Here is a 348221-nt window from a genome sequence, read left to right as displayed (position 1 = left end):
ACATTGACGTTGTACTCCTTCAACAACGTCTGCACGATCTGCGGCACCGTCTGGCTCTGGAAAATACGCAGGTTACGATCACGCTTCATCGGCCACAGGTCCGGCTCGACGGTCAGCGCATAAACCGCATAACGCGTGCCGTTCAGCTCCTCGCTGCGTACCGCTACGCGGGTGATCTTGCCGTTGATATAGCGTGGCGTAAGCAGATTCTGGGTCGGCAACGTAAAAGTAACCGCTTTACCCAACAGGGCATGACGATCGATGCGGGCATCGGTCGACAGCAGATCCGCCTGAAGGGTAAATGATTCTGACAGGGCTTCACGCCCGCTGAGTTTCCAGAACAGCAGGCCCTCCGTGGGCAGCTGGACGGTGATGCGTGAGAACATAAGTAAATCCCGGAAATAATTAACTGTGAGGATCGAGCAACCAGACACCTTCCGCGCCAATGGTGAGCGTTTGGGCACGTGCGCCGTTATGGCCGCTGATGGCGAAGGTGTAATGTCCCGGTGCCAGTTGCAGTGCCGCAAAGCCATTCGCTGCGGGGACCAGCGCCTGCGGCTTGCCATTCACCTGCACCTGCTCACCCGGTTGCAGGCGAATGTAAACCTGAGCCACCGGTGCCGCAGGAGGGGCCGGTTCCGGCTCACGCTGAGCCGTCTGGACAGGTGCCGGAGCAACCGGTTTTTCTGCCGGAACCGGTGCCGGTGACACAGGCGCCGCAACAGGCGTGTTGTTCGCCTGCACCGGAGCATCTTCACTGCCCCCGGCCATCATTAGACCTACGCCCAGCCCCACCAACACACCCGCAGCGACCAGGCCTGGCAGCGCGAAGCGGTGTTGCATTAAACGTTTAACCGGTGAAACCGCTACGTCTTCTTCCACCGCCTCCACCGGCACCAGCATGGTGCCCGGACCGCTGATTTTTGCCGCGAGCACCGGCTCGGCTTCCCGCTCCGGCAGCGCCATTAACTCGGCAAATGCGTCAATGCTTTGCGGGCGATCTTCTGCCTTCAGCGCCAGCGCGCTGTCGACCGCTTTCAGCAACGCCGGGGAGTAGCCCACCGGACGACGTTGCGCCAGTGGCTGATAGTTGTCTTCGATACTGCGAACCACGCTGACCGGCGGCGGTGCGCCGGTGATCAACGTATGCAGCACGGCACCCAGGGCATAGATATCGGTCCACGCGCCCTGCTCGCTTTCATCGTTATCGCTGTACTGTTCAATCGGCGCAAAGCCGGGACGCAGCATGGTTTCGCTTTCATCGGACAGGTTGCCGATGGTTTTCCGTGCCGAGCCAAAATCGAGCAGCACCGGTTCACCGTTGCTCTGGATCTGGATGTTGTCCAGTGAGATATCGCGGTGCAGATAACCCGCCTCGTGAATGGTTTTAATCGCCCCAAGCAACGGCGGTAACAGGCGGCGAATCCAGGCTTCGTCAATCTGCTGCGGATTGCGCGCACGCAGCGTTGACAGCGTGGTGCCGCTGTAAAACGCCGTCCCCATGTAGGCGGTGTCGTTCTGCACCCAAAAGCGCAGGACATGTAACAGGTTGGGATGATTAAAACGCGCCAGCAGGCGAGCTTCCTGAATAAAACTGTTCAACCCGGCATGGAAGGTTTTGCTAAAACGTTCGCTGCGTAGCACCAGGTTTAACCCTTCGCTGCGCACCGCCAGCGAGGCAGGCATAAACTCTTTGATGGCGATATCGCGCTCCAGCTGATGATCCCAGGCGCGATAGACAATGCCAAAGCCGCCACCGCCGATGACTTCTTTGATCTCGAACTCATTAAACCGGTAACCCAGGGGCAATGCGTTGGGGACATTGAGGTGATTATCGTGTTCCGACATAGACGAAAACTCTCTGATAACGAACGGCTTTAGACAGCAAACTGGCAAACAAACTCGCCCTGCTCGGCTCGCACCTGTACCCGGCGATAACGTTCATCGCGGGCATGGGCGCTGAGCAGCATCTGACTCATTTGCGGCAACAGGGTATTGGTGAGAATGGCATCGACCATACGGCCGCCGGATTCCACCTCGGTGCAACGCTGCACGATCTGGCTGACCACGGCATCGTCGATGTCTGCCGCGATACCGTGGTTCTCCTCCAGACGGCGCACGATGCGTGCCAGTTGTAACCGGACGATTTGCGCCAGCATCGCATCGCTTAATGGGTAGTACGGCACCACCAGCAGGCGTCCGAGCAGCGCCGGAGGGAATACCTCCAGCAATGGCTTGCGCAGTGCGGTGCTGAGTGCATCCGGCTCCGGCAGCAGTTCGGGATCGGCGCACAGCGCGCTGATCAACTGCGTACCGACATTGGAAGTCAGGATGATAATGGTGTTACGGAAATCGATATGGCGTCCTTCGCCATCTTCCATCCAGCCTTTGTCGAACACCTGGAAGAACAACTCATGCACATCCGGGTGAGCTTTCTCGATTTCATCCAGCAGCACCACGCTGTATGGCCGACGCCGCACCGCTTCGGTTAGCACGCCACCTTCACCATAGCCAACATAGCCCGGCGGTGCGCCCTTCAGCGTCGAGACGGTGTGCGCTTCCTGGAATTCGCTCATGTTGATGGTGATGATGTTCTGCTCGCCGCCATACAACGACTCGGCCAGCGCCAGCGCGGTTTCGGTTTTCCCTACGCCAGAAGGGCCGCACAACATAAATACGCCAACCGGTTTATTGGGGTTGTCCAGCCGCGCGCGTGAGGTGCGAACCCGTTTCGCAATCAGATCCAGCCCATGACGCTGACCAATGACCCGTTGGTTCAGGGTATCGGCCAGATTCAGCACCGCATCGATTTCGTTCTTCACCATGCGCCCCAGCGGGATGCCGGTCCAGTCGGCGACCACGGCGGCGACCACGCTGGCATCCACCGCGGCAAACAGCAGCGGTTCTTCGCCTTGCAGGTCATGTAACTGCTGCCGGGTGGCGTCCAGTTCGCTGCGCAGCGCCGTATCATCTTCACTGACGCAACGTGCGCGCAATGCGATAAGTTGATCCACCAGCGCCCGCTCCTGCTGCCAGCGCGCTGTCAGCGCATCACGCGTGGCGCACAGTGCAGCCTGCTGCCGGGCAATCTCCTGCTGGCGATCAGGTGCTCCCAGCCCCACTTTGGCCTCGCGCCCGGCGATTTCTGCTTCAATGTCGAGCGCCGCCAGACGATGTAAACAATCTTCCAGCGCCGCAGGTTGCGCCCCCTGGCTGACCGCCACCCGCGCACAGGCGGTATCGAGCAGCGCGACCGCTTTATCCGGTAACTGCCGCGCCGGAATGTAACGATGCGACAGTTTGACTGCGGCGCTGACCGCTTCATCCAGCAGCAACACCTGATGATGTTTTTCCAGCGCACTGACGGTGCTGCGCAGCATCTGAATGGCTTTGGCCTCATCCGGCTCCTGCACCTGCACCGTCTGGAAACGGCGCGTCAGTGCCGGATCCTTCTCAATGTATTTTTTATATTCTGCCCAGGTGGTGGCACCGATGGTACGCAACTGACCACGAGCCAGTGCCGGTTTCAGCAGGTTCGCCGCGTCGCCGGTCCCCTGCTGCCCACCGGCACCAATCAGGGTGTGGATTTCATCCACAAACAACACAACAGGGGTGGGACTGGATTGCACTTCGTTGATCAACGCTTGCAGGCGCGCTTCAAACTCGCCCTTCATCCCGGCCCCGGCCTGCAACATGCCGATATCCAGCAGCCAGAGTTGCACATCGCGCAGCGGCGCAGGCACATCACCGGCGGCAATGCGCAGGGCCAGCCCTTCTACCACCGCCGTCTTGCCGACACCGGCTTCACCGGTCAGCAAGGGATTGTTCTGGCGGCGACGCATCAGGATATCCACCATCTGGCGGATCTCTTCATCGCGTCCCGTCACCGGATCGATACGGCCATCACGCGCACGCGCGGTAAGGTCCTGCGCGTATTGCGCCAGGGTGCTGCTGCCTGCTGCTGCCGGAGCGGCGGCGACATCCGGCTGCGTCAGCGCCTGCTGCGCCTCTTTGCTGTGACCGAGTAAAGTCTCGAATTGATCCAGCAGGACATCGACGTTAATGCGTGAAAACTGAGATGAAATACCTTTCAGCACGCTGGCAAGGCTGTAGGTCTTGAGCATGCCGATTAACAGGTGGCCGCCACGAATGCGGCTGGCCGCATATTTGAGCGAGGCATACACCCAGGCGCGCTCCACGGCGCTGTCGATGTGTTCGGCGAGATCGGAGACGGCACTTGCGCCGCGTGGCAGGCGGTCGAGCGCCGCCACGATATCCCGCGTCAGCGCGTTTTCATCCAGTGAAAAATGACTGATCACCTGCTGTAAGTCACCGTCCTGCTGCTGCATCAGTTGATGCAGCCAGTGCACCAACTCGACATACGGGTTGCCGCGCAGCTTGCAAAAGGCGGTGGCGCTTTCCAGCGAGGTAAATAACAGCGTGTCCAGTTTACCGAATAACACGGCTCGGCTGATTTCTGACATATCGAATCTCTGTAATAGAAGAAGCAGGCTATGTGACAGGAAAAGGCGATGGGGCTACCGTGCGGTAGCCTCAACTTCAAAAACGAAATCTTCACGATCGACAGGCTGTGCCGGCTGCCCCAGCCAACTGGTGTAACCCAACCGGGCATTGCCCCCCAGGGTCGTGCCCTTGACCTCGTCAGCGGCGAGGATCAGGCTGAGATCCCACTGCATTTCAATGCCGAGGTAGTGCCGTACCCAGTCGCGAACTTCACAGGCCCCACGCGCATCGGGCAGGAAGTGCGCGTACTGTTCTGCCGTGAGGGGACCCAGCCGCAGGCGGAAACGGTGCTGCACATCGCGCACTGCCACACCGAGAAACGCGGACTCGCCCAAACGCGGCATATGTCGTCCGGCCGCCAGACGTGCCTGATCGCGGCTATCCAGCGTCAGCCACTGTGGCTGGTTCTGCTCCAGCCTGACCGGGATGCCAAAGTAAAGGCGCAGAATCCGCACCAGCCCTTCGGCATCGTGCCCATGCCGGCTGAGGTGCCCCACCAGCATCAGGCGCGCATGCAGGCTGAGCGAGCTGGCCTGTTGCTGTGCCGGAAAACCAATCCCGGCCAGACAGGCCAGATAGTCCTGAAAACGTTGGTCGTCGCCGCGATCGAGAGAAGCCGTCGGCTGCGCATCCGCCCAGGCGCGATAAAACAGCAAGGTGGCACGATGATGAAACAGGTCGGCAAACGCCGCCAGACTGTGATCCTGATGGTGGTCGATACGTTCACGCACATACTCGGTCAGATGCGTAGGCAGTGGACCATTTGGACCAAACAGGCCAAAACTGTAGATAGAGATAGCATGACGGCCATCCGTCTCACGCTCACGCACCCCGGCGAGGGTCGCGGGTGCGAAGGTCAGGAAAGGTTTTTGCCCGATGCGCACCGTTTCGAACTTCGGTAGCGGTGCACGTCCCAGCGCATAACGCTGGCCGCTCTGCGCATTGATCCGACGCAGCAGCTGGAACAGATCGTAGCGCCACGGTGCCGCCATCACCGCTGACCAGAAATCATCTGGCAAACGGCTGGCACGCGACAACGGGATAATTTGTGCGCCCTCACTCATAACAACGCCTTCTGGCCCATACGTGGCGGCCAGTAACCGACTTCGCCGCGTTGCTGGCTGCTGAGGGTGAGTTCGGTAAAGCTGTTCAGCGCCACCAGCCGCGCGAAGACACGTTCCAGTACGCTACCGAACAGCCACGGACTGGCCCCGGAGAACACCTGTTCATCCACCTCCAGCGCAATGCTGACCCCACGCGCAAACACTACCGGTCCCGGTTCCGGCACTCGGCGATGTACCGCGCTGAGCTGGCAATGGCGAATACCTTCGATCTGGCGCGCCACTGGCGCTTCCGCCAGGTTGGCGTACAGGCTCAGTAGCTGGCGTAAGGCGCTGGCCCCCTCACCATCGGCGCTGTCCATCAGGCTGAGGTAGTTCATTTGCAGATGGCTGATCAGCCGCCAGGAGGATAATCCTTCCGCCAGCGCCGGACGCGGCGGCGTCGGCCCTTTACACAATGTCAGCTGGCTCACCGGGATCGAATCCGGCATCACGAAATTACCCTGCTCCTGTTGCAGCAACATCAACGGCAAATCGCGGCTGGTACACATCACCTCGGCGGAGAGGTAACGCATCTCGTCACGCCACGGCGTGTGGTGTTCGTCCACCAGCGAGAGAAACACTTCGGAGCCGATATAACCGGTCCGGGTGCCGTAGCGTTGCGCATGTTCCGACAGGGTGCGCTGCTCACGGCGCAGAGAAAAATAGGCACCGTAGTCACCCTGATCCGGGCTGAAGGTGCTCCAGAAGGGGCGAAACACCTGCTCCTCGCGCTGCCCTGCCACGGTAGCAAACAGACGTTGCACCGAATGCACTTCGTAATCCAGCGGGCGGATATTATCCACCACCAGATGGTATTCATGCTGGCTGTCGCTGACTTTCAGCCGTTCTGCCATTTTCGGAAACAGGTTAATCACCGGGGTGCAGTGCAGCGCCAGATGACTGCGATCGACCACGCTTTCCAGATCCGCATCGGCTTTATCCAGCAGGATGATGATGTCAAACGCGGTGGCTTTGTCACAGCGCGGCAGGAACGTGGCCAGCTGATGCAGACTGATAAACTGGAAGCGGGCTGGAAAGGCAAAATACTCCTGCAACAAACGGTAGCCGTCGAAGTTACGCAGATCATCCGGCAGCAGCGCCTGCTCCGGTGCAAAGCCTTGTTGTTGCAGCGCGTTATCGGTCAGCACCTGACGTTGCGGCTGCGGTTCCACCGATTGCAGCACCATGCCAACACGGTGCTGCATCAGCAACTCCAGTAACTTCAGCGCCTGAATATCCGGCCCGCTGAGGTAGAGCATCAACTCATCCAGCGTCAGTTGGCTGAGCGAGGCCACCCCTTCACACTCAATGCGGATACGCAACGCGCTGGCCGCTCCCAGACCGCTTAACTTCAGCTCACCGAGTGGGATATCACCAGGTACGCCACCCAGCGCCACATCGCTGATGCGCAGCGGATGCAGCATCACGTCATGTGCCGTGGTGTAACTACAGGTGACGCCCGATTTTTTCAGGCTCTGGCTCTCCATCATGGTGCCACGCGGCACCAGAAAACCGTTGCTGATGTCCCCTTTGCGGCTATCCGGCGTCAGTTGCGCTATCGCCATCGAGGGTGTCGGCGCTAAATAACCCGGCGCGATCATCTCCAGCAGTCGTTGTGAAAAGCGCGGAAACTCGGCATCCATTTTCAGTTGAACGCGCGAGGTGAGAAACGCAAAGCCTTCCATCAGTCGCTCAACGTAGGGATCGGCGATATCAATGCCGCGCATCCCCAGCCGTCCTGCCACTTTGGGATAACGTTCGGCAAACTCTGCGCCCATCTCACGCAGATAAGCCAGTTCGCGGTTGTAGTAGTCGAGTAGTTTGCTGTCCATGATTACCCCGCATCCTGTAATTCGAAATGACCATTCTCCAGATCAACCTCGGTGCGAAACAGAAACTCCAGCGGATACGGTACGCACCACAGACGCCCTTTGATCTCAATCGACAACACGTTGTGCAGGTCAAGCGCGGTCAGATCGCTGACGCAACGCACCTGCAAGCCCTGCGGCAGAATGCGCGGTTCAAAATGCAAAATGGCGTTGGTCATTTTGCGCTGGATGTCCTGCCATTCGATATCTGACATATTTTGTCCGGCCAGCGGTGCCACACCGAAATTCCACACCGAACGTTGTACCTCGCCATACGGGCTGAGATCCTGCTGTGCTTCGTTGTTGATGGTGTTAAACAGCCACTGCAAGTCGCGCAGTACATGGCGACGCAGGGTGCTGTGGGTGATCAGCACGCTATTACCCGGCTCGCTACGTTTGTCCGGTGCATCGTCCGTCAGACGATCCAGCAGCGAGGATTGCAACTTGTCGCGTGAGGTCAGCGTGTCGCGATTTTTACGCGCACGATACCCCCCATGCAGTTGGGCGTAGCCGTCATCACGACTCATGATCTGGCCCGATGTCGTTAAAGGTCAGGCGCTGAAGGGCCAGCAGCGAGAACTCCGCGTTGTCGCTCAACCAGACTTTCTGACCAAGGCCGATAAACTGGCTTTCATCGTGGCCCAGCGGCTGCCATTCGGTAACGCTGCCACGCAGCCAACGTTCTTCGGCCTGTACCGGTAAGGGATAGCGCAGCGGAATCTGACACACCTGTTCGCTGCCATCTACCAGTTGGATCAACGTATGACGCCACACCAAATCCGTGACGCTGGCCGGTGGCTGGAACTGCATTTCACGGATGGCGGCAAACGGCACCCAGTAATAACGCCCATTGACGATGGCCTCACACACCGGACCGAAACGGCTGTCGCCATCCATCAGCCATGAAAACGCCACCTGCTGATCCTGCTGCTCCAGAGTGCCGGGATTGGCCTGCGCATCGTCCAGCGCCTGTTGCCGCAACTCGGCACCGCGTGCCGCGTCACCCGTGACTTCGGCCTGCAACGCCGCCAGCAGGGTTTCGCACCACGGCCAGGCACTGCCCGGCAACTGCGGCTGCGCTTCACCGCGCAACACCGCTGCACGCTGCTGTTCCCCGGCAATCGCCTGCTGGAGCAAGGTGATGGTCGGCTGCGCCTGGGGGGTGAGCGCCAGCCAGGATGGCAACTGCGTCTGCGCGCGTCCCCAGTTGCCCGCCAGACACAGCAGTTGGACAAAAGCGGCGCGCAGATCGGCATCGGCTGGATTAGCCTGGATTTGCGCCGTAATCTGCGCCAGATTATCCGCCAGTGATGCAGTTGCCAGACGTTGTTGTAACGACTCCATGCAAACTCCTTTTGCGTTAGTTAAGGGTGCGGTAAGCGGCAGCAGCTGGATCTTGCAGCTCCGGGTGCAGCTGCTCCACCAGCTCGACTTTCAGCGGCGCGGCACTGTGTAACCAGGGCGACCAGACTTTGCGTACTTCCTGTAAACGGGCGCGCAGCGCGCTTTCATCAGCGGCTTCGCTGGCGGGCATCTGCACCACCACCTGCTCCGGTGCCAGCCAGCCGTTAAACTGTGCGCTGAATGGCAGCACCAACCAGCTTTCCGGCGATTTCTCATTCGCCAGCACCATCCGTTCACGGTTTACGGTGGTAATGGTCAGCTCGCTGGCGGGTTGCCCGCTGCTTAATCCGGCAATCGGAAAACCCTGTACAAAAGTGACGTCGACCGACTTTGGCGCACCGCGACCCATCTGCGTCAGGGTGCTGTGGCCGCTTAACCAGCCATCCTGACCGCATACCAGGCCCTGCTTCGACGGTACAAAGATGGCGCTGGATTGCGCCGGTTGCTGCCACCAGGTACGGAAGTGGCACCCATCCAGCAGGCTAAATTGCTGCCAGGGGGTAGTGTCGGCGGGTGGCGAACTGATCGCCGGAGCCGCAGGTGCCGGGACGGCCGCTTGTGGTGGCGGCGTGACAACCGGTTGCCAGTTTTGCTCCCGCTCAGCATTCCCTTCGGCCAGCGCATTGCCATCCGCATCCTGCAATTGCCAGTGCAGCTGTTGCAGCGCTTTACACTGCGACGCCATCAACCCGGCAACACGCGGCAGAAAGCTATCCAGCACCGTGGCACTTTTTTCCCCTTTGGTGACAATGCGCAGGTTCACACTCTTCTGACACCAGCTCGCCAGTTGGTTATCTTTTACGTCATCAATCCACACATCCAGTTTCTGTGTCGGGGACTGCACAATGCGGTAGTTCTCGGCCATAGCCTGCGTACTCAGCAGCAACGCCGCCAGTCCCAGTAATCCATATTTCATGTTGGCGTTCTCAATCGCGAAGAGGGAAGAACTGCGCCGCATCAGAAAGCGAGTGCAGTAAGGTGGTGTCCTGAGGCGAACCGACCCACACGGCCAGCGCACTGAAATTGTCCTGCTGACCGTTGGACGGTTGATCGTTTTTAATGATTTGTTGCATCAACGTGAGCCACTCCTGCGGCGTGTTGACCATATGCAACGATTGCTGCATCTGCTCCAGCGAGACGCCATGCCAGAAACCGTCGGTGCAAAGGAGAAAGGCGTCACCGTCTTCAATCTCCACCACATCGCTGTAGCTGGCATCGCGCTGCTCATCGCCCATGCCGAGGGCAAAATAAAGCAGGTTGGTGTTGATGCCTTCAGTCTGGTGCCCGGCATCCTTCATTTGTTGTACCAGGCTGTGATCGGTGGTGACGTGATAGAGATAACCGCGCCGAAACAGATAGAGCCGGCTGTCCCCGGCATGCGCCCAGTAAGCCAGCTCGTAATCACGGTCGATAAACAGGCTTACCAGCGTGGTACCCATTCGGCGGTGCTCGCTGCTCGCCTTCTGTTGCTGACGGATAGCCTGATTGGCGTGATTGACATAATTACGAATCGACTGCGCATTCAGATGGGTTTCGCCGTTAAACGTCTCCATCAAGCTGCTGCGGGCGATGGTGGCGGCGACATCTCCGCCAGGGAAACCGGCCACGCCGTCACAGACGACAAAGCAGGCTGAGCGTTCACCGATGATCTCACCGGTCTGATCCTGATTGCTGGCGCGGTCGCCCTGATTCGACGTGGAAGCAATAGTGATATTCATGCGTCATCCGTGTGGGTTTGTGAATCTTTGTACTGATTAACTTCCATGTCATAGGCGTGCAGGAAGGCTTCGCCAAACAGGGTGTGGAAGTCGTCTTCTATCTCACCAGCGGTTTCGCCGTAGCGCTCAACAAAATGCTCCCACAATGCCGCCTTACGACTGCCGGGCAGTGCCAGACGAGACACGGAACCCGCCTCACGCGCTTCCTCTTCTAACTGGTCCGGGTTAAAGGATTGCAGCATTGACGCGATGATGGCGCGGATACCGGCAATCATCCCCAACTGATGCGCCTGAAGGTCGATCAGTGCATCACGCACAGCCTGGCGTGGCGGCATAAATCCGGGCATCCGACTGCCAAACATCTGCATCAGCACGGTTTTGCCCGACGGCAGCAGTTTGAACGGGTTGTTGGCATCGTCGAGGATCACCGTCATATCGGCTTTCACGCCACGCTTGAGAATCGAGCGTGAAGAGAGTAACGCCACCGTGCCTTGTGAGAACATGCTCAGCATCTGGCCGAACTGGCGCATCTGGTCGCGATCGAACTGTGGCGTGGGCTGCAAATCCTGTAAGCCCATCCCTTCCAGCAGCGCATCGAGTAATTCACCTTTCAGTGCATCACCGCTGCTTTGCGCGGCGGCTTCACGCTGACTGCTGGAAGCCACCGGATCAATGCGCAGACGCCCTTTGGGTGTAGGTGATGGCGTACGCTGCACCGCCTGCGGGGTTGGCAGCGTGATGCCACCATACTCCAGCGGTGTCGGGCTGACGTCTGCGGATTCGGGTTCGGGTTCTGATTCAGGCTCTGGTGCCGGTTCTGGCTCCGGCACTGGCAGAGGTTCAGGCTCCATAATTGCTGCTGGCGTAACCTCCGGTTGTGCCAGTGGCACCGCCCCGCCCATCATCAGGCCGAGTGGATCATCGTGATGGCGTGGATCAGGGGTGTTCTGGCTGCCAAACAGGCTGAGTGGGTCCAGCTCTGCCGTTGGGTTTTCCACTGGCGTTGGCGCGGCGACACGTTTCTGCCCCACCAGCGCACTGGGTGTCGCATCGTCAAAAATGCTCTCCTCGGCAAACAACGCATCACCTTCATCAAACAGGCTATGGGTGGTGGGCTGCTGTCCGATATCCAGGGGCGCATCGCTAATCAGCGCCGCCAGCGGATCCTCCGGGTTGCGCTCAACCGCGGCCGGGGCAGTCAGCGGATGGGCCTCGGATGAAGCGGGTACTGGTTTATTCCGTTGCGATAAATCGTCAGAAATGGAGAACTCTTTCGCCAGGCTATCCCAGATTTCACTGGGGATGGCGGCGGTGTTGCTGCTGACAGCGGGGGGTTCATCCGCGATGATTGCCGCTTTGGCCGCCGGTTTTGGCACGCTGCTGGCTGGCTGTGCCGCGTGAATATCGTTGACCAGCAGTTGGTAATCATCAATGCCCAGAATATCGCCATCCTGTAATTCCACCTGGCGACCCCGTTCCAGCGGAATATCATTCAGCAGCACACGCGTAACATTGCCGCGATTGGTCAGGCGACATTCACCATCGGCGGAAATATGGACGATCGCCTGTAACCGGGAAATGGTTCGGTCATCATCGGGTAATACCAGGTTGTTATCCACACCACGGCCAATGGTGCCGCCGGGGGGTAAGAAGTCAAAAAGAGTTTGCGGCGGCTGATGGCCGGGTTTAGTCGTTATTATCGTAAAGCGCATAACGGATTCCTGCGGTTAGCTGTTCGGCATCTATATCGCGCCTCTCTCGGAAAAGAGGCGGAATATAGGAAGCGTTTTTATGACTGGTAGCGGCGCGATTTATCGCGCTCTTTTCGAAGGGTTAATTCTGTACTTTAAACCGCGCGATAAATCGCGCCGCAACGGAATGAGTGCACTTATAAGGTAAAAAGCAATGTGCTAGCCACAAGTAAAATGAAAGAGGTCAGAAGAGATTTATTTATACAAACGACGGCCCCAAATAAAAGGGGCCAGCAACAAGAAACAACTTAGAAATGGTTATTCATAAGGGATAGCTTTAAGTTGCTCTACACGATCCAAATCAATTCTGGCGACGCATTTATCCGTAAGCGTATCGTGAGTAATGGTTCCTTTCTCAGCCATAAAAGACTCAAGATTACATTGACCATCGCGGTACTTCAGCCAACCGCGCTGGGATTCGGTTAACGTTGACGTGTAGCTTTGTAAATCTGCCGGTGAGGCGGAATACTCAGCATCGATTCTTTTCTTTGCATTTCCATATTCCTGATTCAATTGTTTCTCAGCGTCTGCTTTTGATGCTTTGTAACAGGCATTGATTTCTGCATCGCTGGTTGCGTTATTACAGTCATCTTTAGCAAATGCTGAAACCTGATACAAAGATGCGACCATCGCCAGGAGTACAATCTTTTTCATTTAGCTTATCCTTTTTGCTTGAGGTACTGAACGCGCTGGCGTCCTTTCTCATAAGATTGCATAACCGAACTTTTTTGTATATAGGTGATCAACTCGTTCACGTCATTGTGCATACCTGCTTTCATCGGGCTGGCACCCTTCGTAAAACCCTGATACACAAAATCGACCAACACGTCCCTAATCGCCGGTTTGAGTTGATTCCATTCAACCGCATCATTAAAGGAGGATGTCCAGTTACGGTAATTATTTGCTGCACGCTGTATATAACCGGGATAGATCAACTCAAACAGATTTTTTTGCATGGTATGACTGATTTCACCAATAGCATCTCTGTTTTTATCGACAAATATCTTTGCCTGTCCCCCTTTTAAGCCTGAGCCGGAGGCAATCATTCTTGCCTGACTGTCAGGCACACCTGCACTGGTAAGATCCTTATAGCTCTCCGTTTCTTTCCTGCTGCCAATATCATATCCCCGACCGATAGTGACACCAGATAATGCAGTCGGTGGCCAGTGGATCATGCGGCTAAAAAATGCGCTACCTTTAATATCGTTACCTTCCGCATCAAAAGTTACCTGACCAAATTTAACTTTTAATACACCAGCGACATTTTCATATTTTTGTGGCTCAACGGGAACAACTGCCGGTGCCGGGTTACGACTTTGTGAATCTTCAGCCGCTAAGGTGCGGAAAGTTTTACCGTTAACATCTACAACCCCATCGGGTTTCGCCATAAATTGTTTTTGCAGATGAAGGATATAATGGACTGTTCTCGGTCCACAAATCCCATCCTCACTCAATCTGGCTGAAAACTTCTTATTCAGCAGGTTTTGAACAATCTTAACATCCTGAGAATTATTGATACCATGAATACCTACTGAATGATAAATTTTCATGAGCACATCCTTATCCTGATAAAATCAAACCGGGAGACACAACGGGTCTCCCGGAGGGCTAATTAAGCCTCTTTATTTTCCTTAATATTCCATCCGGCACTGCTCTCCGCCCCCTTACCGCCCGTAGAGGTCTGCTCCCAGTATTGTTGTTTCACTTTAGATGCCTGGAAGGAGTAGGTAATACCTACAGTATCACCATTGTCTGAACCGGTGTAATTGACTGCTGTAACCAGCACATCTTCTAAGGTGATACGTGCATATTCGACCTGCTGACCACCCGCTTTACAAATTGAGAGCTCAACTTTAGTCAGGTGTTTACCATTTGCACAATATTTAAGGATCGCAGTAGTTGATTTATCAATTAATGCATCAACATGCAGGTCATTGAAATTAACCTTACCCGCACCACCGCCACCGCCAACCGCCATATTTCCAGGTTGGGTAGCGCCCCAGTTAAAGGAGGTAATATCGGTCCAACCGGTGTGGTTAGAATCTTTCGATTCACCGGTCACACCATCAACTTTTAAAAACATATCAATAGCCATAATTATCTTCTCTTGCTTGATTTACGTTCTGCTTTGAAAAAGCATCGTTATGGCAAACAGGAAAGCATGGGGCTGAATAAAACCATCCATATTTTACCTCTGCCTCGTTTTCTGAATAGATTGCTACATGTTTATTCAGAGGGGTTCTCATTGCACAAACAGTGAATAAGAAAAAGGTTCAGAGAACCTGCTCTTCAGGTTCTCTGATTAAAGCGCGTGTTACTTATCGTTAGTTTTCAGCGAAGGCAGTTTCGATACCAGACGCAGTGATACCGTCAAACCTTCCAGCTGATAATGTGGACGCAGGAAGAATTTCGCTGCGTAATAACCCGGATTGTCTTCCTGCTCCTCAACATTAACCTCAGCCGCCGCCAGCGGTTTACGTGATTTGGTTTCCTGGGAGGAGTTAGCCGGGTCGCCGTCCACGTAGTTCATCACCCAGTCGTTCAGCCAGCGCTCCATCTCATCGCGTTCGCGGAAGGAACCGATTTTGTCACGCACAATGCACTTCAGATAATGAGCAAAGCGGCAGCAGGCAAACAGATACGGCAGACGTGCCGCCAGACGCGCATTGGCGGTGGCATCCGCATCGTGGTATTCCGCCGGTTTTTGCAATGACTGTGCGCCGATAAAGGCCGCGAAGTCAGAATTCTTACGATGCACCAGCGGCATAAACCCGTTTTTCGCCAGCTCGGCTTCACGGCGGTCGCTGATAGCGATCTCGGTCGGACATTTCATGTCGACACCGCCATCATCGCTGGGGAAGGTATGGCACGGCAGGTTTTCTACCGCCCCGCCCGATTCCACACCCCGGATCGAGGTACACCAGCCGTACTCTTTGAATGAACGGTTAATGTTGGCCGCCATCGCATAGGCTGCGTTGCTCCAGGCGTAGTTGTTGTGATCGGAGCCGTCGGTTTGCTCTTCGAAATCATAACTGTCCACCGGATTGGTACGGATACCGTACGGCAGACGCGCCAGGAAGCGCGGCATCACCAGACCGAGGTAACGTGAGTCTTCCGATTCACGCAGGCTGCGCCAGGCGGCATATTCGGTGTTCTGGAAAATCTTGGTCAGATCGCGTGGGTTCGCCAGCTCCTGCCACGACTCCATCTGCATCACTTCCGGTGCAGCACCGGTGATAAACGGACAGTGTGCGGCGGCACCAATACGCGCCATCTCACCCAGCAGTTCCACGTCCTGCGGGCCGTGGTCGAAGTAGTAATCGCCAACCAGGCAACCGAAAGGCTCTCCACCAAACTGACCATATTCCTGTTCGTAGATTTTCTTAAACAGCGGGCTGCGATCCCAGCCCACGCCTTTGTAGCGCTTCAGCGTCCGTCCCAGCTCCTGCTTGGAGATACTCATAAAACGGATTTTCAGCATCTCATCCGTTTCAGTGTTGTTCACCAGATAACTCAGGCCACGCCACGCACTTTCCAGTTTCTGAAACTCCTGGTGGTGAATAATCTGGTTAACCTGCTGAGATAACTTATCGTCGATTTCCGCGATCAGGGACTGGATGGTGCGATAGGAGTCGTTGGAAATCGTGACGGTGTTTTCCAGCGCCTGCTGCGCCAGGGTTTTGACCGCACTTTCAACCGCTTCCCGCGCCTGATCGTTTTTCGGGCGAAACTCTTTGCTCAGTAACGCGCTGAATTCATCCTGGCTGAAGCTGGATGCGCCTTGTGGCTGCTGTTGGCGTTGCTCGCTCATTATTGCTCCTCCTTACCTTCTGCCGCGTCTGCCTGCTTCGGCAAATGCGTCAGTGCCTGCAACAACGTCGGGTCATGCAGAATCTTGCCAATCAACTCTTCCGCACCGTTTTTGCCGTCCATATAGGTCAACAGGTTGGCAAGTTGGGTACGTGCTTCCAGCAGTTTGTTCAGCGGTTCCACATGACGGGCAATCGCATCCGGCGAGAAATCATCCATGCTTTCAAAGGTCAGCTCGACATTCAGCTTGCCCTCTCCCGTCAGGGTATTATCGACCTGGAACGCCGCACGCGGCTTCATCGCCTTCATACGTTCGTCGAAGTTATCAATATCGATCTCAAGGAATTTACGGTCATCAACGGCAGCCTGCGGTTCCAGCGGCTTGCCAGCCAGGTCTGCCAGTACGCCCATCACGAACGGCAGCTGGATTTTGCGTTCCGCGCCGTAGATCTCCACGTCATATTCAATTTGAACGCGGGGCGCGCGATTGCGGGCGATAAATTTCTGCCCGCTGGATTTCATAGTGGCCATGATTTTCTCCATAAATGATGCGCGGGTTAAGGCGCGCAGGTCTCACTGCGTGATGAAGCGTTGGACGCGGCGTTAGTCGTGGCGTCCGAAGATGTTTTGCAACTGATGAACGCCGTCCGGCGCCAGGTCGCGGATGATGTCCATAAAATCGAGTTCGATAAGCCGCTGGACGCGGTCAATCATTAATGGGGCCGGATGGCTGGGTTCATGTTGGGCGAAGTATTGCTTCACTTTTTCCAGCATCAACTGAGCATCTGCGCGATTGGTCAGCTGTGCTGTGCGCCAGTCAGCGACAGAGCGCGGGGCCGGTGCGTCGGTCTGTTGATCGTCGGAGGTGTCCGGTGCCACCTCAGTCACTTCAGCTGATTGCGTCAGGCTGACCAGCACGGCAAAATTTTTCTGCACTTGCGTCATATCAGGTACGGCGCTTTCACCCAGTCGTTCGGCAATGATGTGGTGCAAGCTTTGCAGACGCTGATCAATTTGCTGCACGGTGGCGGCAGCGGGCTGTCCCTGCTGCGCCAGCTCATCACGCAAACGTGCCATGCCGCCCGGATAGTCTGTCGTCTCGCTTTTGCTGCCATCGCACAAGGCGATGGCATCGCGCAGGGTGATGCCATCCGAGGCGTGACGTAGCAGCCATGCCTGGCGAACAGCGGCAGTCAGCGAGGAGGCGTCCTCCAGCAGCGCCAGCGCATTGATGCGATAGAACGGATCCAGCTCGCCATCCTCTTCGAGGCGGGGCCACAGGGGATCCCAATAGCGCAGCAACGCCTGTTCAATCAACGCCAGCCCCTGCGCATAACCCGGCAGCCCGTTAAGATGGGTCCATGCCTGGGTGAGGGACAGCATCACACGTAAATCTTTGCTGCGACTCAACAGTTCGGTCGCCAGTTTTTCTACCCGGTTCCAGTCAGCCGGTTCCGCCGGGATGATAGTTTCACCAAATTGCTGCTCGGCTTTACCGGCGCTGGCCTGTTCCATCGCCTGAAAATCAGCGTGATATTCCAGGTTTTCACCGCAGGGGTCGTCGTTGCTGATCGGCACCAGCAGTGCGTCGAGATCGATAGTCATGCGGGTTGTACCTCAGGATTCAAACATCGGGGGATAAAGTCCATTTCGTCCAGGTTTCGCACCGCCAGCCGGATCAAACAGCAACGAAAACAACTGGGCAGTGAAGTTGCCGCTATGCACATGGGTGTACAACGGGAAACCGTCGCTTTGGTTGGTCCACCAGAAACTGGTGTAAAACTGTGGGTCAAAGCTGTCGGCAGGCAGTTGCCAACTCAGGTTCGACACGCTGCCTCCGTCACCAATAATCGTCAGAATGTCAGATGACTCTCCCGCTTCGGGCGGCTGTGGCTGGGGAATGCTAAGTAACGCCTGATCCAACTGTTCCGGGCTGCTGTTATCCCGTACCCCCCGCAACAAGGTATTTCCCACCTGTTGATACCAATCACCCGAGCGGGCCAACAACGCAGGCGACCACTCCGTCGGGCTGAAGTGGCGCAGAGCGCACAGCGGATAGTGGCGACCCACGCTATCACGCGAAGCGGTGAGACTGCCCATCTGTACCAGCTGACTACCCAGCATGGGCGGCACAACAAAATTCCACACCGGTGCACTGAGAAAGGCGCGCGAAGGGGCGCTCTCCCCTTCAGCACTGGTTTGCCAGTGGTGTAAACCCACCTGAAACCAGTGCGACCATTGCCGTAGCAAGCTATCGGGAAAGCGCCGCTTAACAAAATCACCCGCGCTGGGCAATTTGCCGTACCAGCCGGGGGCTGCGTATTGCGTCATCGTAAGGCTCCGATTCAGGGGCAGCTAAAAGCGGGAAGCTGGAACGGGTTGCGAATGCTGCCGGGGGTAAATGACAGCGTGACCTGATGTCCTTCGACGTTAAAACTGGCTTCACGGGTCAAACCACCCGCTTGCGACACGCGGGCGCGATCAAAAAAGCGATTTAACGCCCAGGGACCGCTGGTGATGAGCGTTGAGGTGGTGCCGTTGGTTAAACCAAGCTGCATCCTGACCTGACTGGTCCCCCCCGGCCCCGGCCAGTTGACCATCTGCACGGCCTGTGGACCGTGGCTGTAGCGCAGAATTTGTCCGTCAACATCCAGCGTCAGGGTGAGGATATCGTTATCCATTTTCACCGTGCGCAGGGTGACGCGGAAAGATGGCGTGGTCGCGCCATTGGTGAAGAATGCATCGCGGATTGACTGAGCCTGCTGGAACGGTCGCAGCAGCGCTTCGCCACCCGGTAAGGTTTTGCCGTCAATCCCCGGCGTAAAGCGCCACGCGGCATGGGTGGTATCGACCTTGTTCGCCAGGTTGTCGCGGAAGAAGCTGTCCATCAGGCCGCTTCCCGGCGCAAACATGCGCGCCAGATCGTCGGGCGTCACTTCGTTGCGGCCGGTGCGCACCAGCGGATAACGTCCGGCGATGGCCTGCTGACAGAAACTCCCCACCTCCATCTGGATGCGTTTGCGCACGTTATCCATATCACGACGCTGGGCATCCGAACTGGCCCCTACCGCCATGCTGGAGACCATGTTTTGCAAGGTACCCGGCAAACGACCGGCGCTGGCCTGCACGCGGCTGATGGCATCACTTGATGGCGGTGGCATGCCGCTGTTGGCGGCATCCTGCACCGCAGTCAGGTAACGATACAGATCGTCGATCTGGTGCAGAAAATCGTCCACCGCCAGCACTTTACTGCCCTGCTGCAACGGCTGCGCCAGCTCGATGATCGAGGCAAAATGCGCGCCCACCACCTGTTCCGGTGCCGCGCCGCCGCTACTTTGCGCTGCATTGGCTTTGGGCGCGCTGAACAACGCCTGCAAGGTGCGGGTGGCGCTGTTGTCTGAGGCTGGCGGCGTTGACTGTTCCGCTTTGTCATCGGCTGGCGCGCGCGTCAGCGTCAGCACTTTACTCAGGTTAATCACCAACTGGCGCAACGGCGAATGGTTGCCGGAGAGCAAGCGGGCCGTGTTGATACGCTGTGCGAGGTCGGCGCTGTTGTTGAGCTGGATATCGCTGAGGAACTGCTCCCATTGGCGAATGTAATCCTGCATATAAAGCTGGCGTACCGCCAAATCGGTCTGCTGGCTGTTCTCCTGTTGCGTCGTGCCACCTAACACCCAGCCATCATCCTGGTACAGCGCCTGCGTCACCGGCGCGATCTGTTTGTCGACGTGCTGCCAGTACCCTTCCGGGGTATACAGGCCAGAGACACCCTCGTTGACCGACTTACCGCTTTTGCGCGAAAACACCAACTCGCTTTGTGGACCACCCAGTGCAGCCAGGCTGACGGTGGGTAAGCTGCCATCACGTTGTAGCAGGCGCTTCAGGCGTCCGTAAACGCGCTGTGATAGCGGCATCTGATTAATCAGCGCCTGCTCGCGCTTTACCAGCGCATCATCCTGCGCATAGGGCGAGGACTGAATTTGTGTCTCCAGCAATTGTTGCAGATGCCATGCCAGTTGCTTCACTTCCTGCTGAGTCACGTTCTGCGGCAGCTCACGCGAGATATTCAACATCAACCAGGCGTGCAGGAACTTGCCGTCATAATGCTTCGGTTGATACAGCATCTGATACGCCTTCAGCGCCTCGTAGCTGTAGTCTGCATCGCTGCCGTTGTCATTACGCAGCCAGCGGGTGATGTTTTGCGCCACCTGGGGCAGCAACAGTTGCTTCAACGCTTTGTTGTACAGCGCCTGACTGGCATCGCTCACTTCAGTACCACGGTACAACCACATACGACGCGTCAGTGGCGGGTCCTGCAATGAAAAGTCTTTACTCTCTGGCAAATGCAGCAGCGTATTGAGATAAGGCACCAGCGCAAACAGATCGCCGGTTCCCTGGCGTTGTAGCTGTTCACCCAGTTGCTCAACCTGCGGCGTTTTTGCCGCCATCTCCTGCAAATAGGCTTTGTTTTTGCTGTAACTGGTGAGCCATAACGCCCCGGCAATCACCACCACCACCAATAACGCCAGATAGCCAGACCATAAACCGGCGCGATTGCGCAGCTCCCACCAACGATTGCTGGCCGCCAGCCCGGACTCCTGAAAGACGACATCTTCCAGCATGTCCTTGAGGAAGAAGCTTTGTCCCTTGCCAGGCGGAATCGGCGCGTCTTTCCCCACCTGATCCCAGCGGCCTGATTCACCCTGCTGTTGCCCCGGCAGATGGAGCGCACGGGTCAATTCCCCCATCACGCGGTCAAACGGCAAACCTTCCTGCGTGCCACTGGCGAAGTAGATGCCGCGTGGTGCGAACTGGGTTTCGAAATCGGAGCGGGCGAATAACGTTTCCAGCGCCTCGGCCAGCAACGGACGTAATGCGGCAAACTCCTGCGGGAACAGATAACTTTCTGCGCGCGCCTGGGCGTCGCTCTCTCCCAGCAGGGTATCGGCTAATCCGGCATCCAGACGTTGTTGCAGCAGCGAATATTCCTGCTGAAATTGGCTGCTGAGTTCGAAATCGGCGGTGGAGGCTTGCGCCCAGGGAAAGGTGAAGCCCCAGATTTGCTCGCGCTGTGCTTTATCCAGCCCGGCAAAATAGCTGCGGAAGCCCTTTAACAAATCCGCCTTGGTGACCAGCACATAGACCGGGAAACGGATACCGAGACGATCATGTAACTCCATCAAGCGCTGACGTAACGCCAAAGCCTGATTACGCAGCGCTTCCGGTGTCTGGCTCAACAGATCCGCCACGCTCAGGGTGACGATCACCCCATTGATCGGCTGACGACCACGATATTTGCACAGCAGCGCAAGAAAGTGGTGCCACTCGCTGGCGTCGCGCTCCTGCTGACTCTCCTGGGTGGAGTAGCGCCCGGCAGTGTCCAGCAGTACCGCTTCATTGGTGAACCACCAGTCGCAGTTACGCGTACCGCCAATGCCACGCAGCGCCGCCTTACCCAACTTGTCAGCCAACGGGAATTGCAGGCCGGAGTTGACCAGTGCGGTGGTTTTCCCGGCTCCGGGTGCGCCGATGATCATGTACCACGGCAATTGATAGAGATACTGGCGGCTGAATCGTTGCGCCCAGAACGGTGTTCCTTTGCTGTGATGGCGTTGGAAATGGGCTTTCTTTAGCATCTCCGTGGCTTCGCCAAAACGGCTCGCCAGCACCTGTTCCTCGTTGGTCAGCCGTTTGCGATCCTGATCGGGCACGTCCGACTGTGGGGTTTCGAGGCTCGACATCAACTTACGATTGAGCCACATGTTGTAGAAACGAGGTATCGCCTGGCTTAACCCCCACACCAGATACAGCAAGGCAATGCTGATCACGCGATTCTGTTCCGGCTCCAGTGGCCGCGAATCGACAATCGAGAACACCGGGCCAATGACCCAGATGATAAATGACAGCGCCGTGATGCCGACAAAACCCCAGGCGAGGCGGCTGGTCAGCACGGCAAAAAGCAGATTCAGCATGGATTAGTTCCCTCTCGCCAGGCCGTTAAGTTCAGCGTGCGTTGCATCCGGTGCCACCAGCAGCGTGATTTCTACACGACGGTTGCGTGCACGGTTCTCGGCGTTGGTGTTCGGCACCAGCGGATTGCTTTCGCCGCGCCCTTCCGCTTTAACGCGCGCCGGTTGGGTCAATTGCTGTTGCAGCAAGGTCTGAACCGACTGCGCGCGCGCCAGAGAGAGTTCATAGTTGGAGGCAAAGCGGGCGCTGCGGATCGGCACGTTATCGCTGTAGCCCACCACCAGAATCTTGCCGCTGACGTTGTTCATCGCCGCCGCAATACGCTGGATAACCGCTTCATAACGGCCACGCACCGTGGTCGCACCGGAGGTAAACAAGCCATCCCCTTTCAACGTCACCACGCTTTGATCGGCTTCATCGCGAACTGCCACCAGACCGGCATCAATTTCCGGTTTGAGGAAGGTTTTCAGATTGAGCGCGGCAGGTGGCGGCGGTGCCGGGTTACGGATCTGCATTTCCGGTAATGAGGTCTGATAAATGTTAGCCAGCACCGGCGTGGTGTAATCTCCCAGTCGCCAGTTAAGAATGATATAGAACAGGCAGGCACCGAGCGCGGCCACTGCGGCACAGGCCCACAGCGGAATCATCGGACGCCACAGCTTGCGCAGCACCGGTTGATCGGTCGGATGCACCGACAGCGCCGCCGCATAACTGCCGCGGACGCTTTTAATCATCTGTAACAGCCGTTGTTTGATGGTTTCCAGCTGCGAACGCCCGTTGTCCAGTACCCGGTAACGCCCTTCAAAACCCAGCAGCAGGCAAAAGTAGATCAACTCCAGCAGCAGGATATGCTGACGCGGATTTTGTGACAGTTTTGCCAGCAACTGGAAAAACTTCTCCCCACCCCAGGTTTCATTGTGAAAGGTGACCAACAAACCGTTGCTGGTCCAGACGCCACGGCTACCCCACGGCGTCAGCGCGGCGGCTTCATCCAGCGCGGTGCACAGGCAGTAACGCGCACCAATGATCACTTCATAACTCAGGCCAGACTGCTGACAGCTCAGCTCAAAGCGACGGATCTGGTCAATTAACTGCTGACGCAGACGCGCGGGATCGTCATGGGAAACGGAGTGCCGGATCTGCGGGATGGCGTTAATCAGCGGATTTGCCGCTGCCACCAACACATTCTGGTGGCTAACATCGGGCTGCGCGGCATCACTATTCGGTTTCTGTTGTGGCTGCATCATGCGTGCTCAGTTTTGATTATTCTGACTGACTGCGAATGGCCCAGAACTCCATATTCAGGCCTGGAAATTCACCGGCGAGATGAAGTGCAAAGGCTCCCGAGCGCTCCATCTCCTTCCACAGCTCGCTGTTTTTATCCAGTTCAAAGTAGCTGTAGCCCGCATGCCACGGGATTTGTGGCGGCGCACCCGGCATGGCGATCAGTGACAGGCCAGGTAACTGCAACTGCACCAAATCGCGAATTTTGGTGACGGGCGCGACTTTCATCTGCGCCGGGAAATGGGTTTTTAGCGCATCGGCGGGTACGCTGGCTTTCACCGCCAGCACAAAGCCGAATTCGCGCACCATGCTGCTCTCCGGTACCGTGGCCACATTCAGCCCGTGTGATCGTTGCGTCAGCGGCAACTGAATCGCGCTCTCTTCCATCACCTGCGACAACCCCTGCCGGAGTTGCAACGTCAACCGCATGAAGCAACCATGTAGATCGTCATGGTCATAACGCGGGAAGGCGTCAGGCGTGCGGGCGGGCGACCAGGTGCATAGCTCTGACGCCAGTTGTAGCCAGTGGCTATACAGGGATTCGGGGTGCAGCAACGGTAAGGTTTGCAGATGCGCGTGCAGACCAAGCTGCCGGTTTAACAGCGCCAGCAGCATGAAATCGACCATATCAGCGCTGTTGAATCGCCCGGTACCAGGCGTGCGCTGGCTCAGTTGTTGGCTGCGTTGCTGAATCAGGCCATGCAGGTCGTTCAGCATGCTTTGCAGCCCGTGGTTTCCGGTCAGGGTGAGCATGGGCGGAATGTAATCACTGTCGAGACGAACATGGTTATCGCTACGCTTTTCCACCACCCGCGCCACACCCATCGCGGTCCATTCGGCGGTGAGGTCTTGCTCCAGCATCAGACGCAGGCGCAATTTACCGAATTGCACCGTGGCCGCGCCAACGGCCAACGCATTGTCATCCTCGACCTCCGTTTCCCAGGCGAGATAACGCGCCAGCGAGTCCGACGCATCCTGAAAGGTCACGGCCTCGCGTCCATTGCGTCGCGTCGGGATCGCCAGCACCACTTTCGCCCGATCAACATTGTCCGGCAGATCCAAAGGAGCCGGCCCCTGCTGTGGCTGACTGAAGGCGAAGAAGGTGCCATCCGGCAGACAACCACTGGCCGCACTCAATGCCAGCTTGCCCTGGCGCAGCAGCGCGTCATCAAATTCAACGTCAAAAAATCCCCAGGTGTAGACACGCTGGGACTGGCCCCATTCCCGTAAGGTACTGTGCAGAAAATTTTCCGACTGCTGGAAGTGATGCGGGCGCAGAAACATACCTTCCGTCCACACCACCTTTTCGGCTCTGTTCATAATCATCCTTTACTGCTTAACCAGGCGCAGGCCGTTGATATCCGCCACAATGCTGGCATTCAGCTCACCATCGTTACTTTTCCAGAACTGCCAGAACGCACTGTCATCCCCGTCCGGGAAGGGCAGTGCCAGACGCCAGACTTTGCCGTCCAACGTCTGATATTCCGCCATGATGCCGATGAAGCGGGCTTCGGCCAGACTCTTACCACTGAGCGTGTTACTGAGTTGCCCTGCTCTCAGGAAGAATTCCTGGTTATTGAGCAGTGAAGCGCCGAGCACTGCCCCCGGCTGGTTTTGTAGTGAATAGAAGTCGGCAGACATAAATGCGGCGTCAGAGGTGAGTAGCATCACCCGAACTTTGAGCGGCGCACCCGCATTGATTTGCGGATGCGCCTGGAAATGCAGGTTGTAGCGCGCTACTGAGGTTTGGCTACTACTGCATGCCGCCAGTAACAGGACGAACAGCGGCAAACACCACTTTCTCAGGCGACTTATCAACATCACCTGTCCCTCCATGTTTAGCGAGATTAGTTGATGATCCAGGTACCGCTGTTACCGTTCTGACAGGCTTTGCTGTCGCCATCGACCGACACGCAGGTCTTTTTCTTTGCGGTACGCACCCGACGTTTCGGCTGATCGGCTTTCAGGGTTTGATCGTAGAGATCGCTTTTCACCAGAGCGCGGAACGGGACATAACCAGTGAGCTGGGCCGCAGCTGGCGTGGCTGCTGCTGGCGCAGCCGCGGTTTTCTGCCCTTCTGTCGGTGCGGCTTCGGCCTGTTGCTGTTGCTGCGCCTGCTCGCCAATCGCCAGCCAATTGTTCTCAACCATGCCAAGGACCGTGTAGGTTTCACCGGTTTTCAGCGTGGTCACCACTTTGCCGCCGTAGTCAGGGCGCGTCATCACCGAAGTCGGGTAGAGCGCGCGATAGGCGTCATTGACAGGACTGAACTGCGCAGGCGGATTGACCGCATGACGGTGGACCAGGGTTACACCGTCAACAGTGCTGGTCACCAGGTTGTCGTCAGTGATGGGTGGTGGCGCTTTACAACCTGCAACAACAAAGACAAACAGCAGGCTTAACGCAATGCGGAGATTCACCATTTTCTTCATGTTTAGTTCCATTAATCTCTAAAAAATGGCCATTGGCCGGTTGTTAGCAAAATAAATCACTGAATGCCGGGCGAACCGATGCAATCAGGACCATTTAGAAAATTGACCACACTATTTATCGGAATCTGTTGACCAAATGTCTGCTTAAAATTGATCAGTTCCAATTAAGTATTTCAGATGCAATAAAAGGGAGCGTAAGACCAGGAGGGGGTTGATATGCAGTTATAAAACATTCACTAAAGTGATCAATATCTGCAACTCAATAGGGGGTAAAGCAGCGTGCACAAGATTTACTTATGACATTCCTGGTCTGAAATCCACCCTGCCTTATAAGACCGCTCAATCAGGGTGCAAAAGTCGTGACGAATATTAATCGCGAGCAACATGGATCACAATCGATCTAAATCAATTAGTTATGATCATTCTGTAGCATCATAGCTACCGCACGAGCCTGGTAAAACCCGCCCGTGAGCATAAATCATCATCCATGTGTTAACATCGGGCAAAGGTTTACATAAGCCTGACAAAATATCAACGTGCGGTATTCCTGGAAACATCCATAAACATTACTTAACAAATAATTCTAATGGAAATTTACCTCGTTTTAGGCAGACAAAATCAGAATCGTCTTAAAAAATGATGCAATTAATAAGAATTTTGCTACTAATAATGAAAATTCACACATCTAAAATTCATAAAATTTCACAAAAAAAGTGGTCCTGATTGAGTACGCATTTACTCAATTTGAGTTATGTCAGGTAAGACAGGTTTTTATACTTACAAAACCAAAAAGGGACATAGTTATGTCTGTAAATGGCAGAATTTCGACCTGTCTCTTAGATAGAAACATGCAGCTTGAATGTGAAGGGAATGGAATGAATACCGGGTTTACACCAGAATGAACGGAACAGGCATAAAAAAATGGCGCGATTTATCGCGCCATTACGAGGAAATCGTCATTAATGACGCTTATCCACTTTTGCCACCAGTCGATCGCCCAGCCACTGAATACCGCATACCAGAATGATCAGCACCGCGATCACCGCCAGCATCACGTTGGTTTCAAAACGCTGATAGCCGTAGCGAATCGCGAGATCCCCAAGGCCACCGGCACCAATCGCCCCGGCCATCGCGGAGGCACCCACTAACGCCACCAACGTAACGACGAATCCCGCCAGAATACCCGGTAACGCTTCCGGTACTAACACTTCCCAGACAATACGCAATTTACTGGCTCCCATAGCACGCACAGCATCGATCAGGCCACGATCCACCTCGCGCAAGGACACTTCCGCTACACGGGCAAAATAAGGCGTCGCGGTGATCGACAGCGGAACAATCGCCGCCCAGGTTCCCAGCGACGTGCCAACCAGAAAACGGGTAAACGGGATTAGCGCCACCAGCAGAATAATGAAGGGTAAGGATCGAAACCCATTGATGATGATCCCCAGCACCTGATTAATCAGCCGGTGTTCGGCAATGCCACCGGGACTGGTCACCACTAAAATCAAACCCAATGGCAGCCCGGCAACCAGTGAAAACAAGCCAGAAACCAGCGTCATCAGCAAGGTTTCGCCAATGGCGTTAAGCATTAAATCAATCATTACCGGTGACATAGCCGATTCTCTCCACTTGTGCCTGCTGCTGTTGCAGCCAACTGATGACGGGTTGCTGTTGCGCCTGCGGCAGCGCAATAAAGAAACGGACTACCGCGTAGTGCTGAATGTGGTCTACCCCACCCTGCAATAAACGGAATGCCCCCGGCCAGCGCGTTGCAAGGCGCGTCAGTAAATCGCCCTGATCATCTTCACCAGCAAAATCAACGCGATAAATGGCTTCACCGACAGGCTGTTGCTGAAGACGCGCCGCCAGATTTTCCGGCAACTGGGGCAGCAAACCGCGCAGCAGCGTTTGTGTCAGTGGGGTTTGCGGATGGGCGAATACCTGCCATACCGGCCCGCTTTCAATAATTTCCCCGGCGTCGATCACCGCGACCCGATGCGCGACGGATTTGATTACCTCCATCTCATGGGTGATCAACAGAATGGTGATGCCAAGTTGCTGATTAAGAGATTTCAGCAACCCCAGAATGGAGCGGGTGGTTTCAGGATCTAACGCTGAGGTCGCCTCATCGCACAGCAGCAACGCGGGCTTTCCCGCCAGCGCCCGGGCAATCCCCACGCGCTGCTTCTGACCACCCGACAGTGCCGCCGGATAGTGATCCGTTTTATCGGACAACCCCACCAGCTGCAATAACTCCGCAACACGCTGCTGACGCAGTGCTTTCGCCACACCGGCAATTTTCAGTGGCAACGCCACGTTCTGCGCCACGGTTTTCGCCGAGAGCAAATTAAAGTGCTGAAACACCATGCCAACCCGGCTACGTACCGCTTGCAGGTCCTGTTCCGACAACCCACTGATCGCACGCCCCTCGATTTCAATCACGCCTTCGTCCGGCTGTTCCAGGCCGTTAAGACAGCGAATCAGCGTCGATTTCCCGGCACCGCTGCGGCCGATAATACCGAGGATTTCGCCTTGATTGACGGTCAGAGAGAGTTTGCGCAGCGCATGAGTTGCACCAAACGTACGAGAAAGATCGCGTACGTTAACCACCACCGGTGCACGGTGCACAATATCTGTCGTATCCGTGGCCGCACGGCGCGATAATGAAATGTCATCGGGAAAGAGTAGTGTCATGGTTCACCTGCATCGGGCGCGCATGGCCCGGCTCGCGGGCCGGGAATCAGCGCAGTATACGCAGCGACTTATTATCACTTAATCTCGATTTCAGAATTGTTATTCACAAAAAGCATATAAAGCGCACAGCCTTACGTTTTCACCCGGCATGCTGTGCTAACATCACCTTTTCGCACCTTGTTATTGAGCACTATGTCAGAAACGACCAAACGTAAAAATGACCCTGAAGGGCTGAAGAAACGCATCCTTGCTGGCGCACTGAAAACCTTTGCCGAATTCGGTATGCAAGGGGCACGGCTGGAGCAGATTGCTGAACACGCTCAGACCACCAAACGTATGGTGGTCTATCACTTCGTTAATAAAGAGAAGTTGTATATCGAGGTGCTGGAGCAGGTTTATCAGGCGATTCGTCAGCATGAAACCGGGCTGAATCTCGCGGCGATGGCCCCGGAAGAGGCGATGACCAAACTGGTAGAAGCCAGTTTCGATTACCACGTTTCGCACCCGGATTTTATGCGGCTGGTCTGCACCGAAAACCTGCTGCGCGGTCGCTACATCACCCAATCAGAACGTATTAAAGCGCTGAATAAAAGTGCCCTCGACCTGCTCGATGACATTTTGTCGCGCGGGCAACAGCAGGGCATTTTTATCACCGGCGTGAATACCATTGATGTGCATCGCCTGATAAGCAGCATCTGCGTCCATCATGTCTCCAACCGTTATACCTTTAACGCGCTGTTTAGCCCGGATAACAGTGAAGAGGAGAGTATCCACCGCAATCGCCAACTGGCGGTTACCGCCACGCTCCGCTATATCCGCAAAGCCCCTTAGTCTGCGGCTGCGCTGTGATGGTCTACGCTTTAGTCAATGGGACCATCACAGACCTCAGACTAAGGAACGCCGTAGTGAAAGATTCCCACCTTTATCCTTTACGCCACACCGCCAACATCGATAACGAAAACCGTCTGTGGAACTGGGCGCAAAATAGCGTCGTCGGTCTGCGTGCCCAGCTACAGCGGCCAACCTGCGAAGCGGAATTACAACAGCTGCTACGTCAGACCACAGGCAAAGTACGCGTGCTCGGCAGCCGTCTGTCACCAGGCCGGATGCTGGGCGTCGGGGCACAGGATCTGCTACTGGATCTCAGCGCAATGCAGGGGGTGATCGCTGTCGATGATGAGAGCGTCACCTTTGCCGCTGGCACCCAACTGGAGCAGATCTATGCCACCCTGACAGGGATGGATCGCATGCTGGCCTCCTCGCCGGGCGTGATTGCGGTCCAGACTCTGGCGGGTGCGATGTCAACCGGCACCCACGGTCAGGGGCTGGATCAAAGTTCACTGGCTGACGAAGCGACTCGCATTCGCATGGTGTTGGCGGATGGCAGCCTGCGGGAGTTCACCCGTGATGATGCCGATTTTTCTGCTGTACAGGTGGGGCTGGGCGCATTAGGCATTATCACAGCCGTCACGTTACGCACCCGCCCTTTTCGCCTGTTTACCTGCCATAAATATGCCGTTACGGCTGACAACCTCGGTCAGGATCTGCTGACCTGGAATCAGCAATACGAACTGAGCAAAGCCTGGTGGTTTGTTGACGACAATCTGCTGCATGTGTGGAATGCCGAAGAAGCCAATCCCCAGGATCAACAACGTTACTACGCCAACCAGCGTGAAGTGATTGAACATGGCGAGGGGACCGACAGCAGCCTGAATGAAACTATCGACCAGACGCTGGCCCAGATGCATCGCGATACGCAGATTCACGGCAAAGGGGGTAAACAGTTCCGCACCGTGACGCGTTTTCGCGACTTCACCGACATCAGCGGCGATATCTATCAGTTATTTTGCCGTGGCATTGCGGTGCCGCAGATCAATGTGGAGATTGGTGTCCCGCTGGCGCGAACGCCCGCTGTCATCGGGAAAATTAAAGCATGGTACGCGGCAAAACATCCACATATGCATTACCCGATTATTCTGCGCTGTACCGGGCCATCGTCGGCATGGCTCAGCCCGGCGTATCAACAGCCCACCTGCTTTTTTGGTTTTGTGGTGTACTACGCCGACGACGGTTCGCTATCGCAGGAAGGCCTGCATTTTCTTACTGAAGTGGAAAAGCTGCTCGCGGCTGAGGGTGGCCGCCCCCATTGGGGAAAATATTACGATCCGCAGCGTTACACCTGGCGGGATATCTATCCACAGTGGGATGCCTTTCGCGCGGTGCGCCAGCAGCTCGATCCACAGCGACGTTTCAGCAACGACTACGTTACCGCCCTTTTCGATTAAGCCTGACGAGAGGAAAGTATGTTTGCCTGGGTCACTTTATTAACACAACCCGATTATCTGGTGGGCGTGCACGCGCTGCACCGTTCGTTGAAAAAAAGCGCCAGCCGCTGGCCGCTGGTGGTGATGGTCACCGATGCCATTGACCAGACGACGCGTGAAGCCTTGCAGGCCGAGGGCTGCGTCATTCATCCGGTGGTGCCGCTGACACCGCGAAGCGATCTGGCGCAGCACTATGCCTCGGCGCAGTTTGGCGAGGTGTGGAGCAAGCTGCGGGTCTGGGAATTGACCGGCTGCGAGCGCGTGGTGTTTCTCGACGCCGATATGCTGGTACTGCGCAATATGGACGAACTGTTCACCCTCGATTTGGGTGAATATGCCCTCGCCGCCTGCCATGCCTGTCGCTGCAACCCGAATCAAATTGCCAGCTATCCCGCCAGCTGGCAGCCAGAGCATTGCCACTACACCTGGCAGGAGCGCCAGCAACCTGCCCCCGCCAACGTCGATCTGTATCTCAATGGCGGCTTTTTGGTGTTGAAACCTGATATGGCGGTCTTCCGGCAGTTGCAGGAGAACGTTGCCGCCATTGACGATTTGCGCCGCTACCCGTTTTCCGAGCAGGATTTGCTGAATGAGGTGTTTGCCGGGCGCTGGTTGCCGTTGCCTTATATCTACAACGCGTTAAAGACCTTACCTTTCCAGCATCCTGAGCTGTGGCACGCCGAAGAGGTTAAGAATCTGCATTATATTCTGGCGAAACCGTGGAAACGCGATTTGTATCAACCGGAGATGGAACGCGATCGCTACTATGCGCTGGATAAGTTGTGGTGGCAGATGGCGACCTGACGGCGCGCTTGAACGCGCCGTTGGGCAACGCAGAATATTATACGGTCATCCAGCGTCGTTCGGTGGCAGATATCGCCACCGCTTCCAGCACCTTCTGAACCTGTAATCCTTCCGCGAAGTCTGGCCACATCCGGTCACCTGCGGCGATGCCGTTAATCAGATCACGAATTTCGACGGTTTTCTGATCGTTAAAACCAATACCGTGTCCGGCTGAAACGCAGAAGTTGGCATAATCCGGATGCGCCGGGCCGGTGAGAATGGTTTTAAAACCCTGACGTCCGGCCGGATCATCGTGAATATAGAGTTCCAACTCCGCCATTCGCTCCTGGGTGTATCGCAGCGTGCCTTTGGTGCCGGTCACCACATAGGTCAGCCCCATTTTGCTGCCGCAGGCGATACGCGACGTTTCAAATACGCCATGCGCACCATTTTTGAAGCGTAGCAGCGCGCTGGCCTGATCTTCATTTTCTACCGGCAACAGGCGGCTGGCATCTTTCGGGTCCGGGCGTTGCTTAATGACCGTCATCATATCGCCACTGACTTCTGCGATATCGCCCACCAGATAGTGCGCCATATTGACGATATGCGCTGCGAGGTCGCCGAGTGCGCCCAGCCCCGCCAGCGCTTTCTGGCAGTGCCAGTCGAGCGGCGTTTCCGCTTTCGCCAGATAGTCTTCGTTGTGGGTACCGTAGAAATGCACCACATCTCCAATTTCACCACGGGCAATGATTTCTCGTGCCAGTTGGCTGGTCGGGTTTTTCATATAGTTGAAGCCTACCAGGGTTTTTACCCCGGCCTGCTGCGCAGCCTGCACCATCTCTTCCGCATCGGCGACAGAGAGCGACAGCGGCTTTTCGGAATAGACATGTTTACCGTTGCGGATCGCTTCCAGCGCCATCTCTTTGTGCAGGAAGTTGGGGGCGCAGATATCCACCACATCAATATTGGGATCACGCACCAGCTCACGCCAGTCACCGGTTGAACGCGCGAAGCCAAAGGTTGCCGCCTGTTTGGCCGCCAGCGCCGGATTGACCTCCGCCAGCATCTCACGCACGATTTCACCCTTCAGGGCAAATACCGTGGGTGCCTGCGCATAAGCGATTGCGTGACAACGACCGATGTAACCACTGCCAATCATGCCGATTCTGACTTTGTTCATACTGCACATCCTGGGTTCACAGAAGAAGTGATACGGAATATAAATTTCACCCTTAACAGCCACAACGGCCAAATGAAATATCTGTGATCATGCATGCGATGAATCTGACAAAAACGACAAATCAGAATGTAATTTTTCATAGAGTTAGTGACTGCCATCACAATCAAGCTTGCCATTTATCTCCTTTATGGATGGGATGTTCCATTTTCCTGCAAGACCCGCTCCGGGATTTTTCTCCCACAGACCGGGAGAATGCTGCTTTCTTCAGCAGTCAGAACAATTTGTGCAAAAGGGCTTTGACAAGCCGCGGCTCGCTCGTTACTATGCGCCCCGTTCAAACGATTCCTCTGTAGTTCAGTCGGTAGAACGGCGGACTGTTAATCCGTATGTCACTGGTTCGAGTCCAGTCAGAGGAGCCAAATTCGAAGAAAGAGCAGCCTGAAAAGGCTGCTTTTTTTTTGCCTGTAGCGGCGCGATTTATCGCGTGATGTAGATTACGCCTGCGCCGTTACTGTCGAAGTCTCTAAAGAAGGTGAGTTGAAGAAATTCACCGATAGCAGGGCTTCCCCATGAGTCAAATTCCGGGGCTGTAGCTGAGTGGTGAACACCCGTTTAGCCAACCCAACTGTCACCATCTTGCTAAACAGAGTCGCGTCATTATCCTGGCTGCTGTCTGTCTCAACCGACCTCTTAACGCGCGCAGGGGCGGCAATATATTGAACCATTGCAGCGAAAATATCGGGATGCATTATCAATCCCGCAGCCCGATGCTGTGCGTTACCCGCTTCAGACATGAACCTGACGAGGTTATCAATTGATTCGTGATTAAAATCATGGGATCGGACCACCTTCGCAAGGTCATTTAGCGCTTTTTCGAGTTCGGTTATCCTGGAGGCATGCTCGTTAATCTGTGCTAGGTTTTCATTTGCGCCGTAACCCACCAAATCTGCCAATTCGGAATTCCTGTAATTGAGTTCCTCCAGGACAGAACGCCCTACCTTTTGAAAGACAATCCCGACACTCTCGCCAATTGACTTCAGGTATTTAGCTAATGCGAGCGGAGAATGGCACAATATCTTAACCAGCGCCGGGAGGTTTTGTTTCCTGTCAGACGCGATATTTGTTTCCAGATCGGTATAAATTTCCTTGTCAAAAAACTCATCTCCCTGAAGATGGCCAGTTTCATGAATTATCGTTTCCGGCAGCTCTTTGAGTTTAATGCTATTGACCGCAATATGAATGGGATAGTCGCCCCCCTCAACAAAGCCGTGGATGTGACTGCCGAATATCTCCATCTCTTTGCGCAGTGGGTTTGTTGATTTCTCGTGTAAATGATGCGAGGTAAGAACACTAAACTCTTCAAGCACCTCAATATTTTCCAGCGTTAACTCAGAAGAAAGTTGAGTAATACCATAGAACTTATCTTCTATATCAATCCGCATTTCCTGTGATAAATCCCTGGGGTCAATACCGGTTAACTCGGTGAAATAACGCCAAAAATCTTGTTCGCTTTTTCCATTAGCCAAAGCGTCTTTGGCTATCTCTCTGGTTTTTTTAACACCATCATCGATGATGGTTTTTATTTCTGGATACTCACTCGAAAATGTTTCATCAGAGGCACGCCCCAGTTTTTTATACAATGAATTCGTGTTTTCGTTATGTACAATTTGTTTACCATCAATTTTGTAGTCGGCTCCCCTGGTATTCACTTCTGATAAGGCTTTGTCCCATATTTCATTTTCAGTTTTTAAGTACTTATCCTTGTATTCTTTTCTTCGCGAAACGAAGTCGTGCTCTTTGTTATTTGCTTTCGCATCGACCAGAGTCTGAGTAATGTCTGAAATTTTCTCAGCCAATTCCTTTTCATTCGCATGACTTTTTTTAACAACTTTCTTCCAGAAATTATTGCCAATTATCAGAAAATACTCACCCGCATCAACAATGGAAGAGAAAAAGTCATTGTCAGACCAATTCTCCACCACACCAGCGCCTTCCAGATCACGATGCTTATCAATAAGCGACTTTATATCATCATCTATATTTATCTCGGATTTTAGCTCATCTATCCGCTGATAACTTTGCAAAATCTTAAAGGTTTCCGATTCACTATTTCTGTACTCATCACGGGCCTGATAGAGATCATCCAGCTCCTTTACGCGTTGTGCCGTATCACTCGACAGCGTTTTTTGACCGATCTGCGTTTGCACGCAACCCTCTTTACGGGTTCCCGCTCTTTTCTTAACACGACAGAACTTACCCACAGAGGCGCTCTGTTCAGCATCTAATGGAACAAAACGCCCCTCTTCGTTTGGTCCAATACGATAATGCAACCCTCCATTTTTATCCTCAAGTACCTGAATAAATCTCACCGCATTTTCCGAAAGATCACCATACTGATAAGGTGATAGCAGAACATGGGTTTGGGTCATGGTTAACGTTTCATCTGGCCCAATCATTGACAGAAAAATATCATTATTGAAAATGGGTTTATCCTGATGTGTTTTTTTCAGTGCATGTAATGCCGCATCGATCGTCCTGACTTTGATCCGGCTATCATCAATAACTCGATAACTACCATCCTGCTCTACCTTTATTTGTACATTGAAGTCAGGCGGGGCATTTTCACCCACCGCATTAAAAATATTCTCCGGGCTGTTTTTTTCAAGCCTGATATACCCATCATTCCTGTTCAGGAAATAATCTTTTGATTTTTTATCAAAATAAATATCCGGGCTGTTATCTAATTTTTCGACTTGAGAAAAAGCCGTGCCAAAAGCACCCTCCGGCACAGCGTAGCTGTCCAGATGATTCCACTGTATTTCTTCTTTTACCGCCTGCTTAAGGTCTTCTTTTTTTGCATGACCACCTAAGAATTTACCGGCTATATTATCCAGTTGTTTACCTGATATCTTTTCCCGCCAATATCTTAGCTGATAGCCATCTGATTTTCTGGCAAGTAAATTCCCTGCACCCTCGACAGAATACATCCTTTCATCATTGCCAACTTTAAAAACAATGGTTAAGGATTCATCAGGTGCATTATAAATAATTCCGCTATAAATATGATCTTGCGGTATATTATCCAGATTGAAGGTATCTGTCTGTGGTTTTTTATCCGGTGATACTTCTTTGACAAAAGGAGCAAGCGCCTCATGCTGTTTAAGTTTATTTCCCCAGGTATTTTCTTTATGATTTTTAAATGGCGTGAATTCATTGACCTTCCGTGGGCCATTTTCCTGGTGAAGATCATGCTTCAATACGATTCTTTTTAGTGCCTTCTCTGCAATTTGTTGCAAATCCTGCACCGCTTTCTCCGTACCCAATGACATAAAGTCGGCTATGCAACCTATCCCATCATTAGCCAGTGCCACTTTCGCCTCGTCCAGCCCCTCATTGGTGGATGAGGTTATCTCTTGTATACGAAGCGGTCCAGCATCTGGCTTACTTATTATCTCTATTGGCGCCTTCCCCGTGTCGTTTTTCAACACTTTGAATTTTTCTGCTTTATTGATAAATATTATTTTTTTCTGAGATTCTTCTTTTGCAATCTCTGTTATCTTTATCAGATCCGCAACTGAGTTTACACAACTTCCGAATGGGATAAAACCAAGAAGTTGATTTAAAAGATTGTCTAATTTGTTTAATGCCTCATCGTTATTTTCTTCATACTTGCCATCTTGCGGCAATAGAGGAAATAAAGGGGCCACTTCAGGCTGAATATTAAACCACTTAAATGCTTCAGCCTGAGGCAGTATTTCAGGCAATTCCTCCTGAACAGCTTGATAGACAACATGAATATTTTCTGCTGTAAAATTTGACACCTGAGATGTCCAGTTAGATCCTGCAATCGACAAGGGTTTGATCAATTTAACTTGAGGGATGGCAAACTTATAATCCTCCGCTTTGTTTTTATGCATCATATGTGGGATAAACTTATTAATAAAGAAGAGGGAATGCTGCTCGACGTATTTACTGATATCTTTTATTTCAAGGGATGAAACAGGGATCTCACATATGCCGGAGTTAACCATATCGGTGATCATCATCGAGGGACTCAACAGATACGCGCGGGTGATAATACCCTCTAAATTTTGAACAGTGATAATAGTCCCCGCATTTAACGGAACATTATTTTTATTGCCATTAACACTGATGATTAATCGATTTACTTTGACCCTGAGCGTGCCAGCGGAGACTGCTTTCTCAATGTAATTTTTGGCTTCCATCGGCAGCGAAGACAGAATATGTTCACATGTCTCAACAAACTCCCTCGAAAACTTTTCTTTTATTAACGTTAATTTTTTAGCATCATCATTGCTTTCGTCTGATGCGTTCATTGCAACAGCAAAATCTAAATGCGCGGAGAAGAGTTTATTACTTAAATGATAAACCTGTTTCAGATCTTTTAATAACTTACCTAATCCTCTAAATGATGACGCAACCTCATTAATCTTAATATTATTTTCTGTCACCGCAGATGTTGTGATTTGGTCTTCATCATACAATTTAAAATAATCCTTGCTATCTGGCGGCATAAATTCAGGGTCGGCATGAAGCAGAGTCAGCAAGGCAATAAACTGCAACTGAACTGGATTTTCATTCACTGAGAGAGAAAGGTCATAGGTTTTAGCGCAGGCTGCACCAAAATTCAGCATAATACCTTCAAGAGAAAGTACGCGGTAATTAAGATAGGGATGATTTTCTGTTTGCCCCCCATGAGTCAAGTTAACATTTGCCAGCGGGAACAGATCAGCTAATTTATGGTCAATAATCTGCCTGATTGCCGCCAGTTGTGTTCGACTTAACCGTCTGAACTTTTCAGCTTGTTCGTTTTGATGTCGGGAATGTTTTATAGCATTCGTATCCCCCGGCGATGGTGAAGATTTGCTAGCAGGCAATGATGATAATACCGCTTCTTTTATTGAGTGAAGATCGGATATTTTAACATCACCTTTTATTCTTTGATAAAAAGAGTCCATAGCATAAGTTATAATATCTTTATCAACCTTGATAAGACTGCTAAAAAACAGACTGGCCAGCCATTCTTTTTTATCAGGAAGACTTAGGATTTTAGTCATCAATTGTTCTGGTGAAACGGCAAAATCACCGCCTCTAACCAGAGTGCGAACAAATAAACTGAACTCGTACTGATTAACGTCAGTCAAACCTTGACTCAGTGCATTATTACAGACACCCGCATATGCGTTAAGTAAATTCTCAACGGTAACATCCTCGCCATTTATTATATTATCCTGCAAACTGAGCATTCTCATATTTTCAGAATGCTTATATAATAAATTATATTCATACATCTTGGTAACGGGAGGGGCAGCCAGAAAGTCTTGCCAGATAATTGATTTTATTTTCTCTTCCGTTGATGTTTCAGTTAAGGATCCATTAACGCTGATAGAAAGCTGGTTGTTGAGCCTCCGTAATAATGGGGTGGTTTCGCCTGTTGTGGTAGTATTGGACCTGTCTGGTAGCAGTTCTGGATGTTGTAGCCATATGTCATCTGGTATTTGCGTCGTGATTAAATCACTCTCCTTCCCGGCCCCCTCCACCAGCGGTAAGAACAGGGGGAATAAACTTATGTTTTCAATGCCGCGAAATGTCGTGGAAATACTGTCGGTCAAACTCTGAATCAGTGGCGATAATGAGACGCCATCCCGCCTCGTCGGAGCGTCCTGCTCCGGTTTCCGCTGAATGGCAGCCCGTTTGGGTTCAGGTGTTGGATCAAACTCCGGAAATATATCATCTTTGACTGGTTTATGGTTTTTATCACTCGCAAACAGATACTGGGATGTATGCAGCGCAGGCTTACCACAATTATCCTGTAGTAATTGCTCCCAAACATTCCCGGTCGCATGACTTGTCAGCGGTAAAGCATCCTCTAATAGCGGAAGCAATGGATTACTATGCGTTCGTAAATCGGTCAGCCCGAGCAGAATATTTCTTAACACTTCGGCCAACCGAAACCACTCCGTTGTAAAGGTGTTCCATGCCTCTTTTGACGCCGCCAGCTCCCTCTCATTTTTCATTTGCCGCTGAGATTGGATGAGTTCTGATCTTAACGGCAGCTTATTTAACGCAGTGACATATGATAAAAATTTTTCTACCCATTCTTTGCGCTCCTTAAGTACATCCAGTGCGTTTCTCGCACGGAAAGCGACTTCGTCAACCGACACGGTTTTTTGCGGCGTATCGCTCAAAGAAAACACCCGATCTACCAGTTCCAGCAACTCAAATTCCGGATAGAGAAGAAAACGGATCAGACTTTTAATATTGTTTTTATGGCGTTCAAATTGTTGACTATCATTTCGCCCGTCTTCACCACACGGCTTTCCACCGGAGTTGGCAACACGCTCTTCAGGTGGCTGAAGTCCGTCCATGATCCTCTCCAACGTGCCGATAAGTTTCTTGCGATCCTTTAAACAGTAGCGGTACAAGGCGGGCAGACGGTCAATAAAAGACTGTACGTCGCGTATTTTAGTTCTGTGTAACCCGGATGCCAGCACGTTGGCCCCTACCCCGATAATAGCGCCAGGAACCGGGGCCGTCGTCGAGCCACTAAGAAAAGCCGGATGGGCGAGAAAATAGGTGATGTTATTTAGCATGCCCAGTCCAAGGTCGCATGCCGAGCGGGGTAGAGATATCAATGAGCAGGCGTCAGACACCGGCCTGACCAGCGAGGTAGCGAGGTCGGAGAGGCAATTTCCCCAGCTATAATTTATCCTCCCGTTATCAAGATCGGCACCAGATGGGCGGTTTATCGGTTTTTGCGTGGCGGATTGAGTATCAATCATTGAGGTTTCCTTTCTGGAATGGCGGTATGTTAATTTCCTGCATCCTGCTGGAAACAGAATCGATGCCGCCGCGAATATAAAGCATCCCCCCTGGTCGTATCGTGATTTTTCAATTAGTTATTTATGAAATGCGCCACTTCCTCCATCAGCCAACTAATAAACGCCGTCTCCTCCTCGCGCTTCTCACTCTCCTTACGCGTCACCAGCCAATACGGCCACGGGTAATCCACGCTGAACGGGCTGAGTTGCACCATTTCCCCCCGATCCAGCGCGTCCTGCACCAGCGATCGTCGTTCCAGCGCGATACCTTGTCCAAGTCGTACCGCCTGTAATATCAGGTTTGAATCGTTAGTAACCAGGCCATTCGGTACTATCGGTTGGCTCAATCCCGCCGCCTGGCACCAGTTATCCCAGGATTCGAGGGTAAAAAGGAGTTCACTGGCGGCAATTTGCTGTGGGGTCTGCGGCAGATTACCGCCATTAAACTGCGGTGACGCCACCACCAGCAGCGTATCGGCAAACAATAGCTGACTGTTGACGCCAGCCCAGTCACCTTTACCCATACGAATGGCGATATCGGTGGTGGCCTGCTGCATATCGTTGACGCTCAAGCTGGCCTGTAAGCGCAGATGAATATGGGGGAAACGTTGACGAAAACGTGGCAGCCGCGGCATCAGCCAGTGGCTGGCGAACGAAGGCACCGCCGCCAGGCTAAGTTCGGCGCGCCGCGGTTTGACCTGCACCTGACGCGTAGCATCGGCAATACGCCCCAGCGCTTCACGGATCTGCATCGCATATAACCGCCCTTCTTCGTTAATCTGTACTCCGCGGACCTGGCGAGTGAATAAGCGTACCCCCAACAGATCTTCTAACGCTTTAATCTGCTGGCTGATGGCCGAATGGGTAACATGCAACTCTTTCGCCGCCAGAGTAACGCTACCCAGTCTCGCTACCGCTTCAAAGCTACGCAGACTGGCAACCGGGGGGAAATCTGCCATCACCGTTCCTCACATAATGAAAACCTAAGCCTGCCACAATAAGCGTAAGTTTTACTAACAAAAACGCTTAGAAAGCGTCGCTGGCTGAATCACGGCGGCTGGGGTACTGTCTGGGCAAAGAAACTGAGGATTTACAAGGAGTCATGATGAAACTGATTGGTATGCTGGATTCCCCTTATGTACGCCGCGTGGCAATTTCCCTCGCGCATTACGGCATGGCGTTTGAACATCAGTCGCTGTCGGTGTTTCGTCACTTTGATCAGTTCGCGCAGATTAATGGTGTGGTCAAAGCCCCCACGCTGGTGCTGGCCGATGGCAGCACGCTGATGGATTCGTCGCTGATTCTGCACTATCTGGAAAGCCAGGCCGCTACGTCCCGCAAGTTGCTTCCCACAGCGCCGACTGCGCTGGCTAAAGATACCCAGATTCTCGGGCTGGCGTTGGCCGCCAGTGATAAAGCGGTGCAGTTCCAGTACGAATGCACGCTACGACCAGAAGAGAAGCAGCATCAACCGTGGCTCGACCGCGTGACACAGCAACTGCTGACGGCCTGTAAAGCCTGGAATGCCGAGCTGGAACAACGCGAGATCAATCCGCAACAGCCGGATCAGGTGGCGATCAGCAGCGCGGTGATTTGGGGATTTATTCAGTCGATTATTCCGCAGGTGGTGCCGGCAGAACATTATCCGCGTTTGCAGCAGGTGGCGCAGCAGATGGAAGACACCGCGTTATTTGCCCACTATCCGCCGGTGTAAAAAATGAAGGTGCGCATAATGCGCACCGATAAAATATCGCAGGATTTTGTAGCGGCGCGTTTTTGCGTTAACGCCAGCCCAGCTCCGGTGCCACATGGGTCAGGATCGCTTCCATCACATGCGCACAGTAATCCACCCCAAGCTGGTTCGGAATGGTCAGCAACAGCGTATCGGCTTCGGCAATCGCCTCATCCTGTGCCAGCTGTTTGATCAGCTGTTCCGGCTCTGCCGCATAGCTGCGACCAAAGATAGCGCGGGTTTTCTCATCGAGGAAACCGACGGAATCCTGATCCTGACCGCTGCGACCAAAATAGGCACGGTCGATATCATTGGTCAGAGCAAAAATGCTGCGGCTGACGGAAACACGCGGCGTGCGCTGATGACCGGCTGCCTGCCAGGCTTCACGGTACGCGCGAATTTGTTTCGCCTGCTGGATATGGAACGGCTCACCGGTTTCATCATCTTTCAGCGTTGAACTTTGCAGGTTCATCCCCTGCTGCGCGGCCCAGATGGCGGTTGCGTTCGAGCCGGAACCCCACCAGATACGCTCACGCAGGCCTTCAGAGAAAGGCTCCAGGCGCAGTAGCCCCGGTGGATTTGGGAACATCGGCTGTGGATTGGGTTTAGCAAAGCCTTCACCACGCAGCACTTCCAGCAACTCCTCGGTATGACGACGTCCCATATCGGCATCGCTTTCGCCGTCTTTCGGGTTAAAGCCAAAGTAGCGATAACCTTCAACCACCTGCTCCGGCGAACCACGGCTGATACCCAATTGCAGACGGCCATTGGAGATCAGGTCGGCGGCGCCGGCATCTTCCGCCATGTACAGCGGGTTTTCGTAGCGCATATCAATCACGCCAGTACCAATCTCGATGCTTTTGGTACGCGCCCCCACAGCGGCCAGCAAGGGGAACGGAGAACTTAACTGACGGGCAAAGTGGTGCACGCGATAGTATGCGCCATCGGCACCTAACTCTTCAGCGGCCACGGCCAAATCGATAGATTGCAACAACACATCCTGAGCAGAACGGGTGGCAGATTGTGATGATGGCGTCCAGTGACCAAAGGATAAAAAGCCAATCTTTTTCATGGAACTGTTCTCCTCGCGGGCGGGTTACGCCCCGGCGTAAGTAAGTCGTTTTCGATGCTGAAAGGTTACGTCAGCCGCGTCCGTACTGATAGCCAATTGTTTTCACCCGCTTCATCAAGTTTTTCGACATAAGTAAGAAAATTAAGGTCTTTGTGTTTTTTTTGACCTTGCCGCATCGTCTGGCGACACCCTTTCAGCCAGCAGGACAATGTCGCCATCATGCCCAAAGGTTCTTCCGCCTATATCAACGCACAACAACGTGAACAGGTTCATCAACTGGCGCGTAGCTGGTTATGGCGCAGTGAACTGCCAACCTGGCTGCTGATGCTGGCGGTGTATGGTGGTTGGTTTGGCACGTTATTTTTCGGGCAACAACTTGGCTGGCTGCCGACAACGTTGCTGATGATTATCTTTACCACCTGGTATATGTCGTTGCAGCATGAGTTGATCCACGGCCACCCTACCCGCTGGCCGCGCCTCAATCAGTTGTTCGGCACTCTGCCGCTGGCGGTGTGGTATCCCTATGGTCTGTATCGCGATTCACATCTGGCGCACCATCGTAACCACACCCTGACCGATCCCGATGACGACCCGGAAAGCTATTATCTGACACCGCAACATTGGGCGCGCTTGCAGCCCTGGCAGCGCCGGGTGATCCATCTGCGTAATACGTTCACCGGACGGCTGCTGCTGGGGCCATTGCTGGACATTCTTGCGACGCTGCGAGCGCTGCTGCTGGCGTTTCGTCAGCGTGACAGGCAGGCCATCGTCATGTGGGTGATTCACCTCAGCCTGTTGGCTGGGTTGTTCTGGTGGCTGGCGCAATGGGGTTATTCACCGCTGTGGTTAGTACTGGCGGTGAGTTATCCGGCGCTGGCGCTGACCAAAGTCCGGTCTTTCTATGAACATCGCGCCGAGGAGGAACCGCTGGCGCGTTCGGTGAATAACGAAGCGGGGCTGGCGTGGCGCGTGCTGTTCCTTAACCTCAACTATCATTCAGTACATCACGATCTGCCGGGCCTGCCGTGGTATGGCCTGCGTCGCGTTTACCTGCTTCATCGCGAGGACTATTTCCAACGCAACCAGGGGTTTCGCGTCGCGGGTTATGGCGAATGGCTGCAACGCTTTTGGGCCAGACCGATTGCGGTTAACGTCCACCCGGCTCGCAAACAGGATGTACGCCATGACTAAAACGTTTTCCTTACCGATGTACGATATCAACCATGCCACCACCGAAGCGTTGACGGATGCGCTGGTGCAGTTGCTGGCCGCGCGCGGCGTGGCAGCCCGCGTGGCGTGGCACAGCGATCTGCTGCCGCACTGGCGCGATCACGACTTGTTGCTGAGCCAGACCTGTGGCTACCCATTGGTAAAACTGCTGCCGGATGTGCAACTGGTGGGCGCATTTCAATCCAGCGCACCGGGTTGTGAAGGTTTGCGTTATCGCAGCTGGCTGGTGGTTCGCGCCGAGGATGCAGCGCTGACGCTGGCCGATTTTCGTGGTCGCCGGGCGGTGTGCAACAGCGATGATTCGCACTCCGGCTACAACTCGCTGCGTTACGTGGTGGCCCCGCTGGCGCAGCAGGGAAGATTCTTTGCCGAAACAGGTTTCAGCGGCAGCCATCGTCAGTCGCTGGCCGCCCTGCGTCATCAGCAGGCGGATATTGCCGCCATTGATTGCATCACCTGGGCATTGTTGCTGCACAATTTTCCCGAGGAGCTGGCCGGGTTAACGATTATTGGTGAAACGCCGTTGTGTGCTGCGCTGCCGCTGATTACCGCCGCCAGCACCGATCAACCGACGCTGGCCGCCTTACGTAGCGCCTTGACACAGTTGGTGCAGGATGAGGCTTATCGGGAACTGTGCGCAACCAGCCTGATCGGCGGCTTCGCTACGCCGGATCGCGCCTTTTACGATGAAGTGTTGCAGTGGGAACAGCAGGCCGCCACGCGGGGCGTGACGGCGCTGTAAGTTTAATGCCGTGCCGCGATGATCGCGTCGGCGACGTTTTTCGGTGCTTCGGCGTAGTGGTTGAATTCCATGCTGTAGGTTGCACGGCCCTGCGACATCGAACGCAGCGTGGTGGAGTAACCAAACATCTCCGCCAGCGGCACTTCGGCGTGAATAATTCGCGCGCCAAAGCGTTCTTCCATGCCCTGCAAGGTGCCACGGCGTGAAGAGAGATCGCCCATCACGTTACCGGCATACTCTTCCGGGGTTTCCACTTCCACCTGCATTACCGGTTCGAGGATCACCGGATCGGCCTGTTTTGCCGCCGCTTTGAAGCCGAAGATGGCGGCCATGCGGAATGCCATCTCGGATGAGTCGACATCATGATACGAACCAAAGGTCAGGGTGGCTTTGACGTCTACCACCGGATATCCCGCCAGCACGCCGCTGTTCAGTGCTTCACGAATCCCCTTCTCGACCGAAGGAATAAATTCACGCGGCACCACACCGCCTTTGGTGGCATCTTCGAAGGCAAATCCGCCCCCCGGCTGCTGCGGTTCCAGCGTCAGCACCACATGGCCGTACTGACCTTTACCACCTGACTGGCGCACAAACTTACCTTCAACATCGCGTACCGTTTTGCGGATGGTTTCACGGTAAGTCACCTGCGGGCGACCAATATTGGCCTCCACGCCAAACTCGCGTTTCATGCGGTCAACGATGATCTCCAGATGCAGCTCACCCATACCGGAAATAATGGTCTGGCCCGATTCTTCATCGGTATGCAGGCGGAACGATGGATCCTCCGCCGCCAGACGCTGCAACGCCAGCCCCATTTTTTCCTGGTCGCTTTTGGTCTTCGGCTCAATCGACAGCGAAATCACCGGATCCGGGAAGTCCATACGTTCCAGGGTGATCACCGCATTCGGGTCACACAGGGTTTCCCCGGTCGTGACCTCTTTCAGGCCGACGCAGGCGGCGATATCACCGGCGCGAATTTCTTCGATCTCGATGCGATCGTTCGCCTGCATTTGTACGATACGCCCGATGCGTTCTTTCCGTCCTTTCACCGCATTCCATACGCTGTCGCCTTTACGCAGCACGCCGGAATAGACGCGCACAAAAGTCAGCTGGCCAACGTAGGGGTCGCTCATCAACTTGAATGCCAGCGCCGAGAACGGTTCGTCATCATCAGCATGACGTTCAGCATGTTCGCCGTGCTCATCAATACCCGCCACCGGGGGTACATCCACCGGTGACGGCATCAGCTCAACCACCGCATCCAGCATGCGTTGCACGCCTTTATTTTTAAACGCACTGCCGCACAGCATCGGCTGGATCTCGTTCAGCAAGGTACGCCGGCGCAGACCGGCAATCACCTGCTCCTCGCTCAGGTCGCCCTGCTCAAGATACACATCCATCAAGGCGTCACTGGCTTCTGCGGCGGCAGCCACCATATTTTCACGCCACTCGGCGGCCAGCGCCTGTAATTCGTCCGGGATCGCAGCGTAGCTGAAGGTCATACCCTGCGTGGCATCGTCCCAGTAAATGGCGCGCATTTTGGTGAGATCCACCACGCCGGTAAAGTGCTCCTCGGCACCAATCGGGATCACAATCGGCACCGGATGGGCGTGCAGACGATCTTTCATCATCTGCACCACGCGGAAGAAATCCGCGCCCTGGCGGTCCATCTTGTTGACGAAGGCAATGCGCGGCACATGATATTTGTTGGCCTGACGCCAGACGGTTTCTGATTGCGGCTGCACGCCACCCACGGCGTCATACACCATCACGGCACCATCCAGCACACGCATTGAACGTTCCACTTCGATAGTGAAATCGACGTGTCCGGGGGTATCGATAATGTTGATACGGTGCGGCGCAAAGCTGCCATCCATACCGGGCCAGTAGCAGCTTACCGCTGCCGAGGTGATGGTAATACCTCGCTCCTGCTCCTGTGCCATCCAGTCGGTGGTTGCCGCGCCATCGTGCACTTCACCCAGCTTATGACTCATCCCGGTGTAAAACAGGATGCGCTCGGTGGTGGTAGTTTTACCGGCATCGATGTGCGCGGAAATGCCGATATTGCGATAACGTTCGATGGGTAGCGGTCGGGGCATGATGCGTCCTTAGTCAGTTCGACGGAAAAAGGCGGGCACCATTGCCCGCCGTTGCCAATCAGCTTAGACCTCGCGCAGGAAGAAATGCGAACAGATTGAGCTGTTTTTCATCAGTCCTTTACATGCATACGCATTTGTCCACTGGCATCCCTCAGCGCTGCGTTTTAAGGTAGGGGTCTCATTCACAACGGGAAACACAACCATGCGCATTCTGGTAGTCGGCGCCGGCGCAACCGGCGGGTATTTCGGTGCGCGTCTGGCGCAAGCAGGACGTGATGTGACTTTTCTGGTGCGCGAGCGCCGTTTTCAGCAGTTAAAAGCGAACGGGATGGTGCTGAAAACCCCCGACAGCACCGAAACCCTGCATCCGCAACTGGTACAGGCCGGCACGCTGGACGGCAGCTATGACCTGATTATCCTGACGGTAAAAAGTTTTGGTCTGGCGCAGGCGATGGAAGATATCGCCCCGGCTGTCGGCCCTGACACCCTGATTATGCCAATTCTCAACGGCATGCGGCATATCGATACGTTGCAAAAACGTTTTGGCGACAAGGTGATTGGCGGCCTGTGTAAAATCAACGCCACCCTCGGTGAGAACGGCGAAGTGGTGCAGATGACGCCGCTGCATATCCTGTTCTACGGGGCGCTGAACGGCGTGAATGACGCGCGTCTGCAACGGGTGGATGAGACGTTGCGCGGTGCGCAGTTCAACACCGTGTTTGCCGACAACATCAGCAGTGAGCTGTGGGAGAAGTGGTTGCTGCTGAGTACGCTGGGAGCCGTGTGCTGCCTCGGGCGCGGCAATACTCAGCAAATCCTGACATCACAGGGCGGGGAAGCGTTGTTGCAGGGCATCTTCGGTGAAGTGCTGAAGGTGATCAGCGCCGAAGGCTATCTTGAGCGCCCGGCGGTGACGGCGAAGATTCTTGAGACGCTGAATAATCCGGCCACCCCAATGACCTCTTCGATGTACCGTGACCTGACCCAGGGCTTTGATATTGAGGCGGATCAGATCATCGGTGACCTGGTGGCGCGCGCCACGCGCAACGGGGTGGCTACGCCGCTGCTGAATGCGGTGTATGTTAATTTGCAGGTGTATCTGAAGAACCGGTAATCGCCAACCGTAGCGGCGCGATTTATCACGCATTTTGCCTGCTGCACAAGGTCAAAGGCGCGCGATAAATCGCGCCGCTACGCCCATTAAATATCCTGCACTGACCAGATCGCCGGATTGCCAATCCGGGTGCGCAAGGCATCAAGAAACAGGGTGACGCGAGCCGGGGGATGACGTAACGCGCGTAACGCGTAAATCCCGGTTGCCGCCTGCGGCTGTGCCGACCACTCAGGAAAAATCTGCTGCAAAACCCCGGCCTTGATATCCTCCCCCACCACCCAATCGGGGAGATAAGCGATTCCTAGTCCCTCCACCGCCGCCAGACGCATCCCTTCAAAATCATCACAACCAAAAACCGGTGCGGTGTTGGATGCCCGTGTCGGATGCCCCAGCACCGCAGACCAACCCAACAGGTCGGAGCCATGTAATTTGTCGATCAGCCGATGTGCGGCCAGATCGGCCAGCGTGGCAGGTCCCTCGTGCTGCGCCAGATATGCCGGACTGGCGCACAACACGCGGGTCTGAACAGCAATGCGACTGCCAATCAGGGTACTGTCCGCCATATCCCCGATGCGGATCACCAGATCCAGACGTTCCGCTACCGGGTCAGCCAGACGTTCGGTCAGATCCAGCTCCAGCCGTAAATCCGGGTGCTGACGGGCCAGTTCCCCCATCACCGGCAGCACGTAGCGCTTGCCAAAGGTCGGGTAGCAGGCCACGCGCAAAATCCCGGTGACTTCCCCTTTCATCGACGCCAGCTCCTGCTGTGCATCCACCAGCGAATCCAGAATCTGTCTGGCACGGATCAACAAGGCTTCACCGGCATCCGTCAGGGTGAGATGGCGGGTGGAGCGCAGAAACAACGGCGTATCAAGATGCGCTTCCAGTGCATCAATCTGACGACCAATCGACGAGGGGGTACGGCCACGCCGCCGACCAGCAGCGGAAAAACTACTCTCGCGTGCGACGTCAACGAAGACGCCAAGGAACTCGGCAAATTTCTCTGATTGCATCTGTGCATTTCTTGCATAGCTGTTGTGGGGAAAGGCCATCTTATCAGCGAAGCTCGCCGGGCTTAACCTTCTTCTCAACGCAAATCAACAACATCATCCATCTGAGGAAGAAGACCATGCAAAACCCAACTTATGATTCACTTTACCTGTTCATCAATGGCAAGTGGCTGAACGCCGACGACCGCGATACCGCCGCCGTGGTAAACCCGGCGACTGGCAACGTACTTGGCCGCCTGCCGCTGGCGACCGAAGCTGACCTGGCGCTGGCGCTGGATGTTGCGCGTGACAGCTTTGACGTCTGGCGTCACACCGTCCCCGCTGAACGGGCGCGCATTATGAAGCGTGCAGCGGAACTGATGCGTGAACGCGCTGAGCATATCGCCACGCAGATGACCCTCGAAGAGGGCAAGCCGCTGACCGAGAGCCGTGATGAAGTGCTGCGCGCCGCCGAATACTTCGAATGGTTCGCCGAAGAAGCCCGCCGTATTCATGGCCGCGTGGTGCCCGCCAATCGTCCCGGCGTGCAGCAACTGGTGAAACGTCAGGCCATTGGCCCGGTCGCCGCCTTCACCCCGTGGAACTTCCCGGCTATCACCCCGGCACGCAAGTTGTCTGCCGCGCTGGCTGCGGGATGCAGCGTGATTCTGAAACCCGGTGAGGAAAGCCCGGCAACGGCACTGGCGCTGGCGCGCTGTCTCGACGAGGCTGGCCTGCCAAAAGGGGTGCTGCAAATTGTCTTTGGCGTACCGGATAAAGTCTCTTCTCAGCTCATCGCCTCACCGATCATTCGTAAGGTGGCCTTCACCGGTTCGGTTCCGGTCGGTCGTCTACTGTCAGAACGTGCCGCCGACGGGGTAAAACCCATCACGCTGGAGCTGGGGGGACACGGTCCGGTGTTGGTGTTTGCCGATGCCGATATCGATGCCGCCGCAACCGGGGGCGCCGCAAATCGCTTCCGTGGCACCGGCCAAATCTGTATCTCTTCCACCCGCTTTCTGATCCAGCGTCCGGTATATGAACGCTTTGTCGCGGCCTTTGTCGCCGCAACCGAGAAGCTGGTGATTGGTGACGGTATGGCGGCAGGAACGCAGGTTGGCCCGCTGGCGAATCAACGTCAGCTGGAGAAGATGGAATTGCTGGTGGCGGATGCCGTCGCCCAGGGGGCAAAAGTACTGATCGGCGGCAAACGTATTGCGGGTCCCGGTTATTTCTTCCAACCCACCGTGCTGGCGGATGTGCCGATGAGCGCCCGCATCATGCATGAAGAACCGTTTGGCCCGATTGCCGTGATGCGCCCCTTCGACGCGCTGGAAGACGGCCTGGCAGAAGCCAATCGCCTGCCCTACGGACTGTCTGCCTATGCCTTTACCCGTGATGCCCGTACCGCCATTGATGTCGGCGATGGCCTCGAAGCCGGGATGATCGGCATCAATCAGTACCGCATCATTGCGACCGAGTTGCCGTTCGGCGGAATGAAGGAGAGCGGCCACGGCTCTGAAGGCGGTACCGAAGGCATTGAACATTACCTGACCAATAAATTTATCAGCCAGATTTAAGGAGATGACCATGAAACCGATTGATTTCACCAGCCCGCGCGCTGCCGCTCGTCCGTTTACCCCGAAACTGGCGGACTTTGTTGAACAGCCGCTGTATTCAGACGTCTGGAAAGATGCGGATCTGGCCCCGCGCGACCGCAGCCTGATCACCATCGCCTGTCTGATTGCACTGAACCACGCCAATGAGCTGCCCGCGCATTTACGCCGTGGTATCGAAAATGGCCTGACCCAAACCGAGTTAAGTGCCGTGATTACCCATATGGCGTTTTATGCCGGTTTCCCGGCCGCCATTACCGCGTCAGCCTATGCCAACGCCACCTTTGCCGATGACCAGAGCAATTGATAATTAAGGAAAAGACCATGAAAGCCATTACATTTGATCAGTTTGGACCGGCCGAGGTGTTAACCCTGACCGAGGTTGCAGAACCGGTTCTGCGCCCACAGGATTTACTGGTGCGCACCCGCGCCGCCGGGGTTAACCGGGCCGATCTCACCCATCGTCGTGGCGGCTATGGCCGCCCTGACTTCGGGGATTCCACCCTGATGGGGCTGGAAATCGCCGGTGATGTGATTGCCGTCGGTGCCGAAGTTTCCGGTTACAAGGTCGGTGACCGCGTAATGGGTATCGTTGGCGGTGGGGCTTACGCCGAAGTGGCGCGCATTGATTACCGCATGGCGATGCCGATCCCTGACAGCCTGAACTACGTCCAGGCGGCAGCCATCACCGAAGTGTTTGTCACCGCCAATGAAGCGCTGGTGAATCTCGGTAAATTGCAGGCAGGCGAGACGGTGTTAATCCATGCAGGGGCGGGTGGCGTGGGTGGTGCGGCGGTACAACTGGCGCATGCCATCGGGGCAACGGTGATCACCACCGCCCAGGCCAGCGCTCATCAGTTGGTACGTCGTATGGGGGCAGATTATGTTATCGATTATGTGCATGAGGATTTCGCCACGGTGGTCGACAGCCTGACGGAGAAACGCGGCGTCGATTTGATCCTCGACTTTATCGGTGCGCCCTACTTCGAACGTAACGTTAATGCGCTCAACTTCGGCGGTCGCCTGGTGCAGATTGGTATTATGGGCGGCATCGAAAATGCCAAAATTCCACTGGATCGGCTGCTGTATCGCCACCTGCAAATTTTCGGCACGGTGATGAAATCGCGCAGTCAGGAGGTCAAACACGCGATGTCACAACGCTTCCGTGAACGCTGGTTATCCGAATTTGGCAAGGAGGGACTGGCACCGATTATCGACAGTGTCTATCCCCTTGCTGAAGCAGCGGCGGCCCATCAGCGCATGGAAGAGGGCCTTAACGTCGGGAAAATCGTGTTGACGGCGTAGAAGGTTAATTATCCATTGATGCGCGACTGCACCCCTGGCAGGCGCATCAATCTTTGCCAGCCCGCTTCGACCGCATCCGGGACATCAACATGACCGAAGAACCCTTTGCCGCGCGGGCCATAGCCGTTTTCATCATCACGCAGACGCTGCACTTCCCCCATCAGCAACGACAGAAAACGTTCCATTGACCACAACCCCTGCGGTGGCGCGCCGATAATACGCAGCATACCGGCATCCATCATCACCTGCGGGGTAAACACCGGCCAGCTGATAAACTCAGGCGCATCGTCACGATCGCGCCACTGCCAGCGGAAGGTTTCCCAGGTACGACGCTGCATCAGCGGATCCTGCACCAGAATCACCCGCTGCGGCTGCCACGCCAGTTTGTCTAATAACTGCTGGCTGAAGGCCGCATTTTCGCCACAGTTGCGCGATTTATCTTCCAGCAACAGTTGGTCGTCCGGCAACGCGGCAAACAGACGCGCCATATCGCCCAGCATCTCTGCTTCGCTTTTACCCTGAGTCGCGATTTGCCGGTACAACGGATGCGCCGCCATCATTTGTGCCAGCAGTGGCGTGGAGTGACCGATACCGCCGCTGATAAGCAAAGGGAGCTGATATTTTTTGGTCAGTGCGACCACACCTTCAATATTCGGCAGCACCGCATGTCCGGCCAGAATGGCTAAATCGGCCTCCAGCGTACCCTCCTGCGGAATATGATCCAGCGCCAGCCATGCCGCCAGCGCATTGATATCCTGAATATGTTCACCATTAAGCTTCATGCTGTTCTCCTTAGGTTTTCATCCTGGCTTAAGACCTCGCCGAAGGGAAAAAATTTGCTACACTCGCAGCTTCATCTTCAGGAGAGATCAATGACTTCGCGCTCCGTAACCCTCGATGACGTTGCCCAACTGGCGGGGGTTTCTTACCAGACTGTCTCCCGCGTGCTTAACCGCGCCGCACAGGTTTCTCCCCGCACCCGCGCCAAAGTGGAAGCGGCGATGCAGCAACTCAACTATGTGCCGAACCGGGTGGCGCAGCAACTGGCAGGTAAAGCCACGCGCACGCTGGGGCTGGCAACCAGCGATCTGGCGCTGATGGCTCCGGCGCAGATTGCCTCCGCCATCCAGCAACGCGCGACGGCGCTCGGTTACCATCTGGTGATTGCAATGACCGCAGGCAATGCGCAGGACACGGTTAATGAGCTGCTGGCCCAGCGGGTCGATGCGCTGCTGATCAACCTGCCGCTGGATGCGGCTGAAGCGGAGCAAATCCAGCAGCAGTGTGGCACAAAACCCGCGCTGTTTCTTGATGTGGAACGCCATGCCGGGGTAGCGCAATGCCAGTTCCTGAGCGAGTCCGGTGCGCGTCAGGCGGTAGATCATCTGGTGGCGCTCGGCCATCGCCAGATTGGCGTATTGAATGGCCCGACGAGTTCCGCCTCGGCACGCAGCCGCTTTCTGGCCTGGCAACAGGCGCTGGCAGCTCATCAACTGGAAGCCTGTTGCGTGCTGGAGGGGGACTGGAGCGCGGCATCGGGTTATCAGGCCTTACTTAGTTTGTTGCCTCACACGCTGCCGCAGGCGCTGTTGGTGGCGAACGACCAGATGGCGCTGGGCGCGATGCGCGCGCTACACCAACATGGCGTGCGGATTCCCGGCGAAATATCGTTGATTGGCTATGATGACACCGCAGAGAGCGCCTGGTACCAGCCGCCCCTCACCACGGTGCGTCAGGATTTACAGCAGTTGGGCGCGGAAAGTGTGGATCACCTGCTGGCACGGCTCAATGACGTCAGTGCTGAAATGCCATCGCTGGAAACCCAATTGGTGATCCGGGAAACCACCGCTGCACCGCAGCAAAACGGGCTGGATGCGGCAGAGGTGGCGCAGCAGTTGCAGGCGCTGGCCCGGCGGCTAATGCGCAACTAACCCTCACCCCGGCCCTCTCCCGCAAGACGGTAGAGGGAGATGTGCAATATGTTAGTGAGTGCAGTATCGGCAAAAAATTCAGGGGCCAAATGGCCCCTGAATCTTATTGCGGTTTGGGTTCGCCCATCGCTTTGAGCTTTTTCGACAGCTCGCGACGCTCTTTGGAGAGGTCGGCATTTTTGATGATGTATTCGTCAACGCGATCTTCATAATCCACGCGCATGCTGGCGATAATTTCCTGAATCGCCTCAACGCTCATGCCCGGTTTGATGTATTCGCTCAGGTTGTCCAGCAGCAACACACGTTTCTGGTTATCACGGATTTTCTTTTCGTTATCCGTAATTTCGCGCTGTAGTTTGTTTTTACGACGAAACATACGCACAAACTCCAGAACGTCCTGAAATGATTGCTTGGCATTTTCCATGTTGGCACCTTTCTTAGGGCCTGCTTGAGCAGGCGAGATAGTCATAACCTTTAGCTTAGCGGCTTGCCAGCCCTGTAAGCAATTCTCACATCTAAAATCGGACTGGCACTTATCTTAGCGCAAAGAAAGGGCGATTCACATTAAGTCATTGCCCCGGAAAACTATTTACGTAACGCCAGCCTTACCAGATCGGTCATACGCTCCAGTTGACGCGCCTGTTCCAGACTCAGCCAGACGTAGCCGTAGATCGAGGTGGTTTCCAGTTGCTTGCTGCCAGTGGCAATCAACTGCTCCAGCTCCTGCATGATGCTGCCCAGCTCGTGGCTGTTGGCTGTCACCTGCTCCGTCTCCCCTTTCACCATTAACGCCGCCAGTGCGTTCAGGGTGTTTTCCGTCATTTGCTGCGTGCGGCGCAGGGTCGGTGCGTTGAGCAGCAAATAGTGGCTTTCGCGTGACGCCCACCACGCATCAATTTGCATCTGCATGGTGTTAACCATATTACGGTTAATGGTCTGAATGGCTTCAAACACCGATTTGGGAATGCGTGTCTCTTTACTGGCGGGTTCCAACAAGGCACGCATCTTGATCACATTGGTGAGTAGCTTCTGGAACGGTTTGTTCAGGCGCGGCTTATCCACCAGGTTAGCTGAGAAGCCGGTATGATGAATTTTCGCCATGCTGATAAAGGCGTCCGACAACTGGATGCGCCAGTGGGTATAAGCGCGCTGCGCCCAGATAGCAGTAAACAGCAGCGCCATTAGCGATCCGAGAATCACATCGCCACCACGCCATAACGCGACGGTGAAATCCCCTGCCGGTGCGCCAACCACGACGCTGAGGGTGATACCAATTAACAACGCCATATACGGATGTTTGCCGAGGGTGAGATAACCACAAATCACCATCACCGCAAAACACCACACCAACATCACGGGCAAGGATATCAACTCCAGCTTCAGCGCGATCAATCCGGAGATCGCCCCGGCAAAGGTGCCAATGATGCGCTGTACTACGCGCGGAAAGACATTACCCCAGGTCGAGATTGGCCCCATCACCACCACCAGCGTAATCAGTGGCCAGGTGCCTTCCGGAATGTCCGTCAGACGGACAAACAAAAAGCTCAGGACAAAAGCGATAGCGATACGCACGCCGTGTACGGCGCGATAGTGGCGGTAGAACCAGAACTCAATCGACGAAATGGGCTTGTCAGCGCGTAACATGATTATCCGGGTGCGGGAAAATTTTGCGCGCTATGTTACCCTGGCGAAACCAGATCCCTTAACACCTGACACGCGTTTTTCCTGACTTTTTGACCACTGCTTACAAAAATCAACATCAACGCAACATCAAATTTCCCCAATAGAAACATAGATGTAACGCCAGCCCCTTTTTTAGCGGGGCCGAACCGGGATGTACATGTTCAGTAGCCAGTTACCACTTTGCGATCCATCCGAAAGATAGTGTTCATAACAGGGACGATTATCCACCTGCCAGTCACTGCGCGCCTGCAATTGTGCAAAAAATTCATTCCAGGCCGCGAAGAAATCGTTGTTCAGTACTTCCGTGCAGGTGTGGAAATAATGGCCGCCGGCCAGAGTGCCATGCTGAATATCGCCACCCGCTGCCAGCGCATAATCGGCCGGGACGGTCAGCACCGTTTCTACCCTGAGTTCTTCCGGGGGCAGCTCCTGCGGATTACCATAATAAATGGCCATCCACTCGCCTGACAGGCCGTGACGCGCGGCCCAGACTTTAAGCTGAGCAAAGCCCTGTGGCACCGTCTCCTGCCACGGACCTTGCAGATGATAGCCGACCCAGTGTTGCGCCGGACGTTCAACAACAGATGTTTTCATGATTGACCTCGATATCAGCGACACTCTACGGCACTGATACCGAAGTTAGTTCATGCTTACAGTTTTTGCTTCAGGTAATCTTCAATGCGCGTCACGATACCCGCTTTATTGACCGCGTTGAGCGCGTAAAGCGGATAGCTCGCCAGCTGTTTATCTTTGTCCATCACCTGAATCTCGCCGATCTGTTCATTGGCCTTTAACGGCGCTTCCAGATCCTTACGATCGATAACGTATTTGGCTTTAACGTTTTGCACTTCGCCGCGCGGCAGTGACAGGTAGATATCCTGGGTGGTACCGACATCAACCTGATGCGGATTGCCGTACCAGACGTTTTCCGTGCCGATTTTTTTCCCGGCATGGAACAACTGGACGGTGTCGAAGTTATTTTGTCCCCAGACCAGCAGCTTACGCGCCTGTTCTTCACGCCCTTTGGAGCTTTTGCCGCCCATGATCACCGCAATCAGCCGATGCTGACCAACGATGTTTGACGCGATGATGTTAAAACCGGCGGTTTCGGTGTGGCCGGTTTTCAGGCCATCGACGTGCAGGTTGTTATCCCACAGCAATCCGTTGCGGTTGTTCTGCGTAATACCGTTCCAGGTGAGGGTTTTCTCGCTGTACATGGCATAGAAATCGGGTTCGCCACTGATGATGGCGCGTGACAGTACCGCCAGGTCGCGCGCGGTGGTGTGCTGACCGGGTGCATCCAGACCGTGGACGGTTTCAAAATGGGTATGGGTCAGGCCGAGCTTTTGCACGTAGCTGTTCATCATGGTGACAAAGTTTTGTTGGCTGCCCGCGACGTAGTCGGCCAGCGCCACACAGGCATCGTTACCGGAATCGATGATCACGCCACGGCTCAGATCACGTACCGTGACCTTATCGCCGGGTTTGAGAAACATCAGCGAGGAACCTTTGAATACCGGGTTGCCGGCCGCCCAGGCATCTTTACCCACCGTCACCACATCGTCACGGCTGATTTTGTGTTGGTCGATGGCACGATCCACCACATAGCCAGTCATCAGCTTGGTGAGGCTGGCGGGGTTGCGCTCCTCATCGGGATTCCCGGCGGTGAGAATCTGTCCGGTTGTGGCGTCCATCAGTACCCAGGAAGCCGCATCAATCGCCGGAGGCGTCAGGGGGAACGGCATGCTGTCGTCAGCCTGCGCCAGCGATGCCCAAACAATCATTCCAGAAACAGTAACCAGCAGACGCCTTTTCAACACTTCTTCCTCAAAAAATGAATTTACCGCCGCACGTTTTACGGCAAATGGCTTTAAGAGGTTTGAATAAATTGAAAAAAAGTATGAACTGAGGACAAATTCTGCGCGCTGGCACGCAGACCCCGGGAGGAAGGTTGTACTGTGTCAGCCGGGCGACTATCCTGTGCGTTGATTTTTCCATTGCCAGGATAACGCCGTGCCCGCCTCCGACTTCACCTTTTTGTTTCACGATTACGAGACTTTCGGCAAAAGCCCGTCACTCGACCGACCGGCGCAGTTTGCCGGGCTGCGTACTGATAAAGATTTCAATGCCACAGGTGAACCGCAGGTGTTTTATTGCCAGCCAGCGGATGATTATTTGCCGCAACCGGAGGCGGTGATGATCACCGGCATTACGCCGCAAACCGCGCAGGCGCGTGGCGTCACGGAAGCGGCCTTTGCCGAACGTATCCACAGCCTGTTTAGCGAGCCACAGACCTGCGTGGTGGGTTACAACAACGTGCGTTTTGATGACGAAGTCACCCGCAACATTTTCTATCGTAATTTCTTCGATCCTTATGGCTGGAGCTGGCAGAACGGCAATTCACGCTGGGATCTGCTTGATGTGATGCGTGCCTGCTATGCATTGCGCCCGGAAGGCATTGTCTGGCCGGAAAATGATGACGGCTTCCCCAGCTTTAAGCTGGAACATCTGACCAAAGCCAATGGCGTGGCACACGAGCAGGCGCATGATGCGATGTCTGACGTTTACGCCACATTAGCGATGGCGAAGCTGGTCAAAGAGAAACAACCAAAATTGTTTGAGTTCCTGTTTACTCATCGTAATAAACAGAAACTGATGACGCTGATCGATATTCCGCAAATGAAGCCGCTGGTGCACGTTTCGGGAATGTTTGGTGCGGCACGCGGCAATACCAGTTGGGTCGTGCCGCTGGCGTGGCATCCGGATAACCGTAACGCGCTGATTGTGGCTGATTTGGCGGGGGATATGAGCACGCTGTTGACGCTGTCGCCAGATGAATTGCGTGAGCGGCTGTATACCCGCCACACCGCGCTGGGCGACCTCGCGGCGGTGCCCATCAAACTGGTGCATATCAACAAATGCCCGGTGCTGGCCCCGGCGAATACCCTGCGCCCGGAAGATGCGGAACGCCTGAATATCGATCGTCAGCACTGCCTCGCCAACCTCGCCCTGCTGCGCCAGCATGCGGAAGTGCGCGAAAAAGTGGTGACGTTGTTTGCCGAAGCTGAGCCTTTTACCCCCTCGGATGATGTGGATGCACAGCTCTACAACGGATTTTTCAGCGATGCCGATCGTGCAGCGATGAATATCGTGCGCCAGACACCGCCGCAGAATTTACCCGCGCTGGACTTAACCTTTGATGACAAGCGTATCGCGAAGTTATTGTTTCGCTATCGGGCGCGCAATTTCCCCGGCACGCTGGATGACGCCGAGCAGCAACGCTGGTTACAGCATCGTCGCGAAGCGCTGAATGCTGAACGCGTGCAGGCGTTTCTGCTGGAGCTGGAGTCGTTGGCGAGTTTGCATGAAGGGAATGCGGAGAAGCTGGGTTTGTTGAAAGCGCTGTATTTGTACGCGCAGGAGCTGGTTTCTTAATCAAGAGCGGGCGGATGCCCGCTCTCACCTCAGTTAGATCAACGCCCACACCAGCCAGGTCAGTGCAAAACCGCTCAGCCCCATCAATGTGGTCAGGACTGTCCAGGTCTTCAGGCCATCGGCGACTGACAGCCCCAGATAACGGGTCACTACCCAGAATCCGGCATCATTTACATGTGACAAGCCGAGGCCACCAAAACAGGCTGCCAGCGTCACCAGCACACGCTGCATATCGGTGACATCACCGACCGCCTGACTCAGCAGGCCGCTGGTGGTGAGAATTGCCACGGTGGCGGAACCCTGCGACGCACGCAGCGCCAGCGACAGAATAAATGCGGCCGGAACCAATGGCAGGTGGAGTGTCTCCAGCGTTACCGCCAGCGCTTTGCCCACGCCTGACTCGACCAGCACTTTACCAAAAGCGCCACCCGCGCCGGCGACCAGAATGACACTGGCGGAACTGGGGATAGCGCGGCCGGTCAAATCTTCCAGTTTGTCCTTGCTCCAGCCACGACGCACGCCGAGCAACCATGCTGCCAACGCCAGGGCAATCAACAGCGCAATCGGTGGGGTGCCGATGACGGTCATAATTGACCGTAAAACACTGCCCTCAGCCAGCATGGAGTGTGACAGGGTACCCAGCACAATTAATACAATCGGCACCACGATCAAACCAGCAATGGTCATCGCGCCCGGAGGGGTTTCCTGGGTGCTGGTCGTCCCTTCTGGTTTTGCCAGTTGCAATTGTTCCAGTACATCAACGGACAGATGGTACTGACGGCGATTCATCATTTTCGCCACGTAGTAACCAACAATGCCGACCGGGATGGAGATCAGAATGCCGAGCATCATCAGCCAGCCCATATCGGTATGCAGTATGCCCGCCGCTGCCGCCGCCCCTGGATGGGTTGGCAATGCCACATGCACCGTCAACATCACACCGGCCATCGGCAGACCAAATTTCACGGGCGAGACGCGTGCCACTTTGGTGAAACCGTAAATAAGCGGGATAACGATGATAAAGCCCACTTCGAAAAATACCGGAATACCGAGGATAAATGCCGCCATTGTCAGCGCAGCGACGGTACGTTTCATACCCAGCGTTTTACTGAAACGCTGGGCCAGCGACTCCGCGCCGCCAGAGGCTTCAATCACTGCGCCGAGCATCGCCCCCAGCACGATAATAATGGTGATATGTCCCAGCAGGCTGCCCATGCCGCTATAAATGGTCTCCATGATTTTTTCCGCCGGGATTCCGGTAGCAATCGCCACCAGCAGGCTGACAATCAACAGAGCGACAAACGGATGAACTCTGGCTTTAATCACCAGCAGCAGCAGGATCACAATGCTGGCGACAGCGATGGTTAACAACAACGCGGTTGACATGATAGTCCTCTGATTTAATTAGTATATTCGGGTACAGATTTCTCTGGCTCAGGCAAAACAAAGGTTACAAAAGCCCCACGGGGCAACGTGTGTCCTGTGTGTGGGGCGGTAAAACTCAGGGTTATTGTGCGTAAGGTGCGAACCAGCCCAGACCCGCTTCCGTGGTGGTGCGAGGAAAATATTCACAGCCAACCCAACCGTCGTAACCCACCTCATCCAGCAGGTTGAACAGCCACGGATAGTTGATTTCACCTTCATCAGGCTCATGGCGATGCGGTGCAGAAGCAATCTGGATATGACGATAGCGACCCGCATAGGTCTTAATCAGGTGACTGAGATTGCCATCCACCAACTGCGCGTGGAACAGATCCAATTGGGTGAAAACATTCGATCTGTCGATGCGCTCCATCATCGCCAGCGTCTGGTACTGACTGGCGTAGAGGTAATGCGGTTTGGTTACCGGATTTAGCGCTTCCAACAGCAGACGAATCCCATGCGGGGCAAAACGTTCAGCTGCGTAGTGCATGTTGCTGACAAACGTTGTTTCATACGCCGTACGGTCAGCCCCTGGCGCGACGGTCGCCGCCATCACATGTACCTGCGGGCAGTTGAGCGCCAGTGCATACTCCAGCGCACGATCGATATCCGCGTGCGCCTCCGCTTCGCGGCCCGGAATGGCTGAAACACCCCACTCCCCTGCGGCAACATTGCCTGCGGCGGTATTGAACAGCACCAGTTCCAGTTGATATTTCTCCAGTTCGGCTTTCAGCACCTCTGCCGGGTAGTCATAAGGAAACAGGAATTCAACGGCGCGAAACCCCGCGTTGGCTGCCGCAGCGAAACGTTCCAGAAACGGCACTTCATTGAATTGTGTAGATAAATTAGCAGCAAACTTTGGCATCAGTAATTCCTCAACTCTGCCACTTCGTCATCACTCAGATAACGAATGGCACGATCGCCCAGCGTGAACATCAGGCGTGCCGTTTCTTCCAACTCTTCGGTGTTATCCGCCGCTTCGCGTAACGTTTTCCCGACCACCACCGGCCCGTGGTTTGCCAGTAAAAAGGCGCGATAACGTGACGCCAGTTGTGCCAGGTCTTCCGCCAGGCGCTGATCGCCTGGCTTGTAATACGGCACCACCGGCACATCCCCCACGCGCATCACCACATAAGGCGTAAATGGACGGATGCAGTTTTCCGTGTCCAGCCCCTGCAAGCAGGAGAGCGCCGTCAGGTAATGACTGTGCAGATGAACCACCGCTTTGCATTGTGGGTTGTTCAGATAGAGTGCGCGGTGAAAAGCGATCTCTTTTGACGGCTTATCACCGGAAATCCATTCGCCCTGCATCGTCACTTTCGACAGACGGTCGGCCTGTAACTCGCCAAGGCAGGAACCGGTTGGCGTCGCCAACAGGTTGCCATCTTCCAGTAACAGCGACAGGTTTCCTGCCGAGCCGGTCGCGTAACCACGCTGAAAAAACGAGGCGCCGAGTTGCACCATCTCCAGGCGGGCTTGTTGTTCGGTCATGCAGAGAACTCCGTTTGTGCGCGGGCGAAAAATTGTTCATCGCCAAAGTTGCCTGATTTCAGGGCCAGCGACAGCGGTTGATGAATATCACGCACCCAGGGTACGCCGGGTGAAATCGTCGGACCAATGTGGAAGGCGGTCACACCGAGGGTTTGTGCCACCACTCCCGAGGTCTCACCACCGGCCACAATAAACCGCTGCCAGCCGCGTGCCTTCAGCTCACGGGTAACGGCGGCAAACAGCAGCTCAACCGCTTCACTGCTGCGTGCGGCACCGTACTGCTGCTGAATCGCCTGCAACTGCTGTGCATCGGCAGTGGCGTAAAGCAGCGGAGCCAGAGCCTGCTGGCTGTTCGCCGCCACCCAGTCGCACAATTCATCGGCATAGCTGGCCGCATCTTCGAGACAGCGCTCAACCTGCACCTCGAATGAGGGTGCGATCTGGCGATAGGTGTTGACCTGGCGGTTGGTCATTTGCGAGCAGGAACCTGAGATGACAACCGCACGCTGGCCCTGTGGCCGCCCGGCCCACTCCGCTTCGGCCGCATTCTGTTGCGCCGTTGACCAGGCGCGAGCAATACCGATTGCCAGCCCGGAACCGCCGGTCACCAGGCGCATCTCTTTTAAGGCCTCACCCTGGGTCAGCAGGTGTTGCTCATGCAGCGCATCCAGCACCACATAGTTGATACCCTGGGTTTTCAACGTTGCCAGTTGGTCACGCACCACATCTGCGCCTTTATCCAGTTGGCTGGCATTGATCACGGCAGCCTTACCCTGCGCCTGACGCGTCATCAGACGTACCAGGTTGCTATCCGTCATCGGTGTCACCGGATGATGGCGCATGCCGGATTCCGACAGCAGTTGATCAGCGACGAACAGGTAACCCTGATAGACGGTACGACCATTGACGGGTAAAGAAGGTGAAATCACCGTCTGGCTTTCACCTAATTCAGCCAGCAGTGCATCCGTCACCGGACCGATATTGCCCTGTGCGGTGCTGTCAAAGGTGGAGCAATATTTAAAGTAGAAACGATCGCAGCCCTGCTGCTGCAACCAGCGCAGTGCCGCCAGCGACTGATCAATCGCCTGCTGGGGTGGGCAAGAGCGTGACTTCAGGCTGATAACTATCGCCCGTGCACTCAGGCTATCCACACTTTCCGGCACGCCGTTGTACTGAATTGTCGGCAGGCCGTTTTGCACCAGAAAACTGGCGATATCAGTCGCGCCGGTAAAATCGTCAGCAATGACACCTAAACGCATGGTTACTTCCCCTTCGGCTGGGGCAGCGTGATGCCACTGAAGATTTTGATCACCGCACTGTCGTCTTCACGCCCGTAACCCGCGTTGCTGGCTTCGGTAAACATGTTGAGTGCAGTCGAGGCCAGTGGTAGCGGGAAATGCAGGGATTTGGCGGTGTCGGCCACCAGGTTGAGGTCTTTGACAAAGATATCGACCGCTGATTTCGGTGAATAGTCGCCATCCACCACATGACGCATGCGGTTTTCAAACATCCAGGAGTTTCCTGCCGCATTGGTCACGACGTCATACATGGTTTCCAGCGGGATGCCTGCTCGCGCAGCCAGGGCCATCGCTTCTGCACCAACGGCGATATGCACGCCTGCCAGTAACTGATGAACGATTTTCACTGTTGAGCCAAGACCGATGTCGCTACCCACGCGGTAGACTTTCGCGGCAACCGCGTCCAGTACCGGTTGCAGGCGAGCAAAGGCTTCCTCGCTACCGGATGCCATCACCGTCATGTCGCCGGTTGCTGCTTTCGCTGCGCCGCCGGATACCGGCGCATCCAACATCACCAGTTGATGCTGCACCAGTTGTTGTTCAATGGACTGCGCGTCCTGGGCTGAGATGGTGGAGGACACCATGACCACGGTACCGGGTTTGAGTTGTGCCGCCAGACCGTTGTCGCCGAACAGAATCGCTTTAACCTGCGCGGCATTGACCACCAGCAGTAACACCGCATCCAGTTCCTGAGCGAACGCGGCAGCGGAGGTCTGTGCGTCACGCGCGCCGGCCTGACGCAGGGTTTCCAGCGCCTGGGGATTGAGATCAACCCCCCAGGTGTTTAAACCGGCACGAATACAGGACTGCGCCGCGCCCATACCCATCGAACCCAAACCCACTACACAGATATTATTGACGGTTGCTGACACAGCGAACCTCCATTGTTAATTTAAGTGATTATTTGTTCATTGCTGTTAATTCTGCCGCAGACACTGGCGGATAAATGTGCGGAGAATCACAAAAATTAACTTCGACGCATCTCTCATAACAACATTTCACACAGCCACGACGTGGCTTATCCGCAGGCTTTGGGCGATTTTTGCTTACATTCCACAGGGATAATATCTACTGCATGTAAAGAAGCGATGCTCTACAATGTGAAAAAATGATAATTTCATGGAGGCGATTGTGATTCCGGTTGAACGTCATCAACAGATTTTAGCGCTGGTTGCCGAGCGTGGCGTGGTCAGTATCGCCGAGCTAACCGAGCGGCTGGGGGTATCCCATATGACCATCCGCCGTGATGTGCAGAAGCTGGAGGAACAAGGCGCGGTGCTCTCGGTATCAGGCGGCGTGCGGTCGGCAGACAGACTGGCGGCAGAACCGTCTCATCTGGCAAAAACCAGCATGTACAGCAACGAGAAGATGGCGATTGGCCAGTTGGCGGCGCGTCATATTCCGCGTAACAGTTGCATATACCTTGATGCCGGCACCACTACGCTGGCCCTCGCACGGGAACTGCTTGACCGGGAGGATTTACTGGTGGTCACCAATGACTTTGTCATCGCGCGTCTGTTGATGGAAAGCAGCAACTGTAAGCTGATCCATACCGGGGGAACCGTTTGTCGGGAAAACCGTTCCAGTATTGGTGCCGCTGCGGCGCGCAGTTTGCGCCAACTGGCGATTGATATCGCGTTCATCTCCGCCTCATGCTGGGGACCGCGCGGATTATTTACCCCTGATGAAGAGAAAGTGCCGGTAAAACAGGCAGCGAGCGATGTCAGTAGCAAGCGGATATTGTTAAGCGACAGTTCCAAGTACAACAAGATTGCCACGCATCTGGCATTGCCGCTGGAACGGATTGATACGCTGATTACAGATAACGAATTGAGTAAAGCGGCGCGCGAGACGTTAAGTTTGGGGAGTTGGGAATTACAGATTGCCGGTTAACGGATGAACGCGATGTCGATGACAAAGGCGCGGTGACCCGCGCCTTTACGGAAGGTGCGCATTAGCGCGCACCTTGCCGACTTACACTTCTTCGCTGTACTGCGGCACCGGGTTACGGAAGGTGCGCGTAACCACCGCGAGGTAAATAATCCCCACCGCAGCCCAGACCAGACCCAATACCATTGAAGTCTCTTCCAGGTTAATCCACAGCGCGCCAACAGTCATCGCACCCAACACCGGCAGCACCAGATAGTGAATGTGATCTTTCAGCGTTTTGTTGCGCTTCTCACGCACCCAGAACTGGGCAATCACCGACAGGTTCACAAAGGTAAACGCCACCAGCGCACCGAAGTTGATCAGCGCGGTTGCAGTAACCAGGTCAAAGTTGATCGCCAGCAGCGCAATGGCACCGACCAGCAGCACGTTCAATGACGGGGTACGCCATTTCGGATGGATATAACCGAAGAAACGCTCCGGGAATACACCATCACGGCCCATCACATACATCAGACGGGAAACACCGGCGTGCGCCGCCATGCCAGATGCCAGCACCGTGACCACCGAGAAGATCAGGATACCAACCTGCAAGGCTTTACCCGCCACAAACAGCATGATTTCCGGCTGTGATGAGTCCGGATTCTGGAAGCGTGAGATATCCGGGAAGTAGAGTTGCAGGAAGTAAGACACCGCAATAAAGATCACGCCACCAATCAACGCGGTGAGGAAAATCGCGCGCGGAATGGTACGTTCAGCGTCTTTGGTTTCTTCCGACAGCGAACTGATGCCGTCAAAGCCGAGGAACGAGAAACACAAAATGGTCGCACCGGTGATCATCGGTACCACATGGGCATCCTGTGACCAGAACGGTTTGCTGCTGGTCAACGTACCTGCGCCAACACCGTGGACAACACCGTAAATTACCATGCCGGTAATCACGATCATCACCAACACCTGCAACACCACAATCACGCTGTTGAAGTTGGCTACGGTTTTGATGCCGCGCAGGTTGGAGAGCGTCATAAAGCCCACCAGCAGCACGACAAAAATCCACGACGGGATCCCCGGCACCAGCGTTTCAAAATAGCTTTTCGCCAGCAGGATGTTGATCATCGGCATGAACAGATAGTCCAGCAGGGATGACCAGCCCACCATAAAGCCAACGTGTGGGCTAATGGCCTTCTGTGCATAGGTATAAGCGGAGCCCGCAGATGGGAAGCGGCGTACCAGCTTACCGTAGCTAATAGCAGTGAACAGAATGGCGATCAGCGCGAACGCATACGCAGTGGCGACGTGGCCGTCGGTCAGACCCGATACGATGCCGAAAGTATCAAACAGGGTCATTGGCTGCATATAGGCCAGGCCCATCATGACCACCGGGATCAGAGTCAGGGATTTTTTCAGATGTGCACGCTGTGGTGCGCTAGAGGTATTAAGCGACATCGTTCAGCCCCCCTACAGCAACAACCTGACTGGGTTGTACCACAGGGAAACTGCGCAAATTGCGACAGGAGGTGGGTTGATAAGCAAGAGTGCTCATCACAGCGCCGTAGTCATCACGAAAGCGAGAACCAGCCAGCGCTGGTGCAGTTGAAAACATCCCCATCTTTTTTCCTCAAAATCTCACGCACAACGCGTGTTTGTAGTGTCTATCTATCCGGATGCGTGTCCGGCCTCGGTTGAAGTAGAGTGAAATCACTATGCAAAAAATAACCGACGCGATAAGCGTCGGTTATGTTGGTATTTTGCAGGGCGCATATTTTGCCTTAATTACTGGCATCAATACAAGATGTTGCGCTAAATCTCCCTGCTTCAGGCGTTCTTCAGCATCCAGTCAATCTCGGTGGCGGTGATAAGTCGCTCAAACTGCATCAGTTCATACTGTTTGCAGCTGTGCCACACCGCGCTGAAACGCTCGCCCAGCAGCTTCTGTAGCGGATAGCTGTTCTCAAATTCGTACAGCGCATCGCTCTGACGAATCGGTAGCGCCAGTCCTTCCGCTTCATGGCCGTTGCCTTTCACCGGATGCGGCAACGGCAATTGATTGTCCAGTCCGTGTACAATACCGGCAAGAATGGTTGACACCACCAGGTAAGGATTCGCATCGGCCCCCGCCACGCGGTATTCCACGCGATGATTATCGACATCGCCACAGGGAATGCGCAGCGCCACGGTACGGTTGTTGTGCCCCCATGAGGCCTGAAGGGGGACAAAAGCATCCGGCAGAAAACGACGATAGGCGTTCACGTTGGGAGCCAGCAGTGCCATTGATGCAGGCATTAAATCGATCATGCCTGCCAGTGCACGTTTCAGCAGCGGCGAATCACTACCGTCATCAAGGGAAAAGGCGTTGTGGTCGGCGGCATCCAGCATACTGATATGCACATGCATGCCGCTACCGGCGTACTCTTCATAGGGTTTCGCCATGAAAGTCGCCGTCATGCCGTGATTTTCTGCGACCTGACGAACCAGACGTTTGAGTTGAATTGCGTGATCGCAGGCTTTCAATACATCGCGCGTATGGTGCAGATTGATCTCGAACTGTCCCGGTGAGGCCTCCGCCAGGGCACCATCGGCCGGTATCCCCTGCTGCTTCGCCAGGGAATCAATATCCCGTAACACATCGGCAAAGTGATCAAGGTTATCCACCGAATAGACCTGGCTTTGCATGTTGCGCTCATCGCTACCGGGTGCGCACGGCGGTTGGATATAGCCTTCCGCATCGCGTTTTTTATCGACCAGATAGAACTCCAGCTCTACCGCTACCACCGGAAATAATCCCCGATTGCGCAGTTGTTGCCACAATTGATTGAGGACATTACGGGGTTCAACGTCAAAGGGAGTGCCATCTTGGTTGCACATGGTCAACATCAGTTGCGCGACACGTTGCGGATCGGCGGCGGAAGGCATTAAAGAACCGGGAACAGGAAAGCAGATATTGTCAGGTTCGCCGAGTGCCTGTCCCAGTCCAGCCTCTTCGACGGTATTACCCAAAATATCCATAGCGAAAACCGAAGCCGGGAAGTAACACCCTTTTTCCAGCTTTGCCAGCGCTGAGACGGGAATGCGCTTACCGCGAAATACCCCATTCAGATCGTTCAGAAGAATATCGACATACTGCGTTTCAGGATGGCGTTCCAGCCAGGTTTTCACCTCCAGCTGGAACGCGCTGGTTCGCTTCTCTTCACTATGTCGCGTGAAGTCTTCTACTTCTACGAGGTTCGTCATGATCCCACCCGCCCTTTACCGTTTGTCAGGTTTGCGCAATGCTCAAAATAACAGCCACAAATCTAAGATAGCTCCTGGAGAAAAAGTGTGCAAATGTAACAAATCTGTTTGAAGATTAGCCAGACGGTTGCTAGATTGACATTATATTGCACACTTTTACGTCAGGTGCGCTTTATCGGCGAAAATATTGAACAGCGACGCGGAGACGTAATGGGCATTATTTTTGACAAACCCTTGATTGGCGTAGTGATGTGTCAGAACAACATCGGTAGCCATCCTGGGCAGACCGTCCATAACAAGTATCTTGATGCCATCGTGCTCGCCGGTGGCCTGCCCCTCCCTATGCCGCATCAACTGATGCAAGCCCCTCATCTATTAGAAAACAGTATGACGTTGCTGGATGGCATTTTGCTGACGGGCAGCCCGAGCAACATAGAACCCTGGCATTATGGCGAAGAAGGTGTGGAGCCTCATGCCGATCCGGCCCGCGACCGTCTCGCATTCGGCCTGATTACCCATGCGGTGGGAAAAAAGATGCCGATATTGGGTATTTGTCGGGGATTGCAGGAGATGGTGGTGGCAAATGGAGGGTCGTTGCATCGCTATCTTCACCTCACTCATCAATTCCAGGAGCATCGTGAGGATGACACGCTGCCGCTGGAACAACAGTATGCCCCTGTACATGAGGTAAAACCGGAAGCCGATGGTCTGCTCAGCCACATACTTGGTAGCGATGCCGCTTTTAGAGTGAATTCGCTCCATCAACAGGGGGTCCGTGAACCCGGCCCCCAACTGCGCATCGAGGCGCGCGCGGCCGATGGCCTGCCAGAAGCGGTCAGTTTACGTCAGCACCCGTTTGCTCTGGCGGTACAGTGGCATCCGGAGTGGCATTCAACCGACGATCCGGTTTCGCGCCAGTTGTTCGAGGCATTTATTCACGCCGCTGTTCGTTATCACAAGGAAAAACGACCATGAACGACGCCACTCTGGCGCCCGGACGACGTTTATCGCAAATCCGGCAGGAGTTGGGATTGTCTCAGCGTCGCGTCGCTGAGTTGTCAGGTTTGACCCATAGCGCCATCAGCACCATCGAGCAGGATAAAGTCAGCCCGGCGGTGAGTACCCTACAAAAACTGCTGAAGGTGTACGGCTTATCGCTATCAGAATTTTTTTCCGAGCCGAAGCAGGACTACACACCACGCGTGATTGTTCGCCCCGATGATCGGGTGGAGATTGGCAGCCTGGGGGTGTCGTTACAGCTGATTGATAATGGGGCATCGCAGCGCGCGCTGGCGATGCTGTTGGAGCATTACGCGCCAGGTTCCAGTACCGGTGAAAAACTCCGCCATCCCGGCGAAGAGACTGGCACCGTGCTGGAGGGTGAAATTACGCTGGTAGTGAATGGTCAGAGCTATCATCTGTACGCCGGAGAAAGCTACGTCATCGATACCGGTTTACCGCATAGCTTTACCAATATGTCTGATCAGCCGTGCCGAATTGTGAGCGCCCATTCGCCGGCAAATTTCTGAGCCCACGCGCAGAAGGAGGTTGTGATGCAACATGTGGAGAGTTATTACGCCGCAACAGCGAATGCGCATGAACCCTGGCCAGAATTGCAGGAGAGCATTCGATGTGACGTCTGCATTATCGGTGGCGGCTTTACCGGCCTGTCATCGGCGCTGTATCTCACTGAAGCGGGTTACGATGTGGTGCTGTTGGAGGCGGCGAAAATCGGCTTTGGTGCCAGTGGACGTAATGGCGGCCAGGTGGTCAATTCTTACAGCCGCGACGTTGATGTGATTGAACAACGTTACGGCAAAGACACCGCTAAGATGCTTGGCAGCATGATGTTCGAAGGTGCGGATATTATTCGCGACCGTATCGATCGCTATGCCATCGCCTGTGACTATCGCCCCGGCGGAATTTTTGCCGCGTTAAATAATCGCCAGATGGGCCATCTGCGTAACCAGAAAGCCAGTTGGGCGCGCTATGGCAACCATGAGCTGGAATTGCTGGATGAGCGTGGTATCCGCCGTGAAGTGGCGACCGACCGTTACGTTGGGGGATTGCTGGACAAACGCGGCGGGCATCTGCATCCATTGAATCTGGCGCTGGGCGAAGCCGAGGCCATCCGGCGGCATGGCGGGCGTATCTATGAACAATCTGCCGCGTTGAAAGTGGAGTATGGCACACCGCATCGGGTAAAAACGGCGCGCGGCGATGTTAGCGCCACCTTTGTCATTTTCGCTGGCAACGCCTATCTCCCGACGCAACTGGAACCACGTCTGGGCCGTAAAAGCATGCCTTGCGGCTCACAAATCGTCACCACCGAACCGCTGAGTCGCGATTTGGCGCTCAGTCTGCTGCCGAATAATCATTGCGTAGAAGACTGTAATTATCTGCTCGACTATTTCCGTCTCACCGCAGACAACCGCCTGTTATACGGCGGCGGTGTGGTGTATGGCGCACGCGAGCCGGAGGATATTGATGCATTGATTCGCCCGAAGCTGCTGCGCACCTTCCCGCAGTTGCGCGATGTGAAACTGAGCTATCGCTGGAGCGGAAATTTCCTGCTGACGCTGTCACGGATGCCGCAGTTTGGCCAACTGGAGAAGAATGTTTACTTTATGCAGGGTGACAGTGGTCATGGCGTGACCTGTACCCACTTATCCGGCAAGCTGATCGCGGAAGTCCTGCGCGGCCAGGCGGAACGGTTTGATGCCTTTGCCCGATTGCCGCATCTGCCCTTCCCCGGCGGCAGACGCTTTAAAGTGCCACTCACGGCAATGGGTGCGGTGTGGTATGCGTTGCGGGATCGATTGGGGGTGTAACCTTAGAAAGGGGAAATACAGCCTTATCTTACAGTTAATAACGTTATCCTTACCAAAACTTGCTATATCGCTGTTCTGGTGACAAGATCGTGAGCGTTTTCCAGAATGGGTGGCAAAATGCTCAAACGGTTTACCCGATATGCCTCAATTGGTGTCCTTAATACTCTGATTCATTGGGTTATTTTTGGCACATTGTACAATCTTGGTTTTAAGCAATCCGTCTCGAACTTCATTGCGTTTTGCACGGCTGTCACCTTTTCATTTTTTGCCAACGCCCGATGGACATTTAACGCGCAAGCCACCACGGCGCGATATATTTTCTATACCGTGTTTATGGGGGCCACCGCGCTTGCTGTGGGATGGGCTGCTGATAACGCACATATCAATCCACTGCTGACTCTGATCCTTTTCTCGGCGATAAGCCTGGTTTGCGGTTTTTTCTGGTCAAAATTATTCGTTTTCAGGGTGCGAAAATGAAAATCTCACTGATAGTTCCTGTTCTTAACGAAGAAGAAGCACTGCCGGTCTTTTATAACGCCATCCGGAATTTCAATGGATTTGGCGATGATGACGTTGAGATTGTCTTTATTAATGATGGAAGCACGGATAGCACTGAACAGATACTGCAAAATATTAGCCTCGATGATCAGCTGGTTAAATATGTCACCTTTACCCGCAATTTTGGCAAAGAGCCCGCTCTCTTTGCCGGACTTGAAGCCTCAACGGGAGATGTGGTTATCCCGATTGATGTCGATTTGCAGGACCCGATTGCGATAATTCCCCAACTTGTTGAGAAGTGGCGGAACGGTGCTGATGTGGTATTGGCAAAACGTATCGACAGATCGTCAGATACTCATCTGAAGCGCAAAAGTGCCGAGTGGTTCTACCATTTACACAATAAGATTAGCAAACCACAGATTGAAGAAAACGTGGGCGATTTTCGACTGATGTCTCGTGAAGTTGTCGAGAACATCAAGTTGCTGCCTGAAAGAAATTTGTTTATGAAAGGCGTTTTGAGCTGGGTAGGTGGTAAAACTGAAGTCATTGAATATACCCGAGCAGAGCGCGTTGCGGGCACAACTAAGTTCAATGGCTGGAAACTCTGGAACCTTGCATTGGAAGGTATCACCTCCTTTTCCACCTTTCCTCTACGTATGTGGACCTATATTGGCCTGTTTGTTGCCGGGTTATCCTTTATTTATGGCACCTATATGGTGTTAAACACCCTTATTTTCGGCAACCCGGTACGAGGTTATCCTTCAATTCTGGTTTCAATCCTTTTCCTCGGTGGCATTCAGCTGATTGGGATTGGCGTTCTTGGGGAGTATATTGGCAGAATTTATATTGAGACGAAGAAAAGACCGCGCTATATAATAAAGAACGACGAGAATAAGAATGAGCCAAAATAAATATATAAATTCAAGGCGAATAAATATAAATCTAAACATGGTATTTGTTGTCATGCTAGTTACCTCTGTAATTATGACCTATTTGTTTTTCAGGTCATGGAACAATGCCTCGCCAGCCACACCTGAAGCAGCCGAATATCAGCTCGAAAGCTTTTCTGTCAACACCTGTCATTTTGAAGAAAAAAAGATAACCGTGACAGGATGGGCATTCGTTCCAGGAAACACAAAAGTTCTGAACAGGATTTATGCAAAAGAAAAAAACGGTGAATGGATTGAGTTAATGAGTTCCACCGTAGTTAGAAAAATTGATGACTCTGCACCTTCCATCCCCTCTAATCATGACAAGTCAGGATTCATTGCCACCAGGAGTGGTTTTTTATCAAGAAGCAGTTTCACGCACGATATCATGATTATTTCAATGGACAGCAAAGGAGCAGGCCATGCAGCCAAATACCATTGCAAATAAATGGATTAAAACATCTGTCCTCATTTGTGCGTTTACATACCTATTTATTATTGTGAGAAAATTACATCTCCGTGATTTTTCTGATGACCAGTACTTTATTAGCATATTTAATTCAAACCATATCATCCAAATCCTTGTTGAAAGATATTTTACATGGACGGGCCGATTCCCTATTGAACTATTGATGACAACTACCATTAGCTTTAAGGCTTTCTGGAAGATTGGCGTCCCTCTGGCTGTCATTGTTTTGTGTTTTTCACTATCAAGAATTGTAAATAAGAAAGTCAGTGTAATATCTTTTGCTATTACACTGGGGTTATTTGCCACCATCCCAAACAATATAAACACGGATGCATCATGGTGGATTACCGGATTTTATAATTATCTTCTTCCCGTAACCCTTGCTATATACTCTTTCTCTGTGACGTATACCAACAGCAACAAGCCAATTGAGAAAGCTTTCTGTTTTATCGCAGTATTTTATTTTTCATACATGGAGCAGGCAGGCATTGCATATGTAATAGCAATCAGCTGCATCTTGCTGTCAAATAAAGAATCAAGGAGCAAGTTTAATATAACAATTCTTACAATAAGCATAATAAACCTGGCTATTTGCCTCAAGGCGCCGGGAAACGAGCAAAGATTATTACTTGAACCATGGAATTGGTATCCACAATATACCACTTATGGCCTTATAAATAAACTTTCGCTTGGCTTTGATAAGTTACATCAGCTAATGACGTTCAGATGCAATATCCCATTGATCGGTCTTGTCGCAGCTATTATTGCCCTGAGATCTGTGGGTGGTAAGATGCTGCTATCAATCAAGATTGCGATGGTTGTCATGATGACATTTATTGCATTATCCATAACAAACTCACTGACTGGTTTCTTCTCTAATATTTCCTTTTTCTATAGCACGACACTGGATGCATCTAACTGGTCATCAGAGAAAATTTTTCTTTCTTACTTGTATTTATTTATTGTCATTTCGTCCCTGTTTATCATTATGTTGGACATGTTGATAAACAAAATGATCTCGACCCTCCCAATTATTGCTATGTTTCTGGGGTTTATGACCGTAACAATGCTGGGAATGTCTCCTACTGTTTACGCTTCAGGATTTAGAGTTGATTTTGTATTTGAAATAATGTGCATCCTTTCTTGTATGTATATTTTTAAAAAACTATTTATTTTGCGAAGTAACGCCATCGAATCACCAATGCAACATAATGCTGCGGTAGAGAGTTAATCCCTCACCATGGGGCCTTATGACAGGCCCCATGATTTACGCCACTATTCCAATGGCATCGTCATCGGGTCATTCCAACTGTATTCGAAGCCCAGTTCATCGCAAATCGCATTGCCATCAATGGTTTTGCCTGCATTCCCCGTCTGCTCAGCCACAAAGGTTGGCGCGGTCAGTCCAAGCTGACGCGCTACTGTCGGATAAAATTCACGACGCGTCGGATGCTTCGGCGCACACAGGTTATATACATGCCCACCTTTCGGCGTCTGCAACAACAGCACAATTGCATCCACCACATCATCCAGATGCACCAGATTCACCACATGTGCGCCATCGCGTAAATCCGTTTTCCCGGCAAGGAAACGTCCGGGATGACGATTGGGTCCCACCAGCCCGGCGAGACGAACAATATCCACTGAGGTTCCCGGCAAATCGTGCAACCAGTTCTCCAGCGCCACCAGCGTTTTACCCGCCACGGTTTCAGGTTGCAACGGACTGTGCTCCTTCATCACCCCCGGACCAGGACCATACACTGAAGTGGAACTGGTGAAGATAATCCGCGGGACCTTAAAGGCTAATGCGGTATCCACCACATTTTGTACCGCCTGCATATAATCTTCACCGCCCTGCACCGTACGACTGGCGGGTAAGGTCACCACCAGCGCATCCACCGACATCAGCGCTTCCAGATCTTCTGCCTCACACTCCAGCTCAGGTGTCAGCACCAGTTGAAACGCCTCAATGCCACAACGACGAGCCGCATCTACCCCATCTGGCGAGGTTTTGCTGCCCGTCACCTGCCAGCCGCGTGTCGCCAGCGCCATCGCCAGCGGCATGCCCAGCCATCCCAGCCCCACAATCGCGACCTTTTTCATATCGACTCCCGGCTTCGCTGCTCAAAGACACTTCATCTTAGTGCTGTCGTGGGTGTCAAACCAGCGCTAACTGTTGCGGGAGATTCCAGAAATTGACGTTAAAAAAGGCTTGCCACACGGCGCTATCTTCGCTAGGTTAATCAGCACGCAAATGAATACCCATTCAGCAACGGAATTTTTTATGAAACGCGTTCAGTTCAACCACCATCATCACCATCATCCTGACTAGTCTTTCAGGCGATGTGTGCTGGAAGACGTTTAGGATCTTCCAGTGGTGTGAGCGCAAAGAGAGCCCCCGGAAGATCATCTTCCGGGGGTTTTTTTATGGGCTGACGCAACCCAACTGAGTTCAGACAGGAATGAATAAGAGGACAGGAACCATGTTAGATAACACCCGTTTACGCATAGCTATGCAGAAATCTGGCCGTTTAAGTGATGAATCACGCGAACTGCTGGCACGCTGTGGCATTAAAATTAACCTTCAGCAGCAGCGTCTGATTGCGTTTGCGGAAAACATGCCAATCGACATCCTGCGCGTGCGCGATGACGATATTCCCGGACTGGTGATGGATGGCGTGGTGGATCTTGGCATCGTGGGCGAAAACGTGCTGGAAGAGGAGCTGTTAACGCGCCGCGCCCAGGGTGAGGATCCGCGTTACTTTACCCTGCGTCGTCTCGATTTTGGCGGTTGCCGCCTGTCGCTGGCAATGCCGGTTGACGCGGAATACACCGGTCCGCAATGCCTTGATAAATCCCGCATTGCCACCTCTTACCCTCACCTGCTGAAAAAGTATCTCGATAAACAAGGCGTTGCTTTTAAATCCTGTCTGCTGAATGGTTCAGTTGAAGTGGCACCCCGTGCCGGTCTGGCCGACGCGATTTGCGACCTGGTGTCCACCGGCGCCACGCTGGAGGCCAATGGCCTGCGCGAAGTTGAAGTCATTTATCGCTCCAAAGCGGTATTGATCCAACGTGACGGTGAGCTGTCCGGTGCCAAACAAGAGCTGGTCGACAAACTGATGACACGTATTCAGGGTGTCATCAAAGCGCGTGAGTCCAAATACATCATGCTGCACGCGCCGAGCGAGCGTCTGGAAGAAGTGATTGCCCTACTGCCAGGTGCGGAGCGTCCTACCGTCCTGCCGTTGGCCGGTGAAGTCAGCCGTGTGGCGATGCACATGGTGAGCAGCGAAACGCTGTTCTGGGAAACCATGGAAAAACTGAAAGCCCTGGGTGCCAGCTCAATTCTGGTGCTGCCGATTGAAAAAATGCTGGAGTGACCGAATGAGCGCCCTGATGACCCCGATTGACTGGCAGCAATGCAGCACCGAGCAGCAACAGGCGTTACTGATGCGTCCGGCGATTTCCGCCTCCGACAGCATCAGCCAGGTGGTGCGTGATGTCCTGGCACAGGTAAAAGAGAACGGTGACGATGCGCTGCGTGAATTCAGCGCGCGATTTGATAAAGCGCAGGTGGATAACCTGCGTGTGACGGCCGAGCAGATGCAAGCCGCCAGTGACCGCCTGAGCGACAGATTGAAGCAGGCAATGGCCGTGGCCGTGGGCAATATCGAAACTTTCCACAACGCACAGATTCTGGCGACAGTGGATGTGGAGACGCAACCCGGCGTGCGCTGCCAACAGATTACGCGCCCGGTGCAATCGGTTGGCCTGTACATTCCTGGCGGTTCTGCCCCGCTGTTTTCCACCGTATTGATGCTGGCAACCCCGGCACGCATCGCCGGTTGTGGCCGTGTGGTACTGTGCTCACCACCGCCGATTGCCGATGAGATCCTCTATGCCGCTCAACTGTGCGGCGTGCAGGAAGTGTTTCAGGTTGGTGGCGCGCAGGCGATTGCCGCCCTCGCTTTCGGCACCGACACCGTACCAAAAGTGGACAAGATCTTTGGTCCAGGCAACGCGTATGTCACCGAGGCCAAGCGTCAGGTGAGCCAGCGTCTGGATGGTGCAGCGATAGATATGCCTGCCGGTCCGTCTGAAGTGTTGGTGATTGCCGATGCTGGCGCAACCCCAGCCTTTGTGGCTTCTGATTTGTTGTCCCAGGCTGAACATGGCCCGGATTCGCAGGTGATTCTGCTGACGCCATCACTGGACCTGGCAAACGGCGTTGCAGCCGCAGTTGACGAGCAACTGGCGCAGTTGCCGCGTGCCGCCACCGCGCGTCAGGCGTTAGCCAGCAGCCGCCTGATTGTGGCGCAAGATCTGGCGCAGTGCGTCGCCATCTCGAACCAATACGGCCCTGAGCACCTGATTATTCAGACGCGTACTCCGCGTGACCTGGTCGATAGCATCACCAGCGCCGGTTCGGTGTTCCTTGGTGACTGGTCACCTGAGTCAGCCGGTGATTATGCCTCCGGCACTAACCATGTGCTGCCGACCTACGGCTACACCGCCACCTGCTCGAGCCTCGGTCTGGCGGATTTTCAGAAGCGTATGACCGTGCAGGAACTGACGCCACAGGGTTTCCTTAACCTCGCGGCCACCATCGAAACCCTGGCCGCCGCTGAGCAGCTGGAAGCCCACAAAAACGCCGTTACCCTGCGTGTTGCGGCCCTGAAGGAGCAAGCATGAGCCTGAATGTTGAAGATTTGGCCCGCGCCAATGTGCGCGCGCTGACGCCGTATCAATCAGCCCGTCGCCTGGGGGGTAACGGTGATGTGTGGCTGAACGCCAACGAATTCCCGCTGCCGGTGCCGTTTGAGTTGTCGCAGCAGACGCTGAACCGTTACCCGGAATGCCAGCCGAAGCTGGTGATCGAGCGTTACGCCGGTTATTCCGGCGTCAGCCCGGATCAGGTGCTGGTGAGCCGTGGTGCGGATGAAGGTATTGAACTGGTGATGCGTGCTTTCTGTGAGCCAGGCAAAGACGCGATTCTGTTCTGCCCGCCAACCTATGGCATGTACAGCGTCAGCGCTGAAACCATCGGTATCGAATACCGCACCGTGCCAGCGCTGGACAACTGGCAGTTGAATCTGCCCGCCATTGCTGACCAGCTCGACGGGGTAAAAGTGGTGTATATGTGCAGTCCGAACAACCCGACCGGCAACCTGATAAACCCGGACGATATCCGCGCCCTGCTGGATATGACCGCCGGAAAAGCGCTGGTGGTGGCGGATGAAGCCTATATCGAATTTTGCCCGCAAGCGACGCTGGCAGGCTGGTTGAAAGATTATCCGCATCTGGTGATCCTGCGTACCCTGTCGAAAGCCTTTGCGCTGGCTGGCCTGCGCTGCGGCTTTACGCTGGCGAACAAGCCAGTGATCGACCTGCTGCTGAAAGTGATTGCACCTTACCCGCTCGCCACCCCGGTAGCGGATGTGGCGGCTCAGGCGCTGAGCGATCAGGGGCTGGCGCTGATGCGTGAACACGCGCTGCAACTGAATGCCAACCGTAGCTGGCTGCTGGAACAGCTGCCGCAGATCGCTTGTGTGGAAGCGGTATTCCCAAGCGAGACAAACTATATTCTGGCGCGTTTCACCGATTCACCGAAAGTGTTTAAAACCCTGTGGGATGAAGGCATTATCCTGCGTGACCAGAATAAAAACCCCGGCCTGGCGGGATGCCTGCGCATCTCAATCGGCACCCGTGAAGAGTGCGAGCGCTTGATCGCCGCGCTGCAAGCCTTACCTGTGGAGCAAGCATGAGTCAGAAGACCCTTTTTATCGACCGCGACGGCACCATCATCTCTGAACCCCCGGTGGATTTTCAGGTGGATCGCATGGACAAGCTGGCCTTCGAGCCAAACGTGATCCCTGCCCTGCTGGCGCTGCAAAGCGCCGGTTACCAGCTGGTGATGATCACCAATCAGGATGGTCTGGGCACCGACAGCTTCCCGCAGGCCGATTTTGATGGGCCGCACAACCTGATGATGCAGATCCTGACGTCGCAGGGTATTCGTTTCAGTGACATTCTGATCTGCCCGCATAAGCCGGAAGACAACTGCGATTGCCGTAAGCCAAAAACCAAAATGGTTGAAGCCTGGCTGGCAGAAGGCGCGCTGGATGTGGCGAACAGCTATGTGATCGGCGATCGTCACACCGATATCCAGCTGGCGCAAAATATGGGTATTCAGGGCCTGCGTTACGGTGCAGAAGGTGAAGACTGGAACGCTATCCAGCAACGTCTGACCAAGCGCGATCGCTATGCGCTGGTTAACCGCAACACCAAAGAGACGCAGATTAAAGTTGAAGTGTGGCTCGACCGTGAAGGCGGCAGCAAGATCAACACCGGCGTCGGCTTCTTTGACCACATGCTGGACCAGATTGCGGTACACGGTGGCTTACGCATGAATATTGATGTGAAAGGCGACCTGTATATCGACGACCACCACACGGTAGAAGATACCGGTCTGGCGCTGGGCGAAGCCCTGCTGAAAGCGCTGGGGGATAAACGTGGTATTGGCCGTTTCGGCTTCGTGTTGCCGATGGACGAATGTCTGGCGCGTTGTGCGTTGGATATCTCCGGTCGCCCGCACCTCGAATACAAAGCGGAGTTCAGCTATCAGCGCGTGGGCGACCTCAGCACTGAGATGGTCGAGCATTTCTTCAGCTCCCTCTCCTACGCCATGATGAGCACCCTGCACCTGAAAACCAAAGGACGCAACGATCACCATCGCGTGGAAAGCCTGTTTAAAGCCTTTGGTCGCACTCTGCGCCAGGCGATCCGCGTGGACGGTAACACCCTGCCGAGCTCGAAAGGAGTGCTGTGATGAACGTGGTGATTCTCGACACCGGCTGCGCCAATCTGTCGTCGGTAAAGTGGGCGGTTGAGCGCCTCGGATATACCCCGGAAGTGAGCCGTGATCCTGATGTGGTGCTGCGCGCAGATAAACTGTTTCTGCCGGGTGTCGGTACTGCTCAGGCGGCCATGAACCAGTTACAGGAACGCGATCTGATCGAGCTGGTAAAAGCCTGTACGCAGCCAGTACTGGGGATTTGCCTCGGTATGCAACTGCTGGGACGCGGCAGTGATGAGAATGGCGGCGTCACCACGCTCGGCATCCTTGATGAGCCGGTAACGCTGATGGATACCAAAGGTTTACCTCTGCCGCATATGGGCTGGAATCAGATCACCTCGCAGGCCGGAAACCACCTGTTTCGCGGTATCGACGACGGTAGCTATTTCTACTTCGTGCACAGCTACGCCATGCCGGTCAACGCCAATACCATTGCTCAGTGCGAGTACGGCTTGCCGTTCACTGCCGCCTTGCAAAAAGATAACTTCTTCGGCGTGCAGTTCCACCCGGAGCGTTCCGGTAAAGCGGGTGCGCAGCTGCTGAAAAATTTCCTGGAGATGTAATGATTATTCCCGCTTTAGATTTAATCGACGGCAAAGTGGTGCGTCTGCATCAGGGCGATTATGGCCAGCAGCGTGACTACGGTAGCGATCCGCTGCCACGCTTGCAGGACTACGAACGCCAGGGGGCGCAGGTGCTGCATCTGGTGGATTTGACCGGTGCCAAAGATCCGGCCAAACGTCAGATCCCATTACTGCAAACCCTGCTGCGCGGCGTCAGCGTTCCGGTGCAAGTCGGTGGCGGTATCCGCAATCGTGAAGATGTCGCGGCGTTGCTGGCGGCAGGTGCCAGTCGCGTGGTGGTGGGTTCCACCGCCGTGAAACAACCGGAAGAGGTGAAAAGCTGGTTCCGGGAGTTTGGCGCAGATGCCATCGTGCTGGCGCTGGATGTGCGTATCGACGCCGACAATCGCAAAGAAGTGGCGATCAGCGGCTGGCAGGAAGCAGCAGGCGTAACGCTGGAAGAGGTCATTGGCTGGTATCAGCCGGTTGGTCTGAAGCATGTGCTGTGCACCGATATTTCGCGTGATGGCACGCTGAGCGGTTCCAATGTCGCCCTGTATCAGGAAGTGTCTGATGCGTTCCCGGATATCGCGTTTCAGTCATCCGGCGGCATTGGTTCGCTGGACGATATCGCCGCCCTGCGCGGCAGCGGTGCGCAGGGCGTGATTGTCGGTCGCGCACTGCTGGAAGATAAATTTACGGTTTCGGAGGCCATTGCATGCTGGCAAAACGGATAATTCCCTGTCTCGACGTTCGTGACGGACAGGTGGTGAAAGGGGTTCAGTTCCGCAATCACGAAATCATTGGCGACATCGTACCGCTGGCGCAGCGTTATGCACAGGAAGGGGCCGATGAACTGGTGTTCTACGATATCACTGCCTCGTCTGATGGCCGTGTAGTGGATAAGAGCTGGGTATCACGGGTAGCGGAAGTGATTGATATTCCATTCTGTGTGGCAGGTGGCATCAAGAGTGAAGCGGATGCCGCGCGCATTCTGGAGTTCGGTGCCGATAAAATTTCTATCAACTCGCCCGCGCTGGCTGACCCGTCACTGATTACCCGCCTGGCCGATCGCTTTGGCGTGCAATGTATTGTGGTGGGTATCGATACCTGGTTTGACGAAGCAACCGGTAAATATCACGTTAACCAGTATACCGGTGATGAGTCCCGCACCCGCGTTACCCAATGGGAGACGCTGGATTGGGTGCAGGAAGTGCAGAAGCTGGGTGCAGGCGAGATCGTGCTCAACATGATGAACCAGGACGGCGTGCGCAACGGTTACGACCTGGTACAACTGAAGAAAGTGCGTGATGTGTGCAAGGTGCCGTTGATTGCTTCCGGTGGTGCGGGCACCATGGCACACTTTCTCGAAGCGTTTGAGCAAGCCAATGTTGATGGCGCGCTGGCAGCTTCGGTGTTTCACAAACAGATTATTAATATCGGTGAGCTGAAAAGCTTCCTGATTGACAACGGTGTGGAGATTCGCGCGTGTTAACTGCAGAACAACTGACCCGTCTGGATTGGGTCAAAACCGCGGGCATGATGCCCGTTATCGTCCAGCACAGCGTCTCTGGCGAAGTGCTGATGCACGGGTATATGAACGAGGAAGCGTTGCAGAAAACCCTCGCGGAGGGCAACGTCACCTTCTTCTCGCGCACCAAAAATCGTCTGTGGACCAAAGGCGAAACCTCGGGTCATTTCCTGCAAGTGGTCAGCATTACACCAGATTGCGACAACGATACGCTGCTGGTGCTGGTAAACCCGATAGGCCCTACCTGTCATCTCGGTACTTCCAGCTGTTTCTCTCCGGCAGCACCGGACTGGACTTTCCTGTATCAACTGGAGCAACTGCTGGCAGAGCGCAAACATGCTGACCCGGCCAGCTCCTATACCGCGAAGCTGTACGCCAGCGGTACCAAGCGCATTGCACAGAAGGTAGGTGAAGAAGGCGTAGAAACCGCGCTGGCTGCGACGGTCAATGATCGTCACGAGCTGACCAATGAGGCGTCCGATTTGATCTACCATCTGTTGGTGTTGTTGCAGGATCAGGAGCTTGATCTGAGCACCATTATCAACAATCTGCGTGCGCGTCATAAGTAAGCGATTGTGCAACATGCTGCTCAACATCGTTGAGCAGCATACGCCCCATTTTCTAAAGGACCCCACACCATGACCACCCATGAAAAACTGCTTACCCTGCTTGATCAGCATCAGGCGCGTTATCGTCTGATGTCGCATGAAGCAACAGGTAAGTGTGAAGCGGTGGCCGCTATTCGTGGCACCGAAGTTGGTCAGGGGGCAAAAGCGCTGGTGTGTCATGTCAAGGGCAACGGTATCAAGCAACATGTGCTGGCGGTGCTACCTGCCGATCAGCAGGCAGATTTAAGCAAAGTCGCGGAAGCCGTGGGGGGGCGTCGCGCTTCACTCGCCAGCCCGGCAGAAGTTGATGTGCTCACCGGTTGTGTGTTTGGCGCTATTCCGCCCTTCAGTTTTCATGCCGACTTAATGCTGGTGGTGGATCCCTCGCTGTTTGAACGCTACGACGAAATTGCGTTTAATGCCGGGGTGTTGGAGAAGTCAGTGGTGTTGAATACTGAGGATTACAAAGCGATACACAATGGTAACGTGATGAAAATAATCCAGTAATTGCTATAACTTTCTCTGGACGGTACTCTGCGTGATTCCACATCACGATAAAAGAAGACCGTTTTATGGCAAGTTCACGTTTTACCGCCCGCCTGCGTCAGACGCTGACAATGGCTGTGCTGGCAAGCTGCGCGTTCGGCGCACAGGCAAAAATTGACCAGGTTCGTTTCGCCGTTGATCCCACCTACCCTCCTTTTGAATCCAAAACGCCGCAGGGTAAATTGGTCGGTTTTGACATCGATCTGGGCAATGCGCTTTGCGAACAGATGAAAACCAAATGTGTGTGGGTAGAAAGTCAGTTTGACGGCATGATCCCGGCCCTGAAAGCACGCAAATTTGATGCAATTCTTTCTGATATGGGCGTGACTGAAGAACGTCTGAAGCAGATCGATTTCACCGTGCCGCTTTACGACACCAAAACTCAGCTGATCGCACGTAAAGGTTCCGGCCTGTTACCCACTGCTGAATCGCTGAAAGGCAAAACTGTCGGTGTTGAGCAAGGCACGGTACAGGAACGCTATGCGCGTGCGAAATGGCAACCTCATGGTGTTAACGTTGTCCCTTATGGCGACCAGGCTCAGGTAGAGAGCGATCTGGTTTCTGGCCGTCTTGATGCGGTGTTTACCGATGCTGCGCAAGCCGCTATCGGCTTCCTGAAGCAGCCACAAGGCAAAGATTTTGAACTGGCAGGACCGACGGTCCAAGACCCGATTATCGGTCCGGGAACGGCGATTGGTCTGCGCAAAGGTGATACCGAGCTGAAAACTGCACTGGATGATGCCTTTGCTGAAATCAAAAAGAACGGCACCTTCGACAAGATCCAGAAAAAATACTTCGCGACAGATATCTCCATTCAGCAGTAAATCTGGGGCGGCATGAGCCGCCCTTCTTTTCAGTCGCACTATAATAATTGCCATTCGAAACACCAATGTCTGCGTGTAGCTCGCGCGCGGCAGCAAACAGGACATCATTAACGCCATGCAACAACAACATCACCCTCTTTTAAGCGCTTCGCTGGGTACGCAGCGTGAAATCTATAGTTTTCACTTCAGCGGCGGCGACACACACAAACGTGTCTATATTCAGGCTGCTTTACATGGTGATGAATTGCCAGGCATGGCGGTGGCCTGGTATCTGAAACAAAAATTGCTGGAGCTGGAGTCCACCGGGCAGCTAAAAGCTTCATTTACGTTGGTGCCGGTAGCCAATCCCCTGGCTTTGGGGCAGCACTGGCATGGTACTCATCTGGGGCGGTTTCATACGCTCTCCGGGCAGGACTTTAACCGTCGCTTTCCGGCATTGGGTGAGACATTAGTTGCGGAGCTGGCCGGTTCACTGACACAGAGTGAGTACGAAAACAAACGGCTGATTCGGGATGCTATTGACCGCCACTACCGTGACACCATCGCCAAAACCGAGCTGGACGCACAACGTTTCACACTGATGCGGATGGCCAGTCAGGCCGATTTAATGATTGACCTGCATTGCGACTGGGATGCGGTCCCTCATCTTTACACCACCCCTCATGCGTGGCCGGATATAGAGCCACTGGCTCGCTGGCTGGGCAGTGAAGTTCAGTTGCTGGCGCAAGTGTCCGGTGGAGAACCCTTTGATGAAGCCTGTTGCGAACCGTGGCTGACACTGGCGACACGTTATGGTGACGAATATCCAATGCCGCGTGGATTACTGCCCGTGACGCTCGAACTACGGGGTGTGGCTGATGTTTCACCTGAGCAGGCAGAGAAAGATGCAGATGCGATTATTAATGCGCTGATTGAAGGTGGCTATATTGCGGGTGAGGTAGGTGAGTCCCCTGCCCTGATTAATCCTGCGACAGAGCTGGCGGGCTGTGAATATATCTTTGCACCACATTCGGGCTTGATACTTAATCGTCGTAAGATTGGGGAAAGGATTGCAGCCGGTGAGGTTGTAGCGGAGATTATTGATCCCATCACCGATCAGGTGACACCATTGCTGGCTGAATTCGGCGGCATCTTATACGCACGCAATCTGATGAAATTTGCGACCGCAGGGATGTTGATGGTGCGGCTGGCCGGGGAAAATGCCGGACGTGAGGGGGATTTATTGGTGGGGTAAAAAAAGGCTTCCCGAAGGAAGCCTTATTATTATCAGTCCAGCCACTCGGTGTGGAACACACCGTCTTTATCGATACGCTTATAAGTATGCGCACCGAAGTAGTCACGCTGAGCCTGAATCAGGTTAGCCGGCAGCACTTCTGAACGATAGCTGTCGTAGTATGCGATAGCCGCTGAGAAGGTCGGAGTTGGGATACCGTTCTGTACAGCGTAAGCAACGACATCACGCAGCGCCTGCTGATATTCATCAGCGATATTTTTGAAGTATGGTGCCAACAGCAGGTTAGCGATGTTCGCGTTTTCTGCGTAAGCATCAGTGATTTTCTGCAAGAACTGAGCACGGATGATACAGCCCGCACGGAAGATCTTCGCAATCTCACCATAATGCAGATCCCAGTTGTACTGCTCAGAAGCAGCACGCAGCTGAGAGAAGCCCTGCGCGTAAGAGACGATTTTACCCAGGTACAGTGCGCGACGGACTTTCTCAACGAATTCCGCTTTATCACCGGTGAAGGCTTTCGCCTGCGGGCCGCTCAGTACTTTAGACGCGGCAACACGCTGCGTTTTCAGAGAAGAGAGGTAACGCGCAAACACGGACTCAGTGATCAGTGACAGCGGTTCGCCCAGGTCGAGCGAGCTTTGGCTGGTCCACTTACCCGTACCTTTGTTCGCGGCTTCGTCCAGAATCACATCAACCAGGTATTTACCGTCTTCATCTTTCTTGGTGAAGATATCTTTGGTGATGTCGATCAGGTAGCTGCTCAGTTCACCATTGTTCCAGTCGGTGAAAGTTTTTGCTAACTCTTCGTTGGTCAAGCCCAGTGCGCCTTTCAGCAGTGCATAGGCTTCTGCAATCAGCTGCATATCACCGTATTCAATGCCGTTGTGCACCATTTTAACGTAATGACCAGCGCCATCCGGACCAATGTAAGTCACGCAAGCTTCACCATCTTCGGCACGCGCAGCAATTTTATCCAGGATTGGTGCAACCAGTTCGTACGCTTCTTTCTGGCCGCCAGGCATGATTGATGGGCCTTTCAATGCGCCCTCTTCACCACCTGAAACACCGGTGCCGATGAAGTTAAAGCCCTGATCAGACAGTTCTTTATTACGACGGATGGTGTCTTTATAGAAGGTGTTACCGCCATCGATAAGAATGTCGCCCTTGTCCAGGTGAGGAGTCAGAGAAGCGATGGTCTTATCTGTCGCTTCACCAGCCTGTACCATCAGCAGGATGCGGCGAGGTTTTTCCAGTGATTCAACGAACTCTTCGATGGTGTAATAAGGCGCGAGTTTCTTGCCCGGGTTCTCAGCGACGACTTCATCAGTCTTTTCACGAGAACGGTTGAAGATAGATACAGTGTAGCCGCGGCTCTCAATATTGAGGGCCAGATTACGCCCCATCACTGCCATACCTACAACGCCGATTTGTTGCTTGGACATTTCTTACTCCTGTCTGGATATAAAAGCGCTAACAGCTTTTGCCTTATCTAAGGGAAGTATTGATTACATTACCAATGACCGTACTATCATACATCACCAATGATGCTAAGTGCTCTCCCAAAAACACGAATCAGCAATTTCAAATCACTGATAAAAATGAGGTTTTAAAATGAGCAATTTTGTTAAAAAGCGATTTTGCTGCACATATAACCCCTTTTGCTCTCAATGACTTGTCAAAGATTTCGTGCCAGGGGAAGTTCAGATAAACAGCGTGAATTTAATGCCTCACGTTCTTTATCTATCAACCAACCCCATTTATTAAAATAGCGTACAGCAGAAAAAATATGGTACATCAGAAACTTAACATCACGATATGAACGGCGCTGAGATTCATGAACGACCGTTGAATCAGGGCAATATTCAACCGGTAGAGCAGCTGCACAAACTCTTCGGCTGAGATCGACGTCTTCCAGATAGAGGAAAAAACGCTCATCGAATCCGCCAGTTTTCTGTAATGCCTGTCTACTTATCAGCATAAAGCATCCTGATAGTGAAGGGGCAAAGAAAGTGCGGTTATAGTCAGCATGGCGCAATTCATAATCCTGATTCATCTTCACCGCCATGGTAGATCCAAAACGCCGCATAAAGAGTTGCCAAGGTTTCGGCAAAAGCTTGCACCCATGTTGCAAACTTCCGTCTGGATAAACGACTTTTGGAATCGAAAGGCCCGTTTCGCGTTGCATACTGAAGGAATACAGTTGGTCAACTTGTCCGGGTGAAAATGAAATATCTGGATTGCAAATGAGTGTATAGTCGAAATCCTGACTGAACTTTTGAAATACAGCATTGTGCCCACTACCGAAGCCACGATTTGCAGCCAGCCTGATGACTTCAACTTTTGGATGAGATAGTTCATCTAACCAAATGCAATATCCGCCGTTATCAACGATGCAAATTTTATCGATACTTTCCTCGGAAAATAGCGATTCTAGAGTTTTTTTAATATCAGCCTGAGTATGGCGATATAAAACTAATGAAGCAATAATTTTCACTGAAACACCCGTTAGTTACATACGGTTCAATAGCGCGTAAGACAGAGTGGTCAGCATGCCAGCGAACTGTTGATGATAAACACCGGACCGGATAAGCAAGCGTAAACGTTCGAATAAGGTATTATCGCGGATGGCAACAAAGTCATTAAATCTGCGTTGGTTATTAGTCGTCATCTGATGGCCTATCAAATTTAGCATGGCAATATTAATATCATTCCACATTGCCTTACGTCCATGATGCGCTTTCCTAAAATTGTCGATACGCGTCATCAAAGCCATTCCATTGCCAATAACATTGTTATCATGCTGACGATATAAGACCGTAGGTTCTGGTTCAAAGAAAACTTGCCCACCACAAGCCGTCACGACAAGATATAATGCCCAGTCATGTATTACCATCGGTCCATTCGAGACATGCTTAAGTAATTCGCGTGCTTTATTGTTGAACACCATGGTATTACCACTGGCGAGATTTTGCAGCAATGCATTAGCAAAGGATGGCGGTTTAGTATAGGCCGGGGAGAACCCTATTTCCTTGCCATAAGTATCAATAAGCTTGGTTCTGCCACAGTATAATGCCGGAGTATCATCAGGAATTGAGTCAAGCCATCTGACTGCACGTTCTAGTTTATGCTCTAACCAGACATCATCCTGATCAGAAAATGCATAATAAGATGCCTTGATCTCGTCATTGCTGATTAATGAAGCAAAATTATGGCAAACACCTTGTCTCGGCCCCTCCAGTAAGATCACCGGTTGTGGAGAGACTTGTGAGAAATTTTTAATCAAACGCTGAGAGCCATCTACCGAGCCATCATCAGCTGCCCATAACGACCAATTGCTGTAAGTTTGACGTTGGTATGAACTAAGCTGCTCATTGATAAACTGAGCACCGTTAAAGGTGCCCAGTAAAATGGCAACAGAAGATGAAAACTTATTATTCATGGCTTCTTGAAATAATCGGAAAATTTCATAGTTTGATTTCGGGAACTGGCCCAAGAATCAAAATTTTCAATTTGCCCAAATAGAGGATTATTACGCCAGCTATCATTGGTCACTAAATCAATCATAGGTTGTGCTAATTGCAAAGGTGAGAACCGTACATCCAAACGTTCACAGAAAGTGAGAAAGTCATGTGTAAATGAAGCGAGCCCATGATTCAGACTGGATATAATTTCGTTATGATTCTTAGCCTTTGCACGTCCAACATCAGCAACTGGTAACACTCTATTATGGACAGGGTTGTAGCCAATGATGGTAGCGTGAGGAGCAGAGAAAAACAGTTCGACTGCCATTCTGTTCTCATAAATCTTATCTACAACTTGTGAATTGACAGAATCGTTGCTGACCAAAGCCTTCATAACATGTTTGTATTCGCGACGTTTTTTTTCTGCTGTGTTTGCCAGACAAAAATAGTAACCCACGACTTCAACATCCATGAATGTCTTGATAATTTCTTCGAACGCTTCTTGAGTTGTCCCACTCCAGCCAACATCGACCATACCAATTTTATCACCTGGTTTAATACCCAACTCACGCAGATACATGAACAGGCCGCGGCGATTTTGCTGACAAATTTTGAGTATTTCTACACGATAGGCTGCTAAAAATTTACTTATCAGATCATAGTTATCTGGCGCAATTATTGTGCCAGAAGGAATGCCAATGGCATGCATGACTTCGTCATCAGGTGGTTCAATACCTATCCTCTCCAGTAATTCTCCTGGAGAAAGCCCATCGGCTCCCGACATTAAGAAAGGAATATGACTAGTAAAATTCTGCTCAGTCATCAATGCCAGATTGAAAGCAATCCTCGACCCCATGAAATAATCAAAAGATGGTAATTTATCCTTGAAGTATTCTTTGGCAAGATGTTCCAGAGAATAACCATCACGCGAAATAAAGAGTAACTTAGTGATACCATCGGAGATGCACTGCAGCTCAATCCAATTCAAGAATCCCCACGTAGCTGGTGCTTGAAACTTATAGCCAAGCTCACTGAAACTTCCGACGGGTGCAATCTCTTCGGAACGAGTACGATGAAGGCCATTAACAATTGAGCTAACAAGGGACAGCCCTTTTCGCTTATTGATTAAATGTTCAGGATTATAATGCCATGTCAGTAATCCTTTTTCGCCAGGACGGACAACATCGGCAGTTTGATTATCACCTATGTGTAAAATTTCATTAGGTTTTACAGCGAAATCACGAATGATGTTTTCGAAGATTTCACCTGTATCACGCTTAGTCGCATTCTGATCAGCAGAAATATAAAGTGGAACTCGCTTGATATTATATTTATCTAATGCCTTTACGAAAAAACCCGCATCGAAATACATATCAGATGTTATAATAACAGTCTTTCCAGCAGTGATCATCTCGTTAAAAAAACTAATAACTTCAGGATTTGGTTCAATGAGTTCCAACTCGAGACAATATTCTGCTTGCTCTAATTCCAGGCGACGATAGCCGACTTCAGGAAAATTATTATAGATATTTTTAAGATTGATCTCTTTACGACCATCTTTAATCATTTCCCGAAACGCTTCAGTTTGTGCCTTACGTCTAAGCTGACGGAAGTTAGCAAAGTTATATTTAATCCCAACGATATCGAACGCATCTTCAGGATCTTCGATAGGTCTTAAAAACAGAGTATCAAAAAAATCAAAAGAAATAACCTTTGCATTTTTTGCAAGGTATCTCAACGTGTAAAGACTTTGCTCTCCCAGAGACTTATTAGATGTTATCATGTTATATACTTCCTTTATTTCATGATCTCGAAATTATATCCATTCGGTGATAGATTACGGTTAAAATAAGGGTCAAATTGATAGAACCCTGGATGCTTGATATTTAACCTATTTAATTCACCTTTAAGGCGCAATGCTTTTTGTTCATCAATATGGTCTACACCACGGGAGATTGATTCATGATGAATTAAATTAACGCTCTGACACATGACATTAAAATAGCCCTTCGAGCTGAGTGACATGCAGAGATCCACATCGTTATATGCAATAGGGAATGATTCATCGAAGCCAGAAACTGCTTCAAATTTCTTCTTCTCAACCATCAAGCATGCCCCTGTTACAATCAACCAATTATATTCAATCTGATTGCGGAGGAAGTAACCAGGGTAATCCTTATGCTGACGCAAAAAGGCATGGCTGGGACCGTTTTGTAGATTCAAAACTCCAGCGTGCTGAATGCTCTTACCATCAGGATAAAGTAACTTCGCACCCACAGCACCAACATGCTCTAATTGTGCGTAACCCGCCATACGCTCTAACCAATCTTCATGCAACACTTCAGTATCGTCGTTCAGGAATAGCAGAACATCACCAGCTGCATGTTTAACGCCGTAATTATTTAACTCCGAGAAATTAAAAGGAAAGTCATACCGTAAGACATTGATTTTTTCCTGATTATTTAACTCAGTTAGTAACTCAAGTGTTTGTTGGTCAATAGAACCATTATCTACAATAATAATTTCGTAATTCTGGTAGCTCGTCAGCTTCCTCAGTGAATCAATGCAGCGCCCAAGCACTTTAGAGTTGTCGCGCGTTGGTATGATTATTGAAATGAGAGGGTTATTGGTAGGCTGATAATTTAATCGGAAATACCCATGATAACCTGGTAATTCTTCAACTGTCGCCTTTTGTTGGCGACGAAGAAGTGCCTGTTCACGAACAGCCTTCGAGGCAGCAAGAACATAAGGTTTCGCAGTAATATCAGAAGCAATAGATGCTGGTATGATACGCCAGTGGTACAATACTTTAGGAATATGACTGATTTTATCGGTCATTTCCGATACGCGCAAAACAAAATCCCAATCCTGACATCCATCGAATTCAGAACGAAGCCCACCTAAATTCTTTGCCAGAGTCGTTCTGACACAAGAAACATGACAAGTGTACATTGTACTCATCATGGTATCTGGCGACCAATCAGGTTTGAAATGTGGTTGAGTATAATTACCTTCGGGAGTTAACTTATCCTCATCACTATATATAAAATCGGAGTTCTCTTCATTAATGCATTTTAATAGCTCAAACAGACAGTCATGTGTCAGTTCATCGTCATGATCAAGGAAGACAATATAATCACCGGTAGCATTATCAATTGCAGCATTTGTCGCTCCGGCAATCCCCTGATTTTCTTTTAAATGAACGACCTTAATTCTTTGATCATTTTCAGATGCCCTTTTAAGCGCAGGAACAATCTCAGGTTGTGGGCTCGCATCATTGGCAAGAATTAACTCCCAGTTTCCATACCATTGGTTCCTTACAGAAGACACCATTAATTCAAACAGTTCCAGCGGAGTATTATAAATAGGAACAATGATTGAAAACTTTGGTTTCTGAGAAAGACTCTCCACAATGTCATCATAATAGAAAGGTTTCTTAGCCGGGATATAGATGTATTCGTCCGGTGAGACTGAGAGGCTATAGCCTGATTTTGCATCGTGATTGATAAAAACAGGGTTAGCATAATGAACACCGGATGTCGATCCAACTACCGAGTTAAATTCCGGGTGATGCGTAAATCCTCGAGGATAAAGTTTCATCGCAACAGAAAGTGCTTTGTGGCGATATTTAAACGGTAAACGATAGTAACCCGCCCGCACGAGACGTCTTGCAGTTGTCTTCATAGTACGAAACAGACCATTATTAGTAATATGGCGCTTTAAATTTTTTATATTTAAACCAACTTTTACCTTCATAGATTGAAGTAATCTAAAGCCGTACATAAATATCCGTTTTAGTGGAGCACGGAATCGAACAGGTACACGACGCCCAACAACGCGAAGTGGTGATGTCAGTCTCCAACTAAACGAATTAAGTACGGCCTGCATATCTGCATGATATTGCCCCAACAGGCGTTGTTGATTTGCATTCTCAGCCGCAAATGACTGACTAATTAGTTCTAATTCTTTCTTTTCAATTTCTAGTGCTGCAATCGTCTCAGCAAGCTCTGCCAGTTGTCGATTTTTATTGTATAGATCCAGAGATAGTTCACCATTATAATCCTCTGAATTGGCAACAACTGTATTGAGTTTCTCAACCAACCTGGCTGATTCAGCTTGAGCGGCTTCGAGTAAATTTATATTAACTAATTTCTTCGCGCGAATGACTAAATTTAATGATTTCAGCGTTTCGTAAATTTTATCTTCATCATCAAATTGAACACGACCAAGAAAACTAGCTTCTTTGCGAAGATAAGTGTCAAATTCTGACTTATCAAGGTTAAAACCCATGTTGTTCATTAAGATATGGGTCAATTCAGAAATGTTTGCAGTTGGGCAAAAATCGCTATGGCTTAATGATGTAATTCGCAATAATGAATGAAAAATACCACGAAAGGCTATATAACCCAGAGTTGGGAAATTACTATTCCATTCAAGATCAAAAAAGTGATACTCACCTGATTTTGGCGATATAATATTGAATGGCAATGCATCCTGATACGAATCAGGTAAAACAATATTTGCGTCGAAGTGAACAGGTAAATTTGCACTACTCAGGAGTTGATTAATCCACTCTTTTGCCCATGCAGCAATCTGAGCGACTTCCCAGTTAGGCCGATTTAGTAAGTTTGTTAGTTCTAACCATAATGAATTTCCTTGGTAGAACTCACTGATATCAGTTGATTCCGAATTATCAGTCTGAATTCCTTCACGATCTTTTTTGCGTGTATGTACCCGTAGACCACCATCATCATGACGTACAAATTCTATAGTTTTACTAAATTCAGCTAACCGAGTGTCAGAATAATGAATAGCAGCCACATCATCTAAAAGCGGAACTTGTTCTTGCTTAGCTGTAATCATCAGAAATGAATTAGCAAGCGAAGCAGCCAAATTATTATTCCAGACGTTCCGCGTGCCCTGTTCTGCTGAAAAAATATGCTCAAATGCCAGTTGTTGATCTTTATGAATACTCTCAACCGCAAGTTGACTAAGCTCAGGTGAATAATCGCGCCAACCCACAGGCGTTACCATTGAAGTAGGTAGCTTATAGTCAGGTAACGGCAGAAATTCTTGGGTGTGAATAAATCCAGCAGAATGTAATTTTTCAATTAATTCCAGACGTCCAAATGTCACCACGCTATTATTGGTATAGGAATTGTTAATTCCAAACATTGGTTGATTTACATGATCTTCATGTGCACCAGAAAAATATTTGATACCAATTTTGTTTTCTATGGCGACAAAAAGTTTACCATCATCATTCAAGCGACCGTAACATTCTGCTAATAGAGTATCTTCGCCATTTGGTCCGACAAATACCCGTGAGTATTCGAGCACGCCAATAAGCATGACAAAGTCAAATTTACCCAAATCAGGTAACTTATCGGCCGGATTGCAGATGATTTCTACATTATCGAGCTCACGACAACGCTCTCTTGCTATAGTAGCTCGCCTGAAGCTACCCTCTACTGATACAACCTGAGCGCCACATTCTCCAAGAAAACGGCTAATAGCCCCACAGCCACAACCAATCTCAAGAATTCTTTTACCCTGGAATAACTGGCTAAATGGGCGTAATAGATTAGCCCTTCGTGGGCTTAAATGGTAAATTGATGGCCAATCTACCATTTTTTCAGCTAATTCATCAGAATTAACACTCAAATCCGCAGCATTAGATACTACATTTAAAATATAATTTTCAGCTTCGTCACCATCGTTATAACCGAACTCGACCATTTTCTCTGGAAACCAAACACCTTTATCGTCCTTTTGGCGAAATCCAAATTGTTTTAATACTTCGTAAATATCAGTTTTCAAAGTTAATTCTCGCATTCAGATCAGCTAGTCCTGTAAATGTTTTGACAGGCCCTGAAGTAATATGTATAGAGTCATAACGACGGTCGTGAGGAATAATTTCACCCGCAGTATTACTACTGGCAATCCCAACTGAAATAAAATAGTCGCCTTCAAACAATCGATTATTCATTTTTACAGACACAATGATTTCAGTACCCACGACACCTTCATCAATAATAGGCTCTGATTGCCATTCTGAATTGGTATTATAGACGGTGATACCTTCTTTGGTCTTAACCGCAAAGCCAAAAATGGGGCGGAAAACAGTACTATTAAAACGAACTTTGAAAGCAATAACACATTCTTTACCAGGCTCAAGAATGGGGGGATAAACTGAACTATTTTGTTCAAGAAAGAAATCAACGATCTCAGCTGCTTTATCACCCCAACGATACTCTGTAGGGTTATAATTTGGCCTTTCGCTATAATTACCCTTCAGCAGCGAGTTGAACTGACTTTCTTCTGATTTATTATCAATCTCTCTTGCAAGGCGTTCTCGCTCCCCTTTTGCAGCTTCCTGAATTTGCTCGTCAACTCTTTGCCTCTCATCATTACCACCGTTCTTCTTACCGAACAGAATATCAAGATATTGATTAACAATATCTTTAGGTTTCCCTACTGCCTGAGCAACCCCGCTCTCCAGCAATACTGCCCTATCACAATGGGTCACTATCTGTTCAGTAGCATGAGAAACAAATAATATGGAAGTTCCATCTTCTTTTAATTTCTTCAGGCGAGCAAAGCACTTAGCCTGGAATTTAGCATCACCAACCGCCAATGCCTCATCAACAATCAGAATTTCTGGGTCTATCTGAGCCTGTACTGCAAAAGCCAGGCGAACCAACATTCCGCTAGAATAGGAACGAACCGGTGAATCGATAAAACGACCAATATCTGCAAAAGAGAGAATATCATCTAATTTATTATCAGTTTCCTCCTTGGTTAACCCAAGTAAGGAAGCATTAAGATATACGTTTTCTCTACCAGTAAAATCGCTATTAAAACCAGCTCCCAACTCAAGGAGCGCAGCGACGCGACCATTAACATTGACACTGCCAGTTGAAGGGCTCAAGGTACCGGCAATAATCTGCAACAGTGTAGATTTCCCTGAACCATTCCGTCCTACAATCCCCATCGTTTGTCCCTTTGGCAGAACAAATGAAATATCACGAAGCGCCCAAAAATCTTCGTGATAGACTCGGGCATTCTTACCTAATGCCCGGTCAATACGGGGGAAAATAAATTGCTTCAACCGACGAGCTGGATTTTCATATACCTGAAAGCATTTGCTTACGCCATGGATTTCAATTGCATTTTCTTTAGAGGACATCTGCAAAGCCTTTTCGTGTTTTCTGGAACCAGACAAAACAAAGCCACATCAAGCAAACAGCACCAATAGAATAAATTGCTAACCCCTGAAAATCTGGTAACTTACCCCAAATTAATACATTCCTTGCCTGCTCAATAATAAATGTTAACGGGTTAAACATTATAATTGTTTGGAATTCCTTGGGGAGCGCACTAACCGGATAAAAAATCGGTGATAGAAACATCAGTATCATAGTGATGATAGCAATTGTTTGACCTACATCTCTAATAAAAACGCCAAGTGAAGAAAGGAACCAAGAGAACCCAAGGGCTACAATAATCAATGGGAAAAAGACTAAAGGGATAAATACAATAGTCCAATGTACAAAACCGTTGAAAATTACAAATGCCACAAGCAATACCAGCAGACTGATTAACGAATGGAAAACCACACCAGCCAGGCTGGTAATTGATAGTATCTCTAACGGGAAAACCACTTTTTTGACATAGTTTACGTTTGCTATGATCAATGTTGGTGCGCGCATCAATGTTTCGGCAAAAAGAGTATGCACTATCAGACCAACAAACAGTATAACGGCAAAGTCTGTTTTGGACTCCCCAGCCGAACCGGTTCCCCATCGGGCCTTGAATACGACAGAAAAAACAAAAGTATACACTGTCAGCATTAACACAGGATTAATAAAGGACCAAAGCAATCCCATAATAGAGCCTCGGTACCTGCCAGTGATTTCTCGTTTCGTCATCTGAAATATCAGATTTCGATTCGTGCATATGCTTTTCAGTAACACGAGAATCGATGAAGATTTTGTAGAATGCGGGTCCATTATAAATCCATTAATTTAATACCAGATATCTGTAAACTATAACTAGCTTTACTTTTTTTGAGTCTGTTTAGGAAAGTCTCTGTAAAACGAATGTTCATGAGACTTCCATCATTTAACTCAGATAAGTTCAGAAAGCAGTTTTCCACATTTATCTTTTTCAGAAAGCAGCGGGGCATCAATAGGCCACTCAATGCCAACTGCCGGATCGTTCCACAACAAACAACCTTCACTGGTTGGATCGTAATAATTAGTACATTTATATTCGAAATCTGCAAACTCAGAAACCACGACAAAACCGTGTGCTAAGCCAGGTGGTATCCAAAACTGAGTTTTATTTTCCTCTGAAAGATAAACGCCAACCCACTGTTTGAATGTGGGAGAATCCGGGCGAATATCTACTGCCACATCAAACACCTCACCTCTGACGACTCTTACAAGTTTTCCCTGCGGATTTTCACGCTGGAAATGCAACCCGCGTAACACCCCTTTCGAGGAACGGGAGTGGTTATCCTGAACGAAATCGCCATTGATATTCAATGCTGACAGGTAGCGCTCTTTCTGATAAGTCTCAAGAAAAAAGCCACGCTCATCGCCAAATATTTTCGGCTCAATAATTTTTACATCTGCAATTTTCGTGTCAATAATCTTCATACTAACTTGCCTTCATACAACGCCATCAGATATTGGCCATATTTATTCTTCATCATCGGTTCGGCCAGCGATTTTAATTTTTCTCTTTCAATGAAGCCCATCCGATAAGCAATTTCTTCCGGACATGCGACTTTCAAACCCTGGCGCGTTTCGATGGTTTGAATGAAGTTATTAGCTTCAATCAGGCTTTCATGCGTCCCGGTATCCAGCCAGGCATGCCCGCGTCCCATGATTGAAACCTGAAGTTCACCTTTTTCAAGATAGAGATTGTTGATATCCGTAATCTCCAGTTCACCACGCGGTGATGGTTTGAGATTTTTGGCCATTTCAACAACACTATTGTCATAGAAATACAGACCGGTTACAGCATAATTGCTTTTTGGCTCTTTAGGCTTCTCAACTAATGAGATTGCCTTGCCACTTTTATCAAACTCAACAACACCGTAACGCTCTGGATCATGGACATGGTAAGCAAATACGGTCGCGCCTTTCTCTTTATTAGAAGCTTCTTCAAGCTGCTTATAAAGGTCATGTCCATAAAAAATATTGTCGCCTAGAATCAATGCGCAATTATCTTCACCCACAAAATCCTCGCCAAGGATAAAGGCTTGAGCAAGGCCATCCGGGCTTTCCTGAACTTTGTATTGCAAGTTCAGACCCCATTGGGAACCATCGCCAAGAAGACTTTCGAAACGAGGAGTATCTTGCGGAGTACTGATAATTAAAATATCGCGAATACCCGCTAGCATCAGAGTACTTAGCGGATAATAGATCATCGGCTTATCATAAATTGGCAGCAGCTGTTTACTTACAGCCATTGTCACAGGATAAAGGCGTGTTCCTGATCCACCAGCAAGAATTATTCCTTTTTTACTTTTCACAACGTTTACCCTTCATTTGTTATCTGACTTCACTCGTCTCAATTGTAGAGCTCATCAAGCATACGTTTAACACCAAGTTTCCAATCCGGCAGATTAAGCTTAAAGGCGGAGGTGAACTTTTCAGTGTTGAGTCTTGAGTTTAATGGTCGTTTAGCGGGGGTCGGGAAGGCAGAGGTTTCAACCTTGTTCACGACTTCAACTTTTAACGGCAGACCCTTTTGCTTCACATAGTCAATCACTGTTTCAGCATAGGCGTGCCAGGTTGTGATACCCGAAGCAATAAGGTTATAAATTCCCGACTTTTCAGGATCTGTTACCGTGAGTCGAATGGCATGAGCTGTGCAATCCGCAATTAACTCAGCACCCGTTGGGGCACCATATTGATCATCAATAACAGATAATGCTTCTCTCTCCTGAGCGAGCCGAATCATGGTTTTCGCGAAGTTGTTGCCTTTCGCTGCATATACCCAGCTGGTGCGGAAGATAAGATATTTGGCAGCAGCAGCAATAATCGCCTCTTCACCTTCGCGCTTGGTCAATCCATATGCATTCAAAGGTGCGGTGCTATCCGTTTCCTTCCAGGGGGTCGTGCCACCACCATCAAAGACATAATCGGTTGAGTAGTGAACCACTAAGGCATCAATTTTATTAGCCGCTTCTGCCATTGCTTTCACGCTGGTCGCATTAACCAGACGCGCTTTTTCAACTTCACTCTCTGCTTTATCTACAGCGGTATAGGCTGTCGCATTGACAATCACATCAGGCTTAATTTTCAGAATACTTTCTGCAATACCTGTTGGATTCTCAAAATCACCGCAGTAATCAACAGAATGACGGTCAAGTACCATGACATTACCCAAGGGCGATAACGCACGTTGCAGTTCCCAGCCGACCTGGCCATTTCTACCAAACAGCAAGATATTCATTATTTGCGATTCTCATAGTTTTCTTTTAACCAGTTCTGGTAAGAACCGCTTTTGACATGCTCTACCCAGGTTTGATTGTTCAGATACCACTCAACCGTTTTTCTCAAACCACTCTCAAAAGTTTCCTGAGGCGACCATCCCAGCTCTTTCTTGATCTTATCGGCATCGATCGCATAACGGCGATCATGGCCCGGACGATCCTGAACATAGACAATCTGTTCCGCATAGGCCGTATCTTTTGGACGCAACTCATCAAGCAGCTCACACACCTTCAATACCACATCGAGATTTTTCTTTTCGTTATGTCCACCGATGTTGTAGGTAGTGCCTGTCGCCGCTTTGGTCACTACGGTATAGAGCGCGCGGGCGTGGTCTTCAACATACAGCCAGTCGCGAATCTGGTCACCCTTGCCATAAATCGGCAACGGTTTGCCTTCCAGTGCATTGCTGATAATCAGGGGAATCAATTTTTCCGGGAAATGATAAGGACCATAGTTGTTTGAACAGTTGGTCACGATTACCGGCAACCCATAAGTGCGGCCCCAGGCACGCACTAAATGATCGCTGGCGGCTTTGGTCGATGAGTATGGGCTGCTTGGTGCATAAGGGGTGGTTTCGGTGAAGAGCGGCAGTTCACCCGCCATTTCATCCGGGTGCGGCAGGTCGCCATAAACTTCGTCAGTCGAAATATGATGGAAGCGGAAGGCGGCTTTCTTTTCGGCAGGTAAAGCAGACCAGTATTGACGGCTTGCTTCCAGTAACGCATATGTCCCGACGACATTGGTCTGGACGAATTCCGCCGGTCCGGTAATTGAGCGGTCGACATGACTCTCGGCCGCCAGATGCATCACCGCATCCGGTGCAAATTCGTTAAATACCGCCTGTAGCGCAACGCCATCACATATATCAACTTTTCTAAAGTTATAGCGCTCGTTCTGGCTGACTGCATCAAGAGATTCGAGATTGCCGGCATAGGTTAATTTATCAACGTTAATCACTTCATCATTCGTATTGTCGATAATGTGGCGAACCACAGCTGAACCGATAAACCCTGCACCACCTGTAATTAAGATTTTCATAATGTCTCGTTTATCCCGACTTACTCAGTAAGACTAACACCAATTGAAATGGAAAATGCCTGTGCAACAGGCACGCTACCGCCCCTGGGTTTACAGCTCCCACGTAGCTGAGACAGAGTCAAAATGTCGAGACGGCGCTTCAAAATTATTCAAAGCTATCTTTCTGAATAATCGCTCATTTATCAATGAAATTAATAAAGGAGGATTATCATTAAACCGTTATGAATTCTACCACCCACGCAGATCAATGACGAATGAATTGCAATTTTCAACGGGTAGTTAGTGTAAATATTGACCGTCGCACAGGGAGCAAGATGGTTACTGAGTCACAAAACCAACTCAATCAGATTTTGATGAAAGAGGGATGAAGACACGGCGGGGAAAATGGGAAATGGGCGGGCTAAACAGCCCGCCAACAGATGAAAATTACTTAAAGCCATTCGGGTTCTTTGACTGCCAGTTCCAGGTATCACGCATCATCTCATCGATACCCCGAGTCACACGCCAGTCCAGCTCGCTATTCGCCAGCGAAGCATCCGCCCAGAATGCAGGCAGATCGCCGTCGCGACGCGGCTTAAACTCAAACGGAATCTGCTTACCGGAAGCCTTTTCAAACGCGTTGATCATCTCCAGCACCGAGAAACCTTTTCCGCCGCCGAGATTATAGGCTTTATACCCGGTCACTTTTGGCAGATGGTCGAGCGCTTTCAGATGGCCTTCGGCCAAATCGACAACATGGATATAGTCACGCAGGCAGGTGCCGTCAGGCGTATCGTAGTCATCGCCAAACACGCCCAGTTTGTCGAGACGACCGATGGCGACATGAGCAATGTACGGTAACAAATTATTCGGAATGCCGGTTGGATCTTCACCAATCTCACCCGATTCGTGCGCACCTACCGGATTGAAATAACGCAGCGCAATCGCATTGAAGCGGTTATCCGCTTTGGCGAAGTCGCGCATCACCAGTTCAATCATCAGCTTTGATGTGCCATAGGGGCTGGTGGTGCCGCCAATCGGGGTGGTTTCCACATAAGGAACCGGTGCATCAGCGCCATAGACCGTCGCTGAAGAGCTGAAGATAAAGTTCCATACACCCGCGCTGCGCATCTCTTCCAGCAACACGACGGTGCCTGCCACGTTATTCTCATAGTATTCCAGCGGCATACGGGTCGACTCCCCCACCGCCTTTAACGCAGCAAAGTGGATGACAGCCGTAATTTCATTGGCGGCGAACAGATCGCGCAAGCACGCACGATCGCGAATATCACCTTCAACAAACACCGCCTTTTTGCCCGCCAGCTTTTCTACGCGGTTAATCGCTTCGCGCGAGGCATTGCAAAGGTTATCAAGGACTACAACGTCGTCACCGCGCTGCAACAGCGCCAGCACCGTGTGAGAGCCAATGTACCCCGCCCCACCCGTTACCAAAATAGCCATGCGTACTCCTTTAAGCCGCGCAACCGCGCGGCACATGATGAAAAGGGTTATTTCGCCAGGATTTTCTGAATAGCAGCGCGGAAGTCACGGCCCTGGCTGTTGTTACGCAGGCCGTAAGAGACGAATGCCTGCATGTAGCCTAGTTTACGGCCACAGTCGAAGCTGGTGCCAGTGAGCAGCGTCGCATCTACCGGTTTTTTCTTGCCAAGGGCGGCAATGGCGTCAGTCAGCTGGATACGTCCCCAGGCACCCGGTTCGGTGCGTTCCAGTTCAGCCCAGATATCGGCAGAGAGGACATAGCGACCTACCGCTGCGAGGTCAGAATCCAGTGTGTTAGCCTCTTCCGGCTTCTCGACAAAATTGGTGATAGTGCTGACGTCACCTGGGTTATCCAGCGGCTGTTCAGTGGTGATCACGGAGTATTCAGAAAGATCGGCACCCGGCATATGTTTTGCCAGTACCTGGCTGCGACCGGTTTCCTCAAAGCGTGCCACCATTGCGGCAAGGTTATAGCGCAGGTGATCGGCGGTGGAGTCGTCCAGCAGAACATCCGGCAATACCACTACAAATGGGTTGTCGCCAATCATCGGGCGAGCGCACAGAACCGAGTGGCCTAACCCCAGTGGGTTTGCCTGACGCACGTTCATGATAGTTACGCCCGGAGGACAAATCGATTGCACTTCGCTCAGCAGCTGACGTTTAACACGCGCTTCAAGTAACGCTTCCAGCTCATAAGTGGTGTCAAAGTGGTTTTCCACTGCATTTTTGGAAGCATGAGTGACCAGCACAATCTCCTTGATGCCTGCAGCCACGCACTCATCAACGATATATTGGATCATCGGTTTGTCGACGACAGGCAGCATTTCTTTCGGAATGGCTTTCGTCGCAGGGAGCATATGCATACCGAGACCCGCAACCGGGATTACAGCTTTAAGCTTGGTCATATTTATTCCATTTCATGAAGTGAATACGTGGGGTCGATTATGCAGGATCGGCCGGAACAGCAAGTATAATCTTTATCTGAAAAACCGGCACTAACTCTCTGTCACAGCATAAAAAATCGCTTTTTTCGGCACCCACCGATGCGCCAGTTGGCAGGAAAATTAAATCGCTAAACCACTGTAAAACAGTAGAAGGGATCAGAGAAAGTCAGATTTAATAAGACCAGTCATTTTCAGACAGATCGTGAGGTCGCGGCGCGAAAAATCGCGCCGCCAGATTAGAGCCAGCCCGCAAACCATTCCGGCATCACGAACAGGTTGAAATGGTTAACCAGCAACATCAGGCCGACAAATACCACCGAGACGGAGACCCACTGACGGGCATAAGGCATAAAGCGGATGCCAATCACCGGCTTGATGAAGAACGGATGGGCAAAAGCCGAGATCAATACCTGAGAAATCGATAACGTCAGCGCCACATAGATGACGTTCGGCCAGATCAAGGTGGTCGCCAGCACGGCCACCACCACCAGGCTGGCAACGATATTCCAGTAGAACTCGACGTTGGTCCGTCCATTGGCCTGAGAAATTGCGCCGGTCAGGCCGCCCATCGGACGCAGCATGCCAAACAGCAACATCAGCGGGATCAGATGGTAAACCTGCTCATGGGAAGAGCCGTACAACACCCGGACAATCACCGGTGACAGAATGCCAATCGCCAGGTACATCACACTGCTGAACAGCATGATGACGAAGGTGCCTTTCAGGAACAGTTTCTTCAACTGTTCAGGATCGTGCTGTTTCTCGGCAAAGCGCGGCAACGCCAGACGGTTGATTACCGGTGAAACCAGCTTCAGCGGTTGCAGAATCAGCTCTTTAGCCAGCGAGTAAATCCCCAGCATATCGGCCCCCATCACCTTACCCACAATCAGCGCATCTGCCTGGGTACGCAGTTGGTTGATGGTTTGCGATCCCAGTTGATAGATACCGTAGCGCACTGCCGCAATGAAGGTTGCCCGGTCGAATTCCCAGGTTGGCCGCCAGGATTTTTCACCGAAGTAAATCATGCAGAGAATACGCGTGAAGGCTGCGATGAACAGACCGAGGATCGCCGCGGCCACCGTCAGCGTGGTGAAATACAACATCGCCACGGTACACAGGAAGGCAAACAACTTGGTGACCATCTCAATCTTCGCCAGCGTCACCATGCGTTTGGTTTTGACAAAATGCGCCTGATATTGCGACAGATGCCCCAACACGAGGAAGTTCAGGCTGGTGAGCATAATCAGCCCGGTCAGCTCCGGCAGATGGTAGAACCAGGAAACCGGCCAGGCAATTATCAACATAATCAAACCGGTACATAAACTAAGCGAGACGTTAACCCAATAGATGGTGCTCTGCTCACGGCGTGTAATGTCCTGACGGTGCACGAGGTAACTGCTCATGCCCATGTCCTGCAACACCGAGGCAACCGCCAGAATGGCGTTAATGATCGCCAGTAATCCCAGCTCATGCGCCTCCAGCTTACGCGCCAGTACGCTGAGTTGTAACACCTGCAACACCGCAGCAAAACCGGTGCTGCCGAGTAACCAAATGGCTTGCGACTTTAATCCGCTCACACTATGCGCTCCAGAATCTTGGCCAGCTCGCCATAGGCGATATGTTGATTAAACTCGGTTTCCACTTTATGGCGCGCAGCGGCAATTACCGGTGCAACGTCCACATCCCCGCGCGACAGGCGTAATAACGTTTGCGCCAGCTCATCGGGATTGTTCTCAGAAACCAGCCAGCCGCTTACGTTGTTCTGTATCAGCTCTGGGATACCACTATGGAAGGTGGAGACAACCGGCAAACCTACTGCCATCGCCTCCATCAGCGCCACCGGAATTCCCTCCATATCGCCATCCGCCGCCGTTTTAGACGGCAGCAAAAAGATGTCTGCTTCGTTCAGCGCCTGGCGAATCTCGTCCTGTGGTTTAAAGCCCGGCATGCTGACGCAATCTTCCAGGCCTGCGCGCGCAATGTGCTCACGCATCATGCCGTCCTGCTCACCGTTACCGATAATGGTGAACTGGAACTGACCGCCCTGATCACGCAGGATTTCACTGGCTTTCACCGCCACATCCAGCCCTTTTTTCTCAGTCAGACGTGCCACGGAGACAATGCGCAACGGCGAATGAAAAGCGGCACGCGGGCGGAAATTAAACTTTTCTGGCTCGATGCCCATGCGCGTAACATGAATTTTCTCCGCCGGGCAGCCCATCTCAATTAGCTTGTTCTCCCACAGATGGCTGATAGGTAGCATCAGTTCGCTCTGGCGGAACAGATTGACGTAATCCAGCTTGTGTTCCTCGAGGATATGACGACGTGAGATGTCGGCACCGTGGAACACCGTCGCCTGCTTGCCTTTCAGTACGCCAAGTTCACGCAATTTATTCGCCAGCGCTCCGGCATAGCCGAAATGCACCAGGAAGACATCAGCGACAAAAGGTTCTCTGGTATTGGCGACAATCGCCGGCAGCAGCAGTTTGCTGGACTGTGCGCCATAGCGGCGCACATTGAGGGATTTGATCAGCGAGGGCTTGGCAATTTTCGGCAGCATCAATCCGATACGCTGCGTAAGCTTATCGAGATTCGATACTTTCTCTTCCGGCAACAGATAATGTGTTTTCGCCACCAGATTGTAATCATCGAACGCGGCATGACGGTTAATCATGTCGCCCGGAAACACGGAGATCACCTCCACGTCATAACCGGCATCAATAAAATGCGTCACCTGATTGAGGACAAACGTCTCAGAGGCAACCGGAAAACGCATGGTGAAAAAGGTCAGCTTCATCACTTCACCCTAAGACGTTAAGAATTTCTTCAGTGATTCGGTTACCAATCTCACGTTCCTGTGCCACTGCTGCGTCAACTTTCTGTTTCACGTTGTCGTAATCCGCCAGTACGGTGTGTACCTTATCGATGAGTGAGCCATCCATCAGGCTTTTCACATCGGTCGCCATTTGCGGCAGGCCAAGCTGGTTCATCACACCCAGCGACTTGTGCTCATAATTGATGGCGACGGCAGGGGTACCGAAATTCATCGAGATAATGGCGGAATGCAGGCGAGTGCCGATCGTCAGATGGCAATGACTTAATAATATGCCGAGTTCGAGGTCGTTAAATTCGTCCATAATCACATGATAATGCTCAGGATGATCAACGCGATCGCGCAACTGTAGCGCCACCATGCGGTCATCTTTGGCATAACTGTCGATGCCGGTACAGGTCGAGAAAGCCACCACCTGATAACCCTCGGCGATCATCGCGTTAATCACGCGACCAAACGCGGCTTCATACTCTTTCTGCGTCACGCCAAGACGTTTGTCGAACGGTGCCAGCTCACGCACGGTGATGGCTATCGTTTTGCGCGCGCTGATAATCTCTTCCCAGTGCAACAGGTTATGACTGGGGTTCGCCACTGCGCGGGCCTTAACCAGAAAGGCTGTGTCAACGCCCTTTTTCACCCTGCTGGTGGTCACGCCATCTTGCTTCAGGCGATCGAGACTCACCTCTTCGCGCAGCACAAGGCTATCGACACGGTCAAATACGAAGTTCGCCAACGCATTCACACGCGGATTTTCAAACGGCCCGACCGAATGGCCGATCATATGTAGCGGTTTTTTTGCCATCAGCGCACACAGCGCATGATCGAACTGCGTCACCCCATACAGATCGACAAAGAAAGAACCGCCAACCTGAATAACGGCGTCATAAGAGGCAAGACTTTTGGTGAATTCAGCCAGATGCGGCGGCACGGAGAACGATTTATACAGCCCACCTTTGCCGAGGTGCGCCATCATAATCTCCGGCATCAGTCGGTTTGCAACTTTACGCTTGACGCTGCCCACCAACCCTTTTGCTGATTTGCTGTTGTGCAGAAACAGGGAATCCTGCTGAATCTCATGCTGCAACAAATATCCGGAGCTGGTTGGATAACGACTGATAACGTCAATATCCAGATCACTACGCGCAGACTGAAGCGAATCGATCAGTCCACGTAAAATCGCGCCATCCCCACGATTTCCACAGGTATGGTTACCCACCAATAAAATCTTCATAAAAACTCCAGATAAATTTTTGTAATTCTACAAACCGCCATTTCCTGAACTGGCAAAGTGAACTCTGTATTAAAAAGACTGCAATAGAGGCGAAACGCCTGGAAAAGACCTGCTCCTGGCATTCCGGCCGCGTCCCGGTGCGGCCGGTTTAATCATCATGACTTGATAGCGAAATACGGCAGTGCGCACGGCTCCCCATTGATAACCACGGAGACATACCCCTTTGGCTCGCGCGTATCGACCTGCTCGGGCTTGAGCGGGCGTGACGCCATCAACAGATCCCCTTGTTCATTGCCGCCAATCCCGGCCTTACCGTTATGCAGGCTGAAACGCTGTGGAGCGGGCTTGCTGCCGTTGGACGGATTGCCCTGCGTCATGCTGGCATCCACCCTGGCGCAACGACCGGCGAGGAAGCGATCCTTGCCGGTGCTTTTGATCAGCACGGCGCTGGTTGGCGTCCAGCCCGCCAGTTTGACGAACACTTTGGTATCGGTATCGGTGCGTGGTTCAAAGCGCACCTCAACCACGGGTGAACTGCCTTCAGCCGACCAACTGGCTTCCGCCTTATTGGTTTTGCGTTGCAGATGGATCACCGCCCTGCCGCCGGTCCCTTTACCGTCGATTGGGTTCATTAGTGGCTGATTGTCGGTGCCATTGCTAAACTGCGACTGACCAAACACTTCAATTTCCCAACTGTCGCCCACCGTCGGCGAGTAGAAGTTGCCCAGCTCAAACCAGGTTTCCTGATTGGTGTTGTTGGTCAGTCGAAAGCGTGAGGTGATGTAGTTGTATTTCAGGCTGCCATCGATGGCGACGCCGTAAGACTCAACCCGCGTGGAACCCATCTCCCAGATATTCAGCCAGCGTTCGCCTTCGAGCGAGTTGTCGATCCAGCTTCCGGCCTGCAAATTGGTCTGACGCATATTCAGCCGCGAGTTACGAGCGATCAGCGGGTTCTTACAATCCTCAAGACTCAACGCATCAATGATCCATTGCCCGTTGGAAATATCGCCCGGATGTTCGGTGTGCTCGATCCAGCCGTTGTGAATAATCGACTGGCTGCAACGCGGCAGATTCAACACCATGCCACCTTTACAATGCTGAGCATTAAAGTTGGAAAGCTCAATTGCGGTGCTGTGATCCCAGTTACCGGCTTTCTGCCCGGACCAGCTGGCTTTGATCACATCGCCGGTACAGGCGTTGGCATACCACTGGTCAATTTTGCAATCCAGCGTATCGAGCAGACTCAGCGAGACGCCACCCACCTGGTTAAAGCGCAGACAGGCACCACGGAAGAACTGCCCCCCCGGACAGGTGTTGCGGAACAGTCCCTGCCTGTTCGGGCGCTTGTCAGTGTTGCCGTTAAAAATCAGGTTAGAGATTTCGGTCCAGCGCGCATTCACCTGGAACAGGAAGTCGGAACGTCCGTCAGATACCAGCGTGGTGGCCGGAAAGTAGCCAAAGTTGACCATCGCACCAGAGATGCGGAAGAAACGCTGCTGCTGGTCGCCAAAATCGCAGCCAGAAACAAAGAACGTGCCCGCCGGGAACTGCACGCATATCGGTTGATTCGCATCCTGCGACCATTGATACATCGCTTTGATGGCAGGCGCAGTATCGGTTTTGCCGTCGGCTATCGCGCCGAAATCAAACAGCGTCAGGCGATTAAAATCGTCCACCACACGACGCCAGGTAAAACCCTCACCGGCAAATATCACGCCGCTATCGTCTTTACCCGCGCCAAACGCACCAACAAACTCACCGCCACCCACTTCCAGCCCTTCATGCCAGCTTTTCAGCTTGATTTTGGCACCGGCAAACAGTGGGCGGGTTTTGCGCAACTCCTCCACCGACGGGATCTCGCCAATCAGCTGATAACCGTTCGGCTGCGCCAGACGCTGGCTGAAATTGCTTTGGTTCGGGCGGCTAACGTCATCAATGGAGAACAACGTGTTGCCATTGCTGTCCTCCACTGCCATTGAATGCGCAGGATCGGCAATCAATGCGGCATTATCGTGAATAAATTGCGCAAAGTTGCCCTTATTCAACGCAATCGGCTGACTAATTTGGGACACTTTTCCGCTGGCGTCGCGCAGATAAACCGGGATTTGATTCCCCGCTTTACTGGCATCGCTGCCCGCTTTACCAATCCACAATTTGCCCTCGAAGTTCTGCCAGAACTGCGGCGGCATGGTGTAAACATTTTCCGGGGTGAGAATCGGTACATCCCCCTGCGGTACGCTGGAGGGATCCACCGTTTTCAGCGCCGGCTGGCCACTTTTTGCTGCGTAGCTGGAAAACGCACTCACCGAGAGTGCGGCAACAATGGAGGAGGCTGCGGTTTGCAAGACTTCTCTTCTTTTCATGCGTCAAATTCCGTGGTCAATGGGCGGTGAAAGTATCCCCGAGGCACGACAATCGTTACGGCTTGCTAAACAAGCGCCAACCAGCTTTGTTTGATCTGTTTACCGTCAAACTTCAGCGCAGTGTCTTTGGTTTTTTCGCTCATGGCATAGAACAGGGCATCGTTGCTGGCGAGCTGATCCATGCGTGCCAGGAAGGTGGCTTTATCGTCCATCGGCACCAGGAAACCATCTTCGCCCTGATTGATGATCTCCTGCGGTCCGGTCGGGCAGTCATACGCCACCACCGGTAACGACCAGGATTTGGCTTCCAGCAGCACCAGCGGCAGCCCTTCATAGCGCGAGGTCATCAACGCCATGTCACTGTCACGGTAGTAATCGTTGATGTTGCTGACTCGGCCGACAAAATTGACGCTATCGTTAAGACCCAGCTGTGTCGCCTGCTCCTGTAACGACTGGCGCAGTTCACCGTCGCCAGCAATCACCAGCTTCCACTCCGGGTGGGTTTTGCTGAAATCGGCCCAGATATCCAGCAGCAAATCGAAGCCTTTCTGGTGTTCAAGACGGCCAATGGCCAGCGCCTGCCGACTGCGTGCATTACGCTGGAATGATTTGTACACCACCGGATTCGGGATCTGCTGGCTGGGAATGTTCCAGCGGCTGAACACCTGATGATCTTTGTCGGTCAACACAATCACCTGGTCATAGAAGCGCAACAGCAGCCATTTCAGCAGTTTGATCGGTTTACTGAATGAGTTGATGGCGATGTGTTCACAGGCATAGGCCTTGAAGCGTTTTTTCTTCATCGACATCAGATTCCAGAACGCAAACATCACGCTGAGACGCCCCATGCTGATCAGGAAAACGCTGTCGAATCCCTCCTGCTGGATACGCGCCACCGCACTTTTAATCGGGTTTTTATGCCCGGCGAAACTGACGATCTCTTTCGCATGGGTGAATGGATAGAACGGCTTACCACTGCCCTCCAGCGAATACACGGTGACATCATGTTGCTCGCCGAGACACTCGGACATAAAGTTGCAGATGTTTTCCGTCCCCGCGTACGAATAGGCATCCTTAATCACCAGAACAATCTTTTTCATGAAACGCTTTCCACCTCAAACGTAAATGATGCCAGCTATTAACGATGCTTCAGGGTGAAAAGCACACCATTCACCATATACCAGCCGTAATAGTAATAAATTTTTAAGGGATTGTTTTTATAGATAATTCTTAATAATTCCAGATGCCATTTCGCTGCTTTGTTTTTATTACGAGACAGCGAATCGCCCAGTTCGTAATAGTTCACCAGCGTTTTCTGGATCACCCTGGCTTGCCTGTAGCGGAGAAACAGTTCGTAGAGGAACAGGAAATCTTCATGGCCTTTACGCTGGAAGAAGATGCCCTGCGGGGGACGGCGGAAACAGACGGATGAGAAGCAGACGCGATACTGCTTCTTCACGAAGTTTTCCTGTTGCAGATAGGGTTTGCTGTAGTTGATGTCGTGATCAGCGCTTTGGGTTTTGTAGTGATAATGGGTAATGACGAAATCGTCACCTGCCGCCAGCGCGGCGGCCTGCTCCGCCAGTTTTTCCGGGTGCCACTCATCATCACTGTCGAGAAACGCAATGATCTCTTCCTGCGCGGCGCGCAACCCGACATTACGGGTTTCTGCGGCCCCGAGGTTCATCTCATTATCCAACACAGTGATGCGCGCATCCTGGCAGTGCTCACGCACCAGCGCCAGTGAGTCATCGGTCGACTTATCGTTGATGAGGTAGATGTGCCAGTCGCTATAGCTTTGATTCATTACCGACTGCACGGCACGCAAAATGGTCTGACGTGCGTTATACATCGGCATGACAATGCCAATGGTGCCAACATGATTTTTCATCTGAATACCCGTGAGAGGAGATGACAGGAACCAAAAAATGCTCCAGAGATCGGAGCCAATAAATACGCAATCAAGAAACGGCTCTGCTGCCGAAAAACCGGGCTTTCACCTTATCCATCAGGCGGCTGAGAAAGTAGGCCTGGTTGTCCTTGTTGGTCAGGAAGAAGTAGCGCGCAAAACTGAGGCTCGCCTGCAATGAATTGCCATCCATTTTGTAGCGCAGTGGCAACTTGAACGCTTTGTAGGTGTGGATATCACGCGCAGTCAGGTAGGGTTTCATGGTGTCGAGCCAGAAGAAGGAGTATTTCACCGACTCCCCTTTATGTTTCGAACCGAATTTGGTCACCAGATGGTAGGTCGCCAGCGGCTTATCGATCATCACAAAGGTATAACCCATGCGATCGGCGCGGATGCAAAAGTCGTAATCCTGATGGCGGATATAACGGGCATCAAACTTGATCTTTTCAGCATCACCACGTCTCAGCACGATGGTACTGGTCTGAATAAAGCCATAGCAACCAAACAGATATTCAGCCACCGTCTCTTTTTTGCCCGGCGGTTGCATCGGCATGACTTTCAGGAAGCTGCCATCCTGATGGATGTTTACCTGGCTAAAGATGACATAGCGGGATTTGCCCTGCGCCTCAAGGCTGGCGATGGTGCGGCTGACTTCCAATAGCTTGTCCGGATGCCACTCGTCATCCGCATCAAGGAAGCTGATAAAATCACCCGTGGCAAGTTCAATGCCCTTATTACGCGCCCCCGCACCGTTCAGTTTGACGTCCGACAGTTCCAGCCGGATATCCAGGTCCTGATAGCGATCGCTACGTACCACCTGCGCCAGTTCAGTCGCATCGGCCGATTTGTCATCCACGATGATGACCTCAAAATTGCGATAGCTTTGCGCATTGACGCAATCCAGCGTGGTCACAATCGACTTCGACGCGTTATAGGCGGGAATTACAATTGAGAAACGGATGTCCTGCATTGCCAGCACCTCTTAAACAGCTGTTCCAGGGTTAACGGTAACCTCTGCGGGCTGAAGAGAGGAATTGGCTTTATTCCTAAAAATCATAGCGTTAGTTCCATTCTTCATTTGCAGATACGTACCATTACGGAATTACTTAAGCGTGTGCTGTGTGTAACGTCATGCCAGACGGCATGAAAAAAATGAACGGCATCAATTCATCGCGCATTTAAAAACCAGGGCGCGCGATAAATCGCGCCGCTACATAAAAATGGGGCGGATAAACCGCCCCGGAACTTTGCGTTTTAATTAGCTTTTCGTTTCTTTGCCGTATTCGTAGTTGTAGTAGTCGTAGCCATAACCGTAGGCATTCGACGCTTTACGTACGACGGCGTTGAGGATGACGCCTTTAATTTCGATACCGTTCTGTGCGAAACGACGGTAGCTGACATCCAGTTCCTTGGTGGTGTTGGTCTCGAAGCGCGCCACCATCAGTGAGGTTCCCGCCAGCTTACCGATAATGGAGGCATCGGTGACGGCCAGAATCGGCGGCGTATCGATCAACACCAGGTCATAGTTCTTACCGGCCCACTCCAGCAGCTCACTCATGCGGCGGTGCATCAGTAACTCTGACGGGTTCGGTGGCACCTGACCACGCGGCAGGAAATCAAACCCATAAACACCTTTCTGAATCATGGCTGGCGAGAATTCAGTCTTACCCGACAGCACATTAGACAGACCAACCTTATTCTCCGCACCGAGCAGTTCGTGGGTATAACCACGACGCATATCACCATCGATGAACAACACGCGCTGACCGGCTTTTGACACCAGCGTCGCCAGGTTGGCACAGATAAAGGTTTTACCAATACCCGGGCTGGCACCGGTGATCATCAGGATGTTGTTCTTCGCTTCCATCATGGCGAAATGCAGGCTGGTACGCAGGCTACGAATTGCTTCGATGGAGAGGTCAGTCGGGTTCCCCAGCGCCAGCAACGTATTGTGCGGGTCGCTTTTCTCCTTGTGACCACGACGCGCCAGCGCTTCGGTGTCCTTCTTACGCTGCCAGTCCGACAAGGGAACACTGGCGTAGACATTCATGCCCAGCTCTTCCAGCTGTTCCGGGTTCTCGATACCGTGGTGGAACAGCGCTTTCAGCAGCACCAGACCGACTGACAACATCAGACCAACAATCAGGCTGGCGGCGATAATCAGCAGTTTCTTCGGTGCCACAGGTGACGCGGCCGTCTCTGCCTGGTCGATAATACGCACATCGCCAACGGTACTGGCTTTACTGATACCCAGCTCTTGCTGACGGTTCAGTAACTGCATGTAGATTTCCTGCCCTGCCTGCACATCACGGGTCAGACGCAGAATCTCCTGCTGGGTTTGCGGCATCTGAGCAATTTTCTTGTTCAGATTGGCCTGCTCATTTTCCAGCGTTTTGCGTTTTTCCAGCAGCGCGCGGTACGTCGGGTGATCTTTGGTATACAGCTGTGACACTTCCGCTTCACGGAAGGTCAGCTCGTTAAGCTGGCTCTGGACGCTGACAGACGAGTCCAACGCTGATTTCGCTTCCAGCGACATATCCACTGATTCGTTTTCACGGCGGTAAGCGTTCAACTTGTCTTCTGCCACATTCAGACTTTCACGTACTTCGGGCAGCTGATTTTTCAGGAAGTCGAGGCTCTTCGCCGCCTGCTCCGATTTGCGATCAACGTTCTGCAACAGATAGTTGTTCACAATCTGGTTCAGTACACGACTGGCCTGATCCTGGTCTTCGTCCTGGTATTCCAGACCCAGTACGCCGGTATCTTTCCCTTTATCAGCCACGGTCAGGTTAGCCAGCACCGCTTTGATCGCCTGCAGATCGCTCAGCTTGGTGACATCAAAGCTGGTGCCGGTATCAGCCTCAATACCGCTTACCAACATGGTCACTTCGCCGTGCTGCTCCAACTGGCCCACGCGGCCTTTGAACAACTCATCGCCGTCGCTGGTAACGGTGTAGGTCTGCGGACCCGTCACTTCCAGCTGTACGGTGCGTTTCTCAATTGAGCGCGGAATTTCCAGACGGGTAATGGCGATTTGCGCGGGTTTGTTGCCCATCAGGCGCGACAAACCTTTACCAATAATCGGGAAATAGTTTTGTTGCACCACGGTATCCAGACCGAGGTCATTTACCGTCTTACCCAACACCATGCGAGATTCAAGAATCTGAATTTCGGTATCTGAAGCCGGGGTTGAAGGAATAATGTCCTGTAAGTCATTCAATACCGAGTTGGTATTTTTTTGCTCGACCTGCACCATAGCATCGGCGCTGTAGATCGGTGTCGCGAACAGTGTGTAAAGGGTGCCCGCTAGCATGAAGAAGGCGGTGACAGCGACAATGATCCAGCGATGGTCAATGAGCTGTCCCACAAGATGCGCCAGATCCCATCCATTCGAATCCTCTTTCGGCGCTGTCATAACCTTGTTTTTTATATTCATGGATAATCCCAACTATCGGCTTAGTACGTTGACCCATTTCTGGGTAGCGTTTTCCAGTAACCCGTAAACCTCTTCAAAGGCCTCACGGCTTTTTTTGTACGGGTCCGCTATTTCCTGTTGGTTGAGCCAGTGCCCAAGCAGCATGGTTTTCCCGCGCGCGGCTGGATCGATGCGATTTACCTGTTCAACATGACGCTTTTCCATCACCAGGATCAGGTCATAGTCACGACACATATCTGCCGTTAACTGTTGAGCATGATGTCCCGCCAGCGAGAGGCCATGTCTGGCGGCCACATCACTGGCGGTCTGGTCTGCCGGGGAGCCACGCAAGGCACCCAACCCGGCAGACGCTACCCGGGTTTCAGGTAAAGCGCGTTTGAACAGACGCTCCCCGGTAGGGGAGCGGCAAATGTTGCCGACACAGACGACTAACACGGACGTAATCATGGTTAAACCTTAGTCTGACCAGTTGCGGAAACGCAGTGCTGCGGAGCTTGCATCATCAATACCCACAATGGTCGGTAACAGCGCGGAAATCACACGGTTCCAGCGGGTGAGCGGAGTGGAGGTGACATAAACAATGTCATACGGCTCCAGTTGGAATTCGGTGCCCATCACCATCGACGCCGCATCTTTGGTATTCAACTGATAGATGTTGGCAATCTTGGTGCGGTTGCTGCCACGAATAGGACGAATAACAAATACGCCGGTGGCATCGGCTGTGGTCTGATCCATACCCTGCGCATTGCCCAGTGCTTCGGCTAGCGTCATACCGCTGCGGTCCATCTTCAGCGTGGTCTGCTGCTTCACTTCGCCCATCACGAAAATCTTCAGATCATCGTTACGTGGTACGTAGAGAATATCGCCCGGATACAGCAGATGGTTCTGGCTCAGGTCACCGTTTTGCATCAACGCCTGCAACGAAATACGCTGCTCGCGGCCATTGTGCGTCAGCACCACATTGCGCCAGTCGGCATCGGCGGTCAGGCCACCGGCGGCGTTGACGGCATCCAGCACGGTAAGGGGTACGTTGGTGATCGCCTGCTGGCCGGAGGTGGTCACTGAACCACTGATGTAGGTTTTTTGTGAGCGGAAAGCCGCGACATTCACATCCACCTGTGGGCTTTCGATGTACTGCGCCAGACGACGGGCGATTTCCGCACGGATTTCGGTCACCGTTCGACCTGCGACGCGCACTTTACCGATATACGGATAGAAGATGGTACCGTCTGCCTGCACCCAGTTACCGGTGTCGCTGGCACTACGATACTGACCTGCCGGGGTGGTTAATTCCGGGTGATCCCAGACCGTTACGTTAAGCACGTCGCCAATGCCAACACGATATTCGTAGTTCTGAATTTCGTTCTGCAACATTGGGTTGGCTTGCGCAACCAGCGGTTTCGGGCGCATCTGCTCAACCAGACGCGGCGTTAAAGGAAAGACGTTAACGTATTTGTCGATGTCAAAATTGCTATCCTGTTGTTCAATGACATCTTTTCCGCTAGTGGAAAGGCGCTGACCTGGTTCGATCGTGCACCCGGATAGAATAGTGGCGGATACCAGTAACGGTATCATTTTAATTTTCATTGTAATCATCTGGATCTTCGCTATCAGTTAATGATTGATAGAGGCGAAAACGCCGCTGTGTAAGCGTCTTACAAAACAAAGACTGACGGGTTAAACACCGAAACTGTGGGTCATTATCATTTGCTCCCTATGCTTTCTGTTCTCACCCTGCCCTCGCGTCTATCAATAGGCGCCATCGCGCTTGAGCACTACGCCAACGGTCTTAAACAGAATCGCGATGTCATTCCATAGCGACCAGTTTTTGACGTACCACGAATCGAAATAGACACGCGTTTCATAGTCAACGTCGTTACGACCGCTGACCTGCCACAATCCCGTCATGCCTGGTTTCGCCATCAGGTAATAATCGACATCACCGGCATAACGGCAGAGTTCATCTTCGATAACCGGACGCGGTCCTACGAGGCTCATATCGCCACGGACCACGTTCCACAGCTGCGGCAGCTCATCCAGGCTGGTTTTACGAATAAAGTGACCAACCTTTGTGATGCGCGGGTCATTTTTCAGCTTGAAGTCTTTGTCCCACTCGGCTCGGGCCACCGGATCGGTACGGAGCACCTCTTCCAGCACCTCTTTGGAGTTGATCACCATGGAGCGGAACTTCAGGCATTTGAATTTTCGGCCATTCATACCGACACGTTCATGACCATAAATTGGATTGCCACCGTCACGTCCGACAAGGAACCCTAACACCAGCAGGGCTGGGGACAGCGCGATGATAATGCTGAGTGCACCGACGATATCGAACGCGCGCTTCAGGCAGCGTGAGGTGCGTTTTGCCAGGTTGTTATTAACGCGCAAAATCATCACTTCGTGGCTGAAGATATACGCCATATCGGTGCCGTAGAGCGGTACACCACGCAGGGTCGGGATCACTGACACCGAACGGCAGTTGTGCATCGCCAACGTCTTCAACCAATTATCGCGGTACTGACTCTGCTCAAATTCAACGGCGACAATAAACTGCGTTTCATTGTTGGTAAGTTGCCAAAGCTCGTGTTCGCTGCGTAGCACCGGCACACCTTCGATGCTGGCTTGCGGGCAACTGCCATCAACATCGAAAAAGGCAATCACATCAAATCCCATCACCTCTTCGCTTTGCAGCGCCTGCCAGGCTTCCACGGCATTTTTGCTGCTGCCAATGATGATGGTCTGCTTTTTCCACAGTCCAAACCGGTTCAGCACACGTTTTGCAATGGCGCGCCCCAGCGGGATCAACATTAATGCCAGCAGCCAGGTCAGCACCCAGACGAAACGCGACATTTGCCATTGCGACAGTGCGGTAATGGACAAATCGATAACTGAGAAAATAAGAATGGTACGAAAGATCTCTTTCAACTCGAACCAAAAAGGTTTGCGATAGGTGAAATGACGCAGCCGCACCCAGAACCAGCCAACACAAATAATCGACAAACAGATGTGCGTGGCGATTTTTAAATTGAGGTCTTTTTCAGAAATATCTGCCAGTGGGGAATTCGTGAGCGAATTAATGAGTGCCAGAGCAATAAACAACGCCGCGTTGAAACAAATTAAATCCGAGCACGCCAGTAAAATTTTAGTGAGAAGACTTTTATAGGTAAATTCGTTATCGCGCATAATTAACTCTTTATTTTATTTCCCTAATCCTTAACGCCTCTGGCCTGTGTAATAAACGAGCGATATTGAAACTGTCATAAAACAGGCAATCTGCGGGGAAAATCTCTGGCGTTCATGTCAATTCCCTTACCGAGAAAGAAAGAAAATTGTGATAAATACCAACAGATTAGTCTGAATTCCTTCAACACTCTTGCAGACCAGATTCCCAGTTTAAAAAGTACTTCGGACACGCTACCGCCCTTGGCTGTCGCTGCCAATACCGCTTTACTTGCCCTAATTTCCCGTCCGTGGTTACCGGTTTGCCATGACAATAACTGGCCTTAACCGGGACACGATCACAATTCTCAACATTAAGAAGCTAAACAAGACGCTATTAACTACATAAGCGCAGACATTTACTAACACGTTGCTATACTAGTTATTACTGGCTTGTTTACAAGTAGACCCCGTGTTCCCTGCTCTCTTTTAGGAAAAAGACTACCAGTCATTAGTATTGATGCCATCCCTTTCAGGCCATTCCCACGTAAAAATCAGAAAAGTTCGATATTCAACTTCTGAGCAATTCGCATTAAAAACGAACGCAGTCACGCCCCGAAAACAATTAACCACAACAAATTCAGGTATGCGGTGTTTATCCATACATTCAACTTATCTGTCAAAAAACCCCTCTCGGATTAATCCTTATTACGCTGCTGCACTACGGAAATCGGCAAGGTCGGGGTATTTGTTCCCCTCACAGGATTAACTATGATAAGACTAAGCTCATTCTCAGACATTCAGGTGATGAAAGCATGTTGGAGTGGATCGCTGATCCCTCGCTCTGGGCAGGATTAGTCACGCTAATCGTTCTTGAGCTGGTTCTGGGCATTGATAACCTGGTTTTCATTGCCATTCTGGTGGAAAAACTACCCCCTGTGGTGCGCGATCGCGCTCGCGTGATTGGTCTGCTGCTGGCGTTGCTATTGCGCCTGGTTCTGCTGGCTTCGCTTTCCTGGCTGGTCACGCTGACCCAGCCGCTGTTTACCCTGTGGCAACACAGCTTCAGCGCCCGCGATTTGCTGCTGTTTGCCGGAGGGGTATTTCTCCTTTATAAAGCCACCACCGAACTGAATGACCGTCTTGAAGGCAGCGACGAGGACAACGGTCAAACCAAAAATGGCGCTAAATTCTGGCCGGTAGTTGCGCAAATTGTGGTGCTGGATGCCATTTTCTCGTTGGATGCGGTGATTACCGCCGTGGGGATGGTCAATGAATTGCCGGTAATGATGACGGCGGTGACCATTGCTATCTTGCTGATGTTAATGGCCAGCAAACCCTTAACGCGCTTCGTCAATAGCCACCCCACCATCGTGATTCTCTGCCTCAGTTTTCTGCTGATGATTGGCTTCAGCCTCGTCGCTGAAGGACTCGGTTTTATCATCCCGAAAGGTTACCTGTATGCCGCTATCGGTTTCTCGATTCTGATTGAAATGTTTAACCAGCTGGCGATGTTCAACCGTCGTCGTTTTCTCTCCGCAGGCCGTCCCTTGCGCCAGCGTACCGCCGAAGCCGTATTACGTATTTTGCGCGGAGAAGCACAGCGAGCAGAGCTGGACGCCGATACCGCCTCATTGCTAAGTGATGAAGAAGGCGCGCTATTTAACCGACAGGAGCGACGGATGATCGCACGCGTGCTGGGGTTGGGACAGCGTCAAATCAGCAGCATCATGACCTCACGTCACGATATCGAGCATATTGATCTGAGTGAAGATCCAGCGGAAATCATGGCCAAGCTCGACCGTAATCAACACACGCGCATTTTGATTACCGAAAAGGGCAATGAACCGCTCGGTGTCGTCCATGTGATTGATTTAATGCATCAGTCGCTGCACGCAAAATCACTGGATTTACGTTCACTCATCCGCCAACCGTTGGTTTTTCCCGAGCGCGTCACACTGCTACAGGCACTGGAGCAATTTCGTCAGGCACGCACGCATTTTGCCTTTGTTGTCGATGAGTTTGGCTCGGTGGAAGGTGTGGTTACCTTAAGTGATGTGATGGAAACCATTGCCGGCAATCTCCCCAATGAAGGGGAAGAGATTGATCCCCGCTACGACATCCAACCCGGCCCACAAGGTGGCTGGATTGCCAACGGACATATGCCGCTGGAGGATCTGGCGACCTATGTCCGGCTGCCGCTGGATGATAAGCGCAATTATCACACACTGGCCGGTTTGCTGATGGATAGCCTCCAGCATGTGCCGCAGGAAGGTGAGGAGTTGCAGGTGGGGGATTATTTATTGCGTACATTGCGGGTGGAAAATCATCGCGTCCAGAAGGTAGAGATTGTGCCGCTGGACAGAATAGGCGATCCACTTTCGTAACAGCGCGATAAATCGCGCCGTTACGTTGGTCAATCAAGGTTTCTTCTGTGATGATTGCTGACGATCCAGCCACTGTTCCAGTCGGTTCTTCGCTTCGCTTTGCAACTGCTGGCGCAATACCTGATCTACCGGCAGCGAGTACTGCAAATTATCCCACGGCCCGTACATCCGCAGGGGAATGGTCTGCTCATTCATGACCGCAGCCAGCTTCTCGTCCCCTTTCCAGCCACGCAACATCATATTGATGGTCACATCCAACTGACGGGTAAGCAGATTGATATTCCCCTGGCTCTGTACCGCCAGATGATTGCTGCCGCCCTGTAAATCAGGCAGCGTGACAACACCTTTATTCAGGCTGATGCGGCCACTCAGTTGCTGGATGCTCTGATCTTCGCCTTCATCATTGCTGACGCGATTGCTGACGCGCGCCACGGCACGGCTCACCATCTGTTGCAGATTAAGCTGCGCGAGTTGCAGGTTGCTCGCCGTCAGCTCTGCACTACCCTGCCACTTCTGTTTAGCATCATCAATGCTCAGACCACTGCCGCTCAAATCCCCTTGCAGAGATACCGTCCCCTGAAGCACTTCCGGCAAGGCAAACGCCTTCAGCAATGGCGCAATCGCCACCTGCTGCAATTTGGGTTGCAGTGTCACCGTGGTGATTGGATGACGAATATCGACAGTGCCCGGAATAGAAAATTGCCCGTCACCCAACTTGCCCTGTAACTGACTCAGCGTCATCAACCCTTCCTGGTTGCTCGCCGTCAGTTGCAACTGACTGAGCGTCAGGCCACGCCATACCGCCTGATCTGCCGTCAGGTTGAGCGCCAGATCCATCATATTCAGCGGAGAATCACTATTGTCACGTTCGCGTGGTTCCGCAATCACTGGCGTGCGTATCACAGTGGCATGCTGCGCGGCACTGCTATCAGTTGCCGGCGCACTGACCATCAGGTTATCGAGGTTAAGTGCCGTCGCATGCAATTTAAGATCAAGCCGCTGCGGCAGCATCAGGCTCCCTTCTGCACTGCCATCAAGAGAACTGTCGTTGGCGCTCAGCTGCAATTTATTAAAGGCAAACTGCTGCCGGTCACTGTTCCACTCACCCTCACCGCTTAACGTCCCTTTAATCCCCTGCGTCGGAAGATTCGCGCCATCAAGGGTGTAATCCAGCGCGTCAATGCTGCCACTGAGACGGTGGGGGTACTGAGCCGCATCGAACTGCCCTTTCAGGCTGACAGTGAAATTACGCTGATTACGTGAAACACGGGTGCTGAGATCGATGCTGGCTTGTTTGCTGGCATCCTGATTCAGGCTGAGATTGAAATCGCGGAAGTTATATTCGTCGCCACCCTGCTGCTGCCAGATAAGCAGGCTATCAGCAAGTCGTAGCTTACCGATATCAAAAGACCAGCCATTGCTGCTGGTGGTCGGCTCGGTATCACGCGGCCCCACAGGTGAGCCAGTGGGTTTTTGCGCATCGCTGTCGGGTGTGACACGAATGATGGCATTCTTCAGCATCACCTGACTGACGCTGAGTTGATGTGAAAGTAATGGCCAGAGATTCACGTCAAGACGCATATTCTCGGCGGTAACCAGCGGCTGGCTGGCACCCGGCGCTGTCAGGCTCATGCGCCCCGCGAGAATACTGAGCTGCGGCCATACATGCCAACGTAAATCGCCGTTAACCTGAAGCCGATAACCACTTCGTTGTTCCACCTGATGTACCATATAGGTACGAAAGTCGTTGGGGTTTACCAGCAACACCAGAGCGGTCATTCCCGCGACGACCACCACTAACAGGATGGCCAGCGTGGTTATCAATCTTCTCATTACTTCCTCAAAGTTTGACGATCAATCTTTGTCGATACGGCTGGCATCAGCACCCTGCTGACCGCGATATTTCGCATCTTCACGACGATTGTAAGGACGCGCTGCCGGACCAGAGAGCGGCTCAAAGCTTAATGCCCCAATCAACATGCCGGGACGCAACGCCAGCGGCAGCTTACCCGAGTTGTAAAACTCCAGCACAATCCGTCCCTGCCAGCCGGGATCAATACGGTGCGCCGTAACATGCACCATCAATCCCAGACGCGCCAGTGATGAACGACCATCCAGCCAGCCGACGAGATCATCGGGTATCGTCACCGACTCAAGCGTCACCGCCAGCGCCAGTTCCCCCGGATGCAGAAAGAAGGCTTCCCCTTCCGGCAGCACGATTTCATCGCTCATCACGCGGTCCAGCGCAGCACTCACCTCATGCTTCGGACCACTTAAATCGATAAAAGGTGCAGTGTGACCGCTAAACGTGCGGAACTGATTGCCCAGGCGCACATCTACGGTGGCCCCATTAATACGTTCAACCGGTGGACGCGGTGTGATCGCCAGCTTACCGCTGTCCAGCCAGGTTTCTATATCGCGATCGCATAATCTCATCGCTGTAACTCCATGATTTAAGTGTAGCGAAAGGTTGCCATTTGGTGACAACCTGAGCCGCACACGTCCATCCGGACGCGGTTTATTCGAAGAACTGGTTAATTTTTGCCTTGAGGATATCAATAGCAATACGGTTTTTCCCGCCGCGCGGCACAATAATGTCGGCGTACTGCTTGGAAGGCTCGATAAATTGCAGGAACATCGGGCGCACGGTTTTCTGGTACTGGCTCATCACCGAATCCATCGAACGACCACGTTCATTAACATCGCGTTTCATACGACGCATCAGACAGATATCCAGCGGGGTGTCGACAAAAATGGAGAAATTCATCTCCTGACGCAAGCGTGCATCAGTCAGCAACAGAATCCCTTCCAGAATGATCACTTTTTTCGGCTTCAGATGGATAGATTCAGAGGTACGGGTGTGCTCGACATAACTGTAAACCGGCAGATCAATGTTCTGGCCTGCCTTCAGCGCCTGCAAATGTTGCAGTAACAAGTCATGATCCATCGCGCTGGGATGGTCATAATTGGTTTTTACCCTCTCTTCCATTGTGAGATGACTTTGATCTTTGTAGTAGGCATCTTCCGGGATCACCCCGATATGCTCGTCACCGACCTGGTCACGGATTTCACGATAGAGCGTGCTGGCAATAAGACTTTTTCCGGATGCGGATGCACCTGCAATGCCAACGATCACGCACTGATGAGACTTGTCAGTCATACTTTTTTAAGACCTGATAACTGGAGCCTGTTGAAGCACATGCTTCGACGGGCCGATAATGAGAGGGTTTGGTTGGCGGCAATTATAGGGATTTCACCGGTTTGATGCCAGAGAAATGCAGCCGACACCTTTTCAGATTATCCCCTTTTGCAGCGGGGCGCATAATCGATACACTGTTCTTCATGCCGACGTGGTATGCAGCGTTGCGCCTGTTCGATTGTAAGCCCGCAAGGAGAAGTATGAGCTGGAAAACCCTGACGTATTTCGGTGACAGTATGTTGCTGATCCCCACCGCGGTGATCATCGCACTGGTGTTGCCGTGGAAAAGCGACAACCATCGTACCGTCTGGTACTGGTTGCTGGCATTTGGCCTCGCGGGTTTGCTGGTCAGCATCTCGAAAATCATGTTTCTCGGCTTTGGCATCGGCAGCGCCAGATTTAACTTCACCGGATTCAGTGGTCACAGTGCCATGTCAGCGACGCTCTGGCCGGTGATGATGTGGCTGGTGTCGGGTCGCTGGTCTGGTTTCTGGCGGCTGTGCACCATTGGTGTCGGCTACCTGATTCCGATGATGGTCGGCTTCTCGCGTCTGGTGATCCATGCGCATTCGCTCAGTGAAGTGCTTGCCGGCCTGATGCTGGGCTTTACCCTCAGCAGTGCGTTTCTGCTCAGCCAGCGCGACACCGCACTTAAAGGTTTTAGTCTGCCGCAGATGGGTGTCGCATTTCTGGTACCACTGTTATTGATGAGCCACGGGCGGGTTGCGACCACCCAGCAATTCCTTGAACGCTTCTCCGCTGACCTCGCCGGGCTGGAAAAACCTTATACTCGTGCGGATCTTTTTCGTCAGTGATCAGTCAGCCCTTTGTTAATAAAGGGCGATTCAATGCATTGAATAAGGTAGAAAAGTGAATTCGCGGCAGACATCTTTTCCAGATGTGCTAGCATTCCAGTTAGAGAATGACTGGCGCATTTTTCGTCGTGTTGCGAATGCGCGCTGCTGGATTCGTGCATGACCCTCGAAATTTTAACCTCGCAAGATGGCTCAAAGAAACATTGGCTCAACGCCCTCTACCTGGGGGTAGTTGCGTTTGTGCTGACGTTATTCTGTCTGGAATTGATCATTGTCAGCGGGCGTATTTCTCCGTTGTGGTTCTCCACCGCGTTAATGACCATTGTGGTGTTCCGCGCCCCGGTGCACCGCGTGCCGCTGTTATTATTAGGCTGCATGGTGGGTACTGCGTTAGCCAACCTCCTGGTGATTGGCCCGGCGGTCAGCAACCTCAAATTTGCCCTGCTTAACATGTTACAGGCGCTGATGGGCGGCATCATGCTGCGTGTGCTGCTCGATCGGCGCGCGCCCCTCGACTCACTGCTGGACTGGGGCCGTTATGTGGTCACTGCCGGTATTATCGCGCCTTTTGTCGGCGGCTTGCTGGCACTGTGGTTGTTAAGCGTCAGTGGCACCGCCTCGCTGCCGTTTTTCTCCACCTGGGTGATTTCTGAAGTCATTGGTATGCTGGCGCTGGGCCCGGTGTTGCTGCTGTGGCCGTTAGGAAAGCAGGAAAACCCGGTTGCGCGCCATCGCAGTATAGAAACGATCCTCACCCTGGCCTTTACCCTGCTTGCCAGCTACCTCAGCCTGCGTTATCTGCCGTGGCCCTTCACCTTTATTGTAGTGATCCTGTTTTGGTGTGCGATACGCTTACCCAAGTTCGAAGCCTTTTTACTGTTCCTGCTCAACTCCAGTTTTATCTCGCTGCTGCTGGCATTCAACCTGGTCAATCTCGGTCACGATGACCGTATGCTGGGTCAGGCTGGAACCTGGCTGCCCTTCCTGTTGGTGCTCATCCCCAGCCACGTTATGGCGCTGGTGATGGATGCATTCCAGCGTGAAAAAAATCATATCGCTGAGAGCGAAACCCGCTTCCGTAACGCTATGGAGTATTCCGCGATCGGCATGGCGCTGGTTTCCCCGCAGGGGAACTGGTTGCAGGTCAACCAATCGCTGTGCCGAACTCTGGGCTTTCCGGCGGAAGAGTTGCGTAAGCTCACTTTTCAGCAAATCACCCACCCTGACGATCTGAACAACGATTTACAGCAACTCAGGCGGCTGCTGGAGGGTGAAATCATGACTTACACCCTGGAAAAGCGTTATTTCCGCAAAGATGGCGAAACGGTATGGGCGCGCCTGACCGTCTCAGTGGTGCGGGATGCCCAACAGCAACCGCTGTATTTCATTTCACAAATCGTTGATATCTCTGAGCTTAAGCAGAGTGAGCAAGTAAATCGACGCCTGATGGAACGCATTACCCTCGCCAATGAAGCGGGCGGTATTGGCGTGTGGGAATGGAACCTGGTGACCGGTGAGCTGATGTGGGACAAACGCATGTATGAGTTGTTTGCGCTGGCACCGCATGAAGTCCCTACCTATGACCTGTGGTTACAACGGGTGCACCCGACAGAACAGGAATATGTCGCGCTGACGGTGCAGCAGGCGATTGAACGCCGCAGTGCGTTTCATATGGAATACCGCATCGGATTATCGGAGGGGATTCGTTATGTGCGTACCGAAGCCAACCGTATCCTCAGCCAGGATGGGCAGATCGAACGTATGCTCGGTATCAGCCAGGATATTACCCACCTGCGCACACTGAACGATGCCTTATTCCAGGAAAAAGAACGCATGGCGATTACCCTGGATTCGATCGGTGAAGCGGTGATCAGCACCAACGATGAAATGCAGGTCACCTTTATGAATCCGGTGGCAGAAAAGATGACCGGCTGGACGCAGGATGCCGCAGCAGGGATGGCAATCTCCGAGTTGCTTAACATCACGCATGGCCCTGCCGGGGCGCGGATCCACAATCTGCTGTTGTGTCAGCTTCCGGCAGAAAAAACCACGCCAGACCTGGAAGAAGAGCTGGTGTTGCACACCGCCGACGGGGGCGTATTCGAAGTCCATTACAGCATCACCCCACTGAAGACACTGACTGGCGAGAGTATTGGGGCAGTGATGGTCATTCAGGACGTCAGCGAATCACGCAAGATGATGAAGCGTCTGAGTTATAGCGCTTCTCACGATATGCTGACGCGTTTACCCAATCGTCTCAACTTTGAAAGGCAGTTTAAACGCTTGCTGAGTGATGCGGCAGTCAACCAGCATCAGCATGTGCTGGTATTTATCGACCTCGACAAATTTAAAGCGGTGAATGATACCGCGGGCCATGCTGCCGGAGATGCGCTGTTGCGCGAGCTGAGTGAGCTGATGCAACACCATATCCGCAGCAGTGATTTCCTCGCCCGCCTCGGCGGTGACGAATTTGGCTTGCTGTTGCCGGACTGCGAGGTCGATGACGTGCGCGAGGTGGTACAACGGCTGGTGACGGCGATCAATCAGTATCGTTTTATGTGGCTGGACAGTATCTATCAAGTCGGTGCCAGCGCCGGTATGACGCAGATTGACGAGCATAATTGCATCAGCAATCTGGTGATGTCCCAGGCCGACGTTGCCTGCTACAGCGCCAAACACGCCGGACGCGGGCAATATCATGTTTATCAGGAAATACAGATGTAATCTGCCTTGCCTGCCCGCGCGAGCTGCGCTAAAGTCGCCCCCTTTTTTCCGGCATGGGGGACAATAATGTTTATCGGATTCGATTATGGCACCGCCAACTGTTCCATCGCAGTCAGCGATGCGGGCACACCACGGCTGCTGACGCTGGAAAATGGCCAGCGCCTGCTTCCCTCCATGATTTGCGCGCCCACCCGCGAAGCTATCAGCGAATGGCTTTACCGTCACCATCAGGTGCCGACTCCCGATAGCGAAGGTCAGGCGTTGCTGCAACGCGCGTTGCGTTTTAACCGCGAAGAAGACATCGATGTGACCGCCAGCAGCGTCCAGTTTGGTCTTACTGCGTTGCAAAACTATATGGTTGAGCCGGAAGAGGTGTGGTTTGTTAAATCGCCCAAATCCTTTCTCGGGGCCAACGGCCTGAAACCACAGCAGATCGCGCTGTTTGAGGATTTAGTCTGCGCCATGATGCTGCATATCCGCCAGCAGGGTGAAAGCCAGCTCGAGCAGCCGATTGATCAGGCGGTGATTGGCCGTCCGATTAACTTCCAGGGTCTGGGCGGAGATGAAGCGAATGAGCAGGCGCAGGGGATTCTACTGCGTGCGGCTAAACGCGCCGGTTTCCGCGATGTGGAATTTCAGTTTGAACCGGTGGCCGCAGGTTTAGATTTCGAAGCCACACTGACCAAAGAGACACGGGTGTTGGTGGTCGATATCGGCGGCGGTACTACCGACTGCTCGATGCTGTTGATGGGACCGGAATGGCGCAATAAAGCCGATCGTCGCGCCAGCTTGCTGGGGCACAGCGGTTGCCGCGTGGGCGGAAACGATCTGGATATTATGCTGGCGTTCAAAACCCTGATGCCGCTGCTCGGTCTTGGCGGTAACACGCAGAAAGGCATCGCCCTCCCCGCCCTGCCGTGGTGGAACGCGGTGGCGATCAACGATGTTCCGGCACAAAGCGAGTTTTACTCTGCCGCCTGCGGCAAGCTTCTGCGCGACCTGGTACGTGATGCCCAGGATCCTGATCAGGTCGCATACCTGCTGAAGGTATGGCAACAGAAACTGAGCTATCGGCTGGTGCGTGCGGCGGAAGAAAGCAAGATCGCGCTTTCCGATCAACCGGTTACCTCCGCTTCGCTGGCATTTATTGCTGCGCAGTTACAAACGGAAACCAGCGCGGCACAGCTGGAAGAGGCGATCAATCAACCGCTGGAACGCATTCTGGAACAGGTGCATCTGGCACTGGCGACCTGTGAGACCAAGCCGGAGGTGATCTATCTGACCGGCGGCAGCGCCCGTTCACCGGTGCTGCGTGCAGCGTTACAGCAGGCATTACCGGATACGCCCATTGCCAGTGGCGATGATTTTGGCTCAGTCACCGCGGGCCTGGCCCGTTGGGCCGAGATTATGTTCGGTTAACCGAACATAATTTCTGTCGCGGCGCGATTTATCGCGCAGAATTGGAGGCGTCCCACAGGACGCCTCTTTGGTAAGTGATTAATCAGAAATTGATATTCGCCGCAATACCGCCGATAAACGCATCTTTCACTTCGCTCACGGCCCCCGGCGCTACAACATATTGCAGGTTTGGACGCAGTTGCAGCCATTTGGTCAACTGAGCGTTGTAATAGATTTCATAGTTATATTCAGAACCATCCTGAATCGGCAGATAGGTCGGGCTGTTGTAGTCCGTTTCACCATTCGCCGCATTTTGCTGACGTAATGCCGTGGTATAGGAGCTGTTTACGTGGATACGTGCTGCACCAATACCAATTTCGTCGGCAGGACGCGCATCAAACGGTCCTTTCCAGGTAAAGCTGATGGATTGATAGTTGTCGGTTTTTGAGGTTTTGTGATCGTTCATCACCGCCTGAACCGTGACGCCCAGACCACGGCTGGCATCGCCGCCCTGCGCCGTCAGCTGTTGTTGCAACAGGACATAACCACCATAGGCATGCGCCTGATCCTGGTAAGCGCCATTACGCCAGCTGCCATACACATCGCCATCAACTGACGAATAGTAGTAACCGATACGGTAGTTACCCGGCAGTTTGTCCGGGCCAAAGGTCGGTTTCCAGCCTAATTCCACCGGCACCATGTTGCCGAGTGAATTGTTCATATCAAGGCGGAAGCCATTGCCGGTATCGTAGTTTTTCGGGTTGTCGTTATAGAAGCCCACCTGGAAGAACACTTCCGGCGTAATGTTAACTTTGATACGACCGCCCCATTGTGAAACCGGCCAGTTGTACCAACGGTCGCCACGCCAGTTACCGGCCTGGCCACTGCCGAACGCCAGGTTCTGGAATTTGCTGTCGAAGTTATCGAAGTCTTCACCCACGGTGACACGACCCGCTTTGATATCGACCACGTCATTAAATAGTCCCTGGCGTAACCAGAATTGGGTTAAACGCCAGGTCTGACCGCGACCGTAGACTTCCTGAACGGAAGAGAGCGTGCCGCTTCGCGGATCGCCCACCTGATCAGAGATGTTGCGGCCATTACGGTCGGTAATGGTCATCTGGAATTCGGCATCCTGCCAGTTCAGCAGTTTTTCCAGATCGAGATTGACACCAAACGCCCACTGATCGCTGTAGCGCATCGAGGTGTTTTTGTCATAACCGCCACCAAGGTTAGAGGCGCTTTCCATGGTGTAGTTAACGTCAAATTTGACGCCATCGTTCTCAAGCTGCGTTCGGTAACCGCCCCAGTCACCAAACATATAGGGAGAATCGTAGCTGAATGCATCTGCTGCCACGGCAGATGCGCTCAGCAGAGCGAACATAATCGTTCCCGCGGCCAGACGGCTCGGGATGCGTTGCACTGCTTCTTTTCTGTTCATAATGGTTATTCTTTTGTGAGTTACTGGAAAGATCGAGCAGAGAATAGTGCTGAGGGTGGGGTGATTTTTGCAAATATGTGCTCAGAGTTCCCTGAGGTGACAGTTAATTAATGCAATTGTGACAGCGATCTATGAATGAATATCTTTTGACGAGAATGGCATTTTTTGACTGGAAAAAATTACGCTCCGGTTAACATCAGCAACCCATTGTTGCGGCGCGATAAATCGCACCGCGACGAAAGGATAATTAACCGGCACTGGCGCGCGACAGTTCTTCAATCTCTTGTTTACCTAACCTGAGTTGCGTTGCCTGCACCAAATCATCAATCTGCGCTAACGAGGTCGCGCTGACAATTGGCGCGGTGATGCTCGGGCGGGCAATCTGCCATGCCAGGGCTACCTGAGTGGGTGACGCATCATGGGAATCGGCCACGGTGTCCAGCGCATCAAGAATGCGCAAGCCGCGCGGATTAAGATATTTTGCGACCACGCCCTGTCCACGCGCACTTTTGCTGGCATCTGCTGCGGTACGATATTTGCCGCTGAGGAAGCCACTGGCCAGTGAATAGTAGTTAATCACGCCCAAGCCATGTTCCACTGCAACTTGCTCCAGACCGCTTTCATAGCCCTGGCGATCATACAGGTTGTACTCCGGTTGTAACGTTTCATAACGTGCCAGCCCCTGCTGCTCGCTGATGTCCAGCGCTTCCTGCAACCGTTCGGCGCTGTAGTTGGAGGCACCTATCGCCCGTACCTTCCCTTCTTTGATCAATGAATCGAACGCGGCCAGCGTGTCAGCCAGCGGCGTATCCTGATCATCGCGGTGCGCCTGATACAAGTCGATATAATCGGTTTGCAAACGGCGCAGTGAGTCTTCCACCGCCTGGCGAATATATTGCGGTTTCAGGCCGGTTTTATCCGGCGACAATTCCATACCCACTTTGGTCGCCAGCACGATGCTGTCGCGTTTGCCGGTTTTTTTCAGCCATTTACCAATAATGGTTTCCGATTCACCGCCCTGATTGCCAGGCGCCCAGCGCGAATAAACATCGGCGGTGTCAATAAACCACAATCCCTTCTCCACCAATGCATCCAGCAAGGAAAAGGACGTTTTCTCATCCACGGTCCAGCCAAATACATTCCCACCAAAAGTAAGAACCGGCACTGCTATACCCGTGTCGCCAAGCTGGCGAGTTGATTGTTGACTCATTTTATTTCTCCTTAATTGAAACGAGACGGCTCAGCTCTCCAGCTTAGCAAAGGGCAAAACCGGCTTATGAAAAAATCCTGATAAAATTCGTACAGAATATGAATACTTAGCGTGCACAGGACGATATTCTTATTTCCTTCAATTTTCGCCCATGCCTGGCGACTACAATTCTTTCGTTTGCGCTCCGGCAGGTTGGGCGGCGCATTTTGGGAAAACGAATTCGCTGGAGAGCACATAACTTCATGAACACCCGACGTCCATTGTTGAAAAAAAGCCTGATTACTCTGGCGATCGTCGCTGTACTGGCGGGCGGTTATTACTGGTGGCAACATCCGGCTGAACCCAATAAACAGCCACAGGCCGAAGGACAACGCCATCATGGGCGCGGCGTGAGTGGTGCAAATGGCGCTAATCGTCGACCACTGGCCCCGGTTCAGGCCGCCACCGCCACCTTACAAAGCGTGCCACAGTATCTGACTGGCCTCGGCACCGTCACCGCTGCCAACACCGTCACGGTGCGCAGCCGGGTCGATGGTCAGTTAATGGCGCTGCATTTCACAGAGGGGCAACAGGTTAACGCTGGCGCGTTGCTGGCCGAGATCGACCCTCGCCCTTATCAGGTGGCGCTCACCCAGGCACAAGGACAACTGGCTAAAGATCAGGCCACACTTGCCAACGCCAAACGCGATTTGGCCCGTTATGAAAAGCTGGCAAAAACCGCGCTGGTTTCACAGCAGGAACTGGATACCCAACGCTCGCTGGTGAGTGAAACCCTCGGCACCATCAAAGCCGATGAAGGCAACGTCGCCAGCGCGCAACTGAACCTGACCTACAGTCGGATTACCGCCCCCATCTCCGGGCGCGTCGGCCTGAAGCAGGTCGATGTTGGCAACTACATTACCTCTGGCGACACCACCGGCCTGGTGGTGATCACGCAAACGCATCCGATTGATGTGGTATTCAGCGTGGCCGAGAACAATATCAGTCAAATCCTCAAGGCACAGAAAAGCGGCCAGCCGCTGGTGGTGGATGCCTGGGATCGGAGCAACACCAACCTGCTCGCCACTGGTTCGCTGCTGAGTATTGATAACCAGATTGATGTCACCACCGGTACCATCAAATTAAAAGCGCGTTTCAGCAATGAAGACGACGCGTTATTTCCCAACCAGTTCGTCAATGCACGCCTGAAAGTCGATACCTTGCAGGATGCGGTGGTTATCCCTGCCGCTGCGTTGCAAATGAGCAACGACGGCCATTTTGTCTGGGTGGTGAATAGCGAGAACAAGGTGAGCAAAAAACGCGTTACCGCCGGTTTGCAGGATAGCCAGAAAGTGGTGATCAGCGCCGGGCTGGAAGCGGGTGAACGTGTGGTGACCGACGGTCTGGATCGTCTGACCGAAGGCGCAACCGTTGAGATTGTCGCGCCGCAGAGCACCGCCACCCACAGCACTCGCGCTGCGCAGCCAGCACGCGGAGAACGTCAATAATGCAGGTTATGCCTCCCGACACCAGCGGTGGACCGTCCCGCCTGTTTATTCTGCGCCCGGTGGCAACCACCCTGCTGATGATCGCTATTTTGCTGGCCGGTATCCTCGGTTATCGCTTCCTGCCGGTTTCCGCGCTGCCGGAGGTGGATTATCCGACCATTCAGGTCGTTACCCTTTACCCCGGCGCCAGCCCGGATGTGGTGACCTCGTCAATCACCGCACCGCTGGAGCGCCAGTTTGGTCAGATGTCGGGGCTGAAGCAGATGGCTTCGCAAAGTTCCGGTGGCGCATCGGTGATAACGCTGCAATTCCAGCTCACGCTGTCGCTCGATGTTGCCGAGCAGGAAGTGCAGGCGGCAATCAATTCCGCAACCAATCTTTTGCCGAGCGATCTGCCCAATCCACCGGTCTACAGTAAAGTTAACCCGGCCGATCCGCCGATCATGACCCTTGCCGTCACGACCACCAGCATGCCGCTCACCCAGGTGCAGGATATGGTGGAAACCCGTGTGGCGCAGAAGATTTCTCAGGTCAGCGGTGTCGGCCTGGTGACGCTCTCCGGCGGGCAGCGTCCCGCCGTGCGCGTGCAGATGAACGCGCAGGCGCTGGCAGCATTGGGGCTGACCAGCGAAACCGTGCGTACCGCCATCAGCAACGCTAACGTCAATTCGGCGAAAGGAAGCCTCGACGGCCCCACCCGTTCAATCACCCTGTCAGCCAACGATCAGATGACCTCTGCCGAGGATTATCGTCAGTTGATCATCAGCTACAACAACGGTGCACCGGTGCGTTTGGGCGATGTTGCCACCATCGAACAGGGAGCGGAAAATAGCTGGCTCGGTGCCTGGGCGAACCGTCAGGCCGCCATCGTGCTCAACGTACAACGCCAGCCAGGCGCTAACATTATCGCCACAGCAGATAACATTCGGGCGCTGCTGCCATCCCTGACCGCTGCACTGCCGAAGTCGGTTGAAGTGAAAATGCTCACCGATCGCACCACCAATATCCGTGCCTCAGTGGCCGATACCCAGCACGAGCTGATGCTGGCAATTGGCCTGGTGGTGATGATCATCTATCTGTTTTTACGCAATGTCCCGGCCACCATTATTCCGGCGGTAGCCGTTCCCCTGTCACTGGTCGGCACCTTCGCCGCGATGTATTTTCTCGGTTTCTCGATCAACAACCTGACGTTAATGGCGCTGACCATCGCCACGGGCTTTGTGGTCGATGACGCCATCGTAGTGATTGAGAACATCTCCCGCTATCTGGAGAAAGGGGAAAAACCGCTTACCGCGGCGCTGAAAGGTGCCGGTGAAATCGGCTTCACCATTATCTCCCTCACCTTCTCCCTGATTGCGGTGCTGATCCCGCTGCTGTTTATGGGAGATGTGATTGGCCGTTTGTTCCGTGAATTTGCCGTCACCCTGGCGGTGGCGATCCTGATCTCCGCCGTGGTATCGCTGACGCTGACGCCGATGATGTGCGCACGCATGCTCAGTGCCGAATCCTTACGCAAACAGAACCGTTTTTCACGCGCCAGTGAAGCGATGTTTGATCGAGTAGTCGCCGGTTATGGCCGCTGGCTGACGCGGGTGCTGAAACATCCGTGGCTGACGTTGTCAGTCGCGCTGGGCACCCTGCTACTTACCGTTTTGCTATGGATCGTTATCCCCAAAGGATTCTTTCCGCAACAGGATAACGGCATCATTCAGGGCACCTTGCAGGCGCCACAGTCCGTCTCCTATGCCAACATGGCGCAACGCACCCGCGATGTCGCCTCGATCATCATGAAAGATCCGGCGGTGCAGAGTCTGACTTCATTTGTCGGGGTGGATGGCACCAATGCCGCCCTGAACAGCGCACGGCTGCAAATCAACCTCAAACCGTTGGCCGAGCGCGATGATCGTATCCCGGCAGTGCAGAAACGGTTGCAGGATGCGATCGCCAGCGTGCCGGGCGTGTCGTTGTGGCTGCAACCGGTCCAGGATCTCACCATCGATACTCAGGCCAGCCGCACCCCGTATCAATTCACGCTGCAATCCGGCTCGCTTGATTCGCTGAGTACCTGGGTGCCGGCGCTGCAAAACCTGCTCAACACCCTGCCCGAACTGCGCGATGTCAGCAACGACTGGCAGGATCAAGGGTTAGAAGCCTTTATCCGTGTCGACCGCGACAGCGCCAGCCGTCTGGGTATCACCATGGCGGATGTCGATAACGCGCTGTACAACGCCTTCGGTCAGCGTCTGATCTCAACCATTTACACCCAGGCCAATCAATATCGCGTGGTGTTAGGACAGAACAACGAGGCCACACCCGGCCTCGCCAGTCTGGACGGCATTCGTCTGACCAGCACCGATGGCGGCAGCGTGCCGCTGAGTGCCATTGCCAGAGTGGAAGAACGTCATGCGGCGTTGAGTATCAACCATCTCGACCAGTTTCCCTCAGCAACGTTCTCCTTTAACGTGGCCGACGGCTATTCACTTGGCGACGCCGTCAAAGCGGTCAGCGCAGCTGAAGATCAGGTCGGCATGCCTGCCGAGATGATGACCCAGTTCCAGGGCAGCACGCTGGCATTTGAAGCGGCGCTCACCAGCACGGTGTGGCTGATCATCGCGGCGGTGGTGGCGATGTATATCGTGCTGGGGGTGCTGTACGAAAGCTTTATCCATCCGGTGACCATCCTCTCAACGCTGCCTACCGCCGGGGTGGGGGCGCTGCTGGCGCTGATGATCAGCGGCAACGAACTGGATATTGTTTCGATCATCGGCATCATCTTGTTGATCGGTATCGTGAAGAAAAACGCCATCATGATGATCGACTTTGCGCTGGCGGCGGAACGGGAACAGGGTATGTCCCCGCGAGAGGCGATTTATCAGGCCTGTCTGCTGCGTTTCCGTCCGATCCTGATGACCACGCTGGCCGCTCTGCTGGGTGCGCTGCCATTGATGCTGAGCACCGGCGCGGGGGCAGAGTTACGTCGGCCGCTGGGAATTGCTATGGCTGGCGGCCTGATCCTCAGCCAGATCCTGACGCTGTTCACCACTCCGGTCATCTACCTGTTGTTTGACCGCCTGGCACAGATCACGCGTCGCCGCTTCCGCCGCCCGGAGACGCAGCCGTGAAGTTCTTTGCCCTGTTCATCCACCGCCCCGTCGCCACCACGCTACTGACGCTGGCGATTGCGCTGGCGGGGATTCTCGGCTTCCGCCTGCTGCCGGTCGCGCCGCTACCGCAGGTTGATTTTCCGGTGATCGTGATTTCCGCATCGCTGCCGGGTGCCGCGCCGGAAACCATGGCCTCTTCGGTTGCGACGCCGCTCGAACGTTCGCTCGGGCGTATCGCTGGCGTCAGCGAGATGACTTCCACCAGCTCGCTGGGCAGCACGCGTATTATCCTGGTGTTTGATTTTGACCGCGACATCAACGGTGCCGCACGCGATGTGCAGGCGGCGATCAACGCCGCGCAGAGCCTGTTGCCCACCGGGATGCCAAGCCGTCCGACTTACCGTAAGGCCAACCCTTCCGACGCGCCGATTATGATTCTGACGCTGACCTCGGAGATTTATAATCCCGGTCAGCTGTATGATTACGCCTCAACGCAACTGGCGCAGAAACTGTCGCAGATTGAAGGCGTTGGCGATGTCACGGTGGGCGGAAGCTCGCTGCCAGCGGTGCGTGTCGAGTTGAATCCGCAGGCGTTGTTCAATCAGGGCGTGTCACTGGATGCGGTGCGCACGGCCATTGCTAACGCCAACCAGCGCCGTCCACAAGGCGCGATTGATGACCACCAGCAACGCTGGCAATTGCGAACCAACGATGAACTGCAAACCGCCAGCGATTATCAGCCGCTGGTGGTGCATTACAACAACGGCGCGGCAGTACGGCTGCGTGATGTGGCGAACGTGCAGGATTCGGTGCAGGATGTGCGTAACGCCGGGATGACCAATGGCAAACCGGCGGTACTGCTGGTGATCCGCAAATCCCCGGAAGCGAACGTCATCGACACCGTTGACCGTATTCGTGCCGAACTGCCGGAGCTGCATGATGTCATTCCGGCATCCATCGACCTGCAAGTGGCGCAGGATCGTTCGCCCACCATCCGCGCCTCCTTGCAGGAGGTGGAGCAGTCGCTGATCATCGCCGTCGCCCTGGTGATTCTGGTGGTGTTTTTCTTCCTGCGTGACGGACGCGCCACGTTAATCCCCGCCGCCGCAGTGCCGGTGTCGTTGATTGGTACCTTTGCCGCCATGTATCTGTGCGGCTTCAGTCTGAATAACCTGTCGTTGATGGCGCTTACCATCGCCACCGGTTTTGTGGTAGATGACGCCATCGTGGTGCTGGAGAATATCGCGCGCCATGTTGAAGCCGGAATGAAACCCTTACCGGCGGCGTTGCAGGGGGTACGTGAAGTCGGTTTTACCGTGCTGTCGATGAGCCTGTCCCTGATTGCGGTATTTCTGCCGCTGCTGATGCTCGGCGGTATCATTGGCCGCTTCTTCTCTGAATTCGCGATAACCCTCTCGGTGGCGATCCTGATCTCGCTGTTTATCTCCATCACCCTGACGCCAATGATGTGCGCATACCTGCTGAAACCACATGCTCCCCGCGCACAGCCGCGTCTGCGCGGTGCCGGACGCGTGCTGATGGCGGTACAGCATGGCTATGGTCGCTCACTCGGTTGGGTGCTGGATCATGCGCGCTGGGTCTTGCTGGTGCTGCTGGCCACCGTCGGGCTGACCATCTGGCTGTTTATCTCGATTCCCAAAACCTTTATGCCAGAGCAGGATACCGGACGCCTGACCGGCTTTATCTCTGCCGACCAGAGCATCTCCTTTCAGGCGATGCGGGGGAAATTGCAGGACTTTATGAACATCATCAAGGCCGACCCGGCGGTGGATAATGTCACCGGTTTCACCGGTGGCTCGCGCACCAACAGCGGCTCGATGTTTATCTCCCTTAAGCCGCTTTCCGAACGGAGTGAAACCGCCCAGCAGGTGATTGCCCGCCTGCGCACCAAGCTGGCAAAGGAGCCGGGCGCTAATCTGTATCTCAATGCGGTGCAGGACATCCGTATTGGTGGACGCGAGTCAAACGCCAGTTACCAGTACAGCCTGCTGTCCGATAACCTGGCGGATTTGCGCACCTGGGAGCCTCAGATCCGTAAAGCATTTGCCGCCCTGCCGGAACTGGCTGACGTCAACTCTGATCAACAGGATAACGGCAGCGAGATGGCGCTGACTTACGATCGCGAGAGCATGGCGCGGCTGGGGATTGATGTTTCTGCCGCTAACGCCTTACTGAATAACGCCTTTGGTCAGCGGCAGATTTCGACGATCTATCAACCACTGAACCAGTACAAAGTGGTGATGGAGGTGGAACCACGTTACACCCAGGATATCAGCGCACTGGAGCAAATGTTTGTCATCAACAGCGACGGAAAAGCTATCCCGCTGAGTTGGTTTGCCCGCTGGCAACCGGCCAATGCGCCGTTGTCCGTTAACCATCAGGGCTTATCTGCCGCTTCGACTATCTCTTTTAACCTGCCGGAAGGCGTATCCTTGTCGCAGGCGTCCGATGCGATTGACCGCACCATGACGGCACTGGGTGTCCCCAGCAGCGTGCGTGGCAGCTTTGCTGGTACGGCGCAGGTGTTCCAGCAGTCGCAATCCAGCCAGCTGTACCTGATTCTGGCGGCAATTGCGGCGGTGTATATCGTGTTGGGGATTTTGTATGAGAGCTATGTCCATCCGCTGACTATTCTCTCTACCCTGCCCTCCGCCGGAGTCGGTGCGCTGCTGGCGCTGGAACTGTTTAACACCCCGTTCAGCCTGATTGCGCTGATCGGCATTTTGCTGCTGATTGGCATCGTGAAAAAGAACGCGATTATGATGGTCGACTTTGCGCTGGAGGCAGAACGAAACGGCAACCTGACGGCGCGTGAGGCAATATTTCAGGCGTGCCAGCTGCGTTTTCGCCCGATTCTGATGACCACGCTGGCCGCGCTGTTTGGCGCACTGCCGCTGGTACTGACCAGCGGCGATGGCGCAGAACTGCGGCAACCGCTCGGCATCACCATCGCTGGAGGCCTGGTCATGAGCCAGCTGCTAACGCTCTACACCACACCGGTGGTGTATCTGATGATGGATAAGCTGCGACGCAGGAAGCGCCCGGCGCTGATCAACATTCAGGAGAATTAACGGGATGAAGAGACCATGACCACTCAGAACGCGACGGTGCGCTGGCAATTGTGGATTGTCGCTTTTGGCTTTTTTATGCAGTCGCTGGATACCACCATCGTCAACACCGCCATTCCGTCGATGGCGCGCGACCTCAGCGTCAGTCCACTGCATATGCATTCGGTGATTGTCTCCTATGTCCTGACGGTGGCCGTCACCCTGCCGCTAAGTGGCTGGCTGGCTGACCGTTTTGGTGTGCGGAATATCTTCTTCACCGCCATCGTATTATTCAGCATTGGTTCGGTGTTCTGTGCCTTCTCCGGCACACTGGATCAACTGGTGCTGGCGCGTGTCATTCAGGGGGTCGGCGGCGCAATGATGGTGCCTGTCGGGCGCTTAACGGTGATGAAAATCGTCCCGCGCGAGCAATATATGTCGGCGATGACCTTTGTTACCCTACCCGGCCAGGTCGGTCCGCTGCTCGGTCCGGCGCTGGGCGGTATTCTGGTGCAGTACGCCAGTTGGCACTGGATCTTCCTGATCAACATCCCGGTCGGCATCATTGGTGCCATTGCCACCCTCGCGATCATGCCCAACTACACCATGCAAACCCGACGCTTCGACTTTCTCGGCTTTGGTTTACTGGCCGTAGGCATGGCGACCCTGACGTTGGCGCTTGATGGACAGCGGAGCACCGATGGCTCTGCGCTGCTGCTCGGTCTGCTGATCCTGGTTGGCGTCTTTTCCCTGCTGTTTTATTTGATGCACGGTCGTAACAACGACGATGCCCTGTTTAGCCTGAAATTATTTGATAATCGCATCTACTCCATCGGTCTGCTCGGCAGTTTTACCGGTCGCATCGGCAGCGGCATGCTGCCGTTTATGACGCCGATTTTCTTGCAGGTGGGCCTCGGCTTCAGCCCGTTCCATGCGGGGCTGATGATGATCCCAATGGTGCTGGGTAATATGGGGATCAAACGCGTGGTGGTGAGGATCGTGAATCTGTTCGGTTACCGCAATGCATTGGTGGGTGGCACCTGCGCGCTCGCGCTGGTGGTGCTGCTGTTCCCGGCGGTCGCGTTGCTGGGCAGGACCTGGCTGCTGCCGGTGGTGTTATTGCTTCAGGGGATGGTCAACGCCATTCGCTTCTCATCCATGAACACCCTGACGCTGAAAGCGCTGCCAGATGAACTGGCGTCCAGCGGCAACAGTTTGCTGTCGATGATCATGCAGCTCTCCACCAGCATTGGTGTCACCATCGCTGGCCTGCTGCTGGGTGCTTTCGGTCATGGCGCCATCGCCAACAGCGCAGCAGCCCACCAAACCTTTATCTACGCTTACCTCAGCATGGCGCTGGTGATTATCCTGCCTGCGCTGGTGTTCTGGCGTGTGCCGAAAGATGTGAGCAAAAACGTCGATCTGCGACGCAAAAGGAGTGAAGGATGAAGCGCGCGCTGAAACTCGGCATTGGTCCCAAGCTGTTTATGGCGATTTTTTCCACCTGCATGCTGGTGATTATCATCATGCACTGGGGGGTGCGGCTCAGCTTTGAACACGGCTTTGTCGATTACATTCGTAAAGGGAATGAACAACGTCTGACGCTGCTGAGTGATGCGCTTGCTGACCAATATGAACAGCACGGTAACTGGGATTTTCTGCGCAACAATGACCGGCTGATTTTTTCTATCCTGCGTTCGCTGGAGCAGAACCCCGGCAGCGGTAACCTGCTGCCCCCACACGGCTGGCGCACCCAGTTCTGGATTATCGATCAGCAATACAAGGTACTTTCTGGCCCGCGATCCCCGGTCCCCCCTGAAGGGACAAGACGCAATATCACCACCAGCAATGGCAAAGTGGTTGGCTGGGTGATCGGCTCACCTGCTGAACGCCTCACCCGCAGCACTGACATTAATTTTGACCAACAACAGCGCCGCACCAGTTGGATCATCGTAGGCTTTACGGCACTGATGGCAGCGCTGGCGACCTGGCTGATGGCGCGCGGCTTGCTGGCCCCGGTAAAAAGGCTGGTGGATGGCACCCACCATCTGGCCGCAGGCGATTTCGCCACGCGGGTCGAAGTGGGAAGCAGCGACGAACTCGGCCAGTTGGCGCGCGACTTTAACCAGCTCGCCAGCTCGCTGGAAAAAAACGAGAGCAACCGCCGGGCCTTTATGGCGGATATCTCCCATGAACTGCGCACGCCGCTGGCGATCCTGCGTGGCGAGCTGGAGGCCATGCAGGATGGTGTGCGCAAACTGACACCGGAAGCCATCTCTTCGCTACAAAGCGAAGTGGTGGTGTTGACCAAGCTGGTGGATGATTTACATCAGTTATCACTCTCTGATGCCGGTGCCCTTGCCTATCGCAAGCAGGCGGTGGATTTAGTCCATCTGCTGGAGGTGGCGGCGGGCAGCTTCGGCGAACGCTATCGCAGCCGCCAGCTGACCTTGCAGCTGACATTGCCAGCAGAAGCGCCGAGTTTCGGCGATCCCGATCGGTTGATGCAGCTGTTCACCAACCTGCTGGAAAACAGCCTGCGCTATACCGATGCCGGTGGTCAGGTGCGCCTGACCATGAAAAACCTCGGCGACAGTTGGCAGCTCTGCTTTGCCGACAGCGCGCCTGGTGTGGACCCGGCCCATCAGGCCCGGTTGTTTGAGCGTTTCTTCCGCACGGAGAGTTCACGCAACCGTGCCAGCGGCGGCTCGGGTCTCGGTCTGGCGATCTGCAAAAATATTGCGGAAGCGCATGGTGGCAGCATTAGTGCAGATCTCTCTGATTTAGGTGGTCTGCAAATCACGCTAAACTTGCCTTATGTTCCCCATTAAGCACAGCCTATGAGCACGGAAAAGCACGACCCTTTAATCCTTGTTGTTGAAGACGAGCCGAAACTGGCGCAGCTGATGATTGATTATCTGCAAGCGTCCAACTATCGCACCCACCATATTGGCAACGGCAGCGAAGTGCTGAGTTATGTGCAGCAGACGCCGCCGGATTTGATGCTGCTGGATTTAATGTTGCCAGGTCGCGATGGCTTAACCTTGTGTCGCGAAATTCGCCGTTTCTCCGAATTACCTATCATCATGGTGACGGCGCGCACCGAAGAAATTGATCGCCTGCTTGGCCTGGAAATTGGGGCCGACGACTATATCTGCAAACCCTTCAGTCCGCGTGAAGTGGTGGCGCGGGTGAAAACCATTTTGCGCCGCGTCAAACGGACGCCGGAAGAGGCGCAGCAGGCGTCACATCTGGTGATCGATGAGGGGCGTTTCCAGGCCACCTGGCGTGAACAGCAACTGGAGCTGACCCCAGCCGAGTTTCGGCTGTTGAAAACGCTGGCGCTGGAACCAGGTAAAGTGTTTTCGCGTGAACAGTTGCTCAACCATCTGTACGACGATTATCGCGTGGTGACCGATCGCACCATCGACAGCCACATCAAAAATCTGCGCCGTAAGCTGGAAAGTCTCGACGCGGAACAACCGTTTATCCGCGCGGTATACGGCATGGGTTATCGCTGGGAGGCCGATGTCTGCCGCATCCTGTAGCAATCAGCGCCTTAGCTTGATCCAGGTCAATTTACTTCGTGAGTGGCCCTGCCTAAAATTCCCCACCTTTTGCAGGGCCGTCTGATACGGCCACTGCACCTGCCATCGTCGATGGCATGCTGACCTGACATCAGTGAGATCCCATGTTTAAACCTGAACTGCTTTCTCCAGCGGGAACGCTGAAGAATATGCGCTATGCCTTTGCCTATGGCGCTGACGCGGTGTATGCCGGGCAACCGCGCTATAGCCTGCGCGTGCGCAATAACGAATTCACCCATGAAAACCTCGCCAAAGGCATCGATGAAGCCCACCGACTTGGCAAAAAATTCTATGTGGTGGTGAATATCGCACCGCATAACGCCAAACTGAAGACCTTTATCCGCGATCTGACTCCGGTGGTGGCAATGCAGCCGGACGCGTTGATCATGTCCGATCCCGGCCTGATTATGCTGGTACGCGAAGCCTTCCCGGCGATGGCGATCCATCTCTCGGTACAGGCTAACGCCGTCAACTGGGCGACGGTGAAATTCTGGCAGCAGATGGGGTTAACCCGCGTGATTCTTTCGCGCGAATTGTCACTGGAGGAGATCGGTGAGATCCGTCAGCAGGTGCCGGCAATGGAGATCGAGATCTTCGTACACGGCGCGCTGTGCATGGCCTATTCTGGCCGTTGTTTACTGTCCGGTTATCTGAATAAACGCGATCCCAACCAGGGGACCTGTACCAACGCCTGCCGCTGGGAATATAAGGTGGCGGAAGGCCAGCAGGACGAGGTCGGCAATATTGTCGGTGTCCACCAACCGGTTGAGGTACAAGCAGCCACGCCGACGTTGGGACTGGGTACGCCAACGGATCGCGTTTTTCTGCTGGAAGAGAAAATGAAACCGGGCGAAACCATGAGCGCATTCGAGGATGAGCACGGCACCTATATCATGAATTCGAAAGATTTACGCGCCGTGGCACATGTTGAACGTTTGAGTCAGATGGGCGTGCATTCGCTGAAGATTGAAGGCCGTACCAAATCGTTTTATTACTGCGCTCGTACCGCCCAGGTGTATCGCCGGGCCATCGATGATGCCGCCGCAGGTAAACCCTTCGATCCTTCGCTGCTGGAAACCCTGGAGGGTCTGGCACATCGTGGCTACACCGAAGGTTTCCTGCGTCGTCATACCCATGACAGCTACCAAAACTACCAACAAGGCTATTCGGTGTCGGAACGCCAGCAGTTTGTCGGTGAATTTACCGGTGAACGCCGTGGCGAGTGGGCGCAGGTGGCCGTGAAGAATAAATTCTTGCTGGGTGATGAGCTGGAAATCATGACCCCCAATGGCAATCTGAATTGTCGGCTGGAAGCGATGCAGAATGACAAGGGAAGCGCCGTTGATGTGGCACCGGGGGATGGTCATCGTGTCTGGCTGCCGGTACCCGAGCACGTCGATCTCGCTTTCGCATTGTTGCTGCGTAACTTTTCCGCTGGCGACAGCACGCGCGACCCACACGCCAGCAACCGCACTTAATGAAAAGAAATGGGTGAAATTAGAACAGGATCACAGACCGCCGTTTCGCCCTGGCGTAAACTCGCTTTCGCTGCTAACGAGTAACAATAATCAGCAGGTAGTACCAGGAACCACCTCATTCACCCGCCCGGCTCCCCCGTGCGGGTTTTCTTTTTTTCATCCCCGCACCGATAAAGTTCCTGTCCCGGCTATGCTATAACCACTTTTATCTGTAATGCCTCAGGGAATGGACGATGCAAAACCAACCACTTACCTTATTGATTTTGAATGGCAAAGGTGCCGGAAATGAAGAACTCCGCACCGCGGTAAATAAATTGCGTGATGAAGGCTTTAATCTGGCCGTGCGTGTCACCTGGGAAAAAGGCGATGGCGACCGCTACGTGCAGGAAGCCGTCAGTTTGCAGGCGGAAACGGTGGTAGCTGGCGGCGGCGATGGCACCATCAACGAAATTGCCACCGCACTGGCAGCGCTACCCGCAGACCACCGTCCTGCGCTGGGCATTCTGCCGTTGGGTACCGCGAATGATTTTGCCACCAGCGTCGGTATTCCGCTGGAGATGGAACCGGCACTGCGCCTCGCGGTGCTCGGCAAAGCCACCGCCATCGACCTGGCGCGTGTCAATGGCGATCGCTACTTTATCAATATGGCGACCGGCGGTTTTGGCACTCGCATTACTACCGAAACACCGGAAAAACTCAAATCCGCGCTGGGTGGTGTTTCCTATTTCATTCATGGCCTGATGCGTGTCGATGCCCTCAAACCGGACCGCTGTGAAATCGTAGCACCTGGTTTTGACTGGCAGGGCGATGCGCTGGTCATTGGTATTGGCAACGGACGTCAGGCAGGTGGCGGCCAAAAATTGTGTCCTGACGCGCTGATTAATGATGGCCAGCTCAATCTGAGCATCGTCACCGCCCAGGAACTGTTGCCGACCCTGTTGCATTCGCTGACGCGCGATGATGAAAACCCCAACATTGTCTCAGCGAAGTTGCAGTCGCTGAGTATCCGCTCTCCCCACGAGATGACATTTAACCTGGACGGCGAACCCCTGAGCGGTAGCGAATTCCAGATAGAGGTGCTGCCGGGCGCATTGAGCTGCCGTCTGCCGCCGCAGTGTCCGCTACTGGCGTAATTTGTATCTTACGTAGCGGCGCGATTTATCGCGCGAGGTTTTCTGCCAGCATGCACAGAACCGCGCGATAAATCGCGCCACTACGTTCCGATCCCTCCTTTCCCGAGCTGTGACCCTCTTCACAACTCTGTTAAGTCGACTTGTATGGTAGTATTTGCAAGCGTATTTTTTCATCATTGATTTCCCGTTAAAGCCCCTCGACCGTGAATGACGGCCCAGGGCAAAGGAGCTGATGATGAAAAGTGTGGTGATTGAACAACCGGGTGAACTGGTACTGGCAGAGCGTCCCTTACCGCAACCTGCTGCCGGTGAAGTTCGCGTGAAAGTCCAGTTTGCCAGCATCTGTGGTTCGGATGTGCATATCTGGCACGGCCACAACCCTTTTGCTAAATATCCTCGCGTTATCGGGCATGAATTCTTTGGGCTGATCGACGCCGTCGGCGAAGGCGTCGATGCACAGCGTGTTGGCGAACGCGTGGCAGTCGATCCGGTTGTCAGTTGCGGTCACTGCTATCCCTGCTCGATTGGTCGCCCCAACGTTTGCAAGGAACTTCAGGTGATCGGCGTGCATCGCGACGGTGGTTTCAGTGAATTCGCGGTCGCTCCAGCCAAAAACGCCTTTCGTCTGCCTGATACGATTCCCGATAAGCTCGCCAGCATGGTTGAACCCTTCACCATCGCCGCCAACATCACCGCGTTTCTGAAACCACAATCACAGGATGTGGCGCTGATTTACGGCGCAGGCCCAATGGGACTAACCGCCATTCAGGTACTAAAAGGCGTCTATGGCGTTGAACAGGTACTGGTGGTGGATCGTCTGCCAGAACGCCTCGCATTGGCGCAACAAAACGGTGCCGACCAGGTATTCAACAACAGCGAGATCCCGCTGGCGGCGCAACTGGAAGGGCTACAGCCAACACTGATCATCGATGCCGCCTGTCACCCCAGCATTCTGGCGGAAGCGGCCGCCCTCGCCTCTCCGGCCGCACGCATCGGCTTGCTGGGCTTCTCCGGCGAACCGTGCAGCATTACGCAACAAAGCCTGACCAGTAAAGAACTGTCGCTGTTCACCTCACGTCTGAACAGCAACCGTTTCCCGCAAGTGATCGAGTGGATGGAAAAAGGCCAGATCCAGCCAGAGAAGCTGGTGACGCACTACTTCCCGCTGGCGGAAATTGAACGTGCCATGACGCTGTTTGAAAAAGACCCACGCACCTGCTGCAAAGTGATCCTACACATGGGTTGAGTTAACCTTCACACCAGGTGTCCTCTTGCCGGTGCGTACCCGCCGGCAATAATACAATAAAGCAAGATGTCGGAGTTTCTATGTTAAAGAACCTGCGCTGGACCCTCGTACTGCTGTTATTTCTGGTTTATATGATCAATTACCTCGATCGTATTGCCCTGTCACTGACCGTACCGCTGGTGGAAAAAGATCTGATGATCAACGCTGAACAGTTCGGCATGATTTTCGGCAGCTTCTTCTTCGGCTATGCGCTGTTTAACTTTATTGGTGGCCTTGCGACCGATAAATTCGGCCCGACCATTGTGCTGGGCACCGCTGTGGGTATGTGGTCGCTGTTCTGCGGTATGACCGCACTGGCGACCGGCTTCTGGTCAATGATGATTCTGCGTGTGCTGTTTGGTATGGCAGAAGGCCCAATCTGCGCCTCGGCTAACAAAGCCATTAATGGCTGGTTCCCGAAAAAACAAGCGGCTACCGCGATGGGTCTGCTCAGTGCCGGTTCACCGCTGGGTGGTGCCGTCGCCGGCCCAATTGTTGGCTATCTGGCGCTGTCATTCGGCTGGCGCCCCGCTTTCGTGGCAATCTGCCTGATTGGTCTGGTATGGATGGCGTTCTGGTTCTTCTTTGCCGCTGACAATCCGGCGAAAAGCAAGCGCGTCTCCGCGGAAGAACGTGCGCTGGTGGAAAAACTGAAAGCGGAGCAGCCCGGTGAAGAAACCGATCTGTCCGGTGCTGTACATGGTATGGGTTACTACCTGCGCCAGCCGATCATCCTGGTCACCGCTTTCGCCTTCTTCTGCTACAACTACATCCTGTTCTTCTTCCTGAGCTGGTTTCCGGCCTATCTGGTGCAGGCACATGGCCTGGATATCAAAGCCATGAGCATCACCACCATGATCCCGTGGATTGTCGGTTTCGTCGGCCTGGCATTGGGCGGCTGGATCTCCGATAAAATCTTCAACATTACCGGTAAGTTACTGTTGTCACGTAAAATTGTGCTGGTGGTCTCACTGCTGGCCGCCGCAATTTGTGTCGCGCTGGCCGGTACGATAAAAGAGGTGAATTCGGCGGTGATCATGATGTCGATCTCCATCTTCTTCCTCTATATCACCGGCGCGATTTACTGGGCGATTATTCAGGACGTGGTGCACAAAAGCCGTGTCGGCAGCATCAGCGGCTTTATTCACCTGGTGGGTAGCCTGTCAGGCATTATCGGTCCCATCGTCACCGGTTTTATTGTCCAGCACACCGGCAAGTTCGATAGCGCCTTTATCCTGGCGGGTGTGGTTGCGGGACTGGGCGCGCTGCTGGTGCTGTTTGTTATTCGCAGCCCAAAAACCAGTAACAAACCGGTCTCAGCCTAAAAAATTGACCATTGCGGGGCGACTTTACGCCCCGCTTGCTAAAAGGAATGATTATGTTAGAGATTGGCAGCCTTCCCGCCGATGTTCAGCGTCCAGGCTATGATCGCAGCCGCCTGAAAACCCGCATGGTCCACATCGGGTTTGGTGCCTTTCATCGTGCCCACCAGGCACTGGCAACGGACAAGCTGGCGGAACAGGGCAGCGACTGGGGTTATTGTGAGGTGAACCTCAACAGCGGCGCGTTGATTCAGGCTTTACGCCAGCAGGATTTGCTCTACACCCTGACTGAAATGGCTGATGACAGCCTGCATACCCGGGTGATAGGCGTGGTGACTGGCGCGCTGCACGGTAAAGGGGACGGTATCGACGCGGTTATCGAGGCAATGTGTCAGCCGGATGTGGCGATTGTGTCGATGACCGTCACCGAAAAAGGGTACTGCCACCTACCCGCCAGCGGCAATCTCAACCCTGATCATCCCGATATCGTGCACGATTTGGCGCATCCGCAGGAGCCGCATTCGTTACCCGGCCTGATTCTGGCAGCGATTATCCGTCGGCGCGCAGGCAATTTACCGCCCTTTAGCGTGATGTCCTGCGACAACATGCCAGAGAATGGCCATGTGACGCGCAACGTGATTGTGCAACTGGCGGAGCGACACAGCTCAGAACTGGCCGACTGGATCAAAAACCATATCACCTTCCCTTCCACCATGGTGGACCGCATCGTCCCGGCGATGACCGATGCCGCTTTTGCCAGCCTCACTGCGCGTCTCGGTTGCGAAGATCCGGTGGCGGTGGAAGCGGAACCCTTTTTTCAGTGGGTGATCGAGGATAACTTTGTGAGTGGGCGTCCGGCGTGGGAAAACGCCGGAGCAGAACTGGTCAGCGATGTGCTGCCGTTCGAAGAGATGAAGCTGCGAATGCTGAATGGCAGCCACTCTTTCCTCGCGTATCTTGGCTATCTGGCGGGTTATGAACATATCAGCGATTGTATGGCCGATGCGCATTATCGCCATGCCGCCCGTGCGCTGATGATGCAGGATCAGGCTCCGACACTGCGTACCAACGGTGTGGATCTGGCCGCGTATGCCGATTCGCTGATCACCCGATACGAGAATCGCGCCATTAAACATCGCACCTGGCAAATCGCCACAGATGGCACGCAAAAGCTGCCACAGCGAATGCTGGACAGTGTGCGCTGGCATCTGCGCAATGGCTCTGACTGTGACTTTTTGCTGTTGGGTGTGGCAGGCTGGATGCGTTATGTCAGCGGCGTTGATGAGCACGGTCAAGCCATTGAGATTCGCGACCCGCTGAAAGAGGAACTGGCGCGTATTGTAGCGACCAGCGAAGAAGGCGCGCCGCGTGTCCGGGCGTTACTGGGGTTGAAAGCGGTGTTCGGTGACGATTTGCTGCAACACCCAGGCTTCGTGAGCCGGGTGACAGAACTTTATCAGCAGCTGTGTGCCGAAGGGGCGCGTGCCACGGTGCATGCCCTCAGTCAGGGGTAACGCCGCAACAAACTGGTAGCGCAGATGCAGCGTGCTGATTAGACTGAATCTTTCCCATAAAGGCTGGTCAATACCAGCCATAAATACGGATATTGCTGCATGTCAATTGCCTATACCATCACCACCAGCGAACCGGTGAATCAGCAGATCTATCGCTATTTGCGTCGGGACATTGTCACCTGCGTCATTCACCCTGGCTCGCTGCTGTCGGAAAAAGAGGTTTCTGCGCGCTTTAACGTCTCTCGTCAGCCGGTGCGCGAAGCTTTTATCAAGCTGGCTGAAGCCGGCCTGGTGCAGGTATTGCCGCAGCGTGGCACCTTTGTGCGAAAAATCTCTGCCCAGCGCGTTGCTGATGGTCGTTTTATTCGTGAAGCGGTGGAAATTGCCGTGGTCCGCCGGGCCGCGCAGGAAATTACGCCTGTCGCCCTGATGGCGCTGGAGCATAACCTGCAACTGCAACGTTTAGCAGCCGAACGCCACGACAGCCAGGCGTTTCTCGCCCTCGACGATGAGTTTCATCGCCTGATTGCGGAAAGTATCAACTGTCTGCTGGCCTGGGAAACGGTGGAAAATATCAAAGCGACCATGGACCGGGTGCGTTTTCTGACATTAAGCGAAGTCTCACCGCCGGAGAACTTGATCCAGCAGCATGAAGAGATTTATGCGGCGCTGAAAGCGCACGACGTTGAGGCTGCGGAGTCGGCAATGCGCCGCCATTTGCAGGAGATGATTATGACAATAACGCCGATTGCAGAACGCAATAGCGAGTGGTTTGAAGCGCCTTAAGCAGTGTGACATGCCGTAGCGGCGCGATTTATCGCGCTGTTTTTTTGCGGCATCATGCGCAGAATTGCGCCGCTACGGTTTAATTATGCGATCGTCACATCTTTGGACAAATACACATCCTGCACCGCGTTAATCAGCTCCACGCCCTCTTTCAGCGACTTCTTAAACGCTTTGCGTCCCAAAATCAGTCCCATACCGCCGGCGCGTTTGTTAATCACCGCCGTACGCACCGACTCGGCCACATCGGTTGCCCCTGCTGCCGCACCGCCAGAGTTAATTAACCCGGCGCGCCCCATATAACAGTTTGCCAACTGGTAGCGTACCAGGTCGATTGGGTTTTCGGTGGTCAACTTGCTGTAAACGCGATCATCGGTATGGCCGAAATTCACCGCGGTATAACCCCCATTATTCTCTGCCATTTTTTGCTTCACGATATCCGCGCCAATGGTCGCGGCCAGATGGTTGGCCTGACCGGTTAAATCGGCGCTGGCATGGTAATCCACGCCATCTTTCTTGAAGCCGTTATTGCGCAGGTAGGCCCACAGCACCGTCACCATACCCAGCTCATGCGCACGTTCAAACGCGGCGGAGATCTCTTCAATCTGGCGACGTGATTGCTCAGAACCGAAGTAGATGGTGGCCCCGACCGCAATGGCTCCCATATTGAACGCCTGCTCGACGCTGGCGTACAGCGTCTGATCATATTGCGTCGGATAGCTCAGCGTCTCGTTGTGGTTCAGCTTCACCATGAACGGGATCTTGTGCGCATAACGCCGCGCCACCGAGGCCAGCACACCGTAGGTGGAAGCGACGCAGTTGCAGCCCGCTTCAATCGCCAGCTCAACAATATTTTTCGGGTCGAAGTAGTGAGGATTGGCGGCAAATGAAGCGCCGGCGGAGTGCTCAACCCCCTGATCAACCGGCAAAATCGACAGGTAACCCGTCCCAGCCAGGCGACCGGTGTTGTACAGCGTTTGCATGTTGCGTAATACCACAGGAGAACGATTGTTATCGGTCATTACGCGATCAACATAATCCGCGCCCGGTAAATAAAGGCTTTCCGCTGGAATGGTCATGCAGCGATGTTGAAGAAGGCTATCCGCTTCTTGGCCCAATAACTGAACGATGTCCGTCATACTCACTCCTGATTAATGGCTGGATTGGAACCGGCACCTGCCGATTCGCCCCCAACAGCCTGGACCGGGATCCGCCAGGCTGGCAAATTGCTGACTCCATTTTTCAGACAGATACGCAGGCAAAAAATGGCAATTCGGCGTTACGCCCTACCACCAACGATGAAAATGGTGCACCGGTCCAATGCCTTTTCCGACTTCCAGAGAATCGGCATGCAGTAACGCTTGTTGCAACCAGGCTTTAGCCTCGGAGAGCGTCGCAGCCCAGTCATCATGGCGTGGACGTAGCGCCGCCAACGCAGCTGACAGCGAACAACCGGTGCCGTGGGTGTGGCGAGTATTGACGCGTGGCGCGGTAAAACGCTGACGTCCGTTGCGGGTGATAAGCCAATCCGGGCTCTCCGCATCACTCAGATGTCCTCCCTTCATCAGTACCGCTTCACACCCGAGATCCAGCAATGCATCCCCCTGCATCAGCATCGTCTTCTCATCCTGCGCCACACTGCGGCCAAGCAGCGCTGCGGCTTCTGGCAAATTCGGCGTAATCAACGATACCTGTGGTAACAACAACTCACGCAGGCTGGCGATGGCATCCGGTGATAACAACGCATCGCCACTTTTGGCAATCATAACGGTGTCCAGCACCACGAACGGCAGGCTGGCACGCTTCAGCTTGTCAGCGACAATTTCCACCACCGCCGTTTCCGCCAGCATGCCAATTTTTGCCGTGTCGATACGCACATCATCGAGCACCGAATCCAGCTGCGCTCCGACAAAATCTGGTTCGATACGATAGACCGACTGCACACCACGGGTATTCTGGGCCACCAGCGCGGTAATGACGCTGGTGCCATAGGCACCCAGCGCGGAGAAGGCTTTGAGATCGGCCTGAATTCCAGCACCACCGCTGGGGTCAGTACCGGCAATAGTCAATGCGTTAATACGTTTCATGGCGTCACCTCCAGTGTCCACAGCGCATCCAAAAAGGCAGCAACAAAGCTGCCCGGCCCCTGGACCTGACGTGCCGCCCGTTCACCGGCCAGTGACATGACCCGACAAGCTGCCGCCACATGTTGCAGACGTTCACCCGGCAGGCTGGCAAAAGCCGCCACCACTGCCGACAGCGCACAACCTGTCCCCACTACGCGTGTCATCAGTGGGCTGCCGCCCGGGATGGCAAAGGTATGCTGACCATCGGTAACGTAATCCACTTCGCCGGTTACCGCCACAATGCTGCGGTAATCGTGCGCCAACTGTTGAGCAGCGCTGAGTGCGGCGTCAGCCTGATGCAAGCTGTCCACGCCACGCCCGCCCGCCGCCTGGTTCGCCAGGGCAAGGATTTCCGAGGCGTTGCCACGGATGGCTGCCGGTTGCTGGGTCAATAGCTGCTGACAAAATTCGGTGCGAAAGGTTAACGCGCCCACCGCGACCGGGTCGAGCGTCCAGGGTGTGCCGGCACGGTTTGCCGCCTCTACCGCAGCCTGCATGGCGATGCTGCGATCGCGCGTCAACGTACCCACGTTAATGAGCAGAGCATCGGCATAACCGCTGAACTGTGCGGCCTCATCAGCGTCGATCACCATGGCAGGTGAGGCACGCAGTGCCAACAGGACATTAGCGGTAAAGGTCTGTACCACATCATTGGTCATGCAATGTACCAGCGAAGCATGTTGATGCAGTAACTGAAGCGAGTGCGCGAGTTGCGCGGAGGAAAGAAGGTCAGGTTGTTTCATAAAGCTCCCAACCGGCGATCAAGAAGGCGAATGCGGTCAGGCATCTGACTTCCCTACGCTGGCATTATCCAGATCAGGTGGTACGGGTATTTCTCAGCCTTCACAAGGAAGGGCACCCCGAGTCATTTATATGACTGGCAGATTAGGGCAAGTGACTTGCTGACGCAAGCCCGCCCTGCTCAATATACCGCTGGGCTTTTTCCCCCATACGTTGCGTAGCGGCGCGATTTATCGCGTAAAACTTCAAGTTCGTGTGATAAATCGCAGCACTACGATTGAAAACAAATACACATTGCGCATGTGGTCGTTGCTTGTAAAATGACCACCGAGATTATTCCCACAACAAGATGAAGGATTTATGGCAAAAGGAATTGTGCTTTGTCAGGGAGACAGGACGTCATGCGGCGGCAAAATCACCGCAGACGCAAGAAGGCGATCCTGTTACCTGTGGGAAAGATGGTAAGACCTACAAGATTATCGGAGGCATACCTTTTTACACCAGCGGCCCCGATAAAAAACGTATTGCCGGATCGCTTGATAGCCACAGTTCATGTCCTTGCAAGGCTAAAATCACACCGTCTAACGCTTATCCTGGCTATGTGAAAGAAGAACCCCCTGTCTCGCGAGAGACTGGTTTAGCGGCTTAGGCTCCAGCCGCATTAATGCCAAAATTTCAGTCAGAACCAGAACAACATGCAATTCACTCAATTAATGAAATCGATGAGGCTTGCTCAATTGGCCGGGAAGATGAATGTTCTAAGAAAAAATACACCGAGATTGGTCGCTTCTCTGGAGGACTTGCTGGTGGTTATATTGGAATACGCTTCAGATAAAGGCGAATACCTTGGTGAACTTTTCTATAATTCGGTAGGTAAATGACATGAACGTTGTATCTGCTATTTTATTTTCGTTATTTCTCGCCTCTACAATCACAACATATGGATATTCCGCGTTAAAAACCGAAAGACACATTATGTTATGTACTCTCTTTCGTGAAAAATCTGGATACTTACCCAATGGAATGACCCTTGCTCAGAATGGAGGGGCTTTCTTTACCTTCCAAAAAGATTTATATTTCTTCTTGCCACTCATTGTCAGAAAAGGCAGTTTTACTGTTAGAAACATGAAATCAGAACATTATGACTTCATACGAAGTCTACCACATGAAACGACAGGATGGTTGAAGATCAAGTTCTATTTATTTACCATAACGACCACTCTACTTTTTTAAATTTTTTATTTGATTGTTTTTCATAAAGGCATTATGAAATCATACGTAAACAACATGCATCCTCACTATAAACCCGCGCGCCAGCATAAGTAAAAAACCCCGCAGAACGGGGTTAGTCAGTTATTTTCTTCCTGAAAATCACTTTCGCTGATATTGATTCAAGTACTGCTTAACTTTCTCAGTACCATTACCTACGTTAGCAACAGCGGTACGCAATTGTGTCGCGCTCACTTCCAGGGTGTTCGTCCAATACTCAACCTCCCAGGTTTCAGTAAGACTAATAAAGCGTTTGTCTTCCGGTTGTTTTCTCTTTAAATCATCAGCCATTTTGCAGCTCCTGAGGTTAATCCTGAAAACATGACTATCGCTTCTTAAGAAGAGTAACTCGTTAGCTTAACCGAAGGATGTTAGCCGTCCGGTGATTGCCATACAGCCCCACTTAAGGCCAGGAGCCAGCACAGCGCTGGCTTCCGGAAAAAATCCTAGACAATATGGCTGACGATATCAAGGTATAGCAACTATACCAAAGAACAACAGAATAAAACTTTTTTGCTGCATCTAAAGGCTGAATGTTGTTCCCGGTTTTCTGCTAATCAACAGGATCAAGTACTGAGAAACAATTGACTCACATAAACAACAAAACAGTAACATTATGATATTAGTGAATTAAATGCTGATTTTTGCGTCCTGCGTCATAAATCGTACTCATCGTCATTGATAATTCGCGTCACGAAAAATAGCATCTGCGCACTGGTTACACGAAGTAACAGTAAATGGAAAGCATCATCACACAAGGGATTATCACGGAGGATTTACCATGCACAGGACAGTTCGCACGTCGCTATCCACAGCTATCGCCACTGCACTTCTCATTACATCATTTATCCCTGCCCCTGCTTTTGCAGCCGGTTTCATTGATGACTCATCCCTGACCGGTGGTCTCTACTACTGGCAGCGGCAGCGCGATCGCAAAGAGATGGATCCGCAACAGGGTAAATACGGCCAGTATGATGCCAACCTGCATCATGCAACAGGCAATGCCAGCCTCGATTTCTCCTCAGGCTATCTGGCGGACGTCATCGGCCTTGACCTTGCTGCGTATGGCGCGCTGGAGCTGACTCATGGTGGTCCGGCTGCACCCAACGAAATCGGGTTCAGTGATGCCAGCAACCGCTGGGATGAAAAATGGACCGGTGATAAAAGTGGTGCCAGCTTGTACAAAGCTGCGCTAAAAACCCGATGGCAGGATTACTGGCTGCGTGCCGGATATCTACAACCCACCGGCCAAACGTTACTGGCACCGCACTGGAGTTTCCTGCCGGGAACTTACCGTGGTGTCGAGGCGGGAACCACCTATGATTTTGGTGATACGGGAGCCCTTTCCTTCTCATGGATGTGGACCGATCAATACAAAGCGCCCTGGTACCAGCATATGTACAACTTCCGCAAAGCAGACGGCACTACGGATGTACCGTGGCTGCAATCTTTCGGCGCGAAGTACGATTTTAAAAATAGCCTGGTCGTGGAAGGGGCTTACGGCCAGGCCGCAAACTACATGGATCAATACTTCGCCAAAGCGTCGTATCAACTGCCGTTGGCCGGTTCGCCGTTGCGTACCAGTTATCAATTTTATGGTGCACAGGATCGCGAGGGAGGCGGCGCCAGCAACGTCAACAATGTCTATGACGGTTTAGCCTGGCTCCAGGCGATGACACTCGGCTACACCCTTGGCGCATTTGATTTCCGCCTGGAAGGCACCTGGGTAAAAGCAGAAGGTAATCAAGGCTTCTTTTTACAACGCATGACGCCCTCGTACGCCAGTTCCAATGGTCGCATGGACGTCTGGTGGGACTCGCGTTCAGACTGGAACGCTAATGGTGAGAAAGCCGTGTTTGCTGGCGTGATGGCCGATCTCGCACACTGGCAATTGCCGGGTTGGCAGGTTGGTGGCTCCTATGCCTATGGCTGGGATGCGAAGCCTTCCACCAATCCCATATACAACCAACAGCAGCGCCTGACAGAATCCGCCTGGAGCCTTGATCTGGTGTACACCTTGCAGGAAACACGCGCTAAAGGGACGCAGTTCAAATTGCATTACACCCAATATGACAACCATAGCAACCTGCCGAGCTACAGCGGTGGCTACGGCAACATCTTCCAGGATGAAAAAGACATCAAATTTATGGTCATTGCTCCCTTTACTATTTTCTGACGCTAAGCGGGCTGGATCCCGCTATTGTCATCCATGCACAAGGATAACCGCATGAAAAAGTTACAGTTAAGCTTTCTGGCACTCAGCATGATGGGCATTACCGCCTGTAGTGCCGTACCGCAAAATCAGCAACAGGTCGTCGATCAAATCAGTCAATTTGGTGTGCAGTACCAGGTCACGGATAACCAGGCTGCCAGCCACGGCGTGGATTGCGCCCAACTGGGTGCTGACTGGGCATCCTGCAACCGGGCAACCATCAGATTGACCAACCACGGTCCGGCCATCACCAGCAAAAACTGGGCGATTTATATGAGCAACGTGCATGAAACCCTGCGCGTTGATAATGACCAGTTTAAAATGACGCATATCGTCGGTGATTTAACCCGACTGGAGCCTACGGATAAGTTCACCGGATTTGCTGCCGGGGCCACGGTGGAGATCCCCATCGTCAACGAATACTGGCAACTGTTTATTACCGATGTAATGCCGCGCTGGTACGTCACTGCGGCAGGAGCATCGCCCAAGATTATCACCAGCACCGACACGGAAAATTTAACCGATTTTGTCATGCCGTTTGGCGAACAGTGGAAACGTACCGCAGATGACAAAAACGTGCTGATGCAACCGGTCAGCCGCTTTGAGAAAAATGCCGATATCAAGCTGCTGCCTGCTGTTTCGCTGCGTGGACAGATCACCCCCACGCCGCGATCGGTGAACATTCATACGGCAGATGTCGATCTGAGTCAGGGTGTCGCACTCCAGTTGAATACCCTGACGGCTGACCAGGCGGCGGCAGTGCAGCAACGCTTTGCCCTGCTGAATATCAAGACGAACCCAACCGGTTATGGCATCGCAACGCAAATCGATGCCGCACGCTTCAAGGGAGAAGAGGCCGTGTCCGGGGCGTATCAGTTAACCATCACCCCACGCGGCACTGACATCGTCGGCTATGACTCTGCGGGCGTTTTCTATGGACTGATGTCGCTGCTGTCTCTGGTACCGGCAGAGGGTAAACCGCTGATCGCCACCCTGGAGGCCCAGGATGCCCCCCGCTTCGCTTACCGTGGTGCATTCCTCGATGTGGCGCGTAACTTCCACAGCAAACAGGCGGTACTCAGCATGCTCGACCAGATGGCGGCATGGAAGATGAATAAATTCCATTTCCATCTGAGCGACGATGAAGGTTGGCGCATTGAAATCCCCGGACTGCCGGAACTGACTGAGGTTGGCAGCAAACGCTGTCACGACATGGATGAGCAACGCTGTCTGGTGCCACAACTGGGTTCTGGACCGTTTAGCGATAACAACGGCAGCGGCTACTTCAGCCGCGCCGATTATATCGACATCGTGAAATACGCTCAGGCACGCAACATTGAAGTGATCCCGGAAATTGATATGCCCGCACATGCCCGTGCTGCGGTTATAGCGATGGAAGCGCGTTATAACACCCTGATGAAGGCCGGTAAAACCCGTGAAGCGAGCGAGTTCCGCCTGGTCGATCCCACCGATACGTCTAACACCACGTCAGTACAGCTGTATGATCGCACCAGCTATCTCAATCCCTGCCTCGACTCGTCGCAGCGTTTTGTTGATAAGGTGATTGGAGAGATCCAGCGAATGCATCGTGAAGCCGGCCAGCCGCTGAACACCTGGCATTTTGGCGGCGATGAGGCGAAAAACATTCGCCTTGGTGCCGGTTACACCGACATCTCTAACCCGGAAGCTGGTAAGGGGGTCCTGGACCAAAGTAAAGAGGATAAACCCTGGGCGAAATCTCAGGTCTGCCAGGCATTGGTGAAATCCGGCAAGGTACAGGATCTGGAACACCTCCCCAGCCACTTCGCGTTGGAGGTCAGCCAACTGGTCAAAGCGCACGGCATTCCGGTGATGCAGGCGTGGCAGGATGGTCTGAAAGATGCAGCTAATGCACAGGCCTTCGCCACGTCCCGCACCCGCGTTAATTTCTGGGATACGCTTTATTGGGGCGGGTTTGACAGCGCCAACGACTGGACGCAGAAAAACTACGATGTGATCATCTCTAACCCGGATTACGTCTATATGGATTTCCCGTATGAGGTCAATCCTCTGGAACGCGGTTATTACTGGGGCACCCGTTATAGTGATGAACGCAAGATGTTCAGCTTCGCACCTGATAACCTGCCGCAAAATGCTGAAACCTCGGTTGATCGTGATGGCAATGCGTTTACCACTACCTCGGAGAAACCCTGGGGTGGCGCATATGGTCTTTCTGCCCAGTTGTGGAGCGAAACCGTACGTACCGATCAGCAGATGGAATATATGATCTTCCCGCGTTTGTTATCCGTGGCCGAACGTAGCTGGCATCGCGCCAGCTGGGAACTGGATTATCAGCAAGGTCGCAACTTCAAAGGGGGAGAAACCCAGCATGTTAATCAGAAGCAGCTCAAGCGCGACTGGCAACGTTTTGCCAATCTGCTGGGGCAACGCGAACTGGGTAAAATGGATAAAGCCGGTATCCACTACCGTCTGCCGGTGCCTGGCGCACGCATTCTCGAGGGTAAGCTGGAAATGAATGTCGCCCTACCTGGTTTGCCGCTGCAATATAGCCTCGATAACGGCAACAGCTGGCTGGATTATAACCCACAAGACCGTCCTGAGATTGGCGTAAACGACAAGGTGATGGTGCGCAGCCAAAGCCCGGATGGTACACGGATAAGCCGCGTAGAAGCACTGTAAATCGCGAAATTGCGCTGGATCAATTCAGGCAGGTAATCAACCACACCGGTCTGACTGATCCAGCGCAAATTTTCATACCAACGCTAAATCAATCAAAATAGAGGCGACGCATTAAATAACCAATAAGAGTTACGCGAATGAAATTAAATTAATAACAAAGATCAAAATAATTAAAATAAAACCATCATCCGCGGCGGGGTATTTTTATCTGCAAATAAGAAATAATATCAAAATGAGACCGACATCACTGCAACTTGATTAATATCAAGCCGCCACCAGGAAAAAAACGGCCTAATTTCATTCCGGACTAAAAGCTCATAATTCCGGTAAACACAATGAAATTAAAATTATTCAGTTTTATTCCGCACGCACACAAATGGCGCAACATCACGATTTCACGTAAAGGCGCAGTTTCACCAGGCGGCCGCCACTATCACTCCACGCATGTTCAGGCTCATTGCAAAAGGTGTGGCGAACGCATTCATCGCGTTTATTATCGTGATATCAGCGATGCCGAAGCGCGTCGTTGGTTAGGATAATCGTCTTAATATCAGCGGATTGTATGTTGCAGCCCTTGGCTGGCATGTTACCCTGCAAGCATTGACCTCTTGCCAATATTGCAGCTATGCCTGATTTGCTTACAACATTGAGTCATCAGATCTACCTCTCGGCCCCATTATTTATCCTTATTTTTCTTGGCTACTGTCTGACCCGTATTGGCAAATGGCCGGCCAGCATCAGCGAAGGGATGAATCGGTTTGTTTTCAACGTTGCCCTGCCCTGCATGCTGTTTGATGTAATGAGTGACTTTTACAAAAGCCCACCCGTGGATTTCCGTCTGCTGCTGGCATTTTTTGGTAGCTGTTTGCTGGTGTTTATTGTCGGGCGCATCATCGCAGCAAAAGTGTTTCAGTTGGAAAGCATCGCCGGGTCGGTGTTTGCACTGGGCGGTATTTTTTCCAATAACGTGATGCTGGGTATTCCGATTGCCACCGTGCTACTCGGGGAGCAGGCGTTGCCCTCGGTGGCGCTAGTGCTGGTATTCAACAGCCTGATCCTCTGGACATTACTCACGGTTTCGGTGGAGTGGTCAAAACACGGCAGCTTCTCACTTCAGGGTCTTGGCCGAACGGTGATCAGCGTGCTGAAGAATCCGTTAATTATCGGCATCCTGAGCGGCACGGCATGGAGTTTCCTGCAACGACCGCTGCCCCTGATTGCCGCCCAACCAATTGACATGCTCGGCACCATCGCAGCACCGCTGTCGCTGGTGACGCTTGGCATGAGTCTGGCCCATTACCGGGTACGTGATGGCCTGAAGGAGAGTTACAGCATCTGCATGTTGAAACTGATTGTGCAGCCGATGTGTATCTGGGCGATCGCATGGCTGACCGATCTCCCGGCGTTGGAAAGTAAAGTGGTGGTTTTACTCGGTTCGATGGCGGTCGGGGTCAATGTTTATCTGATGTCACAAAAGTTTCAGGTACTGACCGGTCCCGCAGCAGCCAGTATGTTGTTTTCAACGCTATTTGCCGCAGTGACGACCCCAGTGTGGATGATGCTGATGACGCTGGCCGGTTATTAAGTTGCCACCTCGCGTAATGCCGCGTAACGGCGCGATATATCGGGGAAATTTTCACAAAAAAAAGCCCCGCAACACAGGTTGCAGGGCGGTTGCGTGGCTATCGCAAGAAAACTTATTCAGCCGGTTTGGTGCGGATCAGATAGTCAAAGGCGCTCAGTGACGCTTTCGCCCCTTCACCGCTGGCAATGATGATCTGTTTGTACGGCACCGTGGTGCAGTCGCCCGCAGCGAATACGCCTTTCAGGCTGGTTTCGCATTTGGCATCAATAATAATTTCACCCATGCGGTTGCGTTCCACCGCGCCTTCCAGCCAGGTGGTATTTGGCAGCAGGCCGATCTGGACAAAAATACCGCTGAGTGCAATTTCATGGCTGGTCTGGGCGTTGCGGTCAATATAAGACAGACCGGTCACTTTGCTGCCGTCACCTTTCACTTCAGTGGTTTGCGCGTTCAGGATCACATCCACGTTTTTCAGGCTGCGCAGTTTATCCTGCAACACCTTGTCGGCACGCATTTCACTGGCGAATTCCAGCAGCGTCACATGTTCAACGATACCTGCGAGGTCAATCGCCGCTTCAACGCCAGAGTTACCTCCGCCGATGACTGCCGTGCGTTTGCCTTTGAACAGTGGGCCGTCACAGTGCGGGCAATAGGTCACGCCTTTGGTGCGATACTCTTCTTCACCCGGCACGCCCATATTACGCCAGCGAGCCCCGGTCGCCAGGATAATGCTGCGTGATTTCAGCACTGCGCCAGATGCCGTTTCAATCGCATGCAGGCCACCCTCTTTGGCGGCAGGGATCAGTTTGATCGCGCTCTGGGTGTTAATAACATCCACATCGTAATCATCAACGTGTGCGCGCAGTGAACCGGCCAGCTTCGCGCCTTCGGTTTTCGGCACTGAAATGTAGTTCTCGATGTCGACGGTATCCAGTACCTGACCACCAAAACGCTCGCCCATCAGGCCAGTGCGGATACCTTTACGTGCGGAGTAAATGGCTGCCGCTGCCCCCGCCGGGCCGCTGCCTACAATCAGCACTTCATAGGCATCACGTTTGTTCAGCTCTTCCGCCGCGCGTTTTTCAGCGTTGGTATCCACTTTGCCGACGATCTCTGCCAGGCTCATGCGGCCCTGGCCGAACTCTTTACCGTTCAGGAACACCGCCGGAACGCCCATCACGTTACGGTCGGTGATTTCATTCTGGAACATGCCACCGTCAATCGCGGTGTGGCTGACGTTCGGGTTCAGGATCGCCATCAGATTCAGCGCCTGCACCACATCCGGGCAGTTGTGGCAAGACAGGGAATAATAGGTTTCGAAATGGAACTCGCCTTCCAACGCAGCGGCCTGATCCAGCAGGCTTTGTGCTTCTTTAGAAGGATGTCCACCGGTTTGCAGCAGTGCCAGCACCAGTGAAGTAAATTCGTGGCCCATCGGCGAACCAGCAAAACGCGGGCCGCTGTGGCTGCCAGGGTTAGTAATCAGGAACGAAGGTTTACGTACCGGGCGATCGTTCTCTTCGCGGAAGCTGACTTTGTCAGACAGGCTCGCGATATCTGCCAGCAGGGTCCGAATCTCTGTGGATTTGGCGCCATCATCCAGTGTGGCAATTAACTCAACCGGTTTCGTTAATTTCTCAAGGTAAGCCTTGAGTTGGGTTTTTAAATTGGTGTCGAGCATAATAAGTTCCTGTTGCTGGTCGAAAAATCGGGTGCCGTAGCACCCGATTGGAGAAAAATCGAAGAGCTGGGAGGTTGCTTAGATTTTGCCAACCAGGTCCAGTGACGGAGCCAGAGTTGCGTCGCCTTCCTGCCATTTAGCCGGGCAAACTTCACCTGGGTGAGAAGCAACATACTGAGCCGCTTTCACTTTACGCAGCAGGTCAGATGCGTCACGGCCAATGCCTTCTGCGGTGATTTCGATAGCCTGGATGATGCCTTCCGGGTCAACGATGAAGGTACCACGATCTGCCAGACCTTCTGCTTCACGCATGATTTCGAAGTTACGGGTCAGCGCACCAGTCGGGTCACCGATCATCGCGTATTTGATTTTCGCGATGGTTTCAGAAGAACCGTGCCAGGCTTTGTGGGTAAAGTGGGTGTCGGTAGAAACAGAGTAGATATCTACGCCCAGTTTCTGGAATTCTTCGTGATGATCAGCCACGTCGCCCAGTTCGGTCGGGCAAACGAAGGTAAAGTCAGCTGGGTAGAAGAAGAAAACACTCCATTTACCCTCAACGTCTTTCTCGGTTACGTCGATAAATTCGCCGTTTTTGAATGCTGCGTTTTTGAACGGTTTAATTTTGGTGTTAATGATAGACATCGGGTGACCTCCGTTAAAAGATGTGATGCAGGTTACATAATTTTCGGGCCAACATCTAATATGCAGCCGTTATCAATTGGATAAACAAAAGCTATCAAACGCGGTAAGGCCCGAGGGGTGCGGCCTGCCGCGGCATTCTACACAGAAATAACCCTGATTTAACGTGGTTTATCTTTTTGCCGCATCGCTGCTACTTTTGAGTTAACCGCCTGCTGGAGTTTATCTGTGCAAATCCGATTTTTTCAGGAAGCTGATCGCCCTTTTCTGCGCACGTTGTTCCTCGCCGCACGCCGTTCCAACTGGACCTGGCTTAAGGGGGATGACTGGCAGTTGGAAGATTTTGACCGGGTGATCCTCGGTGAGACGGTGCTGGTGGCCGAGGTGGACGGACATCGCGCCGGGTTTGCCGGGGTGCTGGATAATGATAATTTCCTGCATAGCCTGTATGTTGACCCGGCTTTTCAGGGCCAGGGCGTTGGCAGTGCATTGCTGAAAGCCGTGCAGGCACGTTTTACCGGCACCGGCGCGTTAAAATGTTTGCTGCTGAATGTGCCGGCGCAACGCTTTTATCTGCAACATGGCTGGCAAAAGGTGGCGCAAGGTGAAAGCGATCAGGGGAAATATCTGTTGATGCACTATCCGCTGGCGACACGCACCAGCGGAACCTGAACCCTTAAACCGCGCGGAAGGCGATATCGCCGGGGATTACTTCCCCCTGCCAGTAAAGCTGCGCGGCGACACGTCCCGCCAGTTGGCGATACAACGCGGTAAACTCGCTATCGGGACGGCGGATCACCGTCGGCTCGCCATCATCCAGATCCTCACGCAAGTTAATATGCAAAGGCAACTGAGCCAGCAGACGGGTGTTGTAATCCTGCGCCAGCTTTTGTGCCCCGCCAGTGCCAAAGATCGGCTCATGATGACCGCATTCGCTACAGATATGAATGCTCATGTTCTCCACCACGCCAAGTACCGGCACGTTGACCTTCTCGAACATCACAATCCCTTTGCGTGCATCAATTAACGCAATGTCCTGGGGCGTAGTGACCACCAGCGCACCCGTGACGGGCACATTCTGTGCCAGCGTCAGCTGGATATCGCCAGTGCCGGGCGGCATATCCAGCACCAGATAATCCAGATCCGGCCACAAGGTTTCATTCAGCAACTGCATCAGTGCCTTGCTGGCCATAGGGCCACGCCACACCATCGCGTTGTCATCCGTCACCAGATAACCAATCGAGTTAGTTGCCAGCCCGTGCGCCATAATCGGTGCCATATGGGTGCCATCTGGCGAGGTCGGTCGTTGGTTTTCGGTGCCGAGCATATTCGGGATCGACGGACCGTAAATATCCGCATCAAGGATGCCGACGCGCGCGCCTTCCGCCGCCAATGCCAGCGCCATATTCACCGCGGTACTCGATTTACCGACGCCGCCCTTGCCTGAACTCACGGCGATGATATTTTTCACTCCGGTGGCTCCGGGATGATTTTTCACCCGCTTCAGCGTGGCGATATCGTGCCGTAGCCGCCAGTCAATGGCATCGCTCTGCGTCAGTCGCAGCAGCTCGCCACTGGTCTGTGCTTTCAACTCTTCAAACGCACTGGCCCAGGCGAAAGGCATCACCAGTTCAAGATGCAGTTTGCCATCCAGTAACGCCACATGGCGCAACGCTTTCAGGGTGGTCAGATTGTGTTGCAGTGTCGGGTGTTCAAAGCCACTCAGCACGCCCATCACCACGGCACGTAGGGCCTCGGGTGAATATTGTTCCCGGGATAGTGAAGTCATCCCCGCTCCTTACTCTTTATTCTGACGCTGAATTTCAGCGATGTGTTTTCAATAATATCAGATAGGCGCTAAATGTGACCGTGGTTGTCCCCAGAGAGTGCTTCGGTTAACATCTTAAGCCCGATTTTTCATTTACAGAAAGCTACGCAAACTATGACTCAAGTCGCTAAAAAAATTCTGGTAACGTGCGCGCTGCCATACGCGAACGGTTCAATCCATCTCGGCCACATGCTCGAGCATATCCAGGCAGACATTTGGGTGCGTTACCAGCGAATGCGTGGCAATCAGGTTTACTTCATCTGCGCTGATGATGCGCACGGCACACCGATCATGCTGAAAGCCCAGCAGCTCGGTATCGCGCCTGAGCAGATGATTGCTGAGATGAAGCAGGAACACGAGACAGATTTCGCCGGCTTCGACATCAGCTATGACAACTATCACTCGACGCACGGCGATGAGAACCGCCAGCTGTCGGAGCTGATTTATCGCCGTCTGAAAGAGAACGGCTTTATTAAAAATCGCACCATTTCTCAACTGTTCGACCCGGAAAAAGGCATGTTCCTGCCTGACCGTTTCGTCAAAGGTACCTGCCCGAAATGTAAATCGCCGGATCAGTATGGTGACAACTGTGAAGTCTGTGGCGCGACCTACAGCCCGACGGAATTGATCGAGCCAAAATCCGTCGTCTCTGGTGCGACACCGGTGATGCGTGATTCCGAACACTTCTTCTTCGACCTGCCGTCTTTCAGTGAAATGCTTCAGGCATGGACCCGTTCTGGCGCGTTGCAGGAGCAAGTGGCGAACAAGATGCAGGAGTGGTTCGAGTCTGGCCTGCAACAGTGGGACATCTCGCGTGATGCCCCGTATTTCGGCTTCGAAATCCCTGATGCTCCGGGCAAATATTTCTACGTATGGCTTGATGCGCCTATCGGCTATATGGGTTCCTTTAAGAACCTGTGCGACAAACGCGGCAATATCGATTTTGACGAATTCTGGAAACAAGATTCCACTACCGAGCTGTATCACTTTATTGGCAAAGATATCGTTTATTTCCACAGCCTGTTCTGGCCAGCGATGCTGGAAGGCAGCCAATACCGTAAGCCGACTAACCTGTTTGTACACGGCTATGTGACGGTAAACGGCGCGAAGATGTCGAAATCACGCGGCACCTTCATCAAGGCCAGCACCTGGTTGCAGCACCTGGATGCCGACAGCCTGCGTTACTACTACGCGGCGAAGCTCTCTTCACGCATTGATGATATCGATCTGAATCTGGAAGACTTCGTCCAGCGCGTCAACGCAGACATCGTCAACAAAGTGGTGAACCTGGCGTCACGTAACGCGGGCTTCCTGACCAAACGCTTTGGCGGCAAACTGTCGGCTGAGCTGGCGGACCCTGCGTTGTATCAGACCTTTATCGATGCTTCTGAGAAGATCGGCGAAGCCTGGGCCAGCCGTGAATATAACCGCGCAATCCGTGAAATCATGGCGCTGGCGGATCTCGCCAACCGTTATGTGGATGAGCAGGCACCGTGGGTGGTAGCGAAACAGGAAGGCCGTGACGCTGACCTGCAAGCCATCTGTTCAATGGGTATCAACCTGTTCCGCGTACTGATGACCTGGCTGAAGCCGGTACTGCCGTCGCTCAGCGCGCGTGCAGAAGCCTTCCTGCAAAGCGAATTGAGCTGGGATGCCATTCAGCAACCGCTGTTGGATCACAACGTGGCACCGTTCAAAGCGCTGTATGGCCGCATTGAGATGGCTAAAGTCGACGCCCTGGTTGAAGCATCAAAAGAAGATGCTGCCGCGGCCAACAAACCGGCTGTTACCGGACCTTTGGCTGACGCGCCGATTGGCGATGCCATCACCATTGATGATTTCGCTAAAGTCGATATGCGCGTGGCGCTGATCGAGAAGGCTGAGCTGGTGGAGGGTTCGGATAAATTGCTGCGTCTGGAGCTGGATCTTGGCGGCGAAAAACGTCAGATCTTCTCGGGTATCCGTGCTGCCTATCCGGATCCGTCCGTGTTGGTCGGCAAGATGACCATCATCGTTGCCAACCTGGCACCGCGTAAGATGCGTTTTGGTATCTCGGAAGGCATGGTGCTGTCAGCCGGACCGGGTGGAAAAGACCTGTTTGTATTGTCGGTGGATAGCGGCGCGCAACCGGGGATGCCGGTAAAATAATACGCTGCTGTTACCCTCACCCCGGCCCTCTCCCGCAAGCGGGAGAGGGAGATGTTTGTGCGGCCCTCTCCCGCTTGCGGCAGAGGGAGATGTTTGTGCGGCCCTCTCCCGCTTGCGGCAGAGGGAGATGTTTGTGCGGCCCTCTCCCGCTTGCGGCAGAGGGAGATGTTTGTGCGGCCCTCTCCCGCTTGCGGGAGAGGGAGATGTTTGTGCGGCCCTCTCCCGCAAGCGGGAGAGGGTTAGGGTGAGGGTGACCAATTAAGTTGCCGATAAATCTCCTCCACCACCGCATCTAATTCGCAAAACACCTGATTATTCCAGAAGCGAATCACCCGCCATCCGCAACGATGCAAATAGGCTGTCCTGACTTCATCGTAGTGCAACGTCGATTGTTCAGCGTGCTGACCACCATCAAGCTCGATAACCAGTAAACGCTCGATACAGGCAAAGTCGACAATGTAACGTCCGATTGCGTATTGCCGACGGAATTTTACCCCGCATAAATTCCGGTCACGCAAAAAACGCCATAACCGAAGTTCCGCCTCAGTCATATTCTTGCGAAGCTCACGTCGCAGCAGAATCGCTCTTTTCATTCTCACCTCCTTATGAACGCCGCCAGACTATGCTTTTTTACCGGGCCTGTCTGGAAATGCCGCCAAACCCGGAATCTGTCTCGCAATGTGATCTCTGGCACGCTATGCGCTTAATGCGTATGATGAAGTCCTGAGAAAACAGGAGCCTGTCATGCCCACCGTGCTGTCTGTCTGCTGGCGCTATTTACGTGCCTTTGTCATTATTTACGCTGCTCTTTATGCCGGAATCGGCATTGCCGCCCTTCTCCCGATCACCATTCCCGGTAGCATCATCGGTATGTTGCTGTTGTTTGCCTTGCTGGCACTGCAAATTCTGCCGGTTGATTGGGTCAAGCCTGGCTGCCACTTGATGATCCGCTACATGGCGTTGCTGTTTGTGCCGATCAGTGTTGGCGTGATGGGCTATACCGACATCCTTACCGCCCAATTCGGTCCGATTGTGGTTTCCTGCCTGGTCAGTACTTTCCTGGTGTTGGTGGTGGTGAGCCTGAGCGCTGAACGGATGCAACGGCCAAAAGTGAGGAAGGAATCGAACGATGAGTGACATCTGGTGGTCATTACCCCTCACCCTCGCCGCTTATTTCCTGGCACGCAAGCTGGCCGCGAAAATCAATATCTCCATCATTAATCCGCTGCTGGTGGCGATGGCGATTGTGATTCCAATTTTGTTGCTCACCCATATGCCTTATGCGCGTTACTTCGCGGGCAGTGCGCTGCTGAATCAATTATTACAACCTGCCGTGGTTGCACTGGCCCTGCCGTTGTATGAGCAGATGCATCAAATCCGCGCGCGCTGGAAAACCATTATCAGCGTCTGTTTTATTGGCAGCCTGACCGCCATGATTTCCGGCACCGCCATTGCGTTATGGCTGGGAGCGACCCCGGAGATCGCCGCCACCATTATGCCGAAATCCGTCACCACGCCGATCGCGATGGCCGTGTCCGGCTCGCTGCATGGTATTCCCGCCATCAGCGCCATCTGCGTGCTGATTGCTGGGGTGCTGGGTGCCGTGTTCGGTCATATGCTGCTGAATCTGTTACAGGTAAAAAGCAAAGCATCGCGGGGACTAGCCATTGGCAATGCTTCGCATGCGTTGGGTACTGCGCGAGCGGCGGAAATTGATTATCAGGAAGGGGCATTCAGTTCTCTGGCGTTGGTGATTTGCGGCATTATTACGTCGTTACTGGCACCGTTTCTCTACCCGGTCCTGATGCACTGGCTGGGATGAAACTTGCGAGAGATCTCTCAAAGTTGAAACGCGCAAATCGTCTTACATTGTCAGAGAGATATAGATCACATATAAACCTTCTGGCGGCGTGCCGCCGCTGACGAGGTAACGAGGCCATCATGCATCCAAGATTCACTTCCGCTTTCTCTGCCCTGCCGCTCAGACTGCAACAGGCGCTGCAACCCTTGCTGGACGCGGCCGATTTTCATGGCGTGCTGCATGCCAATGAAGTGACACAGCTACAGCAGGCTACCGGTCTGGATGCAGATGCCCTCGCTCTCGCGCTGTTGCCATTGGCGGCATCCTGCGCGATTGCCCCGGTGTCGAACTTTAACGTGGGCGCGATCGCGCGCGGCATCAGTGGCAACTGGTATTTTGGTGCCAATATGGAGTTCCGCAACGCCCCATTGCAGCAGACAGTACATGCTGAGCAAAGCGCTATCACCCATGCCTGGCTGCGTGGTGAAACCCGGCTGGAAACCATCACCGTCAACTACACACCTTGCGGGCACTGCCGCCAGTTTATGAATGAACTGAACAGTGGCACCGCAATTCGCGTCAGCCTGCCGGGACGGGCAATCCGCACCCTTGGCGATTATCTGCCCGATGCCTTTGGCCCGGCAGATTTGAATATTGCCGAACGTTTGCTCACCCCGGTTGATCATGGTTTTGCTTTGCAGGGCGATACACTGCAACAGGCAGCCATCGAAGCCGCCAATCAAAGCCATGCACCCTACAGTCAGAGCTACAGCGGCGTGGCGCTACGCAGTCGCAGTGGGCAGATTTTTACCGGACGCTACGCCGAAAATGCCGCGTTTAATCCCAGCCTGCCACCGCTACAGGCAGCATTGATTCTGATGAATATGCATAACGAAGCCCTGGATGGCATTCAGCAGGCGGTACTGGCGGAGTGTCAGACGGCAACCCTCAGCCAGCGAGATGCCACGCGTGCGACACTTGCGGCGCTGGGTTGTCATGCGTTTGCAACAGAAACCTTGTCAGCCATTGCAGTTAAGTGATCCTTTTACCGCTTTTGTGACCTTTTATTAACAAAAGCTGTACATCCGCAGGAAATTTCATAGGATCGGGCGCCAGAAATCACTTCACAATAAGAAAGGCTGGCGTTACCTTTCCCGGCGACACGCCAGAAAACACTGCAACCGGAGCAAACATTGCATGGAACTCGAGTACGAAAGTAAACGTCCGCTGTATATTCCTTACGCGGGTCCGATCCTGCTGGAATTTCCGCTGTTGAACAAAGGCAGCGCCTTCTCTCTCGAAGAACGTAATGAATTCAATCTTAATGGCCTGCTGCCCGAAGCGGTTGAAACCATTGAAGAACAGGCAGAGCGTGCCTGGCGTCAATTCCAGGATTTTAAGAACAATAACGACAAGCACGTCTATCTGCGTAATATCCAGGACACCAACGAAACCCTGTTCTACCGACTGCTGGACAATCATCTGGAAGAGATGATGCCGATCATCTACACCCCGACGGTCGGTGCCGCCTGTGAACACTTCTCCGAGATTTATCGTCGCGCACGCGGCGTGTTTATTTCCTATAACAATCGCGACCGCATCGAAGACATGCTGCAAAACGCCACCAAACAGAACGTGAAGGTAATTGTGGTCACGGATGGTGAACGTATTCTCGGCCTCGGTGACCTCGGCATCGGCGGCATGGGGATCCCGATTGGTAAACTTTCGCTGTATACCGCCTGTGGTGGCATCAGTCCGGCGTATACCCTGCCGGTAGTGCTGGATGTAGGTACCAATAACCAGCAATTGCTGAATGACCCGCTGTACATGGGCTGGCGTCATCCGCGTATTTCTGGCGAAGAGTACGAAGCCTTCGTTAATGATTTTATCCAGGCCGTTAAACGCCGCTGGCCGAAAGTTCTGCTGCAATTTGAAGACTTCGCCCAGAAAAACGCCATGCCGCTGCTGGAACGTTATCGTGATGAAATCTGCTGCTTCAACGATGATATTCAGGGCACCGCCGCGGTGACCGTGGGTACGTTGATCGCCGCCAGCCGTGCCGCAGGCAGCCGCCTGTGCGAACAAAAAGTGGTGTTCCTGGGTGCCGGTTCTGCTGGCTGTGGTATCGCCGAACAAATTATCGCGCAAATGAAGTCGGAAGGTCTGAGCGATGATGAAGCACGCTCTCGTGTCCTGATGGTGGATCGCTTTGGTCTGCTGACCGACAAATTGCCAAATCTGCTCGATTTCCAGAGCCGTCTGGTGCAGAAGAGCGACAATCTGAAGGGCTGGGATATCACCAGTGATTCGATCTCTCTGTTGGATGTGGTACGCAACGCCAAACCGGATATCCTGATTGGTGTTTCCGGACAGCCAGGTCTGTTCACCGAAGAGATCATTCGTGAGATGAACAAGCACTGCAAACGCCCGATTGTGATGCCGTTGTCCAATCCAACCTCGCGCGTTGAAGCAACTCCGGCAGATATTATCGCCTGGACCGACGGAGCCGCACTGGTGGCAACTGGCAGTCCGTTTGCACCGGTGAACTGGAAAGGTAAAACTTATCCGATTGCCCAGTGCAACAACTCCTATATCTTCCCCGGTATCGGTCTGGGTGTGATTGCCGCTGGTGCTTCGCGCGTCACCGATTCGATGCTGATGACCGCCAGCCGCGCTTTGGCTGATTGTTCACCGCTGGTGAATGATGGTGAAGGTCCGGTGCTGCCGGAGATCAAGGATATCCAGGGCGTATCGAAAGTGATTGCGATGGAAGTGGGCAAAGCCGCGCAGCTGGCAGGTGTCGCGGTGGTGACCTCAGAAGATGTCCTGTCACAAGCCGTCAACAATAACTTCTGGCTGCCGCAGTACCGTCACTATCGTCGTACTTCAATCTGATGCTGTTCCATGCCGGGCTGTGACACAGGCCCGGCAGTGCTTAAAAAAACGCCAGCCAACTGGCGTTAACTTGCTTCCCGCAGATGCCTAAAGTAGCCTTTAACCATTACTTTTTCCGCCAACCGAGTGCCTGCGTGCATGATTAAACGCATTTTCATTGGTCTGCTTTTCATCATCTTACTGATGATGGCGACCGCGCTTGGCCTCGATCGCTGGATTAGCTGGAAAACGGCTCCTTACATCTATGAAAACGTTGCCTCGCTGCCGCATCGGCAGGTCGGCGTGGTGTTAGGCACTGCCAAGTATTATCGTACCGGCGTTATCAACCAGTATTACCTGTATCGCATTCAGGGCGCACTCAACGCCTACAACAGTGGCAAAGTGAATTACCTGCTGCTGAGTGGTGACAATGCGCTGCAAAGCTACAACGAGCCGATGACCATGCGGCGCGATTTGATCAAAGCAGGTGTCGATCCAGCGGATATCGTGCTCGATTATGCTGGATTTCGTACGCTGGACTCGATAGTGCGCACCCGCAAGGTTTTCGACACCAACGATTTCATCATCATTACCCAGCGTTTCCACTGCGAGCGTGCATTGTTTATCGCCTTACATTTAGGGATCCAGGCGCAGTGCTATGCCGTGCCTTCGCCAAAAAATATGCTGACAGTGCGTTTCCGCGAGGTGGGTGCTCGCCTGGGTGCGCTGGCGGATCTTTATCTGATGAAACGTGAACCGCGATTTTTAGGGCCGCTGGTGCCAATCCCGGCACTGCATGAAGTGCCGGAGGATGCACAGAGTTATCCGGCAGTCACACCGGAACAGTTGCTGGAACTGGAACAGAAGCTGAAGAAATAACCCGATGCCGCTACGGGAATAACAAAAGGGCCGCTTATAGCGGCCCTTGTTGTTAACGGTATGGTTATTTCTTGCGTGCGTATTTCAGTGAATCCAACGCCACGGCGAAGATAATGATGCCGCCCTTGATGATGTACTGCCAGTAAGGGTTAACACCGATATAGGTCAGACCGTAGTTAATAACGGTGAAGATGATCACACCGGTCACCACACCCGCTACCGTACCAACACCACCGGCGAAGGAGACGCCGCCGACCACACAGGCCGCGATCGCATCCAGTTCATACATAAAGCCGAGGTTGTTGGTAGCACTACCGATACGCCCCGCTTCCAGCATCCCACCGAAGGCATAGAACACCCCCGACAACGCATACACCAGAATCAGGTTCAACGGGACGTTTACGCCAGAGACTTTCGCCGCTTCCGGGTTACCACCGATAGCGAAGATGTTTTTACCGAAACGCGTTTTGTTCCACAGAATCCACACGAACACGATAGCGATGATGGCGTAGAAGGTGATGTATGACAGTTTGAAATCGCCAAAGCGGAAGAAGCCCTGAGCAAACTTCGAGAAGCCCGCATCAAAACCAGCAATCGGCGATGCACCGACAAAGTCGTAATACAGCGAGTTAATACCGTAAACGATGATCATGGTGCCAAGGGTGGTGATGAACGGGGTCACTTTCAGGTAAGCAATGATGACACCGTTAACCAGGCCGATGATACCGCCAATCACGCACACGGTGAGGATCACCAGCGGAATCGGCACGGTATCAAGATGCGGGAACACCTTGTTAGCGTTATCCATCGCCTGCAACAGCGTTGCTGCCACCACCGCCGCCAGGCCAACCTGACGACCTGCCGACAAGTCAGTACCCTGGGTGACAATCAACCCGGCGACACCGAGTGCGATAATAATACGCACTGATGACTGGGTCAGAATATTACTCAGGTTCATTAAACTTAAAAATGTCGGATCCTGGAAAATAATAATAGCCAGCAGTACCAACAGGACAACGTAAATGCCGCCCTCTTTTAACCAGGTTAGCGCATTCTTTTTAGTAGTCGCTTTCATGTTAAAGCCCTTGCTTCATTAAAGGTGTAATGACGCTAAACGCAGGATTTCATTCTGCGAGGTCGTTTTAGTATCAACAATGCCCGCTACCTGTCCATTACTCATCACCAGAATGCGATCGGTAATGCCCAACAGTTCTGGCATTTCAGAAGAGATAATAATGATGCCCTTTTCTTTCTTCGCCAGCTCAGCAATCAACTGGTAAATTTCGAATTTTGCCCCAACATCAATACCACGAGTGGGTTCATCCAGCATCAGAATTTCCGGCTGAGTGAGCAACCAGCGGCCAATAATTACCTTTTGCTGGTTACCGCCAGAAAGCGATCCAATTTGTGTATGGTGCCCGGGCGTTTTCACCCGCATCGCATCAATCACCCATTGGGTGTCGCTTTTCATGCGTTTATTGTCCAACAGCCCCATATTATTTTTATACTTTCTGATATTAGAAATAAGCGAGTTAAATCCAATATCGAGGTAAGCATAAATACCGGTAGAACGACGTTCTTCCGTGACCAGCGCAAAACCGTGGTTAATGGCTTCGTTGGCGCTGTGGTTATTAATCGCTTTACCGTGCAATTTGATGGTGCCGCCCGATTTTTCGCGAATACCAAACAGCGTTTCGACGATATCGGTACGTTTGGCCCCCACCAGCCCGGCAATACCCAGGATTTCACCTTTATGCAGATCAAACGAGATATCGCGGATCGACGGTTGGCGCAGCGACGTCAAATGACGCACTTCCAGAATCACTTCACCCGGCACGTTGATTTTGTCCGGGAAGCGCTGGTTAAGCGAACGCCCCACCATCATGGCGATGATCTTATCCATATCCAGCCCTTCCAGCGGCTGGGTGGCAATCCATTGTCCATCACGCAGAATGGTAATCTCATCGCATAACTGGAAAATTTCTTCCATCTTATGCGAGATATATACGATGCCGCAGCCACGATCTTTTAACTTACGGATAATAGTAAAAAGATGATTAACTTCTTTTTCCGTCAGCGATGAAGTGGGCTCATCCATAATAACGATTTTGGCGTCATAGGAGAAAGCCTTGGCAATTTCAATCATCTGCATTTGTGAAACAGAAAGATTGGCCACTTTATCGCGTGGGTCGATATCAATATCCAGTTCTTCAAAGATCGCCTTGGTATCGCGATACATTTTATCCTGATCAACAAACACGCCTTTGCGCGGATAGCGGCCCAGCCACATGTTATCCATTACGCTGCGTTGCAGAACCAGGTTTAATTCCTGATGCACCATCGACACGCCATTTTCCAGCGCCTCTTTGGAGCTTTTGTAATCAATTTCCTCACCCTGAAACAGGATGCTCCCCGTATCCTTTTTATAAATCCCAAACAGACATTTTAATAATGTGGATTTCCCGGCACCGTTTTCACCCATTAATGCGTGAACTGAGTGAGGGCGCACTTTTAAATTCACATTATCTAAGGCTTTAACCCCTGGAAATGATTTTGAGACATTCGTCATCTCCAGCAGATATTCACGCTGTGTGGTCGGATTATCACTGGCCATAATTTACCTGGCTAAAAAAAGCGTTGGTCAGATGCAATAAGGCGCGGCGAAACGCCGCGCCCAGGACGGATTACTTCACAAACTGGGACAGATTTTCTTTATCTACCGGTACATAAGGAACACGGACGATCTTATCAACCATCTTGAAGTTGGTACCTTCAGTCGCTGGCTTGCCGTCAGCCAGGTTTTTCGCCATATCCAGCGTAGCTTTGGCCTGGTTTTCCGCATCGTTCAGCACCGTACCAGCCAGCGCGCCAGATTTGATCAGCGCCAGGGCTTCCGGCAGGGCGTCAACACCGAACACCGGGATAGAGGTCATGTTGTGTGCTTTCAGTGCTTCAACCGCACCCATTGCCATCGCATCGTTGTTGGCGATTACCACTTCGATTTTCTTAGAGTTAGGGCCAGACAACCAGGCGTCCATCTTATCTTTCGCCTGTGCGGTGTCCCACATCGCGGTATCCATCGCTAACTGCTGGGTTTTGATACCGTCTTTGTTCAGGGTATCAATAACGTATTTGGTACGGGCTTCCGCATCCGGGTGGCCCGGTTCGCCTTTCAGCAGCACAAACTGGATTTCGCCATCTTTGTTCAGATCCCACGCCGGAGTCGCTTTCCAGTGTTTCTCAATCAGTTTGCCCTGGATAACGCCAGACTCTTTGGAGTCAGTACCCACGTAGTAGGCTTTGTCATAGCTGGCCAGCACTTTCGCGTTCGGTTCTTTGTTGAAGAACACCACCGGCACATCATTCGCTTTGGCTTTATCAATCACCACCGCCGCTGCCGCCGGGTCTACCAGGTTGATCGCCAAAGCTTTCACGCCTTTGGCCATCAGCACGTCAATCTGGTCGTTCTGTTTTGACTGGTCATTCTGCGAGTCATTCATCAGCAGCTGCACGCCGCCCACTTTCTTCGCTTCACTCTCAATGTCCTTACGCACCATGGACATAAAGTTGTCGTCATATTTGTAAATGGTCACGCCAATACGGGTATCGGCGGCGTGAGCAGTTGCACCAAACATCATGCTGGCAACCAGTGCTGTGAGCGTGAAAACCTTCTTATTCATGGTATCTCCGGTTTTTTTATGCAGGGTATTTCATCGCGCCGTGCTGCTCTGCGGCAGACAACGCAGTCGGTTGAAACTCTCTGATGGGTGGTTGCATAACGCTTAAGCCGAACCCCATCGTTTTCCTGACTTCCCTGTGCGTAACCGCTTCCTGAAGAATGTTGTGAACCATTTCAATCGGCTGCTGAAACCATACCGGGGAAGGAAAACCCGGCGTTACATAATGTTTCAGTCCGGTAAGACGCTGCCATCATAGTGAGCGCCATGTTAATTAACTGTGAATACAATCACAGATTGAAAACGGTTACACTGCCCCATCGCCTGAATTAGTGACGGACTCCACATTTTGCCGCTGGGCCACGGAGTGGCGACGCACCAGCGTTGGCATAAAGCAATGCGTGGCATTGTGATCAAGTTCGCCAGCCGCCCCTTTCAGCGCCAGTTCGGTAGCCAGTTTTGCCATTGAAACAATGGGATAGCGCACCGTCGTCAGTTGCGGATCGGTATAACGCGAGATAGGAATGTCATCGAAACCGATGACGGAGAAATGTTGTGGCACCTGAATGCCGTTATCCTTCAGCGCGGTGAGCGCGCCTGCGGCCATGCCGTCGTTATAGGAAAAGACGGCGGTTAAATGTTGGTTACGTCCCAGTAACTCCACCATCGCCGCTTCACCGCCTTGCATATCGGGTTCAGCCTGGGCGATCCAACTCTCTGGCGGGCGTATTCCCTGCTCTGCCAGCGCCTGCAACCACCCTTCACGGCGCTGCGCGACGTCCTCAATCGGATGGCTGGAGCTGAGGAAACCAATGCGTTGATGGCCCTGCTGTAACAACATGCGCGTGGCAACCAGCGCACCGGTGACATTATCCAGACAGACGCAACGGTCCTCATAGCCTGGAATAGTACGATTAATCAGTACCATACCCGGAACCTGTTCGAGGAATTGCGCCAGCTCGGCGTCTGAAAGCGTTTTCGCGTGTACCACCAGCGCGTTGCAACGCTGGCGGATCAACACCTCAATCGCGTGGCGTTCTTTCTCTTCCTGATGCCAGGAATTGCTGATCAGCACATGTTTATGCATACGCTGAGCGACGGTATCAACCGATTTCACCAACGCACCAAAAAAGGGGTCAGACACGTCCATCACCACGACACCAATGGTATCGCTGACCTGGGTTGCCAGCGCCTGAGCATTGGCGTTGGGGCGATATCCCAAGGTTTCCACCGCCTGTAGCACGGCGTCGCGGGTATCTGGCGTAACGGCACTGCTGTTATTGAGCACTCGCGAGACGGTGGCTACCGACACACCGGCCTGACGGGCGACATCACGAATCGTTATCATGCAGCTGTTCCACAGAGGAGAAAATGCGCCTGGCGCGCGTAACGGCGCTATTCTGTCAGGGCATTTGTGGGCACAGCGTGAATTACGTCACACGGATGAAAACGGTTACATACAATTCTGCAACCTTTGTGATGGCCGTCATTATCTTTACGGGATCGCGTTACTTGATTTACCGGCAGCAAGGGCGGTCAGTTTGCGCCATAGCCACTCCATCGGCCCCTGGCGGAACGCGCGCAACCACAATACGGAAAACAGGATATTAACCAGCCAGATAGCCGGAACGAAAGCCAGCAGGTGCAGCCGGTCAAACTTCATAAACAGGCCAAAACGGTAGAACAGCGTGGTGCAGATTAAGGTCTGAAGCAGGTAGTTACTGAGCGCCATGCGTCCGACACATTGAATGGCAAAGCTGATGCGCGTGCGGGCGATTTGCGGCCAGAATCCCAGACAAAGCGCGGCATAGCCGAGGCTGATAAACGGGCTGGCCACATCGCGCGGCACCTGTAAGTAAAAGCCACTCCAGAGGAATTCCCAACCAAGGTGCCACTGGGCGACGATGCCGGGGATGGCAATCAACCAACCCACACCCAGCAACATCACTGCCGCACGTCGATAATGCTGCACGCTGAACTGGCCGCTCAGCCAGCCGCTGCGCATCAGTGCCGCACCGATCAGCATCAATCCCGCCAGTTGCCAGCCGTATTGTGATGCCAGCGCCATCAGGCTGGATGCAAGGTGATCGAGCCGGTTTTGCACCGTCTCCCAACCGCCCAGCAGCTTCCAGTAACGTTCATATTGCAGATCGGCCGCTCCCGGCAACCAGGAACGGCTGGGCTGCGGCGTGGAAATCGCCCCAAACACCACCAGCACCCCACACCCCACCAGATACAGCAGCACGCCAGTTTGCAGCAAGGCTCGATCGGAGGGCACTTCACGCAGCATGCGCCAGATAATCAGCCCAACCAGGCCATAATCCAGCAGGATATCCCCTTCCCAAAAAAACACCGCGTGGATAAAACCAAGCAGCACCAGCAGCGATAAGCGCGATGTTATCCAGCGGCTGCCGCGCGGGATCTGCATATGCAGACCGGCCCCGAACAATAACGCAAACATTGTGAGGAATTTGAGTTGGGCCAGGCCATCCATGATCGCCCAGGTCCAGGCATCGGACAACGATATGTCACCCTGCCAGGCCGGGTTGAGGTAGGCCGCCGAAGGTAAACCAAAGCCGACAATGTTGAGCAGTAAAATGCCGAGGATGGCGCAACCACGAATGAAATCCAGCGCGAGATAGCGTTGCATCGGGTGTCCTGAGAGAAAAATGAAAACGGGCGGCAAACGCCGCCCAAATTAATTAGTTGTGACGCACTGCGCGCAGAAACTCCTGACGGGTATTCTGGCTGGATTTGAACAAACCACCTAACGAGGTGGTGGTGGTCGCACTGGTGGCATCCTTGACGCCGCGCGCTTTCACGCAGTAATGCACCGCATCGATCGACACCGCCACATTGTTGGTGCCCAGCAACGTTTGCAGCGCCACCAGCACCTGCTGGGTCAGACGCTCCTGCACCTGGGGGCGCTGGGCAAAGAACTGCACGATGCGGTTGATTTTCGACAGGCCAATGACCTTGTCTTTCGGGATATAAGCGACCGTGGCTTTCCCATCGATAATCACAAAGTGATGTTCGCAGGTGCTGGTCAGCGTGATATCACGTACCGTCACCATCTCATCCACTTTCATCTTGTTTTCGATAACGGTGATTTTCGGGAAGTTGGCGTAGTCAAGACCTGAGAAAATTTCATCAACATACATCTTGGCGATGCGATGCGGTGTTTCCATCAGGCTGTCATCTTCCAGGTCGAGATTCAGCAGCTGCATAATTTCGGTCATATGACCGGCGATCTGACGCTTACGGGTTTCGTCGTCCATCTCGCGCACCGGGGCGCGTAACGGCGTTTCCAGGCCACGCGCCAGCAGCGCTTCATGAACCAGGGCGGCTTCCTGACTTAAGGTGCTCATCGTACTCTTCTCCGGCAGGTGATGCGCCCGCAGATTTTTGCCTGCGGGGGAAATTCTGAGCGCGTATTGTGAAACACTCCGCGCCCTTAATCCAGCAATCAATCTGATTGGAGATGAAAGCTTTTCATGGTGCCGCGCGACGCAACACCAGAGCTCCGGCCAGCAACAAACCGGCTCCGGCTACCCACAACGCCGGCTCCAGCTGATGCCACAGCAGCGAGGAGATCCACGACAATAATGGCCCACCCAATTGCCCGACGGCATAACCGGTGGTCAGCAGCCCGGCCAGATAACGTGTATGCTGCGGAGCCAGTTCGCGGCCATACTGCAACGCCAGCTGCACCACGCACAGGAAGCCGCCACCAATTAACGCAGCCCCGATCATCAGGCCATTCAGCCCCGGCATAACACTGGCCGCAATCACCCCCAACGCCTGCGCCCATAACACCAGCGCAAGGCGAAAATGGCTGGTGCCCCAATGTCGGGTCAGGATGCCCAGCACAATCCCCAACACCGCCGCACCGCCGAATACCGGCCAGACAAACTGCGCAAACGCGCTGTGCGGGAAACGCGCAGCAGCCATTTGCGACAGAAAGGTGGCGGGCAGAATATAACCGAATCCGGCCAGGCTGTAGCTCAGCACCAGTCGCTTCAGGTTGCCATTCAGCACCAACGGTGCAGGTGCCTGATCGGGACGATGGAGCTGGCCCTTGCGCGGCAGAAATCGTGCGATGGCGGCAATCAATACCAACGCCAACAGGCCATAAGCGCCCCATGCCAGCGCCGCGCTGGCACCGATGGCGTGCAGCAGTACCGCCAGCATGCCGCTGAGGAAGATGCCGGTACCCGGCCCGGCAAACACCGCCGCCGACAGGCCCGGACGACCGTGGTGCAGCAGCTGCTCATTACTCCACGCCGCCACCAGCACCATCGCCCAACCACTGGCACAACCGATCAGGAAACGGATCAGCCCATGCATCCACGGGCCACTGACGCAGGCGGAGATCAACGTCAGCACCACCGCGCCCCAGACCCCCATCTGTAAACGCCACTCAACGCGTTTGCGTGCGCGCATGGCATCAAAAGAACCGCACAGATAACCGAGGTAGTTGAGCGCCGCCACCAGGCTGGCGCTGGTTAAGGTCAGCTGATGGTCCTGAATCATCAACGGCACCTGCGGCGTGAAAGCAAATCGCCCAATCCCCATAGCAACCACTAAACTTAAGAATGCGCTGAGCGCGACGCGAAACGGCATAACCAACCCCTGATCTTGTTTTATCACTTGCCTCAAGCATGCGCGATGTTTAAACTCACGAAAAGTGAATAATACTAACTAAGTTGTTTACGAGAAGAGAATATGGATTTAGTCCAGTTACGTATGTTCTGTTCTGTAGCCGAAACCGGCTCGCTGGTTCGCGCGGCGGAACAACTGCACCGTGTCCCCTCCAACCTCACTACCCGCCTGCGTCAGCTGGAGGAAGAGTTAGGAGTGGATCTGTTTATCCGCGAGAAACAACGTATCCGTTTGTCGCCGATGGGCCATAACTTTCTGAATTACGCCCAGCGTATTCTGGCGTTGAGCGATGAGGCGCTGAGTATGACACGCGCGGGCGAACCCGGCGGCAATTTTGCCCTTGGCTCGATGGAAAGCACTGCGGCAACCCGTCTGCCAGGCCTGTTGGCGGCTTATCATCAGCGTTTTCCTGCGGTGGCGCTCTCGCTGATCACCGGCACCTCCGGGGAGATCATCGATAAAGTGCGCGAAGGTACACTGGCGGCAGCGCTGGTGGATGGCCCGGTCACCCACGACGACTTAAACGGTTGTATCGCTTTTCGGGAAGAGATGGTGCTGATCACCAGCCTTGAACATAAACCGATTAAAAACGCACGGGATACCCAGGGCGACACGCTGTTTGCCTTCCGTAACAGCTGCTCGTATCGCGTCAAACTTGAGTCCTGGTATCGCGACAGCCAAACCGCACCGGACAGCGTGATGGAAATCCAGTCCTACCACGCCATGATGGCCTGTGTGGCGGGAGGGGCCGGCGTCGCGATGATCCCGGCCTCGGTGCTGAACCAGATGCCGGGTAAAGTTCGGGTACAGGAACACGCGTTGCCACCGGAGTATCGCGACACCGCCACCTGGCTGATGTGGCGGCGTGATGCCTTCACTCCCAACGTGGAAGCGTTGAAGTATTTGATTATTGAACAATTTGACGACCGGCCGCTCAATGATGAGTTAATGCATCCTTTGCATGCTGCTGAGTAATTTTAACCCTTATCACGACCAACGGGCTGTTTGGCCCGCATCTACAGGAAGAGGAATTGCATGAACATGATTAAAACCCGTGCCGCCGTTGCCTGGGCAGCTGGTGAACCGCTGAAAATCGAAGAAGTGGATCTGATGCCACCACAGAAAGGCGAAGTGCTGGTGCGCATTGTGGCGACCGGTGTGTGCCACACCGATGCTTATACCCTGTCGGGTAAAGATCCGGAAGGCGTGTTCCCGGCGATCCTTGGCCATGAAGGCGGCGGCATCGTGGAAGCGGTTGGTGAGGGTGTGACCAGCGTGGCCGTCGGCGACCATGTGATCCCGCTGTACACCCCGGAGTGTGGCAAATGTAAGTTCTGCCTGTCGGGCAAAACCAACCTGTGCCAGGCGATTCGCGCCACCCAGGGCAAAGGCTTGATGCCGGATGGCACCACCCGTTTCTTTAAAGACGGTCAGCCGATTTTCCATTATATGGGTACCTCGACCTTCTCTGAGTACACCGTCGTGCCGGAAATTTCGCTGGCGAAAATCAGCAAAGAAGCGCCGCTGGAAGAAGTGTGCCTGCTGGGCTGTGGCGTCACCACCGGTATGGGTGCGGTGATGAACACCGCCAAGGTGAAAGAAGGCGATACCGTGGCGATCTTCGGCCTGGGCGGTATCGGTCTGTCGGCGATTATCGGCGCGAAAATGGCGAAAGCTGGCCGCATTATCGGTATCGATCTCAACACCAGTAAATTCGATCTGGCACGCAAACTGGGCGCCACTGATCTGATTAACCCGAAAGATTATGACAAGCCGATTCAGGATGTCATCGTCGAGTTGACGGATGGCGGCGTGGATTTCTCATTCGAATGTATCGGTAACGTCAACGTGATGCGCTCCGCGCTGGAATGCTGCCACAAGGGTTGGGGCGAATCCGTGATCATCGGTGTGGCGGGTGCCGGGGAAGAGATCTCCACCCGTCCGTTCCAGTTGGTGACCGGTCGCGTATGGCGTGGTTCCGCATTCGGCGGCGTGAAAGGCCGTACCCAGCTGCCGGGTATCGTGCAGGATTACCTCGACGGGAAATTCGCGCTCAACGATTTCATCACCCACACCATGCCGCTGGAAGAGATTAACGACGCCTTTGAGTTGATGCATGAAGGAAAATCCATCCGCTCGGTGGTGCATTTCAACAAATAAGCAGGAGGCGTTATGGCATCCACTCTGGAATTGCTGGAAGAACATCGCATGTTTGGTGGCTGGCAACAGCGCTGGCGGCATCATTCAGCGGTGCTGAACTGCCCGATGATCTTCAGCATTTTTTTGCCGCCGCCGCAAGACGACACACCGCCGCCGGTGGTGTGGTTCCTCGCCGGACTGACCTGTACCGACGAGAACTTCACCACCAAAGCGGGCGCGCAGCGCGTGGCGGCGCAGCTGGGTCTGGTGCTGATTATGCCGGATACCAGCCCACGCGGTGACGATGTGGCGAATGACAGTGCTTACGATCTGGGCCAGGGCGCGGGGTTCTACCTCAACGCCACCCAGCAACCGTGGGCCGCGCATTACCGCATGTTCGATTATCTCAGCAAGGAGTTACCGGCACTGGTCGCCGATAACTTCAAGTTGAGCGAACGACAGTCGATTATGGGGCATTCGATGGGCGGCCACGGCGCATTGCTGCTGGCGCTGCGCCTGGGCGGACGTTTCTCTTCGGTGTCCGCTTTTGCACCCATCGTAAATCCGACGGAAGTGCCGTGGGGACAGAAGGCGTTCAGCGCCTATCTGGGCGAGGATCGTGCCGCCTGGCGTGAGTACGATAGCTGCCTGTTGATGAGTGAGGTGGAAAATCGCCTGCCAATCCTGATCGATCAGGGTGACAACGATCAGTTCCTGGCGGATCAACTGCGTCCGGAACGTCTGGAAGAGGTGGCGCGTGAACAGGGTTTCCCGCTGGAGTTACGTATTCAGCCGGGCTACGACCACAGCTACTTCTTTATCGCCAGCTTTGTTGAAGACCATCTGCGTTTTCACGCGAAGCATTTACTGGTGTAACTGACAAAACCTACGTAGCGGCGCGATTTATCGCGCGAGTCTTGAGCACGCAGCTCGAAAAAAACGCGCGATAAATCGCGCCGCTACGAACGCCTTAAATGATAGATTCGGCTACCAGCCCATCAATCATCACCTGCGGCATACCACGCGAGCAGCATTCAATGCGGCCGCGCACCCCATAAACCTGAGCCAGCGTCTCCGGCGTGATCACCTGAACCGGCTCGCCGTCAGCCAGCAGCGTCCCGTTTTTCAACATCAACGCATGATCGGCATGGCGCAGCGCAATGTTGATATCATGTACCACCACCACGGTGACGATATTGCGCAATTGCGTTTCACGGCGTACCAGATCCATAACGTGGAACTGATAGTTAAGGTCCAACGCACTGAGCGGCTCATCGAGCAGCAACAACTCCGGGCGACGAATTAAGGATTGTGCCAAACCGACTAACTGTTTCTGCCCACCCGAGAGTTGGTCCAGATAGCGCATGGCCAGATGTGCAATGCCCAACTGATCCAGCAGATGCATAATTTCTGCTTCGCTGGCTGCGCTGTGCAGACCACCAGAAGCGCGCTGCGCGACAATGATCGATTCCAGCACATGCAGATGCACCCCGGCGGGTAGGGTCTGTGGCAAATAAACCACACGCTGGGCACGACGGGCAAACGGCTGAGTCATCAACTCTTCACCATTCAACCACAACTCGCCCTCCCCCTTGCTTAACCCCGCCAGCGCACGTAGCAGCGTCGACTTACCACAACCATTTGGCCCCAGCAGCACGGTGATTTTACCGCGAGGCAGTTGTGGCACATTGAGGTCTTCAATGACTTTGCGTTTGGGGTAGCCCGCGTAAAAGTGGCTGAGACGTAATCCTTGCTCCATCACACATTCCCCCGATGACGCAAAATAATACTCAGGAAGAACGGCACGCCAACCAGAGAGGTCACGATACCGACCGGAATGATGACGCCGGGGATCAGGTTTTTCGATGCCACAGAAGCCAGCGACAGCACCAGCGCACCGATCAGCGCACTGGCAGGCAGATAATAACGATGGTCTTCACCGAACATCATACGGGCGATATGCGGCGCCACCAGGCCAATAAAGCCAATCGGCCCAACAAACGCCACTGCCAACGCGGAAAGGATGCTGATACGCAGCAGGGTGGCGAGGCGCAGACGGCGCACGTCAATACCGAAACTGATGGCACGATCTTCACCAAGACGCAGCGCGGTCAGCTTCCAGCTACTGAGCATCGAGAAAGGCAGCAGAATGGCAAACGCAGCGGTTAGCACGCCGAGTTTCTCCCAGGATGCGCGCGCCAGACTACCCATGGTCCAGAACACCAATCCCTGAAGCGTATCTTCGCTGGCGATAAACTGCATCATCGACACCAGCGCATTAAAGGTAAACACCAGCGCGATACCAAACAGCACCACGCCTGAGGTAGAGACTCGCGTCCAACGTGTAATGCCGTCCAGCATCAGCGCGGCAAACAGCGCGAAGATAAAGGCGTTAGCCGAGATAAACCACTGGTCCGGTACGCCGGGAATACCAATGCCGAGAATAATCGCCAGCGCCGCACCAAAAGCCGCCGCAGAAGAGACACCAAGGGTGAAAGGGCTGGCCAGCGGGTTATTAAGGATGGTTTGCATCTCCGCACCGGCAAGCCCGAGCGAGAATCCGACCACAATCGCCATCAGCGCATAAGGCAGGCGGATATCCCAGACAATCACCCGTGTACCCGCATCGACGCTATCGGGGTGCGTCAGGGTTTGCCACAGGGTATCTAGTGAAAGACCGGCCGGGCCAAGAGTGAAATCGAGAATTAATGATGCCAGAATCGCCAGCACCAGAACGCCAATCAGCAACATCCTCTGACGCAGCACCTGGTGATAGCGCGTCATGGTATCGATATCGTTGCTGTTTTCCGCCACCAGCGCGGCTTCCGTGGTACGCATTGATCTACCTGTTCCCCGTTGCAATCATAACGGCTGCCACAATAGAGCAGGTGATAATAATTATCAATTTTATCTCTGTTACAAAGAAGCAAAAAAAAGCGCGGACTTTGCCGCGCATTTCTCTTTATTACGTCACTCTTTAAACGTCGGGAAATCCATTTCGTTGTATTTCACAAAACGGGTGCCACGCACCAGCTTGTAACCCAACCAAATCACCAGGAACAGTGGAATACCGATATAGGTTGCCGCCACGCCGTACCAGTCAATACGGTCTGCCAGGAACGCCTGATAATTCTGGCCCAGTGTAATAATCAGACACAGCACAAACGCGAAGATCGGTCCAAGCGGGAAGAAACCTGAGCGATAGGGTAAATCCGCCAGATCCCTGCCCTGCGCCATATAGCCGCGACGGAAACGATAGTGGCTGATGGCAATGCCCAACCAGGCGATAAAGCCGGTCATACCCGAGGTGTTCAGCAACCACAGATAAACTTCCTGGTTGCCAAATTTCGAGGTCAGGAAGCACAGCCCGGCAACCACGGTGGTGGCATACAGCGCGTTACGCGGCACACCGCCTTTCGACAGTTTGCCAAAAATACGCGGGGCTTTACCTTCACGCGCCAGATTGAACAGCATACGGGTCGAGGCATACATGCCAGAGTTACCCGCTGACAACACCGCCGTCAGGATCACCGCATTCATCACCGCCGCCGCAGACAGCAAACCGGCATTCTGGAACACCAGGGTGAACGGGCTGATGCTGATATCGGTGATGTCGTTATGCAGCAGCTTAGGATCGGTATACGGCAGAATCAGGCTGATGATCAGAATGGCGAACACGTAAAACAGCAGGATACGCCAGAACACCTGACGTACCGCACGCGGAATATTCTTCGCCGGATCTTCAGACTCTCCCGCAGCGATACCAATCAGTTCGGTACCCTGGAAGGAGAAACCAACAATCATTGCCACGCCAATCATCGCGGCAAAACCACCAGCAAACGGCGCATCCCCTACCGTCCAGTTATGCCAGCCCGCATTTTCCGCGCCACGCATAATGCCGACGATCATCAACACGCCGACCACAATAAAGATAATCACGGTGGCGACTTTAATCAGCGAGAACCAATATTCCGCTTCACCAAAGCCTTTAACCGAGATGTAGTTGAGCAGGAACATCAGGCCGAGGAACAGCGCGCTCCAGATCCAGCCGGGGGTATCCGGGAACCAGTAGTTCATTACCAGCTGAGAAGCGACGAGATCGACCGCGATGGTCACTGCCCAGTTGTACCAGTAGTTCCAACCCAGCGCGAAGCCGAAGCCCTCTTCCACGTATTTGGCACCGTAGGTGGCAAAGGAACCGGACACTGGCATAAAGGCGGCCAGTTCGCCGAGGCTGGTCATCAGGAAGTAAACCATCAGCCCGATCAGCGCATAGGAGAGCAGCGCACCGCCCGGACCAGCCTGAGAAATGGTGGCACCCGAGGCGACAAATAGACCAGTGCCGATCGATCCGCCAATGGCGATCATAGTGAGATGGCGCGCTTTTAATTCACGGCGCAGCCCAGGTTGTTGTGTTGTTTTTGAGTCATTATGCATGTGTAAACGCTATGCTGAATAAAAATAAGGCGCGATTGTAGCAGCTAAGCCTGCTCTGTATAGCATTCACGTCGGGTTATTAGTTACGTTCATAATCGTTACAAAATTATTAGCCAGTTGCGTTTACTCGCGGCAATACGTCAGGAAACGGTTGAGTGCTTTTGACAGGTGTTTCTGCCGATGATGGATGCGATACAGGGTGCGTGTCAGACGCGGCAGCGGCACCGCTACCTCAACCAACGTGCCGGCTTCCAGCAGATCAGCAATCACCCGCCGTGACAGGCAACTGATGCCCATCCCGTGGCGCACCGCGTGTTTGATCGCCTCGGAATTCCCCAATTCCATACCCAGTTGGAACTGCGGCAAATGCGACAGCAGCAGATAATCGACGATTTCACGCGTACCGGAACCGCGCTCACGCAGGATCCAGGGGGCAGCCGCCAGACTTGCCAGGGTGATCGGTTGTTGCAGGATGGCGGCATCTGGCGCGGCAAACACCACCAACTCATCTTCCAGCCAGGGTTCGCTAATCAATTCCGGCATATGGCATGGCCCTTCAATCAGACCAATATCCACGCGGAAATCAGCCACTGCATTGATGGCATCCTGGCTGTTACCCACGCTCAGTTCCAGCGGCAGCGCGGGAAAATCGCGCCGATACGCCGCAATCATGCCCGGCAACAGGTAGTTGCCGATGGTGCTGCTGGCGAACAGACGGATCGCCCCGTTGTCCTCTTTAAACAGCTGCTCGATTTCGCCAGCCTGCTCCAGTAACCCAACGGCGCGCGGATAAAGCAGACGACCATGCTCGTTTAACACCAGACGTTTGCCGACCCGGTCAAACAGTTGCACGGCAAGCTGGCTTTCCAAATCCGCCAGCGCGGCGCTTACCGCCGACTGCGACAGCGCCAAAACCTGCGACGCCTGCGTCGTTGAGCCACTTTTCAGTACTTCAGTAAAAACCTCGATCTGACGCAGCGTAATGTGCACGCGTCCTCCTCACATTGCTTACCACTTATAATGGTTAATTATAAATATATTATCAATTTCACTTTTAAGCCAGCCAGGCGCACGCTAAAGACCTACTAAGGAGGAGTGTATGGCTGACATAAGCGTAAGCAAAACCCCGTTTCCCTTTCATCACTGGCTACCCGGCTTGCTGCTGACTGCCGCCATTGCGGGCTGTGCCGCGTTACTGGCTCAGCAGCCCTGGCTGGCTGGCGCAGGGTTTGGTGCATTAACGCTGGCGATTATTTTGGGCATCCTGCTCGGGAACAGCCTGTATCCCCGTCTGGCCAGCCAATGTGATAGCGGCGTGCTGCTGGCGAAACAGCGTCTGTTGCGTCTCGGCATTATTCTGTATGGCTTTCGCATTACCCTACAGCAAATTGGTGATGTTGGCCTGAGTGGCGTGTTGATTGATGTGCTGGTGCTCAGCTCGACTTTCATGTTGACCTGTTTTCTCGGCATTCGCCTGCTGAAAATGGATCGCGAAACCGTGTGGCTGATTGGTGCGGGTAGCAGCATCTGTGGGGCAGCGGCAGTACTCGCCAGCGAACCGATTATCAAAGCCGAGCCGTCAAAAGTGGCCGTCGCGGTCGCCACCGTGGTGCTGTTTGGCACCCTTGGCATCCTGTTATATCCGGTGATCTGGACGCTGATACCGCCGGTCAGTGAAGCGCATTTTGGCATCTACACCGGTTCGACGCTGCATGAAGTGGCTCAGGTAGTCGCTGCCGGTCATGCTATCGGCGCGGATGCGGAAAACAACGCGGTGATCGCCAAGATGCTGCGCGTGATGATGCTGGCCCCTTTTCTGCTGGTGCTGGGCAGTTGGTTACGCCGTCAGCGCAGTCACAGCAGTACGCGTTCTCAACCGGTGGCCTTTCCGTGGTTTGCCCTGCTGTTTATTGGCGTGGCGTTGTTTAACTCATTGCATCTGTTGCCTGCCAACGTTGTGGGTGGCATCAACCAACTGACAAACCTGATGCTGGCGATGGCGATGGCCGCGCTTGGCTTGACCACCCGCTTTAGCGCGTTGAAGCAGGCTGGCGTTAAACCTCTGCTGCTGGGATCGATGGTGTTTATCTGGCTGATTATCGGTGGCGGCGCACTGAATGTGCTGGTGCAACATTTCATGGCCCAGGTACATCCGCTATGATGGGCGTTTTGCAAAACCCAGCCCATTCAGGAGAGCGGCATGAAATATATCGGCGCACATGTCAGTGCATCAGGCGGCGTAGACCAGGCAGTGATCCGTGCCCACGAACTGGAAGCCACAGCTTTCGCGCTGTTCACCAAAAATCAGCGCCAGTGGCGCGCCGCCCCCCTCTCCGGCGAGGTGATTGATGCGTTCAAAAGCGCCTGCGAGACGTATAAATTCACGCCAGGCCAGATTTTGCCGCACGACAGCTATCTGATTAACCTTGGCCACCCGGTGATGGACGCCCTGGAAAAATCCCGTGATGCCTTTATTGATGAAATGCAACGCGCTGAACAACTTGGCCTGACGTTGTTGAACTTCCATCCGGGCAGCCATCTGCAACAAATTGAAGAAGAGGCCTGCCTGAAACGTATCGCGGAGTCGATCAATATCGCGCTGGAGCAGACGCACAACGTTACAGCCGTGATTGAAAACACCGCCGGTCAGGGCAGCAACCTCGGTTTCCGCTTTGAACATCTCGCGACCATCATTGAACACGTCGAGGATAAATCACGCGTTGGCGTGTGCATTGATACCTGCCATGCCTTTGCCGGGGGTTATGACCTGCGTACGGAAGAGGCCTGTGTCGCGACCTTTGCTGAGTTTGAACGCATTGTTGGTTTTCAGTATCTGCGCGGGATGCATTTGAATGATGCCAAGAGCACCCTCGGCAGCCGTGTTGACCGTCATCACAGCCTTGGCGAAGGCAATATCGGTAAAACCGTGTTTAGCTGGCTGATGAAAGATGCACGCTTTGATGGTATCCCGATGATTCTGGAGACTATCAACCCGGACATCTGGAAAGACGAAATTGCCTGGCTGAAGTCGGAACAGCAAGGATAAAAAAAGGGGCGACCTTACGGTTCGCCCCTTTGCTTTTCCTGGTGTTGGCGTTAAATCAGGCGGCTTTGGTTGCCAGCTCTTCTTCCGGGCGTTTCAGGATAGCGTAGCCAAGGCCCGCCACCGCTGTACCAATCACGATGGACATCAGGTAACCCAGTACCGGCGTAATCGCCCCTGGAATCAGCAGCACGAACAGACCACCGTGTGGTGCCATCAGCTTCGCGCCAATTGCCATCGAAATCGCACCGGTCACCGCCCCACCAACGATACAGCATGGCAGGACACGCATCGGATCACGCGCTGCGAACGGAATCGCACCTTCAGAGATAAAGCACAGGCCCAGTACCAGCGCAGCTTTGCCACCTTCCTGCTGACCTTTGTTGAATTTACGACGCGCAACAATAGTCGCCAGACCCATCGCCAGCGGTGGCACCATACCGGCGGCCATAATCGCGGCCATCGGTGCGTAAGTCTGCGAGCTCAGCAGTCCCACACCAAATGCGTAGGCCACTTTGTTCACCGGACCACCCATATCGGTACACATCATGCCACCGAGGATAGCGCCCAGCAGGACAGCGTTCGCCGTACCCATGTTCGCCAGCCAGTGAGTCAGGCCGCTCATGATGCCCGCTACCGGTTTGCCTACCACGTAAATCATCAACAGGCCGGTGATCAGACTGGCAACCAGCGGAATAATCAGAATCGGTTTTAGCGCTTCCATACTTTGCGGCAACTTCACTTTGCTGCTCAGCATCTTCGCGGCGTAACCGGCAATGAAACCGGCGATGATACCCCCCAGGAAACCGGCGTTAATGCTGGTCGCGATCATCCCGCCGATCAGACCTGGCGTCAGACCCGGGCGGTCAGCAATGGAGAAGGCGATAAAGCCTGCCAGCACCGGCACCATCAGGGCAAAGGCGCTGCCGCCACCAATCTGCATCAGCGCAGCGGCGAGGGTGCCCGGCTCTTTAAACGCGGTGATACCGAAGGCGAAGGAGAGCGCAATACTCAGACCACCAGCCACCACCATCGGCAGCATGTACGACACGCCGGTCAACAGGTGACGATAAGCACCGGTTTTTTCCTGCTTATCTTCCTGGCCGCCAGAAGCACGCGCACCGCTTGGCTGGTAAGTTTTGGCTTCGGTCTGGGCTTTATCCAGTTCCTGCGCGGTTTTCTTCAGCGCAAGGCTGGTTGAGGTACGGTACATCGGCTTCCCGGCGAATTTCGCCAGATCCACATCGATATCGGCCGCAACCACCACCAGATCGGCAGCTGCCACTTCTTCCGGGGTGATAGCGTTACCCGCACCCACGGAACCGCGGGTTTCCACTTTCACCCACCAGCCACGTTTTTTAGCTTCAGCTTCAATGGCTTCGGCAGCCATAAAGGTATGCGCTACGCCAGTCGGGCAAGCGGTGACAGCAACGATGCGTTTCGGCCCGCTGCTCTGTACCGCAGCCGGGGCGGCAACCGCACTTTGCACCGGTTGGGCGTTGGCTTTCGCCTGGCTGATTGTCGCCAGCGGATCGCGCAGCAGCTGCTGAACATCCACCAGCGCCAGTGATTTGCCTGCCAGCTGTGCATCGCTCGGGGCGTTGTGACCCGCCACCAGCACCAGATCGGCGTCAGCAGCATTTTCTGTAAGGGTAAGACCAGCCTGCGCCGCAACCGCACGCAAACTTTCCATCGCTAAATGACCTGAGGCGAGGCCCAGGGAAGAATCTTTAATCAGCAGCGTTTTCATTATACCTCTCCTGCTGTTAGTTAACGGGTTGTAAGTCAACACGCGCCATCATCGCGGCCAACTGGGTACGATCGGTAACCCCAACGTTGCTCTGGCTGACGGCCATAGCCGCCACTGCCGTTGCAAGACGCAGGGTGTGTTCACTGGATTCGCGCATCAGCAGGCCATAAATCAGTCCACCAACCATTGAATCCCCGGCACCTACGGTGCTGACCACTTCACACGCAGGCGGTTTGGCAATCCATTCGCCTGAAGCATTCACCCACAGCGCCCCTTCTGCTCCGAGTGAAATCACTACATGGGCTATGCCCTGCTCGCGCAGCTCATGCGCGGCGTCAATCACATCTTTCAGCGTCGGCAGCTTACGCCCCGCCCAAATCTCCAGTTCGCGGCGATTGGGTTTTACCAACCACGGCGCGGCTTTCAGACCTGCCACCAGCGCTTCACGGCTGCTGTCGAAAATGATGCACGGACATTGGGTGCGCAGATCGCTCATCCACTGGGTAAAGGCTTCCGGCGCCACCCCTGCTGGCAGGCTGCCGCTGACGCACACCATGTCGAACTGACCAAGCCAGGTCAGAGAGTCGGCGGTGAAGCGCTCCCAATCCTGGGCGGTGACGTCAAAACCGGAAAAGTTCAGGTCGGTCACTTCACCGTCTTTTTCCGTCAGCTTGACGTTGATACGGGTACGGCCCTGCACCACCTGAAAACGGTTGGCGATACCCAGCTCGCTGAACAGCTGCTGAAAGCCGTCCTGGTTCTCTTTACCAAGAAAACCACCCACGGTGACATCGATGCCTAAGTCTTTCAGCACTTTCGCGACATTGATGCCTTTACCTGCGGCATGCAGGCCGGTGGTTTTGACCAGGTTAACTTCCCCGCGCTCGATCTCCGGCGTATAGCCGACCAGATCATAAGCCGGGTTAAGTGTGATGGTGGCTACGCGACGACTCATGCTACCCCCTCGCCCAGGCCGCTATTAATGGCCTCTTCAATGGCATTCAGTGCCTGCTGTGCATCTTCACCGCTGGCGGTAAAGCGCAGGCGATGACCTTTCTTCACACCCAACGCAACCACTTTCATCAGGCTGCGACCATTGGCGGGTTTACCGCTGCCGTCAAGGTTGGTGACGGTGATGTCGCTGTTAAACTGTTTGATCACGCTGACCAACGCGGTACCCGGACGGGCATGCAAACCGTGTTCGTTACGGATGGTGTATTCAGCGGTCAGCATATCGGCTTGTTCGTCCACTTCGCTGGTCAGCAACGCCAGAATCCCGGCAGCATCGGCTTTCAGCAGACGTTCAGCTTTATTGGCATGCAGTAAGCTGCTGAGGTAGCCCAGCACTTCCAGCGGACGGTCGTCGCTGGCTGCCACGGTCACCAACAGCGCCACGTTTTCACCGGCGTGGTCAAACGGTGTTGCCGCACGGCTGACGGCCACGGCGCTGTTCAGGTTGCCGATGGCGCTATCGCTCAACCAGATGCCCTGGCCGAGACTCAACGGCGCGTTTGATACCACGCTGGCAACGAAACCAGCATCCACGGCACCTGCCGCCTGTAAACGACCGGCGTTCAGTGCCTGCAACGTCATCAGGTCACTGGCAGCAACATCGACTGCAATCAAGGAAGTATCGAATTTGAATTCCGCCGCCTGCTTTTCACCCATCAGCAGCGCACGCAGATCTTCTGCCGATGCAGTTTTCAGCTGCTCGGCAATGCTGTCATCGCTGAGTACATGGGTCAGCTGACGCAGCAAGGCGAGATGTTCGTCGGATTTCGCGGCAATACCGATGGCGACATACGCCGTCTGGCCGTCGCCCCACGCCACACCCTGCGGGAACTGGAACACCTGCACGCCGGTTTTCAGCACCAAATCGCGGGTGTCGGTCGTACCGTGTGGGATGGCAATGCCGTTGCCGAGAAATGTGGTGGTTTGCTGTTCGCGCGCCAACATGCCATTAACGTAGCCTTCCGCTACATTGCCCGCAGCGGTTAACGCTGCCGCGACCTGACGAATGGCTTCTTCTTTGTTCTGTGCGCTGGCACCGGTATGAATGGCCTGAACTTCGAGCTGGAACATATCTCTCCTCGCTTGCTGAATTGAATCGTTTCAGCTTGATGGCGAAAAAATACGCTGTACGACATCGGCTTAGCCGGGACGACAACGCTGAAACGTTTCAGGGAATATGGTACAGCTCTGCCCGACAGGCAAGAAAATGCGTAATCGACGTAGCAGATTTTTGACGCTACGCACACTTCAGATGTGATTTAGGATTTTCGCCAGATGCAACGCTGACGGTTTTGCTGTAACGCCAGCGGCAGTTAAAGCCACCATTTCAGCAAAATATCAGCAAATCTTCAGGGCGCGGTATCCGCTTCTAATTTCAGCAGATAAATCATGGCCTCAGCGCGACTGGTGTGACACATTTCGGCGCTGGGTTGCAGGCCCGCGCACACCGCCGGGCGTAACGGTGAACCAAATATTTTACAGCGTTGCTGGGCATCAAGCTGAATGCAGGGGGTATTGGCCGGTTTGCCATTGGGCATGCCAGGAATGGGAGATGAGATGGAGGGAGCTGTGCAACAGGCACCGCACTGGTCACGACACAACATTACAGGTACCTGCACCGGGATTTCGCGGCGACAATAGCAGGCTACCTGTGGGAACGCCACTTCATTTCCCGTAGCGGCGCGATTTATCGCGCTCTTTTGACCTTTGGGTATAAAAAACCGCGCGATAAATCGCGCCGCTACACAATATGCCCGAATTCCCTACAAGATGGGAAAATTTGCGCCAGTCCGCTTGCCTGTTTTTACCGGCGCGGGTAACGTGGCGCGATCAATTCTCTCTTAGCGAGTAACACACGATGCCAAAGGCAAACGAAGTTAAAAAAGGGATGGCTGTCACCTGGAATGGCAAACTGCTGCTGGTGAAAGACATCGATATTCAAAGCCCCAGCGCGCGTGGCGCGTCAACCCTATACAAGATGCGTTTTACCGACGTGCGTACCGGCATGAAAGTGGAAGAACGCTTCAAAGGCGACGATATTCTGGAAGCGATCACCCTGACCCGTCGCTTTGTCTCCTTCTCTTATATAGATGGTGACGAATACGTGTTTATGGATGATGAAGACTACACGCCATACACCTTCAAAAAAGAGCAGATTGAAGAAGAGCTGCTGTTTATTCCTGAAGGCGGTATGCCTGGCATGCAGGTACTGACGATGGATGGTCAGTTGCTGGCACTGGAACTGCCACAAACCGTTGACCTGGAAATTGTTGACACATCACCGGGCATCAAAGGCGCTTCCGCCAGCGCGCGCACCAAACCCGCCGGAATGAGCACCGGTCTGGTTATCCAGGTTCCGGAATATCTCAGTAATGGCGAACGCATCCGCATTCATATCGCGGAACGTCGTTATATGGGACGTGCTGATTAAGCACACCCTGACTGTCCGGCGCGCCACAAATGTTATAGTATAACAATCTATTGGCTGCGCCGGGGAGTGATCTCCTGCGCACGTTGTTCTCGATGATTGAGGCAGAATTGTGACGCATGTAAATCTGATTACCGGATTTCTCGGCAGCGGCAAAACCACCGCCCTGCTACATCTACTCGCCAATAAGCCGCCCGGCGAAAATTGGGCAGTGCTGGTGAATGAGTTTGGCGAAATTGGTATTGATGGCGCGCTGCTCGCCGATCGCGGAGCCACGCTCAAGGAGATCCCTGGCGGTTGTATGTGCTGCGTCAACGGCCTGCCATTGCAGGTTGGCCTGAATATGCTGCTGAAGCAAACCAAACCTGACCGCCTGCTGATTGAACCTACCGGGTTGGGCCATCCCCGACAATTACTTGATATGCTACGCGCTGCCGTCTATCAACCCTGGTTACAGGTTGATGCTACGCTGACGCTGCTCGATCCGCGGCATCTGGCTGACGAACGCATTGTGCAGAATGAAAACTTCCGCGATCAACTCAGTGCCGCCGATATCGTGGTTGCAACCAAAAGTGACCGTTGGCATGCAGAGGATCGGCAACGGCTTACTGCCTGGAAACAGCAAAACCTTGGCGATCGTCAGTGGGTAGAAGCGGCCTTGGGCCAGATCGATCCCGCGCTACTCAGGCAACAGGGTTTGGCGGATCGTGCGGTTCCCCAAGCACAACATCACCACCCAGAATCTCGCCCGCAAGGGCTGGCGGCGCTGAAACTTGATGGTCAGGCGCGCTGGCGACGCGCGCTAAATGATGGTCAGGGTTATGCTTCCTGCGGCTGGATTTTCGATGCTGACACGGTGTTCGATACCCTCCCAGCCCTTGAATGGGCGCGGCTTGCGCCAGTGGACAGGGTGAAAGGCGTGCTGCGTACGCCTGACGGATTGGTCACCATTAATCGTCAGGGTGAGGACCTGTTTATTGAAACGCGTCCCACCACACCACCTGATAGTCGCATTGAATTAATCCACCATCAGCCCGTCGACTGGAACATTTTGCAGTCCGGCTTGTTGAAGATTCGTTTAAAATAACTGCGGTAGGTTTCCCCGTTATTTTTCTTTTTTTGAGTTGAACTATGCGCGCTTCTCGTCTTCTCACCATCCTGCTGTTGAATGTGCTGGGTGTGGTGATTTTCTTTTCCTGGTATTTGCCGCCCGACCACGGCTTCTGGTTTGGGCTTGATAAAGCCATCTTCTTTGGTTTCAACGATCAGATGGTGGTACACCACGGCTTTGCGATTTTGGTGGCGATCACCAACTTTCGCGGTTTTGACCTGGTGTCACTGCTGGCAATGGGGCTGCTCTATCTGTGGTTCTGGCGTCGCGAAACACCGCAGGGCCGTCGCCGGATGTTGGCAATCGGCGTCACCATGCTACTGACTGCGGTGGTGCTGAACCAACTGGGTCATCTGCTGCCCGTGCAACACGTCAGCCCGACGCTGTTCTTTGAAAACGTCCATCGCGTCAGCGAACTGACTGGCATTCCCGCTAAAGATGCATCCAGCGATAGCTTCCCTGGCGACCACGGTATGATGCTGATTATCTTTGCCTGCTTTATGTGGCGCTATTTCGGCTTCCGCGCTTTCCTGGTGGGTTTGGTGATCGTATTCGTGTTTGGTTTGCCGCGTGTAATGGCTGGTGCGCATTGGTTCACTGATATCGCTGTCGGTTCACTGTCCGTCGTACTGGTGGGCCTGAGCTGGTGGTTATTAACGCCGGCCAGTGACAAATTAGTTAACTGGTTGTATCGAAGCTTGCCGGGTAAATATAAGCCGCAAGCGTAATTGTTTAGCGCGAGTGATCAAACAACAAAATAGTGATCGCTCGCGCTTAATGAAACCCTAAATAGATTATTAGCTCGCTAAGTAGTTATCAGTAAAAAGAAAAGATTATGGTGTGATCTGTTGTAGACCAGGCTTTTTCTTAATCTGTCCAGTCAGAACCCTCTTAAAATCGGCCTTAACGCCAGAATTAGCCCCTGATCCTGCCGCTATTTCCCTGTTTAATCGCTGCCAGTTGTCGATAAAGTAGCCATTGTGTTACAGATTGATTTCACATCGAAAAAACCTATAAAAATTTATATAAAAGCACTCGCCACGCGGTCTGTAATCGGTTAACCTCAAACGCAATCAGTAGCTGAACAGCATAAAATGTGGTTCCGAAGGCAACAAAAATGTGTGCATTAACACATTTTAGTAATTAAGGAATTGTCTTAGCTGGTCGCTCTTATTAATCTCGACTCGTTTTGTCATCTGGCTGGCGACATTTTGTCGTAAGGATTTCGAAGGAAAACACCCATAATGGTCAAGTCTCAACCAATACTGAGATACCTCAGACGGATTATTCCGGCAGTAGCATTAGCAACGCTCTTATCAGCATGTAGCAGTACCCATAACGGGCAGAACGCGAATAACGAGAATCATGAAGTTAACAACCAGAATGGTTTTTTACTTCAGGCGTCTCAGGATGAATTCGAACAGATGGTGCGGAATGTGGATATCAAATCCCGCATCATGGACCAATACGATGACTGGAAAGGCGTGCGTTATCGCTTAGGCGGTGATACCAAGCGCGGCATCGATTGTTCCGCTTTTGTTCAGCGCACCTTTCGTGAGCAGTTTGGGTTAGATCTTCCGCGTTCAACTTATGAACAGGAAGATACCGGTAAGCAGGTCTCTCGTACAAAACTGCGCCCTGGTGATTTAGTGCTGTTCCGCGCCGGTTCAACCGGTCGCCATGTCGGCATCTATCTGGGTAATGATAATTTTGTACACGCATCCACCAGCAGTGGTGTGATGATCTCCAGTCTCAACGAGAGTTACTGGAAGGCACGTTACCGTGAAGCACGGCGTGTTTTAGGGCGTAATCCCAGCTAATCAATCCCCTTTGAAGATCCTCTCAGCCAGAGAATCAGAAGACGCTGCCCCGGCAGCGTTTTTTTTCGCCTGTCGTTTTTTTCTCCCTCAGAATCGATAAAAAGTAATTGAGAATCAGAAATATAACGAGACTTTTCTCGCGCTCTCGTTATATTCTCGTTCACTTACTTACCCTCATCAAATCGGGTTGCACAGCGGCGAAAGACGCAGCAGCAACCAGACGGAAGACGGGAAGACACCAGATAGCAGTAGTGCGCGGTTAACATAATAAAATGGCAAGACAAGGGGAATTCACTCCATGCCACTGTCGGGGACGTTAAAACGTCATGCAACCTATTCGCGCCGAATCGCCTGGAGCAGCGTGATCGTCGGCGCCGTGTTCTTTCTGTTGTTTGTCACTGTCCTGTTAACGATGACCTGGCAAAAAAGAGTTCAGCAGCATACGTTGCTGTTGTCTCATAGTCGGGACGATTTACAACAGGTGATGACAACTCTGGTCAATACCCTTTATCCACTTCAGCAATACACCCAACTGGAGTGCAACAGCGTTGGTCGCGAGCTTACCTCACGCGCCGCCTTCGCCGGTAATATTCGTGCCATCCTGTTGGTGCGTCATGGTAACGCCTATTGTTCATCCGCCACCGGGGCCTTCCTGTTGCCGGTGGGGGATATCTCCCCGGAATCGGAACTGGAGCGCGACAGCGATCTGCGCTTAATGGAAGGCACGCCGCTGCAACCCAAAAAACCGGCGCTGGTATTGTGGATGAAAAATCCCGGCAACGAAGAAACCGGCATTCTCACTACCATGAACCTCAGCCTTACGCCTTATCAGCTACTGGCCTCTTACCATCCAGAAATCACCGGCATGGCGCTGATAGTCGGTGATCGGGCTATATTAAGCGGCAGTAACCAAGTGGTGCACGTAAGCGATTTACCCCCGTCTCTGGCAAGTATTACGTTTAATCAGGGCACCATGCAGTTTGTCCTGTTTGGCTCCACCCTCGCCGCACCGGATTATCACCTGATTGTTCTCAGCGGCATGTTATTTTCACTGCTGGTGGGTGGTGCCTGCTGGTTGCTGTTGACGATTCATCAACACCCCAGCAAAGAGATTATGCAGGGCATCAAACGAGGTCAGTTTCACGTTGAGTATCAGCCGCTGGTCACCGCACAAGACGGCAAACCCTATGGTGTGGAAGCCCTGCTACGCTGGACTCATCCCAGCGAAGGCATGATCCCGCCCGATGCATTTATCAGCTACGCTGAAGCCCAAAACCTGATTATCCCCCTCACCCGTCATCTGTTTAAATTGGTCGCGCGTGATGCTCATGAGATGTGTCATCAATTACCGCGTGGCACCCGCATGGGTCTCAACCTGTCACCGTTGCACCTCGCTTCCGACAGTTTCCGACGTGATGTGCAGGACTGGATTGCCGACATGCCGCCCAATCACTTCAACTATGTGTTTGAGATTACCGAACGCACCATGGTGAAGGAGAAAAACGCAGGTGAAATCTTTGCCTGGTTGCATGATAACGACATCAAAATTGCGATTGATGATTTTGGTACCGGACACAGCGCCCTGATTTACCTCGAAAAATATCCCTTCGACTATCTTAAGATTGACCGTGGTTTTGTACAAAGCATCGGTACCGAAACCGTCACGTCACCAGTGCTGGATGCAGTGCTACTGCTGGCAAGAAAACTCAATCTGAAAACCGTGGCGGAAGGGGTGGAAACCGGTGACCAGGCGGCCTGGCTGGTTAATCGGGGGGTGACGCATTTGCAGGGTTATCTGTTTAGCCGCCCGCTGAAACCGGAGAATCTGGTGAATTATTATCAGCAGCAACTGGCTGCTGCGGGTTAACGTCACGCGAACGTCATGAAACTGCTACCATAAGGTGCGGATAACGAAAGGAGAGCGTCCCTCTTATGCTGCTTCGTTTAATCACAGCGTTATTGATTGGCTGTGTCATGTCGTCAGTACATGCGGAAACCATCAACGAAAGCTATGCCTTCGCCAAGCTGGGCGATCCAAAATATGAGGTGAACTTCACCCATTATGATTATGCCAACCCGGCAGCGCCGAAAGGTGGCAAGCTAACGCTGGCGGTGATCGGCACCTTTGACAACTTCAACCGTTACGCTTCGCGCGGCAATCCCGGCGCTGCGACCGATACGCTGTACGACGGTCTGTTCACCACCTCCGATGATGAGCCAGCCAGTTACTATCCTCTGATTGCTGAATCCGCTCGCTATCCCAGTGATTTCCACTGGATGGAAGTGTCCATTAACCCACACGCGCAATTCCAGGATGGCACGCCGATTACCGCGCAGGATGTCGCCTTCACCTTTCAGAAATTTATGACCGAAGGTGTGCCGCAGTTCCGTGTGGCATTTCGCGGCGTTGAAGTCAAAGCGCTGAACCGCCTCACGGTGCGGATAGATCTGCCCAAGCCGGATAAAGACTTAGCCCTCAGTTGGCTGACGCTGCCGGTGTTGCCGCAAAAATTCTGGCAGGATAAAAAATTCAACGAACCCATTGGTTATCCCCCCCTTGCCAGTGGCCCTTATCGCGTCACGTCGTATAAATCCGGGCAGTTTATTCAGTACAGCCGGGTGAAAAATTACTGGGCCGCCAATCTTCCGGTGAATCGCGGTCGTTTTAATTTCGACACTATCCGTTACGACTACTATCTCGACGATAATGTGGCGTTTGAGGCCTTTAAAGCCGGTGCCTTCGACCTGCGTCTTGAAGGTTCCGCCAAGAAATGGGCAACGCAATATCGTGGCCGCAATTTTGACAACCACGCCATCGTCAAACAGGTCACGCCGAATGATGTCTCCACCAATACCAGTTGGCTGGCATTCAATAATGAAAAGCCATTGTTTCAGGATTTACGGGTACGTCAGGCGATGAGCCTTGCCTTTGATTTTGAATGGATGAATAAGGCGTTGTTCTACGGTGCGTATAAACGCTCCAGCAGCTACTTCCAGAACACCGCGTATGCGGCAAAAGGTTACCCCGACGCCGCACAACTGATTTTGCTGGCACCTTACAAAAGCGAACTGCCGCCGGAAGTGTTTACCAATGAGTATGCGCCCCCCCGCTCCGATGGTAGCGGTTTCGATCGTGACAATTTGCTGAAAGCCATGAACCTGCTGAAAGAAGCCGGTTGGGAGATTAAAAACCAGCAGTTGGTCAATTCGAAAACCGGTCAACCATTCCGCTTTGAGCTACTGCTGAACAGCGGTTCAAACAATGACTGGACCCTACCGTTCCAGCACAGTCTGGCGCGACTGGGCATTCAGGTCTCCCTGCGTCAGGTAGACAGCTCACAATATCTGCGTCGCCTGCGCCACGGTGATTACGATATGACGCCATCAACCTATTACGCGATGCCGTGGCCATCGACTGATCTGCAAACCATCTGGCAGTCTGAATATATCGAATCAACCTGGAACACCGCGCGGGTGAAAGATCCGGTTGTTGATCACTTCGTGCAACAGATAGTCGCGGATCAGGGCAATGAGAAAGCGCTGCTGCCGCTCGGTCAGGCGCTGGATCGCATCCTGCTGTGGCGCGCCTATATGATCCCGATGTGGTACAACGCCGAACAACGGCTGGCATACTGGAATAAATTCTCGCACCCCGAAATCAAGCCCGCCTTCGCCACCGGGCTGGAAAACTGGTGGTACGATGTGAACAAAGCCGCGCGTTTGCCGGCCGATCGACGCTGAGGAGTGCGGTTTGGGTGCTTATTTCCTGCGCAGATTACTGCTGATCATCCCCACCTTGTGGGCCATTATCACGCTCAACTTTTTTATCGTCCAAATCGCACCGGGTGGGCCTGTGGATCAGGCGCTGGCGAATATTCAGTTTGGTCACAGTAGTGGGATACCCGGCGCGCCAGCTGGCGACAGTGGCGGAGCGCGTGGTGCGCTAAGCCGTGATAATCCCGGCGATAGTCAGTATCGCGGCGCACGCGGCCTTGACCCTGAAGTGATTGCCGAGATCAAAAAGCGCTACGGCTTCGATAAGCCGATGTGGCAACGCTATGTGGAGATGCTGTGGAATTACGTGCGCTTCGATTTTGGCGACAGCCTGTTCCGCAGTTCGTCGGTGCTCCAGTTAATCAAAGAAAGTTTGCCGGTCTCCATCAGCCTTGGGTTATGGAGCACGTTAATTATTTATCTGGTGTCCATTCCGCTCGGTATCAAGAAAGCGGTCCGTAACGGCAGCGCTTTTGATATCTGGAGCAGCAGCTTTATCATTATTGGTTACTCGATTCCGGCGTTTCTGTTCGGCGTGATTTTAATTGTGTTATTTGCCGGGGGCAGCTATCTCGACTGGTTCCCACTGCGCGGCCTGACATCACCCCAATTCGACAGCCTGCCGTGGTACGGCAAAATTACCGATTACCTGTGGCATATTACGCTGCCGGTGCTGGCGACGGTGATTGGCGGTTTTGCCACCCTGACCATGCTGACCAAAAACTCTTTTCTCGATGAAATCCGCAAACAATATGTAGTGACCGCACGCGCGAAGGGCCTTGATGAAAAACGCATCCTGTATGGCCATGTGTTCCGCAACGCCATGCTGTTGGTCATTGCTGGTTTTCCCGCCACGTTCATCAGCATGTTCTTCACCAGTTCGGTGCTGATTGAGGTGATGTTCTCCCTTAATGGCCTTGGCCTGTTGGGCTACGATGCCACCATCCAACGTGATTATCCGGTGATGTTTGGCACGTTGTATATTTTCACGCTGATTGGCCTGCTGATGAATATTCTCAGTGATTTGACCTACACCCTGGTCGATCCACGCATTGATTTTGAGGGTCGCTGATGCGCTTGTCCCCATTAAACCAGCAGCGCTGGCAGCGTTTTCGCCACAATCGACGGGGTTACTGGTCGCTGTGGATTTTCCTGATTATTTTCCTGCTGTCGCTGGGTGCCGAGTTACTGGCTAACGATAAACCGTTGCTGGTGCATTATCAGCAGCGCTGGTATGTTCCGCTGCTGTTTAACTACAGCGAAAGCGATTATGGCGGGGATTTTTCGACCCCGGCGGATTATCAGGACCCGTGGCTGAAACAACGCCTTGCTCAACAAGGCTGGGCCATTTGGGCACCGATTCGTTTCAGTGACAGCACCATCAACTTTGCAACCAATGTCCCCTTCCCTTCTCCTCCGTCGACGCAGAACTGGCTCGGCACCGATGCTAACGGCGGCGATGTGTTGGCCCGCCTGTTGTATGGCACGCGGATTTCGTTGCTGTTTGGTCTGCTGCTGACGCTGTTCTCCAGCGTGATTGGCATCGTGGTCGGCGCGGTGCAGGGGTATTTCGGCGGACGCGTCGATTTAGTCGGGCAGCGCCTGATTGAAGTGTGGTCCGGCATGCCATCGTTGTTTTTATTAATCTTACTTTCCAGCGTCATTCAGCCGGGTTTCTGGTGGCTGTTGCTGGTGACGGTGGTGTTTGGCTGGATGAGTCTGGTCAGCGTGGTCCGGGCAGAATTTCTACGCACCCGCAACTTTGACTATATTCGTGCAGCACGCGCGCTGGGCGTCAGTGACAGCCGCATTATGTTGCGCCATATGCTACCTAACGCGATGGTCGCCACCTTAACCTTTTTGCCCTTTATTCTGTGCGGGTCGATCACCACGCTGACCTCACTCGATTTCCTTGGCTTTGGTCTGCCAGTGGGTTCACCGTCGCTGGGCGAGTTGCTGTTGCAGGGTAAGAATAATTTGCAGGCGCCGTGGCTCGGGTTATCGGGCTTTTTTGCGTTGGCCATTTTGCTGTCGCTGCTGATTTTTATTGGTGAAGCGGTACGCGATGCCTTTGATCCAAGCCGGGGGAGCTAAATGAGCAACTTACTGACCGTCAATCACCTCGCTGTTGCGTTTCAACAACGCACCGTGGTGGAGGATATTTCGCTGCGCATTGATGCGGGTGAAACCCTGGCGCTGGTCGGCGAATCCGGTTCTGGGAAAAGTGTCACCGCGCTGTCGATTATGCGCTTGCTGCCGCAGCCGCCGGTCAGCTATCCACAAGGCGAGATTCTGTTTAATGGGCTGAACCTGTTGCAGGCCAACGAACGCACGTTGCGTGGCTTGCGCGGCAACCAGATGGCGATGATTTTCCAGGAGCCAATGGTATCGCTCAATCCGCTGCACAGCGTAGAAAAGCAGTTGTATGAGGTGCTGTCGCTGCATCGGGGGATGCGGCGTGAAGCGGCACGGGCGGAGATCCTTAGCTGCCTTGATCGTGTTGGCATCCGCCAGGCCGCAACGCGTTTGCAGGATTTCCCTCATCAACTCTCCGGCGGTGAACGCCAGCGCGTCATGATTGCGATGGCGCTGCTGACTCAACCAAAATTGCTGATTGCCGATGAGCCAACCACCGCACTGGATGTCACGGTACAGGCGCAGATCCTGCAACTGCTGCGCGAGTTGCAACGCGAGTTGAATATGGGGATGCTGTTTATCACCCACAACCTCAACATTGTGCGTCAGCTGGCACATAGCGTCACCGTGATGCGTAATGGCCGGGAAGTCGAACATAACCGTTGCGCTGCGCTGTTCAGCCAGCCACAGCACGCCTATACCCGAGAATTGCTGGCAGAGGAGCCAGATGGCAGGCCCGCCCCTCTCAGCGACACTCTCCCGCTGTTGCAGGTAAAGAATCTGCATGTCGGCTTTCCGGTGCGCCGTGGCCTGCTAAAACGTACCGTGGCGGAGAAAACGGCGGTGCAGGATCTGAGTTTTACCTTGCGGCGCGGCGAAAGTCTTGGCCTGGTGGGTGAGTCCGGCTCCGGCAAAAGCACCACCGGGCTGGCACTGCTGCGCCTGATTGCGGCGCGTGGGGAAATCTGGTTCGATAATCAACCGTTGCATCAGTTGTCAGCGAAGCAGTTGTTACCGCTGCGGGAAAAAATTCAGGTGGTGTTTCAGGATCCTAACTCGTCACTTAACCCACGGATGACGGTGCAGCAGATTATCGCCGAAGGCCTGGCAGTACATCGCCCCTCTCTCAGCGCCGCCGAGCAGGAAGCCAAAGTGATAGCGGTAATGGAGGAAGTCGGACTGGATGCGGCAAGCCGTACACGCTATCCGGCTGAATTTTCCGGCGGCCAGCGTCAGCGCATTGCTATCGCGCGGGCGTTAATTCTTGAGCCACAACTGATGGTGTTGGATGAGCCGACCTCATCGCTCGATCGCTCGGTGCAAAAACAGATACTTAGCCTGCTACGTCGTTTACAGCAACAACATCAGCTGGCTTATCTGTTTATCAGCCACGATTTGCAGGTGGTGCGCGCCCTGTGCCATCAGCTGATTGTGCTGCGCCAGGGAGAGGTGGTGGAGCAAGGTGAATGTGATGCGCTATTTGATGCGCCACAGCAGGAATATACGCGGCAGCTGTTGGCATCCGCGCAGGTTGAAAGCCTGATTTAATGACCGTCAAAAGTTTCCGCGATGGCGACACCCTGATTCTTCAGGCAGCAATTCGTGGCGCTTTCGTCACCACGCTGGATCAGCAGGCAGGGCTGCCCTTCACATTGGGCGATCTTGCACTCAACCTGAATCTGCGCCAGCGTATCCTGCAACTGACGCAGAATCTCCATTGCCGGATGGCCGTCGTGGCTAAGCAGGCGTAACGCCACCAGATCCTGGTCATTTTCAGCATCGGCAGATTCCTGGCGCTCAATCTCACCAGCATGATCAAGCGACCAGCGGTAATGTTGCGGCAGACGATGCACAACGGAAAGTTGCAGCATAGATACGTAATCCCCAGAGACGTTAACGTTATTCACAACGAACGGCGCACACGCAGTGAATCCTTTTTCCTGGTTAACTCAGAATACGGACGTCAAGGTTAGCCTTCTCGTTTTAAACACAAAGCATGTAGCAGAGTTATTATTTGCGAGTTTGCTCGCATTTATCGCTATATGTACCCTGTTCGGCGGCAGTTAACAATCATTTTAGACGCAATAACGTTACTTTTTTACTTATTAATTTTCACAATATGGAAACATTACAAACAGAAAAGGTATTACATAAACCGTAGCGACGTGATTTATCGCGCAAATTGCAGAACAGCGCGATAAATCGCGCTGTTACGAGTTGGGGGGATGTTAACAGGTCAGGCGCTGGCGTGGCGGGGTCGTGAAGCGTAACTGAACAACGCAATTGAAACGGTGGCGCACAGCGCGATAGTCGCCACCATCGGCCAGGCGCTACTGACATTGATCATTGACAACAATGCCCCAACCAGCGCACCGACACCGAAACGTAAGGTGCCCGCCAACGAGGATGCCGTGCCAGCCATATGTGGAAACTCATCCAGCACCACCGCCATCGCGTTGGAAGATACCGTTGAGACGCAGCCGATAAACATCGCTACTCCCAGTACCAGCGGCAGAAAACCTAGGTTAAGCGCGCTCACCACCAGCAGCCAAATTCCCATGCAGAACTGGATTACCAGACCAATGCGGAACATCGCCAGTGGCCCAAAGCGGCGCACGGCACGGCTGTTGATTAACGTCATCACAAACAGGAACACCACGTTGAGGCCAAAGTAGTAACCAAAATTCTGCGGCGAGACGTGGTTCACCTCGATGTAAACAAAGGGACCGGCATTGAGGAAAGCAAACAATCCGGCAAAGGAGAATCCGCTCGCCAGCATATAGCTGAAAGCGCGTTTATGGCGGAACAATGCGACAAAATTCCCCAGTGTGGTACGCAGGTGAAAACGCTGGCGCTGCTCCGGTTTTAGCGTCTCGCGGATTTGCGTGACCACCAGCACCGTGGTGACAATAGCGGCAATCGACAGTGTCCAGAAGATGGCGTGCCAGCTCCATAACAGCAACAACCAGCCGCCGATAATTGGTGCCATCAAGGGTGCAATGGTGGTGATTAGCATCACGAACGACATCATGCGCGAGAAATCCTCTTTCGAGTAGCTGTCACGCATCAGGGCGTTGATCACCACACTGGCCGCCGCAGCTGACAGGCCGTGCAGAAAACGCATGAAGATCAGTTGATCAATGGTTTGCGACAACGCACATGCCGCCGCCGCACAGGCAAAAATCAAGGTGCCAAGGGCAATCACCGGTTTACGGCCATAGCTGTCGGCCAGTGGCCCATACACCAACTGACCAATCGCAAAGCCGAAGATATACAGGTTTAACGTCATCTGTACGCTGCCAGACGAAACAGCAAACTGGCGGGCAATTTGCGGCATAGCGGGCAGATACATGTCGATGGAGAGCGGCATCAGCATCGCCAGCAATCCGAGAATAACCACTAACCCGACCGGTGAATTCTTTTCCTTTGGCACCACATGCTCCCGCTATTTTTGCTGTTTTAATTCGTCAGGTAAGCCAATGCTGGCAACTTCTTCTTCAGTCAATTCCCGGTACTCACCTTCCGCAAGCTCCGCATCAAGCACGATTTCGCCAATGAGTTCACGGTGCAGCGTCACCACATGGTTACCTACCGCGGCAAACATGCGTTTTACCTGGTGATAACGCCCTTCGCTGATGGTCAGCAACGCTTCCTGCGGGCCAACAATTTCCAGCGTAGCCGGTTTAGTCAGATCTTTTTCATTGTGCAGTTGCACGCCGGTGGCAAACTTTTCTACCAGAGCCGGATCTATCGGCAACTCCACGCCAACACGATAGGTTTTTTCGCAGTGATGACGCGGTGACGTAATACGATGCGACCACTGACCGTCATCCGTCAGCAGCACCAGACCGGTGGTATCGATATCCAGACGCCCTGCCGCATGCAGCTTCCCAACCATTGGCTCTTCAATAAAGAACAGAATGGTCGGGTGATCCGGATCATCGGTGGAACAAACATAACCCTGTGGCTTGTTTAACATGAAATAACGCGGGCCGTGCTGCTGCACCAGTGGATTGCCGTCGTATTCGACTTCGTCATCCGGCAACACTTTATAGGCGGTGTCGCGTACCACTTCGCCATTGATGGTGATTTTTTTCGCGCGGATTTCACGCGCGGCAATGGCACGGCTGATTTCCAGTTGCTGAGATATGAATTTGTCGAGTCGCATGAATTCGCTTTGCCTGTTTACTGCGGAGGGAAACTGAAACGGTGTTTTTATCCGTTGAAAATGTGAGGGCAGTATAGCCTGAACCTTCGGCGGCTAACAGAGCTGATCCTGCGTTTCACGCCCTTTCATGGCATAATGCGCGCCCGTTTCAGAAAAAAGTTTTTTCCGATGTCCTTCACCCTGCGCCCCTATCAACAAGAGGCGGTTAATGCGACCATCGCGCACTTCCGCCAGCATGCTTCGCCCGCCGTCATTGTGCTGCCTACCGGTGCGGGCAAAAGCCTGGTCATCGCCGAGCTGGCCCGACTGGCGCGTGGACGGGTGCTGGTGCTGGCACATGTCAAAGAACTGGTGGAGCAGAACCACAGCAAATATCAGGCATACGGCCTGGAGGCTGACATCTTCGCCGCCGGTCTGCAACGCAAACAAAGTGAACGCAAAGTGGTGTTTGGCAGCGTACAGTCGGTGGCGCGCAACCTTGACCGCTTCGATAGCGCCTTTTCACTGGTGATCGTCGATGAATGTCACCGCATCAGTGACCAGAGTGAAAGCCAGTATCAGCAACTCTTCAACCATCTGCGCCAACATAACCCACAACTCCGTCTGCTGGGGTTGACGGCCACGCCTTTCCGCCTCGGTAAGGGTTGGATCTATCAGTTTCATTATCACGGCATGGTGCGCGGCGATAACCATGCCTTGTTTCGCGACTGCATCTACGAATTACCGTTGCGTTATATGATCAAGCACGGTTTTCTGGTGCCACCTGAGCGGCTGGATATGCCGGTGGTGCAATATGATTTCAGTCGCCTGATTCCGCAAAACAATGGCCTGTTCAGCGAAGCCGATCTGAATCGCGAGCTGAAACAACAACAACGCGTCACGCCGCATATCATTCAGCAGATCGTGGAATTTGCCGAGGATCGACGCGGGGTGATGATTTTTGCCGCCACCGTCGAACATGCGCGGGAAGTGCTGACGTTATTGCCAGAGGATAGCGCGCTGGTTTCGGCAGAAACCGCCGTGAAAGAGCGCGATCGGCTGATTAACGCCTTTAAAGCACAGCAACTGAAATATCTGGTCAATGTTGCGGTGCTGACCACCGGATTTGATGCCCCCCATGTCGATCTGATCGCCATCCTGCGTCCGACCGAATCAGTCAGCCTGTATCAACAGATTGTCGGGCGCGGCCTGCGGCTTGCCCCCGGCAAAACCGATTGCCTGATCCTCGATTACGCTGGCAACCCGCATGATCTTTTTACGCCAGAAGTCGGTGCGCCTAAAGGTGCCAGTGACAACCAACCCGTGCAGGTGTTTTGTCCGGCCTGCGGCTTCGCCAACACCTTCTGGGGCAAAGCCACCGCCGATGGCCATGTGATTGAGCATTTTGGTCGCCGCTGCCAGGGAGTACTGGAAGATGACGACGGCGCACGCGAACAATGTGATTACCGTTTCCGCTTTAAAAGCTGCCCGGATTGTGGTGCGGAAAACGATATAGCTGCGCGCCGCTGTCACCAGTGTGACAAGGTGCTGGTCGATCCCGACGATATGTTGAAAGCGGCGCTGAAGCTGAAAGATGCCCGGGTATTACGCTGTGGCGGTATGACGCTGACGCAAGGACGAGACGAGAAAGGTGAATGGTTAAAGGCCACCTACTACGATGAAGATGGGCTGGATGTAAGTGAGCGCTTCCGTCTGCATACGCCCGCACAGCGCAAAGCCTTTGAGCAACTGTTTATGCGCCCGCATCAGCGCGCGCCTGGCGTACCGCTGGGATGGCAGACCGCCGCTGATGTGGTGGCGTTGCAGCCGTTATTGCGCCACCCTGATTTTGTCGTCGCGCGCGCGAAAGGCCATTTCTGGCAGGTTCGCGAAAAGGTGTTTGATTATCAGGGGCGTTATCGCCGCGCCAATGAGCTGCGATAAGCCACGGAATCATTTGCCCGGCGCCGGGATAGCGGCTATAATGCCGCCCGCTTTTGCATCCGCAAGAGCGTTTGAATAATCGTCCTGTTGCTGGGTCGCCTGTAGCAGGAATCAACGAAGAGACATTAAGATGTTCACTATCAACGCAGAAGCACGTAAAGAGCAGGGTAAGGGTGCGAGCCGCCGCCTGCGCCACGCTAACAAGTTCCCGGCCATCGTTTATGGCGGAACTGAAGCACCGGTTTCTATCGAACTGGATCACGATGCAATCATGAACATGCAGGCTAAAGAAGGTTTTTACTCTGAAGTTCTGACCATCGTTGTTGACGGTAAAGAAACCAAGGTTAAAGTTCAGGCTGTACAGCGTCACCCGTTCAAGCCGAAACTGCACCACATCGACTTCGTTCGCGCTTAATCGCCTGACGAGTTGAAGAAAAAACGCCGCATTTGCGGCGTTTTTTTATGGGCGAAAATCAGTTGCCGCCAGTGCGACGTTGTAACTGATCGCGCAGATTCGGCGGTGTCCCTTTAATCGTCAGCGTATCGGTCGCCGGATCCCAGAAAATACGTTCGCCCAGCAGCATGGCATCGAAATTCAGGGTTAAGCCACCGCCGCTGCCAGCAAACTTAGTCAGCTGACGCAACGTGCTACGGTCAGCCGGAAAATGCTCTTCCAGTTCGTAGCCCTGTTCCTGGGTAAATGCCTGGAACGTCTTCTCGCCCAGTGGCGGCAGTTCGCTGGATAGATCTTCCAGCGCAATCTCCTCACCGGCCTGGAGCTGATCGTTGCAGTAGCTGTAGACCTGCTGACGATAATTCTGGCGCTCGTTTTTATCCAGATTCGATTCCGCGCAATAATCATCAACCGCCTGCAACAAGCCACGGTTCTGCGCTTTGGTATCGAGGCCCACGCTGGCACCGAGAAAATCCATAAAGAAGTCAGCGACTTTACGCCCTACCCGCCCGCGTAAAAACGTCAAATAACGGGTGGACTCCGGGTTGGTTTCCCATTCGGTGAGATCAATGCGCGCCACAATATCCGCATGATTGATATCAAGATAATGGGTGCTGCTGATGTCCAGTTGCTCGTTAACACGCATGCTGGACTGGCTGTTAAGCACCGCCACCAGCAAATATTCCACCGCCAGATAACGATAATGGATAAACAGAACGATACCGCCTTCAGCAAACGTATATTTGCTCAGTTCATCGCGCAGACGACCGGTCGCCGCCCGACTGAAGGCCAGAAAGTCATCTTCTCCTTTGCGGCAGTTACGCAGCGCAGCGGCCAGTTCGCTCTCTTCATCGAATAACCCATAGGCTTTGTTTTTCGCGCTATAAACCCGGTGTAACTCTTCTGCCATCTCTTCCACCGCTTTGGTGGCAGGCAGCAGGGTATCGCGCAGCACCAGCTCCAGCTGGTTTTCATCACGTTTGACTAACTGATGCAGGGCGATCTGGTCGATATCCAGACTCATGATAGACTCTCCTTTAAGCTCAGGCGCGTATTCAAACACCGCCCGCCGCGGCTTTCAACTCCATGCACAACACGAACATTTCGCTTTCGATAAAATTGCGGAAAAAATCGCGTTGTTACGGTAATATACCGCCTTTTGATACTTGATTAGTCGACGATATGCCACAATCATCCCGTTACAGTGACGAACGCGTGGAGAAACTCCTCGCGCAACTGGCGCAGGTTCTTGAAAAAGACAAAGCGCCAACCGACCTTTCCCTGATGGTGCTGGGAAATATGGTAACCAATTTGATCAACACCAGTGTATCTCCGGCGCAGCGCCGTAGCCTGGCGCGATCTTTTGCCGATGCATTGCAGGCGTCGGTTCGCGATGACAACGCCCATTAATTTGCAGATTTGACCTTATAATATGGTAACCAACCGGCAGCGCTACCGTGAAAAAGTCTCCCAGATGATCAGCTGGGGGCATTGGTTTGCCCTGTTTAATATTATCTTCGCGTTAATTTTAGGCAGCCGCTACCTGTTGGTTTCCGACTGGCCTGCCTCGCTGGCTGGTCGTATCTATGCCTACAGCAGCTGGATTGGCCACTTTAGCTTCCTGGTGTTTGCTGGCTATCTGCTGATAATTTTCCCCCTCACCTTCGTGGTGATGTCGCAACGGCTGCTGAGATTCCTGTCGGCCATTATCGCGACGGCGGGCCTGACGCTGATTATGGTCGACAGCGCGGTGTTCAATCGCTTCCATCTCCACCTCAATCCGGTGGTGTGGGAACTGGTGATTAACCCCGACCAGAGTGAGATGGCGCGTGACTGGCAGCTGATGTTTATCGGTGTGCCGATCATATTCCTGGTGGAGATGCTGTTCGCCACCTGGAGCTGGCAGAAACTGCGCAGCCTCAATCGACGCTCATTCGGCAAGCCGCTGGCGGCGTTGTTTATCTCAGCGTTCTTCGCCAGCCATCTACTGTATATCTGGGCCGATGCCAATTTCTATCGCCCCATCACCATGCAGCGCGCGAACCTGCCACTTTCTTATCCAATGACCGCAAGACGTTTCCTTGAACGCCACGGCCTGTTGGATGCACAGGAATATCAGCGTCGTCTGGTGCAACAAGGTGATCCCGAAGCCCTCTCGGTTCAATATCCGCTGAGCGACATTACTTTCCGCGATGGCGGTACACGGCATAACTTGTTGGTGCTGACGGTAAACGGCCTTAACAACGCTACGGTAGAGAAAGCCCTGCCGTCGCTCACTCAGTTTGCCAGCGACAATGTGCGTTTCACGCAGCACTTCAGCGCGGGCAACCAGGCTGAAAAAGGCCTGTTTGGCCTGTTCTACGGCATCTCATCCAGCTATATGGATGGCGTGTTGGCGGCGCGTATGCCTTCCGCGTTACTCAGCGCCCTGAATAGCCAGGGTTATCAGTTCGGTCTGTTCTCGTCCGATGGCTTTAATCAGCCGTTGTATCGCCAGGCATTGCTGGCCGATTACTCGCTGCCAACGATGGAGAGTCAGACCAATAGCGCTACGGTTACCCAATGGCAAAACTGGCTGAATGGGCAGAAAGACAATAATGCCCCGTGGTTCTCCTGGATCGCGTTGAACGGCATTACCGTGAATGGCGACAGTGTTAAAGCGCGCCAGCGCAGCTATCTGCGTCAGGCTGCTGGCGTTGACAGCCAAATCGCCGTTGTGCTGCAAACTTTGCAGGAGCGCGATTTGTTGAAAAATACCGTTGTGGTGATTACCGCCCAGCATGCGATTGCGCTGGATGGTGATGATGACAATCCAGGTAACCGTGCGACGCTTCAGGTACCGCTGGTGGTGCACTGGCCTAATACGCCTGCACAAACTATCGATCGCCTGACCGATCAGCAGGATGTGATGGCAACATTGATGCAGCGTCTGTTGCATGTGCGTACCAATCCGGTGAACTACTCTCAGGGTGAAGATCTTTTTGCCGCGCAACGCAACCATAATTGGGTGGCGAGCAGTGAAGATGGCAGACTGGTAGTCACTACCCCTGAAACAACCCTGGTGCTGAACAACAACGGCAGCTATTACGCTTATGATGCGCAGGGAAAAGTCCTCAGGGACCATAAACCTGAACTGGCATTGCTGTTGCAGGTGCTGACGGAACAGAAGCGTTTCATCGCAAACTGATTAATTATGAGGCAGTTAAATCCCGTGCATCTTGCAATCGTGCGCGGAAACGTTACTATATGCCTCCACGTTCGGCACGTAGCGCAGCCTGGTAGCGCACTGTCATGGGGTGTCAGGGGTCGGAGGTTCAAATCCTCTCGTGCCGACCAAAATTCCCAATAAAAAAGCAGCCTTTATGGCTGCTTTTTTATTTTCCGCATGCAGCAATCACAGCAGACGGTTGCCATCCTTATCAATCACTTTTTCGCCATCTTCTTTGCTGAACGCCCCCTGCTGTGGGTCAGGAAGAATATCAAGCACCACTTCTGAGGGGCGACATAACCGCGTCCCTAACGGTGTCACCACTATCGGACGGTTAATCAGGATGGGATAAGACAGCATGGCATCAAGCAACTGATCATCGCTAAAGTGCTCATCAGCCAAACCGAGTTGCTGATAAGGCTCGACATTCTTGCGTAATAAGGCCCGCACGCTGATCCCCATCGCATGGATCAGTTCCTTTAACTCTTCACGTTGCGGCGGTGTTTCCAGATAGTGGATGACAACAGGTTCAACCCCACTGTTGCGAATTAATGCCAACGTGTTACGTGAAGTCCCGCAAGCAGGATTATGATAGATGGTGATGTCAGTCATGTTCATTCTCAAATCATTGGGTAAAGGCCAGGCGCAAAGCTAGCGCACTCAGAGTTACCAGCAGCACTGGCAGTGTCATCACAACACCCACCCGGAAGTAGTAACCCCAGCTAATCTTGATGTTTTTCTGATCGAGTACATGCAGCCAAAGTAACGTAGCGAGACTTCCAATGGGTGTGATCTTCGGCCCCAAATCGCAGCCAATTACGTTGGCATAAATCATGGCTTCTTTGATGACACCTTCCGCCGTGCTGGCATCAATTGAGAGCGCACCGATCAAAACAACAGGCATATTGTTCATCACAGATGAAAGTATCGCCGTAATTAAACCAGTGCTAAAGGTGGCACTCCATACCCCCCCGTTTGCAAAGGTATTCAACAGCAAGGTGAGATACTGGGTGAGGCCCGCATTTTTCAGACCGTAGACGACCAAATACATCCCCAGTGAGAAAATGACGATCTGCCAGGGTGCGCCTCGCAGAACTTTCCCTGTGTTAATAGCATGACCGCGTTTAGCCACCGCAAATAGCGTTAGCGCACCAACCGCCGCTATTGCACTGACAGGAATACCGAGCGGCTCAAGGAGGAAGAAACCAACCAACAGCAGAACCAACACCAGCCAGCCCATTTTAAATGTCGCAGGGTCTTTGATGGCTTCAGCCGGGGACTTTAGCAGGGAAAGATCGTAGTGTCTGGGAATCTCCTTGCGGAAGAAAAGATGCAGTACGATCAGCGTGGCAATGATGGCAGCAAGATCAACCGGCACCATGATTGACGCATAATCACTAAATCCCAGTTGGAAAAAATCGGCAGAAACGATGTTAACCAGATTGGACACTATCAGCGGCAAACTGGCGGTATCCGCGATAAAGCCTGCCGCCATAACGAAAGCCAGTGTCGTTCCTTTGCTGAACCCCAATGCCAGTAGCATCGCGATAACAATAGGTGTCAAAATCAGCGCCGCACCATCATTAGCGAATAATGCAGCAACCGCAGCACCTAACAGGACGATATACGTAAACAGCAACCGCCCTCGCCCGTTACCCCATTTGGCGACATGCAAGGCACACCATTCGAAAAAACCCGATTCGTCCAACAACAGGCTGATGATTATTACTGCGATAAACGCAGTCGTTGCGTTCCAGACGATATGCCAGACAACCGGAATGTCATGTAACTGGATGACCCCGGTCATCAACGCCAGAACTGCGCCTATCGACGCGGTCCAGCCGATGCTAAGTCCGCGGGGTTGCCAGATGACAAAAATGATGGTGAGAACAAATATTGCGCCTGCCAGTAACATTAAAATCCCCTGCCCTGAAAATACATATGCTTTTATGAATATGTTTTAACGGCCGCACACATTTGCCTTGGCACTTTTGAATGATTCACGTAATTCATCACGCTGACTGCTCCAGGCAGTATCTATTATCGACGCCGCCCAGGCTGGCATATGAGGCGATAAACGGTAGTGAATCCATTTACCCTCACGACGATCCAACACCAAACCAGCATCTCGCAATAACGCAATATGGCGTGAAATCTTCGGCTGGGATTGACTTGTAAAGGCACACAGGTCGCACACACAGAGTTCTCCAGCCTCACGCAACAGCAAGATGATTGTTGTGCGTGTCTCATCAGCAAGGAGTTTGAAAAGTTGAACTGGCTGCATCAGTGCATGTTTCCTGATAATCATTGAACACATATGTTAAATCATATATGTTCAATGTAAAGGCAGATTTTATTCACTGGGGGAACATTACATATCGTTATTTCCAGCCTTTGATGCTGAACACTTTGTTCGATCCACTGCCTGCGGAGATTCAAATCCTCTCGTGCCGACCAAAATTCCCAATAAAAAAGCAGCCATAAGGCTGCTTTTTTATTTTCTGCTATCCCTCATTCACCCAGATTCGCATCTCGCCTTCCCCTCGATTCGCCCAGCTAAACCAGGGAATAAAGGTCAATGTTTGTGTCTGACGGGTGGCAGGAGAGCGATCATAATGCCATAGCGCTTGTTCTTCCGGCGAACTCGCACTGTGTGTGCTGCCTTCAGCCTGGATCAACACCTTGTGCGCAAACAGCCCTTTACCTTCAAAAGTGCGGAAGGTCGCCGTTTGTGGTAACCACAGGTTATGCAGTTCCTCACCGTTATCGGCCTGTTCAAGACAATAGACCAGCGGCCCGCGCTGGATCGCCACTTTGCCCGCCACATGACGTACCAGCGGATTGCCATAGACGCGACGTACCGGCATCGGCAACGTCAGGATTAAGGTATCGCCCTCCTTCCAGCAGCGGCTAATATGCAGATAGCCTTTCCGGGACTGACCTTCCACTGCCGTACCATTCAGCATCACCTGTGGCGCATCGCACCAGTCCGGCAAGCGTAATGCCAGCGTGTGCTGAATGGGTTGCGGGGAATCAATGGTGATGGTCACCTGCTCCTGCCACGGGAAATTGCCACCGATGCGCAAGCGCAACTTATCCTCACCCACCGGCACTTCAAGGCTATTGCCAACATAGAGATTGATATACAACGCATCTTCGCGTGGCGTATAGATGTAATGACCGAGTGAAGTCAGCACGCGAGCAATATTGGGTGGACAACAGGCACAACCGAACCAGCGCTGGCGCACCGGTTTTACGTGGTCATAGATATGGTTTGCGCTGAGGGTTTTCGGATGGACTTCCAGCGGATTGACGTAGAAGAAGTGTTTACCATCCAGCGCCATCCCCCCCAGCACGGTGTTATATAACGCCCGCTCCATCACATCGGCATATTGGCTGTCGGCCTCCATCTCCACCATGCGACGGGCAAACATCATCAGGCCAATCGACGCGCAGCTTTCGGCATAGACGCTGTCGTTCGGCAAATCGTAATCACTGCTGAAAGCTTCGCCACTGCTTTGCGAACCGATACCGCCGGTGATATATAACTGGCGCTGGGCCATGTTATGCCACAGCCGCAGGCAGTCCTGACGTTTCGCCTCATCCTGGTTGAGTCTGGCCAGGTGCGCCACCCCGGTCATCAGATAGACAAAGCGCACTGCGTGGCCAATCGCCGTGTGTTGTTCGGCAATCGGTTGATGCGCCTGACTGTAGGCTTTGTCTTTTACCATCCATGCGGGGCCATAGGTATTCCAGTAAGAGGTCTTGCCACGCTTTTCGTACTCGCTATCGTAAAAATGCGGCTGCGTGCCACGCTGCTCAACGAAGTAGTTCACCAGCGTCAAATAACGCGGCTCCCGGGTCACTTCATGCAGACGCATCAACGCCAGCTCGATTTCCGGATGTCCCGGATAGCCGTGCAACTGGGTATCACCCGGCCCGAACACGCTGTCGATATGGTCGGCAAGTTTACACACCACTTCCAGCAGTCGGCGCTTGCCGGTGGCCTGAAAGAAAGCGACACCAGCCTCGATCATGTGTCCGGCACAGTACAGCTCATGACACTCCGCGAGGTTAGTCCAGCGTTCGTTGGGCGCTTTGACAGTGAAGTAAGTGTTAAGATAGCCATCGTCACACTGGGCGGCCGCCACCAGTTCAATCACCTCATCAGCGGTTTTCTCCAGTTCTGCATCTGGCCGCTGGCACAGCGACCAGGCAACCGCCTCCAGCCACTTCGCCACGTCGCTGTCCTGAAACACCATGCCGTAGAATTCCCCCTGCTGTAACCCGGCAGCGATACGGAAATTTTCAATCGCATGGCTGGGATCGGCTTCAGCAATCCGGTCGTTCAGTGCCTCCCATTGATAGGGGATCACGACATCACGCACCAGTTGTTGATACTGACCGAGGAACGGATCGTTAATTTTGAGCTGATGCAGATCGACTTCCATTACAGACATAACGTTCTCCTTAAGACTGGACATGGCGAACACGCAGATCGCTGGCAATGCGCGCCATCATGGGATTTTTGAGTTTGCAGGCGAGAATGGTGAACGCCAGCAGCAGGTGGAAAAAGGCAGGCAACAAGGTTTCCATGCTGGTGATGCCGTGCAGAGATACCGCCGTCTGGTTAGCTGCACCTGGTTGATAGGCGACGAAAATAAACACCAGACTGATGATGCCGGCACTGGAGGCCCAGGCCAACTTGATGAAAAACAGGTTAAAGGCGAAGTTCATCCCCGAAGAACGTACGCCGGTTTTCCACTCGCCGTAATCATCGGCAAAGGCCATCAGTGAAAAATGCAGCGGCAGCGTGAAACCAAGGATAATCCCATTGCCAAGGATCACCACCAGCCAGAGGGTTTGCCACGCCGGGCCGGTGGGCAAGAGCCACATTAATACCGCCAGCGCAGCCAGCACGATGTTGGTCCAATAATACAGCCTGACGGTATCCACGCGTTTTGACAGCGGGCTGACCAGCACCGAGCCAAGAATCGAAGCAAAAGTCACCATGGTAAAAAACAGCGAGGTGTAAGCGGTACTGCCCTGCAACACGTAGGTGATGAAGTACATGTAGCCGCCCCCCCGAATGTTGAACACATTGATCAGCAGGAACGACATCAGCAGCATCAGCAGCAGTTGGTCATTTTTGCGCAGCCCTGCCAGATGTTCCCGCAGGGTAAATTTCCCCATACTGTCCAGCGAGACACGCTCACGCACCCAGAAAAAGCAGCACAGAAACATCACTACCGCCACGCTACACAGGATACCGACACCGAGCTGATATCCCTGCGCCGCATTGCCTTTGCCCAGGGTCGATACCAGCCACGGCAGCCCCACCGATACCAAAAAGCCCGCCACGCCGCACAGCACAAAACGCCATGACTGGCAGGCAATCACTTCGCTGTGGCGGCTGGTCATGGTGTTGATCAATGCGCAGTAAGGCACGTTAATCGCGGTGTAGCTGACGGAGAGCAGCAGATAAGTACCAAACGCCCAGATGATCTTCATATTCATACTGACGTCAGGGACGGTAAAGGTCAGTACGCCGATAATGCCAATCGGTACCGCGATCCACAGCTGCCACGGACGGAAACGTCCCCAGCGACTTTGAGTACGGTCTGCCACAATGCCCATAATCGGGTCGGATACGGCATCAAACACGCGCAGCGCGATAAACAGCGTCCCGACCAGCGCAGGTGTCAGGCCAAACACATCGGTATAGAAAAATGTCAGGAAATTCATGATCAGGCAGGTGATCACCGTGCCACCGGCATCACCCAGCCCGTAACCGATTTTCTCACGCAGAGAGAGCGAATCACTCGCTGCCTGCTGCGTCAATTCGGTGTGGGTAATCGGGGTAGAAGTCATTGCAAACTCCTCATCAGGGTCAGAGTCCATTACCCGCATCAGGGCGGGCTTATTTTCAGGTACGGATTTATTCTGCCCGGAATATGCCGTGCAACAAGGGAAGGGAAAAGTATAAAAAAGGGGTAATTCCGACCTGATTAACAAAGTGTGAACTGGATCGAGCGAATGAAGATTTTATGATTAATAATCAATAAGAAATCGTATTTCACATGACATAAAATGCGGAAAATTGAATATCAATGCTCGAATTATCCATAGCATTTCCGATTCAGGTGCAAAATGGCGGGTTGTTCATTTCGCGTGGGGTAGGAAGCCATCCGGCACGGATTCTGACCTCGTGGGAAGTCATCTTTGTTGAACGAGGACAACTGCAAATCCGCGAAGACGATCGCCTGTTCACTGTGCAGGCTGGAGAGAGTTTGCTGCTGCGACCCGGCCATCGTCATGTGGGTGAAGGAACATTTCCTGCCGACCTCAAATTCTACTGGTTGCATTTTGACTGGCTGAAAGCCACATCGGCAGCCGGGTTACATGCGACACTGCTGAACATCCCGCAGCACACACGCGTCAGCGATCCCCAATACGTCATTTCGCTGTTTCGTCAGTTTCTCAGCGAGCAGGAAAACATTCATCGCAGCATCGCGCTGGAGTGTATTTTGTTGCTGATCCTGCAACAAATTGCCGCGCCCGGCCCGCAGGAAAGCACCAATGACAGTCCCGGCCTGGCATTGGCGTGGAAAGCCAATCAGATCATCCGCACGCAATTCCACCTGCCGCTTTCCACATCATCACTGGCAAAAGAGTTGCACTGCAACGCGGATTATCTTGGGCGTGTCTATCGCCGCACCTTTCGCCTGACGCTGACGGAGGCCCTCCACCGCCAGCGCGTTCTGATGGCGGAAAAGTTGCTGATCAATAATTCGCTGTCGTTAACTGAGGTGGGACGACAGTGCGGATTCAACGACACCAGCTACTTTCGTCAGATTTTTCGTAAACATACCGGGCTGACCCCAGCAAGCTGGAAACGCCGCTACTGCAAGGAGCACATTAACTCCTGAGCGCAAAATAGCGTTGTGGCGTCATGCCCAGCACCTTGCTGAACATGGCAATCAATGCGCTGCCGTTGCAATACCCCTGCTGTTGAGCGATCTCTTCCACCGACACTCCCTGGGATAACTGGTTGATGGAGGTCATGATGGTTAACTGCTGCCGCCACTGCGCAAATGTCAGGCCCGTATGCTGGCGAAACAAACGGGCAATGGTGCGTGACGTCGTGCCGGCACGCAGGCTCAGGGTTGCCAGCGTTTGGTGGTTACCGGGGTGCATGGTCAGCATTCCGGTGAGCGCCAGCAATCTCGGCTCGGTCACCACCGGCAGACACCCCACCGTAGCCGCAGGGGCCTGGCTTAATTCATTGCATAGCAGCGGCAGAATCAGTGCATTGCGCGCCGGGTGCTGCGCACTGAGTTCGTTGACCAACTGATGCACCAGGGGCGTCACCCGCAGCGGGCACAGTGCTTCGATACATTTCTTCTCACCGGTTTCAGACAGGTAGAGATTATGGGTTTGCGTCCCCGCCTGAGCATGGGTTTGATGTGGCAGCCCCGAAGGGATCCATAGTCCACGCCAGGGGGGCAACGTCCAGCTTGCCTGCGCGGTGTGAATGGTGATGGCACCACGACTGCACCAGGTCAACTGTACCGTTGCGTGGGAGTGCCAGGCCTGCGCCTGCTCACGGGCATAAAAATAGGAAACCGCGGTAGGTACCGAGGTTGCACTCAGCATCTCAGGCTTCAGTTGCGGAATCTGACCTTTCATCACCCCTCTCGCCGGATACCTGAAAAACGCGTAACGATTTGTCGTTTGCGACAACCTTTGTCGCATTTTCAGGGTTAGTTATAAAGACACAGATTAGCAGACATCCGCCATCTTTTAATAAGAAATAAAATCATTATCATTCGCCTTCTCCTGGTCATGATTCCCCGTTACGCTGCCCTTTCCTTATCGTAACGCGAGTCAAAAAAGCCTTATCCAGTATGCACTTTTTAATGGTGAGCATTTCTTTAACTTATTCAAAGATAGGGAAAATTGATGTGCAAAATGACAGGCATGAGCAAAGCGCCTTTCGCACTCAGCATGATGGCGTTAATGCTAATCGCATGCAGAAGCAGTGCCGCCGATCAGCAAATGGTGGTCACCGCCAACGCGCAGAATAACCCGCTACAGCACATGGATGGCAGTGGCGTCGTCGCCACCAGCACCACCAGTGCCACCAAAACCGCCACCCCGAAGATTGAGGTGCCGCAATCAGTATCCAGCGTGACGCGTAAGCAGATGGATTTGCAGGCCGCACAAACCGCCGCAGAAGCGCTGCGTTATACCTCCGGCGTGGTTTCAGAGATTCGAGGTGCATCCAGCAGTGGCGCCGGGTATATGTTCAGTCGCGGTTTCTATCTGGAGCAGTTCCTTGACGGTGCACGCATGCCGAGCGACAGCAGCTTCGGCTATGCCATCGCCAATTATGACACCTATGGTTTTAGCAACATTGAAGTGCTGCACGGCCCAGCCTCGGTGCTGTACGGCCAGGTGAATCCGGGCGGGGTGGTCAATCTGACCAGCAAAAAACCCACCGAGACGCCAGTACACGAGGTGTTTGTCACCGCAGGCAACCATGACCATCTGCAAACCGGCTTTGACGTTGGCGGTAAGGCCAACGATGACGGCACCCTGCTCTATCGCCTGACGGCCAGCGCCACCGACAGCAAAACCCAGGTGGATGACACCCGCCAGAAGCATGTGTATGTCGCGCCAGCCATCACCTGGAAGCCGAATGACGATACTTCACTGACGCTGCTGGCGAAGTATCAACGTGATCCGGATGTGGGTTACTACAACTTTGTCCCGGCAGTTGGCAGCGTGTACAGCGGCCCGCATGGGAAAATCTCACCGCAGACCAACCTTGGCGATGCCAATTTTGATCACCATTCACGCACCCAGTTCTCGGTTGGCTACGAATTCTGGCATCGTCTGAACGACAGCCTGATGATGCGGCAAAATGTGCATTACAGCGACGTGAAAGATAACCTCGAGAATGTCTTCACCAACGGTTACGCCAGCGGCTCTGACCGGGTATTAAATCGCTACGCCTTCTTTAACCACGAGCAGGCGAAAACACTGTCCGTTGATAATCAGTTAGAAGCGGAGTTCAATACTGGCGCGCTGTCGCACCAACTGCTGTCAGGCGTCGATTTCCAACGCGTGCTGTATCGCGAAACCGTCGGTTTAGGTGCCGCGTCAACCATTGATGCCTTCGCCCCGCAATACAGCGACATCACCATGCCAGCCACCAGTTCGGACGACCATATTCGCCAGAAACAACTGGGCGTATATACCCAGGATCAGATGCGCTTGGGCAACTGGAGCTACCTGCTGGGTATCCGCGAGGATTGGGCTCATGCGGATGATGTCAATCCGGTGACTGACTCTTCCACCGAACAATCCGCCCGTGCCTTTACCTGGCGTACCGGGTTGGTATATCAGTTTGATAATGGCATCGCGCCCTATGCCAGCTTTGCCAAATCCTTTATCCCGCAGGTGGGTACCCTGTATGGCGGCGGTATGGCACAACCGACCACCGCTAATCAATATGAAGTGGGGGTGAAATATCAGCCAACTGGCTTCAATGGCTTTATCACTACCTCATGGTTTGATTTGACCGAGAAGAACGTACTGACCAGCGATCCTGTGCACTCAGGCTACGATACTCAGGCAGGTAAAGTCCGGTCAAAAGGGGTTGAAGTTGAGGCTCACGCCAACCTGACGACAAACCTGACGCTGATCTCCGCCTATACCTGGCTGAATGCCGTCACCATCGACTCCAACGACAGCGCCACCACGCTGGACGGTGGTACAACCTCGATGCAAGGCAAACGTCTGTGGGGAATGCCGCGCAATACCGCCTCAGCCTGGCTGGATTACACCTTCCATCAAGGCGCATTGCAGGGCTTTGGTATCAATGCCGGGGTGCGTTATATCGGGGCCAGTAAAGATACCTCCAACACCATTCGTGTAGCCTCTGCGACGGTGATGGATGCCGGTATCCACTACGACACCGGTGAGCACTGGCTGTTCAGCCTGAATGCCAGCAACCTGCTGGACCGTCACTATGTTGCCTCTTGCTACAGCGCCTCGACCTGCACCTATGCCGCAGGTGCTGACGTGCTGGCAACGGCGCGCTACCGCTGGTAATGAGATGAGAAGACGCACTTTTCTGCAAACGATCACCTTGCTCCCGCTAGCGGGTATGGCGTGTCGGGTTGGTGCGTCTTCTCTGCCCGCTCCCCGTTTAGTGGTACTCGACTGGGGACTGGTGGAAACGCTGCTGGCCATCGGGGTGGTCCCGGTTGGCGTCGCCGAGATCGCGGGTTACCACGACAATGTGGTGACCCCGGTAATCCCGGCACAGGTTCCCGATGTTGGATTGCGCCTGGCACCCAATCTGGAGTGGCTACAACAACTGGCACCGGACTATATCCTGATCAACTCCAGCCAGGAGTCACAGCGCGCAATGCTGGAGCGTATCGCACCGGTACGCGCCTTTGCCATTTACAGCGACAGTGGCACTCCGTATCAACACGCCATTACGGCAACCCATCAACTGGGTGAACTGTGTCAGCAACAGGTTGCGGCGGCACGGTTAATCGCTGAGGCGGCAAACGCGTTGCAGCCAGTGACCCAGTCGCGACAACCAGATATCCCCCTGTTCCTGATCCGCTTTTTCGATGTGCGCCATATCGGTATCTATGGTCAGCACAGCCTGTTTCAGGATGTGCTGGATGCTTTAGGGCTTACTAACGGCTGGCACCAGACGACCGATTACTGGGGGATTAGCGTCACCGGGCTGGATAGTCTGGCAGTGAGGGATGATGCGCGGATCCTTTATTTTACCCCGTTACCCACCAATATGACGCACGGCCTGACAGACAATGCGCTATGGCAGGCTTTGCCTGCGGTACAGGCCGGCCATAGCGCAGCATTACCGGCGTTTTGGGGCTTTGGCATGCTGCCTTCTGCGATTCGTTTTGCCCAACAGTTATCCGCGGTGCTGGCAGCATGAAGCGCGGGTCAGCTATCGCGTTATTGTTGGCTGTGCTACTGAGCCTGCACAACCTGACACAATTGTTACCCGCAGCGCAGTGGCGCGCGTTGCTCCCCTGGACGGCGAACCCTGATATTCACCGGTTGTTGGTATTGCAGAGCTGGCTGCCTCGTCTGGCAATCAGCCTGTTATGCGGTGCCGCGCTGGGGCTGGCAGGCTTACTGTTTCAGCAAACGCTGCGCAATCCACTGGCTGAGCCAATGACACTTGGCGTTGCTGACGGGGCACAACTTGCCCTGTCATTGACCACCGTATTTCTCCCGCACTGGCTGGCAGCCAGTTCCTGGATCACCCTCGCCGGTGCGCTTATCGCTGCCGTGCTGGTACTGACGCTTGCGGCCTCGCGTGGGCTGGAGCCCTCCAGGGTCGCCATTGCCGGGTTGGTGGTGAGTTTATTCTGTGGCTCGTTAATCACGGTGCTGCAATTGTTATACGCCCCGTATTTGCACAGTTTATTTATCTGGGGAGCCGGCTCACTGGTGCAGCAGGGCTGGGGCAATGTCCGTTTGCTCGGTGGACAATTGTTGGTCGGCTGGCTGCTGGCGCTGATGTTATGTCGTCCGTTGCAACTGCTGGGGTTGGGAGACATGCACGCCAGCAGTCTCGGCTTGCCCAGTCGCTATGTGCGGCTGGGAGGATTTTCGCTGGCAGTCCTGCTGACCGCCGCAGTAGTCAGTGCCGTGGGAGTGATTGGCTTTGTCGGGTTGGCTGCGCCGGCTCTGGCACAGTTACTCGGTGCCCGCCGTCTGGCACAGCGATTACTGCTGGCCCCGTTATGTGGCGCGCTATTACTGTGGGCCACCGATCAGGCAGTGCAACCGTTCGCCAACGCATTGGGGGAACTGGTGCCAACCGGTGCTGCGACCGCGCTGTTTGGCGCACCGCTAATCCTCTGGTTGCTGCTCAGAATGCGCACCCCGTCAGTACCGTTCAGCTCGGTTAATGCTGCCGTTGAGGGGGCACAGGTTGCGGATGGTCGATTGTATCTGCTTAGCCTCACTCTGTTTCTGTTACTGGTGCTGACTCTCCTGCTCTCGCTGGTTTTTGGCCGCGCGCCCAACGGCTGGAGCATGGCGTCACTGTCCCCGCTGTCGCCACTGCTGCCCTGGCGCTGGCCACGCTCCCTGGCGGCTTGTGCCGCGGGGATGATGCTGGCTGCGGCAGGCGTGCTGCTACAACGCTTTAGTGGTAATCGGCTGGCCAGCCCGGAGATGATGGGGGTCAGTGCCGGGGCGGCGTTGGGAATGCTGGCATTAACCCTGGTGACCGGAGAGGTGTCGCACAGTTTGCGTTTTGCCGTTACCAGCGCCGGGGCACTGCTGGCGCTACTGATGATTTTGTCTTTCTCGCGTCGTCACCATTTCGCAGCCGATCGCGTGCTGTTGGTCGGCGTCGCCATCAGCGCGCTGTTCCAGGCCCTGGTGGCAACCATCATCGCCTCCGGAGACGAACGTGCCGTGACATTGTTGAGTTGGCTCTCTGGTTCAACCTATACCATCATGCCTGGCGATGCCGTAACCGCGCTACTGCTGGCGTTGACGCTCAGCGTGCTGACGGGGTTGTTCCGTCGCTGGATGATGATTCTGCCGCTCGGCCCCACCTGTGCCAGTGCGGTGGGAATCGCGCTGGCGCAAACACGTCTGCTCACGCTGGGTTTGATCGCCATGTTGACAGCAGGGGCTACGCTTACCGTCGGTCCGATATCCTTTATTGGTCTGACCGCCCCGCATATTGCCCGCCTGCTGGGTGCCCGTCGCCCCGGCCAGCAGTTACTGCTGGCCATTCCCTGTGGCGCACTGATGATGGTGGTGGCCGACTGGATCGGGCGCAACCTGCTGGCACCACAGGAACTTCCGGCAGGGCTGGTTGCTACCTTGCTCGGTGCCCCCTACATGATGTGGCTATTCACCCGCCGCGAGAGTCGCTCATAACGACGGGCGTTGCGCCAGCCACTCGTCGCGCGTGATTTCCCAATTGCCCGCCAGCATTTCTCCACCGACAAAGGCTTTGCTGAAGGTTTCAATCAGTCGCATCCCGCTGCGTTCTGAGATCCGTCGTGACGCCTGGTTATCCATCGCTTTTGGCACGCGTAAACGGGGTTGTTGCAGGGTCTGAAACCAGAAATCCGTTATCAGAGTACAGGCTTCACTCATCAATCCTTGCCCCTGCCACTCCGGTACCAGCCAGAAACCACGGTTATCTTCATCGCCTGCGCGTAACGAGATCAGGCCGATTAGCCGATCCGGATCCGAGCGATGACGCAAGCTCCAGTGCCATGCCTGTCCCGCGACCATAGCCGGTAACGCGACCTGATCAACGAAAAAACGGGCGCCGTCCGACGGATAGGGCCAGGGCACCGCATTGGTTAAATGACGCACAATTTCCCAGCGCGGAAAAACCTGTTGTATCTGGATAGCATCGTCGCTTTGTAAGGGTTCAAGTAGCAAACGCGGGGTAGTAAGCCGGGGTACTGTCATCTCAACCTCCTGTTGGGGAACTGATTAAGCTTTATCAGAAAAAAATCAGTTTTAACAATGTTTTTATCCAAAACATCAGTCAGTTACCGTAAGCAATCAATATGGACCAGGATCACACTTTTGGCAGATTGTGACAGCAATTCATCTGATTGAAACAAAACTGTCACAGACATCCCCTACCTTATAGCTTCCTGTTTTTCGATGGAAAACCGATATGGTCATCAAAGCAAAAAACCTGCAGGACGCTGAAGAACTCCTGCACTCCGGTATCAGCAAAGTCGAACTGGCTTACGATATCGGTAGCGACGATTTCTTCCGCCTGGCGTCTCGCTGGTGCGATCGCGGAGCGCGCATCAGCAAAGGCCATCAGCATTTTGTGGTATCGATCAAGAGTTTTGCCATTCCCCCCAATGACTAAAGACGGTGAGCGCTGAGCTTGCCCTCTCTCCGGCTGACTGATTAAATAGCTTTTTCCGTCAGCCGTGATTCTCTATGTTTACCTTCTCCTCACCGCTTGCCCTCCCAGACTCACCTTTTTTCACTGCTGCCGGTTTAACGTCTGGATCTCTGCTGCTGGCCGGGTGTCAATTCGAGCAACAGCACTGGCAGGCCGATCTGCATCAGCGCTGGCAACTCCCCCTACCCGCTGCGCTGGCAAACGCTGTGGTCAAACGTAAGTCGGAACACCTCGCCAGCCGCTGGCTGGCGCGTGAAGTGTTGCTGCAATTGGGCGTGGAGGGCTTCGTGCTGCGTAATGCGGCGGATCGTTCCCCCTGCTGGCCTGCTGGCATTCAGGCTTCGCTATCGCACAGCCATAATCAGGTGGTGATGGCGGCCACGCGAGAGCCGCTGTGTGTCGGGGTGGATGTGGAACAGGTGATGAGCAACGATACTGCCCGGGAAACGGCAGAAATGCTGATGAACACCCAGGAACGCCAGTTGCTGGAACAACTGGCGCTTCCTTTTGCCCAGGGGGCGACGCTGCTGTTTTCCCTGAAAGAGAGTCTTTACAAAGCGCTGTGGCCGCAGTTACATCAGCCAATGGATTTCTTGCAGGCCGCATTGTGCGCGGCCGATCTGACCACCGGTAGCGCCGTACTGCGCTTAACCGCCGATTTTGGTAATGGATTTAATCAGGACGTTGCTTTGCAGGCGCGTTTTTGTTGTGAAGCTCAACGCATTATCACGCTGGTGACTCACCCGCTTGCCGGGCAATAAAAAACCGGCTCAGAACCCTCCAGAGCCGGTAACAACACAAGACGACAGAAAATGTTCCAGGGGGGCAGAAACCGAAGTCTCTGCTGGTGGTTAACTTAGCGCGCTCCGCCTCCGCTGCCCAATAACCCTTTCCGCTAAGCTTTGCCAGTTGGCGTTAATGGCCGGTATCGGTACGTTTTACCGCATCGAGCGTCGCCATTTCACGTTCTCTGCCGGTCAATTCACTCAGTTTGCCATCACGCATTTCCAGCAGGCGGTCAGCATGGATAAAGTAGTGATCGTCATGGCTGATGGCGAACACCGTCTTGCCCGACTCCTGTAACCACGGCAGCAATTCACGATAGAAGATACGACGGAAGTGCGGGTCCTGATCGGCTGCCCATTCATCAAGCAGCAGGATGTCACGCTCCTCGGCCGCGGCCAACAGCAGCGCCAGACGCTTACTCTGCCCTTTCGACAGTTGCAGGTTCAACACCTTGTTGCCTGCCAGCTTCAATTTATCCTGCATTTTCAGGCGTTCCAGCCACTGCTGCACCAATGCCGGATTGGCGGGCTTGCCTGCCCGGTTGATCAGGCGATCAAACAGATGCACATCTGTGAATACCGCGGAGAAGTGCTGGCGATACGCCTCCAGGTTATGCCAGTCAACCACCTTACCATCCAGCAACAGCGCGCCAGATTGCGGCTGGTACAGGCCGGTGAGCAGCATTGCCAGCGTCGATTTACCACTGCCGTTACCCCCAATCAGAAACACCAGCTCGCCTCGTCGTAAAGTCAGGTTAATCGGCCCCACTTCGAAGCCATGTTCGCCATAATGGAAGCGCACATCGCGCAGTTCCAGCGTTTGCCAGTCACCAATCGCAGGCAAGTTTTTAAATTCCGCCTCATAGGGGGCGAGGTCAAAGGTATGGAGTTTGCGGAACGCCACCTGCGCGCTGAGCAAGGTCGGCAACGCCCCCACTGCCGCCAGCAGCGGCGTGCGCAGGAACAGCAACGTCAATGAATAGGTGGCGGCCACGGCGGTATTGGCCCAGCCAAGACCGTTAGCCATCCAGAACACGATGCCAATCGCGCCAAGCATCATAATGTTTGACCAGTTCACCGCGCTCAGGTGGAACGTATCGGCACGCACAATATGGTGGCGATAGCTGTTGGCATTTTCCTGATAGACGTTGTCGTAAATCAATTGCGCGCGTTGACGGTTCAGCTGTAGCTCTTTACGCCCTTCAATGATGGTCTGATAGTCGCGATACAGGTCATCCTCCACCTCACGTAACTTCGCCATATGCTGATATACGCGTGACACCAGCAGCCAGCCGCCAACCAGAGTCACCACCAACCACACTGACGTTACCAGCAGCATTTTGGGTGAGAGCCACGCCATATATAGCGCAGAACCGAGGGTAATAATGATGCCCTGAATCAGTTCAGGCAGGCGAACAAAGGCGATAGTAATCGCACGCACGTCACTGGTCAGCCCGGCCAACAGTTGTGCGTTGCCGATCTGTTCAAGACGCTCCACGCGGGTGTCGAGAATACGTTTGATAAACTCCCCACGCAGACGCCAGACAAACTGATGCCCGAGCAACGTTAACGAAAGCTGTGAGCCCAGCGTCACCGCCATCAGCAAAAACAGTTGCAGGAGGAATTCTGGCAATACACCAACCGAGGTATTCACTGCCGTGATCAGCTCGCTATTGATCCAGGCGATCATGCCGATGCCAAGCGCGGCGCTGAGTAAAGTAAGAAGGATGACGCCAATAAAAGGCCAGCGGAACTGGCGATAAACAACCTGAAGCAGAGCCATTAAAAGGTTCCAGCAAGTAAAAAAGCAGCTAGCAGTTTAATGGGGCGTCAAATGATAGCAAGAATAATTCTCAACCCACCCTAGCCTCTGCCAGGTCCGTAGTAGCGCGATAAATCGCGCCACTACGAATTAATGCGCACGGCGGAATGTGAGGTTGTAGCGGAAGGCGCCCGCCTGCGGATGAACGCCGGGCTTGAGCGGCAGGATGCCGTGATAACGCAGGCGCGACGGACCGCCCCACACCACGATATCGCCATGCTCCAGCAGTACGCGTTGCGTGGCATCGCCGCGCTCAAAACCACCGAACTGGAAAACGGCAGGCAACCCGAGCGACACGGACACGATCGGCTGTCGCAAATCCTTCTCATCTTTATCCTGATGCAACGTCAGTTTTGCCCCCGGTTCATAACGGTTGATCAGGCAAGCATCAGGATTGAAACCACTGAATCCCGCCTCCTGCGCCGTCTGTTGTGCCAGCTCGCGGAACAGGGAGGGCATCGGCGGCCATTTATGACCGCTATGGTTGTCCTGCTCGGTATATTGATAACCACGCGAGTCGCTTGACCAACCTAAATCACCGCAATTGGTCATCGCCACCGACATACGGTGTCCACCGGGGGTAATACGATGGGCAAACGGATTCTGCGCGGCGATAGCATATATTTCCGCCAGCAGCGCATCCGCCTGATCACGCGCGCGGCGACGCAGAATCACCGCCCCTTCTGCCAGCGGCTCCTGCCACGGCGCTTCTTCACTAAACAGATCCAGCATCTGCGCCTCCGTTATGGGTGGTCATCCACGGAAATCAGGAAGGATTTAAATTGGGGCGACATCCAGTGAGTAAAACCGTCGCCCTGTTTGGTGATCAGATACACCGCCAGGTGCTCCTTCAGCGCCAGCGCTTTCGCGCGTTCAGTGCCCAGCACCATCAAGCCGGTATCCCAGCCATCGGCCTCCAACGCAGTGGTGGCAATCACCGTTGCCGACACCAGTTTATGCTCAATCGGTCGACCGGTACTGGGATCGATAACATGAGAAATACGTTTACCATCCAGTTCATAATAGTTGCGATAACTGCCGGAGGTGCTGATACCGTGGCCTTGTAAATCGACCCGCGCCTCCACCGCATTTTCACGATCGGTGGGTTTCTGGATCGCCACCCGCCACGGCTGGTTTTGTGCATTGTGACCCCGACTCAGCACCGCGCCGCCTACCGATACCAGATAATCGGTGATCCCTTGCTGCTCCACCAGGCGCGCCAGATGATCGGTAGCGTAACCCTCGCCCATAGTGGACAGGTCAACATACAAACCCGGCAGATCTTTTTGCAGCCACTGGCCGTTAACCGCCTGAATCACACGCAGATGTTGCAAACCCGTGAGCGCCTTCGCTGCTGCGATTGCAGCGTCTGACGGGGTATGCGCCGGTTGCTTTGTCGGACCAAACCCCCACAAATTCACCAGTGGTCCGACGGTGATATCCATAGCACCTGCGGTTTTTTGTCCAATACGCAAGGCCTCCGTCACAATATCCGCCATATCGGCACTGACCGGCTGTGGATCTGTGCCCTGATACTGATTGAAGCGCGACAACACCGAATCCGCTTTCCAGGTGGAGAGTTCACCATCATCATGGTCAAGCTGCTGCTGTATCGCTTGCTGAAGTGCTGCTTTACGTTGTTCATCCACACCGGCAACACTGACACGCCATACGGTACCCATAGTTTTACCTTCCAGTACCAGGCTTGCCCGGCTGGCGCTTTGGTCGCAACCGCTTACCCCGACCACAACCAGACAGGTCAGCAGAATATTCTTAAAACGCATCTAATCCTCATCTGTAACGCTTTAATAATGTCTATTTCAAAGCATAACTCGCTTGTAAATCAGGCTAAAGTCGCTTGAAGTCGGTGACAGGCTACCGCAGGATAACCCGTTCCTGCACAACCGCGAAGACCGGAGCGTCAGATGATCTATGCAATCCTTGTCGTGGCCGCTGGCCTGTTTTTCTACAGCAGCCTGAAATGCTGGCAACACTATCGCCACCGTCATCTGCGCGGGCGTTAAATTTTTGCACCAGAAAGACCCGCGTTGCACCGCTTCAGCGCTGGCGCAGTGTAGCAAAGCCAGAATGGCGCGCGTGGCGCTGAGAGCGGTGCTGTGGCACGAATTCTGCATCGTTGACGCTGAGTTGAATATCAGCGAGGCAGTAAAATGGAAAAGGCAAAAACACCACAGGATAAATGGCAACAGTGGCTGAGCTTCTCAGCATTCACGCTGGCGGGAGTAGCACTGGAAGGCAGTCTGCCCCCGACTCAGCCTCAATTACAGCAGGCACCCAAAGCCAAAAAATGGCGTGCCATGCCATAAACGCCGCTACAACCCCAATTCACTCAGGCCCGGATGATGGTCCGGGCGTCGCCCCAATGGCCAGTGGAACAGACGCTGAGATTCAGCAATCGGCAAATCGTTGATGCAAGCGTAGCGCGTGATCATCAGTCCATCTGCGCCAAAGTGCCAGTTCTCATTGCCAAAGCTGCGGAACCAGTTGCCGCTATCATCACGCCATTCATAGGCAAACCGCACCGCCAGCCGGTCATGATGCCAGGCCCATAACTCTTTAATCAGTCGATACTCCAGCTCGTTAGCCCACTTGCGTTGTAAAAACGCCACCACTTCGGATCGGCCATTGACACATTCGCTGCGATTGCGCCAGCGCGTGTCTTCACTGTAAACCTGTGCGACTCGCTGCGCGTCGCGACTGTTCCAGGCATCCTCTGCCATGCGGACTTTTTGCATGGCGCTCTGTTCATTAAACGGGGGAATCAGCATCATCGTCTCCTTGTATGTAGACAGATCTGTCTACTTGATTCATCCTGCCGTATGTAGACAATTCTGTCTACCCCATTTTATCGGTGACATTATGCTCGCATCCCTGATCTTCGATCCGCAGGCCTCCGCCCGCGATCGCATTCTCAACACCGCCCAACGTCTGTTTTATCAGCAGGGCATCCGCGCCACTGGCATTGATAAGGTGATTGCTGAAGCAGGCGTTACCAAAGTGACTTTTTACCGCCACTTTCCAGCCAAAAACGCGCTGATTCTGGCGTTCCTGCAACAGCGCCATCAACGTTGGATGAGCGCTTTTAGCACAGCGCTGGCGCAGCAGTCAGAATTGGTGGACGCCCTGCCCGACACCCTGCTTAGTTGGTTTAATGAAGCGGATTTCCGTGGCTGTGCCTTTATCAACAGCGCAGCCGAATTAGGAGATAGCCTGCCAGAAGCCAATGTTCTGATTATTGGCCATAAAAGAGAGATGGCGGCAGCGATCGGGCAGAAACTTAGCGCTGAACAGCGTGATAAGATCGGTCAGATTGTGTTGCTGGTGGAAGGCGCGATTGTGCAGGTGCAACTGGGTGAAGCTGTACTGGATACGATCGGGATATTACGCGCGGCATTGAGTACACTGCTAAAAACCGGAGCGTGACCACGAGGCCACGCTCCACAACACTTCTTAGAACTGGTAAACCAGGCCCAGTGCTACGATGTCGTCGGTGTTGATACCGGCAGCCTGGGTGAAGTTGTTGTCGTCCAACAGGTTGATCTGGTAGTCAACATAGGTGGACATGTTTTTGTTGAAGTAGTAGGTCGCGCCTACGTCGATATATTTTTTCAGGTTCTGGCTGCCATAACCTTCGATGTCTTTACCACGAGAGGAGACGAAGGCCAGAGACGGACGCAGACCGAAGTCGAACTGGTACTGTGCAACCAATTCCCAGTTATCCGCTTTGTTGGCGTAGCCATAAGCTGAGGCATCGCTGGAACCGAAGCGGGTCGCATTATAGGAACGGGTGTACATTGCCGCCAGATAGATGTTGTTGGCGTCATATTTCAGACCACCGGTGTAGGCATCAGCACGATCGCCACGACCGAGGATACCCGCAGAACCGCCGTTCTGGTTGTTGGTACGGTCAGACGACATCATCGCAGCACCAACACCGAAGCCAGCACCGATATCATAGGTGGTGCTCAGACCGTAACCGTCACCGTTCTCACCCAGTACATCACGGCCAGATGAAGATTCAGTCGGGTTATCGTTTTTGCCCTGATACTGCACAGCAAAGTTCCAGCCATCAACCAGGCCGAAGAAGTTGCTGTTGCGGTAGGTCGCCAGGCCGTTGCTACGCTGGAACATAAAGTTGTCCGCACCGTAGGTGTCACCACCAAACTCTGGCAGGACGTCGGTCCATGAACCGATGTCATACAGCACGCCGTAGTTACGACCATAGTCGAATGAACCGGCGTCGCCAAATTTCAGACCAGCAAAACCAACACGGGTAAAGCTGTTAGCGGTGCCTTGTGACTCAGCGGTGTTCAGCGCAGCCTGGTACTCCCACTGACCATAACCGGTCAGTTGGTCGGTGATCTGAGTTTCACCTTTAAAACCGAAGCGCAAGTAAGACTGGTCACCGTCACTGCTGTCGTTGTCGGAGAAATAGTGCAAACCGTCAACTTTGCCGTAGAGGTCTAATTTGTTGCCATCTTTATTGTAAATTTCCGCTGCATTTGCAGCGCCTGCTACCAGAAGCGCAGGAATCATCAGGGAGAGAACACGAAGTTTCATTTTATTACCCTCTGTAATGTGCCTTATTTATGCCACTGCGAGCTGAGCGAATAAAAATCAGCCGGCAATCCATTGTTATTTTATACCGGGCAATAATCTATCATGAAAATGATACTAAATTTCCAAAAGTGTTTCATTGTATTAAATAGATATTTCTAAATGTAAATATAGGGGAACTAATAATCAGCACGCATCGGTAAAAAATATAGCACGTATTGATAAACCGATTTTTTATCCTTTAAAATCAATAAAATGAACAACACCACCTTTCAGCACTGAATGATAAAACTTTTCAGCCATCAGAGAATACAATTACCCCCGCTATCATCATTTATTTCATTATTACCTTCATTCACCCCGAATGAGATGTTTACCCTAAATTCCCGCCGGACATGATTGTCCGGCATTTTTTTATCCGAATTTCACTTCAATTTGTCATTTTCCGTAAACTTAGTTGACTGGGTACAATTAAGGCAATCCTGAGATCACATTAATTGCTTAATTCCGCACATTTTGTTTAATAATAAAATAAAAAAGCGGAATGTTAATTTCCGCTCGTAACAAAGTTAATTGGAATTATTTGCGGACTGCAATATTAACGTCTACAGATTACTTCTTCGAATTTATTCAGCGAGTTAAACCAACCCCTAATGATTGGTTTATAGCCGTTTTTATTTATAGTAGCTTCGGCGTCACAGATAATCAGTGCCAAAATAAACTCGCCATATCACGACCAGGACTTAAGCCATTATTTCCCGGTCAGCAACAGGGCAGCGCTCAGGCAAGTTTCTCATCAACTCGTGACAGATATCACAAATTCCTTTCTGACCACCCTGCCCTTTTTCAGCTAACCTTTTGAATCTACGTTGGATAATTTGAGTTAAGTTCAATCAACTCGCTTCCCCGACTCCAGGAAAGTTCTGGAAAAAAAATGCAGCGTCGTAAAAGTCGGTAAAATGCCCTCCTAATCCTGATTTTCGATGGCACGGTACGGGTCTTTAAACCCGCGCAGCACCTGCTGTTGCGGCGAGTTGATGCTAAAATCGCCCTTTTTATATAGAGAAAGATAATAACCTCATGACAGCACTGGACGCCGCACAACAGCCACAAGACGCACGCCATCTGCACTGGTCAACCCGCACCGTCTTCCTGATCAATGGTCTTGGCATGTCAGCCTGGGCTCCTCTGGTGCCGTTCGCCCGCGACCGCCTGCATTTATCCGGCAGTATGCTGGGCGCGTTATTGCTGTGCCTGGGTATTGGTTCTCTGGCTGCCATGCCGGTCACCGGCAAACTGGTGGCTCGTTTCGGCTGTAAACGGGTGATGCTGTGCTCCACCGCGCTGGTGCTGGCGATGTTGCCGCTGCTGGCAACCTCCCACCACACTTTATTGATGGCGCTGACGTTGATGCTGTTTGGTGCCGGGTTAGGTACGCTGGACGTGGCAATGAACTATCAGGCGGTTGAGGTCGAAAAGGCTGCGCGCCGTCCGATGATGTCCGGCTTCCACGCCTTCTTTAGCCTGGGAGGCATTCTGGGGGCCGGGACGGTGAGTCTGCTGATGAGCGCAAGTTTGTCGCCGCTGGCTGCCGTTGGTGTGGTGATGCTGGTGATGGTGTTGTTGTTGCTGCGCAGTCAACCCGGCATGATGACCACCCGCCTGCATCAACCCGATCAACCCTGGCTGGTACGTCCGCGCGGCTGGGTGGCGTTTCTCGGCTTGCTGTGCTTTATCCTGTTTCTGGCGGAAGGGGCAGTTCTCGACTGGGGTGCGTTGCTGTTGTTACAAAGCCCGGAGATGACACCCAGCCTGGCCGGATTGGGTTACGCGGTGTTTTCTGTCGCCATGACGCTGGGGCGTTTCACTGGCGATAAGATTATTCAGCGTTGTGGTCGTTACCCGGTGATGCTGGGCGGTGCGCTGGCTGCCGCCGCAGGGATGACGCTTGCCGTGTTGATCCCCTGGCCGTTAATGGCGCTGCTGGCATTTCTGTTGGTCGGCTTCGGCCTCGCCAATACGGTGCCAATGTTGTTCAATGCGGCAGGAAATCAACACGATATGCCGTCAAATCTGGCGATTTCCGCCATGACAACCTTAGGCTATGCAGGTATTCTTTCAGGTCCGGCTTTGATCGGATTGATATCCCAGTGGATCAGCCTGAGCGGCGCATTTCTGCTTATCGCCCTGCTGCTGCTGGCCGTGGCTGCCAGTGCCCGACTGGTTGCGCGATAATTTCAGGTGCCTGAGACGCTATGCTGCCTTACAAATTCCCTCTGACATCCGGCAATGTGACCCGCTTTTTTGTGGTGTTCAACCTGGTGCTTTTTCTGGCGCTGGGCGCAATGGTCCACAACAGCGTCAACGCCTGGGTGACAGAAAAACGCTACGCCATGACCGATCTGGCCCGCGCCATGCAGAAACGCATCGATGCCTATCGCTTCGCCACCTGGCAGATCTATGAAAACCTTGCGACCAGTGCGGCTGGCTCTGCGCCGAACAGCAGTTTGCAGGAAACCCGTCTGCGCCCGGATGTCTATTATCTGGAAAAAACGCGCCGTAAAACCGAAGCGCTGATTTTTGGTTCTCACGACAGCAGCACGCTGGACATGACCATGCGCATGTCCAACTACCTCGACACCCTGTGGGGCGCAGAGAATCCAACCTGGTCGATGTATTTCCTCAATGGTCAGGATAATAGTCTGATCATGATCTCTACCCTGCCGCTGAAAGACATGGCGACACGGTATAAAGAAAGCGCCATCAATTCCCTGGTGGACAGTCGCCGTGCTGAGATGCTGCAACAGGCCAATGCGCTGGATGAGCGCGAAAGCTTTTCGCCCCTGCGGCATTTCGCCTGGCAGAACGATCATTACTTCACTCTGCGCACCACCTTTAATCAGCCGGGCCATTTAGCGACGGTCGTGGCTTTTGATTTACCGGTGAATGATCTTATTCCACGCAGCATGCCGCTGGAGAATTTCCAGTTGCGTCAGGACGCGACTCAGACCAGCAGCACCGATGACGAATCCAGCGAAAGTACGCATGTTTCGTTGGTAAACCCGAATCTGGAGATTGCCGCTTCGCTGCCCAGCACCTCATTGCAGCTGGTTTATCGTGTGCCGCTCACCAGTCTGGCGCTGGATACCCTGCGTAATCTGCTGTGGCCGCTGCTGATCAATTTGGTGCTGTTCCTGCTGTCGATTGCGGGGATCACCCTGCTGCGCCAGCAGTCACTGCGCCCGAATGAGAACCAAAGCGCTGAGCTGGACTCGCTGCGCATGTTGAATGAGGAGATTGTCGCCAGTCTGCCGGTCGGACTGCTGGTGTATGACTTCGCGACTAACCGCACTCTCCTCAGCAACAAAATCGCCGAACATCTGCTGCCGCATCTGAATCTGCAAAAAATCATCAATATGTCAGATCAGCATCAGGGTGTGTTACAGGCCACGATCAATAACGAAGTGTATGAGATCCGCCATGCCCGTAGCGTACTGTCGCCACATACCCAACTGTTTATGATGCGCGATCAGGATCGCGAACTGCTGGTGAACAAAAAGCTGCAAAAAGCCCAGCAGGTACTGGATCGTAACCACCAGATGCGCCAGCAGTTGATGCATAACCTCGGCCATGCGCTACATCGCCCACTGGAAAGTATGGTGATGCAACTGGTGCAACTCAGCCAGCGTGACGATGATGAAAGCGTGCTTGACCTGCTCGACGAAAGTCAGGGTCTGGCACGTCTGGTTGATGACATCGTGCTGCTTAATCGTCTGGAGGCACATGACTGGTCACCGGATGCCAGCCGTTTTAACCTGCAAGAATTGTTAGATGAGATCGCGCTGGAGAGTCTGCCGCTGCTGCGCCGTAAAGGACTGGCGTTGGTCGTGAATAATCACCTCGCCAATGATGAAATGCGCTTCGGCGATCGTCGGGCACTGCGAAAAGTGCTGACCACCCTGATGCATTACTCATTGACCACCACGCAATGGGGCAAGATCTCGCTGGAGATCAAAGCCAACGAAGGCAAAGCAGACCGTATCCTGCTGCAACTGGTGGACACCGGCTCGGGACTGACCGTCGATGAGTTGTCCAATGTCGATTTCCCGTTCCTTGGCGATACCACCCAGGACCGCTTTGGTCAGGCATCGGGGATGGCCTTCTTCCTGTGTAAACAGCTGTGCAAGCAGATGGGCGGCACCCTGGAGATTGTGGCGAAACCGGATATTGGTACGCGTTACAATATTCAACTGCCGCTGGCGCTGGAGCAGCAAACCGAGCAGGAAGAGAAACTGCTGGAAGGCGTCAGCGTGCTGGTGGATATCGCGATGGAAGATGTGCACAAAATTGTTTGCCGCCACCTGGAGAACTGGGGGGCGAAATGCCTGACCTCTGACGAACGCTTGTCAGGGCAGGAACATGATGTGCTGGTCACTGACGATCCGGCCCGACTGAGTGGTTGGGCGTTGTTACTGGCCGGTGACGAAATGGGTCACCACGCACTCAATGATCAGCAGTTCCGTGTCAATTTTAATCTCAGCAATGCGCTGTTGGATGCACTACTGGCGCTGATCGAGAAGCAACTGGCCCATGATTTGATGGAGGAGAATAACGAAGATGAGACTGCCACACCGCTACTAAGCGGAGGCTATTTTCAGCTGTTTACCGAGACAGTACCGCCTGATGTCAAGAGACTGTATACTGAGGCGGCGGAGAAGGATTACCCCTCGCTTGCTCAGACAGCGCATCGCCTGAAAGGCGTGTTTGCCATGCTAAATCTGGTTCCAGGTAAACAGCTTTGTGAAGAGTTAGAACAGCACATTAAAGTATGTGACGATTCAACCATTAAAAATACCACCAGTGACATTGACACTTACGTCAATCAACTGCTGCAGCAAGGTAACCCATAAGATGAATAACTTGAATGTAATTATTGCCGATGACCATCCAATTGTTCTGTTTGGTATCCGTAAATCTCTGGAACAGATTGAATGGGTCAACGTTGTAGGTGAGTTTGAAGACTCAACAGCACTGATTAACAGCCTGTCCAAACTGGATGCCAATGTCCTGATCACTGACCTCTCCATGCCTGGCGAGAAGTACGGCGACGGTATCACCCTGATTAAATACATCAAACGTCACTATCCGGATCTCTCGATTATCGTTCTGACCATGAACAATAACCCGGCGATCCTGAGTGCCGTGCTGGATCTCGATATCGAAGGGATTGTGCTGAAACAGGGTGCACCAACTGACCTGCCCAAAGCACTGGCCGCGTTGCAAAAAGGCAAGAAGTACACGCCGGAAAGCGTCGCCAAGCTGCTGGAAAAAATCAGCGCGGGTGGTTACGGCGACAAGCGCCTGTCACCTAAAGAGAGCGAAGTTTTGCGTCTGTTTGCTGAAGGCTTCCTGGTCACCGAGATTGCCAAGAAACTGAACCGCAGCATCAAAACCATCAGTAGCCAGAAGAAGTCGGCGATGATGAAACTGGGCGTGGATAACGATATCGCGCTGCTGAATTATCTCTCTTCGGTCAGCGCCACGCAGGTCGATAAAGAGTAATCCCTGGCAGGCGGTGCTAACGCACCGCGTGTTCTTGATAAGACTATCCAGTAGCGGCGCGATTTATCGCGCCGTTATGCATCGGGAATGAAGGTCAGCCTTCCCGCGTCTTCCGCACCCGCTCTGCGTAGATCGCCAGCGTGGTTTTCAACACATCCAGCGTCACCGGTTTGGACAGACAATTATCCATCCCTGCCTCCATACAACGCTGTTTCTCTTCTGCCAACGCATTCGCCGTGACGCCAATCACCGGGAACGCATGTCCCAACTGACGTAGACGTTGCGTCAGACGATAACCATCCATATTCGGCATATTCACATCGCTTAACACGATATCGATATGGTTACGGCTCAGTACATTCAATGCATCAACGCCATCCTGCGCGGTTTTCACCTGATAGCCCAGCGTACCCAGCTGTTCTGACAACAACATACGGTTGATAGGATGGTCATCGACAATCAGCACCATGATGTCTTCATAACTGGCCTGTTCCGCCACAGCCCCCGGCAACGCCAGTGGTGCGGAGGTTTCGCTGTCGATAGCAATGCGATAAATACGTCCCAGCAGCACCGGCAATTCATGCAGCGTGGCGCTACTGTGCAGCCATAATCCCGGCTCGCTTTCCTGCGGCATATCAATATGTTCCCCGCTGATGCGAATGCGGGCTCGCAGGCTGTGGCCTGGCGCATCATCATGATCGCTGATCATCACATCATCGCTCCCTGCCCGGCCCTGATAGCGCGCCACCTGCATCCCCTGTTGTTGCAGCAGTCGCAGCAGGAAGCTGGCGAGGTAATCATTACGCAAATCGAGCCAGATCGCTTTTTCCTCCAGCCCCTCCAGCAACGGTGGCGGTGGCTGATGCCCGGCGTAGATCGGGATACGCACCACAAACTGACTGCCCATGCCTGGCTCGGAATCCACCTCGATATCGCCGTCCATCATGTTGATCAATTTTTCGCAGATAGCCAGTCCGAGGCCAGTCCCCTGGAAGTTACGCTGCACGCCACTGCCGACCTGGAAGAACGGATCGAACAAACGTGTTACCTCTTTGGCCGGAATTCCAACACCGGTATCACGCACGCGGAATGCCAGATACCCTTCGTGCTGGTAAGCATGCAGGATGATACAACCGGTATGCGTGAACTTGATGGCGTTATTTAACAGGTTGGAGATCACCTGTTGCAGGCGTAGCGGATCCCCCTCCAACGCCAGCGGTACATCGTTTTCGATAAACACATACAACGCCAACCGCTTGCGAACCACCAGCGAGAGGTAGTTGCCGACGATATGGTTGATCACTTCACGCGGTGAGAACGGACGCGGTTCGATTTTCAGCTGTTCCGACTCAATTTTCGAGAAGTCGAGAATGTCGCTGATAATTTTCAGCAGCAGACTGGAGGAGTTGTTCATCGCCGTGACCAGCGAATCAACCCCCTTCGGCAGTGCTTTGGTTTGCAACAGATCAAGGTTGCCGATGATGCCGTACAGCGGCGTACGTAATTCATGGCTGACGGTGGCAAGGAACATCGATTTCGATGCACTGGCCTGTTCCGCCGCCTGCGCCATCTCCTGCAACGACTGCTCCATGCGCACACGCGCTGAGACATCCACCAGCACGCAAATGGCGACGTTTTCGTTGCGGTAGCGTGAATGGACAAAGCTGATTTGCAGGTTGGTGTTACTGCCGGTCAGCACGTCAACAAAGTTCACCTGCTGCCCGCCGATGATCTCGTTCAGACGCTGTCGATCTTCCTGAGTCAGCAATGTCAGATAGTTATGCGCCAGTTCATTACTCAGGATATTGGTGCCGTCGCTGGTGCGCAAAATACAGATGCCAACCGGCGCCGAGGCGACAATTTTACGGTTGAACTGCTCATGCTCCTCCAGCCGATGCGCATTGTCTTCCGCCGGTAAAAACATCCGGCGTTCAAACACCCAGGCGAGGGTAAACAGCAGCAGTGCGCTGAAAATATTCAGCAACAGCGCATTAATCAGCATCAGTTTTAGCTGATCGACCAGGACATCGGTGGAGAGTGACCACACCACATTGAGGTCAGAAGGCGGCAGCGGTTTCTTCAGCACCAGTTGGCGGTAGCCGTCGAGATAGCCGAACCAGGTTTTGTCATCCGGAAGATCGTCGAGCGAGTAGCCAGGTCCCCCGCGACGCGAGCTCAACAGCGGGCGGTAGTTATCATCGGTGATGGTCGCCACCAGCGGCAGGCCGCCTGGCTGAATAAACTCATCGAGCCGGATATTTTGTTCCACCCCGAGTAACGCCTGAAGCTTGTTGGCGACATAGACCGGCATCACCATGTAGAAGCTGCCAACGCCGGGCTGCGAGCTTTCGGTGATCCAGTACATCGGATTACGGCGTTCGTCTTCGTTACTGCTGCGATAGTGCAGCACACGCTCGCGCAGTATCTTCAGGCTGCGTTCGCGATCCATCGTATTGCTACCGATGGTGAAATCCGCCAGACACTGATTTTCTCCGCCGATAAAGAACACCCGGTTCAGCTCATAGGCCGAAGCAAAGTTACTTTTCCAGTAGTTGATGTAGTAACTGAGTGAGTCGAGAGAATTGCGCCAGGTGCTGCTCATCGAGGTGCAATCACCGTCGGAAAATAACGGGGTAAATTGCGGCAACGTACCTTTACTGGTCGGGATGCCGTTAAGTACATCGAGGCCGCTGGCGCTGCTGGTCAGGCGATTTTCCGTGATGTATTTCAGTTCACGCATCACATCCGCCGAATGGCGCACATACCACTCCGCCTGGCCATAGTTGATATCGAATTCCTGACGAACCGCGTTCTCTTTCTCGTGCAGCACATTGATGATGTAAAAAGTGGTCAGCAGCGCACCCAGCGACCAGAGCAACAGCGCCAGCGCGCGAAACAGGTAGCGCGAAATGCGCAGCGTGGTGCGAAACGAGACGAGATATTTCAAAACAGGCTCAACTCACGGTAATAATCATGGCGAAACACTAGCTTTATCATCCCTTAAAAGCCAGTCAAAGCGCTCTTGGTGGCGAAAACTCTGAAAAAGAAACGGCAGGTCGGTTGCCCTGACCTGCCGTTGATTTTCAAGATTACGAATTACTCTTCTTCATCCGCATCTGGCGCGTCATCGTCATTATCGACTTCCGGCGTGATATCGTCATCGCCTTCCGCCACACTGCCGTCGATGGAATCCAGTTCTTCTTCTTCCACCGGTTCAGCAACGCGTTGCAGACCCACCACGTTTTCATCTTCTGCGGTACGAATCAGAATCACACCCTGGGTGTTACGACCCACCACGCTGACTTCCGATACGCGGGTACGCACCAGGGTACCGGCATCGGTGATCATCATGATCTGATCGCTGTCGTCCACCTGCACCGCACCGACCACCGGTCCGTTGCGTTCGGTGACCTTAATCGAGATCACACCCTGCGTGGCACGGGATTTGGTCGGGTATTCGCTGTTGGCGGTACGTTTACCGTAACCGTTCTGCGTCACAGTAAGGATGGCACCCTCTTCACGCGGCACAATCAGCGACACCACTTTGTCGCCTTCGGCCAGCTTGATACCACGAACGCCCGAAGCAGAACGTCCCATTGCGCGCACTGCCGACTCGGCGAAGCGCACCACTTTACCGGCGGCTGAGAACAGCATGGTTTCGTCGCTACCGTTCGTCAGCGCCACACCGATCAACTCATCGTCTTCACGCAGGTTGATGGCAATGATGCCGGCACTACGTGGACGGCTGAACTCCTGCAACGCCGTTTTCTTCACGGTACCGTCAGCGGTCGCCATAAAGATGTTGAAGCCTTCGGTGTATTCACGCACCGGCAGAATGGCGGTGATACGCTCGTTGGCTTCCAGCGGCAGCAGGTTGACGATTGGACGTCCACGCGCACCACGGCTGGCTTCCGGCAACTGATAGACCTTCATCCAGTAGAGACGGCCACGGCTGGAGAAGCACAGAATGGTGTCGTGGGTGTTAGCCACCAGCAGACGGTCGATAAAGTCTTCTTCTTTAATACGGGCTGCGGATTTGCCTTTACCGCCACGACGCTGGGCTTCATAGTCCGACAGCGGCTGGTATTTGACATAACCCTGATGCGACAGCGTCACTACCACATCTTCCTGATTGATCAGGTCTTCGATGTTGATATCGGCGCTGTTGGCGGTGATTTCGGTACGACGTTCGTCACCGAACTGATCGCGCATCGCCACCAGTTCTTCGCGGATCACTTCCATCAGGCGCTCAGCGCTTTGCAGGATGTGGATCAATTCCGCGATTTGGTCGAGCAGCTCTTTATATTCATCAAGCAGCTTCTCGTGCTCCAGGCCGGTCAGTTTCTGCAAACGCAGATCCAGAATCGCCTGAGCCTGTTGTTCCGTCAGGTAATACTGACCGTCACGGATACCGAATTCTGCTTCCAGCCACTCCGGACGCGCCGCGTCATCACCAGCACGCTCCAGCATGGCAGCCACGTTGCCGAGATCCCACGCCTGAGCGATCAATCCGGCTTTCGCTTCTGCCGGGGTCGGCGCGCGACGGATCAGCTCGATAATCGGATCGATGTTGGCCAGCGCAATCGCCAGACCTTCAAGGATATGGGCACGGTCACGCGCTTTACGCAGTTCGAAAATGGTACGACGCGTCACCACTTCACGACGATGGCGGACAAAGGATTCCAGAATCCCTTTCAGCGTCATGATTTTCGGCTGGCCCTGATGCAGCGCCACCATGTTGATGCCGAACGAAACCTGCAACTGCGTCAGCGAGTAGAGGTTATTCAGAACCACTTCACCCACAGCATCGCGTTTGATTTCGATGACGATACGCATGCCGTCTTTGTCAGACTCATCACGCAGCGCGCTGATGCCTTCAACACGCTTCTCTTTCACCAGCTCGGCAATCTTCTCGATCAGGCGCGCTTTGTTCACCTGATAGGGAATTTCGTGAATGATGATGGTTTCGCGGCCGGTTTTGGCATCGGTTTCCACTTCGCCACGGGCGCGGATGTAGATTTTGCCGCGACCGGTACGGTAAGCCTCTTCGATACCACGGCGACCATTGATAATGGCGGCGGTCGGGAAATCGGGTCCCGGAATGTACTCCATCAGCCCTTCAACGCTGATGTTTTCATCGTCGATAAAGGCGAGGCAGCCGTTAATCACTTCCGTCAAGTTGTGCGGCGGAATGTTGGTCGCCATACCTACGGCGATACCGGACGAACCGTTCACCAGCAGGTTAGGAATTTTGGTCGGCAAGACTTCAGGGATCTGCTCGGTGCCGTCGTAGTTCGGCACGAAGTCGACCGTTTCTTTCTCCAGGTCAGCCAGCAGCTCATGGGAAATCTTCGCCATACGCACTTCGGTGTAACGCATAGCTGCGGCGGAGTCGCCGTCGATGGAACCGAAGTTACCCTGACCGTCAACCAGCATGTAACGCATGGAGAACGGCTGCGCCATACGGACAATGGTGTCGTAGACGGCGGAATCACCGTGGGGGTGATATTTACCGATAACGTCACCGACCACACGGGCGGATTTTTTATAGGCTTTGTTCCAGTCGTTACCCAGTTCGCTCATGGCAAAAAGCACACGGCGGTGCACCGGCTTCAGGCCGTCACGGACATCGGGTAAGGCTCGGCCAACGATGACCGACATGGCGTAATCGAGATACGAGTTTTTCAACTCTTCTTCGATATTGACCGGTGTAATTTCTCTCGCAAGGTCGCTCATGGAGCCGCTATCCCTCTACATAATCCCGGAATTCAAAGGTGCGAAAGTATATCACATTGCTTACATGGGGTGAATGTTAAGCGCGGTTTAATGCGGCTTTTCCTTCGTTCTGAGAGGTGCGCAGGCCGCGCTTAAGCGTTTATACTGAAGCCACATTTTGTCTGGAGTCATGATTCAATGAATGAACAACCGCAGGAAAGCCGCCAGAACGTCGATCACAACGAAATTGCCAAGTTTGAGGCAGTCGCATCGCGCTGGTGGGATTTAGAGGGTGAATTCAAGCCGTTACACCGGATTAATCCCCTGCGTCTTGGCTGGATTGCCCAGCACAGCAACGGCCTGTTTGGCAAAAAGGTGCTGGATGTCGGCTGCGGTGGCGGCATTCTGGCAGAAAGCATGGCGCGTGAAGGTGCCGATGTCACCGGGTTAGATATGGGGGCTGAACCGCTGGAAGTGGCGCGTCTGCATGCGCTGGAAAGCGGTGTCAGCGTCAATTACGTCCAGCAAACGGTGGAAGATCACGCCGCCAGTCACGCCGGTGCATATGATGTCGTCACCTGTATGGAGATGCTGGAGCATGTGCCCGATCCGCGTTCGGTGGTACTGGCCTGCGCGCAACTGGTGAAACCAGGCGGCGAAGTATTCTTCTCCACCATTAACCGCAACCCCAAAGCCTGGCTGCTGGCGGTGTTCGGTGCCGAATATGTGATGCGCATGGTGCCGCGCGGCACCCATGACGTGAAGAAATTTATCCGTCCGGCCGAGTTGCTGAACTGGGTGGATGAAACCCCGCTGCGTGAACAGGGGATGATTGGTCTGCATTACAACCCGCTGACCAACCAGTTCCGCCTGGGACGCGGGGTGGATGTGAATTATATGGTGCATACGCATCGTCAGATGTAATGGCACCTTGCGCGATGAATCGCGCCGCTACAATTTGTTCTTAGCCCTGTAGCGGCGCGATTTATCGCGCATAAGACAAACTAGGCCGGGAATATCCCGTTAAACACCGTTTTCTTTCTCGGCTCGGACATCAGCGCCTCCAGCGCGTCGACACAGGCGAGATAGTGCGGTGTTTTTTTATGCGCCAGCACCGCCGCTTCATTGGCGTAAGCTTCGTAAATAAAAAAACGCGTCGGTACGTTGCTATCCTGCAACACATCAAAACGCATGTTGCCCGGTTCCTGCACCGCGCCTAGATGATTTTCGCGAAAAACCCGTAGAAATTCGTCGATACAGTCGGGTTTGACGTTAATCTCAACCAAAGTGACTTCCATTCGCCTGCTCCTTAAAAATCGTAGTTATCGATGTTGTCTTTGGTAAATACCACCCGCTCCGGCAACAGCACGATGCCGTTGTCTTTGGCCTCATAATTGTAGCCCTGCACGCTGTTGTCTGAGACTGTCACTTTCCCCACGCCGGGCACCTCCAGGGTATCGCCCGGATTAAGGTTGCCCTTCAGCAGTTGGTTGGCAACCGCGATAGAGATTTTGCCCTGCTTCACCACGTCCCACAGGCCAAACTGTTGCACCGTACCGCGTTTGACATAAGGCCGCATCACGTTCGGCGTACTGAAGCCGACAATGGTGACATTCTTGCGCCCGAGGTTTTCCGCCGCCTGCGCCGCTGCCGGTAACGCATTGGCATCCGGGGCGATAATCGCATCCAGATCGTTCCAGGATTTCAGAATACCTTCGGCGGTTTGCAACGATTTGGTGGCATCGTTATAACCGTACTGCGTGGTGACGATCTCCCAATTCGGATGATCTTTGGCAATCTTCGCTTTGGCTTCTTTAACCCACTGGTTTTGGTCCGTCACCGTTGGGCTGGAGTAGAAAAACGCCACCTTCGCTTTGTCCTTCTTCACCTGGCTGGCCGCCATATCCACCAGCATGCCGCCCAATTGTGTCGGTGTGCCCTGATTAATGTAAATCGAGCGGCATTCCGGTTTGGTATCGGAATCCCAGGTCAGCACCTTCACGCCACGTTGCATGGCGCGTTTCAATGCCGGACACAGCCCGTCTGGTGAAACGGCCGCCACCACAATGGCGTTGTAACCCTGATTGACGAAGTTGTTGATCATCTGAACCTGGCCGGAGACGCTGGGTTCGGTCGGGCCGTCGTAAGTCACATCTACCCCGAGGGCCTGACCCGCGTCCGTGGCCCCTTTGCCACCGCTGGTGAAATAGCCCACGCCCACCAGTTTCGGGATAAAGGCGATTCGCTCGGCTGCCTGCACGCTAAAGCTCACGCCGAGCACACAGCAAAGCGCCAGTGATAAACGCTGCATTTTCATCATTTTTACTCCTGGTAAGATGTGCGTTCCCGCGTGAAGCGTGCACACAAGCGCCGGCTAAGCTGGCGCACAATGCCTGGATTCAGGCTCCAGGAGCGTCCGATCACCGCAAGAATCAACAAAGCACCCGCAAGCGCACTGCTGACCTGACTCGACACTCCCACCATTTGCAAGCCCTGCTGCAAAAACCCAATCACCAGCGTCGCCAATGCGGTGCCCAGCACCGAACCTGCTCCGCCGTAAATATTTGCCCCGCCCAGCACCACCGCGGTGATAGCAGGCATCAACAAGGGGGCGCCGAGATCGGCACGCGCCGAGCCAAAATAGGCACTCATCACCGCCGCCGCGATGGCGGATGCCAGGCCAACCAGGCTGTAGAGCAGCAACAAGGTGCGATTCACCGGCAGCGCGCCGTACCGTGCCGCACGCAGGTTCTGCCCCAGCAAAAACACATAACGCCCGGTACGGGTGCGATGCATCAGCAACCAAAACACCAGACACAACAGCGTAAATATCAGCAAGGGCATGGGGATACCGAGCGGGGTGAGATTGGCTAAATCGGTAAAGGTCGCCGGAAAGTCTCCGATGCCTTCAAAACCGGTCGCCCCGACCAGACCAGAGAGCAGCAACGCGCCGCCGCCGTAGAGATAAAGGGTGCCCAGGGTAATCACCAGCGGGTTGACGCCGGTCCACAGAATCAGGGCACCGTTGAGCCATCCACACAGGCTGCCGAGCAGCAGCGTGCACAACAAGGCGACAGGCAACGGCCAGTGACTCTGCAACATGATGCCGAGGGCGATGGCACACAAGCCGGTGACCGCCGCAAAGGAGATATCGATACCCCCACTGACAATCACCAACGTCAGCGGCAACGCCACAATGCCGACGGTGATAAAATCGCTGGTGCTGAACAGTAAGGTGTCGATATTCAACATCCGGGGGTTGGCCCAGCCGAACAGCAAAATCTCCAGAACCAACAGCAGCGCCAGCGCCCCTTCCCAGTTCAGATAGCGTTTCATTCCGTCGCTCCCCGGCGCGTCGCCGATGTCGATCTGGCTTTAGCTGCGCTTTTTTTTCGCACCGGGGGCGTTAAAAAACGCGTATAGCGCTGACGATGTAAACGGCGCGCCAGCGCCTGACGTAAACGCCCATCAATCACCAGCACCAGCAACAACACCAGGCCAGAGATAAAATCGTTCCACCAGGCGGGCAGCCTGAGCAACACCAGCACGCTGTCGATTTGCGTCAGGAACCACGCGCCAAGTACCGCTCCCAGCAAGGTGCCGGAACCTCCCAGCAGGCTTACGCCACCGAGCACGCAGGCGGCAATCGCTTTCATCTCCATGCCGGTGCCGGTTTGATTGGGTACAAAGCCAATTTGTGCGGCGAACACCATCCCGGCCAGCGCCGCCATCGCCCCGTTGACGGTAAACGCCAGCAGGCGAACCTGATGCACCGGTACGCCTAACTGACGCGCCCCTTGCAGGTTATCGCCAGTAGCGTAAAAGTTACGACCTGCCGCGCTGCGGGCGAGGAATACCATCATCACCACGGCAATCAGCAGCACCATGATCCCCAACGGGGACAGGCCGCCAAACAGCGGTACGGCCAGGGTTTTCAATTGCTCGGGCAGCCCTTCAATCCATTTGCCGCCGGTCAGGAGCAACATCAGGCCACGGTATAACCCGAGGGTACCGAGCGTGGCGACAATTGCCGGTATGCGCAACCCAACCACCAGCACGCCGTTAAACAACCCGGCCAGCATACCGCTGGCCAGCGTCAGTAAGCAGGCCAGCGGCAGCGCCATCCCCTGATTCAGCAGGATGCCCAGCACCGCCGCGCACAACCCCATTGTGGAACCACTGGAGACATCGATGTTGCGCGTCAGCAGGACCAGCGTCGCCCCCATTGCCAACAGGATGGCGATCTGCGCACTGCCAAAAATCATTCCCACCAGTTGCAGACTGGCAGTTTGCCGATCCAGCAACCACGGCAGCAGAAATAAAAGCAGGATCGCCAGCAACGTGCTCAGTTCACGGTGGGTTTGCAGATATTTCAGCATCAATGTTCTCCTGCCGCCTGAGCGTGACGTCCCCAGGCCATCTGGATAATATTTTCAGCGCTGACCGCCGACTGCGTTAATTCGCCGACCCACTCGCCGTGATGCATCACCACCACGCGATCCGCCAGTTGCGCCACTTCATCCAGATCCGAGGAGATGATGATCAAACCAATCTGCTGCGCCACTACCGAGCGCAGCAGCTGATAAATGTCAGCGCGGGCCGCCACATCCACCCCGCGCGTCGGTTCATCGACGATCAGGACTTTTGGCATCGCTTCCAGGCAATTTGCCAGCAGCAGCTTTTGCTGATTGCCGCCGGACAGGGTACGCGCCAGTTGGTCACAGCGGCTAAATTTGATGCCCAGCGCTCGCTGGTAACGCGTCAGTACCGCCCTCTCCTGCGCAGGTCGCAGCCACCAGTTACGGCGCGGCAGGGTTAACGCGGTAACGTTCCACGCCAGTGGAGCATCCGGGTAGAGGCCGGAGGTTTGCCGATCTTCAGGCAGGTAAACCAGCCCGGCGCGCAGCCGTTGCGCCGGCGACATTGCCAGCAGCGATTGTTGCTGCAAATGCGCCGATCCACTGCTGGCCGGACGCAAGCCATACAGGGTTTCCGCCAGCTCGGTGCGTCCGGCACCGACAATGCCTGCCAGCCCGAGAATCTCTCCCGCCTTCACCTGGAGAGAGATCTCGCGGAAGCCTTCACCGCTCAAAGCCTCCACCTGCAACAACACCTCGCCTTTGCGGCCCGATGGCGAATTACCTGCCTGCAACCACAGTTGCTGTTCCGCGCTGAGCGGCGGCTGTCGTTCTGGTGGCATCATCGCGGCCACCAGCGCGTCATCATTAAGGACGTCAATGTTGTCGTGCAGCACCACGCAACCATCGCGCATTACGCTAACCTGATGTGCCAGCGCGCGGATTTCCGGCAGCTTGTGGGAAATAAACACCACGCCAACGCCTTGCGTGGCGAGCTGGCGGATCAAACGAAACAACCGATCGGTTTCTACCGGCGTGAGTGAGGCAGTGGGTTCATCGAAGATCACCACCCGGGCGTCACGCATCAGACCACGCAAAATCTCGACCTGCTGCTGGTCAGCCACGGCCAGGGAGCCAGCCTGCGCATCCAGCGGCAGCGTGCTGCCCATCTGACCGAGTAAACGTTGCAGTTTCTGCTGATCGGCCTGCGCACGCGGCAGGCGAAACAGGATGTTTTCACGCACCGTCAGACTGGGAAACAACAACGGCTCCTGCGGCACCAGATAAATGCCGCGTTGATGCGCTTTGGCAGGGGTCATCAGGGGAAGAGTCTGCCCGGCGAGCAGGATCGTGCCGCTATCCGGCTGTTCAATTCCGGCGATGATCTTCATCAGCGTTGATTTGCCGGCGCCATTCCCCCCCAGCAGCGCATGGATTTGCCCTGCATGCAGTTGAAAATCGATGTCCCGCAATACCGGCACGCCGGAGAAGGCCTTACTCACTCCGGTGATTTGCAACAGCAGGCTGCTCTGCCCCATCACGACTCCCGTTACGAACAAATGATTTTTAAAACACATTATGTTCACAATCCTGGATAAGCTTTTTCGATAAAACTCTCGCAGCGGTCACAGATTGTTATTTCGCCATGATGGCGCGTATGATTGTGGCTGACTTGTTGAGCGAACTGCCAGCAAGGTCACATTTTCTTTACGATCCCGAACGAACAATTGATTTACTTTTTATAAAGTGTTCATCATGAAAAGCGATCTTAACCCGGCAACGGGTCTGACTGTGGAACACAGTATGAGTGAAGAAGAGCTACTGGCGCGTACCGCCTGGTTCTATTACCACGACGGACTGACACAGAACGAAATTGGTGAGCGGCTCGGTTTGACGCGCCTGAAAGTGTCGCGCCTGCTGGAAAAAGGCCGTCAGTCGGGCGTGATCCGCGTCCAGATCAACTCCCGTTATGAGGGCTGCCTGGCGCTGGAACATGCGCTGCTTGAGCGATTTAACCTTAAGCAGGTCCGGGTGCTGCCGCAGCTCGATAGCCCCAACCTCAGTCAGCGACTGGGCGTGGGGGCGGCACAAATGCTGATGTCGCTACTCCAGCCGCAGCAACTGCTGGCGGTGGGATTTGGCGAAACCAGCATGAACACGCTGCAACATCTGAGCGGCTTTATCGCCTCGCAGCAGATCCGCATGGTGACGCTGTCCGGCGGCGTGGGGCCGTATATGACCGGGATTGGTCAGTTAGATCCGGCGTGCGGCATCAGCATTATCCCCGCGCCGCTGCGCGCTTCCAGTGCCAGCGTTGCACAAATTCTGCGCCACGAGCGCAGCGTGCAGGACGTAATGCTGACCGCCTGTGCTGCCGATGTGGCGATCGTCGGCATCGGGGCGATCGGTCAACGTCAGCAGGCGACGATTTTGCGCTCGGGGTATATCAGCGAAGGTGAGCAATTGATGTATGGCCGTAAAGGCGCGGTGGGCGACATCCTCGGCTACTTTATGTGTCATGACGGGCAACTGGCTGAAGCGATGCCCATCCATGATGAATTGATTGCCGTTAGCCCTGACGAGCTGGCGACGATCCCCACCGTGGTCGGAGTGGCCGGTGGTGCAGAGAAAGCCGAAGCGATCATTGCCGCGCTGAAAGGCAAACGCATTAATGCTCTGGTGACTGAAGAGGGAACAGCCCGCGCGATGTTGGCGTTATTGTCGTAGCCCTGCGGCGGGGTCGATCCGGTCAGATTATTGCAGGAGTTACTGAGATGACGATATCCCACGCCCCGCATTTAATGGCGCTCGACGCCGGTACCGGCAGCATTCGAGCCGTGATTTTTAACCTGCAAGGCGAGCAGGTTGCCGTCGCACAAGCGGAATGGCAGCACCTTGCCTTGCCCGATGTGCCCGGATCGATGGAGTTTGATCTGGCAAAGAACTGGCAGCTCGCCTGCCAGTGCATTCGCCAGGCGCTGCACCAGGCGCAACTGCCTGCCAGCGCGATTCGTGGCGTGGCCTGTTGCTCAATGCGTGAAGGTATCGTGCTGTATAACAAGGCTGGTGATGCCATCTGGGCCTGTGCCAACGTCGATGCCCGTGCCAGCCGCGAAGTCAGCGAACTGAAAGAGATCCATCACGGCGAGTTTGAGCGGGAGATCTACCAATGTTCCGGGCAGACGTTGGCGCTTGGCGCGATGCCACGTTTGCTGTGGCTGGCGCACCATCGACCGGATATTTATCGTCAGGCTTCCACGCTGACGATGATCAGCGACTGGCTGGCGAAATGCCTGAGCGGCGAACTGGCCGTCGATCCTTCCAATGCCGGTACCACCGGTTTGCTTGATTTATACACCCGCAACTGGCGTCCCGATCTGCTTGAGATGGCGGGCCTGCGCGGCGATCTCCTGTCACCGGTAGCGGAGACCGGCACGCCGATCGGAGCGGTCACCGCTGAAGCAGCCGAGGCGTGTGGGCTGCGGCAAGGGACGGTCGTCGCCGTGGGTGGCGGTGATGTCCAGCTCGGCACCCTGGGGCTGGGTGTCGTCAACGCCGGAGAAACTGCGGTGCTGGGCGGCACATTCTGGCAACAGGTGGTGAACCTGCCGCAGCCACAGGTCGATCCGGCGATGAATATTCGCATCAATCCCCACGTCATTCCGGGGATGGCGCAGGCTGAAGCCATCAGCTTTTTTACCGGACTGACCATGCGCTGGTTTCGCGATGCCTTTTGTAGCGAAGAAAAATTGCTGGCAGAACGGTTGGGTGTCGATTGTTACAGCCTGCTGGAAGAGATGGCGGCGCGCGTTCCGGCAGGTGCCTGGGGAGTGATGCCGGTGTTCTCCGACGCCATGCACTTCAACAAGTGGTATCACGCCGCCCCCTCGTTTATTAACCTTTCTATTGACCCTGAACGTTGTAATAAACAAACCCTGTTCCGCGCGTTAGAGGAGAATGCCGCCATTGTCTCAGCCTGTAACCTCGACCAGGTGGCTGCCTTTTCCGGCGTCCGTGCGCCGCATTTGGTGTTCGCCGGCGGGGGTGCCAAAGGCAAGCTGTGGAGTCAAATCCTGAGCGATGTCACCGGCCTGACGGTAAAAGTGCCCCAGGTCAAAGAGGCCACCGCGCTGGGCTGTGCGATTGCGGCGGGGGTGGGAGCCGGGCTGTACCCCAATCTGGCGGAGACGGGGCGTGATTTGGTGCGCTGGGAGCGGGAGTTTACCCCCAATGCGACTAACCATGCTTTGTATCAACAGCAAAAGACCGTGTGGCAGAAAGTGTATGCGGATCAGCTGGCGTTAGTGGATAACGGGCTAACGACTTCGATGTGGAAAGCGCCGGGGTTGTAAAGAAGTGCGCGATAAATCGCGCCGCTACGAATGGGTGCACACGTCGGAGCGGTGCGATTCATCGCACAAAACTGCATCTTGATTTCATAAAAACTTCATAAGAAAAACCAGAAAAGTCCGACTGTGCGTAGCTTATGCTGCCATTTTTTCACCAGAAATTTGGCTTGCCGGAGAGGATTGCATAAGAAATACGCGCTCGATCAAGTTCTGAAAAAAATCTCCAATTTGGTTGACACGGGGTCGGGCCTTATAAGACAAGGCCTAAGAAATTTCGCAAAAATTACAACCCCTCGATACATCATTTTTTCCTCTTGTTAACCCGCGTTAAAATACTAAAATATGCCTCCATGTAGTTATGACTTCCCCCTTCAGCCCCTAGATGTAGTGTTTATCCACAACATTATTCACAATGAATATGCTGTGTATAAACCGGGGTTTCTTTTAATTTTTGGATACTCACGCAAAGGTAAAAACGCGACATGAACCAAAGTCTGCTCGTTACTAAACGCGATGGCCGCCAGGAGCGCATTGATCTCGACAAAATTCACCGGGTACTGGACTGGGCAGCCGAAGGTCTGAACAACGTCTCAGTGTCACAGGTTGAGCTGCGTTCCCACATTCAGTTCTATGATGGGATTCGAACTTCAGATATTCATGAGACCATCATCAAGGCCGCTGCAGACCTTATTTCTCGCGATGCCCCGGATTATCAGTACCTTGCCGCACGCCTGGCGATTTTCCACCTGCGCAAGAAAGCCTACGGCCAGTTTGAGCCGCCAGCGCTTTACGATCAGGTAGTTAAAATGGTCGAGATGGGCAAATACGATCGCCATCTGCTGGAAGACTACAGCAAAGCAGAGTTCGAGCAGATGGACAGTTTTATCGACCACTGGCGCGATATGAACTTCTCCTATGCCGCCGTCAAGCAGCTGGAAGGTAAATACCTGGCGCAGAACCGCGTTAGCGGTGAAATCTACGAAAGCGCGCAGTTCCTGTACATTCTGGTCGCAGCATGCCTGTTCTCAGGTTATCCGCGTGATACACGTATGGATTACGTCAAACGTTTCTATGACGCAGTCTCGACCTTCAAAATCTCGCTGCCGACGCCAATTATGTCTGGCGTGCGTACCCCGACTCGTCAGTTCAGCTCTTGCGTGCTGATCGAGTGTGGCGACAGCCTGGATTCCATTAACGCCACCTCCAGCGCGATTGTGAAATACGTTTCGCAGCGTGCCGGTATCGGTATCAACGCCGGTCGCATTCGTGCGCTGGGTAGCCCGATTCGTGGCGGTGAAGCGTTCCATACCGGCTGTATCCCGTTCTACAAACACTTCCAGACCGCCGTGAAGTCCTGCTCGCAGGGCGGTGTGCGCGGTGGTGCCGCTACCCTGTTCTACCCGATGTGGCATCTGGAAGTGGAAAGCCTGCTGGTGCTGAAAAACAACCGTGGTGTTGAAGGCAACCGCGTGCGTCATATGGACTACGGCGTGCAGATCAACAAGTTGATGTATCAACGCCTGCTGAAAGGTGAAGACATCACCCTGTTCAGCCCGTCTGACGTACCGGGCCTGTACGACGCGTTCTTCGCCGATCAGGACCAGTTCGAGCGTCTGTACACCACCTATGAAAAAGACGACAGCATTCGTAAACAGCGTGTCAAAGCGGTTGATCTGTTCTCACTGATGATGCAGGAACGTGCCTCCACTGGCCGTATCTACATCCAGAACGTTGACCACTGCAACACCCACAGCCCGTTTGATCCGTCCATCGCGCCGGTACGTCAGTCCAACCTGTGTCTGGAGATCGCCCTGCCGACTAAGCCGCTGGACGACGTTAACGACGAAAACGGTGAAATCGCCCTGTGTACGCTGTCAGCGTTCAACCTCGGCGCGATTGATAGTCTCGACGATCTGGAAGAGCTGGCGATTCTGGCGGTACGTGCGCTGGATGCCCTGCTCGACTATCAGGATTACCCCATTCCGGCCGCGAAACGCGGTGCGATGGGCCGCCGTACCCTGGGTATCGGCGTGATTAACTTCGCCTACTACCTGGCGAAAAACGGCGTGCGTTACTCTGATGGCAGCGCCAACAACCTGACGCATAAAACCTTCGAAGCGATTCAGTACTATCTGCTGAAGGCGTCGAACGAGCTGGCGAAAGAGCAAGGTGCCTGCCCGTGGTTCAACGAAACCACTTATGCGCAGGGCATTCTGCCGACCGATACCTATAAAAAGGATCTCGACAGCATCTGCAACGAACCGCTGCACCTCGACTGGGAAACGCTGCGTGAGTCGATCAAAACGCACGGTCTGCGTAACTCAACGTTGTCGGCGCTGATGCCGTCAGAGACGTCATCGCAGATTTCGAACGCCACCAATGGCATCGAGCCGCCGCGCGGCCACATCAGTATCAAAGCGTCGAAAGACGGTATCCTGCGTCAGGTAGTGCCGGAGTATGAGCGTCTGAAGGATCAGTACGAACTGCTGTGGGAAATGCCGTCTAACGATGGTTACCTGCAACTGGTTGGTGTGATGCAGAAGTTTATCGACCAGGCGATTTCGTCGAACACCAACTACGATCCGAGCCGCTTTGCTAACGGCAAAGTACCGATGAAGCAGCTGCTGAAAGATCTGCTGACCGCTTACAAGTTTGGCGTGAAAACCCTGTACTACCAAAACACCCGTGACGGTGCTGAGGATGCACAGGACGATCTGGCCCCCTCCATTCAGGACGACGGCTGCGAAAGCGGCGCTTGTAAGATTTAATCAGAGGCGGAGCTGCGGCTCCGCCCACATTTGGACATCCCTATGGCTTACACCACATTCTCACAAACCAAGAATGACCAACTGAAAGAGCCGATGTTTTTCGGTCAGTCGGTTAACGTTGCCCGTTTCGATCAGCAGAAATATGACATCTTTGAAAAGCTGATTGAGAAGCAGCTCTCCTTCTTCTGGCGTCCGGAAGAAGTGGACGTGTCGCGCGATCGCATCGACTATCAGGCGCTGCCGGATCACGAAAAACACATTTTTATCAGCAACCTGAAATATCAGACGCTGCTGGACTCGATCCAGGGTCGTAGCCCGAACGTGGCGCTGCTGCCGCTGATCTCCATCCCGGAGCTGGAAACCTGGGTGGAAACCTGGGCGTTCTCTGAAACCATCCACTCACGTTCCTATACCCACATCATCCGCAATATCGTTAACGATCCGGCGCTGGTGTTTGACGATATCGTCACTAACGAGCAGATCCTTGCCCGTGCGCAGGATATCTCCAAGTATTACGACGATCTGATTGAGATGACCAACTACTGGCATCTGCTGGGTGAAGGCACCCATCAGGTCGCGGGTAAAACCGTGACCGTGGACCTGCGTTCGCTGAAGAAACAACTCTACATCTGCCTGATGAGCGTCAACGCGCTGGAAGCGATTCGCTTCTACGTCAGCTTCGCCTGCTCGTTTGCCTTTGCCGAGCGTGAGCTGATGGAAGGTAACGCCAAAATCATCCGTCTGATCGCCCGTGACGAAGCGCTGCACCTGACCGGCACCCAGCATATGCTGAACCTGATGCGTACTGGCGAAGATGATCCGGAGATGAAAGAGATTGCGGCCGAATGCCGTGACGAATGCTATGACCTGTTCAAGAAAGCAGCCGAACAGGAAAAAGAGTGGGCAGAATATCTGTTCAGCGGCGGTTCAATGATTGGCCTGAACAAAGACATTCTGTGCCAGTACATCGAGTACATCACCAACATCCGTATGCAGGCGGTCGGTCTTGACCTGCCATTCCAGACCCGTTCGAACCCGATTCCGTGGATCAACAGCTGGCTGGTGTCTGACAACGTGCAGGTGGCACCGCAGGAAGTTGAAGTCAGTTCCTATCTGGTCGGCCAGATTGACTCGGAAGTGGGCGAAGACGACTTTAACGACTTCCAACTCTAAGTATGAGCCGTTCCGTTGTTATTCTGCGTAGCTCTGGCACCCGACTGGAGTGCGCAGAAGATCATCCTAATCTGCTGGCAACCCTCGAAGCGCATAATGTCTGCGTCGAGTATCAGTGTCGTGAAGGCTATTGCGGTTCTTGCCGTATGCGTTTGCTGAAAGGTGAAGTGCAGTACGCCGAGACACCGCTGGCTTTTATTCAGCAGGGCGAGTTTCTGCCCTGCTGCTGTAAAGCCAACGGCGAGATTGAGATTGAGTTGTAGCGACGCGCTTTATCGCGCAATCCGTGCGCCTGACGGAAAAAGCCGCGCGATAAATCGCACCGCTACAACCGAGCCTGTTTTGGCTAGAGCCTCACCGTTTCCAGCACATCAATCCAGCCGTGTCCGGTGCTGACTTCGCTGCCATGCAACCAGCGGCGCAGCATATTCATAGCCATCATCGCCACCACTTTCTGGCGGATCTCGCGGTTATGGCGCCCGTGGTTGAACTTCACCAGTTGGCCCCAGCTCGCCTCCGGGGTGTGCAATGAAATCGCCACCTCTCCTTCGCGTAGCGTGCCGACCGCCAGCCCAACCTCAGCCTGCTGCTGAGCCGCGAACTCACGCAGACGCTGCACCTGCTGCTCCAGGCTTTCCGTCTGTTCCGGCAACACATTACCGGCACGCAACGGCACCTCGGCTGATGCCAGTTGCCATTGCAGCAATCCGGCGGTATAGGATTCACTCACGGCCAACGTCAATTCACGCGCCGCCAGTTGTTGCGCCAGCCACGCCGGTAATCCTTCTGTGCCTTCAAAAATGGTGCATTCCGCCAGCAGCAGTTTGACCTGCTGCCACACCTGTTCCATCGCCACCCGCTGGCTGGCCGGGCCGGTCAGTTTAATTTCAATAATTGGCATTGAGGAGCGATACCCCATCACCACGCCTTCCGGCAGGGCTAGCGGCTCCAGTTCCGCCGCTATATCACTTTCTCCGCGCCCGAAAGTGGTGAGACGCAGGCACAGAGGCGGTTCGGGTAGGTCGAAACGCGCTTTCAGACGCGGCAGGATCTCCTGCTCCACCATCACCTTAAACTCGGAAGGTACACCCGGGGTGAAGAATATCCAGCAGCGATTGAGTTGCAGCGCGAAACCACAAGCGGTACCCACCGGGTTATCGATCAATTCCGCATTGGCGGGGATCTCCGCCTGTTTACGGTTGCTCGGAGCCATGACTCGCCCACGACCGGCAAACCAGGCCTCCATCTTTTCCAGCCACTCCTGATGCAGCACCAAATGACTGTTGCTGGCGGTTGCTGCCGCCAGCGCGCTGAGATCATCACTGGTCGGGCCGAGGCCACCATTCACAATCAGCACATCAGCAACCTGGCTGCGGCTTTGTAGCGCCTCCACCAGTGATGGCAGTGCATCGCCTACTGTGCTGCGGCTGGTCATGGGTAAGCCATGCTGGAATAACACATCAGCCAGCCAGGCGGCGTTGGTATCGACAATCTGCCCGTGTAACACTTCATCGCCCGTCGAGAGCATTTCAACTCGTATCACGTTTATTCTCCTTTATCCCTGTCGGTTTAATGTAGAAAGCGGGAGAGAGAAACACAATCGCTGTCGATGCGGTTTGGGGTATTTCAGGGGGAGGACGGGCGCGATGGGTACGCGCCCGATAATGATTAGCGGCGGGCCAGCAGCAATCCTAAGAACAGACCGGCGGCGGCACCAATACCAATGCCCTGCCAGGGTTTGTCGTGCACATACTCATCGGCACGGTAAGCAGCTTTTTTTGCCCGATAGTAGTAACTGTCGGACGCCTGGCTGACGCGAGACTTCACCTCTTCCAGCGCCTGCTCCGCTTTGCTTTTCAGTTCGATATATTTTTGATCGGCCGGATCGCCGGACGAACGCAGCACCTCTTCCAGCGTTTCGGTCAGCAAAGCCAAATCATCATCAAGACGGGTTTCAAATTGATCGGTGGATGACATTACGTAGTTCCTCCATGTATTTAACTTACCTGTCGGTTAACTATAGTCACTAAACGCCCGTTCGGGGCAAGCAACGGCCAGGAATCGCCCGAGTTTCGTCGGCAAAGGGTAAAGATATGAAATCTGCTTCGCTTCTATGATTTATCTGATAAATTTCTTCGGACTGAATTTTTTCATTCGGCGACTGTCGTAACCCCCTGTAGCCTGACGCTATCAGGTCTGAAATGCGTGCATGATGCACGGCAGTCACCTTAAACCCGAGCAGCTAAGGATTAGATTTCTGGCATGAATCGTAGAAAGTTTATGAAAGCGTCCATGGCCCTCTCTGCCCTGAGTGGTATGACGGGTCTGTCCACGCTGTTTGCACAGTCCGCCTGGGCCGCAGATGGCATTGCCGACGGTACTGCGGTTCGCTTCGATTTCGATGTACTGAAAAAGAAAGCTGCCGCACTGGCGAAGCAACCCTGGGGCGGCGCGCCAGGCCCGCTACCGGACACCCTGGCCAATCTGACGCCACAGGCCTATAACGCCATTCAGTATGACGCCAACCATTCGCTGTGGAACAACATCCCCAACCGCGAACTGGATGTACAATTCTTCCATGTTGGTATGGGTTTTAAACGCCGTATCCAGATGTTCTCCGTGGATGCCGCCAGCCGTGAAGCGCGTGAAATCCACTTCCGCCCGGAGTTGTTTAACTACAACGACGCCAACGTTGATACCAAACAACTGGTTGGCAAAACCGATCTCGGCTTTGCCGGTTTCCGCGCCTTTAAGAAACCGGAACTGGCGCGCCGCGACATCGTCTCTTTCCTCGGTGCCAGCTACTTCCGCGCCGTGGATGAAACCTACCAGTACGGTCTGTCCGCCCGTGGCGTAGCGGTGAACACCTTCAGCAACGGTCATGAAGAATTCCCGGATTTCACCGCCTTCTGGTTTGAAACCCCGAAAGCCGAAGACACCACCTTTGTGGTGTATGCCCTGCTGGACGGTGCCAGCGTGACCGGTGCGTATAAATTCACCATCCACTGCGAAGCCAAACGCGTGGTGATGGAGGTGGAAAACCACCTGTTTGCCCGCAATGATATCCGTCAGTTGGGTATCGCGCCGATGACCAGTATGTTTAGCTGTGGCACCAACGAACGCCGCATGTGCAACACCTACCACCCGCAAATCCACGACTCTGACCGTCTGGCAATGTGGACCGGCAACGGTGAATGGATTGCCCGCCCGCTGAACAACCCGCAGCGTTTGCAGTTCAACGCTTATCAGGATGAGAACCCGCGCGGTTTTGGTCTGTTGCAGCTCAATCACGACTTTAAGGATTATCAGGATGTGATTGGCTGGTACGACAAACGTCCAAGCCTGTGGGTTGAGCCGATTGGCAAATGGGGCAAAGGGGCCATCAACCTGATGGAAATCCCCACCACCGGCGAAACGCTGGATAACGTGGTGTGCTTCTGGCAACCGGAAAAACCGGTGAAAGCCGGTAGCGAGTTCAACTTCCAGTACAAACTTTACTGGAGCGGCCTGCCACCGGTACGCAGCGGTCTGGCGCGTGTGGATGCCACCCGTACCGGCATTGGCGGTTTCCCGGAAGGTTGGGCGCCAGGCGAGCACTTCCCGGAGCAGTGGAGCCGTCGCTTTGCCATCGATTTCGTCGGGGGCGATCTCAAAGCCGCTGCACCGAAGGGGATCGAACCGGTGATTACCGTGTCAGCGGGCACCATCAAGCAGGTCGAGATTTTGTATGTGGAGCCGATCGATGGCTACCGCATCCTGTTTGACTGGTACCCGAACAGCGATTCCACCAAGCCGGTGGATATGCGTCTGTTCCTGCGTACCAAAGACGAGACACTGAGCGAAACCTGGTTGTATCAATACTTCCCGCCAGCGCCGGACCAGCGTAAATACGTTGACGATCGGCAGATGACGCCGGGCTGATAAACATGGCGAGGTGAGAACCTCGCCATTATTTTTTGGAAATCGCGCCGCTACGAAGTTGTGCGCGACATATCAATATGCGGGATATCGTCTTCGAGATAGATATCACTCACCGCCACAAAGCCATGCCCGGCATAGAACGATTGCAGATGCGCCTGCGCTGAGAGGAACGGCGAATGCTGCGGCCAGTGCTGCTGGCAGCTCTGCAAAGCCTGCGTCATCAAGCGATTGCCGAGATTGATTCCCCTGGCGCGACTGGAAACAATCACCCGCCCAATCTTCACCGGACTTTGCGCATCAGTAGGCGATAAAATACGTGCATACGCCACCAATTCGTCACCCAGCATGCCCAGCAGATGGCGATTTTCCGCTACCAGATCCTGTCCATCGACATCGAGATAGGGACAATTTTGTTCCACTACAAAGACTTCACTGCGCAACGCCAGCAACGCATAAAGTTGTGGCACCGTTAAATCGCGGTGATGAATATCCAGCCAGTTAATATCCATGATCATTTCCTTCCGTAGCGGCGCGATTTATCGCGCAGGTTTTATGAAGCCGAAAAATAAATCAACATCGTCGTTGTTGTAAGGCGAAACCGGTAAAGAAGGCGCACAATAGCGCCGCCATCCACGGCAGGCCATGCAGCGTGAGTGACATCGCTAATCCCCCCAATGCCGGGCCAACAAAGGCGCCAATACCCCACGCCACCGACAGCACCGCATAGGCTGCCGCCAGTTCCGAACCCTGAAAGCGCTGCCCCACCAGCGTGATGATCACTGTATAAATGCCGACAAATACCCCGCCCCAGCAGAACAACAGCAAACGCGCCAGCCACAACGATTGCAACGCCAGCGGCCAGGCAAGCGCCCCCAGGGTCGACAACGCAGCCAGCCAGACAATCAGATGATGGCGATCCATACGATCGGCCAGCCAACCGATCGGCAACTGCAACAGGATCGCACCGACCAGTAAAATGGTGATTAAGGATGTCGCCTGCGCTTCAGACCAGCCAAGATTGATGGCGTAAAGTGCCAGCAGATTCATACCAGCCGCTTCCAGAGCCGCGTTGAGGATGGTCGCCGACAGTGCCAGAGGTAACAATCGCAACCAGCGTGAGAAACTCCGTGCCCCCCCCTGTTCCGCACTGAAACGCAGTTTACCGCTGCCGAGCAGCGCCAGCGCGGCAATGGCAGACAAGGCGGCCCCGGTAATAAACGCGCCATCCCCGCTGCCCTGCAAGGTCAAGATAAAAGGACCAAGCGCAAACCCTGCCGATAACATCGCGGTGTAGGTTGCCAGCATCTTCGCGCGATTGCTTTCCACGCATTGTTGATTGAGCCAGGTTTCCGTGACCACCAGAATCACTTCGGAAGCCATACCGAGCAGCAACCGCAACAAGAAGCTGCTGGCAATGGGTAACAAAGGAAAAAAGATTAACAGCAGCATTGAGGCCAGCAGTGCGGTGATCAGCAATGCTTGTGGCGAAAAACGGCGGCAAAGTGCTGGCAAGGCAGGGGCGATAATCAGCACACCTGCCGCATGCATCGCCGCATTGATGCCAATCAGCGTTTCACTATAGCCAGCCGCCGAGAGCCTGAGTGCAATCAGTGGTGCGCTTAAACCATAAGTCAGACCAAAGATAGTGATCGCGACAAGGATCATTACGCTGTTTCGCGTCATTTGATCACACTGCGCGATGGCGTCCGTTTTTGCTGCCATAACGCATGGCGTAAGCACAGGCTACGCCACAAACGAACCGGCCAGAGCGAGCTGGGCTGTGGCTCAATGACACGGTGCAGCAACCGGACATAATCCAGCACCAGGCCAGGCGTCCAGGTCATCTCCTCCGCCCTGCCGCGTACGACCCCCAATAACCAAAAGTTGGGATCGCTGAACAATCGCAATCCGGCATAGGGTTTTCTGGCGAGGACGCCCTCAATCGCGACATCTAATGCCTGAATCACGGCGGAAGAACAGTTTCGCGCGGTCAGGTTGTAGGTACTGTCCAGGCGGTAACTGTGCCAGAAATTATGTAATGCCTTGAAATTATAATGGGTAAACAGAATTTGTTTATCAGGGGCGCACCAGTCAGCGACCTCCAGCGTAAGGGAGGCAAGGAAACGTCCGGCTACATCATTGTGTTCCCCGGAACGCAGCACCGCGCGGAAGTTACTGCTGTCGCGATCAATATCATCCAGCGGATAGTGGCTGATATACAGATCCTCGCCCGCTTCCATCGCCGCATGGCCGGTTGATATCACGCCATGTTGATCGACGGCGGCAATATAACGATTGATTAGCTGGTAACTCTCGCGCAGCCTGCCTGATCCCAATGGGGTCCAGACATAGACTTTCAATGGCTGAGTGGGTGGTCGGTGGGGAAATGGCGGATGGACGTATTGGCTGCTGTGCCATTGTCGCAATCCCCCGACTTTAAACAGCGGTAGCGTGGTGACGGTGCTGTTATCCGTCAACAAATTCGCCTGTCGCGCCATTTGTAGCAGCGTGGTGCCGATACTCAGCAACAACAACGCGAAACATAAGGGCACGGCGATGTGATGATGAAACGGCCAGTCGCTGAGGATCAGAATGCTGATAAACCACTCGACAACCCCGGTCAGGCACTGCTTACGCCAGCGCCAGCCACGCAATACCACAGCTGCAGCAATACGAAACAGGCCATCGACCATAAACGCGATGCCAAACAGCACCGCCGAAACATCATTGTTGTCCTGGGGAATATTGAGGATCAGAAAACCGATAAACCATAATCCCAGCGCTTTCAGCAGGGTCAGCCCGTCAATACGCATTTCGCGGATAAACGCGAATGTCATCTGCACCAGACCTTCGATGATAAAAAATATCGCCAGCAGATCCAGCGGCACCGAAAGCAGGCCGTCGCTACTGATGTCATAGAGGATTAATGCAGACAAAATCAGCAAGGCCGAACCCACTAAAGCCAGCCAGTACCAGCGTCTGCGGATCACCTGAGCACCGGTGAGCAAAAATATCAACTTGATCACAAGGCCTCTGCGCGACGAGTGAACACTGCTTAAAAACTAGCAACACGCGGCAAAATTGTCAGATAGCGGGCAAAAAAAATCAGGCCCGCAGGCCTGATTTGTCTGAAGCAACAACACGAAGGTTACATCAGCGGCTGAGCCATCTGTACCAGCGTGATTAGCGGCTGCGGATAAACCCCCAGCAGCAACACCAGAATCGCGGAAATCAGTACCACCACACCACCGGCGGTGAATGCCCAATTCGCTGGCGTATCGCGGGTATGCAGCTCTGGCGGGCTGAGGTACAGGCTGACAGTCACGCGCAGATAGTAGTACAGGCCGATGGCGCTACCTGCCACCACCGCACCCGTCAGCCACCACAGATGGGCGTTCACACCGGAAGCGATCACGTAGAACTTACCAATAAAGCCCAGTGTCATCGGGATACCGGCCAGTGACAGCATCATGATGGTCATCACCGCCGACAGAATCGGACGATGCCAGAACAGGCCACGGTAGGAGTACAGAGTATCGGCATCCGGGCCACGGTAAGGGCTGGACATCAGGCTGACCACACCGAACGCGCCAAGGCTGCTGAACAGGTAACCGGCCAGATAGACGCCAGCGGTTTCCAGCGACAGCTGATGCGTTTTCACCGCAATCAACGCCACCAGCAGATAACCGAGGTGAGCGATGGAGGAGTAACCGAGCAGACGTTTGATGTTGCTCTGCGAAATCGCCATCAGGTTACCGAACAGAATCGAAACAAAGGCAATCACACCCAACACGGTACGTACCGCTTCGCTGTCGGTCACCGGCGCGTACATGAACAGACGCATGATCACGCCAAAGATAGCGATTTTGCTGGCGGTCGCAAGGAAAGTGGATACCGGAGCGGGTGCGCCTTGATAGACATCCGGCGTCCACAGATGGAACGGCACCAGCGACAGTTTGAAGCCAAGACCGATAATCATCATCCCGAGGCCGACCAGCAGCAGCGGCTGCTGCATCATGCTGTCATTCAGGCTTTTACCCAACTGCACAAAGCTCAGGCTGCCGGAATCCGCGTAAATCAGTGCGATACCAAACAACAGGAACGATGAGGCTGCAGCTGACAGGATGGTGTATTTCAGTGCCGCTTCCAGCGAACGTTTCTGGCGGAAGGCGTAACCAATCAAACCAAACAGCGGCAGAGACAGCAGTTCAATACCGATGAACAGCGCCGACAGATGGTTAGCGCTGGCCAGCACAATACCGCCCAGCGCGGCAATCAGCACCAGCAGATAGAACTCATCCTTGTTGTCCGGGAAACCGGCCAGCCACGGGTAGGCGAAAGTACAGGTCGCCAGACTCGCCAGCATCACCAGTCCGGTGTAGAAGATGGAGTAACCATCAACGCGCAGCATCGGCGTCACATCCATTGCCCCGACATGGGCAACAAACCACAGAGAAAGCAGCGCCAGGTTAAGACCAATGACCGTCAGCGTGGCATTTACAAAATGGTTGCGTCGCCATGCAATGGACAGCATCACAACCACCACCGTCAATCCGACGATCAACAGCGGCAGTAACGCGATCAATTGTTGAGGAGTTATTGTCATGGCGAATTACGGCCTTGTAGTTGAAATTGAAGCGGTAAACCACTGCTGAATATTGCTCATTGCAGCATGGGAGGTATCAAGAATCGGCTGCGGATAAACCCCCAGCAGAACCAGCAACACCACCAAAACCATAATCATAATGAACTCACGCGGTGACATCCCTGGCAGTGGGGCCTGTGATTTGGCTTCGCCGTAGTACGCGCGCTGCATCATCACCAGCGAGTACACCGAGGCAAATACCAGACCAAAGGTGGCAATCACGATAATCACCGGCACCACCTGGAAGCTGCCAGTCAGAATCATAAATTCCCCGGCAAAGTTACCGGTGCCCGGCATCCCGAGGTTAGCCACGGCAAAGAACAACGACAGGCCCGGAATCCATTTGATACGTGACCACAGGCCACCCATCTGACGCATATCACGGGTATGCAGGCGTTCATACAGTTGGCCGCACAGGATAAACAGCGCCGCGGCGGACAGGCCGTGGGCAATCATCTGTACCACCGCACCCTGGAACGCCAACTGACTGCCGGTGTAGATGGCAATCAGCACAAAGCCCATGTGCGAAATGGAGGTATAAGCGATCAGACGTTTGATATCGGTCTGCGCGAACGCCATCCAGGCACCGTAGAAGATACCAATCACGCCGAGCCACATGGCAATCGGAGCAAATTCTGCCGACGCGTGCGGGAACAACGGCAGGCTGAAACGCAGCAGACCATAGGCTGCGGTTTTCAACAGAATCCCGGCGAGGTCGACCGAACCTGCGGTAGGTGCCTGGCTGTGCGCATCTGGCAGCCAGCCGTGTAACGGCACCACCGGCATTTTGACGGCGAAGGCGATAAAGAAGCCCAGCATCAGCAGATATTCCACGGTGTGGGACATCGGGGTTTTCAGCAGCTCTTCGTAGCTGAAGGTCCAGACGCCGGTCGCGTTGTAGTGCACAAACACCAGCGCCAGGATAGCAATCAGCATCACCAGACCGGATGCCTGGGTGTAGATGAAGAACTTGGTCGCTGCCGTGATACGGGTTTTACCGTCTGACGCTTTGTGACCCCAGAGTGCGATGAGGAAGTACATCGGCACCAGCATCATTTCCCAGAAGAAGAAGAACAGGAACATGTCGATGGAGAGGAACACACCAATCACGCCACCGAGGATCCACATCAGGTTGAGGTGGAAAAAGCCCTGATACTTCTCAATTTCATTCCACGAACAGAGCACCGCCATCAGGCCGAGCAGACCGGTCAGCACCACCATCAGCAGCGACAGACCATCAATCGCCAGATGGAAATTGATGCCAAAACGCGGAATCCACGGTACGGAGAAGGTGGATTGCCACTGTGGCATGCCAGCCGCCTGCGTCAGTGAATAGCCACCCTGCAACCAGAGTTGCAACGAAATCACCAGCGTCAGTGCCATGGTGATCAGGGCTATCCAACGCGGCACCTTCGCGCCAAGGCGCTCAGCCAGCCAGCACAGCAAGCCACCGAGAAAAGGTATGATTATTAGCCAAGGTAATAACACGGCATACTTCCCTTTTTTCTGCCTTTATCAGGCAATTTTTACTTTCTCGACTGGGGTGAAGAAACCCTCACCCCGCCCATCAATCTTGTTAGATCACCAGCAGCAGCGCCAGCACTACCACGGCACCGACGCTCATCGACGCCACGTACCAGCGCAGATAACCGTTTTCGCTGACCACCAGACCTTTGTTGCCAATGCGCGAAATCAGGGCTGGCAAATTCATCAGCGAGTTCAGCGGATCACGATGCAGTAGCCACGCAATGCCGAGGAAAGGTTTAACGAACACTTTGTCGTATAACCAATCGAAGCCCCAGGCGGCAAACCACCAGGTGCCGAAGAAACGGCCCGGCGCGCTGTTGGCAACGCGGGTAACCAGCTGACGCTTGCCCAGCCACAACGCAGCAGCAATCAGAATGCCGACGATCGCCACCACACCAGAGGTGATTTCCAGTGCCACTTTGCCGCCTTCACCAAATTCGTTCTGCGGCAACACACCCGCCAGCGGCGGTGTAATCAACGCACCAATGAAGGTGGACAACACCAGCAGCACAATCAGCGGCAGATGATGAGTAATACCTTTACCGGCATGAGCATGGATTTTCTCTTCACCGTGGAACACGATGAAAATCATGCGGAACGTATAGATTGAGGTCAGGAACGCACCCACCAGACCCGCCACCATCAGATTGATGTGACCATTCGCCAGCGCACCAAACAGGATTTCATCTTTACTGTAGAAACCTGCGGTAATCAGCGGCAGCGCAGCCAGTGCGGCCCCCCCCACGAGGAAGCAGGTATACACCAGCGGGATGCTCTTACGCAGGCCGCCCATCTTGAAGATGTTCTGTTCGTGATGGCAGGCCAGAATTACCGAACCGGATGACAGGAACAGCAACGCTTTGAAGAACGCGTGGGTCATCAGGTGGAAAATCGCCGCATCCCACGCCTGCACGCCAAGCGCCAGGAACATGTAGCCAATCTGGCTCATGGTGGAGTATGCCAGCACGCGTTTGATGTCGGTTTGCACCAGCGCAGCAAAGCCCGCCAGCACCAGGGTGATGGCACCCACAATACCGACCAGATGCAGCACGTCAGGCGTCAGCAGGAACAGGCCATGCGTACGGGCAATCAGGTAGACACCCGCAGTAACCATCGTCGCGGCGTGGATCAGCGCTGAAACCGGCGTCGGACCGGCCATCGCATCCGCCAGCCACGTTTGCAACGGCAACTGGGCAGATTTACCAACCGCACCACCCAGCAGCAGCAAGGTTGCCCATTGCAGCATATGGTTGTCGGCGGCGAAGTGCGCCGGAGCCAACTCCATCAGCTCGCGGAAGTTCAGCGTGCCAAGTTCGTTGTAGAGAATGAACAACGCCAGCGCGAGGAACACATCACCCACACGGGTAATGATGAAGGCTTTCATCGCCGCTTTGCCGTTTTCCGGGTTGCTGTAGTAGAAACCAATCAGCAGGTAGGAACACAGCCCCACCCCTTCCCAGCCGAGGTACATCAGCATCAGGTTATCGGCCAGTACCAGAACCACCATGCTGGCGATAAACAGGTTGGTGTAGGCGAAGAAGCGTGAGTAGCCCTCTTCACCACGCATGTACCAGGACGCGAACATGTGGATGAAGAAACCCACACCGGTCACCACTGACAGCATGGTCAGCGACAGGCCATCCAGCACCAGATTGACCTTGATGTCAAAGTGACCAACCTGCATCCAGGTCCACAGCGCCTGAGTGAACGGTTGCTGGCCCTGGCTGAAGAAATCCATGCCGACAAAAATCGTGGTCAGGGCAGCCAGACCGACTGATCCCATCCCCACAGCGGCAGACAGGTTCTCCGACCAGCGACCACGGGAAAATGCCAACAGCAGGAAGCCAATCAGCGGAAATAAAACAGTTAAGTAGAGAAGATTCATCCGCGCATCTCGCTCACAGTGTCAATGTTCAGCGTCTGACGACGACGATAGAGCTGGAGCAGCAGCGCCAGACCGATACTGGCTTCCGCCGCCGCGAGGCTGATTGCCAGGATATACATCACCTGACCGTCGGCTTGCCCCCAGTAGCTCCCTGCGACCACCAGCGCCAGCGCGGCGGCGTTGATCATGATCTCCAGACCAATCAACATAAACAGCAGGTTACGGCGCAGCACCAGTGAGGTCAGGCCGAGAACAAACAGCACAGCAGCCAGAATCAGGCCGTGTTGTAACGGGATCATGCGTGCTCCTCCTTATTCCCTTGCGCCTCAGCCGGGCGATTGCTGAGCACCTCGCCCTGACGCTCTTCACGTCCAATATGGAAGGCAACAACCAGACCGGCCAGCAGCAACATGGATGCCAGCTCCACCGCCAGTACGTAAGGACCAAACAGGCTGATACCCACGGCTTTGGCGTCAATGACAGTGCCATCAATGCCCTGATCGTGCGCGGTGCTGATGGCATAAATCATCACCACCAGCAGCAGCAGGGATACGATGCCAGGACCAATCCACAGCGACGGCTTCAGCCACTCACGCTCCTGATCCTGCTGGGATTTGCCAAGGTTCAGCATCATCACTACGAACACGAACAGCACCATAATGGCACCGGCGTAGACGATAATTTCCAGCGCCCCGGCAAAGTACGCGCCCATTGAGAAGAACACGCCAGCAATCGACAGCAACGAAACAATCAGGTACAGCAGTGCATGCACCGGGTTGGTGTGGGTGATGACGCGTAGCGTCGTCAACACCGCCACCAGACCGCAAAGATAAAACGCAAATTCCATAGCTGGCTCCTTAAGGTAACAAGCCTTTGACGTCGATCGGTTTGGCTTCGTTTTCCGCGTCGCCTTTGCCTTTGCCGTCAATTGCCATACCCGCCATGCGGTAGAAGTTGTACTCCGGATATTTACCCGGACCGGAGATCAACAGATCCTGTTTTTCGTACACCAGATCCTGACGCTTAAACTCACCCAGTTCGAAATCCGGGGTCAGCTGGATAGCGGTGGTCGGACAGGCTTCTTCGCACAGACCACAGAAGATGCAGCGTGAAAAGTTGATGCGGAAGAATTCCGGATACCAGCGACCATCCTGCATTTCGGCTTTTTGCAGCGAAATACAGCCTACCGGACAAGCTACCGCACACAGGTTACAGGCAACGCAACGCTCTTCACCGTCCGGGTCGCGCGTCAGCACGATACGGCCACGGTAGCGCGGCGGCAGGTAGACCGGCTCTTCCGGGTACATCTGGGTTTCGCGTTTGGCGAAGGCATGCATGCCTATCATCCAGATACTGCGCACTGTCGTGCCGAAGCCAACGACAATATCTTTTAAAGTCATCTCAAAACCCCTTACTGCGCAGACAGAATCACTGCGGCGGTCGCCAGCAGGTTCAACAGCGTCAACGGCAGACACACTTTCCAGCCGAACGACAGCACCTGGTCATAGCGTGGACGCGGAAGCGCAGCACGAATCAGGATAAACATCATCATGAAGAACGCGGTCTTAATAGCGAACCAGATGAACGGCGGCAGGAACGGTCCGTGCCAGCCACCGAAGAACAGCGTCACAATCAGCGCTGATACGGTGGTGATCGCCACGTATTCACCCACGAAAAACAGACCGAACTTCATCCCGGCGTATTCGATGTGGTAACCATCGGCCAGTTCCTGTTCTGCTTCTGGCTGGTCAAACGGGTGACGGTGACACACCGCAACGCCCGCGATACAGAAGGTCAGGAAGCCAAAGAATTGCGGAATGATGTTCCACAAATGCGCCTGACTTTCGACGATAGCGTTCAGATTGAAGGAACCTGCCTGTGCCACCACGCCCATCAGCGACAGGCCGAGGAACACTTCGTAGCTCAGGGTCTGCGCGGAAGCACGCATCGCGCCGAGCAGCGAGTATTTGTTGTTACTCGACCAGCCCGCGAACAGCACCGCATACACCGCCAGACCGGCCATCATCAGGAAGAACAGCAGACCGATGTTCAGGTCGGTGACCATCCAGGTGGGCGATACCGGTACGATGGCGAAAGCCAGCAGCAGCGAAACAAACGCAATCACCGGGGCCAGAGTAAAGATAAAGCGGTCGGTAAAGGGCGGGACCCAGTCCTCTTTAAAGAACATTTTCAGCATATCTGCTGCTAATTGCAGCGAACCGCCCCAACCTACACGGTTTGGTCCGTAACGGTTCTGCCAGAGGCCGAGCAGACGACGCTCGGCAAAACTCATGAAGGCACCGCAGGCCACCACCACCAGCAAGATGACGATGGCTTTGACGATGCTAATCAGGATGTCAATAACGTCCGGTGTCAGCCAGCTCATTGCGCCGCCTCCTGCAATTTGTCAATTTGCGCACCGGAGAGGAACGGCGGCACGCCCGGCATACCCAGCGGCAGACCTACCTGCCCCGCCTGCAACGCACTGGAGAAGCGCACCGGCAGACGCAGCGTTTCACCGGCACACACCAGCTCAACGGCGGCACCATTGTTGACGCCCAGTTTTTCCGCATCGGCCGGGTTAATGACCAGCGTGGCCGGAGCCATACGTTTCTGGAACACCGGAGAACGCTGGGTCATCTCCTCGCTACCAAACAGTTGATAGTAAGGGGCGACACGCCACTGGCTGCCACTAACGAAGCTGTCCGGAATCGCGCTGAACCACGGCAATGCACCTTCCGTAGCTTCAAACAGACGCACACCCGGATCACCATTGCGCAGCTTACCGCCCACTTCGGCCTGGAATTTGTTCCATGCCTGCGGGGAGTTCCAGCCTGGCGCCCAGGCAAACGGGATCTGCGAACGGGCCGCACCCGGCTGGTTGTTACCCTCCATCGAGAAGGCGAACATGGTGTCTTTATCTTGCGGCTGACGCGGTTCGTGCACGCTGATGTTGGCACGCGCGGCGGTACGGCCGCTGTAACGATGCGGTGAACGCGCCAGTTTTTGTCCACGAATACGGAAGCTGGCATCCGGTGCCGCGTCCTTGATACCTTTCAGTTGTGGCAGAGCAGCCACCGCAGCATCAATCACATGATCAAGCAGCGTCCAGTCAATCTTACGGCTTTCAACCGTGCTGTGCAGCGAGTGCAACCAGCGCCAGCTCTCCAGCATCACCACGCTGTTGTCGTAGTAGGCCGGATCGAAAACCTGGAAGAAACGCTGTGCGCGGCCTTCGTGGTTGATCGAGGTGCCGTCGCTTTCCGCAAAGCTGGCACCAGAGAACACCAGGTTGGCTTTTTCCAGCGTGCTGGTGCGTTGATGATCGACCACAATCACGTTGGCTGCCTGAGCCAGCGCGGCGTCCACCGTCGCTTTTGGCGCGTGGCGGTAAAGGTCGTTTTCCAGCACCACCAGAGTGTCCGCTTCGCCTTTGCTCAGTTGATCCAGCGCGCTGTCCAGCGATGCCCCCCCCATCAATCCAAGACCGATGCTGTTTGCCGCTGACGCCAGCAAGGTAATGCCGACATCCGCGCCGCGCGCTTTTAGCGCTTTCGCGACGTTAGCCGCCGCTTCAATCATGGCGGTGCTGCCCGAGTGGGTACCGGAGATAATCAGCGGCTTTTTCGCCCCTGCCAACGCCTGCACCACGACGTCCAGCTTGCCGTCGAGAGCTTTGTCAAAGTTGCCTGGGGCTGGCGCGGATTCGTCCAGCGCATGCGCAATAGCAAAACCAAGACGCGCCTGGTCTTCCACCGGTGCACGGTAGCTCCATGCCGCGATATCATCCAGACGGGTTTCATCAACGTTGGTCACAAACAACGGATGTTTGGCGTGCTGACCAATGTTCAGGATCGCCGCAATCTGCCAGTCAGCGACTTTCTGCGCCGCCGCCATTTCGCGGGCTTTACCTTTAACTGCCTGACGCACGGACAGTGCGACACGCGCACCGACCTGAGTGAGATCTTCACCCAGCACCAGCACCGCATCGTAGCTTTCAATTTCACGCAGAGACGGGGTGTAGATGCCGCCTTCACGCAGCACTTTCAGCATCAGCTCAAGACGCGTCTGCTCGCCAGCAGGCATACCGGTGGAGAAGTTTTCTGCACCCACCAGCTCACGCAGCGCAAAGTTGCTTTCAATGCTGGCGCGCGGTGAACCTATACCAATGACTTTTTTCGCCTGACGCAGCACATCTGCCGCCGCGTTCACCGCCTGTTCGGCATTCAGCGTAACCCAGTCATTACCGCGCAACTGTACCGGATGACGAGGACGATCTTTGCGGTTGACGTAGCCATAACCAAAGCGACCACGGTCACACAGGAAATAATGGTTTACCGTGCCGTTGTAACGGTTTTCAATGCGACGCAGTTCACCATAACGTTCACCCGGGCTGGTGTTACAACCGACGCTGCACTGCTGGCAGATGCTCGGAGCAAACTGCATGTCCCATTTACGGTTGTAGCGTTCGGAGTGAGTTTTATCGGTGAACACCCCGGTCGGACAAATTTCGACCAGGTTACCGGAGAATTCGCTCTCCAGCGTGCCATCTTCCGGGCGACCGAAGTAGACGTTGTCGTGTGCGCCGTAGACACCAAGGTCTTTGCCGTCGGCATAATCTTTGTAGTAACGCACGCAGCGGTAACAGGCGATACAGCGGTTCATTTCATGCGAAATAAACGGGCCGAGATCCTGATTTTGGTGGGTGCGTTTGGTGAAGCGATAGCGACGGAAGCTGTGGCCCGTCATCACCGTCATATCCTGAAGGTGGCAGTTACCCCCCTCTTCACACACCGGGCAGTCGTGCGGGTGGTTGGTCATCAGCCACTCCACCACGCTTTCACGAAACTCTTTCGCTTCGCCATCGTCGATGGAGATAAAAGTGCCGTCCGACGCCGGTGTCATGCAGGACATAACAAGGCGGCCGCGAGTATCTTCGGCATTCTGGAATTGCTTTACCGCACACTGGCGGCAGGCACCTACGCTTCCCAACGCGGGATGCCAGCAAAAATAAGGAATATCAAGGCCCAGGGAGAGACAAGCCTGTAGCAGGTTGTCCGCCCCGTTCACATCATACTCTTTACCGTCTACATGGATTGTAGCCATAGTGAATATGCTTCCGTAAGGCCCGTCCGAAGACGAGCGTTAAACATCTCTTTCTTTCCCCCGCCGCGATGCTCTCGCCACAGGGTTATCCGTGTACGGCGGCTGATTACCAGCGCGCTTTCAGCAGGTTGGGCTGAATACCGCCAATAGCGCGGGTATTGCCAAACACCTGCGGCGCAATGCCGGCTTCAAACTCTTCACGGAAATATTTAATCGCGCTTTGCAGCGGCTCGACGGCACCCGGCGCATGCGCACAGAAGGTTTTACCTGGGCCAAGCTGACGGCAAAGTTGTTGCAGGGTTTCGATATCACCCGGCTGACCTTGCTTTTGCTCCAGTGCACGCAGGATCTTCACGCTCCACGGCAAACCATCACGGCATGGCGTACACCAGCCGCAGGATTCGCGAGCAAAGAACTCTTCCAGATTGCGCACCAGCGAGACCATGTTGATCTCATGATCCACCGCCATCGCCAGCGCGGTACCCAGACGACTACCGGCTTTACCAATGCTGGCAAATTCCATCGGCAGGTCGAGATGCTGATCGGTGAGGAAGTCGGTCCCTGCGCCACCTGGCTGCCAGGCTTTGAACTTCAGGCCATCGCGCATGCCACCTGCATAGTCTTCGAGGATTTCACGCGCGGTAGTACCGAACGGCAATTCCCAGACACCCGGATTTTTTACGCGGCCTGAGAAGCCCATCATTTTGGTGCCGGTGTCTTCACTTTTTGAGATGTTCTTGTACCAATCCACCCCATTGAGGAAGATGGCAGGCACATTTGACAGCGTCTCAACGTTGTTAACACAGGTCGGTTTGCCCCACACACCGGCGCTGGCCGGGAACGGTGGCTTGGAACGCGGGTTAGCGCGACGTCCTTCCAGTGAGTTGATTAACGCTGTCTCTTCACCACAAATGTAGCGGCCTGCCCCGGTATGCACGAACAGCTCGAAATCAAAGCCGGTGCCGAGGATGTTTTTACCGATAAAGCCCGCTTCGGTGGCTTCGGCAATCGCTTTACGCAGGTTGGCCGCTGCTTCGATGTATTCACCACGCAGGAAGATGTAGCCACGGTAAGCTTTCAACGCAAAGGCGCTGATCAACATACCTTCCACCAACTGGTGCGGCATTTGTTCCATCAGCAGGCGGTCTTTATAGGTGCCCGGCTCCATTTCATCGGCGTTACACAGCAGGTAACGGATGTTCATGGATTCGTCTTTCGGCATCAGGCTCCATTTCAGACCGGTGTTAAAACCTGCACCGCCGCGACCTTTCAGACCGGAGTCTTTTACGGCTGCGACGATTTCGTCCTGGCTCATACCTTTCAGCGCTTTTTCGGCACCGACGTAACCGTTTTTGCTGCGATATTCATCAATCCACACCGGCTGTTTGTCATCACGCAGACGCCAGGTCAGAGGATGCGTTTCCGCAGTACGAATGATCTGTTTGATGGTCATTGATACTGCTCCAGTAAAGTGGCGATACCTTCCGGCGTCAGATGAACGTGGGTGTCTTCATCCACCATCATGGTCGGGCCTTTATCACAGTTACCCAGGCAGCAAGTCGGCAGCAGCGTAAAGCGACCGTCCGGCGTAGTCTGGCCCGGTTTGATATGCAGGTTTTGTTCTAAAGCGGCCTGAATACCCTGATAACCGGTGATATGGCACACCACGCTGTCGCAGTAGCGAATCACATGACGGCCCACTGGCTGACGATAAATCTGGCTGTAGAAGGTCGCGACACCTTCCACGTCACTGGCCGGAATTCCCAGCACTTCAGCAATGGCGTTAATCGCGCCATCGGGGACCCAGCCACGCTGTTTCTGCACGATCTTCAGGGCTTCAATCGAAGCCGCACGCGCATCTTCGTAATGGTGTTTTTCGTGCTCAATCGAGTGGTGTTCTGCCTCGCTCAGCACAAAGACCTCATTAGGGTCGATCGTTTGGATGGCAATTTTTTGATCGTGCATAATTAGCGGTCCACGTCTGACATAACAAAATCGATACTACCGAGGTAAACGATCAGGTCGGATACCAGGCTGCCACGGATCACCGACGGGATCTGTTGCAGATGCGGGAAGCTCGGCGTACGCACACGGGTGCGGTAGCTCATGGTGCTGCCGTCGCTGGTCAGGTAGTAACTGTTGATCCCTTTGGTCGCCTCGATCATCTGGAAGGATTCGTTGGCCGGCATTACCGGCCCCCAGGAAACCTGTAGGAAGTGAGTAATCAGGGTTTCAATGTGTTGTAGCGTGCGCTCTTTTGGCGGCGGCGTGGTCAGCGGGTGATCCGCCTTGAACGGCCCTTCCGGCATATTTTTCAGGCATTGCTCCAGAATACGCAGCGACTGCCACATTTCTTCCATTTTCAGCATCACGCGGGTGTAGGCATCGCTGATGCCCGCACCGACCGGAATCTCAAAATCGAAGTGTTCATAACCTGAATAGGGGCGCCATTTACGCACGTCAAAATCAAGACCGGTCGCGCGCAGACCCGCACCGGTGGTGCCCCAGGCCAACGCTTCATCCATGTTGTAGGCGGCAACACCCTGTGAACGCCCCATCAACACGCGGTTACGAAGCGCGGCTTTGTCGTACTCTTTCAGACGCTTAGGCATCCAGTCGAGGAAGTCACGCAGCAGACGTTCCCAACCTTTCGGCAGATCGTGCGCTACACCACCAATACGGAACCATGCCGGGTGCATACGGAAACCGGTGATGGCTTCCACCACGTCATAGATTTTCTGACGGTCGGTAAAGGCAAAGAACACCGGCGTCATCGCGCCGACGTCCTGAATAAAGGTCGAGATATAGAGCAGATGGCTGTTGATGCGGAACAGCTCTGACAGCATCACGCGAATCACATTGACGCGATCTGGCACGGTGATACCCGCCAATTTTTCGACCGCCAGCACATACGGCATTTCATTAACGCAACCGCCGAGGTATTCGATACGGTCGGTGTACGGAATATAGCTGTGCCAGGACTGACGCTCACCCATCTTTTCGGCACCACGGTGGTGATAACCGACATCCGGGACGCAATCGACAATCTCTTCACCGTCGAGTTGCAGAATGATGCGGAACGCACCGTGTGCAGACGGGTGGTTCGGACCCAGGTTGAGGAACATGAAGTCCTCATTGGCGGTGCTGCGCTTCATGCCCCACTCTTCTGGCTTGAAGGTCAGCGACTCCATCTCAAGGTCTTCTTTTTGCTTGGTCAGCGTGAAGGGGTCAAACTCAGTCGCGCGCGCCGGATAGTCCTTACGCAGCGGGTGCCCTTCCCACGTCTGCGGCATCATGATGCGCGTCAGGTGCGGGTGACCATCAAAAGTCATACCAAACATTTCCCAGGTTTCGCGCTCATACCAGTTGGCATTCGGGAAAATTTTGGTGATGGTTGGCAAATGCATATCGTTTTCAGACAACGCGACCTTGAGCATGATGTCGCGATTGCGTTCAATAGATAGCAGATGATAGAAAACGGAAAAATCCGCGGCAGGTAACCCGGCGCGGTTGGTACGTAAACGCTCATCCATGCCATGCAAATCATAAAGCATGACGTAAGGCTTCGGCAGCTTACGAAGGAATTCAACAATTTCCAGCAATTGTTCACGCTTCACCCAAACCACCGGGATGCCGGTGCGGGTAGCCTGAACGGTAAAGGCGTCCGGCCCAAAACGGTTACGCAGCTCGCCGATCACCGGGTCGTCCAGGTGATCCCGGGTTTGCCATGCAGGCTGAGCGAGATCTTGCGTGGTTAAATCTGTCATACGTTACTCACCATTCCGGCCTGTAATCAGGCACTCAAAAGAAGGCGTCAGGATGGCGGCACACATTAAATTGTGGTGTTCTGCTGCGGCCGTGGCTCCATCCGTGTACGGGTAGCTTAAACTTCGTCGGGTGTTCTCAGGTTGGTGACGGCAATGCGTTCACCGCGTTTTCTTTCGCGTTCCGACTGCATATTGGCGCGATACACACCCTGATCACCCACCACCCACGAGAGAGGACGACGCTCTTTACCGATGGACTCGCGTAACAGCAGCAGCGCCTGCATGTAAGCTTCCGGACGAGGCGGGCAGCCCGGAATGTACACATCCACCGGCAGAAATTTATCCACGCCCTGCACCACTGAATAGATGTCATACATGCCGCCGGAGTTGGCACAGGCTCCCATCGAGATTACCCATTTGGGTTCCAGCATCTGGTCATACAAACGCTGAATCACCGGTGCCATCTTGGTAAAGGGCGTACCGGCAATCACCATGAAGTCAGCCTGACGCGGGGAGGCACGCATAACTTCCGCACCAAAACGCGCCACGTCATGCACCGCAGTAAATGACGTGGTCATTTCCACGTAGCAACAGGAAAGGCCGAAGTTATACGGCCAGAGAGAGTTTTTACGTCCCCAGTTCACCATGTCGTGCAGGGCATGCTCAAGTTTGCCCATGTAGACGCTGCGGTGAACATGCTGCTCCAGAGGATCGGCGACAATCTCCTGTTTTTGCAGCGGATAGCGATCGTTATCGCCCCCGTTTGGGTCTACGCGTGTCAGCGTGTAGTCCATCTTATTGCCTCGCTTTTACTGCTTATGAGGATTGGTGTGGCTGTGACTGATCGGGATTGATTTGACGACAACGCGACGACGCGCAGGCGCCCAATCCAGTGCACCGATGCGAACCAGGTAAACCAGGCCTGCCAGCAGCACCAAAATGAAAATTGCGGCTTCGACAAAGCCGACCCAGCCGCTTTCGCGGATGGAGGTCGACCATGCGTATAAAAAGAGGGCTTCGACGTCGAAAATTACGAAGAACATCGCAACCAGATAGAATTTTGCGGAGAGGCGAATATGGGTGTCACCGACCGAGTCGATACCCGATTCAAACGGGGTGTTTTTGTAGCGCGCCCGGGCACGTCCACCTAACAACCAGCCACCGGTCAACATGAAGGCACAAAGACCGAACGCGATAACAATAAATACAATAAATGCCCAGTGATGAGCGATCACTTCAGTGGTTGTCGACATACTCTTTGCTTACTCATCAAAAGTGGCGCTGGCATCCTGCACTGTCGCAGCAAACACACCACATCGATTCAAGGGAAGGATAAAAAACCTTATAAACTTTGCTGTCATTATCAATTAAGCAGCAATTTTATGGGGTTTTTTACTCCTTTCTATAACCTTTTGTCAACTTTGACAAAAGTATCCAAACATTATTTTACATCCGCAGCATATTATTAACATACAAGGCCCGTTGCGCCAGCTAAATCGCTTCAGTTTGTGAGGTTAATTTCAGTGTAGCGGGAATTCACATGCATGGATCGTGCATTTAACAATCATATTTTGACAGGAATTAACCGGATTTCCTTGTCCTTTTCAGGGCTATTTTTTTGATCCAGAACACATAACAGTGCTTTTTGCTGTAAAAATCGGCAAAAGGGACAGGCAAACGCCCAGGAGAAGATGGCACGAAATGATAAAAGCGTTCCACTTAACATAAAAATGGAATGCATTTCATTTTTTTGGAAGGCTGGGAATAATTTGGTGCTAATTTCGTCTGAAATATCCAACAAAAATGACACAAAAAAAGCCTTAGCCGGTAAAAACCAGGCTAAGGCTTATTTATCGATGTTTTAACAATTGGCCGATGTTCTATTTGAGAACGATTATCGGCTCAAATTGTTATTACTCTTCATCATCCAGCAGCAGCGTACCATCCGGATTCGCGCTCAGGTTGTACGGATCGTTAGTGGATTGCATGGCATTGAAAATCGCCAGCGCCAACTCGTTATCGCTGTCCGGGTTACGGCACAGCAGATATTGCGTATCCGGCAACACAGGCAAACCTTCAGCCGCTCCCATCACGCGCAGCTCCGGACTCATCATCTCAACCGGACGCGCCGTGACCCCAAGCCCGGCTTTAACCGCAGCACGGACCGCAGCCAGGGTGGAAGCGACGTAAGAGATACGCCACGGGATACCCGCTTCGTTCAGATGGTCAATCGCCATATCGCGATACGGGCTGGGCTCATCCAACAGCACCAGAGGAATCGCTTCGCCGCGCTGGAAGATGTAGTCAGCCGCGCAATACCACAAGGTCGGTGACGTGCGCAGTACCTGATGGGTGAAGTTACCCGGACTGGAGGTGGTCACCACCAAATCTACTTCGCCCTGGTTCAGCATTTCCATCATAAATGGATTGCGCTTCACGCGAACATCAATCGCCAGTTTCGGATAGACCGAGGTTACGCGATTAAGCAGGAATGGCAGGATGGTGTCGGAAGTATCATCAGAAGCGCCAATGGTCAGCACACCCTGAATATTGCTGTACATCAGAGAGGTACAAGCTTCGTCGTTGAAACGAAGGATCTTTCTGGCGTAGCCCAGCAGTTGGATGCCATGCTCCGTCAGCAATTTATTACGTCCATGTCTGGCAAACAGCTCTTTACCTACCAATTGTTCCAGACGCTGCATCTGCTGGCTTACTGCTGATTGCGTTCTGCACACGGCCGCAGCCGCAGCTGCAAAGGTGTTCAGGTCAGCAACGGCGACGAAAGTTCTCAGCAGATCGAGGTCGAGATTCAGTATCGGACGATTTGCATTAGTCATGTTTTTCTTCACTTATAAGATTTTTTACAAACTACTACCCTGGTGTATTACCTTACTCATCATTGGGATAAGAGGTAATGGTGCTTAATGACAGCCCTGTGTGGAGACTGTCATGAAAAACTGTGTCAGGCGGATACCAACGATTACGTCACTCTGAAAACAGAGCAGCGGCGTCAATAAGACAGAACAACTTCTCGGGCCGAAAGCGTAAATCGCGCAAATGCAGGAAGCTGTGTAGTTGCCTGGTTTTCCGCAAAAAGGAGCTGCGGATCAAAAAATGATAACTGCGTGTTATGATGATGCGAAGAGGTAAACTGCATCAAATAATAAATTATACTTAATCATTTTTGCACCAGAAAGGGAAATGTTTTTATCAGAAACCTTGTAATTTTTGACCAAAACCCCTTTCCAGCACATCCTGCCACAATGCTGCTCATTTTTTAAGCCCTCCTGGTTCCTAAACTTGTCAGGGAAAGCTTAAGTTTCAGCGCAAATGCTCTTTATCGCAGGCCGCCAGCGGCTATCTGAACCAGGCCCATCTTTGAATTAGCCCACTGAAACTCGATGAGAATGAGGTGCATTTTCTAACGCCAGCAGAGGATGGGCCAATAACGGTTAACTATTCATCTTCTGACAAATATTTTTTAACTATTTCATCCTGTCGCTAATAATCCAATCCCGCAGTTGTGAATAAATTTTTTTTAATCACACCCTCATCATCTGGATTAAGGTGTTTACAGACCACCTCAACGCAAGCAGCATTAAATTTCAACTTTCTTTACTTTACTGGACAATTTAACCACCTTAATTAGTCTAAGATATCTTTTCCCCCAGGACTAGCTCGAAAAATTGCCAAACACGCCAAAACCTGAGGTGACCCTTCTTTTGTTACGGGGAGAGGAGTAAATTGGGCGGGTTTGTTTTTTGTGGCAGGTTAAATGGACTCTGCCCGTTAAGGCGGTAGCGATGAATTTTCAAATTGATAAATCCGGTAAGCTGGATAATGTCTGCTATGACATCCGTGGGCCGGTACTGAAAGAGGCGAAACGTCTCGAAGAAGAAGGCAACAAAGTTCTCAAACTCAACATTGGCAATCCTGCCCCGTTTGGTTTTGAAGCCCCCGATGAAATCCTGGTTGATGTGATCCGCAACCTGCCCAGCGCACAAGGGTATTGTGACTCCAAAGGTCTCTACTCGGCGCGCAAAGCGATCATGCAGCATTACCAGGCGCGCGAAATGCGCGATATGACCGTTGAAGACATCTATATAGGTAATGGCGTTTCGGAACTGATCGTGCAAGCCATGCAGGCATTGCTGAACAGCGGCGATGAAATGCTGGTGCCCGCACCTGATTACCCGTTATGGACAGCAGCGGTTTCGCTTTCCAGTGGTAAAGCGGTTCATTATCTGTGTGACGAGTCTTCGGATTGGTTCCCGGACCTGGATGATATCCGCAGCAAAATCACGCCGCGCACGCGTGGTATTGTGATCATCAACCCGAACAACCCGACCGGTGCGGTCTACAGCAAAGAACTGCTGCTGGAGATTGTCGAGATTGCGCGTCAGCATAATTTGATCATCTTTGCCGATGAGATCTACGACAAGATTTTGTACGACGAAGCCCAGCATCATTCTATTGCTGCGCTGGCACCTGACCTGCTGACCGTTACCTTTAACGGTCTGTCAAAAACCTATCGCGTTGCCGGTTTCCGTCAGGGCTGGATGGTGCTGAACGGCCCCAAAAAGCATGCCAAAGGCTATATCGAAGGTCTGGAGATGCTGGCGTCAATGCGCCTGTGTGCCAACGTACCGGCGCAACACGCAATCCAGACGGCGTTGGGTGGCTACCAGAGCATCAGTGAGTTTATCGCACCAGGTGGACGGTTATATGAACAGCGTCAGCGCGCCTGGGAATTAATCAATGACATTCCCGGCGTCAGCTGTGTGAAACCGCAGGGTGCGCTTTATATGTTCCCGCGTATTGATGCGAAAAAGTTCAACCTGTTCGACGACCAGAAAATGGTGCTCGATTTCCTGCTACAGGAAAAAGTGCTGTTGGTTCAGGGTACCGCGTTCAACTGGCCGTGGCCGGATCATGTGCGTATCGTGACCCTGCCACGCGTTGACGATCTGGAAATGGCCATCAGCAAGTTTGGTCGCTTCCTGCAAGGGTATCGTCAGTAACCTCAGACGCGTATAGTTGTGGTATTTCGGGGAGAGTCCTCTCTCCCCATTGTACGACAGGAACCGCTCATGACCCGAAGCCATTTTTTCGCCCATCTCTCCCGTCTCAAACTGATCAACCGCTGGCCGCTGATGCGCAACGTGCGCACTGAAAACGTCTCTGAACACAGCCTTCAGGTGGCGATGGTTGCTCATGCGCTGGCGATCATTAAGAACAAAAAATTTAACGGTAATCTCAATGCTGAACGCATTGCGATGCTGGCGCTTTATCATGATGCCAGTGAAGTGCTGACCGGTGATCTGCCAACTCCGGTGAAGTACTACAACGCGCAAATCGCTCATGAATATAAGAAGATAGAGAAAATTGCACAGCAAAAGCTGATTGAGATGCTGCCTCCTGAATTGCAGGATGCTTACCGCCCATTACTGGACGAACATCTGCACAGCGAAGCGGAACAGGCGGTGGTGAAGCAAGCCGATGCCTTGTGCGCGTACGTGAAGTGTCTTGAGGAGTTGTCAGCCGGGAACAACGAATTCCTGCTGGCAAAAGCGCGTCTTGAAAAAACCCTGGCGCAACGCCGTTCGCCAGAAATGGATTACTTTGTCGAGGTGTTCATTCCCAGCTTTAGCCTGTCACTGGACGAGATTTCGCAGGAAACGCCGCTGTAGCGGCGTGATTCACGGCGCGGTAAATCGCGCCGTTGCGAATTATGCTTTCAGCGACAGGGTAAAACCGCCCTTCCCATCACCGGTGACCACCAACGCTTCCAGCGTAGTCAGCGAAAAAGTTACATCGCTGAGACGTGGAGTATCGGCTGGGGCATTCACGGCGATCACCGCGCTTCCGGCATTCAGTCCCGCCAGCACGCCCGCAGGCGCATCTTCCACTACTACGCATTCACGCGCGCTTAACCCCAGTTTCTCAGCTCCCAGCAGATAGGCGTCCGGCTCCGGCTTGCCGCGTTTAACATTCTCAGCCGTGATAAAGACCGCGGGCGCAGGCAGACCGGCGGCTTTGTGGCGCGCATGAGCAACCGGAATCGAACCCGAAGTCACGATTGCCCACGGAATTTGCAGCTCGTTCAGCGTTGCCAGTAGCACCTGCGCGCCAGGTAAGGCTTGAACGCCATCAGTATCTGACGCTTCAATGCTTTCCAGACGCAAAAACTCCGCCTGAATCGCTTCCTCGCTCTGGCCCGCCATAAAATGACGTAACGATGTTATTGCCTGTTTGCCATGAATGAAGTTCAGAATGACGTCTGCCGTAAACCCATGGCGTGCGCCCCATTGTGTCCACGCACGCTCTACGGCAGGCAGTGAATCCACCAGCGTGCCATCCAAATCAAACAGAAAACCTCTGTACGTCACTCGCTACTCCTTCTTCAGGCATTGAGAATTTGCGCAATCTCATTCGCGCTTAAATGGTACTGGCGGGGGCAAGTGTGCCACAACGCCAACATCCGTTGATATTTTTCCCACATCGGCGTTTGCGCATTAAAACCGTGAGTACCGGAATCGAAATGGGTATAACGCCCTTCGGTGTTAACCATAAAACGCACATAGCCGAGATAGCGCGCTTCCGTCGCGGCATCAAAGCCAAGAAAGGCAAGGCGACGCTCCTCGATCTGTGCACCCTCTTTGAGATTGGACCAGGAGACATGCAACGCATGGTGCATCTCCATGATATCGATCAGGGTGCGACAAGTTGCTTCACTCAACTCGCCAAACTCTTTATCCAGTTCGCGCAGTTGCAGGCCATAGCCGCGTTCGATGATGGTTTGATAACGACGATAGCGCTCGGCATTATCCGGCTCAAGCATCGCCATCATTTTGTATTGATTCGACAGGATGAGCCGCTGTGCGTGGGTCATTTCCATGATGTTCTCCAGGGTCATTGCGACCGTTTAAAATTTAAACCAATGGAGAAATGATTGCACAACGGAAGTGATGCGGGTATGTCCGCACCACTTTTCTTTGATTTGACCCCGGATAAGCGGCAAATTCTGTCGCAGTTAAAAAGACGCTGCGATCAAAGATCGTCAAGAAAGGTACGGTCGAGTTGCTTGAACGCGCGTTTTAACACATCCGCCAACGCCTGATAGGTCGGCTTTCCTTCCACCGGGGCAATCGCCTGTCCGGCCTCTTCCAGTTTGGCGCGCACTTCATGGAACCATTGCAGTAAGGTTGGCGGAAGCGGTGTCATCGAACGTTTGCCCAGCCACCACAGCCCCTGCATTGGCAGGCTACAGGCGAATAATGCTGTTGCAACGGCTGGTCCCAGTTGCCCACCCATCGCGATTTGCCAGGTCAGGGTGAAGATAGCCAATGGCGGCATAAAACGAATAGAAAAACGCGTTGCCGTCACTACCCGATTTTCAGGAAAAACAGGTGCCAGGCGTTTATCAGCCGGCCAGGTCTTCATGTAATGCTGTCCGCGCTGAAATAAGCCGAACCAGCCAGGATTGCCCGTGTCATTCGCCATGATAGACCTCAACTATTCTTACAACATTTAAAATAAACTGATAACTACACAACTTTACGTGACATCCTTCAAAAGTTTTTGTCTTTAAGGGTGACACTGAGTATTCTGACGCCGTTTTAGCAACATTACCGGAAGCTACTGCTCAATTAAAGAACAGTTTAGAGCCATGTTTCGCTAAGCGGATTTCAAAAATTCGCGTAAAATTACCAAAATTTTTTGCGGAACGGTCTCTTTTTGACTACCGCATGATGTTAATCATTAATTTACCAGCTTTCATGGGCTACGCTGTTAGTCTGATCGCGTTATTTTTCGCCACTATTTAACCAATAGGTACTTCCATGTCGACGAAGTTAGTTCTGGTTCTGAACTGCGGCAGCTCCTCACTCAAGTTTGCCATCCTCAACCCCGCCAGCGGCGACGAATATCTCTCCGGTCTGGCTGAATGCTTCCATCTGCCCGAAGCACGCATTAAGTGGAAACTGGAAGGTAGCAAACAGGAAGCCCCTCTGGGTGCGGGTGCCGCGCATAGCGAAGCCCTCAACTTCATTGTTAAAACTATTCTGGCACAAAAACCAGAGCTGTCGGCACAAATCGCTGCAATCGGTCATCGCATCGTGCATGGCGGCGAACAGCTGACCCAATCCGTTGTGATTGATGAATCCGTAATCCAGGGGATTAAAGACGCTTCTTCCTTTGCTCCGCTGCACAATCCGGCACACCTGATTGGTATCGACGAAGCGATGAAAAACTTCCCGCATCTGTCTGACAAGAATGTGGCGGTTTTTGATACAGCTTTCCATCAGACAATGCCTGAAGAATCTTATCTCTACGCCCTGCCCTACAAACTGTATAAAGAGCACGGCGTACGTCGTTATGGTGCGCATGGTACCAGTCACTATTATGTGACTCAGGAAGCGGCCAAAATGCTGGATAAACCGGTGACAGAACTGAATGTGATCACTTGCCACCTTGGCAATGGCGGTTCTGTTTCGGCCATTCGCAACGGCGTGTGCGTTGATACCTCAATGGGTCTGACGCCGCTGGAAGGTCTGGTGATGGGTACCCGCAGCGGTGACATCGATCCGGCGATCGTATTCTTCCTGCACGACACCCTCGGCATGAGCGTGGATGCCATCAACAAACTGCTGACCAAAGAGTCCGGCCTGCTGGGTCTGACCGAAGTCACCAGCGACTGCCGTTATGTCGAAGATAACTACACCACCAAAGAAGATGCTAAACGCGCTATGGACGTGTTCTGTCATCGTCTGGCGAAGTATATCGGTGGCTACACCTCCCTGATGGAAGGCCGCCTCGACGCCGTGGTGTTCACCGGCGGTATCGGTGAGAATGCCGCGATGGTACGCGAACTGTCATTGCAGAAACTGGGGTTGATCGGCTTCGAAGTGGATCACGAACGTAACCTGGCCGCGCGTTTCGGCAAGTCTGGCTTCATTAACAAAGAAGGGACTCGCCCGGCACTGGTCATCCCGACCAACGAAGAGTTGGTCATCGCCCAGGACGCTGCGCGTCTTACCGCATAAATGCTTCTCTCCGTCAGCTCAGGCTGACGGAGTTGTTTTGAGCCATTGCAATACCAGAGAGGATATAACGTGTCTCGTACAATTATGCTCATTCCTACCGGCACCAGCGTCGGCCTGACCAGCGTCAGCCTCGGCGTGATCCGTGCGATGGAACGCAAAGGCGTGCGCCTGAGCGTATTTAAGCCTATCGCCCAGCCGCGCGCTGGCGGCGATACGCCAGACCAGACCACCACCATCATTCGTAAGAACTCCGCCATCCCAGCCGCCGAACCGCTGCTGATGTCACGCGTTGAGTCGCTGCTCGGTTCTAACCAGCAGGATGTGCTGATGGAAGAGATCATCGCCCGCTACCACGAAAACACCAAAGACGCGGAAGTGGTGCTGGTTGAAGGTCTGGTGCCGACGCGCAAACATCAGTTTGCCTCTGCGCTGAACTATGAAATCGCCAAGACCCTGAATGCGGAAATCGTGTTTGTGACCGCACTGGGCAACGATTCACCGGCGCAGCTGAAAGAACGTATCGAACTGACGCAAAGCAGCTTTGGCGGCAGCAAGAACAAAAACATCACCGGCGTGATCATCAATAAACTGAACGCCCCGGTCGATGAACAAGGCCGTACGCGTCCTGACCTGTCAGAGATCTTTGACGACTCCTCCAAAGCCAGCATCGCCAACATCGATCCGAAGCAGCTGTTTGCTGACAGCCCGCTGCCGGTGTTGGGTTGCGTGCCGTGGAGCTTTGATCTGATCGCTACCCGTGCGATTGATATGTCCCGTCACCTGAACGCTGACATCATCAATGAAGGCGACATCCACACCCGTCGGGTGAAATCCGTCACCTTCTGCGCCCGCAGCATCCCGCATATGCTGGAACATTTCCGTCCGGGTTCCCTGCTGGTGACCTCGGCAGACCGCCCGGATGTGCTGGTTGCAGCCTGCCTGGCCGCGATGAATGGCGTAGAAATCGGTGCCATTCTGCTGACCGGCGGTTATCAGATCGATGAACGTATTGGTCGTCTGTGCGAACGCGCCTTCCAGACTGGCCTGCCGGTCTTTATGGTGAAAACCAACACCTGGCAAACCTCGCTCAGCCTGCAAAGCTTTAACCTTGAGGTTCCGGCTGACGATACCCAGCGCATCGAAAAAGTGCAGGAGTACGTTGCCAGCTACATCAACAACGACTGGATCGAGTCGCTGACGGCGACGTCAGAGCGCAGCCGTCGTCTGTCACCGCCAGCATTCCGCTACCAGTTGACCGAGCTGGCACGCAAAGCGGGCAAACGCATCGTACTGCCGGAAGGCGACGAACCGCGTACCGTGAAAGCGGCCGCAATCTGTGCCGAACGTGGCATCGCCACCTGCGTGCTGCTGGGTAATCCGGACGAGATCCAACGCGTTGCTGCGGCACAGGGTGTTGAACTGGGTAAAGGTATCGAGATTGTTGATCCGGAAGTGGTCCGTGGGAACTACGTGCCACGCCTGGTCGAACTGCGTAAGAGCAAAGGCATGACCGAAGTGGTCGCGCAGGAGCAACTGGAAGATAACGTGGTGCTCGGCACCATGATGCTGGAAAGTGGCGAAGTCGACGGCCTGGTATCCGGTGCCGTTCACACCACCGCTAACACCATCCGTCCGCCGTTGCAGTTGATCAAAACCGCGCCGAACAGCTCACTGGTTTCCTCGGTGTTCTTTATGCTGTTGCCGGAGCAGGTGCTGGTGTATGGCGACTGCGCTATCAACCCGGATCCGAACCCGGAACAGCTGGCAGAAATCGCGATTCAGTCTGCCGACTCGGCCAAAGCCTTCGGTATCGATCCGCGCGTGGCAATGATCTCCTACTCCACCGGTAACTCTGGTGCCGGTAGCGATGTAGAGAAAGTGCGTGAAGCGACCCGTATCGCGCAGGAAAAACGTCCGGATCTGGTGATCGACGGTCCGTTGCAGTATGACGCCGCCATCATGGAAGACGTGGCGAAATCCAAAGCGCCGAACTCGCAGGTTGCGGGCCGTGCGACCGTGTTTATCTTCCCGGATCTCAACACCGGTAACACCACCTACAAAGCGGTACAGCGTTCCGCTGACCTGATCTCCATCGGGCCGATGTTGCAGGGGATGCGTAAGCCGGTGAACGACCTGTCACGCGGTGCGCTGGTAGATGATATCGTCTACACCATCGCGCTGACGGCGATTCAGTCACAGCAGGCTGAAGGTTAAAACGCTAAAGGCGTCCCGTGGGACGCCTTTTTTTGCGCGATAAATCGCGCCGCTACGGCCAGGAAAACGTTGGTAGCGGCGCGATTTATCGCGCATTACTGCATTATTGCAACATCACATCCAGCGCACGCAGATGCTGCGGCTGCCACGATAGCGTCACCTGTGCACCCGGCTGCCAACTCTTGTCCATCTTCGATGGCGACAGTTTCACCATAAAATTCCCCTGACCTGCTACGCTGGTCAACATCCGCACATGGTCGCCAAGATAAATAAACTGCTGGATCTGTGCCTGCACGATCTGATCGCCCTGCTCCGGTGCATTGACGTTGACGCGCTCCGGACGAATGCTGAGCTGGATCTTTTTACCCGGTGAACTGGGACGCACTTTTAACGCATCCAGTTGTGTACCGTCATCCAGTTTAACCTGATAGAAATCACCGTTCTGCGCCACCTGCGTTGCCAGCAAGCTGTTGTTTTCACCGATAAACTGCGCAACGAAGGCGTTCTCCGGCTGCTCGTAAAGTTTATCCGGGCTGTCCATCTGCTGGATCATACCGTCGTTAAACACCGCTACCCGATCGGACATGGTCATTGCTTCGCTTTGATCGTGCGTCACATAGACGATCGTCAGGCCGAGCATATCGTGTAACTGTTTGATCTCCATCTGCATATGTTCACGCAATTGTTTGTCCAGCGCACCGAGGGGTTCATCCATCAACACCAGCTTCGGCTCAAACACCAGGGCGCGCGCCAGGGCCACGCGTTGCTGTTGTCCACCGGACATTTGCGCCGGGTAACGATCCGCCAGCGAGGTGAGCTTGATCATGTCAAGGATGCGATCCACACGGGATTTGATATCCGCTTTGTTCATACGCCGGATCGACAGCGGAAACGCGAGGTTCTCCGCCACGGTCATATGCGGGAACAGCGCATAGTTCTGGAACACCATACCAATATCGCGCTGGTGCGGCGGCAACGTATGCAACGGTTTATCACGCAACAGAATCTCGCCATCAGTCGGCGTTTCAAACCCCGCCAGCATCATCAGACTGGTGGTTTTACCCGAACCGGATGGGCCAAGCAGCGTGAGAAACTCCCCTTCCTCCACGTCAAGATTGAGGTTACGCACCACCAGCTTATCGCCGTCGTAACTCTTTTTTATGTTCCTGAAACTAACGAAATTTCTCATGACGTTCTCTCGTAATGCGTGAAGGAAATGTAATCCAGGCACGGTTCCTGCATGAACAAGTTGAAAATGCACATGCTGGCGGCTCTTTTTTTAGCACTACCACATCGCATTTCAGGAACACAAGAGAAATTTGACAATTCAACTACAAAATTAGCCTGAATCAAAAATCGCAGGCTATTGTTTTCTATTGTCTTTTTAAAATTAACGTTGCGAAAATGTTAAAAATAACTCAACTGCACTGATAACGTGCCCTGCACCGTGTCAGGGCAACATCGGATCACTGAGCAACAGGCGTGGTTTTAAGGTGATGTTGCAACCGTTGCAGAATCGGCGCGAAGGCGGTGGCCATCTGCGCTTCGTCGACACAGGCGTAGCCCAGCAGCAACCCGCGACGCAGCGTGCCGCGCTGGTAATACGACGACAACGGGCGCGTTAACACGCCGTTCTGCTCCAACTCCGCGCTGAAGGCCACATCGTCGATACTTTCCGGCAATCCGAGAATCAGGTGCAGTCCGGCGTTGCTGTGATGCACCACCCAGGACGCGCCCAGCGTTTCGCTGATCAACGCCACCAGCGCCGCGCGGCGGCGACTGTAAATCTGCCGCATGCGCCTGACGTGCGCAGCGTAATGCCCTTCGCGAATAAACTCCGCCAGCGTCAGTTGCACCAGACCGTAGCCGCCACGATACAACTCCGAATGGGCCATTTTCATGCGGGCCGCCAGCGGTTTAGGGACCACCATGTAACTCAGGCGGATACCCGGATAGAGCGTCTTGCTGAAAGTACCGAGATAAATCACCGGCGCATCCGGGGACAACCCCTGAAGCGCAGGAATCGGGCTACCCGCAAAGCGAAACTCGCCGTCGTAATCATCCTCAACCACCCAGCTACCGGTACTTTTGGCGCGATTTAATAACTCATGCCGGCGTTGCAGGCTCATCACCGCCCCAAGCGGATACTGGTGCGATGGCGTCACGCAAATCAGGCGCGGAGCAGGTCGGTCACTCTGCTCCGGCGGCAGCACCAACCCCTGCTCGTCCACCTCGGTGGGGATCAGCTCGATACCGTTAACCGCCAGCACATTGCGAATGCCCCAATAGCCCGGTTCTTCCACCAGCGCGCTATCGCCGGGATCGCACAGCATCTTCGCCAGCAAATCGAGCGACTGATGCGTCCCGGCTGTCACCAGCACCTGCTCTGCCGTGCAGTTGACCGAACGGATCACCCGCAGGTACTCAGCCAACGCCTGTTGCAGCTCAACGCAACCACCGTGGTTGGCGTAGCTCAGGGATTCCACCGGCAGACGACGGCTGATACGCAACTGGATTTTGCGCCAGATGTCGTGTGGCATGTAGCTGACATCCGGCACCCCCGGCATAAACGCCCCCCACTGGAACGCCCCGGCCCCACTTTGCGACAGCAGCCGCGTACCGCGCCGTGACAAGCGGATGTTGCTCATCGCACGCGGTTTGATGGCGGGTGCAGGTGCCACTTCCGGGCTCTCTTCAGGCAACACAAGGGTGACGAAGGTACCACTTCCGGTTCGCGTCTCCAGATACCCTTCAGATTGCAGTTTTTCATAGGCCGCCAGCACGGTATTACGTGATACCGACAGCTCGCGCGCCAGGTCACGGCTGGCGGGTAAACGCACGCCGGTGGCAATGGCCCCTTCCTGAATCGCCCCCTGCAACACATCGTACAGGCGCTTCGCCAACGGGCCGCCGGAAAGCTGATTTAAACGCTGAAACAGCAGGTCACCCAGTAAGCTGCGCAAAATTGGTACCTCAAAATAAAAAAAACTGGCTCTGGATTATAAAACCCTGAAAACGCTAAAAAGCAAGCAGGGCAGTTTTCCGGCGTGAAATCAGCCGGCGAATCACATGATGAGGTTGAGCTATGAGTAACAGCGAATTACAGGCACGTCGTTTAAACGCCACCCCGCGTGGGGTCGGTGTGATGTGCGATTTCTATGCCGTGAAAGCGGAAAACGCCACGCTCTGGGATCATCAGGGCCGCGAATACACCGATTTCAGCGCTGGCATCGCGGTGCTGAACACCGGTCATCGCCATCCTAAAGTGATGGCAGCAGTGAAGCAGCAACTGGATTGCTTCACTCACACCGCATTCCAGGTCATCCCGTACGAGAATTACATCAGCCTGGCCGAGCGTTTGAACGAACGTGTACCGGTGGCCGGTCCAGCCAAAACCACGTTCTTCTCCACCGGCGCAGAAGCGGTGGAAAACGCGGTGAAGATTGCCCGTGCGGCCACCGGACGTCCGGGTATCATCGCCTTCACCGGTGCGTTTCATGGCCGAACCCATATGACCATGACCCTGACCGGCAAAGTGGTGCCTTACAAAACCGGTTTCGGCCCGTTTGCCAGCTCGGTATTCCACGCCCGCTATCCCAACGCACTGCATGGCCACAGCGTTGCCGCAGCACTGGAAAGCCTCGAAGCGATTTTCAAATGCGATATCAGCCCACAGCAGGTAGCGGCAATTATTTTCGAACCGATTCAGGGCGAAGGCGGCTTCAACGTCGCGCCGCCAGAGTTTGTCAGCGCGCTGCGCAAGCTGTGTGACCAGCACGGAATTCTGCTGATTGCCGACGAGATTCAGAGCGGGTTTGCCCGCACCGGTAAACTGTTCGCCTGTGAATACTACGACGTCAAACCCGATCTGATCACCATGGCGAAGAGCCTGGCAGGCGGCATGCCGCTGTCAGCGGTGGCCGGTCGCGCCGAAGTGATGGATGCCCCGCAACCGGGTGGTCTGGGCGGCACCTACGCCGGTAGCCCACCAGCAATTGCTGCGGCACACGCGGTGCTCGATGTTATCGATGAAGAACAGCTGTGCCAGCGTGCCAATCAGCTCGGCGCAAAACTTACCGAAACCTTACAGGGTGCCGGTTGTCGCGCACTGGTTGACGTACGTGGCCGTGGTTCGATGATCGCCGCAGAATTTAACGATGCGGCTGGCAAGCCGTCTGCCGATATCGCCCGTTCCATCCAGCAACAGGCGCTGGCTCAAGGGTTGATTCTGCTGACCTGCGGTGTATACGGCAACGTGATCCGCTTCCTCTATCCGCTCACCATTCCGGACGCGCAGTTCGACAGCGCCTTGCAACTGCTGACCGGCATTCTGGCAAAACACTAAGTCTCCCCCGGCGCATCGCTCCGTTCCAGCGCTGCGCCGGTTACCTGGCATAAAAGCTGCATTGCAAACACCACGCAGGTTCGCCTGCACATCAATAATAATTCAGGAGTTGTGGGATGGTTAAAAAGTTAGCTGTACTCATTTTCGCTACCATAGCACTGCAAGCACAGGCAGAAACCCTGACTGTGATCTCTTTTGGTGGCACCAATAAAGACGCCCAGGACAAAGCATTCTATAAACCGTTCACTGCCGCTGGCCTTGGCACCATTGACGCGGGCGAGTACAACGGCGAGATGGCACGTATCCGCGCGATGGTTGAAACCAAACAGGTTGGCTGGGATGTGGTGGAGCTGGAAACGCCGGAACTGCTGCGCGGTTGCGAGGAAGGGCTGTTCGAAACTCTCGACTGGAACAAGCTGGGGAAAAAAAGTGATTTTATTCCCGGTAGCGTGAGCGAATGCGGTGCCGGGATTTTTGTCTGGTCGACCGTACTGACCTATGACGCCGACAAACTGAAAACCGCCCCGACCAGCTGGGCTGACTTCTGGGATGTGAAGAAATTCCCGGGTAAACGCGCGCTGCGTAAGAGCGCCAAATATACCCTTGAAATCGCGCTGATGGCCGATGGCGTGAAGCGTGAAGATGTCTACAAAGTGCTGGCGACCCCGGCCGGTGTTGATCGTGCCTTCAAAAAACTGGATGAGCTGAAACCGAATATTCAGTGGTGGGAATCCGGTGCGCAGCCGCTGCAATGGCTGGTATCGGGCGACGTGGTGATGGCTTCCGCTTACAACGGCCGCGTTGGTACCGCGCAGGCTGAAGGTCACAACTTCAAAATCGTCTGGGACGGCGGCCTGTATGACCTGGACAACTGGGCCATCGTCAAAGGTTCGCAACATAAGGCACTGGCGGAAAAGTTTATCGCCTTTGCTAACCAGCCGGAAAACCAGAAAGTCTATGCCGAAAATATCCCTTACGGTCCGACCAATATTAAAGCCGGATCGCTGCTTGAACCTGCCCGTCTGAAGCAACTGCCAACCGCGCCGGATAACCTGGCGAAATCGGTACAGGTAGATGCCAATTTCTGGCTGGAGCATGGCGAAGAGCTGGAACAGCGCTTTAACAGCTGGGCCGCGAAGTAAGTAGTCCCGTAGCGGCGCGATTTATCGCGTTTTTTTTCCGGCACGACGCACAGCATTGCGCGATAAATCGCGCCGCTACGAATGAGTGCAGAAATATCAGTAAGGAGTCCGGCCATGAGCCAAAATCCCGTGTTGGATACCCCAGCACAATCGGCGCCCAACGCGCACGAACCGACACTGCGCCAGCGCCTGAACCGCAGTGAGTTTGCCAAAACCCGGCGTTCGCTGCTGCTTATTGCGCCGTTGTTGGTGTTCGTGGTGGTCTGCTTCCTCTTCCCGATTGGTTCGATCCTCAGCCAAAGCATCAATAACCCGGAACTGCCAGAGGCGTTGCCGCAAACCAGCAAAGCCTTACAGGCATGGTCGGGGGATGCATTACCGGACGAGCACCTTTATGCCCTGCTGGCGAAAGAGTTAATCGCCGCGCGCGATCAGGGACAAATCGCCAGTGCAGCGAAGCGTCTCAGCTACGAAGATGCCAGCTACCGTCGCCTGATCCTGGCCGTTCCACGTCAGGCACCGGCCGATGGTGTTGATGTGAAGAACATCCTGATTGCCAAACAGCCGCTGTGGGGAGATATCACCACCTGGCGCACGCTGCAACGTGCCGCCAAACCTCTGACCAGCCTGTATCTGCTGTCGGCCTTTGACCGTAAAGTCGATGCCAAAACCGGTGCTATCGTCAGCCAACCCGCTGACCAGGCGCTGTACGTAAATGTACTGCTGCGCACCTTATGGATGGCGACGGTGGTGACCCTGTTGTGTGTCGGTATCGGCTATCCCCTCGCTTACTGGCTGGCGAAGCAGCCGTCAGGCCGTGCCAACCTGTTGATGATTCTGGTGCTGCTGCCGTTCTGGACCTCGCTGATTGTCCGTACCGCCAGTTGGATTGTGCTGCTGCAATCGGGCGGGCTGATCAACCGGGCGCTGATGGGGATTGGCCTGATCGATCATCCGCTGACGCTGGTGTTTAACCGCCTCGGCGTCTATATCTCGATGACCCATATTCTGCTGCCGTTTATTGTGCTGCCGCTGTATGCAGTGATGAAAGGCATTTCACCCAGTTACATGCGTGCCGCCATCTCCCTTGGGGCGCATCCGTTTCTCGCTTTCTGGCGCGTGTATGTGCCGCAAACCTTCGCGGGTATCACCGCCGGTGCGCTGCTGGTATTTATGATGGCGATTGGTTATTACGTTACCCCGGCGCTGCTCGGCGGTCCCGACGACCAGATGGTCAGCTATTTTGTGGCCTTCTTTACGAACAGCACCATGAACTGGGGCATGGCCGCTGCACTCGGCAGCCAGTTGCTGATCATCGTGATGCTGCTGTACATCGTCTATGTTCGTGTTACCCGTACCCCCGCTGAAGCGGCGGCGCGTTAAGGAGTGGCGAAGATGAAACAACAAGGTTCTACTCTGCTGCGCCTGTGGGGCGCATTCTTCAACTTCTATGGCGCGGCGGTGTTGCTGTTTTTGATCCTGCCGATTCTGGTGATTGTGCCGCTGTCGTTTAATGCCAGCTCGTTCCTCAGCTATCCACTGAGCGGCTTTTCTCTGCGCTGGTATCAAACCTTCTTCCATTCACAGGAGTGGCTGGGCGCGCTGGGTAACAGTTTGCTGATAGCGCCGCTGGCGACGTTACTCGCCACCGTCCTTGGCGTGCTGGCATCGATGGGTCTGGTGCGGGGTGAGTTTCGAGGTAAAGGTCTGGTCATGGCGATCATCATTTCGCCGATGGTGGCTCCCGTGGTAATCATCGCGGTGGGGATGTTTTTCTTCTTTGCCCGGCTGTCATTGCTGAACAGCTATCTCGGTCTGGTACTGGCGCATACTTTGCTCGGCGTGCCCTTTGTAGTGATTACCGTGGTCGCGGTGCTGAAAAGCTATGACACCAATCTGTCACGCGCGGCTGCCAGCCTTGGGGCATCACCGCTGCTGACTTTTCGCAAAGTCACCCTGCCGCTGATTGCGCCGGGGGTATTTTCGGGGGCGCTGTTTGCCTTTGCCGCCTCATTCGATGAAGTGGTGGTGACACTGTTCCTCGCCAGTCCAAGCCAGCGCACGCTACCGATTCAGATGTTCGCGGGGATCCGTGAAAACCTTGATCCAACCATTGCCGCAGCGGCAACGCTGATGATTGGAGCGTCGCTGGTGCTGCTGATTGTCATGGAGATCTTACGGCGACGGGGTGAGCGGATGCGTCAGTCGCATCCAGCCCATTAATGCAAAAGGCGCCAGTTGGCGCCTTTGTTTTATGCGTCGCTGTTGCGACTTAGCCACAACGACAAGGCTTTCAGTGAATCATCGGTGAACTCGTCACAACGCGCGGTGATCTCTTCTGGCGTCATCCAGAATACTTCATCCACTTCCTCTTCCTGCATAGCAAAAGGACCGTGCGAGACGCAGCTAAACAAACCGCCCCAGACGCGGCAATGTTCATCTTCGAAGTAGAATTTGCCGTGCTCAGCAAACGGGACCGCAGCGATACCCAGCTCTTCTTCCGCTTCGCGCCGCGCCGATTCCAGCATATCCTCACCACTCTGCACCACGCCACCCGCGGTAGCATCAAGCTTGCCTGGCATGAAGTCTTTGATTTCAGTACGACGTTGCACCAGAATTTTTCCCATGCCGTCGTGCACCACGATATAGGTGGCGCGATGACGCAGGCATTGTGCACGCATCTGTGCGCGGCTGGCCTGTGCAATCACTTCATTCTCTTCGTTAACGATATCTACCCATTCGATACCGTCAGCTGCAGGTTGATCCACCATCCGTAACCCTTTTCTGTTTAGGCGTGCCGGGCACGCGCCTGTTTACTGTTCTTTATTAGAGTGAGCGGTAAGGTAAAGGGTTCTTTTCCCCATCGCAAGACCTCTTCGTGCTTAGCGCTGTTTACCTGATTCAGCCAGCCACAGCTGCACGGAAGCGCGCTGCCATTGGAACTCGGCATAGTGCTGTAACTTCACCGGTAATGGATCGCCGTGCAATGCCAGACGGTTAATCATCACCGCCAGATCGGTATCGGCAATTGACCATTCACCAAACAGATTCTGCTGCCCATCCGGCAACAGGCGCAGCACCGCGCTGATCAGCTTTTCGGCTGCCTGCTCACCCGCCGGTGTCAGCGGCGCAAAACGTTCGCCGGCAAATAACACTTCGGTCGGACGTTCCTGACGCAGCGCCATGAAATCGCTGCGCAACCACGCCTGAATCTCACGCGCATGGGCGCGCTTTTCACGATCGCGCGGGTACAGGCGTTCATATTCCGGTGCCGGAAAACGCTCCTCAAGATATTCGGCAATCGCCGAGGACTCATTCAGGATCAAATCGTCAATCTGCAAGGTTGGCACCCGGCAGGTAAGTGACAACGCACGATACTCATCATCCCATTGCGCATTACGCGACAGGTCAACGCGTTTCAGGGTGAACGGGATGCCCTTTTCGGTCAGTGCTACGTAGACCGACATGGCATAAGGGCTAAAGAAAGAAGCATCGGACCACAACGTCATGTTCGGGTAATTCATCGGCTGCCTCGGATATGCATCAGGAGTGCTTCATGTTTACCGATTTTTCGCGCATTAGGCAATGGCAGTCAGGCCAGTTGCTGGGGCGGTAAGACCAGTTAAGACTGCGGATTTTTCATCGTAAGCGTCGGCGCGGTCACGCCAGTTATACGCTTCTCTTCTATGCTGAAACTGAGCACATAACAAGCACAAGGAGGCTCAACATGCATCTGCTTATTACTGGCGGCACCGGTTTAATTGGTCGCCATCTGATCCCGCGTCTGCTGCAACTGGGTCAGCAGGTCAGCGTGGTCACGCGCGACGTCGCCGCCGCGCGCGAAAAGCTGGATCCGCGCGTCGCTATCTGGTCCGGTCTGGCGCAGCAGCAGGATTTAAATGGGGTGGATGGCGTGATTAACCTTGCCGGTGAACCCATTGCTGATAAGCGCTGGACCGCCGAACAAAAACAGCGGCTGTGTGAAAGTCGCTGGCAGATTACTGAACGAATCGTCGCTCTCATCAACGCCAGCAGCCAGCCACCGAAATTTTTGATCTCCGGTTCAGCGACCGGATTCTATGGTGATACCGGCGATCTGGTACTTACAGAGGATGATCCCGGACACGAAGAGTTTACCCATACACTGTGTGCCCGCTGGGAACAACTGGCCCAGGCGGCTCAGAGTGAACGTACCCGAGTATGCCTGCTGCGAACTGGCGTGGTGCTGGCGAAAGAAGGCGGTGCACTGGCGAAGATGAAGTTGCCGTTTAAACTCGGCGTTGGCGGCCCGATTGGTAGCGGTAAGCAGTATCTGCCGTGGATTCATATTGATGATTTGGTCAACGCTATCTGGTGGCTGATTGATAATCCGTTACAGGGCCCCTTTAACCTGGTCTCCCCCTACGCTGTGCGCAACGAACAGTTTGCCGCCACGCTGGGTCATGTGATGCATCGCCCCGCTTTTATGCGCACGCCTGCCAGCGCCATCAAACTAATGATGGGCGAGTCTGCGGTTTTGGTACTGGGCGGCCAGCATGTGTTGCCGAAACGACTGGAAGAGTCAGGATTTGGCTTCCGTTGGTATGACTTGCAGGAGGCGCTGGAGGATACGGCGGCGTAAAGATAATAACCCCTGGTAGCGGCGCGATTTATCGCGCAATGTCGTGCGCGATGCAGGAAACACCCGCGCGATAAATCGCGCCGCTACAGCGGGATCGATTATTTCAATGAACCCTTCAGGAATTGTTGCAGGCGTGGGCTTTTCGGATTGTTAAACACCTCATCCGGCGCGCCCTGTTCCTCAATTTTACCCTGATGCAGGAAAATCACATGGCTGGAGACATGACGGGCAAACTCCATTTCGTGCGTCACCACCACCATGGTTTTACCCTCTTCAGCCAGCTTCTGCATGATGCGCAGCACTTCGCCAACCAGCTCAGGATCGAGGGCTGAGGTTGGTTCGTCAAACAACAACACTTCAGGTTCCATTGCCAGCGCACGGGCGATGGACACACGCTGCTGCTGACCGCCAGAAAGATGCACCGGATATTTCGCACGGGCGCGCTCGTCAATACCGACTTTATCGAGATACTTAATGGCACGTTCACGCGCTTCTGCTTTGCTCAATCCTAAAACCTGGATCGGTGCTTCCATGACGTTTTCCAGCACCGTCATATGGCTCCACAGGTTGAAGTGCTGGAACACCATAGTCAGGCGGGTACGCAAGGAACGCAGCTGCTCTTTGTTCGACACCTTTAACTGACCATCGGTATCGCGTACCAGATTGATCTGCTCATTATTGACGGCAATGGTGCCTTCACTCGGTTTTTCGAGGAAGTTAATGCAGCGCAGAAAAGTACTTTTCCCGGAACCTGACGAGCCAATAATACTGATAACGTCCCCGGCATCTGCCTGTAATGACACACCTTTCAGGACTTCATGTTCACCGTAACGCTTATGCAGTTCGGTAACGCTTAATTTATTTTCAGACATAGGTTACTCAATGCGATGAAGAGGGTTTCACATGCGCTAGCCAGCGGCGCTCCGCCATACGGAACAAGCTAATCAGCACGTAAGAGATAATCAGATACAGCACTGCGGCAATGCCAAACGCAACAAACGGCTGATAGGTCGCCGAGTTAATATCACGCGCGATTTTCAACAGATCGGGCACCGTGGCGGTGAACGCCAGCGCGGTGGAGTGCAGCATCAGGATCACTTCATTGCTATACGCAGGCAGCGCAGTGCGCAGCGCCGACGGCAGAATGATGCAACGATACAATTTAAAGGTGGAGAAGCCATAGGCACGCGCCGCTTCAATTTCCCCGTGCGGCACGGCACGAATCGCGCCGGCAAAAATCTCGGTGGTATAAGCACAGGTGTTGAGGGTAAACGCCAGCAAAGTACAGTTAAGACCGCTGCGGAAAAAAGCATTAAGCAATTCGGTGCCCTTCACCACTTCCAGCGTATACATACCGGAGTAGAACACCAGCAGCTGCACATACAGCGGCGTACCACGGAAGATGTAAGTGAACAACCACACCGGGGTGGAGACGAAGCGATTAGGCGACACGCGGGCAATTGCCAGCAACACCGCAAGGCAACCGCCGATCGCCACCGAAATAATCAACAGCCACAGGGTAATGGCGACACCGGTAAAACGGTAACCATCGGTCCAGAGCAGGGATTTCCAATACTCGTGAATAATATCGATCATAGCTCTGCCCTTTTCACACCTACCGAGTAGCGGCGTTCAAGCCACCACAACACGCCATTCGACAGCGTGGTAAACACCAGATAAATCACTCCGGCAACAATCGCGAAGTAGAACGGTTGCCAGGTACTTTTACCGGCCAATTGAGTGGCTTTCACCACATCTTCCAGGCCCAGCAGCGACACCAGCGCCGTCGCCTTCAGGATTACCTGCCAGTTGTTGCCAATACCCGGCAGCGCAAAGCGCATCATCGCCGGAAACAGAATGCGGCGGAAGGTTTGCGAACCGGTAAAGCCAAAGGCGGTAGCGGCCTCAATCTGCCCTTTCGGCACTGCGAGGAAGGCACCACGGAAGGTTTCGGTGAAATAGGCACCGTAGATAAAGCCCAGCGTGATTATACCGGCCACCATCGGGTCGATATCGAACTGCGCCACACCCAGCGCATCAGTCAGGGCATTCAGGGCGATCTGCAAACCGTAGAAAATCAGCAGCATCAGCACCAGATCCGGCACGCCACGGATCAACGTGGTGTAGCCTTCGAACAGCATCGCCAGAGGGCGGCTGCGGGAAAGTTTGGCGCCAGCGCCAATTAAACCGAGCACAACGGCCAGCAACACTGAACTGAGCGCCAGTTCCAGCGTGACCAGGGTGCCTTTCAGAATGACGTCAGAATAGCCATACAGCATGAATTTGATCCTGTCGTGGGGGTAATTAACGAAGCACTGCCCGCACGCGGCGGGCAGTCTGGTCGACAGGTTTTACTCAGTCACCGTAAACATTAAAATCAAAATATTTCTTCGCAATCTTGTCGTAAGTACCGTCTTTACGCATCGCATCGAAGGCTTTATCGATAGCGGCTTTCAGGTCTGCATCATCTTTACGCAGGCCCATACCGGTGCCAACACCAAAGATTTTGTCATCTTTTACTGCCGGGCCAGCAAACGCGTAGTTTTTACCAACCGGCTGCTTCAGGAAGCCTTCGCTCGCCTGCACTTCATCCTGGAACGCCGCATCAATACGACCCGCGTTCAGGTCCTGGTAGACCAGGTCCTGGTTGGCGTACGGCGTGACCGTTACACCTTTCGGGCGCCAATATTCGTTAGCGTAGGTTTCCTGGGTGGTGCCCTGCAACAGGCCGATGTTTTTGCCTTTCAGCGATTCAACAGTCGGCTGAATGGTTGAACCTTTCGGTGCCACCAGACGGGCGTTGGCCGCATAGAGTTTTTCAGAGAAAGCAATCTCTTCCTGTCGTTTTTCAGTAATGGAGAGAGAAGAGATGATGGCATCAATCTTCTTCGCTTTCAGCGACGGGATCAGTGCATCGAAATCACTTTCTACATAGGTACATTTGGTTTTGATGCGTTTACAGATTTCGTTAGCCAAATCAATATCAAAACCCACTAACTGTCCTTGCGCGTTTTTTGATTCAAACGGCGGGTAAGTCGGGTCAGTCCCGATGCGTAGCGTATGCGGTACCGCCGCGAACACGCTCGCGGCGCTGGACATGGCCAGCATCAGAGAAAGAGCCAGAACTCGCTTTTTCATAGGTAACCCTCAAGTGAAGTGCTTTTTGTTATGTGCTGCGTGATGTGTTTGCGCTGATTAATGTGCATGTTTCATGCCAGTTATGCAAATTGGCGAAACGCTGTACAGGCGCACTAAATACTGCGTCCACCAGGGGCGCAAGCACTTAGTTTGTGAGGGAAATATAACAGCGAAGTGAGCAGGAAAAAGCGACATTGTTAACTTTTGGTGCATGAAATGCACGAAGAGTGATCGGACGCGATATTTTGCACCAATTTTGTGCGAAACTGCACCATTTAAGCGCCTTGCCAGCGGGTAAACAGATCCTGTGGCAACTCAATATCGAACTGATCCAGCACACGGTTGACCGTTTGATCCACCAGTTCTCCGATATTTTGTGGACGATGATAAAACGCCGGTACCGGTGGCATAATCACCGCACCCAGTTCTGCGGCGGTGGTCATCATACGCAAATGTCCAACATGGAGCGGTGTTTCACGCACACACAGCACCAGTTTGCGCTGTTCTTTCAGCACCACATCGGCGGCACGCGTCAGCAGGCTATCGCTGTAGCTGTGCACAATGCCGGACAGGGTTTTCATTGAACACGGCAGAATCGCCATGCCAAGGGTCTTGAAAGAACCGGACGAGATACTGGCGGCGATATCGCGCACATCATGCACCACATTGGCCAGCGCCTGCACATCGCGCAGATTAAAATCTGTTTCCAGCGCCAGCGTCTGCCGTGCCGCCTGGCTCATCACCAGATGGGTTTCCACCTCTGCCAGCGGTTGCAGCACCTGTAACAGTCGCACGCCGTAGATGGCGCCGCTGGCACCGGAAATACCAATGATGAGTCGTTTCATAATGATCTTGCTATGCAGGTAAACCCTAATCATAACCCGCAGCGAGAAAAGAAAACAAAAAAAGGTAATCGCCGAAGCGATTACCTTGCAGGATCAAAACATCTTTAATGACATGGGCTGATTAACAGCGAACAAACATAATTTTAGGTTTCGGACCGTCAACACGTTTGCCATTGATCATCACCTTCAACGTATAAGTGGTTGTTTTATAGTGCGGAGTAGCAATCGCCGCAGAGCCGCTTACGTTACCTTTTATATCGGTCTTGTTCTGGTTGAGAAGTTGGATATTGACCAATTTCCCTGCGGTATCTTCTACCGCCAGCACAGACACTTTCTCGCCAATAATCGGGTTTTCGAAGCGATCGCGCAGCGTGATGGTAAAGCCAGCCGGTTTACTCATCTGAACCGACCCGGCTTTTATTTTTCCGTCTGTGGTTTGGCTTTTCCAAATCTGAGCCGAATTGACATCGGCTATGACGGTAAAACGCTTCATTGCTACCGGTTTTTTCTCACCCGCAACACGCACGGTTACGCTGTAGTTACCCGCTTTTTTCTCTACCAGAGTTGCTGACACGTTACCCTGTGCATCAGTTTTCCCGTCATTCGCCGCAGCGATAGTTTTGCCATTTTGGTCGGTGAAGGTGATGATCGCATCCTTAACCGGTTTGCCATTAATATCCGTGGCTTTCACCGTAAAGGTGGCATTGCTGCCTGCGACAAATTTGTTTTCCTTGCTGACAAATGCCAGGTTGGTCACCTTAACCACTTCCGCTTCTTTGGCCTTTAACTTCAGGGTTTGCGGTTGTCCCAACTGTTGGTTGCCGTGATACAACGTCAACGTCACGATACCGTCTTCATGACCTGCGGTCAGATCCACCACGTAGTTGCCCTGCACCTTACCTAATTCACGGAACTGGCCGATGGTCACACGGGAACTGGCACGCATTTTCGTATCCAGCAACGTGGCTTCCAGACGCAGATTATCCGTTTCGTTACTGACCGGATTGCCATTTTTGTCTTTCAGATCAATCACCGCATGGGTCTGGTCAGTACCGTTAGCAATCAGCTCATCAGCACCCAGTTTCAGGGTGGATCTTAACGCATCGGGTTGTGCCGGTTGGGCGGGCTGTTCAGGCTGAGTTTGCTCCGCTTTTTCTACCGTAATCTGTACCTGGGCGCGTGGCGAGGCTTTCCCTTTGTTGTCATAAGCGATGGCGCTCAGGGTATAGTGATTATCCGCACCCTCCTTATAAGTTGGCAACACCAGCGCCGAATTGGCGCCAGTACCGACAACTTTTCCGCCCGCTGCGACCAAGGCCGCGTCATCCCAGACAATTTTGTCCAGACCATGCTTAGCCCAGACGCTCACGCCAAGAGAATGTTGCGTGCCTTCAACGCCCTGAATCGCACTTGCCAGCGAGAAGGTGATCACCGTCTGCTCGCGATAGTCCATCACGATCTGGTTATTACGCGACACCAGATCGTAGCGCGAACCAGCCAGACTGCGCTGTGCGGCTACGGCTTCTGGTGACAGATGCCAGTCCAGAGAGCGGCCAAAATTCCAGTTCAGGTTCAGCCCTATGGTGGTGTCCTCTCCGCGCTGCATACTCATGCGATGTCCCGCATCAATCGTGACCAACGGAACCGGTGTCCAGTTTACCCCGACAGTCGCGACCGATGGATTATGCTGGAGACGATCACGGCTGATCAGTGCAACATTATCACCATAATATTGTTCATATTTTACTTTCGCACCGAGCTGCGGATAGACTGGCAACCAACTGGACAGCTCAATATCCCAGCCATTGGCTGGACGTTCGTCATGGTCGGCGATAAACCGCGAATCATGCCAGCCATTGAGTTTGAAATAGCCGTTGGCGTTCAGCCGCATGGCATCAGTCCCGACTTCAGCACCGATACCGATACGGCGGTTATTGCCGCTGAAATCGTTATCAAAAAAGACGTTATTACCCAACATCCAGCCATCAGCAAAATAACGCGCGCCAACACCGACGTTGCCGGTGGTGCGATCATCCGCGTGACGCACACCTAACTGGCTGAAAATCATGAAATCTTCACGACTGTTCCACAGCGGCAGCAGCACATCACCGGCATAGTTGTATTTTGCAAAATTTTTCGCCGAGCTGATGGCGACACGAGAAGAGCCGCCAAAGCCATTGAGCCACGCTTCCGCCTGTTTGCTGGCCAGCGAGTTCAGTTGGTCCTGGCCGAACTGGCGGGCATCGGTGGTTTTGTCGTTGGCTTTGACATCCGCCTTATTGGTTTTTGGTGCCTGTACGGTGGCGTGCGCCAGCGGCAACGTGGAGGCTTTTACGGCCGGAGCTGCCGGAATCCAGATGGTTTGCCCGGCACCTGCCGCCAGGAAAGCCGCTTTGTCACTCCATTCAAAGGAGTTAATTTCCCAGAGATGATCAACCATCAGGTTATTTTTGCGGGCAATATCCGCCACGCTCTCACCAGGCTGGAGTACGGTAGATTCAACCGCCATATCCTGATATTGCGTGCTCCTTGCATGAGCAACTCCGGTGACACCAACAGTTGAAACCGCGAGTTGCAAAAAAATCGCCGTATAAATAGCGGAATGCTTAAACTTCTTAAATCTCATTTATAAATAACCCAGCAAAGTGAAGACGCTTGTAATCATTAAGCAAGGGGCAAAATAATTTCCTCCTGTGCTTTTTTCGCCGGGCATTCTCTATTCAACTCGCAAAAAACGGTAATGAGATTTTTCACAGAAATTTATGATGAGTTTATCCTGAAATTCATTTCCTGATTTCCCGATATCACACTCCTGAAACCTGAACCATTAATATCTTTATCAAGAAAAAAACCAGTGGAAAAATGATCTACTACAAGAAGTCGCCAACAGGTCACAATAAAATTAACTTTTCGAGGCTGATAATAATGCAATGGGCGATAATTTTATTTTTTCTTTTTAATTAATAAAATAATAACAAAAATCAGCATATCCTCATTGCTACTTAACAGAAAAAAGGCAACCACCGGAGTGGTTGCCTTAAAGGAGAAGAGTGGACTCCCCTGCTATTTAATTGACATTGGTAAATTCCATCGTAGTGCTGGGACCATCAAGACGTTTACCGTCTATCATGACATACAGGTCGTAATAAGCATTCGACGACTGAGTATGCCCAGACAATGTTGCCTCACCAATGACCACACCATCCCCATTGGTTTTGTTGTTTACAATAGTAATTGTCGGCAAGATATCCGATCTTGGTTCCGCTACAACAGTTACCGTTTTGTTAATCAATGCATTTTGGAAGCGATCTTCCAAAGCAATGGCAAACGTTGCTGGTGTCACTGTTTCTACTCCAGCGGTTCCTACTCCTCTGTAAGTTCCCTGTGTGGACTCACCACTTACAACTCGTGCCGAAGCCATATCAGCTATCGCCATATAAGGTCTTTGTTGCATTACTTTACTATGGTCTTGAACACGAACGCCAAGGATCAGATTAGTTCCAACACTTTCTTTTTCTGGCATCCTCATCGTGGTAGACGCCTGACCTTGTGCATTAGTTTTAACCCTGTCGATAATGTTGTTCGCTTGATTAAAGAACTCAACCGTTACATCTGGAACCGGAATATCAAAGCTGTCAGTCACAACAACTGGGAAGTTTACTTCACTGCCAACAACGAATACCTGATCGTTATTCTCGAAGCGAATTGTGGCAGGCTCACTGGCTACGCGCTCCATCGTCACCGGTTTAACATTACCTTCAACACGCTTACCATCAATCATGGCATAAAGGTTATAGGTTACTGTGGTCTCTTCTACAGGGACCTGCAATGTCACCGTTCCGCTCACCTCACCATGTTCATTGGTCTTACCAGCGCCGTTCGCTGTAATTTTGATCTGATTACCATTTTGTTCCGCCTCAAAAACGACAGTTTGATAAATAAGTGGATTTTGGAACCGATCCTGCACTATGGCAGTAAAGGTTGCGGGTGTAATCATTTGTACTACACCATTATTTGTTTTAAATTTTCCAGCCGTGATCTCACTCTGAGCAACTTGCGCTGAAGCCACATCTGCCATCACCATATAAGGTTTATCAACCAAATATTTATCAGAGCCAGCAACACGAATGGCGATGTTATAGTGTTGCGCTTTTTCTTTCATCAGAGTTAAAGATACTTTGCCCTCTGCGTCAGTTATGCCGCCATTATCAGCAATGATGGCATTTCCCTCTCGATCATTAAACTCAAGGGCTGCACCTGAAACGGGCTTACCCTCGCTGTCAGTAGCAATGACGGTATAGGTAAAGCTCTGACCCGCAACAAATTGATTTTCAATAGAAGTGAAGTTAATTTGTGCAACATCTCCCGCATCAGATCCTTTCGCCTTCAACGTCAGTTCCAGATGACCCAATTGCGTGCTGCCATGATACATCGTCAGCATTACTACGCCGGCTTCAGTACCTGCGGTCAGATCCACCACGTAACGCCCTGAACCTTCTTCACGGAATTTGCCGACAGTCACACCGCTATTAGCTGCACGGGTCAGTTTATTCTGCATCTGCGCGTCCAGACGCAAATTACCGGCATTGCCACTAATAAGCTTGCCGTCTTTATCTTTCAGCTCGACCACCAACTCGGTTTTACTTGTACCATTGGCCACAAGTTGCCCATTGATGAGGGTCAAAGTGGTCTGTCCGGCATCCGGCTGGCCCGGCTGCTCAGGAATCTGCTCCGTTTTTTCTACCGTGATTTGTACCTGTGCACGCGGTGAAGCCTTGCCTTTGCTGTCGTAAGCTACCGCACTCAGGGTATAGCTGTTGTTCGCGCCATCTTTATAGGCGGGTAACACCAACGCCGAATTAGCACCTGTACCGGTAATTTTACCGCCCGCCGCCACCAATGCGGCATCGTCCCAGACAATTTTGCCCAAGCCATGCTTCGCCCAGACGCTGACACCCAGCGGCTGTGAAGTGCCTTCCACACCTTTGATCGCGCTCGCCAGTGAGAAGGTAATCACGGTCTGCTCACGGTAATCCATCACAATCTCGTTATTACGTGACACCAACTCATAGCGTGAACCCACCAGGCTGCGCTGATCGGCCACCGCTTCCGGCGAAAGGTGCCAGTCAAGTGATTGACCGAAGTTCCAGTTCAGGTTCAGGCCAACGGTGGTGTCTCCGCCACTCTGCATGCTCTTACGATGACCCGCGTCAACAGTCACCAGCGGTACCGGTGTCCAGTTCACACCCATCGTCACGGCTGACGGATTCTTTTGCAGGTTACTACGGCTCATCAACGCCACGTTGTCGCCATAGAATTGTTCGTATTTAACCTTACCTCCGAGCTGCGGATACATCGGCAGCCAGCTCGCCAATTCGATATCCCAGCCATTGGCTGGACGCTCATCATGATCCGCCAGCAATTTAGACTGATGCCAGCCGTTAAGTCCGTAGTAGCCGTTAGCAGCCAGACGCAGCGCTTCAGTCCAGATCTCAGCACCAAGACCAATACGACGGTTGTTACCGCTGAAATCGTTATCAAAGAAGACGTTATTACCCAGCATCCAGCCATCAACAAAATAACGTGAACCGAAGCCAATATTGCCGGTGGTACGTTCGTCAGCATGACGCGCGCCCAACTGGCTGAAGATCATAAAATCACGGCTGTCCCACAACGGTACCAGCACATCACCGGCATAGTTGTAGTTAGAGAAGTTCTTATCAGAGGAGATGGAAACCCGCGATGACCCACCAAAACCGTTCAGCCAGGACTCCGCTTGCTGGCCCGCCATCGAGTTGAGCTGGTTCTGACCGAATTGACGTGCATCGGTGGTTTTGTCATTTACTTTAACATCAGCCTGCTGTGCTGATTTATTCGCTTTTGTATCCTGCTGGGTCGCTCTTTCCAGCGGTAAGGCTGCTGCTTTGCCAGCCGGTATCCAGATAGCCTGACCGGCAGAAGCCGCCAGGAAAGTGGCTTTATCGCTGAACGCAAACGAGTTGATTTCCCACAGATGATCGACAGATACCTTATTGCGTTTTGCTACGTCTGCAACACTCTCGCCCGCTTTCAGCACCGTGGACTGCACCTTCATGTCCTGCTGCGTACTCGCTTGAGCAACAATGGGCATACCCAATGTCGAAACTGATAGCTGCATAAAAATTGCAGTATAAATAGCCGAGAGCTTAAATTTTTTAAATTGCATTAAGATTTACCCAGTGATTGAAAAACGCCTGAAAAATATCGCCCGGAATAAAAATCGCTGTTTTATTTCGAGCTTTACCGCAGCAAATTTTCAATGCAGTGAGAAAAAATCGTTAATGAGATTACGCGGAATAATTATGGATGAGAAAAATCGCCGCGAACAGGCTATTTTTCTCACTCATAAGCACATCGACAAGTAAAATCTCAAAAATCAGCCATTAACCATTTATGCCATTGATAATTAGGAATACAAGGCATAACAATCCTGATAAGAAACTGAAAATAAAACCTGTTCCCTTCTGAGTTATTAACAATATGGAAATGATATGTTTAAATTAATGTATGCTTTTTAATTAAACCCATCACTAAAAATCAGGGCAAGAAAAAAAGAATAATCAGGAATTAGTCATTCCCCAATCAAGGCTTATCAGTTTTTTACTACTGCAATTAAGAATAAATAGTCGGACAGGTGGCAATTAAACGCGCAGGAGAGAGGTGAGAAAAGTTAGCAGTGAAATTATTTGCAGAGTATGCCCGTTTTTAATCATCAATTAAAAACGGGCAATAAAACTTAACCTTCGTTATGCAGTTCCAGACCTTCAACCTCAGTCTGACGTGCAATGGCTTTCGCATCGTCGTTACGCAGTGACTGGAGGTAGTCCAGATAACGTTGGTCAACGTCTTTGGTGACATAAACACCGTTAAACACCGAACACTCGAACTGTGCGATATCCGGGTTCTCTTCGCGAACCGCTTCAATCAAATCGTCCAAATCCTGGAAAATCAGCGCGTCAGCTTTGATCAGCTGGCGAATCTCTTCCACTTCACGACCGTGAGCGATAAGCTCAGTTGCGCTCGGCATGTCGATACCGTAGACATTCGGGAAACGAATTTCCGGTGCGGCTGAAGCCAGATAGACACGCTTGGCACCCGCTTCACGCGCCATCTCGATAATCTGCTCAGAGGTGGTACCGCGCACGATGGAGTCATCCACCAGCAACACGTTTTTGTCACGGAACTCGGCACGGTTGGCGTTCAGCTTACGACGCACCGCGCTACGGCGCAGATGCTGACCCGGCATAATAAAGGTACGGCCCACGTAACGGTTTTTCACAAAACCCTGGCGATACGGTTTGTCGAGAATACGGGCGATTTCCAACGCCACATCGGTTGAGGTTTCCGGAATCGGAATCACCACGTCGATGTCGAGATCTTCCCATTCACGAGCAATTTTCTCACCCAGCTTGGTGCCCATACGGACGCGCGCGCTGTAGACCGAGATCTTATCAAGGAAGGAATCCGGACGCGCAAAGTAAACGTACTCGAACAGACACGGATTACTTTTCGGGTTCTCAGCACACTGGCGGGTCGAGAGTTGGCCCTGCTCGGTGATGTACACCGCTTCGCCCGGCGCTACGTCACGAATAAATTCAAAGCCCAGCGTATCCAGCGCGACGCTCTCGGACGCGACCATATACTCGGTGCGACCATCAGCAATCACGCGTTTACCCAGTACCAACGGACGGATACCGTTCGGGTCGCGGAAGGCCACCATACCGTGACCGATAATCATCGAAACCACCGCGTAAGCCCCGCGCACCTGCTGGTGCACCGCAGCCACTGCGGCAAAAATGTTGTCAGCTTCCAGCGGGTAATGCTGAAAACGGTCCAGCTCCTGCGCAAAAATGTTCAGCAGGATTTCGGAATCTGAGGTGGTGTTGACGTGACGGCGACCCACTTCGAACAGCTGTTTACGCAGCTCGTGTGCGTTAGTCAGGTTGCCGTTGTGCGCCAGTGTAATGCCATAAGGGGAGTTCACATAGAAAGGCTGCGCTTCAGAGGCGCTGGAGCTGCCTGCTGTCGGGTAGCGTACATGACCAATCCCGATGTTGCCCTGCAAACGCTGCATGTGGCGTGCTTCGAAGACATCGCTCACCAGCCCGTTGGCTTTGCGCAGACGAAAGCAGTTCAGCGCATCGATGGTACAAATGCCGGCGGCATCCTGCCCGCGGTGCTGTAGCACCGTTAACGCGTCATAGATCGACTGGTTTACTGGCATAAAACCGGTGATACCAACAATACCGCACATGTTGTCATTTCCTCATTAGCCGCACTCCCGATGGCGTCACCGGGGTAAAAAACTGGACGTGCTTTTCAGATAGTCGAAGAACCACCTGATGATGTAACTGAACTGGGGAATGAGTTGGGACTGCTGCCAGTCCGGGCTTTTCGAGAAGCCGGTGAATGTATCGAGGAAGAAGAGAATAGCGGCAACGATCAGCACGCCACGCAACGCCCCGAAACAGACCCCCAACACCCTGTCGGTTCCCGACAGACCGGTCTTTTCAACCAGCGTGCCGATCACATAGTTCACGATGGCACCCACAATCAGGGTGGCAACGAAGAGCACCGCGATAGCGATACCGTTGCGAACCAGTTCGTCGTCAAAACCTGTAAACCAGACTGCAAGGTAGGCGTAGTAGTGACTGGCGACAAAAAACGCGCATCCCCAGGTAACGAGAGATAAGGCTTCCCGGACAAACCCACGAACCAGGCTGACCAGGGCCGAAAAACCAACTACCGCAATAATGACGTAATCAATCCAGATCATGAACTCTTCCAGCGCCAGCGCGATTGCACCCCTGCATCCAGTTCGGGGCGCATTCTAACAGAAAAAGAAAACGTTTGCGTAGGGTTTTCCGGTTCTGCATCCATAAAAAGGGCGATGAAAAAAACTTTCCTCGCCCTGAGACAATTCAGTGCTGTAATTCACTGAAATATAGTAATTTTTAAGCCAACATCACGGTGAACACTCCGTGCTATGCCGCGCCTTTTTCAGCCATCGGCGCGGCTTATCAACGGTTTAGCGCGTGCTGTAGGGTTTCACCACTCCACCGAGTCCGGAGAGGTTTTTCAGTTCACCCAGCGCAGCTTGCATCTTCGCTTTTGAGGCATCAGGCCCGACGTAGATGCGGGTAATTTGCCCCTGAACCGGCGTGGATGGCACGGTAAATGCGCGATATCCCGACAGACGCAACTGCGCGACGATCTCATTCACTTTAGCCGCGTTTTTCAACGCACCGAGTTGGACCACATAAGCCTGGCCCGCCGGGGCTTCCGCTTCGCTCTGCTTCGGCGCTTCAACCGGTTTAGCGGTTTCTACTGGCTTCGGCTGCTCGACCGGCTTCGGTTCAACCGGTTTTGGTTTCGGCTGCTCCACCGGTTTCGGCTTAGGTTGCTCGACCGGTTTCGGTTTCGCAGTCTGCACCGGCGCACTCTGGTGCACTGGCGGAGGTGTCACTACCGTGGGTTCGTTGTTCTCCACTGGCTGCGCGCTGCCAGACTCGACCGGGGTGGTGGTTTTACCACTGGCTTCGCTTTGCGCCGCACCTGCGCCTTCCGGCGGCTGGGCAGGCAGCGACTGCGTCACCGGGGGCACCATCTCACTGTCCTGCTGATCATCCGGTTTTGGCACCAGCGGAATTGCAGCGAATTCCTCTTTGTAGTGCTTTTTCTTGCCATCCAGCAGGCCTGGTAACACGATGACGCCAACCGCCACCAAGATTACCGTGCCCACTAAACGGTTCTGAAACTTACTTGCCACTGCCGTTCTCCGCTGCCATCGATTCCATTACCTGTGCTACGGTGTGGAAAGAACCACACACCAGAATCACATCCTCGGGCCGAGCCTGCTGACGCGCAGCCTGCCATGCTGAGTCTACGGTCGCAAATGCCTCACCGCTTGCCAGGTGAGCAATCAACTGCTCCGCCGTCGCACCACGCGGGCCGTCAAGCGGTGCGCAGTACCAGCTATCCACCTGTGGTGCCAGCGCCGCCAGTGTCCCGGCGATATCTTTATCATGCAGCATCCCGACCACCGCATGAACCTTACCGGTACGCGGCAATTCAGCCAGACGTGAAGCCAGATAATAAGCGGCATGGGGATTATGCGCCACATCGAGGATCACACGCGGCGAGGTGCTTACCGTCTGAAAACGGCCTGGTAAAATCGCCAGCGGCAGATGCTGGCGAATGAGCGCTTCGCTTACCGATAAGCCCGAGGCGCGCAACGCAATGAGCGCGGTGGCAGCATTGGGGAGCGGCACCTGTGGCAGGGGAAGATCGCGCAATTCGCCCTGCGCATCCTGCAAACTCCAGCTCTCGCCCTGCTGCTGCCATTGCCAGTCACGGTTACGCTGCAACAACAGCGCGCCCTTCTCTGCTGCAACCTCGGCAATGGTGTGCGGCATATCGGGCTCACCCACCACTGCGGGTTTCCCACCACGAAACACGCCTGCTTTCTCGCGGCCAATGCTTTCGCGGTCCGGTCCCAACCAGTCGGTATGATCCAGTGCGATGCTGGTGATAACGGCGACATCCGCATCAACGATATTGGTGGCATCCAGTCGCCCACCGAGACCGACTTCAAGGATCACCACATCAAGCCCGGCAGCACGAAACAGATTGAGTGCCGATAAGGTACCGAATTCGAAGTAGGTCAGGGAAATATCGCCACGTCCGGCTTCAATCTCGGCAAAGCTGGCGCTGTGCAACGCTTCATCCAGCTCCGCGCCCTGGACGCGCACCCGCTCGGTGTAGCGCACCAGATGTGGTGAGCTGTAGACGCCCACGCGGTATCCCGCCGCCATCAACAGGGTTTCCAGCGTACGGCAGGTGGTGCCTTTGCCGTTAGTCCCGGCAACGGTGAAAACAAATGGCGCGGGTTTGAGCAGGTCAAGACGTGAAGCGACGCGTTGAATACGATCCAGCCCCAGTTCAATGGGCTGAGAATGCAGGTGTTCAAGATAATGAAGCCACGTAGCTAAAGGCGACGTGGCTTGGGGAAGGTGAAGAGTGTCCATGTGTCCCGTTAACTAACTTTATACGGTGCATTGGTGAAAAGGCGCATTTCTGCGCCTTTCCGTTGCCTGTCAGGCCTCGTTGCTCTCCGGCTCAGCCGCAATCGGCTGATCACCATCCTGCAGCGGCGCTGGCAGGTTCATCATTTTCGCCAGCAGGCTGGCCAGCTTAAAGCGCATCTCCGGACGACGGATGATCATATCGATCGCGCCTTTTTCGATCAGGAATTCACTGCGCTGGAAGCCCGGCGGCAGTTTTTCACGTACGGTTTGTTCGATAACACGCGGACCGGCAAAACCGATCAACGCTTTCGGTTCCGCCACGTTGAGATCGCCCAGCATCGCGAAGCTGGCGGAAACGCCACCCATGGTCGGGTCAGTCAGTACCGAGATATACGGCAGACCGCGTTCCTGCATTTTCGCCAGTGCGGCACTGGTTTTCGCCATCTGCATCAGCGACATCAGCGCTTCCTGCATACGCGCACCGCCACTGGCGGAGAAGCAGATCAGCGGGCAATTATCTTCCAGCGCCTGCTCAACCGCACGCACAAAACGCGCACCAACCACTGAACCCATTGAGCCGCCCATAAAGGAGAACTCAAACGCCGCAGCCACGATCGGCATACCGTGCAGTTGGCCTTTCATGACGATCAGAGCGTCTTTCTCGTCAGTCTCTTTCTGAGCCGCCGCCAGACGATCTTTGTACTTCTTCGAGTCACGGAACTTCAACAGATCCTTGGGTTCCAGCTCGCTACCTAATTCTACCAGCGTTCCTTCATCCAGCAGGCTATGCAGGCGCTCACGGGCGTGCATGCGCATGTGATGGTCGCACTTCGGGCAGACCTCAAGATTACGCTCCAGCTCGGCGCGATACAGCACCTGGCCACAGCTGTCGCACTTGGTCCAGACCCCTTCCGGGATGTTGGCGCGGCGCGTCGGCGTAATATTGCTTTTGTTAAGTATGCGTTCAATCCAGCTCATTGATGACCTTTCTGTTTAAAACCGACCTGGTCCAGTCTTCTCATTGCTGCTGAAATCACCTTCAGCAGGCCGTAAATGTCGCTCATTAAACCACAACCGCTTCTCGCTGTGGATAAAAATCTGGTTTTGGGCTTACTGGGATTTCTGCTGACGTGCCTGACGACGATGACGCCAGACTTCAATCACGCCTGGCAGGATCGACACCACGATAATCGCGACGATCAGCAGTTTCAGGTTCTCCTGCACCACCGGCAAATCACCAAACAAGTAACCGGCGTAAGAGAACAACAACACCCACAGCAGCGCACCCGCAACGTTAAAGAGCGCGAAGTGACGATAGGACATGTGTCCCATCCCTGCCACAAAGGGGGCAAAGGTTCGCACGATTGGTACAAAGCGCGCAAGTATTATGGTTTTACCACCGTGGCGCTCGTAGAACGCATGGGTCTTATCCAGATAGCTGCGGCGGAAAATCTTTGAATTGGGATTGCTGAACAGCTTCTCGCCAAACAGACGACCAATGGTGTAGTTAACGGCATCACCGAGAATGGCCGCAATCACCATCAGGGCCACCATCATATGCACATTGAGGTCATTACTCGGCAGTGCGGCCAATGCGCCAGCAACAAACAGCAAAGAATCACCCGGCAGGAACGGCGTGACCACCAGACCGGTTTCGCAGAACAGAATCAGGAACAAAATGGCATAAATCCAGATACCGTACTGCGCCACCAGTTCGGCCAAATGCACATCAATATGCAGAATAAAATCGACGATAAAATGGATGAACTCCATAAAGCCAGGCTCCTTACATCCTTCGAGTAACAATTAATCCGCGAGGAACAGTGGTCCCAGCGCAGGCTGAGGTAACGCAAAGTGGGACGGATAATCCACCGCCACCAGATACAACCCCTCGGCTCTGGCGGTCGCTGCGGCAAGGGTGCGATCTTTCGCGGCCAACAACGTTGCCATCCAGGTTTCAGGCTGATTACCGCAGCCAATTTCCATCAGGCTGCCAACGATGTTGCGCACCATGTGGTGTACAAACGCATTCGCTTTGATATCCACAATCACGTACGGTCCCTGACGCGTAACGTTAAGATGCATCACATTACGCCACGGGGTACGTGACTGACACTGCACGGCGCGAAATGAGGTGAAATCATTTTCGCCCAGCAGGCATTGTCCGGCGCGCTGCATTTTTTCTGCATCCAGCGGATGATAAAAGTGCGTCACGCCGCTGCCCAAAATCGCCGGACGCAGCCGCTGGTTATAAATAACATAACGGTAGCGACGCGCTGTAGCGCTGAAACGAGCATGAAACTCATCCGGCACCGCTTTAACCCAACGCACGGCGATATCCGGCGGCAGGTTGGCATTGACGCCCAACGTCCAGGCACCCTCGGCACGCTGAGAAGTGGTTTCAAAATGCACCACCTGCCCGGTGCCATGTACCCCGGCATCGGTACGTCCGGCGCAAAACACGCTAACCGGATGGTTAGCGACTTTCGACAGCGCTTTTTCCAGCTTTTCCTGCACGCTGCGCACTTCCTGCTGCCGCTGCCAGCCATAATAACGGCTGCCGTCGTACTCAATACCCAGCGCCAGCTTATGCGTGTTACCTTCAGACAACATTAATACAGATACTCCTGCACCAGCTTCTCAGCGGTTTTGACCGCCATCAGCGCGCCGCCGAAGCGGATGTTGTCAGCCACTGACCAGAATTGCAGCAGCTCTGGGATACCGTAATCGTTACGCACGCAGCCAACGCTCAATTCGCCGTTGCCGGACGCATCCTGCACCTGAGTCGGATAATCGCCTTCGTCGCTCAGACGGATATCCTCGGCACGCGCCAGTTCATCTCGCGCTTCTTCAGCAGACAAGGGGCGCAGATTTTCCACATGGACGATCTGCGCATTGCCGTAAAATACCGGGGCCTGCACGCTGCTCACCGCAATCGGTAAGCCTTCGTCCTGTAACACTTTGCGCACCTGATCCACCAGACGACGTTCGCTCTCCACGCTGCCGTTGCTGTCCACCTGCTGTGGCAGCAGGTTAAACGCCAGCTGACGACCATAATAATGTTCATCCGCCGGTACGCCGTTGAGCAGACGCGCGCTCTCGCCCGCCAGCGCATCCACCGCGCTCTTACCATCGCTGGAGACTGACATCAGGTTTGTTACCTGCAAACGCCCCAGACCGGCAGCATCCACCAGCGGTTTGATGGCGCTTAACAGCTGGCTGACCAGGCTATCCGCCACACAGATGATGTTGCGGTTGCGGTAATCCGCCAGCACCTGGGGATTCACATCCGGCACCACCAATGGCACATCCGGCTCCAGCGCGAACAGATCGCTGCTGTCGATCACCAGGCAGCCCTGGCTGGCGGCTTCTTCGGCGTAACGCGCCGAGGCGCTGCGACCGGCAGCGAAAAAGGCCAGTTGCGCCTGCGACCAGTCAAATTCCGCCGCATCTTGTACCCGCACCGAACGCCCCTCGAAACGCAGAGTTTCGCCTGCGCTGTTCTCGCTCGCCAGCAGATATATCTCACCAACCGGGAACTGGCGTTCCGCCAGCAGTTCCAGTACAGCGTTCCCTACTGCGCCTGTCGCGCCCAATAGCGCAATATTCCAGCCGTCAGACATGTTGGTTTACTCCAGACAATGACATAAAAACAGAAGGCGGTGATCTTCACCGCCCAGGAATTAAGATTTATCCCGCCAGGGTCAGGTTAACTGTGCTGCAAACTGGCACGGAAACCGAGTTGATTCAGCATCGCTGCCGCCTCTGCATCATCACAGATCACCTGCAACGACGACCATTCGCGGCGCTCCTCATATTGCTTACGCAGGCGGTCAAACTCACCTGGTAGCGCAGCCACTTTACGCAGCGGCGCATCATCGCGGCGCACATCATACACCAGGTGCACCAGACGTTTCAGCGTCGGCTGATCGAGCTTGCCGTGTAAGGTAATGCGACCAAACTCTGGCGCAGGCAGCAGGCTATCCAACGGCACCTGTTGCGGCTGACCGAGGAATGCGCACCAGGCTTCAAACACCTGCGTGGTACCGCGTGCCTTCCCTTCCAGGGTATAACCGGCGATATGGGCGGTGGCGATATCAACTTTATCCAGCAGGTCCAGCGACAGCTCCGGTTCCGGCTCCCACACATCCAGCACCACGCTGAGATCCTGGCGTACTTTCAATACTTCCAGCAGCGCGGCGTTATCCACCACCGGACCACGGCAGGCATTGATCAGGATGGTGTTGGGTTTCAGCGCCATCAACAGCGCAGTATCGGCCAGATGCCAGCTTTTATACGGACCGTCTTTAAACAATGGCGTGTGGAAGGTCAGGATATCCGCCTGTGCCACCACCTCATCCAGCGAGCGAAAATCTTCCGCATCGCCACGATCGGCACGCGGCGGATCGCACAACAGGGTTTTCACCCCCCAGGCCTGTAAACGTTTGTGCAGACGGCCACCGACATTACCGACACCGACAATCCCCACGGTACGATCGCGCAGCGCAAAACCATCACGTTCCGCCAGCAACAACAGCGAGGAGAAGACATATTCCACCACCGCGATGGCGTTGCAGCCCGGTGCTGCCGAGAACGCGATTCCTGCATCAGCCAGTGAGGCCTCATCGATATGGTCGGTGCCTGCCGTCGCAGTGCCAACAAATTTCACCGGTGTTCCTGCCAGCAGCGCGGCATTAACTTTCGTGACCGAGCGCACCATCAACCCGCTGGCATCCGCCAGTTCGGCTTCCGGTAACGGACGCCCCGGCACCGCCAGCACCTCACCGGTGCGGCTAAAGAGTTCACGGGCGTACGGCATATTTTCATCGACGAGAATTTTCACCACGGCTGTCCTGTAAATTCGCAAGGGCCATATTCTGGCACAAAGCCTTTGATTAACCTAACCGGCTGCGATAGCGATCCGGTGTTGTGCCCGCCTGATGCTGAAACATCACAATCAGCGCCGAAGCGGAGCTGTAGCCCAGCTCATGGGCGATGGCCTGCACGCTGATGCCCTGCTCCAGCAGGGTGATAGCGCGTAAAAAACGCAGGCGCTGCCGCCACTCGCTAAACGACATATTCAGCTGCTGCTGACAACGTCGCGCCAGCGTACGCTCGGTGGTAAACACGCGCTTCGCCCATTGTGCCAGCGTGGTGTTATCACCGGGGTGTGCCTGCAAGGCGTGCAGGATCGGAGCGAGCAGTTTGTCATTCGAGCCAGGCAGGTAACTTTTATGTACCGGCGCAAGACGTAGCCGATCCACTAAAACCTCACACAAACGCCAGTCTGCTGCGCTGTGCGGCTGCTCCAGCTCACGCCGGGCAAACTCGTCCATAATGGCATGAACAATGGCATCAACATTGAGCAGGCAGGCCTGTTGGGGTAAGCCGTCGCACAAATCCGCCGCCAGATTGAACGTGCGGAACAGCGACTGACGATGGTTATAGCTGCTGTGGCGCTGGCCCGAAGGGATCCAGATCGGCATATCTGCTGGCGTCAGCAGGCGTTCCCCTTCCACCTCCATCTCCAGTACATGGCTTTTAACGAAAATCACCTGTCCCCAGGCGTGGGCGTGCGGCAGATATTCGGTTTTAGCATTGGCCTGTTCGAAACGCATAAAGTAGCGCAGCTGCGAGGCATCGACGGGTGGCTGATACTCAACCTGTAAATTCATTCTGTCCGGTCATTAATGATTTTTGTCCGATTTTAGTTATCTGTTCTAAACCGGTCAAACGTAAACTGTTCGCGTTTACTTTCAGGAGCTGTACGATGAACTTTCTGTTTCCGCTGGTGGCGGTGCTGATTTGGTCAATCAACACCATCGTGAGCAAACTCTCCGCCGGTAGCATCGATCCTGCCGCGATCTCGTTTTATCGCTGGATTCTGGCGCTGGCGGTGTTGACCCCGTTTGCGCTACCGGGTGTCTGGCGTCATCGTCGCCAGATTGTTGCCAGTAGCGGGCGTTTACTGATCCTCGGCCTGCTCGGCATGGTGCTGTATCAAAGCCTTGCCTATTATGCGGCGCACAGCGTGTCGGCGGTCATGATGGGGATTCTGGGCGCGACTATTCCACTGCTGACCATTCTGCTCAGCCTGGTGGTGTTGCGCCTGGCACCGACGCGCGGCATTTTGTTTGGCGGGCTGTTGTCGTTTGTCGGTCTGGTGTGGCTGGTAAGCGCCGGAAATCCGGCGCAACTGCTGAATCAGCGCCTCGGCAACGGGGAGTTAATGATGCTGGCGGCGTCAACTTCATACGCGTTGTACGGTGTGCTCACCAAACGTTGGGCAATCCCGTTGCCCACCTGGCAAAGCCTGTATGTGCAGATTTTCTTTGGTGTGTTGTTGCTGTTGCCCGGTTTTCTGCGCGCGCCCGATGTGTCACTCAACACGCACAATATCCCACTGGTGCTGTTTGCCGGGCTGTTCGCGTCGATCATCGCCCCCTTCCTGTGGATCCTCGGCGTGCAGCGTCTGGGCGCCAGTACCACCAGCATCTTTATGAATTTTGTGCCGGTGTTTACCGCCATCATTGCCGTGTTGTTCCTGCATGAACAACTGCATGCATATCACTGGATTGGCGGCGGCATGACGCTGGTGGGGGTGATTCTGGCACAACGCCTGCGTACGCCACTGCGCCGCGCCCGCGCCGTGACGCCCCCCGTCAGCGGAAACTGATGGTCACCCGTAGCCCGCCCAACTGCGGGCTACGATCCAGAGTCAACTGCGCCCCGTGCCAGGTGCAGATATCCTTCACCAGCGCCAGCCCGATCCCCGCACCAGGCTGCTGCTGACCATGATCCAACCGGGAAAACGGTTGCAGCGCCTGCTGCTGATACGCTTCCTCAATCCCCGGACCGCTGTCTTCAATCTCCAGCCCCATCGCACTGATTCTTGCCGTGACGGTGCCGTGCGCCGGTGTGTACTTGATGGCATTATCCAGTAAATTGGCGCACAACTCCGCCAGCAGCAACACGTCGCCCTGCACCTCGAGCTGACTGGCCCCTTCATACCCCAGATCGATCTGTTTATGCCGCGCCGCCGCATAGCCGCTTAAACACGCCTGCTGCACAATCGCCGCCAGATCAACACGCGCCATTGCTTTATCTTCACCGTGGCGCGCCTTGATCTGCGCCAGTTGCAACAACCGGTCGGTTAACTGAACGGTGTCATCCAGCGTGTGGCGCATGCCTTGCAGGCTTTCGCGCCATTGCTGTGGATCGTCACTGTTCAACGCCACCCCCACCTGCGTTTTCAGAATAGTAAGCGGAGTGCGTAATTGGTGTGAAACATCAGCGCTGAAGCGTTCCTGGCGTGCCAGCAGGCCGCGTAAACGCTCCAGATGACGGTTGAAGGCGATGATGAGCGGTTGTAGCTCCGACCACGGCAGCAGCGACGGCAGCGGCGTCAGTTCACCGGGAGCACGCCGCAACACCAGTCGCGACAAGCGCCGCAGCGGCCGCAACACCTTGCGCAGCAGCCACCCCGCCAACAGCAAGGTTATCAGCACCAGAATACTTTGGCTGATCAACGCCGTACGTAGCAAGCCTTCCGCAAAGGCATGGCGTGAATTGAGCGTCTCCGCCACCAGCACCAGCGCCATGCCCTGCACGCCCTCGTCACTAACCGGTTGCCACAGGGCAGCAACACGAATCGGTTGCAGGTGATAACGCGCGTCATAGAAATGCACCAGCGCCGGAAAGGCGTCCGATCGCGGGGCCGTCGCGGGTAACGGGGGGAGATCATCGTAACCGGACAGCGTCTCCCCCTCTGGCGAGATCACCTGATAGAACAACTGGTCATTCATATTGCGTTCAAAGCTATCCAGCACCACCCAGGGGACATCGACGCGAATACGCTTTTCCCGCACTTCCAAGCGTTCCGCAACGGTCCTTGCCGAGGCCAGCAGGGAGCGGTCATAAGCCTGATTCGCAGCATGCAACGCGCTTTGATAGTGGGTGTAGACCGATAATCCCCACAGCAGCAACAGCGGGACCCCCAGCCACAACAACAACTCGCCGCGTAATGAGTGGATCAACCGCATTGCTGGCACTCAAGGCTGTAACCTAATCCGCGCAGCGTCACGATCGCCACATCGCTGCCCGCCAGTTTTTTGCGTACCCGATGGACATATAACTCAATCGACTCCTGACTGGCTTCATCACACAGCGTAAAGGTCTGTTCATACAGATGTTGGCGGGATACCGGATGACCCGGTCGGCGCATCAGGGTCGTCAGCACACTCGCTTCGCGCGGCGTCAGGCGCAGCGGTTTACGGTTCAACATGAAGCAGCCCTGGTTATCCCGCTCCAACTGACCAATCACCTGTGATTGCGCTAACTGCCCCTGGCCGCGCCGCAGCAAAGCGCGCAAGCGCGCCTCCAGCTCATCCAGCTCAAAAGGTTTGGTGAGATAATCATCTGCACCGGCATTCAAACCCTGAACCCGTTGCGCCAACGCGCTACGGGCAGTCAGCAGCAGAACCGGCACTTTCTGCTCACGTCGACGCAAACGCGCCAGGACTTCCAGACCATTCATCCGCGGCAACGTCACATCCAGCACCACCAACGCATACTCTTCGGTTTGCAGAACATGATCTGCCGCCACGCCATCGGCGACCCAATCAACCGCAAATCCTTTTTGCGTCAGCGCTTTTTGCAACCAACCCGCCAGCTCAACCGTGTCTTCCACCAGTAAGAGACGCATGTCACACCCCGCCATTTTTCCCGATGAATGAAAGGTAAATGAAAGGCTCGGGCCTTAACAATTCATTAACCGCGATTCTTCGGCGGGTATCACACTCTGAAACCTACTATGGAGCGACCAATGAAAAATACTATTCGCACCAGCCTCACCGCAGGCCTGCTGGTCTTGTCAATGTCGTCAGTTTTTGCCGCTGCACCAGAACGCACTGAATGTATCGCCCCCGCGAAACCGGGTGGTGGTTTTGATCTGACCTGCAAATTGTTGCAGGTGTCCCTGCAAGAAACTGGGCAAATCACCACACCGATGCGCGTGACCTATATGCCTGGTGGCGTGGGTGCCGTCGCCTACAATGCCATCATTGCCCAGCGTCCGGCAGAAGCGGGCACCCTTGTCGCCTACTCAGGGGGTTCTCTGCTTAACCTGTCACAAGGCAAGTTTGGTCGTTATTCGGTGGACGACGTGAAATGGTTGGCGGCGATTGGCACTGATTACGGCATGGTCGCGGTGCGCGACGATGCGCCGTGGAAAACCCTCGGTGAATTGATGGAAGCAATGAAACAGGACCCCACCAAAGTGGTGGTAGGCGCTGGCGCCTCCATTGGTAGCCAGGACTGGATGAAAACCGCGCTGCTGGCGCGTGAAGCCGGTATCGATCCCCGCAAAATGCGTTATGTCGCCTTTGAAGGCGGTGGTGAACCCGTTACAGCGTTGCTTGGCAACCATATCCAGGTGGTCTCCGGCGATATGAGCGAAATGGTACCCCATTTGCAGAGTGGCAAAATGCGTGTTCTGGCCGTGATGGCTGACAAACGTTTGCCGGGCGAACTGGCGCAAATCCCCACCGCCAAAGAACAGGGCTTCAACGTTGAATGGCCGATTATCCGTGGTTACTACCTGGGGCCAAAAGTGAGCGATGCCGATTATCAATGGTGGGAGGATGCGTTCAAAAAGCTGGTGACCACCAAAGAGTTCCAGCAGCAGCGTGATATGCGCGGCCTGTTTGAGTTCAACATGTTTGGCAGCGAGTTAGACGCGTATGTAAAAAAACAGGTCGCCACCTATCGTGAACAGGCTAAATCGTTCGGTCTGGCGAAATAAGGGGGCTATATGAGCGATCGTATTTTTGCCTCCGTCTGGCTGTTGCTGTGTATCGCCGGGTTGTTTATCGCCTGGCAGATTCAAAGCGAATACAGCTACGAACCGGTCGGGCCCCGCCCCTTCCCGATGCTGCTGCTCGGCCTGATGGCCTTGTGTTCGGTGTTGATGCTGTTGCGCCAACCGGATGCCATACATTGGCCCGCGCCAGCCACACTGAGAAAACTTATTGTCCTGTGTCTGATGTTGATGCTGTATGGCTGGCTGTTTGAACGCATGGGGTTTGCCCTCTGCACCACCCTGTTGACCTTCGGCATCGGTCTGCTGTTTGGCGCACGCTGGTGGGCAGCGGTGATTTCTGGTGGCGTGATGGGCATCGCACTGTTTTACGCCTTCGATCATCTGCTGGATGTCACGCTGCCGGTCGGCAGTTGGTTCAGTTAACGGGAGATTATGATGGATACCTGGTCTTTTCTGATGCAGGGTTTCGCCGTCGCCATGACGCCGGAAAACCTGATGATCGCCCTGATCGGCTGCTTTATCGGCACCATTGTCGGACTGCTGCCGGGACTTGGGCCAATTAACGGCGTGGCAATTCTGATGCCATTGGCATTTGCCCTGCACTTACCGGCGGAATCGGCGCTGATCCTGCTGGCGACGGTGTATATCGGCTGTGAATACGGCGGTCGCATTTCGTCGATTCTGCTAAATGTGCCGGGCGATGCCGGAGCGATTATGACCGCGCTGGATGGCTATCCCATGGCACAACAGGGCAAAGCCGGGGTGGCGCTATCGATTTCGGCCGTCAGTTCGTTTATTGGCTCCACCATCGCCATCATCGGCATCATCTTGTTCGCCCCTTTGCTGGCAAACTGGTCGCTGGCCTTTGGTCCGGCGGAGTATTTCGCCTTGATGGTGTTCGCTATCGCCTGCCTCGGCAGCATGATGAGCCACAACCCACTGAAGTCGTTCCTCGCCGCGTTGATGGGATTGGGAATGGCAACGGTGGGCGTTGATGCCAACACCGGCGTCTATCGCTTCACCTTCGACAGCGTGCATCTCTCCGACGGTATTCAGTTCGTGGTGGTGGTGATTGGCCTGTTCTCGGTGAGCGAAATTCTGCTGATGCTGGAATCCACCAGCAGCGGTCAGAAGATGGTGCGCGCCAGCGGCCGGATGCTGTTCAACATGAAAGAGGCGGCGATGTCGACCGGAGCGACCCTGCGTGCCTCTTTTATCGGCTTCTTTGTCGGCGTGTTACCCGGTGCCGGAGCAACCATTGCCAGCGCCATCGCCTACATGACCGAGAAAAAGATCAGCGGCAGCGATCAGTTTGGTAAAGGGGACATTCGCGGCGTGGCCGCCCCGGAAGCGGCCAATAACGCCTCGGCCTGCGGTTCGTTTATCCCGATGCTGACGCTGGGCATTCCCGGTTCCGGCACCACGGCGGTGATGGTCGGCGCGCTGACGTTGTACAACATCACCCCCGGTCCGGCGATGTTCACCGAGCAGCCGGATATTGTCTGGGGATTGATCGCCGCGCTGCTGATTGGCAACGTGATGTTGCTGATTATGAACATCCCGATGATTAACCTGTTCGCGCGCATGCTGACCATTCCGCTGTGGTTTTTGGTGCCGGCGATTGCGGCAATTTCCGCGGTGGGCGTCTATGCGGTGCACAGTACCACCTTTGACTTACTGTTGATGGTGGGACTGGGGATTTTTGGTTACATCCTGCGCAAGATGGATTTCCCGATGTCACCGTTGATCCTTGGCTTTGTGCTGGGGGAGATGCTGGAGCAAAACCTGCGACGCGCGTTGTCGATCAGCAACGGCAACCTGCCGATTCTGTGGGAAAGCCTGATCTGCAAAGTGCTGCTGGTGTTGGCCGTGGCGGTGCTGATCGTTCCCCCCATCTGGAAACGCTGGCGACGTAAACGTGTGAAACTGGTCGAGGTAAAATAATTCCCTGCCCTCTGCTGCCCCCGTGGATTTCCCGGGGGCATTTGCTATCATATGGCCTCGTTTTTCCGGCGCACCCGGATCTGACTCGGTTTTCAAGGATTCCGCCATGCAACCTATTAGCGGTCCCGGTGTGCCCGCGGGCGATCGTTCCCCTCTCACCAACGCAACTGGCCGTCCCGGTGGCCCCGCTGGCGAGCAGCCATTAAGCCCTGCCCAGCGCACCACACTGGAACGTCTGATTGTGCGTATCATGTCGCTCAGCACCCTGAAAGCCCCGGAACTGTGGGCTGGCGTCCGTCATGAAGTTGGCGTAAAGAATGATGCGGAACTGCAATCGCGCCATTTTCCCGCTGCTGAGCAGCATCTCAACAGCCGCCTGACGCAAGTGCAGGACAGCCACGCCACGCGCCAGCTGTTGCAGCAATTGCTGGAAAAACTGCCGCAGGGTAATAACCGTCAGGCGGTGAGCGACTTTATCCGCCAGCAGTTTAATCAGACGGTGCTGAGTGCGTTGTCGCCGGATCAATTGCGTCAGGTGCTGACCATGTTGCAAAACGGTCAGATGGCCATCCCGCAGCCGCAACAAACGCGCAGCAGCGATCGCACCCTGCTGCCGGCTGAGCATCAGGCGCTGAATCAGCAAGTAACGCGTCTTGCCGCCAGTACCGGCGAATCGCCGGTTAAAGTGCTGGAAGACGTGCTGAAGCTGGTGAATCTGAAGAGTGGCGACCCGATCCCGTCACGTCACTTCCCACTGCTGACGCAATATTTACAGGTGCGGCAAACGTTGAGCCAACAGAGCGCGCCAACACTGCACATGCTGGAAAGCTCGCTCAAACAGCCGTTAACCCCCAGCGAACAACGCCTGCTGGAGGATTACAGCCAACAACGTTTCCAGGCCACACCGCAGATGGTACTGACCCCAGCGCAAACACAGGACTTACTGAATCTGCTGTTCAGCCGTCGCGCCGAGAAAAACCTGGAACAGCCGCTGGCTGGCAGCGAACTGCACCCTCAACCGATCTGGGCGCCGTGGGTTAGCCAACTGCCTGCGCCGCTGGCGCAGCGCCCAGCGTTGACCCTGAGCCTGGCGCTGGTAGTGTTTATTTTCCTGCTATGGGTTTTTCTGTGATTTAACAGCCGCACGATGCAGCCGGTGCCGCCGCAGGCCATTCGCCCGGCGCACTGCCCCATGCCATCGGGTGACCATCACGCTTCCAGAAATCCAGCCCGCCAATCAGTTCCTTCACCTGAAAGCCTAATGCCGCCAGCTTCAGCGCCGCCTTGGTCGAGCCATTGCAGCCAATGCCGTCGCAATAGGTGATGTAGACTTTTTGCCGATCCAGATGCGCGGTGGTGGCGGCGTTGATCGTGCGGTGCGGGAACGAGATCGCGCCACAAAGATGCCCGGCCTGATACACCGCATCCGATCGGGCATCAAACACCACGATCGCCTCACAACCGTTCGCCATATCTTCGGCTAAGTCCCAGGCGTCGGTGTAGTACGCCAGCTTATGTTGCAGATACGCCAGGCTGGCAGAGGGGCTGGCCGGGGGGAAGGCTAAGACAGATGACATCGTATTCTCCTGCTTTGAATTTCCTTCAGTGTAAGGCAAAGTGGTCTGCATATTGATACCACTTTTCATCCGATGATAAGACCACAATGACCTCTTCACCTTTGCTGACCCTGTTCAGCCATCAAAGCCAGGGCGGTCTGCGCGATCGGTTATGCGGCACGCTGCGTCAGGCAATTGCCAGCGGTCATCTGCGCTACGGCCAGAAAGTCCCTTCCAGCCGCCAGCTCGCCACTGACCTCGGCCTCTCCAGGGTGACGGTCGAAGCCGCCTATGCCCAACTGGAGAGTGAAGGTTATCTGCAACGCCATAGTGGACGCGGTACGTTTGTCGCGATTGCCATGCCACAGCGCGCACCGACCGTCCAGCCGCGCAACGGCCTGCGTTTCTCGGCGCGCGGCAGCCAGGTGCTGGCGACCGGGGGTTGTCAAGACCCGCCCTTTCCCCACGCTTTTGCCGCCGGTTCACCGGAATTGCGCGCCTTTCCGCATACGCAATGGCGGCGTATCAGCGCCAGCGTGCAACGTTCACTCGCCAGCAAAGTCATGGGCTATGGCGATCCCTGCGGTTATGCGCCTCTGCGGCAGGCACTGGCCGATTATCTGGCGCTGTCACGCGGAGTACGCTGTAGCGCCGAACAGGTGTTGATTCTGACCAGTTCGCAACAGGCGCTGCAACTGCTGGCATTGATGTTTCTGGATAGCGGCGACGATGTCTGGCTGGAGGAGCCGGGCTATCCCGGCGCTCGGAATGCGTTTCTCGCTGCCGGAGCCCGCTGCCGGGCGATGCCGTTGGATGAAGCCGGAGCCGTGCCACTCGAGGGCAGCGCAAAGCTGGTCTATCTCACCCCGTCACACCATTATCCGACCGGGACACCGATGAGTCTGGCGCGTCGCCTTGCATGGCTGGCCTGGGCGCGTCAGCAGGATAGCTGGTTGATTGAGGATGATTATGACAGCGAATTTCACTACGACGAACGCCCTCAGCCCGCGTTACAGGGGCTGGAAGCGGATAGCCGGGTAATCAGCCTTGGCACCTTTTCCAAAACCTTGTTTCCTTCGCTGCGTCTGGCGTGGATGGTGGTGCCTCCTGCATTGGTGGATGCGCTGGGCCGCGCGCGTAGCGTATTGGATGGACACGGCGCGTTGCTGCCGCAGGCGATCACCGCCGAATTTATCCAGCAGGGACATTTCGCCAGCCATTTGCGCCTGATGCGTCAGTTGTACCACAGCCGTCGTGATGTGCTGTTGCAACAACTCACCACACGCTGCGCCCCCTGGCTGACACCGTTGCCAGCAGCGGGCGGTTTACAACTGACAGTGCGTTTATTGCAGGGGGATGAAGCAGCATTAACCACTCAGGGACAAGCACAGGGATTGTTGCTGCCGCGCCTGTCCCCGCTCTATGCCGGACAGACGCGGCAGCCGGGTTGGATATTGGGTTTTGCCGCGCTGACGCCCGGTGAGATCGTCAGCGCCTGTGACAAGCTGGTTACGCTGCTGTCGCGCTGCGGGCAAAACGCCAGGTGACCATGATACCCAGCACCGCACAACAGGCACCCGCCGCATAGACCGAGCCATAGCCCAGCGCCGTTGCCAGCAAACCGGTCAACGGACCGCTGGCACCGTAAGCGATATCCTGGAACGCAGAGAAACCACCCAGCGCGGTGCCGCGAATCTGCGGTGAGACGCGTTTTATCACCTCAACACCCAGTGCCGGGAAGATCAGCGAACAACCACTGCCAGTCAACGCAGCGCCCAGCAGGGCTACCCAGCCCTGTCCGGCCAGTGCCAACAGCGTCAGACCCGCGGCTTCAACCAACAGCGAAACCATCGCCACCCGCGTTCCGCCGTGGCGGTCCGGCAGGCCGCCAAAGAACACCCGCACCAGCACAAAAGCACAACCAAAAGCGGTGAGTGCCAGACCGGCATTGCCCCACTGCTGGGCGGCAAAGTACAACGAGGTAAAGGTGCCGATTACCGCAAAGCCGGTGCCCTGCAACGCCAGCGCCAGGCCAGGCTGAAAGATGGTTTTCACCACACTAAACAGCGAAGGTCGTTCACCGCCCATTACCGGTACTGGGGCGATCCAGCTATTTAATGCCAGCGCCAGTAACGGCAACAACAGCGCCACCCCCCCCAGGGCAGCAAATCCGGCGTATTGATGAACCAGCAACCCAAGCGGCGCACCGGCGGCCAGCGACCCATAAATCGCCATACCATTCCACGACATCACCAGTCCGGATCGCCGACTGCCAACCAACCCCATGCCCCAGGTGAGATTACCCGTCAGCAGCAGGCTTTCACCAAAACCGAGCAGCAGACGGCCAATCGCCAACAGGCCAAACTTTGCCCACGGCGACACCGGCAACAGCGCTGCCGCCAGATAGGCCACGCCGACCAGCGCAATGGCGATCATGCCATGTTGGGTAGTGAGCTTAGCACCGTGCTGATCGGCCCGCCGTCCGGCAAAACTGCGTGTCAGCAAGGTGGCAAAGAACTGAATCCCCACCGCCACACCAACCATGACGTTGTTCATGCCCAGCTCCTGGTGGACATACAGCGGGATGACCGGCAGCGCGAGCCCCGCCGTCAGATAAGTGAGAAACACCGCAAAGGAGGTGCAGGCTAAAGGAAACACAGATTGCGTCTGCGCATCGGCAGCAGTAGACATAATGGACGTAACTCCTTGTTCTGAGACGTGCCATGCAGGCGAAAACCAGACACACGCACGTCTTCTGTAATTAACAGAAACGGGTGCGTTGGTTAACGTGAACGCTTACGTATTACGCGATGAGGGGATAGATTGTGGCAAGCGAAACGGAGAATGTCAAAACAGCGAGGGCCGGATTAACCGGCCCTCGTGGCATTCTGGTACTGAATCTTATGCGTGATATTTACGCATCGTCAGGGTGGCGTTGGTGCCACCAAAGCCGAAGCTGTTGGACATCACGGTGGTCAACGCTTTTTCCGTCGGCTGAGTAACGATGTTCATGCCTTTCGCCGCGTCGTCCAGCTCTTCCACGTTGATGCTTGGTGCGATGAAGCTGTGTTCCAGCATCAGCAGGGTGTAGATCGCTTCCTGCACGCCCGCCGCACCCAGTGAGTGACCGGTCATGGCTTTGGTAGCGGAGATGTACGGCGTGTTATCACCGAACACTTCGCGAATCGCACCCAGCTCTTTCACATCACCAACCGGGGTAGAAGTACCGTGGCTGTTGAGGTAGTCGATCGGGGTATCAAGACCCTGCATCGCCATCTTCATGCAGCGCACTGCGCCTTCACCTGACGGTGCGACCATATCCGCACCATCAGAGGTTGCGCCGTAGCCAACGATTTCGGCATAGATATGCGCGCCACGCGCCAGTGCGTGTTCCAGCTCTTCAACCACCACCATACCGCCGCCGCCAGCGATAACGAAACCATCACGGTTCGCATCATAAGTACGAGAGGCTTTTTCCGGGGTTTCGTTGTATTTGGTGGAGAGTGCGCCCATCGCATCGAACTCACAGGCCATTTCCCAGCTCAGTTCTTCGCCGCCGCCAGCAAATACCACATCCTGTTTGCCCAATTGAATCTGCTCAACCGCATTACCGATGCAGTGTGCCGAGGTAGCACAGGCGGAGCTGATTGAGTAGTTAACGCCGTGGATTTTGAACGGTGTTGCCAGACAAGCGGAAACGCCAGAGGCCATCGCTTTGGTCACCACGTACGGGCCAACGGCTTTCAGGCCACGCGGGCTACGCATCGCGTCAGCACCGAAGACCTGGAAACGCGGAGAACCACCGCCAGAACCGGCGATCAGACCCACGCGTGGGTTGCTCTGATACTGCTCTTCGGTCAGGCCAGAATCTTTGATCGCTTCGGCCATAGAAAGGTAAGCGTAAATGGAGGCATCACTCATAAAACGCACGATTTTGCGATCGATAAGCCCGTTCGTATCCAGTTTTACATTACCCCATACGTGGCTGCGCATACCGGCTTCTTTCATCTCTTCGGAGAAAGTAATGCCAGAACGGCCTTCACGCAGAGATGCCAGCACCTCTTGCTGGTTATTACCAATGCTGGAAACGATACCCAGGCCAGTAATCACTGCACGTTTCATTCAAATAGTCCTCATTCCACTTCTTTTGGATTGACGTGCACTCTAGCTTACAGTTGTAAGCCGAACAAGTCCGATCAGCCATTTCCTTTTGTAAATTTGCGTCATGTGACGGCACTCGCTAAAATCACGCCACTGCCTGAAAAATGAGCCTTTCCCTTGAAGTTATCCCCGGTTGAACACGCACAACTTAACTGGAACGAACAGGGTACACCTGTTTCGCAAGCCTTCGACGACGTTTATTTCTCCAACGACAATGGTCTGGAGGAGACACGCTATGTGTTTCTCAATGGCAATGGCCTGCCGCAACGCTTCCACGATCACGATCGCGACCTGTTTATCGTGGCGGAAAGCGGCTTTGGCACCGGGCTTAACTTCCTGACCTTATGGCAAGCCTTCGACCATTTTCGCCGCCAGCACCCAACAGCCCACCTGAAACGCCTGCACTTTATCAGCTGTGAGAAATTCCCGCTGACGCAGCAGGATCTGGTCGCAGCGCATGCGCACTGGCCAGAACTTCACCCCTGGGCCGAACTGTTGCAGCAGCAATGGCCCGCGCCATTGGCGGGTTGCCAGCGTCTGCTGTTTGGCGGCGGTGAGGTCACCCTGGACCTGTGGTTAGGCGATATTAACGCGCTAATTGATACCTTTGATGACAGTCTGCATCGTCAGGTAGATGCGTGGTTCCTCGATGGCTTCGCCCCGGCGAAGAATCCGGAGATGTGGACAGCAGGATTATTTGCCGCGATGGCACGCATGGCACGTCCTGGCGGTACGCTGGCGACCTTCACCTCGGCCGGTTTTGTGCGTCGCGGTTTGCAGGAGGCGGGTTTTCACGTCAGCAAACGCAAAGGTTTTGGTCATAAACGCGAGATGCTGACCGGCCAACTCCCTGATGCCCCCGCCCTGCCACAGCGCCAGCCCTGGTATGCACGCCCGCAGGCGGCGGGCCAGGAGGTGGCGTTGATTGGCGGTGGCGTCGCCAGCGCGGTACTGGCGCTGGCGCTGTTGCGCCGTGGCTGGCACGTCACCCTTTATTGTGCCGATGCCGCGGCCGCGCTGGGTGCATCGGGTAATCGTCAGGGAGCGCTGTATCCGCTGCTCAATCAGCATGATCCGGCGCTGGCTAACTTTTTCCCCGCTGCATTCAGCTTTGCCCGCCGTATCTATGATGCACTGCCGGTGGCGTTCGAACATGACTGGAGCGGCGTGCTGCAACTCGGTTGGGACGAGAAAAGTGCTGACAAAATCGCTCAGATGCTGAGTATGGGGCTACCGCACGACATCGCTTACGGTGTTAATAAAGAAGCAGCAGAAGCGCTGGCAGGCGTTGAGCTGGGAATGGGCGGCATTTACTACCCACACGGTGGCTGGCTGTCACCGTCAGAATTGACCAGCAACCTGCTTGAATACGCGCAAACGCTGGGATTACGCGTGCACTGGCTGCATCGTGTGACCCGGCTGACATCGCAGGATGACGGCTGGACACTGAGTTTTGCTGAACAGCACGATGTCCGGCATCAACAGGTGGTGCTGGCAAATGGTCACGCGTTGCTGGATATCGAGCAGAGCCAGGATCTACCGGTATATGCGGTGGCGGGCCAGGTCAGCCATGTGCCGAGCCACCCGGCGTTAGGCGCATTACGCAGCGTGTTGTGCTATGACGGTTATCTCACGCCGGTCAGTCCAAATTATGCGACCCACTGTATCGGAGCCAGCTACCATCGTGGCGATACCGCGACGGATTACCGTGCCGATGACCAGTTGGAGAATCGTCAGCGACTGATCAATTGCCTGCCTGGCACCGACTGGCCTGAAAAAGTCGACGTCAGCGGCAGCGAGGCGCGTATCGGCGTTCGATGTGCCACGCGTGACCATCTGCCGATGGTCGGTAGCGCGCCGGACTATGACGCCACCCTGACGCAGTACGCCACGCTGGCAGAACAGCGGGCACGCGGGGAAACTATCGCCACCGCGCCGTTGTACCCGGGATTGTTTGTGCTGGGGGCGTTGGGGTCGCGCGGTTTGTGCAGCGCACCGCTGGCCGCAGAAGTGCTGGCGGCACAAATGAGTGGCGAGCCGCAGCCGCTGGATGTTACTACCCTGGCGGCACTGAATCCGAATCGCTACTGGGTGAGGAAACTGCTGAAAGGGAAGAAGGCAGGACGCCCGTAACAGCGCGATTTATCGCGCCGTTACGGAAGCGGCTTAGACGGTCTGACGCGCCTGGTTAAACAAGTTTTCCCACATACCCACTACCAGCGCCTGGTCGCGTGGTGACAGCTCACCGGCGGCGATGGCTTTTTGCAGGCTGTTAGTGACCTGAATCTGTAGCGCTTCCGGCGTATGCTCGCCACTTTGTTCAATTTCGGCCACCGCCAACGTCAGGTGTCCACGCAGATAACCGCCAGCAAACAATTCGTCGTCACTGGCGTGATCCACCATATCGTCAATCAGCGCCAGAATGCGTGACTCAAATTCTACGATCATCTCAATTTTCCTTCATTAATGGTCACAGATCTTCCGGCCAGGGAAACTGTGCCGCAGTCAGCGCAGGGGTGCCGTAATAATCTCGTAATGCCTGAATAAACCGTGCCGGGCGCGCCGGAATGCCTTGCTCAAGGTAGGTCATCACCTGGGTATGCACCTTCCGCTGAAACGCAATGCGATCTGGCTCACAATCTCCTTCGAGATTGTCACAACTTACGTTGAAGGGAAAGCCTGCCGCCATACAAAACATCCACTCCAGCGCCTGCGGCTTAATCTCCACCGATTCAAACTGGTTTTGCGTCTGCGCATCACGCCCGTCCGGGCAATACCAGTAACCGAAATCCACCAGCTTACGCCGCGCCTCACCGGCGATACACCAGTGGGAAATTTCATGCATGCCGCTGGCGTAAAAACCGTGCGCAAAGACGATGCGATGCCACGGTGAGGTTTCATCTGCCGGAAGATAAATGGGTTCGTCGTCGCCTTTAACCAGACGCGTCTGAAACTCGTCCTGAAAGCAGCTATCGAACACGCTAATCAGCTGCTCGTAATGGTGTGTTGTACTCATGATGTCATTGTTCTGTTGAAAACCGGCGTCATTGTCGCATCGGCTGCCGGTATTGACGAGTGTTTGATCACAGGGTGGCCATCCATGCCAGCAATGCGCTGCCGTGACTATCCCATAACAGTTTGGCGCTCATCACCGCAGAGACCGTCACCACCATCGGGCGGATCAGTTTCTGACCACGGCTCAGCACCAGTCGCGCGCCGAGTCTGGCACCGCAAAACGCACCCAGCAGCATAATCAGGCCGGTGCCCCACACCACCTTGCCACCAAACATAAAGAACAGCAGGCTGCCGAAGTTGGAGGTGAAATTGAGGATTTTGGCGTGCGCGGTCGCTTTAGCCAGATTAAAACCACACAGGGTGACGAAAGCCAGCGCGTAAAAGGAACCGGCACCGGGACCGAAGAAGCCATCGTAAAAACCGACACAGCCCCCGCCCACCAGCGCATAAGCCAAACCGTGCAGGCGCTGCGCACGATCCTGCTCACCAATACGCGGCATCAGCAGGAACCATAGGCCAATGCTGATCAGCAGTAGCGGCAGTACCTGGCGCAGAATATCGGCCTTGATATGCTGGATCAGCACCGCACCGCAAATCGCGCCGATAAAGGTCATGGCGATATTCAAGCGCTGTGCTCGAAGGTTAATTACCCCACGACGCACAAAGTACAGGCTGGCGGAGAAAGAGCCGCCGACCGATTGCAGCTTATTGGTGGCTAACGCCTGGGCCGGGGAAAGTCCGGCCGCCAGCAGTGACGGCAGGGTCAACAGGCCACCCCCACCGGCAATGGAATCAATAAAAGCCGCCAGCACCGAGACCCCAAATAACACCACCAGCACCAGAGGGCTGGCTACAAACCATTCCATAATGTTGTTACATCCCTGTTATAACAGATGGTTATCCAACAATGCCTGACACGAAGCGGGCAGCGGTGGCGGTTCTTTTTTGACCGGGGCCGTGGTGCCTGGCTGTTTCGGCAGGAACCAGCTTTCCAGTTCCGCACCACAACCGTCTCCCGGAGGCGGCGCAGGTTGATCCTGACACTCCAGACTCCCCGGCGGGCAGCGCAGTCGGACATGCATATGTGCGCGATGCGCAAACCACGGACGCACTTTATTCAGCCAGCCGCGATCGCTTCCTGCATCGGCGCAAAGCTGCTTTTTGATCGCCGGATTGACGAAGATACGTGTCACTTCATCATCTTTCGCCGCCAGTTTGATCAGGCTATCGATCTGCGGCTGCCAATGACGCGCCACCACCTGCTTGCCATCCGGGGCGACCAGGTCGAGAGGTTGTGGTTTTAACAGTTGCTGCGCCGTCCAGCGATTGCGTGGCAGTTGCAACCAGATATCGACATCCAGCCCGGTTTGGTGGCTGGCGTGACCGCTGCTAAAACGTCCACCTGCCGCCATACCCATATCCCCAATCAACACCTGCCCCAGTTGCAGTTGATGCACCTGGTTGCTGAGACGCTGAATAAAGGCGATCAAATCAGGATGACCAAAATAGCGGTGCTGGTCCTGACGCATCACCTGGTAATCGGGCGAGTTCAACGGCAATTGTTGGGCACCCACGATGCAGCCATTGGCAAAACTGCCAATTGACTGTGGCGCACCGCTAATCGGTTGATAAATTTGCTGCCACGGTGTGGCAGCATTGACGGCGGCGGTACACAGCAGCGCGGCAAGGGTAAGCAGCAGACGACGCATCGATTTACCAGCGTGGAACAGTGGAGTTAACGTCAGCACACTGCGCACGCTGGCGCAGCAGATGATCCATCAGCACGATCGCCATCATCGCTTCAGCGATCGGCACCGCGCGGATACCGACGCAGGGATCGTGACGACCTTTGGTGATCATCTCAACTTCTTCGCCGTCACGGGTGATGGTTTTACCCGGTACGGTGATGCTCGAAGTCGGTTTCATCGCCAGGTTCGCGCTGATGGTCTGGCCGCTGCTGATACCGCCGAGAATACCGCCCGCATGGTTGCTCTGGAAACCGTTAGCACGGATTTCATCGCGATGCTGGCTGCCACGCTGGTTCACCACCGCAAAACCGTCGCCAATCTCAACGCCTTTCACGGCGTTGATGCTCATCAGCGCATGGGCCAGGTCAGCATCGAGGCGGTCAAACACTGGCTCACCGAGGCCCGGTGGGACATTCTCTGCCATCACCGTCACTTTGGCACCAATGGAGTCACCCTCTTTTTTCAGCGCACGCATCAGTTCATCCAGCGCTTCCAGCTTGTCAGCATCCGGGCAGAAAAACGGGTTTTCTTCGACAATGCTCCAGTCCTTCAACTCACAAGCCACATCGCCAATCTGCGCCAGATAACCACGCACCTGAATGCCGTGTTTCATCTGTAGATATTTTTTGGCGATGGCACCCGCCGCCACGCGCATCGCAGTTTCGCGTGCCGAGGAACGGCCGCCACCACGGTAATCACGCAGGCCGTATTTTTGCTCGTAGGTGTAATCTGCATGGCCGGGACGGAACAGATCTTTAATGGCGCTGTAATCCTGGGAACGCTGGTCGGTGTTCTCAATCAGCAGGCCAATTGAAGTGCCGGTGGTCACACCTTCAAACACGCCTGACAAAATTTTCACCTGATCCGGCTCGCGGCGTTGGGTGGTATAACGCGAGGTGCCAGGACGACGACGATCGAGATCGTGTTGAATATCGGCTTCGGTCAGAGGGATGCCCGGCGGTACGCCATCGACAATACAGCCCAACGCAATACCGTGCGACTCGCCAAACGTAGTTACTCGAAAAAATTGTCCGATGCTGTTTCCGGCCATGCTGAATCCTTGTTGCGTTGTTCGCTTTTAGTCTTTAAAGAATGAGAAATGATGCTGCGCGTCAACGATTTGCTGACGAGTCAGCATAAATACGCCGTCGCCACCGTTGTCGAACTCCAGCCAGGTGAAAGGCACATCGGGATACTGTTCGATCATATGCACCATGCTGTTGCCCACTTCGCAAATCAGCACGCCCTGCTCGCTCAGGTAATTTGGCGCACAGGCGAGGATACGACGCACCAGCTTCAGGCCATCGCTACCTGCGGCCAGCCCCAGTTCCGGTTCGTGACGATATTCACCCGGCAAGTCATCCATATCTTCGGCGTCGACGTAAGGCGGGTTGGTGACGATCAGATCGTATTTCACCTCTGGCAGGCCACGGAACAGGTCGGCACGAATCGGGGTTACGTGGTTCAGCAAACCATGTTCTTCGATGTTCTGCTCTGCGACCGCCAGTGCATCGGTGGAGATATCAACGGCATCCACCTCGGCTTCCGGGAAAGCATAAGCGCAGGCAATGGCGATACAACCGCTACCGGTACACATATCAAGGATATGGTTTGGGTTTTCGGCGATCAGTCCGGCAAAACGGTTGTCAATCAATTCGCCAATCGGCGAACGTGGCACCAGCACGCGCTCGTCAACGTAAAATTCATGGCCGCAGAACCAGGCTTTGTTAGTGAGGTAGGCCACCGGAATGCGCTCGTTAACGCGGCGAATTACGCGTTCAACGATACGATGACGCTCGCTGGCAGTCAGGCGCGCATGGCGCATATCTTCCGGGATATCCAGCGGCAGCCAGAGGGTGGGCAGGACCAGTTGTACCGCTTCGTCCCAGGGGTTGTCTGTGCCGTGACCGTACCAGATACCGGCCGCAGAAAAACGGCTGACGGCCCAGCGCAGCATATCCTGAATGGTGTGCAGTTCGTTGACTGCCTCATCGACGAAAATTTTGTCCACGTAGCCCTCCAGCAGGCCATAAAATCAATCGGCCGATAGTTTGCCACGAAGCCGGGCAGAATTCAGCGCGGCGAGGCGAAAAAGCTGACATTTGTTAACACTTAAAGGTAAGGTAGGACCTCAGAACCCCCCGCCATTCCTGAAGATACCAATTGAGACATGAGTAAAAAGACGCCGCTAAGCCAGGACGATCAGGCGCTGTTCCGCCAGTTAATGACCGGAACACGCAAGCTGAAACAGGACACCATCGTGCATAAACCGGTGGTGAAAACGCGTGAAGTTCCGCTGAAAAGGCTGCTTTCCGAACAGGCCGATAATAGCCATTATTTCTCCGACGAGTTTCAGCCGCTGCTGTCCAGCGACGGGCCGGTGCGTTACGTGCGCGCCGATGTCAGCCATTATGAGTTGAAAAAACTGCGGCGTGGCGACTACACCCCGGAGATCTTTCTCGATCTGCACGGCTTAACCCAGATGCAAGCCAAGCAGGAGCTGGGTGCGCTAATCGCCGCCTGTCGGCGCGAGCACCTGTTTTGCGCCAGTGTGATGACCGGGCACGGCAAACACATCCTCAAGCAGCAAACGCCGCTGTGGCTGGCACAACATCCGTGGGTGATGGCGTTTCATCAGGCACCAAAATTGTTCGGTGGCGATGCAGCCTTGCTGGTATTGATTGAAGTGGAAGAGTGGCAACCGCCAGAATTGCCTTGAGGGATGGGGCCGCCGCAGCGGCCCATAGCGGGATTACATCGCTTTGGCCAGTTTCGAGGGACTGACCTGCCACTCCAGCTTGCCTTCGCAGGTTGCCGGGTCAAAATTGACGCAGGCAATGGCGGAGGTTGCGAACATCGGTGGCGTTTCCTGCGGGCACAACTCGGAAACCAGATACCCCACCAGCGGCAGATGCGAAATCACCAGTACCGATTTCACCCCTTCGTTCGCCAGCGCCTGTAAATAGCAGGCCACCAGCCCCGGATCGCCACCCGGCGTCAACTCTGGCAACACGTCCTGCCCTTCCGGCAGCGTCAGGGCTTCGCGTACCGTTGCCAGGGTTTGCCCGGCACGCAGATAGGGGCTGACCAGCACCCGTTCGATATCCAGCGCCTGGCCGTTGAGCCAGCTCGCCATCTGGCGTGATTCGTCACATCCGCAAAGCGTGAGTGGTCTGACTGAATCACTTGCTGCTTCCAGAGCCGCATCGCCATGACGCATGATAAAAACTTGCATAAAGCACCGCTGTTGTTTGTCGATATCATCCGGTACCACAGCACCAGACGCTTCATTCTGCGAATGAACGCTGTGTTTTACCGCAATGGCTTCAGTATAGTCAACCGGTTGTTTATTAAATAAGCATATCTCAGAATGCTACCGCATAAGCCTTATCCGAACCGTCTTTCTAACCCGCTGAATCTGTAAGCCTATTCAGATTTGTGCAGAAGTGTAAAATTTCGTTTGCTCTTGTACCGCTGTCATCAGAGTGTCACAAGGTGCGAAACGATCACCGTGCTGCTGCATTAAGGCGTTTAATGTATTGACCATTTCTGCGGCACCCAGCGTGTCCATATAACGGAAGGGGCCGCCCAGGAACGGCGGAAAACCGATGCCAAACACAGCGGCAATGTCGCCATCACGCGCGCTGCGAATCACCGCTTCGTTCAGACAGCGAGCGGCCTCATTCAGCATCATCATGACGCAGCGCGTGGCGATTTGCCCTTCACTTTGCCTGGCCTGCGGTTTGATGCCGAGCAGCGTGTAAAGCGACGGATCGGCTTTGCGTTTCATCGGGAAACGTGCGCGCTGATATAAATAGAAGCCTTTGCCGTTTTTACGTCCTTTGCGATCGTCAGCCAGAATCGCCGCGACGGCCTCCGGCGCGCTAAAACGATCGCCATATGCCTGTTGCAGAATCGGGCTGATTTTGCTGCCAACGTCAATCCCCACCTCATCCAGCAACTGCAACGGCCCCACCGGAAAGCCGAACTTCACCAGCGCTCGATCAATATGTTCAATTGGTTCGCCTTCCAGCAGACAACGCATCGCTTCATTTATATAGGGCGCCAGAATACGGTTGACGTAGAAGCCCGGTTTATCCGCCACCACCACGGCGGTTTTACCCTGCTGGCGCGCCAGCTGCACGGTAGTCGCCAGGGTTGCTGCCGAGGTGGTTGCGTGCGGGATCACCTCCACCAGCGGCATTTTGTCTACCGGACTGAAAAAATGCAGACCGATCACGTTCTCCGGGCGCTGGGCTTTGGCAGCAATGTCGCCAATCGGCAGCGATGAGGTGTTGGAAGCAAAAATGGTATACGGCTGACAATGGCTTTCAATTTCTGCCACCATCTGCTGCTTCAACGCCAGATCTTCAAATACCGCCTCAATCACCAGGTCTCGCCGGGCAAATCCCTGATAATCCTGCGTTCCGCTAATTAACGCCATCTGTTGCTGACGTTGAGCCGCCTTGATCTGGCGGCGTTTCAGGCGCTGCGTCAGGCGATCCCAGCTATATTGCAACGCATGATTAATGCCGCTGAGGTTAATATCGCGAATACGTACCGGCAATCCGGCATTCAACGCCGTGACGCTGGCGATACCCCCGCCCATCAGCCCGCCACCGAGCACGCCGATATGCTGAAGCTCGCGCGGTTCAGCATCAGCAAAGGCTTCTTTCTTTATCGCCGTGGAGGCAAAGAATAAACTGCGCAGCGCGACCGATTCGCGGGTCATCGCCAGTTGTCCAAAGGCACGCGCTTCTGCTTCATGACCGGCGCTGCTACCTTGCTCCAGCCCGCTACGCACCACCTGTAAAATACGCTCGACAGCCGGATAGTTGCCGTGGGTTTTGCTGTCGGTCTGACGTTTTGCCAGCGCGAACACCACCTGTCGGGCGATTGGCCCTTGCAACAGTCGATCACGGCATGGCAGCGTTCGCAGCGTCTTTTTCCCCTTCAGCACTCGCGCAATGGCGGTTTCCAGCAGAATGGATTGCGGGACCGCGTCATCAACCAGCCCCAGCTTTAGCGCCTGCTTCGCCCGCAGTTGTTTCCCGGTCAGGATCAACGGCAGCGCCTGCTGAAGACCAATTAACCGTGGCAAACGTTGCGTACCGCCAGAACCGGGCAGCAATCCCAACTGAACTTCCGGCAGACCCAAACGGGTTTTGTCATCCAGCGAGCAGATACGTGCATCACACGCCAGCGCCAACTCCAGCCCGCCCCCCAGGCAGGCACCGTGAATCGCCGCCACGACAGGAAACGGCAGCGCCGCAATAGCCGCCATCACTTCTTGTCCCTGCCGAGCCAGCGCTTCGGCGTCATCCGCCGTCTGACAGCGGTCAATCATGCTGATATCCGCGCCAGCGATAAAGTTGTCACGTTTACCGGAGATCAATACCAGCCCGACCAGCTCGGGATCGCGGCGGGCTTCTGCCAGCACCGCCTGAATTTGCGGCACAAATTCAGCTTTCAGGGTGTTCATCTTCTCGCCCGGTACATCAATGGTGATCACGCCAATGTGATCGAGGCGCATATGCAGGTGGAACGCAGAATCATGCATTATTCGGCCTCCAGTACCATTGCGGTGCCTAAGCCACCCGCTGCACAGGCGGTCACCAGTCCCAGCCCGCCACCGCGTCGCCGTAATTCCTGTAACGTCTGGGTGATCATCCGCGCGCCGGTCGCGGCGAAGGGATGACCATAGGCGATCGATCCCCCCAGCACGTTAAAACGTTCTTCATTCACCTCACCTAGCGCATGCGGGCGGTTTAACACCTCGCGCGCAAAGCGTTCATCATTAAACATTTTCAAATTTGCCAGGGTTTGTGCGGCGAAAGCTTCATGCATATCAATCAGGGTCAGGTCGTTGAGGCCAATACCAGCACGCTCCAGCGCCAGAGGCGAGGCATAGGCCGGTCCCAGCAACATATCCTGCCAGACATCAATGGCGCTAAACGCGTAGCTGCGTAGATACCCAAGCGGAGTGATGCCCAACTCACGCGCACGCCCTTCACGCATCAGAATCACGGCGGCTGCACCGTCGGTAAGCGGCGTGCTGTTGGCGGCGGTTACTGTGCCATGCTGACGGTCAAACGCCGGACGCAGCCGCGCATAGTCGGCAGCGCTGGCGTTAAAACGGACGTTGTTATCCTGCTCGATCGGGGCTTTCCACGGCGGCACAAAGGCAGGCATCACTTCCTGTGACAGCACACCAGATTGCCATGCACGCGCCGCACGCTGATGTGAACGCAGGGCTAACGCATCCTGCTGCTCGCGGGTGATGCCGTGCGTTTTCGCCATCTGCTCGGCGGTGTCCCCCATGCGCAGTCCGGTGGAATACTCAGCCACCGCCGGTGGCACCGGCAACAGGTCACGCGGGCGCAGGCGACGTAAAATTTGCAGCTTCTGGCTGAAGCGACGCGCTTTGTTAAGATCAACCAGCGCGCGCGCCAAGGTTTTACTGACGCCAATCGGCAATACCGAAGAGGAATCCGCGCCGCCAGCGATACCGGCATCAATGCTACCCGCCATCAGGCTTTCCGCCACATTTGCCACTGCCTGAAAACTGGTGGCACAGGCCCGGCTGACGCTGTACGCATCGGTATGCACGCTCAATCCACTACTCAACACGATTTCACGGGCGATATTGGGTGCTTCCGGCATTTGCACCACCTGGCCGAACACCAGTTGGTCGATAACCTCCACCGGCAATTCGCTGCGGGCCATTAATTCGCTCACCACCATCCGTCCCAGCTCCAGCGCCGGGATACCATGAAAATCACTCGCCTGGCGGGCAAACGGGGTACGGAGTCCGTGGGTTATGGCGATGCGTTCGCCCTGACGCGTCAGCAGCGGCTGCGCTTTGCTCATTGCCTGTCACCTGTGCTATTCGACCGGGGCGTCATTGCCCAAAGAGGTCTGACCTGATCATCAGTGTTAACCAGGAGCGCGTAAGTCGCCAATATGCAGAGGAAAAAAGTGCGAGGAGAAACACGAAATTAACAAACACTGCCGGAACCAAGTCCGGCAGTTGGGGGGATTAGCGCAGACCGAGCTGGAAAATCAGGGATTCTGCCTGACAGGCGAAGATGAAATCGATATTCAGGCGCACGCCTTCGGCTTCATTCTCCAGTTGTGGGCGGATATCGCACGGCTCGGATTCAACCTGTCGCGCCCGCTCACTCAGGTGCTTCAGCATCGCTTCAGCCGCATGGCGGTCGGCAAACAATCCAGACCAGCTGGCAGTGCAATCGGTGTTGTCGACAACAGTCCCCACATCAACGCAGCAGCAGGCTGCGGTTTCGTTGGCGCTGCATTTATTAATGGCATCAGTCATGGCTTTCTCCTGACGATAAAACAGACAAAAAGGAATTTTTTCTGCCACAAAGTGTACGCCTGAAGCCTTACCGTCGCCACGCTCAACCTGCTAAGTGACGAATATCACACTAAAAATTGATCCAAAACAAATTTGACTCGCTATGCTGGAACGTAACGGCAAGGATTTTGTTAAGCAGATCTGATTTTATCGATCAAATTGGAAATATTTTAAAAACATTATTGCAACAAATACACAGGTCCGACCTATACTCGTCGCACTGGTCTGATATGTGTCTCTGTCGTCAGTCCCTACAATCCGCCGACCCTTGTTACGCGATGTAACAACGTTTAATAATAATTGATGAGGTTGTGGTCATGAACCATAAGAACCTGTTTGCAAAGTCAGCTGTGGCAGCTGCAGTCGCGCTCGTCTCTTCTCATGTTTACGCTGCTGGCTTTCAACTTAATGAATTTTCAGCAATCGGATTAGGCCGTGCCTATTCAGGTGAAGGCGCAATGGGTGATACCGCCGCCTCCGCCAGCCGCAACCCTGCAACCATGGCGTTGATGGACCGCCCCGAGTTTTCAATTGGTGCGGTGTATATCGACCCGGATGTGAATATTAGCGGCACCAGCCCAACGGGCCGTAGCCTCGACGCCAAAAACATCGCCCCGAACCAGTGGATTCCCAATATCCACTATGTGCACCCGATTAACGATCAGTGGTGGGTGGGGGCTTCGGTCACCTCTAACTATGGCCTGGCGACAGAATTTAATAACGGTTACACCGCAGGCGCTTACGGCGGTACTACCGATTTAACCACCGGTAATTTTAATATCAGCACCGCTTATCGTCTGAATGAACATTTCAGTTTTGGTATCGGTTTTGATGCGGTGTATGCCAAAGCGAAAATCGAACGTTACGCCGGTGAATCTGGTGCTGCGCTGGGTCTTCCGGCTAATACCCAAATCGCCCATTTGAAAGGCGACGAATGGGGCTATGGCTGGAACGCTGGTATCCTGTATGAAGTGGATAAAAACAACCGCTTTGGCTTTACCTATCGTTCTGAAGTGAAAATCGACTTTGATGGCGATTACAAAAGTGACCTGCCGACCTCTGTTAACGCCATTAACCAGGCGATGGGTTTAGGTCTGCCGTATGCCACAGGGGGATCGACGATCCCAGGTTCACTGACACTCAATCTGCCGGAAATGTGGGAAGTGTCTGGCTGGCATAAAGTTGCGCCACAATGGGCGGTGCACTATAGCCTGACCTACACCAGCTGGAGCCAGTTCCAGGAGCTGAAAGCCACCAACAATGGTCAGACCCTGTTCTATAAAGATGAAGGCTTCCACGACGCCTATCGTATCGCGCTGGGTACCACCTATTTCTACGACGATAACTGGACCTTCCGTGGCGGTATCGCCTTTGATGACAGCCCGGTACCGGCAGATAAACGTTCTATCTCGATCCCGGACCAGGACCGTCTGTGGCTGAGCGCCGGTGCGTCCTATGCGTTCAACAAGGATGCGTCAGTGGATATTGGTATTTCCTACATGCACGGCCAGAACGTAACGATTAAAGAAGGTGACTACACCTTTAGATCGGAAGGGAAAGCGATGCTGTATGCAGCAGGCTTTAACTATAAGTTCTGATGAATACGGGTGTACATTGTTGTGCACCCCGTTCGTAGCGGCGCGATAAATCGCGCCGTTACAAATAAGAAGGCGGCTAAATCAGCCGCCTTCTTTTCATTTATTCCGCATCAATCTCGTTGAGATCGCCCTGAATCGCTTTAGCGTTCGGGTTTTCTTCTGGCTTCAGCTTACCGCCACGGGCCAGGAAATCATTACGCTGGAAATAAGCGTTGCGGATAAACGCATAAGGATCCTGTTGCTGACGCAGAATAGCATCGCTATCAAGCAACTGCGCACGGGTTTCCACCCCTTCCAGCGTCCATTTACCTATCGACATTGGCCAGGTCAGCCAACCCAGCACTGGATAGAGGGTATCAACATAGTCCCCGCCATCCTGACGCAGGGTAAAACTACCGTAAGCAGGCAGTTCCACATAAGGTCCATAACCGACGCCATAACGGCCCAGCGTACTACCAAAACGGTGCGGCTCTTCACGCGCCAGCTCAGGGTTAGCTTTGCCCGCTACGTCGATAAAACCACCCAATCCTAACGTCGAGTTCAGGAAGAAACGGGTGAAATGGATCATTGCACGACGCGGCTCGCCGGTCAGGAAGGCGTTGACCATACTCGCCGGTTCATCAAGGTTACTGAGCACATTGCTGATCCCAGTACGCGCAGGCACCGGCACATAATCGCGCCAGGCCACCGCCACCGGACGCACGACATACGGATCCAGCACGTTGTAGTTGAAATTAAACATCGTGCGGTTAAAGCCTTCAAACGGATCGCTGCGCTGCGCAGGTTGATCGTTGTCAGCCGGTTTGGAGCTGGCGCATCCCACCAGCAATACACTGGCCAGCGCCAGACCGGTCAGGCGGTAATTCATATTCTCTCCCTGTGCGTGCAGTTTTAGGGTGTATCGCTTCAGGGCTGCTGCTGATTAATCTCTACAGCCAGTTGCTGATGACCGTCCCAGGGCGTCACTGCGCTTAAACCAAACCAGTCTCCAGACTGCGGATTGGCGCTACCATCGCGCGAGACACGCACCCGGACCTGCACCTGATGCTGCGCCGACAATAAACGGTCTGGCATCATAGCGTTACTGTCATCCAGCGTGAGCGATAACGGGAAGTGGCTGAGCGGTAAACGCTTCACTGCCACAGGCACCGGTGATACACCGTCAGTCACAGAAATATACAACACTCCGCCTTGCGGTAACATTTTTTCTGCCTGGGGCGTTAAACTTACCGCCAATGCCAGGTGGCTATTTTGCTGTCCCGCATCGGTTTTTGCTTGTTCAATGCTGCGCTCGATCATCG

The 348221-nt window shown here is 53.9% G+C and carries 291 protein-coding genes, 2 tRNA genes, 1 riboswitch and 1 other annotated feature (1 of these 295 running past the window's edge); of the genes, 115 read left to right on the top strand and 178 right to left on the bottom strand.

From position 1 onward, the window contains the following. The 24 genes from CTZ24_RS16025 to CTZ24_RS15910 all read right to left on the bottom strand — a co-directional run. The coding region (locus tag CTZ24_RS16025; RefSeq protein ID WP_244633990.1) for a contractile injection system protein, VgrG/Pvc8 family at positions 1 to 386 on the bottom strand (386 nt) is incomplete at its 3' end. Positions 387 to 405: 19 nt separating this feature from the next. Next, complete coding sequence (locus CTZ24_RS16020; RefSeq protein ID WP_208724047.1) at positions 406 to 1848, bottom strand: serine/threonine protein kinase; 1443 nt, start codon at positions 1846 to 1848, stop codon at positions 406 to 408. 29 nt (positions 1849 to 1877) lie between these two features. Continuing rightward, a complete protein-coding gene (tssH, locus tag CTZ24_RS16015) occupies positions 1878 to 4484 on the bottom strand; it encodes a type VI secretion system ATPase TssH (RefSeq protein ID WP_208724046.1) in 2607 nt (868 codons plus the stop codon). 54 nt (positions 4485 to 4538) lie between these two features. Further along, a complete protein-coding gene (gene tssG, locus CTZ24_RS16010) occupies positions 4539 to 5588 on the bottom strand; it encodes a type VI secretion system baseplate subunit TssG (protein WP_208724045.1) in 1050 nt (349 codons plus the stop codon). Next, positions 5585 to 7459, bottom strand: coding sequence for a type VI secretion system baseplate subunit TssF (gene tssF / locus CTZ24_RS16005; RefSeq protein ID WP_208724044.1), 1875 nt, complete (start codon positions 7457 to 7459; stop codon positions 5585 to 5587). The genes tssG and tssF overlap by 4 nt, the downstream gene beginning before the upstream one ends. Positions 7460 to 7461: 2 nt before the next feature. Then, positions 7462 to 8022, bottom strand: coding sequence for a type VI secretion system baseplate subunit TssE (tssE, locus tag CTZ24_RS16000; RefSeq protein ID WP_021182757.1), 561 nt, complete (start codon positions 8020 to 8022; stop codon positions 7462 to 7464). Further along, the gene (locus CTZ24_RS15995; protein ID WP_021182756.1) at positions 8012 to 8839 is read right to left on the bottom strand and encodes a type VI secretion system accessory protein TagJ; all 828 of its coding nucleotides are present in this window, start codon (positions 8837 to 8839) and stop codon (positions 8012 to 8014) included. The genes tssE and CTZ24_RS15995 overlap by 11 nt, the downstream gene beginning before the upstream one ends. Before the next feature lie 16 nt (positions 8840 to 8855). After that, on the bottom strand, positions 8856 to 9815 hold the full coding sequence (locus CTZ24_RS15990) for a hypothetical protein (protein ID WP_208724043.1): 960 nt from the start codon (positions 9813 to 9815) through the stop codon (positions 8856 to 8858). 10 nt (positions 9816 to 9825) lie between these two features. After that, the gene (locus CTZ24_RS15985; RefSeq protein ID WP_021182754.1) at positions 9826 to 10617 is read right to left on the bottom strand and encodes a PP2C family protein-serine/threonine phosphatase; all 792 of its coding nucleotides are present in this window, start codon (positions 10615 to 10617) and stop codon (positions 9826 to 9828) included. Beyond that, positions 10614 to 12329 carry a type VI secretion system-associated FHA domain protein TagH gene (gene tagH, locus CTZ24_RS15980; RefSeq protein WP_208724042.1) on the bottom strand — a complete coding sequence of 572 codons (1716 nt, stop codon included), beginning with the start codon at positions 12327 to 12329 and terminating at the stop codon, positions 10614 to 10616. Before tagH ends, CTZ24_RS15985 begins: the two co-directional genes overlap by 4 nt. A 297-nt stretch (positions 12330 to 12626) precedes the next feature. After that, a complete protein-coding gene (locus tag CTZ24_RS15975; protein ID WP_208724041.1) occupies positions 12627 to 13022 on the bottom strand; it encodes a lysozyme inhibitor LprI family protein in 396 nt (131 codons plus the stop codon). A 5-nt stretch (positions 13023 to 13027) separates the two neighbouring features. After that, positions 13028 to 13918 (bottom strand): pesticin C-terminus-like muramidase, encoded by an 891-nt coding sequence (locus tag CTZ24_RS15970; protein ID WP_208724040.1) that lies wholly within the window; start codon positions 13916 to 13918, stop codon positions 13028 to 13030. Positions 13919 to 13980: 62 nt separating this feature from the next. Further along, the gene (locus CTZ24_RS15965; protein ID WP_208724039.1) at positions 13981 to 14463 is read right to left on the bottom strand and encodes an Hcp family type VI secretion system effector; all 483 of its coding nucleotides are present in this window, start codon (positions 14461 to 14463) and stop codon (positions 13981 to 13983) included. Between the two features lie 219 nt (positions 14464 to 14682). Continuing rightward, a complete protein-coding gene (tssC, locus tag CTZ24_RS15960; protein WP_021182749.1) occupies positions 14683 to 16179 on the bottom strand; it encodes a type VI secretion system contractile sheath large subunit in 1497 nt (498 codons plus the stop codon). Further along, a complete protein-coding gene (tssB, locus tag CTZ24_RS15955) occupies positions 16179 to 16709 on the bottom strand; it encodes a type VI secretion system contractile sheath small subunit (RefSeq protein ID WP_021182748.1) in 531 nt (176 codons plus the stop codon). Before tssB ends, tssC begins: the two co-directional genes overlap by 1 nt. A gap of 72 nt (positions 16710 to 16781) precedes the next feature. After that, a complete protein-coding gene (gene tssA / locus CTZ24_RS15950; protein ID WP_208724038.1) occupies positions 16782 to 17783 on the bottom strand; it encodes a type VI secretion system protein TssA in 1002 nt (333 codons plus the stop codon). Between the two features lie 12 nt (positions 17784 to 17795). Next, positions 17796 to 18509 carry a type VI secretion system-associated protein TagF gene (gene tagF, locus CTZ24_RS15945; protein WP_208724037.1) on the bottom strand — a complete coding sequence of 238 codons (714 nt, stop codon included), beginning with the start codon at positions 18507 to 18509 and terminating at the stop codon, positions 17796 to 17798. A gap of 14 nt (positions 18510 to 18523) precedes the next feature. Next, positions 18524 to 22150: a type VI secretion system membrane subunit TssM gene (gene tssM, locus CTZ24_RS15940; RefSeq protein WP_208724036.1), complete on the bottom strand. Its 3627-nt coding sequence runs from the start codon at positions 22148 to 22150 to the stop codon at positions 18524 to 18526. A gap of 3 nt (positions 22151 to 22153) precedes the next feature. Beyond that, positions 22154 to 23395: a DotU family type VI secretion system protein gene (locus tag CTZ24_RS15935; protein ID WP_021182744.1), complete on the bottom strand. Its 1242-nt coding sequence runs from the start codon at positions 23393 to 23395 to the stop codon at positions 22154 to 22156. Between the two features lie 16 nt (positions 23396 to 23411). Then, positions 23412 to 24752, bottom strand: coding sequence for a type VI secretion system baseplate subunit TssK (tssK, locus tag CTZ24_RS15930; protein ID WP_208724035.1), 1341 nt, complete (start codon positions 24750 to 24752; stop codon positions 23412 to 23414). 9 nt (positions 24753 to 24761) lie between these two features. Next, a complete protein-coding gene (gene tssJ / locus CTZ24_RS15925) occupies positions 24762 to 25253 on the bottom strand; it encodes a type VI secretion system lipoprotein TssJ (protein ID WP_021182742.1) in 492 nt (163 codons plus the stop codon). Between the two features lie 26 nt (positions 25254 to 25279). Beyond that, a complete protein-coding gene (locus CTZ24_RS15920) occupies positions 25280 to 25876 on the bottom strand; it encodes an SH3 domain-containing protein (protein WP_208724034.1) in 597 nt (198 codons plus the stop codon). 947 nt (positions 25877 to 26823) lie between these two features. Beyond that, positions 26824 to 27480, bottom strand: coding sequence for a methionine ABC transporter permease (locus CTZ24_RS15915; RefSeq protein WP_036624884.1), 657 nt, complete (start codon positions 27478 to 27480; stop codon positions 26824 to 26826). Beyond that, positions 27461 to 28561, bottom strand: a complete 1101-nt coding sequence (locus CTZ24_RS15910) for a methionine ABC transporter ATP-binding protein (RefSeq protein WP_302474896.1) — start codon at positions 28559 to 28561, stop codon at positions 27461 to 27463. The genes CTZ24_RS15915 and CTZ24_RS15910 overlap by 20 nt, the downstream gene beginning before the upstream one ends. Positions 28562 to 28753: 192 nt before the next feature. On the opposite strand from CTZ24_RS15910, the gene CTZ24_RS15905 reads away from it, so the two are divergent. The 3 genes from CTZ24_RS15905 (at position 28754) to CTZ24_RS15895 (ending at position 31689) form a co-directional block, all read left to right on the top strand. Next, positions 28754 to 29392, top strand: coding sequence for a TetR/AcrR family transcriptional regulator (locus CTZ24_RS15905; RefSeq protein WP_021182738.1), 639 nt, complete (start codon positions 28754 to 28756; stop codon positions 29390 to 29392). 74 nt (positions 29393 to 29466) lie between these two features. Then, a complete protein-coding gene (locus CTZ24_RS15900; RefSeq protein ID WP_437180258.1) occupies positions 29467 to 30846 on the top strand; it encodes a D-arabinono-1,4-lactone oxidase in 1380 nt (459 codons plus the stop codon). Between the two features lie 18 nt (positions 30847 to 30864). Continuing rightward, positions 30865 to 31689 carry a glycosyltransferase family 8 protein gene (locus CTZ24_RS15895; RefSeq protein WP_208724032.1) on the top strand — a complete coding sequence of 275 codons (825 nt, stop codon included), beginning with the start codon at positions 30865 to 30867 and terminating at the stop codon, positions 31687 to 31689. Between the two features lie 37 nt (positions 31690 to 31726). Here CTZ24_RS15895 and CTZ24_RS15890 read toward each other — a convergent pair whose 3' ends face one another. Next, positions 31727 to 32848 carry a Gfo/Idh/MocA family protein gene (locus CTZ24_RS15890; RefSeq protein WP_208724031.1) on the bottom strand — a complete coding sequence of 374 codons (1122 nt, stop codon included), beginning with the start codon at positions 32846 to 32848 and terminating at the stop codon, positions 31727 to 31729. Positions 32849 to 33191: 343 nt separating this feature from the next. Here CTZ24_RS15890 and CTZ24_RS15885 point away from each other — a divergent pair. Beyond that, positions 33192 to 33267 (top strand) — tRNA-Asn (locus CTZ24_RS15885). 75 nt (positions 33268 to 33342) lie between these two features. Here CTZ24_RS15885 and CTZ24_RS15880 read toward each other — a convergent pair. Together CTZ24_RS15880 and gcvA are read right to left on the bottom strand one after the other, a co-directional pair. Further along, the gene (locus CTZ24_RS15880) at positions 33343 to 39651 is read right to left on the bottom strand and encodes a hypothetical protein (RefSeq protein WP_208724030.1); all 6309 of its coding nucleotides are present in this window, start codon (positions 39649 to 39651) and stop codon (positions 33343 to 33345) included. Between the two features lie 113 nt (positions 39652 to 39764). Continuing rightward, positions 39765 to 40649: a transcriptional regulator GcvA gene (gene gcvA / locus CTZ24_RS15875; RefSeq protein ID WP_208724029.1), complete on the bottom strand. Its 885-nt coding sequence runs from the start codon at positions 40647 to 40649 to the stop codon at positions 39765 to 39767. Positions 40650 to 40795: 146 nt separating this feature from the next. Between gcvA and CTZ24_RS15870 the strand changes: the two genes are divergently transcribed. Beyond that, complete coding sequence (locus CTZ24_RS15870; protein WP_021182732.1) at positions 40796 to 41404, top strand: glutathione S-transferase; 609 nt, start codon at positions 40796 to 40798, stop codon at positions 41402 to 41404. Between the two features lie 67 nt (positions 41405 to 41471). Here CTZ24_RS15870 and CTZ24_RS15865 read toward each other — a convergent pair whose 3' ends face one another. Then, on the bottom strand, positions 41472 to 42494 hold the full coding sequence (locus CTZ24_RS15865; protein ID WP_021182731.1) for an LLM class flavin-dependent oxidoreductase: 1023 nt from the start codon (positions 42492 to 42494) through the stop codon (positions 41472 to 41474). Positions 42495 to 42713: 219 nt separating this feature from the next. Here CTZ24_RS15865 and CTZ24_RS15860 point away from each other — a divergent pair, with 219 nt between their 5' ends. Together CTZ24_RS15860 and CTZ24_RS15855 are read left to right on the top strand one after the other, a co-directional pair. Further along, entirely contained in the window at positions 42714 to 43685 is a 972-nt protein-coding gene (locus tag CTZ24_RS15860; RefSeq protein WP_208724028.1) for a fatty acid desaturase, read from the top strand. Next, a complete protein-coding gene (locus CTZ24_RS15855; protein WP_208724027.1) occupies positions 43678 to 44466 on the top strand; it encodes a phosphate/phosphite/phosphonate ABC transporter substrate-binding protein in 789 nt (262 codons plus the stop codon). Before CTZ24_RS15860 ends, CTZ24_RS15855 begins: the two co-directional genes overlap by 8 nt. Before the next feature lie 2 nt (positions 44467 to 44468). Here the strand turns inward: CTZ24_RS15855 and fusA are convergent, their stop codons facing one another. After that, a complete protein-coding gene (fusA, locus tag CTZ24_RS15850; protein WP_208724026.1) occupies positions 44469 to 46565 on the bottom strand; it encodes an elongation factor G in 2097 nt (698 codons plus the stop codon). 202 nt (positions 46566 to 46767) lie between these two features. Between fusA and CTZ24_RS15845 the strand changes: the two genes are divergently transcribed. Then, complete coding sequence (locus tag CTZ24_RS15845) at positions 46768 to 47679, top strand: ketopantoate reductase family protein (RefSeq protein ID WP_208724025.1); 912 nt, start codon at positions 46768 to 46770, stop codon at positions 47677 to 47679. 86 nt (positions 47680 to 47765) lie between these two features. Here the strand turns inward: CTZ24_RS15845 and CTZ24_RS15840 are convergent, their stop codons facing one another. After that, the gene (locus tag CTZ24_RS15840) at positions 47766 to 48692 is read right to left on the bottom strand and encodes a LysR family transcriptional regulator (RefSeq protein ID WP_208724024.1); all 927 of its coding nucleotides are present in this window, start codon (positions 48690 to 48692) and stop codon (positions 47766 to 47768) included. A 116-nt stretch (positions 48693 to 48808) separates the two neighbouring features. Here CTZ24_RS15840 and CTZ24_RS15835 point away from each other — a divergent pair, with 116 nt between their 5' ends. Genes CTZ24_RS15835 through CTZ24_RS15825 form a run of 3 tightly spaced genes read left to right on the top strand, consistent with a single transcriptional unit; the run spans position 48809 to position 51589 of the window. Then, a complete protein-coding gene (locus CTZ24_RS15835) occupies positions 48809 to 50248 on the top strand; it encodes an NAD-dependent succinate-semialdehyde dehydrogenase (RefSeq protein WP_208724023.1) in 1440 nt (479 codons plus the stop codon). A 10-nt stretch (positions 50249 to 50258) separates the two neighbouring features. Further along, positions 50259 to 50591, top strand: coding sequence for a carboxymuconolactone decarboxylase family protein (locus tag CTZ24_RS15830; protein ID WP_021185921.1), 333 nt, complete (start codon positions 50259 to 50261; stop codon positions 50589 to 50591). A gap of 17 nt (positions 50592 to 50608) precedes the next feature. Continuing rightward, positions 50609 to 51589 (top strand): NAD(P)H-quinone oxidoreductase, encoded by a 981-nt coding sequence (locus CTZ24_RS15825; RefSeq protein WP_021185922.1) that lies wholly within the window; start codon positions 50609 to 50611, stop codon positions 51587 to 51589. Positions 51590 to 51597: 8 nt separating this feature from the next. On the opposite strand, the gene CTZ24_RS15820 is transcribed toward CTZ24_RS15825, so the two are convergent. Further along, on the bottom strand, positions 51598 to 52371 hold the full coding sequence (locus tag CTZ24_RS15820; protein WP_208724022.1) for a YdcF family protein: 774 nt from the start codon (positions 52369 to 52371) through the stop codon (positions 51598 to 51600). 90 nt (positions 52372 to 52461) lie between these two features. Here CTZ24_RS15820 and CTZ24_RS15815 point away from each other — a divergent pair, with 90 nt between their 5' ends. Beyond that, on the top strand, positions 52462 to 53520 hold the full coding sequence (locus CTZ24_RS15815; protein ID WP_208724021.1) for a LacI family DNA-binding transcriptional regulator: 1059 nt from the start codon (positions 52462 to 52464) through the stop codon (positions 53518 to 53520). Between the two features lie 103 nt (positions 53521 to 53623). On the opposite strand, the gene tmaR is transcribed toward CTZ24_RS15815, so the two are convergent. The 4 genes from tmaR to dacD all read right to left on the bottom strand — a co-directional run bounded on the left by tmaR (position 53624) and on the right by dacD (position 57020). Beyond that, positions 53624 to 53944 (bottom strand): PTS system regulator TmaR, encoded by a 321-nt coding sequence (tmaR, locus tag CTZ24_RS15810; protein ID WP_013509702.1) that lies wholly within the window; start codon positions 53942 to 53944, stop codon positions 53624 to 53626. 161 nt (positions 53945 to 54105) lie between these two features. Then, positions 54106 to 55164, bottom strand: coding sequence for an FUSC family protein (locus CTZ24_RS15805; RefSeq protein ID WP_021185925.1), 1059 nt, complete (start codon positions 55162 to 55164; stop codon positions 54106 to 54108). A 171-nt stretch (positions 55165 to 55335) separates the two neighbouring features. Further along, positions 55336 to 55797: a GyrI-like domain-containing protein gene (locus CTZ24_RS15800; protein WP_021185927.1), complete on the bottom strand. Its 462-nt coding sequence runs from the start codon at positions 55795 to 55797 to the stop codon at positions 55336 to 55338. A gap of 56 nt (positions 55798 to 55853) precedes the next feature. Continuing rightward, positions 55854 to 57020: a serine-type D-Ala-D-Ala carboxypeptidase DacD gene (dacD, locus tag CTZ24_RS15795; protein WP_208724020.1), complete on the bottom strand. Its 1167-nt coding sequence runs from the start codon at positions 57018 to 57020 to the stop codon at positions 55854 to 55856. A gap of 196 nt (positions 57021 to 57216) precedes the next feature. Between dacD and sbcB the strand changes: the two genes are divergently transcribed. Next, entirely contained in the window at positions 57217 to 58638 is a 1422-nt protein-coding gene (sbcB, locus tag CTZ24_RS15790; protein WP_208724019.1) for an exodeoxyribonuclease I, read from the top strand. A 33-nt stretch (positions 58639 to 58671) separates the two neighbouring features. Here sbcB and CTZ24_RS15785 read toward each other — a convergent pair whose 3' ends face one another. The 5 genes from CTZ24_RS15785 to ltnD all read right to left on the bottom strand — a co-directional run bounded on the left by CTZ24_RS15785 (position 58672) and on the right by ltnD (position 63721). Continuing rightward, a complete protein-coding gene (locus CTZ24_RS15785; protein WP_208724018.1) occupies positions 58672 to 60024 on the bottom strand; it encodes a GntP family transporter in 1353 nt (450 codons plus the stop codon). A gap of 121 nt (positions 60025 to 60145) precedes the next feature. Continuing rightward, on the bottom strand, positions 60146 to 60925 hold the full coding sequence (locus CTZ24_RS15780) for an HPr family phosphocarrier protein (RefSeq protein ID WP_208724017.1): 780 nt from the start codon (positions 60923 to 60925) through the stop codon (positions 60146 to 60148). After that, a complete protein-coding gene (gene otnC, locus CTZ24_RS15775; protein ID WP_021185932.1) occupies positions 60925 to 61551 on the bottom strand; it encodes a 3-oxo-tetronate 4-phosphate decarboxylase in 627 nt (208 codons plus the stop codon). The genes CTZ24_RS15780 and otnC overlap by 1 nt, the downstream gene beginning before the upstream one ends. Beyond that, a complete protein-coding gene (otnK, locus tag CTZ24_RS15770) occupies positions 61548 to 62810 on the bottom strand; it encodes a 3-oxo-tetronate kinase (protein ID WP_208724016.1) in 1263 nt (420 codons plus the stop codon). Before otnK ends, otnC begins: the two co-directional genes overlap by 4 nt. A gap of 2 nt (positions 62811 to 62812) precedes the next feature. Then, entirely contained in the window at positions 62813 to 63721 is a 909-nt protein-coding gene (gene ltnD, locus CTZ24_RS15765; protein ID WP_208724015.1) for an L-threonate dehydrogenase, read from the bottom strand. A gap of 259 nt (positions 63722 to 63980) precedes the next feature. Here ltnD and ygbI point away from each other — a divergent pair, with 259 nt between their 5' ends. After that, complete coding sequence (ygbI, locus tag CTZ24_RS15760; protein ID WP_036627653.1) at positions 63981 to 64742, top strand: DNA-binding transcriptional repressor YgbI; 762 nt, start codon at positions 63981 to 63983, stop codon at positions 64740 to 64742. Between the two features lie 81 nt (positions 64743 to 64823). Here the strand turns inward: ygbI and CTZ24_RS15755 are convergent, their stop codons facing one another. Both CTZ24_RS15755 and CTZ24_RS15750 read right to left on the bottom strand, forming a co-directional pair. Next, positions 64824 to 66182 (bottom strand): APC family permease, encoded by a 1359-nt coding sequence (locus tag CTZ24_RS15755; RefSeq protein ID WP_021185936.1) that lies wholly within the window; start codon positions 66180 to 66182, stop codon positions 64824 to 64826. A 369-nt stretch (positions 66183 to 66551) separates the two neighbouring features. Next, the gene (locus CTZ24_RS15750) at positions 66552 to 67970 is read right to left on the bottom strand and encodes a glutamine synthetase family protein (protein WP_200864685.1); all 1419 of its coding nucleotides are present in this window, start codon (positions 67968 to 67970) and stop codon (positions 66552 to 66554) included. Positions 67971 to 68177: 207 nt separating this feature from the next. Here CTZ24_RS15750 and puuD point away from each other — a divergent pair, with 207 nt between their 5' ends. The 7 genes from puuD to CTZ24_RS15715 all read left to right on the top strand — a co-directional run bounded on the left by puuD (position 68178) and on the right by CTZ24_RS15715 (position 73925). After that, positions 68178 to 68942: a gamma-glutamyl-gamma-aminobutyrate hydrolase gene (gene puuD / locus CTZ24_RS15745; protein WP_208724014.1), complete on the top strand. Its 765-nt coding sequence runs from the start codon at positions 68178 to 68180 to the stop codon at positions 68940 to 68942. After that, positions 68939 to 69496, top strand: a complete 558-nt coding sequence (gene puuR / locus CTZ24_RS15740) for an HTH-type transcriptional regulator PuuR (RefSeq protein ID WP_021185940.1) — start codon at positions 68939 to 68941, stop codon at positions 69494 to 69496. Before puuD ends, puuR begins: the two co-directional genes overlap by 4 nt. A 24-nt stretch (positions 69497 to 69520) precedes the next feature. After that, positions 69521 to 70798 carry an NAD(P)/FAD-dependent oxidoreductase gene (locus tag CTZ24_RS15735; protein ID WP_021185941.1) on the top strand — a complete coding sequence of 426 codons (1278 nt, stop codon included), beginning with the start codon at positions 69521 to 69523 and terminating at the stop codon, positions 70796 to 70798. A 117-nt stretch (positions 70799 to 70915) separates the two neighbouring features. Continuing rightward, entirely contained in the window at positions 70916 to 71275 is a 360-nt protein-coding gene (locus CTZ24_RS15730) for a GtrA family protein (RefSeq protein WP_208725570.1), read from the top strand. After that, positions 71272 to 72207: a glycosyltransferase family 2 protein gene (locus CTZ24_RS15725; RefSeq protein WP_208724013.1), complete on the top strand. Its 936-nt coding sequence runs from the start codon at positions 71272 to 71274 to the stop codon at positions 72205 to 72207. Before CTZ24_RS15730 ends, CTZ24_RS15725 begins: the two co-directional genes overlap by 4 nt. Continuing rightward, positions 72194 to 72673 carry a hypothetical protein gene (locus tag CTZ24_RS15720; protein WP_208724012.1) on the top strand — a complete coding sequence of 160 codons (480 nt, stop codon included), beginning with the start codon at positions 72194 to 72196 and terminating at the stop codon, positions 72671 to 72673. The genes CTZ24_RS15725 and CTZ24_RS15720 overlap by 14 nt, the downstream gene beginning before the upstream one ends. After that, entirely contained in the window at positions 72648 to 73925 is a 1278-nt protein-coding gene (locus tag CTZ24_RS15715) for a DUF6056 family protein (protein WP_208724011.1), read from the top strand. Before CTZ24_RS15720 ends, CTZ24_RS15715 begins: the two co-directional genes overlap by 26 nt. A 44-nt stretch (positions 73926 to 73969) precedes the next feature. Here the strand turns inward: CTZ24_RS15715 and CTZ24_RS15710 are convergent, their stop codons facing one another. After that, entirely contained in the window at positions 73970 to 74797 is an 828-nt protein-coding gene (locus CTZ24_RS15710; RefSeq protein WP_208724010.1) for an SDR family oxidoreductase, read from the bottom strand. Between the two features lie 181 nt (positions 74798 to 74978). On the opposite strand from CTZ24_RS15710, the gene hisL reads away from it, so the two are divergent. The 12 genes from hisL to CTZ24_RS15650 all read left to right on the top strand — a co-directional run bounded on the left by hisL (position 74979) and on the right by CTZ24_RS15650 (position 84859). Further along, positions 74979 to 75026 carry a his operon leader peptide gene (gene hisL, locus CTZ24_RS15705; RefSeq protein ID WP_118665699.1) on the top strand — a complete coding sequence of 16 codons (48 nt, stop codon included), beginning with the start codon at positions 74979 to 74981 and terminating at the stop codon, positions 75024 to 75026. Then, positions 75002 to 75123 (top strand) — a sequence feature (His leader region). (Overlaps the previous gene by 25 nt.) 54 nt (positions 75124 to 75177) lie before the next feature. After that, positions 75178 to 76077, top strand: coding sequence for an ATP phosphoribosyltransferase (hisG, locus tag CTZ24_RS15700; protein ID WP_013509717.1), 900 nt, complete (start codon positions 75178 to 75180; stop codon positions 76075 to 76077). A 4-nt stretch (positions 76078 to 76081) separates the two neighbouring features. Continuing rightward, complete coding sequence (gene hisD, locus CTZ24_RS15695) at positions 76082 to 77389, top strand: histidinol dehydrogenase (protein WP_208724009.1); 1308 nt, start codon at positions 76082 to 76084, stop codon at positions 77387 to 77389. Continuing rightward, a complete protein-coding gene (gene hisC, locus CTZ24_RS15690; protein ID WP_208724008.1) occupies positions 77386 to 78462 on the top strand; it encodes a histidinol-phosphate transaminase in 1077 nt (358 codons plus the stop codon). The genes hisD and hisC overlap by 4 nt, the downstream gene beginning before the upstream one ends. Then, a complete protein-coding gene (gene hisB / locus CTZ24_RS15685) occupies positions 78459 to 79526 on the top strand; it encodes a bifunctional histidinol-phosphatase/imidazoleglycerol-phosphate dehydratase HisB (protein ID WP_021185948.1) in 1068 nt (355 codons plus the stop codon). Before hisC ends, hisB begins: the two co-directional genes overlap by 4 nt. Then, positions 79526 to 80116, top strand: a complete 591-nt coding sequence (gene hisH, locus CTZ24_RS15680; RefSeq protein WP_208724007.1) for an imidazole glycerol phosphate synthase subunit HisH — start codon at positions 79526 to 79528, stop codon at positions 80114 to 80116. Before hisB ends, hisH begins: the two co-directional genes overlap by 1 nt. Beyond that, positions 80116 to 80853, top strand: coding sequence for a 1-(5-phosphoribosyl)-5-[(5-phosphoribosylamino)methylideneamino]imidazole-4-carboxamide isomerase (hisA, locus tag CTZ24_RS15675; protein ID WP_208724006.1), 738 nt, complete (start codon positions 80116 to 80118; stop codon positions 80851 to 80853). Before hisH ends, hisA begins: the two co-directional genes overlap by 1 nt. After that, positions 80835 to 81611, top strand: a complete 777-nt coding sequence (gene hisF, locus CTZ24_RS15670) for an imidazole glycerol phosphate synthase subunit HisF (protein ID WP_021185951.1) — start codon at positions 80835 to 80837, stop codon at positions 81609 to 81611. The genes hisA and hisF overlap by 19 nt, the downstream gene beginning before the upstream one ends. Continuing rightward, positions 81605 to 82216, top strand: coding sequence for a bifunctional phosphoribosyl-AMP cyclohydrolase/phosphoribosyl-ATP diphosphatase HisIE (hisIE, locus tag CTZ24_RS15665; RefSeq protein WP_208724005.1), 612 nt, complete (start codon positions 81605 to 81607; stop codon positions 82214 to 82216). Before hisF ends, hisIE begins: the two co-directional genes overlap by 7 nt. A gap of 69 nt (positions 82217 to 82285) precedes the next feature. Continuing rightward, a complete protein-coding gene (locus tag CTZ24_RS15660) occupies positions 82286 to 82762 on the top strand; it encodes a YbaK/prolyl-tRNA synthetase associated domain-containing protein (RefSeq protein WP_208724004.1) in 477 nt (158 codons plus the stop codon). 65 nt (positions 82763 to 82827) lie between these two features. Further along, positions 82828 to 83625 (top strand): ABC transporter substrate-binding protein, encoded by a 798-nt coding sequence (locus CTZ24_RS15655; protein WP_208724003.1) that lies wholly within the window; start codon positions 82828 to 82830, stop codon positions 83623 to 83625. 115 nt (positions 83626 to 83740) lie between these two features. Next, positions 83741 to 84859 (top strand): succinylglutamate desuccinylase/aspartoacylase family protein, encoded by a 1119-nt coding sequence (locus CTZ24_RS15650; RefSeq protein WP_208724002.1) that lies wholly within the window; start codon positions 83741 to 83743, stop codon positions 84857 to 84859. A 32-nt stretch (positions 84860 to 84891) separates the two neighbouring features. Here CTZ24_RS15650 and gnd read toward each other — a convergent pair whose 3' ends face one another. The 24 genes from gnd to wbaP all read right to left on the bottom strand — a co-directional run bounded on the left by gnd (position 84892) and on the right by wbaP (position 117250). Beyond that, the gene (gene gnd, locus CTZ24_RS15645) at positions 84892 to 86301 is read right to left on the bottom strand and encodes an NADP-dependent phosphogluconate dehydrogenase (RefSeq protein WP_208724001.1); all 1410 of its coding nucleotides are present in this window, start codon (positions 86299 to 86301) and stop codon (positions 84892 to 84894) included. Between the two features lie 233 nt (positions 86302 to 86534). After that, a complete protein-coding gene (locus CTZ24_RS15640; protein WP_208724000.1) occupies positions 86535 to 87353 on the bottom strand; it encodes a glycosyltransferase in 819 nt (272 codons plus the stop codon). Between the two features lie 15 nt (positions 87354 to 87368). Further along, on the bottom strand, positions 87369 to 88298 hold the full coding sequence (locus CTZ24_RS15635) for a glycosyltransferase family 2 protein (RefSeq protein WP_208723999.1): 930 nt from the start codon (positions 88296 to 88298) through the stop codon (positions 87369 to 87371). After that, a complete protein-coding gene (locus CTZ24_RS15630; protein ID WP_208723998.1) occupies positions 88295 to 90103 on the bottom strand; it encodes an HAD family hydrolase in 1809 nt (602 codons plus the stop codon). Before CTZ24_RS15630 ends, CTZ24_RS15635 begins: the two co-directional genes overlap by 4 nt. A gap of 14 nt (positions 90104 to 90117) precedes the next feature. Further along, complete coding sequence (locus CTZ24_RS15625) at positions 90118 to 94155, bottom strand: glycosyltransferase (RefSeq protein WP_208723997.1); 4038 nt, start codon at positions 94153 to 94155, stop codon at positions 90118 to 90120. Then, positions 94130 to 95509, bottom strand: coding sequence for an ABC transporter ATP-binding protein (locus tag CTZ24_RS15620; RefSeq protein WP_208723996.1), 1380 nt, complete (start codon positions 95507 to 95509; stop codon positions 94130 to 94132). Before CTZ24_RS15620 ends, CTZ24_RS15625 begins: the two co-directional genes overlap by 26 nt. Continuing rightward, the gene (locus CTZ24_RS15615; RefSeq protein ID WP_437180279.1) at positions 95499 to 96335 is read right to left on the bottom strand and encodes an ABC transporter permease; all 837 of its coding nucleotides are present in this window, start codon (positions 96333 to 96335) and stop codon (positions 95499 to 95501) included. Before CTZ24_RS15615 ends, CTZ24_RS15620 begins: the two co-directional genes overlap by 11 nt. A gap of 114 nt (positions 96336 to 96449) precedes the next feature. Beyond that, complete coding sequence (gene rfbC, locus CTZ24_RS15610; protein WP_208723994.1) at positions 96450 to 96983, bottom strand: dTDP-4-dehydrorhamnose 3,5-epimerase; 534 nt, start codon at positions 96981 to 96983, stop codon at positions 96450 to 96452. Beyond that, positions 96980 to 97864 (bottom strand): glucose-1-phosphate thymidylyltransferase RfbA, encoded by an 885-nt coding sequence (gene rfbA / locus CTZ24_RS15605; RefSeq protein ID WP_208723993.1) that lies wholly within the window; start codon positions 97862 to 97864, stop codon positions 96980 to 96982. The genes rfbC and rfbA overlap by 4 nt, the downstream gene beginning before the upstream one ends. A gap of 38 nt (positions 97865 to 97902) precedes the next feature. Then, entirely contained in the window at positions 97903 to 98790 is an 888-nt protein-coding gene (rfbD, locus tag CTZ24_RS15600) for a dTDP-4-dehydrorhamnose reductase (protein WP_208723992.1), read from the bottom strand. Further along, positions 98790 to 99869: a dTDP-glucose 4,6-dehydratase gene (gene rfbB / locus CTZ24_RS15595; RefSeq protein ID WP_208723991.1), complete on the bottom strand. Its 1080-nt coding sequence runs from the start codon at positions 99867 to 99869 to the stop codon at positions 98790 to 98792. Before rfbB ends, rfbD begins: the two co-directional genes overlap by 1 nt. Before the next feature lie 426 nt (positions 99870 to 100295). Further along, positions 100296 to 101309: a UDP-glucose 4-epimerase GalE gene (galE, locus tag CTZ24_RS15590; RefSeq protein ID WP_208723990.1), complete on the bottom strand. Its 1014-nt coding sequence runs from the start codon at positions 101307 to 101309 to the stop codon at positions 100296 to 100298. 47 nt (positions 101310 to 101356) lie between these two features. Further along, positions 101357 to 102253, bottom strand: a complete 897-nt coding sequence (galF, locus tag CTZ24_RS15585) for a UTP--glucose-1-phosphate uridylyltransferase GalF (RefSeq protein ID WP_208723989.1) — start codon at positions 102251 to 102253, stop codon at positions 101357 to 101359. A gap of 275 nt (positions 102254 to 102528) precedes the next feature. Beyond that, positions 102529 to 103869: a lipopolysaccharide biosynthesis protein gene (locus tag CTZ24_RS15580; RefSeq protein ID WP_208723988.1), complete on the bottom strand. Its 1341-nt coding sequence runs from the start codon at positions 103867 to 103869 to the stop codon at positions 102529 to 102531. Next, on the bottom strand, positions 103866 to 105089 hold the full coding sequence (locus CTZ24_RS15575; protein ID WP_208723987.1) for a glycosyltransferase: 1224 nt from the start codon (positions 105087 to 105089) through the stop codon (positions 103866 to 103868). The genes CTZ24_RS15580 and CTZ24_RS15575 overlap by 4 nt, the downstream gene beginning before the upstream one ends. A 4-nt stretch (positions 105090 to 105093) precedes the next feature. Continuing rightward, complete coding sequence (wcaK, locus tag CTZ24_RS15570; protein ID WP_208723986.1) at positions 105094 to 106356, bottom strand: colanic acid biosynthesis pyruvyl transferase WcaK; 1263 nt, start codon at positions 106354 to 106356, stop codon at positions 105094 to 105096. A 155-nt stretch (positions 106357 to 106511) separates the two neighbouring features. Next, positions 106512 to 108722 carry a phage tailspike protein gene (locus CTZ24_RS15565; protein WP_208723985.1) on the bottom strand — a complete coding sequence of 737 codons (2211 nt, stop codon included), beginning with the start codon at positions 108720 to 108722 and terminating at the stop codon, positions 106512 to 106514. 65 nt (positions 108723 to 108787) lie between these two features. Then, positions 108788 to 109822, bottom strand: coding sequence for a glycosyltransferase family 4 protein (locus tag CTZ24_RS15560; protein ID WP_021185974.1), 1035 nt, complete (start codon positions 109820 to 109822; stop codon positions 108788 to 108790). Between the two features lie 38 nt (positions 109823 to 109860). Continuing rightward, complete coding sequence (locus CTZ24_RS15555; protein WP_021185975.1) at positions 109861 to 110613, bottom strand: glycosyltransferase family 2 protein; 753 nt, start codon at positions 110611 to 110613, stop codon at positions 109861 to 109863. A gap of 70 nt (positions 110614 to 110683) precedes the next feature. Continuing rightward, positions 110684 to 111601 carry a glycosyltransferase family 2 protein gene (locus CTZ24_RS15550; RefSeq protein WP_208723984.1) on the bottom strand — a complete coding sequence of 306 codons (918 nt, stop codon included), beginning with the start codon at positions 111599 to 111601 and terminating at the stop codon, positions 110684 to 110686. A gap of 288 nt (positions 111602 to 111889) precedes the next feature. Further along, positions 111890 to 114067 (bottom strand): tyrosine-protein kinase Wzc, encoded by a 2178-nt coding sequence (gene wzc / locus CTZ24_RS15545; RefSeq protein ID WP_021185977.1) that lies wholly within the window; start codon positions 114065 to 114067, stop codon positions 111890 to 111892. A gap of 12 nt (positions 114068 to 114079) precedes the next feature. Further along, entirely contained in the window at positions 114080 to 114514 is a 435-nt protein-coding gene (locus tag CTZ24_RS15540; RefSeq protein WP_021185978.1) for an arsenate reductase/protein-tyrosine-phosphatase family protein, read from the bottom strand. Positions 114515 to 114523: 9 nt separating this feature from the next. Beyond that, positions 114524 to 115663, bottom strand: coding sequence for a polysaccharide export protein (locus CTZ24_RS15535; protein WP_036627640.1), 1140 nt, complete (start codon positions 115661 to 115663; stop codon positions 114524 to 114526). 153 nt (positions 115664 to 115816) lie between these two features. Then, positions 115817 to 117250, bottom strand: a complete 1434-nt coding sequence (wbaP, locus tag CTZ24_RS15530; protein ID WP_021185980.1) for an undecaprenyl-phosphate galactose phosphotransferase WbaP — start codon at positions 117248 to 117250, stop codon at positions 115817 to 115819. A gap of 791 nt (positions 117251 to 118041) precedes the next feature. Between wbaP and CTZ24_RS15525 the strand changes: the two genes are divergently transcribed. Next, positions 118042 to 119613, top strand: coding sequence for a TerC family protein (locus CTZ24_RS15525; protein ID WP_208723983.1), 1572 nt, complete (start codon positions 118042 to 118044; stop codon positions 119611 to 119613). A 33-nt stretch (positions 119614 to 119646) separates the two neighbouring features. Here CTZ24_RS15525 and asmA read toward each other — a convergent pair whose 3' ends face one another. The 3 genes from asmA to udk all read right to left on the bottom strand — a co-directional run bounded on the left by asmA (position 119647) and on the right by udk (position 122773). Continuing rightward, positions 119647 to 121446, bottom strand: a complete 1800-nt coding sequence (asmA, locus tag CTZ24_RS15520; protein WP_208723982.1) for an outer membrane assembly protein AsmA — start codon at positions 121444 to 121446, stop codon at positions 119647 to 119649. Positions 121447 to 121467: 21 nt separating this feature from the next. Beyond that, entirely contained in the window at positions 121468 to 122049 is a 582-nt protein-coding gene (gene dcd / locus CTZ24_RS15515; RefSeq protein WP_021185983.1) for a dCTP deaminase, read from the bottom strand. An 82-nt stretch (positions 122050 to 122131) separates the two neighbouring features. Beyond that, positions 122132 to 122773 carry a uridine kinase gene (udk, locus tag CTZ24_RS15510; protein ID WP_021185984.1) on the bottom strand — a complete coding sequence of 214 codons (642 nt, stop codon included), beginning with the start codon at positions 122771 to 122773 and terminating at the stop codon, positions 122132 to 122134. A gap of 239 nt (positions 122774 to 123012) precedes the next feature. Between udk and CTZ24_RS15505 the strand changes: the two genes are divergently transcribed. The 3 genes from CTZ24_RS15505 to yegD all read left to right on the top strand — a co-directional run bounded on the left by CTZ24_RS15505 (position 123013) and on the right by yegD (position 127770). Then, positions 123013 to 123627 (top strand): phosphatase PAP2 family protein, encoded by a 615-nt coding sequence (locus CTZ24_RS15505; RefSeq protein ID WP_208723981.1) that lies wholly within the window; start codon positions 123013 to 123015, stop codon positions 123625 to 123627. A 159-nt stretch (positions 123628 to 123786) separates the two neighbouring features. Beyond that, positions 123787 to 126351 (top strand): diguanylate cyclase, encoded by a 2565-nt coding sequence (locus tag CTZ24_RS15500; RefSeq protein WP_208723980.1) that lies wholly within the window; start codon positions 123787 to 123789, stop codon positions 126349 to 126351. Between the two features lie 66 nt (positions 126352 to 126417). Beyond that, positions 126418 to 127770, top strand: a complete 1353-nt coding sequence (yegD, locus tag CTZ24_RS15495; protein ID WP_208723979.1) for a molecular chaperone — start codon at positions 126418 to 126420, stop codon at positions 127768 to 127770. Positions 127771 to 127852: 82 nt separating this feature from the next. Here the strand turns inward: yegD and CTZ24_RS15490 are convergent, their stop codons facing one another. Together CTZ24_RS15490 and CTZ24_RS15485 are read right to left on the bottom strand one after the other, a co-directional pair. Next, positions 127853 to 129190 (bottom strand): carbohydrate porin, encoded by a 1338-nt coding sequence (locus tag CTZ24_RS15490; protein WP_208723978.1) that lies wholly within the window; start codon positions 129188 to 129190, stop codon positions 127853 to 127855. A 247-nt stretch (positions 129191 to 129437) separates the two neighbouring features. Then, a complete protein-coding gene (locus tag CTZ24_RS15485) occupies positions 129438 to 130400 on the bottom strand; it encodes an aldo/keto reductase (protein WP_208723977.1) in 963 nt (320 codons plus the stop codon). 242 nt (positions 130401 to 130642) lie between these two features. On the opposite strand from CTZ24_RS15485, the gene CTZ24_RS15480 reads away from it, so the two are divergent. The 12 genes from CTZ24_RS15480 to CTZ24_RS15425 all read left to right on the top strand — a co-directional run bounded on the left by CTZ24_RS15480 (position 130643) and on the right by CTZ24_RS15425 (position 149164). Continuing rightward, positions 130643 to 131887, top strand: coding sequence for an MdtA/MuxA family multidrug efflux RND transporter periplasmic adaptor subunit (locus CTZ24_RS15480; protein WP_208723976.1), 1245 nt, complete (start codon positions 130643 to 130645; stop codon positions 131885 to 131887). After that, positions 131887 to 135009 (top strand): MdtB/MuxB family multidrug efflux RND transporter permease subunit, encoded by a 3123-nt coding sequence (locus tag CTZ24_RS15475; protein ID WP_208723975.1) that lies wholly within the window; start codon positions 131887 to 131889, stop codon positions 135007 to 135009. Before CTZ24_RS15480 ends, CTZ24_RS15475 begins: the two co-directional genes overlap by 1 nt. Then, entirely contained in the window at positions 135006 to 138083 is a 3078-nt protein-coding gene (gene mdtC / locus CTZ24_RS15470; RefSeq protein ID WP_021185992.1) for a multidrug efflux RND transporter permease subunit MdtC, read from the top strand. The genes CTZ24_RS15475 and mdtC overlap by 4 nt, the downstream gene beginning before the upstream one ends. Positions 138084 to 138098: 15 nt before the next feature. Next, a complete protein-coding gene (mdtD, locus tag CTZ24_RS15465; RefSeq protein WP_208723974.1) occupies positions 138099 to 139508 on the top strand; it encodes a multidrug transporter subunit MdtD in 1410 nt (469 codons plus the stop codon). Beyond that, positions 139505 to 140890, top strand: a complete 1386-nt coding sequence (baeS, locus tag CTZ24_RS15460) for an envelope stress sensor histidine kinase BaeS (protein ID WP_021185994.1) — start codon at positions 139505 to 139507, stop codon at positions 140888 to 140890. Before mdtD ends, baeS begins: the two co-directional genes overlap by 4 nt. Before the next feature lie 9 nt (positions 140891 to 140899). Then, the gene (gene baeR, locus CTZ24_RS15455) at positions 140900 to 141607 is read left to right on the top strand and encodes an envelope stress response regulator BaeR (RefSeq protein WP_021185995.1); all 708 of its coding nucleotides are present in this window, start codon (positions 140900 to 140902) and stop codon (positions 141605 to 141607) included. 143 nt (positions 141608 to 141750) lie between these two features. Continuing rightward, positions 141751 to 143124, top strand: a complete 1374-nt coding sequence (gene trhP, locus CTZ24_RS15450) for a prephenate-dependent tRNA uridine(34) hydroxylase TrhP (protein WP_208723973.1) — start codon at positions 141751 to 141753, stop codon at positions 143122 to 143124. Between the two features lie 233 nt (positions 143125 to 143357). Beyond that, positions 143358 to 144257, top strand: a complete 900-nt coding sequence (gene yegS, locus CTZ24_RS15445; RefSeq protein WP_208723972.1) for a lipid kinase YegS — start codon at positions 143358 to 143360, stop codon at positions 144255 to 144257. 235 nt (positions 144258 to 144492) lie between these two features. Further along, on the top strand, positions 144493 to 145503 hold the full coding sequence (locus CTZ24_RS15440; RefSeq protein WP_208725569.1) for a Zn-dependent oxidoreductase: 1011 nt from the start codon (positions 144493 to 144495) through the stop codon (positions 145501 to 145503). A gap of 80 nt (positions 145504 to 145583) precedes the next feature. Continuing rightward, on the top strand, positions 145584 to 146867 hold the full coding sequence (locus CTZ24_RS15435) for an MFS transporter (RefSeq protein WP_021185999.1): 1284 nt from the start codon (positions 145584 to 145586) through the stop codon (positions 146865 to 146867). A gap of 53 nt (positions 146868 to 146920) precedes the next feature. Beyond that, the gene (locus tag CTZ24_RS15430) at positions 146921 to 148378 is read left to right on the top strand and encodes a mannitol dehydrogenase family protein (RefSeq protein WP_208723971.1); all 1458 of its coding nucleotides are present in this window, start codon (positions 146921 to 146923) and stop codon (positions 148376 to 148378) included. Between the two features lie 99 nt (positions 148379 to 148477). Continuing rightward, positions 148478 to 149164 (top strand): GntR family transcriptional regulator, encoded by a 687-nt coding sequence (locus CTZ24_RS15425; RefSeq protein ID WP_208723970.1) that lies wholly within the window; start codon positions 148478 to 148480, stop codon positions 149162 to 149164. 83 nt (positions 149165 to 149247) lie between these two features. Here CTZ24_RS15425 and fbaB read toward each other — a convergent pair whose 3' ends face one another. The 4 genes from fbaB to CTZ24_RS15405 all read right to left on the bottom strand — a co-directional run bounded on the left by fbaB (position 149248) and on the right by CTZ24_RS15405 (position 153588). Continuing rightward, the gene (fbaB, locus tag CTZ24_RS15420) at positions 149248 to 150300 is read right to left on the bottom strand and encodes a class I fructose-bisphosphate aldolase (protein ID WP_021186002.1); all 1053 of its coding nucleotides are present in this window, start codon (positions 150298 to 150300) and stop codon (positions 149248 to 149250) included. Positions 150301 to 150447: 147 nt separating this feature from the next. Next, on the bottom strand, positions 150448 to 151248 hold the full coding sequence (gene thiD, locus CTZ24_RS15415) for a bifunctional hydroxymethylpyrimidine kinase/phosphomethylpyrimidine kinase (RefSeq protein ID WP_021186003.1): 801 nt from the start codon (positions 151246 to 151248) through the stop codon (positions 150448 to 150450). Continuing rightward, the gene (gene thiM / locus CTZ24_RS15410; RefSeq protein ID WP_208723969.1) at positions 151245 to 152030 is read right to left on the bottom strand and encodes a hydroxyethylthiazole kinase; all 786 of its coding nucleotides are present in this window, start codon (positions 152028 to 152030) and stop codon (positions 151245 to 151247) included. The genes thiD and thiM overlap by 4 nt, the downstream gene beginning before the upstream one ends. Positions 152031 to 152063: 33 nt before the next feature. Next, a riboswitch (TPP riboswitch) is annotated at positions 152064 to 152160 on the bottom strand. Between the two features lie 1239 nt (positions 152161 to 153399). Next, on the bottom strand, positions 153400 to 153588 hold the full coding sequence (locus CTZ24_RS15405) for a DUF3606 domain-containing protein (protein WP_036627648.1): 189 nt from the start codon (positions 153586 to 153588) through the stop codon (positions 153400 to 153402). Positions 153589 to 154078: 490 nt separating this feature from the next. Here CTZ24_RS15405 and chiP point away from each other — a divergent pair, with 490 nt between their 5' ends. The 3 genes from chiP to CTZ24_RS15385 all read left to right on the top strand — a co-directional run bounded on the left by chiP (position 154079) and on the right by CTZ24_RS15385 (position 159773). Further along, positions 154079 to 155473 (top strand): chitoporin ChiP, encoded by a 1395-nt coding sequence (gene chiP / locus CTZ24_RS15400; protein WP_208723968.1) that lies wholly within the window; start codon positions 154079 to 154081, stop codon positions 155471 to 155473. Positions 155474 to 155524: 51 nt separating this feature from the next. Continuing rightward, entirely contained in the window at positions 155525 to 158188 is a 2664-nt protein-coding gene (locus CTZ24_RS15395) for a beta-N-acetylhexosaminidase (protein ID WP_208723967.1), read from the top strand. A 625-nt stretch (positions 158189 to 158813) separates the two neighbouring features. Then, the gene (locus CTZ24_RS15385; protein ID WP_208723966.1) at positions 158814 to 159773 is read left to right on the top strand and encodes an AEC family transporter; all 960 of its coding nucleotides are present in this window, start codon (positions 158814 to 158816) and stop codon (positions 159771 to 159773) included. A gap of 112 nt (positions 159774 to 159885) precedes the next feature. Here the strand turns inward: CTZ24_RS15385 and ahpF are convergent, their stop codons facing one another. Continuing rightward, positions 159886 to 161454 (bottom strand): alkyl hydroperoxide reductase subunit F, encoded by a 1569-nt coding sequence (gene ahpF / locus CTZ24_RS15380; protein ID WP_208723965.1) that lies wholly within the window; start codon positions 161452 to 161454, stop codon positions 159886 to 159888. Between the two features lie 78 nt (positions 161455 to 161532). Further along, positions 161533 to 162096: an alkyl hydroperoxide reductase subunit C gene (gene ahpC, locus CTZ24_RS15375; protein WP_013509781.1), complete on the bottom strand. Its 564-nt coding sequence runs from the start codon at positions 162094 to 162096 to the stop codon at positions 161533 to 161535. Between the two features lie 225 nt (positions 162097 to 162321). Here ahpC and CTZ24_RS15370 point away from each other — a divergent pair, with 225 nt between their 5' ends. Next, the gene (locus CTZ24_RS15370) at positions 162322 to 162765 is read left to right on the top strand and encodes a GNAT family N-acetyltransferase (RefSeq protein WP_208723964.1); all 444 of its coding nucleotides are present in this window, start codon (positions 162322 to 162324) and stop codon (positions 162763 to 162765) included. A 4-nt stretch (positions 162766 to 162769) separates the two neighbouring features. Here CTZ24_RS15370 and apbC read toward each other — a convergent pair whose 3' ends face one another. Continuing rightward, positions 162770 to 163882: an iron-sulfur cluster carrier protein ApbC gene (gene apbC, locus CTZ24_RS15365; RefSeq protein WP_021186012.1), complete on the bottom strand. Its 1113-nt coding sequence runs from the start codon at positions 163880 to 163882 to the stop codon at positions 162770 to 162772. 153 nt (positions 163883 to 164035) lie between these two features. Here apbC and metG point away from each other — a divergent pair, with 153 nt between their 5' ends. Continuing rightward, entirely contained in the window at positions 164036 to 166069 is a 2034-nt protein-coding gene (metG, locus tag CTZ24_RS15360; RefSeq protein ID WP_036627651.1) for a methionine--tRNA ligase, read from the top strand. 239 nt (positions 166070 to 166308) lie between these two features. Here metG and CTZ24_RS15355 read toward each other — a convergent pair whose 3' ends face one another. Continuing rightward, positions 166309 to 166662 (bottom strand): endonuclease domain-containing protein, encoded by a 354-nt coding sequence (locus CTZ24_RS15355; protein WP_021184986.1) that lies wholly within the window; start codon positions 166660 to 166662, stop codon positions 166309 to 166311. Positions 166663 to 166813: 151 nt separating this feature from the next. Here CTZ24_RS15355 and CTZ24_RS15350 point away from each other — a divergent pair, with 151 nt between their 5' ends. The 5 genes from CTZ24_RS15350 to sanA all read left to right on the top strand — a co-directional run bounded on the left by CTZ24_RS15350 (position 166814) and on the right by sanA (position 171623). Then, a complete protein-coding gene (locus tag CTZ24_RS15350; protein ID WP_208723963.1) occupies positions 166814 to 167206 on the top strand; it encodes a CidA/LrgA family protein in 393 nt (130 codons plus the stop codon). Beyond that, positions 167199 to 167891 carry a CidB/LrgB family autolysis modulator gene (locus tag CTZ24_RS15345; RefSeq protein ID WP_021184988.1) on the top strand — a complete coding sequence of 231 codons (693 nt, stop codon included), beginning with the start codon at positions 167199 to 167201 and terminating at the stop codon, positions 167889 to 167891. Before CTZ24_RS15350 ends, CTZ24_RS15345 begins: the two co-directional genes overlap by 8 nt. Before the next feature lie 119 nt (positions 167892 to 168010). Further along, on the top strand, positions 168011 to 168910 hold the full coding sequence (cdd, locus tag CTZ24_RS15340) for a cytidine deaminase (protein WP_208723962.1): 900 nt from the start codon (positions 168011 to 168013) through the stop codon (positions 168908 to 168910). 157 nt (positions 168911 to 169067) lie between these two features. Further along, entirely contained in the window at positions 169068 to 170765 is a 1698-nt protein-coding gene (locus CTZ24_RS15335) for an NAD-dependent malic enzyme (RefSeq protein ID WP_021184990.1), read from the top strand. A gap of 138 nt (positions 170766 to 170903) precedes the next feature. Continuing rightward, on the top strand, positions 170904 to 171623 hold the full coding sequence (gene sanA, locus CTZ24_RS15330) for an outer membrane permeability protein SanA (RefSeq protein WP_021184991.1): 720 nt from the start codon (positions 170904 to 170906) through the stop codon (positions 171621 to 171623). A 64-nt stretch (positions 171624 to 171687) separates the two neighbouring features. Here the strand turns inward: sanA and mglC are convergent, their stop codons facing one another. The 7 genes from mglC to CTZ24_RS15295 form a co-directional block, all read right to left on the bottom strand. Next, entirely contained in the window at positions 171688 to 172698 is a 1011-nt protein-coding gene (gene mglC, locus CTZ24_RS15325) for a galactose/methyl galactoside ABC transporter permease MglC (RefSeq protein ID WP_013509791.1), read from the bottom strand. Positions 172699 to 172716: 18 nt separating this feature from the next. Further along, on the bottom strand, positions 172717 to 174237 hold the full coding sequence (gene mglA / locus CTZ24_RS15320) for a galactose/methyl galactoside ABC transporter ATP-binding protein MglA (RefSeq protein WP_021184992.1): 1521 nt from the start codon (positions 174235 to 174237) through the stop codon (positions 172717 to 172719). Positions 174238 to 174307: 70 nt separating this feature from the next. Beyond that, on the bottom strand, positions 174308 to 175303 hold the full coding sequence (gene mglB, locus CTZ24_RS15315; protein WP_021184993.1) for a galactose/glucose ABC transporter substrate-binding protein MglB: 996 nt from the start codon (positions 175301 to 175303) through the stop codon (positions 174308 to 174310). A 304-nt stretch (positions 175304 to 175607) separates the two neighbouring features. Then, a complete protein-coding gene (gene galS, locus CTZ24_RS15310) occupies positions 175608 to 176648 on the bottom strand; it encodes an HTH-type transcriptional regulator GalS (RefSeq protein WP_021184994.1) in 1041 nt (346 codons plus the stop codon). Between the two features lie 147 nt (positions 176649 to 176795). Next, positions 176796 to 177950 (bottom strand): DUF418 domain-containing protein YeiB, encoded by a 1155-nt coding sequence (gene yeiB, locus CTZ24_RS15305; protein WP_021184995.1) that lies wholly within the window; start codon positions 177948 to 177950, stop codon positions 176796 to 176798. Between the two features lie 52 nt (positions 177951 to 178002). Next, complete coding sequence (gene folE, locus CTZ24_RS15300) at positions 178003 to 178668, bottom strand: GTP cyclohydrolase I FolE (protein ID WP_013509796.1); 666 nt, start codon at positions 178666 to 178668, stop codon at positions 178003 to 178005. Between the two features lie 124 nt (positions 178669 to 178792). Continuing rightward, a complete protein-coding gene (locus CTZ24_RS15295) occupies positions 178793 to 179923 on the bottom strand; it encodes a YbfB/YjiJ family MFS transporter (RefSeq protein ID WP_208723961.1) in 1131 nt (376 codons plus the stop codon). Between the two features lie 102 nt (positions 179924 to 180025). On the opposite strand from CTZ24_RS15295, the gene ptrR reads away from it, so the two are divergent. Genes ptrR through fghA form a run of 3 tightly spaced genes read left to right on the top strand, consistent with a single transcriptional unit; the run spans position 180026 to position 182977 of the window. Further along, positions 180026 to 180937 (top strand): putrescine utilization regulator PtrR, encoded by a 912-nt coding sequence (gene ptrR / locus CTZ24_RS15290; protein WP_021184997.1) that lies wholly within the window; start codon positions 180026 to 180028, stop codon positions 180935 to 180937. Positions 180938 to 180997: 60 nt separating this feature from the next. Continuing rightward, positions 180998 to 182122, top strand: a complete 1125-nt coding sequence (locus CTZ24_RS15285) for an S-(hydroxymethyl)glutathione dehydrogenase/class III alcohol dehydrogenase (RefSeq protein ID WP_021184998.1) — start codon at positions 180998 to 181000, stop codon at positions 182120 to 182122. A 12-nt stretch (positions 182123 to 182134) separates the two neighbouring features. Beyond that, positions 182135 to 182977, top strand: coding sequence for an S-formylglutathione hydrolase (fghA, locus tag CTZ24_RS15280; RefSeq protein ID WP_208723960.1), 843 nt, complete (start codon positions 182135 to 182137; stop codon positions 182975 to 182977). A gap of 94 nt (positions 182978 to 183071) precedes the next feature. Here fghA and CTZ24_RS15275 read toward each other — a convergent pair whose 3' ends face one another. The 4 genes from CTZ24_RS15275 to yieE form a co-directional block, all read right to left on the bottom strand. Next, positions 183072 to 183860: an ABC transporter ATP-binding protein gene (locus tag CTZ24_RS15275; protein WP_021185000.1), complete on the bottom strand. Its 789-nt coding sequence runs from the start codon at positions 183858 to 183860 to the stop codon at positions 183072 to 183074. Beyond that, positions 183860 to 184939, bottom strand: coding sequence for a FecCD family ABC transporter permease (locus tag CTZ24_RS15270; protein ID WP_021185001.1), 1080 nt, complete (start codon positions 184937 to 184939; stop codon positions 183860 to 183862). Before CTZ24_RS15270 ends, CTZ24_RS15275 begins: the two co-directional genes overlap by 1 nt. A gap of 132 nt (positions 184940 to 185071) precedes the next feature. After that, on the bottom strand, positions 185072 to 186538 hold the full coding sequence (locus CTZ24_RS15265; RefSeq protein WP_208723959.1) for an amino acid permease: 1467 nt from the start codon (positions 186536 to 186538) through the stop codon (positions 185072 to 185074). Positions 186539 to 186661: 123 nt separating this feature from the next. Further along, positions 186662 to 187528, bottom strand: coding sequence for a DNA-binding transcriptional regulator YeiE (gene yieE / locus CTZ24_RS15260; RefSeq protein ID WP_208723958.1), 867 nt, complete (start codon positions 187526 to 187528; stop codon positions 186662 to 186664). A 109-nt stretch (positions 187529 to 187637) separates the two neighbouring features. Between yieE and CTZ24_RS15255 the strand changes: the two genes are divergently transcribed. Beyond that, complete coding sequence (locus tag CTZ24_RS15255) at positions 187638 to 188699, top strand: YeiH family putative sulfate export transporter (RefSeq protein ID WP_208723957.1); 1062 nt, start codon at positions 187638 to 187640, stop codon at positions 188697 to 188699. Between the two features lie 39 nt (positions 188700 to 188738). After that, positions 188739 to 189584, top strand: coding sequence for a deoxyribonuclease IV (gene nfo, locus CTZ24_RS15250; RefSeq protein WP_021185008.1), 846 nt, complete (start codon positions 188739 to 188741; stop codon positions 189582 to 189584). A 55-nt stretch (positions 189585 to 189639) separates the two neighbouring features. Here nfo and fruA read toward each other — a convergent pair whose 3' ends face one another. The 4 genes from fruA to CTZ24_RS15230 all read right to left on the bottom strand — a co-directional run bounded on the left by fruA (position 189640) and on the right by CTZ24_RS15230 (position 193946). Next, positions 189640 to 191331, bottom strand: coding sequence for a PTS fructose transporter subunit IIBC (gene fruA, locus CTZ24_RS15245; RefSeq protein ID WP_208723956.1), 1692 nt, complete (start codon positions 191329 to 191331; stop codon positions 189640 to 189642). Positions 191332 to 191347: 16 nt separating this feature from the next. Next, entirely contained in the window at positions 191348 to 192286 is a 939-nt protein-coding gene (gene fruK / locus CTZ24_RS15240; protein WP_021185010.1) for a 1-phosphofructokinase, read from the bottom strand. Next, positions 192283 to 193413 carry a fused PTS fructose transporter subunit IIA/HPr protein gene (gene fruB, locus CTZ24_RS15235; RefSeq protein WP_021185011.1) on the bottom strand — a complete coding sequence of 377 codons (1131 nt, stop codon included), beginning with the start codon at positions 193411 to 193413 and terminating at the stop codon, positions 192283 to 192285. Before fruB ends, fruK begins: the two co-directional genes overlap by 4 nt. A 278-nt stretch (positions 193414 to 193691) precedes the next feature. Continuing rightward, the gene (locus CTZ24_RS15230) at positions 193692 to 193946 is read right to left on the bottom strand and encodes a YkgJ family cysteine cluster protein (protein ID WP_036626791.1); all 255 of its coding nucleotides are present in this window, start codon (positions 193944 to 193946) and stop codon (positions 193692 to 193694) included. Between the two features lie 254 nt (positions 193947 to 194200). Here CTZ24_RS15230 and yeiP point away from each other — a divergent pair, with 254 nt between their 5' ends. The 9 genes from yeiP (at position 194201) to yejF (ending at position 205159) form a co-directional block, all read left to right on the top strand. Continuing rightward, on the top strand, positions 194201 to 194773 hold the full coding sequence (gene yeiP / locus CTZ24_RS15225) for an elongation factor P-like protein YeiP (protein WP_021185013.1): 573 nt from the start codon (positions 194201 to 194203) through the stop codon (positions 194771 to 194773). A 109-nt stretch (positions 194774 to 194882) separates the two neighbouring features. Beyond that, a complete protein-coding gene (locus tag CTZ24_RS15220) occupies positions 194883 to 195857 on the top strand; it encodes a CobW family GTP-binding protein (RefSeq protein WP_208723955.1) in 975 nt (324 codons plus the stop codon). Positions 195858 to 195901: 44 nt separating this feature from the next. Continuing rightward, positions 195902 to 196609, top strand: coding sequence for a phosphatase PAP2 family protein (locus CTZ24_RS15215; RefSeq protein ID WP_208723954.1), 708 nt, complete (start codon positions 195902 to 195904; stop codon positions 196607 to 196609). Positions 196610 to 197125: 516 nt separating this feature from the next. Further along, positions 197126 to 197701 carry a bifunctional murein DD-endopeptidase/murein LD-carboxypeptidase gene (gene mepS, locus CTZ24_RS15210; RefSeq protein ID WP_013509814.1) on the top strand — a complete coding sequence of 192 codons (576 nt, stop codon included), beginning with the start codon at positions 197126 to 197128 and terminating at the stop codon, positions 197699 to 197701. A gap of 298 nt (positions 197702 to 197999) precedes the next feature. Next, positions 198000 to 199568: a cyclic di-3',5'-guanosine monophosphate phosphodiesterase PdeN gene (pdeN, locus tag CTZ24_RS15205; protein ID WP_208723953.1), complete on the top strand. Its 1569-nt coding sequence runs from the start codon at positions 198000 to 198002 to the stop codon at positions 199566 to 199568. A gap of 65 nt (positions 199569 to 199633) precedes the next feature. Continuing rightward, positions 199634 to 201442: an extracellular solute-binding protein gene (locus CTZ24_RS15200; RefSeq protein WP_208723952.1), complete on the top strand. Its 1809-nt coding sequence runs from the start codon at positions 199634 to 199636 to the stop codon at positions 201440 to 201442. A gap of 10 nt (positions 201443 to 201452) precedes the next feature. Then, on the top strand, positions 201453 to 202547 hold the full coding sequence (locus CTZ24_RS15195) for a microcin C ABC transporter permease YejB (RefSeq protein ID WP_208723951.1): 1095 nt from the start codon (positions 201453 to 201455) through the stop codon (positions 202545 to 202547). Further along, the gene (locus CTZ24_RS15190; protein WP_021185019.1) at positions 202547 to 203569 is read left to right on the top strand and encodes an ABC transporter permease; all 1023 of its coding nucleotides are present in this window, start codon (positions 202547 to 202549) and stop codon (positions 203567 to 203569) included. The genes CTZ24_RS15195 and CTZ24_RS15190 overlap by 1 nt, the downstream gene beginning before the upstream one ends. Then, entirely contained in the window at positions 203570 to 205159 is a 1590-nt protein-coding gene (gene yejF, locus CTZ24_RS15185; protein WP_208723950.1) for a microcin C ABC transporter ATP-binding protein YejF, read from the top strand. On the opposite strand, the gene CTZ24_RS15180 is transcribed toward yejF, so the two are convergent. The 3 genes from CTZ24_RS15180 to rsuA form a co-directional block, all read right to left on the bottom strand. Continuing rightward, on the bottom strand, positions 205156 to 205482 hold the full coding sequence (locus CTZ24_RS15180; protein WP_021185021.1) for a YejG family protein: 327 nt from the start codon (positions 205480 to 205482) through the stop codon (positions 205156 to 205158). The genes yejF and CTZ24_RS15180 overlap by 4 nt on opposite strands. Before the next feature lie 365 nt (positions 205483 to 205847). Further along, a complete protein-coding gene (locus CTZ24_RS15175) occupies positions 205848 to 207044 on the bottom strand; it encodes a Bcr/CflA family multidrug efflux MFS transporter (protein ID WP_036626795.1) in 1197 nt (398 codons plus the stop codon). A gap of 12 nt (positions 207045 to 207056) precedes the next feature. Continuing rightward, entirely contained in the window at positions 207057 to 207779 is a 723-nt protein-coding gene (rsuA, locus tag CTZ24_RS15170; protein ID WP_208723949.1) for a 16S rRNA pseudouridine(516) synthase RsuA, read from the bottom strand. A gap of 168 nt (positions 207780 to 207947) precedes the next feature. On the opposite strand from rsuA, the gene radD reads away from it, so the two are divergent. Then, the gene (gene radD / locus CTZ24_RS15165) at positions 207948 to 209702 is read left to right on the top strand and encodes a DNA repair helicase RadD (RefSeq protein WP_208723948.1); all 1755 of its coding nucleotides are present in this window, start codon (positions 207948 to 207950) and stop codon (positions 209700 to 209702) included. 130 nt (positions 209703 to 209832) lie between these two features. Continuing rightward, on the top strand, positions 209833 to 210117 hold the full coding sequence (rplY, locus tag CTZ24_RS15160; RefSeq protein WP_208723947.1) for a 50S ribosomal protein L25: 285 nt from the start codon (positions 209833 to 209835) through the stop codon (positions 210115 to 210117). Between the two features lie 58 nt (positions 210118 to 210175). Here rplY and yejK read toward each other — a convergent pair whose 3' ends face one another. Beyond that, entirely contained in the window at positions 210176 to 211180 is a 1005-nt protein-coding gene (yejK, locus tag CTZ24_RS15155; protein ID WP_021185025.1) for a nucleoid-associated protein YejK, read from the bottom strand. Positions 211181 to 211338: 158 nt separating this feature from the next. Here yejK and CTZ24_RS15150 point away from each other — a divergent pair, with 158 nt between their 5' ends. The 3 genes from CTZ24_RS15150 (at position 211339) to CTZ24_RS15140 (ending at position 213492) form a co-directional block, all read left to right on the top strand. Continuing rightward, the gene (locus CTZ24_RS15150) at positions 211339 to 211566 is read left to right on the top strand and encodes a YejL family protein (protein WP_021185026.1); all 228 of its coding nucleotides are present in this window, start codon (positions 211339 to 211341) and stop codon (positions 211564 to 211566) included. A gap of 22 nt (positions 211567 to 211588) precedes the next feature. Then, positions 211589 to 213343 carry an LPS biosynthesis-modulating metalloenzyme YejM gene (gene yejM / locus CTZ24_RS15145; RefSeq protein WP_208723946.1) on the top strand — a complete coding sequence of 585 codons (1755 nt, stop codon included), beginning with the start codon at positions 211589 to 211591 and terminating at the stop codon, positions 213341 to 213343. Between the two features lie 72 nt (positions 213344 to 213415). Then, positions 213416 to 213492 (top strand) — tRNA-Pro (locus tag CTZ24_RS15140). A 58-nt stretch (positions 213493 to 213550) separates the two neighbouring features. Here CTZ24_RS15140 and arsC read toward each other — a convergent pair. The 5 genes from arsC to CTZ24_RS15115 all read right to left on the bottom strand — a co-directional run bounded on the left by arsC (position 213551) and on the right by CTZ24_RS15115 (position 219235). Then, complete coding sequence (gene arsC / locus CTZ24_RS15135; protein ID WP_208725568.1) at positions 213551 to 213976, bottom strand: glutaredoxin-dependent arsenate reductase; 426 nt, start codon at positions 213974 to 213976, stop codon at positions 213551 to 213553. A gap of 13 nt (positions 213977 to 213989) precedes the next feature. Further along, the gene (locus CTZ24_RS15130; RefSeq protein ID WP_208723945.1) at positions 213990 to 215279 is read right to left on the bottom strand and encodes an arsenic transporter; all 1290 of its coding nucleotides are present in this window, start codon (positions 215277 to 215279) and stop codon (positions 213990 to 213992) included. A gap of 45 nt (positions 215280 to 215324) precedes the next feature. Further along, the gene (locus CTZ24_RS15125; protein ID WP_437180257.1) at positions 215325 to 215648 is read right to left on the bottom strand and encodes a metalloregulator ArsR/SmtB family transcription factor; all 324 of its coding nucleotides are present in this window, start codon (positions 215646 to 215648) and stop codon (positions 215325 to 215327) included. A 220-nt stretch (positions 215649 to 215868) separates the two neighbouring features. Further along, positions 215869 to 217824 carry a glycoside hydrolase family 127 protein gene (locus CTZ24_RS15120; protein ID WP_208723944.1) on the bottom strand — a complete coding sequence of 652 codons (1956 nt, stop codon included), beginning with the start codon at positions 217822 to 217824 and terminating at the stop codon, positions 215869 to 215871. A 10-nt stretch (positions 217825 to 217834) separates the two neighbouring features. Next, the gene (locus CTZ24_RS15115; RefSeq protein ID WP_208723943.1) at positions 217835 to 219235 is read right to left on the bottom strand and encodes an MFS transporter; all 1401 of its coding nucleotides are present in this window, start codon (positions 219233 to 219235) and stop codon (positions 217835 to 217837) included. Positions 219236 to 219474: 239 nt separating this feature from the next. Between CTZ24_RS15115 and CTZ24_RS15110 the strand changes: the two genes are divergently transcribed. Next, positions 219475 to 220293, top strand: a complete 819-nt coding sequence (locus CTZ24_RS15110; protein ID WP_208723942.1) for a helix-turn-helix domain-containing protein — start codon at positions 219475 to 219477, stop codon at positions 220291 to 220293. Here the strand turns inward: CTZ24_RS15110 and CTZ24_RS15105 are convergent. Further along, positions 220283 to 221053, bottom strand: a complete 771-nt coding sequence (locus CTZ24_RS15105) for an AraC family transcriptional regulator (RefSeq protein WP_208723941.1) — start codon at positions 221051 to 221053, stop codon at positions 220283 to 220285. The genes CTZ24_RS15110 and CTZ24_RS15105 overlap by 11 nt on opposite strands. Positions 221054 to 221326: 273 nt before the next feature. Between CTZ24_RS15105 and CTZ24_RS15100 the strand changes: the two genes are divergently transcribed. The 3 genes from CTZ24_RS15100 to fhuB are packed head-to-tail and all read left to right on the top strand — an operon-like array spanning position 221327 to position 226324. Further along, positions 221327 to 223483 carry a TonB-dependent siderophore receptor gene (locus CTZ24_RS15100; RefSeq protein WP_208723940.1) on the top strand — a complete coding sequence of 719 codons (2157 nt, stop codon included), beginning with the start codon at positions 221327 to 221329 and terminating at the stop codon, positions 223481 to 223483. A 4-nt stretch (positions 223484 to 223487) separates the two neighbouring features. Continuing rightward, complete coding sequence (locus CTZ24_RS15095; protein WP_208723939.1) at positions 223488 to 224351, top strand: ABC transporter substrate-binding protein; 864 nt, start codon at positions 223488 to 223490, stop codon at positions 224349 to 224351. Next, complete coding sequence (gene fhuB, locus CTZ24_RS15090; RefSeq protein ID WP_208723938.1) at positions 224348 to 226324, top strand: Fe(3+)-hydroxamate ABC transporter permease FhuB; 1977 nt, start codon at positions 224348 to 224350, stop codon at positions 226322 to 226324. Before CTZ24_RS15095 ends, fhuB begins: the two co-directional genes overlap by 4 nt. Here the strand turns inward: fhuB and CTZ24_RS15085 are convergent. Continuing rightward, positions 226319 to 226870: a GNAT family N-acetyltransferase gene (locus CTZ24_RS15085; protein WP_208723937.1), complete on the bottom strand. Its 552-nt coding sequence runs from the start codon at positions 226868 to 226870 to the stop codon at positions 226319 to 226321. The two genes, fhuB and CTZ24_RS15085, sit on opposite strands and share 6 nt — an antisense overlap. Positions 226871 to 227084: 214 nt before the next feature. Here CTZ24_RS15085 and CTZ24_RS15080 point away from each other — a divergent pair, with 214 nt between their 5' ends. Both CTZ24_RS15080 and CTZ24_RS15075 read left to right on the top strand, forming a co-directional pair. After that, positions 227085 to 227288 carry a hypothetical protein gene (locus tag CTZ24_RS15080; protein WP_013509840.1) on the top strand — a complete coding sequence of 68 codons (204 nt, stop codon included), beginning with the start codon at positions 227085 to 227087 and terminating at the stop codon, positions 227286 to 227288. A gap of 74 nt (positions 227289 to 227362) precedes the next feature. Continuing rightward, positions 227363 to 228088 (top strand): 4'-phosphopantetheinyl transferase family protein, encoded by a 726-nt coding sequence (locus tag CTZ24_RS15075; protein ID WP_208723936.1) that lies wholly within the window; start codon positions 227363 to 227365, stop codon positions 228086 to 228088. 154 nt (positions 228089 to 228242) lie between these two features. Here the strand turns inward: CTZ24_RS15075 and CTZ24_RS15070 are convergent, their stop codons facing one another. From CTZ24_RS15070 to apbE, 3 genes are all read right to left on the bottom strand, one after another. Next, the gene (locus tag CTZ24_RS15070; protein WP_208723935.1) at positions 228243 to 229895 is read right to left on the bottom strand and encodes a multidrug ABC transporter permease/ATP-binding protein; all 1653 of its coding nucleotides are present in this window, start codon (positions 229893 to 229895) and stop codon (positions 228243 to 228245) included. A gap of 129 nt (positions 229896 to 230024) precedes the next feature. Continuing rightward, positions 230025 to 230666: a DNA oxidative demethylase AlkB gene (gene alkB, locus CTZ24_RS15065; protein ID WP_021185040.1), complete on the bottom strand. Its 642-nt coding sequence runs from the start codon at positions 230664 to 230666 to the stop codon at positions 230025 to 230027. Positions 230667 to 230677: 11 nt separating this feature from the next. Further along, positions 230678 to 231718, bottom strand: a complete 1041-nt coding sequence (apbE, locus tag CTZ24_RS15060) for an FAD:protein FMN transferase ApbE (protein ID WP_208723934.1) — start codon at positions 231716 to 231718, stop codon at positions 230678 to 230680. A 387-nt stretch (positions 231719 to 232105) separates the two neighbouring features. Between apbE and CTZ24_RS15050 the strand changes: the two genes are divergently transcribed. Beyond that, positions 232106 to 232261: a hypothetical protein gene (locus tag CTZ24_RS15050; RefSeq protein WP_208723933.1), complete on the top strand. Its 156-nt coding sequence runs from the start codon at positions 232106 to 232108 to the stop codon at positions 232259 to 232261. Between the two features lie 6 nt (positions 232262 to 232267). Here CTZ24_RS15050 and CTZ24_RS15045 read toward each other — a convergent pair whose 3' ends face one another. Continuing rightward, positions 232268 to 232723: a nuclear transport factor 2 family protein gene (locus tag CTZ24_RS15045; RefSeq protein ID WP_208725566.1), complete on the bottom strand. Its 456-nt coding sequence runs from the start codon at positions 232721 to 232723 to the stop codon at positions 232268 to 232270. Positions 232724 to 232814: 91 nt separating this feature from the next. On the opposite strand from CTZ24_RS15045, the gene CTZ24_RS15040 reads away from it, so the two are divergent. Next, positions 232815 to 233378, top strand: coding sequence for a TetR/AcrR family transcriptional regulator (locus CTZ24_RS15040; protein ID WP_208723932.1), 564 nt, complete (start codon positions 232815 to 232817; stop codon positions 233376 to 233378). Between the two features lie 27 nt (positions 233379 to 233405). Here CTZ24_RS15040 and ompC read toward each other — a convergent pair whose 3' ends face one another. Continuing rightward, positions 233406 to 234515: a porin OmpC gene (gene ompC, locus CTZ24_RS15035; protein ID WP_208723931.1), complete on the bottom strand. Its 1110-nt coding sequence runs from the start codon at positions 234513 to 234515 to the stop codon at positions 233406 to 233408. A gap of 1077 nt (positions 234516 to 235592) precedes the next feature. Between ompC and CTZ24_RS15030 the strand changes: the two genes are divergently transcribed. From CTZ24_RS15030 to rcsB, 3 genes are read left to right on the top strand one after another with little or no spacing between them, the layout of a single operon-like run. Further along, positions 235593 to 236747, top strand: coding sequence for an MFS transporter (locus CTZ24_RS15030; RefSeq protein ID WP_208723930.1), 1155 nt, complete (start codon positions 235593 to 235595; stop codon positions 236745 to 236747). Positions 236748 to 236770: 23 nt separating this feature from the next. Beyond that, on the top strand, positions 236771 to 239422 hold the full coding sequence (rcsD, locus tag CTZ24_RS15025; RefSeq protein WP_208725565.1) for a phosphotransferase RcsD: 2652 nt from the start codon (positions 236771 to 236773) through the stop codon (positions 239420 to 239422). A 1-nt stretch (position 239423) separates the two neighbouring features. Next, positions 239424 to 240074 carry a response regulator transcription factor RcsB gene (gene rcsB / locus CTZ24_RS15020; protein ID WP_013509853.1) on the top strand — a complete coding sequence of 217 codons (651 nt, stop codon included), beginning with the start codon at positions 239424 to 239426 and terminating at the stop codon, positions 240072 to 240074. Positions 240075 to 240168: 94 nt separating this feature from the next. Here rcsB and rcsC read toward each other — a convergent pair whose 3' ends face one another. Together rcsC and gyrA are read right to left on the bottom strand one after the other, a co-directional pair. Further along, complete coding sequence (rcsC, locus tag CTZ24_RS15015) at positions 240169 to 243021, bottom strand: two-component system sensor histidine kinase RcsC (RefSeq protein ID WP_021185049.1); 2853 nt, start codon at positions 243019 to 243021, stop codon at positions 240169 to 240171. A gap of 149 nt (positions 243022 to 243170) precedes the next feature. After that, complete coding sequence (gene gyrA / locus CTZ24_RS15010) at positions 243171 to 245810, bottom strand: DNA topoisomerase (ATP-hydrolyzing) subunit A (RefSeq protein ID WP_208723929.1); 2640 nt, start codon at positions 245808 to 245810, stop codon at positions 243171 to 243173. 177 nt (positions 245811 to 245987) lie between these two features. Here gyrA and ubiG point away from each other — a divergent pair, with 177 nt between their 5' ends. Then, positions 245988 to 246713: a bifunctional 2-polyprenyl-6-hydroxyphenol methylase/3-demethylubiquinol 3-O-methyltransferase UbiG gene (gene ubiG / locus CTZ24_RS15005; protein WP_021185051.1), complete on the top strand. Its 726-nt coding sequence runs from the start codon at positions 245988 to 245990 to the stop codon at positions 246711 to 246713. A gap of 80 nt (positions 246714 to 246793) precedes the next feature. On the opposite strand, the gene lsrG is transcribed toward ubiG, so the two are convergent. Genes lsrG through lsrA form a run of 5 tightly spaced genes read right to left on the bottom strand, consistent with a single transcriptional unit; the run spans position 246794 to position 251685 of the window. Next, positions 246794 to 247087 carry a (4S)-4-hydroxy-5-phosphonooxypentane-2,3-dione isomerase gene (gene lsrG / locus CTZ24_RS15000; protein WP_208723928.1) on the bottom strand — a complete coding sequence of 98 codons (294 nt, stop codon included), beginning with the start codon at positions 247085 to 247087 and terminating at the stop codon, positions 246794 to 246796. Between the two features lie 11 nt (positions 247088 to 247098). Next, positions 247099 to 248106 carry an autoinducer 2 ABC transporter substrate-binding protein LsrB gene (gene lsrB / locus CTZ24_RS14995; RefSeq protein ID WP_208725564.1) on the bottom strand — a complete coding sequence of 336 codons (1008 nt, stop codon included), beginning with the start codon at positions 248104 to 248106 and terminating at the stop codon, positions 247099 to 247101. 5 nt (positions 248107 to 248111) lie between these two features. Then, the gene (gene lsrD / locus CTZ24_RS14990; protein ID WP_208723927.1) at positions 248112 to 249125 is read right to left on the bottom strand and encodes an autoinducer 2 ABC transporter permease LsrD; all 1014 of its coding nucleotides are present in this window, start codon (positions 249123 to 249125) and stop codon (positions 248112 to 248114) included. Beyond that, positions 249122 to 250168 carry an autoinducer 2 ABC transporter permease LsrC gene (lsrC, locus tag CTZ24_RS14985; protein WP_208723926.1) on the bottom strand — a complete coding sequence of 349 codons (1047 nt, stop codon included), beginning with the start codon at positions 250166 to 250168 and terminating at the stop codon, positions 249122 to 249124. The genes lsrD and lsrC overlap by 4 nt, the downstream gene beginning before the upstream one ends. After that, complete coding sequence (gene lsrA / locus CTZ24_RS14980; protein ID WP_208723925.1) at positions 250168 to 251685, bottom strand: autoinducer 2 ABC transporter ATP-binding protein LsrA; 1518 nt, start codon at positions 251683 to 251685, stop codon at positions 250168 to 250170. The genes lsrC and lsrA overlap by 1 nt, the downstream gene beginning before the upstream one ends. Before the next feature lie 217 nt (positions 251686 to 251902). Between lsrA and lsrR the strand changes: the two genes are divergently transcribed. The 5 genes from lsrR to yfaE all read left to right on the top strand — a co-directional run bounded on the left by lsrR (position 251903) and on the right by yfaE (position 258700). Next, on the top strand, positions 251903 to 252874 hold the full coding sequence (gene lsrR / locus CTZ24_RS14975; protein WP_208723924.1) for a transcriptional regulator LsrR: 972 nt from the start codon (positions 251903 to 251905) through the stop codon (positions 252872 to 252874). A 47-nt stretch (positions 252875 to 252921) separates the two neighbouring features. Next, the gene (gene lsrK / locus CTZ24_RS14970; protein ID WP_208723923.1) at positions 252922 to 254499 is read left to right on the top strand and encodes an autoinducer-2 kinase; all 1578 of its coding nucleotides are present in this window, start codon (positions 252922 to 252924) and stop codon (positions 254497 to 254499) included. A gap of 479 nt (positions 254500 to 254978) precedes the next feature. After that, on the top strand, positions 254979 to 257264 hold the full coding sequence (gene nrdA, locus CTZ24_RS14965; RefSeq protein WP_021185059.1) for a class 1a ribonucleoside-diphosphate reductase subunit alpha: 2286 nt from the start codon (positions 254979 to 254981) through the stop codon (positions 257262 to 257264). 42 nt (positions 257265 to 257306) lie between these two features. Next, a complete protein-coding gene (nrdB, locus tag CTZ24_RS14960) occupies positions 257307 to 258437 on the top strand; it encodes a class Ia ribonucleoside-diphosphate reductase subunit beta (RefSeq protein ID WP_021185060.1) in 1131 nt (376 codons plus the stop codon). A gap of 2 nt (positions 258438 to 258439) precedes the next feature. Next, positions 258440 to 258700: a class I ribonucleotide reductase maintenance protein YfaE gene (yfaE, locus tag CTZ24_RS14955; RefSeq protein ID WP_021185061.1), complete on the top strand. Its 261-nt coding sequence runs from the start codon at positions 258440 to 258442 to the stop codon at positions 258698 to 258700. An 83-nt stretch (positions 258701 to 258783) separates the two neighbouring features. Here the strand turns inward: yfaE and CTZ24_RS14950 are convergent, their stop codons facing one another. After that, positions 258784 to 259980 carry a nicotinamide mononucleotide deamidase-related protein YfaY gene (locus CTZ24_RS14950; RefSeq protein ID WP_036626806.1) on the bottom strand — a complete coding sequence of 399 codons (1197 nt, stop codon included), beginning with the start codon at positions 259978 to 259980 and terminating at the stop codon, positions 258784 to 258786. Positions 259981 to 260105: 125 nt separating this feature from the next. Then, complete coding sequence (gene elaB, locus CTZ24_RS14945) at positions 260106 to 260414, bottom strand: stress response protein ElaB (RefSeq protein WP_013509869.1); 309 nt, start codon at positions 260412 to 260414, stop codon at positions 260106 to 260108. A 285-nt stretch (positions 260415 to 260699) separates the two neighbouring features. Between elaB and CTZ24_RS14940 the strand changes: the two genes are divergently transcribed. Next, complete coding sequence (locus tag CTZ24_RS14940; RefSeq protein ID WP_208723922.1) at positions 260700 to 262358, top strand: glucan biosynthesis protein D; 1659 nt, start codon at positions 260700 to 260702, stop codon at positions 262356 to 262358. Positions 262359 to 262408: 50 nt separating this feature from the next. On the opposite strand, the gene CTZ24_RS14935 is transcribed toward CTZ24_RS14940, so the two are convergent. The 17 genes from CTZ24_RS14935 to lrhA all read right to left on the bottom strand — a co-directional run bounded on the left by CTZ24_RS14935 (position 262409) and on the right by lrhA (position 282125). Then, positions 262409 to 262867: a GNAT family N-acetyltransferase gene (locus CTZ24_RS14935; protein ID WP_021185064.1), complete on the bottom strand. Its 459-nt coding sequence runs from the start codon at positions 262865 to 262867 to the stop codon at positions 262409 to 262411. 61 nt (positions 262868 to 262928) lie between these two features. Continuing rightward, the gene (locus CTZ24_RS14930) at positions 262929 to 264041 is read right to left on the bottom strand and encodes an MFS transporter (protein ID WP_208723921.1); all 1113 of its coding nucleotides are present in this window, start codon (positions 264039 to 264041) and stop codon (positions 262929 to 262931) included. Continuing rightward, on the bottom strand, positions 264038 to 265384 hold the full coding sequence (locus CTZ24_RS14925; RefSeq protein ID WP_208723920.1) for an HdeD family acid-resistance protein: 1347 nt from the start codon (positions 265382 to 265384) through the stop codon (positions 264038 to 264040). Before CTZ24_RS14925 ends, CTZ24_RS14930 begins: the two co-directional genes overlap by 4 nt. Positions 265385 to 265506: 122 nt before the next feature. Further along, the gene (gene nuoN, locus CTZ24_RS14920) at positions 265507 to 266964 is read right to left on the bottom strand and encodes an NADH-quinone oxidoreductase subunit NuoN (protein WP_021185067.1); all 1458 of its coding nucleotides are present in this window, start codon (positions 266962 to 266964) and stop codon (positions 265507 to 265509) included. Between the two features lie 6 nt (positions 266965 to 266970). Next, a complete protein-coding gene (nuoM, locus tag CTZ24_RS14915; RefSeq protein ID WP_208723919.1) occupies positions 266971 to 268491 on the bottom strand; it encodes an NADH-quinone oxidoreductase subunit M in 1521 nt (506 codons plus the stop codon). Between the two features lie 88 nt (positions 268492 to 268579). Beyond that, on the bottom strand, positions 268580 to 270415 hold the full coding sequence (gene nuoL, locus CTZ24_RS14910) for an NADH-quinone oxidoreductase subunit L (protein WP_208723918.1): 1836 nt from the start codon (positions 270413 to 270415) through the stop codon (positions 268580 to 268582). Continuing rightward, positions 270412 to 270714, bottom strand: coding sequence for an NADH-quinone oxidoreductase subunit NuoK (gene nuoK, locus CTZ24_RS14905; protein WP_013509877.1), 303 nt, complete (start codon positions 270712 to 270714; stop codon positions 270412 to 270414). The genes nuoL and nuoK overlap by 4 nt, the downstream gene beginning before the upstream one ends. After that, positions 270711 to 271262: an NADH-quinone oxidoreductase subunit J gene (gene nuoJ / locus CTZ24_RS14900; RefSeq protein ID WP_013509878.1), complete on the bottom strand. Its 552-nt coding sequence runs from the start codon at positions 271260 to 271262 to the stop codon at positions 270711 to 270713. The genes nuoK and nuoJ overlap by 4 nt, the downstream gene beginning before the upstream one ends. A gap of 10 nt (positions 271263 to 271272) precedes the next feature. Further along, on the bottom strand, positions 271273 to 271815 hold the full coding sequence (gene nuoI, locus CTZ24_RS14895; protein ID WP_013509879.1) for an NADH-quinone oxidoreductase subunit NuoI: 543 nt from the start codon (positions 271813 to 271815) through the stop codon (positions 271273 to 271275). 11 nt (positions 271816 to 271826) lie between these two features. Further along, entirely contained in the window at positions 271827 to 272801 is a 975-nt protein-coding gene (gene nuoH, locus CTZ24_RS14890; RefSeq protein WP_021185071.1) for an NADH-quinone oxidoreductase subunit NuoH, read from the bottom strand. Next, the gene (nuoG, locus tag CTZ24_RS14885; protein ID WP_208723917.1) at positions 272798 to 275521 is read right to left on the bottom strand and encodes an NADH-quinone oxidoreductase subunit NuoG; all 2724 of its coding nucleotides are present in this window, start codon (positions 275519 to 275521) and stop codon (positions 272798 to 272800) included. Before nuoG ends, nuoH begins: the two co-directional genes overlap by 4 nt. A 106-nt stretch (positions 275522 to 275627) precedes the next feature. Continuing rightward, entirely contained in the window at positions 275628 to 276968 is a 1341-nt protein-coding gene (gene nuoF, locus CTZ24_RS14880) for an NADH-quinone oxidoreductase subunit NuoF (RefSeq protein WP_152521892.1), read from the bottom strand. Between the two features lie 2 nt (positions 276969 to 276970). After that, positions 276971 to 277486: an NADH-quinone oxidoreductase subunit NuoE gene (gene nuoE, locus CTZ24_RS14875; RefSeq protein WP_208723916.1), complete on the bottom strand. Its 516-nt coding sequence runs from the start codon at positions 277484 to 277486 to the stop codon at positions 276971 to 276973. Positions 277487 to 277488: 2 nt separating this feature from the next. After that, the gene (nuoC, locus tag CTZ24_RS14870; RefSeq protein ID WP_021185074.1) at positions 277489 to 279288 is read right to left on the bottom strand and encodes an NADH-quinone oxidoreductase subunit C/D; all 1800 of its coding nucleotides are present in this window, start codon (positions 279286 to 279288) and stop codon (positions 277489 to 277491) included. 116 nt (positions 279289 to 279404) lie between these two features. Continuing rightward, the gene (locus CTZ24_RS14865; RefSeq protein WP_013509885.1) at positions 279405 to 280082 is read right to left on the bottom strand and encodes a NuoB/complex I 20 kDa subunit family protein; all 678 of its coding nucleotides are present in this window, start codon (positions 280080 to 280082) and stop codon (positions 279405 to 279407) included. A 15-nt stretch (positions 280083 to 280097) separates the two neighbouring features. Next, positions 280098 to 280541: an NADH-quinone oxidoreductase subunit A gene (locus CTZ24_RS14860; RefSeq protein ID WP_021185075.1), complete on the bottom strand. Its 444-nt coding sequence runs from the start codon at positions 280539 to 280541 to the stop codon at positions 280098 to 280100. Between the two features lie 660 nt (positions 280542 to 281201). Next, complete coding sequence (gene lrhA / locus CTZ24_RS14855) at positions 281202 to 282125, bottom strand: transcriptional regulator LrhA (RefSeq protein ID WP_007889314.1); 924 nt, start codon at positions 282123 to 282125, stop codon at positions 281202 to 281204. Between the two features lie 966 nt (positions 282126 to 283091). On the opposite strand from lrhA, the gene CTZ24_RS14850 reads away from it, so the two are divergent. Then, positions 283092 to 284309 (top strand): pyridoxal phosphate-dependent aminotransferase, encoded by a 1218-nt coding sequence (locus CTZ24_RS14850; protein ID WP_013509888.1) that lies wholly within the window; start codon positions 283092 to 283094, stop codon positions 284307 to 284309. Positions 284310 to 284378: 69 nt separating this feature from the next. Next, a complete protein-coding gene (gene yfbR / locus CTZ24_RS14845) occupies positions 284379 to 284978 on the top strand; it encodes a 5'-deoxynucleotidase (protein WP_021185076.1) in 600 nt (199 codons plus the stop codon). A 39-nt stretch (positions 284979 to 285017) separates the two neighbouring features. Here the strand turns inward: yfbR and CTZ24_RS14840 are convergent, their stop codons facing one another. The 3 genes from CTZ24_RS14840 to yfbV all read right to left on the bottom strand — a co-directional run bounded on the left by CTZ24_RS14840 (position 285018) and on the right by yfbV (position 286791). Further along, positions 285018 to 285677, bottom strand: a complete 660-nt coding sequence (locus tag CTZ24_RS14840) for a sugar phosphatase (protein WP_208723915.1) — start codon at positions 285675 to 285677, stop codon at positions 285018 to 285020. Between the two features lie 14 nt (positions 285678 to 285691). Then, the gene (locus tag CTZ24_RS14835) at positions 285692 to 286186 is read right to left on the bottom strand and encodes a YfbU family protein (RefSeq protein WP_021185078.1); all 495 of its coding nucleotides are present in this window, start codon (positions 286184 to 286186) and stop codon (positions 285692 to 285694) included. A 152-nt stretch (positions 286187 to 286338) separates the two neighbouring features. Then, positions 286339 to 286791 carry a terminus macrodomain insulation protein YfbV gene (yfbV, locus tag CTZ24_RS14830; protein WP_036626815.1) on the bottom strand — a complete coding sequence of 151 codons (453 nt, stop codon included), beginning with the start codon at positions 286789 to 286791 and terminating at the stop codon, positions 286339 to 286341. A 338-nt stretch (positions 286792 to 287129) separates the two neighbouring features. Here yfbV and ackA point away from each other — a divergent pair, with 338 nt between their 5' ends. Together ackA and pta are read left to right on the top strand one after the other, a co-directional pair. Continuing rightward, a complete protein-coding gene (gene ackA / locus CTZ24_RS14825) occupies positions 287130 to 288332 on the top strand; it encodes an acetate kinase (RefSeq protein WP_208723914.1) in 1203 nt (400 codons plus the stop codon). A gap of 69 nt (positions 288333 to 288401) precedes the next feature. After that, positions 288402 to 290546, top strand: coding sequence for a phosphate acetyltransferase (gene pta, locus CTZ24_RS14820; RefSeq protein ID WP_208723913.1), 2145 nt, complete (start codon positions 288402 to 288404; stop codon positions 290544 to 290546). A 103-nt stretch (positions 290547 to 290649) separates the two neighbouring features. On the opposite strand, the gene CTZ24_RS14815 is transcribed toward pta, so the two are convergent. Together CTZ24_RS14815 and pdxR (CTZ24_RS14810) are read right to left on the bottom strand one after the other, a co-directional pair. After that, positions 290650 to 291735, bottom strand: coding sequence for an ABC transporter ATP-binding protein (locus tag CTZ24_RS14815; RefSeq protein WP_013509895.1), 1086 nt, complete (start codon positions 291733 to 291735; stop codon positions 290650 to 290652). A 277-nt stretch (positions 291736 to 292012) separates the two neighbouring features. Beyond that, the gene (gene pdxR, locus CTZ24_RS14810) at positions 292013 to 293509 is read right to left on the bottom strand and encodes a MocR-like pyridoxine biosynthesis transcription factor PdxR (RefSeq protein WP_208723912.1); all 1497 of its coding nucleotides are present in this window, start codon (positions 293507 to 293509) and stop codon (positions 292013 to 292015) included. Positions 293510 to 293631: 122 nt separating this feature from the next. Here pdxR (CTZ24_RS14810) and CTZ24_RS14805 point away from each other — a divergent pair, with 122 nt between their 5' ends. The 4 genes from CTZ24_RS14805 to CTZ24_RS14790 all read left to right on the top strand — a co-directional run bounded on the left by CTZ24_RS14805 (position 293632) and on the right by CTZ24_RS14790 (position 298256). Next, the gene (locus tag CTZ24_RS14805) at positions 293632 to 294891 is read left to right on the top strand and encodes a 4-aminobutyrate--2-oxoglutarate transaminase (RefSeq protein WP_208723911.1); all 1260 of its coding nucleotides are present in this window, start codon (positions 293632 to 293634) and stop codon (positions 294889 to 294891) included. Positions 294892 to 295007: 116 nt separating this feature from the next. Then, positions 295008 to 296033, top strand: coding sequence for an ABC transporter substrate-binding protein (locus tag CTZ24_RS14800; RefSeq protein ID WP_021185086.1), 1026 nt, complete (start codon positions 295008 to 295010; stop codon positions 296031 to 296033). Between the two features lie 114 nt (positions 296034 to 296147). Then, entirely contained in the window at positions 296148 to 297416 is a 1269-nt protein-coding gene (locus CTZ24_RS14795) for an ABC transporter permease (RefSeq protein ID WP_208723910.1), read from the top strand. 12 nt (positions 297417 to 297428) lie between these two features. Next, on the top strand, positions 297429 to 298256 hold the full coding sequence (locus CTZ24_RS14790; protein ID WP_021185088.1) for an ABC transporter permease: 828 nt from the start codon (positions 297429 to 297431) through the stop codon (positions 298254 to 298256). Between the two features lie 29 nt (positions 298257 to 298285). On the opposite strand, the gene yfcD is transcribed toward CTZ24_RS14790, so the two are convergent. Together yfcD and yfcF are read right to left on the bottom strand one after the other, a co-directional pair. Then, complete coding sequence (yfcD, locus tag CTZ24_RS14785; RefSeq protein ID WP_021185089.1) at positions 298286 to 298804, bottom strand: NUDIX hydrolase YfcD; 519 nt, start codon at positions 298802 to 298804, stop codon at positions 298286 to 298288. A gap of 111 nt (positions 298805 to 298915) precedes the next feature. Then, complete coding sequence (gene yfcF, locus CTZ24_RS14780) at positions 298916 to 299557, bottom strand: glutathione transferase (protein WP_021185090.1); 642 nt, start codon at positions 299555 to 299557, stop codon at positions 298916 to 298918. Positions 299558 to 299760: 203 nt separating this feature from the next. Between yfcF and CTZ24_RS14775 the strand changes: the two genes are divergently transcribed. Further along, positions 299761 to 300654, top strand: a complete 894-nt coding sequence (locus CTZ24_RS14775) for a TIGR01777 family oxidoreductase (protein WP_208723909.1) — start codon at positions 299761 to 299763, stop codon at positions 300652 to 300654. A gap of 98 nt (positions 300655 to 300752) precedes the next feature. On the opposite strand, the gene hisP is transcribed toward CTZ24_RS14775, so the two are convergent. The 7 genes from hisP to CTZ24_RS14740 all read right to left on the bottom strand — a co-directional run bounded on the left by hisP (position 300753) and on the right by CTZ24_RS14740 (position 310842). Next, a complete protein-coding gene (gene hisP / locus CTZ24_RS14770) occupies positions 300753 to 301526 on the bottom strand; it encodes a histidine ABC transporter ATP-binding protein HisP (RefSeq protein ID WP_021185092.1) in 774 nt (257 codons plus the stop codon). A 7-nt stretch (positions 301527 to 301533) separates the two neighbouring features. Then, a complete protein-coding gene (locus CTZ24_RS14765; protein ID WP_021185093.1) occupies positions 301534 to 302250 on the bottom strand; it encodes an ABC transporter permease in 717 nt (238 codons plus the stop codon). Continuing rightward, the gene (locus CTZ24_RS14760) at positions 302247 to 302933 is read right to left on the bottom strand and encodes a histidine ABC transporter permease HisQ (RefSeq protein WP_021185094.1); all 687 of its coding nucleotides are present in this window, start codon (positions 302931 to 302933) and stop codon (positions 302247 to 302249) included. The genes CTZ24_RS14765 and CTZ24_RS14760 overlap by 4 nt, the downstream gene beginning before the upstream one ends. 76 nt (positions 302934 to 303009) lie before the next feature. Next, positions 303010 to 303792, bottom strand: coding sequence for a lysine/arginine/ornithine ABC transporter substrate-binding protein ArgT (gene argT, locus CTZ24_RS14755; RefSeq protein WP_208723908.1), 783 nt, complete (start codon positions 303790 to 303792; stop codon positions 303010 to 303012). A 275-nt stretch (positions 303793 to 304067) separates the two neighbouring features. Continuing rightward, positions 304068 to 304637, bottom strand: coding sequence for a UbiX family flavin prenyltransferase (locus CTZ24_RS14750; protein ID WP_021185096.1), 570 nt, complete (start codon positions 304635 to 304637; stop codon positions 304068 to 304070). Between the two features lie 121 nt (positions 304638 to 304758). Then, positions 304759 to 307146, bottom strand: a complete 2388-nt coding sequence (locus CTZ24_RS14745; RefSeq protein WP_208723907.1) for an inverse autotransporter beta domain-containing protein — start codon at positions 307144 to 307146, stop codon at positions 304759 to 304761. 558 nt (positions 307147 to 307704) lie between these two features. Next, complete coding sequence (locus tag CTZ24_RS14740; RefSeq protein WP_208723906.1) at positions 307705 to 310842, bottom strand: inverse autotransporter beta domain-containing protein; 3138 nt, start codon at positions 310840 to 310842, stop codon at positions 307705 to 307707. 13 nt (positions 310843 to 310855) lie between these two features. On the opposite strand from CTZ24_RS14740, the gene CTZ24_RS26660 reads away from it, so the two are divergent. Next, on the top strand, positions 310856 to 311041 hold the full coding sequence (locus CTZ24_RS26660) for a hypothetical protein (protein ID WP_209012097.1): 186 nt from the start codon (positions 310856 to 310858) through the stop codon (positions 311039 to 311041). 371 nt (positions 311042 to 311412) lie between these two features. Here CTZ24_RS26660 and purF read toward each other — a convergent pair whose 3' ends face one another. The 10 genes from purF to CTZ24_RS14690 form a co-directional block, all read right to left on the bottom strand. Continuing rightward, a complete protein-coding gene (gene purF, locus CTZ24_RS14735; RefSeq protein WP_021185100.1) occupies positions 311413 to 312930 on the bottom strand; it encodes an amidophosphoribosyltransferase in 1518 nt (505 codons plus the stop codon). A 36-nt stretch (positions 312931 to 312966) separates the two neighbouring features. Next, complete coding sequence (gene cvpA / locus CTZ24_RS14730) at positions 312967 to 313452, bottom strand: colicin V production protein (protein WP_013509911.1); 486 nt, start codon at positions 313450 to 313452, stop codon at positions 312967 to 312969. A 252-nt stretch (positions 313453 to 313704) separates the two neighbouring features. Continuing rightward, the gene (gene dedD, locus CTZ24_RS14725; RefSeq protein WP_208723905.1) at positions 313705 to 314445 is read right to left on the bottom strand and encodes a cell division protein DedD; all 741 of its coding nucleotides are present in this window, start codon (positions 314443 to 314445) and stop codon (positions 313705 to 313707) included. Beyond that, complete coding sequence (gene folC / locus CTZ24_RS14720; RefSeq protein ID WP_208723904.1) at positions 314435 to 315703, bottom strand: bifunctional tetrahydrofolate synthase/dihydrofolate synthase; 1269 nt, start codon at positions 315701 to 315703, stop codon at positions 314435 to 314437. The genes dedD and folC overlap by 11 nt, the downstream gene beginning before the upstream one ends. A 69-nt stretch (positions 315704 to 315772) precedes the next feature. After that, positions 315773 to 316681: an acetyl-CoA carboxylase, carboxyltransferase subunit beta gene (gene accD, locus CTZ24_RS14715; RefSeq protein WP_013509914.1), complete on the bottom strand. Its 909-nt coding sequence runs from the start codon at positions 316679 to 316681 to the stop codon at positions 315773 to 315775. Positions 316682 to 316813: 132 nt separating this feature from the next. Continuing rightward, the gene (locus CTZ24_RS14710; protein ID WP_021185103.1) at positions 316814 to 317476 is read right to left on the bottom strand and encodes a DedA family protein; all 663 of its coding nucleotides are present in this window, start codon (positions 317474 to 317476) and stop codon (positions 316814 to 316816) included. Positions 317477 to 317509: 33 nt separating this feature from the next. Beyond that, positions 317510 to 318316: a tRNA pseudouridine(38-40) synthase TruA gene (gene truA / locus CTZ24_RS14705; protein WP_021185104.1), complete on the bottom strand. Its 807-nt coding sequence runs from the start codon at positions 318314 to 318316 to the stop codon at positions 317510 to 317512. Next, positions 318316 to 319326: an aspartate-semialdehyde dehydrogenase gene (locus tag CTZ24_RS14700; RefSeq protein ID WP_021185105.1), complete on the bottom strand. Its 1011-nt coding sequence runs from the start codon at positions 319324 to 319326 to the stop codon at positions 318316 to 318318. The genes truA and CTZ24_RS14700 overlap by 1 nt, the downstream gene beginning before the upstream one ends. 86 nt (positions 319327 to 319412) lie before the next feature. After that, positions 319413 to 320546: a 4-phosphoerythronate dehydrogenase PdxB gene (pdxB, locus tag CTZ24_RS14695; RefSeq protein WP_208723903.1), complete on the bottom strand. Its 1134-nt coding sequence runs from the start codon at positions 320544 to 320546 to the stop codon at positions 319413 to 319415. Between the two features lie 52 nt (positions 320547 to 320598). After that, positions 320599 to 321378: an AraC family transcriptional regulator gene (locus tag CTZ24_RS14690; protein ID WP_021185107.1), complete on the bottom strand. Its 780-nt coding sequence runs from the start codon at positions 321376 to 321378 to the stop codon at positions 320599 to 320601. Positions 321379 to 321473: 95 nt separating this feature from the next. Here CTZ24_RS14690 and CTZ24_RS14685 point away from each other — a divergent pair, with 95 nt between their 5' ends. Next, positions 321474 to 322379 (top strand): DMT family transporter, encoded by a 906-nt coding sequence (locus CTZ24_RS14685; RefSeq protein WP_208723902.1) that lies wholly within the window; start codon positions 321474 to 321476, stop codon positions 322377 to 322379. Here CTZ24_RS14685 and CTZ24_RS14680 read toward each other — a convergent pair. Both CTZ24_RS14680 and tctD read right to left on the bottom strand, forming a co-directional pair. Beyond that, positions 322366 to 323745, bottom strand: a complete 1380-nt coding sequence (locus CTZ24_RS14680) for a sensor histidine kinase (protein ID WP_208723901.1) — start codon at positions 323743 to 323745, stop codon at positions 322366 to 322368. The genes CTZ24_RS14685 and CTZ24_RS14680 overlap by 14 nt on opposite strands. Beyond that, a complete protein-coding gene (tctD, locus tag CTZ24_RS14675) occupies positions 323736 to 324407 on the bottom strand; it encodes a transcriptional regulator TctD (RefSeq protein ID WP_021185110.1) in 672 nt (223 codons plus the stop codon). The genes CTZ24_RS14680 and tctD overlap by 10 nt, the downstream gene beginning before the upstream one ends. Positions 324408 to 324527: 120 nt before the next feature. Between tctD and CTZ24_RS14670 the strand changes: the two genes are divergently transcribed. The 4 genes from CTZ24_RS14670 (at position 324528) to flk (ending at position 328599) form a co-directional block, all read left to right on the top strand. Then, positions 324528 to 325505, top strand: coding sequence for a Bug family tripartite tricarboxylate transporter substrate binding protein (locus CTZ24_RS14670; RefSeq protein WP_244633984.1), 978 nt, complete (start codon positions 324528 to 324530; stop codon positions 325503 to 325505). 9 nt (positions 325506 to 325514) lie between these two features. Beyond that, on the top strand, positions 325515 to 325946 hold the full coding sequence (locus CTZ24_RS14665) for a tripartite tricarboxylate transporter TctB family protein (protein WP_021185112.1): 432 nt from the start codon (positions 325515 to 325517) through the stop codon (positions 325944 to 325946). Positions 325947 to 325958: 12 nt separating this feature from the next. Continuing rightward, the gene (locus CTZ24_RS14660) at positions 325959 to 327467 is read left to right on the top strand and encodes a tripartite tricarboxylate transporter permease (RefSeq protein WP_208725563.1); all 1509 of its coding nucleotides are present in this window, start codon (positions 325959 to 325961) and stop codon (positions 327465 to 327467) included. Positions 327468 to 327573: 106 nt separating this feature from the next. After that, on the top strand, positions 327574 to 328599 hold the full coding sequence (gene flk, locus CTZ24_RS14655) for a flagella biosynthesis regulator Flk (protein ID WP_208723899.1): 1026 nt from the start codon (positions 327574 to 327576) through the stop codon (positions 328597 to 328599). A 1-nt stretch (position 328600) separates the two neighbouring features. Here flk and CTZ24_RS14650 read toward each other — a convergent pair whose 3' ends face one another. Next, complete coding sequence (locus CTZ24_RS14650; RefSeq protein ID WP_208723898.1) at positions 328601 to 329044, bottom strand: rhodanese-like domain-containing protein; 444 nt, start codon at positions 329042 to 329044, stop codon at positions 328601 to 328603. Positions 329045 to 329130: 86 nt separating this feature from the next. On the opposite strand from CTZ24_RS14650, the gene pdxR (CTZ24_RS14645) reads away from it, so the two are divergent. After that, positions 329131 to 330570, top strand: a complete 1440-nt coding sequence (pdxR, locus tag CTZ24_RS14645) for a MocR-like pyridoxine biosynthesis transcription factor PdxR (protein WP_208723897.1) — start codon at positions 329131 to 329133, stop codon at positions 330568 to 330570. Here the strand turns inward: pdxR (CTZ24_RS14645) and CTZ24_RS14640 are convergent. Both CTZ24_RS14640 and fabB read right to left on the bottom strand, forming a co-directional pair. Beyond that, a complete protein-coding gene (locus CTZ24_RS14640; RefSeq protein ID WP_208723896.1) occupies positions 330533 to 331714 on the bottom strand; it encodes an MFS transporter in 1182 nt (393 codons plus the stop codon). The genes pdxR (CTZ24_RS14645) and CTZ24_RS14640 overlap by 38 nt on opposite strands. A 210-nt stretch (positions 331715 to 331924) precedes the next feature. Beyond that, the gene (fabB, locus tag CTZ24_RS14635) at positions 331925 to 333145 is read right to left on the bottom strand and encodes a beta-ketoacyl-ACP synthase I (protein ID WP_021185117.1); all 1221 of its coding nucleotides are present in this window, start codon (positions 333143 to 333145) and stop codon (positions 331925 to 331927) included. Between the two features lie 156 nt (positions 333146 to 333301). On the opposite strand from fabB, the gene mnmC reads away from it, so the two are divergent. Then, positions 333302 to 335317, top strand: coding sequence for a bifunctional tRNA (5-methylaminomethyl-2-thiouridine)(34)-methyltransferase MnmC2/FAD-dependent 5-carboxymethylaminomethyl-2-thiouridine(34) oxidoreductase MnmC1 (gene mnmC, locus CTZ24_RS14630; protein WP_208723895.1), 2016 nt, complete (start codon positions 333302 to 333304; stop codon positions 335315 to 335317). 33 nt (positions 335318 to 335350) lie between these two features. On the opposite strand, the gene CTZ24_RS14625 is transcribed toward mnmC, so the two are convergent. The 6 genes from CTZ24_RS14625 to prmB form a co-directional block, all read right to left on the bottom strand. Continuing rightward, on the bottom strand, positions 335351 to 335632 hold the full coding sequence (locus CTZ24_RS14625) for a YfcL family protein (protein ID WP_036626867.1): 282 nt from the start codon (positions 335630 to 335632) through the stop codon (positions 335351 to 335353). A gap of 22 nt (positions 335633 to 335654) precedes the next feature. Beyond that, positions 335655 to 336200, bottom strand: coding sequence for an elongation factor P hydroxylase (locus CTZ24_RS14620; RefSeq protein ID WP_208723894.1), 546 nt, complete (start codon positions 336198 to 336200; stop codon positions 335655 to 335657). 67 nt (positions 336201 to 336267) lie between these two features. Then, positions 336268 to 337065 carry a sulfite exporter TauE/SafE family protein gene (locus tag CTZ24_RS14615; RefSeq protein WP_021185121.1) on the bottom strand — a complete coding sequence of 266 codons (798 nt, stop codon included), beginning with the start codon at positions 337063 to 337065 and terminating at the stop codon, positions 336268 to 336270. A gap of 18 nt (positions 337066 to 337083) precedes the next feature. Continuing rightward, positions 337084 to 337908 (bottom strand): penicillin-insensitive murein endopeptidase, encoded by an 825-nt coding sequence (gene mepA / locus CTZ24_RS14610; protein WP_021185122.1) that lies wholly within the window; start codon positions 337906 to 337908, stop codon positions 337084 to 337086. A gap of 4 nt (positions 337909 to 337912) precedes the next feature. Further along, positions 337913 to 338998: a chorismate synthase gene (gene aroC / locus CTZ24_RS14605; protein ID WP_021185123.1), complete on the bottom strand. Its 1086-nt coding sequence runs from the start codon at positions 338996 to 338998 to the stop codon at positions 337913 to 337915. Positions 338999 to 339025: 27 nt separating this feature from the next. Further along, positions 339026 to 339958: a 50S ribosomal protein L3 N(5)-glutamine methyltransferase gene (gene prmB, locus CTZ24_RS14600; protein ID WP_208723893.1), complete on the bottom strand. Its 933-nt coding sequence runs from the start codon at positions 339956 to 339958 to the stop codon at positions 339026 to 339028. A gap of 159 nt (positions 339959 to 340117) precedes the next feature. Between prmB and smrB the strand changes: the two genes are divergently transcribed. Further along, a complete protein-coding gene (gene smrB, locus CTZ24_RS14595) occupies positions 340118 to 340666 on the top strand; it encodes an endonuclease SmrB (RefSeq protein WP_021185125.1) in 549 nt (182 codons plus the stop codon). Between the two features lie 33 nt (positions 340667 to 340699). On the opposite strand, the gene sixA is transcribed toward smrB, so the two are convergent. The 4 genes from sixA to CTZ24_RS14575 form a co-directional block, all read right to left on the bottom strand. Continuing rightward, positions 340700 to 341182, bottom strand: coding sequence for a phosphohistidine phosphatase SixA (gene sixA, locus CTZ24_RS14590; protein ID WP_036626869.1), 483 nt, complete (start codon positions 341180 to 341182; stop codon positions 340700 to 340702). 195 nt (positions 341183 to 341377) lie between these two features. Then, positions 341378 to 343507, bottom strand: coding sequence for a fatty acid oxidation complex subunit alpha FadJ (fadJ, locus tag CTZ24_RS14585; protein ID WP_208723892.1), 2130 nt, complete (start codon positions 343505 to 343507; stop codon positions 341378 to 341380). Beyond that, positions 343507 to 344817, bottom strand: coding sequence for an acetyl-CoA C-acyltransferase FadI (gene fadI / locus CTZ24_RS14580; protein ID WP_208723891.1), 1311 nt, complete (start codon positions 344815 to 344817; stop codon positions 343507 to 343509). Before fadI ends, fadJ begins: the two co-directional genes overlap by 1 nt. 169 nt (positions 344818 to 344986) lie before the next feature. Then, the gene (locus tag CTZ24_RS14575; RefSeq protein ID WP_208723890.1) at positions 344987 to 345283 is read right to left on the bottom strand and encodes a YfcZ/YiiS family protein; all 297 of its coding nucleotides are present in this window, start codon (positions 345281 to 345283) and stop codon (positions 344987 to 344989) included. 356 nt (positions 345284 to 345639) lie between these two features. Here CTZ24_RS14575 and fadL point away from each other — a divergent pair, with 356 nt between their 5' ends. After that, a complete protein-coding gene (gene fadL, locus CTZ24_RS14570; protein ID WP_208723889.1) occupies positions 345640 to 346920 on the top strand; it encodes a long-chain fatty acid transporter FadL in 1281 nt (426 codons plus the stop codon). A gap of 100 nt (positions 346921 to 347020) precedes the next feature. On the opposite strand, the gene mlaA is transcribed toward fadL, so the two are convergent. Continuing rightward, positions 347021 to 347788 (bottom strand): phospholipid-binding lipoprotein MlaA, encoded by a 768-nt coding sequence (mlaA, locus tag CTZ24_RS14565; RefSeq protein WP_021185130.1) that lies wholly within the window; start codon positions 347786 to 347788, stop codon positions 347021 to 347023. Positions 347789 to 347826: 38 nt separating this feature from the next. Further along, positions 347827 to 348221 carry the final stretch of a c-type cytochrome biogenesis protein CcmI gene (ccmI, locus tag CTZ24_RS14560; RefSeq protein WP_208723888.1) on the bottom strand. 817 nt of this gene lie beyond the right edge of the window, so the window shows 395 of its 1212 coding nt (coding positions 818-1212); its start codon lies off the right edge, out of view; it ends in the stop codon at positions 347827 to 347829.

This window comes from Pantoea phytobeneficialis, from assembly GCF_009728735.1.
In the GTDB taxonomy this organism is placed as follows: domain Bacteria; phylum Pseudomonadota; class Gammaproteobacteria; order Enterobacterales; family Enterobacteriaceae; genus Pantoea; species Pantoea phytobeneficialis.
The sequence above is the reverse complement of the archived record's forward strand: the minus strand, read 5'-3'. Positions and strand labels throughout refer to the sequence as shown.

Coding starts and splice junctions, on each gene's coding strand:
- accD (WP_013509914.1), bottom strand. CDS start 316,681: ATGAGCTGGATTGAACGCATACTTAACAAAAGCAATATTACGCCGACG.
- thiM (WP_208723969.1), bottom strand. CDS start 152,030: ATGAAACAACCTGACCTTCTTTCCTCCGCGCAACTCGCGCACTCGCTT.
- chiP (WP_208723968.1), top strand. CDS start 154,079: ATGCACAGGACAGTTCGCACGTCGCTATCCACAGCTATCGCCACTGCA.
- CTZ24_RS15130 (WP_208723945.1), bottom strand. CDS start 215,279: ATGTTACTGGCAGGCGCAATATTTGTTCTCACCATCATTTTTGTCATC.
- tctD (WP_021185110.1), bottom strand. CDS start 324,407: ATGCGTCTCTTACTGGTGGAAGACACGGTTGAGCTGGCGGGTTGGTTG.
- otnK (WP_208724016.1), bottom strand. CDS start 62,810: ATGCGTTTAGGTGTCATTGCTGACGATTTTACCGGCGCGACTGATATC.
- fbaB (WP_021186002.1), bottom strand. CDS start 150,300: ATGACGGACATCGTTCAGTTATTGGGCCAAGAAGCGGATAGCCTTCTT.
- CTZ24_RS14665 (WP_021185112.1), top strand. CDS start 325,515: ATGAGCGATCGTATTTTTGCCTCCGTCTGGCTGTTGCTGTGTATCGCC.
- folC (WP_208723904.1), bottom strand. CDS start 315,703: ATGGACACTCTTCACCTTCCCCAAGCCACGTCGCCTTTAGCTACGTGG.
- CTZ24_RS15825 (WP_021185922.1), top strand. CDS start 50,609: ATGAAAGCCATTACATTTGATCAGTTTGGACCGGCCGAGGTGTTAACC.
- CTZ24_RS15845 (WP_208724025.1), top strand. CDS start 46,768: ATGCGCATTCTGGTAGTCGGCGCCGGCGCAACCGGCGGGTATTTCGGT.
- thiD (WP_021186003.1), bottom strand. CDS start 151,248: ATGAAACGTATTAACGCATTGACTATTGCCGGTACTGACCCCAGCGGT.
- CTZ24_RS15720 (WP_208724012.1), top strand. CDS start 72,194: ATGAGCCAAAATAAATATATAAATTCAAGGCGAATAAATATAAATCTA.
- CTZ24_RS15500 (WP_208723980.1), top strand. CDS start 123,787: ATGACCCTCGAAATTTTAACCTCGCAAGATGGCTCAAAGAAACATTGG.
- lsrD (WP_208723927.1), bottom strand. CDS start 249,125: ATGAAACGCTATCTGAACTGGGAAGGGGCGCTGGCGCTGCTGTTGGTT.
- ackA (WP_208723914.1), top strand. CDS start 287,130: ATGTCGACGAAGTTAGTTCTGGTTCTGAACTGCGGCAGCTCCTCACTC.
- lsrC (WP_208723926.1), bottom strand. CDS start 250,168: ATGCTGAAATATCTGCAAACCCACCGTGAACTGAGCACGTTGCTGGCG.
- CTZ24_RS15070 (WP_208723935.1), bottom strand. CDS start 229,895: ATGGCTCTGCTTCAGGTTGTTTATCGCCAGTTCCGCTGGCCTTTTATT.
- CTZ24_RS15830 (WP_021185921.1), top strand. CDS start 50,259: ATGAAACCGATTGATTTCACCAGCCCGCGCGCTGCCGCTCGTCCGTTT.
- ahpF (WP_208723965.1), bottom strand. CDS start 161,454: ATGCTCGACACCAATTTAAAAACCCAACTCAAGGCTTACCTTGAGAAA.
- tssM (WP_208724036.1), bottom strand. CDS start 22,150: ATGCTGAATCTGCTTTTTGCCGTGCTGACCAGCCGCCTCGCCTGGGGT.
- CTZ24_RS15635 (WP_208723999.1), bottom strand. CDS start 88,298: ATGAATAATAAGTTTTCATCTTCTGTTGCCATTTTACTGGGCACCTTT.
- CTZ24_RS15540 (WP_021185978.1), bottom strand. CDS start 114,514: ATGATTACGTCCGTGTTAGTCGTCTGTGTCGGCAACATTTGCCGCTCC.
- CTZ24_RS15345 (WP_021184988.1), top strand. CDS start 167,199: ATGAGTGACATCTGGTGGTCATTACCCCTCACCCTCGCCGCTTATTTC.
- yejF (WP_208723950.1), top strand. CDS start 203,570: ATGAGCAACTTACTGACCGTCAATCACCTCGCTGTTGCGTTTCAACAA.
- CTZ24_RS15855 (WP_208724027.1), top strand. CDS start 43,678: ATGACTAAAACGTTTTCCTTACCGATGTACGATATCAACCATGCCACC.
- CTZ24_RS15915 (WP_036624884.1), bottom strand. CDS start 27,480: ATGTCACCGGTAATGATTGATTTAATGCTTAACGCCATTGGCGAAACC.
- tagH (WP_208724042.1), bottom strand. CDS start 12,329: ATGCGCTTTACGATAATAACGACTAAACCCGGCCATCAGCCGCCGCAA.
- CTZ24_RS15435 (WP_021185999.1), top strand. CDS start 145,584: ATGTTAAAGAACCTGCGCTGGACCCTCGTACTGCTGTTATTTCTGGTT.
- CTZ24_RS15505 (WP_208723981.1), top strand. CDS start 123,013: ATGAGCTGGAAAACCCTGACGTATTTCGGTGACAGTATGTTGCTGATC.
- CTZ24_RS15030 (WP_208723930.1), top strand. CDS start 235,593: ATGACAGCACTGGACGCCGCACAACAGCCACAAGACGCACGCCATCTG.
- lsrK (WP_208723923.1), top strand. CDS start 252,922: ATGACGATATCCCACGCCCCGCATTTAATGGCGCTCGACGCCGGTACC.
- CTZ24_RS15215 (WP_208723954.1), top strand. CDS start 195,902: ATGCGCGCTTCTCGTCTTCTCACCATCCTGCTGTTGAATGTGCTGGGT.
- lsrB (WP_208725564.1), bottom strand. CDS start 248,106: ATGAAAATGCAGCGTTTATCACTGGCGCTTTGCTGTGTGCTCGGCGTG.
- CTZ24_RS15485 (WP_208723977.1), bottom strand. CDS start 130,400: ATGAGTCAACAATCAACTCGCCAGCTTGGCGACACGGGTATAGCAGTG.
- CTZ24_RS15265 (WP_208723959.1), bottom strand. CDS start 186,538: ATGCATAATGACTCAAAAACAACACAACAACCTGGGCTGCGCCGTGAA.
- flk (WP_208723899.1), top strand. CDS start 327,574: ATGCAACCTATTAGCGGTCCCGGTGTGCCCGCGGGCGATCGTTCCCCT.
- nuoH (WP_021185071.1), bottom strand. CDS start 272,801: ATGAGCTGGCTGACACCGGACGTTATTGACATCCTGATTAGCATCGTC.
- trhP (WP_208723973.1), top strand. CDS start 141,751: ATGTTTAAACCTGAACTGCTTTCTCCAGCGGGAACGCTGAAGAATATG.
- CTZ24_RS15895 (WP_208724032.1), top strand. CDS start 30,865: ATGTTTGCCTGGGTCACTTTATTAACACAACCCGATTATCTGGTGGGC.
- CTZ24_RS14805 (WP_208723911.1), top strand. CDS start 293,632: ATGAGTAACAGCGAATTACAGGCACGTCGTTTAAACGCCACCCCGCGT.
- purF (WP_021185100.1), bottom strand. CDS start 312,930: ATGTGCGGTATTGTTGGTATCACCGGTTTTATGCCAGTAAACCAGTCG.
- CTZ24_RS15975 (WP_208724041.1), bottom strand. CDS start 13,022: ATGAAAAAGATTGTACTCCTGGCGATGGTCGCATCTTTGTATCAGGTT.
- cvpA (WP_013509911.1), bottom strand. CDS start 313,452: ATGATCTGGATTGATTACGTCATTATTGCGGTAGTTGGTTTTTCGGCC.
- CTZ24_RS14620 (WP_208723894.1), bottom strand. CDS start 336,200: ATGAGTACAACACACCATTACGAGCAGCTGATTAGCGTGTTCGATAGC.
- rcsB (WP_013509853.1), top strand. CDS start 239,424: ATGAATAACTTGAATGTAATTATTGCCGATGACCATCCAATTGTTCTG.
- CTZ24_RS15275 (WP_021185000.1), bottom strand. CDS start 183,860: ATGGAGCAAGGATTACGTCTCAGCCACTTTTACGCGGGCTACCCCAAA.
- ubiG (WP_021185051.1), top strand. CDS start 245,988: ATGAATGAACAACCGCAGGAAAGCCGCCAGAACGTCGATCACAACGAA.
- wzc (WP_021185977.1), bottom strand. CDS start 114,067: ATGAATATAAAAAACAAGGTTATGACAGCGCCGAAAGAGGATTCGAAT.
- metG (WP_036627651.1), top strand. CDS start 164,036: ATGACTCAAGTCGCTAAAAAAATTCTGGTAACGTGCGCGCTGCCATAC.
- lsrA (WP_208723925.1), bottom strand. CDS start 251,685: ATGGGGCAGAGCAGCCTGCTGTTGCAAATCACCGGAGTGAGTAAGGCC.
- CTZ24_RS15620 (WP_208723996.1), bottom strand. CDS start 95,509: ATGTCCTCTAAAGAAAATGCAATTGAAATCCATGGCGTAAGCAAATGC.
- CTZ24_RS14760 (WP_021185094.1), bottom strand. CDS start 302,933: ATGCTGTATGGCTATTCTGACGTCATTCTGAAAGGCACCCTGGTCACG.
- CTZ24_RS15525 (WP_208723983.1), top strand. CDS start 118,042: ATGTTGGAGTGGATCGCTGATCCCTCGCTCTGGGCAGGATTAGTCACG.
- rfbD (WP_208723992.1), bottom strand. CDS start 98,790: ATGAATATCTTGCTGTTTGGTAGAAATGGCCAGGTCGGCTGGGAACTG.
- CTZ24_RS15785 (WP_208724018.1), bottom strand. CDS start 60,024: ATGTCAACCGCGTTGTTGTTAACCATCGCTGTCGCCAGCATTGTGATC.
- nfo (WP_021185008.1), top strand. CDS start 188,739: ATGAAATATATCGGCGCACATGTCAGTGCATCAGGCGGCGTAGACCAG.
- fruB (WP_021185011.1), bottom strand. CDS start 193,413: ATGTTCCAGCTCGAAGTTCAGGCCATTCATACCGGTGCCAGCGCACAG.
- CTZ24_RS14700 (WP_021185105.1), bottom strand. CDS start 319,326: ATGTCTGACGGCTGGAATATTGCGCTATTGGGCGCGACAGGCGCAGTA.
- CTZ24_RS15630 (WP_208723998.1), bottom strand. CDS start 90,103: ATGATAACATCTAATAAGTCTCTGGGAGAGCAAAGTCTTTACACGTTG.
- nuoL (WP_208723918.1), bottom strand. CDS start 270,415: ATGAATCTTCTCTACTTAACTGTTTTATTTCCGCTGATTGGCTTCCTG.
- nrdB (WP_021185060.1), top strand. CDS start 257,307: ATGGCTTACACCACATTCTCACAAACCAAGAATGACCAACTGAAAGAG.
- CTZ24_RS14685 (WP_208723902.1), top strand. CDS start 321,474: ATGAACTTTCTGTTTCCGCTGGTGGCGGTGCTGATTTGGTCAATCAAC.
- udk (WP_021185984.1), bottom strand. CDS start 122,773: ATGACTGACAAGTCTCATCAGTGCGTGATCGTTGGCATTGCAGGTGCA.
- CTZ24_RS14710 (WP_021185103.1), bottom strand. CDS start 317,476: ATGGAGTTCATCCATTTTATCGTCGATTTTATTCTGCATATTGATGTG.
- CTZ24_RS15255 (WP_208723957.1), top strand. CDS start 187,638: ATGGCTGACATAAGCGTAAGCAAAACCCCGTTTCCCTTTCATCACTGG.
- CTZ24_RS14750 (WP_021185096.1), bottom strand. CDS start 304,637: ATGAAACGACTCATCATTGGTATTTCCGGTGCCAGCGGCGCCATCTAC.
- fghA (WP_208723960.1), top strand. CDS start 182,135: ATGGCATCCACTCTGGAATTGCTGGAAGAACATCGCATGTTTGGTGGC.
- CTZ24_RS15440 (WP_208725569.1), top strand. CDS start 144,493: ATGAAAAGTGTGGTGATTGAACAACCGGGTGAACTGGTACTGGCAGAG.
- otnC (WP_021185932.1), bottom strand. CDS start 61,551: ATGACCGAACAACAAGCCCGCCTGGAGATGGTGCAACTCGGCGCCTCG.
- rfbC (WP_208723994.1), bottom strand. CDS start 96,983: ATGAAGATTATTGACACGAAAATTGCAGATGTAAAAATTATTGAGCCG.
- tssE (WP_021182757.1), bottom strand. CDS start 8,022: ATGAGTCGTGATGACGGCTACGCCCAACTGCATGGGGGGTATCGTGCG.
- truA (WP_021185104.1), bottom strand. CDS start 318,316: ATGTTGTCTGAAGGTAACACGCATAAGCTGGCGCTGGGTATTGAGTAC.
- CTZ24_RS15535 (WP_036627640.1), bottom strand. CDS start 115,663: ATGATTACAATGAAAATTAAAATGATACCGTTACTGGTATCCGCCACT.
- apbE (WP_208723934.1), bottom strand. CDS start 231,718: ATGCGTTTTAAGAATATTCTGCTGACCTGTCTGGTTGTGGTCGGGGTA.
- CTZ24_RS14835 (WP_021185078.1), bottom strand. CDS start 286,186: ATGGAAATGACCCACGCACAGCGGCTCATCCTGTCGAATCAATACAAA.
- CTZ24_RS15905 (WP_021182738.1), top strand. CDS start 28,754: ATGTCAGAAACGACCAAACGTAAAAATGACCCTGAAGGGCTGAAGAAA.
- yeiP (WP_021185013.1), top strand. CDS start 194,201: ATGCCAAAGGCAAACGAAGTTAAAAAAGGGATGGCTGTCACCTGGAAT.
- CTZ24_RS15395 (WP_208723967.1), top strand. CDS start 155,525: ATGAAAAAGTTACAGTTAAGCTTTCTGGCACTCAGCATGATGGGCATT.
- CTZ24_RS15735 (WP_021185941.1), top strand. CDS start 69,521: ATGCAACATGTGGAGAGTTATTACGCCGCAACAGCGAATGCGCATGAA.
- nuoE (WP_208723916.1), bottom strand. CDS start 277,486: ATGCACGATCAAAAAATTGCCATCCAAACGATCGACCCTAATGAGGTC.
- baeR (WP_021185995.1), top strand. CDS start 140,900: ATGAGCACGGAAAAGCACGACCCTTTAATCCTTGTTGTTGAAGACGAG.
- fadJ (WP_208723892.1), bottom strand. CDS start 343,507: ATGCATGATTCTGCGTTCCACCTGCATATGCGCCTCGATCACATTGGC.
- CTZ24_RS14765 (WP_021185093.1), bottom strand. CDS start 302,250: ATGATCGATATTATTCACGAGTATTGGAAATCCCTGCTCTGGACCGAT.
- CTZ24_RS15120 (WP_208723944.1), bottom strand. CDS start 217,824: ATGTCTGTAATGGAAGTCGATCTGCATCAGCTCAAAATTAACGATCCG.
- CTZ24_RS15730 (WP_208725570.1), top strand. CDS start 70,916: ATGCTCAAACGGTTTACCCGATATGCCTCAATTGGTGTCCTTAATACT.
- CTZ24_RS14790 (WP_021185088.1), top strand. CDS start 297,429: ATGAAACAACAAGGTTCTACTCTGCTGCGCCTGTGGGGCGCATTCTTC.
- CTZ24_RS14775 (WP_208723909.1), top strand. CDS start 299,761: ATGCATCTGCTTATTACTGGCGGCACCGGTTTAATTGGTCGCCATCTG.
- yfcD (WP_021185089.1), bottom strand. CDS start 298,804: ATGGTGGATCAACCTGCAGCTGACGGTATCGAATGGGTAGATATCGTT.
- CTZ24_RS15880 (WP_208724030.1), bottom strand. CDS start 39,651: ATGATTGATACTCAATCCGCCACGCAAAAACCGATAAACCGCCCATCT.
- aroC (WP_021185123.1), bottom strand. CDS start 338,998: ATGGCCGGAAACAGCATCGGACAATTTTTTCGAGTAACTACGTTTGGC.
- tssF (WP_208724044.1), bottom strand. CDS start 7,459: ATGGACAGCAAACTACTCGACTACTACAACCGCGAACTGGCTTATCTG.
- yfbR (WP_021185076.1), top strand. CDS start 284,379: ATGACCCGAAGCCATTTTTTCGCCCATCTCTCCCGTCTCAAACTGATC.
- CTZ24_RS15865 (WP_021182731.1), bottom strand. CDS start 42,494: ATGAAAAAGATTGGCTTTTTATCCTTTGGTCACTGGACGCCATCATCA.
- arsC (WP_208725568.1), bottom strand. CDS start 213,976: ATGACTGACATCACCATCTATCATAATCCTGCTTGCGGGACTTCACGT.
- hisD (WP_208724009.1), top strand. CDS start 76,082: ATGAGCGCCCTGATGACCCCGATTGACTGGCAGCAATGCAGCACCGAG.
- rfbB (WP_208723991.1), bottom strand. CDS start 99,869: ATGAAAATCTTAATTACAGGTGGTGCAGGGTTTATCGGTTCAGCTGTG.
- CTZ24_RS15085 (WP_208723937.1), bottom strand. CDS start 226,870: ATGACAGTACCCCGGCTTACTACCCCGCGTTTGCTACTTGAACCCTTA.
- tssA (WP_208724038.1), bottom strand. CDS start 17,783: ATGACTATCGATCTCGACGCACTGCTGGTGCCGATCAGCAACGACGAC.
- CTZ24_RS15110 (WP_208723942.1), top strand. CDS start 219,475: ATGCTCGAATTATCCATAGCATTTCCGATTCAGGTGCAAAATGGCGGG.
- hisP (WP_021185092.1), bottom strand. CDS start 301,526: ATGTCTGAAAATAAATTAAGCGTTACCGAACTGCATAAGCGTTACGGT.
- CTZ24_RS14850 (WP_013509888.1), top strand. CDS start 283,092: ATGAATTTTCAAATTGATAAATCCGGTAAGCTGGATAATGTCTGCTAT.
- tssB (WP_021182748.1), bottom strand. CDS start 16,709: ATGGCCACTATGAAATCCAGCGGGCAGAAATTTATCGCCCGCAATCGC.
- CTZ24_RS15295 (WP_208723961.1), bottom strand. CDS start 179,923: ATGCCGTTTCGCGTCGCGCTCAGCGCATTCTTAAGTTTAGTGGTTGCT.
- CTZ24_RS15405 (WP_036627648.1), bottom strand. CDS start 153,588: ATGGCTGATGATTTAAAGAGAAAACAACCGGAAGACAAACGCTTTATT.
- pdxR (WP_208723897.1), top strand. CDS start 329,131: ATGACCTCTTCACCTTTGCTGACCCTGTTCAGCCATCAAAGCCAGGGC.
- fruK (WP_021185010.1), bottom strand. CDS start 192,286: ATGAGTCGTCGCGTAGCCACCATCACACTTAACCCGGCTTATGATCTG.
- CTZ24_RS15870 (WP_021182732.1), top strand. CDS start 40,796: ATGAAACTGATTGGTATGCTGGATTCCCCTTATGTACGCCGCGTGGCA.
- CTZ24_RS14615 (WP_021185121.1), bottom strand. CDS start 337,065: ATGGAATGGTTTGTAGCCAGCCCTCTGGTGCTGGTGGTGTTATTTGGG.
- CTZ24_RS15115 (WP_208723943.1), bottom strand. CDS start 219,235: ATGACTTCTACCCCGATTACCCACACCGAATTGACGCAGCAGGCAGCG.
- yeiB (WP_021184995.1), bottom strand. CDS start 177,950: ATGCAACGCTATCTCGCGCTGGATTTCATTCGTGGTTGCGCCATCCTC.
- tssK (WP_208724035.1), bottom strand. CDS start 24,752: ATGAACAGAGCCGAAAAGGTGGTGTGGACGGAAGGTATGTTTCTGCGC.
- hisC (WP_208724008.1), top strand. CDS start 77,386: ATGAGCCTGAATGTTGAAGATTTGGCCCGCGCCAATGTGCGCGCGCTG.
- galS (WP_021184994.1), bottom strand. CDS start 176,648: ATGATAACGATTCGTGATGTCGCCCGTCAGGCCGGTGTGTCGGTAGCC.
- CTZ24_RS15805 (WP_021185925.1), bottom strand. CDS start 55,164: ATGTTACGCGCTGACAAGCCCATTTCGTCGATTGAGTTCTGGTTCTAC.
- CTZ24_RS15575 (WP_208723987.1), bottom strand. CDS start 105,089: ATGAAGCTGACCTTTTTCACCATGCGTTTTCCGGTTGCCTCTGAGACG.
- sixA (WP_036626869.1), bottom strand. CDS start 341,182: ATGCAAGTTTTTATCATGCGTCATGGCGATGCGGCTCTGGAAGCAGCA.
- CTZ24_RS15755 (WP_021185936.1), bottom strand. CDS start 66,182: ATGTCGCTTAATACCTCTAGCGCACCACAGCGTGCACATCTGAAAAAA.
- CTZ24_RS15270 (WP_021185001.1), bottom strand. CDS start 184,939: ATGCGTACCACGGAAGCCGCGCTGGTGGCGGAAAACAGCAACGATATC.
- yfaE (WP_021185061.1), top strand. CDS start 258,440: ATGAGCCGTTCCGTTGTTATTCTGCGTAGCTCTGGCACCCGACTGGAG.
- mepA (WP_021185122.1), bottom strand. CDS start 337,908: ATGCGTCGTCTGCTGCTTACCCTTGCCGCGCTGCTGTGTACCGCCGCC.
- CTZ24_RS14740 (WP_208723906.1), bottom strand. CDS start 310,842: ATGCAATTTAAAAAATTTAAGCTCTCGGCTATTTATACTGCAATTTTT.
- nuoN (WP_021185067.1), bottom strand. CDS start 266,964: ATGACAATAACTCCTCAACAATTGATCGCGTTACTGCCGCTGTTGATC.
- hisA (WP_208724006.1), top strand. CDS start 80,116: ATGATTATTCCCGCTTTAGATTTAATCGACGGCAAAGTGGTGCGTCTG.
- CTZ24_RS15105 (WP_208723941.1), bottom strand. CDS start 221,053: ATGAAAGGTCAGATTCCGCAACTGAAGCCTGAGATGCTGAGTGCAACC.
- CTZ24_RS15715 (WP_208724011.1), top strand. CDS start 72,648: ATGCAGCCAAATACCATTGCAAATAAATGGATTAAAACATCTGTCCTC.
- mlaA (WP_021185130.1), bottom strand. CDS start 347,788: ATGAATTACCGCCTGACCGGTCTGGCGCTGGCCAGTGTATTGCTGGTG.
- CTZ24_RS15910 (WP_302474896.1), bottom strand. CDS start 28,561: ATGACACTACTCTTTCCCGATGACATTTCATTATCGCGCCGTGCGGCC.
- CTZ24_RS15075 (WP_208723936.1), top strand. CDS start 227,363: ATGTTTACCTTCTCCTCACCGCTTGCCCTCCCAGACTCACCTTTTTTC.
- CTZ24_RS15230 (WP_036626791.1), bottom strand. CDS start 193,946: ATGTTGTGTCGTGACCAGTGCGGTGCCTGTTGCACAGCTCCCTCCATC.
- ahpC (WP_013509781.1), bottom strand. CDS start 162,096: ATGTCTATCATTAACACCAAAATTAAACCGTTCAAAAACGCAGCATTC.
- tmaR (WP_013509702.1), bottom strand. CDS start 53,944: ATGGAAAATGCCAAGCAATCATTTCAGGACGTTCTGGAGTTTGTGCGT.
- tagF (WP_208724037.1), bottom strand. CDS start 18,509: ATGACGCAATACGCAGCCCCCGGCTGGTACGGCAAATTGCCCAGCGCG.
- nuoG (WP_208723917.1), bottom strand. CDS start 275,521: ATGGCTACAATCCATGTAGACGGTAAAGAGTATGATGTGAACGGGGCG.
- fusA (WP_208724026.1), bottom strand. CDS start 46,565: ATGCCCCGACCGCTACCCATCGAACGTTATCGCAATATCGGCATTTCC.
- CTZ24_RS14795 (WP_208723910.1), top strand. CDS start 296,148: ATGAGCCAAAATCCCGTGTTGGATACCCCAGCACAATCGGCGCCCAAC.
- CTZ24_RS14680 (WP_208723901.1), bottom strand. CDS start 323,745: ATGCGGTTGATCCACTCATTACGCGGCGAGTTGTTGTTGTGGCTGGGG.
- CTZ24_RS14625 (WP_036626867.1), bottom strand. CDS start 335,632: ATGATCGTAGAATTTGAGTCACGCATTCTGGCGCTGATTGACGATATG.
- CTZ24_RS15430 (WP_208723971.1), top strand. CDS start 146,921: ATGTTAGAGATTGGCAGCCTTCCCGCCGATGTTCAGCGTCCAGGCTAT.
- CTZ24_RS15655 (WP_208724003.1), top strand. CDS start 82,828: ATGGCAAGTTCACGTTTTACCGCCCGCCTGCGTCAGACGCTGACAATG.
- puuD (WP_208724014.1), top strand. CDS start 68,178: ATGGGCATTATTTTTGACAAACCCTTGATTGGCGTAGTGATGTGTCAG.
- CTZ24_RS15350 (WP_208723963.1), top strand. CDS start 166,814: ATGCCCACCGTGCTGTCTGTCTGCTGGCGCTATTTACGTGCCTTTGTC.
- CTZ24_RS14660 (WP_208725563.1), top strand. CDS start 325,959: ATGGATACCTGGTCTTTTCTGATGCAGGGTTTCGCCGTCGCCATGACG.
- CTZ24_RS15125 (WP_437180257.1), bottom strand. CDS start 215,648: ATGCAGCCAGTTCAACTTTTCAAACTCCTTGCTGATGAGACACGCACA.
- CTZ24_RS14650 (WP_208723898.1), bottom strand. CDS start 329,044: ATGTCATCTGTCTTAGCCTTCCCCCCGGCCAGCCCCTCTGCCAGCCTG.
- CTZ24_RS15555 (WP_021185975.1), bottom strand. CDS start 110,613: ATGAAAAATCATGTTGGCACCATTGGCATTGTCATGCCGATGTATAAC.
- puuR (WP_021185940.1), top strand. CDS start 68,939: ATGAACGACGCCACTCTGGCGCCCGGACGACGTTTATCGCAAATCCGG.
- ptrR (WP_021184997.1), top strand. CDS start 180,026: ATGGATTTAGTCCAGTTACGTATGTTCTGTTCTGTAGCCGAAACCGGC.
- CTZ24_RS15560 (WP_021185974.1), bottom strand. CDS start 109,822: ATGAAAAAGATTGTTCTGGTGATTAAGGATGCCTATTCGTACGCGGGG.
- rsuA (WP_208723949.1), bottom strand. CDS start 207,779: ATGCGACTCGACAAATTCATATCTCAGCAACTGGAAATCAGCCGTGCC.
- folE (WP_013509796.1), bottom strand. CDS start 178,668: ATGAGCACCTTAAGTCAGGAAGCCGCCCTGGTTCATGAAGCGCTGCTG.
- CTZ24_RS15650 (WP_208724002.1), top strand. CDS start 83,741: ATGCAACAACAACATCACCCTCTTTTAAGCGCTTCGCTGGGTACGCAG.
- CTZ24_RS15840 (WP_208724024.1), bottom strand. CDS start 48,692: ATGCAATCAGAGAAATTTGCCGAGTTCCTTGGCGTCTTCGTTGACGTC.
- CTZ24_RS14935 (WP_021185064.1), bottom strand. CDS start 262,867: ATGGATATTAACTGGCTGGATATTCATCACCGCGATTTAACGGTGCCA.
- CTZ24_RS14930 (WP_208723921.1), bottom strand. CDS start 264,041: ATGACGCGAAACAGCGTAATGATCCTTGTCGCGATCACTATCTTTGGT.
- yfcF (WP_021185090.1), bottom strand. CDS start 299,557: ATGAATTACCCGAACATGACGTTGTGGTCCGATGCTTCTTTCTTTAGC.
- CTZ24_RS15985 (WP_021182754.1), bottom strand. CDS start 10,617: ATGAATATCACTATTGCTTCCACGTCGAATCAGGGCGACCGCGCCAGC.
- mglC (WP_013509791.1), bottom strand. CDS start 172,698: ATGAAAGCGACTACTAAAAAGAATGCGCTAACCTGGTTAAAAGAGGGC.
- mglA (WP_021184992.1), bottom strand. CDS start 174,237: ATGGCCAGTGATAATCCGACCACACAGCGTGAATATCTGCTGGAGATG.
- hisF (WP_021185951.1), top strand. CDS start 80,835: ATGCTGGCAAAACGGATAATTCCCTGTCTCGACGTTCGTGACGGACAG.
- CTZ24_RS15995 (WP_021182756.1), bottom strand. CDS start 8,839: ATGGAGTCGTTACAACAACGTCTGGCAACTGCATCACTGGCGGATAAT.
- tssH (WP_208724046.1), bottom strand. CDS start 4,484: ATGTCAGAAATCAGCCGAGCCGTGTTATTCGGTAAACTGGACACGCTG.
- CTZ24_RS14815 (WP_013509895.1), bottom strand. CDS start 291,735: ATGAGAAATTTCGTTAGTTTCAGGAACATAAAAAAGAGTTACGACGGC.
- CTZ24_RS15180 (WP_021185021.1), bottom strand. CDS start 205,482: ATGCTGCAACTTTCCGTTGTGCATCGTCTGCCGCAACATTACCGCTGG.
- CTZ24_RS15970 (WP_208724040.1), bottom strand. CDS start 13,918: ATGAAAATTTATCATTCAGTAGGTATTCATGGTATCAATAATTCTCAG.
- CTZ24_RS15480 (WP_208723976.1), top strand. CDS start 130,643: ATGAACACCCGACGTCCATTGTTGAAAAAAAGCCTGATTACTCTGGCG.
- CTZ24_RS15920 (WP_208724034.1), bottom strand. CDS start 25,876: ATGGAACTAAACATGAAGAAAATGGTGAATCTCCGCATTGCGTTAAGC.
- apbC (WP_021186012.1), bottom strand. CDS start 163,882: ATGACTTCACTATCCCGGGAACAATATTCACCCGAGGCCCTACGTGCC.
- hisB (WP_021185948.1), top strand. CDS start 78,459: ATGAGTCAGAAGACCCTTTTTATCGACCGCGACGGCACCATCATCTCT.
- CTZ24_RS14940 (WP_208723922.1), top strand. CDS start 260,700: ATGAATCGTAGAAAGTTTATGAAAGCGTCCATGGCCCTCTCTGCCCTG.
- CTZ24_RS15475 (WP_208723975.1), top strand. CDS start 131,887: ATGCAGGTTATGCCTCCCGACACCAGCGGTGGACCGTCCCGCCTGTTT.
- CTZ24_RS14670 (WP_244633984.1), top strand. CDS start 324,528: ATGAAAAATACTATTCGCACCAGCCTCACCGCAGGCCTGCTGGTCTTG.
- CTZ24_RS15660 (WP_208724004.1), top strand. CDS start 82,286: ATGACCACCCATGAAAAACTGCTTACCCTGCTTGATCAGCATCAGGCG.
- CTZ24_RS15100 (WP_208723940.1), top strand. CDS start 221,327: ATGTGCAAAATGACAGGCATGAGCAAAGCGCCTTTCGCACTCAGCATG.
- CTZ24_RS15190 (WP_021185019.1), top strand. CDS start 202,547: ATGCGCTTGTCCCCATTAAACCAGCAGCGCTGGCAGCGTTTTCGCCAC.
- CTZ24_RS15710 (WP_208724010.1), bottom strand. CDS start 74,797: ATGAAAAAGGTCGCGATTGTGGGGCTGGGATGGCTGGGCATGCCGCTG.
- hisG (WP_013509717.1), top strand. CDS start 75,178: ATGTTAGATAACACCCGTTTACGCATAGCTATGCAGAAATCTGGCCGT.
- CTZ24_RS15725 (WP_208724013.1), top strand. CDS start 71,272: ATGAAAATCTCACTGATAGTTCCTGTTCTTAACGAAGAAGAAGCACTG.
- mglB (WP_021184993.1), bottom strand. CDS start 175,303: ATGAATAAGAAGGTTTTCACGCTCACAGCACTGGTTGCCAGCATGATG.
- argT (WP_208723908.1), bottom strand. CDS start 303,792: ATGAAAAAGCGAGTTCTGGCTCTTTCTCTGATGCTGGCCATGTCCAGC.
- gyrA (WP_208723929.1), bottom strand. CDS start 245,810: ATGAGCGACCTTGCGAGAGAAATTACACCGGTCAATATCGAAGAAGAG.
- rplY (WP_208723947.1), top strand. CDS start 209,833: ATGTTCACTATCAACGCAGAAGCACGTAAAGAGCAGGGTAAGGGTGCG.
- yegD (WP_208723979.1), top strand. CDS start 126,418: ATGTTTATCGGATTCGATTATGGCACCGCCAACTGTTCCATCGCAGTC.
- CTZ24_RS15355 (WP_021184986.1), bottom strand. CDS start 166,662: ATGAAAAGAGCGATTCTGCTGCGACGTGAGCTTCGCAAGAATATGACT.
- yejM (WP_208723946.1), top strand. CDS start 211,589: ATGGTAACCAACCGGCAGCGCTACCGTGAAAAAGTCTCCCAGATGATC.
- CTZ24_RS15490 (WP_208723978.1), bottom strand. CDS start 129,190: ATGAACAGAAAAGAAGCAGTGCAACGCATCCCGAGCCGTCTGGCCGCG.
- CTZ24_RS15815 (WP_208724021.1), top strand. CDS start 52,462: ATGACTTCGCGCTCCGTAACCCTCGATGACGTTGCCCAACTGGCGGGG.
- mepS (WP_013509814.1), top strand. CDS start 197,126: ATGGTCAAGTCTCAACCAATACTGAGATACCTCAGACGGATTATTCCG.
- fhuB (WP_208723938.1), top strand. CDS start 224,348: ATGAAGCGCGGGTCAGCTATCGCGTTATTGTTGGCTGTGCTACTGAGC.
- asmA (WP_208723982.1), bottom strand. CDS start 121,446: ATGAGAAGATTGATAACCACGCTGGCCATCCTGTTAGTGGTGGTCGTC.
- yegS (WP_208723972.1), top strand. CDS start 143,358: ATGCAAAACCAACCACTTACCTTATTGATTTTGAATGGCAAAGGTGCC.
- CTZ24_RS15150 (WP_021185026.1), top strand. CDS start 211,339: ATGCCACAATCATCCCGTTACAGTGACGAACGCGTGGAGAAACTCCTC.
- lrhA (WP_007889314.1), bottom strand. CDS start 282,125: ATGACTAATGCAAATCGTCCGATACTGAATCTCGACCTCGATCTGCTG.
- nuoK (WP_013509877.1), bottom strand. CDS start 270,714: ATGATCCCGTTACAACACGGCCTGATTCTGGCTGCTGTGCTGTTTGTT.
- mdtD (WP_208723974.1), top strand. CDS start 138,099: ATGACCACTCAGAACGCGACGGTGCGCTGGCAATTGTGGATTGTCGCT.
- tssJ (WP_021182742.1), bottom strand. CDS start 25,253: ATGTTGATAAGTCGCCTGAGAAAGTGGTGTTTGCCGCTGTTCGTCCTG.
- CTZ24_RS15625 (WP_208723997.1), bottom strand. CDS start 94,155: ATGCGAGAATTAACTTTGAAAACTGATATTTACGAAGTATTAAAACAA.
- CTZ24_RS15425 (WP_208723970.1), top strand. CDS start 148,478: ATGTCAATTGCCTATACCATCACCACCAGCGAACCGGTGAATCAGCAG.
- CTZ24_RS15285 (WP_021184998.1), top strand. CDS start 180,998: ATGAACATGATTAAAACCCGTGCCGCCGTTGCCTGGGCAGCTGGTGAA.
- CTZ24_RS15800 (WP_021185927.1), bottom strand. CDS start 55,797: ATGAAAACATCTGTTGTTGAACGTCCGGCGCAACACTGGGTCGGCTAT.
- smrB (WP_021185125.1), top strand. CDS start 340,118: ATGAGTAAAAAGACGCCGCTAAGCCAGGACGATCAGGCGCTGTTCCGC.
- CTZ24_RS15080 (WP_013509840.1), top strand. CDS start 227,085: ATGGTCATCAAAGCAAAAAACCTGCAGGACGCTGAAGAACTCCTGCAC.
- fadL (WP_208723889.1), top strand. CDS start 345,640: ATGAACCATAAGAACCTGTTTGCAAAGTCAGCTGTGGCAGCTGCAGTC.
- fadI (WP_208723891.1), bottom strand. CDS start 344,817: ATGAGCAAAGCGCAGCCGCTGCTGACGCGTCAGGGCGAACGCATCGCC.
- CTZ24_RS15965 (WP_208724039.1), bottom strand. CDS start 14,463: ATGGCTATTGATATGTTTTTAAAAGTTGATGGTGTGACCGGTGAATCG.
- radD (WP_208723948.1), top strand. CDS start 207,948: ATGTCCTTCACCCTGCGCCCCTATCAACAAGAGGCGGTTAATGCGACC.
- gcvA (WP_208724029.1), bottom strand. CDS start 40,649: ATGGCAGATTTCCCCCCGGTTGCCAGTCTGCGTAGCTTTGAAGCGGTA.
- cdd (WP_208723962.1), top strand. CDS start 168,011: ATGCATCCAAGATTCACTTCCGCTTTCTCTGCCCTGCCGCTCAGACTG.
- CTZ24_RS16020 (WP_208724047.1), bottom strand. CDS start 1,848: ATGTCGGAACACGATAATCACCTCAATGTCCCCAACGCATTGCCCCTG.
- yejK (WP_021185025.1), bottom strand. CDS start 211,180: ATGAGTCTGGATATCGACCAGATCGCCCTGCATCAGTTAGTCAAACGT.
- CTZ24_RS15050 (WP_208723933.1), top strand. CDS start 232,106: ATGGAAAAGGCAAAAACACCACAGGATAAATGGCAACAGTGGCTGAGC.
- nuoC (WP_021185074.1), bottom strand. CDS start 279,288: ATGACAGATTTAACCACGCAAGATCTCGCTCAGCCTGCATGGCAAACC.
- CTZ24_RS15200 (WP_208723952.1), top strand. CDS start 199,634: ATGCTGCTTCGTTTAATCACAGCGTTATTGATTGGCTGTGTCATGTCG.
- galE (WP_208723990.1), bottom strand. CDS start 101,309: ATGGCTATTTTGGTAACGGGTGGGGCGGGGTACATTGGCTCTCACACG.
- CTZ24_RS15045 (WP_208725566.1), bottom strand. CDS start 232,723: ATGCTGATTCCCCCGTTTAATGAACAGAGCGCCATGCAAAAAGTCCGC.
- dcd (WP_021185983.1), bottom strand. CDS start 122,049: ATGAGATTATGCGATCGCGATATAGAAACCTGGCTGGACAGCGGTAAG.
- CTZ24_RS15385 (WP_208723966.1), top strand. CDS start 158,814: ATGCCTGATTTGCTTACAACATTGAGTCATCAGATCTACCTCTCGGCC.
- yfbV (WP_036626815.1), bottom strand. CDS start 286,791: ATGGCGAATGACACGGGCAATCCTGGCTGGTTCGGCTTATTTCAGCGC.
- CTZ24_RS15335 (WP_021184990.1), top strand. CDS start 169,068: ATGGAACTCGAGTACGAAAGTAAACGTCCGCTGTATATTCCTTACGCG.
- CTZ24_RS15040 (WP_208723932.1), top strand. CDS start 232,815: ATGCTCGCATCCCTGATCTTCGATCCGCAGGCCTCCGCCCGCGATCGC.
- CTZ24_RS15890 (WP_208724031.1), bottom strand. CDS start 32,848: ATGAACAAAGTCAGAATCGGCATGATTGGCAGTGGTTACATCGGTCGT.
- hisH (WP_208724007.1), top strand. CDS start 79,526: ATGAACGTGGTGATTCTCGACACCGGCTGCGCCAATCTGTCGTCGGTA.
- fabB (WP_021185117.1), bottom strand. CDS start 333,145: ATGAAACGTGCAGTGATTACTGGCCTGGGTATCGTTTCCAGCATTGGT.
- lsrR (WP_208723924.1), top strand. CDS start 251,903: ATGAAAAGCGATCTTAACCCGGCAACGGGTCTGACTGTGGAACACAGT.
- galF (WP_208723989.1), bottom strand. CDS start 102,253: ATGACCAAGCTTAAAGCTGTAATCCCGGTTGCGGGTCTCGGTATGCAT.
- CTZ24_RS14745 (WP_208723907.1), bottom strand. CDS start 307,146: ATGGCGGTTGAATCTACCGTACTCCAGCCTGGTGAGAGCGTGGCGGAT.
- elaB (WP_013509869.1), bottom strand. CDS start 260,414: ATGTCATCCACCGATCAATTTGAAACCCGTCTTGATGATGATTTGGCT.
- CTZ24_RS15565 (WP_208723985.1), bottom strand. CDS start 108,722: ATGAAAAGAAGAGAAGTCTTGCAAACCGCAGCCTCCTCCATTGTTGCC.
- CTZ24_RS14860 (WP_021185075.1), bottom strand. CDS start 280,541: ATGTCGACAACCACTGAAGTGATCGCTCATCACTGGGCATTTATTGTA.
- alkB (WP_021185040.1), bottom strand. CDS start 230,666: ATGCTGGATCTGTTTAGTGAAGAAGCGCCGTGGCAGGAGCCGCTGGCA.
- CTZ24_RS15095 (WP_208723939.1), top strand. CDS start 223,488: ATGAGAAGACGCACTTTTCTGCAAACGATCACCTTGCTCCCGCTAGCG.
- tssG (WP_208724045.1), bottom strand. CDS start 5,588: ATGAGTGAGGGCGCACAAATTATCCCGTTGTCGCGTGCCAGCCGTTTG.
- gnd (WP_208724001.1), bottom strand. CDS start 86,301: ATGTCCAAGCAACAAATCGGCGTTGTAGGTATGGCAGTGATGGGGCGT.
- pdeN (WP_208723953.1), top strand. CDS start 198,000: ATGCCACTGTCGGGGACGTTAAAACGTCATGCAACCTATTCGCGCCGA.
- CTZ24_RS15835 (WP_208724023.1), top strand. CDS start 48,809: ATGCAAAACCCAACTTATGATTCACTTTACCTGTTCATCAATGGCAAG.
- CTZ24_RS15820 (WP_208724022.1), bottom strand. CDS start 52,371: ATGAAGCTTAATGGTGAACATATTCAGGATATCAATGCGCTGGCGGCA.
- nrdA (WP_021185059.1), top strand. CDS start 254,979: ATGAACCAAAGTCTGCTCGTTACTAAACGCGATGGCCGCCAGGAGCGC.
- CTZ24_RS14800 (WP_021185086.1), top strand. CDS start 295,008: ATGGTTAAAAAGTTAGCTGTACTCATTTTCGCTACCATAGCACTGCAA.
- baeS (WP_021185994.1), top strand. CDS start 139,505: ATGAAGCGCGCGCTGAAACTCGGCATTGGTCCCAAGCTGTTTATGGCG.
- tssC (WP_021182749.1), bottom strand. CDS start 16,179: ATGAGCGAGCAACGCCAACAGCAGCCACAAGGCGCATCCAGCTTCAGC.
- CTZ24_RS14690 (WP_021185107.1), bottom strand. CDS start 321,378: ATGAATTTACAGGTTGAGTATCAGCCACCCGTCGATGCCTCGCAGCTG.
- wbaP (WP_021185980.1), bottom strand. CDS start 117,250: ATGCGCGATAACGAATTTACCTATAAAAGTCTTCTCACTAAAATTTTA.
- lsrG (WP_208723928.1), bottom strand. CDS start 247,087: ATGGAAGTCACTTTGGTTGAGATTAACGTCAAACCCGACTGTATCGAC.
- sanA (WP_021184991.1), top strand. CDS start 170,904: ATGATTAAACGCATTTTCATTGGTCTGCTTTTCATCATCTTACTGATG.
- wcaK (WP_208723986.1), bottom strand. CDS start 106,356: ATGAAGATTTTATTGGTGGGTAACCATACCTGTGGAAATCGTGGGGAT.
- CTZ24_RS14640 (WP_208723896.1), bottom strand. CDS start 331,714: ATGTCTACTGCTGCCGATGCGCAGACGCAATCTGTGTTTCCTTTAGCC.
- CTZ24_RS15990 (WP_208724043.1), bottom strand. CDS start 9,815: ATGAAATATGGATTACTGGGACTGGCGGCGTTGCTGCTGAGTACGCAG.
- CTZ24_RS14575 (WP_208723890.1), bottom strand. CDS start 345,283: ATGACTGATGCCATTAATAAATGCAGCGCCAACGAAACCGCAGCCTGC.
- nuoJ (WP_013509878.1), bottom strand. CDS start 271,262: ATGGAATTTGCGTTTTATCTTTGCGGTCTGGTGGCGGTGTTGACGACG.
- CTZ24_RS15860 (WP_208724028.1), top strand. CDS start 42,714: ATGCCCAAAGGTTCTTCCGCCTATATCAACGCACAACAACGTGAACAG.
- fruA (WP_208723956.1), bottom strand. CDS start 191,331: ATGAAAACGCTGCTGATTAAAGATTCTTCCCTGGGCCTCGCCTCAGGT.
- CTZ24_RS14865 (WP_013509885.1), bottom strand. CDS start 280,082: ATGGACTACACGCTGACACGCGTAGACCCAAACGGGGGCGATAACGAT.
- ompC (WP_208723931.1), bottom strand. CDS start 234,515: ATGAAACTTCGTGTTCTCTCCCTGATGATTCCTGCGCTTCTGGTAGCA.
- CTZ24_RS15780 (WP_208724017.1), bottom strand. CDS start 60,925: ATGCCAAAGTTTGCTGCTAATTTATCTACACAATTCAATGAAGTGCCG.
- CTZ24_RS15935 (WP_021182744.1), bottom strand. CDS start 23,395: ATGATGCAGCCACAACAGAAACCGAATAGTGATGCCGCGCAGCCCGAT.
- CTZ24_RS15550 (WP_208723984.1), bottom strand. CDS start 111,601: ATGCAGGACATCCGTTTCTCAATTGTAATTCCCGCCTATAACGCGTCG.
- nuoI (WP_013509879.1), bottom strand. CDS start 271,815: ATGACTTTAAAAGATATTGTCGTTGGCTTCGGCACGACAGTGCGCAGT.